Source organism: Planococcus soli (genome assembly GCF_016881065.1).
Lineage (GTDB): Bacteria > Bacillota > Bacilli > Bacillales_A > Planococcaceae > Planococcus > Planococcus soli.
Genome location: NZ_WXYN01000016.1, coordinates 148683 through 592162 on the forward strand (window position 1 = coordinate 148683; position 443480 = coordinate 592162).

427 protein-coding genes, 1 pseudogene, 5 riboswitches and 1 other annotated feature are annotated in these 443480 nt (G+C 45.1%); of the genes and pseudogenes, 334 read left to right on the plus strand and 94 right to left on the minus strand.

All coding sequences use genetic code 11. The features are described 5' to 3' along the window. Positions 1-219 precede the first annotated feature (219 nt). The 7 genes from GJB59_RS08400 (at position 220) to GJB59_RS08430 (ending at position 5939) form a co-directional block, all read left to right on the plus strand. On the plus strand, positions 220-1122 hold the full coding sequence (locus tag GJB59_RS08400) for a beta-keto acid cleavage family enzyme (protein WP_142826813.1): 903 nt from the start codon (positions 220-222) through the stop codon (positions 1120-1122). Continuing rightward, a complete protein-coding gene (locus tag GJB59_RS08405; protein ID WP_142826814.1) occupies positions 1112-2092 on the plus strand; it encodes an L-carnitine dehydrogenase in 981 nt (326 codons plus the stop codon). Before GJB59_RS08400 ends, GJB59_RS08405 begins: the two co-directional genes overlap by 11 nt. A gap of 23 nt (positions 2093-2115) precedes the next feature. Further along, the gene (locus GJB59_RS08410; RefSeq protein WP_142826815.1) at positions 2116-2580 is read left to right on the plus strand and encodes a thioesterase family protein; all 465 of its coding nucleotides are present in this window, start codon (positions 2116-2118) and stop codon (positions 2578-2580) included. Positions 2581-2615: 35 nt separating this feature from the next. Continuing rightward, complete coding sequence (locus GJB59_RS08415) at positions 2616-3809, plus strand: quaternary amine ABC transporter ATP-binding protein (protein ID WP_142826816.1); 1194 nt, start codon at positions 2616-2618, stop codon at positions 3807-3809. Then, complete coding sequence (locus tag GJB59_RS08420; protein ID WP_142826817.1) at positions 3806-4642, plus strand: ABC transporter permease; 837 nt, start codon at positions 3806-3808, stop codon at positions 4640-4642. The genes GJB59_RS08415 and GJB59_RS08420 overlap by 4 nt, the downstream gene beginning before the upstream one ends. Before the next feature lie 20 nt (positions 4643-4662). After that, entirely contained in the window at positions 4663-5535 is an 873-nt protein-coding gene (locus GJB59_RS08425; protein ID WP_142826818.1) for a glycine betaine ABC transporter substrate-binding protein, read from the plus strand. A 104-nt stretch (positions 5536-5639) separates the two neighbouring features. Next, entirely contained in the window at positions 5640-5939 is a 300-nt protein-coding gene (locus tag GJB59_RS08430) for an AraC family ligand binding domain-containing protein (RefSeq protein WP_142826819.1), read from the plus strand. A 315-nt stretch (positions 5940-6254) separates the two neighbouring features. Here GJB59_RS08430 and GJB59_RS08435 read toward each other — a convergent pair whose 3' ends face one another. Next, positions 6255-6971, minus strand: coding sequence for a DUF6904 family protein (locus GJB59_RS08435; RefSeq protein ID WP_142826820.1), 717 nt, complete (start codon positions 6969-6971; stop codon positions 6255-6257). A 13-nt stretch (positions 6972-6984) separates the two neighbouring features. Next, positions 6985-7692, minus strand: coding sequence for a 23S rRNA pseudouridine(2604) synthase RluF (rluF, locus tag GJB59_RS08440; protein WP_142826821.1), 708 nt, complete (start codon positions 7690-7692; stop codon positions 6985-6987). A gap of 208 nt (positions 7693-7900) precedes the next feature. Between rluF and adh the strand changes: the two genes are divergently transcribed. The 4 genes from adh to GJB59_RS08460 all read left to right on the plus strand — a co-directional run bounded on the left by adh (position 7901) and on the right by GJB59_RS08460 (position 10752). After that, positions 7901-9421, plus strand: a complete 1521-nt coding sequence (gene adh, locus GJB59_RS08445) for an aldehyde dehydrogenase (RefSeq protein ID WP_142826822.1) — start codon at positions 7901-7903, stop codon at positions 9419-9421. Between the two features lie 54 nt (positions 9422-9475). Beyond that, positions 9476-9838 (plus strand): DUF779 domain-containing protein, encoded by a 363-nt coding sequence (locus GJB59_RS08450; protein ID WP_142826823.1) that lies wholly within the window; start codon positions 9476-9478, stop codon positions 9836-9838. A 142-nt stretch (positions 9839-9980) separates the two neighbouring features. Further along, a complete protein-coding gene (locus tag GJB59_RS08455; protein ID WP_142826824.1) occupies positions 9981-10169 on the plus strand; it encodes a hypothetical protein in 189 nt (62 codons plus the stop codon). Continuing rightward, positions 10162-10752, plus strand: coding sequence for a Fic/DOC family protein (locus GJB59_RS08460; protein ID WP_142826825.1), 591 nt, complete (start codon positions 10162-10164; stop codon positions 10750-10752). Before GJB59_RS08455 ends, GJB59_RS08460 begins: the two co-directional genes overlap by 8 nt. Positions 10753-10785: 33 nt before the next feature. Here GJB59_RS08460 and GJB59_RS08465 read toward each other — a convergent pair whose 3' ends face one another. After that, positions 10786-11595 carry an AAC(3) family N-acetyltransferase gene (locus GJB59_RS08465; protein WP_142826826.1) on the minus strand — a complete coding sequence of 270 codons (810 nt, stop codon included), beginning with the start codon at positions 11593-11595 and terminating at the stop codon, positions 10786-10788. A gap of 92 nt (positions 11596-11687) precedes the next feature. On the opposite strand from GJB59_RS08465, the gene GJB59_RS08470 reads away from it, so the two are divergent. Continuing rightward, entirely contained in the window at positions 11688-12164 is a 477-nt protein-coding gene (locus tag GJB59_RS08470; RefSeq protein ID WP_142826827.1) for an acyl-CoA thioesterase, read from the plus strand. 52 nt (positions 12165-12216) lie between these two features. Here GJB59_RS08470 and GJB59_RS08475 read toward each other — a convergent pair whose 3' ends face one another. Next, positions 12217-12732: a DUF421 domain-containing protein gene (locus GJB59_RS08475; RefSeq protein WP_142826828.1), complete on the minus strand. Its 516-nt coding sequence runs from the start codon at positions 12730-12732 to the stop codon at positions 12217-12219. Positions 12733-13040: 308 nt separating this feature from the next. Here GJB59_RS08475 and GJB59_RS08480 point away from each other — a divergent pair, with 308 nt between their 5' ends. Then, the gene (locus tag GJB59_RS08480; RefSeq protein ID WP_142826829.1) at positions 13041-13262 is read left to right on the plus strand and encodes a hypothetical protein; all 222 of its coding nucleotides are present in this window, start codon (positions 13041-13043) and stop codon (positions 13260-13262) included. Positions 13263-13330: 68 nt separating this feature from the next. Here the strand turns inward: GJB59_RS08480 and GJB59_RS08485 are convergent, their stop codons facing one another. After that, the gene (locus tag GJB59_RS08485) at positions 13331-14350 is read right to left on the minus strand and encodes an SEC-C domain-containing protein (protein WP_142826830.1); all 1020 of its coding nucleotides are present in this window, start codon (positions 14348-14350) and stop codon (positions 13331-13333) included. Between the two features lie 243 nt (positions 14351-14593). Here GJB59_RS08485 and lepB point away from each other — a divergent pair, with 243 nt between their 5' ends. Continuing rightward, positions 14594-15127 (plus strand): signal peptidase I, encoded by a 534-nt coding sequence (gene lepB / locus GJB59_RS08490; protein WP_142826831.1) that lies wholly within the window; start codon positions 14594-14596, stop codon positions 15125-15127. Between the two features lie 73 nt (positions 15128-15200). Here lepB and GJB59_RS08495 read toward each other — a convergent pair whose 3' ends face one another. Then, on the minus strand, positions 15201-16364 hold the full coding sequence (locus tag GJB59_RS08495) for a pyridoxal phosphate-dependent aminotransferase (protein ID WP_142826832.1): 1164 nt from the start codon (positions 16362-16364) through the stop codon (positions 15201-15203). A gap of 85 nt (positions 16365-16449) precedes the next feature. Between GJB59_RS08495 and GJB59_RS08500 the strand changes: the two genes are divergently transcribed. The 4 genes from GJB59_RS08500 to GJB59_RS08515 all read left to right on the plus strand — a co-directional run bounded on the left by GJB59_RS08500 (position 16450) and on the right by GJB59_RS08515 (position 19983). Beyond that, positions 16450-17256 carry a carbon-nitrogen family hydrolase gene (locus tag GJB59_RS08500; RefSeq protein ID WP_142826833.1) on the plus strand — a complete coding sequence of 269 codons (807 nt, stop codon included), beginning with the start codon at positions 16450-16452 and terminating at the stop codon, positions 17254-17256. A 33-nt stretch (positions 17257-17289) separates the two neighbouring features. Continuing rightward, positions 17290-17395: riboswitch (SAM riboswitch) on the plus strand. A gap of 68 nt (positions 17396-17463) precedes the next feature. Next, positions 17464-18477: a methionine ABC transporter ATP-binding protein gene (locus tag GJB59_RS08505; protein ID WP_142826834.1), complete on the plus strand. Its 1014-nt coding sequence runs from the start codon at positions 17464-17466 to the stop codon at positions 18475-18477. Beyond that, positions 18467-19138, plus strand: coding sequence for a methionine ABC transporter permease (locus GJB59_RS08510; protein WP_142826835.1), 672 nt, complete (start codon positions 18467-18469; stop codon positions 19136-19138). The genes GJB59_RS08505 and GJB59_RS08510 overlap by 11 nt, the downstream gene beginning before the upstream one ends. Before the next feature lie 14 nt (positions 19139-19152). After that, entirely contained in the window at positions 19153-19983 is an 831-nt protein-coding gene (locus GJB59_RS08515) for a MetQ/NlpA family ABC transporter substrate-binding protein (RefSeq protein ID WP_142826836.1), read from the plus strand. Positions 19984-20083: 100 nt separating this feature from the next. Here the strand turns inward: GJB59_RS08515 and GJB59_RS08520 are convergent, their stop codons facing one another. Next, positions 20084-20656 (minus strand): GNAT family N-acetyltransferase, encoded by a 573-nt coding sequence (locus tag GJB59_RS08520; protein ID WP_142826837.1) that lies wholly within the window; start codon positions 20654-20656, stop codon positions 20084-20086. 92 nt (positions 20657-20748) lie between these two features. Between GJB59_RS08520 and GJB59_RS08525 the strand changes: the two genes are divergently transcribed. The 11 genes from GJB59_RS08525 to GJB59_RS08575 all read left to right on the plus strand — a co-directional run bounded on the left by GJB59_RS08525 (position 20749) and on the right by GJB59_RS08575 (position 27471). Next, on the plus strand, positions 20749-21708 hold the full coding sequence (locus tag GJB59_RS08525) for a carbohydrate kinase family protein (RefSeq protein ID WP_142826838.1): 960 nt from the start codon (positions 20749-20751) through the stop codon (positions 21706-21708). Continuing rightward, entirely contained in the window at positions 21705-22154 is a 450-nt protein-coding gene (locus tag GJB59_RS08530; RefSeq protein ID WP_142826839.1) for an OsmC family protein, read from the plus strand. Before GJB59_RS08525 ends, GJB59_RS08530 begins: the two co-directional genes overlap by 4 nt. 131 nt (positions 22155-22285) lie before the next feature. Beyond that, positions 22286-22669 carry a DUF302 domain-containing protein gene (locus GJB59_RS08535; RefSeq protein ID WP_142826840.1) on the plus strand — a complete coding sequence of 128 codons (384 nt, stop codon included), beginning with the start codon at positions 22286-22288 and terminating at the stop codon, positions 22667-22669. Between the two features lie 143 nt (positions 22670-22812). Beyond that, positions 22813-23073: a metal-sensitive transcriptional regulator gene (locus tag GJB59_RS08540; protein ID WP_142826841.1), complete on the plus strand. Its 261-nt coding sequence runs from the start codon at positions 22813-22815 to the stop codon at positions 23071-23073. A gap of 141 nt (positions 23074-23214) precedes the next feature. After that, positions 23215-23697, plus strand: a complete 483-nt coding sequence (locus GJB59_RS08545) for a DsrE/DsrF/DrsH-like family protein (protein ID WP_142826842.1) — start codon at positions 23215-23217, stop codon at positions 23695-23697. Positions 23698-23728: 31 nt separating this feature from the next. Next, positions 23729-24094 (plus strand): rhodanese-like domain-containing protein, encoded by a 366-nt coding sequence (locus GJB59_RS08550; protein WP_142826843.1) that lies wholly within the window; start codon positions 23729-23731, stop codon positions 24092-24094. A gap of 14 nt (positions 24095-24108) precedes the next feature. Continuing rightward, the gene (locus GJB59_RS08555) at positions 24109-24405 is read left to right on the plus strand and encodes a rhodanese-like domain-containing protein (RefSeq protein ID WP_142826844.1); all 297 of its coding nucleotides are present in this window, start codon (positions 24109-24111) and stop codon (positions 24403-24405) included. Positions 24406-24447: 42 nt separating this feature from the next. Then, positions 24448-25005 (plus strand): sulfurtransferase TusA family protein, encoded by a 558-nt coding sequence (locus GJB59_RS08560; RefSeq protein WP_142826845.1) that lies wholly within the window; start codon positions 24448-24450, stop codon positions 25003-25005. A 41-nt stretch (positions 25006-25046) separates the two neighbouring features. After that, positions 25047-26174 (plus strand): MBL fold metallo-hydrolase, encoded by a 1128-nt coding sequence (locus GJB59_RS08565; RefSeq protein WP_142826846.1) that lies wholly within the window; start codon positions 25047-25049, stop codon positions 26172-26174. A 233-nt stretch (positions 26175-26407) separates the two neighbouring features. Continuing rightward, positions 26408-26635: a sulfurtransferase TusA family protein gene (locus tag GJB59_RS08570; RefSeq protein ID WP_142826847.1), complete on the plus strand. Its 228-nt coding sequence runs from the start codon at positions 26408-26410 to the stop codon at positions 26633-26635. Positions 26636-26694: 59 nt separating this feature from the next. Beyond that, entirely contained in the window at positions 26695-27471 is a 777-nt protein-coding gene (locus GJB59_RS08575) for a sulfite exporter TauE/SafE family protein (protein WP_142826848.1), read from the plus strand. Positions 27472-27513: 42 nt separating this feature from the next. Here the strand turns inward: GJB59_RS08575 and GJB59_RS08580 are convergent, their stop codons facing one another. After that, complete coding sequence (locus GJB59_RS08580; protein WP_142826849.1) at positions 27514-28191, minus strand: oxidoreductase; 678 nt, start codon at positions 28189-28191, stop codon at positions 27514-27516. A 137-nt stretch (positions 28192-28328) separates the two neighbouring features. On the opposite strand from GJB59_RS08580, the gene GJB59_RS08585 reads away from it, so the two are divergent. The 3 genes from GJB59_RS08585 (at position 28329) to GJB59_RS08595 (ending at position 32281) form a co-directional block, all read left to right on the plus strand. Then, the gene (locus GJB59_RS08585) at positions 28329-30437 is read left to right on the plus strand and encodes a type IA DNA topoisomerase (protein WP_142826850.1); all 2109 of its coding nucleotides are present in this window, start codon (positions 28329-28331) and stop codon (positions 30435-30437) included. A 138-nt stretch (positions 30438-30575) separates the two neighbouring features. Next, entirely contained in the window at positions 30576-31787 is a 1212-nt protein-coding gene (locus GJB59_RS08590) for a MalY/PatB family protein (protein ID WP_142826851.1), read from the plus strand. 302 nt (positions 31788-32089) lie between these two features. Continuing rightward, positions 32090-32281 carry a hypothetical protein gene (locus GJB59_RS08595; RefSeq protein WP_142826852.1) on the plus strand — a complete coding sequence of 64 codons (192 nt, stop codon included), beginning with the start codon at positions 32090-32092 and terminating at the stop codon, positions 32279-32281. Between the two features lie 116 nt (positions 32282-32397). On the opposite strand, the gene GJB59_RS08600 is transcribed toward GJB59_RS08595, so the two are convergent. Next, on the minus strand, positions 32398-33093 hold the full coding sequence (locus tag GJB59_RS08600; RefSeq protein WP_142826853.1) for a Na-translocating system protein MpsC family protein: 696 nt from the start codon (positions 33091-33093) through the stop codon (positions 32398-32400). Between the two features lie 404 nt (positions 33094-33497). On the opposite strand from GJB59_RS08600, the gene GJB59_RS08605 reads away from it, so the two are divergent. After that, a complete protein-coding gene (locus tag GJB59_RS08605; protein ID WP_142826854.1) occupies positions 33498-34019 on the plus strand; it encodes a DUF2243 domain-containing protein in 522 nt (173 codons plus the stop codon). Positions 34020-34073: 54 nt separating this feature from the next. On the opposite strand, the gene GJB59_RS08610 is transcribed toward GJB59_RS08605, so the two are convergent. Beyond that, positions 34074-34658, minus strand: coding sequence for a protein-L-isoaspartate(D-aspartate) O-methyltransferase (locus GJB59_RS08610; RefSeq protein WP_142826855.1), 585 nt, complete (start codon positions 34656-34658; stop codon positions 34074-34076). A gap of 156 nt (positions 34659-34814) precedes the next feature. Here GJB59_RS08610 and msrA point away from each other — a divergent pair, with 156 nt between their 5' ends. The 7 genes from msrA (at position 34815) to GJB59_RS08645 (ending at position 39578) form a co-directional block, all read left to right on the plus strand. Next, entirely contained in the window at positions 34815-35495 is a 681-nt protein-coding gene (gene msrA / locus GJB59_RS08615; protein ID WP_142826856.1) for a peptide-methionine (S)-S-oxide reductase MsrA, read from the plus strand. 170 nt (positions 35496-35665) lie between these two features. Continuing rightward, on the plus strand, positions 35666-35860 hold the full coding sequence (locus GJB59_RS08620) for a PLD nuclease N-terminal domain-containing protein (protein WP_142826857.1): 195 nt from the start codon (positions 35666-35668) through the stop codon (positions 35858-35860). Then, a complete protein-coding gene (locus GJB59_RS08625) occupies positions 35857-36738 on the plus strand; it encodes an ABC transporter ATP-binding protein (protein WP_142826858.1) in 882 nt (293 codons plus the stop codon). Before GJB59_RS08620 ends, GJB59_RS08625 begins: the two co-directional genes overlap by 4 nt. Continuing rightward, positions 36735-37520 carry an ABC transporter permease gene (locus tag GJB59_RS08630; RefSeq protein WP_142826859.1) on the plus strand — a complete coding sequence of 262 codons (786 nt, stop codon included), beginning with the start codon at positions 36735-36737 and terminating at the stop codon, positions 37518-37520. The genes GJB59_RS08625 and GJB59_RS08630 overlap by 4 nt, the downstream gene beginning before the upstream one ends. A gap of 136 nt (positions 37521-37656) precedes the next feature. Then, positions 37657-38052, plus strand: coding sequence for a VOC family protein (locus GJB59_RS08635; RefSeq protein WP_142826860.1), 396 nt, complete (start codon positions 37657-37659; stop codon positions 38050-38052). Positions 38053-38175: 123 nt separating this feature from the next. Beyond that, on the plus strand, positions 38176-39000 hold the full coding sequence (locus tag GJB59_RS08640) for a metallophosphoesterase (RefSeq protein WP_142826861.1): 825 nt from the start codon (positions 38176-38178) through the stop codon (positions 38998-39000). Positions 39001-39089: 89 nt separating this feature from the next. After that, positions 39090-39578 carry a GNAT family N-acetyltransferase gene (locus GJB59_RS08645; RefSeq protein ID WP_142826862.1) on the plus strand — a complete coding sequence of 163 codons (489 nt, stop codon included), beginning with the start codon at positions 39090-39092 and terminating at the stop codon, positions 39576-39578. A 34-nt stretch (positions 39579-39612) separates the two neighbouring features. On the opposite strand, the gene GJB59_RS08650 is transcribed toward GJB59_RS08645, so the two are convergent. Continuing rightward, on the minus strand, positions 39613-39936 hold the full coding sequence (locus GJB59_RS08650; RefSeq protein ID WP_142826863.1) for a CHY zinc finger protein: 324 nt from the start codon (positions 39934-39936) through the stop codon (positions 39613-39615). A gap of 102 nt (positions 39937-40038) precedes the next feature. After that, a riboswitch (FMN riboswitch) is annotated at positions 40039-40209 on the plus strand. Between the two features lie 63 nt (positions 40210-40272). Between GJB59_RS08650 and GJB59_RS08655 the strand changes: the two genes are divergently transcribed. The 5 genes and pseudogenes from GJB59_RS08655 (at position 40273) to GJB59_RS08675 (ending at position 43022) form a co-directional block, all read left to right on the plus strand. Then, entirely contained in the window at positions 40273-40563 is a 291-nt protein-coding gene (locus GJB59_RS08655) for a hypothetical protein (protein ID WP_142826864.1), read from the plus strand. Next, complete coding sequence (ribE, locus tag GJB59_RS08660; protein WP_142826865.1) at positions 40548-41177, plus strand: riboflavin synthase; 630 nt, start codon at positions 40548-40550, stop codon at positions 41175-41177. The genes GJB59_RS08655 and ribE overlap by 16 nt, the downstream gene beginning before the upstream one ends. A gap of 17 nt (positions 41178-41194) precedes the next feature. Next, positions 41195-41794, plus strand: a pseudogene (gene ribB / locus GJB59_RS08665) (3,4-dihydroxy-2-butanone-4-phosphate synthase); the annotation flags it as partial. 44 nt (positions 41795-41838) lie between these two features. After that, on the plus strand, positions 41839-42303 hold the full coding sequence (gene ribH / locus GJB59_RS08670; RefSeq protein WP_142826867.1) for a 6,7-dimethyl-8-ribityllumazine synthase: 465 nt from the start codon (positions 41839-41841) through the stop codon (positions 42301-42303). Positions 42304-42491: 188 nt separating this feature from the next. Continuing rightward, positions 42492-43022 carry a histidine phosphatase family protein gene (locus tag GJB59_RS08675; protein ID WP_142826868.1) on the plus strand — a complete coding sequence of 177 codons (531 nt, stop codon included), beginning with the start codon at positions 42492-42494 and terminating at the stop codon, positions 43020-43022. Positions 43023-43076: 54 nt separating this feature from the next. On the opposite strand, the gene GJB59_RS08680 is transcribed toward GJB59_RS08675, so the two are convergent. Further along, entirely contained in the window at positions 43077-43700 is a 624-nt protein-coding gene (locus GJB59_RS08680; RefSeq protein WP_142826869.1) for a flavodoxin family protein, read from the minus strand. A 269-nt stretch (positions 43701-43969) separates the two neighbouring features. On the opposite strand from GJB59_RS08680, the gene GJB59_RS08685 reads away from it, so the two are divergent. The 6 genes from GJB59_RS08685 to GJB59_RS08710 all read left to right on the plus strand — a co-directional run bounded on the left by GJB59_RS08685 (position 43970) and on the right by GJB59_RS08710 (position 51246). After that, positions 43970-45790, plus strand: coding sequence for an LTA synthase family protein (locus GJB59_RS08685; protein ID WP_142826870.1), 1821 nt, complete (start codon positions 43970-43972; stop codon positions 45788-45790). A gap of 65 nt (positions 45791-45855) precedes the next feature. After that, positions 45856-46869 carry a YcjF family protein gene (locus GJB59_RS08690; protein ID WP_142826871.1) on the plus strand — a complete coding sequence of 338 codons (1014 nt, stop codon included), beginning with the start codon at positions 45856-45858 and terminating at the stop codon, positions 46867-46869. A gap of 104 nt (positions 46870-46973) precedes the next feature. Beyond that, positions 46974-47654 carry a response regulator transcription factor gene (locus tag GJB59_RS08695; protein WP_142826872.1) on the plus strand — a complete coding sequence of 227 codons (681 nt, stop codon included), beginning with the start codon at positions 46974-46976 and terminating at the stop codon, positions 47652-47654. Next, entirely contained in the window at positions 47635-49038 is a 1404-nt protein-coding gene (locus tag GJB59_RS08700) for an ATP-binding protein (protein WP_236015532.1), read from the plus strand. Before GJB59_RS08695 ends, GJB59_RS08700 begins: the two co-directional genes overlap by 20 nt. 130 nt (positions 49039-49168) lie before the next feature. Further along, a complete protein-coding gene (locus tag GJB59_RS08705) occupies positions 49169-50035 on the plus strand; it encodes a peptidylprolyl isomerase (RefSeq protein WP_142826873.1) in 867 nt (288 codons plus the stop codon). A 14-nt stretch (positions 50036-50049) separates the two neighbouring features. Next, positions 50050-51246, plus strand: a complete 1197-nt coding sequence (locus tag GJB59_RS08710; RefSeq protein WP_142826874.1) for a S1C family serine protease — start codon at positions 50050-50052, stop codon at positions 51244-51246. Positions 51247-51657: 411 nt separating this feature from the next. Here GJB59_RS08710 and GJB59_RS08715 read toward each other — a convergent pair whose 3' ends face one another. Next, positions 51658-51861, minus strand: coding sequence for a hypothetical protein (locus tag GJB59_RS08715; protein WP_142826875.1), 204 nt, complete (start codon positions 51859-51861; stop codon positions 51658-51660). Between the two features lie 55 nt (positions 51862-51916). Next, positions 51917-52621 (minus strand): type 1 glutamine amidotransferase domain-containing protein, encoded by a 705-nt coding sequence (locus tag GJB59_RS08720; RefSeq protein ID WP_142826876.1) that lies wholly within the window; start codon positions 52619-52621, stop codon positions 51917-51919. A gap of 138 nt (positions 52622-52759) precedes the next feature. Here GJB59_RS08720 and ytvA point away from each other — a divergent pair, with 138 nt between their 5' ends. The 5 genes from ytvA to GJB59_RS08745 all read left to right on the plus strand — a co-directional run bounded on the left by ytvA (position 52760) and on the right by GJB59_RS08745 (position 56127). Then, on the plus strand, positions 52760-53572 hold the full coding sequence (ytvA, locus tag GJB59_RS08725; protein ID WP_244946833.1) for a YtvA family blue-light photoreceptor: 813 nt from the start codon (positions 52760-52762) through the stop codon (positions 53570-53572). Positions 53573-53635: 63 nt separating this feature from the next. Beyond that, positions 53636-54055 (plus strand): organic hydroperoxide resistance protein, encoded by a 420-nt coding sequence (locus GJB59_RS08730; RefSeq protein ID WP_142826878.1) that lies wholly within the window; start codon positions 53636-53638, stop codon positions 54053-54055. A gap of 139 nt (positions 54056-54194) precedes the next feature. Continuing rightward, positions 54195-54491, plus strand: coding sequence for a hypothetical protein (locus GJB59_RS08735; RefSeq protein ID WP_142826879.1), 297 nt, complete (start codon positions 54195-54197; stop codon positions 54489-54491). 43 nt (positions 54492-54534) lie between these two features. Further along, positions 54535-55353 (plus strand): manganese catalase, encoded by an 819-nt coding sequence (locus tag GJB59_RS08740; RefSeq protein ID WP_142826880.1) that lies wholly within the window; start codon positions 54535-54537, stop codon positions 55351-55353. 75 nt (positions 55354-55428) lie between these two features. Further along, complete coding sequence (locus tag GJB59_RS08745; RefSeq protein ID WP_142826881.1) at positions 55429-56127, plus strand: YqjF family protein; 699 nt, start codon at positions 55429-55431, stop codon at positions 56125-56127. Positions 56128-56188: 61 nt separating this feature from the next. Here GJB59_RS08745 and GJB59_RS08750 read toward each other — a convergent pair whose 3' ends face one another. From GJB59_RS08750 to GJB59_RS08775, 6 genes are all read right to left on the minus strand, one after another. Continuing rightward, positions 56189-56581: a DUF2512 family protein gene (locus GJB59_RS08750; RefSeq protein WP_142826882.1), complete on the minus strand. Its 393-nt coding sequence runs from the start codon at positions 56579-56581 to the stop codon at positions 56189-56191. Positions 56582-56712: 131 nt separating this feature from the next. Beyond that, positions 56713-57588, minus strand: a complete 876-nt coding sequence (locus GJB59_RS08755) for an SDR family oxidoreductase (protein WP_142826883.1) — start codon at positions 57586-57588, stop codon at positions 56713-56715. Positions 57589-57843: 255 nt separating this feature from the next. Next, the gene (locus tag GJB59_RS08760; RefSeq protein ID WP_142826884.1) at positions 57844-58494 is read right to left on the minus strand and encodes a superoxide dismutase family protein; all 651 of its coding nucleotides are present in this window, start codon (positions 58492-58494) and stop codon (positions 57844-57846) included. Positions 58495-58594: 100 nt separating this feature from the next. After that, positions 58595-61174 (minus strand): YfhO family protein, encoded by a 2580-nt coding sequence (locus GJB59_RS08765; protein ID WP_142826885.1) that lies wholly within the window; start codon positions 61172-61174, stop codon positions 58595-58597. Positions 61175-61194: 20 nt separating this feature from the next. Continuing rightward, positions 61195-61590 carry a GtrA family protein gene (locus GJB59_RS08770; protein ID WP_142826886.1) on the minus strand — a complete coding sequence of 132 codons (396 nt, stop codon included), beginning with the start codon at positions 61588-61590 and terminating at the stop codon, positions 61195-61197. Continuing rightward, a complete protein-coding gene (locus GJB59_RS08775) occupies positions 61580-62518 on the minus strand; it encodes a glycosyltransferase family 2 protein (RefSeq protein WP_142826887.1) in 939 nt (312 codons plus the stop codon). The genes GJB59_RS08770 and GJB59_RS08775 overlap by 11 nt, the downstream gene beginning before the upstream one ends. Positions 62519-62832: 314 nt before the next feature. On the opposite strand from GJB59_RS08775, the gene GJB59_RS08780 reads away from it, so the two are divergent. The 9 genes from GJB59_RS08780 (at position 62833) to GJB59_RS08820 (ending at position 71853) form a co-directional block, all read left to right on the plus strand. Further along, a complete protein-coding gene (locus GJB59_RS08780; RefSeq protein WP_142826888.1) occupies positions 62833-63447 on the plus strand; it encodes a TerD family protein in 615 nt (204 codons plus the stop codon). A 15-nt stretch (positions 63448-63462) separates the two neighbouring features. Continuing rightward, positions 63463-64041, plus strand: a complete 579-nt coding sequence (locus GJB59_RS08785; protein ID WP_142826889.1) for a TerD family protein — start codon at positions 63463-63465, stop codon at positions 64039-64041. Positions 64042-64148: 107 nt separating this feature from the next. Then, positions 64149-65294: an HpcH/HpaI aldolase/citrate lyase family protein gene (locus GJB59_RS08790; RefSeq protein WP_142826890.1), complete on the plus strand. Its 1146-nt coding sequence runs from the start codon at positions 64149-64151 to the stop codon at positions 65292-65294. Then, positions 65227-66594, plus strand: a complete 1368-nt coding sequence (locus GJB59_RS08795; protein ID WP_142826891.1) for a phosphoribosyltransferase family protein — start codon at positions 65227-65229, stop codon at positions 66592-66594. Before GJB59_RS08790 ends, GJB59_RS08795 begins: the two co-directional genes overlap by 68 nt. Continuing rightward, complete coding sequence (locus GJB59_RS08800) at positions 66594-67703, plus strand: cysteine protease StiP family protein (RefSeq protein ID WP_142826892.1); 1110 nt, start codon at positions 66594-66596, stop codon at positions 67701-67703. Before GJB59_RS08795 ends, GJB59_RS08800 begins: the two co-directional genes overlap by 1 nt. Next, complete coding sequence (locus GJB59_RS08805; RefSeq protein WP_142826893.1) at positions 67700-68515, plus strand: hypothetical protein; 816 nt, start codon at positions 67700-67702, stop codon at positions 68513-68515. Before GJB59_RS08800 ends, GJB59_RS08805 begins: the two co-directional genes overlap by 4 nt. A 24-nt stretch (positions 68516-68539) precedes the next feature. Beyond that, positions 68540-70153 (plus strand): YceG family protein, encoded by a 1614-nt coding sequence (locus tag GJB59_RS08810; protein WP_142826894.1) that lies wholly within the window; start codon positions 68540-68542, stop codon positions 70151-70153. A 20-nt stretch (positions 70154-70173) separates the two neighbouring features. After that, a complete protein-coding gene (locus GJB59_RS08815) occupies positions 70174-71256 on the plus strand; it encodes a toxic anion resistance protein (RefSeq protein WP_142826895.1) in 1083 nt (360 codons plus the stop codon). A gap of 18 nt (positions 71257-71274) precedes the next feature. Then, positions 71275-71853, plus strand: a complete 579-nt coding sequence (locus tag GJB59_RS08820; RefSeq protein ID WP_142826896.1) for a TerD family protein — start codon at positions 71275-71277, stop codon at positions 71851-71853. Positions 71854-71933: 80 nt separating this feature from the next. Here GJB59_RS08820 and GJB59_RS08825 read toward each other — a convergent pair whose 3' ends face one another. Further along, positions 71934-73166 (minus strand): Zn-dependent hydrolase, encoded by a 1233-nt coding sequence (locus GJB59_RS08825; RefSeq protein WP_142826897.1) that lies wholly within the window; start codon positions 73164-73166, stop codon positions 71934-71936. 134 nt (positions 73167-73300) lie between these two features. Here GJB59_RS08825 and GJB59_RS08830 point away from each other — a divergent pair, with 134 nt between their 5' ends. The 3 genes from GJB59_RS08830 to GJB59_RS08840 all read left to right on the plus strand — a co-directional run bounded on the left by GJB59_RS08830 (position 73301) and on the right by GJB59_RS08840 (position 77520). Further along, positions 73301-74467 carry a M20 metallopeptidase family protein gene (locus GJB59_RS08830; protein WP_142826898.1) on the plus strand — a complete coding sequence of 389 codons (1167 nt, stop codon included), beginning with the start codon at positions 73301-73303 and terminating at the stop codon, positions 74465-74467. 125 nt (positions 74468-74592) lie between these two features. Next, positions 74593-76122: an AbgT family transporter gene (locus GJB59_RS08835; protein WP_142826899.1), complete on the plus strand. Its 1530-nt coding sequence runs from the start codon at positions 74593-74595 to the stop codon at positions 76120-76122. Between the two features lie 99 nt (positions 76123-76221). After that, complete coding sequence (locus tag GJB59_RS08840) at positions 76222-77520, plus strand: amidohydrolase (RefSeq protein WP_280525810.1); 1299 nt, start codon at positions 76222-76224, stop codon at positions 77518-77520. A gap of 78 nt (positions 77521-77598) precedes the next feature. Here the strand turns inward: GJB59_RS08840 and GJB59_RS08845 are convergent, their stop codons facing one another. Both GJB59_RS08845 and GJB59_RS08850 read right to left on the minus strand, forming a co-directional pair. After that, positions 77599-78864 carry a TRAP transporter large permease gene (locus tag GJB59_RS08845; protein WP_142826900.1) on the minus strand — a complete coding sequence of 422 codons (1266 nt, stop codon included), beginning with the start codon at positions 78862-78864 and terminating at the stop codon, positions 77599-77601. Continuing rightward, entirely contained in the window at positions 78849-79349 is a 501-nt protein-coding gene (locus GJB59_RS08850; RefSeq protein WP_142826901.1) for a TRAP transporter small permease, read from the minus strand. The genes GJB59_RS08845 and GJB59_RS08850 overlap by 16 nt, the downstream gene beginning before the upstream one ends. Positions 79350-79768: 419 nt before the next feature. Here GJB59_RS08850 and GJB59_RS08855 point away from each other — a divergent pair, with 419 nt between their 5' ends. Continuing rightward, positions 79769-80797 carry a DctP family TRAP transporter solute-binding subunit gene (locus GJB59_RS08855; RefSeq protein WP_142826902.1) on the plus strand — a complete coding sequence of 343 codons (1029 nt, stop codon included), beginning with the start codon at positions 79769-79771 and terminating at the stop codon, positions 80795-80797. A 125-nt stretch (positions 80798-80922) separates the two neighbouring features. Then, entirely contained in the window at positions 80923-81306 is a 384-nt protein-coding gene (gene pcaC, locus GJB59_RS08860; RefSeq protein WP_142826903.1) for a 4-carboxymuconolactone decarboxylase, read from the plus strand. Positions 81307-81317: 11 nt separating this feature from the next. Here pcaC and GJB59_RS08865 read toward each other — a convergent pair whose 3' ends face one another. Then, positions 81318-82241 carry an AEC family transporter gene (locus GJB59_RS08865; protein ID WP_142826904.1) on the minus strand — a complete coding sequence of 308 codons (924 nt, stop codon included), beginning with the start codon at positions 82239-82241 and terminating at the stop codon, positions 81318-81320. Between the two features lie 110 nt (positions 82242-82351). Here GJB59_RS08865 and GJB59_RS08870 point away from each other — a divergent pair, with 110 nt between their 5' ends. From GJB59_RS08870 to GJB59_RS08935, 14 genes are all read left to right on the plus strand, one after another. Next, a complete protein-coding gene (locus GJB59_RS08870; RefSeq protein WP_142826905.1) occupies positions 82352-83281 on the plus strand; it encodes a hydroxymethylglutaryl-CoA lyase in 930 nt (309 codons plus the stop codon). A gap of 64 nt (positions 83282-83345) precedes the next feature. Beyond that, positions 83346-84140, plus strand: coding sequence for an enoyl-CoA hydratase/isomerase family protein (locus tag GJB59_RS08875; protein WP_142826906.1), 795 nt, complete (start codon positions 83346-83348; stop codon positions 84138-84140). Between the two features lie 45 nt (positions 84141-84185). After that, positions 84186-85526, plus strand: coding sequence for an MmgE/PrpD family protein (locus GJB59_RS08880; protein WP_142826907.1), 1341 nt, complete (start codon positions 84186-84188; stop codon positions 85524-85526). A gap of 48 nt (positions 85527-85574) precedes the next feature. After that, positions 85575-86102 (plus strand): PaaI family thioesterase, encoded by a 528-nt coding sequence (locus GJB59_RS08885; protein WP_142826908.1) that lies wholly within the window; start codon positions 85575-85577, stop codon positions 86100-86102. Continuing rightward, on the plus strand, positions 86099-86944 hold the full coding sequence (locus GJB59_RS08890; RefSeq protein WP_142826909.1) for a fumarate hydratase: 846 nt from the start codon (positions 86099-86101) through the stop codon (positions 86942-86944). Before GJB59_RS08885 ends, GJB59_RS08890 begins: the two co-directional genes overlap by 4 nt. Before the next feature lie 11 nt (positions 86945-86955). Beyond that, positions 86956-87504: a Fe-S-containing hydro-lyase gene (locus tag GJB59_RS08895; protein ID WP_142826910.1), complete on the plus strand. Its 549-nt coding sequence runs from the start codon at positions 86956-86958 to the stop codon at positions 87502-87504. 23 nt (positions 87505-87527) lie between these two features. Continuing rightward, a complete protein-coding gene (locus tag GJB59_RS08900; protein ID WP_142826911.1) occupies positions 87528-88418 on the plus strand; it encodes an NAD(P)-dependent oxidoreductase in 891 nt (296 codons plus the stop codon). 88 nt (positions 88419-88506) lie between these two features. After that, on the plus strand, positions 88507-89172 hold the full coding sequence (locus tag GJB59_RS08905; RefSeq protein WP_142826912.1) for a GntR family transcriptional regulator: 666 nt from the start codon (positions 88507-88509) through the stop codon (positions 89170-89172). 46 nt (positions 89173-89218) lie between these two features. Beyond that, entirely contained in the window at positions 89219-90277 is a 1059-nt protein-coding gene (locus GJB59_RS08910; RefSeq protein WP_142826913.1) for a tartrate dehydrogenase, read from the plus strand. A gap of 145 nt (positions 90278-90422) precedes the next feature. Next, a complete protein-coding gene (locus tag GJB59_RS08915) occupies positions 90423-91274 on the plus strand; it encodes an HpcH/HpaI aldolase/citrate lyase family protein (RefSeq protein ID WP_142826914.1) in 852 nt (283 codons plus the stop codon). A 396-nt stretch (positions 91275-91670) separates the two neighbouring features. Then, on the plus strand, positions 91671-92363 hold the full coding sequence (locus tag GJB59_RS08920) for a class I SAM-dependent methyltransferase (protein ID WP_236015535.1): 693 nt from the start codon (positions 91671-91673) through the stop codon (positions 92361-92363). A gap of 68 nt (positions 92364-92431) precedes the next feature. After that, complete coding sequence (locus GJB59_RS08925) at positions 92432-93853, plus strand: SLC13 family permease (RefSeq protein WP_142826915.1); 1422 nt, start codon at positions 92432-92434, stop codon at positions 93851-93853. 130 nt (positions 93854-93983) lie between these two features. Next, positions 93984-95150 carry a CaiB/BaiF CoA transferase family protein gene (locus GJB59_RS08930; RefSeq protein WP_142826916.1) on the plus strand — a complete coding sequence of 389 codons (1167 nt, stop codon included), beginning with the start codon at positions 93984-93986 and terminating at the stop codon, positions 95148-95150. Positions 95151-95182: 32 nt separating this feature from the next. Further along, positions 95183-96358, plus strand: a complete 1176-nt coding sequence (locus GJB59_RS08935; RefSeq protein ID WP_203583267.1) for an acyl-CoA dehydrogenase family protein — start codon at positions 95183-95185, stop codon at positions 96356-96358. Between the two features lie 48 nt (positions 96359-96406). Here GJB59_RS08935 and GJB59_RS08940 read toward each other — a convergent pair whose 3' ends face one another. Beyond that, on the minus strand, positions 96407-97840 hold the full coding sequence (locus tag GJB59_RS08940) for a M20 family metallopeptidase (RefSeq protein WP_142826918.1): 1434 nt from the start codon (positions 97838-97840) through the stop codon (positions 96407-96409). Positions 97841-98077: 237 nt separating this feature from the next. Beyond that, positions 98078-98305: a binding site (T-box leader), on the plus strand. A gap of 91 nt (positions 98306-98396) precedes the next feature. On the opposite strand from GJB59_RS08940, the gene GJB59_RS08945 reads away from it, so the two are divergent. Then, a complete protein-coding gene (locus tag GJB59_RS08945; protein WP_142827232.1) occupies positions 98397-99560 on the plus strand; it encodes a pyridoxal-phosphate-dependent aminotransferase family protein in 1164 nt (387 codons plus the stop codon). Next, complete coding sequence (gene serA, locus GJB59_RS08950; RefSeq protein WP_142826919.1) at positions 99557-101143, plus strand: phosphoglycerate dehydrogenase; 1587 nt, start codon at positions 99557-99559, stop codon at positions 101141-101143. Before GJB59_RS08945 ends, serA begins: the two co-directional genes overlap by 4 nt. A 214-nt stretch (positions 101144-101357) precedes the next feature. Here serA and GJB59_RS08955 read toward each other — a convergent pair whose 3' ends face one another. From GJB59_RS08955 to GJB59_RS08970, 4 genes are all read right to left on the minus strand, one after another. After that, entirely contained in the window at positions 101358-101975 is a 618-nt protein-coding gene (locus GJB59_RS08955) for a hypothetical protein (RefSeq protein WP_203583268.1), read from the minus strand. 289 nt (positions 101976-102264) lie between these two features. Then, positions 102265-103194, minus strand: coding sequence for an IS3 family transposase (locus GJB59_RS08960; RefSeq protein ID WP_142826921.1), 930 nt, complete (start codon positions 103192-103194; stop codon positions 102265-102267). After that, a complete protein-coding gene (locus tag GJB59_RS08965) occupies positions 103092-103655 on the minus strand; it encodes a helix-turn-helix domain-containing protein (RefSeq protein WP_142826922.1) in 564 nt (187 codons plus the stop codon). The genes GJB59_RS08960 and GJB59_RS08965 overlap by 103 nt, the downstream gene beginning before the upstream one ends. 158 nt (positions 103656-103813) lie before the next feature. Further along, entirely contained in the window at positions 103814-104599 is a 786-nt protein-coding gene (locus tag GJB59_RS08970; protein ID WP_142826923.1) for an HAD family hydrolase, read from the minus strand. Positions 104600-104737: 138 nt separating this feature from the next. Here GJB59_RS08970 and GJB59_RS08975 point away from each other — a divergent pair, with 138 nt between their 5' ends. Continuing rightward, a complete protein-coding gene (locus GJB59_RS08975; protein ID WP_142826924.1) occupies positions 104738-105841 on the plus strand; it encodes a nitric oxide synthase oxygenase in 1104 nt (367 codons plus the stop codon). Positions 105842-105855: 14 nt separating this feature from the next. Then, positions 105856-106071, plus strand: a complete 216-nt coding sequence (locus GJB59_RS08980; protein ID WP_142826925.1) for a hypothetical protein — start codon at positions 105856-105858, stop codon at positions 106069-106071. A gap of 251 nt (positions 106072-106322) precedes the next feature. On the opposite strand, the gene GJB59_RS08985 is transcribed toward GJB59_RS08980, so the two are convergent. Beyond that, complete coding sequence (locus GJB59_RS08985) at positions 106323-107066, minus strand: SDR family NAD(P)-dependent oxidoreductase (protein WP_142826926.1); 744 nt, start codon at positions 107064-107066, stop codon at positions 106323-106325. Between the two features lie 196 nt (positions 107067-107262). Here GJB59_RS08985 and GJB59_RS08990 point away from each other — a divergent pair, with 196 nt between their 5' ends. The 22 genes from GJB59_RS08990 to GJB59_RS09095 all read left to right on the plus strand — a co-directional run bounded on the left by GJB59_RS08990 (position 107263) and on the right by GJB59_RS09095 (position 128656). Then, a complete protein-coding gene (locus tag GJB59_RS08990; protein WP_142826927.1) occupies positions 107263-107982 on the plus strand; it encodes a YebC/PmpR family DNA-binding transcriptional regulator in 720 nt (239 codons plus the stop codon). A gap of 192 nt (positions 107983-108174) precedes the next feature. Next, positions 108175-109755 carry a class I adenylate-forming enzyme family protein gene (locus GJB59_RS08995; protein ID WP_142826928.1) on the plus strand — a complete coding sequence of 527 codons (1581 nt, stop codon included), beginning with the start codon at positions 108175-108177 and terminating at the stop codon, positions 109753-109755. Beyond that, on the plus strand, positions 109748-110974 hold the full coding sequence (locus GJB59_RS09000; protein WP_142826929.1) for an acyl-CoA dehydrogenase family protein: 1227 nt from the start codon (positions 109748-109750) through the stop codon (positions 110972-110974). The genes GJB59_RS08995 and GJB59_RS09000 overlap by 8 nt, the downstream gene beginning before the upstream one ends. Positions 110975-110989: 15 nt before the next feature. After that, a complete protein-coding gene (locus GJB59_RS09005) occupies positions 110990-111985 on the plus strand; it encodes an NADPH:quinone oxidoreductase family protein (RefSeq protein ID WP_142826930.1) in 996 nt (331 codons plus the stop codon). A gap of 4 nt (positions 111986-111989) precedes the next feature. Beyond that, a complete protein-coding gene (locus tag GJB59_RS09010; protein ID WP_142826931.1) occupies positions 111990-112766 on the plus strand; it encodes an enoyl-CoA hydratase/isomerase family protein in 777 nt (258 codons plus the stop codon). A 64-nt stretch (positions 112767-112830) separates the two neighbouring features. Continuing rightward, complete coding sequence (gene dctP / locus GJB59_RS09015; RefSeq protein WP_142826932.1) at positions 112831-113946, plus strand: TRAP transporter substrate-binding protein DctP; 1116 nt, start codon at positions 112831-112833, stop codon at positions 113944-113946. Positions 113947-114027: 81 nt separating this feature from the next. Continuing rightward, on the plus strand, positions 114028-115350 hold the full coding sequence (locus GJB59_RS09020) for a TRAP transporter large permease (RefSeq protein WP_142826933.1): 1323 nt from the start codon (positions 114028-114030) through the stop codon (positions 115348-115350). A gap of 23 nt (positions 115351-115373) precedes the next feature. Then, positions 115374-115922 (plus strand): TRAP transporter small permease, encoded by a 549-nt coding sequence (locus tag GJB59_RS09025; RefSeq protein ID WP_142826934.1) that lies wholly within the window; start codon positions 115374-115376, stop codon positions 115920-115922. 23 nt (positions 115923-115945) lie between these two features. Further along, entirely contained in the window at positions 115946-116530 is a 585-nt protein-coding gene (locus GJB59_RS09030) for a TetR/AcrR family transcriptional regulator (RefSeq protein WP_142826935.1), read from the plus strand. A 101-nt stretch (positions 116531-116631) separates the two neighbouring features. Further along, entirely contained in the window at positions 116632-117378 is a 747-nt protein-coding gene (locus GJB59_RS09035) for a 2-phosphosulfolactate phosphatase (RefSeq protein WP_142826936.1), read from the plus strand. A gap of 13 nt (positions 117379-117391) precedes the next feature. After that, positions 117392-118177 (plus strand): enoyl-CoA hydratase/isomerase family protein, encoded by a 786-nt coding sequence (locus GJB59_RS09040; RefSeq protein WP_236015537.1) that lies wholly within the window; start codon positions 117392-117394, stop codon positions 118175-118177. Positions 118178-118198: 21 nt separating this feature from the next. Next, positions 118199-119044, plus strand: coding sequence for a 3-hydroxybutyryl-CoA dehydrogenase (locus GJB59_RS09045; RefSeq protein ID WP_142827234.1), 846 nt, complete (start codon positions 118199-118201; stop codon positions 119042-119044). A 19-nt stretch (positions 119045-119063) separates the two neighbouring features. Beyond that, positions 119064-120107 (plus strand): phosphotransferase family protein, encoded by a 1044-nt coding sequence (locus GJB59_RS09050; RefSeq protein WP_142826937.1) that lies wholly within the window; start codon positions 119064-119066, stop codon positions 120105-120107. A 28-nt stretch (positions 120108-120135) separates the two neighbouring features. Then, positions 120136-120579 (plus strand): FAS1-like dehydratase domain-containing protein, encoded by a 444-nt coding sequence (locus GJB59_RS09055; protein ID WP_142826938.1) that lies wholly within the window; start codon positions 120136-120138, stop codon positions 120577-120579. Further along, on the plus strand, positions 120576-120944 hold the full coding sequence (locus tag GJB59_RS09060; RefSeq protein ID WP_142826939.1) for a MaoC/PaaZ C-terminal domain-containing protein: 369 nt from the start codon (positions 120576-120578) through the stop codon (positions 120942-120944). The genes GJB59_RS09055 and GJB59_RS09060 overlap by 4 nt, the downstream gene beginning before the upstream one ends. Positions 120945-120992: 48 nt before the next feature. Beyond that, positions 120993-121766 carry an SDR family NAD(P)-dependent oxidoreductase gene (locus tag GJB59_RS09065; protein ID WP_142826940.1) on the plus strand — a complete coding sequence of 258 codons (774 nt, stop codon included), beginning with the start codon at positions 120993-120995 and terminating at the stop codon, positions 121764-121766. 28 nt (positions 121767-121794) lie between these two features. Next, complete coding sequence (locus GJB59_RS09070) at positions 121795-123318, plus strand: class I adenylate-forming enzyme family protein (protein ID WP_142826941.1); 1524 nt, start codon at positions 121795-121797, stop codon at positions 123316-123318. 12 nt (positions 123319-123330) lie between these two features. Next, on the plus strand, positions 123331-124722 hold the full coding sequence (locus GJB59_RS09075) for a short-chain fatty acid transporter (protein ID WP_142826942.1): 1392 nt from the start codon (positions 123331-123333) through the stop codon (positions 124720-124722). Between the two features lie 20 nt (positions 124723-124742). Continuing rightward, positions 124743-125729, plus strand: a complete 987-nt coding sequence (locus GJB59_RS09080; protein ID WP_142826943.1) for a quinone oxidoreductase family protein — start codon at positions 124743-124745, stop codon at positions 125727-125729. Positions 125730-125786: 57 nt separating this feature from the next. Then, the gene (locus tag GJB59_RS09085) at positions 125787-126968 is read left to right on the plus strand and encodes an acetyl-CoA C-acetyltransferase (protein WP_142826944.1); all 1182 of its coding nucleotides are present in this window, start codon (positions 125787-125789) and stop codon (positions 126966-126968) included. Next, positions 126961-127863 carry an NAD(P)H-dependent flavin oxidoreductase gene (locus GJB59_RS09090; protein WP_142826945.1) on the plus strand — a complete coding sequence of 301 codons (903 nt, stop codon included), beginning with the start codon at positions 126961-126963 and terminating at the stop codon, positions 127861-127863. The genes GJB59_RS09085 and GJB59_RS09090 overlap by 8 nt, the downstream gene beginning before the upstream one ends. Then, a complete protein-coding gene (locus tag GJB59_RS09095) occupies positions 127847-128656 on the plus strand; it encodes an enoyl-CoA hydratase-related protein (RefSeq protein WP_142826946.1) in 810 nt (269 codons plus the stop codon). Before GJB59_RS09090 ends, GJB59_RS09095 begins: the two co-directional genes overlap by 17 nt. Before the next feature lie 75 nt (positions 128657-128731). Here the strand turns inward: GJB59_RS09095 and GJB59_RS09100 are convergent, their stop codons facing one another. Next, a complete protein-coding gene (locus GJB59_RS09100) occupies positions 128732-129886 on the minus strand; it encodes a M20 family metallopeptidase (protein ID WP_142826947.1) in 1155 nt (384 codons plus the stop codon). A 165-nt stretch (positions 129887-130051) separates the two neighbouring features. On the opposite strand from GJB59_RS09100, the gene GJB59_RS09105 reads away from it, so the two are divergent. From GJB59_RS09105 to GJB59_RS09200, 20 genes are all read left to right on the plus strand, one after another. Then, positions 130052-131431: a M20/M25/M40 family metallo-hydrolase gene (locus GJB59_RS09105; RefSeq protein WP_142826948.1), complete on the plus strand. Its 1380-nt coding sequence runs from the start codon at positions 130052-130054 to the stop codon at positions 131429-131431. Next, entirely contained in the window at positions 131428-132669 is a 1242-nt protein-coding gene (locus GJB59_RS09110; RefSeq protein ID WP_142826949.1) for a M20 metallopeptidase family protein, read from the plus strand. Before GJB59_RS09105 ends, GJB59_RS09110 begins: the two co-directional genes overlap by 4 nt. Beyond that, entirely contained in the window at positions 132666-134213 is a 1548-nt protein-coding gene (locus GJB59_RS09115; protein ID WP_142826950.1) for an ABC transporter substrate-binding protein, read from the plus strand. Before GJB59_RS09110 ends, GJB59_RS09115 begins: the two co-directional genes overlap by 4 nt. A gap of 44 nt (positions 134214-134257) precedes the next feature. Further along, entirely contained in the window at positions 134258-135172 is a 915-nt protein-coding gene (locus GJB59_RS09120; RefSeq protein WP_142826951.1) for an ABC transporter permease, read from the plus strand. Positions 135173-135186: 14 nt separating this feature from the next. After that, positions 135187-136092, plus strand: coding sequence for an ABC transporter permease (locus GJB59_RS09125; RefSeq protein ID WP_142826952.1), 906 nt, complete (start codon positions 135187-135189; stop codon positions 136090-136092). An 18-nt stretch (positions 136093-136110) separates the two neighbouring features. Continuing rightward, complete coding sequence (locus tag GJB59_RS09130) at positions 136111-137079, plus strand: ABC transporter ATP-binding protein (protein WP_142826953.1); 969 nt, start codon at positions 136111-136113, stop codon at positions 137077-137079. Between the two features lie 11 nt (positions 137080-137090). Continuing rightward, positions 137091-138122, plus strand: a complete 1032-nt coding sequence (locus tag GJB59_RS09135; RefSeq protein WP_142826954.1) for an ABC transporter ATP-binding protein — start codon at positions 137091-137093, stop codon at positions 138120-138122. 17 nt (positions 138123-138139) lie between these two features. Further along, positions 138140-139462: a hypothetical protein gene (locus GJB59_RS09140; protein WP_142826955.1), complete on the plus strand. Its 1323-nt coding sequence runs from the start codon at positions 138140-138142 to the stop codon at positions 139460-139462. Between the two features lie 346 nt (positions 139463-139808). Continuing rightward, entirely contained in the window at positions 139809-141053 is a 1245-nt protein-coding gene (locus tag GJB59_RS09145) for a dicarboxylate/amino acid:cation symporter (protein WP_142826956.1), read from the plus strand. A 161-nt stretch (positions 141054-141214) separates the two neighbouring features. Next, the gene (locus GJB59_RS09150) at positions 141215-142198 is read left to right on the plus strand and encodes a LacI family DNA-binding transcriptional regulator (RefSeq protein ID WP_142826957.1); all 984 of its coding nucleotides are present in this window, start codon (positions 141215-141217) and stop codon (positions 142196-142198) included. Further along, complete coding sequence (gene rbsK, locus GJB59_RS09155) at positions 142195-143076, plus strand: ribokinase (protein WP_142826958.1); 882 nt, start codon at positions 142195-142197, stop codon at positions 143074-143076. Before GJB59_RS09150 ends, rbsK begins: the two co-directional genes overlap by 4 nt. After that, entirely contained in the window at positions 143073-143459 is a 387-nt protein-coding gene (gene rbsD, locus GJB59_RS09160; RefSeq protein WP_142826959.1) for a D-ribose pyranase, read from the plus strand. Before rbsK ends, rbsD begins: the two co-directional genes overlap by 4 nt. 17 nt (positions 143460-143476) lie before the next feature. Next, the gene (locus tag GJB59_RS09165) at positions 143477-144979 is read left to right on the plus strand and encodes a sugar ABC transporter ATP-binding protein (protein WP_142826960.1); all 1503 of its coding nucleotides are present in this window, start codon (positions 143477-143479) and stop codon (positions 144977-144979) included. Then, the gene (locus GJB59_RS09170) at positions 144960-145904 is read left to right on the plus strand and encodes an ABC transporter permease subunit (protein ID WP_142826961.1); all 945 of its coding nucleotides are present in this window, start codon (positions 144960-144962) and stop codon (positions 145902-145904) included. Before GJB59_RS09165 ends, GJB59_RS09170 begins: the two co-directional genes overlap by 20 nt. Positions 145905-145917: 13 nt before the next feature. Next, positions 145918-146841 carry a ribose ABC transporter substrate-binding protein RbsB gene (gene rbsB / locus GJB59_RS09175; protein ID WP_142826962.1) on the plus strand — a complete coding sequence of 308 codons (924 nt, stop codon included), beginning with the start codon at positions 145918-145920 and terminating at the stop codon, positions 146839-146841. Positions 146842-147013: 172 nt separating this feature from the next. Continuing rightward, complete coding sequence (locus GJB59_RS09180; RefSeq protein ID WP_142826963.1) at positions 147014-147283, plus strand: hypothetical protein; 270 nt, start codon at positions 147014-147016, stop codon at positions 147281-147283. A gap of 270 nt (positions 147284-147553) precedes the next feature. Next, a complete protein-coding gene (dacB, locus tag GJB59_RS09185) occupies positions 147554-149053 on the plus strand; it encodes a D-alanyl-D-alanine carboxypeptidase/D-alanyl-D-alanine endopeptidase (RefSeq protein ID WP_142826964.1) in 1500 nt (499 codons plus the stop codon). A gap of 140 nt (positions 149054-149193) precedes the next feature. Then, complete coding sequence (locus GJB59_RS09190; RefSeq protein WP_142826965.1) at positions 149194-149916, plus strand: gamma-glutamyl-gamma-aminobutyrate hydrolase family protein; 723 nt, start codon at positions 149194-149196, stop codon at positions 149914-149916. Continuing rightward, positions 149917-150870 (plus strand): dipeptidase, encoded by a 954-nt coding sequence (locus GJB59_RS09195; protein WP_142826966.1) that lies wholly within the window; start codon positions 149917-149919, stop codon positions 150868-150870. Positions 150871-150885: 15 nt separating this feature from the next. Further along, positions 150886-151662: a class I SAM-dependent methyltransferase gene (locus tag GJB59_RS09200; RefSeq protein ID WP_142826967.1), complete on the plus strand. Its 777-nt coding sequence runs from the start codon at positions 150886-150888 to the stop codon at positions 151660-151662. A 56-nt stretch (positions 151663-151718) separates the two neighbouring features. On the opposite strand, the gene GJB59_RS09205 is transcribed toward GJB59_RS09200, so the two are convergent. From GJB59_RS09205 to GJB59_RS09215, 3 genes are all read right to left on the minus strand, one after another. Continuing rightward, a complete protein-coding gene (locus tag GJB59_RS09205) occupies positions 151719-152624 on the minus strand; it encodes a YihY/virulence factor BrkB family protein (protein ID WP_142826968.1) in 906 nt (301 codons plus the stop codon). 149 nt (positions 152625-152773) lie between these two features. Further along, positions 152774-154081 (minus strand): hemolysin family protein, encoded by a 1308-nt coding sequence (locus GJB59_RS09210; RefSeq protein WP_236015539.1) that lies wholly within the window; start codon positions 154079-154081, stop codon positions 152774-152776. Positions 154082-154168: 87 nt separating this feature from the next. Further along, on the minus strand, positions 154169-154798 hold the full coding sequence (locus GJB59_RS09215; protein ID WP_142826969.1) for an HD domain-containing protein: 630 nt from the start codon (positions 154796-154798) through the stop codon (positions 154169-154171). Between the two features lie 128 nt (positions 154799-154926). Here GJB59_RS09215 and GJB59_RS09220 point away from each other — a divergent pair, with 128 nt between their 5' ends. The 3 genes from GJB59_RS09220 (at position 154927) to GJB59_RS09230 (ending at position 157496) form a co-directional block, all read left to right on the plus strand. Then, complete coding sequence (locus GJB59_RS09220) at positions 154927-155403, plus strand: metal-dependent hydrolase (RefSeq protein ID WP_142826970.1); 477 nt, start codon at positions 154927-154929, stop codon at positions 155401-155403. Between the two features lie 64 nt (positions 155404-155467). After that, a complete protein-coding gene (locus GJB59_RS09225; RefSeq protein ID WP_142826971.1) occupies positions 155468-155656 on the plus strand; it encodes a hypothetical protein in 189 nt (62 codons plus the stop codon). 193 nt (positions 155657-155849) lie between these two features. After that, positions 155850-157496 carry an SLC13 family permease gene (locus tag GJB59_RS09230; RefSeq protein ID WP_142826972.1) on the plus strand — a complete coding sequence of 549 codons (1647 nt, stop codon included), beginning with the start codon at positions 155850-155852 and terminating at the stop codon, positions 157494-157496. 26 nt (positions 157497-157522) lie between these two features. On the opposite strand, the gene GJB59_RS09235 is transcribed toward GJB59_RS09230, so the two are convergent. Both GJB59_RS09235 and GJB59_RS09240 read right to left on the minus strand, forming a co-directional pair. Next, complete coding sequence (locus GJB59_RS09235; protein WP_142826973.1) at positions 157523-158722, minus strand: MFS transporter; 1200 nt, start codon at positions 158720-158722, stop codon at positions 157523-157525. A 222-nt stretch (positions 158723-158944) separates the two neighbouring features. Continuing rightward, positions 158945-159376: a hypothetical protein gene (locus GJB59_RS09240; protein ID WP_142826974.1), complete on the minus strand. Its 432-nt coding sequence runs from the start codon at positions 159374-159376 to the stop codon at positions 158945-158947. Positions 159377-159694: 318 nt separating this feature from the next. Between GJB59_RS09240 and GJB59_RS09245 the strand changes: the two genes are divergently transcribed. The 18 genes from GJB59_RS09245 (at position 159695) to GJB59_RS09330 (ending at position 177537) form a co-directional block, all read left to right on the plus strand. Next, positions 159695-160372, plus strand: coding sequence for an SOS response-associated peptidase (locus GJB59_RS09245; RefSeq protein ID WP_142826975.1), 678 nt, complete (start codon positions 159695-159697; stop codon positions 160370-160372). Positions 160373-160394: 22 nt separating this feature from the next. Then, positions 160395-161243 (plus strand): patatin-like phospholipase family protein, encoded by an 849-nt coding sequence (locus GJB59_RS09250; RefSeq protein ID WP_142826976.1) that lies wholly within the window; start codon positions 160395-160397, stop codon positions 161241-161243. A gap of 81 nt (positions 161244-161324) precedes the next feature. After that, complete coding sequence (locus GJB59_RS09255) at positions 161325-161744, plus strand: GNAT family N-acetyltransferase (protein ID WP_142826977.1); 420 nt, start codon at positions 161325-161327, stop codon at positions 161742-161744. 54 nt (positions 161745-161798) lie between these two features. Continuing rightward, positions 161799-162248, plus strand: a complete 450-nt coding sequence (locus tag GJB59_RS09260; RefSeq protein WP_142826978.1) for an Lrp/AsnC family transcriptional regulator — start codon at positions 161799-161801, stop codon at positions 162246-162248. 434 nt (positions 162249-162682) lie between these two features. After that, complete coding sequence (locus tag GJB59_RS09265; protein WP_142826979.1) at positions 162683-164287, plus strand: gamma-glutamyltransferase family protein; 1605 nt, start codon at positions 162683-162685, stop codon at positions 164285-164287. Then, positions 164281-164880: a chromate transporter gene (locus GJB59_RS09270; RefSeq protein ID WP_236015543.1), complete on the plus strand. Its 600-nt coding sequence runs from the start codon at positions 164281-164283 to the stop codon at positions 164878-164880. Before GJB59_RS09265 ends, GJB59_RS09270 begins: the two co-directional genes overlap by 7 nt. After that, complete coding sequence (locus GJB59_RS09275) at positions 164877-165410, plus strand: chromate transporter (protein ID WP_142826980.1); 534 nt, start codon at positions 164877-164879, stop codon at positions 165408-165410. Before GJB59_RS09270 ends, GJB59_RS09275 begins: the two co-directional genes overlap by 4 nt. A 163-nt stretch (positions 165411-165573) precedes the next feature. Next, on the plus strand, positions 165574-166056 hold the full coding sequence (locus tag GJB59_RS09280) for an RrF2 family transcriptional regulator (RefSeq protein WP_142826981.1): 483 nt from the start codon (positions 165574-165576) through the stop codon (positions 166054-166056). 20 nt (positions 166057-166076) lie between these two features. Beyond that, complete coding sequence (locus GJB59_RS09285; protein WP_142826982.1) at positions 166077-166301, plus strand: DUF896 domain-containing protein; 225 nt, start codon at positions 166077-166079, stop codon at positions 166299-166301. A gap of 28 nt (positions 166302-166329) precedes the next feature. Next, complete coding sequence (hslO, locus tag GJB59_RS09290) at positions 166330-167208, plus strand: Hsp33 family molecular chaperone HslO (protein WP_142826983.1); 879 nt, start codon at positions 166330-166332, stop codon at positions 167206-167208. A gap of 234 nt (positions 167209-167442) precedes the next feature. Next, positions 167443-168045, plus strand: coding sequence for an alpha/beta hydrolase (locus GJB59_RS09295; RefSeq protein WP_142826984.1), 603 nt, complete (start codon positions 167443-167445; stop codon positions 168043-168045). 163 nt (positions 168046-168208) lie between these two features. Continuing rightward, the gene (gene glsA, locus GJB59_RS09300) at positions 168209-169180 is read left to right on the plus strand and encodes a glutaminase A (RefSeq protein WP_236015545.1); all 972 of its coding nucleotides are present in this window, start codon (positions 168209-168211) and stop codon (positions 169178-169180) included. A 126-nt stretch (positions 169181-169306) separates the two neighbouring features. Beyond that, positions 169307-171355 carry a catalase gene (locus GJB59_RS09305; protein ID WP_142826986.1) on the plus strand — a complete coding sequence of 683 codons (2049 nt, stop codon included), beginning with the start codon at positions 169307-169309 and terminating at the stop codon, positions 171353-171355. A 125-nt stretch (positions 171356-171480) separates the two neighbouring features. Continuing rightward, positions 171481-172626 (plus strand): DUF2382 domain-containing protein, encoded by a 1146-nt coding sequence (locus GJB59_RS09310; protein ID WP_142826987.1) that lies wholly within the window; start codon positions 171481-171483, stop codon positions 172624-172626. Between the two features lie 140 nt (positions 172627-172766). After that, a complete protein-coding gene (locus GJB59_RS09315) occupies positions 172767-172967 on the plus strand; it encodes a YwbE family protein (RefSeq protein WP_142826988.1) in 201 nt (66 codons plus the stop codon). A gap of 62 nt (positions 172968-173029) precedes the next feature. Beyond that, positions 173030-173557 carry a YflT domain-containing protein gene (locus GJB59_RS09320; protein ID WP_142826989.1) on the plus strand — a complete coding sequence of 176 codons (528 nt, stop codon included), beginning with the start codon at positions 173030-173032 and terminating at the stop codon, positions 173555-173557. Positions 173558-174089: 532 nt separating this feature from the next. Beyond that, a complete protein-coding gene (locus GJB59_RS09325) occupies positions 174090-176216 on the plus strand; it encodes an ATP-dependent helicase (RefSeq protein WP_142826990.1) in 2127 nt (708 codons plus the stop codon). Positions 176217-176268: 52 nt separating this feature from the next. Then, positions 176269-177537, plus strand: a complete 1269-nt coding sequence (locus GJB59_RS09330; RefSeq protein ID WP_142826991.1) for an MDR family MFS transporter — start codon at positions 176269-176271, stop codon at positions 177535-177537. Between the two features lie 17 nt (positions 177538-177554). On the opposite strand, the gene GJB59_RS09335 is transcribed toward GJB59_RS09330, so the two are convergent. Then, positions 177555-177869, minus strand: coding sequence for a DUF3243 domain-containing protein (locus tag GJB59_RS09335; protein ID WP_142826992.1), 315 nt, complete (start codon positions 177867-177869; stop codon positions 177555-177557). A gap of 156 nt (positions 177870-178025) precedes the next feature. On the opposite strand from GJB59_RS09335, the gene GJB59_RS09340 reads away from it, so the two are divergent. Further along, positions 178026-178859 (plus strand): VLRF1 family aeRF1-type release factor, encoded by an 834-nt coding sequence (locus GJB59_RS09340; RefSeq protein WP_142826993.1) that lies wholly within the window; start codon positions 178026-178028, stop codon positions 178857-178859. Between the two features lie 31 nt (positions 178860-178890). On the opposite strand, the gene GJB59_RS09345 is transcribed toward GJB59_RS09340, so the two are convergent. Then, a complete protein-coding gene (locus tag GJB59_RS09345; protein WP_142826994.1) occupies positions 178891-179571 on the minus strand; it encodes a hypothetical protein in 681 nt (226 codons plus the stop codon). Between the two features lie 143 nt (positions 179572-179714). Here GJB59_RS09345 and GJB59_RS09350 point away from each other — a divergent pair, with 143 nt between their 5' ends. Beyond that, a complete protein-coding gene (locus GJB59_RS09350; protein ID WP_142826995.1) occupies positions 179715-180077 on the plus strand; it encodes a VOC family protein in 363 nt (120 codons plus the stop codon). A 49-nt stretch (positions 180078-180126) separates the two neighbouring features. Here GJB59_RS09350 and GJB59_RS09355 read toward each other — a convergent pair whose 3' ends face one another. Both GJB59_RS09355 and GJB59_RS09360 read right to left on the minus strand, forming a co-directional pair. After that, positions 180127-180771 carry a hypothetical protein gene (locus GJB59_RS09355; RefSeq protein ID WP_142826996.1) on the minus strand — a complete coding sequence of 215 codons (645 nt, stop codon included), beginning with the start codon at positions 180769-180771 and terminating at the stop codon, positions 180127-180129. Beyond that, entirely contained in the window at positions 180771-181601 is an 831-nt protein-coding gene (locus tag GJB59_RS09360) for an ABC transporter ATP-binding protein (protein ID WP_142826997.1), read from the minus strand. The genes GJB59_RS09355 and GJB59_RS09360 overlap by 1 nt, the downstream gene beginning before the upstream one ends. 191 nt (positions 181602-181792) lie before the next feature. On the opposite strand from GJB59_RS09360, the gene GJB59_RS09365 reads away from it, so the two are divergent. Then, a complete protein-coding gene (locus tag GJB59_RS09365) occupies positions 181793-182770 on the plus strand; it encodes an ABC transporter substrate-binding protein (protein WP_142826998.1) in 978 nt (325 codons plus the stop codon). Next, positions 182770-184731: an iron ABC transporter permease gene (locus GJB59_RS09370; RefSeq protein WP_142826999.1), complete on the plus strand. Its 1962-nt coding sequence runs from the start codon at positions 182770-182772 to the stop codon at positions 184729-184731. The genes GJB59_RS09365 and GJB59_RS09370 overlap by 1 nt, the downstream gene beginning before the upstream one ends. 112 nt (positions 184732-184843) lie before the next feature. Here the strand turns inward: GJB59_RS09370 and hmpA are convergent, their stop codons facing one another. Beyond that, complete coding sequence (hmpA, locus tag GJB59_RS09375) at positions 184844-186025, minus strand: NO-inducible flavohemoprotein (RefSeq protein ID WP_142827000.1); 1182 nt, start codon at positions 186023-186025, stop codon at positions 184844-184846. Between the two features lie 430 nt (positions 186026-186455). Here hmpA and GJB59_RS09380 point away from each other — a divergent pair, with 430 nt between their 5' ends. After that, on the plus strand, positions 186456-186890 hold the full coding sequence (locus GJB59_RS09380; protein WP_142827001.1) for an RrF2 family transcriptional regulator: 435 nt from the start codon (positions 186456-186458) through the stop codon (positions 186888-186890). A gap of 33 nt (positions 186891-186923) precedes the next feature. On the opposite strand, the gene GJB59_RS09385 is transcribed toward GJB59_RS09380, so the two are convergent. From GJB59_RS09385 to GJB59_RS09395, 3 genes are all read right to left on the minus strand, one after another. Next, positions 186924-187346, minus strand: a complete 423-nt coding sequence (locus tag GJB59_RS09385) for a pyridoxamine 5'-phosphate oxidase family protein (RefSeq protein ID WP_142827002.1) — start codon at positions 187344-187346, stop codon at positions 186924-186926. An 86-nt stretch (positions 187347-187432) separates the two neighbouring features. Continuing rightward, positions 187433-188326 (minus strand): EamA family transporter, encoded by an 894-nt coding sequence (locus GJB59_RS09390; protein ID WP_142827003.1) that lies wholly within the window; start codon positions 188324-188326, stop codon positions 187433-187435. A gap of 106 nt (positions 188327-188432) precedes the next feature. Beyond that, entirely contained in the window at positions 188433-188663 is a 231-nt protein-coding gene (locus GJB59_RS09395) for a YczO family protein (protein ID WP_142827004.1), read from the minus strand. 250 nt (positions 188664-188913) lie between these two features. Here GJB59_RS09395 and GJB59_RS09400 point away from each other — a divergent pair, with 250 nt between their 5' ends. Further along, on the plus strand, positions 188914-189933 hold the full coding sequence (locus tag GJB59_RS09400) for an STAS domain-containing protein (RefSeq protein WP_142827005.1): 1020 nt from the start codon (positions 188914-188916) through the stop codon (positions 189931-189933). A gap of 48 nt (positions 189934-189981) precedes the next feature. Here GJB59_RS09400 and pepT read toward each other — a convergent pair whose 3' ends face one another. The 6 genes from pepT to GJB59_RS09430 all read right to left on the minus strand — a co-directional run bounded on the left by pepT (position 189982) and on the right by GJB59_RS09430 (position 195504). Next, complete coding sequence (gene pepT / locus GJB59_RS09405) at positions 189982-191199, minus strand: peptidase T (protein WP_142827006.1); 1218 nt, start codon at positions 191197-191199, stop codon at positions 189982-189984. A gap of 174 nt (positions 191200-191373) precedes the next feature. Further along, on the minus strand, positions 191374-191547 hold the full coding sequence (locus GJB59_RS09410) for a hypothetical protein (protein WP_185959999.1): 174 nt from the start codon (positions 191545-191547) through the stop codon (positions 191374-191376). A 93-nt stretch (positions 191548-191640) separates the two neighbouring features. Beyond that, on the minus strand, positions 191641-192474 hold the full coding sequence (locus GJB59_RS09415; protein ID WP_142827007.1) for a MetQ/NlpA family ABC transporter substrate-binding protein: 834 nt from the start codon (positions 192472-192474) through the stop codon (positions 191641-191643). Positions 192475-192813: 339 nt separating this feature from the next. Then, positions 192814-193464 carry a methionine ABC transporter permease gene (locus GJB59_RS09420; RefSeq protein ID WP_142827008.1) on the minus strand — a complete coding sequence of 217 codons (651 nt, stop codon included), beginning with the start codon at positions 193462-193464 and terminating at the stop codon, positions 192814-192816. Continuing rightward, positions 193454-194485, minus strand: a complete 1032-nt coding sequence (locus tag GJB59_RS09425; RefSeq protein WP_142827009.1) for a methionine ABC transporter ATP-binding protein — start codon at positions 194483-194485, stop codon at positions 193454-193456. The genes GJB59_RS09420 and GJB59_RS09425 overlap by 11 nt, the downstream gene beginning before the upstream one ends. Positions 194486-194624: 139 nt before the next feature. Next, positions 194625-194740: riboswitch (SAM riboswitch) on the minus strand. A 122-nt stretch (positions 194741-194862) separates the two neighbouring features. After that, positions 194863-195504 (minus strand): glycerol-3-phosphate acyltransferase, encoded by a 642-nt coding sequence (locus GJB59_RS09430; RefSeq protein ID WP_142827010.1) that lies wholly within the window; start codon positions 195502-195504, stop codon positions 194863-194865. A 129-nt stretch (positions 195505-195633) separates the two neighbouring features. Then, positions 195634-195750: riboswitch (SAM riboswitch) on the plus strand. A 99-nt stretch (positions 195751-195849) separates the two neighbouring features. Here GJB59_RS09430 and GJB59_RS09435 point away from each other — a divergent pair. Together GJB59_RS09435 and metX are read left to right on the plus strand one after the other, a co-directional pair. Beyond that, positions 195850-197142 (plus strand): O-acetylhomoserine aminocarboxypropyltransferase/cysteine synthase family protein, encoded by a 1293-nt coding sequence (locus tag GJB59_RS09435; RefSeq protein WP_142827011.1) that lies wholly within the window; start codon positions 195850-195852, stop codon positions 197140-197142. 12 nt (positions 197143-197154) lie between these two features. After that, the gene (metX, locus tag GJB59_RS09440; protein WP_142827012.1) at positions 197155-198168 is read left to right on the plus strand and encodes a homoserine O-acetyltransferase MetX; all 1014 of its coding nucleotides are present in this window, start codon (positions 197155-197157) and stop codon (positions 198166-198168) included. A gap of 61 nt (positions 198169-198229) precedes the next feature. Here the strand turns inward: metX and GJB59_RS09445 are convergent, their stop codons facing one another. Then, entirely contained in the window at positions 198230-198460 is a 231-nt protein-coding gene (locus GJB59_RS09445; RefSeq protein WP_142827013.1) for a helix-turn-helix domain-containing protein, read from the minus strand. 108 nt (positions 198461-198568) lie between these two features. Between GJB59_RS09445 and GJB59_RS09450 the strand changes: the two genes are divergently transcribed. From GJB59_RS09450 to mbcS, 6 genes are all read left to right on the plus strand, one after another. Continuing rightward, a complete protein-coding gene (locus GJB59_RS09450) occupies positions 198569-199438 on the plus strand; it encodes a DMT family transporter (RefSeq protein ID WP_142827014.1) in 870 nt (289 codons plus the stop codon). Positions 199439-199555: 117 nt separating this feature from the next. After that, positions 199556-200818, plus strand: coding sequence for a mechanosensitive ion channel (locus GJB59_RS09455; protein WP_142827015.1), 1263 nt, complete (start codon positions 199556-199558; stop codon positions 200816-200818). 415 nt (positions 200819-201233) lie between these two features. Beyond that, the gene (locus GJB59_RS09460) at positions 201234-201503 is read left to right on the plus strand and encodes a hypothetical protein (RefSeq protein WP_142827016.1); all 270 of its coding nucleotides are present in this window, start codon (positions 201234-201236) and stop codon (positions 201501-201503) included. Between the two features lie 3 nt (positions 201504-201506). Continuing rightward, the gene (locus GJB59_RS09465; RefSeq protein WP_142827017.1) at positions 201507-203156 is read left to right on the plus strand and encodes a solute symporter family protein; all 1650 of its coding nucleotides are present in this window, start codon (positions 201507-201509) and stop codon (positions 203154-203156) included. Between the two features lie 3 nt (positions 203157-203159). Continuing rightward, entirely contained in the window at positions 203160-203726 is a 567-nt protein-coding gene (locus GJB59_RS09470; RefSeq protein ID WP_142827018.1) for a YIP1 family protein, read from the plus strand. Between the two features lie 24 nt (positions 203727-203750). Next, positions 203751-205328: an acyl-CoA synthetase MbcS gene (mbcS, locus tag GJB59_RS09475; RefSeq protein ID WP_142827019.1), complete on the plus strand. Its 1578-nt coding sequence runs from the start codon at positions 203751-203753 to the stop codon at positions 205326-205328. Between the two features lie 47 nt (positions 205329-205375). Here the strand turns inward: mbcS and GJB59_RS09480 are convergent, their stop codons facing one another. The 5 genes from GJB59_RS09480 to GJB59_RS09500 all read right to left on the minus strand — a co-directional run bounded on the left by GJB59_RS09480 (position 205376) and on the right by GJB59_RS09500 (position 208790). After that, entirely contained in the window at positions 205376-206011 is a 636-nt protein-coding gene (locus GJB59_RS09480; RefSeq protein ID WP_142827020.1) for a response regulator transcription factor, read from the minus strand. Continuing rightward, the gene (locus tag GJB59_RS09485) at positions 205986-207032 is read right to left on the minus strand and encodes a sensor histidine kinase (protein WP_142827021.1); all 1047 of its coding nucleotides are present in this window, start codon (positions 207030-207032) and stop codon (positions 205986-205988) included. The genes GJB59_RS09480 and GJB59_RS09485 overlap by 26 nt, the downstream gene beginning before the upstream one ends. Beyond that, positions 207029-207727: a cell wall-active antibiotics response protein LiaF gene (gene liaF / locus GJB59_RS09490; RefSeq protein ID WP_142827022.1), complete on the minus strand. Its 699-nt coding sequence runs from the start codon at positions 207725-207727 to the stop codon at positions 207029-207031. The genes GJB59_RS09485 and liaF overlap by 4 nt, the downstream gene beginning before the upstream one ends. 63 nt (positions 207728-207790) lie before the next feature. Then, the gene (locus GJB59_RS09495) at positions 207791-208429 is read right to left on the minus strand and encodes a PspA/IM30 family protein (protein ID WP_142827023.1); all 639 of its coding nucleotides are present in this window, start codon (positions 208427-208429) and stop codon (positions 207791-207793) included. A gap of 13 nt (positions 208430-208442) precedes the next feature. Continuing rightward, positions 208443-208790 (minus strand): lmo0954 family membrane protein, encoded by a 348-nt coding sequence (locus tag GJB59_RS09500; RefSeq protein ID WP_142827024.1) that lies wholly within the window; start codon positions 208788-208790, stop codon positions 208443-208445. A gap of 253 nt (positions 208791-209043) precedes the next feature. On the opposite strand from GJB59_RS09500, the gene GJB59_RS09505 reads away from it, so the two are divergent. The 4 genes from GJB59_RS09505 (at position 209044) to trhO (ending at position 212961) form a co-directional block, all read left to right on the plus strand. Beyond that, positions 209044-210132: a metallophosphoesterase gene (locus GJB59_RS09505; RefSeq protein WP_142827025.1), complete on the plus strand. Its 1089-nt coding sequence runs from the start codon at positions 209044-209046 to the stop codon at positions 210130-210132. A gap of 13 nt (positions 210133-210145) precedes the next feature. Beyond that, positions 210146-210757 carry a DedA family protein gene (locus tag GJB59_RS09510; RefSeq protein WP_142827026.1) on the plus strand — a complete coding sequence of 204 codons (612 nt, stop codon included), beginning with the start codon at positions 210146-210148 and terminating at the stop codon, positions 210755-210757. A 75-nt stretch (positions 210758-210832) separates the two neighbouring features. After that, positions 210833-211783 (plus strand): 2-hydroxyacid dehydrogenase, encoded by a 951-nt coding sequence (locus tag GJB59_RS09515; protein WP_142827027.1) that lies wholly within the window; start codon positions 210833-210835, stop codon positions 211781-211783. A 215-nt stretch (positions 211784-211998) separates the two neighbouring features. Continuing rightward, positions 211999-212961, plus strand: a complete 963-nt coding sequence (trhO, locus tag GJB59_RS09520; RefSeq protein ID WP_142827028.1) for an oxygen-dependent tRNA uridine(34) hydroxylase TrhO — start codon at positions 211999-212001, stop codon at positions 212959-212961. Positions 212962-213018: 57 nt separating this feature from the next. Here trhO and GJB59_RS09525 read toward each other — a convergent pair whose 3' ends face one another. From GJB59_RS09525 to GJB59_RS09555, 7 genes are all read right to left on the minus strand, one after another. Continuing rightward, positions 213019-214545 carry a tripartite tricarboxylate transporter permease gene (locus GJB59_RS09525; protein ID WP_142827029.1) on the minus strand — a complete coding sequence of 509 codons (1527 nt, stop codon included), beginning with the start codon at positions 214543-214545 and terminating at the stop codon, positions 213019-213021. A gap of 18 nt (positions 214546-214563) precedes the next feature. Beyond that, positions 214564-215013: a tripartite tricarboxylate transporter TctB family protein gene (locus GJB59_RS09530; protein ID WP_142827030.1), complete on the minus strand. Its 450-nt coding sequence runs from the start codon at positions 215011-215013 to the stop codon at positions 214564-214566. Between the two features lie 50 nt (positions 215014-215063). After that, positions 215064-216083, minus strand: coding sequence for a Bug family tripartite tricarboxylate transporter substrate binding protein (locus tag GJB59_RS09535; protein ID WP_142827031.1), 1020 nt, complete (start codon positions 216081-216083; stop codon positions 215064-215066). Between the two features lie 136 nt (positions 216084-216219). Continuing rightward, positions 216220-216897: a response regulator gene (locus GJB59_RS09540; RefSeq protein ID WP_425325248.1), complete on the minus strand. Its 678-nt coding sequence runs from the start codon at positions 216895-216897 to the stop codon at positions 216220-216222. Then, positions 216890-218482, minus strand: a complete 1593-nt coding sequence (locus tag GJB59_RS09545; RefSeq protein WP_236015547.1) for an ATP-binding protein — start codon at positions 218480-218482, stop codon at positions 216890-216892. Before GJB59_RS09545 ends, GJB59_RS09540 begins: the two co-directional genes overlap by 8 nt. A 105-nt stretch (positions 218483-218587) precedes the next feature. Further along, a complete protein-coding gene (locus GJB59_RS09550; RefSeq protein WP_185960000.1) occupies positions 218588-218728 on the minus strand; it encodes a hypothetical protein in 141 nt (46 codons plus the stop codon). Then, positions 218721-219581: a MerR family transcriptional regulator gene (locus GJB59_RS09555; protein WP_142827034.1), complete on the minus strand. Its 861-nt coding sequence runs from the start codon at positions 219579-219581 to the stop codon at positions 218721-218723. Before GJB59_RS09555 ends, GJB59_RS09550 begins: the two co-directional genes overlap by 8 nt. Positions 219582-220044: 463 nt before the next feature. Here GJB59_RS09555 and GJB59_RS09560 point away from each other — a divergent pair, with 463 nt between their 5' ends. Both GJB59_RS09560 and GJB59_RS09565 read left to right on the plus strand, forming a co-directional pair. Continuing rightward, positions 220045-221526: an aldehyde dehydrogenase family protein gene (locus GJB59_RS09560; protein WP_142827035.1), complete on the plus strand. Its 1482-nt coding sequence runs from the start codon at positions 220045-220047 to the stop codon at positions 221524-221526. A gap of 21 nt (positions 221527-221547) precedes the next feature. After that, the gene (locus GJB59_RS09565; protein ID WP_142827036.1) at positions 221548-222714 is read left to right on the plus strand and encodes a saccharopine dehydrogenase family protein; all 1167 of its coding nucleotides are present in this window, start codon (positions 221548-221550) and stop codon (positions 222712-222714) included. Between the two features lie 60 nt (positions 222715-222774). Here the strand turns inward: GJB59_RS09565 and GJB59_RS09570 are convergent, their stop codons facing one another. Then, complete coding sequence (locus GJB59_RS09570; RefSeq protein WP_142827037.1) at positions 222775-223686, minus strand: diacylglycerol/lipid kinase family protein; 912 nt, start codon at positions 223684-223686, stop codon at positions 222775-222777. A gap of 110 nt (positions 223687-223796) precedes the next feature. Here GJB59_RS09570 and GJB59_RS09575 point away from each other — a divergent pair, with 110 nt between their 5' ends. The 5 genes from GJB59_RS09575 to GJB59_RS09595 all read left to right on the plus strand — a co-directional run bounded on the left by GJB59_RS09575 (position 223797) and on the right by GJB59_RS09595 (position 229796). Then, on the plus strand, positions 223797-224978 hold the full coding sequence (locus GJB59_RS09575) for an alanyl-tRNA editing protein (RefSeq protein WP_142827038.1): 1182 nt from the start codon (positions 223797-223799) through the stop codon (positions 224976-224978). 69 nt (positions 224979-225047) lie between these two features. After that, positions 225048-227207, plus strand: coding sequence for a beta-propeller domain-containing protein (locus tag GJB59_RS09580; RefSeq protein WP_142827039.1), 2160 nt, complete (start codon positions 225048-225050; stop codon positions 227205-227207). A 103-nt stretch (positions 227208-227310) separates the two neighbouring features. Further along, positions 227311-228450, plus strand: a complete 1140-nt coding sequence (locus tag GJB59_RS09585; RefSeq protein WP_142827040.1) for a zinc-dependent alcohol dehydrogenase — start codon at positions 227311-227313, stop codon at positions 228448-228450. 110 nt (positions 228451-228560) lie between these two features. Beyond that, positions 228561-229316, plus strand: a complete 756-nt coding sequence (locus tag GJB59_RS09590) for a threonine/serine exporter family protein (protein ID WP_142827041.1) — start codon at positions 228561-228563, stop codon at positions 229314-229316. Positions 229317-229328: 12 nt separating this feature from the next. Beyond that, on the plus strand, positions 229329-229796 hold the full coding sequence (locus tag GJB59_RS09595) for a threonine/serine exporter family protein (RefSeq protein WP_142827042.1): 468 nt from the start codon (positions 229329-229331) through the stop codon (positions 229794-229796). Between the two features lie 204 nt (positions 229797-230000). On the opposite strand, the gene GJB59_RS09600 is transcribed toward GJB59_RS09595, so the two are convergent. Beyond that, positions 230001-232007, minus strand: a complete 2007-nt coding sequence (locus GJB59_RS09600; protein ID WP_142827043.1) for a bifunctional diguanylate cyclase/phosphodiesterase — start codon at positions 232005-232007, stop codon at positions 230001-230003. Between the two features lie 166 nt (positions 232008-232173). Here GJB59_RS09600 and GJB59_RS09605 point away from each other — a divergent pair, with 166 nt between their 5' ends. The 8 genes from GJB59_RS09605 to GJB59_RS09640 all read left to right on the plus strand — a co-directional run bounded on the left by GJB59_RS09605 (position 232174) and on the right by GJB59_RS09640 (position 241482). Next, positions 232174-232722, plus strand: a complete 549-nt coding sequence (locus GJB59_RS09605) for a copper resistance CopC family protein (RefSeq protein ID WP_142827044.1) — start codon at positions 232174-232176, stop codon at positions 232720-232722. After that, a complete protein-coding gene (locus tag GJB59_RS09610; RefSeq protein ID WP_142827045.1) occupies positions 232719-233780 on the plus strand; it encodes a CopD family protein in 1062 nt (353 codons plus the stop codon). The genes GJB59_RS09605 and GJB59_RS09610 overlap by 4 nt, the downstream gene beginning before the upstream one ends. A gap of 54 nt (positions 233781-233834) precedes the next feature. Then, positions 233835-234755, plus strand: a complete 921-nt coding sequence (locus GJB59_RS09615) for a DMT family transporter (RefSeq protein ID WP_142827046.1) — start codon at positions 233835-233837, stop codon at positions 234753-234755. Positions 234756-235129: 374 nt separating this feature from the next. Continuing rightward, positions 235130-236857, plus strand: a complete 1728-nt coding sequence (locus GJB59_RS09620; RefSeq protein WP_142827047.1) for an ABC transporter ATP-binding protein — start codon at positions 235130-235132, stop codon at positions 236855-236857. Next, positions 236850-238673, plus strand: a complete 1824-nt coding sequence (locus GJB59_RS09625; RefSeq protein ID WP_142827048.1) for an ABC transporter ATP-binding protein — start codon at positions 236850-236852, stop codon at positions 238671-238673. The genes GJB59_RS09620 and GJB59_RS09625 overlap by 8 nt, the downstream gene beginning before the upstream one ends. 192 nt (positions 238674-238865) lie before the next feature. After that, the gene (locus GJB59_RS09630) at positions 238866-239711 is read left to right on the plus strand and encodes a GNAT family N-acetyltransferase (RefSeq protein ID WP_142827049.1); all 846 of its coding nucleotides are present in this window, start codon (positions 238866-238868) and stop codon (positions 239709-239711) included. A 168-nt stretch (positions 239712-239879) separates the two neighbouring features. Then, a complete protein-coding gene (gene kynA / locus GJB59_RS09635) occupies positions 239880-240734 on the plus strand; it encodes a tryptophan 2,3-dioxygenase (RefSeq protein WP_142827050.1) in 855 nt (284 codons plus the stop codon). A 10-nt stretch (positions 240735-240744) separates the two neighbouring features. Further along, positions 240745-241482 (plus strand): glycerophosphodiester phosphodiesterase family protein, encoded by a 738-nt coding sequence (locus tag GJB59_RS09640; protein WP_142827051.1) that lies wholly within the window; start codon positions 240745-240747, stop codon positions 241480-241482. Between the two features lie 117 nt (positions 241483-241599). On the opposite strand, the gene GJB59_RS09645 is transcribed toward GJB59_RS09640, so the two are convergent. From GJB59_RS09645 to GJB59_RS09660, 4 genes are all read right to left on the minus strand, one after another. Then, positions 241600-242619 (minus strand): DUF2804 domain-containing protein, encoded by a 1020-nt coding sequence (locus GJB59_RS09645; protein ID WP_142827052.1) that lies wholly within the window; start codon positions 242617-242619, stop codon positions 241600-241602. Between the two features lie 134 nt (positions 242620-242753). Continuing rightward, a complete protein-coding gene (locus tag GJB59_RS09650) occupies positions 242754-243611 on the minus strand; it encodes a DegV family protein (protein WP_142827053.1) in 858 nt (285 codons plus the stop codon). Positions 243612-243704: 93 nt separating this feature from the next. Further along, positions 243705-244277, minus strand: a complete 573-nt coding sequence (locus tag GJB59_RS09655; RefSeq protein WP_142827054.1) for a glycerol-3-phosphate acyltransferase — start codon at positions 244275-244277, stop codon at positions 243705-243707. Positions 244278-244356: 79 nt separating this feature from the next. Then, entirely contained in the window at positions 244357-245733 is a 1377-nt protein-coding gene (locus GJB59_RS09660) for a dipeptidase (protein ID WP_142827055.1), read from the minus strand. Between the two features lie 149 nt (positions 245734-245882). Here GJB59_RS09660 and GJB59_RS09665 point away from each other — a divergent pair, with 149 nt between their 5' ends. The 3 genes from GJB59_RS09665 (at position 245883) to GJB59_RS09675 (ending at position 249384) form a co-directional block, all read left to right on the plus strand. Beyond that, on the plus strand, positions 245883-247130 hold the full coding sequence (locus tag GJB59_RS09665) for a hemolysin family protein (protein WP_142827056.1): 1248 nt from the start codon (positions 245883-245885) through the stop codon (positions 247128-247130). 170 nt (positions 247131-247300) lie between these two features. Beyond that, positions 247301-247837 carry an RNA polymerase sigma factor gene (locus GJB59_RS09670; RefSeq protein WP_142827057.1) on the plus strand — a complete coding sequence of 179 codons (537 nt, stop codon included), beginning with the start codon at positions 247301-247303 and terminating at the stop codon, positions 247835-247837. A gap of 92 nt (positions 247838-247929) precedes the next feature. Beyond that, a complete protein-coding gene (locus tag GJB59_RS09675) occupies positions 247930-249384 on the plus strand; it encodes a phospholipase D family protein (protein ID WP_142827058.1) in 1455 nt (484 codons plus the stop codon). A gap of 42 nt (positions 249385-249426) precedes the next feature. Here the strand turns inward: GJB59_RS09675 and GJB59_RS09680 are convergent, their stop codons facing one another. Both GJB59_RS09680 and GJB59_RS09685 read right to left on the minus strand, forming a co-directional pair. After that, positions 249427-250992, minus strand: coding sequence for an ABC-F family ATP-binding cassette domain-containing protein (locus tag GJB59_RS09680; RefSeq protein ID WP_142827059.1), 1566 nt, complete (start codon positions 250990-250992; stop codon positions 249427-249429). Between the two features lie 37 nt (positions 250993-251029). After that, complete coding sequence (locus GJB59_RS09685) at positions 251030-251212, minus strand: SE1832 family protein (RefSeq protein ID WP_142827060.1); 183 nt, start codon at positions 251210-251212, stop codon at positions 251030-251032. Positions 251213-251358: 146 nt separating this feature from the next. Between GJB59_RS09685 and GJB59_RS09690 the strand changes: the two genes are divergently transcribed. Both GJB59_RS09690 and GJB59_RS09695 read left to right on the plus strand, forming a co-directional pair. Next, positions 251359-253182: a cation:proton antiporter gene (locus tag GJB59_RS09690; RefSeq protein WP_142827061.1), complete on the plus strand. Its 1824-nt coding sequence runs from the start codon at positions 251359-251361 to the stop codon at positions 253180-253182. A gap of 145 nt (positions 253183-253327) precedes the next feature. Then, positions 253328-253891, plus strand: coding sequence for an NADPH-dependent FMN reductase (locus GJB59_RS09695; protein ID WP_142827062.1), 564 nt, complete (start codon positions 253328-253330; stop codon positions 253889-253891). A 140-nt stretch (positions 253892-254031) separates the two neighbouring features. On the opposite strand, the gene GJB59_RS09700 is transcribed toward GJB59_RS09695, so the two are convergent. Further along, positions 254032-254970: a nuclease-related domain-containing protein gene (locus GJB59_RS09700; protein WP_185960001.1), complete on the minus strand. Its 939-nt coding sequence runs from the start codon at positions 254968-254970 to the stop codon at positions 254032-254034. A 255-nt stretch (positions 254971-255225) separates the two neighbouring features. Between GJB59_RS09700 and GJB59_RS09705 the strand changes: the two genes are divergently transcribed. The 9 genes from GJB59_RS09705 to GJB59_RS09745 all read left to right on the plus strand — a co-directional run bounded on the left by GJB59_RS09705 (position 255226) and on the right by GJB59_RS09745 (position 265625). After that, positions 255226-257385 carry a DNA topoisomerase III gene (locus GJB59_RS09705; RefSeq protein WP_142827064.1) on the plus strand — a complete coding sequence of 720 codons (2160 nt, stop codon included), beginning with the start codon at positions 255226-255228 and terminating at the stop codon, positions 257383-257385. A gap of 47 nt (positions 257386-257432) precedes the next feature. Then, complete coding sequence (gene ybaK / locus GJB59_RS09710) at positions 257433-257924, plus strand: Cys-tRNA(Pro) deacylase (RefSeq protein ID WP_142827065.1); 492 nt, start codon at positions 257433-257435, stop codon at positions 257922-257924. Positions 257925-257990: 66 nt separating this feature from the next. Then, on the plus strand, positions 257991-258632 hold the full coding sequence (locus GJB59_RS09715) for a YczE/YyaS/YitT family protein (protein WP_142827066.1): 642 nt from the start codon (positions 257991-257993) through the stop codon (positions 258630-258632). A 196-nt stretch (positions 258633-258828) separates the two neighbouring features. Continuing rightward, positions 258829-259464 (plus strand): class I SAM-dependent DNA methyltransferase, encoded by a 636-nt coding sequence (locus GJB59_RS09720; RefSeq protein ID WP_142827067.1) that lies wholly within the window; start codon positions 258829-258831, stop codon positions 259462-259464. 12 nt (positions 259465-259476) lie between these two features. Further along, complete coding sequence (locus GJB59_RS09725; protein WP_142827068.1) at positions 259477-259950, plus strand: S-ribosylhomocysteine lyase; 474 nt, start codon at positions 259477-259479, stop codon at positions 259948-259950. 11 nt (positions 259951-259961) lie between these two features. Then, positions 259962-260897, plus strand: a complete 936-nt coding sequence (locus tag GJB59_RS09730) for a PLP-dependent cysteine synthase family protein (RefSeq protein WP_142827069.1) — start codon at positions 259962-259964, stop codon at positions 260895-260897. Beyond that, on the plus strand, positions 260894-262027 hold the full coding sequence (locus GJB59_RS09735; RefSeq protein WP_142827070.1) for a bifunctional cystathionine gamma-lyase/homocysteine desulfhydrase: 1134 nt from the start codon (positions 260894-260896) through the stop codon (positions 262025-262027). Before GJB59_RS09730 ends, GJB59_RS09735 begins: the two co-directional genes overlap by 4 nt. Before the next feature lie 206 nt (positions 262028-262233). Beyond that, positions 262234-264342 carry an immune inhibitor A domain-containing protein gene (locus GJB59_RS09740; protein WP_142827071.1) on the plus strand — a complete coding sequence of 703 codons (2109 nt, stop codon included), beginning with the start codon at positions 262234-262236 and terminating at the stop codon, positions 264340-264342. A 92-nt stretch (positions 264343-264434) separates the two neighbouring features. Further along, positions 264435-265625, plus strand: coding sequence for a glycine C-acetyltransferase (locus tag GJB59_RS09745; protein ID WP_142827072.1), 1191 nt, complete (start codon positions 264435-264437; stop codon positions 265623-265625). Between the two features lie 117 nt (positions 265626-265742). Here GJB59_RS09745 and GJB59_RS09750 read toward each other — a convergent pair whose 3' ends face one another. Then, positions 265743-266927: a M20 metallopeptidase family protein gene (locus GJB59_RS09750; protein ID WP_142827073.1), complete on the minus strand. Its 1185-nt coding sequence runs from the start codon at positions 266925-266927 to the stop codon at positions 265743-265745. A gap of 100 nt (positions 266928-267027) precedes the next feature. On the opposite strand from GJB59_RS09750, the gene GJB59_RS09755 reads away from it, so the two are divergent. Continuing rightward, on the plus strand, positions 267028-268137 hold the full coding sequence (locus tag GJB59_RS09755; protein WP_142827074.1) for a mandelate racemase/muconate lactonizing enzyme family protein: 1110 nt from the start codon (positions 267028-267030) through the stop codon (positions 268135-268137). 44 nt (positions 268138-268181) lie between these two features. On the opposite strand, the gene GJB59_RS09760 is transcribed toward GJB59_RS09755, so the two are convergent. From GJB59_RS09760 to GJB59_RS09770, 3 genes are read right to left on the minus strand one after another with little or no spacing between them, the layout of a single operon-like run. Further along, complete coding sequence (locus GJB59_RS09760) at positions 268182-268931, minus strand: amino acid ABC transporter ATP-binding protein (RefSeq protein WP_142827075.1); 750 nt, start codon at positions 268929-268931, stop codon at positions 268182-268184. A gap of 36 nt (positions 268932-268967) precedes the next feature. Continuing rightward, on the minus strand, positions 268968-269669 hold the full coding sequence (locus tag GJB59_RS09765) for an amino acid ABC transporter permease (protein WP_142827076.1): 702 nt from the start codon (positions 269667-269669) through the stop codon (positions 268968-268970). Continuing rightward, positions 269656-270483, minus strand: a complete 828-nt coding sequence (locus GJB59_RS09770) for an amino acid ABC transporter substrate-binding protein (RefSeq protein WP_142827077.1) — start codon at positions 270481-270483, stop codon at positions 269656-269658. Before GJB59_RS09770 ends, GJB59_RS09765 begins: the two co-directional genes overlap by 14 nt. 463 nt (positions 270484-270946) lie before the next feature. Here GJB59_RS09770 and GJB59_RS09775 point away from each other — a divergent pair, with 463 nt between their 5' ends. Continuing rightward, positions 270947-271891 (plus strand): L-threonine 3-dehydrogenase, encoded by a 945-nt coding sequence (locus GJB59_RS09775; RefSeq protein WP_142827078.1) that lies wholly within the window; start codon positions 270947-270949, stop codon positions 271889-271891. Between the two features lie 71 nt (positions 271892-271962). Here GJB59_RS09775 and GJB59_RS09780 read toward each other — a convergent pair whose 3' ends face one another. The 5 genes from GJB59_RS09780 to GJB59_RS09800 all read right to left on the minus strand — a co-directional run bounded on the left by GJB59_RS09780 (position 271963) and on the right by GJB59_RS09800 (position 275966). Next, the gene (locus GJB59_RS09780) at positions 271963-273315 is read right to left on the minus strand and encodes a YjiH family protein (protein ID WP_142827079.1); all 1353 of its coding nucleotides are present in this window, start codon (positions 273313-273315) and stop codon (positions 271963-271965) included. A 156-nt stretch (positions 273316-273471) separates the two neighbouring features. Continuing rightward, on the minus strand, positions 273472-274161 hold the full coding sequence (bshB2, locus tag GJB59_RS09785) for a bacillithiol biosynthesis deacetylase BshB2 (RefSeq protein ID WP_142827080.1): 690 nt from the start codon (positions 274159-274161) through the stop codon (positions 273472-273474). 14 nt (positions 274162-274175) lie between these two features. Beyond that, positions 274176-274526 carry a YojF family protein gene (locus tag GJB59_RS09790; protein WP_142827081.1) on the minus strand — a complete coding sequence of 117 codons (351 nt, stop codon included), beginning with the start codon at positions 274524-274526 and terminating at the stop codon, positions 274176-274178. A 291-nt stretch (positions 274527-274817) separates the two neighbouring features. Continuing rightward, positions 274818-275651, minus strand: coding sequence for a pyridoxine/pyridoxal/pyridoxamine kinase (gene pdxK, locus GJB59_RS09795; protein WP_142827082.1), 834 nt, complete (start codon positions 275649-275651; stop codon positions 274818-274820). Between the two features lie 60 nt (positions 275652-275711). Continuing rightward, a complete protein-coding gene (locus GJB59_RS09800; RefSeq protein WP_142827083.1) occupies positions 275712-275966 on the minus strand; it encodes a hypothetical protein in 255 nt (84 codons plus the stop codon). A gap of 70 nt (positions 275967-276036) precedes the next feature. On the opposite strand from GJB59_RS09800, the gene GJB59_RS09805 reads away from it, so the two are divergent. The 4 genes from GJB59_RS09805 to GJB59_RS09820 are packed head-to-tail and all read left to right on the plus strand — an operon-like array spanning position 276037 to position 278155. Then, positions 276037-276756, plus strand: coding sequence for a DUF4230 domain-containing protein (locus GJB59_RS09805; protein ID WP_142827084.1), 720 nt, complete (start codon positions 276037-276039; stop codon positions 276754-276756). Between the two features lie 5 nt (positions 276757-276761). Continuing rightward, on the plus strand, positions 276762-277436 hold the full coding sequence (locus tag GJB59_RS09810) for a uracil-DNA glycosylase (RefSeq protein ID WP_142827085.1): 675 nt from the start codon (positions 276762-276764) through the stop codon (positions 277434-277436). Positions 277437-277496: 60 nt separating this feature from the next. Then, positions 277497-277757 (plus strand): YwdI family protein, encoded by a 261-nt coding sequence (locus GJB59_RS09815; protein ID WP_142827086.1) that lies wholly within the window; start codon positions 277497-277499, stop codon positions 277755-277757. 20 nt (positions 277758-277777) lie between these two features. Beyond that, positions 277778-278155, plus strand: a complete 378-nt coding sequence (locus GJB59_RS09820; protein WP_142827087.1) for a DUF423 domain-containing protein — start codon at positions 277778-277780, stop codon at positions 278153-278155. A gap of 304 nt (positions 278156-278459) precedes the next feature. On the opposite strand, the gene hemQ is transcribed toward GJB59_RS09820, so the two are convergent. Beyond that, on the minus strand, positions 278460-279209 hold the full coding sequence (gene hemQ / locus GJB59_RS09825; RefSeq protein ID WP_142827088.1) for a hydrogen peroxide-dependent heme synthase: 750 nt from the start codon (positions 279207-279209) through the stop codon (positions 278460-278462). A gap of 175 nt (positions 279210-279384) precedes the next feature. Between hemQ and lipL the strand changes: the two genes are divergently transcribed. From lipL to GJB59_RS09840, 3 genes are read left to right on the plus strand one after another with little or no spacing between them, the layout of a single operon-like run. Beyond that, positions 279385-280206 carry an octanoyl-[GcvH]:protein N-octanoyltransferase gene (lipL, locus tag GJB59_RS09830; protein ID WP_142827089.1) on the plus strand — a complete coding sequence of 274 codons (822 nt, stop codon included), beginning with the start codon at positions 279385-279387 and terminating at the stop codon, positions 280204-280206. A gap of 54 nt (positions 280207-280260) precedes the next feature. Next, complete coding sequence (locus GJB59_RS09835; RefSeq protein WP_142827090.1) at positions 280261-281565, plus strand: HD domain-containing protein; 1305 nt, start codon at positions 280261-280263, stop codon at positions 281563-281565. Then, a complete protein-coding gene (locus GJB59_RS09840; RefSeq protein WP_142827091.1) occupies positions 281566-282060 on the plus strand; it encodes a YwgA family protein in 495 nt (164 codons plus the stop codon). Between the two features lie 51 nt (positions 282061-282111). On the opposite strand, the gene thmT is transcribed toward GJB59_RS09840, so the two are convergent. Further along, complete coding sequence (thmT, locus tag GJB59_RS09845; protein WP_038704761.1) at positions 282112-282297, minus strand: 2-hydroxymuconate tautomerase; 186 nt, start codon at positions 282295-282297, stop codon at positions 282112-282114. A gap of 61 nt (positions 282298-282358) precedes the next feature. On the opposite strand from thmT, the gene GJB59_RS09850 reads away from it, so the two are divergent. From GJB59_RS09850 to pyrG, 30 genes are all read left to right on the plus strand, one after another. After that, positions 282359-282877, plus strand: a complete 519-nt coding sequence (locus tag GJB59_RS09850) for a YwhD family protein (RefSeq protein ID WP_142827092.1) — start codon at positions 282359-282361, stop codon at positions 282875-282877. A gap of 429 nt (positions 282878-283306) precedes the next feature. Then, on the plus strand, positions 283307-284140 hold the full coding sequence (gene speE, locus GJB59_RS09855) for a spermidine synthase (protein WP_142827093.1): 834 nt from the start codon (positions 283307-283309) through the stop codon (positions 284138-284140). A gap of 3 nt (positions 284141-284143) precedes the next feature. Further along, entirely contained in the window at positions 284144-285016 is an 873-nt protein-coding gene (gene speB, locus GJB59_RS09860; protein ID WP_142827094.1) for an agmatinase, read from the plus strand. 539 nt (positions 285017-285555) lie between these two features. After that, positions 285556-286053 carry an antibiotic biosynthesis monooxygenase family protein gene (locus GJB59_RS09865; RefSeq protein WP_142827237.1) on the plus strand — a complete coding sequence of 166 codons (498 nt, stop codon included), beginning with the start codon at positions 285556-285558 and terminating at the stop codon, positions 286051-286053. A gap of 168 nt (positions 286054-286221) precedes the next feature. Continuing rightward, entirely contained in the window at positions 286222-286629 is a 408-nt protein-coding gene (locus tag GJB59_RS09870) for a YwiB family protein (protein WP_142827095.1), read from the plus strand. Continuing rightward, complete coding sequence (gene argS, locus GJB59_RS09875) at positions 286629-288290, plus strand: arginine--tRNA ligase (protein WP_142827096.1); 1662 nt, start codon at positions 286629-286631, stop codon at positions 288288-288290. The genes GJB59_RS09870 and argS overlap by 1 nt, the downstream gene beginning before the upstream one ends. A 46-nt stretch (positions 288291-288336) precedes the next feature. Next, positions 288337-288523: riboswitch (cobalamin riboswitch) on the plus strand. A 155-nt stretch (positions 288524-288678) separates the two neighbouring features. After that, entirely contained in the window at positions 288679-289656 is a 978-nt protein-coding gene (locus GJB59_RS09880) for an ABC transporter substrate-binding protein (RefSeq protein ID WP_142827097.1), read from the plus strand. After that, positions 289649-290641, plus strand: a complete 993-nt coding sequence (locus GJB59_RS09885; protein ID WP_142827238.1) for a FecCD family ABC transporter permease — start codon at positions 289649-289651, stop codon at positions 290639-290641. The genes GJB59_RS09880 and GJB59_RS09885 overlap by 8 nt, the downstream gene beginning before the upstream one ends. Before the next feature lie 2 nt (positions 290642-290643). Next, positions 290644-292110: an adenosylcobinamide amidohydrolase gene (locus GJB59_RS09890; protein ID WP_142827098.1), complete on the plus strand. Its 1467-nt coding sequence runs from the start codon at positions 290644-290646 to the stop codon at positions 292108-292110. Then, entirely contained in the window at positions 292107-293060 is a 954-nt protein-coding gene (gene cbiB / locus GJB59_RS09895; RefSeq protein ID WP_142827239.1) for an adenosylcobinamide-phosphate synthase CbiB, read from the plus strand. The genes GJB59_RS09890 and cbiB overlap by 4 nt, the downstream gene beginning before the upstream one ends. Then, a complete protein-coding gene (locus GJB59_RS09900; RefSeq protein WP_142827099.1) occupies positions 293047-294126 on the plus strand; it encodes a pyridoxal phosphate-dependent aminotransferase in 1080 nt (359 codons plus the stop codon). Before cbiB ends, GJB59_RS09900 begins: the two co-directional genes overlap by 14 nt. After that, complete coding sequence (locus tag GJB59_RS09905) at positions 294108-294656, plus strand: bifunctional adenosylcobinamide kinase/adenosylcobinamide-phosphate guanylyltransferase (RefSeq protein WP_142827100.1); 549 nt, start codon at positions 294108-294110, stop codon at positions 294654-294656. Before GJB59_RS09900 ends, GJB59_RS09905 begins: the two co-directional genes overlap by 19 nt. Before the next feature lie 4 nt (positions 294657-294660). Then, entirely contained in the window at positions 294661-296118 is a 1458-nt protein-coding gene (locus tag GJB59_RS09910) for a cobyric acid synthase (protein WP_142827101.1), read from the plus strand. Then, the gene (gene cobS / locus GJB59_RS09915; protein WP_142827102.1) at positions 296115-296885 is read left to right on the plus strand and encodes an adenosylcobinamide-GDP ribazoletransferase; all 771 of its coding nucleotides are present in this window, start codon (positions 296115-296117) and stop codon (positions 296883-296885) included. The genes GJB59_RS09910 and cobS overlap by 4 nt, the downstream gene beginning before the upstream one ends. Further along, positions 296858-297442 carry a histidine phosphatase family protein gene (locus GJB59_RS09920; RefSeq protein WP_142827103.1) on the plus strand — a complete coding sequence of 195 codons (585 nt, stop codon included), beginning with the start codon at positions 296858-296860 and terminating at the stop codon, positions 297440-297442. Before cobS ends, GJB59_RS09920 begins: the two co-directional genes overlap by 28 nt. Then, entirely contained in the window at positions 297394-297786 is a 393-nt protein-coding gene (locus GJB59_RS09925) for a bifunctional adenosylcobinamide kinase/adenosylcobinamide-phosphate guanylyltransferase (RefSeq protein WP_142827104.1), read from the plus strand. The genes GJB59_RS09920 and GJB59_RS09925 overlap by 49 nt, the downstream gene beginning before the upstream one ends. Before the next feature lie 293 nt (positions 297787-298079). Continuing rightward, positions 298080-298670, plus strand: coding sequence for a cob(I)yrinic acid a,c-diamide adenosyltransferase (locus GJB59_RS09930; RefSeq protein ID WP_142827105.1), 591 nt, complete (start codon positions 298080-298082; stop codon positions 298668-298670). A 1-nt stretch (position 298671) separates the two neighbouring features. Then, positions 298672-299154 (plus strand): ECF transporter S component, encoded by a 483-nt coding sequence (locus GJB59_RS09935; RefSeq protein ID WP_142827106.1) that lies wholly within the window; start codon positions 298672-298674, stop codon positions 299152-299154. After that, positions 299144-299821, plus strand: coding sequence for an alpha-ribazole-5-phosphate synthase (locus GJB59_RS09940; protein ID WP_142827107.1), 678 nt, complete (start codon positions 299144-299146; stop codon positions 299819-299821). The genes GJB59_RS09935 and GJB59_RS09940 overlap by 11 nt, the downstream gene beginning before the upstream one ends. Positions 299822-300098: 277 nt before the next feature. Further along, positions 300099-302234 (plus strand): (Fe-S)-binding protein, encoded by a 2136-nt coding sequence (locus tag GJB59_RS09945; protein WP_142827108.1) that lies wholly within the window; start codon positions 300099-300101, stop codon positions 302232-302234. A gap of 226 nt (positions 302235-302460) precedes the next feature. Next, complete coding sequence (locus GJB59_RS09950) at positions 302461-303654, plus strand: acetyl-CoA C-acetyltransferase (protein ID WP_142827109.1); 1194 nt, start codon at positions 302461-302463, stop codon at positions 303652-303654. 2 nt (positions 303655-303656) lie between these two features. After that, the gene (locus GJB59_RS09955; RefSeq protein ID WP_142827110.1) at positions 303657-304508 is read left to right on the plus strand and encodes a 3-hydroxybutyryl-CoA dehydrogenase; all 852 of its coding nucleotides are present in this window, start codon (positions 303657-303659) and stop codon (positions 304506-304508) included. A gap of 17 nt (positions 304509-304525) precedes the next feature. Continuing rightward, positions 304526-305662 carry an acyl-CoA dehydrogenase gene (locus tag GJB59_RS09960; protein ID WP_142827111.1) on the plus strand — a complete coding sequence of 379 codons (1137 nt, stop codon included), beginning with the start codon at positions 304526-304528 and terminating at the stop codon, positions 305660-305662. Positions 305663-305677: 15 nt separating this feature from the next. Further along, on the plus strand, positions 305678-306817 hold the full coding sequence (locus GJB59_RS09965; protein ID WP_142827112.1) for an acyl-CoA dehydrogenase: 1140 nt from the start codon (positions 305678-305680) through the stop codon (positions 306815-306817). A 15-nt stretch (positions 306818-306832) separates the two neighbouring features. Next, a complete protein-coding gene (locus tag GJB59_RS09970) occupies positions 306833-307474 on the plus strand; it encodes a TetR/AcrR family transcriptional regulator (protein WP_142827113.1) in 642 nt (213 codons plus the stop codon). 5 nt (positions 307475-307479) lie between these two features. Beyond that, entirely contained in the window at positions 307480-310731 is a 3252-nt protein-coding gene (gene icmF / locus GJB59_RS09975; protein ID WP_142827114.1) for a fused isobutyryl-CoA mutase/GTPase IcmF, read from the plus strand. A 20-nt stretch (positions 310732-310751) separates the two neighbouring features. Next, positions 310752-310940, plus strand: a complete 189-nt coding sequence (locus GJB59_RS09980; RefSeq protein ID WP_142827115.1) for a hypothetical protein — start codon at positions 310752-310754, stop codon at positions 310938-310940. A gap of 776 nt (positions 310941-311716) precedes the next feature. Beyond that, entirely contained in the window at positions 311717-311878 is a 162-nt protein-coding gene (locus GJB59_RS09985; protein WP_185960002.1) for a hypothetical protein, read from the plus strand. A gap of 62 nt (positions 311879-311940) precedes the next feature. Next, positions 311941-312510: a DNA-directed RNA polymerase subunit delta gene (gene rpoE / locus GJB59_RS09990; RefSeq protein WP_142827116.1), complete on the plus strand. Its 570-nt coding sequence runs from the start codon at positions 311941-311943 to the stop codon at positions 312508-312510. A gap of 158 nt (positions 312511-312668) precedes the next feature. Further along, positions 312669-314267, plus strand: a complete 1599-nt coding sequence (pyrG, locus tag GJB59_RS09995) for a CTP synthase (RefSeq protein WP_142827117.1) — start codon at positions 312669-312671, stop codon at positions 314265-314267. Between the two features lie 56 nt (positions 314268-314323). Here the strand turns inward: pyrG and GJB59_RS10000 are convergent, their stop codons facing one another. Next, the gene (locus GJB59_RS10000) at positions 314324-314800 is read right to left on the minus strand and encodes a DUF2529 family protein (RefSeq protein WP_142827118.1); all 477 of its coding nucleotides are present in this window, start codon (positions 314798-314800) and stop codon (positions 314324-314326) included. Positions 314801-314846: 46 nt separating this feature from the next. On the opposite strand from GJB59_RS10000, the gene GJB59_RS10005 reads away from it, so the two are divergent. The 33 genes from GJB59_RS10005 to fabZ all read left to right on the plus strand — a co-directional run bounded on the left by GJB59_RS10005 (position 314847) and on the right by fabZ (position 344577). Next, complete coding sequence (locus tag GJB59_RS10005; RefSeq protein ID WP_142827119.1) at positions 314847-315206, plus strand: response regulator; 360 nt, start codon at positions 314847-314849, stop codon at positions 315204-315206. An 83-nt stretch (positions 315207-315289) separates the two neighbouring features. Then, positions 315290-316147, plus strand: a complete 858-nt coding sequence (locus tag GJB59_RS10010) for a class II fructose-bisphosphate aldolase (protein WP_142827120.1) — start codon at positions 315290-315292, stop codon at positions 316145-316147. 79 nt (positions 316148-316226) lie between these two features. Next, entirely contained in the window at positions 316227-316889 is a 663-nt protein-coding gene (gene fsa / locus GJB59_RS10015) for a fructose-6-phosphate aldolase (protein WP_142827121.1), read from the plus strand. Between the two features lie 154 nt (positions 316890-317043). Next, complete coding sequence (gene murA / locus GJB59_RS10020; protein ID WP_142827122.1) at positions 317044-318342, plus strand: UDP-N-acetylglucosamine 1-carboxyvinyltransferase; 1299 nt, start codon at positions 317044-317046, stop codon at positions 318340-318342. A gap of 75 nt (positions 318343-318417) precedes the next feature. Beyond that, positions 318418-319383: a class II fructose-bisphosphatase gene (gene glpX, locus GJB59_RS10025; protein ID WP_142827123.1), complete on the plus strand. Its 966-nt coding sequence runs from the start codon at positions 318418-318420 to the stop codon at positions 319381-319383. Between the two features lie 289 nt (positions 319384-319672). Continuing rightward, the gene (gene rho, locus GJB59_RS10030) at positions 319673-320956 is read left to right on the plus strand and encodes a transcription termination factor Rho (RefSeq protein WP_142827124.1); all 1284 of its coding nucleotides are present in this window, start codon (positions 319673-319675) and stop codon (positions 320954-320956) included. A gap of 149 nt (positions 320957-321105) precedes the next feature. Next, positions 321106-321321, plus strand: a complete 216-nt coding sequence (rpmE, locus tag GJB59_RS10035) for a 50S ribosomal protein L31 (RefSeq protein WP_006829249.1) — start codon at positions 321106-321108, stop codon at positions 321319-321321. A 242-nt stretch (positions 321322-321563) separates the two neighbouring features. Further along, complete coding sequence (locus GJB59_RS10040; RefSeq protein WP_142827125.1) at positions 321564-322154, plus strand: thymidine kinase; 591 nt, start codon at positions 321564-321566, stop codon at positions 322152-322154. 188 nt (positions 322155-322342) lie between these two features. Further along, a complete protein-coding gene (gene prfA, locus GJB59_RS10045) occupies positions 322343-323422 on the plus strand; it encodes a peptide chain release factor 1 (RefSeq protein ID WP_142827126.1) in 1080 nt (359 codons plus the stop codon). Beyond that, complete coding sequence (gene prmC, locus GJB59_RS10050) at positions 323409-324266, plus strand: peptide chain release factor N(5)-glutamine methyltransferase (RefSeq protein WP_142827127.1); 858 nt, start codon at positions 323409-323411, stop codon at positions 324264-324266. The genes prfA and prmC overlap by 14 nt, the downstream gene beginning before the upstream one ends. 90 nt (positions 324267-324356) lie before the next feature. Continuing rightward, the gene (locus tag GJB59_RS10055; RefSeq protein ID WP_142827128.1) at positions 324357-325349 is read left to right on the plus strand and encodes an L-threonylcarbamoyladenylate synthase; all 993 of its coding nucleotides are present in this window, start codon (positions 324357-324359) and stop codon (positions 325347-325349) included. A 21-nt stretch (positions 325350-325370) separates the two neighbouring features. Further along, positions 325371-325799: a low molecular weight protein arginine phosphatase gene (locus tag GJB59_RS10060; protein WP_142827129.1), complete on the plus strand. Its 429-nt coding sequence runs from the start codon at positions 325371-325373 to the stop codon at positions 325797-325799. A 152-nt stretch (positions 325800-325951) separates the two neighbouring features. Next, positions 325952-326389: a ribose 5-phosphate isomerase B gene (rpiB, locus tag GJB59_RS10065; RefSeq protein WP_142827130.1), complete on the plus strand. Its 438-nt coding sequence runs from the start codon at positions 325952-325954 to the stop codon at positions 326387-326389. A 12-nt stretch (positions 326390-326401) separates the two neighbouring features. Further along, a complete protein-coding gene (locus GJB59_RS10070) occupies positions 326402-326986 on the plus strand; it encodes a TIGR01440 family protein (protein WP_142827131.1) in 585 nt (194 codons plus the stop codon). Beyond that, on the plus strand, positions 326973-328208 hold the full coding sequence (glyA, locus tag GJB59_RS10075) for a serine hydroxymethyltransferase (protein ID WP_142827132.1): 1236 nt from the start codon (positions 326973-326975) through the stop codon (positions 328206-328208). Before GJB59_RS10070 ends, glyA begins: the two co-directional genes overlap by 14 nt. A 254-nt stretch (positions 328209-328462) precedes the next feature. Beyond that, positions 328463-330637, plus strand: a complete 2175-nt coding sequence (locus GJB59_RS10080) for an EAL domain-containing protein (RefSeq protein WP_142827133.1) — start codon at positions 328463-328465, stop codon at positions 330635-330637. Positions 330638-330851: 214 nt separating this feature from the next. Further along, positions 330852-331481 (plus strand): uracil phosphoribosyltransferase, encoded by a 630-nt coding sequence (upp, locus tag GJB59_RS10085; protein ID WP_142827134.1) that lies wholly within the window; start codon positions 330852-330854, stop codon positions 331479-331481. Between the two features lie 19 nt (positions 331482-331500). Continuing rightward, a complete protein-coding gene (gene wecB / locus GJB59_RS10090) occupies positions 331501-332619 on the plus strand; it encodes a non-hydrolyzing UDP-N-acetylglucosamine 2-epimerase (protein ID WP_142827135.1) in 1119 nt (372 codons plus the stop codon). A gap of 232 nt (positions 332620-332851) precedes the next feature. Beyond that, positions 332852-333073, plus strand: coding sequence for an AtpZ/AtpI family protein (locus tag GJB59_RS10095; protein WP_142827136.1), 222 nt, complete (start codon positions 332852-332854; stop codon positions 333071-333073). 1 nt (position 333074) lies between these two features. Beyond that, positions 333075-333446, plus strand: coding sequence for an ATP synthase subunit I (locus GJB59_RS10100; RefSeq protein ID WP_142827137.1), 372 nt, complete (start codon positions 333075-333077; stop codon positions 333444-333446). 27 nt (positions 333447-333473) lie between these two features. Continuing rightward, positions 333474-334184, plus strand: a complete 711-nt coding sequence (gene atpB / locus GJB59_RS10105) for a F0F1 ATP synthase subunit A (RefSeq protein ID WP_142827138.1) — start codon at positions 333474-333476, stop codon at positions 334182-334184. 58 nt (positions 334185-334242) lie between these two features. Beyond that, positions 334243-334467 (plus strand): F0F1 ATP synthase subunit C, encoded by a 225-nt coding sequence (atpE, locus tag GJB59_RS10110; protein ID WP_006829234.1) that lies wholly within the window; start codon positions 334243-334245, stop codon positions 334465-334467. A gap of 161 nt (positions 334468-334628) precedes the next feature. Next, on the plus strand, positions 334629-335150 hold the full coding sequence (gene atpF / locus GJB59_RS10115; protein WP_142827139.1) for a F0F1 ATP synthase subunit B: 522 nt from the start codon (positions 334629-334631) through the stop codon (positions 335148-335150). Next, positions 335147-335677: a F0F1 ATP synthase subunit delta gene (locus GJB59_RS10120; RefSeq protein ID WP_142827140.1), complete on the plus strand. Its 531-nt coding sequence runs from the start codon at positions 335147-335149 to the stop codon at positions 335675-335677. Before atpF ends, GJB59_RS10120 begins: the two co-directional genes overlap by 4 nt. A 28-nt stretch (positions 335678-335705) precedes the next feature. Continuing rightward, positions 335706-337214, plus strand: a complete 1509-nt coding sequence (gene atpA / locus GJB59_RS10125) for a F0F1 ATP synthase subunit alpha (RefSeq protein WP_142827141.1) — start codon at positions 335706-335708, stop codon at positions 337212-337214. Between the two features lie 47 nt (positions 337215-337261). Further along, entirely contained in the window at positions 337262-338119 is an 858-nt protein-coding gene (gene atpG / locus GJB59_RS10130; protein ID WP_142827142.1) for an ATP synthase F1 subunit gamma, read from the plus strand. A gap of 181 nt (positions 338120-338300) precedes the next feature. Beyond that, positions 338301-339716, plus strand: a complete 1416-nt coding sequence (gene atpD / locus GJB59_RS10135) for a F0F1 ATP synthase subunit beta (RefSeq protein WP_142827143.1) — start codon at positions 338301-338303, stop codon at positions 339714-339716. A 24-nt stretch (positions 339717-339740) separates the two neighbouring features. Next, complete coding sequence (locus GJB59_RS10140) at positions 339741-340145, plus strand: F0F1 ATP synthase subunit epsilon (RefSeq protein ID WP_142827144.1); 405 nt, start codon at positions 339741-339743, stop codon at positions 340143-340145. A gap of 318 nt (positions 340146-340463) precedes the next feature. Then, complete coding sequence (locus GJB59_RS10145) at positions 340464-340697, plus strand: DUF1146 family protein (RefSeq protein ID WP_142827145.1); 234 nt, start codon at positions 340464-340466, stop codon at positions 340695-340697. Positions 340698-341052: 355 nt separating this feature from the next. Further along, positions 341053-342351 (plus strand): UDP-N-acetylglucosamine 1-carboxyvinyltransferase, encoded by a 1299-nt coding sequence (gene murA, locus GJB59_RS10150; protein WP_142827146.1) that lies wholly within the window; start codon positions 341053-341055, stop codon positions 342349-342351. Between the two features lie 273 nt (positions 342352-342624). Continuing rightward, the gene (locus tag GJB59_RS10155) at positions 342625-343659 is read left to right on the plus strand and encodes a rod shape-determining protein (RefSeq protein WP_142827147.1); all 1035 of its coding nucleotides are present in this window, start codon (positions 342625-342627) and stop codon (positions 343657-343659) included. Between the two features lie 77 nt (positions 343660-343736). Next, positions 343737-344000, plus strand: a complete 264-nt coding sequence (locus tag GJB59_RS10160) for a DNA-directed RNA polymerase subunit beta (RefSeq protein WP_142827148.1) — start codon at positions 343737-343739, stop codon at positions 343998-344000. A 139-nt stretch (positions 344001-344139) separates the two neighbouring features. Next, a complete protein-coding gene (gene fabZ, locus GJB59_RS10165; protein WP_142827149.1) occupies positions 344140-344577 on the plus strand; it encodes a 3-hydroxyacyl-ACP dehydratase FabZ in 438 nt (145 codons plus the stop codon). 116 nt (positions 344578-344693) lie between these two features. Here the strand turns inward: fabZ and GJB59_RS10170 are convergent, their stop codons facing one another. Continuing rightward, entirely contained in the window at positions 344694-345131 is a 438-nt protein-coding gene (locus GJB59_RS10170) for a YwpF family protein (protein WP_142827150.1), read from the minus strand. Positions 345132-345423: 292 nt separating this feature from the next. On the opposite strand from GJB59_RS10170, the gene GJB59_RS10175 reads away from it, so the two are divergent. Continuing rightward, complete coding sequence (locus GJB59_RS10175) at positions 345424-345834, plus strand: single-stranded DNA-binding protein (protein WP_142827151.1); 411 nt, start codon at positions 345424-345426, stop codon at positions 345832-345834. Between the two features lie 27 nt (positions 345835-345861). Beyond that, positions 345862-346005, plus strand: a complete 144-nt coding sequence (locus tag GJB59_RS10180; RefSeq protein WP_185960003.1) for a hypothetical protein — start codon at positions 345862-345864, stop codon at positions 346003-346005. A gap of 63 nt (positions 346006-346068) precedes the next feature. Here the strand turns inward: GJB59_RS10180 and GJB59_RS10185 are convergent, their stop codons facing one another. Together GJB59_RS10185 and GJB59_RS10190 are read right to left on the minus strand one after the other, a co-directional pair. After that, complete coding sequence (locus tag GJB59_RS10185) at positions 346069-348792, minus strand: DEAD/DEAH box helicase (protein WP_142827152.1); 2724 nt, start codon at positions 348790-348792, stop codon at positions 346069-346071. After that, complete coding sequence (locus GJB59_RS10190) at positions 348789-350321, minus strand: hypothetical protein (RefSeq protein ID WP_142827153.1); 1533 nt, start codon at positions 350319-350321, stop codon at positions 348789-348791. The genes GJB59_RS10185 and GJB59_RS10190 overlap by 4 nt, the downstream gene beginning before the upstream one ends. Before the next feature lie 197 nt (positions 350322-350518). On the opposite strand from GJB59_RS10190, the gene GJB59_RS10195 reads away from it, so the two are divergent. The 15 genes from GJB59_RS10195 to GJB59_RS10265 all read left to right on the plus strand — a co-directional run bounded on the left by GJB59_RS10195 (position 350519) and on the right by GJB59_RS10265 (position 368222). Continuing rightward, on the plus strand, positions 350519-350887 hold the full coding sequence (locus GJB59_RS10195; protein WP_142827154.1) for a hypothetical protein: 369 nt from the start codon (positions 350519-350521) through the stop codon (positions 350885-350887). 412 nt (positions 350888-351299) lie between these two features. Next, positions 351300-351770 carry a transcriptional regulator gene (locus tag GJB59_RS10200; protein WP_142827155.1) on the plus strand — a complete coding sequence of 157 codons (471 nt, stop codon included), beginning with the start codon at positions 351300-351302 and terminating at the stop codon, positions 351768-351770. Between the two features lie 608 nt (positions 351771-352378). Beyond that, a complete protein-coding gene (locus GJB59_RS10205; RefSeq protein ID WP_142827240.1) occupies positions 352379-353302 on the plus strand; it encodes a S66 peptidase family protein in 924 nt (307 codons plus the stop codon). A gap of 37 nt (positions 353303-353339) precedes the next feature. Continuing rightward, positions 353340-354281 carry a C40 family peptidase gene (locus GJB59_RS10210; protein ID WP_142827156.1) on the plus strand — a complete coding sequence of 314 codons (942 nt, stop codon included), beginning with the start codon at positions 353340-353342 and terminating at the stop codon, positions 354279-354281. Positions 354282-354431: 150 nt separating this feature from the next. Then, a complete protein-coding gene (locus tag GJB59_RS10215; RefSeq protein WP_236015552.1) occupies positions 354432-354662 on the plus strand; it encodes a DUF2187 family protein in 231 nt (76 codons plus the stop codon). 455 nt (positions 354663-355117) lie between these two features. Further along, positions 355118-355810 (plus strand): hypothetical protein, encoded by a 693-nt coding sequence (locus GJB59_RS10220; protein WP_236015554.1) that lies wholly within the window; start codon positions 355118-355120, stop codon positions 355808-355810. Continuing rightward, positions 355803-357101 (plus strand): HlyD family secretion protein, encoded by a 1299-nt coding sequence (locus GJB59_RS10225; protein ID WP_142827157.1) that lies wholly within the window; start codon positions 355803-355805, stop codon positions 357099-357101. Before GJB59_RS10220 ends, GJB59_RS10225 begins: the two co-directional genes overlap by 8 nt. Positions 357102-357282: 181 nt before the next feature. Then, positions 357283-357552, plus strand: a complete 270-nt coding sequence (locus GJB59_RS10230; RefSeq protein ID WP_142827158.1) for a YhdT family protein — start codon at positions 357283-357285, stop codon at positions 357550-357552. Continuing rightward, positions 357549-359009: a sodium/pantothenate symporter gene (gene panF / locus GJB59_RS10235; RefSeq protein WP_142827159.1), complete on the plus strand. Its 1461-nt coding sequence runs from the start codon at positions 357549-357551 to the stop codon at positions 359007-359009. The genes GJB59_RS10230 and panF overlap by 4 nt, the downstream gene beginning before the upstream one ends. An 80-nt stretch (positions 359010-359089) precedes the next feature. Next, positions 359090-360004, plus strand: a complete 915-nt coding sequence (locus tag GJB59_RS10240; protein ID WP_142827160.1) for a DMT family transporter — start codon at positions 359090-359092, stop codon at positions 360002-360004. A 136-nt stretch (positions 360005-360140) separates the two neighbouring features. Then, a complete protein-coding gene (locus tag GJB59_RS10245; RefSeq protein ID WP_142827161.1) occupies positions 360141-361754 on the plus strand; it encodes a M20/M25/M40 family metallo-hydrolase in 1614 nt (537 codons plus the stop codon). A 763-nt stretch (positions 361755-362517) separates the two neighbouring features. Beyond that, positions 362518-363474 (plus strand): nuclease-related domain-containing protein, encoded by a 957-nt coding sequence (locus GJB59_RS10250; protein ID WP_142827162.1) that lies wholly within the window; start codon positions 362518-362520, stop codon positions 363472-363474. 671 nt (positions 363475-364145) lie between these two features. Next, positions 364146-365237: an amidohydrolase gene (locus tag GJB59_RS10255; RefSeq protein WP_142827163.1), complete on the plus strand. Its 1092-nt coding sequence runs from the start codon at positions 364146-364148 to the stop codon at positions 365235-365237. A 200-nt stretch (positions 365238-365437) separates the two neighbouring features. After that, positions 365438-366856, plus strand: coding sequence for an alanine/glycine:cation symporter family protein (locus tag GJB59_RS10260; RefSeq protein ID WP_142827164.1), 1419 nt, complete (start codon positions 365438-365440; stop codon positions 366854-366856). A 331-nt stretch (positions 366857-367187) separates the two neighbouring features. After that, positions 367188-368222, plus strand: a complete 1035-nt coding sequence (locus GJB59_RS10265; protein ID WP_244946832.1) for a C40 family peptidase — start codon at positions 367188-367190, stop codon at positions 368220-368222. A 205-nt stretch (positions 368223-368427) separates the two neighbouring features. Here the strand turns inward: GJB59_RS10265 and GJB59_RS10270 are convergent, their stop codons facing one another. Both GJB59_RS10270 and GJB59_RS10275 read right to left on the minus strand, forming a co-directional pair. After that, on the minus strand, positions 368428-370074 hold the full coding sequence (locus GJB59_RS10270) for a S8 family peptidase (RefSeq protein WP_142827165.1): 1647 nt from the start codon (positions 370072-370074) through the stop codon (positions 368428-368430). A gap of 76 nt (positions 370075-370150) precedes the next feature. Further along, on the minus strand, positions 370151-371542 hold the full coding sequence (locus GJB59_RS10275) for an N-acetylmuramoyl-L-alanine amidase (RefSeq protein ID WP_142827166.1): 1392 nt from the start codon (positions 371540-371542) through the stop codon (positions 370151-370153). Between the two features lie 427 nt (positions 371543-371969). Here GJB59_RS10275 and GJB59_RS10280 point away from each other — a divergent pair, with 427 nt between their 5' ends. The 6 genes from GJB59_RS10280 (at position 371970) to GJB59_RS10305 (ending at position 380309) form a co-directional block, all read left to right on the plus strand. Next, positions 371970-373940, plus strand: a complete 1971-nt coding sequence (locus GJB59_RS10280; protein ID WP_142827167.1) for an S-layer homology domain-containing protein — start codon at positions 371970-371972, stop codon at positions 373938-373940. Between the two features lie 118 nt (positions 373941-374058). Next, on the plus strand, positions 374059-374793 hold the full coding sequence (locus GJB59_RS10285) for a WecB/TagA/CpsF family glycosyltransferase (protein WP_142827168.1): 735 nt from the start codon (positions 374059-374061) through the stop codon (positions 374791-374793). Next, a complete protein-coding gene (locus tag GJB59_RS10290; RefSeq protein WP_142827243.1) occupies positions 374793-376352 on the plus strand; it encodes a putative polysaccharide biosynthesis protein in 1560 nt (519 codons plus the stop codon). The genes GJB59_RS10285 and GJB59_RS10290 overlap by 1 nt, the downstream gene beginning before the upstream one ends. 48 nt (positions 376353-376400) lie before the next feature. Then, positions 376401-378269, plus strand: a complete 1869-nt coding sequence (locus GJB59_RS10295; RefSeq protein WP_142827169.1) for a DUF5693 family protein — start codon at positions 376401-376403, stop codon at positions 378267-378269. Further along, a complete protein-coding gene (gene csaB / locus GJB59_RS10300; RefSeq protein ID WP_142827170.1) occupies positions 378266-379399 on the plus strand; it encodes a polysaccharide pyruvyl transferase CsaB in 1134 nt (377 codons plus the stop codon). Before GJB59_RS10295 ends, csaB begins: the two co-directional genes overlap by 4 nt. 391 nt (positions 379400-379790) lie before the next feature. Continuing rightward, on the plus strand, positions 379791-380309 hold the full coding sequence (locus GJB59_RS10305; RefSeq protein WP_142827171.1) for a hypothetical protein: 519 nt from the start codon (positions 379791-379793) through the stop codon (positions 380307-380309). 412 nt (positions 380310-380721) lie between these two features. Here the strand turns inward: GJB59_RS10305 and GJB59_RS10310 are convergent, their stop codons facing one another. Beyond that, positions 380722-381864: an acyltransferase gene (locus GJB59_RS10310; RefSeq protein WP_142827172.1), complete on the minus strand. Its 1143-nt coding sequence runs from the start codon at positions 381862-381864 to the stop codon at positions 380722-380724. A 311-nt stretch (positions 381865-382175) separates the two neighbouring features. On the opposite strand from GJB59_RS10310, the gene GJB59_RS10315 reads away from it, so the two are divergent. The 10 genes from GJB59_RS10315 (at position 382176) to GJB59_RS10360 (ending at position 403631) form a co-directional block, all read left to right on the plus strand. After that, a complete protein-coding gene (locus GJB59_RS10315) occupies positions 382176-384350 on the plus strand; it encodes a 5'-nucleotidase C-terminal domain-containing protein (RefSeq protein ID WP_142827173.1) in 2175 nt (724 codons plus the stop codon). Between the two features lie 207 nt (positions 384351-384557). Further along, on the plus strand, positions 384558-388103 hold the full coding sequence (locus tag GJB59_RS10320; RefSeq protein ID WP_280525812.1) for a DUF8508 domain-containing protein: 3546 nt from the start codon (positions 384558-384560) through the stop codon (positions 388101-388103). 1397 nt (positions 388104-389500) lie between these two features. Continuing rightward, positions 389501-393760 (plus strand): S8 family serine peptidase, encoded by a 4260-nt coding sequence (locus tag GJB59_RS10325; protein WP_142827175.1) that lies wholly within the window; start codon positions 389501-389503, stop codon positions 393758-393760. Positions 393761-394860: 1100 nt separating this feature from the next. Beyond that, positions 394861-398520, plus strand: coding sequence for a S8 family serine peptidase (locus GJB59_RS10330; protein WP_142827176.1), 3660 nt, complete (start codon positions 394861-394863; stop codon positions 398518-398520). A 264-nt stretch (positions 398521-398784) separates the two neighbouring features. Continuing rightward, positions 398785-399402 (plus strand): transposase, encoded by a 618-nt coding sequence (locus GJB59_RS10335; RefSeq protein ID WP_142827177.1) that lies wholly within the window; start codon positions 398785-398787, stop codon positions 399400-399402. Between the two features lie 23 nt (positions 399403-399425). Further along, complete coding sequence (locus GJB59_RS10340; protein ID WP_142827178.1) at positions 399426-400490, plus strand: hypothetical protein; 1065 nt, start codon at positions 399426-399428, stop codon at positions 400488-400490. 117 nt (positions 400491-400607) lie between these two features. Continuing rightward, on the plus strand, positions 400608-401303 hold the full coding sequence (locus tag GJB59_RS10345; RefSeq protein ID WP_142827179.1) for a hypothetical protein: 696 nt from the start codon (positions 400608-400610) through the stop codon (positions 401301-401303). A gap of 20 nt (positions 401304-401323) precedes the next feature. Next, positions 401324-402058 carry a hypothetical protein gene (locus tag GJB59_RS10350; protein ID WP_142827180.1) on the plus strand — a complete coding sequence of 245 codons (735 nt, stop codon included), beginning with the start codon at positions 401324-401326 and terminating at the stop codon, positions 402056-402058. A gap of 27 nt (positions 402059-402085) precedes the next feature. Continuing rightward, positions 402086-402346 (plus strand): hypothetical protein, encoded by a 261-nt coding sequence (locus GJB59_RS10355; protein ID WP_142827181.1) that lies wholly within the window; start codon positions 402086-402088, stop codon positions 402344-402346. A gap of 103 nt (positions 402347-402449) precedes the next feature. Continuing rightward, positions 402450-403631: a S1C family serine protease gene (locus GJB59_RS10360; RefSeq protein ID WP_142827182.1), complete on the plus strand. Its 1182-nt coding sequence runs from the start codon at positions 402450-402452 to the stop codon at positions 403629-403631. A 393-nt stretch (positions 403632-404024) separates the two neighbouring features. Here the strand turns inward: GJB59_RS10360 and GJB59_RS10365 are convergent, their stop codons facing one another. Continuing rightward, positions 404025-404768, minus strand: coding sequence for a C40 family peptidase (locus tag GJB59_RS10365; RefSeq protein WP_142827183.1), 744 nt, complete (start codon positions 404766-404768; stop codon positions 404025-404027). A 636-nt stretch (positions 404769-405404) separates the two neighbouring features. On the opposite strand from GJB59_RS10365, the gene GJB59_RS10370 reads away from it, so the two are divergent. The 3 genes from GJB59_RS10370 (at position 405405) to GJB59_RS10380 (ending at position 408127) form a co-directional block, all read left to right on the plus strand. Continuing rightward, positions 405405-406364 (plus strand): CBASS cGAMP-activated phospholipase, encoded by a 960-nt coding sequence (locus tag GJB59_RS10370; protein WP_142827184.1) that lies wholly within the window; start codon positions 405405-405407, stop codon positions 406362-406364. Between the two features lie 207 nt (positions 406365-406571). Continuing rightward, positions 406572-407597, plus strand: a complete 1026-nt coding sequence (locus tag GJB59_RS10375; RefSeq protein ID WP_142827185.1) for an acyltransferase — start codon at positions 406572-406574, stop codon at positions 407595-407597. Between the two features lie 254 nt (positions 407598-407851). Continuing rightward, complete coding sequence (locus tag GJB59_RS10380) at positions 407852-408127, plus strand: hypothetical protein (protein WP_142827186.1); 276 nt, start codon at positions 407852-407854, stop codon at positions 408125-408127. A gap of 398 nt (positions 408128-408525) precedes the next feature. Here the strand turns inward: GJB59_RS10380 and GJB59_RS10385 are convergent, their stop codons facing one another. Then, positions 408526-408687: a hypothetical protein gene (locus tag GJB59_RS10385; protein WP_185960004.1), complete on the minus strand. Its 162-nt coding sequence runs from the start codon at positions 408685-408687 to the stop codon at positions 408526-408528. A gap of 728 nt (positions 408688-409415) precedes the next feature. Here GJB59_RS10385 and GJB59_RS10390 point away from each other — a divergent pair. The 5 genes from GJB59_RS10390 (at position 409416) to GJB59_RS10405 (ending at position 414623) form a co-directional block, all read left to right on the plus strand. Continuing rightward, the gene (locus tag GJB59_RS10390) at positions 409416-411440 is read left to right on the plus strand and encodes a bifunctional 2',3'-cyclic-nucleotide 2'-phosphodiesterase/3'-nucleotidase (protein WP_142827187.1); all 2025 of its coding nucleotides are present in this window, start codon (positions 409416-409418) and stop codon (positions 411438-411440) included. 38 nt (positions 411441-411478) lie between these two features. Further along, positions 411479-411613, plus strand: a complete 135-nt coding sequence (locus GJB59_RS19195; RefSeq protein ID WP_268951317.1) for a hypothetical protein — start codon at positions 411479-411481, stop codon at positions 411611-411613. Between the two features lie 410 nt (positions 411614-412023). Continuing rightward, on the plus strand, positions 412024-412995 hold the full coding sequence (locus tag GJB59_RS10395) for a GDP-mannose 4,6-dehydratase (protein ID WP_142827188.1): 972 nt from the start codon (positions 412024-412026) through the stop codon (positions 412993-412995). 26 nt (positions 412996-413021) lie between these two features. Then, complete coding sequence (locus tag GJB59_RS10400; protein WP_142827189.1) at positions 413022-414185, plus strand: glycosyltransferase; 1164 nt, start codon at positions 413022-413024, stop codon at positions 414183-414185. Positions 414186-414383: 198 nt separating this feature from the next. Next, positions 414384-414623 (plus strand): hypothetical protein, encoded by a 240-nt coding sequence (locus tag GJB59_RS10405; RefSeq protein ID WP_142827190.1) that lies wholly within the window; start codon positions 414384-414386, stop codon positions 414621-414623. Between the two features lie 467 nt (positions 414624-415090). Here the strand turns inward: GJB59_RS10405 and GJB59_RS10410 are convergent, their stop codons facing one another. Both GJB59_RS10410 and GJB59_RS10415 read right to left on the minus strand, forming a co-directional pair. After that, positions 415091-416014: an LCP family glycopolymer transferase gene (locus tag GJB59_RS10410; protein ID WP_142827191.1), complete on the minus strand. Its 924-nt coding sequence runs from the start codon at positions 416012-416014 to the stop codon at positions 415091-415093. A 15-nt stretch (positions 416015-416029) separates the two neighbouring features. Next, entirely contained in the window at positions 416030-416812 is a 783-nt protein-coding gene (locus tag GJB59_RS10415) for an SGNH/GDSL hydrolase family protein (RefSeq protein WP_142827192.1), read from the minus strand. Positions 416813-416991: 179 nt separating this feature from the next. On the opposite strand from GJB59_RS10415, the gene GJB59_RS10420 reads away from it, so the two are divergent. From GJB59_RS10420 to GJB59_RS10530, 23 genes are all read left to right on the plus strand, one after another. Then, positions 416992-417714 (plus strand): YveK family protein, encoded by a 723-nt coding sequence (locus GJB59_RS10420; protein WP_142827193.1) that lies wholly within the window; start codon positions 416992-416994, stop codon positions 417712-417714. Between the two features lie 2 nt (positions 417715-417716). Continuing rightward, a complete protein-coding gene (locus GJB59_RS10425; protein WP_142827194.1) occupies positions 417717-418418 on the plus strand; it encodes a CpsD/CapB family tyrosine-protein kinase in 702 nt (233 codons plus the stop codon). 50 nt (positions 418419-418468) lie between these two features. Continuing rightward, positions 418469-419236 (plus strand): tyrosine-protein phosphatase, encoded by a 768-nt coding sequence (locus GJB59_RS10430; protein ID WP_142827195.1) that lies wholly within the window; start codon positions 418469-418471, stop codon positions 419234-419236. Between the two features lie 126 nt (positions 419237-419362). Further along, the gene (locus tag GJB59_RS10435; protein WP_142827196.1) at positions 419363-421198 is read left to right on the plus strand and encodes a polysaccharide biosynthesis protein; all 1836 of its coding nucleotides are present in this window, start codon (positions 419363-419365) and stop codon (positions 421196-421198) included. 41 nt (positions 421199-421239) lie between these two features. After that, entirely contained in the window at positions 421240-421842 is a 603-nt protein-coding gene (locus GJB59_RS10440; protein WP_142827197.1) for a sugar transferase, read from the plus strand. 18 nt (positions 421843-421860) lie between these two features. Beyond that, positions 421861-422721 carry an NAD-dependent epimerase/dehydratase family protein gene (locus tag GJB59_RS10445; protein ID WP_142827198.1) on the plus strand — a complete coding sequence of 287 codons (861 nt, stop codon included), beginning with the start codon at positions 421861-421863 and terminating at the stop codon, positions 422719-422721. A gap of 19 nt (positions 422722-422740) precedes the next feature. Beyond that, positions 422741-423853, plus strand: a complete 1113-nt coding sequence (locus GJB59_RS10450) for a glycosyltransferase family 4 protein (protein WP_142827199.1) — start codon at positions 422741-422743, stop codon at positions 423851-423853. A 45-nt stretch (positions 423854-423898) separates the two neighbouring features. Beyond that, positions 423899-424453 carry an acyltransferase gene (locus tag GJB59_RS10455; RefSeq protein WP_142827200.1) on the plus strand — a complete coding sequence of 185 codons (555 nt, stop codon included), beginning with the start codon at positions 423899-423901 and terminating at the stop codon, positions 424451-424453. Positions 424454-424480: 27 nt separating this feature from the next. Further along, positions 424481-425659, plus strand: coding sequence for a glycosyltransferase (locus GJB59_RS10460; protein WP_185960006.1), 1179 nt, complete (start codon positions 424481-424483; stop codon positions 425657-425659). A 142-nt stretch (positions 425660-425801) separates the two neighbouring features. Continuing rightward, the gene (locus GJB59_RS10465; RefSeq protein ID WP_142827202.1) at positions 425802-426989 is read left to right on the plus strand and encodes a hypothetical protein; all 1188 of its coding nucleotides are present in this window, start codon (positions 425802-425804) and stop codon (positions 426987-426989) included. After that, positions 426973-428253 carry a glycosyltransferase gene (locus tag GJB59_RS10470; protein WP_142827203.1) on the plus strand — a complete coding sequence of 427 codons (1281 nt, stop codon included), beginning with the start codon at positions 426973-426975 and terminating at the stop codon, positions 428251-428253. Before GJB59_RS10465 ends, GJB59_RS10470 begins: the two co-directional genes overlap by 17 nt. 40 nt (positions 428254-428293) lie before the next feature. Next, positions 428294-429217, plus strand: a complete 924-nt coding sequence (locus GJB59_RS10475; RefSeq protein WP_142827204.1) for an NAD-dependent epimerase/dehydratase family protein — start codon at positions 428294-428296, stop codon at positions 429215-429217. 31 nt (positions 429218-429248) lie between these two features. Beyond that, complete coding sequence (locus tag GJB59_RS10480; RefSeq protein WP_142827205.1) at positions 429249-430100, plus strand: dTDP-4-dehydrorhamnose reductase family protein; 852 nt, start codon at positions 429249-429251, stop codon at positions 430098-430100. Between the two features lie 46 nt (positions 430101-430146). Beyond that, entirely contained in the window at positions 430147-431562 is a 1416-nt protein-coding gene (locus GJB59_RS10485; protein ID WP_142827206.1) for an MATE family efflux transporter, read from the plus strand. Between the two features lie 12 nt (positions 431563-431574). After that, complete coding sequence (locus tag GJB59_RS10490; RefSeq protein ID WP_142827207.1) at positions 431575-432591, plus strand: polysaccharide biosynthesis protein; 1017 nt, start codon at positions 431575-431577, stop codon at positions 432589-432591. A gap of 1 nt (position 432592) precedes the next feature. Further along, the gene (locus GJB59_RS10495) at positions 432593-433702 is read left to right on the plus strand and encodes a polysaccharide biosynthesis C-terminal domain-containing protein (RefSeq protein ID WP_142827208.1); all 1110 of its coding nucleotides are present in this window, start codon (positions 432593-432595) and stop codon (positions 433700-433702) included. A 3-nt stretch (positions 433703-433705) separates the two neighbouring features. Continuing rightward, positions 433706-434830 carry a non-hydrolyzing UDP-N-acetylglucosamine 2-epimerase gene (gene wecB, locus GJB59_RS10500; RefSeq protein ID WP_142827209.1) on the plus strand — a complete coding sequence of 375 codons (1125 nt, stop codon included), beginning with the start codon at positions 433706-433708 and terminating at the stop codon, positions 434828-434830. Positions 434831-435133: 303 nt separating this feature from the next. Next, positions 435134-436510: a UDP-glucose dehydrogenase family protein gene (locus tag GJB59_RS10505; protein WP_142827210.1), complete on the plus strand. Its 1377-nt coding sequence runs from the start codon at positions 435134-435136 to the stop codon at positions 436508-436510. After that, positions 436485-437516 carry an SDR family NAD(P)-dependent oxidoreductase gene (locus GJB59_RS10510; protein ID WP_142827211.1) on the plus strand — a complete coding sequence of 344 codons (1032 nt, stop codon included), beginning with the start codon at positions 436485-436487 and terminating at the stop codon, positions 437514-437516. The genes GJB59_RS10505 and GJB59_RS10510 overlap by 26 nt, the downstream gene beginning before the upstream one ends. Before the next feature lie 76 nt (positions 437517-437592). Beyond that, positions 437593-438474 carry a UTP--glucose-1-phosphate uridylyltransferase GalU gene (gene galU / locus GJB59_RS10515; RefSeq protein WP_142827212.1) on the plus strand — a complete coding sequence of 294 codons (882 nt, stop codon included), beginning with the start codon at positions 437593-437595 and terminating at the stop codon, positions 438472-438474. Positions 438475-438555: 81 nt separating this feature from the next. After that, the gene (locus GJB59_RS10520; RefSeq protein ID WP_142827213.1) at positions 438556-440127 is read left to right on the plus strand and encodes an ISL3 family transposase; all 1572 of its coding nucleotides are present in this window, start codon (positions 438556-438558) and stop codon (positions 440125-440127) included. Positions 440128-440421: 294 nt separating this feature from the next. After that, positions 440422-441324, plus strand: a complete 903-nt coding sequence (locus tag GJB59_RS10525; protein ID WP_185960008.1) for a right-handed parallel beta-helix repeat-containing protein — start codon at positions 440422-440424, stop codon at positions 441322-441324. Positions 441325-441530: 206 nt separating this feature from the next. Continuing rightward, positions 441531-443225 carry an S-layer homology domain-containing protein gene (locus tag GJB59_RS10530; protein WP_142827215.1) on the plus strand — a complete coding sequence of 565 codons (1695 nt, stop codon included), beginning with the start codon at positions 441531-441533 and terminating at the stop codon, positions 443223-443225. Positions 443226-443480: the final 255 nt, after the last annotated feature.

Below are 443480 nucleotides of genomic sequence, written 5' to 3' on the forward strand. Positions count from 1 at the left end.
TTTTTTTTAGTGCTTTTAACTGTGCACTAAAGCCTAGAGAGGTATAGGATAAGCCGGTTATCAGCCAGGACCGCATCAATTTTATACACGAAATCGCCTTGAAACATTACCGTCTGGATGGTACAGTTTAAAACGTGCGAAAAAACAATTAATTATTATATGCAATAAAAACCAAACTTGAATGAGTACATATGCCTAAAATTTTACAGGAGAGATAAAATGACGCAAAAAGTTTTATTAACAGCCGCAGTAACAGGAGCAGGAGATACTACTGCTAAAAATCAATATGTACCTGTGACGCCAAAAGAAATCGCAGCATCGGCAATTGAATCGGCAAAAGCTGGAGCCACTGTTGCCCACGTTCATGCACGAGATCCCCAAACTGGCGGCATAAGCCACAGTCTGGACCATTACCGCGAAATCATTGAACGAATTCGTGAATCCGAAACGGATGTAATCATAAACATTACCTCGGGAGGAGGGGGAGACTTTATTCCGAACCTCTCGAATCCTTCAACAGGCGGCGAAGGCACAGATATGCAAACACCTAAAGAACGGCATGAACCGGTTGGCAGCTTGCTGCCGGAAATGTGCACTTTGGATTGCGGCAGTGTAAACTTCGGCGACATGGTCTACATGAGCCCGACCGATTGGCTGCGTGAACAAGCGAGGCTGATACAGGAAAGCGGTGTAAAACCAGAGTTGGAATGTTTTGATACCGGACATCTTCGATTTGCCAAGCAATTGATCGCTGAGGGGTTGATTGATGGCGATCCAATGTTCCAATTTTGCCTTGGCATTCCGTGGGGCGCAGATGCTGATGAAGAAACCATGCAGTATATGAAAAACCGTCTTCCCGATAATGCACATTGGTCAGCCTTTGGCATCGGGCGCATGCAAATGCCGATATTGGAAATGGCTGCACAAAATGGCGGGAACGTCCGTGTAGGGCTTGAAGATAATCTTTATTTAGGAAAAGGGATTTTTGCACGCAATGAACAGCTTGTCGACCAAGCCGTATCAAAATTGCATGCTGCGAATATTGAAGTGATGACGCCGCAAGAAGCGCGCGTCCACTTCCAACTGAACAATCCTTACGGAGGCCATAATAATGGACAATAAAATGCATCAAATTAATAAGATCGCCGTTGTTGGAACCGGCGTCATCGGAAACGGCTGGATCGCCCGTTTCCTGGCACAGGGTTTTGACGTAATCGCATTTGATCCAGCAGAAGGTGCGGAGCAACGGACGCAAAAAGCCATCGATCAAGCATGGCCGTCTTTGGTGAAAATAGGTCTGGCAGATGGAGCGGCCCAAAACCGTCTGACATTTATGCCGACTATCAAAGAGGCAGTTTGCGATGCAGATCTGATTCAGGAAAATGTCCCTGAACGTGAAGATTTGAAAAAATCTGTACTGGCAAGCATTGATGCATATGCCAAACCGGAAGCTATTATTGGATCGAGTACATCGGGCATTATGCCGAGCACGCTGCAAGAAGGACTGATGCATCCTGAACGCTTAATCGTAGCCCATCCGTTTAATCCGGTATATATTTTGCCGCTGGTTGAACTGGTTGCAGGCAAGGAAACCAGCGCCGCCGTCATGGATCGTGCCAAAAACTTTTACGCCAGTATAGAAATGAAGCCTTTGATCATCCGTAAAGAAATTGAAGGCCATCTCGCTGACCGGTTGATGGAAGCTTTGTGGCGTGAAGCTTTGCACTTAGTGAATGACGGAGTAGCAACGACTGAAGAAGTGGATGCAGCCATTATTTACGGAGCAGGCCTGCGCTGGGCTCAGATGGGGCCATTCTTGACCTTCCATCTTGCCGGTGGAGAAAAAGGGATGCGCCATATGCTTGAACAATTTGGACCAACGTTAAAATTGCCATGGACCAAACTGGAAGCCCCTGAACTAACAGATGAATTGAAAGAAAAAGTGATTACCGGCTGCGAAACGCATGCAGGTGACACAACAATTGCTGAAATGGAAGAAAAACGCAACGCCTTTTTGGTTGAACTATTGGATTTGGTGGAAGCCTATTGGCCCGAAACTACAGCAACAGAAAAAGCGGTTGTCAAACAATAAAGTGTTGAAAGGAGGTTGGCAAAATGGCTCAATCATCTTTAATACATAAAGAGCGGGTTGTCAGTGAATGGGTTGATTACAACGGCCATATGAATGACGCAGCTTATGCAAAAGTATTCAGCCAGGCAGCAGATAGTTTTATCGATTCTCTGGGCCTGGATGAAACGGCCCGCTCTCGTTGCAATTACACAATCTTTACGCTCGAAACGCATTTGTGCTACTTGAAAGAAGTGCATGAACATGAAAAGCTGTCGATTGAATTCAGGCTGCTGGATAGCGATGCCAAAAGGCTGCATACCTTTCTTTCAATGACAAACTCCGCCGAGGAGCTGGTTGCGACCAGTGAGCAGATGTGGATGGGCATGGATACAGCAAAAGGCAAACCTGCCCCATTTCCGCAAGCGGTTGGCGAAACAATAGAAGAACTTAGCGTATTGCATAAAGAGTTGCCAATGCCAAAACAGGCAGGCAGAAGGATCGGTTTTTAACCTTCGTCTGCTGCACTAAATTGAGGAGCATGTGTATGAAAAAGATAGAAGTGAATAACTTAACCAAAATTTTCGGTTCTCATCCACAACAAGGATTGAAGAGGCTGATGAACGGTGAACAAAAAGAAAGCATCTTAGCGGAGACCGGTATGACAGTAGGGGTTAACCAAGCTTCTTTTTCAGTAGAAGCAGGTGAATTTTTTGTCATCATGGGACTGTCGGGAAGCGGGAAATCAACATTGATCCGCTTAGTGAACAGGTTGATCGAGCCGACTTCGGGTGAAGTGCTGATCGATGGCCAAAATATTGTCGAGATGGGAAAAAACGAACTGATTGAAACGAGACGGAAAAAACTGGGGATGGTATTTCAACAGTTTGGATTGTTTCCGCACCGGACCGTTTTGCAGAACGTTGCGTACGGACTTGAAATTCAGGGAGTCAAAAAAGAAGAACGCAACAAACGCGCCCAGCAATCCATTGAAGACGTTGGTTTGCACGGTTATGAAAACAGTTACCCTAAAGAGCTGAGTGGAGGGATGCAGCAGCGTGTAGGTCTTGCACGTGCCCTGGCTAACGATTCGGACATTCTTCTTATGGATGAGGCATTCAGTGCACTTGATCCATTGATTCGCAAAGAAATGCAGGATGAACTGTTGAACCTTCAAAACAAATTAGGGAAAACAATCTTGTTTATTACACATGACTTGGATGAAGCGCTGAAACTGGGAGACCGCATCGCCATCATGAAAAATGGTGAAATTGTTCAAGTGGGCACAGCCGATGAAATTCTTGAAAATCCAGCGAATGAATATGTTTCGAATTTCGTCAAAGATGTAGACCGTTCGAAAGTACTTATGGCTTCTCATGTCATGAAAAAACCAGCAGTCCATATGGCAGACAAAAGCGGTGCCTTGGCAGCCGTTCGAAAAATGGAAGAAGCGGGAGCTTCAAGCATCTTTGTTGTCGATAAAGACAATAACTTCAAAGGCCTGCTGACAATTGATAACGCCATCAATGCATATAAAGAAAATTTGCCGATTGAAAACGTATTGATCGAAGATATTCACGAAATTTCTCCAGAAACCCCTTTAAATGACCTCTTTGGTGTAGCTGTCGAAGCGAAATATCCACTGGCAGTGGTTGAAAATGGGAAATTGCTTGGAATCGTATCACGGGTTTCCATTTTGTCCGGTTTAGTCTTAGGGAAAAATGAGGTGACTACGCCATGAATTATTTTACACTTCCTTTGGAAGAAGGGACCAATCGCTTTGTAGACGACTGGCTCCTGCCAGTAACTGGCGAGTTCTTTGACAGTATTAGCGAAGGCCTTCGAACCTTTGTGGACGGAGTAACAGACTTATTGATTGCAGCTCCTCCAGAATTGCTTGTGCTGATTCTAATCATCATATCCTGGAAATTTTCAGGAAAAGGGCTGGCATTGTTTGCACTGTTGGGAAGCCTTTATCTGGGATCTGTCGATTTATGGGAAGCGGCGATGCAGACAGTGGCAATTGTCATCGTGTCCACGCTGATTTCAGTAATTATCGGAATTCCGTTTGGCATATTGGCAGCAACCAATAAAACGATGGCCAGCGTTGTCCGTCCGATTTTGGACTTTATGCAGACACTGCCAAGTTTTGTTTATTTGATACCTGCTATTCTTTTATTCGGCCTTGGAAATGTTCCGGCTGTAATTGCCACTTTCGTATTTGCAACACCTCCGGCAGTCCGCATGACCACACTCGGAATCCAGCAAGTGCCTGCGGATGTTGTGGAAGCATCAAAAGCTTTCGGTTCAACCAAATGGCAGCTGCTGTATAAAGTGCAATTGCCTTTGGCGTTGCCTTCGATCATGGCGGGGGTTAATCAGACGATGATGCTCGCGCTTTCGATGGCGGTCATTGCATCGATGATCGGAGCCCCAGGCTTGGGATCGGTGGTATTAGAAGGGATTTCTACTGTAAATGTAGGTCTTGGCCTGACAGGCGGGTTAGGAATCGTTGTGCTCGCCATTATCATGGACCGGATCACTCAAGGGTTGGTTCGGAAAAATAAAAAATAAAATAAAAGGGGAAATGAAAAATGAAAAAGAGTTTATTTTTAGCAATAGTTGCATTGATGGTCGCCGTTTTGGCGGCTTGCGGTTCTGATACTGAAGAAACAGAAGAAGGCACTGCAGGTGCTGAGCAACAAACAATCTCCTTTGGTGTAACGCCATGGACAAGTACTGTACCGCCTACAAAAATTGCAGGGCTAATTTTGCAGGACATGGGTTATGAAGTAGTCGAGACCAATGCTGATGCAGGCAGTGTTTATACTGGATTATCCCGTGGAGACCTTGATGTTTTCATGGATGCTTGGGTGCCGATGCACCAAAATTACCTGGATAAATACGAAGGCGATATTGAAAGCACTTCTGTAAGCTATCCGGAAGCAGAAACTGGCTGGACAGTTCCAGCATATATGGAAGACATAAATTCTCTTGAAGATCTGGAAGGACGCGAAGGCGAATTTGATAATGAGTTCTACGGCATTGAAGCTGGAGCAGGCGCTACCATAGAAAGTGATGAAATCATTGAAACTTACGGATTTGATATGACGCAAGTGAGTTCTTCAGAAGGCGGCATGCTCGCTCAAGCCCAAAAGTTGATGGCTCAAGAAGAGCCGGTTATCTTTTATGGCTGGAGACCCCATACGATGTTCAATAAATTTGATTTGAAAGTATTGACCAATGAACAAGGATTTTTCGAAACTTCATCTGTTGAAGTCATCACCAACACTGAATTGAAGGATAATGCACCAGAAGCTTATGAATTTTTGAGCAATTGGAGCATTTCACTTGATGACGTAGAAGAAATGATTGTGAAGATTGAAGAAGGCGGAGAGCCTGAAGAAGTTGCCCAGGAATGGATCGACAACAATCAAGATAAAGTTGCCGAAATGACTGGCGAGTAAGCAATAACGAGTGCATCCACTATTGTGCGAACAATAGTGGATGCACTTTTTCTTTTCTTTTGGCTTTGGCGGGTGTATGGTTTGAAAAAAGAAGGGGTGAAGAGATGGAATTAATTGAAACTCCCTATGTATTGGGTGAGAAAAATAAGCATATTCAAAAAGTCTTAAATTTCGGTAAGACCCAAGTCGTCAATATGCAATTGCAAAAGGGAGAGAAAATTGCAGAGCATGATTCGATGGCCGATGTCCTTATCATCGTGCGAAGCGGAAAAGTTTCATTTGTTGTAGAAGGGCAGACGGTGGAAGCAGCACCTGATAATATTCTGCATATGAACCCGAAAGAGAAACATAGTCTTACTGCAGTCGAACCGAGCGACTTATTGGTACTGCAAATTTCCCCATGAAAAAAAGCTCACGCTGACGATGCGTGAGCTTTTTTATATTGAGATGCGCAGTTTGCGCTTTTCTTTGTTGTCCAGACTCCAGCGCCCAGCTCTTCGGGGTCATAAGCCAACCCGGCTATGCGGCAAAGAGCGCCGCTTCGCCGGTCTGTCTTATGCCCGTCAGAGCTACCCGGGCGCTTGCGCTTTTCTTAATTGTCCAGACTCCAGCGCCCAGGTCCTAGGGTCATAAGCTGCTCTGGCTGTGCGGCAAAGAACGCCGCTTCGCCAGAACATCTTATGCCCGTCGGACCTACCCGGGCGCTTCTGCTTTTCTCTTTACCATTCAAAGTCTTCCGGGTATTCTGCTTGAACGGCAATTTCGTGGATCGGCTTTTTATGAGGTGTAGCCGCGGCGAGGACTTGGTTGCGAAAGGCTGTATAGTCCTGGTCCTGCACGGCGAGTTTCATGGCGATAGCTGATAGGCTTTGGGCCCGCTGCTGTTTGGTCATGCCGATGTATTTCAAGTTTAAAAGGTCCACATATTGGATAGCGTAATCATTCACTGTAACCGGCTGGTTGAAGGCTTTCACAATCAGATCAAACTCTTCCTTTGTGATATGTCCTTGCAGGCAGTCGAGAATCAATGACTGAAAGCGGAAAATGACTGGCAAGTGGACATCCCAAAGAGGATACTCTTTTTCTTGCTGATAAAATTTCACGAAATCCTTCAAGGCAATGGCGGAGTAAATCAATTCTGGCCACAGCACTTCAGTGGAAAAATAAATATTTTTGTCAGGTGCGATAAACTTGTGCTGCTTCATTGTGTGTTCGTGCAGACCGTTGAAAACGAAATCAACGTTGCGGTCTCCTTGAGCGGCATGGCGAATTTCGTAGGAAATTCCCAGAATCCGCATCCGCGACCCTTCGTAGCCATAATACTGGTCTTCCTGGCCGATCACCCGGTAGATGGCCTGGTTCAGCTCATCCAGATCGAAATAATCACCGCTTATTTTAACACCTGTATGATTCGGCGTACTTTTCATGGTCAGCATGTCAATATCCCCCTCAGCGTTTTGGTGTGTAGTCGAGTTGATTAAATAGCTCAGTGCGTTCTGCTTCGGTCAAATTGCGCCATTCACCGACAGGCAGGTCTTCTAATAGGATATTCATGATGCGGACACGCTGCAAATTCCGAACTTCGTAGCCAAGTGCCGAGCACATGCGGCGGATCTGGCGATTCAAACCTTGCCGTAATGTTAGCTTGAAAGTGTAAGTTGAAAGCTTGTCCGCTTTCGCTGGAAGCGTCTTGGTGTCAAGGATTTCCACCCCTTCTTCCATTTTTGCCAGAAAGGATTCCGTGATCGGCATGTCGACTTTGACGATATATTCCTTTTCATGTTCATTTTCAGCACGCAGAATCTCATTGACGATATCGCCGTCATTGGTCAAAAGGATAAGGCCCTCTGAATCTTTGTCGAGGCGTCCAACATGAAAGATACGTTCAGAGTGATTGACGAAATCGACAATGTTGCCTTCAATATGCCGTTCAGTTGTACTGGTGATTCCCACGGGTTTGTTTAAGGCCAAGTAGACATATTGCTGTTTGGGCTGTTCGATGAGTTTGCCGTCCACATGAACTTGGTCTCCGGCTTCGACTTTGCTGCCGAGCTCAGCGGGCTGCCCATTGATGGTAACACGCCCCGCCTCGATAAATTTATCGGCTCCGCGCCGGGAAGTGATTCCTGTTTCGCTTAAAAACTTATTGATTCGCATAGTAGATTCCTTTCAATTCCTTATTTCCTGGTGTCGCTCTTATTATACATGAACAAGCAGAGTGAATAAAAAATATAGATGTTTCACAGTTGCATTTTTTAGATTAGTTTGACAATATAGAAGGGAAGCTGTTATTGATGCGCCACGGTTTATGCAGAATAATGTAAGCGCGTACATAACAGTAAATGAGAAAAAGGGAGAGATGGGCATGGTCTATGCAGTTCCAAACACAGAAGGCTCGAAAGTTACGTTCAAAAACAGATATGAGAACTTTATAAACGGGGAATGGAAAGCACCGGTCAAAGGGCAGTATTTTGACAATGTCTCGCCAGTAACGGGCAAAAAGTTTACGGAAATTGCCCGTTCTACAGCTGAAGATGTCGAATTGGCCTTGGATGCGGCTCATGCGGCAAAAGACGGTTGGGGCAAAACTTCTGTAACAGAACGTGCCAACGCATTGCTGAAAATTGCAGATCGTTTGGAACAGAACCTGGAAATGTTGGCTGTTGCTGAAACTTGGGACAACGGAAAAGCTGTCCGCGAAACATTAAATGCCGATCTGCCTTTGGCAATTGACCATTTTCGCTATTTCGCTGGAGCGATTCGTGCACAGGAAGGTTCACTCAGCCAAATCGACAACGACACGGTAGCCTACCATTTCCATGAGCCGCTTGGTGTTGTTGGCCAAATCATTCCGTGGAATTTCCCGATATTAATGGCTGTTTGGAAACTGGCTCCAGCTCTTGCTGCTGGAAACTGTGTAGTCCTGAAGCCTGCTGAGCAGACGCCGGCAAGCATTCTGGTATTGGCCGAGCTCATCGCTGATATCCTGCCTCCTGGAGTCTTGAATATCGTCAATGGATTTGGGCTTGAAACAGGGAAGCCGCTTGCCTCTAGTCCACGCATCAGCAAAATTGCGTTTACAGGCGAAACGACTACAGGACGCATGATCATGCAGTATGCTTCACAAAACCTGATACCGGTAACGTTGGAACTGGGCGGAAAATCTCCAAATATCTTCTTTAAAGACGTCATGGATCAGGACGATGCGTTCCTTGATAAAGCAATTGAAGGATTTGTCATGTTTGCCTTGAACCAAGGGGAAGTTTGTACATGCCCATCCCGCGTGCTGATCCAGGAAGACATTTACGACGAGTTTATGGAGCGTGCAATAAAGCGCGTGAAAGCAATCAAAACAGGCAACCCGCTTGATCCGGAAACGATGATGGGTGCACAGGCCTCCACCGAGCAAATGGAGAAAATCCAATCCTATTTGGATATCGGCAAACAGGAAGGCGCTAAAGTACTTGCCGGCGGCGACCGCAACCATTTGGAAGGTGAGCTGTCTGAAGGCTTCTATATCCAGCCGACAGTGTTCGAAGGCCATAACAAGATGCGCATTTTCCAGGAAGAGATTTTTGGGCCAGTCGTTTCTGTAACAACGTTTAAAACGAAAGAAGAAGCGCTTGAAATTGCCAATGATACGTTATATGGACTTGGCGCAGGGATTTGGACGCGCGACACTAACACCGCTTACCGTTTCGGACGCGGCATCCAGGCAGGGCGTGTTTGGACAAACTGCTACCACCAATATCCTGCTCACGCAGCGTTTGGTGGATACAAAATGTCCGGTTTTGGTCGTGAAAACCATTTGATGATGCTCAACCATTACCAGCAGACGAAAAATATGCTGGTCAGCTACAGCGAAGACAAGCAAGGGTTCTTTTGATACCACGGAACATCCAGCCCGTATTTTAAGGATTACCGGAAAGTAGGGATAGCAATGGTCGAACGTGTAATTGCGACAGATGCTGCTATTGAATTGATCCAATTGCTGAAGGAAAAGCATGGGCCTGTTATGTTTCATCAATCCGGAGGCTGCTGTGACGGCAGTTCCCCGATGTGCTATCCGGAAGGTGATCTATTCATCGGGGATCAGGATATCTTGATGGGAGTCATCGGAGACAGTAAATTCTATATGCACAAAAACCAATTCGACTACTGGAGCCACACGCAGCTCATCATTGATGTTGTGCCGGGACGCGGAGGAATGTTTTCTTTGGAAGGCGTGGAAGGCAAACGCTTCCTGACCAGGTCAAGAGCGTTTACCACAGAAGAAACCAAGGAATTGCAGGAACAGATTTAAAAGGGACCGGATGCAAATGCATCCGGTTTTTTAATGGCAATTAATGCTAAGAAAGTACGGAAAACCTTTATGCATCAAGGGTTTAAGGTAGAATTCGTGTTAGGAAAATGGTATAATTTCAATACGAAAGGTGGTCATACAGTTGACGAAATTAGTGAACCGAGTTTCCCATGAACAAGCCAATCACGCGATTTCCTGCGCTTCACATTCTCTAGTTACGGAAGGGTTTGACGTGACAAATGAGGATGAGAATTTCGTTCGGTCGGTATTGACTGGTGAGCGGACGGAAGCACAATTCCATCAGGCCATCAAAAGGAAGTTCGATGTCTAAGTACCAGCATACCTCGATGTATTGCTACCCTGGAACCGATGTACTGATTAATCTGTTCGATGTGCAGGATGAAGAAAAACTGAAGGATCTCGAGAAAGTTTACTCTCTGCTTCGCCTCTCGGAATTGCAGATACAGAAGCCGGCAGATCCACTGGATGTTCAAGCATTTCTAGCCATACATTATTATCTGCTTCAGGACGTCTACCCGTTTGCCGGGGAGTTGCGAAAAGAAATGATTTCCAAAGGATCCTCTTCTTTTGCTCACCCGAAACACATTGAGGTGCATTTGCTGAAAATTTTTGATGAGTTGAAAGCAGAGAATTACTTGAAAGAATTGCCGCGAAATCAGCTGATTTCACGGCTCGCTTATTTTTTGTCGGAATTGAATGCACTGCATCCTTTCCGCGAAGGCAATGGACGCAGTGTCCGTGAATTTGCACGGCAGCTTTTATTGAATGCCGGTTATCGGCTGGATTGGGAAAAAGTGCTGGAGCCTGCAGAAATTATCAATGCTTTTGTTGATTCGTTTAATAAAGACAATGATCGCCTGAAAGGGCTGTTGGATGAAATTATCACTCCATGAAAATGCCAGCTGCTCGAGGAGCGCTGGCATTTTCTATTCGTTGGGATTAGGATGCTTCTGCAGCCAGTCGATGCCAAATTCGATCAGGGGCTTCATTTCCACAAGCTGGGTTTGTGCCTGGCCTAACCGTCCTTTTGAAATATTGCCCGGAAAAGCTTTGGCGATTTCCGGAAAACGGTCTGAATCCATTTCGACGCAATCGTACGTCTGCCAAATGCGCTTCCCATTTTTTAAAACTGCTGCGCCCTGCGGAGAAGTAGAACGGTTTTCCTGAACAAATTCAGCATAATGAAGAGCTGTACACGAATCAAAGCCGACGCCAATGAAAAGGATCTTCACATTGGCCTGCAGCATTTTTGCGAGCGGCGACCGTTCTCCGAAAGAATCATCGATGGGTTGTTCACTCATCCAATCAGTCGCCTGGCTGCCCCAAGCGATAAATGAATGTGAAGGATGAGGACTCCGTATCGTCAATGGATGGCGATGGAAAGATTCCGCGATTTTGCCCATGCCGCGCATACCGCTTAAGTGTGGATCAAATGCGGGCAGCTCGTCACGTATCGGCTGATGCCAATTTTCGGGAACCGGCGGCTCCATCCAGTATACAGGGTCTGAGTTGTCCGCAGACTGTGCGGGCATGACTAAGGTGCCCGTTTCAGTAATAGTTTCCATCAAGGCTTCTACGACCGCTTGAGCGCCTCCAGCGATCCATCCCATGGACTTCAGGGAAGAGTGGACCATTAATGCATCTCCGGCAGCAATGCCAAGCTGCTGAAGCTGTCGTTTTAATGTCGCTTTTGATTGGAATTCGGGTGTGTTTAAAATATTCAATAACTCTGACATAAAGTATCCCTCCGATTTCATTATATTATAAAGGAAAGCCTGCTGTTTTGGGTAACCCCCGCTGCAGGGTGATAGAGAAAGGAATGATGGCAATGGAAGCAAGACCAATGAAAGAGTCAAGAACCATTCAGACAAAGTTGGTGCTCCCGCCGGACACCAATCATATGGACTCGATATTCGGCGGCAAGGTATTGGCTTATATCGATGAAATTGCAGGAATCACGGCGATGAAGCATGCACGCCGCCAAGTTGTGGTAACTGCATCAATTGATTCAGTAGATTTTCTGTCTTCTGCACGTGTCGGGGATGTCCTGGAGCTTGAAGCAAATGTTACTTCAACCGGACGGACTTCCATGGAGGTTTATGTACGTGTGAAATCGCAGAACCTACAAACAGGTGAAGAAAAGCTGACAACAGAATCGTTTTTGACGATGGTGGCGATGGGTGACGATGGCAAGCCGACGCCTGTCCCGCCTGTATTAGCCGAATCGGAAGGTGAAAAGCGCTTTTTTGAAACAGCCCCTGCCAGACGCGAACACCGGAAAATGAGAGTGAAAACGCCAAGATAACAGAGAAAGGTGCATGGGTTTTATTCCATGCACCTTTTTATAATGAAAATTATCATTGAGTTGTTTCAGTTTTGGATTTCACGTTTGCTAAAGCATTGCCTGGTTCACTGCTTATTACTGATAAGCTGCCGTCTGTTTCGAGGACGACTGCTTTCACTTTTTCAGTGGAGCCAAAACCGGTGTTGCGGATAGCCTGCAGGATTTCGATTTCTTTGATTCGTTCCTTTTTCATGGTACTTCTCAAAAATTGCCCATCGAGAAATAGCAAGCTTGGTTCTGATTTAATAATATTATTGAACCACTTGGAATGAACGGAAAAAAGCGTGAATAAATACTGCAAAAAGATCAATAAGGCAAATGCAGTCATCCCTTCAAGAAGACTGATGCTGTTGTTCAATAGAACCGTGGCCAATGTTGAACCCAGAGCCACAGTTACCACCAAGTCAAAAGCATTTAATTTGGTTAAGGTCCGTTTGCCTGAGATGCGCAGAAAGATAATCAGTCCAACGTATGCAAGGAAACCGACTGTCACAATCCTGATAAAACTGTCGAGCGTAATTTCAAACATCATGTGCCCCCTTCTATTTTTATGAGTTTATCCACATGTTAATAAGTTCCGTTTTTGTAAGAACATCATGAAAATTAAAATATTTTATCCACATAGCACACATAAATAGCATAGTTAGTGTGCATAAGGAGAGGAATATGGAACATCTTGCTTCCAAATCCGGAATTTGGGGTATTTTCTAGTTGTTCTCTATGTTTCCCCTTAGAGTTATTAACAAACATGGATCGGACAGAAATACAACAGAAGTGGTTGCAGTTTTTCGCAAAGGGAATAGGAAAATATCTTATGTTCAGACGGGGGCGATCAAAATGGAACTTTTTCTGAAACTGATCCGTTATGCTGGCTTACTAATTTTTGCGATAGGAGTCTTGCTGTCTACTGTGACTCTGATCAATTTTATTTTCGGTTTAACCGATGCTTTATGGTTTCAGATTTACTTTATCCGTTTGTATTTGTTTCTGGTGATTTCAGGGATTCTGCTTTATATTCTCATTACGTTCCGAAGAAAAGACAACGAAAAAAAGGAGTAGCCGAGGCTGCTCCTTTTTGCTGTTTCAAAACTCACTAAGAAGGAAAATCCTCCATTACTGGATGAAACTTATTTTTTTGCCAATAATTCTTCGAAATACGTGCCGAACTCTTTTGAACGTTTCAAAATCGTGCTTGAAGATACGCCGAATTTTTCGCTTAAGTCTTTTGCAGAAAGCATTGGCCCTTTAACCAGTTCGTGATCCTGCAGGAATCTCCAATAGCCGGCTACAAGTGCTTCCGGTTTTTGGACAGTTGGCTGCTGGCTCACAAGATAGCTGTTTAAGATGCTAGTAATGTTGTTGATTGTCTCTTCATCAAAATCTGCCTGCTCAATATGCTTGTCAAGTTCTGCCATCACCGAATCGTGTTCGGGAGAAAGCTGGATGCTTTCTTCAACACTGCCAGTTGAATACTTGACGATTTGTTCAACCACAGCCAAGTAATTATCGCGCAGATAGCTTTCATCCTCTGAACCATTGTCAGCAGCGATTTGTGCTTTTAGCTGCTCAAGGAATGGAGCGAATTCTCCAACGACTGTCAAATAGCCATTAAGGAACAACACGCCTTCTTTTCCAATACGGGAGTCCGGAAGAAGAATGGCCAGCAAGCCTTGTCCGTTTTCCATATCTGTTGGCGGCTGATCTGTCATTTTGAGTGTTTCACCCGTAAAGACATCTTTGAACTGAGCCGTTTCTGTATTGCCTTCAATGTATTGCCCAAGGAATACCTTTGCGTCTTTCCAGTTTTCAAGCACTTCTTTAGTTGAAGGGCGTTGAGCCAGTTCGATTTGCTTAGCTAAAAAGTCTTCCCAAAGTTCCGGTTTTTTCATGAACAGGAAATTCTCGATTACAAAGGCCTGGGCATCGTTTTCAGCCATGGATTGCATCAAGCGTGGCTGCCACTCCTGTTGAAGTTCACGAAAATCGGCAAGCTGTTCCTGATTTGGGTTTTCCGAGAAGAACTGCTGACGTACTTTGAACAGTTCATCATTCACCAAATCATTGATGGACACAGTTTGCTGTTTTCCGTGACACTTTTTGTACTTTTTACCGCTGCCGCATGGGCATGGATCATTTCTTCCTACCATTCTAATCACCTACATTTTTTATTGAGTGTAACATAAAATGGCGATACGCTCAAAAGTCTGACGATTTAGACGCGGAGAGATCGTACAGAAACATACTGTGATGGCTGGGGATAGGGAGCGGAAGCTGTTTTTTGTCCCATTTTTTGGAAAGAGGTTAACCGAACTATAAATACCTAAAATAGGCACAAAGCAGAACCCGTATTATAATAGAGTAAAACAAGCAATGAGCAGGAGGGGACAAATGTGTTTGAAGATCCGGTAGAAGAATCGATTTCATGGATGCGTGTCATCTTTTTGACCGTGCTTATTGTTTTGGTGTCCCGGCATTTCCTGTTCGAACCTGTGGCCGTGCACGGCGAATCCATGATGCCTACATTTGAAGACGATGACAAAGTCATGCTGGTGAAGATTTATTCGATTGAAAATTTTGATATGATCGTGTTCACTGCACCAAATGGAGTGAATTTCATCAAGCGGGTGATTGGCGTTCCGGGAGACCGTATTTCCATGGAAGATGATCAATTGTATGTCAATGGCAAGGCCGAAGCAGAACCTTATTTGGATAAAAACAGGAAACTGGCGGAGCAGCAGGGACTTTACCGATTGACCGAGGATTTTAAGGAATTTACGGTGCCGGCAGAATCCTATTATGTATTGGGTGACAACCGGTTAAACAGTATGGACTCCAGAGTTTTAGGGTTTATTTCCCGAGATTCGATCGTGGGTGAAGTGAAAATCAGACTTGCTCCTTTCAATCATGTGGGAATTGTAGAATGAAACATCAGTTTCTGTTCCAGCACACAAAAAGGCAGCTACCCCTTTGGAAGAGGCAGCTGTCTTTTGGTGTGCTTTAAAATAAATTTAATTTTTCAATTCGGTTTATCGCTTCGATGATACGGGCTTCATCAACCAATAATCCGACACGGACAAAGCCTTCGCCGCCATCACCGAATCCGCTGCCTGCAGCAACTGAAATATCGGCTTTTTCCAGAAGAAAGTCGGCAAATTCCACACTGGTGAATCCTTTCGGAACCGGCAGCCAAGCAAAGAAAGAACCTGCTGGCGCTTCAATGTTCCAACCGATGCGCGAGCATTCTTCAGCGAGGATATTGCGGCGTTTTTCGTAAAGGTCCACCAGCTCGTCCACGCACTGCTGATCAGCGCTCAATGCTTCCGCTGCGGCCATTTGGACGGCAGGGAATAAACCTGCAAATAAATGGTCTTGGATCAAGTTAAGCGCTTCAATCATTTTGGAGTTGCCAACAGCAAATCCGATGCGCCAGCCGGCCATGTTGTATGTTTTCGATAAGGTATACATCTCGATGCCAATTTCTTTGGCTCCTTCAGATTGCAGGAAGCTTACCGGTTTTTTGCCTTCGTACCCGACAGCGCCATAAGCAAAATCATGGACAACAGCAATGCCGTTGTTTTTAGCGAAAGCGACAGTTTCATCAAAAAAGTCTTTATTGGCAATAGCGCCTGTTGGATTGTTCGGGTAGTTCAAGTACATCAGTTTAGCTTGCGTCCGGACGGATTCCGGCAGCTCGCTGTAGTTCGGCAAATAGCCGTTTTCTGGATCCAGCCGCAACAGCTCGTAGCCGATGTCGGCAAGTGGGGCACTGGACAGGTAATCCGGGTATCCGGGATCCGGCAGCAGCAGGATGTCCTCGGGATTCAGCAGGGCCAGTGGCAATTCGACCAGGCCGATTTTAGTTCCAGCCAGTATGGCTACTTCAAGATCGGGGTCGATATCAACGCCGTATTCGCGTTTGTAAAAAGCCACTGCAGCCTGGCGCAGTTCGGCAATGCCGCGAAAAGGCGAGTATTTGTGCGTTTTTGGATCGGCCGCGGCCGTTTGCAGCGCTTTGATGATATGGCCTGGCGTCGGCTGATCGGGATTGCCTTGGCCAAGGTTGATAACGTCACGCCCTTCGGCAATGGCTTTGCTCGTTTTAGCGACCAGCGAAGCAAAAAATTGGGTAGGCAGGTTTTGCAGGCGATTTGAAAATTCCATGAGATTCTCCTTGTTTTCGAAATAATTGCACATCTACCCCAAATCTTATAGAGTTTAAGGTAACTTGTCTACTGGAGGAGAAAATATGAAAATTGCATGCGTACAGATGGATATCGCTTTTGGAGAGCCTGAACAGAATTACCGGCAGGTTGTGGATTATTTGACAGAGGCGGCAAACAATGGGGCTGAGACCATTGTTCTGCCTGAAATGTGGAACACCGGCTATGCCCTGACGGAACTGGAAGCCTTGGCAGACAGCACGAACCGCACAGTGGAACTGCTGAAAGGTTTTGCAAAAGAACACGCGGTGAATATTGTTGGCGGCTCGGTTTCAACGAAAAAGGCTGATGGTTTCTACAATACAATGTTTGTTGTCAGCAAAACGGGTGAGCTTGTTTCAGAATATGACAAAGCGCATCGCTTCGGCTTGATGGATGAACACATCCATCTCGAAGAAGGAGATTCCCTCGGTCTATTCGAATTGGACAATATCGCATTCGGCGGAGTGATTTGCTACGATATCCGTTTCCCTGAATGGATTCGTGCTCAAGCTCTGAACGGCGCAAAACTCATTTTTGTTTCAGCAGAATGGCCGGAAGCACGAATTGACCATTGGCGCATCCTGCTGCAGGCACGCGCCATTGAGAACCAGTGCTTTATCGTTGCAGTAAACCGCATCGGCAGCGACCCGAACAACGAATTTGGCGGCAGCACGATGGCCATTGCTCCATGGGGAGAAGTTCGCTTGGACATGAAAAAAGAAGAAGGCATCGGCTATGTGGAAATCGATTTAGCTGAAGTCGAGGAGGTCCGGAAACGGATTCCGGTGTTCGATGACCGCCGCGAAAAGTTGTACGAAAAGTTCAAAAAGCAGATTGACACCCTGCAGTAATGCCTGTAACATAAAATTCAATCTAATAACCTAAACTTATCAAGAGAGACCGAGGGGTAGGCCCTATGACGTCCGGCAACCCCCGATTGGGAAGGTGCCAAGTCCTGCGGAACCAGAAAAATGTTCCGGAAGATAAGTCGAGAAATTAAACTTTTCGATGCCTCTTTCTTGATGAAAGAGGCATCTTTTTGTTGGCGGGAGGAAGCTATGATACAGATTGAGAAATTGACGAAAACTTACACAACCAAACATGGCACCGTCACTGGAGTGGACAATGTTTCATTGGATATTGGAAAAGGGGAGATTTTTGGCATCGTCGGTTATTCGGGCGCCGGTAAAAGCTCTTTAATCCGATGCATCAATCTGCTTGAACGTCCCACCTCAGGCAGTGTCATAGTAGATGGCAAAGATCTGACTAAATTGAATGGGAACCAGTTGAGAAAAGCCCGCTTGAAAATCGGCATGATCTTTCAGCATTTTTATCTGATCAGCCAAAAAACGGTCTACGACAATATCGCTTTTGCGCTTCGGGCTGCAGGCACTCCTCCAAAAATCATTTCAGCTCGTGTGGAAGAGCTGCTCGAAATGGTCGGCCTATCCGACAAGCGTGATGTTTATCCGGCCCAACTGAGCGGCGGCCAAAAGCAGCGTGTCGGCATTGCCCGGGCGCTGGCCAACAATCCGGCAGTACTGCTATGCGATGAAGCAACATCGGCACTCGATCCCAATACGACCTTATCCATCTTGCGGTTGCTGAAAGACATCAACCGTAAATTGAACATTACGATTGTGCTGATTACGCACGAAATGAATGTGGTCAAAGAAATCTGCGACCGAATGGCTGTCATGCAGGAAGGGTGCGTCATTGAAGAAGGACAGGTATACGACATCTTTGCAGATCCCCAAAAGGATTTGACGAAGGAATTCATTTCCAGTGTCGTTTCGTTTAATGTTCCCGAACATCTTCTGAAGGAATTTACTGGAACACTGGTGAAAGTGCTGTTCAAGGGCGGTGTCGCAGGAGAAGGTGTAATTTCTGATACTCTGCAGAACTACCCAATCAAAGGGAATTTTTTGCATGGGGCAATCGAATATATTCAGGAACGGCCGCTTGGAGTATTTATCATGGAGCTGAAAGGCACTTCTTCCGCTGTTATGGACGCATTAAAGTACATGGAAAGCAGATCTGCAATTGTGGAGGTGATTCCTAGTGGGCATTGAATGGGGACGAATAATTGAACTTTGGCCAGAGATACAAACTGCATTTTTTCAAACATTGACGATGATCGGCATCTCGTTATCTGTAGCGTTAATCGTCGGGCTGCCGTTAGGGATTTTGCTGTTTATCACAGACCGTGGCTTGTTTCTGGAAAATCGTCCGGTAAATTCTGTAGTCGGCTTTGTCGTCAACATCGTCCGCTCGATTCCGTTTATTATTTTGCTGGTGGCACTTATCCCGCTGACTAAATTCATTACTGGAACGACAATCGGTCCGATTGCGGCGAGTGTCTCGTTATCGGTTGCGGCCATTCCTTTTTTCGCGCGGATTGTGGAAACCTCACTCCGTGAAATCGACAAGGGCGTCATCGAGGCAGCAATTGCAGTAGGCGCTACACCGTGGATGATCATTAAAGACGTTCTGCTTCCGGAAGCGAAAGCGAGCATTATCCAAGGCGTGACGTTGACCATCATCAGCTTGGTCGCCTATTCGGCCATGGCTGGCGTTGTAGGGGGCGGAGGCATTGGAGATCTGGCCATCCGCTTCGGTTATTACCGGTACGATAATACCATCATGATTGTCACAGTCGTCATTTTGATTGTGCTGGTCCAATTGATACAACAGGCAGGAGATTATACAGCTAAAGCCATCGACAAACGATAAGGGGAGAGAATAATATGAAAAAATTTGGATTGATAGTAGCAGCGAGTGCATTGGCTTTGGCAGCATGCGGCGGTGGAGAAGAAAGTGGCTCTTCAGGCTCATCTGAAGAAGCTTCAAAAGATATTAAGCTAGGGGCAACTGCGGGGCCATATAGCGATATGCTAAACCAAGCAATCGTGCCTGGTTTAGAGGAAAAGGGCTATACGGTGGAAATTGTTGAATTCAGCGATTACATCCAGCCCAATGTGGCGCTTGATGGCGGCGATATCGATGCCAACCTGTTCCAGCACACCATTTATCTGGAGAACTTTGAACAGGAGCAAGGAATGGATTTGTCGGCATTGACTACAGTACCGACTGCTCCAATGGGCATTTATTCAAACCAATTTGATTCATTGGAAGCCATTGAGGATGGAGCAACCATCGCGATTCCGAATGATCCGGTAAACGGAGCACGTGCATTGCTGATGCTTGAAGCTGAGGGCTTGGTTGAACTGGATCCGGAAGCGGATGTCCTGCAGGCTTCAGAAAGGGATGTTGTTACAAATACGAAGAACCTCGTGTTCCAACCGATCGAAGCAGGCCAGCTGCCGCGCGCAGTTGATGGTTCTGATTTAGCGGCTGTACCTGGAAACTTTGCATTGGCAGCTGAAATGAATCTACTTGATGCACTGGTATTAGAAAACATGCCGGACGAATATCGCAACGTCGTGGCGGTTACTGCTGAAAATGAAGACAGTGAATTGGCTGCCGATTTAGTGGAAGTTGTGGAGTCGGAAGAATTTGAAGCTGTAATCGACGCGGAATTCGAAGGTTTCGGCAAACCCGAATGGATGGCTGAATAGAAGAAGTATCATTCACTCAAAGAATTCTATCGAATGTTATAGAAAAAAAGCCGCTCCAGAGAAAAATCTGGAGCGGCTTTCGTCATATTTAAAGAGCGCTTCAGTCACTTTTAGGAATCATTTTGACCATGTGGTGAAACGGCTCACCTATAATCGTCCATGGTTCGGAGATGGAGTAGCCGAGGCGTTTGTACAGGCGGATTGCGCTTTCTTTATCCACATCAACATTCAGCGAAAGCTTGCCTCCGCCTTGAGCCGCAACCAATTTCTCAGCAAAATCGAACAGTTTTGAACCAATTCCTTGGCCCTGGTATTTCGGGTCGACTGAAACGGTGTCGATATACCATTCATCGGCATGGGCTTCGGGTTCGATTGTCCGTTCATGGCCCTGTTTTTTGAGTTGTTCAATCAAATAACGGTCCAAATCTTCGGCTTGTTTGCCGTGATAAAGCACCAAAATACCGGCGATATCGCCATTTGATGCGGCTGTGTAAGTAGAGCGATAGCTGTGGCGCGTATGTTCACCGCGAACCATCTCTTCTATTTTTTTCAGCACAGCTTCTGGCTCTTGCTGCGCGGTCATATGATTGGCGATATCGCCGATTGCATTGATGATGAGCGGTGCTGCTTTTTCTGCGTCTTCCGGCCGTGCTTGTCTAATGATAATATTCATTGGGATCCACTCCTTTTGCTTGCATTAACTCTGCTATGACTGAAATAATAGTATATCAACCAAACAGCCCTTTAGCATGAAGGAGGCGAAACATGGAAACCACAAGGCACGTCTTGACCTATGGAGATGCATTTGTCGATTATATTGCAGCAAATACAACAAACGACCGATTCAACCGCCATTTGGGAGGCGCTACAGTAAATGTGGCCGCAGGTATCAGCCGGCTGGGATTGTCCTCAAGATTTATTACAATTACTGGCGACGATGAAACTTCGGCTTTTGTACGACATGAATTAGTGAAAGAAGGCGTCGATTTAACGCACGCCATCATGGTTCCGGAAAAGCGGGTAAGCGGTGTCTACATTCACCTGACTCCGGAATTTGACCGCGTGTTTGCGGATTATGTCAATGAAACACCTGACCTTCAAGTAGAGGGCCATGAACTAAAAGGCGAAGCTTTCGAAAGGGCCAGTGTCTTTCATTTTTGTTCGGGAACTCTTTTCCATCCTGAGGCAAGAGCCACAACCCGAAAAGCTCTGGAACTGTCAAAAGAGCATAGTGTTCTTTGTTCATATGATGTTAATATTCGTCCGCTGCGCTGGGAAAGTGAAGAGCATTGCCGTGAAACGGTACTCGGCTTTCTGCCATTGGCCGACATTGTCAAACTGACAACCGCAGAGCTGGCTTTCCTGATGGAAACCGAATCTCTGGAAGAGGGAATTTCTCGGTTATCGCATTTTTCCATTCCGTTGGTTTTTGTAACCGATGGTGAAAATGGGACGCATGCGGTTTTTCAAAATCATACTCACCATGTTCCTGTCATTCCCGTGCAGCCAGTGGATACAACAGGCGCTGGGGATGCCTTTATGGCAGGCGTCATCCGCCACGTCCATTTGCTTGGCTTGCCTGAAACCCAGCAGGAAGTCGTTGACTGTGCTGATTTTGGCAATAAATTGGGGGCACTTTGTGCGACAAAAGCAGGAGCTCTGACCGCGATGCCACGGCTCGATGAGATGCAAAAAATCATGAATAAAGGGAGCGAAATTCGATGACATTGCACAGTTTTCATTTAAAAGCGGATTGGCCAGGCCTCCGCAACGATGTTGGAGATATTGAAGTGGGCGGTTTAAAAACGCAAATTTCGATTCCTCCCGAAATGGATGGTCCCGGAATTGGTACGAATCCGGATGAAATGTTGCTGGGCGCAGCAGCAACTTGCTACATCATTACACTTGCCGCGATGATGGAACGCAGCAAGCTGGAAAAACAGTCTTTGACGATGGAATCGGAAGGCATTGTAGAAGTGGAAAAAGGCGTAATCACTTATAAACGCATCATCCATAAACCGAAAGTGGTGCTGAAAGCTGGCGCATCTGAAAAGGACTTATCATTAGCACAGAAATTAGCGGAAAAAGCTGAAAGCTCCTGTATGATCACACGTGCCATTCAGGGGAATGTGGAAATAGAATTGCAGGCGGATATTGAAGCAGGAAGCTAAATTTTATAAAAACCTTCATCCTATCAGGACTGAAGGTTTTTATTTTTGCCAATTTTGTCGCGGTGTTTACTATTATATATACCGGGTAGGGTACTTGTAGATCATAAAATATTAAGAGGAGGAAACAAACCATGTTCAATTACACAGTAGATACATCCAAAACAGTGAGTGAAGCCGTAGAGGCATTGGAAGAAAATCTAAAGGCGGAGCAATTCGGCATCCTGTGGAATTTCAACTTAACGGCAAAACTTCAGGAAAAAGGAGAGGATTTCGATACCCCCTACACCATTTTAGAAGTGTGCAATCCGAAAGAAGCCAACCGTGTGTTATCGGAAAACTTGATGATCGGTTATTTTTTGCCATGCAAAATCGTAGTCTATAAGGAAAGCGATGGTGTGAAGATCGGAATGCCAAAGCCCACAGCTTTAATTAGTATGGTAGAAGATCAGAATATCAAAACGATTGCTGAAGATATTGAAGAACGGTTAATCAAGTGCATTGACCAGTCAGCTTAATGAAGATGGGCATCGCGAATCGGGTTTAGCCCCGCTCGTTTTCGAAAGCAATTATTCTTGAAGCTCATGTATTGACATAATACCCTTGGGGGTATATTATAGTGATTAGCAATACATCCTTTGTGATACGGAGGCAGAATGAAATGAAATACGATAAACTTGTCGAGAATCGGTTGAAAAGAATAGAAGGCCAGCTTCGCGGTGTTCTCAAAATGGTGGAGAATGACGAAGATTGCAGAGACGTTGTCATGCAGCTGTCCGCAGTAAGAAGTGCAGTTGATCGGGCTATCGGTGTAATCGTTAGTGATAACCTGGAAACTTGCGTACGTGAAAGCATCGAAAAAGGTGAAAGCACAGAAGGCATGGTAAAAGAAGCTGTAGACTTGCTGGTAAAGAGCCGATAAAAAAGTTTTTTGTTTGACAGCAGGAAATATATTCTCTAATATACCGGTTAGGGTATTAAAAAGTGCGGCGCCACTATAAAACGTCATTTTTTTTCGCAATAAAATATACCCCTATGGGTAATTTAAAATGGAGGCAATAAAATGGCACAAGAGCAAAAGAAAACAACGATCGTATTATTCAGCGGAGATTACGATAAGGTGATGGCAGCTTATATCATTGCCAATGGTGCTGCAGCATACGATCATGAAGTGACAATCTTCCATACATTTTGGGGATTGAATGCATTGCGGAAAGAAAATCCGCCAGCGCTGAAAAAAGGGCGCCTTGAAACGATGTTTGCAAAAATGATGCCGAGAGGTGCGGATAAACTTGGTTTATCAAATATGCAGTTTGGCGGAATGGGACCTAAAATGATCAAACAAGTCATGAAAAAGCATAATGCCCTCACTTTGCCTCAATTAATTGAAATGGCAGAGGAACAGGATGTAAAAATGATTGCTTGCACGATGACAATGGATCTTCTGGGTTTGCAAAAAGAAGAATTGTTGGATGGAGTTGAATATGCAGGAGTGGCAGCTTACCTTGGAGATGCCGAAGACGGCAACGTCAATCTATTCATCTAATCGCATTTAAAGCGGAAGGGAAAGATGCAGCATGGAATGGATCATATGGATTCTGATTGGAGCGGCTGTTCTTTGGATAGCATATCGTTTCACTTCACCAGCTAAAGGAATCAAATCAATTTCTACAGAAGAAATGAAAATGCAGCTCGGTAAAAAAGATAAGCAGTATGTCGATGTACGGACGCCTGCAGAGTTTAAAGGCAATCACATCAGAGGCTTTAAGAACATTCCATTAAATGAACTGCCGAAGCGTATGAGTGAATTGTCAAAAGAGAAAGAAGTACTGGTGATTTGCCAAAGCGGCATGCGCAGCAGCAAAGCCAGCCAATTATTGAAGAAAAATGGATTCACCACCATAACAAATATCAGAGGCGGCATGAGCACTTACCGCAGATAAAGGAGAACTGGGTTATGAAAACAATGACAACTCAACAAGTTCAAGAATTAGTAGAAACCAAACAGTCTATCGACTTGATCGATGTTCGGGAAACGAGTGAGGTAGCGGCAGGGAAAATTCCAGGCGCCATCAATATTCCTTTAGGATTATTGGAATTTAAAATGAGCGAACTTGATAAATCGAAAGAATATATTATGGTTTGCCGATCAGGCGGACGCAGCGGACAAGCTACACGTTTTCTCGAAAATCTGGGATACAAAGTTACCAATATGGATGGCGGAATGCTGGACTGGAATGGCGAAACAAACTAACAGCCTGCTAAAGAACAGGCAAATTTCCAAGGAGGAAATCAAATGGTACAAACTGACTTAACTTTAGATGCAAAAGGGCTGGCATGCCCGATGCCGATTGTAAAAACAAAAAAGATGATGAAAACGATGGATTCAGGTAAAGTACTGGAAATCCTGGCGACAGATAAAGGATCGACAGCGGATCTTCAAGCGTGGGCAAAAAGTTCAGGGCATCAATATATCGGCACTGAAACCGAAGGGGATGTGTTGCGCCATTTTCTTCGTAAAGATGGAGCTGGAGCTCCTGAAGAAACCATCACCATACCAGAAATCTCACTTGCTGATTTCTCTCAAAAGGTTGAAGGCAATGAGCAGATGACGATTCTGGACGTTCGGGAAATAGATGAATTCGAAGAATCCCATATCCCTGGAGCCATTCATATCCCATTAGGTGAAGTAGAAGCACGAATGGATGAATTAACTAAAGAAGATTCCATCTACATTATTTGCCATTCGGGCAGAAGAAGTGGCATCGCTGGAGATATGATGGCCAAAAAAGGATTTGGCAGTCTTTATAACGTCGTACCGGGCATGAACAATTGGACAGGTAAAACAGAGTAAAAAAATTTAAACAACCATATACCCCTGGAGGTAATTCGGATATGACAGTAAAAGCAATGAAAGCAAGTGAAATAGCAAAAAAAGTAATAAATAACGAGCCCTTGTTCATTCTGGATGTGCGGAATGGCGATGCTTTCGCAGATTGGAAAATCGAAGGCGGCAACATCCAGTATTTGAATACACCGTATTTCGATTTATTGGACGGTGTCGAAGAATTGGTTTCAGAACTGCCGACAGACCGGGATATTCTTGTAGTCTGTGCAAAAGAAGGCTCTTCCGTCATGGTAGCAGAAATGCTTTCAGAAGAAGGCGTTGATGCCGCTTATTTAGAAGGTGGGATGAAAGCCTGGAGTGAACACCTGGAGCCAGTAAAAGTCGGTGAATTGCAGGGCGGCGGCGAATTGTACCAATTTGTCCGTCTTGGCAAGGGATGTCTATCGTATATGGCCATCTCTGATGGAGAAGCCGCTGTTATTGATGCAACACGCATGGCGCATATCTTCTTGGACTTCGCGCAGGAAAAGGGCGCAGCTATCACGCATGTATTTGATACGCATTTGCACGCCGATCACATTTCAGGAGGGCGTGCGATTGCAGAAGCAACCGGTGCAAGTTATTATTTGCCACCAAAAGATGCAGAAGAAGTCGCATTTGAATACGAAGCTTTGGAAAACGGCTTGCAAGTGACAATCGGAAAATCAAAAATTGAGATCGAAGCTTTTTATTCACCGGGCCACACGATTGGTTCTACGTCATTCATCGTAGACCACAAATACTTGATGACCGGCGACATTTTGTTTATCGATTCGATCGGCCGGCCGGATCTCGCTGGTCTTGCGGATGACTGGGTAGGTGATTTGAGAGAATCTCTTTACACACGCTATAAAGATCTGGCAAACGAGCTTGTTGTTTTGCCGGCCCATTTCATGATCATTGAAGAGTTGAATGAAGATGGCAGTGTTTCCAAAAAGTTGGGTGATCTGTTCGATGAAAACCATGGTCTGAATATTGCAGACGAACAGGAATTCCGAGATATGGTCACCAAGAACCTGCCGCCGCAGCCGAACGCTTATCAGGATATCCGCAAGATGAACATGGGGCAAATTGCGCCGGACGAAGAAGTGCAGCGTGAAATGGAAATTGGACCAAATCGCTGTGCAGTTCGGTAGGTAAGGATTTTCCCAATTGAAAATATTAAGAGACGCTTTAGAGTTGAAAAATAGCTTAGATATGGAGCAAAACAGCGAAGACTCCCAGGGGTCCAAGCGAAGTGCTGAGATCCACTCGGGCGAAGTGCAACGAGTCCGAGTTAGCTCAGTGCAAGCCCCCAGGAAAGCGAAGCTGTTTTGCGTAATATCGGTTAGTAATTCATATTAATTAAAACCCAAAAGGAGAGATTTTGATGAACGCAGATAAAGTATTGGACGCAAAAGGGCTGGCATGCCCGATGCCGATTGTAAAAACAAGAAAAGTTATGAAAGAAATGGACAGCGGAGAGGTTCTTGAAATTTTGGCAACTGACAAGGGCGCGAAAGCCGATTTGACTGCATGGGCAAAATCCGGCGGACACGAATTGTTGGATTCGCAGGAAAACGGCGATGTCTTTTCATTCTGGATCAAGAAAGGCTAAGAGCCGGATTGGAGGGTATCGACAAGATGCCCTTTTCCCTTTTAGGAAGGTGAACTAAAATGAGTCTGGACTTTATCATTGTCATTTTTATCATCGGATTTGTAGGTTCCTTTATTTCCGGAATGGTGGGAATCGGCGGATCAATCATCAAGTACCCGATGCTGCTTTATATACCGGTGATGCTGGGATATACGGCATTCAGTGCGCATGAAGTATCGGGAATTAGTGCCATTCAAGTATTTTTCGCGACCATCGCAGGTGTCTGGGCATACCGTGGCAGCGGGTATTTGAATAAAACCCTGATCGCTTATATGGGCGGCGCGATTTTAGTGGGAAGTTTTATTGGCGGCTACGGTTCCACCATCATGTCTGAGCAGGGGATCAATATTGTTTACGCGGTATTGGCAACCATCGCGGTCGTGATGATGTTCATGCCCAAAAAAGGAGTCGACGACATTCCGCTCGATCAGGTTGCCTTCAATAAGTGGCTGGCCGCAGGGTTGGCATTTATCGTCGGAATCGCAGCAGGAATTGTCGGAGCAGCGGGTGCCTTTATTTTGGTGCCGATCATGCTGGTTGTCTTAAAAATTCCGACCCGGATGACGATTGCGACTTCACTTGCGATTACGTTTCTTTCGTCCATTGGCTCAACAGTTGGGAAGATCGTAACGGATCAAATTTTATATGGTCCCGCAGCAGTCATGATTGTTGCAAGTATACTGGCTGCGCCTCTTGGAGCGAAGCTGGGGCAAAAAATGAACACGAAATACCTGCAATGGATTTTGGCGTTGCTGATTTTGGGAACAGCTATTAAAATTTGGATAGATATCCTGTAATGCAAAAAGAGAGGGCGCCTTGTTAAAAGGCATCCTCTCTTTTTATCTGACAGTGCTTTCCGCACTTATATTTTCAATACGATGGGATGGATAGGTGTAGTTGCCGGTGCGCTCAATTTGTGCCACTTCGTACATGGCAATTGCCACATTTCTCGCTTCCACAGGTTTGTATTTTTTCATTTTGCCCTTCAGCAATTTGCTGAAAGCTGGGCTTAGTACCGTGGCTGCTTTTTCGCCTAACCGAAATTCCTGGCGGTCTCCGAGCAGCAAAGAGGGCTGGAATATGTGCAGGGCAGCCAAACCGATTTTTTTCAGGCGGACCTGCAGTTGTCCTTTGGTGCGGCTGTAAAAGACTTTGGATTCGGCATCTGCGCCAAGAGCCGTAATGATAAGGAAATTCTTCACTTGCTGAGACTTGGCCAATTCGGCCATCTTCAGGGGATAGTCATAGTCGACTTTTTTGAAGGCATCCTGCGATCCTGCTTTTTTAATGGTAGTGCCGAGGCAGCAATAAACATCGTCGACATCAAAATGCTCGGCGTAATGATCCAATTTGTCGAAATCTGTGACCACCTGTTCGAGTTTTTCATGTGCCATGTCCAGTGGACGGCGAACCAGGATTTTTACTCCGCTGTAATGCGGGCTGTCTAAAAGGATACGGAGCAATTCGTTGCCGACCAGTCCGCTTGCGCCTGCCAGTAAAGCAATTTTGTTGTTCATAGTGAGCGCCTCCTTTTTCTTTGTCTTCTATCTGTTAAAATCTACTATACCCCAAACTGTAGAAATTGTCTTTTTGCTTTGAATCTTTGGCTAGAAGAGTACAATAAGGGTAAGAACGAACGGAAAGGAAGAGGCGCATGAAACCAGTGATAGTCGCTGAAAAGCCAAGTCAGGCCAAGGCCTATGCCGAAGCGTTCAAAACCACAAAACGCGACGGTTACATTGAAGTCGCACCTGATGCGATTTTTCCGGAAGGTGCCTACATCACATGGGGCATCGGCCATCTTGTGGAATTGAAAGAGCCAAAGGCCTATGACCCGAAATGGGGCAAGTGGTCGCTGGCTGCGCTGCCGATTTTGCCGGATACTTACCAGTTTCAAGTGGCAAGAGGCAAAGCACAGCAATTTGGCATCATCAAGAAATTGATTTTCCAAACCGATACGGTCATCAACGCTTGTGACGTAGACCGGGAAGGGTCCAATATATTTTACAGCATTTACTATCAGACAGGCGCCAAAAACAAAAAGATCCAGCGTTTGTGGATCAATTCACTGGAAGCGGATGAAGTCAGGAAAGGCTTTCAGGAGCTGCGGGACAACCGGCAGGATCTCCTGTTGTATCAGGAAGCCAAAGCACGCCAAATCAGCGATTGGCTGGTCGGCATGAATGGATCGCGCCTGTATTCCTTGCTGCTTCAGGAAAAAGGCATTCGTGAGGTCTTTGCTATCGGCCGTGTCCAGACGCCGACTGTATTTTTAATCTATCAGCGCGAAAAAGAAATTGAAGCGTTTGTGCCGGAGCCTTTTTATGAAATTGAAGGTATGTTTGAGGCGGAAAAAGGCCGCTACAAAGGAAAAGCGAAGCTGCGGGCAAAAGAGCGAAAAGAAGCCGAAGAGCTGTTGGCCAAACATGCTATTGCCGCTAAAGAAGAAGGTATTGTGACACAGGTGAAGACGACAGAAAAACGCACACCGCCGCCACAGCTTCATTCCTTATCGACGCTGCAGGCAGCAGCCAACCGGAAATGGAAATACAGTCCGGCTAAAGTTTTGTCTGTCATGCAGGGATTGTACGAAAAAAAACTTGTCAGCTATCCCAGAACTGACACTCAGCATATTACGCCGGGCGAATTTAATTATTTGGCAGGGCAAGCTGAAAAATACCAACAGCTGATTGAAGCGCCATTCCCGATTGCTTCCAAAGCGCCGAAAAAGCGATTTGTGGACAGTTCCAAAGTTCAGGAGCATTACGCCATCATCCCGACAAAAACCATACCGTCAGCCAGAAAATTAGCAGGGCTGGCAAAAGATGAGCGCAATCTATATGAAGAAGTGCTGCGGACAACATTGGCGATGTTCCATAAAGATTACCGGTATGCAGAGACTAAAGTGACAACAGATGTCAAAGGGCTGGCGTTTTTCACTACCGGAAAAACAGAGCTTGAAAAAGGCTGGAGAGAATTATTTCCTGCTGCCAAAGAAGCGAAGCAGGAACCCTCTTTGCCTGAGTTGCAGGAGCAGGAGCGGGTGAAAAGCAAAATCGATATAAAAGAAAGCATGACGCTGCCTCCAAAACCTTATACAGAGGGTCAACTGATTGCCATGATGAAAACCTGCGGGAAGTTTGTCGAAGATGTGGAAGATACCGAGATCCTTAAGGAAATTGAAGGACTCGGTACGGAAGCGACAAGAAGCGGCATCATTGAAACGATTAAACGCCATGAATATATTTCGGTCACCAAAAATATCGTTTCGATTACGGATAAAGGACGCATTCTTTGCCAATCGATCGAAGGGAATTTACTGTCCAGCCCATCCATGACCGCAAAGTGGGAGACTTATTTAAAGAAAATCGGCAAGGGTGAAGGGTCATCAGAAGTGTTCCTGGCTACGATCGGAAAATTTATCCAGAAACTGCTCGATGAAGTCCCAGCACAAATGCAAAAGAACGGGTTGCCGGACAAGATGGCGGCGCCGGACGCCAAAGATGAGATTGCCGTTTGCCCCAGATGTAAAAAAGGGATGATCGTATCGCGAAGAGGTTCGTACAATTGCACTGAATATGACAATGGCTGCAAGCAATCGTTTCCAGCCACTTTTCTGAAAAAACGATTGACGGCCAAGCAGATTGAATACTTGTGCACCAGAGGAAAGACCCCTGTCATTAAAGGCTTTGTTTCGAAAAACGGCAAGAAGTTCAACGCCAAACTGGTGCTGGAAGACGGCAAGTTGAAAATGGAGTTTTAAATTGTAAATGATAATGCAGAAGTAACTTTCGAGGGATGGGTTAAATCCAAAAGCTTGTTTGGTTGCAATGGTTCAAGTTTTTCTTTAATAATGAAAAGTGAAGGCAAGGCATAACATCCAAAGGAAAGGGAGTTTCGCATGAAATATAATTTCGATGAGATTGTTAACAGGAGAGGCACTTACTCCATGAAATGGGATGGGGGAGAATTGATAAAACAATTCGGACTGACCGAAAGATACGATGAAGAAACCATTCCGCTCTTTACTGCCGATATGGATTTGCCGGTTCCCCAGCCATTGGTTGAAGCTTTGCACAAAACAGTGGACCATCGGATTTACGGGTATTCGGTTTTTCCGGATGAGTATTTTGATGCCATTCAGTCATGGCTGCAAAAACGGCATGGCTGGAAAGTGGAGAAAGACCAGATTGTTTACAGCCCGGGAACTGTTCATGCGCTGAATATTGCAGTTAAGGCATTTACAAATCTGGAAGAAGGCATTATCATCCAACGCCCTGTTTATCCACCCTTCACTTCAGTGATTGAAGGGAACGGCCGCAAAGTGGTGAATAATGCGTTGAAAATAGATGACGAAGGTTATTACTCAATCGATTTCGAAGATTTTGAAGCGAAAGCAAAGGATGACGATACGACAATGTTCATTTTGTGCAATCCGCATAATCCGACAGGCAGAGTTTTCAACGAGGAAGAGCTGAAAAAGATGGCTGCTATTTGTTTTGAAAACAATGTCTTGATTGTCGCTGATGAAATCCATGGAGATCTGCTGCGCCGCGGAAAGCAATTTATTCCGATGGCGAAAGTAGCCGATCAGACCGGTCATATCATTACTTGCACAGCGATCAACAAAACCTTTAATGTCGCCGGCTTGCACTGTACTAATATCATCATTTCCGATGAAGAACTGCGGACTAAGTTTGCTACTGAAATGGGCATGCAATTGGCCTCTCCATTTGCCATTGCCGCTTTGATTGCAGTCTATAACGAAGGTGAAGACTGGCTGGAGCAGCTGACCGATTATGTCGATGGGACAATGTCCTACATAAAAGAGTTTTTGGCTGAGGAAATGCCTGAAGTGAAAGTTTCTATTCCGGAAGGTACCTATATCATGTGGCTGGATTTCAGTGGATATGGCATTTCGGCAAAAGAAATCCATGACCGGATTTATAATAAAGCTAATGTTTTATTGGAGGACGGCAGTATGTTTGGTGAAGAAGGGGAGTTCTACCAACGGATTTGCACACCTTCTCCACGACCGCTTATTCGGGAAGCTTTAGAAAGAATCGCTGAGGAATTTAAAGATATCTCCGGAAAAGGTTTGGCAGAAAAGTAGATGAACGAACAAGTTGTCAGAAGTGGTGGAAAATTGAATTTACTTGTATTCTTTACCTTTAGTACACAGTTTGATACAATAGAGTGACTTGGAAAACAATAGCGTTTCCGAACCTGATATGAAAATTTATTTACTAATTTTATGGTCGTAGCCCATACAAAACTTAATTTTATATCTTGGTTAAATATTTCAGACGATTGAGCTGATATAAAAGCCGAAAAGAGTGCCTTGATACAAGGCGGTTCTTTTCGGCTTTTTCTATTGCTTTTTTGTTCCTGAAAAAAGAAGGGAAGCGATTTTTTATGCATTACTTCGTGGATCATAAGAAAAAGAAGATTCATCAACGGCAGTTTGCAGGAGACCGGTGTGGATTTGTGGAAACACCTGTAGAAAAAAGAGAATTTACTAATCAAGCTGATTACATCGAGCAGTTGGAGTCAAAGGACTTGTATGAATTTTGTCCTCATTGCCAACAGGCACAAATTATCAGTTAAAAATCTTCTATTTGATATTCAAAATATTTAAAGAAGCTAAATGCATCCATAAAAAAACAGAGACAGCTTAAAGCGTGTCTCTGATCTGGAAAGCCAGCGGAAAGCTGGCTTTTTTGTTATTTAGCAGGATCCAGCAACACTACAATATATCCTTTGTCTGTGATGAAGTTCCAATCGAGATAAACTTCTGTAATTGGCTGTTTTAATAGGACTTCAATACGGGTCTGCAATAATAATCTTCGTTCCAGCGGCCGCTTGACCAATTTCAATTCTTCAATAAACCCACCGCGGATCAGCTCTTTTTCGATTTCAACGAAAATTCCTGACCTCTCGATCAGCAGTGTACGGTTGTTCAACCAATACAGCTCAGTCGATTCTGGCGTTTTTTGTGCTTTTCGGCTGGCTTCATTAACTTCGTTCCGAATGCCCTCCACTTCAATATCGGATTCCCATTCAAAATCTTTGGCAGGCGATTTGTCAGTCATGATCGCCAATATCATGCCTGTGTGATCATCTAAATTCCAATCTGCGTATACTTCATCAACTTCCAGTTTGCCGATTTTCCATAACTCCAGCTTAATATCCGCAGCCAGCTGATTCATCAATAGGTCACGTGTTTCTAAAATCCTCCGATGTTCCTGCTGCTTCAGTAGAATTTTTTCAGTTGGAGCTAAAAAGCCGCGAAGATGGATGGAAATAAAGGGCGGTTTTACTGTAACAAATACCGATGTTGGGCCTTTTCCAAAATGGTCGCGCAATAAAGTAGAGATATAACTGCCGACTTCTGTATGTATTGCTTTTTCATTAGACATGATTAGGTCTCCTTTACTCTATAGCTGAGGCCTGTATAGCCTGTTAGCTTATAGTAGCGCATGCCCTTTTATACTCAATCTGCTCGAAACAAGCATATCAACCTACCTCTGAAATCAAGAATAGTTTCTGTAAAAGACACTCAGCTTAGTGGGCTTAATTATACGGGATTTCCGTAATTATATAAAGAAATGAATAAAAGATATTGGAATTTTGATAGCATTTTCATTTATTTTGTGAAAAATAGAAGATCTGCACAATGAAATTAGTCGTATTGCATCACAATCAAGGTTTTTCTTACAGTTTTTTTGTTTTGTGCCAGTATAAAAAGGGTATTATTTGGAAAAAGCTGCAACGGATTTATATGCCTCCTAAACCAGCCGATCGAACACGAGAGGGAGATTCTATGCCTTTACCTACAGCCAAAACCACTGATTACACAAAAGAAAGAAATCGAAGGGTCCATTCCAAAAGAAATGTCTGGTCGGGACTCCTGTTTGGCATCGGCTTAGTAGCGTTTATAGATGAAGCGGTATTCCATCAACTTCTGCATTGGCATCATTTCTATGATCGTTCTACTACGGATATGGGATTGGTTTCGGATGGGTTTTTTCACGCCTTCAGCTGGTTTGCGACCGTAGCGTCTTTGTTTCTATTGGCTGATCTTCAGCGCCGCAAAGCTTGGTGGCCGAAACGGTGGATAGGCGGTGTGCTGCTCGGTGCCGGAGCTTTTCAGCTGTACGATGGCATCATACACCACAAACTATTGGAGCTGCACCAAATCCGGTACGGAGTAGACTTGCTGGCGTATGATCTCGTTTGGAATATGACAGCAGGGATCCTGCTTTTAATTGGCCTGATTTTGCTGTGGCAAACCCCTAACACCCCGCCTGTAAAGCCCAATGGCAACCGTGAAGGAAGCACCTGATTTAACAGGCGGAGATGCGCTCCACTATGGCGGCAGCCAAGTAGAGCGCATCTTTTATTTTTCATACTTGCCTTTTAACGGCACAAATAATACTTCATTCAATAGGGTAGTATGCAGCTTGCCGTTATTGTCCTTCTCAATCAATCGCAGCTCCTGGCTGAAGGAACTGCCAACGGGAATGACCATCTTGCCTCCTTTATTCATCTGCTCCAAAAGTTCTTTCGGTACTTCAGATGCAGCCGCGGTCACCATGATCCGGTCGAACGGGGCTTGTTCGTACCAGCCTTCACTTCCATCGCCTAATTTGAATTGGATGTTTTGAAAGCCTAATTGGCCTAACCGTTCTTTTGCACGGTTCTGCAATTCTTCAATTCTCTCGATCGTGTAGACAGAACCGGAAAAAGCCGCAAGCAAAGCGGTTTGGAAGCCTGACCCTGTCCCCAGCTCCAATACTTTCTGTTCTGGCTGAGGGTCGAGTGCCAATGTCATTTCTAGAACGAGGGAGGGCTGAGATATCGTTTGTTCAAATCCGATTGGCAAGGCATGGTCAAAGATGGCCAGCTCTTTGTTGGAGTCCATAAAAAAACTGCGGTCCATCTGCCGAAAATAGGAAATGATTTCTTTTCTTTGACTTTTCATCACATATACCCACTTTCTTTTGGAATAGTTTTGCCAAATAGAAGGACGGAATCATGCATTTTCTGAGCAGTCTTGTTACATTAATTTTAAGGAAATAGCAGCCAACTGTATAGTAATTGAAACGGAATCGATGGAAAAGAAGAAAGGATGGTAAAAATGGAAGTTCCTCAAATGGCTATTAAGCAAATTGAAGAAGGGCTCCATCAAAATGATGGACGATTGGAATTCGCCACTTTTGGCATGGGTTGCTTCTGGGGACCTGAAGCGCGATTTGGCGGCATGACGGGAGTTCTCCAAACCCGCGTTGGTTTTGCAGGGGGAAGGGAGCCAGCTCCTACTTACAGAAAAATGGGCGACCATACGGAAACAGTTCAAATCGAATTTGATCCATTGGTCATCAGCTACGAAGAGATACTAAGGGGGTTTTGGGGAAACCACTACCCGAATCGTGATAATTATAAAGGAAGACAATATATTTCTTTATTGCATTACCATACAGAACAGCAGCGCAAAACAATCGGCCTTATTCGAAAAGAAATGGAAGCACAATTGGGAGAGCCGATTGAAACAGAAATTTCACCTTTTACCGGATTTACCCGGGCTGAAGAACGCCATCAAAAATATTATTTGAAGCGATATCCGAAGGCGTTGGAGCAGCTGGCAAAAATTTATCCGGACAGAGAGCTGCTGGAGGATTCAACTTTCGCTGCCCGGTTAAATGGGTTTGTGAAAGGCTTTGGCACAAAGGACAGCGTACGCAAAGAAATCACGCAATGGAACATTAGAGAGGCGGAAAAGGCCCATCTGATAGAACTTTTCTTGAAACTAAAGTGGTAAAGAGCAAAAGATTCTGATTGGGGCAGTCTGTCATGGCATGAAGAAAGCCAACACCGAAGGAACAGCGGCTTCGGTGTTTTTGCGTTGACAATAAAGGAGATGTTGGAGAGTGAAGAGAACATAATCTATTAGGGACCTTGCCAAGGAAATAAAAAAAGAGGTGACATCTCATGGATCAAACAACACTGGTTTTGGCTTTGCTGCCAATTCTCATCATTCAACTTGCATTAATGATTTTTGCTTTGGTGGACTTGATTAAAAACCCAAATCCAAATGGACCCAAATGGATGTGGGCTGTGCTGATTGTCGTAATCAACATCATTGGACCTATTTTATACTTCGTTATTGGGAGGAGAAATTATTGAGCATACTGGTAGTGGAAAAGCTGACAAAACGTTATGGTCAGGAAAGTGCAGTGGAAGATCTTTCTTTTGTATTGGAGAAAGAGACTGCTACGGCATTGATTGGCCCAAACGGAGCAGGCAAAACGACAAGCTTGTCGATGCTGGCTGACCTGTTGTCTCCCTCGAGCGGCAAAATTACAGTGGCCAAAGGACTGACAATTGGTTTTCTGCCTCAGTATCCGCAATTCTTTCCGTGGCTGACAGCGCTTGAATTTACGGAGATGGCTGCGAAACTAAGTGGCATCGAGTCCAAGAAAGCAAGGCTGCAGGCATCACGCACTTTAGGATTTGTAGGTCTTGAGAGTGCGATGAATAAAAAAACAGGCACCTTTTCAGGTGGAATGAAGCAGCGCTTGGGTCTGGCTCAGGCAATTGTCCATCAGCCAAAGCTACTCTTGCTGGATGAACCGATTTCAGCGTTGGATCCGACTGGCCGCAGGGAAATTATGGACTTATTGAAAGCTCTGCAGCAGGATACGACCATCCTGTATTCCACCCATATATTAAATGATGCTGAAGAAATGACTGACCAGCTGCTCTTTATGAAAGGCGGGCGTTTGATTGAGCAGGGTTCGCTGAATGACGTGAAGAATCGGCATGCCAGTCCGCATATCCGAATTCGTTTTACTAACCCCTACCAAGCGGCAGAGTTCGCTGGCCGGCTGACGTGGGAGCGGGAGATTAAAGGAGCTGTTGTTTTTCTTCCGGTTTACAAGAACGGACCAAGCATGCAGCAAGTGCTTGAAGTTCTGGCTTCTGAAAAACAGGATATTCTGGGAGTCGATTACCAAACAGCGTCTCTGGAAGATATTTTTCTAAAGGTGGTCGCTGCCAAATGAAACAGTTCAGCATTCTGATGCAAAAAGAATGGCGGGAAAATATACGGAACTATAAGATTTACTGGGTACCTGCCATTTTCATTCTTTTGGGAATCACAGAACCTGTAGTAAATTTTTTTCTGCCGCAAATTCTAGAGTCATCTGGTGGATTGCCGGAAGGAGCGGTGTTTGAATTTCCAACACCGCCTCCCGAACAGATTTTAACTGCAGTCATGGAACAATTTCAAACAATCGGGTTGGCTGTGCTGATTCTTGCTTACATGGGAACCGTTGCAGGAGAGCGCAAAAGCGGAACAGCCACATTGCTGTACGTACGGCCACTTTCTTTTCCAGCCTATTTTCTAAGCAAATGGGTAATGGCGTCGGCCATTTCTTTAGTGAGCGTTTGGGTTGGCTTTCTGGCGGGCTATTACTATACCTTATTATTTTTTGATCGAGTTGAAGGGATGGAGCTCTTTCAAATGGTTGGAACCTACAGCATTTGGGTGCTGCTCATCGTTTCCATTATAGTGGCGGCGAGTGCTGCTATGCCGAATGGCGGGCTTGCAGCGGCTGTTGCATTTGCCATCTATCTGATTCTTCAATTAACAGACGGTTTATTTGGGGCAGCTTGGTCCATCTCGCCGGTAAAGCTGCCTCAATATGCAGCAGCCTGGCTGGCAGACAGTCCGGACAGCGGCAGCCTCGCAGGGGCAATTGGAATTACTGCTCTTATCATTTTAGCCTTACTTGTTTTCGGCAGCTGGATATCCTGGAAAAATAAAGCAAAAACCAAAGTTTAGCTGAGGGGCCGGAAAAACTGCTAAATAAGTTGAATTTATGAATTATCATTTTCTTAACCGCTTCGGGCACGGTTCCTGTGATAAGCCAGGAAAGCAGGCTATCAGCTGTCGGAATTTTAAAAAGGGGTTGCAGCAAATGCTCCATCATGTTGAACTGAACGTTTCAAACTTAAAGGAATCCAGATCTTTCTACAGTGAATTGCTGCCGCCTCTTGGCTATGCATTGTTTCAAGAGTGGGACCAAGGATTTAGCTACAAGTCTGGGTCCACGTATATCGTATTTGTGCAAACGGAAGAAAAGTTTCTTCAGATTCCATATCACCGCAAACGAACAGGACTCAACCATTTAGCTTTTCATGCAGCATCACGCTCGCAAGTGGACGAGATGACTGAAAAAATGCGACAATGGGGAGCGCGAGTGCTGTATGAAGATCTCCATCCTTTTGCAGGAGGCCCGGATTATTATGCGGTTTTTCTGGAAGGTCCTGATCGCTTAAAGATTGAGATTACAGCGCCCGGTGAAAAAGGCTGACCATATTTGACGAGGAGAGTTGGATCTTTTTTTACTTGACGTGCGTCAGGAAGCCTAGGAGAAATGTTTGGGAGTGTGTAAACCCAAATGATTTAATAAGAATCGAATAGAGGGTAAAATGTTATGAAGAAACTCGCAGTATTTATACTGCTCGTGCTACTGGTATGGGGTGGAATCTGGTACAGCAATAAGTCGGTGCAAACCACTGAATATACGGTGGCATCAGAAGAGCTGCCAGAAGCTTTCAACGGTTCAAAAATTGTTCAAGTGTCTGATTTGCATAATGCGACTTTCGGAAGAAAGCAATCGTCATTGATAGAAAAAGTGGAAGCGGCTAATCCGGATGCCATTTTCTTAACAGGAGATCTTGTTGACAGCAATCGCTATGACTTGGAGGCGAGCTTGGTTCTGGTGGATGCACTGGTTGAGATGAGCAATGTGTATTTTGTAACAGGAAACCATGAAGTTGCTTCCAATCAGGTGGAGGAAATTACGGCTGCTCTGCAGCAAAGGGGCGTAACCGTCTTGGCAGACGATTCGGTGGAATGGGAAAGGGACGGAGAATCGATTCAGATTGCAGGAATCGATGACCCATTGATGGAGCCCGATATCCATGAAGAAGAAGCAACACGCCAAAGCCTTGATAGTGCACAAATGACAGATGATTTTACATTGCTGCTTGCTCATCGTCCGGAGCACTTTCCCATTTACGCCGAAGATGGAGTGAATGTCGTCTTTTCTGGACATGCTCACGGAGGGCAAGTCCGCATACCGGGACTTGGTGGTTTGATTGCCCCGGGACAAGGGTGGTTTCCAAAAGTGACCGAAGGAATATTTGAAATAGACCAATCCCAAATGGTTGTCAGCCGTGGTCTTGGCAACAGCACTTTTCCTGTTCGCATTTTCAATTTGCCGGAAATTGTCGTTGTGACATTGGAAAAGGAATAACACTGCTGCAGCAAGTTTTTCAGGCGTTTGCTGTAGTCGAATCCAAATTGTTAGTGGGATATTTACTGTAAATAAGGAGGCTGCTCACCGTGATTAAGAAAAAGGAAGTTACATTGCACCGGTATTCCTCGAAAGTGTCAATTGATTACGATTTGCCGTCAGATCAGTTGGAATTTACCCGATTGCCTACAGAAATTATTGAAAAAGATGCGAAAGATCCGTTAAAACATTTTATCATCATCAAAGCACGCGGTGAAGATGCCGGATTTTTTGAATTGGACGAGTCGGCAGACCGCAAGAAGTATTCAGATAATCCCCATGCTTTGCTGCTGAGAGGATTTTCTGTGAATCCCAAATTTCAGGGCAGAGGCATTGCAACAGGTTCCATCTATGCATTGCCGGAATTTTTGGAAGAGGAATTCCCTGATTTTGATGAGGTGGTTTTAGGTGTCAATGCGCGCAATATCCCGGCGCAGCGGCTGTATCAAAAAGCGGGATTTAAAGATACCGGCCGGCGGATCATGCGGTCAAAAGGTGAGCAGTTTGTGATGTCCTTATACATCAAAAAAGCCAAGTGATAGCAGTAATGCCTATCACTTGGCTTTTTTGCGTTTATTCGAAATACAGATGCCTGTGTAAGGTACAGCCGGGATTGAATGGCGAAGAACAGACTGGACAAGTAGATGCACAGGCCAAATAGCCGTTGACTGACAGCTCATGTCCGCATGTTCCGCACAACACTGCTTTTTCATGGAACTGTTCCTTGGGCCAAACCTGTGGCTTGCCGCATCCAGCGGCTTCGTGGCATTCAAAGCACGGAAAATATTCCTGGCAGCAAAAAAATTTGATGGCTATCCGGTCGATGGATGAATGATAATGAGCGCATCGTGTTTCGGCATCCACGCTAATGCCTTTTACGACTTGATGATGTGGCATATCAAATCTCCCTTTCTGAAACGGAATCAGATAATTTAAGTGGTTCAACTTATATGGTTTGCGTTCTTTCTATGCTACTATGAAAAGGACGAAACTACGAATCTAATTCTTCGGGGCAAGGTGAAATTCCTTACCGGCGGTGAGCAGGAAACTGCAAGTCCGTGACCCGGTTAGACGAACGCAGGCATAGGCCACTATGTTGTGCGCGTCCAAGCGGTGGAGCTGGTGAAATTCCAGCACCGACAGTTACAGTCTGGATGGGAGAAGAATCTAGAGATCGGCTTCGTTATGTGCCTCTTCTTTTCAATTGAGTTGAAATTGAAAGGAGGAATTTGTATGACCAAAAACCTTTATGAGGGACCAGTCCCGGAAATTACAAGGCGACCATCTTTAATCCTGCTCCTTTCCTCTGCGGAAAAAGAGCTTTTTCAAGGTATGAAAAACGGCCGGAAAAACGGCCATCTTGATAAAGAAGCAGGGCACATGCACAGACCAACCTACAGAAATTTCCTTTCCTCACCACCCATACGCCCCATGGTGGAAAGCACCCAATTACCCGTACGACCCCAATCAAATTTATTCATGCGACCGGAACGGAGGAGTGTGGCTAAATGTTTACAGGCATAGTTGAAGAAGTTGGCCACGTGGCCTCAGTCCGTTCCAAACCGCAGGCGATGGAATTGACCATTTCCTGCGAATTGATCCTAGAGGACGTCAAACGTGGAGACAGCATCTCCATTAATGGCGTGTGTTTGACTGTGTCGGCATTCAACTCCCGCACTTTTACAGTTGATGTCATTCCGGAAACAGTCAAGTCTTCGACAATGATCAGTTTAAAAGCAGGATCACGCGTAAATTTAGAACGTGCAATGCCAGCTAACGGCCGTTTTGGCGGCCATTTTGTCAGCGGCCATATTGATGGTGTCGGCGTGATCCGCTCGGTGAAAAAAGAAGCGAATGCTGTGACCAAAACAATTGAGCTTGAACCGCGGCTAATGAAGTACATGATGCTGAAAGGTTCCATCGCAGTCGATGGCACTTCACTGACCATTTTTGCGCTTGGCCATAATACGGTGACCATTTCCCTTATTCCGACTACACAGGAAGATTCGCTGTTAGGAGATAAAGGAATTGGCGGCAAGGTCAATATTGAATGCGATTTATTGGCGAAATATACCGAACGCATTCAGACAGCGGAACCGAAAATCAGCCGAAGCTGGCTGGCTGAAAATGGATTTTAAAGGGAGGCGCAGCAGAGATGTTCTACACAGTGGAAAAAGCCATTGAAGATTTGAAAAATGGCAAAGCCATCATCGTCATTGATGATGAAGATAGAGAAAACGAAGGCGATTTTATCGCACTGGCTGAGTTTGCTTCACCCCAAATCGTCAATTTGATGGCGACTGAAGGAAGAGGGCTGATTTGCGTGCCCGTTGCTCAATCTATCGCCCAAAAATTAGAAATTGGTCTTATGACCGATGATAATACGGATGAATTTGGCACAGCTTTTACCATCAGCATTGACCACAAAGATACGACGACAGGAATCAGTGCTTATGAACGTTCCCACACCATCACCAGTTTGGTGAAGCCGGATGCGAAAGCGGCGGATTTTAAACGTCCAGGCCACATTTTCCCGTTGATTGCTAAAGATGGCGGTGTGCTTGAACGCACGGGACACACTGAAGCAGCGGTCGATTTAGCGAAGCTGGCAGGCTCTCCGCCGGCAGGAGTCATCTGTGAAATCATGAATGCTGACGGCACAATGGCTAGAGTGGACGATTTGCTGAAAGTAGCAGAGCGGCTCGAGCTTGGAATTCTCACCATTAAAGACTTGGTATCATACCAGCAAAAGAACCAAAACACGACAGCCTATTAATCTACCAGAGGAGATGGAATTGCATGACTGTACATTTTGAAGGATATTTAAATGGTGAAGGACTGCGGATCGGCATAGTTGTCGGACGCTTTAACGAATTTATCACAAGCAAATTACTGGGTGGTGCAGAAGACGCGTTGAAGCGTCACGGCGTTGGAGAAAATGATGTCTCAATCGCTTGGGTACCAGGAGCTTTTGAAATTCCGCTAGTCGCAAAAAAAATGGCGATGAGCGGAAACTATGATGCAGTCATCACTTTAGGAACTGTTATTAGAGGAGCTACGCCGCATTTCGATTATGTCTGCAGCGAAGTTGCTAAAGGCGTATCCAGAGCAAGCGACCAATCAGACATTCCTGTCATTTTTGGTGTATTGACAACCGACTCTATTGAACAAGCGATTGAGCGGGCAGGAACAAAAGCAGGCAACAAAGGCTGGGAATCAGCAGCAGGCGCAATTGAAATGGCGAATCTTATGAAAAAATTATAATATCCGGCTCCTGGGCTTTTGCTCAGGGGTTTTTTCGAGATTAAAAAATGAGTTTTAGGGGAATGTGATGTATAACAGCACTAGGTCTGCCGAATCACTGATAGAGTGAACATAGATCGGTGCGAACCCGTTTCCTGGGTTATAGGACTTGCAAATTGAGAGACAAAATCGAATTAGGGTGTGGGATTATGAACAAGACAATTTATTTGATCAGGCATTGCCAGGCGACTGGGCAGGCGCCCGACGCAGAATTGACCGAAGCAGGAAAAAAACAGGCGCAGGACTTGGCGGAATTTCTGCAAAATCGACAGGTTATTCATTTCATTTCGAGTCCATTTACACGCGCTATTCAGTCCATCGAACCAGCAGCAGATCGGATGGACTTGCCGATTGAAATTGATGACCGATTGGCTGAACGCGTATTAAGTTCTGAAGATCTGCCGGATTGGATGGAAAAGCTGGAGGAGTCTTTCAATAATGCGGATTTGAAATTCGCCGGGGGTGAATCGGGAAAAGAAGCCACGGATCGTGCAATGGAGGTACTGAACGAAATGAAAGACAGAACTGCAGCGGTGACTCACGGGAATTTATTGGGGTTGCTTCTGAAACAAATTGATGCGAGCTATGGGTTTTCGGAGTGGAAGAGGCTGACAAATCCGGATGTCTATGAAGTCGAGATAAGAGGAGGCACTCCTATTGTAAAGCGAGTGTGGAGCTGACTCCATAGGAAAGCCGACAGCGTATAGAATTGCTGCCGGCTGAAGTGCCTTCCTTTATTCAAGTGTATTGCCTTCATTTGGAATTGGAGTGTTTTTGAGCAGACCTGCTAAATGATAGGTGTTGTAGGCAAGCCGCTGGATGGCTGATTTGGTGAATTCATTGTCTCTTCCAGCATCCATATAGGAGTCGCCGGGTCCTGCTTCACCAACCCAATAGGCATCAACATTAGGCGGGATGACAAAGCCGATATGTGAAAGTCCATAGAGAATGGACGCCGCAGCATGCTTGGCGCCGTCTTCATTGCCAGTAATAGCCACACCTCCGACTTTATTATAGAAAATGGCTTGTCCTTTATCATTGGTGACACCGCTGCTGCCATATAGGCGTTCAATTGCTTGGGTGGCCAGTGAGCTTTTTTCTCCAAGCCAGAGAGGCGTCCCAATAATGACGATATCTGCAGCCAATATTTTTTTGAGAATCTGTGGCCATTGATCCCCTTCACCCATATCTTCCTGCACGCCATAGGCAATGTCGTAATCCGCTAAACGAATAATCTCGGATTCAACACCCAACTGATTATAATGGACCTGTACATCGTGGATAAACGCTTCTGTGTGAGAAGGTTCTTTTGAATTTTTTAATGAAGTATTGAGAAAAACTGCTTTTAATGTCTGCATCTTATCGCTCCTTATGATTAGTTAGGCTAACAAATTGAGCTAATATATTTGTTCTCCACACTGCATGTGCTGCACCGTAATTCTAAAAATAGAGGCTTAATGGCAAGCTTGGATTATCCAGCCGCTTTTGTGAATGAGGTGATGGTGAAAACCGGAATATCGGCAGGCGGCGATCATTAGTTCAACGTATACAATTCTCTATTCCCTTTTAGACCAAATTTATGCAACATCCGATGTGGGTAATCGTCTGTAGAAAAGAGGTGTTCCAAATGAAGAAAACAGATATGCTGCCTTATGCTTTGATCTTTCTTTTGTTATTAATTAAAGTAAGTGCTTTTCGTATCCTTATTTTTGATACTAAATCGATTTTACATATTGTGTTGATTGAGTTTCCAATGTGGGCTTTTTTGTTGTCGGTTGTTTTGCTGTTAGCTAAAAAGAAGCTTTGGCTTGCAGTTTGGATTTTTAACTTGCTCACTTCCATCATTTTTTTCGTAGTCACACTTTATATCCGCTATTATTCTACTATTCCTTCCTATTACGATTTGCAGCAGTTGAATCAGTCAAGCTCTGTCAGCGGTACGATTACAATGCTGTCGACCCCATGGGATTTTCTGTTTTTCCTGGATGCAGTTTTGCTGCTATTCCTTGTACGACGCTGGAAACAGCCAGTGAAACCAGCTGCGATGAAGTACGTGGCGGTAAGCATGGCAGCAGTCTGCACAGTTACGGTTGTCTATGCGCTTCAGCAGCCAATCATCGACGTTTCCTATTTTGCGAAAGAAAATGGTTTTTTGCAGTCTCAAGTGGTTCAATTGTATAACCGTTCAACTGAAACTGCCCACGCCTCTTCAAGCAAACTGTCCGCAAAAGAGCTGGAAGAGCTCAAAGGAAATGAATTTGTTAAGGTCAGTAAACATGAAAGTTTTGGAGTTGCAGAAGGCCGCAACCTGTTCGTTATTCAAGTGGAATCTTTGCAGAATTTTGTCATCGGCCGAACATTGAACGGCCAGGAAATTACTCCTAACCTCAATAAGCTGTTAACTGAAAGTGCTTATTTTTCTAATGTCTTTCAGCAGGTGGGAGCGGGCACAACTTCTGATGCCGAATGGATGACCAATACAGGACTGTATCCGCAAGGCATGATTCCTACAGCGAACAGCCTTTCCGGTAAAGAAGCACCTTCATTGGCGCGGACATTGAAAGAGCATGGTTACGGCTCTGCCACTTATCATGCGGACGATGTAACATTCTGGAACCGCGACGTTCTTTATCCGGTTCTTGGCTATGAAGAGATTTTCTCAATTGATGATCTTCCAGATATCAAAAATGTCGGTTTCGGTCCAGCTGATGAAGTGCTGTTTGATTTTGCAGCAAATGAATTGCCCCGGCAATTGGAGACTTATGAGCGCATCTACGCCAATATTGTGACAGTCACGAGCCATACGCCATTCGAAATGCCGGAATCCATGCAGCATTTAAACCTGCCTGCAGAATATGAAGGCATGTATATTGGGAATTACTTTCAGTCAATCCGTTACGCAGATGAACAGATCGGTGTATTCATTCAGGAATTAAAAGACCAGGGAATTTATGACGAATCCCTGATTGCGATTTTCGGAGATCATTCCGGTATGCACGGAACGCTGGTAACGGAAGAAGATCAATTGTTATTGGGCGATTTTTTGGGACATGACTATTCCTTGAAAGATCAATACACCATTCCGCTGATTTTTACAGGCGGAAATCTATTCGAAGAGACAGAAATGACACGAATTGCTGGGCAGACAGACATTATGCCGACGCTGTTGGCCTTGCTCGGAGTCGAACATGAAGAGCCGATGATGGGCCATAACCTATTCCAATACAAAAAAAATCTATTGGGCATGCGCTATTATTTGCCTGGCGGATCTTATATCCAGTCGGAACAATTCTATAAAGCACCCGGTGCAAAGTTGCCTGAAGTACTGTACGATTTGAAAACCATGGAGAAACGCAGCAAAAATAGCGAGGCTAAAAAGCATATCAAAGATACTGAAACCTTGATGAATTATGCGGATTTGCTATTGAAGGACTATATAGAGGAATAATTTCCTTAGGCAAAGAGAAACCACTATAATAGACAGTAAGCTAGAGATGAGGGGGAAAAAGGTCTATGGTAAAAGAATTTGAAAAAGAAGTCATGCAAGCAATGGACAAAATGTTTGAAAATGAAATGAAAAAAGTAAATGATGCACTGGATCAAGAGCTTTTGATTTCTTTGATCGGCGAAGTCAATGCCGGCAAGTCTTCCACTGTCAATAAAATAATCGGTGAGGATATTGCCAGTACGAATCCGATGCCTGGAGAAACAGTCAGTGTGGATCCCTATAATATTCGCGGGCTGGAAAACATCAAGTTCATGGATACACCGGGATTGAACGATCCGAACGATGAAAATCCTAAAAAAACCTTGGAGTTTGTGCAGAAATCCGATGTTGTATTGTTTTTCCTGAATGCAGCCGGCACGGTGTTTTCTGAAAGTGAAAAAGAAAAGTTCAATGAAATCGAAAAACACAATAAAGATATCTTAATTGTTTTAAATAAAATCGATGCGGCGGAAAATATTCCGTCCATCATCAAATTTGTCCAAGATCATACGGGACATAAATACAAAGTCATTCCAATTTCTTCAAAAACAGAAGAAAACCTGGAAACTTTAAAGAAGGAAATTCTTTTTTTGCTCGAAAAGAAGGGTAAGGACCTGCTCTTCGCCAAAAGCATGAAAGAAAAATCCTCGGCTGCTACACGGTGGATTATTGGTGCCGGCATTTCAGCCGGGGTCATCGGGGCATCGCCCATCCCGGGTTCAGACGTACTGCCGCTGACAACACTGCAAGTTGGCTTGATTATCAAATTGTCGAATCTTTACGATAAACCATTAACCAAAAAAGCAGCCAAAGACATGATTGTCATCACTGCGACACAGACGATCGGCCATACCCTTTACCGTCAGGCGTTGAAGTTTATTCCTGGAGCAGGTTCTATTATTGGTGGAACTGTCGCTTCATCCATGACATTGGCGCTTGGCTATGGCGTGAAATATGCTTACGAAAACAATATCGCCATTGACTATGACATGATCGGCGACTTGTTCGAGAAACTGAAAAAACGCGAGAAAAAAGCCTGACGACTGCCGAACCGCCCTTCTTGCATAGAAGGGCGGTTTTCAATTTGCTTGCGTCTTTCGGATTTGTCATTTACCTTTAGGAGAAAGATAGGCGGAGGTGCGGGATGAAGATATTGGTAGTGGAAGATAACCCGAGCGTCAGCTCCATGCTCGAACTGTTTTTCTCAAAAGAAGGCATCCAGGGCGAGTTTGCAGCTGACGGACTGGAAGGTTACCAGAAATATAAAGAGGGCTCGCACGATTTGCTGATACTGGATTGGATGCTTCCAGGAATGGACGGCATCGCGCTGTGCCGAAGAATCCGGGAGGAAGGAAATTCGGTCCCAATCATCATGCTGACGGCTAAAGACAGCGAATCGGATCAGGTCATCGGCTTTGAAATGGGGGCAGATGATTATGTGACAAAGCCGTTCAGCCCGCTGACACTGATGGCCAGAATCAAAGCGGTTACGCGCCGGACCCAGAAGGCGGAAACCATTTCGAACCTTATTAAAACCGCCCATTTTACTGTCAATAAGGAAACACGCAATATCTTGAAGGATGGCCAGGAAGTCGACAGCCTGACACCAAAGGAATTCGATTTGCTGGTATTCTTCCTGCAGCACCCGAAGCAGGTGTTCAGCCGGGAACAATTATTGGAGCAAGTATGGGGCTACCAGTTTTATGGCGATGAGCGCACAGTAGATGTCCACATCAAACGCCTTCGCAAGAAGATCGATGGCGGCGATAAGCTGTTCCATACGGTATGGGGAGTTGGCTATAAATTTGAAGAACACGCGAGTTAAGTATTTCTACCAGCTGATTGCCAGCCATATGAGCATTTTGCTGATCGCTTTTTTGATTTTGAGCATTTTATTCGTCCGCTATGTTGATGATTTTGCTTACAATGAAAAAGCGGAAGAGCTGGAGAACTATGGCGAACAGATTATTGCCGAGCTCGAACGGCCGCGGCCGGGTACCAACCTGCAAGCCTATGTATCCATTTTAGAAGCTCAGAATATAAACTTTATCGTCTTCGATCAGCAAAGCCGTATTCTGTATCCGGTAGCTGGTTCATTTCCGCCTGTGGAGCTGACGCAGGAGGAATGGAGCGTCATTGAACAGGGAGAAACGCTTGTGGTCAATCGCGATGTCGAGCGATTTGAATTTACAGTAACATTCGTAGCCATGCCGTATTTTGAAAATAACCAATTGGCTGGCGGCGTCCTGCTGGCCTCTCCTGTCAGCGGCATCAGTGAAATGATCGCTGAATTGAATAAAACTTTGATCACCACAATTTTAGTTGCGTTGGCGATTGCGCTGCTGCTTAGCCTGTGGCTGTCAAAAATGCACGTCAGCCGGATTCAGCGGATGCGTAAAGCGACCTCCATGATCAGCGAAGGCCATTACGATGTTAATCTTCCGGAATCGAATTTTGATGAATTTGGTGATTTGGCGCATGATTTCAACAAAATGGCTGCAAAACTGCAGCAGTCCAACGAAGAAATCGACCGGCTTGAAAATCGCCGGCGCCAGTTTATGGCGGACGTTTCTCATGAAATGCGGACGCCTTTGACGACAATCGCCGGCATCATTGAAGGGCTGCGCAACAATATGATTGAAGAAGGCCAGCGCGAAAAAGGGATCCGCCTGGCGAGCGAGGAAACAAAGCGGCTGATGCGGCTGGTCAATGAAAACCTTGACTACGAAAAAATCAGGTCCAATCAGGTGATTCTGACTAAAGAGGAAATCGATGCAGACGAACTTCTGGAAATTATCCAGGAGCAGCTTTACCTGCAGGCAAAAGAGAAAAACGATACGATTGTCATCAATTCCAATCCGGGTGATGTTATCTATGGGGACATGGATCGGTTGATTCAAATTTTGATGAATATCGTCAAAAACGCTATTCAGTTTACAGAGAACGGCACCATCTCCTTAACAACGCATTCTGAAAGGGATCACATGGTGATTACAGTAGAAGACGATGGGACAGGAATTGATGTAAAGGAAATCGATATGATTTGGCGCAGGTTCTACAAAGCGGATTTATCCCGCGGGAGCGGCCAATTTGGACTGGGCTTATCGATTGTTAAAAAATTAGTGACACTGCATGACGGAGAAATCCATGTAGAAAGCGAAAAGGGGCAGGGGACGAAATTCATCATCCAATTGCCGCATAAAAAATGACTTGGGAGAAGCAATCCCAAGTCGTTTTTTTGTTTGGAAAACTTTTTATTTTTGTTAAAACTCTGGTCATAGTTTATTCATAATTGCTTGATAAGCTGTGTATAAGAACTTAGGAAAAGAGGAATTATCCATGAAAAAACTTTTATACATTGTGATTGGCGTACTGGCAGCCATAGCAATATTTATGATGGTGGCATTTTCAGAAGACGAGACAGTCGCATCGGTAGGCGATACAGAAATAACGAAAGAAGCGCTGTATGACAAAATGGTGGCTTCTGCTGGTGCCGCAACACTCGACGCTATGATTTCCAACGAGGTCGTCAACCAGGAGGCGTCAAACGCAGATGTCAAGGTGACGCAGGAAGAGCTTGATGCGGAAATGGCGGTCTACGAAGAAAGCTACGGAGGCACAGAGGCACTTGAACAGGCTCTTGCTTCAAGTGGAATGTCGATAGCGGATCTGGAAGAGGAAATGGAAACTTACCTGAAGGTTGAAAAAATCATCGGACCGGATATCGAAATAACGGATGAACAAATCAATACGTATTTCGAAGAAAACAAAGAATCGTTCGAGCAGCCTTCACAGGTAGAGGCGAGCCATATCTTGGCAGCCACTCAAGAAGAAGCAGATGAGGTTAAAGCGAAGTTGGATGAAGGAGGCGATTTTGCCGAACTTGCAGCTGAATATTCTACAGACACAGCCAATGCCGAGAGCGGAGGCGCACTTGGGGCATTTGGTGCAGGGGAGATGGCGCCAGAGTTCGAAGAAGCGGCATTCAGTATGGAAGTAGATGAAATCAGTGATCCTGTCCAAACAGATTACGGCTTTCACATCATTCAAGTGACCGGAAAAACCGAAGCCGCTGAAGCCAACTTGGAAGACAGCAAAGAACAGATCAAGGAAACCTTGTTTGACGAAGCGCTGAATACAAAATATGCAGAATGGTTGGCAGAGAAAACCGAATCATATGACGTTGTCAATACATTGACAGAATAGAGGAGGAAATAAAAATGGGCTACTATAATTCATCCGAACCGAAAGGGAACAAAAAAGGCTATTTCGCTTCAAGTTTTACGGGACTCGTTGCAGGAGCATTGTTGGTCGGGGTGATTCTTCCGGGAATGACCGATGCAGACCTAGGAAGCGCTGAATCAACGCCAACAACCGAATCGGTCAGCGGCTTACAAAATACGTCCACAGTTGTTACTTCCGACGTGACAGAAATCGTGGAAAAAACCACTGACGCTGTGGTCGGCGTTTCCAATTTGCAGGCAGCGCAGCAAAATCCGTTTGCTTCACAAACCAATGAGGATGCAGAATCACAGGAAGCTGGAGTAGGATCTGGCGTTATTTACAAAAAAGATGGCGACACTGCGTATATTGTGACCAATAACCACGTTGTGGAAGGCGCAGAAGAAGTAATGGTTACCTTGTCGGATGGAACGGAACTTGACGCTAAAGTGCTGGGAACGGATATTTGGACCGACTTGGCTGTTTTGGAAGTTCCAGGTGACAGCATTACAACGGTAGCTGAGTTCGGGGATTCGTCTGTATTGCAGGCGGGTGAGCCGGTAATTGCTATTGGGAATCCACTAGGACTTCAGTTTTCTGGATCGGTAACTACAGGAGTCATTTCAGGAACTGAGCGCCTGGTACCGATAGATGTAAATCAGGACGGCACGGAAGACTGGCAATCTGAGGTTCTTCAAACCGATGCGGCTATCAGCCCAGGGAACAGCGGCGGGGCGTTGATTAATGCCGAAGGACAAGTCATCGGCATCAACTCCATGAAAATTGCCCAGGACGCTGTAGAAGGCATCGGCCTGGCAATACCTGTTAACACAGCCATACCGATTATTTCAGACCTGGAAACAGAAGGAGCTGTAGATCGTCCATCGATGGGCGTTGCGATTTTGGATTTGGCTGAAGTGCCGGCACAATACCGCAGCAGCCAGTTGAACTTGCCGGCAGAAGTGGAAGGCGGCATCGTGGTGGAATCGGTGGTTGAAGGTTCCGGAGCAGCTACAGCAGGAATGGAAGCTTATGACGTCATCGTCGAAATGGATGGCGAAGCAGTTAATTCAGTACTCGAACTTCGCCAATACCTCTACAACGAAACTGAAGTCGGAGATACGCTAACTGTGAAAGCCTATAGAAACGGAGAGCTCATGAACTTCGAACTTCCGTTAACAGAGAGTATTGAATAAGAAAAGCGGAAGCGCCCGTTTAGCCCTGACAAGCGCTGGAACCCTTACCGGTAATGGCGGTCTTTGCCATTGCTGGTAAGGGTGAAGCGACTCGAGGGGCTGGGTGCTGGAGCCTGGACAATAAGAAAAGCGGAAGCGCCCGTTTAGATTCGACGGGCATAAGATGCACTGGCGAAGCGGCATGTTTTCAGCCGCACAGCCAGTGTGGCTTATGACCCTAGAATCTGGGCGCTGGAGTCTGGACAATGAAGAAAAGCGTAAGCGCCCGTGTAGGTCCAACGCGCTGGCGAAGCGGCTTATGTGCCGCATGACCGTAAAATCACAATTTGGTAAAATGCGAAAAAGGCTTCCCGACAAACGGGAAGCCTTTTGGTGTAGAAAAACTTAAAAATAAATGATAGGGTCAGATACTTAGCTGAAAACTCCAAACCAGTCAGTTGCAATTCCAAATCCTACAAGGATAAGAACCAAAACGACAAATATGATGATGCCAAGCTGCAATGGCTTGTAGCCTGTGGTTCTTGGCTCCTGTATCCCTTCTTTTTCCTCTGGCGGATGGTTCTGTGCTTCTTCTTTAGTTTCTTTCATGTATTCATCTTTATCACTTTTGCTCATTTGACTGCCTCCTCGAACTTGCTGTTACATTGTATCTACCCTATATGGAGAAGATTCAATCCCGGAATTTTTCTTCTGACTGCAACTCGCGCTGAGATAATTTCTGTGCCAATTCGCGTCCAAACAACTGCGAAGATTGCGGGTCGCGGCCTGTAAGAACTTGCTTGCTGCCCCACACCACATAGGCATCCTGTTCTTTTTCCTCATGATAGTCTGCGATTTTTTTCAATTCGTCTTCGAGGCTGAATGGCAATAAATCCACCACTTCTTTGGGTTCATTGGCGTTTGGATAGCCAGTGACTTTAAGACCCTCAAGAATTCCTCGGCCTTCTTTGGTTTTCGTATATACAAGTGGAGCCGGGCCGTGGCACACAGCTGAAACGATACCGCCCAGTTCATGGATAATATTAATCACGGCATGCAAATCTTCATTGTGGGCCAAGTCAAACATAGCTCCGTGTCCGCCAACAATCATGATAGCATCGTATTCACTGGCCTTGACATCGACAATCGGCGTTGTTTTATCCGCCATGCCTGAGTCATATTGTTTTTTATAAATTCCATCGGGATCATAATCTTTGCTGAGGCTGAGCGGGTCGACAACAGGTTTGCCTCCGTCAATGGATGCAAGTCCAACAACATGTCCTTCTTTTTCAAGTTCTAAAGCCGGTGCGAATAGTTCTTCTGCCCACCAACCGGTCACGTAATTATTTTCTTCGTCCGTATAGCCATTCGATAATACTGCTAGTACTTTTGCCATCGTATCTTCCTCCCACTTTTAAAACTTCCTTGTTTCTTCACTTACCCTGTAAGAAAAATCCTGAAACGTGACAATAGATGCGGGCTTGGAAATGACTTCAAGATTATGCTACATTTATTAAATGAAATGAAAGACGAGGTGTGCCGCTTGAAAGAGTTAACCAAAAAAACCCAAGTAACTTTACTTGAAGCTATGATTGATGGCAGTAAAGTAGGAACGATTGTTACCGATCCGTCACAGAAAGATAATCCCATTATCTACACAAACAAAACCTTTATTGAAATGACCGGATATACACAGCAAGAAGTGATTGGGCGCAATTGCCGTTTTTTGCAGGGGTCCGATACAGCGAAAGAAGATATTGAGAAAATGAAAAAAGCTATTGCCAGCGAAGAAAAAATCATGCTGACTTTATTGAATTATCGCAAGGATGGCTCTCCTTTTTGGAATCGGCTGGCTATTGAACCGGTCCGCATAGAAGACAAGCTGTATTTTATTGGAACCCAAACAGACATTACACTGGAGCGCGCTCAGCAACAAGCGATTATGGCGAATGAAAGTGAGATTGAAAAACTGATGCTGCCTATTTTGTCCGTGCAAAAAAATGTAGCGACGGTAGCACTGGTGGGTACGATGAATTTTCAGCGCTTTGAAACTTTGAAAGTGAAAATTTGTGAATATGTCCAGGAACATCGCATCGAGCATGCCATTATTGATATCACAGGGCTGTCATGGAATGAAAAGTCACCGCTCTATTGGTTTACGCAAATTTACGATGCACTTCGGATTATGGGAAGCAAGCTTTATGTGACAGGCATTTCACCTGCTGCCGCCCAGCAATTTGCCAATGATTTAGAACGTGACAGCCGGTTGATAACTTTTTCAACAATTGAGAAAGCTTTGAATTTTATCACACTCCAATCAGGCGGAAAGAACATATCAGTTGACTAAGGATTGAGAGAAGAGTTAAGTTTTACCTGTTCCCAAATACAAATCAGGAAAGAGGTTGGAAAAATGTCAGCATTATTTACAACAACAGTCACAGCCACTGGCGGCCGTGAAGGCAGAGTTATTTCCGAAGACAATGTATTGGATCTTCAATTGGTTTCGCCAAAAGAATTAGGCGGTCCCGGAGGAGAAGGTACAAATCCTGAACAATTATTTGCAGCAGGCTATTCTGCTTGTTTTGATGGAGCATTAAATCTGATCATTAAAAGAGAAAAAGCGGAAGTTTCCAGTACCTCCATCAAAGCAGATGTCCATTTCCTAAAAGATGAAGCCGATGGCGGATTCAAAATTGGTGTCACTTTGAACGCCCACTTAGAGGGTGTTGACGAAGCGACAGCAAAAGATCTTGTCGAAAAAGCGCATGCATTCTGTCCATACTCTAAAGCAACAAGAGGCAATGTTGAAGTGGAATTGAAAATAGTTTAAGAACTTCCAAAAAGCCGGAAAGCGAAATCTTTCCGGCTTTTTCTTATGGATAAAACTAAAAAAAAACCTAAAGACAGGCTGGGAAATACAAAATATGGTTTTAAAAATATAGTGTGGGGTAAAAAAAGAGTGCAAAGTTATGACGAATCTTGAGGAGGATGGAGGAATGGGTAAAGAGGAAAACGAGCAGCAGAATTCTGAGAAACTCAAATCTGCTTCGGCGAATTCGAGTAACAAGGAGACACACTTTAATACAGGCGGCAACGATTCCGATTACGACGGCGGGCATCCCGAAGATGCTTCAGTTCAAAACCACAAGCCTGATGAAATGCAGCAGGAGGATTCAACCAATGATTCCTATAACTCAGGAGGAAATGACTCTGATTACGACGGCGGGCATCCACAAGATGTCCATCCGAAGAACAAAGGCAAGTAGGCTCCAAAGATAAAAAACTAAAATCAAACAGGAGGTTTTATTTATGTTTTTTCACACAGGAGAACTTCAATACCACGCTAAGCCGGATGCTCCAGATCCAGTATTCGCAAAACAAGTTCAGGAATTGATTGGCGGGCAATTCGGTGAAATGTCAGTTGCCATGCAATACTTATTCCAAGGGTGGAGCACAAGAGGAAACGAAAAATATAGAGATTTACTGATGGATACAGGAACGCAGGAGTTGGGGCATATCGAAATGCTGGCAACTATGGTAGCAAGGCTCCTTGAGGGGGCGCCTGTTTACGAGCAGGAAAAAGCTGCAAGCGATCCGATTGTTGGAGCAATTATGGGCGGCATGAATCCGCAGCACGCAATCGTCCATGGATTGGGTGCTTCACCAAAAGACAGCAACGGCGTCCCTTGGAACGCCGGTTACATCGTAGCAAGCGGAAACTTACTGGCTGATTTCCGTGCCAACGTCAACGCAGAATCACAGGGCCGTTTGCAGGTGGCCCGTCTCTACAGCATGACAGACGATAAAGGCGTAAAAGATCTGTTTTCATTCCTATTGGCGCGCGACACGATGCACCAGAATCAGTGGCTCGCTGCAATAAAAGAACTGGAAGCAAAAGAAGGGCCAATCGTGCCTGGAACACTTCCGCCAGAGTGGGAAGCAACCGAATACTCCCATATCCTTTACACAAATTCCGAAAGCAGCAAAGAGTTGAAGTGGATGAATGAGCCTGCACCTGATGGCCATAAATTTACATTTGGCAAGCCTGAGCCGCTCAGCGTGAAACCTGAACTAAAGCCGGCCCCGCCAGAAGCTCACAATTCATTGCCTGAAGATAAATTGAAATAAAAATTGAGGCTGTTCTGAAGTCATGAAAATTGGCTTTCAGGGCAGCCTCTGTTTTTTTAGAAAGGGGAGAAAGAAATGGGTGCAAGGCCTTGGTTCATGAAGCAGGAATGGAAGGACGTCGTTTTTTTGCATTGGCCAGTCAAAATAGAATGGCTATGCCAATTTGTACCCGAAGAGTTAGAAATCGATTTGTATGGCAATCAGGCATGGGTAAGTGTAGTCTTTTTTCAGGCAAAATCAACACGCCTTCGGTTTCTTCCGCCGGTTCCTGGAGCAAATTCTTTTTTGGAACTGAATGCTAGGACATACGTGAAGTATGGGAAACGGAGAGGCGTTTATTTTTTTAGCTTGGACGCAGACAATCGACTTGTAGTTAAAGCCGCTTCACAGGGAGGATTTCTGCCTTATTACTATGCTGATATGAGCATGGCAAAAAGGACGGAAAGGTGGTGTTTTGCCAGCAGGCGAATCGAATCGGGGCGGTTCCCGGAATCTTTCTGCATGACCTGCAAGCCTTGTTCTGATTCAATTGAGCCAAGCCGATTAGAGCGGTGGCTGACGGAACGTTACTGCTTATGGACAAAACCGAAAGATCAACTTTATCGGGTGGATATTAGCCATTTGCCTTGGAGCCTGTATTACCTGAAAGGGCAGATCCATCAAAATACAATGGCTCCATATCTTCCGGTTTCTTTGCATCATCGCCGGCCAATGGCCCATTATTCAAAAGTACAGAAAGTAAGGTTTTATGCACCGGTGAAAGAGCGTAAGTAAGAACTTTGAAAAAATCATAAAAAGAAACCGAGGCAATGGCCCTGGTTTCTTTGCTTTAGCACTATTTCTGATTAGGCTCCTGTTCTAATGTATGGGAAGTTTCCTTATGTGTCCAGACACGTTTTGTCAAATAAATATGGAAAAACCATTCTCCGGCAGCAATGAGCACTGCTGTGTATAGCGTTGCCATTATGAGCGAGAAATCAGGATTTTCAATCAACCACAATCCACCGAACCAGGTAATGAGAAATACAAGGACAAAATCGCCTCCAGTTGCGACTTTATTGGAGGTTTTCGGATAAATGATCAGATCTCCGACAAAGCCGATTACAGCAACGAGTAAACTTAGAATGAAGATGTCAAAAATCCCCACTCCATAAACAAGGCCAAGAATGATAAATACTACTGAGAATACCATTGCGAATTTGATGAGTAATGCCTCTAAATACTTCAAGTATTCCACCTCCTTAATAATCGTCAGCTTTTACTTTTCGTATACCCAGTAATAGCTCTTCAATTCCAAAAACCTATAAAAAAGTTCAAAAAATAAAAAAACAGACCCGAGCTTGCCGGGTCTGCCGATGGTCAGGAACTGATGAAATCTCCGCCGTTTATATGAATCGCCTGTCCTGTCACATAAGTCGAATCTTTCGAAGCTAAATATACGTAGGCAGGTGCCACTTCAGATGGCTGGCCGCGCCGCTCCATCGGTGTTTCCCCACCATGTTTGCCAACTTTTTCAGCTCCGAAAGTCGCTGGGATTAGAGGTGTCCAGATAGGGCCTGGTGCAACGGAGTTTACACGAATTCCCTGCTCCGCGATATTGGCTGATAAGGAGCGGGTAAAGCTTGTAATGGCTCCTTTGGTTGATGAATAATCAATCAACTCAGGTGAACCGCGATACGCTGTTACGGATGATGTATTAATGATGCTGTCCCCTTTTTGGAGATGCGGCACGGCCGCCTGTGTCAAATAGAACATACTAAAGATATTGGTCGAAAAAGTTTCCATCAACTGATCGGGGCTGATGGCCAAAAAATCATCCTGTGGAAATTGTTTTCCAGCATTATTGACCAAAATATTCAATTGACCGAATTCAGAAATGACATCCACTATCAGCTGATTGCAATTTTCTACATCGCTGATATCCGTGGCGAATTTGGCACCTTTGACACCGTAACTTTCAACTGCTTTTATTGTTTTGTCAGCATCCTCGTGTTCGTCCAGATAAGCAATAGCGACATGGGCACCTTCTTTAGCGTAAGCAACGGCCACTGCACGGCCAATCCCGCTGTCGCCGCCGGTGATAAGGGCAACTTTCCCTTCCAGTTTCCCGGAGCCTTTATAGTCTTTATCATCATAAATCGGTTCAGGGTTCATCTGCTCCTCCGAACCGGGTTGTTGAGACTGTTCTTGTGGTTCTACTTGCTCATCAATTTCTTCGAATTTGTCTTTTGCCATTTTGAATCCTCCTTAAAATTAAGTAATATCATGTCTCCTATTCCCGTTAGTTTTTCACTTAAACACGACTGTATAAGTTGGGCTAAAGAAACCCCGATTTATCGACCGCTCCCTCCAAACGCTTAGACGTACCAGCCTTTAAAAATGGAGGGGATTAAAAAACGAGCTTAAGTTTATTCCTAAAAAGTAAAAAAACGGACATGCCTGAATGGAAAAGGCATCTCCGTTTTATAAGAAAGCTGTTTTAGAGAATGATCAGGATTCACCCGTGACAACTCCACAGGCAATCCGATCGCCGGATTCCCCGGATGGATCTGTAGTCTGATCATCTTCACTTTCATGAATGACCAATGCCGTACCGCCTTCTTTTAGCAAGGAGTTTTCTTCGCCGATTGCGAGCGTCACATTTTCAGCTGTAAACTCCTGTGCAGCCGTGCCGTCATCGCCTACTTCAATATTCGGCAAGTCCCCCGCATGCGGCCCATCGACGTTGTCCATGCCATGCATTGCACCTGTTGGATTAAAGTGATCTCCTGCCGTTTCAAAGTCGGGAACTTCACACATGCCAGCCTCATGGAAATGAATGCCATGCATGCCTTCCTCCAAGTTTTCAACTTCAAGTACTACACCAACTCCAGCATCTTCCTGAGACAATTCTGCCGTGCCGATTGCATCGCCGTCACTGTTCATTATCTCAACAGTCAGCATCAAAATTTCTTCGCCACTGTCTTCAGACTCTTCGTCTGTCTCATCTCCCAGCTGCGGCAAATCATCTCCATCATCTTCAGGTTCCTGTTCCGTTGCCCCATCTGATTCTGTTGGCGGATCTTCTGCACTTTCATTGCCGCAGGCTGTCAGGAATATTAAAAAAGCCAGTACAAAAATAAGCATAAGCCAACGCTTCATCTGAACTCCTCCTTTGAAATTGTGTTATTCTACATTACACTTGTTTAATGTAGAATAAACGCAATTTTCTGGAAACGATTCTTTTGTAGGAGAAGAAACTTCATGCTTTTCTTTTATAAAAGGTAAACAGCACTCCGATTATTGCAGAGAGCACACTGAGAATCAGAGATGTTTTAAAAAATGGCGGTCGATAGATCAACGAGATGTCGTTGTCGCCTGGTTCCAAATGCAAGGCGACAAAGCCATAATCAGCCTTTAGCACCTCTGTTTCCTGTCCATTTACATAAGCCCGCCATCCCTGTTCGTATGGGATGGACAGCTTTAAGTATTCATCGTTTTCAGCATTGGAATAATCAAGGTTGACCTTGCTGCCGTCAATAAGAAGGTTACTGGATCTATCTGGTTGTTCAGCTTCGTCTAACAGAGTTTCGTAATTCTCTGAATAAAGGTCGATTCCAGTTAATTCATAAGTGCCTTCGGGAAGGCGGATATCAATCTGTTCATCAGCGGGAACACGGATGGTGAGATCATCGACAAATGTCTTATAGACGGATTGATTGGATTTTCTGGTCGTTTCATAGCTGTTGACCTGTAGAGCAAAGCCCTCATCGGCTGCCCGGCTTTCCAAATGGAAAGAGACAAACAAGTCAGCATTGTCTTCGACCGGATTATCCAAATTTAAAGTTAAGCCACCCAATCTGTCCGTAACTTTAAGCAGGCTGCCATCATAAGTTGCATTCACTTCCGCAATTTCGTAACCAACTGTAATGTCATCACTTGGGGCCAAGCTTTCACCGTCTTGAGCCTGATCGAGCACAATGCCCTCCAACATTGCCTGCTCACGCATGAGTACAGGCATTTCGGCTAATTGCTGTTCCTGATAAACCGCAGAAGTGGAACGTGCAAACGGCAAAACATGTTCATTTTCATAGACAGTGTAGTTTTCTGAGGAGTGACTTTCTGTAAAGCCGAATGGAATATTGTTGTCCCCGTTCGGGCGGATAAGGTATTTGCCTTGCAGCATGCTGTACAAATTGGCACGATTGCCCAAAGTCGCATAACGGCTTACGCTTTCACGTTCCATATCGATTTCAAGGTCGTATAGGTAAAAGAACAGTAAATTTTTATTCAAGATGCTGGAATAGGCACTCAAGCCTTGGAAATCCTGGACGATCGGTGTATTATTTCGTACGCCTTCCATCCATTCAATTCGATAAGGCCCACCGGTTTCTTTGGCATGAATAAGCTCCAGAAGCTCATCAATTTCCGGATCGTCATATTCGGCACCGGTCATCAACTCTTCATTGACCTGCGCAATATCGCCGTCTTCGAGAATTTTTTCCAATTGATACAGGTTGACGAACAGCAAAGCCCATGCAAACAGGAAAACCATCAGCAATCCTTTGAATACAGTTTTTTTGAATCGGGCATACAAAAATAATAGCAGGACCGTTAGCAGCAGGCTGCCGATTGCAAACAGCGAGGCCTGCGAATCGATCGCAAAATTTTCGTCCCAGGATGCATACAATGCAAAACAAAAACCCGCAAAAACTGATGCGACCAACAAACGCCGGACTGTGAATTTAGGCAGTTGATCGAAAGCTGCAGCAACTGCTCCTCCAATCACCAGGGATAAAAAATATTCCCAACGGTATTGTGGAGCAGAAAAGCCATTAAAGGCGCTGCCGATCAATGGGCTATGGTGCATGATGATTCCGACGATGCCGAGCAGCGCGAACAGGCGAAACGTTTTGTTGCGGTACAAAAAGAAACAAAATAACAGCAGGACAAAAATTGCCGGCAAAACGATAAAGCGGCTGTCGAATAAAATGTTGTCCGTTAAATCGACCCATGGGATTTCCTGCTGAAAGGCTGGCCTGTGATTGTTCAAATATGCATACACAGCAGGAATAAAGGAAATCGCACTGATGCCGGCTCCGATAAGGCCGGCAATTACAAAACTCATAAATGCTTTTTTCCTGTCCTGTTCATCTGATTGAAGCGGAATGAACAAGCGGAAAAGAATATAAAGGGTAGTCAATAAAAAATTGATATAAGCAAAATAGAAGTTGTCAATCATCGAGACAGCGACAGCCGTCAAAAACCAGCCTGGTTTTTGTTCACGGAAGATTTTTTCAACACCGAACAGGAGAATCGGCAGCCATAAAAAAGCATCCGCAAAAAATTCCCAATACGTGACATGGCGGAAGTACATACCTGAGATGCCATAGAGGGAAGCGCCCAGCAAAGCTGCCGGTTTGGAAATCTTCATATACATAAACAGGCGCGTCGTGATGAATAAGATGGCAGCCAGACGGATGATGCTTATAAAGACGGCCGCATTTGCCCAAAACAGCACATCTGTTGTTTGAACAATGTTTATGGTCTTGAGTATGGCCACGATCACCACTGACATGAGGAACACAATAGAGGTGGAAAAATAATAAGACAGTTCACTGAACGTGCCTGCCCCTAAACCAAAATCAAACGAGTAGAAAAATTCTCCTCGAGTGTATTGCTCAAACAGAAGGTGCTTGAAAGGCATCATTTGGGAAAGGCCGTCATTAATGCCGACCATGAAATGGCCGCGTGACCATTGATAAAGAAAAACAGCGTGGCCAATTGACGAAAGGAGCACACTGATGATTCCCAGAAGAAGAACAGGGCGTAGTTTGTGCATAGAGTCACCGTCTTTTTTGCTTATTTTGGATGAGCCGTATCCTTAAGAATCTTCCCGGATACGACAAAGGTTATGGGAATCGTAAACAATACTGCCGCAAAAGGTGCGATATTGCTGTTGAACTGCAAAAATTCAACGAAAATGAAAATCAGGGCTGTGGAGACAGATATATTAACGACCTGAGTCAAAGGGAAATACAGGTATTTTTTCAAAGTGGGCCTGATGCGATACGTCACGTAGCAGTTCAGGAAAAAAGAAATGTTCAAACTGATCACAAAGCCAATTACATGCGCCAACAGGTAAGGCCATGAAAACACATTGTGGAGCAGCAAGTAAATGCTGTAATAGCTTAAAGTGTTGAGTACACCAACAAAAACAAAGCGGGTAAATTCTGTGTTCAGTGTTTTAAAGTTCATCGTATTCATCCACATTGCTGATATCTACCAAAAAATGCGGCCGCTGCTTGGTTTCATTGTAGATGCGTCCGATATATTCGCCGATAACGCCGAGGCTGATCAATTGAATGCCTCCGAGTAAAAGAATGGCTGTAATTGTCGTAAAGTAGCCCGGGGCTCCGACGCCTTCCCGCATAATGTTATAGAGAGTGAAGAAAATGTAGATGAGAGACAGGAATAAGACCAGGAAGCCAGTGTAAAAACAAATGCGCAAAGGCTTCATGTTAAAAGAAATGATGCCGTCAATGCCATAATTGACGAGGCTGTTGAACGACCATTTTGAATCGCCGTCAGTTCGCAAAACATTTTCGTAGTTGATCGTTTTTTTGCTGAGGCCAATCCAGGAGAACAGCCCTTTGGAAAAACGGTTGCTTTCACTCAATGCCAGAATCGCATTGATGGCTTTTCGGCTTAACAGCCGGAAATCGCCTTCGCCGTCCTGTAAATCTACATCGGTAATCGAGTTGATCAGTTTGTAGTAGAGAGAAGAAAACAAGGAACGTACTTTAGAGTCTCCGGTGCGGGAACGTCTGGCAACAACTTGGTTAAAGCCTTCCTCGTAGCCCTCGACCATTTCACCTATCAAAGTTGGCGGATGCTGCAGATCGCTGTCCATCACAATGGCAGCATCGCCTTTGATGCGTTTTAAACCGGCAAGCATTGCAGATTCTTTTCCAAAGTTCCGCGTCAACGAAATATATTTTACGCTGTCATGTGCTGCTGCCAGCTTTAAAATTTCCTGGAGTGTACCGTCGCTGCTGCCATCATTAATGAACATAATTTCATATTGATATGGAAGCGAATCAAGTTCCTGCACCAACCTGTCGTACATGGAAGCAATGTTTGCTTCTTCGTTATAAGCCGGAACAACGATAGAGATAAGCTTCATTTTTTTTTCCCCTTTCGAGCTGTTGATAAAAAGTCTCCTAAAGCTTGTATTACCCGCGCCATTTAAGAAGTATGCCTTGCGAAAATGAAACTTCCTAGCATTACATACGTATTAGTATACGACAGGTGTTTTAAGAAAACACATGTCTGAAAATTCAGCTTGAAATGATTGCCTGTGAAACTTCCAGCCAGCTGAGCTGTATGGCCAGGGTCTGGAATCTGCAAGTCTTTTGCCGGGCTTTATTCGTTGAATTTTACATGTTGGACCGATACCATTAAAATAGAATACATACTGATGAATGGAGAGTGTTAAGAATGGCGATCAATCTCGTAAAAGGTCAAAAAATCGATTTAACAAAAGGACGTTCATCCCTTTCAAGCATAATGGTTGGTTTGGGCTGGGACCCAGTCCAAACTAAAAAAAGTGGAGGCTTTCTGAGCGGCCTATTGGGCGGCGGAGGCGGCGGTGCTGATGTTGACTGTGACGCATCCGTATTGCTGCTTGACGAAAATGGCAAGCTGACGGCAAAAGAAAACCTCATTTATTTTGGCAATAAGAAAAGCAAAGACGGCAGTGTGGTTCACTCAGGCGACAACTTGACTGGTGAAGGCGAAGGCGACGATGAAACGATCAATATTGACTTGAAGCGAATCTCGCCGTCTGTACATCGTTTGGTCTTTGTGGTAAACATTTATAACGCGAAACAAAAGAAACAGGATTTTGGCATGATCGAAAATGCATTTATCCGCTTGGTCGACAATCAGTCGAAAGAAGAACTTGTCCATTACAATCTTACGGACAACTATGCAGGACAAATGTCGCTTATTACAGGTGAACTTTATCGCCAAGGGGCAGAATGGAAGTTTTCTGCAATCGGTGAAGGCGCATCGGAACCTGATATCGGATCTATCGCAAACAAATATTCTTAAGGAGTGAAGTAGAAAATGGCAATTAACTTATCAAAAGGACAAAAAGTAGATTTAACAAAAACCAATCCGGGTTTATCCAAAGTAATCGTAGGTTTGGGATGGGATACCAATAAATATGACGGAGGCCAGGATTTCGATTTGGATTCCTCAGTCTTCCTTTTAAATGGTGAAGGCAAAACGGCTTCAGAAGCTGACTTTATCTTTTATAACAACACAACAGGTGCTGCCGGAGCGGTAGAACATACTGGCGATAACAAAACAGGTGAAGGGGATGGCGATGACGAGCAGGTTAACGTTAACCTATCCGCTATTCCAGCTTCAATCGAAAAAGCGACTTTTGCTATCACAATCCATGATGCGGAAGGACGCAGCCAAAACTTTGGACAGGTAAGCAATTCATATGTCCGCATCGTTAATGGAGACACAAATGAAGAATTGATCCGCTATGATTTAGGGGAAGATTTTTCAATTGAAACTGCGGTCGTCGTGGGTGAATTATACCGCCACGGATCAGAGTGGAAATTTAACGCCATTGGCAGCGGTTATCAAGGCGGCTTAGAGTCTCTTGTGAAAGACTTTGGCTTAAACAGCTGAGTAGACGATGGAAAAGCAAGGAGACTTTCTCCTTGCTTTTTGTCCATTCATATATGAAATGAGAATTTGAACGGGCTGTAGCAGCAGCATGCCGGGAGGGACCACGCATGAGACATTTTAGCGGATTGACAGATTCTGATTTAAAAACTTTTTTTAAATATTACCCGGCAGAATTTAACCGTGATACGGAACGGGAAACCTTAGGTCTGGCATTAGGTGCAGCACTTTACACACCTGGATCCAGAGTGGATTTTGCACAAAAAATCGTAAGTGGAGATTACAGCAGCGGTGCATTTTCAGGCTTGACTACTTTAATCGTCTGCCTCGAAGATGCGGTAGCCGATACAGAGTTGGAAACAGCGGAACAAAACGTAATAGGCGAGTTTAAAAAGCTGGCAAAGGCAAATGCTGAACAATTGGCAGCCGGCCCAGCGCTGTTTTTGCGGATTCGCACACCTGAACAATTAGAAAAATTGATCAAACAGGCGGGCCATGCATTAAGCGTATTGACTGGCATCGTTTTCCCAAAATGTTTGCCTGCCACATTGCCGTTGTTTTTCGAAGCATTGGACCGCGCCAGTGAAGCGGCCGGCAGAGGGCTTTACGCCCTGCCTTTGCTCGAAACAAAAGAAGTGCTGTACAGTGAATCCCGTGAACAGACTTTAGCTGAATTGCACGAAATCATGAAATCGGAAGCCTATCGGGTGTTGACTGTTCGCGTAGGCGCAACGGATTTTTCCAGTCTTTACGGCTTGCGGCGTCCTGCTGAGCGGACGATTTATGATGTCCATATCATCCGTGATTGCCTGACTGCCATTTTGAACCGCTTTAATCGTGCGGAAGATGGATTTACCGTTTCCGGTCCTGTATATGAACATTTTTCGGGAGGAGAGCGATTATGGCTTTCTTCGAAACCGGAACAAACGCTGTGGGAAGAAGTCCAATTGGATGTTCTCAACGGGTTTAAAGGAAAAACCTGTATCCATCCTTCTCAAATATCAATCGTTAATGCCGGCCATATCGTATCGCTTGAAACTTTTGAAGATGCTAAATTGATCCTCAATCAGAGCAGCAAACGAAACGGCGTCCTGCAAAGTCCTAAACGAAATAAAATGAACGAAGTAAAACCGCATTTGAGCTGGGCAAAAAAAATTGCCGCTCAAGCGGAAGTCTATGGGGTGCTGAATGAAAACTATCAACAAATCGATGTCCTCAACCACATCCGGGCCAACCAGCTTTCAAATCAATACTAAGTTATGGGATAACCTGGATATTAATATTTTGGTAGCAAATGCTTATTCCGGGCTTTCTCCGGAATCGCTTTTTTCTGTAGCTCTGCGCATCAATAAAAAGCGCCAGTTTTTATTCGTCAGCAAACTAATTGCCAAACATCTGGCTGTTCGTCCCTCTGCGGCTCTGGGAACAGGGACCTTGTTAGCTTCCTTGCTGATGGAGGAGTCCGGTTTGGAAGGGTATCCTGATGCACATTCTCTTGTTGAAATGATTGAAACGGGAAAAATAGACAAGGAGAAAACCATCAAATCGCTGCAATTTAAAAAAGAGATGCCTCAGCAAACAGTTTTCATCGGCATGGCGGAAACCGCAACCGGCCTTGGGCATTCGGTTTTTCAGCATTTTGAGAATGCGGCTTATATCCACACAACTCGTGAAGAAATTGTTGGCACCACCCCGTCTTTTGTTTTTGAAGAAGAACATTCCCACGCAACATCCCATAAGGTTTATGCGCCTTCCGGCATGCTTGAACAGGCAGAAACCATCGTTTTGATCGACGATGAAATTTCAACAGGCAATACTTTGCTGAATCTGGTTTGTGCGCTGGATGATCAATTTCCTGGAAAGAATTATGCTTCTCTGTCCATCCTGGATTGGCGAAGCGACAGCCAGAAAGAAAAACTTGAAAAGATGGCAAACGACCGAAATATCCGTCTGAATATTCTGTCCTTAATGGCCGGCCAATTTGAGTTAGTTCACAGCAAAGCACCGGAAGAACCTGAATTGATGGCATTGGACAGTTCCGGATCGAGGCTTCCGGATGTCGAATTGCCAGGAAAGAAATTGGCTGTCGGTTCGGAGACCGGACAACAGTACATATCTTATACAGGGCGCTTTGGCATAACCAGCAGAGAGCATGACGAAATAGGAGATTGGGCAGAAGCTGCCGCCAAATTGGTTGCACAGAAAAGCGGTAAAGCGCTGGTCATAGGCGTAGGAGAAAATATGTACTTGCCTTTGCGTTTCGCCTTAGCCCTAGAAGGAAATCCGATTGTACAGACCACTACACGCAGTCCGATTTTCGCTTCGCAAACAACCGGCTATCCTATCAGGGAAAAAACAGAATTTGAGCTGCCGGATGCAGAAGGGGTCAGCCAGTTTATTTACAATCTGAATGAATTGGATATTGACCAAATTTACCTTCTTGCTGAATCTGTCATTGAGCTATCCGAATGGCAGCCTCTGCTTGCATATCTGGAGAAAAAAGCGCCCGTAGAATGGGTTTCCCTGACCGCCAACAAAAGGAGTGAAAAGATCTAATGATAGCAACAGATTTAGTGAAAACGAGTTATCCCAAAGAAGATATCACGTTCCTATTGAAAGATGTCAGTGATGCATTTGTTGAAAGCACGTTGGAGGAACGGGAAAAAGCGGTTCAAACTGGCGCACATTACGCAGAACGGCTGCCGATGGAATACCGCCCTTCTGATGAATACACAAATCTTTATCACGAAACGGTAAAAAAAACCAAGCAGCAATTGAGCTATTTGGTAGGGCTGGTAACACGCCGGATTTTCATGAATGCAGGAACAGATGACGTTGTCCTCGTATCGTTGGCACGTGCCGGCAGCCCAATTGGCATTCTGATTCGCCGCTACGCGCAGCAAGTGATGAATATGGACTGGCCGCATTACAGTGTCTCTATTTTGCGCGATAAAGGAATAGATGAGAAAGCGATCGATTCAATTCGCGCAGCGCATCCCGCAAGCCGCATCCAATTTGTGGACGGCTGGACGGGCAAAGGGGCTATTCAAAAGGAATTGACCAAATCGGTCAACAGCCTCAATGAAGAAAAAGCTATGAACCTGTATGACGATATGGCAGTGTTGGCTGACCCGGGTGCTTGCGCGGTATTATTCGGGACGCGTGAAGATTTCCTTATTCCAAGCGCTTGCCTGAATGCGACCGTCTCAGGACTGGTGAGCCGCACGATTCTCAACGAGTTGTATATCGGCAAAGATGATTTCCACGGAGCGAAATTTTACGGTGAGCTGCTCGAAGAAGATTTATCGAATGATTTTGTCGATCAAATTACTGAATGTTTTGCCGAGACGCGCGATAGAGTCGAGAAGGACGCTGTCTCCACTCCGGTGACTGCCGAAAGAACCTGGCAGGGCATGGCAGAGGTCGAAGCGATCGGCCAGCAGATGTACAGGGAAACGGATTACCACTTGATCAAACCGGGTGTTGGAGAAACGACACGTGTCCTGCTTCGCAGAAGCCCGTGGAAAGTTTTGGTCAACAGCTTGGACAATCCGGATGTCCATCATATTTTGATGCTGGCAAAAGAAAAAGAAGTGCCGGTTGAAGTGGTTCCTGATTTGTTTTATCGTGCAATCGGCCTGATTCGATCGGGTAAAGAAATATGACAGTTCTATTCGCCAGTGATCTGGATCAGACGTTGATTTATTCCCGCAATTCAATGGGGATGGAAGTGACCGAGGACGAACTTGTCGAAGTAGAGCGCTACGAGGGCAAGCCTTTGTCATTCATGACTAAAAAAAGCCAATCAAAGTTATGGAATATCAAAGAATCCGCATTCTTTTTACCGGTCACTACGCGTACACAGGCACAATATGAGCGGGTGACAGGGATTTTTGAAGGAAGCCAGGCGCCTCGCTTTGCGGTCATATCCAACGGAGCGGTCATTTTGGAAAATGGTCAACCGATCAAGGAGTGGTCGGATGGGATTCGCCAGCAATGCGTCAGCCGCAAAACTATTATTACGGAGTTGCTGCCGGAAATTGAACGCCATTTCTCGGAAGACTGGGTGCTGAAAGTACGTGAGGCAGATGATTGGTTCGTCTACCTGATCGTTGACCGTGCCCGTTTTCCTGATGATAAGCTTGATTTTTACACGACCACTTTCAAAAAGCTCGGATGGGGCATGTCCCTGCAAGGGAGAAAACTTTATTTTATGCCGGAAAGCATTACGAAAGCTGCTGCTATGGAGTATGTTAAAGAGCGCTTAGGAGCAAGCTGCGTATTTGCTGCCGGAGATTCCTTGCTGGATCTCGACTTATTGGAAAGTGCAGACTACAGCATGCTTGCTTCCCATGGCGAAGCGGTAAGAAGTGCAGTTCCGGTTTCCGAGCACATTCACCAAACGGAGAAGCACGGCATTAAAGCAGGAGAAGAAATATTGGCACGTGTTGCCGAGATTTCATTGCAGCGCAAGTAAGCAACAAAGCAAGGAGAGATTCCGATGGTTCAATTGCATCCGATCCCCGCAAAAACCTGGGATCCGGAAAAGATCGGGGAGTGGCTGAAAAAACCGATTGTGGATCACAGCGAAACCAAAATTGAAGAAAATCAGATTACGTATCCACAGCTGCTTGGACAAGTGAAGGGCATGCCCCTTGATGGCGATGAGTATTTTGCTGCCATCTATGATGTTATCGAGGCAGCGGAAGGACGATTAATCCAGCTGTCCGATAAGATGAACAAGCATATTGAGCAGGACCGTCTGCGGACATTGCAGGATCTGTTCGAAATGAACAAAAAAGAAAAAGGGCTGTCGCCAAACCGAATGGTGGCGTTTCTTGACGGCAAAGGCCTGTTGCCGAGATTGAAAGATACAGATTTGAACAGGCGCTTGCGGGTTGTACTGATTGATATCCTGAAAGATTTTCAGGAGCAATCCGGAGGGAATACGACTCACTCTTCTTTCCGCCGTGTAACGACAGATTTGGTCAAGTGGATGTTCAATCATATCCAACCTGAAATCGAGAAGTTGGAACTGGAAAAAGGCCTGCCAGGTTTCTTATGGTATGGCAGCGCTTCGGAAAGCGAAACCTGGTTTTTGAAGCTATCAGCGGCTTTTGGCTTCCATGTTATCGTCTATGATCCTAAAGGGGATGGCTGGTTCGAGCAGGCAGTTGGAAAAGACGGGCTCCATACTCACAGTTTTCAGGTAAATGCTCCATCACTCTTGCCTTTTCCGGAAGAAAAGCCGAAACGTGTTGGAACGGTCGCTTACCGGGCAACCCAGGAAGTGGATCGTTTGCTGCACCACGATGATTCTGGGCTTTATAAGCCTTTCCAATTCAAATCCTATTTGACCCACTCGGTACGCCTCAAAACCACTATGGATGAAGCGTTCATGCTTGCCAAAGAGCGTGCAATGGTTCGGCCATCATTTTCGGTTGCGAGTGGAAGCGTCAACATTCCAGTCGTTTTCTCGAAGCTAATGGGCATCGAGAAAGACCGCCGGCGCTTTTGGGAAAATGTCCACAATTTGACTGAGCGCGAAGATACGAAATTGATACGAAGCTTTCCCTTTATCGATGAGCGCAAAGGCAATCAGCAGTTCCACTACCGTGCTGCTCTTGGAAGGGATGGACGTCTGGATCCGGAAAAAATGAAAGCCGCACATTGGTGGAGATACAATAAATTGCCGGATGGCGTCCAGACTGCGATAGCAGCAGCAATTGCCAGACATGTAGAAAAGCCGATTCTTTTGCCTCAAAACAGCGAGTCAATTGAAGATTTGCAACTCTATGCTTTTTCACAATCCATGTCGCTGCCGGATTCAGTAATCCAATTGATCCAGTTATTTGATTACCCGCAGTTTGTACCGACAATGCTGTTTTACAACGAAGAAAAAGACGGCGAATTGAGCCGTGCAGATGCCAACATGATCGCCTTGATCCACATATTCGGACTTGATGTCATCATCATCAATCCCCAAGGGCATCAGGACATCGAGCGCTGGGTAGATCCCGAATCATTTGATACACACTGGCTGGATGAACGAAGCTTTAACGAGCCTTACCGTGAGCCTTCAGTGGTGAAAAAGATATTCAAAAAATGGCTGTAGCCAAAAAGGAGTGAAACCGGATGACCAATATGCCAGATCAAATTGAACAGCAGGAATTGGTGATGAAAGATGAAAATCAATTAAAGGTTCAGTTGAAAAAAGATCCTGAAGTCCTTCAGTTGGCTGCCAAGATCGATCCGAAAAACCAAATTGCTTTATTGGAATTCGGCCGTGAGCCTGCCAATGAAATTTCCGCTTTTACAGGAAAAGTTTTGAATTCTGTCCAGGCGAACAGCATGGAGGAATCGAGTGAACTACTGAAACAGCTCGGCAAAATCATGGATAAGTTCGATAAGAAAGATTTTGTTGAAAAGAAAGGCTTCCTCAGTAAAATTTTCAACAAAGGCAATAAAGTGATCGAGCAATTATTCAACAAATACCAGACCATGGGAACTGAGATTGACAAAGTTTATGTCGAAATCACAAAGTACGAAGGCGAAATGAAAAAATCAACAACGACGCTGGAAGAACTGTATAACCAAAACTTCAATTATTTTATGGAGTTGGAAAAGTACATCGCAGCAGGCGACATCAAAGTCGAGGAACTAAAAGCCAAAGAGCCGGATGTCCGGGCAAAAGCAGAATCGGGCGATCAAATGGCGCTAATGGAGTTGAATTCCCTGCAAAATGCTATTGAGCTTCTTGAGCAGCGCGTCTACGATCTTGAAATGGCCAAACAGGTTTCTTATCAGTCGGCTCCTCAAATCCGTATGCTGCAGCGCGGGAATACAAAGCTGATAGGAAAAATCAATTCAGCTTTCGTTACGACCATTCCAATTTTTAAAACTGGCTTGATTAATGCCATCGCGGCGAAACGCCAAAATCTGGTGGCTGAATCGATGAGCGAATTGGATCGCCGCACCAATGAAATGCTGCTGAACAATGCCAACGACATTTCACGGCAAAGCGTTGATATTGCAAGAATGTCCGGACAACCGAGCATCAAGATTGAAACCATTGAGCAAACATGGGAGACTATTATGCAGGGGATGAATGACACGCGCGAGATTGAGCAGGAAAATCGCAAAATGCGTGAAGAAGGACGTCTCCGCATCGAAGAATTGCAGAAGAAATATGAAGACACACAACGTAAAGCTAATTAATCGGAGGAGGAAATCAATATGTCAACAATCAACCTTTCAAAAGGACAGAAAATCGACTTAACGAAAACAAATCCGGGCCTAACAAAAGTGGTCGTCGGTTTAGGCTGGGATACCAATAAATACAGCGGGGGCGGAGACTTCGATTTGGATGCTTCGGTCTTCCTTGTAGGAGAAAACGGCAAGTCACGCGGACCGGAAGATTTTATCTTTTACAACAACCTTGTAGGGGCTAATGGTTCAGTTACACACACAGGCGATAACTTAACAGGCGAAGGGGAAGGCGATGATGAGCAAGTGATTGTCGATCTGCCAAACGTTCCTGCTGATGTCCATAAAATCAGTTTTACTGTAACAATCCACGAAGCAGAAAGCCGCGGCCAAAACTTCGGCCAGGTTTCAAATGCGTTTATCCGCATTGTAAATGAAAGTTCAAACGAAGAATTGATCCGCTACGACCTGGGAGAAGATTTCTCGATTGAAACGGCTTTAGTGGTCGGAGAATTATACCGCCACGGCAACGAATGGAAATTTAACGCAATCGGCAGCGGCTATCAAGGCGGTCTTGCGGCATTAGTAAATGACTTTGGCTTAGGTTGATCACAATTCAAAAACCGTTTATCAGTTTATAAACTGATAAACGGTTTTTTTTATGGTTAAGAAACGATAGAACAGTTATTTTATAATATTTGGTCGGCTTTCAACAAACCGTTCAAAAGGAGATTGGCACTCTTTTCGATATCTTCAGGGACACTCAATTCTTTTGGGCTATGGCTGATGCCTTTGATGCTTTTAACAAATATCATCACTGATGGGGTCATTTGCGCCAGGTTCATGGCATCATGCCCTGCCATGCTCGGCAAGATTGTATAAGGAATACCGGATTCAGCCGCCGCCTCTTCTAATATCCCTATAAGCTGTCTGTCAAAATCGCATTCCTGTGTATTATAGCTATTGGACACCGCCATTTTGACACCATGCCTGTTTTTAATCGCATGAAATGCTTCATGAATGTGCTGAACGAGGCTTTCGCGTTCTTTTTTATTGGCTGACCTTACCTCAAGAGTAAATTCAACACGCCCCGGGATAATATTGGCTGCATTCGGAAACACTTCAAATTTCCCCACAGTGGCGACCGTATCGCTATTGAGGGCAAGTGCGAGCTTCTGTACTTCTGCCACCATTTCACCTGCAGCAGCTAATGCATCTTTCCGACTTTTCATGACGGTAGTGCCGGAGTGGTTCTGCTGTCCTTCTATCGTTACAAGATCGCGGTAAATGCCGACAATGCTGTCGACAATTCCAACGGATAGCTTTTCGTTCTCCAGTTTGCTTCCTTGCTCGATATGGAGCTCGAAATAAGCGGCCATTGACCCTTTTTCTTCAGCATCCATAAGAGAAAGATCGCCACCGGCTTTTTCGATTGCCGTTGCCAAAGTTCTTCCTGTCCTGTCTGATGCCGCCAGTAATTCCTGGGAGACAAGCTTGCCGCTCATCGCACGGCTTCCCATAGTCGAAAAGTTAAATTCATTGGCTTCTTCTGCGGTAAAAGAGACGATTTGAAGTGGATGAGCCAATGTAATATGATGATCAATTAAAGTCTGAACAATTTCTTTTGCAGCCAAGACACCAAGAGCCCCATCGTATTTTCCGCCGTTTGGTACAGTATCCAGGTGAGAACCAATTACTAGAGGAACATCTTTTTCGCCAGAGCCTGGTAAAGTTCCCCAGATATTGGCGATTGAGTCTATTGAGACGCTCATGCCTAACGCTTTTAATTCCTGAGTGAAAAGATTGCGCACTTCATAATCTGCGGCCGAAAAACTGGGGCGATTTACACCGCCATTTTTTTCCTTTCCATATGTAGCATAAGCTTCAATGTTTGCCATTAGACGGTCTATGTTAATTTCCATTTATACACATCCCTTCATATGAATTTATCCTTCAATAGTAACATAATTATCATTAAATTATGAATACTCGACACAGCTTTTTTTATCTGTGCTATCCTCGAAAAGAGAAGTAAAAACAGAAAGGATGAAAAGCGATGGCAATTATCGACCAAGTAAAAGAAATCAGAAGAGCTCTGCATCAAAATCCGGAACTGGGTGGAGAGGAATGGGAAACTTCAAAACGAATACAGGAAGAGCTGCAGAAAGCGGGAATTCCATTTGAAACCGGGTTTGCCAAAACCGGAGTTCTTGGTGTAATTGAGGGCAGCAGTGAAGGTGGAACAGTAGCATTGCGCGCGGATATTGATGCACTTCCGATTTTGGAAAAGTCAGCTGTCGACTTTAAATCCAAAGTGGATGGCAAAATGCACGCTTGCGGCCACGACGCGCATACTTCGATGCTCCTAGGAACAGCTTTTAAGCTGCAGGAAATGAAAGAGCAGCTGCCAGGACGTGTCCTGCTGGTTTTTCAGCCGAATGAAGAAGCATCGCCAATCGGCGGAGCGAGACCGATGATGGAAGATGGCCTCTTTGATGAATTCAAACCGGATGTCATTTTTGGCCAGCATGTTTGGCCGGATCTGCCTGTGGGCCAGATTGGCATACGCGACAAGGAAATGATGGGTGCTTCTGATACTTTGTCTTTCACTATAAAAGGTGCAGGTGGGCATGCCAGCATGCCACATCAAGGGAAAGATGCCATCGTCGTGACCGCTGAGTTCATCTCATCGCTGCAGTCGATTGTCAGCCGCAATGTAAACCCCTTGGAATCTGCCGTCATTACCATTGGCACAATCAATGGGGGCTATCGCTACAACGTGATAGCGGATCAAGTGGTTTTAAAAGGGACTGTTCGCACCTATAGCCAGAAAGCCAAAGACACCGTAAAACGCCGTCTGGAAAACTTGGTGAAAGGCTTTGAAATCGCTTACGAAGTGCAAATTGATTTTGAATATGTGGACGGCTATGGCGCCACTATCAACACTCCAGAATGGGCAGAGTTGGTACGGGGCAGTGCAGCTCAATTGTTGGGAGAAGCCGCTTTGCCAGAGGTGGATCCATCTATGGCAGGAGAGGATTTCTCCCGGTTTCTAGAGAACATTCCCGGAGCTTTCTATTGGCTCGGCTGCTCAAAAGAGGATGAGAAAGCTCCGAAACCCCTTCACGACCCAGAGTTCTTTTTTGACGAATCTGCTTTAGAAGTGGGAATCGAAACCATGGTGAAAGTGACAGTCGATGCATTGAAAAAGCTGAAAGGATAATTTTGGTAAACACGTATAATAATAAAAAAAAGTGAATTAATTATCGGAATCGCTTGATTATTTATAGTTTTTTTGCCTATAATATTAAAAAAGTTAAGATTTTAAAGAAATGGAGGGGGCGTATTATGAAGAAGCCGGAACAGAACGGAGAAAAGAAAGGAATTTTTATCCGTTTCCTGAATGTCGTAGAAAAACTGGGGAACAAATTGCCAGATCCGTTTATGATTTTTGTCTATTTGGCACTCGGAGTAATAGTTGCATCATTTATCTTTAGTTTATTCGATGCTGCTGTTGTCCATCCAGGTACTGGCGAAACTTTGGCAATTCAAAACTTGTTATCAGGTTTAGGGCTGCAGTATATCGTAACTTCCATGCTGGAGAATTTTACAGGTTTTGCACCGTTGGGAACCGTTTTGGCAATCATGTTGGGAATTGGATTGGCCGAGAAAGTGGGTTTACTGGAAGTTGTTATCCGTAAAACTATTTTAAAAGCACCTGCTTCACTCGTTACATATGCGATAGCTTTCGTAGGAATCATGGGGAATATTGCATCCGATGCGGCACAAATCCTCATACCGCCTCTCGCTGCAATGGTCTTTTATAAAATTGGCCGTCATCCACTGGCCGGATTGGCTGTCGGTTTTGCCAGTGCTGGAGCTGGATTTACAGCGAATTTACTGATTGTTGGAACAGACGCATTGCTGTCAGGAATTTCGACAGAAGCTGCTGCGATTCTTAACGATCAAATCATCGTTACGCCAGCCGATAACTGGTACTTTAATATTGTTTCTGTTTTTGTATTGACCGTAGTTGCTGCTTTAGTAACTGAAAAAATTATCGAACCAAAGCTCGGGAAGTATGAAGGCGATAAAATAATTGATGTTAGCGCAGAAGAAAATCCGAAAGCCAACAAAGGGCTGCGGAATGCCGGATTGGCTGCACTGGCGTATCTCACAATTATCGTCGTACTGATTGCATGGCCTGGCTCGACTTTGCGCAATGAAGAAGGCGGATTGATCCCCTCTCCGTTCTTGACCGGGATTGTTCCATTTATCTTGGGACTGTTTCTGGTGCTTGGAGTTGCCTATGGAAAAACGACGGGTGCAATCAAAACTTCACGTGATGCTGTAGGCTTTATGGGCGAATCCATTAAGGATATGTCAGGGTTCATCGTGTTGATTTTCGCCGCATCCCAGTTTATTGCTTACTTTACATGGACGAATATTGGGACGTGGATTGCAGTGAATGGGGCTGAGTTGCTGACTGAAATCAATTTCACTGGTATATATCTAATTATCGGGTACATCCTTTTTACATCTATGCTGAACTTCCTGATTTCATCAGGGTCTGCAAAATGGGCTTTGGAAGCACCGGTATTTGTGCCGTTATTTATGCAATTGGGTTATCATCCAGCTTTCACACAAATGGCTTATCGAATCGGGGATTCTTCGACAAATATAGTGACTCCTTTGAATCCATATTTCATCGTGGTGCTGTCATTTGTAAGGGAATACGATAAAAAAGCGGGGATGGGAACATTGATTTCATTGATGATTCCATATACTTTATCCTTCCTGCTCGTTTGGATCATCATGTTCTTGATTTTCTTCTACGCCGGGTGGCAGTTCGGACCAGGAATCACCCCTTATTTATAAAAACAATTTGCTCATTGATGGTTGTCTTCACCCATCAATGGGCATTTCTATACCATAAAATGAAATTAACTAATAACATAAAGATCAGGAGGGACGCAAGTGACAGAGAAACTAATCAATGAGGAATTGCAAATACAAATGGTCAGTTGGCGCCGCGATTTGCATAAGCATGCGGAATCCGGATTTTTGGAGATGCGCACGGCTTCGCTTGTTGCCGGCCGGTTATCCCAACTTGGCTATCCGCTGAAAATGGCTGAAGAAGTTATGAAAGCCGACCAGCGGATGGGGGTGCCAAGCCAGGAGGTTTTGGCTGCACATTATAAATGGGCCGAAGCGAACGGAGCTGACTTGGAATGGCTGCCGAACTTCAAAGACGGTATGACGGGAATCGTCGCTGTACTTGAAACGGGAAGACCAGGCCCGACACTGGCTTACCGCTTTGATATGGATGCATTGGACATCCAGGAGGAGCTGGCTCAAGGCCACATGCCATTCGATCAAGGCTTCCAGTCTGTTAATGCAGATAAAATGCATGCCTGTGCACACGACGGGCACACTTCGATTGGGCTTGGATTTGCTGAAACCTTGATGAGCAATAAAGAAAAACTGGCAGGAACAATCAAGTTGATTTTTCAGCCTGCAGAAGAAGGAACACGTGGAGCAAAATCAATGGTAGCGGCAGGAGTCGTTGATGATGTAGATGTTTTTATTGCCATGCACCTTGGAACTGGTGTGCCAACAGGCGAATTTGTGGCAGGCAATGCCGGATTTCTGGCAACTACCAAGCTGGACGTAGTTTTCAAGGGAGTCGCATCTCATGCGGGCGGCAAGCCGGAAGAAGGGCGCAACGCGTTGATGGCCGCCTCTTCTGCGGTTCTTGGATTGAACGGAATTCCACGCCATTCGGCAGGAGCTTCGAGAATTAATGTAGGTGTTTTAAACGCGGGATCGGGGCGCAATATCATTCCGGCAACGGCTCAAATGAAAATTGAAACCCGTGGGGAAACTTCTGAAATCAATGATTATATCCGGACGCAGGCCTTTGCAGTTCTTGAAGGTGCAGCAGCAATGTACGGGGTAGAAGTAAGCACCGATGTGGTTGGGGAAGCCAAAAGTAGCATTCCAAGCAAAGAATTGGTGGAAACTTTACACAGCGTAGCTCAATCCTCTCCTTTCTTTACTAAAACCATTGATTGGTCCACCGATTCGGCGGGGTCCGAAGATGCGACCTATTATATGGAGCACGTAAAAGCGCGCGGCGGGTTGGCCACGTATTGCATCGTTGGCAGCGATTTGGCAGCTGGCCATCATAATGAACGTTTTGATTTTGATGAAGCATCGATGCTGTCTGCAGTTGATGTGCTGTATCGTTCCGCATTGAAAATAAGCAAGGCATAAAGAAAAGACGGCAGAAATTTCCTGCCGTCTTTTCTTATGGGTAAATTTATGATTGGTCTCATTTTTAAAAAGCTGTTTTTAAGTTAAAAACAGTGAAATCTGAGGGAAGATGATGACCAGTATTAAAACAATGATGAATATCATAAAGAATGGGATAACGCCTTTTATAACTTGTTCAACCTTTTCCCCGGTTATCCCACTGACCACGAAGAGGTTCAGGCCGACTGGCGGTGTAATCATACCCAATTCCATGTTGACTACCATAATGATGGCGAAATGGATGACATCAATCTCCAACGCACTAATAATCGGCAACAAGATCGGCAAGGTAATCAAAATGATTGCTGTCGGTTCCAGGAACATTCCAAGAACGAAGAACAGCAAACTGACAATAATAAGGAATGTCCATTTGTTGAATCCACTGTCGCTGACCCAGGCTGCGAAATCCTGTGGAACTTGTTCAGTAGTGAGGAACATTCCGAAAACAAGTGCTGCTGCAATGATCAGGAAGATCATGGAAGTAGTATTGATGGACTCTTTGGTAATTTCGATAAACTGGGACCAGGTCATTTCTCTGTAAATGACTATAGACACGATAATTGCATATAAAGCAGCGACAAATGATGCTTCTGTCGGCGTAACAATACCTGTATAGATGCTCCCTAAAATTAGGACTGGCATCACGAGTCCCCAAGTAGCTTTTAGTGTAGGGCGCCACCGTTCGTTTAACGGAACTTTCGGCAAGCCGCCGTAGTTTTTTCGGTGCGCTACAATTACCGCATAGACAATCAAAGCCAAGCCGAGTAAAAGACCTGGGAGGATACCTGCAGAAAATAATCTTCCTGTAGACTGTTCAGAAACAGATCCGTAAAGAATTAGCGGAATCGATGGGGGAATCAGAATTCCCAAAGTTCCGGCCGAAGCAACAAGACCCATCGAATAACTCTTTTCATAGCCTGCTTTGACCATCATCGGAATCATTATGGCACCGATGGCAGCGGCTGTTGCAGGGCTGGAGCCAGAAATTGCTGCAAAAATCATACAGGTGATGACAGTTACTACGGACAAGCCGCCTTTGGTGTGGCCCACCCATGACCGGATGCACTCAATCAAGTATTTGGATATTCCGCCTTTGGCCATGATCAGCCCAGCGAAAACAAATCCTGGTATTGCCATTAACGTGGTGCTGTTGACGCCTGTAAACATTCTCTGAATAACAGTGTTTAATGAAAAATCTACCATGTAGAGACCGACAATACTGGAAACCGCTAAGCTGATAGCAATCGGCACCCGCAAGAAAGCAAAGACAAAAAGTAATACGATTACGATTACAGCTGCTTCCATTCTGCATCTCCTCCGCCCGTAACATTTTCTTTCTTGACAAAGTAACGATAAGCTTTTTCACAAAAACGGATAAACAACAAAGTTCCAGCAATCGGCATGATCAAGTAATTGATCCAGATCGGAAAGCCGACATCGATCGTTTTGATATCCTGGCTGTAAGCGGTCATCACCATGTCCATTCCGGTCCAAATGATGAAAATGCTGAAGGCTGCTCCGATCAACAGCGTAACCACTTGCGAGAAGTGCTGCATTTTGGGGCCGAACCGATCATAGACTACATCTATCGCAATATGCTTGTCTTCTTTTAAAGCTGAAGAAAAGCCGATGAAGATGGCCCATACTAAAAGCATGGTGTAAATTTCTGTGGCCCAGCTCTGGGAAGTGCCAACAATATAGCGCATGAAGACGGAGTAGAGGCTGATGCCAATTCCAATTAAGAATAGGACAATCGAGAAAGCGCTTTCAATACGATCCAGGTATTTCATTTGAATCCCCCTTAATCATTTTGTATTTTGGATACGAGAAGAATTAGTCAAATCATAATACAAGTTAAGCTCAATAACAAGTTAAATTTTTGAATTCACAGAAAATTAATTAACAGATAAAATGTTTAAATTATGCTTTTTGATATTCTATTATGAAGTAATGCTTAACTAAAGAAATTTTAAAAATGTATTTATTTAAAAAATAGAAAATTTAAATTTTTCTTTACATTCTTTTTCTTCTATGCTAATTTTGTTGTGAGTTGTATCCAAAATTCACTTAAAGGAGATCAGCTTAAAATTTTTTGTATGCCGGGTGAACAGGGCTGGAAGAAAGGAAGGTGCAGTTAAAAATGAAAGCCCTTACAAAAATGTTTTAAGTATGCTTCAGATTAAAAAAACCAATAGGGGGTTCTTTAATTATGAAAAAGCACATTTTTTCCGCATCTCTTTTAATGTCCGTACTTGCATTGGCTGCTTGCGGCAGTGACGAGGCAGCGAGCGGTGGGGAAAGCGGCGACGGTGTTCAGGAAATGACGATTAAGTTTTCCCACGTTGTAGCTGAAAACACACCGAAGCACCAAGGCGCGTTGGCCATGAAAGAGTATATTGAAACGGAATCCGATGGAGCCATCGAGGTTGAAATTTATCCAAACAGTTCGTTATTTGGGGATCAAGACGAGTATCAGAACCTGGCATCGAATAACGTTCAATTTATTGCACCGGATTTGACTAAATTTGTCGGAAACAATCCACAATTCAACGTACCTGCACTGCCGTTCATGTTTGAGACCGATGAGCAAGCAATAGAGTTTTGGGATGGCGAAAAAGGGCAGGAGATCTTAGGAAGCCTTGAGGGCGATGGTGTGCTTGGACTTTCCATGTGGCCGAATGGCGGTAAGCATATTACCAACAATGAACGGCCAATTGACTCGCCGGATGATTTCCAGGGACTGAAATTCCGTACACAAGGCGGGCAAGTGCTTGAGGAAATTTATTCTGCTATGGGTGCCGGTTCAGAATCCATTCCGTTTGGAGAGCTTTACACAGCGCTTGATCAAGGAGTAGTAGAGGGTCAGGAAAATACGTTCAGCAATATTGAATCCAAGAAATTTGATGAGGTTCAGGACTATATGACAATCATGAACCATACACGCGTAGATTATGCTGTTTTCACTAACACTGAGTTCTGGGAAAGCATGAATGATGCAACTAAAGAAATTGTGCAGGCCGGATTGGATGAAGGAACAGCGGTGGCACGTGAGGAAGCAATCACGTTGAACGAAGAAGCGCTTGAGTTGATTCGTGAAAGAGGGCTGGTTGAAATCATTGAGTTGACGCCTGAACAAATCGAAGAGTTTCGGACAGCATTGGAGCCTATCTATGATGAGTTCGAAGAGCAAATCGGAGCGGATGTATATGAAGCAGCACGTGAAGCGGCGGGCCAATAATAGTTGAAGAGAACTAAAAAAGTTGGCTGTTTTTTAGCCAACTTTTTTCAGTTTAAATTTTTGAAAAAGCATCATTGTGCATAGCAGTTTAAGAAAGCCAATAACCTACAGACAGGAGAATGGATATGAACAAAGAGAAGTTTGAACAGGGACTCCAAATACGCAGAAGTGTGCTGGGTGCGGAATACGTGGATAAATCGATTCAAAATGCAACGGATTTTAATATGCCTATGCAGGAATTGGTGACCGAGTATTGCTGGGGGGAAGTTTGGGCGCGCCCAGGGTTGTCCAAAAAAACACGGAGCATGCTGAATCTTGCCATGATCACGGCATTGAACCGGCCGCACGAATTGAAACTGCATGTCAGAGGAGCTATCAATAATGGCTTAACAAGAGACGACATACAGGAAGTCTTCCTGCAAACGGCCATTTACTGCGGTGTGCCGGCAGCGATTGACAGCTTCAGGACAGCAAAAGAAGTATTTGATGAAATGGATAAGGAGAACTGATCCAGATTCTCTTAAACAAAAAGGATTCGCGATAGGAAAATTACAATCGTAACGGACAAAGCACTGAAAATAGTTGAGGCGAGAACAGCTTGAGCAGCAAATGCAGTTTCATTTTCGTATTCCTGCGCAATAATGGCACTGTTTACGGAACTTGGGACGGCCGAAGCGATAAACATCGCTTGAGCTGTAATGGCGTCGACGTTTAGGAATTGAATGATGAAAAAAGCCAGAAGCGGGCTGATAACAAGCCTGACGCCTACACTTAAGTAAACCGTGAACATATTTTTGGAGAAATTCAACTGAACAACCTGTGCACCCAAAGTCAGAAGTGCCAGTGCGATTAACGCATCTGCAATGTATGAACCTGGAGTGTAGAGGAACTGCGGCAGTGTAAGGTCAAAGGCATTCAGCATCAGACCGAAAAACATCGCATAAAGCACCGGCATTTTAAAATAAGGGACGGCAGCTTTGATTTTTGATTTATCCAGCCGCTGCAAACTAATGATCCCGTAAGAATAAACCAGCAAATTCTGGAAAGTAAGCACCAATACTTGAACCGCCATCGCAATCGGATCCTGGCGAAAAGCCAAATCATTTACGGAAATGCCATAGTTGCCTGAGTTGTAAAAAAGAGTACTATGGGAAAAAGCGGTTTGGAGTCCTTTGCTGAAGCCAAACAGTTTACTGATTAATTTGGATACAAAATACAATAACAAAGACAAAAAAATAAAAAACACCAATACTTTAAAAAACATTTCCCATGCCAAATCAGTTTCGTATAGCCGGATGAAAATCAATCCAGGAACTAGATAATAGATATTAATTTTTGCCAATGTGTTCAAATCAAAATGAAACTTTATATGCAAAAATGCTCCGATTCCAATCAAAATAAGAATGGGGACAATGATATTCAAGAAAATATTGAAAATCTCCAAAACACTCTCTCCTTTCAATCGTTAAGTAAATAAAGGTGTATATTGTTTCTGTACAATATACACCATTAAGAAAATTATACCAATCAATTTTGAAACTAAGGAGAATTTTAATGAATCTGCCTAAAAGCATTAAGATAAATGAAGTGGTATTAAGAGACGGCTTGCAATTGGAAGACAAGGTTTTGACGATAGACGAGAAAAAAACTTTGTTTGATCTGTTAGTAAAAGCCAATATCGGGACGCTTGAATTCGGTTCTTTTGTCCATCCAAAATTAGTGCCGCAAATGGCTAACAGCGGTGAATTGTTTGAGTTGATTTCTCCGACATCCGGGGAATTAAAGCTGATTGCACTGATTCCGAATTTAAAAGGAGCAAAAAACGCGCAGGAAAAAGGCGTAAAAAAAGTGAATTTTGTTTTCTCGGCAAGCGATACACATAATCAGCAAAACGTCCAAAAAACTACGGAAGAATCTTTAGTGGAACTTAAAGAGATTGTCGATTACTGCGAGGAACATGCCATGGTATTGAGTGTGTCGATTGCAACAACTTTTGGCTGTCCGTTTGAAGGCGAAGTGAAAAAGGAAAGAATCCACTGGATCCTTGAGCAGTTGGCTCCGCTTCATATAGAAATCATCACACTGGCAGATACAACAGGCATGGCCAATCCACAGCAAGTTTACGATCTGATTTCGGAGCTGAAGAACAAATTTCCGGAACAATCATTCAACCTCCATTTTCACAATACGCGAGGTATGGGATTGGCAAATATGCTGGGAGCAATCGAGGCGGGCATCACGAGTTTTGATGCTTCTTTAGGAGGACTTGGCGGCTGTCCATTTGCTCCAGGAGCAACAGGCAATATCTGCACAGAAGATGTTGTCCATATGCTGCACAGCATGGGAATCGACACTGGACTGTCGTTGGAAAGGTTGATAGAGGCTTCACAGAAGCTTCAACAACTTGTGGAGCACGCAACACCAGGCTATGTCTTAAAGGCAGGGCCATACGACCGGAAATACCCGGTTCCGGCAGCAAAATAGATAGCTTATGTAAACGAAAGTTCTTAGTTCAATTCTTATAGAAGAAAACTTGGAGGATACTGCTATGACCAACTGGGAAACCTTGATCTTAAATGAAGAGCATGGCGATGAACATGTCTATGTAATTGAATTAAACAGACCTGAAGCGATGAATTCGCTGAATACAAAAATGGCGGTTGAATTGATTGAATGCCTGACATCACTCGAACAGCAAAAAAGCTTGCGTGTGTTGGTGCTTACCGCCAAAGGAGAAAAAAGCTTTTGTGCGGGAGCGGACTTAAAAGAACGCAAAGGAATGACCAATGCACAATGGAAACAGCAGCATGACATTTTTGAGGATGCTTATGAATTGCTGCGGAACTTCAAGTTCCCGGTCATTGCCGCAGTCAACGGTTTTGCTTTAGGTGGCGGTATGGAGATGCTGCTGAGCTGTGATCTTCGCTACGCGGCCGCGCACGCCAAGATGGGCTTGCCGGAAGTTAAGCTGGGCATTATACCAGGGGTGGGCGGAACGCAATTGCTGCCGCGTGCCATTCCAGTCGGTTTGGCAAAAGAGATGCTTTTTAGAGGCAATCAGGTAGATGCGAATAAGGCGTTGGAAACTGGAATTTTGAACGGTGTTTATTCCAAAGAGGAACTAATGCCGAAGACGCTGGAAATCGCCAAGGAAATTGCACAAAATGCACCGTTATCCTTGCAGTCCATAAAAAAATCCATTTCTACAGGGCTCCATACGGATATTAACACAGCGCTGTCGATTGAACTGGATCAATATTATAAATGTGCAAATTCAGAAGATCGCCTGGAAGGCGTGTTGGCCTTTAATGAAAAACGAAAGCCGGACTGGCAAGGGAAATGATAAACAGCTGAGGCATTCGACGTTTCAGTGGAAGGAGGAGCCGAAATGGAGTTAAGCAGACATTTGGCTAGATATAGCTTGGAGCTTTCATATGAAGATTTGCCGGAAGAGGTCGTTTCGTTTACAAAACTTTGCATTCTCGACTATTTCGGATCAGCGATTTCAGGATCAGATAAAAAGCCTGTTCAAATGGTCAGTGAACTTGTGAACGAGATGGGGGGCCATGAACAGGCGAAGCTGTTTACCGGTGGGAAATCCAGTGCAATAAATGCGGCTTTGGTAAACGGGGCGGCAAGCCACGTTATGGAGCTGGACGATATCCATAAAGGATCAATTATTCATGCGGCCACAGTCGTCATTCCTGCAGCATTGGCAATTGCCGAGTGGAAAGAACTGAGCGGAAGAGAATTGATCACTGCTGTTGTGGCAGGATATGAAGTCTGTTTCAGAATCGGGGAAGCGGTCTCACCTTCCCATTATTATTACTGGCACAATACGGCGACCTGCGGAACTTTTGGGGCTGTAACAGCAGCCGGAAAGCTCCTCGGTTTATCGGAAGACGAGCTGGTAAGTGCCTTAGGAAATGCCGGGTCGCAAGCAGCAGGGCTATGGGAATTTATCGTAGATGGCGCCATGACCAAGCAGCTGCACACAGGAAAAGCGGCAATGAACGGGACAATGGCTGCTTTATTGGCGCAAAAAGGTTTTACGGGACCGAAGAAAATTCTCGAAGGCGACCGGGGCTTTTTTAACGCCATGAGTGAAGAACATGATGTTTCAAGAATAACGGAAAATCTTGGACAAGAATTCAAAATTTTGGAGAACTCTTTTAAAATCCATGCATCGTGCCGGCACACGCATCATGCCGTCGATTTATTGATTGATATATTCAAAGAACAGCATCCGGCATTGGAAGACATCGAATCGGTGGAAGTCGATTCTTATCAAGTCGCCCTGAATATTACCGATGACGCAGATCCTCAAACAGAATATGCAGCGAAATTCAGCCTGCAATTTTGCTCAGCCTTAGCCTTATTGAATGGGCGTGCAAGCCTGGAAGATTTCAATGGGGATAAGTTGTGGGATGAAGGGGTTCGGTCATTGGTAAAGAAAGTAAATGTCCAGGTGGACCCTGCAATTGATGGCAGCTACCCGAAACAATGGGGAGCGGCAGTCAGTGTCCTGTTAAAGAATGGGGAAAAGATCCACAAACAAACCGATTTTCCAAAAGGCGATCCTGAAAATGCAGTCACACCGGAAGAGCTGCTCGAAAAATTTATGGGGATGGCCACGAAGTTGCCAACCAAACAGCGGCAGGCTTTAGCGGAGAGTTTAATGGACTTGGAATCTACTGAGAATATCAGCGATCTAATGGCCGCACTATAAAAGTCAAAAACGTTCAATTAAAAGAATTCATGCAAAGAGGGCGCTTCTATGAAACGGAATATTGAGCAATCCACAAAAGTTGAAAATCTGCAAAAGCAATTGGAAACCTTTAATTCAACCGAACTGGAGCAGGCTGCTTACCTGTTATCGCTTTTGCAGGAGCCACAGGCTGGCTCGGCAGATAATGCTGTGCCGATGCATTTGCTTGGGAGATTCTTAGGAATGGTGCAAAATCAGGACGGAACGACTGAAATGGCATTGGGGTTTCAGAATGAAAATACTTACGGAGTAGCGCAAGGCGGTTCTATCTATACGTTGGCTGACGTCGCAATCGGCTTCAGCATTCTGCAGAATTTAACAGCGGGAGAAAAGGTCTTTACTCTGGAACTGAAAGTGAACTTTATTGAGAAGGGCCAAGGTTCCCGTTTGGTCGCAACCCCTCTTATTTTAAGGCAAGGCAGAACAACTGTTGTTTCTGAGTGCACCATTCACGATGATTCGGGAAAATTGGTGGCAAAAGCGCTGGGCACCTTTTATATCAGTGGATCACCAAAAAGAAAGGAGGGAGAAGGATGAAAGAGATTGCATATGAAAAAATTGTGGAAGAAGTAAAAACCATGTGTATGGAATCCAATTACAATCTTGGGGAAGATGTGTATTCGGCGTTTAAGCAAGCATTGCAGACAGAACGCTCGGAAACCGGCAAGGAAGTGCTGACCCAGCTGATTGATAACGCCGACATTGCCAAGGCAGAAAGAGTGCCCATGTGCCAGGATACCGGAACGGCGGTCTTCATGGTAGAAGTGGGCCAGGATTGCCACATTGCCGGGGGGAGATTGGTGGATGCCATTAATGAAGGCGTAGAAAAAGGGTATGGTGAAGGCTATTTAAGAAATTCCATGGTCTACAATCCGATGAACCGGAAAAATACAGGAAACAACACGCCAGCCATTGTCCATATTGACTTGGTTGAAGGAGAAGAATTGACGCTTCATATGACAGCTAAAGGCGGCGGAGCAGAAAACATGAGTGCATTGAAAATGCTGAAGCCGTCTGATGGCATGGAAGGGGTCAAGGAATACATTTTATCCATCGTTAAAGAAGCAGGGCCAAATGCCTGTCCGCCGCTGGTCGTCGGCATCGGCATCGGCGGCAATTTTGAGCGCTGTGCTTTTTTGGCGAAAAAATCATTGTTCCGGCCGCTGGGTGTCCGCCATGAAGATCCGGCAGTTGCAGAACTTGAACTGGAATTGATGGAACAAATCAACCGGCTAGGCATCGGTCCTCAGGGCATGGGCGGCAGCACAACTGCCCTGGACGTTAAAGTGGAACTGGAGTCCTGCCATATTGCGGCGTTGCCGGTGGCCGTCAACCTGAATTGCCACGCCAGCCGCCACCAAACGATCGTAATGAAATGAGGTGAATGGATATGCAGAAGAAAATCCGCCTGCCTTTACGCGACGAAGATATTGAATCGCTGAAAGCAGGAGACCGTGTCTTGCTTTCTGGTGTAGTTTACACCGCGCGGGATGCAGCCCACAAGCGAATGGTGGAACAGGAAAAAGAAGGAACACCACTGCCTGTTGAACTGAATGGACAGGTTTTATATTATACAGGGCCGACTCCTGCAAAACCTGGCGAAGTGATCGGTTCTGCAGGGCCAACAACAAGCGGCCGAATGGATTTGTATACACCGGCGCTTCTCGAAAAAGGCTTAAAGGGAATGATTGGAAAAGGCTATCGAAGTGAAGAAGTCATCGCTTCTATGCTGAAGCACAATGCGGTTTATTTTGGAGCTGTTGGTGGGGCTGCTGCATTGATTGCCCGCTCGATCAAAAGGGCGGAAGTGGTGGCCTATGAAGATTTGGGGACAGAGGCCATCCGGAAATTGACTATTGAAGATTTTCCGGTATTTGTGATCAATGATATTCATGGCGGTGACATCTACAAAGACGGAGTCGCAAAATATAAGCAATAGAGGTATCCAAGGGGGCCGCAAAGATGAAAGCAGGAATTATCGGATTGGGCAATATGGGTGGCCGTATGGTGAAAAGACTGCTGGAGCAAGGGGTGGAGGTCGGCGTTTTCGACCTCAATAAAGACTTTGTCCGGAAATTTGTAGAGATGGGGGCAAAAGAAGCAACAAGCCCCGCTGATTTAGCAAGGAACTATCCATACGTTCTGACGGTTTTGCCGAATGTTTTTATTGTCAAAGAAACACTGACGAGTCCGGAAGGGTTGATGGAAGGCATGAATTCCGATAGCTTGCTGATCGAGATGACAACATCGATTCCTTCTGTGACAAAAGAACTGAGTGCTTTGCTGAAAGAAAAAGGACTGAAGATGATTGATGCTCCCGTGAGTGGAGGCGTCAAAAAGGCGGAAGAAGGAACTTTGTCTATCATGGTCGGCGGCGAAGAAGCAGATTTCGAAAGAGCTAAACCGCTGCTTCAATGTCTGGGTTCCAATATTTTTCATGTCGGAGAAGCAGGAGCGGGACACACGATCAAGGCACTGAATAACATGATCTCCGCAACCACTTTAGCGGCGACTGGAGAAGCAATGGCGCTTGGCGTTAAACTGGGCCTTGACCCTGAGAAAATGCTGAATGTCATTAACGCGAGCACCGGCAGAAGCTTTTCCAGTGACTTTAAATTTCCAAATCAAGTGCTGACCCGGAAATTTGAAGTCGGCTTTACCTTGGATTTGATGGTCAAAGATCTGAAGATCGCCATGGCGATGGCGGAAGAGGAAAAGGTGCCAATGTTCATTTCCAGCGCATCGTTCCAGCTTTGGAAACATGCGTGGTCCCAAGGTGGCGGTGACCAGGATCATACAGCCATAGTAAAATATATCGAAGAAATGTTCTCCGTGGAAATCAAAGGATCCTAGCTACTCTCATACTCGAAGGTGGTCTTTAATGGTAAAATACAAGTATTCTTTCCTATATCTAAAAGGAAACGTATTTAAGGGGTGCCATATGGAGAAATTTAAATTAACAGAACAGGATAGGGCCACGTTGCAGTACAAAGTGACAAATAAACTGAGGGAATTGATCCTCAAAGGTGAGTTTAAAATGGGCGAGCGGTTAATGCAGGAGGAGTGGGCCCAAAAATTGGGCGTCAGCCGCATGCCTCTTAGAGAAGCGCTGCGTCAGCTGGAAGTGGAAGGTTTGGTTAGGATTGAACCCAGAAGAGGTGCCGTGGTGACGCCGATTTCTGTTGAAGATATCGAAGAGATCTATCAATTGAGGGCCCTTCTGGAAGGCCAGGCCGTAGTAAAATCACTTCCTTATTTGGGAAATGAAGAAATACAGGAGCTTGAAGATCTTTACCATGCAATGATCAAACTGAAAGCTGATGAAAACGATGTTGAAGTTTTTATGAAGCTGAACTCAGAGTTCCACCGGATTTTAAGGGAAAGCTGTCCCTGGAGACGGATTCAAGGTTTTATCGAAACCTTATGGAAAGGGATACCTCCTTATACACCAAGTCTTTTGTCGAACCACTTGGAAGATTCTCATGAAGAACATCGCCTAATGCTGGAATATGTAAAACAGAAAGACGAAATTCAATTAAGAAGAATTACGGAAAAGCATATTTTAAGAACCAAAGAAAACTTAATTGAAATGATGAGGAAAGAATAAAAGTCTTGTACGTATGAAGTTCGATAAGCAGAAAGGGGCAAGCTGTATGAAGCAAATGGAGTTAGCAGTCATCCCAGGAGATGGCATCGGAAAAGAAGTCGTGCCTGAGGCGTTGCGAGTTCTGGATATAATAGCAGAGATTCACGGCGGGTTGAAGTTCAATTCGACGCACCATCCGTGGAGCTCGGAGTATTATGTGGAACATGGAGAAATGATGCCGAAAGACGGCTTAAGCCAACTCACACAAAGTGATGCAGTTTTCCTGGGGGCTGTTGGAGATCCCGCGTTGGTGGCCGATCATATCTCGCTCGGTGGCTTGCTGCTGAAAATTCGCAGAGAGTTTGAACAAGTCATCAACATCCGCCCCGCCAAACAGCTAAAAGGAATTGTCTCACCCCTGGCAAATCCAAGGGATTTCGACATCATGATCGTCCGTGAGAATAGCGAAGGGGAATACAGCAGTATTGGAGGCAGAGTTCACAGCGGAGAAGATGAAATTGTCATCCAAAACGCGGTGTTCACAAAAAAAGGGGTTTCCCGGGTTATCCAATATGCATTTGAATTAGCCCAACAACGTAGCGGGCGCGTGACCAGCGCAACAAAATCGAATGGAATTGTTCATTCGATGCCATTTTGGGATGAGGTCTTTAAAGAAGTCTCGTCGAATTATAAGAATGTCCAAACAAACAGCGAGCATATTGATGCGCTTTCGGCTTTCTTCATCACCAAGCCGCAGACGATGGATGTCGTGGTGGCCAGCAATTTATTTGGAGATATTCTAAGCGATATCGGTGCGGCCATAATGGGCAGTATCGGAATAGCGCCTGCTGGAAACATTAATCTGAACGGCAAATATCCATCTATGTTTGAACCGGTGCATGGCTCAGCGCCAGATATTTTTGGCAAAGGAATCGCCAACCCCATTGGACAAATCTGGACTGCAAAAATGATGCTGGACCATTTCGGAGAATTTGAAATGGGTACGCTGCTGCTCGAAGCTATTGAATCTTCTATGCAATCGGGCATCAAAACAGCTGATATTGGAGGCAGTTCTTCTACCTCTGAAGTGACTGACGAAATTATTACCAATTTGCGAAACAAATAAGTATAGTTGCCCTGCTGAAAAAAGCAGGGTCTGCCATTTTGAAAAGAACGAAATTTTCTGAAATCAATTTACAGGATTTGAATTATTTAGTAAGATAGAGCTAAACACATATTGTATCCAATATCCAAAGAATGGAGTGAGCGCAATGGATGCATCACGCTCCTACTTATTTGTACCGGCTACCGATCTTGCATTAATAAAGAAAGCGGTCTCATCCGCGGCTGATGTTGTCATCGTGGACTTAGAGGATGCAGTAGCTTTATCCGAAAAGGAAACGGCAAGAAAAGTAATGAAAGAAGCATTGAAAGCCCATAATCAGGAACAAAAAATCATCGTCCGCATCAACGCTCTGGATACTGCTTTTTGGGAAGCTGATTTGGAAACTGCAATCAATGGTGGAGCCACAGGTATCATGCTACCAAAAGCGGAAGATGAGCATGGAGTTCAAAAAGTCGCAGACAAAATACGGCAAATCAGCGGCGGCAAAGATAAAGCTTTTGAATTGATTCCGTTAGTAGAAAGCGCAAAAGGTGTGCAGTTCGCGTTTGCCATCGCCTCTGCTGACCCTATGGTTTCCGTATTGGCTTTCGGATCCATCGACTTTTCACTGGACATCGGCTGCGAGCTGACTCCGGAAGGACTTGAATTGCTGTTTGCCCGTTCGCAGTTGGTCATTGCATCAAAGGCAGCAGGAAAAGGATTGCCAATCGATGCTGTATATCCGGATTTAAGTGATGAAGAAGGACTGAAAAAACAAACGATTTTCGCAAAGCAACTGGGCTTTAAAGCAAAGCTGGTCATTCATCCGAAACAATTGGCTATTGTCCATCAAGTATTTTCACCGTCAAAAGAAGAACTCGCGCTAGCGAGAGAAATTGTTGAGGGATTTGAAAAAGCTGAAAAAAATGGTGTCGCTTCGATTAAAATAGCTGGTCAGTTTGTCGATTATCCCGTGTATAAAAAAGCTAAAAAGATTTTGCAGTACGGCAGTCTTTAGGCAATACCATACCCCCCAAAAAAGATGAACACAATGAAAACAATGCCAATCAGCAGTCCTATCGGGAACGGTTATATAGATTTCAGTAAAATGAAGACCCCGGCATTAGCGACTACTACAGATGTCATAAAGATGAAAAACCAGTAAGACCCGAAAAATTTCGTGACAGACGATGGATCTAACCTGTATCCCCATAAAATACATAAACTTATCATTGCCAATGATAAGCAAGGCGGTCATTGCGAACGTGCCGTTGCGGTTGGGTGACCTCTACGGTATCGGGACAACTGATGATAGGGTTTATATTCATACGGCAGGCGGCTGTTATTTCCCGGATAAGGCTTGCTGTTGACGATTGGAAAATAAATTTTTGATGGCTTGATCGGAGGCGTAGAAATGGCGGAGAAAATGGAGTTCAATCAGGAAATTGCGACTGAATACGATAAAGGGGTCCGGCGGACGTTGCCAACTTATGATCCGATGCTGCGCCTGTCACAAACCTTTCTTCGCTATGCGCTAAAAGAGCAGGCTGAAGTGTTGGTGGTCGGCTGCGGTGGAGGAAATGAATTAAAAGCTTTTGGTGTGCCGAATCCCGGCTGGCGCTTTACAGCTGTCGATCCTGCAAAAGCCATGCTGGAAGCCGCAAAAGCCAAAGCAGTGCATGCAGAAATTGAAGAGCGCATCGAATGGGTGAATGGCACCGTAATGGATGTGCCGACAGAAAAACGTTTTGATGGTGCGACTTGCATACTGGTGCTGCATTTTGTCCCTGAAATGGAAGAGAAAAGGGCATTGCTGATGAAAATAAGAAGCCACTTGGATCCTGGTGCACCTTTTGTCCTGGTTAGCAAATTCGGCGACCCGAATGATCCCGAATTTAAAGAGCTGGTGGCCCTGTGGAAAAATTATTGGCTGGACATGACAAATCTGCCAGAACAGCAAGTAGAGAACCTGATGAAAGGAACGCTGACCGAATCGTCGATTTCTGAATCCCAAATTCGTACATTGTTGAAGGATTCAGGATTCCACAGGGTAGCCAATTTCTTCAGGACCAACCATTTTGGGGGTTGGATCTGCTACGCGGCTTAGGAAAAATAGAAATCGATTCTCTCTGTTTCAAAGGAAAGTTGTCGGCTGTGAAGGGGAGGGAAGGCAACATGAAAAACAATCCGGCGGAAAACAGGAGAACACTCTTGTTTATAGGAATAGCGATTTTGGGTTTCCTTGCTGCCTATTTTTTATTGCCCAATGAGTTTTCCTACGAAGCAAAAGTGATGACGAGCATCATTACGCTCGGGATTATCTTGTGGTCATTAGAGCCGATACCGATTGGACTGACAGCATTGATTATCCTCTTGCTGATGCTGTTATTCGGCATCGCAGATACGTCGGTGATCTTCAGCGGGTTTTCATCTCCTGCAACGTATCTCATTGTCGGAGGCATGATGCTCGCCACTGCGGTCAACGAAACTGCACTTATCAAACGGATGAGCTATACAATACTAAAAAAATGGGGCAGCCGTTCAGCGGGCTTGCTCGGGAGCATCATCATCATTCAGCAGATTCAGGCCTTTTTTATTCCCTCTACCGCTGTCCGGTCTGCGCTGATCCTTCCGGTTTCAACCATGATCATTGAAACGACTCATGCTGAGCCCGGTGGTAATTTGCGGAAAATGATTATGCTCGGTGTCGCTTTCGGCGGCATTATCAGCGGAACATCTGTCATGACTGCGGCAATCGGCAATATTTTGACAGTAGAACTGCTCAATCGTTTTGCAGGAATCAATATCACATACTTTCAATGGTTTTACTATACATTTCCAATTTGGCTGATATTGATTCCGGCAATATGGCTTATGCTGTTAAAAGTTTTTCCATTGCCTGAAGAACAGCGATATTTTCCTGCAATCAAAGATGAAATGACGGGAAAGCTGGAGGAATTGGGTCCCATCAACGCCAGGGAAATCCGTTGTTTGGCCATTCTGCTGGCGATTGTAATTTTTTGGCTGACAGAACCTCTTCATGGACTGCACCCGAGCGTTCCTGCACTGGCTGGCGTAGTGCTGATGACTTTGCCCATTATCGGCGTCGCTGCCTGGGAGCCTGTCGTCCGCATCAACTATAATACCGTTTTATTGATCAGCGTTACGTTATCTATGGGGTACACGTTCGTAGATTCAGGCGCGGCAACCACTATCAGCCAGTATTTGAGTGTCGGCTGGTTTATGCAGCTTATCCAAAATCCATTTACCGCCGTAGTGATCGTCATTATTCTGGCTCAAATTTTTCATAAAATGATTTCCAATGTGGCCACTGCCGTTGTTGTGCTGGTGCCGATCGTTATAAGCGTTGCCCAAAATGCCGGCATCAATCCGCTGGCGATCTCTTTTACCACAGGCTTGACCTGTCTTTTCGGCTTTGTCTTGATCGTTGAATCCATGCCGAACCTGATTGCCCATAGCACGGGGATGATTTCACAGAAGGATTTTTTAAAACCCGGCCTATACGCCACCATCATTTCAATGGCAGCAACGGTTCTTGTAGCTGCTACCTGGTGGAATTGGATTGGGTTAATTTGAACAATTTTTAAATCGATATTATTTTGCTGTGGGTATTGCACAAACCAGCGTCCGCCTGGAGCGATTTTTTCTCACTAGCTCAGATAAATATTTGTTCATTCACTAAAAGATTATAAAAGGAGGAGTTTTTATGTTGCCATTGGAAGGCATAACCGTCGTTTCTTTGGAGCAGGCAGTTGCAGCGCCCTTTGCGACAAGACAATTAGCCGACTTAGGGGCCCGGGTCATTAAAGTGGAAAGGCCGGGAGTCGGAGACTTTGCCAGAAACTACGATAAAACGGTCAAAGGGATGGCCAGCCATTTTGTCTGGATCAACCGTTCCAAAGAGTCATTGGCGCTGGATTTGAAACAGGAGGAAGCCAAAGAGGTTCTGCACAAACTTTTGGAAGAGGCAGATGTATTCCTCCATAATCTTGCGCCTGGAGCGGTTGACCGGCTCGGGTTCAGTGCAGAAGAACTGAAAATTGCATATCCGAAGCTGATCATTTGTTCTATTTCCGGGTATGGCACTTTCGGGCCGTACACCAATAAAAAAGCCTATGACTTGTTGATCCAATGTGAAGCAGGGTTGGTATCCGTTACAGGAACGGAGGACACTCCATCCAAAGCCGGGATTTCCATCGCCGATATTGCAGCGGGAATGTATGCATACACAGGTGTATTGACCGCCATCATTTCACGCTATAAAACGGGGAAAGGCGCAATTATTGAAGTGTCCATGCTTGAAGCCTTGGCCGAGTGGATGGGCTATCCTCTCTATTATTCCGCTTACGGAGAAAATGAACCGCCTCGTACCGGTGCGAGCCATGCCACCATTTATCCGTACGGGCCTTTTAAAGCGGGAGATGGAAAAATGGTCTTTATGGGTATTCAAAACGAACGTGAATGGGGCGAGTTTTGCCATACTGTACTGAGTAATCCGGATCTGGCTTCAGATCCGTTGTTCAACAGCAACTCCCAGCGCGTAGTCAACAAAACTGCATTAAAAAGCATCATCGAAGATGTTTTTCAGGCAATGGATTCTGGACAAGTCATCGAGCGGCTGGAGCTTTCGCGGATTGCCAGCGCACGGCTGAATACGATGAATGAACTTGTCGATCATCCACAACTCGCAGCCCGAAACCGCTGGCGGGAAGTAGATTCGCCGGTAGGGAAGTTAAAAGCGCTCATTCCACCTGTTACATCAGACGAAGTCGATACCGTCATGAATCCGATTCCCGAAGTTGGCGAACATACCAACTCCATTCTGTCAGAGCTTGGATTTTCTGAAGAGCAAATAATCAAACTGACCACCTAACGAAAAAGAGCATTCGAAAGGGGAAAATGACAATGGCTAAGTTAACATCAGAGGAAAGAGAACATTTACGGCAGGAAGTACGGAAGTTATGTTCGGAATTCCCAAATTCCTATTGGAGAAAACTGGATCTTGAACGCGAGTATCCATATGAATTTGTGGATGCATTGACGAAAAGCGGATACTTGTCTGCATTGATTCCTGAACAGTATGGCGGCAAAGGATATGGCATGACAGAAGCGACAATTATTCTCGAGGAAATCAACCGTTCCGGAGGCCATGCGGCTGGCTGCCATGCGCAGATGTATACGATGGGCGCGTTATTGAAACACGGCAGCGAAGAGCAGAAGCAGCAGTATTTGCCTGGCATCGCGGACGGTTCGATTCGATTCCAGGCCTTTTCGGTCACGGAGGAAAACGCCGGCTCCAATACGACAGCTATCGAAACTTTTGCTGAAAAAACGGCAAATGGCTATGTGGTCAATGGCCATAAAAACTGGACAAGCCGGCTGTTGCAGTCGGATTTAGTCATGCTGTTGGCACGCACCACACCGATTGAGGAAGTGAGAGAAAAAAGGGCGGCAGGGCTTAGCCTGTTCCTGGTGGATTTGCGGATCATCCGTGAGCAACAGCCGGAATCCCTGGTCGTTGAACCGGTTCGGACCATGTTCAATTACGCCACAAACCAAGTGCGGTATAAAGATATGGAAATACCTGCAGAATGCCTCATCGGTGAAGAAGGCAACGGTTTCCGCTACGTACTTGACGGAATGAATGCCGAGCGGACGTTGCTGGCGGCAGAAGCGATTGGCGACGGTTACTTCTTCATCGATAAAGCGACCAGCTATGCCAATGAACGTGTCGTCTTCAACCGCAAAATCGGTGAAAATCAAGGCATCCAGTTTCCCATTGCCCGGGCTTACGCTGCGGTCAAAGCAGCAGACTTGATGCGCTATGAAGCGGCAAGAAAATTTGATGAGGGCGAGAAGTTCGGAGAACAGGCCAATCTTGCAAAATTCCTGTCGAGTGAAGCAAGCTGGCAGGCGGCAAACGTCTGCCTGGACACGTTCGGCGGCTATGGATTTGTCGATGAATATGACGTGGAGCGGAAATTCAGGGAAACCCGCATGTATCAAGTGGCTCCGGTCAGCAACAATATGATTTTGGCTTATCTCGGACAGAATGTGCTGAAGATGCCGCGTTCCTATTGATGTCCATAAGAAAAGACGGCAGAAAATTTCTGCCGTCTTTTTCATATGCTATTTTACAGCGGAAGGCTGGACGCCTTCGGGAATCGGGCATATATAAGCCTCTTTTGCCCGTTTCGCTTCATGTTCAGTTTTGATCGCCTGAAGTTCTTCTGGATTGTGATACAAATGGATAGCGGTGTTGGCCATGGCTTCAGAGGACAGCAGCATGCCGCTGTGGGCAAACGAACCGATGCCTTGCGTCACCATTTGCCACGTGTGAAGGGGCGTGCCGATAGCTGAAGTGGCAGTAGTCAATTGGGCGGTCGGAACAATCCAACTGACATCCGAAACATCTGTGGAGCCTGCCATGACTTCGTTGGAAGGAACATAATCGGAAATGATATCCGAAAGATATTTGCCCTCGAATTCGCTGCCATCCCCGCTGTAACCGAAAGTTTTCATACCGGCGAGGAAATTATTCTTCTCGCCCTCGGACAAGGTCTGCCAAATCCCTGCGGCGAATTCCTTTTCTTCCTCAGTCGGCTGGACAGCTCCGGCTTCGAGCAGCTTTTCGTTCAAAATGGTTTCTAGTGTCCGATTCGGTTCATAGTTGGAACAGGCTTTATCAAAGACGATGGTCATCTCGGTCTCGGTCATCAACGCAGCGCCTTGCGCAATTTTGCAGACGCGTTTATAGATTTCATCGACTTGTGCAACTTTGGGCGCGCGGATCAAATACAAAACTTCTGCTTCCGACTGCACGACGTTTGGTGAAAATCCGCCGCTGTTGGTGATGGCATAATGCATCCGTGCTTCCTGCACAACATGTTCGCGCAGGTAATTGACGCCGACATTCATCAATTCCACTGCGTCCAATGCGCTGCGTCCCAAATGCGGTGAGTTCGCTGCGTGTGAAGCCACTCCCTTGAAGCGGAAATAGACCTGATAATTGGCTAGACTCGACAAGCTCATAATGGAATTGGAGTAAGAAGGATGCCAGGTCAAAGCGATGTCCAAGCCATCAAAGACGCCTTCGCGCACCATGAAAGTTTTGCCGGAGCCGCCTTCCTCACCAGGGCAGCCGTAAAATTTTACGGTTCCACTGATATTGTTGTCACTGAGATAGGCTTTTACGGCATATGCCGCCGCCAGAGAACCGGTCCCGAGCAGATTGTGTCCGCAGCCATGGCCAATGCCTCCTGGTTCGATCGGTTCCTGCTTGGTTAGATTGGCTTTTTGGCTGAGTCCTGATAAGGCATCGAATTCACCAAGAAATCCGATGACAGGCTTTCCAGTCCCGTAAGATGCGACAAATGCGGTTTCGATCCCGCCAACTCCCCGTTCGACTGAAAATCCCTCTTTTTCCAATTCGTCTGCTAAAAAAGCAGCAGATTCAAATTCCTCGTAGCGTGTTTCGGGGTGCTCCCAAACATATTTACTGATGGATTCAAAGCGCTCCCTGTTACTGGTTAAGTAGTTGCTCACTGCAAAGTCAGTTGTCATGTCAGTTCCTCCTTTGGAATAAATTCAGTATCATTATAACAAAATTATGTTGCATTCCGGGAACAAGTCCGAATTGATCGGCTTTCTTGAATTGTGAAAAAATTTTTAAGTTTCCTTAGAGCCATACGGCTTCTGCGTTTGCGATAATGGAAACGTTTGCAAAGAAATCTAAATATTTTTTATATATTGACAATGAATTTTAGACTGTATATGATGGAGTCAATTCAAATATACAGATTAACTATGTTGATGGAGATACGCTTGATGCAAGGAAATCTCAAGAGAGCTGATGGTTGGTGAGAATCAGTGGTTTCGGCATTTCGCAGCACTCCTGAATAGATGGATTGAATACCCCAGTAGGTCCATCCGCTTCGTGTCCGTTACGCATGTGAACCAATGAGGCTGTCAGTTTTTTGACAGTGAATTAGGGTGGTACCGCGAAATAGAAGACTCTTCGCCCCTTGCATCTTTATGTAAGGGGCGAAGAGTCTTTTTTGCGTCTTTATACAATAACTGCCCGCAAAAGCGGGAAATCGAAAGGGGAATGAGCTTCATTATGCTGACAGACCAACAAATTTTACGAATCCCAGGACCAACGCCAATTCCGCCAAGTGTGCAGCGTGCAATGGCACAGCCGATGATCGGGCACCGCGGACTAAGTACATCCGAAATGATCAGTGACATCAGACCAAGATTAAAACGCGTTTTTGGAACCAAGCAGGAAGTGGTCATTTTAACAGGCAGCGGGACCGCAGGACTGGAAACAGCCGTGGTTAATACGGTTGCTCCTGGCGAAGAAGTTCTGGTTCTGGTAACAGGCGCATTCGGAGACCGTTTTGCGAAAATTTGTAAAGCATATGGAATTCAGACCCATGTATTCGAAGTGGAGTGGGGCCAAGCAGTTGACCCGGAAGCAGTAAAAAACTTTCTTCTGGAACATCCTGAAATCAAGGTGGTCTTCTCAACGTTCTGTGAAACTTCCACCGGCGTCTTGAACCCCATCAAAGAACTGGCTGCTGCTGTTAAAGAAGTATCGGATGCCCTGGTCATCGTCGATGGCGTATCCTGTGTAGCAGGTACGGAAACCGAAATGGATAAATGGGGAATCGATGTAGTCGTCACGGGCTCACAAAAGGCCTTTATGCTTCCAGCGGGCCTGTCGTTCATTGCAGCGAGTGACCGGGCTTGGAAGAAAATCGAAGCCAATCCACAGCCGCGCTTTTATTTGGATATCAAAAAACACAGAGACAATATTTTAAAAGATACAACGCCTTTCACACCGGCACTGTCCATTTTATTCGGCTTGCAGCAGGTGCTCCAATTATTGGAGGAAGAAGGGCTGGAACAGGTATACGCAAGGCACCACTTGATGAAAGATATGACCCGCGCAGCATTTAAAGCACTTGGAATTCCGTTGCTTACTTCCGACAAAGACGCTTCTCCGACAGTTACCGCTGTAATGCCGGATGACTTTGATCCGGAAGAATTCCGGAAAGTGATGAAGAAAGAATTTGCTCTGGAAGTGGCGGGCGGCCAACAGCATTTAGCGAAAAAGATTTTCCGTATCGGCCACATGGGCTATTGCTCTCCGGCAGATATGCTGCAAACATTGGCTGCGATGGAAATTGGCTTGATGAAGGTAGGAAAAGAAATTGAACTCGGCAAAGGAATTGCCGCCGCACAGCAAGTCTATTTAACAGAAGGGAAGGGAAGCAAATGACTTTTCACGTCTTAATCAGTGATCCACTCAGCGAAGAAGGAATTTATCCCCTGCGTCAGGCAAACGGCGTAAATATTGTCATGGAAACCAACTTGACTCCGGAACAATTGGGCGACCGGATTGACGGCTTTGATGCATTGCTTGTCCGGAGCCAGACTCAGGTGACACGGGAATTGATTGAAAAAGCATCAAACCTAAAAATTATCGGACGTGCAGGTGTCGGCGTCGACAACATTGATTTGGAAGCGGCAACTGAACACGGCATTATCGTCGTCAATGCACCGGACGGCAATACCAACTCGGCGGCTGAGCATACGATGGCGATGCTGATGTCAATGGCACGCAAAATTCCTCAGGCGTTCCACGCGTTGCGCAATCAAAAATGGGACCGCAAATCCTACGTGGGTGTTGAGTTGAAAAACAAGACGCTCGGGGTGGTCGGGTTCGGCCGGATTGGCCAGGAAGTGGCAGCACGCGCAAAAGGGCAGCGGATGAATATCATTGCTTACGATCCTTTCCTGACAGCTGAAAAAGCAGAAAAGCTTGGAGTGGATTTCGGATCGGTGGAGGATGTGCTGAAAGTGGCGGATTTCGTGACTGTCCATACGCCATTGCTGAAAGAAACCAAGCATTTGATCAATAAAGAAGCATTCGCTATCATGAAAGACGGTGTGCAAATCGTCAACTGCGCGCGCGGCGGCATCATTGATGAAAGCGCATTGTTCGACGCTGTAAAATCCGGGAAAGTGGCTGGTGCAGCGCTTGATGTTTTTGAACAAGAGCCAATGGTTGATTTTCGCTTACTGGATCTTCCAGAAATCATTGCTACACCTCATTTGGGCGCCAGCACTTTTGAAGCCCAGGAAAGTGTTGCAGTAGATGTCAGCATGGACGTCGTCAGCTACTTTACGACAGGGACTGTCCGGAATTCAGTGAACTTGCCTTCTGTACCGAAAGAAATCATGAAGAAAATCGAGCCTTATTTTGATTTGTCAGAGCGTTTGGGTGCCTTTTTGACCGATTTGACCGGTGCGGCTGCAGAAGAGGTTACTGTCCGCTACGCTGGTGATTTGGCCAATATGGAAGTTGGGCCATTGACGCGCAATATGCTGAAGGGTATGCTTAAGCGTCATCTTGGCAAACACGTTAATGATGTCAATGCGATGTATATCGCCAATCAAAAAGGCATTGTCGTCAGCGAACAAAAGACTACGGAATCGAAAGGGTTTACGAGCCTGATCACTGTAGAAGTGAAAACTGCAAAGGGAACCAGAAAAGCAGCCGGAACTTTGTTAAACGGACAAGGCGCACGCATCGTCAAAGTGGATGATTACTTGGTGGATGTCGTGCCGGAAGGGCATTTGCTGTATGTTCGCCACAATGACCGTCCGGGTGTTATCGGACGTGTCGGAACCCTGCTAGGCCAGGAAAATGTCAACATTGCCACGATGCAGGTGGGGCGTTCGATTGTTGGTGGAGACGCCATCATGATGCTGTCAATCGATAAGCCTGCAGAAACAAGCAGCTTGGAGCAGCTAGCCAAACTGGAAGAAATTGAAGGGGTTACTCCCATCAATTTATAGGAATAACGGATTTTCATGGTGCATACAGTGTTCTGTGAACGAATATGGATAATTAAAACGGATAAAAAGACTGGGGTTCATTTTGAGCTCCCAGTCTTTTTGTGTTGCAGTATTAAAATGTTAAATGATTTTATCCTTTTAAAACAAAAGTGAGCCAGTTTTCTCCTTCTGAACCTTTATATACTACTCCAGTGATAGACATAACGTAGACCGCTTATTCAGAGAATATCAGATTTCCTTGGTCTTCGTATTTAGAGAGATGTACGTTGGCATCTTCTACATAGTTGTAAGAGACTTGAACCAACTGACGGAAGTGCTCCCAATCAGCCTCGTTGTCTGAATGTGGAGCGTATTCGGATGCTGCAGCTACTCTTGTGCTGATGGCTTTCAACATGTTCTCCCGATATCCATTCAGTGCTTGTACTTCTTCTGGAGTTCCTAAAAACTCCAAACTCTCCAACACCAATTGTATTTCGCTGTATTCGGAAATAAACTCGTCTGCTTCTATCACCATACTATCCACTTTATTCAGGTGAGGATCCGGATTGTGATTTCCAAAATGCTCTTCCCAACTGGAGTGAATTTCATCATGAATGCGTTTGAGTTCAGGTATCGTGAATGTTTCAAAATGTTCCCTGTCGGTTTGCTGTTCCAAGTCTTCTTCTGTTCCTGTTGCGACTGCAGGTGGAGTGTTAAGTGGGTTTTCTCCGATTTCGGGTACAGAATGGGGCGAAAGTCCAAAAAACTCCTGGCAGGATGCGATGATCATGACTGAAGTCAAAAGTGGAATACTGAGCTTCACTAAGTGTCTTCCATTCAACTGAACACCCATAACGATTCCCTTCTTTCTATTTTTTTGCGCAAGTATATATGTATGTTAGTTCCATTATATGGTGGGAGGAGCATATACAGCAACTGGAAATATCGTTATTTTATTAAGTCAATCAAATTATTGTCTTTTAGATTCAGATGTTAAATCTATTGCGGACTATCCGACATCATGAGGCTTCGATTATAAAAAAACTCCAGGATGTTAATAGGCTCTGTTTGCGAGCCGGGATATTAAAATGGCAATAAAAAGACTGGGAATTGGTAGTGACCCCTTAAAGTTAGAGTTTCAGTTATGCAGCTAATTGGCTGGCATGCGTCCGGTATTGCACCGGGCTCATGCCGGCCAATTTTTGTTTGATGCGTTCGTTATTGTAGTAAGTTGTGTATTGTTCGATCCGCTGTTTTAATTCCGCGTACGATACCAATGCTTCTCCATAATACATCTCCTGCTTCAGGAGGCCGAAGAAGTTTTCCATGGCCGCATTATCGGCACAGGTCCCTTTCCGGGACATGCTTTGGAAGATCCGTTGCTCCTTTAACGCCTTCACCCAGGCTCGGTGCTGGTAGTGCCAGCCCTGATCGGAATGGATAGTGGTGCGGTAGACCGCCTGTTCCTTGATGATCGGTAGGGCCTGATGCAGGGACGCCATTACGAAGTCGAGGGTTGGCCGTTTTGCCATGCTCATCCCGATGATTTCGCCGTTGTAGAGATCCATGATCGGACTTAAATAAAGCTTTTCATCCCCAGTACACTTGAATTCTGTGACATCGGTCGTCAATTTCTGCAAGGCATGGGGCGTGGAAAATCTGCGGTTCATCCGGTTTTTGGCGATGGTGCCTACTTTTCCTTTGTAGGATTTATAACGCGATTTGCGGATGAATTTTCCGCATTTGAGATTCAATTCGTTCATGATGCGTTGCACTTTCTTGTGGTTAATGACATGGCCAAGCGTTTGTAACGCCAGATGGATCCGGCGGTACCCGTAACGGCCTTCGTGTTTCTCGAACAGTGCCTGGATCAGGATTTTCCATTCCTGGTCCGAGTCTTCCGAATCGAACCGCTGGCGGTGGTAATGGTACGTCGCTTCCGGAAGATCAACGATCTTTAACACATCCGTTAATCGGAATCCTTCTTCGTGGAGTTCGAACGCCAGCGCGGCTTGTGCTTTTCGAGGAAGGCATCCGGATTCTCCTGGAAAGCTTTTAACTTTTTTAAATATGCCACTTCTAAACGGAGAAGCTCATTCTCCCGTTCCAGTTGTTCTTCCCGGGACAAGGCCTTTTCAGGCTTGTCCGAATTCTGTTTCGGTTTTTTTGACATAGAGGGCCGTCCTTTCGCTCGTTCTTCCAGGCCTTTTACCCCTTCCGCCAAAAATTCACGATTCCACCTCGCAATGATTGACGGCTCGTTCACCTCAAATTGGATCGCTGTCTCTTGGTAAGAAGCACCTGTTCGTTTCATAAAGTGTAATACATCCACCTTGAATTGAACAGAATACACCTGTTTCGACTGCTTCTTCCGCAAGCCGTTATTTCCAAAAACCTTCCACATTCGAACCCATTGTTTGATTGGCGTGCTGCTTGGAATTCCATGTTTTTCGGCTAATCGATCATAACTTAACCACCCATTCAGATACTCGTTCACAATCATCCGTTTAAATTCTTCACTGTACTTTGCCATACAAAAAACACCCCAAAAGTTAGATTTGAACTCTAACTTTTGGGGTGCACCACCATTCGGCTTTGAATTCCCAGTCTTTTTATTGCAGTGCTGTAGAGTGAAACATCCTCAAGGAACGAAGCGTAATGTATCTTCTGTATTTAACGGGAGTTTGTTGCCTAAATCTGTTCTAACAGCTGAAGCAACTCCTCCAAGTGCTGGACTTCATATGTTGGAATGATGGATTCGTGCGGAGCTTTTTGTTCACGGTTAAGCCAGACAGAGCGGATTCCGGCTTTTTCAGCACCGATTATGTCTGTCATCAGGTTGTCTCCAACCATCAAAACTTCTTGTGAAGACAAACCAAATTTTGATAAGGCATGATAGAAGATGTCCGGATCTGGTTTGCCTTTTCCAAAAGCGCCAGACACTACGATGTGATCAAAAAAAGGAGCGATTTCCGGTGTGATATCAAGCTTGGTCTGCTGCAGGCTCGGCGACCCATTAGTCAATAACAGCAGTTGATAGTGGCCTTTCAAGTCTTCCAGTACCTTTAAGCTTTCCTCATACAGGACAGGGTTTCTTTTTCGTGCTTCAGGGAAATATTCAGCAAGCTGGCCGCCGAGTTCAGAGTTATCGATGCCGATTTTTTTCAAACCGCGAGTCCATGCATCCCGGCGATAAGCAGGAACAATGGTTTTCATCTGCTGAAAATCTGTTCCTTCGTCATCAAAAGTTCCCCATAGCCCTTCAAAAGGGTTGATGCCGATCATTTTGGTGAAATCGTATGTATTGTATCCCGCATAGAGCTCAGTTGCCGCAGCCCGCACCGCTTCTTCCAGACCGGAACAGTCTTGGCCCGTTAGTTCTTCAGCCAAACGGCACGTTTCCTGGAATGCTTTCTCAACACTCTTCTTGTCCCATAACAAAGTATCATCTAAATCGAAAAAAATCGCTTTGACCATCGGTGTGAGCTCCTCCTGACAATATTTTTACTTTGCTCTAGTGTACTGGAAAAGCCTCCAAAAACATAGGGTGTTCAGAGTTCTGTCACTGAAAAGAACAAGACCTGAGTGATATGATATGAGCAAGGAGTGAAAACAATGACGATAAGCAATTCGACAATGCTTTTATTAGAAGAAGCCACTGACTATATAGGGATTTGCTACGAGGAACTGGGAAAGAGCGATTACCAGAAAGCTGAAAGGCTGCTGGAAATCAAATCGGAAATCGATCACACGGGGACCTACACGCACAGCTTTGAAGAGTTGGAGCATGGAGCACGCATGGCCTGGCGCAATAACAACCGCTGCATCGGCCGATTATTTTGGAATTCGCTGACCGTCTTTGACGAGCGCCATCAAACGACGGCAGAAGGAATCTTTGATGCGTTGGTCCAGCACATCGACTTTGCTGGGAACAACGGAAAAATCCGTCCTGCCATTACAGTTTTTCGCGCTGCACAGGAAAATGGCGAATCCATGCATTTATGGAACCACCAGCTGATCCGCTATGCCGGATATGAAACTGCAAAAGGCATTGTTGGAGACTCCAGTTCATTAGAACTGACAAAGTACTGCCAGGAAATGGGCTGGGAGGGAGCGGGAACGCCTTTCGATATTTTGCCATTGGTCATTCAACTGCCAGGTGAAGAGCCTTTTCTGAAGGAAATTCCGCGCCAGTCGATTATGGAAGTCGAAATTGGACACCCTGAAATTCCCGAGTTTTCACAGTTGGGCATCAAATGGTACGGAATTCCGATCATTTCGGACATGATGCTGGAAATTGGCGGCATCGAATACAAAATGGCACCTTTTAACGGCTGGTATATGGGCACTGAAATTGGTGCCAGAAACCTCGCAGACGAGGATCGATACAACTTCTTGCCTGCCGTTGCAGAAATCATGGAATTAAATATGCAGTCGAACCGTTCCCTGTGGAAAGACAAAGCTTTAGTCGAATTGAATATCGCTGTGCTAGAATCTTTTCAGGAAGCAGGTGTGACCATCGTCGATCACCACACAGCAGCCAAGCAATTCAAGAATTTTGAGAAAAAAGAAGAAGTGGAAGGGCGCGATGTCACCGGAAACTGGGCATGGCTGATTCCACCCATGTCACCGGCCACAACCCATATTTTCCATAAGCCTTATAAGAACGATCTGGTTAAACCAAATTATTTCCATCAAAAAGCTCCCTATCAATTTTAAGGAGAGGATATCTAATGAAAGAATTCAAAGTAACCTATTTTTTTGATGAAGAACATTATATCCGCCGCTTTGTCCACCTGGAGTCACAGACTGAAGCGGAACAGCTGATACAAAGTGAGCGGGATCAATACATTTCGTTTCATGACAACCGCGGAATTTATCATGAGCTGAATACACGGAGCGTTCGCGTCATTCAAATTTCGGAATATCATCGAACGGATAAAGTATGAAAACTAGCAGCGCTGCCTGTTCTAATGTCCAAGCACTTTTTTGTGAGAATTTTAGGTGACCGACTGCAAATTCAGCTGAGCGACTGCAAATCCGCACGAATGCCCATAAATTTATTTGAACGACCACAAATTCCCACGAACGCCCATAAATTCGCAGTGCATGCATCTGAAGACAGAAAAGAGCCTTTTGCCGACTGGCAAAAGGCTCTTTTTAAGAAATGAATGCTTGAAAACTAGCAGCGCTGCTAGTTTTATTTAAAGCTTAAGAACCCGTCATCTACTGCAACGGTAGAGCCATTGATGGCTGCAGCCCCTTCAGAAAATAGGAACTTGACGACATTGGCCACTTTTTCAGGCTGGATCAGCTTGTTGTGCATATGGAGAGCCGACAGGGCTTTCTTCATTTCCGGATCATCTCCAAGGATAGGCGTATCGATAAACCCAGGAGCGACTCCGACTACGCGAATGCCATGTTCAGCAAGCTCTAATGCTCCTGATTTTGACATCATGACGACTGCGGCTTTGGCTGCGTTGTAGTTGAAGCTGCCTTTGGCGGCCATTGAGCCATAGATTGACGCAGTGTTAACGATCGTGCCGGTTGTACCGAGTTCGACCATTTTCTTTGCGCCGTAATAGATGCCGTAATAAACGCTGTGCTGATCGACGTCGATTACTTTATGGTAGGATGCAGGATCCATCTCCAGCAATGGCTTGACGAGACCGATGCCCGCGTTATTGAAAATACCATTCAAGGTGCCAAATTTCTCAACTGCGAAATCAACCATTGCTTCTACTTCCTCAGCTTTTGACACATCCACTTTAAATGAAGCAGCTTTTCCACCCTGGGATTCGATATGGGAAACGGTCTCATTTGCACCGTCTTCATTGAAATCAGCTACTACCACTGCGTAACCTTCTTTTGCTAATTGGTAGGAAGCGTGACGTCCAATCCCGCTGGCGCCGCCTGTGATAATCAGGACTTTGTTTTCTGCCATTATGAGTTCCTCCTAAAAATCTGTTATTTTCTTTACAACTCAACTCTACGCCTATTTTATCTTGAATTCAAAGTATTGGATCGGATAGAAACTGCGGTTTTTGACTGCAAAATACGTTACATCCGAAAGATTTGTACTATAATAGTACATAGTGAACTTCAAAGAAAATGAGAATTTATAGAGAGAAGGAAATTTAATGGGACGCAAATGGAATAATATCAAAGAGAAGAAAGCATCCAAAGATGCCAATACAAGCCGGATTTACGCAAAGTTCGGACGTGAAATATATGTAGCTGCCAAACAGGGCGAACCCGATCCAGAATCGAACCAAGCCTTGAAAGTGGTTTTGGAGCGTGCAAAGACCTATAGCATTCCAAGAGCGATTATCGACCGTGCAGTGGAGAAAGCTAAAGGCGGATCGGAAGAAAGCTATGATGAATTGCGCTACGAAGGATTTGGGCCAAATGGCTCTATGGTGATTGTGGATACGTTGACAAATAACGTTAACCGTACGGCATCAGATGTGCGTGCTGCTTTCGGCAAGAATGGCGGAAATATGGGCGTCAGCGGATCTGTCGCTTACATGTTTGACCATACGGCAGTGTTCGGAATCGAAGGCAAAACAGCTGACGAAGTACTGGAGCTGATGATGGAAGCGGATATTGATGTCCGTGACGTCATGGAAGAAGAAGACGGCGTCATCGTCTACGCTGAACCCGATCAATACCATTTGGTGCAGGAAGCATTCAAAAATGCAGGAATCACTGAATTTACGGTAGCAGAGTTGACCATGCTTGCTCAAAACGAACTGCCGCTGCCGGAAGATGCGCAGGCACAGTTCGAAAAAATGATTGATGCTATCGAGGATTTGGAAGATGTTCAGCAGGTCTACCACAACGTAGATTTAGGGGAGTAATAGCATGAGAGGGCTTTGATTAAATCAGAGCTCTCCTTTTTTTATATGAAAAATATTCTGATAATTAGAAATTTGACTTGTAATTCAAAAAAAGAACGATTATACTAACTTTGAAGAAATAGTATAAAAACTTTGACAATATATTTTTTAAAATTAAATGTAAGGGCTTTCATTTTAAGGAGGGGGCGTTCTATGGAACTTCAGGAGATCAGCTTGTTTGGACGAGAAGGCGTCAAGGTATTCAAAGAGCGGCCACAGACTGTTGGAGAAATCATCAGTGCCAGCAGCAAAATGTATGGTGAAAAACTTGCAGTTGTAACAGAAGAACAATCGGTAAGCTACCGGCAACTGGAAGAGCTGGCGACCGCTATTGCAGCCAATCTTCAAAAGATGGGCATCACAAAAGGCGACCGCATAGCATCTGTAGTCGGCAATTGTGCTGAATTTCCTTTATTGGTCATTGCATGCGCTAAAATTGGAGCGATCATGGTTCCAATCAATGTCAAACTGGCTGTAGAAGAACTTCAATATATTATTGAACATTCCAAACCGAGCGTTATTATCAGCGAACAGGAGTTTCTGGATAAAGTGGAAAAAGCCAACCAGAATGCTTTACCGGTAGCACAAGAAAAGATCATTGTCATCGGCGGGGAAAACTCATATGAACAGCTCTTGGTGAAAGATACTCCCTATCATCAAACCAAAGTCACAGAAGAAGATGGAATTTTTATCCTCTACACGTCCGGCACTACGGGACGGCCTAAAGGTGCAGTATTGACTCATATTAATGTCATTCACAGCTTAATGAATTATAAGCTGTTTTTTGAAACCGACGATCAATTTACTACCTTGATTGCTGTGCCGATGTTCCATGTCACCGGATTGGTCGGGCAGCTGTTGCATATGCTTTATGTCGGCGGCACGGTCTATAGCATGAAACGCTACCAAAATGAAGAGTATATCAAACGGATACTCGATCATAAGATTAACTTCCTTTTCAATGTACCTACCATTTTCATCATGATGTCCACCAGTGAAGAGTTCCAAAAGCACTCGTTTGACTTTGTGAGGAAAGTGGCTTTTGGGGGTTCGCCAATCTACCAGCAGACATTCACAATGCTGAAAAGAGCATTTCCGAATGCACATCTGCACAATGCCTATGGCGCTACGGAAACAACCTCGCCCGCAACCTTGATGCCGATGGATTATCCGGAATCCAAAGTGACTTCGGTTGGGCTTCCAATGACAGTAGCTGACATTAAAATAATGGATCCTGAAGGCCGAGAGTGTACGCCTGGAGAATCTGGAGAACTTTATATTAAAGGGCCTATGGTCATCAAGGAATACTGGGACAATCCGATGGCCAATCAAAACAGTTTTACAGATGGTTATTGGCATTCCGGAGATCTTGGCATACAAGACGATGCCGGCTTTATTTATATCCGGGACCGCAAAAAAGATATGATCAATCGTGCAGGTGAAAAGATATTCTCGATTGAAGTTGAGGACGTCCTAAAAGCCCATCCTGATGTGGTGGAAGCCGCAGTCATCGGTGAGCCCGACCCGGTTTTTGGAGAAAAAGTAAAAGCATTCGTAGTGGGTCCGAATTTGGATGCCGATGATTTTACCGATTTAAGAGAACATTGCAGTAAATCATTGGCGAAATTCAAAGTTCCTGAAGAATTTGAGTTGATCGATAGCCTGCCGAGAAACGCATCCGGCAAAATCTTGAAAAATACATTGAAAAACATTGGAGGAAAAGCAAATGCTTAAAGAATTATCACCGAAAGCCGAAGAGTTAAGAGTGAAATTACTGAAATTCATGGATGACTATGTCTATCCAAATGAAAAAACAGTCGAAAAATACTTAGAAGAAGCCGAAGACCGCTGGACGATTCCACCGATCATTGAAGAATTGAAAGAGAAAGCAAAAGAACAGGGTTTATGGAACCTGTTTTTGGACCATCCGGAATACGGCGCGGGCTTATCAAACTATGACTACTCACACCTATGCGAAATCATGGGCCGTTCCTTGATTGCACCGGAACTGTTCAACTGCAATGCACCGGACACCGGCAATATGGAGGTTTTCATCAAATACGGAACTGAAGAGCAGAAAAAGCAATGGCTGGAGCCTCTATTGCGCGGGGAAATCCGGTCATGCTTCTCAATGACGGAGCCCGCAGTTGCTTCTTCCGACGCTACTAATATCCAAAGCAGCATCGTCCGTGATGGCGATGAATATATCATCAACGCGAAAAAATGGTGGACAACGGCAGCCAAAGATCCCCGCTGTAAAATTGCGATCGTTATGGGGAAAACGGATCCAAATGCTGCTAAACATCAGCAGCAGTCGATGATTTTGGTGCCTTTTGATGCCCCGGGAGTGGAAATTATCCGTCCGCTGACCGTATTCGGCTACGACGATGCGCCTCAAGGGCATGCCGAAGTCCACTACACCAATGTCCGTGTACCGGCTTCCAATATGCTGCTGGGTGAAGGGCGTGGATTTGAAATTGCACAGGGCCGTTTGGGGCCGGGACGCATCCACCATTGCATGCGTGCCATTGGAGCTGCTGAACGTGCGCTTGATTTGTTGTGCGAACGCGCAGATAGCAGAGTAGCGTTCGGCTCCACGTTGGCAGAAAAAGATGTAATTAGAGAAATCATCGCTGAAAGCCGGATTGAAATTGAGCAGGCGCGTCTGTTGACCTTGCATGCTGCACACAAAATTGATATGGAAGGCGCCAAAGCAGCACGCAAAGAAATCGCGATGATCAAGATTGCTGCACCACGAGTTTCGCTGAACGTCATCGATCGTGCTATGCAGGTTTTTGGCGGAGCCGGCTTAACGGAAGATTTTCCACTCGCGGCACATTACGCCAATGCCCGGACACTTCGCTTGGTTGACGGTCCGGACCAGGTCCACTTGCGCGACATTGGCCGTTTGGAACTGCGGGAACAATTGAAGGAAAGTTCAAACGTGAAATAAAGGAGGGATGTTGTGATGAAGGCTTGGACAGTGGTCCGAATAGGAGATCCGCAGGAAGCACTCGAACTTGCAGAACTTCCAATTCCAGAACCCAAAGCTGGTGAAGTACTCGTGAAAATGGAGGCTGCGGCCTTGAACTTTTTCGATATCCTTCAATGCCAAGGGAAGTATCAGGAAAAACCCGATCTGCCATTTATACCAGGAGCGGAAATTTCAGGTGTAGTCGAAAGGGTTGGAGAAGGAGTGAGCATAAGTCCAGGGCAACGTGTTTTGGCAACGCCACAGCTGCCAAGTGGCGGTCTTGCGGAGTGGGCAGTCGTCAAGGAAGAAGGGGTGTTTCCAATTCCAGAATCGCTTTCCTACAGCGAAGCGGCAGCTTTATTCATCACTTACCAGACAGCGTATTTCGCCCTGCACCGGACAGGCCGGCTTCAAAAAGGTGAAACCCTATTGGTGCATGCAGGTTCAGGCGGTGTCGGCTCCGCAGCCATCCAGCTTGGAAAAGCGGCAGGTGCTACTGTCATTGCGACAGCGGGCAGCGATGAAAAAACGGCAATATGCAAAGACCTCGGTGCTGACCAGGTCATCAACTACCGAACAGAAGATTTCGTCTCCATAGTAAAAGAAGCAACAGGCGGAAAAGGAGCCAATGTCATTTTTGATCCGGTCGGCGGCGACACCTTCGACCGATCCAGAAAGTGCATCGCTTTTGAAGGGCGTCTGCTGGTCATTGGATTTGCAGGAGGACGGATTGCAGATGCGCCGACCAATCATGCGTTAATAAAAAACTATTCGGTTGTGGGCGTACATTTTGGCTTGTTCCGGAATTTATACCCCAAAGAAGTCATGAAGGCACATCATGAATTGATGGCTCTTTACGAAAATGGAGCTATCCGTCCGATGATCTATGAAGAATATTCATTTGATAAAGTTCCGGATGCACTGGATTTACTGGGTGACCGGAAAACTTATGGAAAACTTGTTGTAAAACCTGAGCTGAAAGGGAGGTAAATAGATGGGGAAACTGGTGGAAATTAAAGCGCAAGCGGGCATAGGTTATCTGAAATTGAATAGACCTGAAAAGTTGAATGCCTTATCACGGGAATTGGTTCAGGAAGTCATGGATGCCTTGGATGAATTATCCGCCGACCAGGCAGTCAAAGTCATCGTTTTATCAGGAGAAGGCAAGGCGTTTTCTGCAGGAGGCGATATTTCGTCCATGAGGGAATTGGCAGATGCCGCTGAAGTGGCAGAGTGGATCGAGTATGTTTCAGGCTTGTCGAAGAAAATCATGGATCTGAATAAATACGTCATAGCTGCTGTTCATGGCTATGCGGCAGGAGCAGGATTCAGCATCGCCTTAGCTGCGGACTTTATTGTAGCAGATGAAGATGCCAAGTTTGCGTTGAGTTTCTCAAATATTGGCCTGATTCCTGATTTAGGCTTGATCAAATTACTGACAGAGCGTGTGTCCCCGCCAATTGCAAAAGAATGGATTTCATCAGCCAAGACGCTGTCAGCTGAAGAAGCTCAGAGTCACGGCCTCATCAATAAAACTTCTACAGGATCAGTGGTGGAGGCTGCGGCTGAGTTTGCGGACTTTATTGTCAAAGGTCCGCCCATCAGCAATAAATACGTCAAATACCTCGTTAACCATGTAGGGGATCTCCATAAAGAAACCGCATTTATGCAGGAGAATATGATACAGGCAATGCTGCTTCAGACAAAGGATCATCAGGAAGGCGTTGCGGCTTTTTTTGACAAACGCATTCCTCAATTTAATGGCAACTAGGATTGGCTTTTTGTAAGCGGATACAAAAAACTATAAGTACATTAAACGGATGGAGGGAAAAATTATGAAATCATTCAAATCTCGTTTTTCAGTAGCTGGTCTGGGCTTAGTGCTTTTGTTGTCAGGGTGTGGAGGCAGTGAAGAATCGGGTGGATCTTCTTCGGAGGGTGAAACAATCACTCTGCGCGCAGCCACTGGACTCAGTGCCCAGCACGCTTGGTGGGAAGCTTCAATGGTGCCTTGGATGGAAAGAGTGGAAGAATTGACAGAAGGTCAGGTTCAATTCGAATCCTTCACAGGTGGAGAATTGGTGGCCGTTCCAGATGAAGCAGAAGCACTTGAAACCGGTACCGTGGATGTAGCGATTGTCCTGCCGATTTACCAGCCGGATCAATTCCCAATGGCAGAAGTCACCATGTTGCCTTTGAATCATTCCGATACACTGATTGCTTCCAATGCGTGGAAAAATCTTCTTGAAAGTGAAGAAGAATTGGCAGATGGACAGACGTATACAGAAATGCAATTTGGTGATTTCAAAGTATTTCCGATTTCTACAACACAAGAATACTCCATTTCGACTACTGGCCATGAATTTAATGCGGTCAGTGACGTAGAAGGGACTTCGCTTCGTACGCCTTCTAGAATCCATGAAATGTACTCAGCTAAAACGGGCATTAACAGTGTCACTATGCCGGCAGTCGAAATTTATGATTCTTTGAGCAGAGGCACATTTGAAGGGGCATTTTACAGTATTGCCGACTGGACAGGCTACGGCTTCCAGGATTTATTCACCTATACGTTAACAGGCATCAACTTCGGACATTTCAATGCATTCATTGGAATGAGCCAGGACAAATGGGATGAAATGCCTGAAAATGTCCAGGAAGCAATGACTCAGGCAAATGAAGAGATTTTCGAACCGGGTGCACAGGAATGGATTGATCGTTCAGAGGAGATCATTCCTGAAAATGAAGCAAATGGCGGTACATTCGTTGATTTTGCGGACTTGGATCCAGCAGTGCAAGATCACTTCAACCAAGGGATAGAAGAAACTTGGACCGATTATGCAGCATTATTGGAGGAAAGTGGAATGCCAGGAAATGAACTGGTTAAGATGTGGAGAGATCTTCTAATTGAAGAAGGCGGGGAAGTGCCAGAAGCCATCATGAATCTGGAATAGCCGTTTTGGGAAAAGGGAATAGCTTGTCAGACAAAGAGCCATTCCTTTTCTTTTTATAATTTGATGCAAGGAGGTCTTGAAATGGACAACTTATTGGTTATAGGAATTATTTTAATAATGATGATTGTCTTGCTGATAGCAGGATTATATATACATTCCGTACTCCTTGCCAGTGGCATAATCGGTTTGATCCTGCTGGAAGGATTCGGGATTCTTCCTGGACTGCTCGGCAACGAGCCTTTTAACCGGGTAGCCAGTTACACATTGACGACTATTCCGCTTTTCGTTTTGATGGCCCAGTTTATTCTTCAATCGGGACTGGTTCAGGATATTTTCTACATGGTCCATAAGGTATCCAAAGGGAAGAACAGTTTGCTTGGTGTTTTGACCTTGATCATCGGCGGAATGCTGGGTGCAGTTTCCGGTTCCGGAACAGCGACGTCAGCCTCATTGGGGCAAGTAGCGATTCCGGAACTGCGGAAACATGGCTATAGTGCACCTCTTGCTGGTGCAATTGCGGCCTCAGGCGGCTCGTTGTCCGGAATTATTCCGCCAAGCATTATTCTTATTCTGTACGGAGTAGCCACTGAAACACCTGTAGGAAGCCTGTTTGTTGGAGCATTTATTCCCGGCATACTGACTATGATTGTGTTTATTCTGGTGATGCTCGTGTATTTCAGATTGGATCGGAAAAAACAGACGCATATTGAGGAACCTGCAATTAAAGATGCACCGTTGCCGGAAAAGTTGTCTGCTATCCGTTTGATCATTGTGAGCGTCATTGCGATGCTCATCGTCCTGGTTATTTTTGGCGGCATTTACTCAGGTATCTTTACACCGACTGAGGCAGGTGCAGTAGGAGCATTCGTAGGTTTGCTTGCTGCGCTGGTTCTGGGGAAAGTCAATTTACAATTTTTCAAAACTTCTGTTGTCGAAACGGTAAAACTGACAGGAATGGTCATGATCATCATGATCGGTGCCCAGATTTTTGGACGTTTTGTTTCCTTGTCCTTGCTGCCGAGGCGATTGATTGAATTGATCGAACCGATTATGGATACACCGGTATTGGTGCTGATTGCTATTTCGGTTGTTTTGTTCATCATGTTCATGTTCATAGAAGGTGCGGCTGTAATTTTGATGTCCATTCCAGTTATTCTCCCCATCATTCAGGAGCTGCAGGTCGACATCCTTTGGTTTGGGGTATTTGTTGCCGTCATTTGTACGATTGGATTGATTACGCCGCCTGTCGGATTGAGCGTATATGCGGTTGCCGGGGTCAGCGGAATCAGTTCAGGATCAATATTCCGCATTTCCATGGTTTTCGCTGTTGTCGCGATGGTCGTTGTCTGTGGCTTGATGATTGCGTTTCCAGGGCTTGCCACATGGCTGCCGAATTCCATGTGAGTGATTGAAGGGAGTGGACTTGAATGAATGGAGTATGGAAGGCTTATAATATTTTTCATTATATAAAACTGGCAGGAATATGGATCAGTGGCATCAGTGTGCTCCTGATGATGATGATGATTGTCTACGACGTTGCGATGCGAACCTTCTTTTCGAGCTCCATACGCGGAGGGTTTGAAATCATCCAGAATTACATGATGCCTTTGGTAGTATTCCCTGGCCTCGCCTATGTCTACGCGTCCGGTGTATTGCCGAAGATGGATTTGATTTTGGAAAAACTGAATAACACAGCGCAAAGAATTTTGATTTTCTTTATGCTCCTGCTTGAATTGTTTGTCCTTGTGCTGATTGTACAGTTCAGCTGGGAATACGCCATGAGCGGCTTCGAACGCAAGACTGCGTTTCCAGCTGCGGGCACCTTGTATCCTCTGTACCCGCTGTTTTTCCTGATTCCTATCGCATTTGCCATGATTGTTGTTGAAAACGTCTTTATCCTGATACGAAATATTCTGGAAAACAAACCATCGATGGTCATGAAGGAAACGGAAGGAAAACCTGAAGAACTGCTTTAAAACTGAATGAATGAGGTGGTGGAATGAGTCTCCGGGAACGAAAAGCAGCCAAGAAAAAAGAAGATATTCTTCGTTCCGCAAGTTTGGTCATTTCACGGAATGGCTACCAGAATGCGACCATGGAAGACATTGCTGCAGAATTACTGATGACTAAGGGCGCGCTTTATTATTATTTTAAAAATAAAGAAGAACTCTTGTACAGCTGCCACGACCTGATCCTGTCGGCAGCTATGGAAAAGATGGAAGCCATTTATATTGAAGAATTATCTTCAATGGACAAAATGAAACGAGCGATCAAGACCCACTTGGACATTGCCATACGTGAAAAAGAAGTGTTCAACTTGATCGTTAAGCCGGAACAGCTTTTTTCAGCAGAGCATATCGAAGAGATTATTCAAAAGCGCGATCAGTATGCCGGAATTTTCGACAAGATCATAGCCGAAGGCGTGAAGCGCGGAGAATTTAAGGTGTCCGACAAAAAGATGGCGCGCATGATTATACTAGGTGCAACCAACTGGGTGCAGGTTTGGTATTCGCCAGAAGGCAAGTTCAGCAAAGAAAAAATAGAAGACATTTACGCCGATTATTTTTTGAAGATGCTGTTGTGAATAGGCAGAAAGAAATTTTTGATGAGTGGAAAGTTTCTTCATTCCTGACGAGACTTGTTCCCCTTCGGTAAAACGGGATAACAAAAAAGGAATTGATTGCAATGAGGAAGGTTCATGTCATTACTCAAAAAGAAGCGGTAGCAGAAGAAAAGTTGAAAGGCTGTACAGCAGCAGTCATTGACGTCTTACTTGCGACTTCGACGATTGCTTTTTTGCTCGAAAATAATTACGAACCTATTTACGCTGTTAGGGATAGGGACCAGGCAATAAAGCTGTCAAAGTGCCAAAGTGAATCCCATATTCTGCTGGGGGAAACAAAAGGGGAATCTATCCACGGGTTTCAATATCCTGATCCTTGCCTGATCCAGCTAAACGATGATAAGCAGGCGGCCATTATTTGTTCCACAAACGGTACGATCGCCATCGAAAAAGCAAGCAAAGCAAACGTACTTTTTATCTCGTCCCTGGTGAACGGTCATTTGATTGCTGAGCGGATCCACCTGCAGGAAGATGATTCTTCTATTGTCCTGGTCTGTTCAGGAAACGATGACCGGTTTTCCATGGAAGACTTTATCGGAGCAGGACAGATAGTCGAACACCTGACCCGAAAAGGAAGCTACAACTTATCCGACTCCTCAAAAATGGCCAGGGAAGCTTATCGCCATGCCCATAAGACGTCATTTAGAGACTTATACGAATGTGAAACCGCACATTTGTTGAAGCGTTTCAATTTTACCGGTTCTGTGGAATTTGTGCTGCAGCATCACGAAGCAGTGGATGTTGTTCCACTTTATAGAGACGGAAAAATTGTTAATGACCATCAGAAAATAACCACTAAAAGAAGGTAAAGGAGGAAAGCCATTGCAGAAAGAACATTGGACAGTGATTAGTTTGGAACGTCGGGAAACCGTTGCAGTGCTGACTATGAATAACCCGCCGCTAAATGTCCTTACAGATGAGCTGCTGAACCAATTAGGCGAAGCTGTCGATGAAATAGATCATGATCCCGAAATTCGGGCAATAGTGCTGCGGGCAGCTGGGGAAAAGGCATTTGCTGCAGGCGCTGATATTCGCCAGTTTCCAAGCCTGACAAAAGAAAGCGGGATAGCGCTGGTGGAAAAAGGCAAAAAGATCTTCGACAAGCTGGCAGGCGGAAAACCAGTTATTTGTGCAGTTCATGGATTGGCTCTTGGAGCAGGGCTGGAGCTGGTGCTTGCCTGTGATATCCGGATTGCCGAAGAAACCACGAAATTAGGCTTGCCAGAAACAGGACTCGGCATTTTGCCAGGCTATGGCGGCACACAGCGGTTAACCCGTCTGGCCGGTCCCGGAAAAGCAAAAGAGCTGATTTTAACAGGCGAACTCTTGTCCGGTCAGCAAGCTTATGAAGCGGGTCTGGTAGAAAGATTGGTGCCACAGGGTGAGGCATTCGAAAATGCCATTAAGCTGGCTCAGTCCATAGCGTCAAAAGCTCCGCTGGCAATAGCGAACGCCAAGAAGGCGATTGATGGAGGAGTGGAGCTAAGTTTAGCGGCAGGACAGGAGCTAGAGACACAAATGTTTTCAGAGCTTGCCGAAACGCAGGATATGCAGGAAGGCGTCAAAGCATTCACTGAAAAGCGGCCCGCTAATTTTCAGGGGAAATAAAGCTTGAATGGAGATGGAACGATGAAAAGTATTGCGATTGTTGGTGCAGGAATTATGGGGAACGGCATTGCCCAGGTAGCTGCCGAAGGGAATTACGAAGTTTTCTTGTATGATATCAACGCCGAAGGCTTAGCGCGGGGAGTCTCCAGAATTGAAAAGACTTTGGCACGGAATGTCGAAAAAAAGAAAATTGATCAAAGCCAAAGTGATGATATTCGTGGGAGAATCACACCGACAGGAAAGATCGATGACTTGAAAGATGTCGATCTGGTCATTGAAGCAATCATTGAGCAAATTGAACCTAAAAAAAGTCTGCTGGTTGAACTCGACGCGATATGCAAGCCTTCTGCCATTTTTGCCTCCAATACATCCGGGTTGAGCATTACCGAAATGGCCAGCGCTGTGAAACGGAGTGACAAAGTGATCGGCATGCACTTTTTTAACCCAGTACCTGTTATGCAGCTGGTTGAAATCATAAGGGGTGAACAAACGAGTGATGAAACCTTCGAAACCGCTCACCAAGTAGCTGACCGCTTTAATAAAACTGCTATTTCGGTGAAGGAAGCCCCATTATTTGCGGTCAATCGCATTTTAACTCCGATGATCAATGAGGCGATTTTTGTCTTATCGGAAGGCATAGCCTCGGCGGAAGACATCGACAAAGGCATGATGCTGGGGGCCAGCCATCCGATAGGACCACTCGCTTTAACCGATTTGATTGGTTTGGACACGATGCTGTTTGTAGCTGAAACTCTTTATAACGAAACCAACGATTCGAAATATCGTCCAGCACCCTTATTGAAAAAATATGTGCGGGCTGGCCGGTTAGGCAGAAAATCAGGCCAGGGATTTTTTAGTTATGACTGATAATCGGGGAGTGGACAGAATGAGTGCAACAGATAAAACGGTCGAACCGATTGACTGGAAAAAAGTTGAAACGCACCTACGCAAGTCGATGCCAGATTTGCCTGAAGGGAACATGGCTGTTCAGCAATTTTCAGAGGGCTATTCGAATCTGACGTATTTGATTAGCATCGGCAGTTGGGAAGGCGTTCTGCGGCGTCCTCCTTTTGGCGAGGTGCCGCCGCGCGCGCATGACATGGAAAGGGAGTATCGGATGCTCGAAAAAGTGAATCCGGTTTTCCCGTTGGCGCCAAAGCCTTATATATATTGTGAAGATCCTGAAATTATGGATAAGCATTTTTATGTAATGGAGAAAAAACAAGGCGTGGTAATTGATGATAAGCTTCCTGAATCCTATGGCAGCTCCGAGCAGGTTGGAGAAGCAATATCAAAAAACGTGATCAACACGTTGGTTCAGCTGCAGTCCATCGACTACCAAGAAGCAGGAATGGCCGGAATGGGCAAGCCGGAAGGATTCATGGAACGGCAAGTTAAGGGTTGGATCAAGCGTTATAGCCAAGCGAAAACAGAAGAAATTCCCGATTTGGATGACCTGGAGCAATGGCTGTCGGCCAATATTCCAGTTAATCCGGAGACGACAATTGTCCATAATGATTTTAAATTGAACAATATGGTTCTGGACCAAGAAGATCCGGGCAAGGCAGTCGGCATATTGGACTGGGAACTGTCGACCATCGGCGATCCTTTAAGCGATTTGGGCTCGACAGTTGCTTACTGGGGTGGACCGGAAGATCCCGATATGGGCATTAACATTGTTACAAGCCAACCAGGGTTTTTCAGCAGGAAAGAGTTTGTTGAGGAGTATGCAAAACAAAGTGGGCGTGATGTTTCCAACATCCAGTACTACGTAACATTCGGATTTTATAAGCTTGCCGTTATTTTGCAGCAAATCCATTATCGCTGGAAAATCGGGGAAATCGATGATGACCGCTTTAGCGACTTGAACCAAGCGGTTTCGAATTTAGTGGATATGGCCAATCGAACGAGAAACGGCCAATTGATTTAATAACAACTCTCAAAAAGCGGGTGGATCTATGAGTGGACAAGGGATGGTTTTCGACTATGCCCCTTTTTTGGTCGAGGCCGGAAAAATAAAGGAATTTGCGAGAGCTTTGCAGCTGAGAAATCCGATTTATTTCGATGCAGAAGCAGCTAAATCAGCGGGATATCCTGGCATACCGGCGCCGCCAACATTTACAACAGTCATTGATTTCTGGAACGACCACAATTTTTACCAGCTGTTCTCAAATTTTCTGAAACTGAATCCAAACAACGTTCTCCACGGAGAACAGGCATACGACTATCACAAAGTCATAATGGCCGGGGATATCATTTCTGCTCAAGTGACGGTAAAAGACCAGTTTCACAAAAAAGGAAAGAACTTCTTTCTATTGGAGACGGTCTACCGGAACCAACAGCATGAAACGATGGCAGTGGGACGGGCCACTATCATTGAAATGACGGAGGTGATCGCATGACTGAATTGCCGGCCATCATTAAAAACCCAATCGCTCCAATTGATTTGGTAAAGTACTCAGGTGCATCTGGTGATTTCAACGAGATTCATACGGTGCCAGCCATTGCTGAAGAAAAAGGGCTTAGTGATATTATCGCGCATGGCATGTTCGTTATGGGCTGGGCAGCAGCGGCTGTAGAAGAGTGGTTTCCGGACCGGCAGCTGCAATCTTTTGGAGTTCGTTTTCAAGCGGTCACCCATCCAGGAACAGTACTTGTCATCAATGGATCAATGCTGACCGACAACGAAGGTGAAATCCAGATCAAAGATCAGCAGGGCCAACCGAAACTGATGGGGACATTTGTTTTGAAGAGTGGTTCTATCTAATTATTAAAGGCGGAATATTCGTTTAATTGAAAGGGCTGAAGAATTGTAATGCAAAACTATTCGTATCCGACATTTGATCTGACCGGGAAAAAAGCGGTCGTTACTGGAGGAAGCAAAGGAATTGGCCTTGCGATTGCGGCCGGACTGGCCCATGCAGGTGCGGAAGTGCTGATTACCGGAAGAAATGAATCTGCCTTGATAGAAGCTGCTGAAGAAATGAACAAGCAAGGATATCTGGTTTCATGGAAAGTTGCAGATGTGACCTCGAAAAAAGAAGTGGAAAAACTATTCGAATACATTGATCAGGGGTTCCGACAAATAGATATTCTAATCAATAATGCAGGCATGAACATTCGGAAATCATTGATTGAAGTGGAAGAAGAGGATTGGGACAAAGTAATCGGCACAAATTTAAAAGGGATTTTCCTGGTTGGCCAACAAGCGGCCAAGCGGATGATTAAACAAAAAAATGGCCGCATCCTCAATATTTCATCGATTCTCGGCAAAATCGGCAATCCGCTGCAGACAAGCTACGCAGCCAGCAAAGGCGGAATTGATCAGCTGACAAAAGTATGGGCATCTGAACTCGCAGAGCATGGCATTACCGTCAATGCTCTAGCTCCTGCTTACATAATCACACCAATGACAGAACCTTTTTTGCAGGACGAAGAGCGGCTGGAGAAAATCATCAATCGGACCATGATGAAAAGGATGGGAAGAGCGGATGAAATGATTGGACCGGCTTTATTTTTCGCTTCTGATGCTTCTACTTATGTAACCGGTCAAATTCTTTATATCGATGGAGGATGGACAGCAAATTAAGAATCAATGACGAATAAGGAGGAGCCAAATGGAATATACATCTGTTTTCCAGATGCTGGCGGCCCGATGCAAAGAATTTCCCGATAAGGAATTTTTGGTGGTCGAAGATAAGAGTGGCGCTATAGAAAGTTTGACTTACCGGCAATTCCAGGAACAGGTTGGAAAATTGGCGCAGGTATTAAGCGGAAGCGGTATTAGAAAAGGAGATAAGGTCTTGCTGCATTTACCCAACGGCAGTGCGTTCATGAAGTCCTGGTTCGCCATTTTGTCCATCGGTGCAGTAATGGTTCCGACCAATATCCTGTCGCCTGAAGAGGAAATGAAATACTTGGTGAGCCATTCAGAAAGCAGGCTGATCATCACCGAAAAAGATTACGAACCGAAATTTTCAAGCTTTGGCTTGCCTTTGCTTTTTTCGCGTCTCAGCGAAGGACAGCATGGAAAGTGGTTAGAGGCTGAAATAGATCAGGCAGTTCCATTAATGGACTTGCCGCATCTTAATCCGCAAGACGAGGCAGCAATTCTATACACCTCGGGTACGACCTCAAAACCGAAAGGCGTAGTGCTGACCCAGCAGAACTATCTGCATACTGGAAAGCAAATGGCAGAGACACTTGGTTACAGCTCGGAGGATCGTGTCCTGATTGTGCTGCCGATGTTCCATGGCAACGGCCAATATTATATGGCCATGCCTGCGCTTTATGCAGGAGCCAGCATCGCCATTACCGAAAGCTTTAGTGCGACCAATTACGTCAAGCAGGCAAAACGCCTGAAAGCGACCGTTGGTTCACTTTTTTCAGCTCCCATCAAAATGATCCTGAAAAAAGAATATGATCGTGAAGATGAGGATAATCCGCTAAGGCTCATCATTTATGCGCAGGCACTGACGGAACAGCAGTATGATGAGTTTCGAGCCAGATACCGTGTCCAGCTTCGTCAGTTGTACGGTATGACTGAAACTGTAGCCATTCCCCTGATGAATCCGGTAGGAGATTTACAGGACCATACAAGTATCGGCAAAGAAGCCTGCGGATATTCGGTGTTATTGAGGGATGAACAAGGGCATGAGGTTGCTGTGGGTGAAAAAGGTGAAATTACGGTTTACGGAGAACCTGGCGTGACAATTATGAAAGAGTATTTCAAAAACCCGTCAGCTACAGCTGAGACGATACGGGACAACTGGCTTTATACAGGCGATATGGCGAAAGCAGAGCCGGCGAATGGTCTATTCTATTTTGTGGACCGCAAGAAAGATATGATGAAGCGTTCCGGGGAAAATATAGCGGCTGGAGAAGTCGAAGCTGTTATCAATGAACATGAGGCCATATTTGAAAGTGCTGTCATCTCTGTGCCAGATCCGGTATACGAAGAATCCATTCATGCTTTTGTTATTTTAAAAGAAAATCGCAAATTGACACCGGAAGAGCTCTTAGAATGGTGCCGGGAGCGCTTAGCTACATTCAAGGTGCCGCAGGAAATTCATTTTACTGAAGACTTTCCACGCACATCAGTCGGAAAGATACAGAAACAGCAAATGAAAAAATGGATCTGAGGGGGAGCCGCCATGACTAAAGTGAAAAGTGCAGAAGAGCTGGAAAGAGAAAGAGTGTTGACTGCAAACAAAAATAATCCGCTGGCTAAAGTGGCAGGGATGTTTGCACGCATTGCAGAACGATGGCTGCCTGATGCATTCGTATTTGCCATTATCCTGACGGCTATCGCGTTTATTGCGGGTGTCATTTTCACAGATTCAAGCCCCATCGATATGATGACTTACTGGGGCGATGGGATGTGGGGGCTGTTGACATTCACAGCGCAAATCATAACCACCTTTGTTTTAAGTTATGCGTTGGCTTTAACAAAGACCGTTTCTGGAACCTTGGAAAAAATTGCGTCAATTCCAAAAACACCGAACTCAGCGATTTTAATGGTGACATTCACTGCGCTCGGCGCCTCCCTTATCAGTTGGGCTTTTGGACTGGTAGTGGCAGGGATTATGGCGAAACTTGTTGCCAGAAAAGTTCATGATGTCGATTACCGTGTCCTAGTGGCTGCCGGATATTCCGGATTTTTGATTTGGGAAGGAGGGCTTTCTTCATCGCCGGCTTTATTTGTAGCAACAGCTGGGCATATTTTTGAGAGCGATATAGGTATCGTACCGATTTCAGAAACCTTGTTGTCCGGAGCAAATATTGCCATTGTTGTTATTCTATTCTTTACATTGCCTTTTGTTATGAGGTTAATCCATCCCAGTAATCCCAAAGATCGCTATATTGTCGATCAAGCTCGTCTGCAGGATGAAATTGTCGTGAAAGAAGATCGGGAAGAAACGAATTATCCAAATGATAAAATCGAAAAAACGCGGCTTATTCCACTTATTGGGGGATTTCTTGGGTTGAGTTATTTAATCAATCATTTCTTTACGAATGGATTTTCACTCGACTTAAATACAGTGAACCTTATTTTCCTGACAGCTGCTCTTTTGATGTTTTCGAATGTTAGAGAACTTGCAGAAGGTCTCTTGAAATCGGTCAGCAGTGTTGGCCAATTCGTTTTGCAGTATCCTTTCTATGCTGGGATTATGGGTATGCTGGGAGCATCAGGTTTAGCGGTTCTGATGTCGAACTTCTTTATTGATATTTCGACAGAGACGACTTTGCCGCTTTGGACTTTCCTGTCAGCGGGACTTTTGAATATCTTCATTCCTTCTGGAGGCGGACAGTGGGCAGTTCAGGCGCCTATTGTCATCCCCGCAGCTTTGGAGATGGGAGTAGCGCCGGCAAAAGTCGTCATGGCCGTTGCGTGGGGAGATAGCTGGACCAACATGATTCAGCCATTCTGGGCAATTCCATTGCTAGCCATAGCGGGCTTAAAAATTCGTGACATCATGGGATACACCATGATTGCATTAATTTATGGAGGCTTGGTTATCGGAGTTTGCATGCTGATCTTTTAGAAGGATAAGGAGAGGATAATATGAAAGCAATTGTTGTCGAAAAGACCGGTACACCTGAAGTATTGAAACTGCAGGAAGTGGATAAGCCGAAACCTGGCCCAGGCCAGGTGCTGATCAGGGTGGAGGCCATCAGCGTTAATTTTGCGGATATTAAAGCCCGCCAAGGCCAGTATCATGGCGTGGCAGCAGATGCCGCATTTACGCCTGGCCTGGATTGTGCAGGAGTGGTTGTGGAAATTGGAGATCAAGTGAGCCGGTTCCAGCCGGGACAGCGTGTCATGGCATTTCCGGCAGGCGGTTCATACGCTGAATTTGTCGTGGCGCCTGAGAATTTAACTTATCCGGTACCTGATGAAATCAGCAGCGAAACGGCATCGGCATCATTGACTGTCGGAATTACTGCCTACAACGTCATTCAAAGGATGGCGAGGCTGGAACAAGGTGAAACCATTTTGATTCATGCAGCTGCTGGAGGCATCGGTTCAACGGCCATCCAATTGGCTAAGCTTTTTGGGGCTTCTAAGATTATCGGTACTGTAGGCAGCGATGAAAAAATAGAGCGTGCTAAATCTTTTGGGGCTGATGAAGTGATTAATTATCGATCGACAGATTTCGTGGAGAAAGTTAATGAATTGACTGCAGGAAAAGGAGTAGATGTCATTCTTGATACGATCGCAGGTGAGAATTTTGAAAGGAGCTTGAACTGTCTTGCGCCATTCGGCCGAATTGTCTCATTCGGGCATGCGAACGATGGATCGGTTCCAGGAATCGCAAAAACGAATCAGCTTCATTCAAGCTGCCGCTCAGTCATTGGATACAGTACCGGCACGTACCGGAAGAACCGCCCTGAATTCCTCAGGAAGGGCGCGGAAAAAATAACCGAGTACCTGCTGCACAAACATTTGGAAATCGTCATTTCCAAAAGCTTCGCATTGGCGGATGCTGCAGATGCGCATGCACATATCGAGAGCCGGACAAGCATCGGCAAAGTATTGCTGATTCCATAAAGCGGGTTTTATAAAGCAGCAACTTTGAAATTGCAGAAAAGAAAGGGGATGTGGAACATGAGCAATGTCTACTTAATAGATGGAGCGAGAACAGCTTTTGGCGGATTTGGGGGAGCGTTTGCCAACACGGATGCTACTGAACTCGGAGCGGCGACTGCAGTGGAGGCTTTAAAGCGGTCGAACGTCAAAGCGAAAGATATCAACCATGTTTTTTATGGCAATGTCATCCATTCCAGTTTGAATGCTGCCTATATCGCTCGCCATATCGGATTGAAAGCGGGAGTGCCGAAGGAAGTGCCAGCGTTGACCTTGAACCGTTTATGCGGATCAGGGGCACAGGCAGTCGTGGCGGCAGCGCAGCATATTTTATTGGGCGAGGCTGACTTAGTACTGGCGGGCGGGGCCGAGAATATGTCAATGTCTCCCTACTCCAGTTTTGACCAGCGCTTCAGCAAGTCGAAAATGGGGAATTTGCAGTTCGAAGATATGCTCACTGCTACTTTGACGGATCAGTATACAGGCAGCGGCATGGGCATGACGGCAGAAAAACTGGCGGAGCAATATGATATTTCACGGGAAGATCAGGATGCGTTTGCAGTGGAATCAAATCAACGAGCGGCACGGGCAAGTGAATCAGGTGCATTTGCAGAACAGATTATCGGTGTCGAAGTAAAAACGCGAAAAGGTGTAGTAGTGATCGATAAAGACGAACATATCAAGCCGGACGCCAACCAGGAATCCTTGTCCAAACTTCGTCCATCTTTCAAAAAAGACGGGACGGTTACGGCAGGCAATGCTTCGGGCATCAATGATGGCGCTGCATCTCTTATTGTGGCAAGCGAAAGAGCGGTGAAGGAGCATAGCCTGAAGCCGATGGCGCGGATTGTTTCCTGGGGAGTGGTTGGAGTCGATCCGACCATCATGGGAATTGGACCCGTTCCGGCCATCAAGCAGGCATTGGAGCGTGCCAAATTGACGCTTGATGATATCGATTTGTTCGAACTTAATGAAGCATTTGCGGCGCAATACTTGGCGGTGGAGAAGGAGCTTGGCCTGGACCGTGAAAAAGTGAATGTCAACGGCGGAGCGATTGCTCTTGGCCACCCGGTTGGTGCGAGTGGAGCGCGTGTCTTATTGTCGCTTGCTTATGAACTGAAGCGCCGCGGCGGCAAATATGGAGTGGCCAGCCTTTGCATCGGCGGAGGCCAGGGAATTGCGGTGGTGATTGAGCATGCTTAAACTGCCGGTTATTGTGGCGCCGATGTTTTTGGTGTCAACACCCAAAATGGTCATTGAAGCATCCAATGCAGGTGTCATCGGTTCTTTTCCTTTGCTGAATGCCAGGCCGATTGAAGCTTGTGGGGAATGGCTGAAGGAAGTGAAAGAATCGCTTAGAGAAAAGCCCTGGGCAGTCAATTTTATCTGCCACCGCGGTTCGAATAAGCGATATGAAGAAGATTTCGAGATGATCCGCCAGTACGAACCACCTATTGTCATTACGTCTCTCGGATCTCCCGGTGATGTCATTGAAGTTGTCCATGCTTACGGCGGTCTGGTTTATTCAGATGTCGCGAATGTTCGGCATGCAAAAAAAGCGGCTTCGAGCGGAGTTGATGGGCTGATTCTGGTGTGTGCAGGAGCAGGGGGGCACGGCGGCACGATCAATCCTTTCGCTTTTATTGCAGCTGTGAAAAAGTTCTACAGCGGAACAATCATTTTATCCGGCTCTTTATCTACGGGAGCCGATGTGGCTGCGGCTAAATTGATGGGTGCGGATTACGCTTATATGGGTACACGTTTTTTGGCAGCTGAAGAAAGCAGTGCACCGGAAGAGTATAAACAGATGGTTATTGACTCGACAGTGGAAGACGTTCTCTATACTGATTCTTTCAGCGGTGTGCCGGTCAACGTGTTGATTCCAAGCTTAGTCAAGCAGGGAATCGATCCGAAAACTTTGAAACCGAAAGATGAAATTGATCTATCGCATCTGGTCAACGCGAAAGCCTGGCGGGATATCTGGTCGGCAGGACATGGGGTCACTACCATCACCAAACGGGAAACGACCAAAGAGATTGTGGACCAATTGCTTGCTGAATATGAGGAAGGGGTTGCTGGACTTGTACGAAACGATTAAAACCGAGCTGCAGGATGGAATTCTTACGCTGACGTTGAATCGTCCCGATAAAATGAATGCTTATACGGAGAAAATGAACGAGGAGCTGCTGCATTTCTATAAGGAAGTCAATCACAATGATAATGTGCGCGTCATTGTGGTGACCGGCAGTGGCCGGGCATTTTGCGCAGGGATGGATTTGTCGGAAGGGGGCTCGACTTTTTCCTCTGAGCAATCCTCTGATGAATACCGGGATCTTGGCGGACAGGTCAGCCTTCAGGTATACGAAGTCAACAAACCGATCATTGCAGCCATCAATGGACCAGCTGTCGGAATCGGCATGACGATGACGTTGCCGATGGACGTCCGGATCGTCAAAAGGGACACCAAAATTGGCTTTGTCTTCGGACGCCGCGGTATTGGTCCGGAAGCGTCCTCAGGCTGGTTCCTGCCAAGAGTGGTAGGAATCGGGAAAGCGCTTGAATGGACCTTAACCGGGCGTTACATACCTACCGCGGAAGCGGTGGAAGCCGGACTGATGCAATATGAATCGGAAGATCCATTGGAGAAAGCTTACGAAATTGCCCGGGAAATTGCTGAAAACACCGCTGCCACTTCCAATAGCTTTACCCGCCAGCTGCTGTGGAAGATGCTGGGCCAGGAACATCCGTACGCTTCCCATTTGGTCGAATCAAAATTTTTGCATTGGGCCGGTCAGAATGCGGATGCTGATGAAGGCATTGGGTCATTTGTCGATAAGCGAAAAGCTGAATTTCCGCTAAAGGCCAGCCAACTGCCGGATTTTTTTGAATGACTCTATCCCGTAAATAAAGAACTGGATTCTAGACAACCGACTTTTCAGTATCGGAAGTATAAAATCCAGTTCTTTTTATTTTGCTTCTTTTGTACCAACTTCTAAACAAATTTCACTGATCAAGGCGCAGCGCTCACTAAAGTGGTCAAAGTGGATGTGTTCATGAATTGCGTGAGGGCCGTCGCCTGGTATCCCTAAACCATCGAGTGTGGGAATGCCAAGCGCTGAGGTGAAGTTTCCATCGCTGCCGCCTCCTGCTTTGGCCTCTTCTACGCTAATCCCCACTCGTTCTCCCGCCGCTACTGCATGTTGGTAGAGCAAGGCATTCGCTTCAGTTTTTTCCAGTGGCGGCCGATTCAGCTCTCCGGTAATTCTGAGAACAGCGGCATTATTAAAAGGTTTTAAATTTTCAAGAGTATGAATAATTTTTTCGGCTTCTTCGTAAGAAGTGACACGAAAATCAATTTCCGCTTCCGCCACTGCAGAAATAACATTGCTGCTGGTGCCGCCTTTGATAACCCCAACATTCAAAGTAGTTCCCTTTTCATAATCTGTCAGCTTTTCGAGTTCAATGATTTGCTGTGACAACTCGAGGATTGCGCTGACCCCATCCTCATGATGATTTCCCGCATGTGCGCTGATTCCTTGCACTTTGAGTGTATACCTGCCTACACCTTTTCTTTCAGTTTTCAAAGCGTTGGAACCGAAGACAGGCGGCTCCATCACTAAAACAGCATCACAGGTCTCAGCTACTTGTTCAATGATGGCCCGTGAAGTTTTGCTGCCAATTTCTTCATCAGCGGTAAACAGATAAACAGGTGTAAAAGGCAATTCATCAAGTTCGGATTGAAGGGCGCGAACTGCCCAAATAGAAGACAGCAAACCTGCTTTCATATCGAAAACGCCAGGTCCATATATATCATTTCCTTTTTCTACTAAAGGAATTGCATCAACATCCCATACTGTATCAAAGTGGGATAAAAACAAAATCCGAGGTTTTTCATTGCCGCCTTCCAATTCCAACGAAAAGTGGTCCCCAGTTTCTTGCTGTTCAAAAGTTTTATAATTCCATTTGCCATTTAATCTATTGTGGAATATTTCCTTTAATAAATTCCCGCATTGATCAACTAATAATTTATTGTGGCTTGGTGATTGAGCTCGGATTAACCTTAATAAATCTTCTTTTACTTCGGAATTTTGGGATGACAAGTAACTTTTATAAGTGTTCATATCATTCTCCTCCTATAATTTATGATATTTATACATAAACACAAATAAATAAAAAAATCAATTTATTTTGAAAAAACTGATAATTATATTGACATCTGGTACTAAAAGAAGGTAAAGTTAATAAAAATTAAGGAAATTGTCCAAAAATAAAAGGGGGGAGAGCTTTTGGCATCAAAAATTGATGAGTTTATTGAAGAAAATCGAGAGATGTATATTAAATGGCTTACTGAATTTTGCAAGATTCCAAGTGTCGCAGCCCAAAATAGAGGAATGGAAGATGCGGTATCCTATCTTGATGATTTATTTCAAGAAGCATTTTCATTAACACCAGAGAAGCTGCCTACTGCAGGATTCCCGGTAGTATACGCGGAGCTCGAAGGAAGGTCCGATAAAATTTTAAGTTTTTATAATCATTATGATGTTCAACCGGAAGATCCGATTGAGTTGTGGAATAGCCCGCCTTTTGAACCCGAGATCCGAGAAGGAAAAATCTTTGCCAGAGGCGTAGCAGACAACAAAGGGAATTTAGTTGCCAGAATAGCGGCCATTCATGCTATCAAACAGTTAGGCATGGAATTGCCGGTTGATATTAAGTTTATCTTTGAAGGTGAAGAAGAAATTGGAAGCTTGAATTTACCGGCATTTGCGAAAAGCCATGCAGAAAAAATTCATGCAGATGGATGTGTCTGGGAGTTTGGCTACCGGGATGCGGATGGTGCACTTCAAGTTTCGCTTGGTGTCAAAGGCATGTTGTATGTTGAATTGTCTGTGGAAGGAGCAAATACAGACTTGCACTCGGCACAAGGGGCAATTATAGAAAGCCCTGTCTGGAAACTGGTTTGGGCACTTAGCACATTAAAAGATCGGGAGGAAAAAATAACGATTCCCGGATTTTATGATGATATCGAACCAATCACGCAGTTGGATGAAGAAATGCTGGCGCATTATCGGTTGGACGAAAGAGAGACTTTAAGAAAGTTGGGCCTTGATAGCTTTTTACTGAATCTAGAAGGAGAGCAACTAAAAAGAAAACATATTTTTGAACCTACATGCAATATTTGCGGCATCGTTTCAGGCTATATAGGAGAAGGTACAAAGACAGTGCTGCCTTCTTCAGCTGCAGCAAAGTTGGATTTTCGCTTAGTACCCGGGCAAGACCCGGAAAAAATAGTAATGCAGCTGCGAAAGCATCTGAATAATCATGGCTTTGAGGACATTAAGATAAAAGTCACCAGTTCCGAGCGTGCGGCACGGACAAAACCGGATCAGGAAATTGTCAAAGCCATGATAGAGGTAGCTGAGCAGTATTCGGATAAAAAACCGAATATTGTTCCCAATACTCCAGGAACCGGACCGATGTACGAATTATGCCAAGCACTTGGGATTCCTTCAGCTTCGTTTGGCGTCGGAAACTTCCAATCGAATAATCACGCTCCGAATGAAAATATTTTTGTGGAAGATTATATTGAAGGAATAAAAATGATTGCAGCATTAGTTTTTGAGTTCAGCAGGCAATTTGAAAAACAGGGGAGTGTGAATCGATGACAGCACAGGCAAGCAGCATAAAAGAATTCAAACAACTGAAATCATCGCATCCCGATTGGCACGATTCTATAGAAGCTGTTTTTGATGAGGTAGTAGCTGTCCGGCGCGATCTTCATAAGTATCCCGAACTGGCTTTCGAAGAAACCAGAACAGCAGGAATCGTCGCTGATTTATTAAAAGAATGGGGATACGAGGTCAGGGAAGGGGTGGGGAAAACCGGAGTGATCGGTATGCTTCATGGTGCAGCTCCCGGGCCAGTGATCGGTTTGAGAGCCGATATGGACGCTCTTCCCATGACCGACAAAATAGATCAGCCATACCGCAGTATAAATGATGGGGCGGCCCATACATGCGGACATGATGCGCATACTTCCATCCTATTGGGAGTAGCGAAGTTATTCGCTGCGAAAGGGCTGGAATCGGGAACCTTGAAACTGATTTTTCAACCGGCTGAAGAAATTGGGCAAGGTGCAGATGCAATGATCAAGGATGGTGTGTTGAATAATCCTTCAGTCGATGCAATGGCTGGGCTTCATGTCCACCCTACTTTGAAAACGGGTGAGTTTTCAGTAACTGATACAGAATACAGCTGTGCTGCTGTTGATATTTTTGAACTGGTCATAACAGGGGCTGGAGGCCATGCAGCGCATCCGCACCAAACGATAGATCCTATTATAATTGCTGCTCAAGTCCTCATCGCCTTGCAGCAAGTCGTAAGCCGGCAAACCGATCCCCTCGATTCTGTAGTTCTAAGTTTTGGGCAAATCGAAGGCGGCACTAAAGCGACAATTATTCCGGATTCGGTGTTGCTGAAGGGGACAGTGCGCACGTTAAAACCAGAAACAAGGGCTCAAATGCCGGAAAAAATCGAATCGATTGCTGCAGGAATTGCAAGAAGTTTTAAAGGCGATGCTATTCTTACTTACCATCATGTCACACCATCCATCAAAATTGACGGAAAAATGCGAGGACTGTTGACTGAAACAGTGAGTGAGTTGTTCGGGGCCAATGCGCTGCAGATCACCACCCCTTCAATGGGAGGCGAGGATTTTTCTTACTTTTCCCAAGAGGTGCCTTCGGTCTTCTTCCGTTTAGGGACAAACAATGGTGAACAGACGGCTTTTCCAAATCACAATAGTCGTTTTGATGTAGATGAACAATCGTTTTTGTACGGTATTTCGGTTTTAAGTTTGTTGACACATAAATTCTTACAAACCACAAAGGGGGAAAAAGAATGAAGAAACAGCTATGGTTATTGCTTTTAGTATTGACGCTGATTATTGCAGGGTGTTCAGGTGGAGAAACAAACAGCACAGAAGGGGAAGAACCGGTAGAAACAAGCGACAGCAAAACTTTGGTGATCGCGAATGGTACTGACATTGTGACATTTGATATTCATGACCACAATACAACTTCTACGGAAGCTGTCCATGTCAACATGTTCAATTACTTAGTGACTAACCAGGGAGAGGAAGGCTTCCAGGCTGATTTAGCCGAAAGCTGGGAAAATATCGACGATACGACATGGAGCTTCAAACTGAAAGAAGGAGTGACTTTCCATAATGGGGAGGAGCTGACCGCTGATGATGTGAAGTTTACATTAGAACGAGTAGCGAAAGACGACACGCTGCTGGAACACGGCAATTACAATCAGATTGAAGCAGTGAATGTAATAAGTGATTATGAATTTGAAATTGTTACGGCAAATCCGGAACCGGCACTGTTAAATCGCCTGTCCCGATTAGGATCAGCTATTTTGCCGCAGGAATATATTGAAACAGAAGGTTGGGAAGTATTCTTGGAAAATCCAGTTGGAACAGGTCCTTACAAATTTATGGACTGGCAAAGGGATGACCGTTTAACACTAGAAGCGAATACGGAATACTTTGGTGATGCACCAAAATGGGAAGAGCTCGTTTTCAGAAGCATTCCGGAAGATTCGACACGCGTTTCTGAACTGTTGACGGGTGGAGTTGATGTCGCAGTAAACATTCCGCCAACGGACGTGGCGCGCATCAATGAAACAGAAGGAGTCACTACGGTCCAGTCGCCGACACAGCGCGTCATGATGCTGGTATTGCGAACAGATGATGATAGCGTAACGGGAGACCCTCTGGTACGTGAAGCGATTGACTTGGCGATTGATAAACAGGCGATGGTCGATTCATTATTGGAAGGCGCAGGGACGGTTACGCGCACCCGAGTCACTCCAGGAAACGTTGGGGCCAATGAAGATCTTTACGGAGAGTCGCTGTATGATCCGGAAAGAGCTAGAGAATTGCTTGCTGAAGCTGGATATCCGGATGGTTTTGAGCTGACATTGACGGGGCCGAATGGAAGATATTTAAAGGATAGAGAAACGGTAGAGTTAATCGCTGCCATGTTATCTGAGGTGGGAATCACAGTCAATCAGGAGTTGATTGAATGGAGTGCCTTCAACCAACGCTACCAAGAACGTGATTTTGCTGAAATGTTTTACATTGGTTACGGCAACTCAATGTTTGATGCTTCGTTGGCATTGGATCGACTAACCATTGAAAATGCCGAAGGAGAAACAGATTATGATAACCAACAGGTAAATGATTTATTGCTTGCTGCAGAACAGAACATGGATGAGGAAGAACGTGCACAACAATATCAAGAAGCTCAGGAAATAATTGCTGAAGATCGTCCTCAAATTTATATGTTCCAATTGGACGCTATTACAGGCATCAACGAACGACTTGAGTTTGAGCCGCTCCTAAATGAAATGTTCTATGCTGACTCAATTACACTGAAGTAAAAAAGGGGGATTCCCCCTTTTTTTTCGATAGGAGGAGGAAATCGATGAAGTATTTAGTCCAAAGTATGATAAAGACCATTCCTGTACTACTCCTCATAACTTTAATTGTATTTTTGCTTATACGTGTGACTGGGGATCCCGTTTCCTTAATGCTTCCAGAAACTGCTACCGAAGAAGAGCGTGATTCTTTAAGAGAATCGATGGGATTAAACGAGCCTTTGCCGATTCAATATTTCAGTTATCTGGGAGACTTAGTGACCGGAGACTTTGGAGATTCCTTCCGCTACAACACAGATGCACTTAGCCTGGTATTGGAGAGGCTGCCGGCAACCTTCGAGTTGGCCATCGCCTCGATGATTGTGGCCATTATAATTTCTGTGCCGCTGGGCATTTTATCGGCAGTTAAACGGAACAGTTTTTTCGATTTATTCATTACGGGAGGGGCAGTTTTAGGAAAGGCTATGCCCAATTTTTGGCTGGGGATTATGCTGATTCTCTTTTTATCTGTCACATTCCAAATTTTCCCTGTTTCTGGAAGAGGGACGCTGGGGCATTTGGTGCTGCCGGCCATTACGCTGGGGACAGGAATAGCTGCAGAGATGACAAGGCTTATCAGGTCCAGCATGTTGGAGATTTTAGAGCAGGACTTTATTCGTACAGCCCGCAGTAAAGGATTACGCGAATCGATTATTGTCAATAAACATGCATTTCGCAATGCTTTGATCCCAGTAGTTACCATCATGGCCCTTCAAACCGCTACGTTGGTTGGCGGAACCCTGATTACGGAAACTGTTTTTGCATGGCCAGGACTCGGCCAATTGCTTGTACAGTCAGTGAACTTGCGGGATATGGCAGTTGTACAAGCTGCTACTTTCATCATCGCCATCTTTGTTATTCTCAGCAATCTATTGGCAGATTTAATTTACCGGTTCCTTGATCCGCGCATTAAATATGAATAAAGGAGGGGCTCAAGTTGACGCAAGCATCAGAAACCACGATCAACCAACAAAAAGGTGTGGCTCAATCCTCCTTTAGGAAACTGGCTACACGCTTATTCAGAAGCAAAACCGGAATGACCGGATTGATAATTGTAATGACGGTCATATTGATGGCGGTATTTGCCCCTTTACTGGCACAGCATGATCCTGCTCAAACCAATGTAGTAGACCGCTTGTTGCCCCCTTCATGGAGCGAAGGTGGGTCACCTGAATTTCTTCTTGGAACAGATAATTTAGGGAGGGACATCTTGAGCCGCATTATTTACGGTTCACGCATTTCATTATTTATTGGTGTTTCAGCCGTTTTACTTGCAGGGGCTATTGGCATGGCACTGGGATTAATTGCAGGCTACTACGGCAAAGTATGGGATTTTGTGATTATGAGAACTGTAGATGCCCTGCTGGCAATTCCAAACATTCTTTTCATGCTAATCATTTTGGCAGTTCTTGGACCAAGCCTTACAACATTAATTTTGGTGCTGGGCGGAACGACCTGGGTGGTTTATGCAAGGATGGTGCGAAGTGAAACGCTGAGCATTAAAGAGCGCGATTATGTAAAATCGGCGAAAGCAATCGGAGCAAAGGATTTCCGTATTATCATGAAGTACATTTTACCGAATGTTATTTCTTCCTTTATTGTTATTGCCACGCTGAATGTTGCTACGACAATTATTCTTGAGGCCAGCTTGAGTTTTCTCGGACTTGGAATCCAGCCTCCCGACGTTTCCTGGGGCCTGATGCTAAGCGATGGGAGAGAATACATTGCAACTAGCTGGTGGGTCGCCACATTTCCTGGGATTGCCATAACCATAACAGTCCTCGGTGTTATATTCCTGGGAGACTGGCTGCGTGATGTGTTGGATCCGAAAATTAAAGAATAAATGGAGGTGAGTGGCATCATGAGCAATGAACTGTTAAAAGTCGACGACTTAAAAGTTCGTTTTAAAACAGATGAAGGCTATGTCTCGACAGTCAATGGCGTAAGTTTTTCAGTGGAACAAGGAGAGACCTTGGCGATTGTTGGAGAGTCAGGGAGTGGGAAGAGTGTCACTTCTCTTGCTTTGATGGGAATTTTGCCGGCTAATGGAGAGATTTATGAAGGTGCGATTACATTTGAAGATAAAGATTTACGAAGCCTAAGCAAAAAAGAATATCGAAAAATGCGCGGCGACGACATTGCCATGATATTTCAAGAACCGATGACTGCATTAAATCCGGTTTTTACAATCGGCTATCAATTGAGGGAAACCCTGATTGTGCATAATAATATGAATAAGGAACAAGCGCACAAGAAAGGCATTGAGATGCTGGAAACAGTTGGCATACCAGATTCAGACAGAGTAATGGGGAGATTTCCGCATCAGTTGTCAGGAGGGATGCGCCAGCGGGTCATGATTGCAATGGCTTTATCCTGCAATCCCAAACTGCTTATTGCAGACGAACCGACAACGGCTTTGGACGTGACTATCCAAGCTCAAATTTTAACCTTATTGAGAAATTTAAAGAAAAACTCGAATACAAGCATCATCATCATCACCCACGATTTAGGTGTTGTTGCTGAACTGGCAGACCGTGTGGTTGTCATGTATGCAGGTGAAGTAGTGGAAGTGGCGCCTATCCAGGAACTATTTGATAATCCTCGGCATCCTTACACAAGAGGGCTGATTTCTTCAATTCCGAAAATTCACGATGTGGTGGATGAATTATATTCCATTGAAGGGACAGTTCCTAATCCTTCCAATATGCCAACCGGTTGTAAATTTCATCCGCGCTGTCCATTAGCGGATATTGAATGCACAAAAGTTCATCCCGAATTGGAATACATTTCAGAAAAGCATGCAAAACGCTGTATAAAAGTTAAAGGTTAGGAGGTGGCGGTATGCAATCGACAGAGGAAAGAGTGATTATGGAAGTTATAGACTTGAAAAAGCATTTCGATTTGACAAAGGGCTTCATAAAAAAAACACATTCAAAAATAAAAGCTGTAGATGGTTTGAATTTTCAGGTCTACAAAGGGGAAACGCTTGGCATAGTAGGAGAGTCGGGATGTGGCAAGTCAACTACCGGTCAATTGATGCTGGGTCTATTGGACGCAACTGAAGGGCATATTTATTTTCAAAATGAGGATATCTCAGCGATGTCACAAGAAGAGCTGCGTAAAGCCAGAAGAGACCTTCAAGTAATTTTCCAGGATCCATATTCCTCTTTAAATCCGCGGATGACCGTGGAGCAAATTATCGGAGAGCCACTTGTGGTGCACGGTTTGGCATCTGGCAAAGAGTTAAAAGAACAGGTTCGTGAACTTATGAAGCTTGTTGGTTTGAGAGAACACCAAATGAAATTATATCCTCATGAATTCAGTGGAGGCCAGCGACAGCGTATAGGAATTGCACGTGCGCTGGCGCTAAAGCCAAAAGTGATAGTCTGTGACGAAGCTGTATCCGCTTTAGATGTATCCATCCAAGCTCAGATTTTAAATTTATTGAAAAAGTTACAAAAAGAAATGAATCTAACATATATATTCATTGCGCACGGGCTACCTGCCGTCCGCCATATAAGTGACCGCATTGGTGTGATGTATTTAGGGAAAATGGTCGAACTTGCTGACCGAAATGAATTATTCGAACACCCGCTGCATCCATATACGTATGCATTGCTGGATTCAGTTCCGATACCGGATCCAAAACTAAGAAAAGAGCATCAATTGATAAAAGGGGAAATTCCAAGTCCGATCAACCCTCCTTCAGGCTGCCCTTTTCACCCGAGATGCCCTTTTGCAACTGAGAAGTGTAAAATAGAAGTTCCGGAATACCGGGAAATCTTGCCAAATCATTTTGTCGCCTGTCACTATCCTCTCTTGCAGGAAGATACGAATGTGTTGCCCGATTCAGGTATTTCCAAAGTAAAATGAAGAGGGTGTAATAAAGCATGAAAGTACGGATAGGAGCAATAGGGCCCGCAGATTCGTTAAAGGTCATACGTGAAGTTGCCGACAATGATCCACGCATCGAGCTTATAGCTTTCGAATACTTCAATCATGAAGAGTTGCCCAATATTTTAAACAAACACCGATACGACGTTGCAAAATGGATATTTTCAGGACCAACCCCATACCATTATTGTCTAGAGCTGGGGCTGATCACACCAGATGAAGCTTCCTTTCCTCCGCTTCACGGCATGGCCCTGCTCGGAACATGTTTGAAAGTGATGCAGGATCATGGCCGTTTTGTGGAGAAAATGAGTTTGGATACGGTGGACGAACATGTTGTCCATTCATTATTCAATGAATATCAACTGAATAATATTTCTTTTGAGTTATCGTCGTTTAAAGGATATACCGATCATAATGAATTAATTGATTTTCATGTGAGCAATTATCGTGCCGGAAAATCTGAGCTGGCACTCACTTGTTTGCTGAAGGTATACCTGGAATTGAAGCGTCTCGGAATACCAGTTTACAGAGTAGTCCCTTCCCGAATGGCTATAAAGACAATTTTTGATATCCTTTTTTCAAGAGCGCAGAGCCATGTTTACGAAAAGCAGAAAGTGGCTATTATTGGTGTTGACTTGCTTTCTGAAGGAAGAATTTCCAAGAAGGCTGTATTCAGTTTTGAAGAAAGTAGAAAAATGCTGGAATTTCAACAGGAACTGCTCCGGGTAACAAAGGTGTTAAATGGTTCTCTAGTGGATAAAGGGGGCGGAACTTATTTTATCTATACGACTCAAGGTGATTATGAATTATTGACTTCGAAGAATACGATCTCATTTATTGCCGAAGAAATTAATATGAGAACTTCTTTGAACTTCCACATAGGAATTGGAGCAGGCTATACCATTTACGATGCTGAACAGCATGTTCAGCTGGCTTTTGAATATGCTGCTTCAAGAGAAGACTGCAAAGTCGCGTTTGTAAATGAGGATAACGTGTTTACAAATTTGACGATCTTAAATTATACCTACGAAAGCAGCTATCAACTGCCGGAGTACTGGCAAGCTGTCCTGAAAAAACATAATTACAAAGAAACAATTCCTGCCAAAATTTATCATTATATAAAATTGAAGAATTTCACTCATTTTACTGGTGAAGTAATAACGGCTTTACTTAAAAATACTGATCGCAATACAAGGCGTATTTTAAATGAAATGGAGCAAATTGGTTTGATCCGAACTCTTGCTGAAGAACAGGGGTCCGGCAGACCAGGGCGTCCTAAAAAAGTATATGAGTTGGTAATCGAAGAAAAAGTGAAATGAACGTCTGGACAAGGATGTCCTGAAATTTAAGAGCAACAGCTATGCTTCTTTTGAGAAGGATGGCTGTTGCTTTTTGTATTTATTTGCAAGAGCATACTAGAGGATTTGTGTCGCTGATCTGTATTTTAATCGAGTGATAGGTGCTATTTCGAGGCAGCCGGGCTATCATATGTTATTAGTCTGGAAACCATGTAAATAGACATGTGCTTTCTTGTTTTTTACTATCTTAAGATACTGTTTATTATTTAGAATACCCAGTATATTTTGTGAATTAATTAAAGCTTGTAACGAAGAGATACTTTCATATAAAATAGTTTTTACGTCTAGAAACGAAAGAGGGAAATGAATGAAAAAGCCTGGATTAACCGTAAAAGTACTGACTGGACTGGTTTTGGGAGCAATTGTTGGTCTGCTGATCAACTTATTTATCCCTGATTCATTTGAAACGTTGAATACATACTTGTTTGTGCCGCTTGGCCAAATATTTTTGAGTTTAATTAATATGCTCGTTGTTCCGCTTGTATTGTTTTCCATCATTCTTGGAACAGCAGGATTGGGCGACCCAGCCAAATTGGGACGGATAGGTGTTAAAACGGTCAGTTATTTTCTTGTGACCACTACTATTGCGATTTTGATTGGATTGTCGCTGGCAGCGGTTGTTCAGCCTGGACTTGCCGGTGACTTTGATTTAACAAGCGCGGAGTTTGAGGCAGAAGAAGCGCCATCTGTCGGAGAAACTTTGTTGAATATGATTCCAACCAACCCGATTGCGGCTCTAGGTGAAGGCAACATGCTGCAGATTATCGTATTTGCTGTCTTTATCGGCCTGGCATTGACAGCTCTTGGCGAAAAAACCAAAGGGCTGGTTCATTTATTTGAACAGGGCAATGATGTCATGATGTATCTGGTGGGGATTGTCATGAAGTTCGCTCCTTACGGCACATTCGGCTTGATCGCTACAGCCGTGGGTTCTCAAGGGTTCTCAGCCATGAAAGCGATGGGATCTTATATGCTGGTTATTCTGGCGGCTCTTTTGGTTCATGCAATCTTTACCTATGGTGGAACCATTAAGTTTTTAGCAAAGAAAAGTCCCGTCTGGTTTTTCAAAAACTTTGCCCCTGCAATGAGTGTCGGCTTTAGTACGTCGAGCAGTACCGCCACTTTACCGATTTCGATGGAAGTGGCGCAGGATAAATTAGGGGTGCCGAAGTCTGTCAGCTCGTTTGTGCAGCCTTTAGGCGCTACGATCAATATGGACGGCACTGCCATTATGCAAGGGGTCGCAACAATGTTTATTGCCCAGGCCTATGGCATTGAATTGTCTGCGGTAGATCTTGCAACTGTCGTATTGACAGCTGTACTTGCAAGTATTGGTACCGCTGGGGTTCCGGGTGTTGGACTGATTATGCTTGCCATGGTATTAGGCAGTGTGGGACTTCCTCCTGAAGGGATCGGCCTCGTTATCGGTATTGACCGCTTGTTGGATATGACCCGAACAGCTGTCAATATTTCAGGGGATGCTGCATGCGCAGTTTATGTAGCAGAGACAGAAAAAGACAGAGACGAACGTTTGGAAAATATGAACGCTTAATCATGGAGAGTTCCCGCAGAGTTGCGGGAACTCTTTTTATTATGAAGAAAACAGTTATATTTACCTAATTAACAGGAAAATTTCTGCATTGACAATGGACAGACAGCATTATATATTATGTGTAACCGGTTACACACTGGAAAGAAACGGAGTCGTTATAGATGACCACGATCAAAGACGTAGCAAAAAAAGCAGGAGTTTCAGTAGCAACCGTTTCACGGTTTTTAAATGACAGTGGATATGTTAGCGCAGAAGCAGCCAAAGCGGTAACCGCTGCAGTAGAAGAGCTCAAGTATGAATTAAATCCGGTGGCGCGCTCATTAAACACCAAAAAATCAAACTTGATTGGATTGATTCTTCCGGACATAACCAACCCATTTTTTCCGGAACTTGCACGTGCAGTCGAAGATGTAGCTTTAACATATGGTTACACAGTGGTGTTATGCAACTCAGATGAAAACCCTGAAAAAGAAAAAAATTATATTGAAACTCTAAAGAAAAAATACATTGCCGGATTTATTGTGACGTCCAACCAGCTTGATGCGCCGCATTACGCTAATGCCAACGTACCAATTGTGGCATTGGACCGGACGATTAACGAGAAAATTCCAACGGTTTCCTCCAACAACAAAGAAGGGGCAATCATGGGAACGAATGCGTTGCTGAAAAGAGGATGCCGAAATATTCTTTTCTTGAGAGGCCCTGAAGAATTGAACCCGGCAAACGATCGGTATGAGGGGTTTATGGAAGCTATTCAGAGTTCGAATTTGCAATATCAAGTTGTGACTTGTCCCTTCCATTTTGCTGACTCGCAGGAAATTGTAGCGCGCGTGCTAAAGGAAGACCCGACAATCGATGGCATCTTTGCCAGCAGTGACGTTTCGGCTGCAGGGGCTTTAAAAGCTGCAAGTCTGGCAGGAAAGCGTGTACCGGAAGATCTGCAAATTGTCGGTTTTGATGGAGTGGCAATGGGTGAAATGCTATCGCCAGGCTTAACCACAGTCGCACAAGATGTCTATAAAATGGGTGCTATTGCAGCTCGTGTCTTAATTAAACAAATTGAAAATAAGAAAATCGATCAGAGATTTTATGAAGTGCCAGTGAAATTGATTATTCGCGGAACAACAAGGAGTGTGGAGGAATGATTACAGTAGTCGGCAGCATCAATATGGATTTGGTCGTACAGACAGATCATTTTCCAAAGCAGGGTGAAACAACTTTAGGCAATTTATATACGACAGTTCCAGGAGGCAAAGGAGCAAACCAGGCAGTAGCAGCCGCCAGATTAGGAATAGATGTCCAGATGATCGGGGCGGTCGGACAGGATGCTTTTGGGACCGAACTATTGACAAGATTAGAAGCTGAAGGAGTCCAGGTGCAGAACGTCAAACAAAGTGAAGGCGCAAGCGGCATTGCCAATATCCTCTTGTCGGAAGGTGACAATCGCATCATTGTAGTGCCGGGTGCTAACCATAGCGTAACAGTTGAAGAAATTAATGCTTTTACGGAAAAGTTAACGGACAGTGAATTGGTCATCATGCAGTTGGAGATGCCGATTCCAGTTATTCAACGAACTTTGGAAATATGCCATCAAAACGGTGTTCCTACAATTTTAAATCCAGCACCTGCAAGTGGATTCACGGCTGATTTTCTTCCTTTTTGCACATACTTGACACCAAATGAAACGGAAGCAGAAGAAATTTTTGGGGGTAATTGGGAAAAGGCGTTGCTCGATTATCCAAACCGTCTTGTAGTAACCCTTGGAGAAAAAGGCGCGCAGTTTTATGACGGAGAAAAGCACATCATTGTTGAAGGATTTCCCACAACCGCAGTAGACACCACAGGCGCTGGTGATACCTTCAATGGAGCGTTTGCTGGAGCGCTGGCAGAAGGACAGGATTTTGAAGCAGCAGTGCGCTTTGCAAATGCGGCAGCCTCCCTGTCTGTGGAAAAATTCGGTGCACAGGGTGGCATGCCTGATCGAAAAGCGGTAAATGAACGATTGAAAGGCGGACGTTTATGAAAAAGCATGGCATCATTAACCGTGATATTGCATCAGCCTTAGCTTCATTTGGCCATACCGATTTGCTGGTCATCGGTGACTGTGGTCTGCCGATTCCAAAAGGCGTTCCGTGCATTGACTTGTCCTATAAAATAGGTGAACCTGCATTTTTGACGATACTCGATGCTGTACTGGATGATTTCGAGGCAGAAGCAGCGTTTATTGCCCAGGAAATAACCAATGGGAATCCAGAAGTGGAAAAAGCAATCATAGAAAAAATAGATGCAGATTACATTGCGCATGATGAATTGAAAACCCTCAGCAAAGATGCAAAATTGATTATCCGCACAGGAGAAGCGACACCATATGCCAACATCGTCCTTCGTTCCGGCGTTATTTTTTAAAGGAGGCAGGTGATCTAATGATCAAAATGACCGATATCTCCAAATCTTTCAGCGGCAATAAAGTTTTAAAAAGCGTTCACTTTAATTTAGAAAAAGGTGAGATTCATGCCCTTATGGGTGAAAATGGTGCAGGGAAATCGACTTTGATGAAAGTCATGTCCGGAATCTATACTCGGGATTCAGGGACCATCGAAGTAAAAGGCCAAAAAGTCGATTTCACTTCTCCGAAGCAAGCAGAAGAAGCAGGCATTGCAGTCATTCATCAGGAACTGAATATCCTGCCTCACTTATCGATTGCCGACAACTTATTTCTCGGACGTGAAGAGACAATTGGGCGCACAGGGATACTGAAAACCAAGCAAATGGAAAAAAAGACACGCCAAATTCTATTGGATCTTGGACTGGATGTAAATCCTTCTGAACCGGCAAGCACCTTGTCAGTCGGAAAACAGCAAATCGTTGAAATTGCCAAAGCGATTTCGGTGGATGCGGAAGTGATTATCATGGATGAACCGACTGCGGCCTTAACGGACCGGGAAATTGACAGCTTGTTCAAGACCATACGCGAACTTCAGAAACGCGGTGTTTCCTTCATTTACATTTCTCACAGAATGGAAGAGATTTTCTCTTTATGCGATCGGATTACAATTTTGCGCGATGGCGAATTTGTGGGAGAGCGCAAAATCAGTGAAACTTCCTTTGATGAAATTGTTCAGATGATGGTTGGCCGTGAACTTGGAGATCGTTTCCCGGAACGGAAATCAACGATAGGCGAAATCAAACTGGCTGTTAAAGGATTAAACCGGAAAGATTGCTTCGAGGACATTTCTTTTGAGCTTCGAAGAGGCGAGGTACTGTCGATTGCAGGTCTAATGGGTGCTGGGCGGACAGAAGTGGCACAGTCTTTGTTCGGTTATAAGAAGTTGGATGGCGGCACGATTGAATTTGATGGCAAGCAAGTTAAAATCGATACTCCGAGAAAAGCCAAGGAAATGGGCATTGGCTATGTAACGGAAGATCGTAAATCAGAAGGGCTGGTTGTTGATTTTACGGTAGAAGAAAATGTCAGCATGACCAACTTCGCAGCCATTTCTAAAAATGGATTGATTTCCAAGGATAAAGAACGCAAGCTTTATGACAATATGGTCAAACGCCTTGGAATTCGGACATCTGGACCTGACCAAACAGCAAAATCTTTAAGCGGCGGCAATCAGCAAAAAGTGGTCATTGCGAAATGGCTGGGCATTGAACCGGAACTTTTGATATTGGATGAACCGACACGCGGAGTTGATGTCGGAGCGAAAAAAGAAATTTATTCGATCATCAATGAGCTGGCTGAACGCGGCGTTGCAATTCTGATGATATCTTCCGAACTGCCGGAAGTGATTGGCATGGCTGATCGTGTATTGGTGATGCATGAAGGGAAAATAACAGCTGAGTTGCCAAAAGAAGAAATGACACAGGAACGAATTATGCATTTTGCTACAGGAGGTGGAAAACTTGCAGTTGAAAAACAATAATCAATCATTGCTTCAAAAGATTGCCCCGTTTATCGGCTTGATCTTGATCATCGTGATTATTACTATTTTAAATCCAGGCTTTTTATCCGTATCCAATTTGATGAACGTACTCCGGCAGGTTTCCATCAACGCTTTGATTGCCTTCGGAATGACCTTTGTTATTTTGACAGGAGGCATTGATCTATCAGTCGGGGCAACGCTTGCGCTGACAGGAGCTGTAACAGCCGGAATGATGGCAAGCGGAATCGATCCTATTTTTGCGATGCTGCTGGGACTCTTGCTTGGAGCAATACTTGGAGCAATTAACGGGATCATCATTGCAAAAGGAAAAGTAGCCCCATTTATCGCAACATTGGCAACGATGACCATTTATCGAGGATTGACACTCGTCTACACGGATGGACGGCCAATTTCCGGATTGGGCGATAGCCTAACGTTCCAGATGCTCGGCAAAGGATATTTCCTCGGAATTCCAATTCCGGTAGTGACCATGATTGCCAGTTTCGGAATATTGTACTTCATTTTGAAAAAAACAACATTTGGTCGCCGGGTCTATGCGATAGGCGGCAATGAAGAAGCGTCGATCCTGTCGGGAATCAATGCAGACCGCATTAAGATTTATGTCTATTCGCTGCTTGGATTATTGGCGGCATTGGCATCCTTGATCTTAACGTCCCGTCTGAATTCCGCTCAGCCTACTGCAGGCGAGATGTTTGAACTTGATGCCATTGCGGCAGTTGTCCTGGGAGGCACGAGTCTTACTGGTGGCCGTGGGTGGATTGTTGGTACGTTAATCGGTGCTTTGATCATCGGTGTACTGAATAACGGTTTGAACTTAATCGGGGTTCCGTCCTTTTTCCAGCAAGTGGTGAAGGGTGCAGTCATATTATTAGCGGTTCTTCTGGACCGTAAAAAAACAACATAAGGGGTGCAGGAAAATGAAAAAAATGCAATTGGGGTTCATGGTATTGGCAATGACAAGTTTGGCAGCATGTTCGATGGAAGCTCCAGGATCAAGTTCTGAAGAGGAAAGCTCCAATGGCGGCGAAGCGGGCGGAGATTATACAATCGGTTTTTCAGTTTCGACATTGAACAATCCTTTCTTCGTTACGTTGAACGAAGGCGCCGAAGCGAAAGCTGAAGAGCTGGGTGCTGATTTAACGGTAGTGGATGCCCAGGATAACGCTTCAAAACAGGCAAGCGATATAGAAGATTTGATTCAGCAGGAAGTGGATTTGATCATGATCAATCCTGTAGATTCTGAAGCAGTGGCGGCTGCTGTAGAATCGGCCAATACTGCAAACATTCCGGTCATTACAGTAGACCGTAGTGCAGCAGGAGGCGAAGTGGTTTCCCATATCGCATCTGACAACATTGCAGGCGGTGAGATGGCAGGAGAACACTTGGTTTCAATCGTGGGTGAAGGTGCACAAGTTGCAGAGCTGGAAGGCGTTCCAGGATCTTCCGCTGCACGTGAACGTGGAGAAGGATTTAATACGATCGCTGCTGATAGCCTGGATGTTGTGGCTAAGCAAACTGCGAACTTTAACCGTGCAGAAGGGTTGTCTGTTATGGAAAATATTCTTCAAGCTAATCCTGACATTACGGGAGTCTTTGCCCATAACGATGAAATGGCCCTAGGAGCTCTTGAAGCAATCGAAGCTTCTGGAAAAGACATTGCAGTAGTTGGGTTCGATGCTACTGATGATGCTGTCCAAGCTGTAGAAGATGGCCGTCTTGGTGGAACAATTGCACAAAAACCTGAAATGATCGGTGAAATGGCTGTTGAAACAGCAGTTCAATCCCTTGATGGCGAAGAGGTTGAAGCATCGATTCCAGTAGAATTGGAATTGATCCAGTAAGAAATCAACAAAAAGATGTGCGCTATTCATAAACTAGACCGTAAATTACTTGAGTAATCGAGTAGTTTACGGTTTTTAAGCGTACACTGGGGAAGAATGAACCGGGCGGCTGCAGTAGAATATTTCTTTTTCTGTTATACTGTTGTCAAAAGCAGGAACAGGGGGCCAACATATGAAGGATGTATGGACAGTGAAGTATGGTGAACACACAATCCGAGTCGTCAATTCATGGACCAATGAAAAACTGTTTGTGGACGGAGTTTTGCAGGATGAACAAGTTGGATTGCATTTTTCTTCCCGTCTGTTTGGGAAAGTGAAAAATAAGACTGATGAATTCGAAGAAATCAAAGTGTCGATCGGATCTTGCTTCTGCTCAATGCAATGCCGGATTTTTGTAGGAGATAGCCTGATTTATACGACAGAACTGCAAACTGGTGGATAAATTCAAAATATGGAATATACAAAAACTCACTTGAATAATTAGTAAGCTCCTTGGAAACTTAAAGTTTCCAAGGAGCTTTTTTTATGAAAATTTATAGGTGCTTAGAGCTAACAAGAGAAAGTAAAAATTTTTTCTTTATATAAAAAATGGATAATATTCCTATAAGTATAAGAAAATTCTATGTGTAAAGTTCTAACTTTTAAATTAACTGAAAATTTAGCTTCGCATTATGATACATTCTTTAACATATCAAGGACAGGGGATGGATTAATGGCAAGAAGCAAATCTTTTAAATGGACCGCATTTCTCATACTGACAGGGCTATTGGCCATTTTACCGATGCAGTTCTCTAAACACGAAGCAACAGTAGGTGCAGATGATGAATACGCATCTTTGGTCAATGAAATAAACCAGATTCTCCAGGACGAACGGCTCGATGGAGCTTTAGCTGGTGTCAGCATACGAGAAGCAGATTCAGGGGAAAAAATATACGATCATATTGGAGCTACCCGATTGGTTCCGGCATCGAATATGAAACTCTTTACAGCTGCCGCAGCTTTTGAAACCTTAGGTGAAGATTATCGGTTCACCACAGAAGTACATACGGATGGAACAGTTAAAGGGAAAATGCTCCATGGCAATCTTTATTTGAAAGGAAAAGGAGATCCGACTTTGCTGCAGGAAGATTTCGAACAGTTTGCGCTGGCACTCAAAAGCCAGGGAATTAAAAAAATCAAAGGCGATCTGATCGGTGACGATACTTGGTATGACGATGTCCGTCTTTCAGAAGACATTACTTGGCAGGATGAAGTGTATTATTACGGTGCTCAGGTTTCCGCATTAACTGCATCGCCTAACGAAGATTACGATGCAGGATCCGTTATTGTCGAAGTAAACCCGGGTGATTTAGCCGGTGCAGAGCCCAAAGTATCGCTGACGCCGCAAACGGACTACGTAACGATTGTAAATCATGCGAAAACAGTAGCGGCAGAACAGCCAAAAACTGTTTCCATCAGCCGTGAACATGGAACAAACCAAATTGTGATTGAAGGAAATATACCTGTCGAAGGTTCACGTACCCGTGAATGGATCGCTGTTGACGAACCGTCGGGCTATGCACTCGATTTGTTTGAAAATGCTTTGATTGCCCAAGGAATTGAATGGGCTGGAAAGCATTCAGTGAAAATGGGTGAAACCCCTGCAGACAGTACGCTGCTGCTGGAGCATGAATCGATGACGCTGGCAGAGTTTTCGATTCCTTTTATGAAACTTAGCAATAATGGCCACGGGGAAGTACTGGCTAAGGAAATGGGACGGGCCGTTCAAGGAACAGGAAGCTGGGAAGCTGGTCTGGAAGTGATGGAGAATGTCGCTGGTGAGCTTGGCGTTAACACGGAGACGATCTTGCTGCGTGATGGTTCAGGAATGTCACATGTGAACTTGATTCCAGTGAACGAAGTATCTCAATTGCTGTTTGGTGCACAGAACAAATCCTGGTTTGACAGCTACTTGAATGCCCTCCCGGTAGCAGGGGCTCCAGAACGGTTTGTTGGAGGCACATTGCGGAATCGGATGAAAGAAACCGCGGCACAGCAAAACGTCAAAGCAAAAACAGGCACTTTGACTGCAGTATCAGCGTTGTCAGGCTACGCCACAACAAAAGATGGCAAGCCTCTGATTTTTTCTATTATCATAAACAATGATTTATCTACAGTTACGCCAATTGAAGATGCGATTGCCACGGCGATTGCAGAATGGGATGCGGAATAGCACCATGACTGTGGAAGGCTTTCGGGTTTTCCGTTTTTTTTTTTGAGATTCGGCTTTACTAATTAATGGTGCTGGTATTTCGTCAGAACTTTCTGTATGTTTACTATATACAATTTTTACAAACTGGAGGTTATACATAGATGAAACCAATTATTGGCCTTACGGCGTCTCTGGAATTGGGGCGTGACGAATACGGCATTCAACTAGCCGATACAGAAGCAATTTTGGCAGCGGGCGGTTTGCCGATCATGCTCCCGCATGTATTGGAAAGAGCAGACATTGATGAAATTGCTGAGCATATTGATGGACTGTTTTTAGCAGGCGGCTATGACATCGATCCAACTTTGTTTGATGAAGAGCCCCACCCGAATCTTGGCGTCATCATCCCGTCCCGCGATGCATTTGAATTGGCTCTGGCAAAAAAAGTGCTGGATTTAAACAAACCGATTCTTGGTGTGTGCCGCGGAGCGCAGATTTTGAATATTGCGGTCGGAGGCGATATGTATCAGGATATCACCGCACAAACAACAGGAGTATTGCTCCAGCATCAGCAAAGAGCACCGAAATTCCACGGTTCACATTTTGTTGACGCAACGGGAGGGTCGCTGCTGCACCGCCTAAGCGGACTGCGGCGCCTGAAAGTAAACAGCCGCCATCATCAGGCGAACCGGCATGTACCGGAGCCATTTATCGTCAGTGGAGTATCAAGTGATGGCATTGTGGAAGCTATTGAAAGCACGCAGCACCACTTTGCTTTAGGGGTTCAATGGCATCCTGAAAACATGGCGAAAGCAGGAGATGCGGCATCGATTGGAATATTTGCCGGATTTGTCGAGGCGTGCCGAGAAGAAGGGGATGACTAAATGAAAGTGTTTGATACACATTGTGATGCTTTGCTGAAGCTGCAAGTGGCGAAACGAAATGCGTTATTCAAAGGGGAATTATTGGACTACCGAAAGTCGAATGAGCTGGAAACCAATTTCGAACGGCTGCAGGCTGGAGGCGTAAAAGTGCAATTTTTTGCTATCTTTATTCATCCGGAATTTCCGTCTGATGAAAAATGGCAGCATGCACTGGAGCAAGCGGATTTATTCTACAGTGAAATTCTTGGGAAAAATCCGTTGATGAAGCATATTAAGAACTGGCAGGATATTGATTTATTAAAGCCTGATGAAATTGGAGCTGTTTTAACGTTAGAAGGAGCAGATGCTTTCGGCAATGACTTGGCAAAACTGCGCCACCTTTATCGTTTGGGTGTGTTGTCGATTGGGTTGACCTGGAACAACGCCAACCTCTGCGCTGATGGTGTCGGCGATCCTAGAGGTGCGGGTTTGACGGTGCTGGGGAAAGAAGTGGTTCGCTTAAATAACGAACATCATGTATTCACGGATGTTTCCCATCTGTCCGTCAACGGATTTTGGGATGTCATGGAACTTGCAAAATACCCGATTGCCAGCCACTCCAATGCGCGTGCGCTTTGCGACCACCCCCGCAATCTCAATGATCAGCAAATACAGGCGATGTTCTCAAACAAGGGAATGATCGACGTGGTGTTTTGTCCGCAATTTATCAATAAAGACAGTGAACAGGCGTCCATCACGGATTTGATCCGCCATATTGATCATTTTTGTTCGCTAGGCGGTATCCGTCAAGTCGGCATTGGATCGGACTTTGATGGAATATCCTCGCATATAGCAGGACTTGGAAATGCTTCCGAATTTCCGAACTTAATCAATGAGCTGCAGAAACATTATACGGAAGCGGAAGTGGAAGGGTTTGCGCATCGCAACTTCCTGGAACACCGTCCTGGAATATAAGTGAGGAGAGGAAGTATGGACAAGACACCAAAACAGAAAGTAAAAGAAGTATTCGGCAAAAATGCAGAAAAGTACGTAACCAGCGACAGCCATGCTAAAGGGGAAGATTTATCTCTGCTTGTTGAATGGCTCCAACCTGAAAACACATGGACGGTGCTGGACATTGCGACGGGCGGAGGGCATGTGACTAAAACACTGGCTCCTTATGCCAGAACGGTCTTTTCCACAGATCTGACAGAAGAGATGCTGGAGAATACAGCAAAGCATTTGCAAGGCAGTTTCGATAACATTCACTACGTGGTGGCCGATGCCGAAGCACTGCCTTTTTTGAAGGAAAGCTTTGAGGCCGCTGTGTGTCGAATCGCTCCTCATCATTTCCCCCATCCGGAAAGGTTTATCGCAGAAATGTCGCGTGTCTTAAAGCCGGGAGGCCGTTTTGTCCTGATCGATAATGTCGCTCCTGCTGATCCCGAACTGGCGCAATTTATGAATACGACGGAAAAACTTCGGGATGACAGCCATTCGAGATGCCTGTCAAAAGAGGATTGGAAAACGCTGCTGGAAGAGAACGGGATGGTGGAACGGAAGTCTGCGGATCGCCGGAAAACGTTCGACTACCCATCGTGGGTAGAACGCACAACCGAGAGTGACGAACAGATAGAAAGGGTTTCTTGGCATCTGCTTAATAGTGATAAAAAAACTGCTGACTATTTTTCGATAGAAGTTCAGGAGGGAAAAGTCCAAACCTTCACAATTGATGAATGGATGGCGTTATATGAAAAAGCTGATTGATTAATGCATAGAAGACTAAAAAGCCCCTCACCAATTTGGTGAAGGGGCTTGCGTGTTTAATAGTTGTTCATAGATGACTCTGTGTTTTTCGCTTCTTTTTGATTCGCTTCGCTTTGTGCAACAGGGTCAGAAGAAGCTCCTGCTTTCGCATTTCTTCTTCTGTGAAGAATGGCATTGATTTCAGCGCCAATCACGAGAATCAGGCCGGTCAAGAAGAACCAAAGCATTAAAACAATAAGTCCTCCAAGACTGCCATATGTAGCAGAATAGCTGCCGAAATTAGCAACGTAGATCGAGAAACCGAATGATACGACCTGCCATAAGACTGTTGCAATTACCGCACCGACAATAACTTCCTTGAACGGAAAGTGCTTATCGGGAGCAAATTTGTACATGAATGCCAAAACAATGCTCATGACTGCGATGGAAATGACCCAACGCAAGATTTGGAAAATGATTTCCGTTTGCTCAGGAAGATTCAAGGTTGTTTTGATCAAATCGATAATGGTACCGCCGAAAATCGGCAAGACGAGTGCGACGATCACAGCAACTAACATACCAAGTGTTAAAATAATAGCTGTTGCTTTCAATTTGATGAATGAACGAGTTTCTTCGACACCGTATGCTTGGTTAGTAGCATTGATAAAAGCTGTCAAGGCGTTGGAAGCCGACCAAAGCGTACCCAAAATACCAAATGTCAACAAACCGCCTGAAGGTGTAGTGACGACGCTGACGATCGTATCCTCAAATGTAGAAGCTACTTCTCCCGGAAGAATGGTGCCGATAAAATCTACGGCCCTTTGTGGATCAATCTGTAGATAAGGCAAGATAGCCAGCAGCAGGATCAATAAAGGGACGATAGCTAAAAGATAGTAATAAGCTTGTGCTGCAGCTAGGGTCGTTGCATTATCTTTTTTGAATTCACTGCCAAGTTCTTTGGCAAAACCCATAGCTTTACTCATATAAAAACCTCCATTTCAAAATTATTTACTCTTTATATGCCCCTTTATGCATAGAGTTAATCCTAAAATGGAAAACTAAAGTCTATTTGGAAAACAACAGTGGTTTGTTTTGAGCAAAAAAAGAGTGCCAAATATAAAGGCACTCTTTTTTACTGGGATTTTGGCAGCATATCACAAGCAACTTTTAGGATGTGATGATTTTCCATTTCAACAATGGACCATTGGCAGTCTTCCTTGACAACAAGGTCTCCAGTTTCGGCTTCAATCAGCTGGTGCTGGATCCAGCCGGCGATTGTATCTATATCTTCACTGTCCTCAAACTTAAAGCCGAAGCGTTCTTCCAGGTCTTTTAGGCGGACGCGTCCGCTTAAAAGATAGCGCGAGTCGCTTTCTTTAATAATTTCTTCGTCCTCATCTTCGTCAAATTCATCGCGGATTTCCCCGACGATTTCTTCCAAAATATCTTCCATCGTAATCAATCCTGAAGTGCCGCCATATTCATCAATGACCAAGGCGATATGCGTGCGTTCTTTTTGCATTTTCACCAAGGCATTTTGAAGCGGTGTCGTCTCATGGAAGTAAGGAAGGTCATGTATAAGTTCAGACATTTCAAATTGCCCGTTAACAGCATAATGCGTCAATACTTCTTTTGCATTGATAAAGCCGATCAGGTCGTCTTTATCGCCATCTCTCGCGATGGGATAGCGCGTAAAGCGGTGCTCACGGATTTCCTTCAAAAGTTCGCCATTCGACAAATCATCTGAAAAAGCGATCATCTGTGTGCGCGGAATCATGACGTCCTTGGCACTGCGCTCATCAAAGGCGAAAATATTTTGCATATATGACAACTCAATTTGGTTGATTTCCCCACTCTGAAAGCTTTGGGCCATGATGATCTTCAACTCTTCTTCTGAGTGCGCTTGTGTTTCTTTGGCTGGTTCTACACCAAAAATCCGCAAGAGGATGCGAGCTGCACCGTTCAAAATGAAAATGAACGGATACATGATTTTGCCAAACCAATAAAGGAATGGCGACAGCAACAGTGTCATCCGTTCAGCAAACTGAAGCGCCAATGATTTTGGTGCCATTTCCCCAATGACAACATGGAGGAACGTCACCAATGAAAAAGCCAGAACAAATGAAATGATGGTTGAAGCGGCAGAAGGAACATCGAGCATTTCAAACAAAGGATGCAAAAGCCGTTCAACAGTAGGCTCACCCAACCAGCCCAAACCAAGGGCGGTAATGGTAATCCCGAGCTGACACGCTGACAGGTAATAATCAAGGTCACTGGTGATCTTTTTGACCAACACAGCTTTTTTATTGCCTTCATCGATCAATTGGTCGATGCGCGACATCCGGACTTTAACGACGGCAAATTCCGAACCGACGAAAACAGCCGTTAACGCGATTAATGAGACGAGCAGAGCTAAATTCAATAAAAGTATGGGGTCCAATAAATTCCCTTAATTAAGGGATTCACCTCCGAAAGTATTGTTGGTGTTAAATTTACCATAATTTGACCGTGAAATATAGAGCAGAGCTTAGTGCTCGGCAATGATTTGGCGTGTAATTTCTTTTACATCGATGGCAGTATCTTCATTTATGACGTCATCAAGCATGACATTTTTAAAATATCCAACGCTTGCCGGCAATGGAAGATCCAGCAGTTTCGTTAAAGCTATCCGATACATGACAACAAATTCCTTATCGGTATTGCCCCGCTTTAACTCTGCGAATGCTTCATAAAACTGATCCAGCTTATCTGCCATCTCAAGCAGACGCCCTTCGATGGTCGCGTCTTTTCCTTCTTTCATGCGATTAAAAAAGACTTCGCGAAATTCTTCGGGGATTTCCCGAAGAATGAATTTCTCCATCATGCCTTCTTCTACTTTCGCTATCATTTCCTTTAATTCGGGTGAAGCGTATTTGACTGGCGTTTTGATGTCGCCGATAAATACTTCGGCAAAATCATGATTAATGGTTTTTTCATATAATGATTTCCAATCGATTTCACGGCCTTCACGTTCTTCAATGGTTGCAAAAAACATCGCGTACTGGCTAACTTTCCACGAGTGGGCTGCCACGTTGTGTTCTTCAAATTTAAACATGCCTGGTGCCCTGATAATTCGTTCCAAATCATTCAATGAAGTAAAAAAACGGTGAATGCCCATAACGACGCCTCCTATTAAGTAAGTTAAACTAATTATGCATTAAAAATCAAAATCGTTATCTTCAGCATACACGATATTTAGTATAATAAAAATGACATTAATAAAGCACCATAGAGGAGAAGAAAAGCATGACAGGCAAGACTCACATCATAGGCGGCGTAGCAGCAAGCCTTGCATTTGCACAAATCACAAATTATGAACCGGCTATTTTGCTGGGAGCTGGAGTTATTGGTTCACTGATTCCCGATATATGCCATGGCAGCAGCAAAATCGGCCGGGCTCTGCCAATTCTTTCAAAGCTGATTAATGGCCTTTTTGGTCACCGGACGTTCACCCATAGCTTGCTATTTTTGGTTATTATTGCGGTACTGCTGCATAACTTCATGCCGGTTGAAGCTGCTTCGGCGGGATTACTGGTGGGAATGGCAAGTCATATTGTATTGGATATGGCAACGAAAAGAGGCGTTAAACTGCTGTTTCCACTTAGGTGGAATGTTCGTTTTCCTTTGACCGCAACAACTGGAGGACCTTCAGAATACTTGGTTTTCGCACTCTTGTCGCTCTTTTCCGTTTATTTCGGATATGGAGTAATCTTTTCGCTTTAAGCGTTTTACTCTATGACAAAAGGGAAACGTAGGAGTAAACATTTAATATAGGAGGAATGATTTTATGTCTAAAAACGATTTTTCGAGGGATGCAAATCCGCAAAGCAGCCATAACCGGCGCCAGCGTGAAGAGTTTGAAAGCGTTGATCAGGAGTCAAGAGAAGACGGCAAAAAGATGGACAAAAAAGGCGCCCACAGCAATACGGGAGTCGGTGACGAACAGAACCAGATTGGCGAATCAGAAGAAAAGTAAGCGAATTGCGAAAGATATCATTTAAATAAGCCTGAAAAGGACTCGGAACTCTCAGTTCCGAGTCCTTTTTTATGATTAAATTGAATGAGAAATGCCTGGCCATACTGTTGGCTTGTTAATCTTTACATAAACCGGTACACTAATAAAGGTAATTATTGAAAAATTCGTTTTTTTAAGTTAATGGAGGGATAAGATGATTTCAGCAACATGGAACTGGATGTGGGAAAAGCACGATCAGGCGAAAGATACATTCCGTCTTTTTACTAACCCAGGGGCCGGCATACCCGATGATCGCGATCGGGCAGAAGATGCAGGATCTTACGATGAACGCAAGAAAAACCGCAGTTACAACACCCCTCAGTTAATTGGCCTGTTTCTTGGTCCGCTACTTTTTGTACTAACCTTACTGTTCTTTAATCCTGATGGACTGCCCCCTGAAGCGAAAGCTATATTGGCCAGCACAATCTGGATTGCAACTTGGTGGATTACGGAAGCGATTCCAATTCCGGCAACCTCACTCTTGCCGATTATTCTTTTTCCGATGACCGGCGGGCTTGATGTAAGCGCTACAACTTCGTCATATGGCAACGATACAATCTTCCTTTTTATGGGTGGTTTTATGATTGCTTTAACGATGGAAAAGTGGGATTTACATAAACGCATTGCTCTTACCATTATTTCTTTAATTGGGACCAATACCGAACGAATTATTCTTGGGTTCATGGTCGCTACTGGATTCCTATCGATGTGGATTTCCAACACGGCGACGGCGATGATGATGGTTCCAATCGGTTTGGCTATCATCTATCAAGTATCAGATGCACTGAAGGACGATTCTTCGATTGATACTTCAAAAGAGAATTTCGGTTTTGGTAAAGCTTTAATGCTCGGTATTGCCTATTCCGCTTCACTTGGCGGGATCGCAACCTTAATCGGAACTCCGCCAAACACGTTATTGGCAGGAGCTGTCAATGAAATTTACGGAATTGAAATTACTTTCGCACAGTGGATGATGTTTGGTGTGCCATTGGCTTGGATTTTTATTTTAGTAGCGTGGGTCTATTTGGTAAAAGTCGCCTATCCGCAAAAATTGAAACATTTGCCTGGTGGCAGCGAAGTGATACGCCAGCAAAAAACAGATTTAGGCGCATCTTCATATGAAGAAAAAGCTGTCTTTGTCGTTTTTGTAGCTGTAGCATTAGCCTGGATCAGCCGTTCATTCGTTTTAGATGCTTTTGCGCCGAACTTGGAAGTGACCGATGCAATGGTTGGTTTAATCGCCGCTATGGTCCTATTTATCATTCCTTCCAAAAGCAAAAAAGGTGATCACTTGCTGGACTGGGCGACTGCCGTTAAGTTGCCTTGGGGAATCCTGCTGCTGTTTGGCGGCGGACTGGCCATCGCAGCCGGTTTTACAAATTCCGGCCTTTCTGAATGGATCGGCAATCAATTGATTGGATTACAGGGCGTTAATGTCCTTATCGTCGTTCTTGTAGTAGCTGCGCTTGTACTGTTCTTGACTGAAATCACGTCGAATACTGCAACTGCTTCAATGATGTTTCCAATCATGGCGTCCCTTGCGGTAGCTCTTAGCATCCATCCGTACGCGCTATTAGTCACTGCTGCAGTAGCGGCATCATGTGCATTCATGCTGCCGGTTGCTACACCTCCGAATGCTGTAGTCTTCGGATCAGGTTATTTAAGAATTGCAGATATGGCTAAAGCAGGATTGGCACTAAATATATTCGGTATTTTCTTTGTCGGACTTGCAGTGTACTACTTCCTGCCGCTTGTCTGGGGAATTGACTTGCTGTCGATACCACCTGAATTTCTTGAGTAAAATGTAAGCATCAGCAAAAAGCAGGCTCACCTTCCGGTGGAGCCTGCTTTTTTTCTGTATAGAGTGACTGCCAGTATATAAAGAAGCGGTAAAATGGCGGTGAAAAGTACCAAACCTGTCCAGCCAACAGAAGTCCATAAAGGACTGAGCAACGAACTGCCCGCTGCCACGCCGATATAATACGATACCAAATACAAACTGGAAGCACTGCCTTTATGGTGGGCTGCCTGCTGGCCGACTGAGGCGGCAGTCAGAGAATGGGAAGTGAAAAAGCCAAGGCAAGTTACGCAAAGGCCCACAACAATCATCCAAAGATACGGACTGAGTGTCATGAAAATTCCAGCCGACAAGATAAACACTCCTGCCAGGCGGACATTGCGCAAACCGAATTTTTCTGCTGCACGGCCAGCCAAAGGAGAACCAATGACACCAATACCATAGGCGAAAAACAAATATGAGATTGCCTGCAGCGACATGGAGTATGGCGGTGCTTCCAAATAGAAAGGCAAGTAAGTCCACAGGCCGGTAAAGGAAATTTGCAAAACTATACCAAGCCCGAAGACGACGAGAAGTGCCGGATTTTTCAAGTGAATCAGGAATCCCTCGATGTCTTTTGCAAAGCTAAGTTGGCTGGAATTGAAGTTTCGTGATGGCGGCAGCAGATAGACAACAGCGGCGAACAAAAGAAGTCCCGTCACAGCGAATGCATAAAAGGAAATTTGCCAGGAAAAATGATCTGTCAGATATCCGGTTAAAAAGCGTCCAAGCATGCCGCCCAATGCATTGCTGGAAATATAAAGAGCGGTAGCATATGCGATATTCTTTCTGTCAACTTCCTCGCTGATATAGGCAAGGGCAGCAGCGGGAACGCCTGCCAAGGCAAAGCCTTGGATAAAACGGAGAATCAGCAGCATGGTAAAAGAGTCGGTCAGCGGAATGATGAAAAAAGGGATTGCTGAACCGAGCAAAGAATAGATGATATAGGACTTTCTGCCATTTCGATCTGAAAAAAAGCCAAGAACGATCAAGCCCAGTATTAAACCGATGATAGTCAGTGACAACGACAGGCTGGCTGTAGAAACAGAAACCTGAAATTCGTCCACAAAAACTGGCAGCAGGGGCTGAACGGCATACATGTTTGCAAAAATAAACAAAGAGGCAAATAAGAGGCTTAGGATGATTTTCCAAAACTCGCGGTCTTTTACGGTATAACGCTGAGATTCCATAAGTCACGTCCAATCAATAATCACTTTCATCTCTAACTGGCAGCATGTCTTAAGCAGAGCCGGCCAATGGAAAAGTTCATGTTGTCTTCATTTTAACATTAGAATCGGAGAATCTACATGGACAAAGCAAAGATAAACATTCGGGAACTTCCGCCGGCCCATCCTCGTTAAATGTTATGACAGCATAAAAAAACCCGCGTGCGCACAGGCAGCGGGAAGGGCTTATATTTTTTTGAAGAAAGAAGCGATTTGTTTTTTTGTAGGTTCCTGCAAACGGTAGCGCAGTTCCTTGTTTTGAGTATTGACGATATGATATGCCGGATTTTCAGCAACTGTGAATTTCCAATGCGGTTTTGTGTTTTTCTTTTTGATTTGAAGTTCAGGAAGCATCATTTTTGTCGTGAAGCTTTCAAGTTTTGCCATTAAAAAGGTATCCATGTACCGTACGAGCAAGAAGCCTTGTTGACGTTCGGGATCGAACTTTGCCAAATTAAATTCACTGACATCAAATCCTTTTTCATATCGCTGAACAGACGGGGATAATACAAAACAATCTTCATTCATAAAGATAGTTGAGTTTCCTTGTTGTTTCAGCCCTAATTCTTCAACCAGAAAATCCTTGTTGACGAGACTCATTTCGCGTGCAGTAGCCATGTGATTCCTCCTAATATAACTCGTTGTTCTTCTATTATAACACTATTTAGCCATTTAAGGGACCTTAACGAATTTCCCATAGATTTTGAGTCTTAACGAGTGTAAAGGCTTAGGGCTATGGATTTAAAGGAATAAAGACATCTGCCGAAAATTGCTGGCACTGCGATACGGAAGGTCTGGTGAAATGTCCTTCGCAAGTCTTTTGGGAAGTAGCGAATTGTCTGAATCATTTCGAATGTGAAGACAATAATTCGTAAATAATTAGAATTATCTGTTATATTTATGGGGAGCAAGCCATTATTTAAAGGAGTGATTAGTGTGTGTGGAAGATATTCATTATTCACAGATTACCCGGTCTTAATCGAGCGATTTCATATTGAGGAAACAGCACTAAACAACGATGAGTATTCAGCGAACTATAATGTTGCGCCTTCCCAGCAGGTTGTGGCGGTTGTAAATGATGGAGATAAAAATCGTCTCGGCAAGCTCCGTTGGGGACTGATTCCTCCTTGGGCAAAAGACGCCAAAATCGGCTATAAGATGATTAATGCCCGGTCCGAAACAGCAGCAGAAAAACCAAGCTTCCGGAATGCTTTTAAAAAGAAACGCTGTTTAGTAGTGGCGGATTCTTTTTACGAATGGCAGCGCAAAGACGGTGAAAAGATTCCGATGCGCATCAAGATGAAGACCGGGGAACCTTTTGCTTTTGCGGCGCTTTGGGAGTCGTGGCAGTCACCGGAAGGCAAAACTATTAATAGCTGCTCTATCCTAACGACTGGACCGAACGCCTTAATGGAATCGATCCATGATCGGATGCCGGTTATCCTGACAAAAGAAGGAGAAAAAATCTGGCTGGATCCCCGTGTAGAAGATATTGAAACACTGAAAGATTTGCTGAAGCCCTATAAAGCAGAAGATATGGAAGCCTACCAGGTGTCTGAAGAAGTCAATTCGCCAAAAAACAATAAGCCGGAGCTGATTGATAAAGTAGGTTAGCCCAGCTATAGGGGGAATTTACATGAAGAGCGGTTTGGTATTGGAAGGCGGCGGAATGCGTGGGGTTTATACCGGGGGTGTTCTTGAAAAGCTTTTGGAAGAAGAGATATTTGTGGACTATGTAATAGGTGTTTCAGCAGGAGCCTGTAACGCCTCTTCTTATATTTCCAGGCAGAATGGCCGCAACCGGGAAGTGACAATCGGCTATGTCAATCACCCGGAGTACATCTCAGTAAAAAACTTGCTTGTAAGACGTGAACTTTTCGGGATGGATTTGATCTTTGATAAAATTCCGAACAGTTTGGTTCCGTTTGATTATGGCCGTTTTAATGATGCAACAGAAGAATTTGTAGTGGGTGCAACTGATTGTCTTACCGGTAGTGCGGTTTATTTTGAGAAGCCAAATCGACCCGAAGACGTGCTGGCGATAGTTAGAGCATCAAGTTCCCTCCCACTGATGTCGAGGCCCGTGGAATTCAACGGTAAGCTATTGATGGATGGCAGCATTGCAGACCCACTGCCAATCCGGAAAGCGTTGTCTGACGGAGTGACTAAACCGATAATTGTTTTGACCAGAGAAAAGGGCTACCGAAAAAAGAAGAGTCGGTTTGCTAAAATCATGCCGGCATTTGTCCGCCAATACCCTGCAATTGCAAAGACGATGGAGAGCCGTCATCTGTATTACAATCAAACAATGGAATTTATTGAACAATTGGAAAGCGAGGGCTTGGCTTTAGTGATACGACCGATGAACCTGTACAAAATTCGAGGCGTGGAACGGGATCCGGTAAAGCTAGAAAACTTATATAATCAGGGCTATCAGGATGCCGCCGCCATATTCGATGAACTGCTCTATTTCCTAAAAGAATAATTTTGTGAACTTCCGGAATCGCATCGTGGTAAAGTTAGAGTGAGGTGATGGATTATTATTTTCAAACTAGATCATCGGAACATGCAAATTGCCAAAGAAATTCAGCAAATTCAGCAGGCCGCTTACCGGATAGAGGCCGAACTGATAAGATTTGATGGAATTCCGCAGCTTTATGAAACTCTTGCCGAAATTCAGAAGAGCACTGAAATATTTTTAGGTTACAGCGAAGGACAACTACAGGGAATCTTATCGTACCAAGTCAAAGGTGGAACCGTTGAGATCCATCGTCTTGTGGTAAGTCCTAATCATTTCCGAAAAGGCGTTGGCAAAAAACTGATGGAATATTTGCTTGAGAAGTTTAAAGAATATGACTTCACTGTCAGTACCGGCACTGCAAATATCCCGGCCATTACCCTTTACAAAGCATTCGGTTTTCAGGAGCAGCGCTTAATTGAAGTGGCTCCCGGCATCCATTGTACGCAATTTTACTTAAGCAATTAAAGCTGTTCATAAAGCAAAAAGATGAACTTTAAAATAAAAGCATGAGGTGTATTCATGAAATTAGATCATATCGACCGCAAGATATTAGACTTATTAACTACAAATGGAAGAATTTCGTATGTGGACATCGGCAAAGAACTAAATTTGTCGCGAGTGGCTATTCGGGAAAGAGTTCACCAATTAACAGAAGCTGGTGTCATAGAAAGCTTTACAGTTGTAATCAACAGCGAAAAAGTCGGCAAGAAAGTTTCTGGCTTTTTTGAAGTCGACTGCGAACCGGCTTCCTTGGTTGAAGTGGCTCAAACCTTGGCGGATAACCCCAGTGTGGCTAGCTGTTACCAGATGACAGGCCCATCCACCCTTCACATGCATGTATTGGTTGATGATTTTGCCGGTCTTGAAAAGTTTATCAACGAAGAGCTCTATGCTCTAGACGGGATCACAAGAGTCGAAAGCCATATTCTTCTGCGGCGATTCAAGAGCCGTACTGGGATGAAACTATAAAATGGAGCTGTCTCATACCTACAAAATATAAAACCGGCAAAGAAAAGCAACCCTTTTCTTTGCCGGTTTTTAAACGAGCTGACGGTAATGGAAGCAGCGACTCCTGAGGCAGCAGCGTAGCGGCATCTTAAGAAATCCAATCGGGCGTTCAGCCCGAGTTAGTTCGGCGCAAGCCTGTGGAAAGCGTCCGCTGGAATGGACGTCAGCCCTTTTTAAGATAGCCCCATTTTATTTATAGGGACAAAACAATCTTTTTTTGTAGGAATATTCTGTATTTTTTTGTTTCCATGTAGAAATATGTAAACGAATACTTTATAATCGAAAGTATTCGTCCTTTACTATAGTAAAAGAAATATAGAATAATGATTAACAATTGTTCTTAAATAAGAATTATTTTTATACAAAAGGTTAGTTAAAAGAAAGGGAGGATTACTATGGACTACTTACACAATCCATTTGCATCACAGCGCCACACAGTTTTTTCGAAAAAAGGAATGGTGGCAACTTCTCAGCCATTGGCGGCACAAGCGGGCATTGAAATCATGCAAAGTGGAGGAAATGCCATTGATGCAGCCATCGCAACCGCTGCGGCATTAACAGTTGTCGAGCCAACTTCAAATGGCATTGGCGGAGATGCTTTCGCTTTGGTCTGGGTAAAAGACAAATTGCACGGTTTGAACAGCTCGGGTCCTGCACCAAAAAGCATCTCTCCAGAAGCAGTTAAAGCGCTGGGCTTTGAAAAAATGCCGACATTCGGCTTAGTGCCAGTGACAGTACCGGGAGTGCCTGCTGCATGGGCTGAGTTGTCGAAGAAGTTCGGAAAGTTGACGCTGGCTGAGGCACTGAAGCCAGCCATTCGCTATGCTGAAGAAGGGTACCCGCTAACGCCTATTCTCGGGAAATATTGGAAAGGCGCATATGCTAAATACAAAACCACATTTACCGGCGAAGAATATCAAGGATGGTTTGATACTTTCGCTCCCAATGGCCGAGCGCCTGAAGTAGGGGAAATGTGGTCATCTCCGGGCCATGCCGCTACGTTGAAAGAAATCGGACAAACCGATGGACGCTCTTTTTATGAAGGGGCGATTGCAGATAAAATCGATGCCTTTATGAAAACACATAATGGATTCCTATCCAAAGAAGATTTGGCGGCGTTTAAGCCGGAATGGGTTGAACCTGTATCAGCAAAATACCGCGGCTATGAAGTATGGGAAATTCCGCCAAATGGACAGGGCATGGTTGCCCTGATGGCATTGAATATTTTCAAAGAGCTGGGTCAGCCAAAATGGCAGTCTGCCGATACCTATCATGAACAGATTGAATCGATGAAATTGGCGTTTACAGATGGCAAGGCGTTTATTACGGAGCCTGAAAACATGCCTATCAGTACAGAGCATCTGCTATCTGAAGAATATGCCGCATCTCGCGCTAAAGCAGTAGGAGAAACCGCTTCCGATCCGGAGCCGTATGAATTGCCTAAAGGCGGGACGGTTTACCTGTCTGCAGCAGATGAAGAAGGCAATATGATTTCCTATATCCAAAGCAATTACATGGGCTTTGGTTCAGGAATCGTTATTCCGGAAACCGGCATTAGCTTGCAAAATCGTGGAGCTGATTTCTCTCTGGATCCTGAGCACCCCAACGTACTTAAAGGCGGAAAACGAACATTCCATACCATCATCCCAGGATTCCTGACAAAAGACGGAAAAGCTGTAGGGCCATTTGGTGTAATGGGTGGATATATGCAGCCCCAAGGCCATTTTCAAGTTGTGACTAACACCATCGATTATTTAATGAATCCGCAAGCTGCACTCGATGCACCAAGATGGCAGTGGATCGAAGGAAAGACCGTTCTTGTAGAACCAAATTTCCCGAATTACCTGGCACAGGCTTTAGCCCGAAAAGGCCATCACATTCAAGTGGCGACAGATGGCGGTAGTTTTGGACGGGGACAAATCATTTGGAGAAATCCTGAGACGGGCGTTTTGGCTGGAGGCACCGAGTCACGTACAGACGGCGCGGTAGCTGCTTGGTAAGCGCTAGAAAAGCGGAGAAAAAGAGGAGGGGTCATTCCCGCCTGAAAACGAACAAAGATCTTTTTCTCGCTTTTTTCCGTGTCGGCCTTCTTGGGTTCGGTGGCGGACCTGCTGCCATTCCGCTTTTTCATCGTGAAGCCGTGACCAATTATAAATGGATGACAGAAGACGAGTTTGGCGACACCCTGGCTTTGGGGAATACGATGCCGGGGCCAATTGCCACAAAAATGGCCGGCTATATTGGCTATCGCGTCAATGGGATGGTGGGATGCTTGATTGCGCTGGCTGCTTCGGTTATCCCGACAGTAGTTATGATGATTGTCCTTTTGGGAGTTTTACAAAAGTACAAAGATTTGGAATGGGTCAACAGCATGTCAGCTGCAGTAGTGCCAGTCGTTGGCGTTATGCTGGCGGTTATGACATGGGACTTCTTTCAAAAGTCAGGCAAGTCTTTGGGAATCGGTCGCGCGATTCTATTTACAGCCATCGCCATCGTCCTTTTGGAACTATTGAATATTCATCCGGCGATTGTCATATTAGGCGTTTTGATTCTCTCCTTAACTACCTTTAAGAAAGGGGTCGGGTCGAAATGATTTACTGGTCCATCTTTTTGGCATTTTTTATCCCCGGTATTTTGGGTTATGGAGGGGGTCCTGCTTCGATTCCTTTGGTGGAAAAAGAAGTGGTGGACCGTTATGGCTGGATGACAACTCAGGAGTTTGGTGAAGTTCTGGCTCTCGGAAATGCACTGCCAGGGCCGATTGCCACAAAAATGGCAGGTTATATCGGCTATATGGAAGGCGGCATATTGGGATCGATAGTTGCTTTGTTCGCTTCGGTAGCACCGTCTCTCATTTTGATGGTTCTTTTAATGGTAACCCTTTTAAAATACAAGGATTCGCCGAAAGTCAAAAACATCACCAAGCTTGTCAGGCCGGTCATCGCCGTATTGCTGGGCGCAATGACGCTGCAATTTTTCATGACCTCAGTAGATACTTCAGGTACCGTGCAAACAGTGATCCTGATTATCGTCAGCTATTGGCTGTTGGAGATCAGGAAAATTCATCCGGCTTTCGTTATTTTATTGGCGCTTGCTTACGGTGCGATTTCCGGAATCGTCTAGCTTTTGCAGGATTTAGATAATATGAAGAAGAAAAGATCATCCAATTTGGATGGTCTTTTTGTATGCGGAGGGGGTTGAGCATAATTATTTACTTTTAATTCGAGATAGTTTATTGTGGATAACAAGGATAAAATATATCCGTAATTGAAAGAGGGTGATTTGGGTGCATATGAAACCAGGTGTAGAACAATCCGTGTATGCCATTCTGCTGTTGAACATGCTGCCGGACAAAACAGTGCTTCCGGGAGAAGCCATTAGCCAGCAGCTCGGCACTTCTCCGACATATTTTCAGAAGCTCTTGAGAAAGCTCGTCAGTGCAGGCCTGATCACATCTGTACCAGGTGTTAAAGGTGGATTTAAGCTCAATAAAAAACCACAAGACATCAGTGTTTTTGATATATATGTAGCAATCGAGGGCCAGCAATCGCTTTATTCATCCAGTGGAGTATTGGGAGACTTGTTGGAATTGGAAGAGCCTGAGCGGTGCTGTCTGCTGACGGATTTGATGCTGGAGGCGGAGAATGCCTGGCGTTCCCGGATGGAACAAGAAACGATTGCTTTGCTTTCCGAGAGAATGAAGGAAGAGCAATTTCAGGAAAAAACAAAAAAACTAACCGAATGGCTGTCTCAAAAGCTGGTCGGATAAAGTGGAAAAGAGGGAAAACAATGATCGGAATTTTACCGCGCATCAACCAATTGGCAAAAAAAGCACGTGAAGAAGGGCTGACAAATGCTGAAAAAGTAGAGCGTCAAGTATTGCGCGAAGACTATTTGCGGTCAATCCGTGGACAAGTAGAATCGACTGTTACCAGCATGAAGGTCATTGATCCGCTTGGTGATGACGTCACTCCAGATAAAGTACGATTGAAAAAACAAGCGGCCCACTCATAGGAAGCCCAAAATAGAGAGGAAGAAGACGATGAACGATTATTTAGTAAAAGCCTTAGCCTATGATGGGCAAGTTCGTGCCTACGCTGCACGTACAACTGAAACGGTAGGGGAAGCTCAGCGACGCCATTACACATGGCCGACGGCGTCAGCTGCACTCGGCCGTTCCATGACAGCGAGTGTTATGCTTGGTGCCATGATGAAAGGTGAAGAAAAATTGACCATCCGCATCAATGGGGGAGGCCCAATCGGCACCATCTTGGTGGATGCAAACGCAAAAGGTGAAGTTCGCGGATACGTGACAAACCCATTAACCCATTTTGATTTGAATGAGCAAGGCAAACTTGATGTCAGAAAAGCTGTGGGTACGGAAGGGACATTATCGGTATCGAAAGACATCGGATTGCTTCAGCCATTCGTAGGACAGGTTCCTATCGTATCCGGAGAACTGGGAGACGACTTTACCCATTACATTGTGACATCGGAACAAATTCCTTCCTCAGTAGGCGTTGGGGTCATCGTCAATCCCGATAACACCATCCAGGCTTCTGGTGGATTCATTATTCAATTGCTGCCTGGAACTGAAGAAAAAGTCATTGCGGAAATTGAGGAACGCTTGAAAGTCATTCCGACCATTTCCAATATGGTCCGCGCGGGCTTGACGCCGGAAGATATCCTGAACGAAGTACTGGGAGTCGGCAATGTAAATGTACTCGATGAAATGCCAGTTCAATTTCAATGCCAATGTTCCAGAGACCGGATTTCCAGGGCGATTCAAAGCCTTGGAACTGCTGAAATTGAGGACATGATCGTCACCGATGGCAAAGCAGAAGCACAATGCCATTTCTGCAATGAAAATTACTTGTTCTCAAAAGAAAATTTAGAAGATATGCTGAATCCACAAGGATAATGCCAGGGAAAGATCCATGCACATTTGTGCCATGGATCTTTTTTATTGGAAGAATAAAAAAATCTATGGTATTATTATCTTGAATTCGAGATAAGTTTCTTTTTGTGGAAATTGGGAACGGTAAAAAAACTAAACAAAAAAAGAATCTACTAATCTGCTCTGCTAAGTAGGGCAGGTTGAGCAAGTTATCTTTTAAAACGGATTAACTTAAACTACAACTGGAGGTATTTAACAATGAAACATATTTTTCAGCAAGGCACAAATCCTGCAAAACCAACATTCCTAATGCTCCACGGAACAGGCGGAAATGAAACCGACCTATTGGCAATCGCTGCACATATTGACCCGGAGGCATCTGTCTTGAGCGTTCGCGGGAATGTATCAGAAAATGGCATGCCACGCTTTTTCAAACGCTTATCCGAAGGCGTATTCGACATGGAAGATTTAAAACTCCGCACCGAAGAGCTGCATGAATTTATTGGACAGGCTGCTGCAGAGCATGGTTTTGACCGCAAAAATGTCATTGCGGTCGGCTACTCAAATGGCGCCAACATTGCGGCCAACCTATTGTTCACCTATTCGGATTCATTAAAAGGAGCAAGCCTGCACCATCCAATGGTGCCAAACCGTGAAGCAAATCTGCCTGATTTAACTGGCATTCCCGTATTTATTGCAGCAGGAACGAACGACCCAATCTGTCCGGCGGAAGAATCGACAGATCTTGAAAAACTGTTGAAAGCAGCTGGAGCAGAAGTCGATCTGCATTGGGAAGATTTCGGCCATCAGCTGACGATGCCGGAAGTGGAAGCTGCGAAAGCATGGTACGACAAACGATAAACTTAGCCTTCCCTGAACAACAGGGAAGGCTTTTTCTTGCCTTGTACAAAAGGCGAATTTACAAAGAGTGTTTTCCATTTGAATTTCCTTTTATAAAAGGCGACGCTTTTTTGACAAAGGCAGCATATGTCATTCATGATGAGAAGAAAGAACTTGAGGAGGAATGCCAGTGCAAAACAATCCGCGCATTCAGGAACAGCTAAAAGCATGGGTAAAAGACAACAAAGGCCATGCCATATTGGGAACGACCGCGCAATACATACCGGCACTCGGAAAAGAAGATCCGAGCCAGTTGGGGATCTGCATGGTCGACGATGAAGGAAATTATTATTGTGCAGGAGATACCACAAAGGAGTTCACGCTGCAGAGCATTTCAAAAGCACTGACATTTATCGCATTGAGCCGACATTACGGCTTGGACTTTGTGTTGGAAAGAGTGGACGTGGAACCGACCGGAGAAGCTTTTAATTCAATTATTCCGTTTGAAATCCATCGGCCGAACAAGCCGTTCAACCCTTTTATCAATGCGGGGGCGATTACCATCTCGGCTTTATTGCCGGGACAGACGAGCCAGAAAAAATATGAATTCCTGCTGCAATTTCTGGAAGAGCTGGTGGGCCATCCGCTTGAGCTTGATAAGGAAGTGTACGATTCGGAATGGCAATCATCTCACCGAAACCGGGCACTCGCTTACTATTTGAAAGAAGCGAAGTTCCTGGATATTGAAGTGGAAGAAGCGCTGGATATCTACATTCGTCAATGCTCGATCAAAGTCAGCACGAAAGATTTGGCATTGATTGGTTTGATCATTGCATATGACGGATTCAACCCTATTACAAAGGTCAAGCATTTTTCCGAAGAAATTGCCCAGGTTGCGAAAGTGTTGATGGTTACATGCGGCATGTACAATTCTTCAGGGAACTTTGCCGCACATGTTGGCATTCCGGCAAAAAGCGGTGTGTCAGGCGGCATTATGGCCGCAGTTCCACCAAAGCTCCATTCGCAAACTTACGAGTTCCGGGCGGGCGCAGGCATTGGTGTTTATGGACCTGCCATTGACGTGCAAGGAAACAGCGCAGCAGGCACGATGATGCTGCGGCAAATTTCGAAAGAATGGGATTTAAGCATCTTTTAATACTATCTCCGAAGGCTTTCACTGGCCTCCGGGGATTTTTTTATGAAAAAGGCTTGTTCAGATGTGTTTTATAAAACAAGACAGGGGAATAGGAGAAGGAATAAAAAAAACTGAAGGAGTGGCGAAATGGCAAAAGAGCCCAAAGTGAACGAAAACAGCAAAGACGAACAATTGGAGCAGTATCGGGTGGACGATTCCGGTAAAAGCTTGACGACCAACCAGGGACTGAAGATGGCAGAAGATGAATTTTCATTGAAAGCCGGTGAAAGAGGTCCGACTTTGTTGGAGGATTTTCATTTTCGGGAAAAAATGACCCATTTTGACCATGAACGCATTCCGGAACGCGTCGTTCATGCAAGAGGATACGCTGCCCACGGTGAATTTGAAGCATATGAATCGTTGGAGAATTTGACGAAAGCGAAGTTTCTATCAGAAAAAGGCAAAAAAACGCCGGTATTTGTCCGTTTTTCTACTGTGGCCGGCTCAAAAGGGTCTGCAGAAACGGTCCGGGACGTTCGCGGATTTTCCACTAAATTTTATACAGAAGAAGGAAATTATGATTTAGTCGGAAACAATATGCCTGTGTTTTTTATCCAGGATGCCATTAAGTTTCCGGACTTTGTCCATGCAGTAAAACCGGAACCGCATAATGAAATGCCGCAGGCAGCCAGTGCCCATGATACGTTATGGGATTTTGTCATCAACAATCAGGAAACCGCACACATGATGATGTGGTTGATGTCTGACCGTGCAATTCCGCGCAGCTTCCGCATGATGGATGGCTTTGGCGTGCATGCGTTCCGTTTCGTCAATGCGGAAGGCAAATCACATTTTGTCAAATTCAACTGGAAATCGACGCTTGGCACCCATTCGCTTGTTTGGGACGAAGCGCAGAAAATTGCCGGAAAAGACCCGGATTTCAACCGCCGCGACCTGTATGACTCCATTGAACAAGGCGATTTTCCTGAGTGGGAGTTAGGTGTTCAGATTATCGCAGAGGAAGATGAGCATAACTTTGACTTTGATTTGCTGGATGCCACGAAGCTATGGCCGCAGGAAGAGATTCCAATCCAGATTGTCGGCAAGATGACTTTGAACCGCAACGTCGATAATGTCTTTGCAGAAACAGAACAGGTAGCATTCCATCCGGGCCATGTCGTACCGGGAATTGATTTTTCAAATGATCCATTGCTGCAGGGACGTCTGTTTTCTTATACCGATACCCAGCTGCTTCGTTTGAACGGACCGAATTTTCATGAACTGCCGATAAACCGGCCAGTTTGCCCATTCCATAATAACCAGCGGGATGGCTTTGGACGCCAGACAATCAATAAAGGGCGGGTGTCTTACCAGAAGAGCTCGTTTACCAACAACACACCAGCTCCGGTGAGCGAGGCTGACGGCGGCTACTCTCATTACCAGGAGAAAATGGAAGGGCGTAAAGTGCGTGCCCGCAGCGAGAGTTTTAAAGACCACTTTTCGCAAGCAACCATGTTCTGGAACAGCATGACGGAACCGGAACGGAAGCACATTATCGAAGCTTTCAGTTTTGAACTTGGAAAATGCCAGGAGACCTGGATTCGTGAGGGCGCTGTCGAAATGTTCACCAACGTCAATTTGAAAATGGCGCAGGCAGTCGCTAAAAATATCGGAGTGACTCCGCCGGCAAGCGGCGGTTCTGATGTGACGAAATCTTCACCCACATTGAGCCTGGATAATACCATAAAGTCTCCTGCAACTCGCAAAGTCGGAGTTTTAGCAGATAAAGGCTTTAACGATGCTGAAGTACTGAAGATTCTGGAAGGACTCAAAGCGAAAGGCGTCCAATACGAAATCATCAGCGAAATGCAAGGCAAGTTGAAAGGTTCAAGCGGCAAAGAAGTAGAAGTCGACCACACGTTCACAACCACGGATCCCGTTTTGTATGACGCGGTCTATGCAATAGGCGGACCGGATGTCAGCAGAAAATTTGCCAAAGAAGCGGCGCGCTATATTGGTGAAGCATTCGACCATTACAAGCCGATTGGTGCAACGCATGATGGCCAGCAGTGGCTTGAAGCAGCAGGGATTGAAAGCCAGCCTGGAGTAGTGGCGGCAGGAGATGGTTCAACTTTTACCGCATCTTTCTTGGAAGCTATTACAGCACACCGCCACTGGGATAGACAAGTGGAATAAAGAGTAAAAAAAGCAGGAAAAACAAATCGTAAAAAGTTCAGGATGTTTAAGAAAAGACATGTCGGGTATTTTCTAAACTAAGCAAGCATTTTCAAAATACGCATAAAAATTGGAGGAATAGAAAAATGGCCAACAATAAATTTATGGGAACGTTCGACAGTGAAACGGAAGTATTAAAGAAAATCGAGGAAATGAAAGCGCAAGGCTCTAGCGAAGATGATATGTATGTAATGGCACGGGATAAAGATCAAATTTCCATGGTACGGGGACGGACAGATGTAGATTACAAATCATCTGAAGGAAACTGGATGGATAAGTTCATGGGCTTCTTATCAGGCAACGAATCTTCACGTGAAGCATTCTCCGGAATGGGTGTAGATGATGCGGAAGCGGACCGTTACTACAATGAAGTGCAGAACGGCAAAATTTTATTATTCGTTGACCGTGAGTACGGTGCAAACTACGAAGGCAAAGCACCATACGACAACACTTCTACAAGCGGTGCAGCAGGTACAATGGGAGCAGCTGGAGCTACTGGAGTAGGAACCAGCAGAAACCATATGGATGATGAAGCTGTAGCCAAAGACGGACTGACAGTGGACACTAATACTGAAAACGATACCTATTACAATAAAAAAGACGACACATTCAGCCGTGATACAAATGAAACAGCAGGTGTCGGAAGAGATTCAGGTACAGGGTTTGGACTTGGATCGGATCGTACGGCTGAAGATGCAAACCGTACAGATCGCTTCGATAACAAGGATAAAGATTTAAACCGTACGGACAGCTTTAATGACACAAATAAAGATTTGAACCGTACAGGTACAGATGAAGAAAAACTTCGTTTGCACGAAGAACGTTTAAATGTCGACAAAGAGCGTGTGCAAACTGGTGAGGTCAACGTAGGAAAACACGTTGTTGAAGAAACTCAATCAATCGAAGTACCGGTAGAACGCGAAGAAGTATACGTGGAGCGCCGCCCTGTAAACGAAGAAACAACAGGGAATTCCTTTGATAAGGATTCCGGGTTAACTGGAGATGCTTATCAAGAAGGCGAAAACATTCACATTCCAGTGTCAGAAGAACGCGTCGAAGTTACGAAAAAAGACGTAGTAGCTGAAGAGATTGTGGTTGGGAAACGCAAAGTGCAAGACACAGAAACTGTCAATGAAACAGTTCGCCGTGAAGAAGCGGATATTGATGAAGATACTAATTTGACAGACGACAAGCTAACCAACAAAAAACGTACAGACCGTGATCGGTTATAATCAGTAAAGCATAAAGTAAGGCGGGGACTGATCCCCGCCTTTTTTATTTTGATAGAAGAAATTAGGTAAGCGTGTTAAGAGTATTTTTTGTCGGGTTTATGGGAATAGCGTATAGTAAAGGAAAGCAAGGAGGGATAAACGTGGACGGCAAAAAAAGAAGTGACGTAAAACCTGGAATTGAAGTAAACGTAATTCTAAAGCAGGATCAGCGCTCTGGAAAAAAGACACGTGGCATCGTTAAAGATTTACTGACAAACTCCGCCACCCATCCGCATGGCATCAAGGTGCGGTTAGAGGACGGGCAAGTTGGACGTGTATGTGAGATTCTTTCCGCAAAATAAGCGGTGTTTCGTGCCTCTTCCATAAGGGTAAAATACAATAACCCCTATAAGGAGAGATCATAATGACAAATCGATTTATCGAAACTTATGATAGACAGGAAACTGTCTTAAAGAAAATCGAAGAGCTGAAAAAAGATGGCTATTTAGATGAAGACATGTATGTAATGGCTAAATCAGATGACCAGTTGTCTCTTGTAAGAGGCAAATCAGACGTCGAAGTTCATGCATCGGAAGGCGGATGGGCAGATCGCTTTGCCACATTTTTAACTGGAAATGAAAGGATTCATCAAGCCTTCTTGAATATGGGAATCGATGAAAATGAATCCGAGCATCTTTACAGGGACGTTCAGGACGGCAAGCTATTGCTTTACGTCAACAAAGACGCCCAGGATGCATTTGAATTGCCGGAAGACGAAAAAACGGCTATTCAAAACGAAAAACTTGAATCACAAGGCCCGCGTTCCATAGAAGAAGAACGCGAAGAAAAAGCAGTCGAATTGGATGACCATCATTACGAAGAACCCGCACACAGAAAAGACAAACGCAACGCCGATCCAATCAGCAAGCCGGATGAGAAAAACTTTATTTAAAAGAAAAGCGGAAGCGCCCATGTAGCTCTGCCGGGCATAAGACGATCTGGCGAAGCGGCGTTTTTTGCCGCATAGCCAGAGTGGCTTATGACCCAAAGAGCTGGGCGCTGGAGCCTGGACAATAAAGAAAAGCGCAGGCAGCCGTCTAGCCCGACAAGCGCTGGAAGCCTTGCCCGAAAGGCTGAAGCGACTCGAGGGGCTGGCTGCCGGAGTCTGGCCAACAAAGAAAAGCGGAAGCGCCCATGTAGCTCTGCCGGGCATAAGACGCTCTGGCGAAGCGGCGCTCTTTGCCGCATAGCAACAAAAATAAAAAGCAGACCAACAAAAANCCAACAAAGAAAAGCGGAAGCGCCCATGTAGCTCTGCCGGGCATAAGACGCTCTGGCGAAGCGGCGCTCTTTGCCGCATAGCAACAAAAATAAAAAGCAGACCAACAAAAAAATATGCATAGATTTGAAAAAAAGCGGACCCGATAAACGGGTTCGTTTTTGTGTTAATATAGGGTTATTGAAAAATGAAGGAGCCCCTTAAAATGAGCCAATTTTTTGAACGAAAAAAGCAGGAACTTGGAGTTCAATTAAATAAAATACAGCGGAAAGCGGTGGAGCGGACAGAAGGTCCTCTGCTGCTGCTGGCTTGCCCCGGATCCGGGAAAACAACCACTATGATCATGCGCATCGGTTACCTGATTGAAGAGAAAGGTGTGTCGCCTCAGCGCATTAAAGCCATTACCTTCAGCAAAGCATCCGCCAACGACATGCTTGAACGCTATAAGCGTTTTTTTCCTTCACTTCAGCCAATTGATTTTTCGACCATCCACAGTTTAGCTTTTCAAATCACCCGTGACTATTTTTCAGGATCGCGCTACGTCATGATCGAAGGCAGCGAGACAAACGGCCTTCATAAAAAGAAGTTGCTTCGGGAAATGTACCAAACCGAAAATGATGAGCCGATCACCGATGACCAGCTGGAAGAACTGACTTCATTTATCAGCTTTGTCAAAAATAAAATGCTGCCGCGAAAACAATGGGCCAAGCTGAAAGAGCCATTTCCAGGCGCGATTGAAATTTTGAAAACGTATGAAGCCTTTAAAGAAAACTATGACGTTAGGTTAGTGGATTTCGATGATATGCTGTCATTGGCCTATGAGGCACTTGAAAAGGACAAAAACTTATTGGCGAAATACCAAGGACGATGGGATTATGTTATGACTGATGAAAGCCAGGATACATCGCTGATTCAGCATGCTATCGTGGAGAAGCTGGTGGCCCGCCATCAAAATCTTTGTGTGGTAGCCGATGACGACCAGTCGATTTATACGTGGAGAGCTGCTGAACCTACGTATTTGTTAAAGTTCAGAACGGTGTACCCTGATGCCTACATCATGAAAATGGAGCGCAATTACCGTTCTTCCCAAAACATTGTCCATACCGCCAATCAATTCATCAAAACCAATAAAAAGCGCCATGACAAAAACATGTTCACGAAGCAGCCAGAAGGCGATCCAATCGTTTTAAAACGTTTAACCTCAGAAGACGCACAATTTAAATACGTCTTAAAAGAACTCAAAGAACTGACCGAATACGGAAATGTTGCCATTCTGTACCGAAACAATTCATCTTCAACGCTGCTAATGAGTGAACTTGAACGATTGGGCATTCCTTTTTACATGAAAGATTCCGATAACCGCTTTTTCTCTCATTGGATTGTGGAAGATATGCTGAACTTTATGCGTTTCAGCCTAAAGCCGGAGCGTGTCGATATTTATGCGAAAGTCGCTTCCAAAACCAATGCTTATTGGTCAGGCAGCCAGTTGAAAATGTTGAGCCGCATGAAGCCGACAGAAAAGCCCGCTTTTGATGAAATCAATTTGAACATCACCTTAAAAGACTATCAAATTAAAATACTGAACGAGCAGAAAAAATGGTTCCAGGCATTAAATGGCATGAAACCGCTGAAAGTGATTCGGACCATCCGCGGAGAAATGGGCTATGATCAAATGCTCTCAAGCCGTGCAGAAAAGTTCGGCATGAAAATGACGTATTTGGCGCAGATTTTGACAACTTTGGAACAAATTGCGGAGCCTTTGGAATCCATGACCGCTTTTGCAAAGCGGTTGAAACAGTTGGAACAGGTAACTCAGCAGGCAAAAGTGGAAAAAACCGATGATATGTTGACTTTATCGACTTTCCACAGCTCTAAAGGACTGGAATTTGATCGCGTATACATGATCGATTTGGTGGAAGGGGTCATTCCAACTGAAGAAGATGCGGAGACGCCGGATACGTTGGAAGAAGCCCGCCGCCTGTTCTATGTTGGGATGACAAGGGCCAAAAATCATCTGGAGCTGATCAGCTACGACAGTGAATCACGCTTTGTGGATGAAGTGCGAAACTTGATTGTTCCTGAAAAACGGCAAGCCAAACCGCAGCGCACTGCGGCCAAAACCCCCATCAAGGTAAAGGTTCCTAATAATCCGAATGCCATCGATTCAGAGGATGCATTGCACGAGGGGGTTCAGGTCCGGCACCGTGTATTTGGGGCTGGAGAAATCGTTGAGCGTGACAAAGAACGGATTTCCATTCAATTTGCAAAAGAGCGGAAAGATTTGATGATTGATATTTGCTTGAGTTACAGACTGCTAGAAATCATTGAATAGCGCCTCCATGGAAATGCGGAGGTGACATAAAGAAGAACGCGGGGAAATGGGAATGAAAATCAAAGATTGGGATCGAAGTTTGAAAGTTCGCCTGGTCGGCGAATTTTTTATGAACACAAGTTATTGGATGGTTTTCCCGTTTTTAGCGATTTATTTTGCGGAAGAGTTTGGCAAAGGGACAGCAGGATTGCTGCTGGTAATTTCTCAAGTGTTTTCTGTGGCGTCAAACCTGGTCGGAGGTTATTGTGCAGACCGCTTTGGCCGCAGACGCATGCTGGTCATGGCTTCTGTTGCTCAAGGCTTTTCATTTTTATTGTTTGCCTTTGCCAACTCTCCGTGGCTGCAGTCTCCCGAACTTGGGTTTGTCGCGTTTACGCTTGCTGGAATGTGCGGGTCTCTGTATTGGCCGGCGAGCCAGGCAATGATTGCGGATGTCGTTCCGGAAAAATATCGCAGCGATGTTTTTGCTATTTTTTATACGACCTTAAATATTGCCGTTGTAGTAGGGCCGCTATTCGGCGCTGTACTGTTCTTTTCATACCGCTTTGAACTGCTGCTGGTTGTGACAGTGATTTCAATGCTGCTTGGCCTGGTTCTAAGGCTCCTGACAAAGGAAACCTTGTCTCAGGTGATGGTCGACAAATGGCAGTCACAGGAGGCTACAGGCTGGATGGGAGCAGTGTCCAAACAATTTAAAGAATATGGCTTGATTTTTAAAGATCGCTTGTTCCTGCTGTTTATTATTGGGGGAGTTTTAGGCGCACAAACCTTTATGCAGCTGGATTTGCTGATTCCAATCTATTTAAAGGAAACAATTGATATCCAGACCATAGCCACTCTTTTTGATCGGGAGTGGACAGTAACAGGAGAAACTTCTTTTGGTATCCTGTTAGCGGAGAATGGTTTGTTTGTCGCATTGTTGACGGTTGTCATTACTCGCTGGATGACTAAGTTCCCTGAAAAATGGGTGTTCTTCGCCTCTGCTGCTTTGTATGCGGTGGCCATGTGGCTATTTCCACTGACTTCGTGGTTTTGGATATTCGTTGTCGCCATGGCGATATTCACTTTTGGAGAGCTGATGGTTGTCGGGCTGCAGCAGAACTTCATCTCCAAACTGGCACCAGAAGACATGCGCGGGCAATATTTTGCGGCTGCCAGTTTGCGGTATACAATCGGGCGGATGATCGCCCCGATTTCCATTCCGATGACGGCGTGGTTTGGGTTTGCTTGGACGTTCGGCCTGTTAGGTATGCTCGCACTGGCAAGCGGCTTTGTTTACTTGTTCATGTTTCATCTATATGAAAAAAGGCCATCCAATTAAGGATGGCCTTTTGTTTATTATTTGTTTTGGTCTTTGGCTAATTTCACCAGCATGTGTGCCAGCATATGTTGCTGTTCTTTATCGCCAACCTGCCATAAGCGCTGCAATAAATATTCTTCACTGTTTTTCGGATCCTCTTTTTTCGCTAAGTAGCCGGCCACTTTTTCAGCCAATTGAGCTATGCGTTCCTCACTTAAGCCCATTTTTTCGCCAATTTCCACTTTGTCTCCTAAATAATTAATGAAGACCGAAAAATCTGCTAAAATCTGCTCTTTTTTCTTATCATCTGTATTCTTCAGTTTATCTTCAACCTGTTTGTTGATGTTTTCCATCCTGTAACACGCTCCTTCAAATTTTTTAACATACTCTTTATTTACCACAGATTGATAATTTTAAACACTGTTCGTATAATCATTCAGAAGATTCGTTTAAATAAAACTTATGGGGGTAATCAGATAACAAGGACGGAATACAAGGAGGATGATTGAATGACCTTATACGACGAAATCCAGGAATTGAAAAGTTTTGAATGTCCAGACCGTTGCGTGCTAAGTGTTTATTTGAATACAAATCCAACTGATTTAAATGCCCAAAACGGGGCATGGAAAATCCACCTGAAGAACGGTCTAAAGCGGCTGGACGAATACTTGAAAGCATCTGATGATGAGAAAGAAATAAAAGCGTATAAAACTTTGAGGAAAAAGGTTGAAAAAGAAATTTTGGATAATCAAAATGACCTCCAAAAGGGTGTCATCATTTTTGCGTCCCCGCATGAGGATTTGTGGTCCGTACATTATGTTCAGGTTCCAGTTAAAACAAGTTTTCATTGGGAAACGAAACCCGTTTTAGATGAATTAAGATATATGTACAAAGCATACCCTTACACAGGAATCGTTTTGCCGAGCTTTAAAGGCATACGTGTCATTGACACTTCCATGGGAATCATCAATGAAGAAATTTTTTATGAATTTGATTCAGGACTTGAAGTTTGGACCGAACAAACAGGGGTCCATTCTGCAGGCCGCAGTGCCGGAGGAAATTCGTTTGCTGGCGGTGCTCATTTAGGCGGGAACAGTGGCAGCCACGCTGATGATCTGGATCATCGTTTAAAAGAAAATTTGGAGCGTTTCTACAAAGATATGAGCAGCAAAATTGAAAAGTTGAAAAAAGATCGGCATTGGGATGAAATTCATGTAGTCGGTGAGACTGAACATGCCAAGTCCTTCGCTAAAGTCTTGCAGAAAAAACCCGCAAGCTGCGTCTACAAAAACTTGATCAACAATTCACCAGGCCAAATCCTGCACGAAGTATTTGAAGTATAAACAAACACCTCAGCATTTTTGCTGAGGTGTTTTAGTTAGGTTTTGGACAAAATGTACATGTATCAAAAAGGGGCATCTCCTTGTACATGCAACAGGTTTTTCTAAGCGGCTTTGAAACCGCCTGTTTCAGGGAAGCCGTGCCAAGCAGGTCGGCAAGATACGAAGTTTTGATTGGTTTCCAATTGTTCGACTCAAGAAGCCACTCCAGGTCTTCTGCAGTCTTTCGCGGATTTTGGGTTTCCAAACCCGCATAAAACCAAAGAACAGAACCGAGGACGTTCTCCCAGCAGGTAATGGGGGATACTTTTATATGTTTTTTGAATTCACTCAGCAGTTCGTTTACTTGCAGGTTGAGGATTTCATGAAAAGCCAGGAATCGTTCATTCGGCATGACTTTTTTAAAGGTGGTTGAATCTGCATGCGTTTCTAAAAGAGGCAGCCCGTAATTATGGACACGATCAAATTGCAGTTCCTGCCAGTGCAAAGAAAAATAGCCGCCATGTTGATGGAGCAGATGGAACTGAGCAGTGACGTACAAGGCATATTGACGGAAAAAGTAGGATACTGCTACTCCGGCATTGTCGCTTCCGCACCAATCCTTCAGTTCTTCAATCATGGTGGGAATGTGTTGGCTGAGCGGCTGCTGCGGAATACGGTCTACTGCCACAGATTGGCTGCTCAGAAAGTATCTGGCTTGTTGTGGTAAAGTCACGATGGTTCACCTCTTTGTACCTTATGCTACGGCAAACTGAATCCGTTTGCAAAGTGATTAGAGAAACTTATGGGAAAGCTTAAAAACAATCGTATATTCTTTTGACCAAAAAATCGATAAACTAAAAAGAAAGGAGTGAGAATATGGGTTTTTCTGTTTTACATATTGATCACGTACAAGTTGCGGCACCTGCTGGAAAAGAAGCGGCGGCGATAAAATTTTATGCGGAAATTTTAGGGATGCAGGAAATTGAAAAACCGGAAGCGTTAAAAGGAAGAGGAGGCGCCTGGTTTGGATTTGGCGGGCAACAATTACACGTAGGTGTGGAAGAGCCATTTTCACCGGCGAAAAAAGCACATCCGGCATTTCGGGTCGCTGGGTATGATGAACTGAAAGATCAATTGAGCAGATACGGAGTCGAATGGCAGGAAGATAGCAGCATACCGGGCGTCGAACGCTTCTTTGTCTTCGACCCGTTCGGCAACCGCCTGGAGTTCCTGAAATAACCGTGTTGAAGTTAGTCAAAATAAAAACGCCTTGCATCTCAGCAGGCGTTTATTTTCGTAAAGGACAATAAGGGCATTTATCCGTTTCCGGCAACTCTTTATAAAGGCAGCAAGTTACGCGTTTGTATTCTGCCTTTGACTGTGCCAAGCCGTGGCCGCCTAAAAACTGCTTGAAATGCGATTTGCGCATTTCGGGCTGCCAAAAAGAATCTGTCAGCAAATCCTGAACATCCTGTTCAGCCTGAACCGAACTTTCCATGCCATACATCCAGATTACGTAGCCCCAAATGTTTTCCCAGAGGTTCAGTTTGGAGATGGGACCGACCGTTCGGAACGTTTCCACCACAGGCAGGGCATAGTCTTTCAAAACTATTTCCAGATCGCCTTCCCGGCGAGGCCTTAGCCATTTTCCATCTATTTCAAAAGAAATTCCATACTCAGCCTCCGTCAAGTAGACCTCGCTCATTGGGCCACCCCACATTTGCCCATTTGCCAATAAGTAAAGCTGTGCCGAAATGAAAAAACCGAAGCGCCGCATGAAGATAGACGATGCTACGGTTTCAGTAGGCGCTCCCGATTCCTCGAGGACTTTCGCAATCAGTTCATCAGAACGGCTGCCCATGCTTTCCGATAAGGTCATAAAGCCATTGGGATTCGTTTGGAGCTGTACTTGGAAAAGATTCAGTTTGTCCACTATTGTGCGCTGCTTAATGCCTGTTGGATTTCAGGGACGATGCAGCGCCCTCTGCCAAAAGGTACGCAGTGAGGTGTACCGAACAAAGGATCTTTGGAAACCTGGCATTCCATTCCAAAAACAGAGCGGACCAAATCGCAATTGATGACATTTTCAGGAGTTCCCTGTCCGAATACCGCTCCATCTTTGATGGCAATAATATTATGTGCATAACGGGAAGCCAGATTCAAGTCATGAAGAACCATGATGATCGTGCGTCCTTGTGTTTCATTCAGCTCAAACAGCAAATCCAAAATTTCAATTTGGTGTGTCATGTCCAAATAAGTAGTTGGTTCATCCAGCAGAATAATTTCGGTATCCTGAGCGAGTGTCATGGCAATCCAGGCACGTTGGCGCTGTCCGCCTGATAATTCATCGACAGGCTTGTCGCGGAATTGATCGACACGCGTCGCTTTCATGGCAGCTTCTACTTTTTCCGTGTCTTCTTCAGTCCAGCGTTTCAGCCAGGATTGGTGTGGATAGCGGCCCTGCTTGACGAGGTCATGCACCGTCAAACCTTCAGGCGAAACAGGTGATTGTGGCAGGATGCCCATTTTTTTTGCCACTTCACGTGAAGACATATTATGGACTTCTTTGCCTTCCAATAAAATAGAGCCTTCTTGAGGTTTAAGAAGACGCGCAATCGAGCGGAGAAGTGTCGATTTGCCGCAGCCGTTGCTGCCGACAAATACTGAAATTTCACCGCGCGGAATCGATAGATTTAAATTTTCAAAAAGTAAATTGTCGGTATATCCAATGGACAAGTCGTTGGTTTTGACGGCTATTGTCATTGCTTAATTCCTCCATATCTTTCACCAAAATCTAATTGATAGGATTTTCATTACCGTAACTATAGCATAAATTCTTATTAAATGAGAACAATTTTCACTAGGAATTTTAGAAAAAGCTTTACAAATGTGACAGATAGCACTAAAATAAGACTTATTGAGAATCATTATCAAACACTTGGAGGACACCAATTATGAAGCAACGGTTATTACTATTAATTGCAGCAATGCTCATGCTTGTTCTTGCCGCATGCTCATCAGCTGAAGAAGAACCAGCGGCGCCGGCAGAAGAAGCTGAGCCGGTAACGATTCAAGGCACCAATGGTGAGGTCGCATTAGATGCTCCAGCCCAAAAAGTAGTCGTTTTGGAATGGACTTATGCGGAAGACTTGCTGGCAGTGGGTGTACAGCCAGCTGGAATGGCTGACATTGCAGAGTATGGGGACTATGTGAACATCGAGCCGCAACTGGACGAAACGGTAGTTGACGTCGGCGGCCGCCAGGAACCTAACCTTGAAGCGATTGCAGCTTTAGAACCTGACTTGATTATCGGGGTGAGCTTCCGGCACGATGCGATGCTTGACCAATTGGAAACGATTGCCCCTACTGTAATTTTTAATCCTTATCCGGAAGACGAAAGCATTGATCTGTATCAGGAAATGGAAACAACATTCCTGGAAATTGCAAAAGCTGTAGGAAAGACAACTGAAGGTGAAGAGGTTTTGACGGATCTTGAAGCGCAATACGAAGAAAAGGCAGCTGAACTTGAAGCGGCCGATCTTCAAACCAAAGATGTCATTTTAACCCTTGCTTACTCTGGTGCACAGGCTCCTGAAATCCGTGTCTTTACGCCAAACTCGATGGCTTCCATCATTTTGGATCGTCTGGGCTTGAATAATGTCCATGAGCCGGACCAGTTTGAAATCTTTGGATCCAGTACGTTTAATGTAGAAGGATTGGTAGAGTACGAAGATGCCAATTACCTTTACACGGTACCGGATGCAGATAATATTTATGAAAACCAGCTTAGCGGCAATCCGGTCTGGGAAAATCTGGCCTTTGTTCAAGAGGATCGTACGTACGATTTAGGCGCTGATACTTGGCTATATGGAGGACCGTTGTCTGCTGAAACCTTGATGAACCAAATCACCGATGTGCTGGTGACAGACTAATGCTCCGCAAATTGCTGAATAAGTCCACTGTCTCTCTGACAGCGGGCTTTTTCCTGCTTATTGCGCTGTCTATTGTTCACTTGACGCAGGGGCAGGCGGATTACACGGTGTCCCAGTTGCTGACAGGCGTCTGGACGGAAGGCCGCATTCAGGATATCGTATTCTCATTTCGCTTGCCGCGTCTAACAATCGGCATTTTGGCAGGAGGGGCTCTCGCTGTTTCAGGTGCTGTTCTCCAAACATTGACGAACAATCCATTGGCTTCGCCGGGAACTTTGGGGCTTAATGCTGGTGCCTTTTTCTTCGTGGTTGTTTCCACAATCTTCTTTCCGGGATTATTTGGCGCTTTTCCTTTTGTTACGGCTCTTTTAGGTGCTGTACTTTCTTCTTTATTGGTCGTGGGCCTTGCCGGGAAACAAATGGAACCCGTGCGTGTCGCTTTGACAGGGATGATCATTTCTCTGCTGTTTGCTTCCATTACCGGAGCGCTCCAGTTATTATTTGAAAACCAGACAAATGGGCTTTTCCTTTGGGGTTCGGGGACTTTGGTTCAACTGAACTGGGAAGGCGTAATATTTGCTGCACCGGTCATTCTCCTGATGTTCCTTTGTGCACTGCTGTTGGCAAAACCAATGGATATTTTATCGCTTGGAGAAGACATTGCTTCTTCACTCGGACAAAATGTCCGCCTGGTCAAGCTCGCTTCTTGGGGAGTTGCAATTGTCTTGGCCGCTGCTACAGTTAGCGTTGTCGGACCGATCGGATTTATTGGGCTGATGGCTCCACACATTGTCCGGATGATGGGCATACGGGGACATTTGCAAATTATTATCCACTCTTTTATTTGGGGAAGTGTCTTTTTGGTCGGTGCTGATGTGCTTGGCAGATTGATTCAGCCGGGACAGGAAGTGCCGGTCGGTGCCATGACGGCATTGGTCGGCGGTCCTTGGCTGTTGTATTTGGCATGGCGCACAGCCAAATCGATGAAGCGCGGGGAGCGGCAAATGGGCGGTACAACAAAACCTGTTCGCTTAAAGCTGATTGTTCCAATACTGGTGGCGATTATTGCTGGCATCACGGTGATGGCATTAAGCTTTAACGGCACTGCCTGGACATTTGCCTGGACAGAACCGGTAGTTTGGAATTTCCGGGTGCCGCGGGTTTTAACTTCATTTATTGTCGGTGTAATGCTGGCGATTACGGGCGTCATTCTTCAAGGAGTTTTAAGAAATCCGCTGGCAGATGCCAGTGTGCTCGGTGTCACTTCAATGGCGGGAGCAGGAGCAATGCTGCTGCTTGTTATTTTCCCGGCGATTCCACCCGAATTCTTGCCGCTTGGCGCAACTGTAGGGGCAGCTTTGGCACTTGGCATTATTCTTGTGACGGCTTGGAAAAATAATTTCCAGCCGATGCTCGTTGCGTTGATGGGCATCGCCATCTCGGCCTTTGGTTCGGCTGCGACACAGGTCTTCATTGTCAAAGCGAAGCTGGCTGTTGCGAGTGCATTAGTTTGGTTATCAGGCAGCACCTACGGCAAGGGCTGGGAAGATGTCCAATTTGCGCTGCTCTTATTGGCGGTATTCATTTGGCCGGCCATTTATCTCACGCGCAGCTTGGATACGCTGACCTTCGGAGACGATGTAGCTGCCGGTCTGGGGTTGAACATCCGTTCCACACGCGTTTGGGCGCTGATCGTTGGTGTCGCCATTTCAACGGTGGCGGTATCGATTGTCGGCACGATCGGATTTGTCGGTCTGGTCGCTCCGCATATTGCCCGTCGCTTGGTCGGTTTCCGTCATTTGCCGCTGCTCCTGGCATCCGGCTTGATCGGCGGACTGCTGCTGGTAACCGCCGATTTTGTCGGACGGATATTGATTGCACCGAAAGACATTCCGAGCGGCTTGGTTGTCGCATTGATCGGGACACCTTACCTGCTTTACCTGCTGCGCAAAATGAAATGAAAATAATAGAATGAATGTAAAAGGACCTGCCAAGTTGGCAGGTCCTTTTTGATTGGGATGAAAATGACCATACAGAAAAAGCTGCCCAGTGAACGGGCAGCTTCGTGAGAAATTATGCGTTTTGAAGAGCTATGGCTGGACCGAAAAATTCAAAGTGAATCTGTTCTTCTCTCATGCCGAGTGCCCGCAGTTCCTGAATCATAGCTTCCATAAATGGAACAGGGCCGCATACATAGACATCGCCTGTAATGTCGACGTACTCTTTCAGAACCTCCCGTGTAATATAGCCTTGCGGCTGATCAGAGTAAAGTGTTTTGTAGCTTGCATTGTCCATGGCGGCAATGTATTTCTGGATATCCTTGTCAAAGGCATGAAGGGATTCATTGCGTGCAGCATGGAGGAATGCCGTTGGGCGTTCAGGAGTCAAAGTAGCGACAGTTTCAAACATGCTCATCATCGGTGTAATGCCGACACCGCCGCTGACGAATGCTACAGGTGTAACTTTTTCAGCATCAAGAATAAATTCACCTGCAGGAGCGCTGACTTCAAAGCGATCTCCTACGTTCATTACATCATGAAGGTAAACGGATACGAGGCCGTTCGGATCATTGTCTGCATCGCGTTTAACAGAAATGCGGAACTCATCTTCCTGTGTGGCTTGAGAAAGGCTGTACTGGCGATTAAATAAGTACTCTTCGCCTGGAATTGACATGCGCACGGAAATATATTGGCCAGCTTGGTAAGATGGAACATTTTTTCCGTCTGCCGGTTTTAAATAGAAAGAAGTGATATTTTCACTTTCTTTCTCTTTACGGACAATTATAAAGTCCTTAAAAAAGCTCCAGCCATTTTCCTGCGATTCCATTTTTGCATACATGTCTTTTTCAACGCCGATAAAGGCATCCGCGATTACGCCGTAAGTTTCTGCCCAAGCATTGATGATGTCATCAGTTGCTGCATCGCCCAATACTTCTTTGATCGCTTTTAACAGATATTCTCCAACAATCGGATAATGTTCCGGTTTGATTCCCAAGCTTACGTGCTTATTGGCAATTTGTACAACTGCAGGGAGAATAGCTTCCAGATTGTCGATATGAACTGCTGCAGCGTAAACCGTGTTAGCTAATGCAGCCTGCTGGCGGCCTTTTTTCTGGTTAGCTTGATTAAAAATATTGAAAAGTTCAGGATGCGCTTCAAACATATTTTTATAAAAAACAGTTGTGATTGCCGTTCCATGCTGCTCTAAAACCGGTACTGTGGATTTGATGATTGTTATAGTCTCTTGTGATAACATTGTCAATCTCTCCTTTTGTTTTCTATATCTTGACTATACTCCGTCAAATATTTTAAAGATACATTTAAAATATATCTTTAAAATTTAGACACAACCCTCTTCACAGAAAAGTCACAATAAAGAAAAGCTGAGGGGCTTGAGGCAGCTTCTAGAAACTGGGCGCAGGAGCTGGAGAACAGGTAAAAGGGTAGCAGTACGGTAAGCGATATAATTATTTATTCCATGAAGCGACTCTTTGCTTCTGGTAATCGGCTATACTTTCTACTTTTTCTCAAATACTTTCTGTTTGGACAGAAATACTTTCAAAAGTAATTTGAATAACTTAAAACATAAAAAAGTTCCAACATAAGCACCCGGGATGAGACAGGTTCAATTACTTTCGGACTTCTCGAAAAGCCGTTATAATGAACAGGCAGAAGAGGTGAAGAAAATGAGATTGACCATGTATACAGACTTCTCATTACGAGTTTTGATTTATTTAGGGACCAAAGAATCAGGAAAACTGACGACTATACAAGAAATTTCTGACGCCTACAATATATCGAAGAACCATTTAACGAAAGTTACATTCGAACTGGGGAAAGCCGGATTTATCCATACGGTAAGAGGAAGAGGTGGCGGCATTCGCCTAGCCGATCTTCCTCAAAATATTAATGTCGGGACGGTAGTAAGACAAATGGAAGATGACTTCCACTTGGTTGAATGCTTTGATCCTGAGCGCAACAGCTGTCCGATTTCTCCGATTTGCGGATTGCGCGGCGTGCTCGGAAAAGCGCTTCATGCTTATTTGACTGTTTTGGATGAATACACGCTTGAAGACCTGTTGTTTAACAGGGAAGGGCTTCGTGAAATTCTGCAGACATAAAAAAACGGCTCAAAATTTGAGCCGTTTTTGCATTTACAGTTCCAGCGTTTGCGGTTCTTGTCCTTTTTTATTCATCAAGCGGACGCGGTCAGGTTTAATGGCTAAAATGATAAGGTTTGGATCATCGGGTCCTTCAAACCAGCCTTCTAAGTGCTCATTCCAAACTTTGTTGATCATTTCGCGGTCATCATTCAAGGACATGGATCCTTCAATCTCCAGGAATGTATCCCCGACACCTTCCCCGTCATAGCCTAGAAGAATATGGGCATGGGGGTTGGCTTCCAGTTCGTCAACTTTTTGCGTGTTTTTGCTGGTAGCTGTATAGAGAGTGAAGCCATCATTAAAAAAAGTCATATAGCGCGAATGGGGTTTATTTCCTTTGAGCGTTGCCAATGTCCCCACATAACTTTCCTCTAAAATTTTTAAAGCCGCTTTTTTTATGTCTTCCTGATTCATCCATACCACTCCTTTTATCTTTGTACTTATCTATTCCTTTTTAACTCCGAACTAAACATAAAAGGCCTGCTTGGGCAGCAGGCCTTTTAAATGCGTTCGACTCTTTTAGGTGTCCGGTTAAAGGCACTTGGCAGCACCATCCCTATAAGAATAATGAAGATGCCGCAAATTTGCAGGAACGTTAAAGCTTCGTTCAGGATAATCACCGATGCCAGAACAGCCACCGGCAATTCCATGGCGCTTAATATGGATGCAAGCCCAGAGCCGACATGCGGCACTGCGACAGAGAAAAAGTAAATGGGCATGATGATTCCGAAAACTCCCAGCATCAAACCGAAAATCCATAGACCTTCATTGAACAATTGTCCATTCCAGACAATCTCCGGTGTTTGGAAAAGACCGACTACGATTGCTGCAAACAGCGATACGTAAAACAAGCGGGCTGAAGTATCCATGCCTTCAATTTGTTTGCCATTGACGAACATGAACGCTGAAAAACAAAATGCAGCGCCAATTCCCCAAGCCCATCCTTGCCATGGAATTCCGCTCAAGTCCGTTCCGATGATGCCAGCTGCAAAAAGTGTTCCCGCAAATAACAGGATTAAGGAAAATACTTCAGTGCGCTTTAACCATCTGCGGTTGACAATACAATCGAGGAACATGCCAATCCATGTAAATTGGAAAAGCAGTACTACTGCCAAGGAGGCTGGAAGATAGTTAAGTGAATGGGCATAAACCATTCCGGTAACAGCTGTGGAGGTACCGGACAGCACTAATATCTTCCATCCTTTGATCCGTGGCATTTTGCGTTGTGTAGCAAAAAATAAAAGAGCCGCTAATGCGAACCCTATAAAATATTGGGCGGTTACTGCTTCTGCAGCAGTAAATCCATTTTTCATGGCCACTTTGATAATGGTCGAGAGAACTCCATAAGAGCTCGCTGCTATGACGACCATGAGCGGATAAATCCAGTTTTTCATCTTCTTTCACTCCTGTTCAAACGAGAATCATAGCACAAAAAAACCGCGGAGCATAGCCTCTGCGGTCTTTTTTGAAAGCATTCACTTTTACGAAAATTCACTCTGATTACTCTGGGAATTTCTCTTCGCTTGAAGAATTGCTCTTCGTTGCCCGTTTGTTTCCTTCTTCTTTTTTCTCCTGTTTTAAATCTTCCATCGGAATGGAATCGACAGTCATTTCCTCTTCGTGCATTTCGGAAAGACTCTTTTTATCTGTTTTAAACTGTTCTGGGTTGTCCATAGAAGCGCCGTCTCTTGTTTTACGGTCTTCCTCGCTAAATGGTTTTTTATCTGACATGTAAAGCACCTCTTCCGTTTTGTGTTATTCCTTGTATTCCTTTAATGAAGCATTTAAAACATGAACCCGTTACCATTTTTCATTGCGTTTAAGGAGCCGGCAATAAACTTCTTTATTGCTTTAAACATGTCAACGAAAAAACGGCGGCATGAGTTTATGCTTTTCATGTATCGTAAAAAAATAGCCTTCAAACATAAAGAAATATAACGAATATGATAAAATGGAACCAGTGAGCGAGAGGAGCTGCAAGATGACTACGGAATCAGCAATAACAGTAGGCGGTTTAAGTTTTGAATGGAATTTGGCTGAAGGACGTTTTTTATTTGAAGGGCAGGAATCTGTTCTTTTTTGGACAGCATCCGCAATGAAAATGTTTTTTGATTCCCTGGAAGAGATTTCTGGGAAAGATGCGGCGAATGTTGTACTGGAATCAACAGGATTTCGTCAGGGACTGGTAGTAGGGGAGTATTTTCACGGCATCAAAGGTGTCTCGATCGAGGACGCTTCTCAATTAATCACCAACACTTATGCGTCTGCCGGATGGGGCTTAGCGCAAATAAAAGAACTCAATGAAGAAACACATACATTGGAAGTGCATTTGAAAAACAGCTGGGAGCATTTGATCAATGTGGCGCAGAAGAAAGAACAGGGAGGCAGCTTTTTGCCGGCACATTATGCCGGAATTTTTTCTTCTTTGTTCAAGCAAAACATTTGGTATAAGGTTGTACATCATCAATTGGATGGCTACCCTGAAAGTGTTATTCAGTATTTTCCGTCTGAAGAGACGATTGAAAAGAATATCCATCACTTATCCCGTTTAAAAGAAGCGGAAAAAATAAATGAACTCGAACGGTTAGTGGATGAAAAAACCAAAGAATTGAATCAGCTGATTAAAGAGATTTCATCTCCGCTCATTCCGGTTCTGGAAGATATCGTGGTTGTGCCTTTGCTCGGAACGTATGATGAAGCCCGTGCGGAAGAGCTGTTGGTAAAAACACTGCAGAACATGCCAAAACACAAAGCAAAGTATTTAATTTTGGATCTGACCGGTTTGAACAACAATTTTACTCAGCACGCGGCTATGCTTATTGAAAAGTTGGGATCGACGGCATCCTTGATCGGTACACAAACGATATTAGTGGGCATCTCAGCGAAAATGAGCATGACCATTACAGAGTCGGGCATCAATTTATCAAAATTCCAATGCTTCCAAACCTTGCAGCACGGCATTCATTACGCGCTGGCGCAAAACGGGCGAAGCATCATCTAAAGAAAAAAGCGTATTGGACCCAGTCCAATACGCTTTTTAAATATTAGTTTACTTGGCTGATTTTACGATTTCGATAATGACCTGGGTTGCTTTTTCCATGTTTTCAGCTGAGATGAACTCGTATTTTCCGTGGTAATTTTCCCCGCCGGTGAAAATATTCGGCGTTGGGAGTCCCATGTAAGACAATTGGGAACCGTCCGTACCGCCTCGAACCGGAACAATATTCGGTTTAATGTCTAATGCAATCATGGCTTTTTCTGCGTTATCAACGATTTCCATGACTGGTTCGATTTTCTCGCGCATATTGTAGTACTGATCTTCGATTTCCAAACGGACAGCCTCTATGCCATACTGCTGCTGCAGCTTTTCAGCAACTGCCTGCATATGCTGCTTTTTGGCATCGAACTTTCCTTTATCGAAATCTCGGATAATATACGTCAGTTCCGCAGTTTCCACATTGCCGGTGAAATTATTCAAATGGATAAAGCCTTCATATCCTTCGGTCAATTCAGGTACTTCGTTCATTGGCATTTCCTGCTGAAATTGGATGGCCACTGTTTGGGCATTGACCATTTTGTCTTTTGCTGATCCGGGATGAACGCTTTTCCCTTGGACAATCAGTTTGCCGCTGGCTGCATTAAAGCTTTCATACTGCAATTCACCAAGAGGGCCGCCGTCCATTGTATAGGCATAATTTGCACCAAAGCGCTCTACATCAAATTTATGGGGGCCGCGGCCGATTTCTTCATCGGGCGTAAACGCAACACGGATCTTTCCGTGCTCAATTTCCGGATGGGCATTTAAATATTCCATTGCGGTCATAATTTCAGCGATACCTGCTTTATTGTCAGCGCCAAGAAGCGTGGTGCCATCTGTTGTAATCAGTGTATGGCCTATGTAGTTTTGGAGAGCAGGAAAATCTGACACAGCCATCACAACGCTGTCGTTTAATGGGATATCCTGTCCGTCATAATCATTAATGCGTTTTGGATTAACATTTTTTCCGGTAAAGTCTGTGGCGGTATCTACATGTGCCAAGAAACCGATCACTGGAATGTCCCGGTCGGTATTGGCCGGCAACGTACCGAAAAGATAACCCGATCTATCCATGCCAACATCGATCAAGCCAATAGAGTTCATTTCCTGTTCGAGTTCACGGAGCAAATCCCACTGGGTCTCTGTAGAAGGTGTGGTGGCACTGTTAAAGTCAGACTGGGTATCAATTTTCGCATAACGGACAAGCCGCTCGATTAAGTTTTCCAACATGTACAAATCCTCCTTGAGTAAGTTTTATATAAATTGAATTGTTTAATACACTGTTTGGAGATAGAGCTGAAAAACAGCAAGTTCAACCTATATAAGAATATTTTAGCATGAAGTGGGAAAATGATGAAAATTCTGGACGAAAAAACGATGCTCCCGGAAAGGAGCACCGTTTTTTTATTTTGCTGTTTTGCTTTGAGTGGCATGGTTGCCCTGAACTGATTTAGCGGTTTCTGTAGAGCCAAGGCTAAAAATACGGGAATCGGCTACAGTCTCACCTTGTGTCTCAAGCTCGCTGCGGACAATCGTATCCAAAGCAGATGTGTTGGCCAAGTCACAAACTTTTTTCAATGTATGTCTTGCAGTAGGAATCGATCGACTGGAAAAGGTCTGGACTGCTTTCTCGTTAATGGTTATTAGAATTCCGCTTGCACTGGTAATATCTTATTGATAATCGACCAGTTCTTCAACTGTCACAACGGTCGGAATCTGGCCGCCTTCTGTATGCTCAATAATAAATTCAGCAGTGTCTTCTTCTTGATATAATTCAACTATTTTTTGGTAAGCTTCGTTGTCTGCATCTTCCGCATTGGCAGCGATCAGGTTGATATATGGTTTGGCCGTTTCGCTTTCGCGGGCAATCGGATCATCTGTTGGATTCAAGCCAGCATCCACTGCGACGCCGTTGTTGATGACTGAACCGGCAACATCAGGCATAGCGCGTGGCGTATGGCCAGATACCATCGGCATAATTTCAATATTTTTCGGGTTGTCGATGATGTCTTCGGCAGTTCCCGTAAGACCGGCATCTTCAGATAGTGTAATCAGTCCAGCTTCATCAAGCAGGAGAAGGGCACGGCCCATGTTGGTCGCTTCGTTCGGCATTGCAATCTGTGAGCCTTCAGGAATTTCATCGATGGACTCATATTTATCGGAATACAAGCCCATTGGTGCGATTACGGTAGAGCCGATCGGTACGATGTCGACGTTGTGCTCTTCAACAAATTCATCGAAATAAGAAATTGTTTGGAATGCATTCAAGTCAAGTTCACCTTCGGCAAGAGCCAGGTTCGGTGCCACGTAATCAGAAAAGGTTTGGATTTCCAAATCAATTCCTTCGGCTTCGGCTTTATCGGCAATGTAATCCCAAATGGTCGTATCAGATCCGCTGATGCCAAGAGTGACGGTCGTGTTGCCCTCAGAACTGCTGTCGTCTCCGCAAGCCGCTAAGGTTAATGCTGTTAGTGAAAGTAATGCAGTAGCTGTAATTTTTTTCATGATTAATTCCTCCAGTTTCTCTATGTTGTTTTTATTTAGTTCGAACTTTTTATATTCGTCAGAGCTACATGGGCGCTTGCGCTTTTCTTTTTGTCCAGACTCCAGCTGCCAGATTCTCGGATCATAAGCCACTCTGGCTGTGCGGCTGAAAACATGCCGCTTCGCCAGATCGTCTTATGCCTGTCGAATCTAAACGGCAGCTTCCGCTTTTCTTTTTGTCCAGACTCCAGCGCCCAGATTCTCGGGGTCATAAGCCATCCTGGCTGCGCGGCAAAAATCGCCGCATTGCCGATCTGTTTTATGCCCGTCGAATCTACACGGGCGCTTGCGCTTTTCTCTTCAACTGCGCCTTACAGTTCTTGATAATACATTTCCAAGAGATTGAACACCCTGCACCAGCACTACAAGGATCGCTACGGTGATGAACATGACCAGTGTGTCGAATCGCTGATAGCCGTATGTGATGGCCAAGTCTCCAAGACCGCCTCCTCCAATGGCACCTGCCATAGCTGATGCACCAATGAGTCCGACTACAGCTATGGTCAATGCGAGAACCAGGGAACTTAAAGCCTCCGGAATCAGAAAGCGGAAAATAATTTGCATCGGTGTGGCACCCATTGCCTGGGCCGCTTCGATAACCCCTTTGTCGACTTCCAATAAGGAGTTTTCAATTAATCGTGCAATATAAGGTCCTGCGTAGAAGACCAGTGGCACAATGGCCGCTGCCGTTCCGATGGATGTGCCGACAATCAGACGGGTCAATGGAATGATGGCCACCATCAAAATGATAAATGGGACGGAACGGAAAATATTGATGACAATGTTGAGCACTTTGGAAACCGGTTCATTTTCCAGCAGATGCCCTTTGCGTGTGACCACCAGCAGGATGCCGAGAGGGAAGCCGATCAATAAGGAAAAGCCGAATGCAGCACCGGTCATATAAACGGTCTCCCAAAGTGCTTCCAATATTTGTTCGTAGTTAACTGACATAGTTATTGACCTCCTCTATGTGAATATCACTTTCCCGAATAGAGGATAATGCCCGTCCGATTTCACTCGGCTCCCCGGAAAATTCGACAATCAGGTTGCCATATGGAATGCCTTGCAGCTCCGTAACATTGCCGAACAGAACATTCAAATCGACTTTAAAGTCACGCGACACGCGGGACATGAACGGTTTGCCGACGGAATTGCCGGTAAACTGGAGACGGTAGATGGCATTGCTGCTTTTGGCATTTTGAATTTGCAGGAGCAGAGATTCAGGCAGTTCATCATTCATAACAGAGCGGACAAAGCGCTTTGTGGTAGGTTGCTGCGGATTGGAGAAAATATCAAAAACGCTGCCTTGCTCGATGACTTTTCCTGCTTCAAGGACAGCGACCTTATCACAAATTTCCCGGATAACACCCATCTCATGTGTGATGAGCAGGATGGTGATATTGTATTCCTTGTTGATTTTGCGCAGCAGATCCAAAATCGATTTGGTCGTTTGCGGATCGAGCGCTGATGTCGCTTCGTCACATAGCAAGACGGAGGGGTTGGTAGCCAGCGCCCGGGCAATGCCGATTCGCTGTTTCTGACCGCCTGATAGTTGATCCGGGTATTTTTGTGCCTGGTCCCCAAGACCGACAAATTCGAGCAGATCTTTTACTTGTTTTTCGATATCCGCTTTTGGCGTTTTCGCCAGCAAGAGCGGCATTGCTACATTGTGGTACACCGTTTTAGAATTCAGCAGATTGAAATGCTGGAAAATCATGCCGATGTCTTTTCGGATGGTGCGAATTTCTTTACTGGATAGGGTGGAAATGTCCTTTCCCTGAATCAATACACGTCCTGTAGTAGGTCGCTCAAGCAGGTTCACGGTGCGGATCAATGAACTTTTTCCAGCTCCGCTAAAGCCGATGACCCCGTATATTTCGCCGGTTTCAACGGTCAGGTCAATGCCGTTCAAGGCATGGATCTCCTGTTTGCCAGATTGATAGGTTTTAGCGACGCCTTCGAATTGAATCATGGTGATAATGCCTCCTTTTGCTGTAATGGATCTTATCAAATCGATGGTGCCTCAAATTTTCGTTGAGATAATAGACAAAAAAGAGCCCTCTTTTTTCTCATCCATAAGAAAAAAGAGGGCTCCTGTTGAAACCATCTAATTCTCATCTTCCAAATGCGCAAATGGCATTTGCAGGAGTTGGCACAGTTTTTGCGGTTAAACAAATCTGCTGCCGAAACGTCTTAGGGCCTGTCCCTCGGTTTCTCTTGATAAGAAAGTGATGTATGCTATTCGATTCGTGAGTCTTACTTTATGGTGAAATAACAAAAAAGTCAAGGGGAAAAATGAGATTTATTTCACAAACTTTAAAATGTGAAAAAAACCTATGTGAAATTTACTCAATTTGATGTGGTGGATTTCTTGCGTAAGACTGAAGACACTTTATTTTCGGTTCCATCTTTTATTCGGATAATATTTTCGCTATGCTTCCATACAGCCATAGCAAACAGGGCAGATGCTGTCAGCAAGGGCCAAGCTCCGGAAGCGGGAACAAAAGCGATTACAAAATAGATGGTATAGAGGACAAGTACCCCTATTACCAAGTAGTCTGTTGCAAGCGAAACACCGATCAACAGCAGCAGGCCAAGCAACCCAAGCTTCCAGTCAAGCGCAAGCATAACGCCAATGACCGAAGCGGTGCCCTTGCCGCCATTAAAATTCATGTAAAAAGGGAAGTTATGGCCGAAAACCACGCCGGCGCCTGCTACAAACAATAATGCCCAGGTCATTTCAGATGAAAAACTTCCTGCTTCCAATAACTGACGGAGACCTGCAACCGCAGCAAAGCCTTTAAAAATATCAATAAATGCAACTAGCAATCCGTATTTCCAGCCCAGAACGATGGCTGCGTTGGAAGCACCGGAATTTTTTACGCCTTCTTTTTTAACATTGATTCCTGATAAAGCCTGTGCAGCAAGAGATCCATGAAAACAACCAATGATATAGCCCGCGATAAACAACACCAAAACCCACATAAGCATACTAATTCCTCCTCTGTAATTGATAACGTTTGAAAGAAAGGAAGGTTTCAAAATTTTTTGACTAATGGACTTGACAAAAAGCGCGGAAGTTTTTATACTTCTCAACAAGATGAAAAACCAAATCAAATACTCTTATCAAGAGTGGCGGAGGGATAGGCCCTGTGATGCCCGGCAACCAACAGACGTTTTTGTCTGGAAAGGTGCTAATTCCTACAGAACTGATCGACAGGTTCTGACAGATAAGAGGAGGAAACTCCGTAATTTACGGCCCTCTTCTTATCGAAGAGGGCTTTTTGCTGTTCTCTTCGGCATTACAGTATCCATAAAAAATAGGGGGAATGGAAAATGACAAACTTAAAACCAGAAACATTATTGCTGCATGGCGGACAACAGCCGGATCCCACAACAGGATCAAGAGGTGTGCCAATCTATAAAACCACTTCTTACGTCTTTAAGGACACGCAGCACGCACAGGATCTTTTTGGCCTGAAGGATACCGGCAATATTTACTCCCGCATCATGAATCCGACAGTCGATGTTTTCGAACAGCGGGTAGCATTATTAGAAGGTGGTACAGCGGCAGTTGCTCTGTCTTCCGGGATGGCCGCCATCGCCTTTTCCATTATGAATATTGCTGAAGCTGGGGACGAAATCGTGGCGGACAGCAACCTGTATGGCGGAACGTACAATTTATTTGCAAACACCTTGCCGCGTTATGGCATCAAGACCAAATTTGTTGATGCGACAAATCCTGAAAATTTCAAAGCGGCAATTACAGACAAGACGAAAGTTTTATTCGGTGAAATAATTGGCAATCCGAGCTTGAATGTCTTTGATGTAGAAAAAATAGCAGCAATTGCGCATGAAAATGGCATTCCATTATTAGTAGACAATACATTTGCTTCTCCGTATGGCAGTAATCCCATTGAATTCGGTGCCGATGTTGTCATTCACTCTGCTACAAAATGGATAGGCGGTCACGGCACGACCATTGGCGGGATAGCAGTGGACGCCGGAACCTTCAATTGGGACAATCCGCGATTCCTGAATTACACGCAGCCGGACGAAACATATCACGGATTGCGTTACGGCATTGATGTTCCGGAGGCAGCATTCGCAACAAAACTTCGTGTTCAGCTGCTGCGGGATTTTGGGCCATCTCTCAGTCCGGAAAGTGCCCATGCTTTATTGCAGGGGCTGGAAACTTTGCATCTCCGGATTCCAAAACACAGCAGCAATGCCCAGCTTGTCGCAGATTACTTGGAGCAGCACCCGCAAATCGAGTGGGTTAATTTCCTTGGTTTTGAAGATCATCCTTCCCACCAGTTAGCGAAAAAATACTTGAAAAACGGGGGTTATGGATCAATTGTCAACTTTGGCATCAAAGGCGGACGTGAAGCGGGGCGTAAAGTCATCGACAGCGTCAATCTTTGGTCCCATGTAGCCAATGTAGGAGATGCGAAATCGCTGATCATTCACCCGGCTTCCACCACACATCAGCAATTAAACGATGAAGAATTAAAAACATCGGGCGTAACGGAAGAGTTGATCCGCTTGTCTGTCGGATTAGAGAACGCAGAAGATTTGATCGCTGATTTGGAACAGGCGATACAGGCGGCAATATTGGAAAATGCATAAGGAGGGATTGTCATGAACACAGTAGCCATCGGCGCGTTAACCCTGGATTCAGCTAAGGTGTTAAACGATGTAGAACTTGCATACGAACGTCTCGGAGACGAAAAAGCTCCGGTTGTACTGGTATGCCATGCATTGACAGGCGATCAATATGCTATTGGCACAAAGGACAATCCAGGATGGTGGGCAGGATTAATCGGACCTGGCAAGCCGGTGGATACAGATGTTTTCCAAGTGATTACTTTCAATGTTTTGGGAGGCTGCCATGGATCGACTGGTCCGCTTTCGATAAATCCGGAGACTGGAACCCCTTATCGCGGTGAATTTCCAACACTAACCATACGTGATATGGTACGTGCAGAATATCATGCCTTGAAAAACCTTGGAATTGAGCATCTTGCAGGTGTGATTGGCGGCTCGTTAGGTGGCATGAAAACTTTGGAGTGGGGAAAGTTGTATCCGGAGTTTGTTGATGCGATTCTTCCTTTAGCTGTTACACCCTACTACAGTGATTATGGTGTAGCTTTTAATCATATCGGCATTTTGGCGATTGAAAATGACGGAGCATTTAACGGTGGAAATTACGAGGATTCCGCTCTTTTAAAAGGATTCGAAGTTGCCAGAATGGCAGGCATGGTGACTTATCGCAGCGGGAACATGTTTAATCAGCGATTTGGCCGCACCAGTGATGGCGACGAATTTAACGTACAGTCGTACTTGAACTACCAGGGGAAGAAACTGGCGGATCGGTTTGATGCCAATAGCTACGTAATTTTACTGAAAGCGATGAATACACATGACATTCAAGAGGCTGTTTTGGATATTCCCGTGTTTTCCTTATCGTTTACCCATGACTTGCTTTATCCGAGTGAGCTAATGGTTCCGTGGCTTGAAAAACAAAAAGCGGCAAGCTGGAAAATCGTTGAAACCGATTTTGGCCATGACGGATTTTTAGTGGAATTCGAAAAATGGGGTGGATTTATCGAGAAGAAGTTAAAAAGCCTTTTAGTGCCGGAACTTATACGGTAAACAAGCAGAAAAAGCATCCGAGTGGGACAGGGTCCCATCTCGAATGCTTTTTTGTTTGCGGTCAGTCTTCGTCTTTAATATCCACATCGTCTGGAATAGGAATGGCGCGCCATTCCTCCAACGCCCGTTTTGCTTCTTCCAACTGCTGGAAGTGAGTGCCGAACTGAGAGGTGTTGATCATGTATTGTTCCCCATCATGGACTGCGCGGATACGGCCTTCCAATACGTAGCGATTGACTTGTTCTTCAGGCATGGACAAAAAAGCGGCAGTTTCCTGGACTGTCATATACATAGGATCCCCTCCTCTTTTCTTTTATTATAATAGAAGAAGACAGCTATCTCAATCCAACAGTACCATGGTATGTTACTAGGGTAGTATAGAAAGTCAGAGGTGTTGAATGTGAATTACACAGCCTATTTGTGGGTGCTGCTGGCAGCCATCTTGTGGGGAACAACAGGTACAGCCCAATCTTTTTTTGAGGGTACAGCGCATCCACTGTCAATTGGCGCTTTCCGTTTGGCAATTGGTGGTTTTTCTTTGCTGATCTTCGTAGTGGCAGCAAAAAAACTATCAGTGCGTTCGATTCCGTGGCAGGCAGTAATTTTTTCCGCTATCAGCATGGCATTGTTTCAGCCTTTATTTTTTTCGTCTGTCCAATTGACTGGAATTGCCATTGGAACAGTTGTAACAATCGGCAGTGCTCCTGTATTAACCGGTCTGATCGAATGGGCGGCGTTAAAGAAGAAACCGGACAGAGTGTGGGGCATCGCAACATTGCTGGCATTGGTGGGATGTGTCCTGCTATTTGCCAATAAAGGGCAGCAGCTGGTGGACCCCACAGGAATCGCTATGGCTCTTGGTGCTGGCATTTCTTTTGCGGTCTACGCGCTTGCAAGTAAAAATGTACTCAAAGCGATGGAACCGGTTTCCGCTGTTGCAGTGATTTTTTCACTAAGCGCCTGCTGTCTCCTGCCTTTTTTGTTGTTCTTCGATTTATCATACATAACCGTTTCAGGCAACTTATGGCTGCTTATTTATTTAGGGATCGGTGCGACAAGCTTATCGTATCTCCTGTTTTCTTTTGGTTTAAAACAGATTCCTTCTTCCTCGGCAGTAACTTTGTCATTGGCGGAACCATTGACGGCTGCTGTCCTAGGGGTTCTGGTAGTAGGCGAAGAGTTGAGCGCACTTTCTTGGGTTGGAGTGGGATTGCTCCTGTGCGGCATTGTTGTATTGACGATGGGGAAAAGAAAAAAACTGTCTCGATAAAGATTTTTTTCACAGAACCGCTCACTGGTTGAGCGGTTTTTATTGTCCGGAAGTTTATTTTCAGTAGAGTATGGGGATAGTAGATAAGATCTAAAAATTATAAAAGGGGTTGAGTATATGAACGATGTTGGAAATTCTTTCAGAGGAGCCGGCAATACGATTATCGATTACATTCCAAACGTTTTAGGAGCACTGTTGTTATTGCTTATTGCGTGGGTTGTAGCGACGATTGTACGGGCGATTTTCACGAAAGGATTAAAAAAAGCAGGCGTGGATAAAGCGATGGTCAGAGGCCATATGGCAAAAACAAAAGAAGATGCAGACAGCAAACTGGATTCTATAGGGAAAATTCTTTATTACCTGATCTTCATTTTGTTTATTCCAAGTGTTTTGCAGACGCTGAATATGAATAACGTGGCACAGCCGATTTCAAATATGATGGACAAGTTATTGGCATTCCTGCCAAATCTTTTCATGGCCATCATTATTATCGTGATTGGCTACTTTGTAGCGAAGTTCGTAAAAAATCTTGTGTTCAGCCTTTTGGCAGCCATAAATATCGATAAGTGGTTCAACAAAATTACCAGCAAAACTGGCGGTACATCAACTGGTACTGCAAGAATGGATGCCAGCGACAAGTCAACGCTTGCGAATGTTCTGGCTAACGTGGTCTTCGTCATCGTATTGATTCCGATATTGACCATTGCGTTGGAGACCTTAAACATTCAATCGATTTCTGAACCGATTGTCAATATGCTCAACCAAGTTCTGAACATGATCCCGAACATTTTTGTAGCGATCATTTTGATACTGGTAGGTGTACTCATCGCTAAATTTGTCGGAGATCTATTGATTAGCCTGTTGAACGGCACTGGCATCAACCGATTCTCGACATATCTGAATCCGGACAAATCCAAAACACCAAGCTTTGATATTGCAAGCATCATCGGCAAGGTAGTTCAAACAATCATCATTATCTTCTTTACAGTAGAAGCGATGAACGTTCTGCAGCTTGATGTATTAAATGGCATTGGTACTGCCATCATTGGTTATTTGCCGCTTCTTATCAGTTCACTGATCATTCTGGGCCTTGGACTCATCGGAGGCAGTTTGCTTGGAAATTACATCAAGCAGTCTTCCGGCAATCGTTTCCTTGGATCCATCGTGAAATACGCCATCATTATTATTGCCGTATTCATGACCTTGGACCAGCTGAACTTTGCAACAAACATTGTCAATCTGGCATTCCTTTTCATCATCGCCGGACTGGCAGTGGCGTTCGCCATTTCTTTTGGTATGGGCGGCCGCGAATTTGCGAAGCGCCAGCTTGAAAAGCTGGAAAAGAAAATGGAACAGGAAAACGATAAGCCGAATCTATAAGTTTATCCTCTGAACACCCCTTAGGCAGATGGCTGTCTAAGGGGTGTTTTGTGTTTAAAATAAGAGCGTACAATCATCTGATACCGTGAAAAAAGTGGGAATTTCTTTCAATTAATTTAAATGAAAAAAGATATAGCAAAATATAAAAACCTCTCAACCCATTTTCAAAAAATACATTTTTTATGCAGGTTTATTCTATTTATTTATAAAGATGATAAGAAAATATGGGTAAAATAAGAAGAATGTAATATTTTAAATAATTAAAAAATTCGGTTGACTTGTTTTTATGCAAGCGGTTACAATCAAGACAGTTATCAAATACATAATAAAAAAAGGGAGGAATTTTGGCGGAAACTGAGCGAACGCTCAGTTGGAGGGGGATAGCAATAGGAATCTAGTTGAAACGGGGGATTCGATGAAAGCGTACAAAAAAGAAGTGCAGTTTACAATTTGGATGACGGCAGCCTTTATCCTGGTGGGAAATGTAGGACTGATTTTCTCCATCTTTCCGGTGGATGGAATGTTGTTTGGTTTCCCGGTCATGTATATTGTGCCAATCCTGATGGGCTGGTTTGGGGTCTTCTTCTTGACCATTGTAGCTGGGAAAATCGGCAATCGGATTGATGATGAAATTGATAGTGAAAACGATGCGCTCGGAGTTTCCGACGAAGCAAAGGATGTGTAGGTAATGGAAGCACAAAACTGGCAATTATCCAATCCGATTCTTGGTTTAGCGGTCGTGGGAGCGACTTTTGTTCTGTTTTACATTGTTGGATTTCTGTCCAACCGAAAAAGCGCCTCAGCTAAAGACTTATACATAGGCGGCGGAAATGTTGGTGCATTTACCAATGGGCTTGCGATGGCTGCGACTTATATGAGTCTGGCGACATTCCTGGGTATTACGGCGCTGATTCTTCAGCTGCAAGTGCCATTCATTATGCTGTGGATCCAGTTGATTCTGGCGATCCCGCTGATTACCATCATTTACGGCACAAGCCTGCGCCGGATGGGAGCTTTTTCTCCTACCCATTTCATTCGTGACCGATACGGTGTGACAGCTTCAATTATAGCTGCTCTTTTCATGATTCTCGTATCCATCATGTATGCCTTGGGCCAGATGATCGGAATTGCCATTACATTCGAAACTTTATTGGGCATTCCATATTTAACCGGACTTTTTGTTTTCGGAATTATTATTGTCGGATATATCACAATCGGGGGCATGGCTGGAGCGACAAACAACGCAGCGATTCAAATGGTCATCATCGCTTTGATGTTCATACTGCCGCTTGGGGCTATCATGAAAGCGGTCGGAGCAACTGGCTGGTATTTCCCGCCATTATTCTATTCAGATATGGTTCCGGCCATGCTGGAGTCTTTGCCGACATTCTTTGACTACCAGTTCTCACCAAAATGGTATTTCTCCATTATACCGGCTTTGACAATCGGAGCTTTGGGGCTTCCGCATTTAGCGATGCGCGTCTACACCGCATCCAATCTGAAAAGTGCACGTTCAGCAATGGTCTGGTTCGCGTTCATTCTAGGATTGGTGTTCTCAGCGACCTATGCAATGGGCTTTGTTGGTGTTTATGCGACTGCTACTCAAGGATTGGTCATTTCAGATGGGGATGCAGATAAACTGACCATCATCCTGAATCTGGTCTATAACCCGGAATGGGTGACAGCACTTGTTATAGCCGGTGCAATTTCTGCTGGACTTTCAACACTAAGCGGTAATTTACTGGCGATTGGTGCCTTGATTTCACAGGATATCATCGCTACCTTGAAGCCGAATATTCCTCAGCGCCTAAGTTTACGGATTGGCTTTGTCGCCATTTTTGCAGGCGGATTGGTCAGTATCCTATTGGCGATTGAACCGCCTGCCTTCCTGGTTGTCAGCATCCTCTGGGCATTCGGATTAGCGGGGGTCACGAACGCACCGCTTATCATAGTAGGAGTATGGTGGAAAGAAGCCAATAAATTCGGAGCCATTGCTGCTTCTGTAGTCGGCGGTGCCATCTACATCATCGTATCGCCATTCGTTTTCCCGAGTATCGTCTTGACGGGGCACGGGGTAACGGACGGAATGGGCTTGTCAGGTGCCATGCTCGCCGTGCCGGTCAGCTTTATCCTGCTGATTGTCGTTTCCTACATCACCAATCGTATGCCTGGCCTTCAAAACAAACTGACCAAGCAATCGGATATTGAATTGATTGAACGCATCCACGGTTGGAAAGATATCAAATCATATCGCTATAACAGCACGATCGGCGCTGGAGTGACGGTAGTGGTTTCGGCTGCAGTCGCGATATGGGCTTTGATGCCTTGGGGGATGTAAAGAATGAAAGAAAGGGTGAGTAAAATGGTCGGGAAAATGGTTGCTTTGAATGATTCATCTTTTCGGTCATTTTTAGAATTGCCGAAAACCCAATGGATGAGCAACCTGCTGTTGTTCATCGTTGGCTTGGGCTATGGCGCGATTTCGATCGCGTCAAATGCCTCATACATAGCTAGTTTCGATTCATCATTGCTGCAAAACTTCATTGTTCCTGGAATTTTCATCATTTTCGGGCTGTTGATGGCTTTTATTACAAAAATTGGTTTGGCACTGCTGCTTTGGGCAGGTTCAAAAGGACTCGGCGGAAAAGGGAGGCTGCGTGACATCAATCGGGCGGTTCCGGTTGCACTGCTGCCAGGCTTGTTGGGCGCACCATACTTAGCGAATGCTGGAAACGGGCATCCGCTGGTTTACGCATTGCTGGCAGTCGGTCTTATCTGGATGTATCTGGTCTGTGCCAAAATTATCAAAACCACCCAAAACTTTTCTGCTGCTAAAGCTTATCTGGCGGCATTGGCAGCATTCGTTTTTCTGGCGAGCGTCTACTACTTAATCATCCCGCCAGCGTGAAGAAAATAGATTGGAGGCTATCATATGGAATTCAAGGATTTAATTGCCCCGGAGCAGTATAATATCACTTCGGAGTTGGAGAAATACAAAGAAGAAAGTGACCGATTGGCGATTCGTTGGTTGGACGGTGAAGGCAATAGGGAAGATCTTTCGTATAAAGAGCTGGTTGGTAAAATGAATCAATACGCACAGGCTTTGCTGAAGCTGGGCATTGAAAAAGGCGACCGGATGCTGATTATTCTTCCACGGATTCCAGAGGCCTATATCACGTATTTAGCTTGCCTGCGTGCTGGAATTGTCGCGATTCCCTGTTCAGAGATGCTTCGGAAAAAAGATTTGATTTATCGTATGCATCATTCAGGCGCAAAAGGGGTGGTGGCACATTACAAAACCACCGCAGAAACCAACTCGATCGATGAACAGCTGGATGCGCTGAACAATAAATTGATCGTTGGCGAAACAGAACAAGGCTGGCAATCTTTCGAAGAGCTGACAGAAAAAGAATCGCTGGATTTCGACGCCGTGCCGACGCATCGTGAAGATACCGCATTCTTGTCTTATACATCCGGCACTACCGGCAATCCGAAAGGCGTGGTGCACGTCCATGGCTGGGGCTATGCGCATGTGCGGACTGCTGCAACAAAATGGCTGGGCGTCCAAAGCGGCGACATGGTATGGGCCACTGCCGCTCCTGGTTGGCAAAAATGGATCTGGAGTCCATTCCTGTCGACGATTACACTTGGAGCAACGGCTTTTGTTTATAACGGGCCTTTTGATGCCTTAAAATACTTGGATTTATTGAAGAAAGAAGATATTAATGTCCTTTGCTGTACACCGACAGAATATCGCATCATGGCGAAAGTGGAGAACCTGAGTTCACACAAACTGCCGGCATTGAGATCTGCGGTATCTGCAGGGGAACCCCTGAACCGGCAAGTTATCGAGGCATTCCAGCAGGCATTCGGCATCAACGTCCGTGACGGCTATGGCCAGACGGAAAACACTTTGCTTGTCGGAACGCTCCAGGATATGGAAGTGAAGGCAGGATCAATGGGCAAACCAACGCCGGGCAATCCGGTGGATATCATCAATGATGAAGGAAAACCGACTGCTGTCGGAGAAGTTGGGGATATCGCCGTTCATCGTGATTGTCCAGCCCTGTTCCGGGAATATTACCGTGATTCTGAACGGACCAAAGCGGCGTTCCGGGGAGATTGGTATTTAACCGGGGACCAGGCCACGCGTGATGAAGACGGCTATTTCTGGTTTGAAGGGCGAAGTGATGACATCATCATCAGCTCAGGGTACACAATCGGGCCTTTTGAAGTCGAGGATGCGCTCATGAAACATGCGGCCATTCAGGAATGTGCAGTTGTGGCAGCTCCGGATGAGATTCGCGGCAATATTGTCAAAGCGTATGTTGTACTCCGTAATCCAGACGATTTCCCAGACAAAGAAGCATTAGTAAAACAGCTGCAGGATCACGTAAAGGAAATTACCGCACCTTATAAGTATCCGCGTGTCATCGAATTTTTGGATGAACTGCCGAAAACTGCGTCAGGAAAAATTCGGCGGGTTGAACTGCGAAAACTGAATGTCTAAGTAAAAAATGCCGGACAGCATATAAGCTGTCCGGCATTTTTGTGGCTCTATTTAGGTGGCGAGATGAGTCGATGCTGAAAAGCATAAATGACTGCCTGTGTCCGGTCATGGACCTCCAGTTTTGCCAGGATGTTGCTGACATGCGTCTTGACTGTTTTTAAGGCGATGAATAATTGATCGGCGATTTCCTGGTTGGTCAATCCGGCAGCCAGTAGCAAAAGGATTTCCATCTCCCGGTCGGTCAATTCATCGTGCAGGATGCGTTCATGGCGCATCTGCTTCATCATCTTAGTCATCACTTCGGGCTCAAGAACAGGCGTACCATCAATGGTTTGGCGAATAGAGTCGGCAATCCGTGAAGCTTTTGACGTTTTCAATATGTAACTGACGGCTCCCGCTTGAAGAGCCGGGTAGACTTTGTCATCATCCAGGAAGCTGGTGACAATCATGATTTTCGCTTGCGGCCATTGGTCGATAATGGCTTTTGTCGCTTCCGCTCCATTCATGACCGGCATCACCATATCCATTAAAATCAAATCAGGCCGCAGCTCTAACGCCATTTCAACGGCTTCCTGGCCATTTGCTGCTTCACCGGCAACTTCCATGTCCTTTTGGGACTGGAGATAGGCGGAAACGCCAATACGTACCATTTCATGGTCATCCACTAATAAGATTCGAATCATGGGTTTTCTTCCTTTCAATCGGGACTTTTACTTCCACAATCGTTCCTTCAGAAGGGACCGATACAATTTTGCTGGTCGCGCCAATTTCGATGGCACGCTCTTCAATATGCTTCAGGCCGTAGGAAGTCGATTTGGACTGTTCGCTTTCAAATCCGACACCGTTGTCCTGGATGCGCAAAATTGCAAAATTATCTCGTTCGACAAACAAAATATGGACTTCAGTCGCCTTGGAATGCCGCAGCGTATTGGATAAAGTTTCCTGTGCGATGCGGAACAGATGATCTTCAGCGCCTTTTTGCAAAGGGACTTCCTCCAATTTATGCTCGATCGTAAAATAGACTTTTTCCTTCAGTTCACTGACCAGCTCAAACAGTCCTTGACGCAGGCTCTTATCATGCAAAGCAGCTGGGCGCAAATGCAGCAGCAATGCCCGCATTTCCAGCTGTGCCTGCTGGACCATCTTCTCAGTCTGCAACAATCCCGGCTGGACGTCCTCATTTTCGGTCATCGAGGACAGCAGCATCGAAGCGGCAAAAAGCTGCTGGGAGACAGAATCGTGAAGTTCTCTGGCAAGCCGCTGCCGTTCCATGATCAGCCGTTCCTGAATGATTTGATCCTGCGTTTCAGCCCGTTCATTGGCAATGCGAGTCAAACTTTTGCGCTGCGATTCCAACAGTTTTTGAAGTTTTAGAATGGAATTGGACAAATTGTGCGGCAAGGTTTTCATTTGGGCAGCTTGGACAACCGTCTTGTCTTCGTTGCGCAGAAGGGCCTGAAAGATTTTTTCGATTTCCTGCACTTTAGAGCGCGACAGGGATTCGGTCCACCAGGAGATGCCGACGGACAGCGCAAGCATCAAAACAAGCAGCCAAATGCCCAAAGGCAATCCGGCAATAAAATCTTCCCATAGAACAGACCAGCTGTTGACTGCCGGCAAACCAAGCAGTGCAAAAAGAATGCTGAAGACGATCAATGCAAAAAGGGATATGAAAAACAGGCTGCGCGGGAGGATTTGCCTCATCTGCGAATCACCTCGACATCCCCCATCCAAGTGGTTATGGAAACGACCAATTCGACTCTGCTGCCTTCATCTGTCGGATAGCCATCTTCGACATGGATGGTGCCATTAAGAATGCGCTGGCTTTCTCCGTTGAAAAAACGGGCTTCTCCCAGCAATGTCGAATAATAGACGCGTACAGGAACTTCGTACGGCACTACGATTTGTACCTTTCCAAAACCCTGCCGGATGGAAATGAGCGAAGTCTTTTTAGGCAGCACGGTGTGAGTAGTATCCACCAGAATATCGCCGATAAACCCTTGCACATGAATGTCTCTCCACTCATAAGATTCGATTGGCGTACTTTGGGCAGCCATCACTTTGTTCTGTATCAAACCTTTATCGGGGGAACCGTACAAAGGCGCTGTCTGCAGCCACTCTTCACCTTTCCATAGGCGGAGCAGAAGGTAGATGGCCAGCCCAAAAACCATCAGTCTCAAACTCCACATTGACAAAATGGAAACGCCGATGAGAAAGGCACCCGTCCAAAAATAAGAACGGCGGTATTTGACGTTATTTCTCAGAGCATAGTAAATTGTTCCGATACCAAGAAGGATCAAAAACACGCTGCCGTTTCCGAAAAAGGCAGCTTCGACGAATATCAGTAATAAAGCGCTCAGCAGGAAAAACGCCTGTCTGTTTGTTGTAAAGTGCTGCATGGCTTTTGCCTCCTTCTTTGTATCAGAAAAAATGAGAAGAAGAAAACTTCTTCTCACTCCAGTTTAAACAATTTCCTTTTGGTTTGCGCTGTTTTTTTCTAAAGATTCCAGACGCCGTTCCATTGCTGAACGTTCGTGCCGTTCTTCAACTTTAGCGCCAAGTGTCGTAATGTAGGACGCCATGTCGTCAAACGAGCCGATGCGTTCGGCAACAAGTTCCGGGCTCAATACTTTATCCATCTGATGATGCGCGCGCGTTGCATTTTCCTTGCCCATCAGTTGAAGCTGCTTCACTTTCATGTCCTTCACTTTATGCTTCATTTCCTCGTAGCGGTGTTCCAGGCCGGTCAGTTCGGCAATGTTTTCATCCAAGTTGTTCTGCAGCACCGCAACACGAGCAGCATAAGCATCGACTTCCATCGCGGCAAAATCAGCAAGGTCGGCTTCGCCTGACGACTGTGCCAGGTCCAACTGATTTTGGCGCTTATCGAGCATAGCGGAAGCTTCAGCCAGTTCTTTCTCCAGCTTACCATTCAGCTGGGATTGGCGCTCCACCCATTTTCCGGTAGCGGTGGTCTGATTTTCTGCTTCTGAAATGTAGCGGTTCAAAAGGGCAAGTGGATTTTTTTCCTCTTTTTTTGCGACGACAGCATCCAAGTCGGTTGCGACGGCAAATTTGAAACGGTCCCATAAAGTTGTCATTGTTGTTTCCTCCTTATTTGTTTAGTTTGTTCCATTGCTGTTCAAAATTCGTAAATGGATCGCTTTCTTTTACGTCTGTGACCGAAACGCTTTGGCCATTCCATTGGCGATAGATCATCCACAAAGCGGCAAGGGCAGCGACGCCAATCAAAGCCGGCACATTGGAGATGGCTGCAAGTCCACCAAGGACTCCGACAAAAGCCCACCAAAATTTTGCCAATGTCGAGACGCTTCTTAAGTAGTAATGCACCCCTGCGTAGACGACTAGCAGGGATACCGCCAATCCAATGATGGGTCCCAGATTGGAAAGTGCGACGATTCCGGCAATGATGCCGAGGGTGATTAACCAAAACTTGTTCATGTTGTTTTCCTCCTCTCAATTTCTAACCTAATCATACTAAGCGTACGCATTTTTCAATACGGTCTCTGACTGCATCTTTTACTAGGACCTGAGGCGTAGAACCATCTACAGTCGTCCAATTGGGAACTAAGAGTTTTCAAGCGTTCTCTTGCGCAGGTTTCACAAGTAGAATGCTATAATATTTTTTACCACATTGAAAACAATGATCCCTTCATATATGGTCCATCTTAAAAGAAGAAAGAGGCGTTTTTCTATGAAATTATTTGCAGGCATCGGTGGTGCCTTACTGATTTATACAGTACTTATTGCGTATCTTGGCTGGACGGTATATTCCTGGCTGAATAGTTTTGCAGACGGTATCAATCCATGGCTGTTTACGGCTTTTTGGCTAATCATCGCCTATAGTTACATCATTGGACGAATCGGCCATAAATGGCTGGGCTTTACGATTCTTGGTTCGTACTGGTTTGCATTTTTGCAGTATGCGATTTTGCTGATTCCTGTGGCGAATATCGTTGTGCTGCTGGTGGATTTTCAAGATGATCTATTCCTGATCGGTTGTGCGACAGCAGCGATTTTACTGTTGTTGTTCCTAATTGGCACTTATTTGGCCTACAGCCCCGTTGTCCGTAATTTGGAAATTACTGTCGATGGGGAAGAGGCAGAATCATTGCATATGGTCATTGGCTCTGATTTTCACCTAGGTGTTTTATCGGGAAAAAAACATTTGAAGCGTTTCGTGGAAAAGGCCAATGCACTGCAGCCGGATGTTATTTTTTTAGCGGGGGATTTAGTGGACGATGATCCCATTTGGTATGCACGCTACGGTATGGGAGAAGTCATGGAACAGCTGAAGCCTCGTCTTGGTGTTTACGGTGTTTTAGGAAATCACGAATATTATGGGAAGAAAATTCCTTTATTGGTTCGATTAATGGAAAAATCGGGTGTAAATATCCTGAGAGATGAAACTATTCTAGTGGCAAATCGTTTCTATTTGACAGGGCGTGAAGACCGTACCAACGGCAAGCGGCATTCGCTTCTTAAGTTAAAGCCGGAAAAAGGCAAATTGCCCTGGATTGTGATGGATCATACGCCATCTGATTTGAAAATGCCGGTCGAACTGGGTGCGGATTTTCACATGTCTGGCCACACCCACAAAGGACAGATGTGGCCCAACCATTTGTTGACCAGAAGGATTTTTGAATTGGACTATGGCTATCGATTGATCAAGAAAACCCATTTCATCGTTTCTTCAGGATTTGGCTTTTGGGGACCGCCGCTGCGTATCGGCAGCCGTTCTGAATTGTGGTCGGTAACAATGAAATTCCGGCCGACTTCTTAAAAGGAGAGTTTACATGGAAGATTGGATTGTTTCAGTGATGTCGGAGTATGGCTATTTCGGCATATTCCTGCTTATTATGCTCGAGAATGTATTTCCGCCGATTCCATCAGAAGTCATTTTGACGGTTGGCGGCTTTATGACAACGACTACGACTATGACCATACCGGGAGTAATATTGGCATCAACGGCCGGATCAGTTTTTGGGGCGGTCATATTGTACGGCGTCGGCTTGCTGCTGGATGTCGAGCGATTGGAGAAAATCATCGACAAGTACGGGCGCTGGCTGCGTGTCAAAAAGGCGGATATACATAAAGCGGATGCCTGGTTTGATCGCTTTGGCGTTTGGACAGTATTTTTTGGCCGCTTGATCCCTTTGGTGCGCAGCCTGATTTCCATTCCTGCTGGGATGTCGAACATGAAGTTCTGGTTGTTCATCAGCTTTACCACGCTCGGCACACTGTTGTGGAATACCATATTGGTGTTTGTCGGGGAAGCGGTGGGCGAGAACAGAGGGCAGATCATGCATCAATTGGAGCTTTATTCCAACGTGGTCTATGCCTTGATTGTTTTATTGGCGATAGCTGCTGTCTGGTATTATGTCAAAAAAATAAGAGTGCGGAACTAACAGGAAACTGCTGGCAATTGCCGGCAGTTTTTTAAGTTGTTATAATTATGGAATAATAAAGGATGGAGGATTTTTATGAAGCCGATTGTATTTATCACACAAAAGCTGCCGGATCAGGCAGTAGCTGGACTGCAAGAACATTATGATGTCCGGATGTGGCCGGAAGAAGATACTCCCGCACCGCGTGAAAGATTGCTCGAGGAAGCAAAAGAAGCGCATGCGCTTTGGACCATGTTATCCGATCAGATAGACAGCGAAGTGTTTGACGCTGCACCCAACTTGAAGATTGTCACGAATCTTGCGGTGGGACATAACAATATCGATTTGGAGGCAGCCCGCAAACACGGCGTGACTGTTACCAATACGCCCGATGTGTTGACTGAATCCACGGCGGATCTGACCTTTGCTTTATTGTTGGCAACTGCCCGCCGAATCATTGAAGCGGAAAAAACCGTCCGCTCAGGAGAATGGAAATCCTGGACGCCAATGGGCATGGCCGGCCAAAATGTAGGAGGCGCTACACTCGGCATCATTGGCATGGGCCGAATCGGTGAAGCGGTGGCTCGCCGCGCCCAAGGTTTTGGGATGAACGTGCTTTACCACAACCGCACCCGAAGAAGCCTGGAAGACGTGCGCTATGCCGGATTCGAAGAATTATTGAAGATTTCGGATTATGTGGTGATCTTGACGCCGTTGACACCCGAAACCAAAGGAATGATCGGCGCGGACGAATTGGCGTTGATGAAAGACACCGCCTGTCTGATCAACGTCGCCAGAGGCGGCATCGTTGACGAAATCGCATTGTACGAAGCTTTGAAAGACAAAAAAATCTGGGGAGCCGGCTTGGATGTTTTTGAACAGGAACCGGTTCCGCTTGACCATCCGTTGCTGACGCTGCCGAATGTTACGGTATTGCCGCATATTGGCAGTGCAACGATCCAAACACGCTTGGAAATGATGGCACTGAATGCCGAAGCGATCCAAGCTTGTCTGGAGAACCGATCGGTAAAAAACAGAGTCTGCTGAATGGCGGAGAGCGGAGAAAAGGCGGCTGCGGGTGCAGCTGCCTTTTTGGTATATGGCAAAAGCCAGTGAATAATCTAGAAAATAGGTTTATCAGTAATCCTGCAGCTTTCCTTTTTGGCTGGAGTTGTAGTTTAGCGTTATTTATTGTAAAATGATTGAGGTTTTTGCTGCCTTTTCTGGTGCAGAAGCAAATTGAGAAATAGGAGGTATGATTCATGCAAAATCATACACACAACGTATTGCTTTACTACCTATATACACCGATTGAAGATCCAGAGGTTTTTGCGGCTGAACATTTGGCTGCATGCAAAGAGCTTGAACTTAAAGGCCGGATCCTTGTTTCCGAAGAAGGGATCAATGGAACGTGTTCTGGAACCATCGAACAGACAGAAGCTTATATGGAACTGTTGAAAAACGACCCGCGCTTCTCGGACATCGTTTTCAAAATCGATGCCGCTGAAAGCCATGCATTCAAAAAAATGCACGTCCGTGCGAAAAAAGAAATCGTTCACCTTGGGCTGGAAGAAGACATCAACCCGAACGAACTGACAGGCACTTATTTAGAGCCGGTAGAATTTTACAAACAAATGCAGGAACAGGATACTATTGTCTTGGATGCAAGAAATGATTACGAATACGATCTTGGCCATTTCCGCAACTCGGTCCGTCCAGATATCGAAAATTTCCGCGACTTGCCGGAATGGATCCGTGACAATAAAGAACAATTTGAAGGCAAGAAAATTTTGACGTATTGCACAGGCGGCATCCGCTGTGAAAAATTCTCGGGCTGGCTGAAAAAAGAAGGCTTCGAGGACGTTGCTCAATTACACGGCGGCATTGTCACTTACGGCAAAGATCCTGAAGTGAAAGGCGACCTATGGGACGGACAATTGTACGTCTTTGATGAGCGCATCGCTGTGCCGGTAAACCAGCTGGAACACACAATTGTCGGCAAAGACCACTTTACAGGCGAGCCTTGCGAACGCTACGTAAACTGCGCAAATCCGGATTGCAACGCGAAAATTTTGGCTTCTGAAGAAAACGAGCACAAATACATGCGTTCATGTTCAGACGAGTGCCGCGAGCACCCGCGCAACCGCTATGCTTTTGAGCATGGCTTGACTGGGGAACAAGTGCAGGAACGTTTGGATGCGTTGAAAGAAACGACAACAATCTAATACAAAAACGCCTCCATATATTTGGAGGCGTTTTTGTATTGCATAAGATATAGTCCCTCAATCTTCTTCGTTCAAAACAATAGTGCGGCCTTTAAATTTTAGAAGCAAAGGAATCAGCAACCAAGCGGCAGCAGCGATAAGCAGGATCAAAGACAATGGTTTAGTGAAAAAAATCATGAAATCGCCATTTGAAATAGTTAAAGCTCTGCGCAGGTTGTTTTCAATCATTGGCCCTAACACTAGAGCCAAAACGAGTGGTGCAACAGGAAAGTCGTTTTTAACCAATAAATAACCTAGAATTCCGCAAGCAAGTAACAGGAAAAGGTCAAATGTTGTGTACTGGACTGCATATACCCCAAAGAAAGAAATTGCGATAATGATTGGCAATAAATATTTTTTTGGCGTTTCGATGATTTTGGCGAATACTTTAACCAGTGGCATATTCAAAATCAATAGCATCAAGTTGCCGACAAACATGCTGGCGATGAGTCCCCATGCCACTTCAGGATGATCATCAAATAATAATGGGCCAGGCTGGATATTGTACATGATGAGTGCTCCCATTAAGATAGCGGTAGTTCCAGATCCAGGAATGCCTAATGTTAAGAGTGGAATCATAGCGCCGCCTGATGCAGCATTATTGGCTGATTCAGGACCTGCGACACCTGCAATTGCACCTGTGCCGAATTTCTCAGGAGTTTTGCTGAATTTTTTCTCGGCAATGTAGGAGAAGAAAGAGGCAAGAGTTGCTCCTGCACCTGGCAGCACGCCGATAAAGAACCCTAAAAGAGATCCCCGCATGATCGGTTTTGCGCTGTCTTTCAGATCTTGTTTAGTAGGAAGGATCCTGCCGATTTTAGCGATCGTACCATCTTCGTGTTCACGTTCTAGAATGGTCTTAAATACCTCGCCCAGTGCAAACAATCCGACTGCGATTGTCAGAAACTCTAGGCCGGAATATAGGATCGGCAAATCGTAAGTGAATCGTGCAATACCTGAAACAGCATCGATGCCGATTGTTCCAAGCATCAATCCGAACACGGTCATCATCAATGCCTTGGTCATGGATTTTCCGGCCAATCCGCTTACTGCAGCGAGCCCGAGCAACATGAGCGAGAAATATTCAGCAGGACCGAACTGGAGGGCTATATTGGATAGAGGTTCTGCCAATAGTACAAGGCCAATCAAAGATACAATACCCGCTGCAAATGAACCGATTGCCGCAATCGATAAAGCGGCTCCTGCGCGGCCTTGACGCGCCATCTGGTATCCGTCAAGCGTTGTGACAACGGAGGAAGATTCTCCCGGCGTATTCAGAAGAATAGATGTAGTTGAGCCGCCATACATGGCTCCATAATAGACTCCAGCCAAAAGGATGATGGAACTTGCCGCTGCCGCTTCTGTCGGCATGCCGGACGTGATTGTTGCAGTCACTGGAATAAGAAGAGCTACGCCGCTCATCGGTCCAATACCCGGCAATACGCCGACTGCTGTTCCAATGAGAACCCCTACAAAGGCAAAGAGAATGTTTTGCCACTGGAATGCGATGCTGAATCCATCCATTAAAAATTGTAATGTACTCATTGCCATCCGCCTTTCGTTTTAAAATCCAGGGAACCCCGGGAGTGACCCGCCGAGAAATTCGGCGAAAAGATAATAGACACCGAATGAAAATGCGCCGGCAATGACAAGTGTCTGAAGCCATTTGCCGCTTTCCATCGTTTGAAATGCTATGACCAGAAATAAGAATGTTGTAATGACGTAGCCCAGCGGCTCTAAGAGAGCAGCATATAGAGCAGCACTAAAGAAAATGATGAAAAACTTTTTGTACTTAATAGACTCCTCATTTTTAGTAACTGCTTCATAGCGGAAAGTTTCATACAGCAAACGAGCACTTAAAAGAATCAATATACTTCCTAACCCGATCGGAAAGATATCTGGCCCGACTTCTGAACCGTAGGAACTCTCGGATATTCGCTGGCTTTCTATGACAAATAGAAGGCCAATCAGTAAAAAAATAATGCCAGCAAATCGATCGAATGTTTTACTCATGGTCTTTCGCTCCTTTTAAATTAGAAAACGGCCGAAGCCGTTTTTTCTAATTATTTTTGCATATCAAGTGCAGTCAACAATTCAACAATCAGTTCTTCTTGATTTTGTAAGTATTTTTCAAAATCCTCACCGTTTTTGTATTCACTTTGCCAGCCGTTCTGCTCAAGCTCTTGCTGCCATTCTTCGCTTGCAGACATTTCTTCCAGTTTTTCTGACCAGTACTTGTATGCACTATCTGTCATGTTCTTAGGACCGAAAATGCCGCGCCAGATTGTGAATTCAGTGTCAATGCCTTCTTCTTTGAATGTCGGGATTTCACTAAGCTCGCCTTCCAAGCGTTCAGGAGCGCTTACTGCCAGTACTCGGACATCACCGGACTTCATATATTCCCCAATCGTAGATGCATCTGTGGCAATGACATCCGCATTGTCTCCAAGCAATGCAGCAACGGCTTCGCCACCGCCATCATAAGAAACGTATTTCACTGATTTTGGATCGATCCCATATTCAAATGCTGGTAAAATACCAACCAAATGATCCATTGAACCCGGAGCAGAACCTCCGGCGAATGTAACCGCTGTAGGATCTGCCTTTACAGCGTCGAGTACATCAGTCAATGTCTGAAACTCAGAGTCCGCGCGAACAACAATCGCACCGTAATCGCGTGTCAATTGGGCAAGTGGGGTTGTATCCTTGTAACCGTATGGACTATTTCCTTCAGCTTTGCTGTTATTGATGAGAATCGGTGGAGATTTCACCATGAGCATGTAGTCATTATCGACTTCTTTCGTTGCATATTCTGCCATGTAGACAGCTCCGCCACCGCCTGGTTTATTTTCGACCATGATCGGCTCTTCAATCAAGCCTGAGTTATTCATCGTTTTTGCAATAGAGCGCGCAGTCAAATCCCAGCCTCCGCCAGCTCCAGAAGGTGCCACGATTGTTAATCCGCGTTCAGGATAATCAGGCGAACCATTGGTACTGGCTTGAGAATTTTCTTCAGAAGAACAAGCAGCAAGGCCGACCGCTAAAATACTGGCAAGAGAAACGGAAATCATTTTTTTCAACATATAATTCATCCCCTTTTATAATAGTAAAAAGACAGCGCTTTCAGCGCTGTCTTAAACTTATCAGAATATATGCCCAATTCGATGTTTCTAGTCATAAGGTGGATACTGTACATATTGATAATACTGTTCATAAAGTTCACGGGGCAGGGAAGTACCGTCTTTCGGGTCTTCCAATCGTGCCATAAAGCAATTCAGCCTTGGCTGTCTGGCCGGCTGTCAAGTGTTCGAGATAGCGGCGGGCGGTTGAACGGCTCATGCCGCAAGCAGCCCCCATTTCTTCGGCCGTTATCCCGGTTGATGAATCATTCAACTTTTCTTTTATTTTAATCATGGTACTCGGATCGATTCCTTTTGGTGTAACAACTTGTTCCATATAAGGTTCATGATTTTTATTCCACAATTGCTCTATGGATTGCTCATTCAAAGAATCTGATTTTTCAAGAGATGCTCTTTTGGACTGATAGTCAAGAAGGCTTTTCTGAAAACGGTCGAAAGTGAGAGGCTTGAGCATATAATCGGAAACTCCGGCTCTAAAAGCTTTTTTGACAATGGCCGTTTCGGAGGCAGCTGTAATAAAGATGATATCGGATTCAGGGCTTTCCAGTTTTATATACGGCAAAAGGTCAGTACCTTTCATATCCGGCAGGAATACATCCAGTAAAATCAGCTGCGGTTTTAATACCTGTATCCAATCTTTCGCTTCATCGCCATTATGTGCAGCACCTACTACTTGAAACCCTGGGATTCTCTCAATAAATCGCTTGTGTATATCTGCAATTCGCTTATCATCTTCAATAATTAGAATTTCAATCATATTCATTTCCTCCAGTCGGTATGGAAATAATAAACAGAGCACCGCCAAAATCGCCGTTTTCCATGGTTATTTCTCCTTGTAAATCGTGAACATTTTCTTGAACTTTTACTAACCCATACCCGCGGTCATCGCCGTTTTTTGTGGAGATCCGTTCTTTAAAAAGAGTGGGCAGAATGGAAGGATCCAGTCCTTTTCCGGTATCTTCGACTTCAATTAAAATTTCATGGCCATTATCGACAAAAAGAAGTCTGACCAACCGTTCATGTTCAGGCAGGTATTCAACGGCCTCGAAGGCATTTGTTACAAGATTGCCAAGAATCGATACAAATAAACTTTTTTCAAGATAGGATGGAAGCTTTTCCAAGTAGCTGTCCTCATCGAGAAGAAACTTCACTTTCAATTCCCGCGCCCTGTTAAAAAGGCCTATGACAATTCCGCCAAGCAACGGATCCTGCAGCCGATTTGCGATCAACTGAACAAGCGACTGCTGTTCTTTTGTTTCGTCATGAATGAGTTCCATCGCTTCATCGAGTGAATTCAATTGAATCAGTCCGGAAATAGTATAGAGGAAATTATGATGTTCATGAGTCTGCGAACGCAGTAAGTCGGCATATTGCCTAATTTGTGTCAGCTCATTGCGCAAACCATCCAAGTCTGACTGCAATCGGAAACTGGAAACCGCTCCAGCAATTTCATTGTCAATAACAATGGGGATGCGGTTGACTATTGTTTTCTTGCCGCGGATTGTCATGGGACGATCGAATTGCTGTTCACCTGTCAACAGGACTTGAGGGAGCAAGGTATTGGGCAGAACTTCGTCAATCAACTTTCCAATCAGGCTTTTTTCTTTCGGCAAAGACAGAACTTCATAGGCGGACGCATTAGCCATTGTGATTTCACCACTTTTGTTGACCATTATGATGCCTTCTCTTACAGATTCGATCAGTGTATTTCTTTCTATGAATAAACTTGCGATTTCTGCAGGTTCTAAACCAAATAATGTCTTTTTAATGCTTTTGGATAGAATCATTGAAGCGATTCCGCCAATAGCAATTGCAATTAACACAATAACTATAATAGAGTCTGCATACTGCAAAAAAATAGAAGTCATGTCTGTTTTCAAAAAGCCAACTGAAATAACACCGATTATATTATTTTGCTCATCAACTATAGGTGCTTTTCCTCGCAGAGCGGGACCCAAGGAACCGACTGCTTCTGAAATATAAGATTCGCCTTTCAAAATAGCACGTTCGTTATCGTCGCCGACCATTTTCTGGCCGATGCGATCTTCTAGGGGATGAGTGTAACGGATTCCTTCAGCGTTGCCGATAACAACATATTCAGCGCCTGTCTGATTTTGTACTTCATCAGCGATTGGTTGAAGTGAAGCATGAGGATCATCAACAGCAAAACCCTGCACTATATCTGGACGATCGGCAGTGGTGACAGCAATATTCAAAGCGCGTTTTCCCATTTGTTCTTCAATGGCTTCTGAAATCGTAAAATAAAACGACAACCCAGCCGAAATCATAATGAAGGCTACGAATAGGGCTCCATATAAAAAAATCCTTCGCTGCAAAGACATCTTGATATCACCCATTTCCAGTTCGTTGTCATAGTTAATGGGCTAATTATATAGTCATTGATATGAAAACTCCATGTTTTTAAGAAAAGAAAAAACGCAAAAGATTTACTTTTGCGTCAGTTCGTCTTGTTGTTCTTCGCAGTCAAAACAGACCAGTTCTCCATCAACATAAACTCCGTCGAGAAATCCATCACGGCAATAGACGTCTTTTCCGCAATTGCTGCACGGACCGATGAGTTCACGCATCCTTTAACCCTTCTGCGTAGACATGCATTGCCTCTTTCAAGTATTTAGCCAAGCCCTGGCCGTGCTGATCGATATTGTCAGCAAAACGGCTGTCTGAAGCATATAAGTCACCGAGGCCACGGAACATCTTCGGTGAACAGTCGTAGAATCGATTCAACAGGGTGTAGTAAGCTTTCATTTCTTGTTGGACGGCATGCGTTTCTGGTGGAAGATGCATCAGCCTGGCGACTGTATTATAAATACGGTCGCCTTCACGGTTGATTTCTTCTAAATCTTCTTCTTCTTTTTCAGGTTTGACCGGCTCGCTAACTGCTGGAGCCGGTTCTTCGGATACAGCAGTTTCTACCGGAGCGACGGCGACAGCAACAGCAACAGCTGAATCGTCGCCGAAGATGTGTGCAGCCTGGGAAACTTCCGTCTGTTCAAGTATAGGTGTACTGATGCCGGTTTTTTGGTATCTTGCAATCAGATCTTCAGCCTTGCTGCTGGTGAACGCGGAAAAACGTTCCGCATCTGTCACGCTTTGCAACCCTTGAAGTTCCAGCTGCGTGCGTTCTGCATTCTGGATCAGGTTTTCGATGCGCTGTTTTTTCTGTTCCAACAATTCGATGTGCTGAGACAATGCATACTCTCGATCAAAACCGTCAGCCACAAGTTCCTGTATTTTTTTTAACGAAAAGTCCAATTCTTTCAGGAATAAAATCTGCTGGAGCAATTTTAAATCTTCCCCATTGTAATAGCGGTAGCGGTTAGTTCCAATATTTGATGGTTTCAATAAACCAATGCTGTCGTAGTGATGGAGAGTCCGTACACTGACGCCTGCTATTTTTGCTACTTCTTGTACTTTGTACAATCTAATCACCTCTCTCTTTAAAATACACTATAACGCACCGTCAGTGTCAATAGTTTATGGAAAAAGACGCTAAAATGTATTGTTTTTGTCTCATAACAGTAAAAATAAGTGGTTCTATAACCACTTCGGGTTCTTCAAAGTGAATGGATGCAGTTCTGCTTAATTTTCAATCTTTACAGGTAGAAATTAGGAGTCATCATTTTAAAACCGCCATCCCTGAACGCGCAATCTAAGAAATGGAGTGGATTGAAAGGAAGTCTTTGTTTTCCACCTGCATTTATAAATGATAAGAAGCAAGTTGGCAGACAAAAATCACTAGCTCAACTGACATAAATGGCATGAGATTATTAACTGGTAAATAAAAACAGATAGTTCAGAAATCTTCAAAGACTTTCCGGACCATCTATGGAATAATGGTAATAAAAGCGCTATCAAAATTTGGTGGAAGAAAGGGGCAAAAACCATGAAACTGACCAATTTTGTGAATGGGCAATGGCAGCAAGCCGAACAAGTGGAATTCAAATCTGTCTTGAATCCAGCAAATGGAGAAGAGCTGGCGCAGGTACAGATGTCAACCGCAGGAGATGTTGATCTGGCGGTAAAAGCGGCACGCGCAGCACAAAAAATATGGGCGAAAGTACCGGCACCTAGGCGTGCGGATTATTTATATGAAATTGGGCGCCTGATGAAAGAACGAAAAGAGCAACTTGCTCAAGTGCTGACGAAAGAAATGGGGAAAGTCATTGAAGAGGGGCGCGGCGAGGTTCAGGAAGGTATAGACATGGCTTACTATATGGCGGGTGAGGGAAGGCGTTTGTTCGGTGAAACGACGCCATCGGAACTGGCCGACAAGTTTGCGATGAGCATCCGCTCTCCCATCGGTGTGGTGGGGCTTATCACCCCTTGGAACTTCCCCGTCGCTATAGCGACTTGGAAATCGTTTCCGGCAATAGTGGCAGGAAACACCTTTATTTGGAAACCCGCCACCGAAACGCCGATGATGGCCTATGAAATGGCAAAGATATTCAAAGAAGTCGGCCTTCCAGATGGAGTCGCCAATGTCGTCTTCGGTGCGGGTGCTGAAGTGGGTACTGCCTTGATTGAGCATCCGGATGTCCGTGTTATTTCATTTACCGGCTCAACAGAAACCGGCCGTAAAGTGGCTGAGGCGGGTGGACGAAACTTGAAAAAAGTGTCGCTCGAAATGGGCGGCAAAAATGCGGTGATTGTCATGGATGATGCTGATTTGGATTTGGCAGTTGAAGGGATTCTCTGGAGTGCCTTTGGAACCGCTGGACAGCGCTGTACAGCCTGCAGCCGTGTTATTGCACATGCAGATATCAAAGTGGAACTGCAAAAACGTCTGCTCATGAAAATGGAAGCGTTGACGATTGGAGATGGAATGGATGAATCGGTCAAAGTAGGACCGGTCATCAACCGCAAAGCCCTTGAAAAAATTCATTCGTATATCGCAATCGGTAAAAAAGAAGGAGCAACACTGCTGGTTGGCGGCGAAATTTTGACAGGCGGCATTTACGACCAAGGAAACTATTACGCTCCGACATTGTTTACGGATGTGGCGCCAGACATGCGCATCGCCCAGGAAGAAATTTTTGGACCGGTCGTGTCCATTATCGAAGTAGCAAATTTTGAAAGAGCGATAGAAGTAAATAATGGCGTGATGTACGGTTTGTCCAGTTCAATTTATACAGCTGACGTCAATCGGGCATTTAAAGCGCAGCGCGATTTGGATACCGGAATCGTCTATATAAATGCAGGGACGACAGGGGCCGAAATTCATCTTCCCTTCGGCGGAACAAAAGGCACGGGCAACGGCCATCGCGATTCAGGTGTTGCGGCACTGGATGTCTTTACTGAATGGAAGAGTGTTTATGTCGACTACAGTGGGAAATTGCAGCGTGCCCAGATCGATAATGAAACTTAATGGCGAAAGGGGATGTGGAAGATGAAAATCGTCGTATTAGGTGCTGGTTTGATGGGAAAACAGGCGGCACGCGACCTGGTTGCAGATGATGCTGTTGAACAGGTCTTTTTAGCGGACCGTAATATCATTCCGACCCAGCTTTTCAAGGAGCAGCTCGGCAGCAGCAAGCTGGAAGTGCTGGAGTTGGATGCCAGCGATGATCAGGCATTGGCAGCAGCTATTTCGAAAGGGGACATTGTCATCAATGCCCTGTTCTATACTTTCAATGAAAAAGTGGCCGCCATTGCGCTCGAGTGCGGCGTCCATGCATTGGATTTGGGCGGACATATCGGAGGTGCGACAGAAGCGGTGCTTGACATGCATGAACAAGCGCAGCAAAAAGGCGTCACATTGATTCCTGACTTGGGCGTAGCGCCAGGGATGATTAATATCCTTACAGGATACGGCGCCAGCAAGCTCGATCAAGTATCTGACATTAGGTTATTTGTCGGCGGCATTCCTGTCCACCCTGAACCTCCGCTGGAATATAATCATGTTTTTTCACTGGAAGGCGTTTTTGATCATTACACCGACAAATCACATGTGATTCGCGGCGGCAGGCTGCTGGAGGTTGAATCTTTATCCGAAATCGAGCATGTGGAATTCGAAGATTTCGGTGAACTGGAAGCTTTCCATACTTCAGGCGGGACATCGACTTTGACAGATACTTTCAGCGATGTGAATTCATTGGAGTACAAAACCTTACGCTATAAAGGCCACGCTGAAAAGTTCAGGCTGTTGGTGGACCTGGGCTTTACAGACCGGACAAAAAAGGTGGAAGTGGACGGACATGAAGTCAAGCTCCGCTCAGTGTTAAAAGCGGTGCTTGAACCGATAACGGAACTGGGTGACAAGCAGGATGCCATCGTTTTGCGGGTGTTTGTAACGGGTGTGAAAGCAGGAGAAGAAATCAGTTATGAATACAATATGGTGACCGTGAAAGATCCTGCCACAGGTGTCACAGCAATGGCGCAGGCGACCGCTTACACCATTTCTGTTGTGGCGCAGATGATTGGCAAGGGAACGATCGACAAGCGGGGCGCCTATCCTCCAGAAATGATCGTGCCCGGGGAGGAATATATAGCAGAGATGGCAAGACGCGGGGTCGATATTAAAGAAACGATCCACCGTTCTGCTTTGCAAAACTAGAGCATTGTCTCTAAAAAGTAAAAAAAGGATGGCTCCGACAGGAACCATCCTTTTTGCCGTTTAAATCAATTCTTCCACTTTTTTTGGAACGAGCATTTTCAACCTGCGTGGTTCAATCTCGATCTCCAAGGGAGTCTTCAAGTAGATTTCACCGTCGGTATCAACATCCAGCTCTTCATCGGTTTTGATGGAAATGGACCGGCCCTGATAATGGGTGATGTGTTCCAGTTCTTCTGTTGCAATCTCGGGCTGGGACAGTGAAAACCATTCCCGCAACGCAGCCAGTGAAGACGTTTGAATGATAAACAAATCCAACAGGCCATCTGCCGGGTCGATGGTCGATAGCGGGAAATTGTGGGTGCCGATCGATTTGCCGTTCATGACAAGCACCAGTACGCCTTCTTCAGCATAGCTGATGCCATCGATTTTCAAATAGACCGGGAATGGAGTCGCCTGCCGCATGGATTGCAGCGCGCTCATAAAGTAACTGAGTTTCCCATATCGGTCTTTAAGATGAGGATCGATATTGGAAGAGGCATCAGTAATCAGGCCAATTCCTGCAAAGTTAAGAAACGAACCGCCATTGATTTTACCTGTATCGATTTCTTTGATTTCGCCGTTGACGAGTTCGGACGACGCCAAATCCAAGTCCAACGGAATGTTCAAAGTGCGTGCAAAATCGTTGCAGGTGCCGCTCGGTATAATAGCGATTGGCGGAGCTGCCGGGAGGCTGGACAATGCACGGACTGCAGCATGTACAGTCCCGTCACCACCGGCAATAAATAAAATATCGGCATACGTTGCGGCGGTTTGGCAAGCATTTTCGAATTCTTCGGGCGAAGCGGTTTGGATCAGCTCAAGTGACTTGGATGCTTCGGCCAAATGGGGAACAGCAAGCTTCAGGACTGCGTCTATCGTAGACGCTCCGGCATTGCCGTTATACAATAATACGGAACGATTGAACTTAGGCATTTTGTGTGCCCTCCTGTAACTTCTATTTACTTCTACAATTCCACTAACGGTAATTCTGTAAACAATCGAAACCAGCGTAATAACTGGACTAACATAAATGAGGTGTCGTTGTGACAAAAAAATTGTATTATCAAGATTCTGAGATTTCGAAAGCTCCTGTGCAAGTGCTTCAAAGTGCAAAAGATGGCAAAGGCTCTTATGCCATCCTGGATCAAAGCTGCTTCTATCCTGAAGGAGGAGGGCAGCCAGCGGATACTGGAAAAATCGGGCCGGCAAAAGTAGTGGATGTCCAGACTGTTGAAGGCGAGATGCGACATTATACAGATACCCTGCTGCCCCAAGAAAGTTTTTCCGCGCAAGTGGATTGGCCCAAAAGATGGGATCATATGCAGCAGCATGCAGGCCAGCATCTGTTGAGTGCTTTGTTGGAAGATATGTACGGCTTTAAGACCCAAAGTTTTCACTTGGGGCAAGAACGGGTGTCCATCGATTTGGACTTGGATACTGCAACAAAAGCCCAGCTGAAAGATGTTGAAAATCGGGCAAATCAGCTGATCAGCCAACGCCTGGCCATTTCGACTCGCTGGGTTACTGATAAGGAGACGAATGCGCTCCAGCTGAGAAAACCCCCAGCAGTTGCAGGGGCTATCCGCCTGGTGGAAATCGACGGCATTGACTTGAATGCCTGTGGAGGTACTCATCCAAAGAATACAGCAGATATCGGCTTATTGAAAATTATTTCTACGGAAAAAGCAAAAGGCGGCATGCGGGTCTATTTTTTGTGCGGCATCCGGGCCTTGGAACATTTTAACTTTCTGATGGAAACCACGGATAATTTGGTCGTCCAATTGAATGCGCCAGCTGATGAATTGCCGAAAGCTGCCAAAGCCTTGTTGGCTGAAAAAGCAGCGGCCGATAAAACGATCAAAAATCTTCAGGAACAAGTGTTAACTTTCGAAGCCGCAGCGATATTCCCGGAAAATAGTGTAGTGGAACGAGTTTTCGAAGGGCGTCCAATCAAGGAGCTGCAGCAGCTTGCCCGTCTAGTGATTGGTCAGCATGCCTCAGTGACCTTGCTGTTCATTAGTGTCTCAGAAGGCGATATGCGGTTGGTATGCGCCAAAGGCGACCAGGCACCAGGAGATATGCGTGAAGTGCTGAAAGGGCTTCTGGCATTGACTGAAGGCAAAGGCGGAGGGAACGCCCAATTTGCTCAGGGAGGCGGCAGGACCGGGAAAGCTCCGGAAGCATTTCAAGAGGTCTTTCGGGAAACTTTAAAAAAATTCAAGTAAATGCTTGTAACTTTTCGGTTGCTTCTGGGTCTAATGGGGAAAGGGATGTCTGAAAGGGCGTGAAGCATCGTGAAGAAGAAAAAAGTTTGGGCTTTTGCCGCGATTGCAGCTGTTTTGATCGGTCTCGCGTTTGTCTTTTTTAACGACAAAGTATCGGTAAGCGCTTCATCTGTCGCTTTAGCCGAGCAGGGCTGGAAAGCCAACTTCTCTTCCTCGCTCCAGCAGGATGCCATCGATAGAGGCGATGTCTACATTACAGATGTCCAAGGTGAACAGGTCGATGTTGAAATGATCATCCTTGAAAATGGCAAGACATTGGAAATACCTGAAATTGCCGCCGGCCAATACCAGTTGCATGTGAAAAGAGCAGCGTTAAAAAACAACTTCATGAAAAGTTTGGTGAATACTGAAATTTCATTTGTTGTGCAGGAACAATTAGAGCAGCTTACGGATGAAGAAGAGCTGCGGAACTATTTTGCACAGCTGATGGAAATGCAGCAGAACAACCAGCAATACGGGGGCGCTATTGCTGAAAGTGGAGAAGAAACTGCAGAATCCGCTGACTCTGCATCTGGCGAAAGTGAAGGGGTGGGAGGCGACCATTCAACCACCAACAATCAGGTGGAGGGAGTGAATGAAGCTGATTCAGTAAAGACAGATGGTTCGTATATTTACTCGATCAGCGAATCGCGCGTGATGATTTCAGATGTACGGAATCCCGAGAGAATGGCTGTCGCCGCGGAATTGCCTTTTACACAGGAAACCTATCCACAGCAGCTGTTTCTATCGGGAGATACACTGATCATCCTGGGCAGCAGCTATTCCGCCATGCCGATGGACGATTGGCGTCTGCCAAGCAGCCACCAGCCATATCTGGGTCTGACGACCGTTTACTTATATGACATCAGCAATCCTGAGTCGCCTCAGCTGATCCGTGAATTCGGCGCTGAAGGGAATTTGAGCGGCGCAAGGCTGAGCAGTAATGTTCTTTATTTTGTGACCAGTGTCTATCCGGATTATTGGATTCTGGAAGAACAGGACGAACCTGAACTGCGTCCGCATCGCTACGACTCAAAAAACGGTGGAGAACTTGAGCCTATTGCTTATGACAGCATCGCAATTCTGCCGGGGACCATGGAAGGCAGCTACAGTGTCATCACGACGATTGACTTGGCTGTTCCTGAAACCAACGATGTCTCGACGGAAGGATTTTTAGGCGGCAGTGAACAGCTTTATATGAATGAAGAAAATCTTTATTTGACGGCCTCTGCCTATGTTCCATTAGGCGATGACGAACTGAGCGGCAACAGTGAAATGGCAATTTGGATGCCGCAGCAGGCCAATACAGAAGTGTTTAAATTCGGTTTGGATGGTACTGCGGTTGAATTTTTGGCTTCTGCGCAAATTACCGGTTCTTTGCTCAATCAGTTTTCGATGGATGAACACAATGGCTATTTCCGTGCAGCAACAACAGAAGGGATTGCCTGGGATGTCACTTCTCCATCAAAAAACCATCTATTTGTTCTGGATGGGCAAATGAATCAAGTGGGGTCGGTAGAAGACCTGGCACCTGGCGAACGGATTTATTCAGCCCGCTTTATCGAAGACAAGGCTTATATGGTGACCTTTAAAGAAACCGATCCGCTTTTTGTCATCGATGTGTCGGTTCCTACCTCTCCACAAGTGCTTGGAGAACTGAAGATTCCGGGCTTCTCAAATTATCTGCATCCGTTGGACGATAATCATTTGATCGGTTTTGGCTATGACACGAAATTGGTGCCTGTAAAGAATGGAGAACCGCGTGTCGTGACAGGCGGCATGAAAATTTCCTTATTCGATATCAGCGATTTTGCAGCTCCAGTAGAAAAAGATACAGAGATCATCGGAGGGCCAGGCACGTACTCGACGCTTCAATACGATCACAAAGCTTTGTTTACGCATCAGGAAAAGAACTTGTTTGGTTTTCCGGCGGCCCTTTACGAGGGAACTGCCGGTGATTATATAGATTTTGAAGGTGAAGGCGCGTTGATCTACACCATTACCCCAGATGGGATTTCCCAAGCCGCCAGTTTGATTGAACAAACCGATGATCAATACGAAGATTGGAATACCGCGACACAGCGAATTCTTTATATTGGGGAAGACCTGTACACAGTAGCAAATGGTGAAATCAAAAGCTACAGCCTGGAAACCTTTGAACCAATCAGCAGTATGACGTTTGATCCATAGCAGCAAGAGGCATATTTACAGATGCCTCTTTTTTTTATGTTTTTAATTAGCAAAAAAAGGGAAGTTGATGAGTATTCTGAAAACTATAACTGGAGGGATATCGATGAAAGCAGTAACGTTTCAAGGAGCAAAGAATATGCAGGTGAAAAATGTAAAAGATCCTGAAATTCAGAAAAAAGATGATATCATCGTAAAAATCACCTCAACTGCTATATGTGGTACGGATTTGCATATTTATCAAGGTGCATTGCCGACAACAAAAGACACGGTAATCGGACATGAACCAATGGGAATTGTAGAAGAGGTCGGACCGGATGTCACCAAAGTAAAAAAAGGGGACCGTATCGTTCTTCCTTTTAACGTCAGCTGCGGGAAATGCTTTTACTGCAGCAACGAAATGGAAAGCCAATGTGACAACTCGAATGACAACCCTCATTTTGACACCGGCGGATATTTTGGTTTGACGGAACGCTATGGTGATTATTCAGGTGGACAAGCCGAATATTTGCGTGTGCCTTACGGAAATTTCATGCCTCTGTTGATTCCGGAATCCTCTGAACTGGAAGATGAATCGCTGTTATTCCTGTCAGACGTTTTGCCAACCGCATGGTGGAGTGTAGAAAATGCCGGCGTTAAAAAAGGGGATACGGTCGTTGTCCTTGGATGTGGCCCAATTGGATTAATGACGCAAAAGTTTGCTTGGATGCAAGGTGCCAGCCGCGTTATTGCGGTTGATGAAATTCCATATAGAATGGAACTTGCCAAAAAAATGAACAATGTTGAAATTGTCGATTTCAGCAAGCATGACAATACAGGGGCATTGATCCACGAAATTACACAAGGTGGAGCAAATGTTGTCATCGACTGCGTCGGAATGGACGGCAAAAAATCATCGGCAGAAGCTGTTCAGCAAAAATTGATGCTTCAGGGCGGTACATTAAGTGCCATTGACATCGCCAAAGATGCTGTCGGCAAGTTTGGAACAATCCAGTTAACCGGAGTTTACGGATTGACGTATAACCAATTCCCGCTAGGCAATATATTTGAACGGAATGTCACCATGAAGATGGGGCAGGCTCCAGTGATCCATTTGATGCCGATGCTGTATGAAAAAATCGAAAACGGAGAGTTTGATCCGCGCGAAATCATTTCACATATTGTGCCATTGGAAAATGCCAGTGATGCTTATCAAATCTTTAATGACCATCAGGACAACTGTACAAAAGTTGTACTGAAGCCATAATGGCTCATAATTCGCAGTCCATTAAACGCCCCGCAGAGTCGGGGCGTTTAATTTTTTGTCCATGTGCGTTATGATGGGTACTGAAACCGACTGCGAGAGGGGCGAAACATGTGACACAAATAGGAGAGACCAGGCGTGAACTCGCGTTGGATTGTTTTTTGCTGGCTGGCCGAATCATGATGGAAAGCGGTGCCGAAACTTACCGCGTGGAAGATACAATGATCCGAATGGCCGTTTCACAAAATATGGTAAACTCTCATTGCTTCGTAACGCCAACAGGCATCATGTTTTCTCCAAGTGAAGAACTGGCGACACGATTTGTCCGTATTAATAACCGGAGTACCGATCTTGAACGGGTAGCCCTTGTCAATTCCGTTTCACGGAAATTGGTGGCCGGAGAATATACAGTGCAGCAGGCTTACGATGAACTGCTGATTATTGATCAAACCAATTATCGATTCAATATATGGCTGCAGATTTTAGCAGCTTCAGTAGCAAGTGGCTGTTTCCTGATTTTATTGGGGGGCAGCTGGATTGATCTTCCATTTGCTTTTGTGTTCGGAGGAATCGGTTTTATCATAGTCGAGACCATTCTCGAAGAAACACGGGTGAAAATATTTGCCGAATTTATAGGCTCTTTTGTGGTCGGAATACTGGCTTCAATAGCGGTTTATAGCGGATTCGCGACAGATTTGGATACCCTGATCATAGGCTCAATCATGCCGCTTGTTCCAGGGCTCTTAATTACCAATGCAGTACGGGATTTGATGGCAGGGCATTTTGTGTCTGGGTTGTCTAAAGGGGCCGAAGCTTTTTTAACAGCGTTCGCTATTGGTGCCGGGATTGCGGTTGTTTTATCATTTTAAGGAGGAGATCGGATGAACTGGCCATTGGAAGCATTTCTCAGCTTTTTGGCAGCTGGCGCATTCGGCGTCATCTTCAATACGCCGCGCAGAACATTGATCAGCTGTGGGCTAGTCGGCATGAGCGGTTGGCTCATCTACCGCACGTTCTTCCTCGTCTTCGAAGATTCCGTACAAGCTTCTTTTGCCGGAGCATTTGTGGTTTCAATTGTGGCACATTTGCTGGCTAAGAAATTTCGGATGCCGATGATCATTTTCAGCATCGCCGGAATTATTCCGTTGGTGCCGGGAAGCAAAGCTTATAATGCGATGCGAAATATTGTTGAGCATAATTACCTGGAAGCTATCGCATTTGCATCTGAAGCACTGATGATTTCAGGCGCGGTTGCGATGGGACTGGTTTTTGCGGAAGTGCTGATGCAGCTGTTCTTTAAGCGGCAGGCAAAAAGAATACAAAGAAAAATGGGCCTGACACAAGAGTGATTCTTGTTAGTCAGACCCATTTTTATGTTTTCATGTGCTTTTCATGTTGTTTGAACTTTGGCAGCTTGCGCTTTTCTGTGTTGTCTAGCTCCAGCTGCCAGCCCCTCGAGTCGCTTCAGCCTTATCAGCAATGGCAAAAATCGCCATTACCGATAAGGCTTCCAGCGCTTGTCGGGGCTACATGGCAGCTTGCGCTTTTCTGTGTTACCCCAGCCATTTTTCCAGGTCTGGAGCATTCATCGGGTGGCCGATGATGTAGCCTTGCAGGCTGTCACAGCCCATAGCGCGCAGTAGTTCAAATTGTTCGTTGGTTTCAACACCTTCAGCTGTTACTTGGAAGTCAAGCGACTTGCCAAACTGAATCATGCCGTTGATCAACTTTTGTATTTTTTCTTGCTTGGTGATGGACTGAATAATCATTTGATCTATCTTTAATGAAGATATTGGCAGCATAAGCATATAGCGGAACGAAGCGTAGCCAGTTCCAAAGTCATCTAATGCAAAACTGATGCCTTCTTGGTGAAGTGTTTTCATCTGAGTCATGATTGAACGTTCGGCCTCTGCTTCAAGAGCGAATTTCTCAGTGATTTCAATCATTAATGAGCTGGCTTTGCAATTATTGATCTTCAACTGCTCGAGCAGCATTTTTGCCATGTCCTTGTCTCGGAACTCACGGATGGAAGAGTTGATGCTGATTTGCAGATCAATGCCTTTGGATTCCCAATCACTCAATTGCTTGCAGGCAGTTTCAATGACAAAGCTGCCGATTTCATTGATCAGACCATTTTCTTCTGCAATGGGAATCAGTTCATCGGGTGTAACTACGCCGATTTCTGAATCCGTCCAACGCACCAAAGCTTCTACGCGTTCAACCTTGCCGTTGTTCAAGTTTACCTGTGGCTGATACAAGAGCTGCAAGTTTTTGCGGTCCAATGCATAGATCAGCCGTTTTTCGATAAGAGCTTTGCGGTTCAAACGTTCATGGTCGTCGGATGTCAGTGCGGAAATGGCACTTCCGCCCCGATCTTTTACTTTTTTGATGGTGGCATAAGAAGCTTTGATCAAATGCATAAAGCTTTGCTGGTCTTCAGGATATTTAGTGATGGCGCCGCTGATGGTCATTGGCACCGCCGTACCCTGCAGGTAGATCGGATGCTGTTTAAGGTAATGAAGAAAGCCTTCGATAAACCAATTGCTCAGTGGCGTCACCAATGCAAATTCATGCAGTCCGGCGCGTGTAATAATGGAGTCGGAAAAATACATTCGCAGCCGTTTCGTGAATTCAATGAGCAATTCGTTTTCAGTGTCTGTGTCTGACACATCCTGCAAAGTATAAAAACGGTCAATATCCAGAAAAATGAAGGAGAAGTGGCGTCCTTCTTCTATATATTCATTGACCACTTGCTCAAGCCGGTGCCGGTTTTCTAACCCTGTTACCGGATCGATAAAGGCGATTTCCTCGAGATGCTGCTGAGCTTTCTTATTGGCAGTTATATCTTTTTCCAGGAAAATGTAGTACGTATCATCGCTGGAAAGCTGCATCGGGATGGCTGTCAGATCCACCCAATAAACTTCGCCATCTTTTTTTACTTTTTTCGCTTCGCCGTTCCAGACATTGCCTTCTCTTAACGTGGATAGAATGGAATCGACAAATTTGACATCCGCCTCACCATCTCCAAACATGTGCCAGACCGGCTTGCCTAAGATCCGTTTTGGCGTCCACTTGCTCAATTTCAAAAATAGGGGATTCGCATATGTAATCAAAAATTCCTGATCAAAATAAAGCAGCATGAAAGAGTCATCCAGACCATTGCGCAAATGGTTTAATTCTTTAGGGGCAGATCCCTCTTCATCGCCTTCGTCCAATTCATAGATCGTCATGACGTACTGTTCATTGTTTGAAGTGTAGGACTTGGCTACAACTGTTGTATAGGCCTTTATTCCATCGCCCAATTCTATTTCCACATCTTCAAATTTAACCGGTTCCTCAGTATGCAGTAGTTTTTCCCATGAATGCTTGCTTAACGCTGCTTTTTCAGGATTCATATAAGGAGAAAGCTGGCCTTTGACCGCTTCGGATTCTATTTGAAAAACGTGCTCGGCATGCTGGTTGCACCATGCAATCAAGCCGTCTTGGTCTATGATGATGATGGGGAAAGGAATATGGTTAAAAACGAGGGTGTCAGCTAATTTTCCTTGCAATTCGCTCATTCTTTGACGCTCCTTAACCGTAGTGTACTTTCATTATAGAGAAGAAAAGGTCTATCGTCATCCTTTTCAAAATAATCTCTATAGGAAATTCACGGATTTTTCACTATCCTTTCCTTGACAATCGTGAGAGAATAGGCATAAATCATATGAAAATAGAGGTAAGAAAATGTTAAAAAAATTTTTTGTAATATTATTCCTGATACTAATTTTGCCTTTTTCGGTTCAAGCGCATACAACATTATTGTCATCGACACCGGCAGAAGGAGAAACTATTACCCAAGCTTTGGATGAGGTGCAGTTGGTTTTTGGAACAAGAATTGAAGAAGGCAGCACAATGTCAGTCGAAGGAGAAAGCGAAGCATTCGAATTTGACAGCATCATGGTAGCTGAGGATTCAATGGCTGGTGAGTTTAGTGAACCACTGGCTAATGGAAACTACCGTATTCTTTGGAACATTATTGGAGAAGACGGCCATCCCATCGAAGGAGAAATTGCTTTTAGTGTTTCTGTGGAGGCAGAGGAAGAACCGGTAACAGCTCCGGCTACAGAAGAGAAAGCTGAAGAGCCAGCAGAACAATCTGTGTCGGCTTCAGAGGAAGGGGCAGCTCCGGAAGCAGCTGAAGAAGGCAGCAATCTGCTTGTAACCACTGTGCTTGTGCTGGCTGCTGCTTTAGTGATTTTCGGAATCTATAAATTGCTGACGAAGAAAAAATGATATTTTTCACTGCATTTGCCGATGTCTTGCTGTATATTGCCTTTTCATATTTGGCGGGCTCCGTTGTGCTGCAATTTGTGCCCGAGGACCGGAAACCGAGGCTATCCACTTCGAAGGTTTTGCTGCTGCTCAGCACAGCTGGAATTATTTTTCTGTCATTTGGTCCGGTCTATGAACTGGCTGTATTTCTTCAAAGCAGCCAGGGGTGGAGCGAATCTTACCTGAATGCCATTACTGGATTTCGCGTTGGCCAAGGATGGCTGATCACCTTGCTGCTCGGAATTATCCTTGCTATAACCATTTATTTGGGGGGCAGCCGTTATATCCAGGCGCTTTATTTGTTCCTGCTGATTCTGACTGTCGGATTCTACAGCCACATTTCGACTCTTGACCTGTGGGCTGGATTTGCGCTGCACTCCATCCATATTCTTTTTATGGCGATGTGGGCTGGTGTGCTGCTCCACGTGGCATGGTTTGCAAAAGAAGGGATGAACTGGGAGCGGTTTCTGGCATGGTTCACACCGTTTGCGTTTTTCTGTGTAGCAGCGGTAATGGCCAGCGGAGTTGTCATCATGTTCTTTTTTGTGGCTCCGGCCGATTACGCCAATTCCTGGGCTTTGCCTTATGGACAATTGCTCCTCCTAAAACATCTCAGCATTATACCGGTGCTGATGGCAGCTTTGATCAACGGGTTTCTCAATAAGCAAAAAGTTTTTCAGCAGGCTTGGCTGAAAGTAGAAAGCCTCCTGCTGCTGATCGTCTTTATCTTTACCGCTTTTATGAGCAAGCAGGCACCGCCTCACGATGTTAATGATACGCTGAGGATTGAAGGCGGCGGGTGGCTGATTGAAGAATTGGCAGGCCCTTTGTACATTCCGCTTACAGCAGGATTGGATTTGACCTTAAACGGCTCGCTGTTGATGGGGCTTAGCCTGCTGTTGCTGTTTTTGATGCTGGCAGGTTTTTACCGGCAGCTGAATGCATGGCTGTCATTGTTGTTAAGTGTTGGATTTATCATCAGTTTTTATGTGGGGTTAATGTTGAACCTATCATTTTAAATAATTACAGGCCAATCTCTCGGGATTGGTTTTTCTATTGAAAGGAGTGGGGGCATGCAACGTTTAAAAGGAGTTTCCATGATATTGATCGGGGCCATGCTATGGGGAGCCACGGGACCCTTAATGGAATGGACCATGGAGATCTATGGCATTTCCGTTCCGTTTCTTTTAACCATCCGTTTAATCGTGGCGGGTCTTTTATTGCTCTTGTTCCTGAAGCTGAAAGGCGTCCGCGTCACAGCAATCTTCCGCAATAAAACCTGGATTCGTCCGCTGCTGATTTTCTCCATACTGGGAATGCTCGGTGTCCAGTACAGCTTTGTCGCAGCAATTGAAGCAAGCAACGCGGTAGTGGCGACTTTGATGCAATTTTTAGCCCCCGTCTATATTATTTTGTTTGTTTCCATCACTCACAAAAAAATTCCGCCAAGCTATCAAATAATCGGCATGGCTGGAACATTGGGTGGATTGTTTTTGCTGCTGACAAATGGCAGACCCGATCAGCTGATCATCAGCGGACAAGCATTTTTCTGGGGCATCCTGGTAGGTCTGGCTTTTACTTTCTATACTTTATATCCTGCGCGCCTCATGCAAGAATGGGGAGTGTTGCTCGTGGTCGGCTGGTCAATGCTTTTTGGCGGCATTTTTCTCGGACTTGTAAACCCGATTTTTCTTTCGGACGAATGGCCGATCCTCACCGAACTTCCGGTGATTGGCGCAATCCTGGCCATCATCGTCATCGGAACAGCCGCTTTCGTCTTGTTTCTCAGCAGCATGCGCTATATTACCGCCGTTGAAACCAGCATCCTGTCATCACTAGAGCCGTTGACCGCGATGGTCATTTCTATGTTCTGGTTTGGCCAGGTTTTGTCGCCTGTTCAACTATTCGGTGCACTTGCTATGTTGGTTTTTGTTACCTGGCTGTCGCTGGCCGGCAATCCGAAAAAGAAAAAGCTGCAGGCGGATGAGCCTTGATTTTATAGTTGAAGTTGGAAGTACCAGAGCGCTTACTGCTGCTCAAAGCAGCTGTCTTTAAGGTCTCTGCTGTTTTGTTCCATCTACTGATTAAAAAATAACTTTTTTGTTATTAATTGAGGACAACTAGCAGAGAGAGCAAAAGGCTATGCCCGCGGAAAGCGTCCGACTGGAGCGATTTCTGCAAACTTTTCTAAAACAATTTATGAAGGCCGAATCCCGTCTTCCAAACTGAAACAATCTATGAAAAACGATGTCTCCCAAAGAGGCGTCGTTTTTCTGGTTTAAATAGAAATTCCTATTCGATATCTGAAAATTATGGCATACTATTCTATACAAAGGTTCGAGTTTCGAAACGTTTAGGAGGCATTCCCATGAGAACGGTATTTTCATACGCTAAACCATATAAATTTTACATCGTGATCGCGTTGATTTTAATGCTTCTGGAATTGACTGTTGAATTGCTGCAGCCGCTTGTCATCGCCAGCATTATCGACCAAGGAATTGTGGAAAGGGACCAGGATGTCATCATCCAATTAGGAATCGTCTTGATGGCGTTATCCGTCATCGCATTTGCTTCGGGAATCATCAATTCGTATTTTGCTGCGCACGCATCGCAAAGCTTTTCTTTTGATCTTCGTCAGGCATTGTACGGACGGATCCAATCCTTTTCACTGGCCATGTTCAATAAATTCCCGGCTTCCGGTTTGATTACCCGGTTGACCAGTGATGTTACGATGGTCCAGCAGGTCCTCTATATGGGGCTGCGAATCATGCTGCGGGCGCCTTTGCTCGTAGTAGGAAGCATGATTATGGCGTTTGTCGTCAATCCCAAATTGGCCTTCTATTTGGTCATCGTCTTTCCGTTTCTGCTCATTTTTCTATACGTCATGGTCAAAAAAGGCGTCAGCTATTTTGGTTTTGTCCAAAAACGCCTGGACCGCGTCAACCGCATTGTCCAGGAAAACCTTCAGGCAGTGCGTCTGATCAAAGCTTACTTACGTGGTAAATATGAAGCGAACCGCTTTTCTGAAGTGGCGGATTCCTTGAAAATCGATACGGTAAAAGCCTTCAGAATCATGGAAATCATTTTGCCGATTTTATTATTCGGCATGAATTTATCATTATTGGCCGTTTTGTGGTTCGGGGCATTTGAAATTCGCAGTGGGGGAGCCCAGATTGGTGAGCTGGTCGCCGTTGTCAATTATGCAATGCGCATGACCGGTGCTTTTACAATGTTCTCATTCATCATCATGATTTTCGCCCGTGCAAAAGCATCTTCTGAACGGATTGAAGAAGTGCTGCTGGCAGAAGATATTCGTGAAAAAGAAGAAATCGGAGAGGTTAAAGCCCTCCGCCGCGGGGAAGTGCGGTTTGATCATGTATCATTCACATATCCTGAAAGTTCGCAGCCCGTTCTTCAAAATGTTTCATTCCATTTGAAGGCCAATGAAAAACTGGCCATCATGGGAGCAACAGGCTCTGGGAAGTCTTCCTTGCTGCAGTTGCTGCCGCGCTTTTACGACGCCACCGAAGGTACGGTATCTGTGCACGGCAGAGACGTCACAGACTGGTCGCTTCGCGCGCTGCGCAAAACAATCGGCATTGTGCCGCAGCAGTCGCTTCTTTTTACCGGAACGATTTCCAATAATCTGTCCTGGGGGAAAGATGAAGTCGTGCAGGAAGAGTTGGCTGACGCAGCGGCTAAAGCGCAGATCCACGAAACGGTGGAGCGTTTTCCGAAAGGCTATTTTACCCGGGTCGGACAAAAAGGCGTCAATTTATCGGGGGGCCAAAAACAGCGTTTGTCCATCGCCCGTGCCCTGGTGCGCAAACCGTCCATTTTACTTTTGGATGACAGCACCAGTGCGCTCGATGTCAAAACCGAAGCGGCTCTTTGGGAAGAGCTGGACCGGGAAGCGGCAACGATGCTTGTAGTGACTCAAAAAATACGGACGGCAATGAGAACCGACCGCATTCTGCTCTTGGAAGATGGCAGCATCTCGGCTTACGGAACTCATGAAGAGCTGTTGAAGAGCTCAGAACTGTATCGCCAGATTGCCATGTCCCAACAAGAAGAGGAGGTTGATGAATATGTTTAATGCCATTCGCCGCCCTTTCGGACATGAACCGATTTTGACAAAAGAAGATTTGAACAAAAAGAAAGAGAAAAAGTCTGAGCGTGCTGAAAACTGGAAATCAACCTTGTTAAAAGTTTGGAAGCTGGTCGACGAACAGCGATTCTTGTTGATTGTCGTATTGGCGCTGGTGTTTGTCAGCTCGGCTTTGGCGCTGCTTGGTCCTTATTTAGTTGGCTTTATCATTGATGAATATATTGTTCCGCAGAGTTTTGATGGGATGGGAATCGTTGTGCTGTGGCTTGTATTGGTCTATATTGGCCATTCCGTCTCCTTGTATTTGCAGAACTTTTGGATGGTGGGAATCGCCCAGCAAGTGATTTTCCGCATGCGGACACGGCTTTTTTCGCACCTTCAGCGATTGCCGGTGACGTTTTTTGACAAGCGGCAGCATGGAGAATTGATGAGCCGAATGACCAATGATATTGAAAACGTTTCTGCAACATTGAATACATCGTTTATCCAAGTGTTTTCCAGCATTTTGACGTTGACCGGTACGGCCATTGTCATGCTGACATTAAGTCCCTTATTGACTTTATTGACCTTAATCATTATTCCGCTCATGTACATCTCGATTCAATGGATCACCAAGCGTACAGGGCGGCTCTATAAAGAACAGCAAAAAGCGATTGGCGAGCTGAACGGCATGATCGAAGAAACCATTTCCGGCCAGAAAATCGTCAAAGCATTTTCACAGGAACCCCGCGTCATGGAAGAATTCCGAGAAAAAAGCGAGCGGCTTCGCCATGCCGGATTTTGGGCATGGACCTATGCCGGGTTTATTCCGAAAGTGATGAACTTCCTTAACAATGGAAGCTTTGCCATTGTAGCGGGTGTTGGGGGAATCCTGGCACTCAATGGTTCTGTGTCGATCGGCGTTATTGTCATCTTCACCGAGTATTCCCGGCAGTTTACACGTCCGTTAAACGACTTGGCCAATCAATTTAATACAGTATTGTCTGCAATAGCCGGCGCTGAACGGGTTTTCTCGATTATGGATGAGACAGAGGAGAAAGACGACCAGGTCTTGAATGAGGATAAGCAGTTGGAAGGAGAAGTCGTTTTCGATCAGGTTTCATTTAAATACGAAGGGGCGGAAGAAGATTGGACCATTCGCGACGTCAGTTTTTCCGTTGGCATTGGCCAAACAACAGCACTTGTAGGGGCAACCGGAGCTGGGAAAACAACCATCATGCAATTATTGGCGCGCTTTTATGACGCCAATGAAGGCGAGATCCGTCTGGATGGCACGCCGATTGCCGCAATGCCACGTGAAACATTGCGCAAACAAATCGCTTTCGTGCTGCAGGATCCGTTCCTGTTTGAAGCGACGGTCAGCGACAACATCCGTTACGGCAAATTGGATGCAACCGATGAAGAAGTGGTGAAGGCGGCAAAAGGGGCCAACGCGCATGACTTTATCGAAAAGCTGCCAGATGGCTACGACACGATTCTGACTGGCGACGGATCGATGATCAGCCAAGGCCAAAAGCAATTGCTGTCGATCGCCCGTGCGTTGATTGCGGATCCTGTCATTCTGCTGCTGGACGAAGCAACGAGCAGCATCGATACCGTCACTGAATTGAAGATACAGGAAGCGTTAGAGCGGCTCATGGCGGGGCGTACAAGCTTTGTCATCGCCCATCGTTTGAATACGGTGCGAAAAGCCGATTTGGTATTGGTCATGGAAATGGGTCGGCTGGTCGAATCGGGTACGCAGCAGCAGTTGTTGAATGAAAACGGCATTTACGCCAATATGCTGGAAGATGCGAAGTTGTAAAAAGTTTGCCACAGCGGGATAAAAAAGCCTGTTCCGGAAATGCGGAGCAGGCTTTTGGGTGTTTAAAGCATTTTTTGTCTAATACCGATTTCTGTCGCTCTATGATAGGATGAAATACAGGGAACTATTGGACAGGAAGAACTTGTTCTACAAACCGCTTTAGCGGAATTTGTATCGATAGGAGGTCGCAAGATGGATTTGTCGTTATCAATCGTTTCATTTCCACTAGATGAACAAACGGCCGACGACATGGAGCAGCTGTTGGGCGACTTGCCAGCTGAGCATAGAACGGTTCTTCATCCATCCTTATGGAGGACAGCCGATTCAAGAGGATTTGCGGTGATAGCTTATACGGAGCGGGAAGAGTTGATCGGTTTTGCCGCTGCTGCCGATCTGGTCGGGCTGCATCATTACGAGTGGTCGCTTTTTGTCCACCCGGATTACCGCAGGCTGTCACTTGGAACAGCTTTGGCAGATGGTGTTTCTCATGCGTTGGCTCAGCGGCAGGCGGAAAGCGAGTTGGTGGCTTTCGTCGATGAGGTGGACATCGCTGCATTTATGGAAAGTATCGGGTATCGCCCGGACTTTAATGAAATCCTGCTTTCTGCAGAGCCTTTGCCAGACGACAGCCTGCCTGAAGACCTAGCAGTGGTTCCATATGCGGGACAAGCAGTCCAATTGGCGGAGCTGTTGACAGCTGCGTTTGATGACTCGGTTTTGCCAATTATGGAACATAATATGATAGATCCGGAAAGAGAGATTTGGCTGCTTCAGAAAGGCCAGCAGCTGATTGGCACTGCAACGCTTGTAACCGAAGAAAAGAGCTTATGGGTGACGGCTTTTGCCATTCATCCCGAACAGCAGGGCCAGGGCTACGGTAAACAGTTCTTAAAATGGAGCCGGAATTTGGCGTTTCAACGCAGGCTGAAAAGAGTACTATTGGATGTTGAAACAAACAATCAAGCATTGCATGTCTATGAAGGATCGGGCTTCCGGCAGGTACAAACCATTTCCTACTGGAAACGTGGCACGTTGTAAAAAGCAAAACAGCCGAAGCACCGGTTTTATTAAGTATTGCCTAATTCTATCCATTCATATAGCTTATACTTAGTGTTTCCCGGATTTCAGTGCTTAGTCGACCGGTTATAGAAGAGGTATCAACTGAGAGCAGCAGAGCCAAAGCCGAGAACGAACGGAGCGACTTTGATGAACAACTACGAAAATGGGCAAAACATCGCCGCAGCATCCGAAAAGAACATCCGCACAGATTTTAAGGAAAGCATGACTTACGGTGACTATCTTCATCTGGACAAATTGTTGACAGCTCAGGACGGAGTCAGCGGGCACCATGATGAAACTTTGTTCATCATCATCCATCAAGTATCTGAACTGTGGATGAAACTGATTTTGCATGAATTGCGGGCGGCCATCGACAATATTCATAAAGATGATCTGCAGCCGGCGTTCAAGCAGTTGGCACGGGTGTCGCGGATCCAGTCCCAAATTATCCAAGGATGGGATGTTCTGTCGACATTGACACCTGCTGAATATATGGAATTCCGCGATGATTTGGGCAATTCCAGCGGATTCCAGTCCTATCAGTACCGCATGATCGAATTTGCCCTAGGCTATAAAACCAAGCATGTGCTGAAGATCTATGAAAAAGATGCGCCGCTGCACGCTGAGCTTGAGCAAGCGTTCAATGCGCCAGGCCTTTACGATGCAGCGATTCAAAAACTGGCCCGAAGCGGGTTTGCCATCGACGACGAAGTGCTGCAGCGGGATGTCAGCATGGTCTATGAATCCAACGAAAGCGTGCGCGACGCCTGGAAGACGGTTTACCGCGATGTGGATACGCATTGGGAGCTTTATCAGCTGGCAGAGAAATTAGTGGACATCGAAGACTGGCTCCAGCAATGGCGCTTCCGCCATATGAAGACTGTAGAGCGGGTAATAGGCTTCAAGCAAGGGACTGGCGGCTCATCAGGAGTCAATTATTTAAAAAAAGTTTTGGATCAATACTTTTTCCCGGAGCTTTGGGAAATACGGACAGATATTTAGGAGGGGTTTTGTGAAAATATATGCGCATAGAGGCTGCTCAGGCACCTATCCGGAAAATACAATTGCGGCTTTTCAGGCAGCGGCTGAATTGCCGATTACAGGTGTCGAGATTGATGTGCACTTAACGAGAGACGGCGAGATTGTCGTCATTCATGATGAAAAAGTCAATCGCACTACAAACGGCAAAGGCTATGTGAAAGACATGACCTTAAAAGAGTTGAAAGAGTTGGACTGCGGATCCTGGCGTTCTGAGGAATGGAGCGATGAAAAAATTCCGACCTTGGACGAAATATTTGATATTTTTGAAGAAACCAATCACAGGCTGAATATCGAGCTAAAGACTGATGTTTTTCCTTATGACGGCTTAGCCGATAAAGTGATCGATTTGGCCGCCAAACGCGGATTCACGGATCGTGTGCTGATTTCTTCTTTTAATCACGAAGACATACAGTCAGTGGTGCAAGGAAAACAAGTGGAAAGTGCCATTTTGACTTTTGAAGTGCTGGTGGATGTCTATGATTACGCACGTGTCATTGGCACGAAGCGAATCCATATATCTCTGCCATCGGCTTTCAGAAGAATGACCACTGATGCACTGCGAAAAGGTGCTATTGTCTATGTTTATACAGTCAACGATGTAAACTACGTAGAAGAATTGCATAAAATTGGTGTGCATGGAATCTTTACCGATCATCCGGAAAAAATGCTGGCACATTTTGAGTTAAAAGAATCATATGAGGAAAAATGAAGAATCAGTCTTCTATTTGTAGCTTAGCCCGCAGAAAGCAGCATTATAAAGCGATTTCTTAAAATTTCTATATTAATATGAAAAGCCGAATTGGAATCCTCCAATTCGGCTTTCATATTACCATTTCGCGTAATGCTCCTCAATAGAACCGAGAAGACGGGTAATTTTTAGTTTTTTGCCATTGGCGTAGCGGACATAACCGTCATAATAGCCGAAAAGCTGGTGGACTTCCGATTTGACGAGCCGCATATCTGTTTTGGATACACGTTCGAAAAAAGGGGAAAACGTCAGCTGGACATCATCGGAAAATTTGCTGTGGATTAGCCACGGTTTTTTGAAGTCTTCCCGATCATAATGAAACAGGACATCTTCATGAATTTTCGTCATCTTGCCGTTCACAAAAAAAGCATTTTCCGTCATTCCAGTGCCATCGGTCCATTTGCCCCCCAAATTCAAACCAATCACTTTCCCCAGTGAACGCTGAGAAGCCATTCCCCAATTCCAGAGAGATTCCCGGGGCCAAATGCCGCGCCCATAATCCAATACAGCAAAGCTGTCCAGTTTTTCAAATTCAAAACGCTGACTTCCGATTTTGACCATCCCCGTGACCGGAAGCGAAGTATGCTTTCCTGTAAATTGGAAGGTTTGGCGATTCCAGGGAACGACCACGTTCAAGGATTCGTAATCCTTAGGGTGTGAAATAACCAGAATTGCTTCCAAATCCTCGCCGTCAAACTCTTTGACGCTGACAGTTAAATGTGTTGCATCCTGGCTGAAAATGGACTCGATGGTCATGGAATCACTGCGAAAATGGCAGGGATCCAGCGCATTTTCAGATAATTTCACTTGGCGCGTGTATGGAATCACAACAGTTTTCTCATAAAAACGCTGCGTTTCGTAATTAAGGAAATAAACAAAACAGACAGTGGCATAATCCAGATGAGAAATTGTTGCCGAAAATAGAATCTCATCCCCAAAGACACACCAGTAATTCCATTTTTTCTTGCGCATGAAATTCCCGCTTAAGTTGCTTTTCACCAGTGGCTGTTTAGCATATCCAATAGCTTTTGGATTTAATTGGCCTCTTGCATCACAAAGTTTTACAAATTCAGTAAGCTCTCGTTCTACATGTTGCATTAAATCCACCTCACCATCATTCTTCTACTCTTATTGTAGCAGAACAAAGGTGTAATATCCGGTTGGGACCGAGGAGTTCAGCCGAAAAGTCTGAAAATTGAATGGCTTTATCCGTCATTAGTCATAAAATGATTCTACAAAGCTTCCCGTCGCCACTGGAAAGCGAGAGTGCCTTCCCCTGCATGGACGGCAAGCGAAGAACTTAAGTCGCCGATTAAAATGTCAGCATCCGGCATTTCTTTCAGTATTTCCTGCTTAAGACTTTCGGCTTCATTGGTCACATGTCCGTGCATGATTTGGAATTTCCGGACTCCGTGCTCCTCATAATCCTTTTTGGCGTGGTTGATCAAATACTGGATCGCCTTTTTATGTGACCGCACTTTATCAATGGGCTTTAGTTCACCATCTGGGGTAAGTTGGACAATCGGTTTGATCTGCAGCAGGCTGCCCAGGTAATATTGGGCACCGCTCATTCGGCCGCCTTTATAAAGCTGTGCAAGGTTGCCAATTAATATATAGTTTCGGAAATCCGCAGTTTCCTTTTCAAGCCGCTGCGCAATTTCTTCAGCTCCAATTCCTTGTTCCTGCAGCTTTAAGCCACGCTCGATCAAACCGGATAAACCGTAAGACAATGCCAGTGAATCGACGGCATAAACCTTGAATTCACTCATTTCAGCACCGGCAGTAGACGAAGCGATTGTTCCACTGAGTTTTGCCGAAGCGTGCACAGCAATGGCACATTCATATTCTTCTTTCAATTTGTCGTACAGTTCCGAAAATTTCCCGGCTGAGGGCTGCGAAGTTTTGGGGAAGTCAGCGGAATCTTTAATGCGCTGATAAAGTTCATCATTCGTCAAATCCACACCGTCATCAATAAATTCTTCAGTGCCGAAATGAATATTCAATGGAACAATATAAACGTCCGGATGTGCTTTAAACTCCTCTGTTACAAATCCTGTCGTATCTATAACCCATGCAATCGGTTTCTTCATACAAAAACTCCCCTTTTTTAGAATAGTTAGATTATAAAAACTATAACATGTATAATATTTGAGCGATAGTAATAGTCGAATAAACTGCACTTTCTAGACAGAAGATGAGCGAAACCGGCTATTGAACGATTCTTCGATATCCCCTTTGTGCTTAATCACAATAATAATAATGGCGGCAATTAACGGCCAGGTAATGAGCCAAACTTGAAGAATGACCGACATGGCGATAAAGCCTGCAAAGCTGGCAAGCATGGATAAAGTCGCGCTTTTGAACCAAGGGAAAAATGCGAAAAACAGGATGAACATCGCCAAAAATAAATCCGGTGTCAAACAGAACGTTACACCGATAAAAGCAGCAATTCCTTTTCCGCCGCGGTATTTGAGCCAAAAAGGGAACAAATGGCCCAAAATGACGGCCAAGCCTGCCACAGCTATTTCCCAAATAGAAAACTCAAAAACAAATCCGAGCCAGACCACGAGCGCGCCTTTGCCGGCATCACCGAGAAAAGTCAGCAAAAAGGCTGATTTGCCAAGAGTGGCGCCAGCGTTTCTGGCCCCAAGATTGCCGCTGCGCTGTTGCCGCAAATCGATGCCTTTCCATTTGCCGATCCACCACGCCGTCAAAAAATTCCCGATAACATACGAAAGCAGCCAGTAAACAATCATTAGGAATCCCCCTTGCATTGCAATATGAATAGAGTATAAAGGCCTCCCCTGCATAACGGGAAGGCCTTTATGGAAAAGACTATTTTAATTCAGAAGCTTCAAAAAGATAATCGCTGATGACGCGAAGCCCTTTATCGAAATTCTCCAGATGGAAATGCTCATTTGGTGCATGGAAGTTTTCAGATGCAAGTCCGAAGCCCATCAAGACGACAGGCAAGCCGAGAATTTCGTCGAATGCCGCGACGATCGGAATCGATCCCCCCATTCGTGTAAACGCGGTCGGCACACCATAGACTTTCTCGTAGGAGCGGCCAGCTGCCTGGATGGCAGGGTGGTCATATGGCGTCAGGAACGGTTTGCCTTTATCAAACTCAGAAATCTCAACGGTTACCCCTGCTGGCTTGTGGGACTTCACATGCGCTTTTAGTTTGGCTACAATGTCATCAGGATCCTGATTTGGCACCAGTCGGCACGTGATTTTAGTGCTGGCTTCTGCAGGCAGGACGGTTTTGATGCCTTCGCCTGAAAAGCCGCCGGTGATGCCATTGACTTCTAGGGTCGGGCGAATCCACGTACGTTCAACGAAAGAATAACCTTTCTCGCCAAAGTCCTCTGTAATGCCGATTTCTTTTTTCTCATGCTCTAGATCGAACTCAAGTGCCGCAAACTCTTCACGCTCTTTATCGGAAACTTCAAGGACGTCGTCATAAAAACCTTCTACTTGGATCAGTCCTTCCTGGTCGCGGAACGACTGGAGGATTTCTACAACGGCATGCAGCGGATTTTGAACAGCGCCGCCGTATAGTCCGGAATGCAAATCGCCTTTTGGTCCTTTGACGTCGATTTGGATGCCTGCAAGTCCGCGAAGGCCATAACAGACAGCCGGTCGTCCTGGTCCTTGCATGCCGGTATCGGAGATGATGATGACATCGGCCTTCAGCAATTCCTGATTTTCTTCCACATATTTCGGAAGGTTGGGGCTGCCGATCTCTTCTTCGCCTTCGATGATCAATTTGATGTTGACCGGCAATTCGCCATCTACTTTCAAAAGGGCCTCGATTGCTTTGATGTGCATGAAAACCTGGCCTTTGTCATCACTTGCGCCGCGGGCATAGAGTTTGTTGTCGCGGACTTGAGGTTCAAAAGGTGCTGATTCCCATAGATGAAGAGGATCCACCGGCTGAACGTCGTAATGGCCATACATCAGTACTGTCGGTTTGCCTTCTGCATGGAGCCAGTCAGCATAAACCACCGGATGTCCGTCAGTCTTATCGATTTTAGCATTTTCCAAGCCAGCACTTTCGAGTGCAGCAACCAGCCATTCTGCTCCTTTTTGCATATCCGCTTTATGCTCGGATAAAGAGCTGACAGAAGGGATGCGCAAAAACATTTTTAATTCTTCCAGGTGTGATTCCCGGTGGTCTTTAAAGTATTGGTCTATGGCTTGAGCGTTCATCTAGATCCCTCGATTCGTTAAATTTGAGTATGGAAAAATTATAACATACCAAGTTTTGGTTTTCGACAAGTGGAAATCGGCTATGGTATAGTGTTGAATACGGAAAGAGTTCGTAAAATTATGTGTTTATAACACTGGAGGAAATAATATTGTTTATAGCATTAGGTATCTTTTTATTCATGTCGTTTTTCTTATCGGGAAGCGAAACGGCATTGACAGCAGTAAATAGGATGAAGGTCCAACTTCGCGCAGAGCAGGGTGATATTAAGTCACAGAAACTGCAAAAGTTAATTGCGAAGCCGGACCGAATGATTACGACAATCTTAATCGGCAACAATATTGCCAATATCATGCTGCCAACATTAGTGACGACCATTGCTATTACTAGAGGATGGGAAGTCGGTTTGGCTACTGCCATTTTAACGGTCATTTTAATCATTTTTGGTGAAGTGCTGCCAAAAACAATTGCAGCTACATTCTCTGATCGAATCGCGTATATCGTATTGCCGGTTATCAGCTTTTTGGTAGTCATCTTAAAGCCATTAACTTGGCTATTGGCCCAATTCACAAATATATTCATTCGCATTATCTCAAAAGGCACCGTGAAGGAAGCGAGCATGACAAAAGAAGAATTGCGTACGATGGTTGATATTGCTTCCACTGAAGGAACGTTTGAGGAAGATGAATCTGAGCGCATAAAAGGGGTTTTGGATTTTCCTCATAAAGATGTATCGGATGTCATGTCTACTCACCGCACCGACACAGTGGGGATTGCTCTCGACTCAACTTATGAAGAGGTACGGGATTTGATTCTGGATTCTTCCTACACGCGCTACCCGGTCTATGAGGAAAGCATGGATAATGTTGTTGGATTATTTTATTCGAAAAAGCTGATAGAATGGTCGATGAATCCGAATTTGACGCTGGAGGAACTGATGGACGATAATCCATTGTTTGTGGTTCAATCAGTCAGTGTAGAAAAAGTCTTTAAACTGATGATGGCGAAGAAAAAGCATATGGCTGTGATTTTGGATGAATACGGCGGAACACTTGGTATTGTCACGCACGAAGACATTATTGAAGAAATGATCGGCCAGGATATCGAAGACGAGACAGATGAAGAAGACGACGAACTGGTTTTTGAAATGACGGATACTTTGCTGTCATGCCATGGCCGCCTCGAAATTGAAGATGTCAACGACATGTTCAATGTGGAAGTGCCGAACGATCATGATACGATTGCCGGTTTTGTCATGCAGCAATTGGGGCATGTGCCAGATGAAGGCGAACAGTTTACCTATGAAAATCTTCAGGTTGAAGTCAACGAAATGGACCGTAACCGCATTGTCCGCTTAACAATTATGAAAACAGATCATAAAGAAGAAGTTTTAGCATAGAAAATCCTCTGTCTTGAGACAGGGGATTTTTTCCTTTTATTACACCTTTGTAAGGAAAATGAAAGTAGAAGCGATAGAGTGAAAGCTCCACTTCCGTCAATATAAGGTTATAAGAGAAAGCGAAAGCAAAATGCCTTCGCTGGACAAGCAGAACGGACGGGGGCACGATCATGGAAACGCTATACACAGAATACAATCGGTACATCTATCATTTATGTTTGAAACTGACACGTAATAAAGCTGAAGCGGAAGATTTGATGCAGGAAGTTTGGCTGAAAGTTGTACGCTATGAATCTTCTATTGCTGAAGTGGATCACGTAAAAGCTTGGCTGACAACAATCTGCATGAATACATTCCGTGATCGTTACCGCAAAAACGTAAGACGCAGCAAGCATTTGATTCAACAGCCGGAAGGCTTGGATGTCTCGTTGCTGGATTTGATTCCTTCTGATTCAGCAGGTGTTGCTGAACTATTGGAGAAGCAGGACGTTTCTGTGATGATTCGCCATAAGATTTCAGAACTGGATGCTATTTACCGCACCACCATCCTTTACTTTTATGTTCACCAATATTCGCTGATTGAAATTGCGGATGCCATGAAAGTATCGATCGGCACAGTGAAATCCCGTCTGTTCCGTGGGAAACAGCGATTAAAAGACATGCTGATGGAAGATGACCGGACGCGTGAATATGTGGTAGCGACTTAAAACAACCGGATTTTCGGTTGTTTTTTTCAATGGAAAATATTATAAGAATTTTATCTTCCTACTGGTTATAATAAACAGGAGGGGGAAAGACGATGAAAAAGAGAAAGTTCCAGGATTGGAGCAGAAGAAGACGGATTGTTATGGGCTCCGTTGGCATTCTGGCATTCCTCTATATTGTAGTTATTGTATGGCAGACGTTTAAGCCTTTGCCAGAAGGCGTTTCAAGTGAAGGGGATCTTCATGCCGTCGAACAAATCGAAATGATTTATGACTTGTCTTACGCCCAAGATAAAGAAGGCACCGAAACAGAAAGTGAACTGCGGATATTCAATGAAATTTATGACATGATTGATGAGGCAGAAGAATTTATCGTCATCGATCTTTTTCTTTTTGATAATTACAATGATCAGGAAGTGGATTTTCCGGCAGTAGCGGAAACCTTGACTGATCATTTACTGGATAAAAAAGAAGAAAATCCGGACTTTCCTATCTATTTTATTACCGATCCGCTGAATTATGGCTACGGGTCCTATGAAAATCAATTTTTAGGAACGCTGGAAGATGAAGGCGTAGAGGTCATTACGACAGACCTGGACAAACTTCGCGACTCTACCCCGCTGTATTCCGGATTTTACCGCGTCATTTTTCAATGGTTTGATGCTGGCGGCAGAGGCTGGGTACCGAACGGAATGTCGAGCGATGCCCCTGATTTAACAGTATCTTCTTATTTGAAGATGATGAACATTAAAGCTAATCACCGAAAAACTGTTATTACTGAAAATGAAGCCATCATCAGTTCCGCAAATCCTCATAATGCCAGTGGACTGCACGGCAATATGGCCTTTAAAGTCAGCGGTCCTGTGCTAAATGACCTTTTGGAAGCTGAAGAAGCCGTATCCTTATTCTCAGGGGGGCCGGAATTGCCTAGAATAGAGGCAGCTGAGCAACAGGGTGAGTATCAAGTGCAATACTTGACGGAGCGAAAAGTGCTGGATGCCCTGCTTTCAGATATTGAAAAAACGGCAGAAGGCGACGCTATCCAATTGGCCATGTTCTACATAGCTGAAAGCAGTGTTGTTAATGCCTTAACGGATGCAGCTAACCGCGGAGTTGATGTCCGTCTGATTCTGGATGCCAATGAAAATGCGTTCGGCACTGAAAAGACCGGGTTGCCCAACCGTCCTGTAGTCCACGAGATGCTGTCAGAGTCAGAAGATCATTTGGAGGTCCGCTGGTACAATGCCGTTGTCGGACAGTTCCACACAAAATCGATTATGATCCAAACTAAAGATGAAACCGTCATTTCGGGAGGCTCTACCAACTATACGGAGCGTGCGTTCAATGATTACAATCTGGAAAGCAATATCCGGATTGCAGCACCAAATGACAGCGAATTGACTGAAGACATGGAGAATTATTTCGATCGCCTGTGGGATAACGAAGATGCCCTTTACACGCTGGAGACAGAAGAATATCAAGATGATTTCACCTTTTGGCAGCGAGGAATCTATGGCTTCCAAAAACTGTTCAAACTGACGACCTATTAAAAAATGCCTCTTCTGGAAAACCAGAAGAGGCATTTTTATATTTTATGATTGTACCGTTTTGCCGGCCGAAATCCATTCTTCAACGTCCCAGACTTTAGTTGCCAGGCCTTCATAGAATTCAGGTTCGTGGCTTACTAAGACGATAGTACCTTTATATGCTTGCATCGCGCGTTTCAGTTCAGCTTTTGCATCGATGTCCAAGTGGTTGGTCGGCTCATCGAAAATCAGCCAGTTGCTTTCTTCCATCATCAATTTGCACAGGCGGACTTTGGCTTGTTCGCCACCGCTCAGCTGCGTCATGGGACGGGAGATATGCTCATTTTTCAGACCGGTGCGGGCAAGCGCGCCACGCACCTGGCCTTGGTCCATGCTTGGATAAGCGGCCCAAATTTCATCGAGCGGTGTGTGGGTTGGTGCTTTGACTTCCTGTTCGAAATAGCTTGGCGTCAAATACTCACCGCGCAGAACATCCCCGTCAAGCGGCTTGATTTTGCCGAGCATTGTTTTCAGCAGAGTCGATTTCCCGACGCCGTTCATGCCGACAAGCGCAATTTTTTCACCGCGTTCGATCATGAAAGTTAGCGGCGGCAGGAGTGGTTTTTCATAGCCGATGGAAAGGGCTTCCGCTTCAACGACGTAACGGCTTGGGCTGCGTGTTTCTTTAAAAGCGAATTGCGGTTTTGCCGCAACTTCCGGCTTATCGATGCGGTCCATGCGATCCAGCTGTTTCTGGCGAGACTTGGCACGGCCGGTTGTAGAAGCACGCGCTTTGTTTTTCGCAATGAACGTCTCGGTTTTCTTGATCATGTCTTCCTGTCTTTCATAGGCATCCAAATGCTGCTGCTTGCTCAATTCTGCAAGCTCAATGAATTTCTCATAAGTGGCTGTATAGCGCGTCAATCGTGAAAATTCCAAGTGGAAAATAACACTAGTGACGCTGCTCATGAATTCTGTATCATGCGAGATCAACAAGAACGCATGCGGATAGTTTTTCAAATAATTGACGAGCCATTGAATATGCTCTTCGTCAAGATAGTTGGTCGGCTCATCCAACAGCAAGACTTTCGGTTTTTCGAGCAATAGCTTCGCAAGCAACAGCTTTGTACGTTGTCCACCGGATAAAGCTTCTACATTGCGGTCAAGGCCGATTGCATCAAGGCCAAGGCCGCGAGCGATTTCTTCGACTTTACCATCCAATGTGTAAAAATCTCCAGCATCCAAAGCGTCCTGTGCTTCCGCCATCTGCTCAAGCAGCTCTTCAAGGCGTTCTGGATCGGCATCGCCCATTTGCATGGCGATATCGTTCAATTCCGCTTCTTTCTGATATAGAGGCAGGAATGCATCCTGCAGCGTTTCGCGGATCGTGCGCCCAGGCTGCAGCTGTGTGTGCTGATCCAGGTAACCGTAATGTGTCCGTGGCTGCCATTCAACGCGCCCATCATCGTGGATGATCTTGCCCGTTAAAATATTCATCATTGTCGATTTCCCGACGCCATTGGCTCCAACTAATCCGACATGTTCACCTTCGACCAGCCGGAACGATACGTCGTTGAAAAGGGTCCGGTCACCGAACGTATGGCTTAATTTTTCTACTGTTAATAAACTCATTTAATAAATTCCTCCAATATCATAAAAAAAATCGCGGTTACAGATCCGCGAGTTTTTGGTTTAATTCCGCAAGTTGTAGTTCCATTTTTTCCAGACGCAATTCCGCTTTCTCCACCATGCCGGCGTGTCCAGTTGTCTCGAGCTTTTCAATATCGCCTTGGTGGCGAACATAATCCATCTTAAGCTCAGCAATTGCGTATTCCAATTCCTGCTTGTTCACAAAATCACCCTTATTTTTCTATCATTGTAACACAAAATCACAAAAGTTGAATCTTTAACGATTTTCCTTCACTATATAAAACCTGTATAATTCCAAAAAAGATTAAAAGGACGTGACAAGCCATCGATAGTTTATTATTCGACTTAATGCTCATTATTTTTCTGGGAGTGCTCTCTCAATGGATCGCTTGGCGTCTTCAGCTTCCGGCAATCGTACTAATGTCGATTGCCGGACTCCTGGTCGGGCCGATTCTGGGGATCATTGACCCTGCTGAAAGCTTTGGAGAGCTGTTCAATCCTTTCATTTCATTAGCAGTCGCCATTATCCTCTTTGAAGGCAGCCTGAATTTGAACTTCAAGGAAATTCGTACCTTTGGCAAGCCGATTTTGCGAATTGTGACGCTGGGTGCATTTATCGCCTGGATTGTCGGGTCATTGGCTGCACATTATATTGCCGGTTTATCATGGGCGGTGGCATTTGTCATTGGCGGACTGTTTATCGTAACGGGTCCTACCGTGATCTTGCCGCTGCTTCGGCAGGCCAAATTAAAAACGCGTCCTGCTGCCATCCTGAAATGGGAAGGCATCGTTGTGGATCCGTTTGGCGCGCTGCTCGCTTTATTTGCATTCCAATTCGTCCTGTTTGCCATCGGCGACGAAACAGCAGCAGCTTTCGGCCTGTTCTTCCTGGCATCCTTGTTTTCAGTCGCACTTGGCGCCGGTGCCGGCGGCTTGATGGGGATGTTGTTCGAAAAGGGGCAGGTTCCAGAATTTCTGAAAGCACCGATGGTATTTGGAGTGGTCCTGCTGACGTTTGTGGTGTCGGATATGGTCATGCACGAAACCGGGCTTTTGGCAGTTACGGCTATGGGCATGGTCATGGCCAATATGAACATTGCTTCGATCAATGACATGCGCCATTTTAAAGAAAATATTTCGGTTCTCTTGATATCCAGTATTTTTGTCATGCTGACCGCTTCGTTAAGCCTCGATGTGTTGATTGAAATCTTCAATTGGCAAATCATTTCATTTGTTTTGGCAACGCTGTTTGTCGTCCGGCCGCTGTCGATCTGGTTATCGACAATCGGTACCGACCTGACGATTCAGGAGAAAACGCTGGTTGGCTGGATTGCGCCGCGCGGCATCGTGGCATTGACAGTTTCCGGTTATTTCTCGGGAGTGCTGCTTGAGGCGGGATTTGCAGATGCGGAATTGCTGACGGCACTGACCTTTGCACTGGTCTTTTCTACCGTTATTGCGCACGGTTTTACGATTGGCTGGCTGGGCAGGAAGCTCGGTCTTGCTAGTGCAGAAGAGCCGGGCATCATTATTGTGGGCGCCAGCCGGTTTGCTGTAAAGCTTGGCGAAGTGTTGGCTGAACTCAATAAAAACGTCATGATTGTAGATCCTTCCTGGGGCAGCCTGCAGGGAGCGCGCCAAGTCGGTTTGACGACTTATGCCGGGGAAATCCTGTCAGAGCATACTGATTATGAAGTGGAAATGACAGCGTATGAAACGATGATTGTTGCGACGGAAACCGATTCTTATAACGCGCTGGTCGTTAATAATTTTGTTCCTGAATTAGGTCGTACAAACTTGTACCAGACGGCTATTCACGAAGGGGACCCGGCCGATTTCCATTCTTCTTTAAGCGGCCGTACTTTGTTCGGGGACCGGTGGAACATCCATGAGCTGGAAAGAAAAGCAGAGCAGGGCTACACAATGCGCAAGACGCAATTGACGGAGCAATTCAGCTACGAAGACTTTTTGGAAAAATGGACGGATGACACCATCCCGCTCTTTATACAACGGCCACAAGGCAAGATTGAGTTTTTTGCCGAAAGCAATAAAATCGAGCCGAAGCCTGGAGATGCCATTATCAGCTTTACGTCACCCGCCCGCCAGTCGGACCGAACGCAGGAGCGCCTGGAGAACAAGCGCTTCAAAATCGCCACTCAGACTAAAGCATGAAATCATTCGCTTGTAAGCTTTTCGATGCGTATTGTGAAACAGGGTTTGTTATGATGAAAACAAACGGATCATTGCTTGCGATGATGCGGATTGGCACACATATAACTGACGGGTATTCCACGCATTTTGAGGAGGACATAGGATTATGAAGATTTTATTAGTAGACGGAACGATTCTCGGGAGCAAAACCGGCGCCATTTTGGAGCAGGTGCAGACCTATATTCAAGAAATCGCTCCTGAAATGGAATTGAAGATTTTAAAGCTGGCCGATTACGACCATCAGTTTGTTGATGGGCGTCCGCTTGGCGAATACAATGACAGCATGCAGGAAATCGTCCGCCGCTTTGAAGACGCAGACGGCTACATCATCGCGTCGCCGATCTTCCAAGGGTCGATTCCAGGTGTCCTGAAAAACACATTTGATATGCTGCATCCGCGCACAATGCGCTATAAGCCGGTCTCCATCGTGGCGAATGGCGGCACGTATCAGCATCACTTAGTCATCGAAAACCAGCTCAAGCCGATTCTCGATTACTTCCGCTGCCTAGTGACGCCGAACTACGTCTACACACACACGAGCCATTTCGACGACACCAACACCATCATCAACGAAGACGTCCACAACCGCCTGCGCGAATTGTCACGCGTCTTCGTGCAATACGCCGAGATGAGCAAGCATTTGTCGAAGGAAACGCTGGATAATCCATGATTGATTGAAAAAACCTCCCTTTTGGGGAGGTTTTTTTGAGTTTATGATCCGCTGTGATTGAAATATGTTCCGTTAGCCTGGAAATACGATCCGTTGCAACGCATTTACGACCCATTGCGTTATAAATACGATTCTGCTGCCTATTTGGTTTTATTCCGCAGGTCCATCTCCGGAATCAAATACCTGAGGCTTCTATGGGTACCAACAGTTTCGAAACCGCAGCGTTTTAGTATTTTCACTGCATTCGATCTTGATTCCAGCTCTGTGAACCTTCGGAATTCCTGATTGGATATAGTGTCTCCAACCAACAGGCGATAATCTTGCAATGCCAATAAATGAGCATCCTGCTGCCTATTGCTGCAATTCAGGCAACGCCAAAAATCGCGGGAATAAACCATTTTCGAAAAAGAGCAGGCGGAACAAAAAACACCGGTTTGTAATGGGTAAGGTATGGGTTCGGACTTATAGGGTACGGGAGGACATTGGTGTGCCAGAAGAAGATCACATAGTTGAGGAACGTCAAATGAAGGATAGGCGTTGTACTGTTCGATCAGTTGATCTAATACGAATGGCAATCCGGAGAGGTGGATAACTCGTCGTTCAACAGCTTCGAGTTTAAGGATGCTGGAGGGATTGGTAAACACAACGATCCCGACAACAGGAATCGTGTGATTTGTCAGTTGCCGAATCTTTTTTTCATGGCGATACAGCTGATCGTCCGGATTTCTCATGCCTATTGATTCAGAGTGCAATGTACGGGTAAATTGCCGTGTCGTTCCGTCCATTTCAATGACTCCACCGATATTTTTAATTTCGATGATGGCAATGAATTTCGAAAAGACGCAGATGGCATCCATTTGATGAGAAGGAGTGACATAATCGGGGATAACTCTGAAAATTTCATCGCTCGTATAATCGAGCCAAATCCGGTCAAACCAGGTTTCACCGGCATACCCGGCAGTCCAGGTCCTTACTTTTTCTTTTAGATCAGCATAGGCTGGGTGATAGGAAGGGGTTCGCGCCAGCAGTGCTTCCAAATAGATAAGGATATCGGGACGTCGGCGTTCAATCAGTTGCAAAAACATCATTCCTTTCAAGAGAGTTGAAACAAATACAGCCTTGCCGGTGAATGAAATCAAGAATATTTTGATTTTATTTTGGAGTAGGTAGCTTTACGATCCACTGGTAATGAAATACGTTCCGTTAGATCTGAAATATGATCCGCAGGTGTGCAAATGCGTTCCATTGAACAAGAAATACGATTCTGATGCATCTTTTTCCTTTAAAATCAGAAAATGTTACAATAACCACATCAGAAATGAGGGTGAATTCAAATGAAATCAGTAGTTTTAGCAGAAAAGCCGTCCGTGGCGCGTGATATTGCGCGCGTTCTTGGGTGCGAACAAAAAGGAAACGGGTACCTGGAAGGCAAGCAGTATATCGTCACGTGGGCGCTTGGCCACTTGGTGACGCATGCGCAGCCGGAGCAATATGACAACGACTTCAAGGAATGGAAGATGGACACGCTGCCGATCATTCCAAAACCGTTCAAGCTCGTACCGATCAAGCAGTCGATGAAGCAGTTCAACGCCGTCAAGTCGCTCTTGCAGCGCGGCGATGTCAACGAAGTCATCATCGCGACAGATGCCGGGCGCGAAGGCGAACTTGTAGCGCGCTGGATTCTGGAGAAAACGAATACACGCAAGCCGGTGAAGCGGCTGTGGATTTCGTCGGTTACCGACAAAGCCATTAAAGACGGTTTCCAAAACCTGAAGGACGGCCGCGCTTACGAGAATTTATTCGAAGCAGCTGTGGCGCGTGCAGAAGCGGACTGGGTCGTCGGCATCAATGCGACGCGCGCGCTGACCGTCAAATACAATGCGCAATTGTCGACGGGCCGGGTGCAGACGCCGACGCTGGCAATGATTGCCGAACGTGAACAGCAAATCCGCAATTTTCAGCCGAAGCCGTATTACGGCATGCAAGCTGTCACAGACAAAGCCGCCTTCACCTGGACGGACGGCAACTCGACGCAATCCTTCGATAAGGACAAAATCGATCGCCTCTTCACAAAGCTCCAAAATACGCATGAAGGCACAGTGACGGATATCAAGATTACGCCAAAACGGCAGCCGGCACCGCCTTTATTCGACTTGACCGAACTGCAGAAAGAAGCCTACAAGCGCTATAGCTGGTCGGCGAAAGAGACGCTCAACACGCTGCAAAATTTATATGAACGCTACAAAATCGTCACCTATCCGCGGACCGACTCGAAGCATTTGACGAGCGATATGCGCGATACATTAAAAGACCGCGTCAAAGCCGTACAGATGGGGCCTTACCGCAGTCTGGCCGCAATAATTTTGAAAAATCCGGTGGCGCCGCAAAAAGGAGTCATCGACGACGCCAAAGTTTCCGATCACCACGCCATCATCCCGACGGAAGAAACGCCGCCGCTGCACGATTTGTCCGACAAAGAAATCAAACTATACGACATGATCGTCAAGCGCTTTCTTGCAGTATTCTATCCGCAGTATGAATATGATCAGACGACGGTCAAGCTGACTGCCGGCGGGGAAACTTTCCAGGCAAAAGGCAACACGATCCGCAATGAAGGCTGGAAACGAATCTACAAAGATGAAGACAATGACAACGATACGACGCTGCCGCCGTTTGAAAATGGCCAAAAGCTGACGATCAAAGGCATTGCCCTAACTGACGGCAAAACCAAGCCGCCCGCTTTCTTCAATGAAGGAACGCTGCTTGGCGCCATGGAAAATCCGGCGCAATTCATGAGCGGCGAATCCAAAGAACTGATCCAGACACTCGGTGAGACGGGCGGCCTTGGAACTGTTGCGACGCGCGCAGACGTCATCGATAAATTATTCAATACCTTCCTGATCGAGAAAAAAGGCAAGGATTTGACGATTACCTCAAAAGGCCGCCAGCTGCTGGAGCTTGTCCCGGAAGATTTGAAGTCGCCGAAGCTGACAGCCGACTGGGAACAGCAACTGACCAAAATCGCCAAAGGCCAAATGAAGAAAGAAGCATTTATGACAGAAATGATCGCCTTTGCCGAAAAGTCGGTGTCGGACATCAAAAAGAGCGACAAGAAATTCAAGCATGACAACATCACCGGCAAAATGTGCCCGGATTGCGGCAAACCGCTTCTTGAAGTCAACGGCAAACGCGGCAAGATGAACGTCTGCCAGGACCGCGACTGCGGCTACAAAAAGCAGGTAGCGATGCAGACCAACGCGCGCTGCCCGAACTGCCACAAAAAGCTTGAAATGCAAGGCGAAGGAGACGGCAAGATTTTCGTTTGCAAATGCGGGCACCGCGAAAAACTGTCTGCCTTTGAAAAACGCAAAAAATCCGGCCAGTCCAAAGCCAATAAAAAAGACGTCAATAAATACTTGAACCAGCAGGACGAGGCGCCGCAAAATACCGCGATGGCGGATGCGCTGAAAAAGCTATTGGGCCAAACCGAATAGGGTGGTATGCTGTGGAGAACAGAACTTCGAAGCAAGGAGAATTCGCCGTGGCTAAGAAAATTGCAAAAACCAATGCAGCACGCATGCTCGACAAAGAGAATGTTCCTTATGAATTGCTCAACTACAGCACGGAAGACGGCAAAGTGGATGGCGTTTCTGTTGCCGCCAAAATTGGCTTTTCTGCCGACCTTGTCTATAAAACATTGGTGGCGATTGGGGCGTCGAAACAGCCTTATGTTTTCGTCATCCCTGTTGCCCAAGAACTGGATTTGAAAAAAGCGGCAAAGGCGGCTGAAGAAAAGAAAATCGAGATGGCGCCGGTCAAAGACATCCTGGCACTGACAGGTTACGTTCGCGGCGGCTGTTCTCCGGTTGGAATGAAAAAACCGTTTCCGACTTTTGTTTCGTCTGAAGCTGAGCAGTTGCCTGAAATGATCGTTTCTGCCGGCAAAATCGGCATGCAGCTGAAACTGGCTCCGGCCAGGCTCGCAGCTGCTACAAATGGCCAATTTGCTGAGTTGACAGTGCCAAGTCAATAAAGCATCCATCCATTCTTTTTGAATGGGTGGATTTTTCATATCACAATAGAAGAAAGAAGGATTTGGATGAAGCGTTCGCTGTTTTACCGCTGGTTGTTTTTTATTGTCGGATTGGTTGTGCTGGCTCTTGGGTTTACCATGACCATCAAAGGAAGCAGGTTGGGCATTGGCCCATGGGATGTACTGCATGTCGGACTGTATTTGAATTTCGGTTTGACGATCGGAACCTGGTCTGTCATTGCTGGTTTTACGCTAATCGCTTGTACGGCTTTCTTCACACGGAAGATCCCGCAGGTTGGCACCTTTTTGAACATGCTGCTGGTTGGCATATTTATCGATATTTTTAATTTTCTCATTCCAGATATTCAGACGCTGGTCGGACAAATCCTGATTTTATCAGCTGGCATTGTCGTTTCGGGGTATGGCGTAGGCCTGTACGTATCGCCGAAAATCGGGGCAGGGCCGCGGGACAGCCTGATGATGCTGCTGGTCAATAAAACAGGGTTCAGCATCAGCGTGGTTCGGGCAGGCATCGAAGTGGGTGTTGCGTTGCTCGGTTGGCTGCTCGGTGGACCGGTAGGCGTCGGAACCATTGCGGTCGCCTTGCTGACGGGCAGAATTGTCCAAGTTTCCTTGCCGCAATTTGAAAAGCTGCTGGTGACGCTCATCGGCAAAAAAGAAGAGGTTCCACCTATTCTCAAAATTTGAATGGTGAATCTAAGGGCTAAGCGAAGCAGGAAGGCAGGTGTTCTTTGCCAGGCGTCCTGCAGAGCAAAGTCAAAAGTCGTAAAAAACATGAATTCAGACACCAAACGCTATAGTTGAAACCTCCATTCTGATATGTTATAAATAAAACCGAGTAACTCTATTGGTTTTATTGAATATAAACAAAAGGAGCATTTTTATGGGAAGAGAATTTGTGGGAATATTTGATGAGTGGGTTCATACGTATGACGATTCAGTGAGTGGAAAAGACGAGGAGTACAGGGATGTATTCGTAAAATATAATGAGATTCTGCAGGCAGTAGCCGATGGAGCAATTGGACCGGTTGTAGAGTTTGGTGTCGGAACCGGCAATTTGACCGAAAAACTTTTGGCCAAAGGGCTGGAAGTGGTAGGGGTTGAACCAAACAAATCAATGCGGGAAGCAACAGCAGAAAAAATTGCTGATTTAAAAGTTATCGATGGAGATTTTTTAGAATTTAAGACAAAGATCAAACCGCAAAGCTTTGTCAGCTCATACGCGTTCCATCACTTGACGGACGCCGAAAAAGCACAAGCTTTCAAAATTTACGCGGAGCAATTGCCGGCAGGCGGAAAAGTGGTTTTTGCGGATACCTTGTTTGCTTCAGAGAGCGCTAAAAAGGAAATCATTGCATTTGAACAAACAAGAGGTCATGCTAATCTAGTAGAGGACTTGAACCGTGAATATTACACGACGGTTCCTGTCATGGAAAAACTGGCCACTGATGCAGGGTTTACGGTAAAATTGTCGAAGATGAACAATTACGTATTTCTGATTGACGCAACTAAAAAATAAGGAGCGATTTAGATGAAAAAAATGAATGTTGAAAGCTTTAACTTGGACCACACAAAAGTAGTAGCGCCGTATGTACGTCTGGCAGGAGAAAAAACTGGAGCCAAAGGCGATACGATCCGCAAATACGATATCCGTTTCAAGCAGCCGAACAAAGAACACATGGATATGCCTGGGCTTCATTCGCTTGAGCATATGATGGCTGAACATAGCCGCAACCATTCGGAAGACATTGTCGACATTGGGCCGATGGGCTGCCAAACTGGCTTCTACTTGTCTGTCATCAACCACGACGATTATGATGATGTTCTCCGCATTTTGGAAAACACATTAAAAGATGTCATCGAAGCAGATGAAGTGCCGGCCTGCAATGAAGTGCAATGCGGTTGGGCTGCAAGCCATAGCCTTGAAGGGGCAAAAGAGTTAGCACGTGAAATGCTGGCGAAAAAAGACCAATGGCGCCAAGTTTTCGCAGATGAAGCGATCTAAGGAGAATAACGATGAAATATGTTACTGAGATTCAGCAGTTGATCGGCAACACGCCGCTGTTGGAATTGACACACAGCGAAATTCCGAACGGCTGCCGCATTTTTGCCAAGCTGGAGTATTTTAATCCAGGGGGAAGCGTCAAAGACCGTTTGGGTGTGTCGCTGATAGAAGATGCAGAAGAGCGCGGGTTGCTCCAACCGGGCGGGACGATGATTGAGCCGACTGCCGGCAATACCGGCATCGGGCTTGCCATCGCCGCGATCGGCAAAGGCTACCACGTGAAATTTATCGTGCCGGAAAAGTTCAGCCAGGAAAAGCAGAGCTTGATGCGTGCACTAGGAGCAGAAGTCATCAATACGCCGACCGAAAAAGGCATCAAAGGCGCAATTGCCAAAGCCAAAGAATTGGTGGAAGCGGAAGGGGCATTTTCTCCTTCTCAATTTTCCAATCCCGCAAATCCGGAAACTTATGTCCGGACACTTGGACCCGAAGTATGGGAAGCGCTTGATGGCAAGATTGACATCTTTGTTGCGGGAGCAGGATCCGGCGGCACTTTTATGGGCACAGCACGTTATTTGAAATCCAAAAACGAAGTCATCAAAACAGTCATTGTGGAACCGGAAGGATCGATCTTAAACGGCGGTCCATCAGGGCCACACTTGACGGAAGGCATCGGCATGGAGTTTTTGCCGGATTATATGGATGACCGCTATTTTGAAGCCATCCACACCATTCTGGATAAAGAAGCGTTCATGGCCGTCCGCGAGCTGGCGAAAAACGAAGGTTTATTAGTGGGAAGCTCTTCAGGCGCCGCTTTTGTGGCAGCGCTGCGGGAAGCGGAAGTTGCGAAAACGGGAAGCCATATTGTGACTGTGTTTGCAGACTCGAGCGAACGGTATATGAGCCAAAATATTTATGGCAGAAGTTTTGAGGAGGATCAGCAATGAAACCAAAAACAAGATTAATCCACGGCGGCATCGTTGGAGATGAAGCAACAGGCGCCGTATCCACACCGATTTATCAAGTCAGCACCTACAAGCAGGAAGCGGTCGGCAAGTTTAAAGGCTACGAATATTCACGGACGGGAAATCCGACCCGCCATGCACTCGAGGAATTGATTGCAGATGTGGAATTCGGCCACGCCGGCTTTGCGTTCGGCTCAGGAATGGCCGCTATTTCGTCAGTGATGATGATGTTTTCAGCGGGAGACCATGTTGTTCTGACAGATGATGTCTACGGCGGAACGTACCGTGTCATCAATAAAGTGTTGAACCGTTTCGGTTTGGAATTCACTTTTGTCGACACGGGGAATTTAGCGGAAGTGGAAGCGGCAGTCAAAGAAAACACAAAAGCGATTTTCATTGAAACGCCGACCAACCCACTGTTGAAAGTGACGGATATCGAAGCAGTCGCAGCCTTCGCGAAATCGAAAGGCTTGCTGACGATTGTCGACAACACGTTCATGACGCCTTATCTGCAGAACCCGATTGCTTTGGGCGCTGATATCGTCGTCCACAGTGCGACAAAATACATCGGCGGGCACAGCGATGTTGTCGCCGGACTGGTAATTGTCAATTCAGCAGAACTTGCTGAAGAAGTCCATTTTGTCCAAAATTCCATCGGCGCCATTTTAGGGCCGCAGGATTCCTGGCTGCTTATTCGTGGGCTGAAAACATTGGGCTTGCGTATGGAAGAAGCCAATTCCAATGCACAGAAAATAGCTGAGTTTCTGGAAGCGCATGAAGCGGTTGGCAAGGTTATTTATCCGGGGCTTGAAAGCCATCCAGGACGCGAATTAATGCAGAAACAGGCGACTGGTTTTGGCGGCATGATTTCGTTTGATGTAGGCAGCCGGGAAAAAGCCGGTGAACTATTGGCCAAGCTGAAATACTTCACGTTGGCTGAAAGCCTGGGTGCTGTTGAAAGCTTGATTTCCGTGCCGGCACAAATGACGCATGCTTCGATTCCAATCGAACGCCGTGGAGAGCTTGGAATTGTCGAAGGTCTTGTCCGCATTTCAGTCGGTATAGAAGATGTGGAAGATTTGATAGAAGATCTGGAAAATGCATTAAAATAAGTGACTAACCGCCTATGCCAGGCGGTTTCTTCTTTTTCTCTTTTCCTTTTCCAAATCTTTTTAACTAACGGCAAGCCAGAAATATAACTCTAACCGCCTGTAATTTCGTGACTCGAAATATATCTTCTTCCCTATTCTTCGGACTATTCTGACATGGTAAGATTTCCAAAGAAATAATATTCTGACAGTTTGGAAGGAGATGCAACATGAAGAACAGCAAATGGGTATCGATTTTATCGGCTAGTGCGTTAACCCTGTCTTTATTCGCGCCAGCAGCTGCAGCGGCACCAACCGAGGCAGTACCAACAGCGAATGACTGGAACAGTGAAAGGTACGGGGACCGGATCGATATCGATCAAAGCCTGAATGAGTTGACGCAAGATGCAAATTTCAAAAAAGAAGCGGATAAAAAGATTAAAGCGCAGGCTGATGAAGTGGCTGACGGAACGACTGATGCACTAGCTGATGATCCATTTACATATGATGGCGGAACCAAACTGTTCTTGGACCGCAATTTAAGTTTTAAAGAATTTACACTGCGCAGTGTTGGGGACAATGTGGAAATTTGGGTTGCCAAAGACTTGGCATACGGACCGGACAACCCGAAACCGGCTGATGTGGTGACACAGGCTCAGGTGGATAAATTGAAATCTGAATTCGACAGCAACATCTATCCGGTTGCGACTGATTTCTTCGGAACGCCAGATGTATTGGATGGCACCGGTTCGCCGCTTCCTGAAATGGTTGGTCTTCCTGAAGGCTATTACGAAGGATCCGATAAAGTCATCATGCTGGTTGATAACGTTCAGGATGAAGGCTGGAACAACCCGAGCTATCCATTTTTTGTTGCCGGTTTCTTTTGGCAGACACTTGAAAATTACACAGACCGCAACATCATCACAATCGACACAAATTCATGGGAAACACGTCTTGAAAATACGTTTTTTGCAACGACAATCCATGAATTGCAGCACTTGATCCAAGCGGATAACGATGGGTCTGAAGAAACTTGGTTAAATGAAGGCATGTCAACATTCTCTGAGTTTCTTGGCGGCTATGGCCACGGTGAAGGATCGATCAACTTCTATTTGGATCATCCGGAAAACTCGCTGGTAAACTGGGATGAACATGGTACGGCAGCAACTGGACCTGAAACAATTGCAGATTATGGGCAGGTCTACTTGTTCACTTTGTATATGTACGACAAGTTTGGCCAGGAATTCATTCGTGAGCTGGCGACAGACGGCGACAGCCAGGGAATGGCCAGCGTTAACAAAGTGCTGCAAGACTATGGAACCAATAAGACATTCACTGAAGTTTATCAAAACTTCATGACGGCTTTAACTTTGGATAATTCAGACGTCAGCAGTGATTACAACATCGACAGCATCGACTTGCGCAGTCTGCCGGTTGGCACGTCAGGTGAAGTACGAGGCAAAACCGTAGACTTTGAAAAAGCGAAGACTTTCGAAAAAGAAGGCGTTCCGGCATGGGGCGGTGACTTTAAAGAATTCAACTTTGGCAAAGATGTTCGCGGGTTGGAATTTGACGGTGTCGATTTTCTTCCACTGCAATGGGAGACTGCTGCAAATCCATTAGATGCTTCTGAACAAGTATTGCACGCCAACAACGGCGACGAAGCGGACCAGGCATTGATTTTTGGAGCAACGGTTCCGACTGATAACCCGGAGCTGGCGTTCGACCATTATTACGATATTGAAGAAGGCTGGGATTATGCCGTAGTTCAGGTTTCCACTGACAATGGCGAAACATGGACTTCTCTTGAAAATGACAACACGCGCAGTGATGTCGTGGAAGAGGGTTACCCGACAATCAAGGAAAATGTGCCAGGTTTCACTGGCCACAAATTGGATTGGTCTACAGAAACATTTGATCTTTCAGCGTATGCTGGGCAAGACGTATTGGTGTCATTCCGGAACTTGACCGATTGGGGCTATAACGATACTGGATGGTTCATCAAAAACGTTCAATTGGGTGATTTCTCGGCTGACGGATCTTCAACAGAGGCTTTCCAGTCATTGGGCCAATTGAAAGGCGACTATGTAAACTTCACCACAACATTTATCCAAACGAAGAAAAACGGCAAGGAACGCGTCTTCCATATCGATCCTTATAACGTAACGGAAAAAGAGGCGCTTGATTTGCAACAGGTGCTTCGTGAAGGCAATGTCAAAATGATCACTTCCTATGCTGCTGAAGAAGGTCAGCGTGAAGCGAAAGAATTCACGTATGAAGTAATCTATAAGCAGGACAACCCAAACAAGGGCAAAAGCAATAACAAAGGCAAAAAATAAGTTGAAAGCGGACCTCGGTCCGCTTTTTCTTTTGGAAAAAATGGCCTTATGTTAAGATGGATAAAGAATTTCGTTTTGAAAGGAAGAGGACATTGTCAAAAAAACTAGATGCATTTTTAGATGAGAACTTAACAGAGTTAAAAGAACAAGGTCTTTACAATGAAATTGATCCGGTTGAAGGACCGAATGGCGCGATCATCAAAGTCCGCGGCAAAGAATTAATCAATTTATCTTCGAACAACTACTTGGGGCTTGCGACCAATGAAGACTTGAAGCAAGTGGCAAAAGATGCCATCGATAAATACGGAGTCGGCGCAGGGGCGGTCCGGACAATCAATGGGACACTTGATCTGCACGTGAAATTGGAAGAAAAGCTGGCCGAGTTTAAAGGAACAGAAGCGGCCATCTCCTACCAGTCTGGATTTAACTGCAACATGGCAGCGATTTCGGCTGTAATGGACAAGAACGATGCCATTCTGTCCGATCAATTAAATCATGCATCGATCATTGATGGCTGCCGCTTATCAAAAGCGAAAATCATCGCGTTCAAACACTCTGATATGGAAGACTTGCGCCTGAAAGCAAAAGAAGCGACAGAATCAGGCCTTTACAATAAAGTCATGGTTATCACAGACGGTGTTTTCTCGATGGATGGCGATATTGCCAAGCTTCCGGAAATCGTGGAAATCGCGAAAGAATTCGACTTGATTACGTATGTGGATGACGCACACGGTTCAGGCGTTACTGGAAAAGGGAAGGGAACCGTGAAGCATTTCGGTCTTGAAAAAGAGATCGACATGCAAATGGGGACCTTGTCTAAAGCAGTCGGCGTGGTCGGCGGTTATGTAGCCGGCAAGAAAAACCTCATCGATTGGCTGAAAGTCCGTTCACGTCCATTCCTATTCTCGACAGCGGTAACTCCAGGCGATGTTGCGGCAATCACTGCAGCGGTCCAAATGATCATCGACTCAACAGAACTACATGATAAGTTGTGGGACAATGGCGATTACTTGAAAAAAGGCCTCGATGTCCTAGGCTTCGATATCGGCCATTCCGAAACGCCAATCACGCCTTGCATCATCGGCGACGAAAAGCTGACGCAGGAATTTTCCAAGCGTTTGTTCGAGGAAGGCGTTTATGCCAAATCGATCGTCTTCCCGACTGTTCCAAAAGGCACTGGACGCGTCCGCAACATGCCGACAGCTGCCCACACAAAAGAAATGTTAGATGAAGCCATTGCAACGTACGAAAAAGTAGGCAAAGAATTGGGCGTTATCAAGTAATAGACGAAAACACGCCGGGCACATGCTGCCCGGCGTGTTTTTATTTTCAAATATAAACTGTACAGTCCCAATGTGGTGATATACAGTCCAAACGGAGAAAATACTGTCTAAACTCCGTCAAATACTATCCTCAGCCAATCCTTGCGCCTCAAAGTAAATCGCGGCGAACATTTTTGCTGTCACCAGCATCGCGGTTTCATTAAAATCGAAGTTTTCGTGATGATGCGGGTAAACGGCATCACCGTCTTCCATTTTGGCTCCGACAAAAAAGTAGGCACCGGGTTTTGCCTGTGTAAAATAAGTGAAATCCTCGACTGGCATGACCGGATCGATTTCCACGACGTTTTCTTCACCCAACACCCTGCTTCCTGCACTGCGGACATGATCGGCTTCTGCCGGATGGTTCCAGAGCGCATCATAGCCGCTTTCAATAAACACCTCAGCAGTGGCCCCCATAGCGATAGCGACATTCTCCACAATCGTACGAAGACGCTGGCTGGCAAGTTTGCGCAGCTCGGGATCAAATACGCGGATCGTACCTTCGAGCACAGCTTTGCCGGGAATAACATTGTCGGCGTCACCCGCATAGAACTTGCCGATCGAGACGACCAATTCCTTCAAAGGGTCCGCATTGCGGCTAACGATCGATTGCAGCGCGATCATAATGTGGCTGGCGGCCAAGATCGGATCGACGCCGTTATGCGGCTCTGCACCATGAGCTCCAGAACCGTGGATGATGATTTTAATGGTATCCTCAGAAGCTTGCAAAAAGCCGTCACGCAAATAAATGCGGCCGCTGTCCATTTTGCTTTGCAGGTGAGCGCCGTAAACAACGTCAACTCCGTCCAGACAGCCGTCCGTGATCATGGCACGCGCACCACCAGGCGACAACTCTTCGCCGAATTGGTGGATCAGCACAATGCTGCCCGGCAATTCGTCCTGAATGGCCATCATGGCTTTGGCGAAGCCCAGCAAAGCGGCAGTATGGCCGTCGTGGCCGCATGCATGCATGACGCCGGGCACAGTGGATTTATAGGGGACATCTTTTTGGTCGTCAATCGGCAAAGCATCGAAATCTGCACGAAACGCGATCGTCTTGCCGGGCTTGCCGCCACGGATTGTCCCAACAACTCCGCGTCCGCCAACTCCACGGCGAACATCCACGCCCATCTCTTCCAGTCGATCTGCAATAAAAGCAGGAGTATCCACTTCTTGATGCGACAGCTCGGGATGCATATGCAAATGCCTTCTTGTGTCCACCATTTCTTTGTACAGCGATTCAATGTGCTGGGTTATTGTCATCTCTTAAAACTCCTTTGGCTATAAAAATATAATATCAATCAGTCCTAAAATTCACTATAGTAGAAGTATACAGGAAGTTAAATCCATTGGAGGCTGTCAAATGAAAATCACAAAAGCGTCATTGCATGCGGTGCGGTTTCCCCTCAACGAGCCGTTCATCGTTTCCTATGCAACTTATCCGGATATGCCGGCATTGATCGTTATACTGGAAACTGATACGGGTTTGATCGGCTACGGGGAAGCGGTGCCGGATGAGCATGTGACAGGAGAATATTTTACATCAGCATTTGAAATACTGAAGGAATTGTTCCTGCCAGCCGTGATCGGAATGAGTCCGTTCGACATTGAAGCCATCCATTCAAAAATGCAGGGCATGATGGCAGGAAACTCAGCAGCTAAAGCCGCTGTGGATATCGCTTGCTACGACTTGATGGGCAAAGCGGTGGGCCAGCCAGTCTACAACTTGATTGGGGGACAAGCGACCACACACTTGGATTATCCGAGGGTTCTCAGCATCGAAGCGCCTGACGTCATGGCAGCGAAAGCAAAAAGCGCAGTTGAAATGGGCTATGCTTCTTTAAAACTAAAAGTGGGCAAAGGGCAGGCGCAGGAAGATGTGGACCGGATTTTAGCGGTTCGCGAAGCAGTTGGCAGAGATATGCCAATACGTGTGGATGTCAATCAAGGATGGAAAACTCCGGGCATTGCCGTGGCAGCGATCAAACAGCTCGAAGGGGCAAACATTGCCTGGATCGAGCAGCCGATTCGGATGGGCGATATCCGTGGACTGGCTGAGGTTCGTTCGAAAACAGCGGTTCCGATCATGGCTGACGAAAGCATTCAGTCAATGGAAGACCTGCTGGAAATTATCCGGCTGCAGGCGGCCGATGTCATCAACATCAAGCTGATGAAATGCGCAGGCATTTTCCACGCCACGCAAATGGCAAAAACCGCCGAAGCAGCAGGCATGCTATGCCAAATCGGCTCCATGGTGGAATCATCCGTCGGTTCAGCTGCCGGCTACCATGTGGCGATGTCGCGCATCAATATCGAAAGCACAGAACTCACAGGTCCTTTGCTGTTCAGCGAAGAAATCGGCGATTTAGACTACCAGCACCCTTACGTATTGTTATCGGGCAAACCCGGCCTTGGTGTAGAAGTCGACCAAGCGCAATTGGAGAAATTAACCGTTCTACAGTGGAATAGTTAAATATAACAAAAAAACTCGCGAACCCCACAAGGGCCGCGAGTTTTTTAGATGATATCTGTTTTCTGGATCAAATTCAAAAAGCGTTGGGTCCGTTCTTCTTTCGGGTGATTGAAAATGTCCTCAGGCTTGCCGCGTTCGATGATGCGTCCTTCGTCCATGAACAGCACTTCGTCTGCAACGCCTTTGGCAAAGCGCATTTCGTGGGTCACCACGACCATCGTCATGCCTTCAGCTGCAAGATCTTTCATGACCTGCAGCACTTCGCCGACTAGCTCAGGGTCGAGGGCAGACGTCGGTTCATCGAACAGCATGACTTTTGGTTCGAGTGCCAGCGCACGAGCGATGCCGACACGCTGCTGTTGGCCACCGCTCAACTGGAACGGATATTCATTGATCTTTTCGCCGAGCCCGACTTTCGTCAGCAGCTGCTCGGCTTTTTTTCTGGCCAGTTTTTTATCCTGTTTTTGGACCGTGATGGGACCTTCCATGACGTTTTCAAGAGCTGTCATGTGAGGAAACAGGTTGTAATGCTGAAAGACCATTGCCGACTGCTTGCGAAAAGCCATGATCTGCTTTTTCGACAACGATTTGGAAAAGTCGACGGTTTGCTCGTCAATTGTTACGGAACCGGAAGTCGGTGTCTCCAATGTATTGAGGCAGCGCAAGAACGTCGTTTTACCGGAACCGGAGGGACCAATGACCACGATAGCTTGCCCTTTTTGGACATCTGCGTCGATGCCTTTCAGTACTTCAAGATCGCCGAACTTTTTGTGCAAATTTTTGATTGAAATCATATTGGACTCCTTACTGCAATCAGTGAACTGCTTTTATTATCTGGAAACGTAGCGGTCAAAGCGATTTTCAAGCCTTCCTTGAATAAGTGACAAGGCAAAGCAGATGACCCAGTAAAGCAAGGCCGCTTGTCCGTATAACAGCAGGAACTCGTAATTGGTCGCGGCGATTTGCTGGGCGACTCTGAACATCTCGGTAACCAGAATAAGAGATGCAAGCGACGTATCTTTAATTAAGCTGATGAATGTATTCGAAAGGGGAGGCAGAGAAACACGTGATGCCTGCGGCAAAATGACGCGCCGCAAAGATTGTGTGTAAGACATGCCGATCGTATCTGCTGCTTCCCATTGGCCTTTTGGAATCGATAGAATGGCTGCCCGGATCACTTCGGAAGCATAAGCTCCGACGTTCAACGAAAAGCCGATGACTGCCGCTGGGAAAGGATCGATTGTAATCCCAAGTGTCGGCAATCCATAAAACAGGATGAACAATTGAACCAATAAAGGCGTACCCCGGATGATAGAAACATAAATCCGGGCGATGATCTGGAAAATCTTAACCGTTGAAATCCGCGCCAAGGCTGTTAAAATCGCCAACACCAATCCGAAAATAAAGGAAATGATCGATAGAGGCAAAGTGAATTGAATCGTTGCCTCGATTAATGGAAGAAATGAGGATTGCGCAATATCCACAAGCCGTTCCATTCTGACCGGATCCGAGAAAATACTATTCAAGTACATTTTCACCAAACCATTTTTCTGAAATTTCGTCGTATGTGCCGTCTTCGATCATGTCAGCCAAAGCCTGATTGACTTCATCCACGATTGCGCCGCTGTCCTGTCTGAACAACAATCCGCTTTGTGCAGCATCTTCAGACTCGTCGACAACTTTCACTTGTGCGTCCGGACGCTGGTTCAGGAAATCCAAAACTGTTAAGTTATCGTTCACTGTCGCGTCAACGCGTCCAGAGTTCAATAATTCGATTGCTTGGTTGAATCCTTCGACGCCTTCAAGTTCAGCACCAAATGAAGTTGCTGTTTCAGCATAATTGCTTGTCAAAGACTGCGCAGATAATTTGCCTTCCAAATCTTCAAAGCTTTGAATTTCAGTGTCGTCTTCTGCGACTACCAATACTGCAGTAGAAGTGATGTATGGATCTGAAAACTCGTAGCTTTCCTGACGTTCCGGATTGATCCCGACCTGGTTGGCAACCATGTCAAAACGGGAAGCATCCAATCCTGCAAACATTGCGTCCCACTGTGTTTCAAGGAATTCTGCTTCGACGCCAAGGCGATCTGCCACTTCACGTGCAATTTCCACATCAAAGCCAGTCAGTTCGCCAGACTCATCATGAAATGTGAAAGGAGGGTATGTGCCTTCCGTACCGATAACCAATGTTCCCTCTTCCTGAACTTGAGCCAGTAGGTCTTCTGCAGCTCCGCCGTTTTCAGCTGCATCGTCCGTGGTTGGATCTTCTTCAGTAGACCCTCCGCCGCAAGCTACCAATACCAGCATTGCCACTAATAATAAAAATGCCAAACTAAATTTCTTCATAAAAATTCTCCTCTATTCTTTTTAGTTTTGTGTTTCGTGATTCCGCTGGGACTGTAGATAATCCTTTAGTTGGTTCCATAAATAATGCGTACAAATAATAAAGCCGGTTTCACCAACTGGAATAGTTGGTTTAAAAATAAAAAAAAGGAATATTTATTTTTCAATCCATCGGAATCCTGAAGCTGATTTATTATAGCACGCCTTTAATCCAGTCTCAAATGAAGCGAACGCAAAAAAAATCTGTTTTGCATCCTTTTGATCAAATCGCACCAGTGCACGCATCCAGAGCGCTTCGAGTAATGAAAAAAAGGCACTTTGGAGTCTTTTCTTAAAGAAAGTATTTGTGTTTTTAAAGAGAACATCTTATAATAGCTTAATAATAAAGCTTAGATTAGCAGGGTTTATAAGGTGTTTTTTGTTTTTTTAGACAGGACAAATGTTTAACCGAAAAGGAGTGTTGAAAATGGAACGAATTATGATTACAGGTGCTTTGGGACAGATAGGGTCGGAGCTTGTCGGGAAAATGCGAAGCATTTATGGCAATGACAATGTGTTGGCAACAGATATTCGACAAACTGCCGATCAATCAGGCCCGTTTGAAATATTGGATGTAACAGATGCACAGAGAATGCACGATTTGGCAAAGGATTTTGGAGCGGATACAATGGTCCACATGGCAGCTTTGCTGTCAGCGACTGCTGAAGAAAAACCTCTTCTTGCCTGGAACCTGAATATGGGCGGCCTTGTAAATGCGCTCGAAGCATCTCGTGAGCTTGGCATGCAATTTTTTACACCCAGTTCCATTGGCGCATTCGGTCCATCAACACCAAAAAACAACACACCGCAGGACACGCTGCAGCGGCCAACCACCATGTACGGGGTCAATAAGGTAGCCGGCGAATTGCTGTGTGACTATTACTATACGAAGTTTGGCGTCGATACGCGCGGCGTCCGTTTCCCAGGACTGATTTCAAACGTGGCACAGCCCGGCGGCGGCACGACAGATTATGCCGTCGATATCTATTACAAAGCGATTGAACAGGGCAGCTACACATCATACATTGCAGAAGGTACGTATATGGACATGATGTATATGCCGGATGCATTGCAGGCCATCGTCGACTTGATGGAAGCAGATCCTGCCAAACTGATTCACCGCAATGCATTTAATGTAACGGCCATGAGTTTCGAACCTGAACAAATTGCAGCGTCGATCCGCAAGCACATTCCTGATTTCAAGATGTCTTATGCGGTCGATCCCGCCAGACAGGAAATTGCAGACAGCTGGCCGGACAGTATTGACGCTTCTGCCGCTAAATCGGAGTGGGGCTTCAAGGCATCATACGATTTGGATGCGATGACTTTCGATATGCTGGAAAAATTAAAAAAAAAGCTTCAGCTCGTTTAAGTGAATCCCATTAAAAGAGCTGAAATGATAAAAACGCCATCCGCATGCCGCGGATGGCGTTTTTGGTTTGATTAAAATAACAAATGTGCGACACCGACAACAATCGGCAAAGCAATGATTGTGCGAAGCAGGAAAATGACGATCAGGTCAAAGATGTTGACGGGTATTTTGGAACCCAACAACAATCCACCGACTTCAGACATGTAAATTAGTTGTGTTACAGACATAGTGGCGACAACAAAACGTGTCATTTCAGACTCGATGTCTGCACCGAGAATAGCTGGCAGGAACATATCGGCGAAACCGACGACCATCAATTGCCCGGCTTCAGCTGCTTCCGGAACACCCAGCAAGTTCAAATAAGGAACAAAAGGAGTTCCCAGGATTGAGAATACAGGGGTATATTCAGCCAGAATCAAGGCAACCGTACCGAACGCCATGACAACCGGCGCAACACCGATCCACATATCCAGGACGTTTTTAAAACCATCCTTGAAGAAATTGCTGACGGATTTATTTTCTTCCGCTTTTGTTAAGGCATTTTCTAATCCGTGGGAAGCTACACTATAGCCTTCAGGCACTTCTTCTGATTGGGTATCCTGGGCATCGCCGTTCATGAAAGTAGTTGGTTTTTGTGCCAAAGGATAAATGCGCGGCATGATCAATGCCAGAATGACTCCAGCGAGAATTACCGTTGCATAATAAGGCAGGAAGTATTGGCCGAGTCCGATTTCCTGAATAACAACAATAGCAAACGTGATTGAGACCACGGAGAAGGTCGTCCCAATGATGGCGGCTTCACGTTGTGTATATTTGTTTTGGACGTATTGAGTGTTCGTCAGCAAAACTCCGATTGTTCCATCGCCTACCCATGATGCCAAGGCATCGACGGAAGAGCGGCCGGGAAGGCGGAACAACGGACGCATGACTTTTACCATCATTGTTCCGAAGAATTCCAGCAATCCGAAGTTCATCAGCAATGGAAGGAACAATCCGGCAAACAGGAAAATGGTGAAGAGGAATGACAAAAGACCTGTACTTGATAAGAGCAGCCCACCTGTATATTCACTCCATACGGCTTCAGGCCCTATCTGGAATAGCACCATAATGGCAAATACAGCACCTATAACCCGGACAATGGTCCAGAATAAGTTCACATTGAATAGTTTTTCAAAGAAAGGTGCATCATGTTTTTCGTTAACTTTCCTGAAAATTGCCAGTACTGAGCCTATTGCGGCAATTAACAGGATGGCAAGCATGATCCAAGGCGCGATAGGTGCAATGGCATCAGCCATAAGATTTGCCAGTAAAGCGATTGACACAATCCATTCGCCATCATACTTTACCGGAACGATAAATAGCAGAACTCCCAACAAGGATGGTACTAAAAACAGGATCCATGTTGATGCTGAAAACTTTTTCACAATTAATTCCCCTTTTCTTCGTGTATGAATACACAAGATTATAACTGATTATACAGCGGTTTTCCCCTATGAAAACGCTTTACAGCCAATGTTTATATTATCTGAAAACGTCCATAAAAAATACCCCCAACTGAGAAAAAGTTGAGGGAGTCTTTTTTAAAAGGATTTTTCGAAATCTTCATGCCAACGGTAATTGTAGAATCGTTCTTTTGTCAGCCAGTTTTCCGTCTCCGTATCGCCCTGCTGAAGCTTGTGTTCCATTTCTTCAAGCATCCAGGCGGTTTGGGAGATATGGGCTTTCATGGAATTCATTTTTTGGTCGCGGACTTCCCGGATGTCATAAACGATATCCGGCTGGCCGAGCACCTCAAGGGTATTATTTGCAAAAGCAACGCAATGCAGTGTCGGGCGATCTGTCATCCGGCGGACAGCTCGGACTACTGCACGGGCAGTCGCTTCGTGGTCGGGGTGGACAGCGAAATCAGGATAGAAGGTGATGATTTTTGAAGGATTCAGCTCTTCGATTAAATCCGTCATCAGTCCGACCATCTTCTCGTCGTCTTCGAATTCAATGGTTTTATCACGCAGCCCCATCATCCGAAGATCCGTAAGTCCCATTGCGTCTGCAGAAGCCTGAAGTTCCTTTTTGCGGATGACCGGCAATGATTCTCTTGTAGCAAACGGCGGGTTGCCTAAATTGCGGCCCATTTCGCCGAGTGTCAGACACGCATATGTAACCGGTGTGCCTTGCTTGATATGTGTGGTGATCGTTCCGGATACCCCGAACGCTTCATCGTCCGGGTGAGGGAAGACGACCAGCACATGCCGTTCTTGTGAAATTGTCATAGTGAGTCCCTCCCTTAATAACTGAACGGTGTTTCGCTGATCTGCAGCGCCACCGCCAATTTCCCAGTGCCATCGTGCCCTGCAAGAAGCAGGCGGCCCTGATCATCCAATTCGTAATGAGTGATGCCTTGTGCATAGACCCAGCCGTGCGGCAATTTCAATCCGACGCGATGCGGGCTGTCGCCGACCACTTTCCCAAGTTCATAATTGATAACAACGTTGCGGATAAAAGCACCGGCGTTGAAAAAGCCTTCGTTAAAATGTGTCGCATACGAGCCGTTTGTCGTTTCCAAATGAAGGTAGACATCTCTGCCTGCGAATGCGTCCAGCTCAACCTGCAGTTTTTTTACTTCAACTAGTTCCATGATGTTCCTCCTATAGAATCGGTATTCTAACAGTATAGGGAATTATGCCGGAGAATGCGATTAGGATGCTTTACGCGGCCAGGATCATGGTGAGATTTCTCCCGACCGCACCCCAAATACTGTTAAGCGCACCTTATGTTGCACTAACCGCACCTCACAGGCCAAAAACCGCACCTCATAAGGCACTAACCGCACCTCACGACACGAAAACCGCACCTCATTCCGACAGCAATAAAATCCGGTCGCAAAAAAGCGTGCCGAAGAAAAAATCCGGCACGCTTTTATTATTTCTTATAACTCAGTTACTTCAACTTCAGGTTTGGTGAATTTCGACGCGGCTCCGTGCATAACCGGGCCGACGTATTCATTCAGCTTCCAGCCGTGCTGGATTGCTGTTGCCACAAAGACCTTGGCGTTGAGGACAGCGTCTTTGACCGATTGGCCGTTTGCAAGATTGGCCGTAATTGCTGCTGCAAATGTACAGCCAGCACCGTGGTTATAAGTAGTATCCGTTTTTTCCGATGTCAGCAAATAATGAGTTTTTCCATCAAACAGCAAATCTGCCGCTTTTTCATGCTTTAACTGCTTGCCGCCTTTGATGACAACAAATTCAGCGCCATGCGCATGGATTTTTTCTGCAGCTGCCTGCATGTCTTCCACTGTCTGCAAAGTGCCTTGTCCAGATAATTGACCTGCTTCCACCAGGTTTGGTGTCACCACTTTGGCGTTTGGCAATAAATACTTGATCATGGCATCGACGTTTTCAGGGAATAAGACTTCATCTTCGCCTTTGCACGCCATAACCGGATCAATGACGACATCTTTGATTCCGGATCCGGCAATTGCTTTGCCGGCCATTTCAATGATATCAACTGTTGGCAGCATGCCTGTTTTCAAAGCATCGACGCCGGTAGAGAACGCTGTCACCAGTTGTGCATCGAGCGTATCCAGCGCAATTGGGTGGATGCCGTGGCTCCATCCATTTTCCGGGTCCATGGTTACGATGACGGTCAGTGCGTTCATGCCGTACGTGCCGTGTTCCTGGAACGTTTTAAGGTCTGCTTGTATGCCTGCTCCGCCGGAAGTGTCAGAACCAGCGATTGTTAGAGTTTTTTTGAGTGTCATTCGAATATCTCCTTTAAATGGATTGTGTCATTGCCCTCATTTTAACAAAAATTCGAACATTTACAATGGATTGTGCTTACTTGGTGCAAGCAGCAGGACGGTTGTGGCAATGCAGACAACCAAAAATGCCGTTGTTAAAACCCCCATCAATCCATAGCCGCTTTTGAAAAGACCGATCGTAATAAGTAATGTTAGAATGGAAACAACTGCTACAATTAAGCCGAGACAGCCCAATCCGGCGCGCTTTGCGCCTTCTGGAGCACTCGTGCCTTTAGTTTTTGAAACACTGGTGATTTTTTCACGCCAATCGGCCATCCTGATCGCTCCTTTAAGCAATCGTACCATGAAGCCAGGATGAATAGAACATAGGAAAGTAGGGGTTTTCTTGGCGAAAGATCCGAAGATGACAGAAATTGAACGTTTATTGGCGGAAATGAAAGAACAGGGAAATACAAAAGAATCGGGCTTTTGGAAAAGTACGAAAGTGATGATGAGCGTATGGCGCAATTCTTTTCTTGTACTGATTGCAGTTTTATTGCTATTGCTGGTAGCTTTGCCATTAGGTGCATTCTGGATGATTCAGGGCAGTACCTTTACTGAAAGCAAAGGCGCTTTTTTGGAGCAGGTTCAGGATTTGAATGAATTGTCGACAGCGGAAGCTTTCTCGAAAGTCATCATCGAACGCGAGGACAATGCGGTATTTGGCCAGGAAATCGGCCTGGATCTGCCGGGCACGAGACGGCAATTGCTTGTTGTGATTCCCGGATCGGTCCGCGCAGGCATCGATTTTTCTAAAGTGGATGAGGACGACATCGTTCTGGATGAAGAAGCCAAAACAGCCACACTGACCTTGCCGCCGGCAGAATTTCTCGGAGGACCGGAACTGTTCATGGATCAGGTAGAGGTTTATTCGTATGAAGGGCTGTTCCGCGACGGCGCTGACATTTCGGAAGCCTATGAACTGGCGGAAGAAGCGAAAAATCTAATGCTAGAGGAAACGGAGGGCCAAGGCGTGCTGCAAACTGCAGAAGACAATGCTGCGCGCTCGGTGCAAGAAATGTTTGGCCTGGTCGACTATGATGTAACCGTAGAGTTTGAGGAGTGAGGAATATGAAAAAACAGATTTTCCACAACGACTGGCAGGAGGTCGTGGGTGAAGAGTTCGACAAACCGTATTATTTGGAGCTGCGTGAGTTTTTGAAAGAAGAGTATGCTTCGAAAACAATTTACCCGGCTATGGAAAACATTTGGTCGGCATTTGAACATACCGCGTATAAGGATGTAAAAGTGGTGATTTTGGGACAGGATCCATATCACGGACCAAACCAGGCGCATGGCCTGAGCTTCTCGGTTCAGCCGGGAGTGCAGCATCCGCCGAGTTTGCGCAATATGTTCAAAGAGCTGAAGGAAGACATCGGCTGTGAAAAACCGAAAGACGGAACGTTGACAAAATGGACTGATCAAGGCGTGCTGATGATGAACACCGTGCTGACGGTACGAGCCAGTGAAGCGAATTCGCATCGCAACAAAGGATGGGAGACGTTCACGGACGAAGTGATTCGCAAACTATCCGAACGCGAGGAGCCGATTATTTTTGTGTTGTGGGGCAAACCTGCCCAAACGAAAAAAAGGCTCATCGATCTCGACAAGCATGACGTTCTAGAAGCACCGCATCCGAGCCCCCTAAGCGCCAATCGGGGATTTTTCGGCAGCCGGCCGTATTCAAAAGTGAACAGTCTGTTACAAAGCCGCGGACAGCAGCCAATCGATTTCTGTTTGGACTGACTTGCAGCAGAGCGGCGTGGTAAACTGAAGTTAATTCGAAACGGAGAGGGGGGCTGTTACATGGCCATCGATACTATGCGTATTTTAAATGAAATTGACAAGCATACGGCGCGTGCCCGAAGCGGCGATTCTGCAAAGGTGCGTGACTCTGTCGCGGCAATCCGTGCATTATGCGATTTGCTGCTGGAGGACGATCAACCGGCAATCGACAAGCAAGCACCGCGTGCTGTGCCGCTTGCATCCCCTCAGCCGCAGACGGTAACTGCTGTCAACAAGCTGAAAGAAGAAGACGCAAACGGCGATTCGCTGTTTGAATTTTAAATGGAAAGAGGAAGCTGAATATGAAGTTTTTCTTGATTGCTGGAGCGGTTAACGCCCTCCTGTCTGTCGCATTTGGCGCGTTCGGCGCACATCTGCTGGAAGGGCGCGTGGCGGACAAATATTTAGAAACATGGCAAACCGCCGTGCAATATCAGATGTTCCACGCAGTCGGCTTAATGGTCATCGCGATTTTGATGAGCTCGTCTCTTTTTGGAAATCTGGGATCGCTGAACTGGGCAGGTTATTTAATGCTCGCCGGAATCGTCATTTTTTCAGGAAGCCTATATATTTTAAGTTTAACAGGCATCAGCATTTTGGGTGCCATTACGCCAATCGGCGGTGTTGCATTTATCGCCGCCTGGGTAATGGTCATCATTGCTGCAGTAAAAGCATTGTAATAGTGCGAAAAAGGGCAATCCGTTATATGCGGATTGCCCTCTTTTTTGCAGTGCGGACAGTAGATCTGGTTGTTTGGACAGTATCTTACTTAATCTGGACTGTATATCCAATAACTGGGGAATTCCAGCTGAAAACCGTCGCCGATTCTGCAGCCAGGTGCGGTTTCAGACGTTTGAGGTGCGGAAATGGGTCATCGAGGTGCGGTTTCAGACATTTGAGGTGCGGTTTCAGCCAAACGAGGTGCGGTCACATACAAATCAAACCAAAAAGCCGCCTAAAAGGCGGCTTTTCACATAAAATGTATTAAACTTCCAGAAACTTAACGGTTCTTTCGGCATCCAGTCGTGTGCCTACGTAGAATGAACCGAATTCGGCATAACGCGCGCTGACTTCATCAAAGCGCATTTCGTAGATCAATTTCTTGAATTGAAGAACGTCGTCTGCGAAAAGAGTGACGCCCCATTCATAGTCGTCAAAGCCGACAGATCCAGAGATGATCTGTTTTACTTTGCCGGCATAGCTGCGGCCGATTTTGCCGTGGGACAGCATTAACTCTTTGCGCGTGTCCATCGGAAGCATGTACCAGTTGTCATCGCCATCGCGGCGTTTGTCCATCGGGTAGAAGCAGATGTACTGTGAACGTTGAAGTTCCGGGTACAGGCGTGCACGGATGTGCGGATTTTGGTAAGGATCTTCGTCGGATTTTCCAGCAAGGTAGTTGGAAAGCTCGACAACTGAAACGTATGAATAAGTAGGAACCGTATAAGCGATCAATGTCAGCTTATTGTATTCCGTTTCAAGTTCGTTCAATTCGTCCATTGTTTCACGCAGCATCATCAGCATCAAGTCAGCTTTTTGGCCAACAATTGAATACAAAGCATGTGCTCCGGTTTTATTTTCATCGGCTTGGTTCACTTTTTCCATAAATGCCTGGAATTCGTCGATTGCGAATTGGCGCTCTTCGTCCTCAAGCATTTTCCATGATACCCAGTCCATCGACCGGAAATCGTGAAGGACGTACCAGCCGTCTAATGTAATCGCTGCTTCATTCATTGCTCAAACACTCCTTTTAATGTAAATCTCTCACCAATCAGTTTATCACAACGCCCCTCCAACTTCCTTCAAAACTAATGGCTGTCACCAATTTGACATGACGCGCACGGGTTTTCAGCGGGTGCTGAAAAGGGTAAACTGGAGACAAGGAATTGCAGGAAGAGGAGAAATGGGCATGCCGTTATTTTTTGAAGAAACATCCTGGCGTTTCTGGGATCAGTCCCTTAGCGCCAAAAACCGTTCTGCGCTTGAGTCATTTGCCGCGGACGATACTCTGTGTGAATTGGTAGGATCCGGAAAAAGCGCGCCAACAGTCCGCACATGGGTGCACGATAACACCATTGTGCTCGGCATCCAAGATCACCGTTTGCCTCATATCGATGAGGGCATGGACGCGCTGAAAGCACATGGCTTTCAGCCGATTGTCCGGAACTCGGGCGGACTGGCAGTTGTGCTGGATGCAGGTGTCCTGAACATTTCGCTCGTTTTATCAGAAAAAGATAACGCGATCGATATTTCAGCGGGCTATGAACTGATGCTCGATTTGGTCCGGGAACTGTTTCCGGAAGCGGCTATTGAAGCCTATGAAATTGTCGGTTCCTATTGTCCGGGATCTTATGACCTGAGCATTGGGGGCCGTAAATTCGCCGGCATCTCACAGCGCCGGATCCGCCGCGGCATCGCGGTGCAAGTTTATTTATGCATCGAAGGCAGCGGCTCGGAACGTGCGGAAGTCATCCGCAATTTTTACAAAACGGGGCTGCAAGGCGAAGAAACAAAATTCACTTATCCGGAAATAAAACCGGAAACGATGGCGTCTCTCAGTGAACTGCTTGGCAGAAAAATCACGGTCCAGGAAGTGGTGCTTGACCTTCATGCATTAATGGGAGAGCCGGTACCAATGCCGCTGCAATCGGATGAGACGGAATTGTACGGATTTTATTTGGAGCGGGTAGTTGAACGCAACCGCAAGATGCTGGAACGCCCTCTTGAATAGAGGAGCGGCGCTGGTGTAGAATAGCTGGTACATGAAAATTCTGGAGGTGCGCGAGTGAGCTACGCAACGCAAAAATTAGCTGAGGAAAAAGTTTTCAAAGATCCGGTTCACCGGTATATCCATGTGCGCGACCAAGTGATTTGGGATCTGATCAATTCGCGTGAAGTTCAGCGTTTGCGGAGGATCAAGCAATTGGGCACCTCGTATTTGGTTTTTCACGGCGCGGAACACAGCCGTTTTAACCACTCGCTTGGCGTTTATGAAATCGTCCGGAGAATTTCAGATGATATTTTTCATGGCCGTCCGGAATGGGACGAAAGCGAGCGCCTGGTCGTTTTGTGTGCAGCGCTTCTCCACGATTTGGGACATGGACCGTTCTCGCATTCATTCGAGAAAGTCTTTTCTGTCGACCACGAGGAGTTCACGCGGGAAATCCTGCTGGGAGACACAGAGGTCAATGAAATCCTGTTGAAGGTGTCGGCAGATTTTCCGAAAAAAGTGGCGGAAGTCATTGCCAAAACGTATTCAAATAAACAAGTCGTCTCGCTGATTTCCAGTCAGATCGATGCAGACCGAATGGATTATCTCCAGCGCGATGCTTATTATACAGGGGTTTCCTACGGCCATTTTGATATGGAACGGATTCTCCGCGTTATGCGGCCACTTGATGACCAGGTTGTCATCAAGTCGAGCGGCATGCATGCCGTTGAGGATTACATCATGAGCCGCTACCAAATGTACTGGCAAGTGTATTTCCACCCGGTTGCCCGCAGCGCAGAAGTGATTTTGCGGAAAATTCTGCAGCGTGCAAAAGAATTGAGCAAAAGCGGCTATAAATTCGAACAGCCGCCGACCCATTTTCTGGCGTTTTTTGACCGCAGCTTTACATTGAAAGAATATTTGGCGCTCGATGAAGGCGTCCTGATGACGTATTTCCAATTGTGGATGACAGAGCGCGATCCCATTCTGTCAGACCTTTGCGACCGGTTCGTCAACCGCCGCCTGTTCCAGTACGTCGATTTTGATCCAGGAAAGGACTACAAAAAGCTGGGCGAACTGGCTCAACTGTTTCATTCTGCGGGCATCGATCCGGAATATTATTTGATTGACGATTCGACATCCGATCTGCCCTACGATTTCTATCGTCCGGGAGAGGAAGAAGAGCGTCTGCCGATTCATTTGCTGATGCCAAGCGGCGATATTAAGGAATTATCGCGTTTGTCTCAGATTGTTGACGCTATTTCCGGCAAACGCAGAACCGATTATAAATTGTATTTTCCAGCAGAGCTGTTGATCGATGGCAAGAAAAAAGCCATCAAGCAGCAGATTTTGGAAATGCTTCGAGAAGGAGGGCTCTAGTTGCTCCAGGAACACGCAAAAATTGTGGACTTTATTGCCACGGCGGAAGGTGTAACCGGCCGCAAGAAATTGCAGAAAATGATTTACATAATGAAGAAGATGGACATGCCGTTTCAGGAAAAATACGAGTTCCACATTTATGGCCCGTATTCAGAAGAACTGACTGCCCGTGTAGAGGAATTATGCGATATGGGCTTTTTGTCCGAAGCATTGGAAGACAAAGGCTCCTACGTTCAATATAAATACACGGTAACGGAAGAAGGCATGGAGTTCCGCAAAGTGTTGGGGAAATCAATTTTGGATAACCCCGTGACCGCGGAAAAGCTGAATGCCAAAAGCGGCCGATTCCTGGAATTGACTGCAACTCTCTTGTATTTTGATAACTTGAACCGCCAGGAAAGAATCGACAAGCTGCATGTGGTCAAAGGCAAGCTGAACTTTACAGCAGAGGAAATCGATGAGGCTTTTGCTTTTATTGAGGAATTGAGCGCGTAGAGAAAGTGAAAATGAAAAAAGCTCCTGCAACAGGAGCTTTTGTGTGATTTCTTACTGATCGCTGAACAACTTGCCTTTTGTGCCGTAATCGGTTTTCTTCATGTCTTCGATAAAGACGGTGACATTTTCGATAGGTGCACCAGTTGTTTCAGAAACAGCTTCGGATACCTTCTCGACAAGTGCGCGTTTTTGGTCTTCTGTGCGGCCTTCGAGCATTTTTACAGTTACGTATGGCATAATGGGTACAGCTCCTTTTCTTGAGAATACTATCATCATAGCAGAACGGAGGATTCAGACAATGGCGAACGAAGAAAAACCAAAACAAAAAGTAGGCTTTACCATTATAAAAAACGATCCGACAGCTGGCCATAAAGGCTATGGCATCGGGTCTTTATCCTTGGAAAACGTCTCTCCGCTGTTCATCGACGTGCAAGAGCAGGAAGCGTTTATTGATATCGGGGCCATGCACGCCCGCAGCGAAGTGGAGCGCGGCATTAAGTTCACGACGAACAGGGAAGATTCTGCAGGCGGCAAAGATTACTGGCTTGTATGGATCACCATCGATTTCAATCCGGAAGGCCCATACTACGCGGGAGTTGCAGCATGTGAAATGGTCGTCAATCGTGAGAAACGGCGTGGCTATAAAATTTTAGCGGATCACGTCAATCGCATGGACAAATCGATGAAGCGCAAAATTCTTGTTGACCATATGGATGAACCATCAAAACGGGTGCTTGCTGAATACCTGGAGACCCACAATCCGGAAATGTGGCAGCGCAGCGTAGAACAGCTCCACCTGGACCTTGGCCGCAAGTAAACGATTTTGCTTGGCCAATAAATGACGGAAATGTCAAAGCGGAATATCTACTAAAAATACAGGTTTTTGAACAGAATGTGACATTTCAATTTGCTTCCATTGGATGGTTGAAGTTGTCTATAAAAGGCAGTACACTAGAAATACAGCTTTTCAATAGAAAGCTAGGACACCTGATAGCGAGCAAGTGCCGTGAGCCATTGCGATAAAACCCAAGCCCAATGCCTCATGTCTCTTTCTCCGCACCATCAGGCTTTAAAAAGGTTTTCTGTGAAGGGAAAAAGATTCCCTGTACAGGAAACCTTTTTATTTGAGTGTAGCGGCACTTCCAGCGGGTAAAGAGGAAGAGGAAAAAAATATTGCACTTTTATTGAAAACACTTATACTTTTTTAAGTGGATTTTATTCAGATTGAAAAGGAGTTTGATTATAGATGGCAGGATTTTGGTATACAGAAAAGCAAACAGAGAATTTCGGAATTACAATGAAAATCAACAAGACGCTTCATACGGAACAAACGGATTTTCAATACTTGGAAATGGCGGAAACAGCTGAATGGGGCAACATGCTGTTTTTGGACGGCATGGTCATGACTTCTGAAAAAGACGAATTCGTCTATCACGAAATGGTCGCGCACGTTCCTTTATTTACGCATCCGAATCCGGAAAACGTGCTGGTTGTCGGGGGCGGAGACGGCGGCGTCATCCGTGAAATTCTGAAACACCCATCAGTTAAGAAAGCGACGCTTGTCGACATTGACGGCAAAGTGATCGAGTACTCGAAAAAATTCTTGCCAAGCATCGCATCAGGCTTGGAAGATTCACGTGTGGAAGTGATTGTCGGAGACGGCTTTATGCATATCGCGGAATCTGACAACGAATTTGACGTCATCATGGTGGATTCAACGGAACCGGTCGGACCGGCAGTCAACTTGTTTTCTAAAGGCTTCTACGCAGGCATTTCAAAAGCCTTGAAAGAAGACGGTATTTTTGTAGCGCAATCCGACAACCCTTGGTTTAAAGCCGATTTGATCAAACAAGTCCAAAGCGATGTTAAGGAAATCTTCCCAATCACGAAATTGTACTTGGCGAACATCCCGACGTATCCAAGTGGACTATGGGCATTCACGATTGGTTCAAAAAAATACAACCCGCTTGAAGTTCCGGCCGAACGTTTCCATGAAATCGACACGAAATACTACACACCTGAGCTGCATAACGCTGCTTTTGTATTGCCGAAATTCGTGAAAGATCTGACAGGAGAGTAAACGATGAGATTTGACGAGACCTACTCAGGAAAAGTATTCATCAAAAGCCATCCGAATTACGAAGAATCTAAAGCCGTTCTTTACGGCATGCCAATGGACTGGACAGTCAGCTACCGTCCAGGATCCCGTTTTGGCCCGAACAAAATCCGTGAAGTGTCGATCGGATTGGAAGAATACAGCCCGTATCTTGACCGCGAGCTGGGAGACGTAAAATTTTTTGATGCAGGCGACATTCCGCTGCCATTCGGCAATCCGGAAAAAAGCCTGATTGAAATCGAAACATACGTACACACGCTTTTGGCTGACAATAAAATCCCGATGGGCATGGGCGGCGAACACTTGGTGTCATTGCCGGTAATGAAAGCAGTCGCCAGCAAATTTGACGACTTGGCGATCATCCATTTTGATGCGCACACCGATCTTCGTGAAAACTACGAAGGCGAGGAATATTCCCATTCGACGCCGATCCGCAAAATTGCGGACCATATCGGACCGAAAAATGTGTATTCATTCGGCATCCGTTCAGGCATGAAAGAAGAATTCCAATGGGCAAAAGAGCAAGGCATGCACATTTCAAAATTTGAAGTGCTTGAGCCGTTGAAAAGAGTATTGCCAACTCTTGAAGGCCGCAATGTCTACGTAACGATTGATATGGATGTTTTAGATCCTGCGCATGCACCAGGTACGGGCACAGTCGACGCAGGAGGCATCACATCCCGCGAACTGTTGGCTTCAATCCATGCAATTGCAGCATCAGGCGTCAACGTCGTTGGCTTTGACCTTGTCGAGCTTGCACCTGTCTACGACCATTCCGACCAAACCGCCAACACAGCCAGCAAGCTGATGCGCGAAATGATTTTAGGCTGGATAAAATAGCAGAAAGATGAAGAATCTATATTAGAAAGGACTCCCGCAAGAAGCCAGGAAACTTTCTGTCTTGCCAGAAAGCCGTGACGTCAACGGCTAAGGTTTTGATCTGAACTACTTCTGGCTTGGCGGCCATCTAAATTTCTCAATGTAGTTATGCAGCTCCATAGGGGTCTCCACTGGTTTGCTTCATACCATACTGATTAATTTACCGCTATGTTAGCTGCAATTCTTTTAGAAGAAATAGTGGAAGGCGGCGACTCCTGGGGGATCAGTACGAGCTGAAGACCCTGGACTGAGCAAAGCGAAGGAAGCGGCTGAGGCCGTACCCCCCGGAAAGCGTCCGCCTGGAGCGATTTCTTCATACCTTCTCTTCTTAAATGGCTTAAAACATTAAAATTCTTAATTATACCGAATAGTTTATCTGTTAAAACCGGTCTGAAAATCTTCAGATCGGTTTTTGCATTTCACAGAGATTGCTCTGAATAGATTCTTCCGATTAAAAGCAGTAAGATGAAATGGACGAACTAGTGGAAGAGGTGCTGACAATGGAATTGTATAAATGGACCGGCCACCGCGATCAGGCTGTGATGCTGATGGCAAACTTGGCAAATGCACGATTGATTTACCTGGTAAATGACGATGAAGCTGTACTGCTTTATGAAGCGGAAGGCGGCCCCGGCATTCAGGGGGCGGAAGCCTATAAAGTGCTGAATGCTGTAGGGGACATCAACGACGGCTATTATGCTGTGTTCAACAACATTCCGGTAACAGAAGAAGGCCGTGAATTGTTCGAGTCGCGCTTCCAGAACCGTGCCGGAATGGTTGAAAAAGAACCGGGCTTTGCAGCGATCCGCGTATTGCGTCCGGTGTCTTCGGATACATATGCTATCCTGACGATATGGAAAGACGAGCAATCGTTTAAAGATTGGCAGGAATCGCAGGCTTATGGCCAGGCACATGCCAAGCGTGGCACCGCAGAAGGCATCGACAAGCGCCCGAATATTTTCCCGCGCCCTTCGTTTGTGACGACCTATACAAGATGAACAAACCCGCTTTATCAAAAGCAATGCTTAAAGATCGCATGGATTCGGCCAATGCTGAAACATGTGGTCTTTTGTTTAATCTGCAGTTCCTGCCAATCCTTCATTGAAAAAAACAGGCCAGTCAAGCTATAATATAAAGGTTATCAAAGGACGGGGAGGCGGAGAGCCATGCAAAAGACAGTGACGATCAAACTGACGACGACGATCCGCCAGCCGGATATGGAAGAGCAAGTGATGGTACTGGAATCTCATGGAACGTTGACGGAAAAAAACAAGCTGCGCTACCTGCAGTATGCAGAACAGCAGGATGATCTTGAAATCCGGACAACGGTCAAACTTCAAGAAGATGAAGCGGTTATTATGAGAAGCGGCGGTCTGCAGATGCGGCTCCCTTTTTTATTACATAAAGAACAAACCGGCAATCTGACGAATGAACAGGGGTCGTTCATGCTGACGACGAAGGCACACGAGCTGTCGGTCAGCGATACGAGGTTCATGGTCCGCTACGATCTGACATTAGGTTTGGATCATGTCGGCGAATACGAAATGGAAATACAGTTTATGGAGGCTAAATGATGAACGCAGTAGAAAAAGTTCAACAGGCAATAAAGACAGCATTTGCAGAAGCGATCGAAAAAGCGGAATTGACGAACGAACCGGTTGAAGTCCGCTTGGAATCACCAAAAGACAAAGCCAATGGCGATTACGCCACGAATATCGCCATGCAACTGACGCGTCTGGCGAAAAAGCCGCCCCGCGCAATTGCAGAAGCGATTGTTGAAAATCTCGACAAAGAGGCAGCGAACATCCAGACGGTTGAAATCGCTGGACCTGGATTTATCAATATCACCATCAAAAAGGATTATTTGTTGGATGTCATCAAAACCGTACTGGAGCAGAACGCTGAGTACGGCCGTTCAACAGCGGGCGGCGGCGAACGCGTCCAGGTGGAATTTGTATCAGCCAACCCGACAGGCGATCTTCATTTGGGCCATGCCCGTGGATCTTCAGTGGGCGATTCGCTGTGCAATGTGTTGGACCTTGCAGGCTATGAAGTGTCCCGCGAATATTACATCAATGATGCCGGCAATCAAATCAACAATTTGGCATTGTCGATCGAAGCGCGTTATTTTGAAGCGCTGGGCAAAGGCGACAGCATGCCGGAAGATGGCTACCGCGGACAGGACATTAAAGATATCGCTGAAGATCTGGTCAAAGAACATGGCGATAAATTCGTCAGCTTGACCCACGAAGAGCGTTTTGAAGCATTCCGCCAGCACGGCTTGAAAGTCGAATTGGCCAAACTGCAGCAGGACCTTGCAGATTTTCGTGTGGAATTTGACGTGTGGTACCCGGAATCGTCTCTTTATAAAAACGGCAAAATTGACGATGCTTTGGCTAAACTGCGTGCAAATGGCCATGTCTATGAAGAAGATGGAGCGACTTGGTTCCGTTCGACAACTTTCGGAGACGACAAGGACCGCGTGCTGATCAAGAATGACGGCACCTACACGTACTTAATGCCTGATGTCGCTTACCATGAAGACAAATTGCAGCGCGGATTCGGCAAGCTTATCAATGTCTGGGGAGCTGATCACCATGGCTACATCCCGCGCATGAAAGCAGCGATTCAAGCACTTGGCTATGATCGCGACACGCTTGAAGTCAGCATCATCCAAATGGTGCAATTGTACAAAGACGGCGAAAAAATGAAGATGAGCAAACGTACCGGCAAAGCGGTAACGATGCGCGAGCTGGTTGAATTGGTCGGCTTGGATGCTGTCCGTTACTTCTTCGCGATGCGTTCTGGCGATTCCCATATGGACTTCGATTTGGATTTGGCTGTTTCACAGTCCAACGAAAACCCGGTTTACTATTCGCAATATGCTCACGCGCGCATTTCATCAATTCTGCGCCAGGCGGAAGAGCAAGGTTTAACCGCTTCGCAGGATCATTTAGATTTGTTGACAACTGAAAAGGAAATTGACGTTCTGAAGAAGATCGGGGATTTCCCGCAGGTGATCGCCGATGCAGCCAAACAGCGCGCACCTCACCGCATCACAACATACATCCATGAACTGGCATCTCATTTCCATAGCTTCTATAACGCCAACAAAGTATTGGACGCGTCCAATGTAGAATTGACAAGTGCCCGTCTGGCATTGATCACGGCCGTGAAAACGACGTTGGCCAACTCGTTGAAAACAGTCGGCGTCGCAGCTCCTGAAAAAATGTAAGAGACAGACAATCATTTATGTGTATAATGAAGACAACAAACAGAATATGATAACGATTCATAAAGGTGCTTATGTCTAAGAACATGAGTTAAAAGGGAAGCCGGTTCAATTCCGGCGCGGTCCCGCCACTGTATGTGAGAGGAATCTGCAAAATGCCACTGAAGCAATGCTTTGGGAAGGTGCAGAAACCGACGACCACAAGCCAGGAGACCTGCCTTTATGACAACACACCCAAACGCCTGCGAGGAAAGGCTGGATGCGCATGCTTTTTTATGTCGTCCTTCCAATCCCCCGCAGTTTGCTGCGGGGGATTTTTTGTTATGTAGAAAAGAAATGTGAATGCGATAGGATCTGCGCGACTAGGATCAAATATAAGGGGGATATATTCATGAAGAAGATTTGGAAGTTTGGAGCAACTGCAGGCTTAGCCGCGGTTTTAATGGCAGGATGCGGGGAGACGGCAGCGCCGGAAGAAGAACAGGACGTCGAAACACCGGCAGAGCCGCCAACAGAAGTGGCGGATGTTGAATATCCAGTGACCTTGACGGATGCAGTCGGGGACGAAGTAGTCATTGAGGAAGAACCGGAAGCTATCGTATCGATGGTGCCATCAAATACAGAAATCGCCTATGAACTAGGTCTTGGCGACAAAATGGTCGGCGTTTCGGATTTTGATAATTATCCGGAAGAAGCTGCAGAAGTCGAGAAAATCGGCGGCCAGGAATTCAATGTGGAAAAAATCATCAGCCTTCAGCCGGACCTCGTGCTTGCGCATGAATCCGGACTCGGTGTTGGGGACGCAGGACTGCAGCAATTGCGCGATGCTGGCGTCGAAGTATTTGTCGTCAACAATGCAGTCAGCTTTGAAGAAGTCTATGATTCCATTACGGTAATCGCACAAGCGACAGGTATGATGGAGGAGGCGGAAAGCCTCGTTTCAGAAATGGAAGTCCAAGTGGCGGAAATCCAAGAATTGGCAAGTTCGATTGAAGAGCCGAAATCTGTATTTCTGGAAGTCGGCAGCCAGCCGGATATCTATACCACAGGAAGCGGAACGTTCATGGATGAAATGCTGACGCTCATTAATGCTGAAAATGTAGCCGGCGATTTGGAAGGCTGGGTCATCATGGATCCGGAAGCCATCGTTGCGGCTAATCCTGATGTCATCATTACAACCGAAGGTGCCTATGTAGAGAATGCTGAAGAACAGATCAAATCACGCAGCGGTTTTGCAGAAGTGACCGCTGTCCAAGAAGACGCCGTCTATAACCTGGATTCGGATATGCTCACCCGATCAGGCCCACGTTTATCGGAAGGACTGATGGAAATGGCGCAGGCCGTTTATCCTGATGTTTTCAATGAATAAAAATCTATTGGCATACAGCGTCTCCCTGCTGATTTTAGCAGGAGCCGTTTTGCTTGGGGTGACGGTCGGAACGGTATCAATATCACCGGTCGTGCTGTGGAATCCGTCATCGGATGAAGCGGCTGCCAATATTTTATGGAATATCCGCATGCCTCGTGTCATTTTAGCCGGGCTTGTCGGTGCAGCACTGGCAATTGCTGGTGCTGCGTTCCAAGGGCTTCTGAAAAATCCATTGGCCGATCCTTACACCCTGGGAGTGTCTTCCGGTGCCTCCGTGGGCGCTGTGATGACGCTCTTTTTTGGTATTTCCATACCGTTTCTTGGACCATTCACGCTGCCGGTCATGAGCATGATCGGGGCGCTGCTGACGATGCTCGCTGTCATGAGCTTTGCCAAGCTGGTGGATCGCTCCATGAAAATGGAAACCGTCATATTGACTGGGATTATCTTCAGTTCGTTTCTCGGCTCCATTATTTCCCTGATGATTGCGTTAACCGGGGAAGAGCTGCGCCAAATCATCGGCTGGCTTTTGGGCAGTGTGTCGATGCGTGGGTGGCCATATGTGCGGATGGCGCTGCCATTCGTATTAATCGGTTCGTTCGTGTTATGGCTGAAGCGACGTGAGTTGAACGCCATGCTGTTTGGTGAAGAACGTGCACAGCATTTGGGTGTCGATGTCAGAAAGAGCAAAATGACCATTTTGATTGGCGGTTCGATTTTGACGGGAGCAGCTGTTTCGGTTTCCGGCACCATCGGCTTTGTCGGTTTAGTGGTCCCGCATATGACCCGTCTGCTTTGGGGCTCGGACCATCGGCATGTTTTGCCGCTGTCATTCATTAATGGAGCGGCTTTGTTGATCATTTGTGACCTGGTGTCGCGAACCATCATTTCACCGACTGAATTGCCGATTGGCGTCATTACCGCATTTATCGGAGCTCCGGTATTTGCCTTTATCTTTTTCCGACAACGCAAAGGAGGGGCTTGACCATGCTCGAAATAAAGGGACTAACAGGCGGCTACGGCGATAAAAAAATCGTTAAAGACGTATCCTTTACTGTCAATAAAGGCTCTATTCTTGGCATTTTGGGGCCGAACGGCAGCGGCAAATCGACCTTGATGAAGCTGATAAGCGGAGTGCTGCCGGCTGCCGGCGGCGAAGTGCGGATTGATGGTGTATCGATTGTCGATTTTCCGCCAAAAGAACTGGCCAGAAAAATGGCGGTTTTGCCCCAATTGCATGCACATGCTTTTGCTCATACGGTCCGGGAAACGGTGTCGCTTGGCAGGTATCCGCATCAAGGCGGCTGGTTTTCTTCATGGTCGGAAAAAGACGAGCAGGCTGTTATGGAAGCGATGCGCTTAATGGATATCAGCCATTACGAGAAGACTCAAATCGACCGGATGTCGGGCGGCGAACAACAGCGCGTCTTTGTGGCGCAAGCGCTGGCCCAGGATGCAGGCATTCTGCTATTGGATGAACCGACCAATCATCTGGATATCAACCACCAGAAAGAATTGCTCGACACCATCAAAAAGCAGGCCATTGAAAAAGACTTGACGATTGTTTCCATTTTCCACGACATCAATCTGGCGTCTATGTACTGCGACCAACTGTTGCTGCTGGATGAGGGGAGCGTCGTCCGCATTGGTGAACCGCATGAAGTGGTGCGGGAGCAGGATATCGAATCGGTCTACAATACGCGTGTCAGCAATCACCCGCATCCGGAATTGCCGAAGCCCCAGATTACTTTGTTGCCGGGGGTAGAGCGTGCCGCTGCCAGCATCCGCATTCGTGCCGAAGAATTTGAAATTAATGATGGGATGGTGCTGTACCAGAGCCCTATTCCGTTAAAAACTGTGTCATCAGCGGTCGTCAATGCAGGTTCGGGTTGGTTCCGCAATTTCATGAACCGGCATGTGGATTCTTTTTACAACATCAATGACAGTGTTAAAGAGATGTCCGAGTTTATTGAACAAAGTGGTCTGAAGACAACGGATACAGTCGGGATGATGACCGCAGTCCAAACCCAGGACGCCATCGTCAAAGAATACGAAGGTCCTTTCGGGTCCGTGGTAATTGCTGTAACCGCAGGTGTCGGAAACGGTGTAGATGTTTCAAAAGCAGTTGAGCGTACGCTTCGCGTCGGCACCATCAACACATGGATCTTGGTCAACGGCATTTTGTCAGATGAAGCCTTTATTCAGGCGATGATTACTGCGACCGAAGCCAAAACGAAAGCACTTCAGCAGGAGCAAATCAAAGATCCGCTGACCGGGACGATTGCGACCGGAACATCGACTGACAGCTGTCTGGTAGCGGCAACGCAGCAGGGAGAACACCTGCCTTACGCCGGTCCAATCACTGAGCTTGGAAAACTGATTGGCGTCGGTGTTTTCGAGTGTACCATCGAAGCGCTCAAACTGTATCAGATGGCGAAAGCAAAAAGCATATGATTTCGCATCTTACGGCAATTGCCTTGGGCCTAGCCATTGATCGCATTGTTGGAGATCCGCCAAATTGGCCGCATCCGGTTCGCTGGATCGGCAGCGGAATCCGCAAATTGACCAAACGCTGGAATCACGGAGCGAACGCTTTCCGCAATGGTTTTCTGCTGCTTGGGGCGGTTGCGCTTAGTGTGTTTTTGATTGTTTACTCTTTTGTTGCGCTGGCATATTCAGTGAATATCTTTGCAGGAATTGCAGTTGAAGCCTTGCTGATTGCTTCAGGACTGGCACAGAAAAGCTTGAAAGATGCAGCGTTGGATGTTTACAGACCGCTTGCAGATAAAAACATGATGCTGGCACGCGAAAAACTGTCCTGGATCGTTGGCAGGGATACCGAGGGATTGGACGAAAGTGAAATTACAAGAGGCGTCGTGGAGACAGTTTCAGAAAACACCAGTGATGGTGTGACAGCTCCGCTGTTCTGGGCATTTCTGCTCGGTGCACCGGGGTTGTGGCTTTACAAATCTGTCAATACGCTCGATTCAATGGTCGGCTATAGGAACGAAGAATTTGAACGATTCGGCTATGCATCAGCAAAAGCGGATGATGTCCTGAATTTCATTCCGAGCCGCCTGACCGGTTTTTTGATTTTGGTGATGACAAAAAACAGACGATCGCTGACCGTGCGTCAGCGTTTTGTGGAGTGGCTGCGGGATGCACCAAAGCATCCGAGCCCAAACAGCGGCTGGCTTGAAGCGGCAACGGCTGTGCAATTGGGAATACAACTTGGCGGATTGAACCGTTACCGGGGAGTCGAGTCGCATCGCGCACGAATGGGGACGCCGGTTTTCCTGCTGGAAGCCGTGCATATTAATGAAGCCATCGGCCATATGCAAACGGTCACCCTCGGATTTTTTATTTTATTCGCTATAGGAGGGATTTTGCTTGGAATTGCCTAATCATGGGGCCAATCCGCTGCGTCTTTACACGCAGGCGGGAATCAACCCTCCCCAACAAATTTTGGATTTCAGTGAAAACGTCCATCCTTTCGGAGCTCCTGCTTTTCTGGTGGAACGATGGCCGGAGCTGCTGGAACTGGTCGGTTCCTATCCAGATCCGGACGGAGAGCCTTTTCGTACGGCAGCTGCGGAATTTCACCAAATTGGCGTCAGTCAAGTGGCTGTTGGAAACGGTGCCGCTGAAGTTTTTACTTGGCTGGCCAGAAGATACCGCGGTAGGCAAGTGGTGCTGGTGGAACCGGCGTTTTCGGAATACCGCCAAACGCTGGAAGCGGAACATGCCGGAATCCGGGTGATTCAGCTGCAGCCGGAAACCAATTGGCAATTGACGGTCCAAAATGTCCGGGCAGCTGTTCCGGGATGTGAGGCGCTGTACGTTTGCAATCCGCATAATCCTACCGGTGTTTTGCTGGATACCGATACGCTCCAGGAAATAGCGCAAATTTGCATTGAACACCATTGCGAACTCGTTATCGATGAAGCTTTTATCGATTTTATCGGTGAAACAGCATCCTTTATGCCATTTTTAGAAAGTTTTCCGAATGTCATCATTGTCCGTTCGATGACTAAAATGTACGCTATTCCTGGGTTGCGCCTTGGCTATGTGGTCAGCCAAACCAAAACGGTTGAACAATTGAAACAAGGGGCAGCGCATTGGAACGTCAATGCTTTATCCGCTGCGATCGGTGCGGATCTTTTAAAAGAATCGGCATACCGCACCAAAATCATCAAAGCCGCCTCGGAAGAACGGCTGAAAATGCAGCAGTTTTTCGCAGCGAAACACTGCCGGACAAGCAATTCCGCAGTGAATTTCCTGTCGTTTCAACTGTCGGATCCCCAGCAATCCGCTGTATTCTTCACAGATCTGCTGAAGGCAGGAATCGTCCTGCGGCATACCGAATCGTTTCAGGGCATGGACGGAAAGTGGTTCCGAATCGGTATGAAATCTGCAGAAAGCATGGAAAAACTTCGGGAGGCGATTGCAGGATGGCTCGAGGCCAATTAGTTTTTATCAGCGGTGGGGTCCGCAGCGGCAAAAGCGCTTATGCCGAATCGGTTGTGCGTGCTGCAGGCGGTGAACGGAAAGTTTATTTGGCGAGTGGACAGGCGCACGACGAAGAAATGAAAGAGCGGATCGAACGCCACCGGCAAGATCGGCAGGAAGATGGCTGGCATACAGTAGAGCAAGCTTATCAAATGGACAGAGTTTTAGAGAACCTCCAGTCAAATGATTTGGTGCTGTGGGATTGCGTGACAACGTGGCTCGCCAATGAACTTTACGAGGGTTGGGAAAAGGGCAGCATGTGCGCTGAAATATCTGGCTGCATGGAAACGAAATGGAGCAGCCTGCAAGAAACCATTCTTGATATGCTGGACACGATAGATTTGTTGACAGTCGTCTCGAACGAAGTGCTGGACGATTTCGTGCGCGACGAACTTTATCAGAGCTGGCTCGGGCGCATCCATATTTGGCTCGTGCAGCAAGCCGATCAGGCCATCGAGATGGAAAACGGTATGGCATTCAGAAGGAAGTGAAAAGATGCGCGGAATAATGATTCAAGGAACCGCTTCAGATGTTGGGAAAAGCATGATCTGTACAGCTTTTTGCCGCATTTTTTCTGATCAGGGACTCCAAGTGGCACCTTTCAAGTCACAGAACATGTCGAACAATTCTTATGTGACAGCAAGGGGCGAAGAAATTGGCCGTGCGCAAGGTGTTCAGGCAGAAGCGGCTCGGACGTTGGCAACCGCAAACATGAATCCGATTTTGTTGAAGCCTGAAAGTGATATGAAGTCGCAAGTCGTCCTGTTCGGGAAAAAACTGGAGACCATGGACGGCATGGATTACCGGACGCATTTTTACGAAAAAGGACTGGCAGCAATTGATCTGGCACTGTCGAATTTGGCCCGTGATTTTACCCATTTGGTCATCGAAGGAGCTGGCAGCCCGGCCGAAGTCAACTTGAACGACCGGGAGCTGGTCAACATGGCGGTAGCAAGTCGTGCAGATGTGCCGGTCATTCTGGTTGCAGACATTGAACGGGGCGGTGTGTTCGCATCGATTGTCGGGACGCTCGCCTTGATGCCGGAACGGGAACGGGTGAAAGGCCTGATCATCAATAAATTCCGTGGCGATGTCCGGCTTTTTGAAGATGGCATCCGTTTTCTGGAATCCTATACGGGCATTCCGGTGCTGGGAGTCATTCCCCATATGCCCAGCCACGAAATCGAGCAGGAAGATTCGCTTGGTGTTCCGGCTGTACAGCAAGTATCCAAAGTTGAAAATGCGATTGAACTGGTTGTTTGCCGGCATCCTTACATTTCAAATTTCACGGATATCGAACCGTTCTTGAACGAACCGGACATAACCATTCGTTGGGCAGGGACGGTCGATGAGATTGGATGTCCCGATATTCTTTTGGTGCCAGGCACAAAAAGCACCATTGCAGATATGCGTTACTGGAAGGAGCAGGGGCTGGAAAATAAACTCCAGGCATTGAAGGGAAGCACTTGGATCGTTGGTTTATGCGGTGGGTTTCAGATGTTTGCTGACACATTATCGGATCCGGAAGGACATGACGGCATCAAAGCTGAAATCGAAGCTGGCTTTGGCTTGGTCCCCAACATGCACGTTCATTTTGAAAAACAGAAAGTTGTCCAACGAACGAGTGGCATAGTTAAGTTTCCAAATACGGAGGTAAGGGTGGCAGGTTACGAAATTCATCACGGCGTCATCACGGGAACTGCCTATCCACTCATTGAAAGCGAAGATTTTACAGAAGGCTATTTTCATGATCGGCTTTTGGGTACGCACCTGCACGGGTTTTTCCGTGATCCCCGTTGCCGTACCGCATTCCTGGCGCCAATCCGGAAACGAAAGAACCTGCCGGAACCATTGCCTGAAACAGTGGGCGATCCTTTTGACCGCTGGGCCAAGCATGTGAAAGGGCATTTGGACTGGCAAAAAGTCGAACAGATCATGGAGGCGGACCGATGAACCGGCAACTGGGAACAGGATTTTTATTGGCGCTTCAGTTTTTCTCGGTGATTCCGGTTAAAAAGCAATTGCCGATGGAAAAATTCCATCTCACTCTAATGTTTGCGATGCTTCCTGTCCTGGGTCTGTTATTTGGCAGCGTGATGGCAGCATCGGTATGGCTGCTTCGGGAAACGACTGACGTCAGTTCGCTGTTGATCGGCTTTGCGGTTGTGGTGATCGGCATAGCGCTAAGCGGGGGCTTGCATTTGGACGGATTGGCGGATACGGCGGATGCTTATTTTTCTTACCAGGACCGGGAAAAACGGTTGGAAATCATGGGCGATCCGCGGATTGGTGCTTTTGGGACCATGGTTTTGCTGCTGGCGATTGTCGGAAAAATTATTATCGCTGCCGAATCCATACACGCTGCTTCGCTGGTGTTGGTTTTAGTTATTCCGGTATTGTCGAGAATCGGTTTAATGGCCCTGTTCAGTTCAACCTCTTCCGCGAAGCCAAACGGACTGGCAGCATTTTTTCAGCAACGGACAGACCAACGGATACTGCGGCTAACTGCAATGGTCTTTATGGTTATCCTTTTAGCTGCAGTGATTTCGATTGCAAACGTTTGGGTTGCGTTCGTTTTATTGGTGATGCTGCTCGTTTCGCTTTGGCTCTACCGCGCTTGGTGCCTGAAAAACTTCGGCGGGGTGACAGGTGACCTTTTCGGTGCTTATGTGGAAGGAGTGGAAATTTTACTATGGACGAGTCTTTTGTTCTTCGTTTAATACGGCATGCTCCGACTAGAGGCAATCAGCAAAAACGTTACGTCGGCTGGACCGACGAAGCAATTCTGCCGTTTGGAGCAGAGCCGGATTTGCAGCTGAAAATGGTCATGGGCAGTGATTCGAAGCGCTGCCGGCAAACGGCAGCTGTGCTGTTTCCGAATGCGGTCTACCGGGCAAACCGCGATTTGCGGGAATGCCATTTCGGACAATGGGAAATGAAAACCTATGAGGAGCTGAAGGACAATCAGTTGTACCGCAGCTGGATTGATGACCCATGGCATATCAAACCGCCCGGCGGTGAAAGCCTCGCACATATGGCGGAGCGTGTCGAACGCGGCATACGAAAACTTCCCGATGATCGAGAAGTTACGCTGGTTCTCCACGGAGGACCGATCCGCTATCTGATTGCTGAAGCATTGGGTGAAAAGTTTCAAGATCAAACTGCGCTGCACGGAGGCTGCCATACGTTAACTTGGCAAAACCGGCAAGCGTTCGAGGAGCGGGAATTATGCACATCGTTTTCGGTGGAGCCTTTAATGGCAAACGGCAATATGTGAGAGAGCAATTGAAAGATCAGCATGTCGACTGGACTGAAGGCCAGCTGCCCGATAAGAAAGATGCGGAAGCATTTATCGTCATCGCCGGTTTGGAGCATTGGGTGAGACAGCAGCTCGAAAAAGGTTTTTCAGAACAACAATTGATGGAGCAAGTGAAAAGTTCGCTGAGTCAAGGACAAGCTCAGCAAACTTGGGTTTTAACGGACCTGAATCGAGGCATCGTGCCGACCGAGCGGATCGAACGTGAAATGCGTGACGTTCTCGGCCGTCTGTATCAATTCCTATTTGCCGAAGCCAAGGACATTACACGCATCTGGTATGGCATTCCACAAAAGATAAAATGAGAGTTGGATACATTGGACTAACAAACATTTATTGGAGAATATCTGCCAGTAAATGAGTGAAGAAATATAGGGGGCTATTGAGTAACTCCATATTAGCGCCGGCGCGTCCACGGGCTAGGCGAAGTAAGGAGACAGGTGCTTTTCCTGGCTTCTTGCGGGAGCCATGCCCAAAGCGGCCGAAGCGATTTAGAACATGATGATTCTTAAATTCAACTTTTATAATTGATTCAGACGAACTTTGATAGACAGTGCATTCACTGTCTGTCAAAGCACAAGAAAAGGGGCGGATCAAGATGAAGATTTACACGAAAACCGGAGACAAAGGGCAAACGAGTTTAATCGGAGCGCGCACGGACAAAGATGCACCGCGCGTTGAGGCATACGGCACCATTGACGAAGTAAATTCATTTATCGGCAAAGCGATGACCGAATTGGCTCCGGATAAATACGCTGATTTGCTCGAAGATTTAGAAGCCATCCAAAACGAATTATTCGACTGCGGCGGCGATTTGGCCGATGTCCGCAAAGAACCCAATTACAAAATGACGGAAGCGCCTGTCGAAGTACTGGAAAAGCGCATCGATCAATTGATGGAAGAACCGCCATTGCTCGAACGGTTTATTTTGCCGGGAGGTTCTCCTGCAGCTGCGACGCTGCACATTGCGCGTACCATTACACGCCGTGCTGAACGCCAAACGGTGACCTTGATGAGATCAGGAGAAGATTTTCCGTTAGTCGTCCAACGCTATTTGAACCGTCTGTCCGATTATTTGTTCGCTGCCTCCCGTGTCGTCAATTCACGTGCCGGTGTGCCGGACAATGAATATGTGCGCAGTGCCAAGGTGTTCAAGAACGGCGGCCGCAGCAAAAAGTCGGTGGAATAGGATGTCGACCAGAAAACTGGCGCTTGCCGCGTTATTCGTCAGCTTATCCGCAATCGGGGGAATGATTAAGATCCCGTTCGGCATCACATCCATCGCACTGGATTCGATGCCGGCACTGGTAGCGGTGCTGTTCTTTTCGGCACCGCTGGCCGGAACCATTGCTGCATTCGGCCATTTGATTTCGGCATTATTCGGCGGCATGCCCCTTGGGCCATTTCACTTGATCATTGCAGCTGAGATGTGGGGAGTAGTGTGGTTGTTTGCAAAACTGCACCAAGCCGGCAAACTCTGGTTGAAATGGCCAGCGTTCATCATCGGCAATGGAGTGCTCGCGGCAGTACCTTTTTATTTTCTGTTGTCGCCAGCATTTTTTTATGCATCGGTACCAGGCTTAGTGATTGCTGCTTCCATTAATGCTGGAATTGCGGCTCTCTTAATGCCCTATGTGCTGAAAGTCCATGGAGGTTCGCTGCATGCGTCATGAACTGCTAATAGAGGGCTTGGTCATTACTTCGGATAATTCAGCGGCAATCGGAGAAAAACTGCAGGATGCTGTGTCCGCTCCTGATTCGGTGACTGCCAAGTTTGCGGCACGGGTGGCGCTGCTCGAGCAATGGGCAGCGGGCAGCGAACCGCAGGCAGTCCTGATCCATAATTTCAGCGGGGCCGATCAATGGAATGCTTATTTGGCAGGACTTGCCGAACTTTTCGCTGAATCGGAGACAGTGCTGCCTCCGATTTCCGGGAGTACGGAAACCAATATGCCGACGCTGCAATCCGGCATTGCTGTGACGATGATCGGCAAGCAGAATAGGGACCTTGCGCCAGCTGAATCTCTGTGCTGGTTTGTCTACGGAGTCCCGCTTGTCGGCGAAGAAGTTCTGACCAAGACAGACCAAGTAGCCGATCTGGGACTCATTCAGAAAGCCTTGGACTCAGCTGTTATTGAGCGCATATGGCCGGTTGGTTCAAAAGGCATCGCGCAGGAGGCCGCCTTATTGATGGGCAGGCACGTGGAAGTTTCTACAGCTCTTGATATGAACTGTTCGGGAGGCCCGGCAACTTGTGTTCTCCTTGGCGTGAAGCCTGCAAACAAAGAAAGAGCGCAGCGCTATTTTGCGAAAAATCTTTTTTTGACGGAATTTAAATAGAGGAAGAGCATCATCCATTCTTTGGGTGATGTTTTTTCGTTTGCGGAAAGAAGGAGCAAAGCCGCTGTTCAGTGAGTTTCTTTCAGTAAACGCTTACCAATGTGCCTCTAACGCAGCAAGCAAAGGACTTTTATTTTTAAAATCATTTCTAAAATATAGGTTGACTGAATGCTCATTCATATTTTAATATAGAACATAGTATCGACAAGCTGTTGCTGTTCACGTAAACTTTGGGTAAGTAATTTCTAGAATTTACACACATAAGGGGGATCTCGCGATGGAGCCATTGCTGATTGCAAACTGGGTTTTATTCATAGCTGTAACCGCTTACGCCATTTATCTCTTCCTCTATTTATTGAAGTCGAGATATGATTTTATCCAGCTCGGCAAAAAAGTCGAGTTTGAAGAAAATTTCAACGAGCGTCTGCGTAAAGTCATGGTCAATGTTTTTGGACAAAAGAAATTGATGAAAGATAAGAAGAGCGGAACGATTCATGTCATGTTCTTCTACGGCTTCCTGTTGGTTCAGGCGAGCGCCATTGATTTTATTATCAAAGGCTTATCGCCGGATTCACATTTGCCGCTTGGTCCGCTCTACCCGGCCTTCACGTTTTTCCAGGAAATCGTCACATTGACGATTCTGGTAGCGGTAATCTGGGCATTCTACAGACGTTATATTGAAAAGCTTGTCCGCTTGAAGCGCGGTTGGAAAGCAGGGCTTGTGCTTATTTTCATCGGCGGGTTGATGGTGACGGTGCTGATCGGAAACGGGATGAGCATGATTTGGCACGGACACGAAGGTGTCTGGACCGAACCGGTTGCTTCGCTTGTCGCTGGTGCATTTGCCTGGATGCCTGAAGCTGCAGTTGTGACGGTTTTCTATGTCATGTGGTGGGCGCATCTGTTGTTCCTGCTGACATTCCTGGTTTACGTGCCGCAATCCAAGCATGCCCACTTGATCTTTGGACCCGTCAATACTTGGTTCCACAGAGTCGACCATGTCGGGCGCTTGAAGCCGATCAACTTTGAAGAAATGGAAGACGAAGAAGATCCGGATGCTATGCCATCATTTGGCGTCGGGAAAATCACCGACTTCACTCAAGGGCAGATGATCGATTTCTATGCTTGCGTAGAATGTGGCCGCTGCACCAATATGTGTCCGGCAACCGGTACAGGAAAAATGCTGTCGCCGATGGATCTGATTACGAAACTTCGGGACAATTTAACCAATACCGGTGCAGTCATGACACAGAAAAAACCTTGGGTGCCGGCAATGGCATTCAACAATACGCAAGGAAACCAATTGGCAATGGCTGCCGGTGCTGAAGGGATCACTATCGACGAACTTTACAGCCCAAGCCTGATCGGAGACGTCATTACAGAAGAAGAAATCTGGGCGTGTACGACATGCCGCAACTGTGAAGACCAATGTCCGGTCATGAACGAGCACGTAGACAAAATTATCGACCTTCGCCGTTACCTTGTTATGACTGAAGGGAAAATGGACAAAGATGCTCAACGCGCGATGACAAATATCGAAAAGCAGGGCAATCCTTGGGGCCTTAACCGCAAAGAAAAAGAAAACTGGAGAGATGCACGTCCAGATATCCATATTCCGACTGTTAAAGAAATGAACAAAGCCGGCGAAGAATTCGAATTCCTGTTCTGGGTTGGATCGATGGGTTCATTCGACAGCCGATCACAAAAAATCGCTTTGTCGTTTGCCCGTTTGATGAACGAAGCCGGTGTGAAGTTCGCGATTCTCGGCAATAAAGAAAAAAACTCGGGTGACACACCGCGCCGTCTCGGAAACGAATTCCTATTCCAGGAACTGGCGACTGGCAATATCAAAGAGTTCGAGAAAGCGGACATCAAGAAAATTGTAACGATCGATCCGCATGCCTATAATATCTTCAAAAACGAATACCCGGATTTCGGTTTCAAAGCCGAAGTTTATCACCATACCGAAATGCTGTTCGACCTGGTCCAAGAAGGCCGGTTGAAGCCGCAATTCCCGGTAAACGAACGAATCACCTTCCATGATTCCTGCTACCTCGGCCGCTATAATGATGTCTATGACGCACCGCGTGAGATATTGAAAGCGATCGAAGGCGTGGAATTGGTCGAAATGGTCCGTAACCGAGAAGACGGCATGTGCTGTGGAGCTGGCGGCGGAATGATGTGGATGGAAGAAGATGCAGGCCATCGCGTCAATGTTGCCCGTACCGAACAGGCACTCGAAGTCAGCCCGACCATGATTTCTTCCGGCTGCCCGTATTGCCTGACAATGTTGTCAGACGGTACGAAAGCCAAAGAAGTCGAAGAACAAGTTGGAACTTACGACGTAGCAGAGCTATTGGAGATGGCTGTCCTTGGCAATGAAACTCCGATGCCTGAAGAAATTGTCCAATAAAGCTCGTGGCAATAAATAATTGCTTAATAACAGAAAATTGAGTAGAATAATATCATAAGAAGAAAAAAGAAAGGGAGTAAAGTGCTCCCTTTTCTTTTGCATTAAAACCGAGCGAGCGTTCAGTCAATCAGTTCGAGCTTTTAAGAAATGTATAAAACTTAGTGATTATATTTTTTTGATGTAATTGAAACCGTTTACAAAAAGCGCAAAGGGGAGAAAAATCATCATGGCAAAAACAGTCATCATTGATGGGGCACGTACAGCATTCGGTAAATTCGGGGGAAGTTTGAGCACCTTGGCCGCAAGTGAACTGGGAGCGGAAGCGATCAAAGCGGCAATGAGCCGCGCAGCGATCCAACCGGAAGATGTTCAGGAAGTTATCATGGGCAACGTTTTGCAGGCAGGGCAAGGGCAGATCCCTTCCCGTCAGGCAGCGTCAAAAGCAGGCATTCCTTACAGCGTCAAATCTGAAACCATAAATAAAGTCTGTGCATCCGGCATGCGCAGCGTTACCTTGGCAGACCAGATCATCCGCTTAGGGGATGAAGAAGTCATTGTTGCAGGCGGCATGGAATCCATGTCCAACGCGCCTTACTACTTGCCAAAAGCACGCTGGGGATTGCGCATGGGAGATGCTCAAGCCGTTGATGGCATGGTGCATGATGGCTTGTCCTGCTCGTTCCATCCGGACAAAGTTCATATGGGGACTTACGGAAATTCGACCGCCGAAGACTTTGGCCTGACGCGCGAAGCGCAGGATGAATGGTCGGCCCGTTCTCATGAACGCGCCATCCAAGCGAAGGATCTGTTCGCAGAAGAGATTGTCGCTATCGATATTCCTCAGCGCAAAGGAGATCCAATCACAGTTGATGTGGATGAAGCTCCGCGTGCGAACTCGACAATTGATGCGTTGGCGAAACTGAAGCCGGCATTCGGCAAAGACGGCACAATTACTGCAGGAAACGCACCTGGAATCAATGACGGTGCAGTGGCACTTGTACTGATGAGCGAAGAGCGTGCTCAGAATGATAGAAAAAACGTATTGGCGCACATTTTGGCCCACACAGAAGTGGCGATCGAACCGCACCGATTCCCGGAAACGCCTGGAATCGTCATCAATGAATTATTAAAGAAAACCGGCAAATCGCTTGATGAAATAGATCTGTTTGAAATAAATGAAGCATTTGCGGCAGTCGCACTCGCAAGCTCGAAAATCGCTAATTTAGACCCTGAAAAAGTAAATGTCAACGGCGGCTCTGTAGCACTTGGACACCCGATCGGTGCAAGCGGTGCACGCATCATCCTGACATTGGCTTACGAGTTGAAACGCCGCGGCGGCGGCATTGGCATCGCAGCCATCTGCTCAGGCGGTGGACAAGGCGACGCCATTATGATTGAAGTTCCTAAGGAGGCAAAATAAGCATGTCGATTCAAAGTGTAATGGTCATTGGCGCCGGACAAATGGGTTCCGGCATCGCACAAGTTTGTGCGCAAGCAGGATTGAAAGTGAAATTGAATGATATGAAACAGGAAGCATATGAGCGTGGAATCGGGACAATCACCAAAAACCTGTCGCGCAATGTCGAAAAAGGCCGCATGAGGGAAGAGGAAAAAACAGCGGTCCTTGGACGCATCACGCCGTCACTTGATTTAAAGGATGCGCACGATGTTGACATTGTCATCGAAGCGGCTGTCGAAAACATGGCCATCAAGCACAGCATTTTCAAAACGCTGGACGAAGTGGCACCAAAGCACGCTATCTTGGCAACTAATACATCATCCTTGCCGATTACGGAAATCGCGGCAGTCACCAATCGCCCGGAGCAGGTCATCGGCATGCATTTCATGAACCCGGTACCGGTGATGAAGTTAGTAGAGATTATCCGAGGCTTGGCAACTTCAGATGAAGTTTATAAAAAAGTGGAAGAAATGACGTTGCAGCTTTCTAAAACACCCGTAGAAGTAAACGACTTCCCAGGATTTGTGGCAAACCGCATCCTGATGCCGATGATCAACGAAGCGATTTTCACCCTTCAGGAAGGTGTCGCAACCAAAGAAGCGATTGACGACATCATGAAGCTCGGCATGAACCATCCAATGGGGCCGCTGCAATTGGCTGACTTTATCGGACTGGATACCTGCCTTTATATCATGGAAGTGCTGCACGAAGGCTTCGGCGACAGCAAATACCGGCCGAGCCCGTTATTGCGCCAATACGTGAAAGCCGGCTGGCTCGGCAAAAAAACCGGACGCGGTTTCTACGATTACACTTAATATTAGGGGGAACCGCAATGGATTTGCACTTTACAGATGAACAGCTTATGATGCGCAACATGGTGCGAGATTTCGCAAAAGAGGAAATTACACCGTTTATCGAAAACATGGAAAACGGCGAATTTCCAACGGCAATTATAAAGAAAATGGGCGAACTGGGCTTGATGGGGATTACTGCCCCTGAAAAATACGGCGGCTCGGAAATGGATTTCGTTTCCTATATCACAGCCATTCACGAACTCTCGAAAGTGAGCAGCGTAGTTGGTGTGATCTTGTCAGTCCATACGTCGGTTGGAACCAACCCAATCCTGAACTTTGGGTCGCAGCAGCAAATCGAGAAATACGTGCCAAAGCTGGCAAGCGGCGAATATCTCGGGGCTTTCTGTTTAACAGAACCCGCGGCAGGTTCTGACGCGGCAAGCCTGAAAACCAAAGCGGTTCTGGACGGTGATGACTATGTCTTAAACGGTTCGAAAGTCTTTATTACCAACGGTGGAGCAGCAGATACCTACATCGTTTTTGCTTCCACAAAACCTGCTGCAGGCTCCCGTGGAATTTCAGCTTTTATTGTTGAAAAAGACACACCAGGCTTGGTCATCGGAAAAAATGAAAAGAAAATGGGGATGCACGGTTCGAAAACGGTCCAATTGACTTTCGAAAACATGCGGGTGCCAGCTGAAAACCTATTGGGCACAGAAAACAAAGGGTTCAGCATCGCGATGGCAAATTTAAATGTTGGACGGATCGGCATCGCGGCACAAGCACTTGGCATCGCTGAAGCGGCATACGAATACGCAGTTGCCTACGCCAAAGAGCGTGTGCAATTCGGTAAACCCATCGCTCAGCAGCAAGGGATCGGCTTCAAGTTGGCGGATATGGCGACGCAGGTGGAAGCGGCGAAACTCTTGGTCTACAACGCAGCAGACCTGTATTCGAAAGGCAAAGAATGCAATAAGCAAGCTTCCATGGCAAAACTTTTCGCTTCAAAAGCAGCTATGGACGTCACAATCGAAGCCATTCAAGTATTCGGCGGCTACGGCTATACCAAAGACTATCCGGTCGAGCGCCTGTTCCGCGACGCTAAAGTGACGGAAATTTACGAAGGCACTAGTGAAATCCAACGAATCGTTATCAGCAAACAACTAATTAAGTAATTGGAGGAATGGAAAATGAATTTTCAACTGTCTGAAGAGCACGAAATGATCCGCAAAATGGTACGGGATTTCGCGAACAAAGAAGTGGCGCCAACAGCCGAAGAGCGTGACGAAGAAGAGCGCTTTGACCGTGAAATCTTTGATAAGATGGCCGAACTTGGTCTTACAGGCATTCCGTGGCCGGAAGAATACGGCGGCATCGGTTCAGATTATTTGGCGTATTGCATCGCAGTTGAAGAATTGTCACGCGTCTGCGCGTCAACGGGCGTTACATTGTCAGCACACACTTCACTTGCTGGATGGCCGGTCTATACATTTGGAACAGAAGAGCAAAAGCAAAAATACCTTCGCCCAATGGCTGAAGGCACAAAAATCGGTGCTTATGGTTTGACCGAGCCGGCTGCAGGATCTGATGCCGGTTCGATGCGTACTTCTGCAAAAGAAGACGGCGACCATTACGTGCTGAACGGTTCGAAAATTTTCATCACAAATGGCGGCATTGCAGACATCTATATCGTATTCGCAGTAACAGATCCGGAATCGAAGCATAAAGGCACAACAGCCTTCATCATTGAAAAAGACTTTGAAGGCTTCTCGGTCGGCAAAAAAGAGCGCAAGCTCGGCATTCGTTCAAGCCCGACAACAGAAATCATCTTCGATAACTGCCGTGTGCCGAAAGAGAACGTCCTGGGTGAACTTGGCCAAGGCTTCAAAATCGCTATGCAGACACTTGATGGCGGACGTAACGGCATCGCAGCACAGGCGGTCGGCATCGCACAAGGAGCGCTTGACGCCTCAATTGATTATGCAAAAGAGCGTGAGCAATTCGGCAAGCCGATCATGGTCAACCAAGGGGTTTCATTCAAATTGGCGGACATGGCGACTTCAATCGAAGCGTCCCGTTTGTTGACATACCAGGCGGCTTGGCTTGAGTCGAACAAGCTGTCCTATAGCAAAGAGTCGGCGATGGCGAAATTGATGGCCGGCGATACAGCTATGAAAGTGACAGTAGAAGCGGTTCAAGTATTTGGCGGCTATGGCTACACGAAAGACTACCCGGTCGAACGCTTTATGCGCGATGCAAAAATTACGCAAATTTATGAAGGCACACAGGAAGTTCAGCGTCTGGTTATTTCCCGGATGGTCACGAAATAAGCGGAGGGTTGCCTTATGAACAAAAAGCGTGAAATTGAGTCATCCGTGAAAGATGAAAGCCTGATCGAAAAGCGCCGCGAACAGATGATTCGCGGGGCTGTCACGCTTTTCAAGGAAAAAGGCTTTCACCGTACGACAACGCGGGAAATCGCCAAAGCAGCCGGTTTCAGCATTGGTACTTTGTACGAATATATCCGGACTAAAGAAGATGTGCTGTATCTCGTCTGTGATTCCATTTATGACGAAGTGCACACACGCTTGGACCGGCTTGATATCGAACAAGGTTCCATCACTGTCCTGGCGACGGCAATCGAACACTATTATACATTGATCGATGATATGCAGGATGAATTCGTGGTCATGTACCAGGAATCCAAATCACTGCCAAAAGACGCGTTAAGCTATGTGTTGGATAAAGAGCTTGAAATGGTGGCGATTTTTGAACGCCTGTTGACGCAATGCGTCGACAACAACGAAATCAAGATGACACCGAAAGAAGTAGCCATGGCTTCCCATCATATATTTGTACAGGGCCAGATGTGGGCATTCAGAAGGTGGGCATTGAACGATTTCACCATTCAGGAATTTATCGACATGCAAACCAAATTTCTCTTGCAGGGGATGGCAGGGGAAAATATCTCAATACAGGGGGCTTGATCATAATGGCTACAATTGAAGAAACGAAAACCTATCAGCCGAAAAACCATATCCGCTTTGTTACAGCTTCCAGTCTTTTTGACGGCCATGACGCGTCCATCAACATCATGCGCCGCATTCTGCAGGCGAGCGGTGCCGAAGTCATTCACTTGGGCCATAACCGGTCTGTAGAAGAAGTGGTCAATGCTGCAATCCAGGAAGATGTCCAGGGCATCTGCATTTCGTCTTACCAGGGCGGCCATATGGAATACTTCAAGTATATGCACGATTTACTGGAAGAAAAAGGCGCGTCGCACATCCGCATTTACGGCGGAGGCGGAGGCGTTATTTTGCCGCGTGAAATCAAAGAACTTGAAGCATACGGCATTGCCGGCATTTTTTCACCGGAAGACGGCCGCAAAAAAGGCCTGCAGGGAATGATTACGGAAATCGTCGAGGAATGTGATTTCTCAACGGTGAAAAAGGATCAACCTATCGAAAATCTGTCAACCGACGAACCAGTGGTGCTGGCGAACATCATTACAGCAGCAGAAGAAGCACATACGCGCGATACCGATACCGACGATCTCCTGAGAGCGGTTCGGGAACAGACGAAAAACACGCCGATTCTTGGTATCACGGGAACAGGTGGAGCCGGTAAAAGCTCGTTGACCGATGAATTGATTCGCCGTTTCCTGTCTGAACTTCCGGATAAGAAAATCGCGATACTTTCGATTGACCCGACCAAGCAGAAAACCGGTGGGGCGCTTCTTGGCGACCGGATCCGCATGAACGCCATTTTCAACAAGCGCGTCTTTATGAGAAGTTTGGCAACGCGCGGTTCGCGTTCTGAACTGTCCGGTGCTATTGGGGACGTATTGGATGTCGTCAAAGCGGCCGATTTTGATTTGATTGTGGTCGAAACGAGCGGGATTGGCCAAGGGGATGCGGAAATCGCAAACTTCTCGGACATTTCCATGTATGTCATGACCAGCGAATTCGGTGCACCGTCACAGCTTGAGAAAATCGACATGATCGATTACGCCGATTTGATTGTCATCAATAAATTTGAACGCAGCGGTTCGCAGGATGCGCTTCGCCAAGTGCAGAAGCAGTATCAGCGCAGCCATCTGCTGTGGGAAAAAGATTTGGACGACATGCCGGTATACGGCACGATTGCCAGCCAGTTCAACGATAAAGGGACCAACTCCCTGTTCGCGGCATTAGTCGCTACGGTCAATGAGAAATGCGGAACCGATTGGGAAACAGATTACGACAAATTTGTCAAAACCCAAAAAGAGAACCTGATCATACCGAACGACCGTCGCTATTATTTGCGCGAGCTGACGGATACGATCCGCGGCTATCATGCCAAAACGAAAGAGCAATCCGCCTTTGCGCGCCGCCTGTTCCAATTGGAAGGCGCCATAGAAGCAGTCAAAGAAAAAGCGCCGGATGATGCATTGGTCGCTTCACTCGAATCGCTGGCAGACGGCGTCCGTGATGAATTGACTTCAGAATCCAAACGCATTCTTGCCAACTGGGATGCCTTGAAAGAAATGTATGCCGGAGACGAATTCGTTACTTCGGTGCGCGACAGGGAAATCCGCACCATCCTGCGCACAGAAAGTTTGTCAGGCATTAAAGTGCCGCGCGTGGTGCTGCCGAAATTCGTTGATTACGGCGAGATTTTGTCATGGGTTTATTTGGAGAACGCACCGGGTTCATTCCCTTATACGGCAGGGGTATTCCCGTTCAAACGTGCCGGAGAAGATCCAAAGCGCCAATTTGCCGGCGAAGGAACACCTGAACGCACGAACCGCCGTTTCCATTATTTATCGAAGGACGACGATGCCAAACGATTGTCGACTGCATTTGACTCGGTGACGCTTTACGGCGAAGACCCGGATCACCGCCCGGATATTTACGGGAAAGTCGGCGAGTCGGGCGTATCGATCTGTACACTTGATGATATGAAGAAACTTTATGCAGGATTTGATTTGTGTGCACCATCGACTTCGGTTTCCATGACCATCAACGGACCGGCGCCGATCATCCTGGCGATGTTCATGAATACGGCCATTGATCAGCAGGTCAAGCTGAATGAAGAAAAACTGGGCCGCACATTGACGGTCGAGGAATTCACGGAAGTCCGTGAAAGCACGCTGCAGGTTGTGCGCGGAACTGTTCAAGCTGATATTCTGAAAGAAGACCAGGGCCAGAACACGTGCATCTTCTCGACCGAATTCGCGCTTCGTATGATGGGCGATATCCAGCAATACTTTATCGACCACAAAGTGCGCAATTACTACTCCGTCTCGATTTCGGGCTACCATATTGCCGAAGCAGGCGCGAACCCGATTTCGCAATTAGCGTTCACGCTGTCCAACGGCTTCACGTACGTGGAATATTATTTGAGCCGCGGCATGAACATCGATGACTTTGCGCCGAACCTTTCGTTCTTCTTCTCGAACGGACTGGATCCGGAGTATACCGTCATCGGCCGTGTGGCACGCCGCATTTGGGCAGTTGTCATGCGCGATAAATACGGCGCCAACGAACGCAGCCAGAAGCTGAAGTACCACGTCCAAACTTCCGGACGCAGCCTGCATGCGCAGGAAATCGACTTCAACGATATCCGCACGACGCTGCAAGCCTTGATGGCGCTGCAGGACAACTGCAACTCGCTGCACACCAATGCCTACGATGAAGCAATCACGACTCCGACGGAAGAATCGGTTCGCCGCGCGATGGCGATCCAGATGATCATCACCAAAGAGCACGGTTTGTCGAAAAACGAGAACCCGCTGCAAGGCGCGTTCATCATCGAAGAAATGACGCAATTGGTGGAAGAAGCGGTTCTGACGGAATTCGACCGCATCAACGACCGCGGAGGCGTCCTGGGCGCGATGGAAACACAATACCAGCGCGGCAAAATCCAGGAAGAATCCATGCATTATGAAATGAAAAAACACACAGGCGAATTGCCGATCATCGGAGTCAACACTTACTTGAACCCGAATCCACAATCGGACGACGACATCAACGCGATGGAAATCGCCCGCGCAACAGTGGAAGAAAAAGAAACACAAATCAACAACTTGCGCGCCTTCCAGGAACGCAATGACTCAGCCGAAGCCTTGGAGCGCCTCAAGCAAGCAGCGAAAACGGGCGGCAACATCTTTGAAGAGTTGATGGAAACCGTAAAAGTCGCAAGCCTCGGCCAAATCACCACCGCTTTGTATGAAGTAGGCGGGCAGTACAGACGGAATATGTAGGTAGAAAAGCGGATCCGCCCATGAAAGCCCCGACAGACTTAAGGCGACTTGGCGAAGCGGCATGTTTCCAGCCGCACAGCCAAAGCAGCTTACGACCCGAGGAGCAGGCTGGTGGAGCTGGACAAAGGAAAAGTGAAAGTGCCTGTTCAGCTCTGACAGGCATAAGGCGAACCGGCGAAGTGGCGTTCTTTGCCACACAGCCGGTTTGACTTATGACCCGAAGAGCTATGCACTTGCAACTGGACAAAGAAATGCGGATCCGCCCATGAAAGCCCCGACAGGCTTAAGGCGACTTGGCCAAGCGGCGTTTTTCAGCCGCACAGCCGAGTTGACTTAAGACCCCGAGGGGATGGGCGGAGGAGCTGGACAAAGAAAAGCGGATTCGCCCACAGAATTTAAGTTCGGGGAAAGAAAAGCAAAATAAAATACGATAAAAGTAAGCGGAATCCGTCTTCCAATGGATTTCGCTTACTTTTTTGTTGAGAATGTGAGCGGAATTTAGTTTTTGGCCGTTTGAACAAATTTATGGTCGCCTATAGGAATTTGCAGTCGTTCAAAAAGATTTATAGTCGTTCGGCTAAGTTAGGACCTAAAAGCCGAATGGATCAAAACACGAAAAAAACCGCCAAAGCCGGACTTTTCGCTTTTTTTGAGAAGAAAGGAATAGCTGATTTCCAAATTGGTGGGGTTTTTCATTGTTTTGAAAAGAGATATGCACGCTCAGAAGAAAATACGCACGCTCACAAGAAAATGTGCACGTTCAGCAAAAAATATGCACGCTCAGAGAGAAATATGCACGTTCAGCAGGAAAAACGCAAATTTAATTAAATTAAATCCAATAATTTTTTTCATTAAGAAAAATTTTCCAAAAGGTCAGAAATCAGGCTCCCGAAAGCTCATTCAAAGGCACGCCAGGTCGATATCTCACTGCTTTTTCTGTATACTAGAAGAATATGCACCGCAGAAACCAAGAAGGATGGATCCCATGCGCAAAGCTGTCCACTACATAATCATCATTATCTGTGTCATACTGATTTTCTTCCTGTACAATAAAGCTTTGGGATCGATTCCGTTTATGATTCTGGCGCTCTATTTGTTTTATTTCGGATGGAAACAAATAGATCCGAGAAAAAAGAAAACACGGTAGCGGAGACTAGGTTGTTTGTATATAATGAATTAAGTTAAGAAAGAAGAAGGGACGTGCACGGAATGAAAATTCGTGAATTATCTAAGGAAGAACTAATAGAAGAGTCATTTGTTGACTTAACATATGCTATGTTGGAAGAAACGCATGAAACAAAAACGTATGCTGAACTGGTTGCAGAAATCGAAAAGTTGCTGAACTTGTCTAAAGAGGATATGAAGGATCGCTTGGTTCAATTCTATACAGACTTGAATATTGACGGCCGCTTTTTGATTTTAGGCGAAAACCGCTGGGGTCTTCGTGAGTGGTATCCGGTTGAACAAATTGAAGAAGAATCAGCGCCGACTGTTAAAGCGCGCAAGAAGAAAGCCAAAGTGGCTGACGATGAAGGCTTTGACGATCTGGATGAATTGGCATTGGAAGACGAATTGGAGTTTGAGGACTTCGGTGAAGACGACGATGACGATGAAGACGATGAAGTGATCAAAGCACCGGTTGAAGTGGAAGTTCTCGACTTTGATGCGGACGATGATGACGAAGAAGATGTTGATGTCTTGGTCGAAGATTTGGACGGCAACATTATCGACGATGAAGATGACGACGATGACGAAGAAGAGGAAGATGACTTGAAGTAAACTGAACATTTTTTCACCTTGACTTATGAGGCCAGACTGGATAAGATTTTACTGGGCTCCTTAAAATAGGAGAGATGATTCGTACAGTTTACGCGCTCCCCCTGCATACGCAGCAGGTGGAGCGCTTTTTATTTTTACCATTCGAGGAGGAAGCAGGCATGACGAAGTATATATTTGTAACGGGTGGCGTTGTATCATCACTCGGTAAAGGGATTGTAGCAGCATCATTAGGGCGTTTATTGAAAAACAGAGGGTTGAATGTAACGATTCAAAAATTTGATCCGTACATCAATATCGACCCTGGAACAATGAGCCCATACCAGCATGGTGAAGTTTTTGTGACGGATGACGGGGCAGAGACGGATTTGGATCTTGGCCATTACGAACGTTTCATCGACATCAACTTAAACAAATACTCTAACGTAACAACAGGGAAAGTTTACTCGACTGTTATCCAAAAAGAACGCCGCGGCGATTACTTGGGTGGAACGGTTCAAGTCATTCCGCACATCACCAATGAAATCAAAGACCGTCTGTTGCGTGCTGCCAAAACAGCCAACGCGGATGTAGTCATCACGGAAATCGGCGGAACCGTCGGCGATATCGAATCATTGCCATTCCTCGAAGCGATTCGCCAAATGCGTTCAGATCTTGGGCGCGACGAAGTTATGTACGTCCACTGCACCTTGATTCCATATCTTGGAGCAGCGAAAGAAATGAAAACAAAACCGACACAGCATAGCGTGAAAGAACTTCGCAGCCTAGGCATTCAGCCAAACCTGATCGTCGTGCGCACAGAACACCCAGTGCCGCAGGACATGAAGGATAAAATTGCACTGTTCTGTGACATTAAGCCGGAAGAAGTAATCGAATCACGCGATGTTGACGTAATCTACGAAATGCCGCTTCGCCTTCAGGAACAGCATATGGATCAAATCGTCCTTGACCATTTCGGGATTGAAGCGCCAGAAGCGGACATGACGGAATTGAGTACGCTTGTTGATAAAGTGAAATCACTCAAAAACAGCGTACGCATTGGCCTAGTCGGAAAATATGTAGAATTGCAGGATGCGTATATTTCTGTCGTGGAATCGTTGAAGCATGCCGGTTTCGCATTCGATTCCGAAATCGAAGTGGATTGGATCAACGCCGAACACATTAATGCGGATAACGTAGCAGAAAAATTGAAAGACTGCGACGGCATCCTTGTTCCAGGTGGCTTCGGCGACCGCGGAGTTGAAGGGAAAATCGCAGCCACTCAATTTGCACGCGAAAACAACGTGCCGTTCTTTGGCATTTGCCTCGGGATGCAATTGGCTTCTGTCGAATTTGCCCGCAGCATCATGAACCTTGAAGGCGCACATTCTTCTGAATTGAACGCCAAAACGCCTTACCCGGTCATCGATTTGTTGCCAGAGCAAAAAGACATCGAAGATTTGGGCGGAACGCTTCGCCTTGGCTTATACCCGGCAAAACTTGAAAAAGGGTCAAAAGCGCACGAAGCTTATGGCGAGGAACTGGTTTACGAAAGACACCGCCACCGCTACGAGTTCAACAATGAATACCGCGAAGCATTCGAAAACGCTGGATTCAAATTTACAGGCACCAGTCCAGATGGCCGTCTGGTGGAAATTATCGAAGTTGCAGACCACCCATGGTTCGTGGCTTGCCAATTCCATCCGGAGTTTATTTCACGACCAAACCGTCCGCAGCCATTATTCCGTGAATTTGTAAAAGCATCGATTGCCAACAAATAAAGAAATGGCAAAAGCCTTCCCTTTTTCGAAGGGAAGGCTTTTCTGTATAAAGAAATCTATTCCGAGAGCAGTTTATCGATGCTCAGCTTAACAGCATAATAAATATAGAGTGCAGCCATGGCACGCGGAACCAAAACAGGATCGCCATCGTCCTGCAAAACGACGCTGTCCAAGGGCAGAAATGCGTCAGCTAATTCACTTTCATCTGACTGGGATGAAACTAATGCAAACGGGATACCGGCATCAGACAACCTTCCGGCCAGCTCATCGCCTTCTTTATTCGGTGCTAGGATCCAGACGCGATCGGTGCTGGTGACAATGCTGGAAGGCGACCATTCTGCTGCAGCCATCAATGGTTCTTCACTAAGTAGGGCAGCAGCCATCACGGCTTTCATTTCACCGAAGGCGGCGATAAAGATGGTGCCTTCCGAAACGGCGGCCTGTGCCAAGACGGCGGCTGTGCAGTCGATTTCCGGTTGCTTCTGTGACAGCCGCTCGAATAAACGTTTCAACTGAAAAGTTAGTGGATTCATAATCTTCACCTCGCAAAAAGTATAGCAGATAAAGGAGTGGCTCTACTTGAAAAGCATTTTGATTGTAGACGATCAACCAGGCATTCGGCTGTTATTAAAAGAAGTATTCAGTAAAGAAGGATATCAGGCGATTACAGCAGGCAGCGGAAATGAAGCCCTGGAAAAAGTACAGCAAACGTGTCCGGACATGGTTTTATTGGATATGAAAATTCCGGGAATGGATGGCATCGAAATCTTGAAGCGCTTAAAAAAAAGCTATCCCGATGTCCATGTCATCATGATGACCGCTTACGGCGAACTCGATCTTATTAAAGAATCGATGAAATGGGGAGCGGAGCGTTATTTTACCAAGCCGTTTGATGTCTTTGAAGTTCGTGACGCAGTTAGAGAGTTATTGGAACAGTAAGCAGCGAAGAGTAGCGTAAATACAGGGTTTTTGATATAGTATAAAAGATATTCGCTTTATACATTGCCGAGGAGGAATACTAAATGCCATTAGTTTCAATGAAAGAAATGATGATAAAAGGAAAACAAGAAGGATACGCAATTGGTCAATTCAATTTAAATAACCTGGAGTTCACTCAGGGCATCCTGCAAGCTGCACAAGAAGAGAATTCTCCAGTGATTTGTGGAGTTTCAGAAGGCGCAGCCCGTTACATGGGTGGATTTACGACAGTTGTTAATATTGTCAAAGGTTTGATGCATGACTATAAAATTACGGTTCCTGTGGCAATCCATTTGGATCACGGTTCAAGCTTTGAAAAATGTAAGGAAGCGATCGATGCTGGGTTCACATCAGTTATGATCGACGCATCTCACCATCCGTTTGAAGAAAACATCGAAATCACAAAACAAGTTGTCGAATATGCACGCAAACATAATGTTTCCGTAGAAGCGGAATTAGGAACTGTTGGCGGACAGGAAGATGACATCATTGCAGATGGCGTCATTTATGCTGATCCGCAGGAATGCAAGAAAATGGTCGATGAAACAGGAATCGACTGCCTGGCACCAGCACTGGGTTCAGTTCACGGTCCTTACAAAGGCGAACCAAACCTGGGCTTTGCAGAAATGGAAGAAATTTCACAGCTATGTGACGTGCCGCTTGTATTGCACGGTGGAACAGGAATTCCGTTAAAGGATATTCAACGCTCTGTTTCTCTTGGTACATCAAAAATCAATGTCAACACTGAAAGCCAGATTACATCTGCTCAAGCAGTCCGCGACAAATTGAACAGCGATCCGGATGTTTACGATCCACGCAAATACTTGGGGCCAGCCCGCGATGCTATCAAAAAGACTGTAATCGGCAAAATGCGTGAGTTCGGAAGTTCAGGAAAAGCATAATAAAGCAATAAAAAAAGATGGGAGAGAAGCGTCCAAATGGCACCTTCTCTTTTTCCCGTCATACCGGAGGAGAAAAACTATGAAATTTTTCATCGATACAGCAAACTTTGACGAAATCAAAGAAGCACACGCCTGGGGAATTCTGTCAGGAGTTACAACCAACCCATCATTGGTGGCAAAAGAAAAAAATGTTTCGTTCCATGACCGCTTGAAAGAAATCGCAGCACTTGTTGACGGTTCAATCAGTGGAGAAGTTATCGCACTTGATGCAGAAAGCATGATCAAAGAAGGCCGCGAACTGGCTGATCTTGCTCCAAACATCACCGTGAAGTTGCCGATGACGCCAGACGGCTTAAAAGCTTGTGCGGTTTTAGCATCAGAAGGCAAAAAAGTAAACGTTACATTGATCTTCAGCGCAAACCAGGCATTGCTTGCAGCCCGTGCCGGAGCGGCATACGTTTCGCCTTTCCTTGGACGCCTTGACGATATCGGACACAACGGCATGGACTTGATTGCTACAATTTCAGAGATTTTTGCTATCCATGATATTTCTTCAGAAATTATCGCTGCTTCAATCCGTCATCCACAGCACGTTACAGAAGCTGCTCTGAACGGCGCGCATATCGCTACGATGCCGATTAAAGTTATGCACCAAATGTTCAAACACCCGTTGACAGATCAAGGAATCGAAGCATTTCTTGCTGACTGGGAAAAACGCTCTGTAGAAGATGGCGTAAAATAAAGAATACCGGCAAGTGGATTTCCAAGCATTAAAAGTGGGAATTTTGCTGGTGTTAAAGTGGAATAATCGAAATCGGCAGCCAGCCTGGAAGCCGAACCAATGGAACTTTTCAGGCCAATCGAGCTGCCGGAAAAGTGGATAAAGGAGAAATTTAATGGATGTTTATAAAATAAAGGGCGGTAATCGCCTTTCCGGAACAATCAAAGTCAATGGCGCTAAAAACAGTGCAGTCGCTTTGATTCCTGCATCGATTTTGGCGAATTCGCCTGTATCGATTGAAGGATTGCCGGGAATTTCCGACGTATGGACACTGAAAAGCATTTTGGAAGAAATCGGCGGGGAAGTATCGTTTGAAGATGGGACAATGAACATCGATCCGTCGAAAATGATTGATATGCCTTTGCCGAACGGCAATGTGAAAAAGTTGCGCGCTTCTTACTATATGATGGGTGCAATGCTAGGCCGTTTCAAACATGCAGCAATCGGTTTGCCAGGGGGCTGTTTCTTGGGGCCCCGCCCAATCGATCAGCACATTAAAGGCTTTGAAGCGCTGGGTGCAAAAGTAACGAACGAACACGGTGCCATTTATTTGCGTGCCGATGAACTTCGCGGCGCAAAAATTTATTTGGATGTCGTCAGTGTTGGTGCAACGATCAACATCATGCTGGCTGCAGTTCTTGCAAAAGGCCAAACGACCATCGAAAATGCGGCAAAAGAGCCGGAAATTATTGATGTAGCGACCTTGTTGACAAATATGGGCGCAAAAATCAAAGGAGCCGGAACAAATGTCATCCGAATTGATGGCGTGGAAGAATTGCACGGCACCAACCATACAATCATTCCTGACCGAATCGAAGCCGGAACGTTCATGATCATGGCTGCTGCTGCAGGAGATGGCATCACCATCGATAACGTAATTCCTTTCCATATGGAAGCATTAACTGCCAAATTGCGCGAAATGGGCGTTGATGTGCAGGAAGGTGAAGAATCGATTTATATTCCTAAATCCGAAAATTTGCATGCCATAGATGTGAAGACCTTAGTGTATCCAGGATTTGCGACAGATCTTCAACAGCCATTTTCGGTGTTGATGACGCAGGCTCAAGGATCTTCCATGATCACCGATACCATCTATTCAGCACGCTTTAAGCATATTGATGAACTTCGCCGGATGAATGCAAGCGGCCGCGTTGAGGGAAGAGCAGCGATTATTACAGGACCTACTCCATTAACCTCGGCAACCGTTGTAGCATCCGATTTGCGTGCAGGAGCAGCTTTGGTTATTGCTGGACTGCTGGCAGAAGGCGAAACCGAGATCCGTGAAATCTATCACATTGAACGCGGCTATTCGTCGATTATCGAAAAACTTCAAGGCCTTGGCGCTGACATCCGGAGAGAGACGATCGACCCGGTTGCAAGCGTGAAGTCTGACCTTAGCCAGGACACAAACTGACTCTCATTTAGCGCAAAAGTTTGTGCTACAATAATGGTGACATAGAGTTGAAGCTGAACTGGAGGAACTTATAATATGGAACGAAGTCTTTCGATGGAATTAGTGCGTATCACTGAAGCGGCAGCAATTGCTTCTTCAAAATGGATGGGCCGCGGCATGAAAGTTGAAGCGGATGATGCAGCGACCACTGCAATGAGAAAGGTATTTGATACCATTCCGATGCGTGGTGTCGTAGTCATCGGCGAAGGTGAAATGGATGAAGCGCCTATGCTGTATATCGGGGAAGAGTTGGGGACAGGCAACGGTCCTGAAGTGGACGTCGCCGTAGATCCTTTGGAAGGAACAAATATTGTCGCTGCGGGTGGATGGAATGCTTTGGCAGTTCTTGCAATCGCGGATCGCGGCAACCTTCTGAATGCACCAGATATGTACATGGAAAAAATTGCGGTTGGGCCGGAATCAGTAGGCAAAATCGACATTAACGCTCCCGTCATCGACAACCTTCGTGCAGTGGCAAAAGCCAAAAATAAGGACATCGAAGAAGTCGTGGCCACAATTATGGACCGTCCGCGCCATCAGGATATCATTGACCAGATTCGTGCAGCGGGTGCCCGCATCAAACTGATCGATGACGGCGATGTAGCCGGTGCGATCAACACTGCATTCGACCAAACGGGTGTCGATATACTGTTCGGAACTGGCGGAGCACCTGAAGGCGTTATCGCAGCAGTCGGCTTAAAATGCCTGGGCGGTGAAATCCAAGGGAAATTGGTTCCTCAGAACGAAGAAGAAGCGCAGCGCTGCATCGATATGGGCATTGACGTAAGCAAAGTCCTGATGATGGAGGACCTTGTCAAAGGCGATGATGCCATTTTTGCGGCTACAGGCGTCACAGACGGCGAATTATTAAAAGGCGTTCAGCTTAAAGGCGGTTTCGCCGAAAGCCATACATTGGTTATGCGCGCGAAATCAGGCACGATCCGCTTTATCGAAGGGCGCCACAGCCTGCAGAAAAAGCCCAATCTTGTAATGAACGATTAATGATCCTACTTCATAAAATAAGTCCGGCAATTTGCCGGGCTTCTTCTTTAAGATCTTCTCAATCATTCACTACTGATCCTCAAATCATATAAGTTGAATCTATCTACGTTGAACTAAAAAAATTAGCTTTCAGCCATCGCTTCGGCCTCTTTGGGTAGAGCAAAGACGATTGCTCCTGCGCTAAAAAAATAGTAATCCTGAAGACTTCTGAGAGAGCTGGAAAATTTAATGCAGTCCTTCAACTTATCTACAAACCAAAAATAATACGAATAAGAGTGGTGTCCGATATATGGCAACGATTACAATCTCCGCATTGGAGAATATGACATTAAAAGAACTTTATAATTTAGCAAAAGAATATAAGCTGACCAATTACAGCAAGCTGACCAAAAAAGAATTGATTTTCGCGATTTTGAAAACGCGTGCAGAGCAGGAAGGGTTCTTCTTTATGGAAGGTGTTTTGGAGATAATCCAATCAGAAGGATTCGGCTTTCTGCGCCCGATCAATTATTCGCCCAGTTCACAGGACATCTATATCTCCGCTTCCCAAATCCGCCGTTTTGATTTGAGAAATGGCGATAAAGTTTCCGGCAAAGTGCGTCCGCCAAAAGAAAATGAACGCTATTTCGGTTTGCTTCAAGTGGAAGCGGTAAACGGCGAAGATCCGGAAGTGGCCAAAGAACGCGTCCATTTCCCAGGGCTCACGCCGCTTTACCCAGACCGCCACATCCGTTTGGAAACGACGCCCGATCATTTGTCCACGCGTATCATGGACTTGGTCGCGCCGGTCGGTTTTGGCCAACGGGGTCTGATTGTGGCACCGCCAAAAGCCGGTAAGACGATGCTGTTGAAAGAAATCGCCAATTCGATCACGACCAATCATCCGGAAGCGGAATTGATTGTCCTGCTGATTGACGAGCGTCCTGAAGAAGTGACGGATATCGAACGGTCGGTAGATGCAGACGTTGTCTCGTCGACATTTGATGAAGTGCCCGAAAATCATGTCAAGGTTGCAGAACTTGTTCTCGAACGTGCGATGCGCCTCGTCGAACATAAACGTGACGTTGTCATTTTGATGGATTCGATTACACGTTTGGCGCGAGCATATAACTTGGTTATTCCGCCGAGCGGCCGTACACTATCAGGAGGAATCGATCCTGCAGCTTTCCACCGGCCGAAACGCTTTTTTGGAGCAGCACGCAATATCGAAGAGGGCGGCAGTTTGACAATTTTAGCCACTGCTTTAGTGGAGACCGGATCCCGCATGGACGAAGTCATTTACGAGGAATTTAAGGGGACGGGCAATATGGAGTTGCATCTTGACCGATCTTTGGCAGAACGCCGCATCTTCCCGGCACTTGATATTCGCCGGTCCGGAACACGCAAAGAGGAATTGCTGATTGAGCCGAAGCAGCTCGAAAAGCTTTGGTCCATTCGAAAAACCTTCTCGGATTCGCATGATTTTGGTGAACGTTTCTTGAGAAAAATGAGTCAAACAGATACAAACGAAGAATTTTTTGAGCAATTGGCAACGGAAATGAAAACCCATCGAAGCAACAAGAAGATGATTTAATTGCTTGCAAAATTTGTGGGAATTTGATATGATTATGAAAGTGAATCAAAGCAAAGCTATTGCATATACGGTCTAAAGAACCGTGTAAGGCAATAGTAAAATAGATTAAACTCTGTTCCAGATGGTTCAGGGCGAGAGGAGAAAATAGTATGAAAACAGGTATTCATCCAGATTACAAACAAGCTACAGTAACTTGCTCATGTGGGAACTCTTTCACAACTGGTTCTGTAAAAGAAAACATCAGCGTTGAGCTTTGCTCTGAATGTCATCCATTCTACACTGGACGTCAGAAATTCGCATCAGCAGATGGCCGCGTAGATCGTTTCAACAAAAAATACGGCCTAAAAGAAGAAATCAACGAGTAAATAAAAATATACCTGCCTAGCGCGCAAACGCCTGGCGGGTATTTTTTTTCGCCTTCTATCTGAAAAAATACCTTACATATTCCAAGAAAACAGCAAGCTGCAGTATTATTTTTGATAGAATAAAGAGAAACATCACCTGCATCAAAGCATGTCGTTTCTACAACTCGGATACGTAAATTTCTAGGTTTTCCTTAACAAGAAGGACAACAAAAACAACAAAGTGTTTGAAAGGGGTATTACCTATGTACGTCATGAAACAAACAGGATGGGTTGAATTGATCTGTGGCAGCATGTTTTCCGGAAAATCAGAAGAGCTGATCCGCCGTGTCCGACGTTCCCAGTTCGCCAAACAAAAAATTGCCGTTTTTAAACCGAAAATCGATGACCGTTACAGTAAAGAAGCGGTTGTTTCGCATAATGGAGCCACTGTGATTGCTTTGCCAATTTCCCGTTCCAATGAAATGTGGGAGTATATTACCGATGAATTCGATGTTATTGCCATAGATGAAGCCCAGTTTTTTGACGAAGATATTATTGAAAATGTCCAAAAACTGGCCAACCATGGTTTCCGTGTTATCGTGGCCGGACTTGACCAGGATTTCAGAGGACGTCCATTCGGCCCGATGCCGGCATTGTTGGCAATCGCTGAACAAGTGACCAAACTTCAAGCTGTCTGTACCGTCTGCGGTTCTCCAGCAAGCCGCACGCAGCGCTTAATCGACGGAAAACCGGCAGGCTCGGACGATCCGACAATTCTGGTAGGTGCATCAGAAGCTTACGAGCCTCGCTGCCGCCATCACCACGAAGTGCCGACAGGCGTTACTGTTAAGTGAATAGATAAGTTGAACTAATGATATTCGTCTGCTGATATTCCGCAAACCAACTTCGTTCTCGGACCCGCAGGATGCGGTTCATGCAGTTGACGAGATAGGACGTCGCGGATTGCCCGCGGAAAGCGTCCGCTTGGAGTGATTTCTTCATCACTAATAAAAACAAAAAAATAGAACTCGAGGTGACACCCATGTTTGATCGATTACAATCAGTGGAAGATAGATACGACCGTTTAAACGAACTGCTGAGCGACCCGGATATCGTCAGCGATACCAATAAACTGCGCGAGTATTCCAAAGAACAATCCGATTTGCAGGATACGGTTGAGACATACCGGGAATATAAAGATTTGACCGCCCAACTGGCCGAAGCGAAAGCCATGTTCGACGACAAGATGGATGCCGACATGCGCGAAATGGTCAAAGAAGAAGTCAGTGAACTTGAAGGGCAAATTACAGTAGTTGAAGAGCGTCTTCACAAACTGTTGATTCCTAAAGATCCCAATGACGATAAAAACGTCATTATGGAAATTCGTGGAGCGGCTGGTGGAGATGAAGCGGCTTTGTTTGCCGGCGATCTTTACCGCATGTATACACGTTTTGCCGAATCCAATGGCTGGAAAGTACAAGTGATGGATTCGAGCCCGACAGGACTTGGCGGCTTCAAGGAAATTGTTTTCATGATTACCGGGAAAGGCGCTTATTCGAAAATGAAATATGAAAATGGCGCCCACCGTGTACAGCGGGTTCCAGAAACCGAATCTGGCGGAAGAATCCATACTTCCACTGCAACAGTGGCTTGTTTGCCGGAAGTGGAAGAAGTGGAAATTGAAATTCATGACAATGATATCCGGACAGATACCTACGCATCTTCAGGCGCTGGTGGACAATCGGTCAACACGACAATGTCAGCCGTCCGCCTAACGCATCTTCCAACGAATACTGTCGTAACTTGTCAGGATGAAAAATCGCAGATTAAAAACAAAGCCAGTGCAATGAAAGTATTGCGTGCACGCGTCTACGAGAAATTCCAGCAGGAAGCTCAGGCTGAATACGACGCAGTCCGTAAATCTGCAGTTGGAACGGGCGACCGTTCTGAACGGATTCGGACATACAACTATCCTCAAAACCGGGTAACGGATCACCGGATCGGCTTGACAATTCAAAAGCTGGACCAGATTTTACAAGGGAAAATGGATGAAATTATCGATGCATTGATTGTGGAAGAACAATCGGCACGCATGGAAAGCCTGAACAATGACCAAGCTTAAGTATGTTTTTGAGGCCCTCAAGAGGGCTTCTTCTTATTTAGAGGCAAACGGCCGCGAAGAAGGGGCAGCACGCATCCTTCTGCAGCACGAGTTGGGACTAACGTATTCCGGTCTGATTGCTGCGATGCGCGACGAAATCACGGAGCAGCAATTTGAAAACTTCTGGATAAATGTCGAGCAGCACGCCAAAGGAATTCCTGTTCAGCATTTGACAGGCAGCGAAGAATTCTATGGAAGAAACTTTTTGGTAAATTCGGATGTATTGATACCAAGGCCGGAAACCGAAGAGTTAATAGAAGAAACACTGGGGCTAATCGGTCGTTATCTGACAAAAAAAGAACTGTCCATTGCCGATATTGGAACGGGCAGCGGAGTTATTGCCATCACGATGAAATGTGAGCTGCCATCAGCACAAATAACTGCCACTGATATTTCGCAGGCTGCATTAGAAGTGGCTGCAAAAAATGCAGGACTATTGAATGCTGAAATCGACTTTCGCTTAGGCAACTTAAGCGAACCGATACAAGACAGGAAATGGGATGTTATTTTATCCAATCCGCCTTATATTGCCCATGCCGAAGCACCTGGATTATCGGATAGCGTTCGCGACTTTGAACCTCACAGTGCTTTGTTTGCGGATAAAGAAGGTTTGGATCTTTACGAAAAAATGGCTCAACAATTGCCGGATTTGCTCCAAAAGCCGGGTATCATCGGATTCGAAATAGGTTATCAACAGGGAGCAGCAGTCGAAAAGATGTTAAGAGACGCTTTTCCAGATGCTTTGGTCTATAGTAAAAAAGATATCAACAAAAATGATCGGATGGTTTTTGCAATAATCGAGTAGGTTATGCACAAAACGTGCATGATTAAGAGCTAGTTATCCACTTATTGTGGATAAAATGACGAAAACCCTTAAAAAATAGGAGTTGTTCATGTGAAAACGGAAGTTATTTCTGTGGATAAGAATGTGGATGAAGAAAAATGTTATGCACAGGCTGTGGAAATCCTTCGGTCGGGTGATGTTGTCGCGTTTCCAACCGAAACGGTTTACGGATTGGGAGCAGATGCTACGAATTCGGAAGCGGTAAGCAAAATCTTTGAAGCGAAGGGACGGCCAGCAGATAATCCCTTGATAGTTCACGTGGGTTCGAAAGAGGCAGCACTGACTCATGTGCAGGAAGTTTCTGCTAAAGCGCTGCAATGTATGGATGCATTTTGGCCAGGCGCTTTAACTTTGATCATGCAGGAAAAACCAGGAACGTTTGCCGGTAATGTTACGGCAAACCTGGATACGGTGGGCATTCGTGTTCCCAATCATCCGGTAGCACTCAAACTGTTGCAGGAGCTGAAATTGCCTTTGGCTGCACCTAGCGCCAACACCAGTGGCAAGCCCAGCCCGACTTTAGCTGAGCATGTCTATCATGATATGAATGGCAAAATCCCATTGATTTTAGATGGGGGCGCTACGGAAATCGGCATTGAATCTACGGTTTTGGATACGACTTGTGAACCGCCGGTCATATTGCGTCCGGGGAAAGTGTCGAAAGAACAGATTGAACAAGTTATTGGAATGGTTCGATCAGCGTCTCAAAACAAAACGAACGCACCCAAATCGCCGGGAATGAAATACATGCATTATGCACCTTCTGCGCCGTTGTATTTGATTGAAAACGAAGCGAGATTGATTGAAAAAGCGATTGAATATGTCCAGAAAAAAGGGAAGCGTGTGGCTGTCATCAGTGAAAGTGAATACCCGACGGCCGACTATAATTTTCCGCTTTCCACAGAAAGCCTGTATGCCAGTTTACGGAAATGCGATTCGACGGATGCGGACCTGATTTTAGCTTCGGTTGAGAGCGGCATGCAGCAAAACGATGCATTGATGAACAGGCTCGAAAAGGCAGCCGACCATAAGTGGTTCAGCTGATTTGTTGAAGGAGGGTGCAGCATGAAGATTCTTTTTGTTTGTACAGGCAACACGTGCCGAAGTCCGATGGCTGAAGCCATTTTGTCTGCCCGGAACCTGCCGGGAATTGAAGCGAGGTCTGCCGGTATATTTGCCGGCATTGCGCCTTTATCCAAAAATGCGCAAGCCGTTTTGGCCCAACAGCAAATTCTTTTCACACATACGTCAAAGCCGCTCGATACGCAGGATATGCTTTGGGCAGAGTTGATATTGACCATGACCTATTCGCATAAAATGACGCTTTTGCAAGCATATCCTGAAGCAGCGACAAAAATGTATACACTGAAGGAATTTGCTGATGGATCTGCGGAGGATATCAGTGATCCTTACGGTGGCCCCCTAGAGCTTTATGAGCAGACATTCCAGGAACTTCAAGTTTTAGTTGATAAGTTAATCATAAAATTGACATGAGTTAAAAAGACAGGCAAGCCCCTCGAGGCTTAGTCTGTCTTTTTTGCGTAAAAATGTTAGAATTGATTAAAAGCGTGATGGGCATTCGGCACGATTCGACAATGCGCTTTTGGCTGATCCATAAATTTGATTTTAAGAAAAGAGGGCATATCATGAAAGTGGCAATTTCATCAGATCACGGCGGCAATAACCTGCGCAAAGAAATCGTAAACCTAATGAACGAAATCGGCATCGAATATCAGGATTTTGGTCCGCATACGGACGATTCGGTCGATTATCCCGATTATGCAAAACCGGTTGCAGACCGTGTCGCGAGCGGGGAGTTTGATCGCGGTATTCTGATTTGCGGAACGGGCATCGGCATGTCCATCTCAGCCAACAAAGTCAAAGGCATCCGTTGTGCACTTGTGCATGATGTATTCAGCGCAAAAGCGACAAGAGAGCATAATGATTCCAATATTTTGGCAATGGGTGAGCGCGTCATAGGCCCGGGGCTTGCGCGAGAAATCGCTCAAACTTGGCTGACTGAAGAATTTGAAGGCGGCAGGCACGAAAAACGCATCCAAAAAATCACAGACCTCGAAAAATAAGGAGGAGTCGGCATGCAAACATTATGGCAATTGCAACTTGAAGAGGTTTTAAGCGAATTGGAGCAGCAGATCGATTTCAGGAAAGGCCAAGTGTTTGTAGTCGGCTGTTCAACGTCGGAAGTGGCAGGAAAACGCATCGGGACAGGCGGCGGACTTGATATTGCAGAAGGCCTGTTTGAACCTTTAGAGAAATTCGCGGCCCGCCATCACCTGTTTTTGGCTTTTCAAGGCTGTGAGCATATTAACCGTGCATTGACGGTAGAACGTCGGGCAGCCGAGAAATATGGTTGGGAACCTGTCACTGTAATTCCGGTCGCAAAAGCAGGCGGTTCGATGAGTGCTTATGCATACGGCAACATGACCGATCCTGTGGTGGTGGAAGAAATTCAGGCTCACGCTGGGATTGATATTGGGCAAACGATGATCGGCATGCATTTGAAAAGAGTTGCCGTTCCGTTGCGAACATCTGTTAAACTAGTAGGTGAAGCGATTGTGGCGGCTGCAACGACACGGCCGAAATTGATTGGCGGTGAACGTGCAAGCTACAATCGTGAGCTTGTTCAATCACGGGAGGGATATACAGATGGAATTGATTAAGACGCAAGACCCAGCAGTATATGAAGCGATGAACGCAGAAAAAGAAAGACAGGAAGCGAATATCGAATTGATCGCCTCTGAAAACTTTGTCTCACAAGCCGTTATGGATGCACAGGGATCGGTATTGACGAACAAATACGCGGAAGGCTATCCGGGCAAACGCTATTACGGTGGCTGCGAATTTGTCGACGTTGTTGAAAATATTGCCCGCGACCGCCTGAAAGAAATTTTCGGAGCGGAGCACGCAAACGTTCAGCCGCATTCCGGATCACAAGCCAATATGGCTGTCTATACAGCAGTTTTGGAAAAAGGCGACACCATTCTTGGAATGAACTTGAACCACGGCGGACACTTGACGCACGGCAGTAAAGTGAATTTCAGCGGAATGCAGTATAACTTTGTTGAGTACGGTGTCACTGAAGAAGAGCAATTGATCGATTACGAAGCAGTCCGCCAGGCAGCCTTGGAACACAAGCCTAAAATGGTGGTTGCTGGAGCAAGCGCTTATTCACGCCAGTTGGATTTCGCTAAATTCCGTGAAATTGCTGATGAAGTCGGAGCATATCTGATGGTCGACATGGCCCATATTGCCGGTCTTGTTGCCACTGGAGCCCATTCCAACCCTGTCCCTCACGCCCATTTTGTAACATCGACTACGCATAAAACACTTCGCGGGCCACGCGGCGGGTTGATTCTCTGCAATGAGGAATTTGCGAAAAAAATCGATAAAACCATCTTCCCGGGAATTCAAGGCGGTCCGCTTATGCACGTAATCGCAGCAAAAGCTGTCGCATTCGGCGAAGCGCTGCAGCCGGAATTCAAAACCTATATTGAACAAGTCGTGAAAAATGCCAATGCACTTGCTGAAAGCTTGATTGCTGAAGGCGTGAACATCGTCTCAGGCGGCACAGACAATCACTTGCTGCTGCTCGACCTTCGCTCGTTGAACCTGACAGGGAAAGTTGCAGAACATGTACTGGATGAAGTCGGTATTACGACAAACAAAAATACCATTCCTTTTGATCCGGAAAGCCCATTCGTCACTTCGGGTATCCGTTTAGGAACGGCTGCTGTTACATCACGCGGTTTTAAAGAAGCGGAAATGAAGGAAATTGCTTCCATTATGGCAATGCTTCTGAAAAATCCGGAAGACGAATCAGTGAAAAAAGATGCTGCAGAACGCACAGCTACATTGACTGCTGCACATCCTTTATATAAATAAATCCATACAGCTGCCGGGTAATGACGCTTGGCAGCTGTATTTTTTCTCTAAGTAAGTTAAACTGAAGCCCAACTTTAAACAACCAATGGGCCAGAAGACAGAGCTGATTTGCTTCACAATTTTTTACAAAACACCAGAAAAATAAATTTCCTTTTAGTTTTAAGGAATTTCTCAACGATGTCCAATGCGGTGAGAAAAGGGGATCCTTTAACTCATTTGAATACATAGAATTGTCAACAGGAGGGACGCGTCGTATGCATACGCATGAACTAAAGAGAGATAAAAAGGTAATCATGGAGTGGCTGCGCCGTCTTGGTGTTGAATTCCACACGTCGTTTTTGATCGTCAATTCGGAAATGGAAAATCAGCCTGTCGTTTATGCCAACAATGCCTTTTATAAAATGATTGGTTACAGCGAAGAGGAAACGCTTGGACGAAATGGCCGTTTTCTGCATGGCGAAAAAACCGCCAAAAGAGCAAGCGACAAAATACGTGAATGCGTGGATGCGGGCCAAAGCGGCATCGTGGAAATTGTCAATTACCGAAAAAATGGCACGCCGTTCTGGAATGAAATAACAGTTCAACCTTTGTCATTTCCGGAGAAAAATTTTAAATTTACATTGATGCTGCAGCATGACATTACGGACCGCAAGCGTGCAGAAGCCTTGATCAAGCTCCAAAAAGAGACCTATACAGGAATTGAAAAGGGCTATATGCTGAGCGTGCTGCTGCAGAATATCTGCAATACTGCCGAATCGTTCTTTATAGACAGTGCAAAATGCACGGTTTTGTTGATTGATGAGACAGAAATTTACAAAATAGGTGCTGCAAGTTCCATGCCGCAAGGATTTTTGGATGCGATCAGCGGCCTTGCAGTAGAAGAAGATATTGGAGGCTGCGGTGCGGCATTTCACAGGCAGCAGCCGGTGATTACGAAAGATATGAGTACGGAATATCTATGGCGGAATCATCAATCCCTGGTCGATGATTATAACCTGGTTTCAAGCTGGTCAATCCCGATCATGAGTGTGGAAGGAACTCCCATCGGTACATTCGGCATTTACTTTTCTGTGCCATCAGCGCCCCATGAAAAAGATTTGGCGTTCATGGAAGAAATCGCCTCGATTGCTTCTCTGGCGATCAAATACTCCCAGCAGCAGGAAGAAATTCTGCGGCTTGCCTATATAGACGAAAACACCGATTTGCCCAACCGGAATTTCTTCAGAAACGAAATCGTTGAATTGCTGAAGGAAAACAAGGAAGGCTTTGTTGCCTTTATTTCAACAGATGAATATGTCAAAGTAGTTGACCAATATGGCCATAGTGCAGGAGATACCATTTTAAATGAAATCGGCAAACGGTTGATGCTGTCGCAAAATTCCTCACAAGATTTGCTTGCCAGGTTTTCAGACTCAACATTGGCGATGTACAGCATGACGCCTTTTACGAGAATTCCGGAATACCTGGAGCATTTGCTGCATGGGCTGGTTGAACCGATCACTGTCGGAGATATGGAATTGTTCCTGACTTTGAAAATGGGGGTAGCGATTGTGACTCCGCATCAGAAAGATTCGGAAGAACTGATTCGTTGTGCTGACAGTGCGCTGTCTCAGGCAAAGCTTCGAACAGGCGAATCCATCTGTTATTTTGAGAGCGAACATGACGAATTCATGATGAAGGATCTGCGCGTCGCCAACGAATTGACAGCCGCACTCCGGCGCGACGAAGTGGGTGTTCACCTGCAGCCCAAAGTCGATTTGGCAAGCGGCAAAATCTTAAGCTTCGAAGCGCTGGCGCGGTGGACATCGCCAGAGCTGGGGATTATTCCTCCGGATGTCTTTATTCCGGCTGCAGAAAAAAACGGCAAGATTCGTCTATTGGAGCAGAATGTTCTCCAGCATGTACTGGGCTGGATGAAAAAGAGAGTCGAGCAGGGCCTGCAGCTCCAGCAAGTAGCTATCAATATATCTGCCGATCACTTTTTCCATCATTCCTTTGTGCCGCATCTGATGGATATGACGGCAAAGTACGGCATAGATCCGCAGTGGATCCAATTGGAAATTACAGAACGGATCGGGTTTGTGGATATTGAAACAGCTAATAAAGTATTCAAGCATTTGAAACATTGCGGTTTTACAACATCGATTGATGATTTCGGGACAGGCTATTCATCGCTCAGCTATTTGCAGAAGCTGCCTGTTGAAGAATTAAAAATAGACCGCTCTTTCATTTCGAATATGAGTGAGCCGGGAACCTTGGCAATCATCCGAACCATCATTCAGCTTGCGGAAAATCTGAACATGCGCGCAGTTGCAGAAGGTGTGGAGACTGAAGAAGATCGCCAGACATTATTGGCTCTCGGCTGCAAAGTAGGGCAAGGCTATCTGTTCTACAAACCGATGCCGCTGAACGAAGCGTTTTTATTGTAGAAAGAAGTCCGCAGCCTGCGGCAACATTTCGAAGCATCTTTCAAAAATCTTTTGCACTAAAGAAGAACCGGGGAAATACTTCCCGGTTTTTTTCTGTGGAGAAATAAAGCATAGGCGAAAATAACTGAATAATGCCAAAGCGGGATCTGGCAACTAGGGCAAATGATTTTCTGTTATACTATTTAAGATAATGTTTGAAAAGGAGAGATAGGCCGTGGGAAAAGTATACGTTTTTGATCATCCGCTGATTCAGCACAAACTGACGTACATCCGTGACAAGTCTACAGGCACCAAAGAGTTTCGTGAATTGGTCGATGAAATCGCCACATTGATGGCGTTTGAAATCACACGCGATTTGCCTTTAGAGGAAATCGAAGTGGAGACGCCGGTTCAAATGGCGACATCGAAAGTGCTTGCCGGAAAAAAATTAGGTGTTGTACCAATTTTGCGTGCGGGCATCGGCATGGTCGATGGAATTTTGAAACTGATTCCAGCCGCTAAAGTCGGACATATCGGTTTATACCGTGATCCTGTCACGCTGCAGCCGGTCGAGTATTATTTGAAACTGCCATCTGATGTACAAGAGCGCGACTTTATCGTTGTCGATCCGATGCTTGCTACAGGCGGATCTGCAATCGAAGCTGTCAACTCCATGAAAAAACGGGGCGCCACAAAAATCCGTTTCATGTGCATCATTGCCGCTCCTGAAGGTGTAGAAGCGCTCCAGGAAGCGCATCCGGATGTGGACATCTACATTGCGGCACTTGATGAGAAGCTGAATGAAAAAGGATATATCGTTCCAGGTCTCGGAGACGCTGGAGACCGTTTGTTCGGAACAAAATAAGAGAGCGGGGTACATCAGCTTGACGAAAAAATGGAAAGTAATGACGATATTTGGTACGCGTCCTGAAGCCATTAAAATGGCGCCGCTTGTTTTGGAACTCCAAAAGTACCCCGAAACCATCGAACCGTTGGTAACGGTCACGGCTCAGCATCGCGAAATGCTGGATCAGGTGCTGGAGACGTTCAAAATCACACCTGATTTTGATCTGAACATCATGAAAGATCGCCAGACATTAACCGATGTGACCATGCGTGCGATGCAGGGGCTTGATGGAATCATGAAAGAAGCAAAGCCGGATATTGTTTTGGTGCATGGCGATACAACGACAACATTTGCTGCCAGCCTTGCCGCTTTTTACAATCAGGTTGCCGTTGGACATGTCGAAGCAGGATTGCGTACGCACAATAAATATTCGCCATACCCTGAAGAAATGAACCGTCAATTGACGGGAGTCATGGCAGATATTCACTTTTCACCAACTGAAAAATCAGCTCAGAACCTGCTGGACGAAAACAAAAAGCCGGAAACCATCTACATTACTGGGAACACGGCCATCGATGCACTTCAAACGACGGTGCGTGAAACGTATACGCATCCCATACTGGAGAAAATCGGCACTGACCGCATGATCCTGCTGACGGCTCATCGCCGTGAAAATTTAGGGCAGCCAATGCGCAATATGTTCCGTGCGATTAAACGCCTGATCGAAGAACATGACGACATCCAAGTGGTTTATCCGGTGCATATGAATCCCGCTGTACGTGAAGTGGCGGATGAAGTATTGGGCCGTGATCCGCGAATTCATTTGATTGAACCGCTCGAAGTTTTGGATTTTCATAACTTTGCGGCCCGCTCGTTCTTTATATTGACTGACTCTGGCGGAATTCAGGAAGAAGCGCCTTCACTCGGCAAGCCGGTGCTGGTTCTCCGGGATACGACGGAGCGTCCTGAAGGCATTGCTGCAGGAACTTTGAAGCTTGCGGGGACAGATGAAGAGACGATTTACGGAATGGCCAAGGAATTGCTGACGGACGAGGCGGCTTACAAATCCATGTCCCAAGCATCCAATCCATACGGAGACGGCAAAGCATCTATCCGGATCGTTGAAGCGCTTCATGCTTATTTTTCGAAGCTGTAAAAGAAACGGTTAATTGGACATTTTTCTTAAAGTTTGTCAACAATATGTCAGAGGAAAATCGCTTGTGAAGTTTTTCACTTCTACTAATTGACATGATTTTACCCCTAATGTATGCTTACAAAGGGTATGCATGAGAAGGTTTTCTTACATAGATTATGTTGTTTTGGAAGCCTGATGCGACGGCTCTTTTTAGGGGTTTAATGTCAAATCAACGAAGTTCGAGGGGGTTATCATGCGCCCAACAAAAAGTCCCTTACAAGCGATGGCAATTTACAGCGCCATCCTCTCACAACTTGTCGGGTCCGTGCTCATCGGTGTGTTCACAGGTATGTGGCTCGATGACAGGCTCGGGACCGCCCCGTTTTTCATGATCATCTGCCTATTCATAGGCATCACTGCCGGTGTTTGGGCAATGCTTCAGACTGTCCGCAAATTCGAATCAGGAGACAAGTAAAATGGATGGACTTAGGGAGATATATACCAGGCTGAAAAAGATGATTTTCTTCATCTTGGCGTTCTGCGTTATTGGTTGGGGGTTTACCCCTTATCAAGAGGTGTTCGCGGGTCTCATAATCGGAACTTTGTTCGGCATTTACAACATGTGGATTCTGGTTCGCCGGATGGAGAAATTCGACCGTGCGGTGGCTGAAGGCTCGAAAGTTCGTTCGCTTGGAACGGCATTACGGTTTGCATCAGGTGTTGCAGCTGTAGCGATTGCTATTTTATTCGCAGAGCATATTCACTTGGTCAGTACAGTAATTGGGTTGATGGTCCCTTACGCTCTGTTATTGACAGAGCGGATTGTGTATCACGTGAAACACCATTAACAATGTGGAAAGAGAGGTGAAACTATCGTGGATCATGGCGCTCCTATGCTCGAGGTGTTCGGGATCTGGTTCAACCTATCCAACGTTATGATGCTACTTGTAGCCGCTCTTATCGTCTTCCTTATTGCTTTTATCGCTACACGGAATTTGCAGCTCAAACCAACGGGCATGCAGAACTTCATGGAATGGATCATGGATTTCGTAAAAGGGATTATCAACAGCAATATGGATTGGAGAGATGGTGGCCGATTCCATGTACTTGGAATCACTCTGATCATGTTCATTTTTGTTTCGAATATGTTAGGGCTTCCATTTGCAATAGTCGTCAACGGAGATCTTTGGTGGAAATCACCAACAGCAGATCCGACAGTAGCGATGACATTAGCCGCAATGGTGCTTATCTTGAGCCATTATTATGGCGTCAAGCTGAAGGGGCTTAAAGGATATTCAGCAGGCTACATCAAGCCGATGCCATTCCTGTTCCCGCTAAAAGTCATTGAGGAATTCGCAAATACGCTGACACTCGGTCTGCGTCTTTACGGTAACATCTATGCGGGGGAAATCCTGTTAACTTTGTTGGCAGGCCTCGCATCAGCAAGTATTTTCGGATTTGCAGCAGGCATTTTGCCAATGATGTTATGGCAAGGGTTCTCGATCTTTATCGGGGCAATCCAAGCGTTTATTTTCGTTATGTTGACGATGGTCTATTTATCGCATAAAGTTGCCGACGACCATTGAGTATAAACTGCTCATCGAGCAAACAAAAAAACAACTATCCTGAGGAGGACACATTACAATGACAGGTTCATTAGGTTTATTAGCAGCAGCAATCGCAGTAGGTTTAGCAGCACTAGGTGCAGGTATCGGTAACGGTCTTATCGTTTCAAAAACAGTTGAAGGCATCGCACGCCAGCCAGAAGCTCGCGGCGTTCTACAAACAACAATGTTCATCGGTGTTGCATTGGTTGAAGCATTGCCAATCATCGCTGTAGTTATCGCGTTCATCGTTATGAACCAATAGTATTTTTATACAAAAAGTTAAATGGTGGGGATGCTTCGATATGGTTTTCGCCATTTAAACTTGTATGAACCCATTTTCTTTTGAAAATTCATCTTATAACAGATAAAGATCTTACTATAGAAGAAATTGTATTTTAGGCTCTTGAAGGGAGTGAAACAATCGTGTTTTTTGATCACCTTGTACTCGGTGCAACCGGGGAGTTTTTGAATATTGGAGACATTCTCGCTACACTTGTTATCTTCATTTTGCTAATGTTGCTTTTGAAGAAATTCGCATGGGGTCCTTTGATGGGCATTATGCAGCAGCGTGAAGATTTGATCAAAAGTGAAATCGAAACTGCTGAAAACAGCCGTCTAGAATCACATAAGTTGCTTGAAGAGCAGCGCAGCCTTCTTAAAGATGCGCGTACGCAAGCACAGGAAATCGTCGAAAACGCTAAAAAGCAAGGCGAAGTTTCGCGTGAGGAAATCATTACAACAGCGCGCGCTGAGTCTGGCCGCATGAAAGATGCTGCGGTTCAGGAAATTGCCAACGAAAGAGATAAAGCTATTTCAGCTGTTCGTGAAGAAGTTGTGGCATTGTCATTGCTTGCTGCTACGAAAGTGCTTGAAAAAGAAATCTCTGAGGAAGACAACCGCCAGTTGATTAACGAAACGATTGCGAAGGCAGGCGAAGTTCAGTGAGTCAAGTTGCAGAACGCTACGCTCTAGCATTGTTCCAAGTCGCTCAAAAGCATGGATCGTCATTGGATGTAGAACAGGATTTGCGTGAAGTGAAAAAAGTCTTTGAAATGACTCCAGAACTTTACAATTTGATCGTTTCTCCAAAACTTTCTGCTGATAAAAGAACAAACTTGATCAATGAAGTATTCAATGGGGCAAATCCGTTTGTCGTAAATACACTTCAATTGATGGCAGAACGCAAACGTTTGAACGAAGTCGGCTCACTGGTTGACGAGTTCGTCGCTTTATCCAACGATGCACAGGGAATTGAAGATGCGAAAGTTTATTCTACACGTCCTTTGACTGAGGAAGAACGCGCATCTATCTCTACTGTATTTGCAAGCAAAATCGGCAAACAATCTTTACGAATTGAAAACATCATCGATCCATCGTTAATCGGCGGATTGCGTCTTCAAATCGGAAACCGCATTTACGACAGCAGCGTGAGCACGAAGTTGGCACGTCTGCAGCGTCAATTGATCGGTTAATTTATGAAATTATGAGAGGGTGACATACATGAGCATCAAAGCTGAAGAAATCAGCGGTCTGATCAAACAACAGATTGAAAATTATCAATCAGAGATGAAAGTTGACGACGTTGGTACAGTAATCACCATTGGTGATGGTATCGCGCGCGCTCATGGCCTCGACAACATCATGGCTGGAGAACTTGTAGAATTCTCAACTGGTGCTATTGGTATGGCGCAGAACTTGGAAGCCAACAACGTTGGTATTATTATCCTTGGCCCATACACAGACATCAAAGAAGGCGATGAAGTGCGTCGAACTGGCCGCATTATGGAAGTACCGGTAGGACCTGAACTTATCGGACGCGTAGTAAATCCACTTGGACAGCCTGTTGACGGTCTTGGACCAATCAACACGACTAAATCACGTCCAATTGAAAGCCCTGCACAAGGGGTTATGGCCCGTAAATCGGTTCATGAACCACTTCAAACAGGCATCAAAGCGATTGACGCACTTGTGCCAATCGGCCGTGGACAGCGTGAATTGATCATCGGTGACCGCCAGACAGGTAAAACTTCTGTAGCGATCGATACGATCTTGAACCAATCTGACCAAGACATGATCTGTATCTATGTCGCAATCGGACAAAAAGAATCTACTGTCCGTAACGTAGTAGAAACTTTCCGCAAAAACGGAGCACTTGATTACACAATCGTCGTAACCGCTTCGGCTTCACAACCAGCTCCATTATTGTTCCTTGCTCCTTATGCAGGTATCACAATGGCTGAGGAATTCATGTTTGAAGGCAAGCACGTGTTGATCGTTTATGATGATTTAACAAAACAAGCATCTGCTTACCGCGAACTTTCACTATTGCTTCGTCGTCCACCAGGCCGTGAAGCTTATCCGGGGGATGTCTTCTACTTGCACTCACGGTTGCTTGAACGTGCTGCGAAGTTGAACGAAACTCTTGGAGCAGGATCGATCACAGCATTGCCGTTCGTTGAAACGCAAGCTGGCGATATCTCTGCATATATTCCAACAAACGTTATCTCGATTACGGATGGCCAGATTTTCCTTCAATCGGATCTATTCTTCTCCGGTGTACGCCCAGCGATCAACGCGGGTCTTTCTGTATCACGTGTTGGTGGTTCAGCTCAGATCAAAGCAATGAAAAAAGTTGCGGGTACATTGCGTCTTGACTTAGCATCTTTCCGTGAACTTGAATCATTCTCTCAGTTCGGCTCAGATCTTGATGCTGCAACTGCTGCGAAAATCGAGCGTGGGAAACGTACTGTTGAAGTCTTGAAACAGGACTTGAACAATCCGATCAAAGTTGAAAAACAAGTTGTTATTTTCTATGCGTTGACTCGTGGATTCCTTGACGATATCGCTATCAACGACATTTCTCGCTTTGAAGCTGAATTGACAAGCTGGTTGGATAAAAACCACACAGAAATTTTGGATACTATTCGTACAACTCAAGGTTTACCTGCTGATGACGCATTTGGTGCAGCGATCAATGAATTCAAACGCACATTCGCAAAATCAGAGTAATACTAGAGTCGAATATGAAGAAAAAATAATAGGGTGGTGAAATACCAGTGGCATCTTTACGCGATATAAAAACACGAATTACGTCAACCAAGAAAACGAGTCAGATTACACGAGCCATGCAAATGGTTTCTGCATCTAAACTAAGCCGTGCGGAAGTGAATGCGAAAGCGTTCGTTCCTTACATGGAAAAAATCCAGGATGTAGTAGCATCCATCGCAGCTGGGTCTTCGGACACAAGCAACCCGATGATGATTGCGCGGCCTGTGAAGAAAACCGCTTATTTAGTGATTACATCGGATCGTGGCCTTGTAGGCGGATATAACAGTAATATTCTTCGTACTGTCACGAGCAGAATCCGTGAACGGCATACATCCAATGACGACTTTGTTATCCTGAGTGTCGGCCGGAAAGGGAAGGAATTCTTTACAAAACAGGGAATGACCATCCTTGAAAGTGCAATTGCGCTTCCGGACCATCCGACGTTTTCGGATATTAAAGAAATAACGCGCAAAGCTGTTGGTATGTTCTCAGATGGTACGTATGACGAAGTTTATATGTATTACAATCACTTTGTTTCAGCTATTCAACAAGAAGTCACAGAGACAAAAGTCTTGCCGCTGACGGATATTCAACCGACAGGGTCTACTGCATCTTACGAGTTTGACCCTTCAGCAGAAGCGATTTTGGAAGTTCTTCTTCCACAATACGCGGAAAGCTTGATCTTTGGGGCCCTTCTTGACGGCAAAGCGAGTGAACATGCTGCATCTATGACAGCAATGAAGAGCGCGACCGACAATGCGTCTGATTTAATCGGCGGATTGACACTTCAATACAACCGTGCCCGCCAGGCGGCAATCACTCAGGAAATCTCTGAGATTGTCGGCGGAGCAGCTGCATTGGAATAAAGAAAAGCGTAAGCACCCGTGTAGATTTGACGGGCATAAGACGAAACAGCGAAGTGGCGCTCTTTGCCACATAGCTGGGGCGGCTTATGACCCGAAAATCTGGGGGCTGAAGTCTAGACAACAAAAACTGCGAGCTTCCCTGACAGGAAGTTTTTAAAAAAGTAAGACAGGAGGGAACAGCATGAACACAGGACACGTTCTTCAAGTTATGGGACCGGTTGTAGATATCAAGTTCGCTAACGGCCAACTTCCAGCTATCTACAATGCCCTAACTGTAAATATTGATCGTCCCGGACAAGCTCAAGTCGTTTTGACGCTTGAAGTGGCTCTTCACCTCGGTGATGATTCAGTCCGTACAATTGCGATGGAATCTACTGATGGATTGCAGCGTGGGTCGGTTGTAACCGATTTGGGCAGCGCTATTACTGTTCCAGTTGGAGAAGCAACATTGGGCCGCGTATTCAACGTACTTGGTGAAATTATCGATTTAGGGGAAGAGATTCCAGCTACAGAGCGCCGTGATCCGATTCACCGCTTAGCGCCTACATTCGAACATCTTTCCACAGAAGTTGAAATTCTTGAAACAGGCATCAAAGTTGTTGACTTGCTTGCCCCTTACATCAAAGGTGGTAAAATCGGTCTCTTCGGTGGTGCCGGTGTAGGTAAAACAGTACTTATCCAGGAATTGATCAACAACATTGCTCAAGAGCACGGCGGTCTTTCAGTATTCGCCGGTGTTGGTGAGCGTACACGTGAAGGAAATGACTTATTCCACGAGATGAGCGATTCTGGCGTTATCAAGAAAACGGCAATGGTCTTCGGCCAAATGAACGAGCCGCCGGGCGCACGTATGCGTGTCGCTTTGTCCGCTTTGACAATGGCTGAATATTTCCGTGACGAACAAGGCGCGGATGTACTCCTATTCATCGATAATATCTATCGTTACACGCAAGCAGGTTCTGAGGTATCGGCACTTCTTGGCCGTATGCCATCTGCCGTTGGTTACCAACCGACACTTGCGACTGAAATGGGTCAATTGCAGGAACGTATTACGACAACAAGCACTGGTTCTGTAACTTCAATCCAGGCGATTTATGTGCCAGCCGATGACTATACGGATCCAGCTCCGGCTACAACTTTCGCTCACTTGGATGCAACAACTAACCTTGAACGTAAACTTTCTGAGATGGGTATCTACCCAGCGGTAGATCCTCTGGCTTCTACTTCACGTGCATTGTCACCTGAAATTGTTGGCCCAGAGCATTACAACATCTCACGTGAAGTTCAAGAAACGCTTCAACGCTATAAGGAATTACAGGATATCATTGCAATCCTTGGTATGGATGAGTTAAGTGACGAAGACAAGCTGACGGTTAACCGTGCACGCCGTGTCCAAAACTTCCTTTCTCAGAACTTCCACGTTGCTGAACAGTTCACGGGCCAAAAAGGTTCTTATGTTCCTGTTCAAGAAACGATCAAAGGATTCAGAGAAATTCTTGATGGAAAATATGACCACTTGCCAGAAGATGCTTTCCGTTTGGTCGGACGCATTGAAGATGTTATTGCAAAAGCAAAAGGCATGGGCGTAGAAGTCTAAAACCAGGGACCAGGAGGGGAAAAAATGAAGACCATTACAGTCAATATTGTCACTCCCGACGGCCCGGTATACGATTCAGAAGTATCTATGGTTATTGCAGTTACAGCAACAGGCGAAATGGGCGTTCTGCCCGGCCACATTCCGACAGTAGCTCCTCTGGGAATCGGTGCAATCCGGTTGAAAAAAGAGAACTCGACAGAATTGGTTGCTGTAAACGGTGGATTTCTTGAAATCCGCCCTGAAAAAGTGACCATTCTTGCACAATCGGCTGAACGCGCAACGGACATCGATCTGGCACGTGCTCAGGAATCCGCTAAACGTGCAGAATCACTTTTGCAGGCAAATAAAAATGAAATCGACTTTAAACGTGCAGAATTGGCGTTAAAGCGTGCGATGAATCGTATCAACGTTTATGAGGGTAACATTTAAAGAAAAGCGTAAGCGCCCATGTAGATTCGACGGGCATAAGACGCGCTGGCGAAGTGGCATTTTTTCAGCCGCACAGCCAGGGTGGCTTATGACCCTAGAATCTGGGCGCTGAAGCTAGACAGTAACAAAAGCGAAAACGGCCGTTCAGCTCCGACAGGCTTAAGATGAACTTCCAAAGCGGCGCTTTTTGCCGCTTAGGAAGGGCAGCTTAAGTCCGAGGAGTAGGCCGCTGAAGCTGGACAATAAAGAAAAGCAGAAGCGGACAGAAGGGCAATTGACTTTTGTCCGCTTTTTCTATTTTGTGAGAGGATGGATAAGATGGAAACCATGATTGGGCAAACGGCTTTGATTTCAATCTTCAGCCATATTTTCTTTAGCGGTGTCGCTTTTTATGCAATGCGGGCAGTAATGTTCGAAAAATGGATCCACAAGCATCATGTACTGCAGGCCCAAATTCTCTACGTTTTTCTCAGTATTGCAATCGGGACCATGGTATCTACTTTTTTCCTAAATATTTCATCTTGGTCGAGGCAATTGCCTTATCTGTTTTAAAGCTTGCCGTTTTGCCATGGCCCTGAAGCTCATGGCTATGGCAAAACGGCAAAATAATTATTTCCTGGGAAATATAATCATATTCCATGTTTAAGCATGCTACAGTGGGGAAAAGGTCTAGAAGGATAAATTTAAAACGTGACTTTTTTCACCCTGACGGACACATACATGATGTCTCTGCCGAATAATATTCTGTCAGGTAGAAATAGCAGCGCAAAATGAGAGTATAGTTGCTTGTTTTTTACTAAAAAACAGGTTAGTATAAGAAAGGTTTTGTTTCTAAATAATGACATTGGACTTTTAAACGTATATGGGATACATATAGATGACTATTAAACACATGGAGGGCATATCAGTGGATCAAATCATTGTAAAAGGCGGAAAAAAATTAACGGGGAAGGTACGGGTCGAAGGTGCTAAAAATGCAGTTCTTCCGGTATTGGCTGGAGCATTATTGGCTTCAAAAGGCAAAAGCATCATAAAAGAAGTACCAAATTTAGCAGATGTCTATACGATTCAGGAAGTTTTGAAGAGCTTGAATGTTTCTGTTGAGTATTCACCTGAAAAAAATGAAATGCTGATTGATTCTTCAGCTACATTATCAAGCGAAGCCCAATTTGAATATGTGCGTAAAATGCGCGCTTCGATTTTGGTAATGGGACCAGTTCTCGCACGCAATGGATTTGCTCGTGTGGCTTTGCCAGGCGGCTGTGCAATCGGTTCACGTCCGATTGATCAACATCTAAAAGGCTTTGAAGCAATGGGCGCAAGCATTACTTTCGGAAATGGGTTTGTTGAAGCAAGAACAACTGGCCGCCTGCGCGGAGCGAAAATCTATCTGGATTTCCCAAGTGTTGGCGCAACTGAAAATATCATGATGGCTGCTGCATTGGCAGAAGGCACGACACTTATTGAAAACGCGGCTAAAGAGCCTGAGATTGTAGATGTAGCGAACTACATCAATGAAATGGGTGGACGCGTAATTGGTGCAGGTACGGATATTATGCGTATCGAAGGCGTCGAAGAATTGCACGGAGCTGAGCATTACATCATTCCTGACCGTGTTGAAGCTGGGACATTTATGGTTGCTGCTGCAATTACAGAAGGCGATGTCATCATCGAAAACGCTGTACCTGAACATATGACTGCCTTGATTTCCAAAATGGGCGAAATGGGTGTTGATATTCAGGAAACGGAACAAGGATTGCGCGTTCGTGCGAGCCGTCCGCTTCGTTCAATCGATATTAAAACGATGCCTCATCCGGGATTCCCGACAGATATGCAGTCACAGATGATGTCTTTGATGCTGACAGCCACTGGCAGCGGCATTCTGACGGAGACAGTTTTTGAGAACCGTTTCATGCACGTGGAAGAATTCCGCCGCATGAATGCTTCGGTTAAAATCGAAGGTCGTTCAGTAATCATGGAAGGCCCTTCCCTTCTTCAAGGTGCTGAAGTTGCAGCTACAGATTTGCGTGCGGCGGCTGCTTTGATTTTGGCAGGACTTGCTGCAGATGGCATTACTCGTGTAAACGAACTGTATCATTTAGATCGCGGATATGTTAACTTTCATTCAAAACTGGCAGCTTTAGGTGCAGATATTGAGCGTGTAACTGTTGAACAGGCAGAAACGAAAGTTGAACAATTGGTCTAATCGATTTTCATATGGGCTTGCGAGGCTTTAACCAGCCCCGCAAGCTTTTTTTATGAACTGGCTGAATTCAGGAATTTTTGTCATTGCGATCCTGACTATGATAAAATATGGAGTTAAGAGAATCTTTTTTGAACATACATAGGATCAATGAGAAACTTTATTCAGCAGGGCTCGCCTTAATGAATGCAAGTGATCTAAACAGATTTTTAGGCTGCTGACGGGATCTTTTGATTGAATAAGCAGGGAAAATGGTTTAAAAGGAGTGCGGGCTTGATGTTTTCTAAAGATATAGGAATTGATCTGGGAACAGCGAATGTATTGATATACGTTAAAGGCAAAGGAATCATCTTGAACGAACCTTCGGTAGTGGCCATGGATCGGAAGACTGGAGAAGTACTGGCTGTCGGAAAAGAAGCGCGCAAAATGATGGGCAGGACGCCAAAGCATATTGTGGCTATCCGTCCGTTGAAAGATGGCGTGATCCACGACTTCGATGTCACCGAAGCGATGCTGAAGCACTTTATACACATCTTGAAACTAAAAGGGTTCATGACCAAGCCGCGCATCTTGATTTGCTGCCCTACAAACGTAACGAGCATTGAACAAAATGCCATCCGTGAAGTGGCAGAAAAAGCGGGCGGAAAAAAAGTGTATGTAGAAGTAGAACCGAAAGTCGCTGCCATTGGGGCTGGCCTTAATATTTATCAGCCAAGTGCCAGCATGGTCATCGATATTGGCGGTGGGACAACGGATGTTGCTGTTTTATCCATGGGAGACATTGTGACGAGTGAAACGATAAAAGTAGCTGGCGACCGATTTGACCTGCAAATCATGCGGTACGTCAAACAACATCACAAGCTGTTGATCGGCGAAAAAACTGCTGAAAAGATTAAAGTGGAAATCGGTACAGTATTAAAGCATACTGAAGAAAAAGAGATGGAAATCCGTGGCCGTGATATTCTGACAGGATATCCTAAAACGTTGATGATTTCATCGATAGAAATTGAAGAAGCCTTAAGAGAATCGATTCAGTTAATTGTCGAGGCTGCACGGATGGTTTTGGAGAAAACACCCCCGGAATTGGCTTCTGATATTATCGAAAGCGGAGCAATTTTGACGGGTGGCGGCGCATTGTTGGACGGACTGGATAGGCTGTTGGCTGAAAAGTTGGAAGTTCCAGTTTCCATCGCCGAAAATCCAATGGAATGTGTTGTACTCGGTACAGGTTTGATGCTGGAAGCAAAAGAAAATATCTTTCGCCAGAAAAAACAGAGCCAATTAGCGAATGGCAAAAATAGTTCATTCTAGTATAATGATAGTAATTTGTACGAGTTCGCTTCGCGGCAAACTCGAGAATTTAGTAGATGGAAAGGTTGGCAGAGTGAATGGCTGAGCTGAAAAAAAACTTTTCTCTTCGGAAAAAAGCGAAAAAAGAAGTATCAGATACATCAGAGCCGAAAAAAACGTGGTGGGTTCAAATTCGCCTGTTTCCAATCTGGCTCCGTATCATCCTCGTCATCGCCCTGGTTGCTTTAGCAGCTGTTTTAGGAGCGATGGTGGGCTTTGGCGTCATCGGAGATGGCAGGCCAGCGGATGCACTGAAATGGGAGACATGGCAGCACATATTGGATATTATGAGCGGAAAATAAAGAGAAACTTCACTCTGGGGTTCTTTATTTCCACTGAGTGCTAGTTGATCTAATCGGACTTTTACGGTCAGTTGATTTTCCGCTCTAAGAAGCGGGAGCCTTACTGACCGTTAGAGCGGGATAAAAGGAGTGGAATCGATTGTTGACAACAGAGCAAATTCAGGCAATTTTACCGCATCGCTACCCATTTTTGATGGTGGATCGGATGTTGGAAATCGAAGCAGGCAAAAGAGCGGTTGGTTTAAAAAACGTATCTGCAAACGAAGAGTTTTTTAATGGACATTTCCCGGGTTATCCAGTCATGCCGGGTGTCTTGATTGTGGAGGCACTGGCACAAGTCGGAGCCGCGGCTGTTCTTCAGCTGGATGCCAATAAAGGCCGTCTGGCGTTTTTCACCGGCATCGACAATTGCCGTTTTAAACGCCAGGTCACTCCAGGCGACCAATTGCGTCTGGAAGTTGAATTGACGAAATTGCGCGGTTCAATGGGCAAAGGCCACGCTATTGCGACAGTAGACGGAGAAATTGCATGCGAATGTGATATCCTCTTCGCTTTAGGGCCGGTAGCAGCAAAATAAATCACCTCTTATATGCATAAGAGTGATGGGCATATCCTGTTTGCCGCTCTTAGAAATGAAAAACAGCTTCTGAAGTCATTGTGACTTCAGAAGCTGTTTTTTGATTGTGATCAACTTTAGGATTTTGCCTCGTCTTTTCTCAAGCCAGGGCGGGTGCGCATATCAGTTTCAAAACGTTCCAGCAGCTCCTGCCCTTCAAAACCATCTTCCAGCAGCTCTGACAGCAAGGTTTCCGCGTATTTCCGGCGGGCCCGTTTCAAGGTGCCTTTCATCAACACAGAAATATGGTCGCCCATGGCTTTTACTGCATGAACTACAACTTCAAAGGGAGCCGGTTCATTTCCAGGATAGGAAATGACAACCTGCACGGCTACAATTTCTTCTGTTTGCTTTAGTTTTTCAAACATTTCCTGATGGGATAAATCAATGAGCATTTCAAGAATCCACGATCTCTCAGTATTCTCTTGGTTGATGATGATGCCATCATGCACCGGATAATCGACTACTTGATCGTCTTGTTCAACACCCAGTGACAGCATTTTAAATGTTTTCATGCGGCGATGCCTCCAATGCTTACTTTGTTTCAGTATAGCATAGAGAAGATTTAGCACGCGAACCGAAAAGATGGATGAAAAAAATCGGTTGTTCTGCTAAAAACTACTTTTGGTACAAGCAGCCATTTAAGCCGGAATGCGGCCAAGTCAGTAGACAGCGTTGAAAAAAAGTTTTGGAATGCTTCCAAAAATGAAATATGAAAGCGGAAAAAGCGCAAAAAATAATTTTTTCGGTTTTGCAAAGAATTCAATCTTCTTAGTATGCTCTAGATAAGCGAAAGGGGGTGAGAAAATGAACCAAGTTGGAATTGTAGGGCGGTTAACAAAAGATCCATCAATGCGCGTGCTGACGGAAGGGCGAATACATACATCCTTCATCGTCGCAGTTTCCAGGAACTATAAAAACCAGAAAGGAGAAACGGAAACAGACTATGTTCTTTGCTCGACCTGGGGCAAGCCAGCCCACAATGTTTCAAAATACTGCGTCAAAGGTTCACTTGTCGCGGTCACCGGGCGCCTGCAATCACGTTCCTATGACAAAGAAGATGGCACGCGTATCTATGTAACAGAAGTGCTGGGAGACCAGATCCGCTTTCTCGACAGAAGAAAACCACAAGAAGAAACCGTCCCTCAGCAGGAGACACCGCAGTCTGATGCAGACTTCGATTTCCAGCCGCCGGGGACGGAACAGGTGAACGCATAAGCGATTACACAAAGGAGGCACTTAGCGATGCCAAAAGATGTACAGCTGCAACTGGAAGTGCATATGGAGCAATTGATAAAGTTAACGGCTTTGCTCCATCAGCGACTGGCAGAGGCGGAGCGGGAACTAAGTGAACTGAAATCGATCTTCCGTTCCGCTAAAAAAGGGTGAATTTTCACGTCTAAAAGGGGAATCCGGCCAGGTGGGGACCTGGCCGGATTTATTTAAAGCTATTTAAAGTGAATAAGTGAACAGTTCTTTCAAATCACTATCCGAAAGATCGGTCATCCATTGGCTGGATTGAATGAATTCTTCAGACATAGACTGTTTTTGCACCAACAGGGAGTCGATTTTTTCCTCGATGGTCCCGATAGTCACAAATTTATGGACATGGACGAATTGCGTCTGTCCAATCCGATAAGCACGGTCAGTCGCCTGGTTTTCCACAGCAGGGTTCCACCATCTGTCGGCATGAAGAACGTGTGTCGCAGCCGTCAAGTTAAGGCCGGTGCCACCCGCTTTCAAGGACAAGATGAAAATTGGGAATTTTCCAGCCTGGAAAGAAGCTACCAAGGAATCACGCTGCTGTTTCGGCATGCTGCCGGTTAAGAATGGCACTTCGTGGCCATACAGCTCGTTGATGGCCTGCTGCAGCAAATGCCCCATTCCGATGTATTGCGTAAAGATCAAACATTGTTCCCCGCGTTCAGCAATTTCCCCGGCCAAGGTCACAATGCGCTCCAGTTTTTGAGAACGGGGCAGGATTTCAGCGGCGCTCGTATACGGCTCTTTCAAATAAAGGGACGGATGATTACATAGCTGCTTTAATTTGCTCAGCATTTTCAGTACCAGCCCTTTTTTCTCGAAACCTGTGAGCGTCTCCATTTTCTGCACCGTATCCTGGACAAGCCCTTCGTAAAGAGCGGCCTGTTCAGGCGTCAGTGGGCAATACTCCAGCTGTTCCTGCTTTTCAGGAAGGTTCAACTGCAGATCCGGGTCTTTCTTCGTCCGGCGCAGCAGGAATGGCTGAATCCGCTGGCGCAACTTCTCTTTATGGTCTTCAGAATTGTCGCGTTCGATCGGAATCATGAAGTTTTCCTGGAACTGCTTGATGCGGTACAGGTATCCTTTATTGATAAAATCAAAAATCGACCATAATTCCGACAGGCGGTTTTCAATCGGCGTACCTGTCAAAGCAATATGGTGGTCGCCTTTGAACTTCCGAATCGTCCGCGATTGTTTTGTGTACATATTCTTAATGTTCTGCGCTTCATCCAAGGTGATGCTCGACCAGTGCAGGCTCTGCATTTCATCCCCGTCAGAAGACACAATCCCATAAGTTGATAAGACGACATCCGGCTGCTCTTCCGCTAAAAAGGCGTTGAATTCTTCGCCTTTCGGACGGATGCTGCCGTAATGGGTGACAACCTTCAAATCAGGCGCAAAACGCTCTAATTCCTTCTGCCAGTTGCCGAGCACAGAAGTCGGACAGACAATCAGCGATGGCTGATCCGGATTTCTCCCGTGTACATGCAGCAGATACGTAATGAGCTGAACAGTTTTGCCAAGCCCCATATCGTCCGCCAAACAAAGGCCAAAGCCTTCTTCACGCATAAATACCAAATAATCAAAGCCGATTTTCTGGTAAGGGCGCAGCTCCGTCAATAAATTCTGCGGCAGCGGCGTTTCCGGCAAATCGCGCTTGTCCAATAGTTTATCGAGCAGCGTTTTCAACGATCGGTTCAAATGGAATTCCACCAATGGATCGTCTTCATCCGCTGTTTCTTCCAACATGATCTCCGGAACATTCTGGAACAGCATGTCTTTGATTGTCCAATCCGCATCTTCCGCTTCTTCGATCATTTTGCGCAATTGCATCAACAGGTTTGAATCGACACGAACCCATTCATTGCCGATGCGGATAAATTCCTTGTTCTCAGACACGAGGCGCTGGAAATCCTGCATGCTCAGTTCGTGGCCATTGAGGGAAAACTGCCAGTCGAAATTGATGATTTGATCAAGCCCGACAACCGATGCTTTCTTAATCGGCGAGTTGACATTGGCTTTGACACGTATTTTTGATTCCTGAACTGCCTTCAGCCAGGAAGGAATCGATACCTCGATGCCGAATGCCTGCAAAATTTCAGCGTCGTTGCGCAGAAACTCGAGAATTTCCGCGTCTGTCCATTCGACATGATAAAAACGTTCTTCGTCAAACCGCTCTACAGAAGGGCATAAGCTCAATAGCAGCGATTGGCGCTGTTGAATATCTTCCGCAAAAGGGCGCCATTTTTCGGGCAACGCCTTATCGATCGGCTCGTCTGCGCGCCGTTTGGAAGGGGACCAGTAGACACTGCCCCGCTTGGACCGCATGACGACTTTAAAGGACCAAAATTCATTTGCGTCGGGTTCGCTCAGCTGCACCGCGACGACGTAATCATCCGCATCCGGCAAGCCTTGCCAGCCGGCTTGTTGGATAAATCCTTGGATATAAGGCAGCTGGGCCACCGATAATCCTTTTTGGCGCAATTGATGGTGAATGGTATCGCTAAGGAAAGTGCGAATTTCTTCGTCACCATATTTGTTGCTGATGATGATGTCTCCGTCTTCAACCGTCACATGGTCCCATAAATCGGGATCGCTCAAGGAATCAGCGACTTTTCCGGCAAGCTTCAGCCAAGCTTCGTCTTCTGCACGCTGTCCGGCAAACAACACATAATGATGTGGCTCGCGCTGGAACAGGCGGACAAAATCAGCGGGTGTCAGCACCAAGTCCAAGCCATCTGTCTCTGCCGTCAAGCCGAAAAAGCTGTCTTTGTCGAGAAAATACAAATACGGTTTCCAGATTTCCGGTGGAATCCGGTTGCCTGCTTCATTAGTCGCCTGGATGCGAAAGAGTTCACCGCGGCTAATCGTTAAATAATAGAGGCGGCTTCCTTCAGTTTGGAATTGATTCATATCAGATTTCCTTTCTCGATCTCTTCCTGGAGTGCACGCAGGCGTTTGTTCTGTGTGCGGATTTCATTGATATAGGCAGTCCAAAACTCCATTTGTCCGCTTTTCTTGCATGCCGCTTTCATCTTTTTCCAGACGCGTACGGCTTGCTTGTAGCTTGGGCGGTTGCGCTCCTCCAAATGAGCCAGCGCATACCGGTGGAGCAAGGGCAGCACGTAGTCGGGCGCGGTCGCCTGAACTTCCTTAAGCCCGCATTCCTCAACGAAGTACAAGGGAGAATTGTGAAGATGATGCAGCTCTGCCCACTGTTTGTATAGCTGCTTTTCAATCAAATAAGCCGAATAAGCGGGCAGGCCGTAATGGCCAAATTGCTTGAACAGATCTTCCCAGTCCAGCTCGCTCAAATCAATTTGTGAAAACAGGCGGCTGAGTGTCCGCACATACTGGTGGCGGTATTGTGTATATAGTCCTTCAAACAGGAACGTTTTAACATGCGGCTTGATCGCCAGCAGGATGCTGGACAATGCTTGTGGATGATCCTCATTTTCAGCAAGAACCGCCAGTTCGACCCAATCATGTGTTTCATTGGGTGAGATTTTCCGGACATCCAAGTCTTTTTTCAATAGAATGGAGAAAAACGCTTTTAACCGCTCATCCGGATTTTTCAATGCTGCAAGTTCTTCTTCACGAAGTTTATTGGTGGTAAACAAATTTGTCCAGAACAGCTGATAAAGTGTAAAACGCTGCGAAAACGAAGCATCCTTCACTTCCATGAATTCGCGAATCAAGGTTTTCAAGTACTCAAAAAAAGCATCCGCTTCGAAAGTGCGATGCTGCACACGCAGCTGTCCAAGCAGGTCGCGCAATTCATGCAGTTCGTCGTCAAACCACGTCTTAAAGAAGGAATGATGGACTTCTTGTGTGCCTGATATAAAAGTCGCCCATACCTCAGTCAAGGAAATAAAGTGGGCATATGTGCGGTAAAGCACCTTCCACTCGCGTTCTAAAGGCACGTAAGATAAGGCATTCTTCAAACGGCCATCGTACATTTGTTCAAAATAAAAATAGTTGCGGGTCGTATAATCCGGAATAGCCTCACGCCATACGCTGCGGATCAATTTTGTCCACTGCTCAGGAGAGCGCTTTTCAGATAATAATGTAAGTTGTTTGTTTTCCGGCTCGCGCCACGCGGCTACCCATTCCGAAAGAGAGCCAATCTTTTGGTACAACGAAAAAATGACCGCCAGTCGATGACGGCACATCGGTTCCTGCGGACAGGCGCAAATTGCTGTCAGCTTATCGAAGTTGAGAATAATTTTGACTGCATGTGCATCTTTGACGATTGCTTCAAGAAGCAGCCGCTCTTCATTGAACGATTGAATCTGAACACCATCATGCCGCACTAAAAAGACTGCTTTTCGAACCATTTCTTCATCCAACGCACGAGTCGGAAGAAGCGATTTGTCGATAGCAGCCATATAATTGTGAATCGTATCTTCGAATCTTTTCGCCAGGGATTGAACCGTAGCCATATGCATCGCCCCAAAATAAAACTTTCCTTCTATTATACGACTTTCTGACTGCTCCGTAAACGGTGAAGAATAGGTTATTGCTTTAGAGGACATTATCTTATTCCATTATTTTTAATGAGTCCTTGTTTTATGTAAGTTAAATGGTATTATAAAAGTAATAAATACCTAATTAAGATATATGGATAGGAGAATGATAGTTGTTCAATTCGTTTGTTTTGGAAATCCCCGACTTGCGGTCCGTTTTGCATCCGAAGGACGTCGTGGCTTGGGAAGTAGTGTATGCAAAAGCCGATTTGGTATTTGGTAAGATCAGTTGGCAAATTTCATCAGATGGTAATTGTTACAGCATCTATAATCCCCGCCTTTTTCCGGATTACTTGGAGCAGGTACAGGTTGATTTCAAAATGAATCGAATTATTTTTTATAAACGGCAACTGTCCGACGAAGAATTCCATAGTCTGGTGGCTTATATCATGGAGAAAGTCTCAATTTACATTAATCCAAACGAAATGCATTTCATGGTGGCAGCTCCACGTCATCGCCACCAACGAACGCGCAGCAAATAATAATATAGCTATTTTTGAGAGCCTTTCGTCTGCCTATCTATTGGGGAGCCGGAAGGTTTTTTTTATTGGAAAGGAGGTTGTCGAAAATGCGGGTTTTACAGCTTGCTCGAGCTAAAAAAGTACATGCGCCTATGCTAAAAGGCGTAAGTGCAAAATTTTTCAAATTTCTATATAGATGTTGATCTCATGATTTTCGGTCTTTAAAATTGCCATCTGTTAAAGGAAGAAAACCAAAGAATGAAGAAGAAAATATTTTAGATGAATTCGTGGCTTTTTTAACAATAAATGTGACAAAAATATGTTCTGAAACGTCTACTATATAAGGAGGTTCTTATGCAATACTATTTTCGAAAAGAGGTTTTTATGGTATGATATATGTAATCAGAATATTAAAAAAATGGGGGTGAGTCAGATGTTGCATGTGAAGCTCATGAAGCCGTTCTATACAAAGAAAGAAGGGCATTTAGTGAAATTTGTTTTTGCCTATCAGTACTTCTCCATCATGAAAGACGATGAGCTGTTTCACTTTATTCCTGTAGAAGGCAAAGAGATTATCGTCAACCTGAATACGTTCCAAGTGGAAAACCTTTCGGAAGTCTTCGTTTTCCAAAAAGGCAATCGCTTTATCCGCTTGCCTCTCTACCAATTGTTGCTCGTGTCGGATATTCACAGGCATCTTCAAGCGATCCTGCAGGAAGAAAGAGCCGAGTTGATCGAAGTGAACGAACAGTCCAGAAAAGAAGCGGCTGACGCGATTTATTTTCTGGAGCAGGAAAATTACAGCCGAATGATTGATGAAGCATTAAGTGCAGGGGACAGGGCGATGTTCGATGAATTATTAGCCCAACAGCAGGAATCAAAACAATTATATGGAGGTTTGTAAAGTGAAACCAGCAGCCTATGGATAAAAACGTCTTTCCGGATCAATGGGGAGGCGTTTTTAAATATGAAAAAGACATATGAAAAGCTCTTTTCCATTTGTATAGGAAAAGAGCTTTTATAATTCTGCGTAATTCATAAGTCACCCCTTACATCATAGTATAAAAATTGATAAACAGCATAATTGCTGTAGATCCAGCCACTCCGATTGCAAGATCTTCCCAGCCGAGTTCAAGTACTTTGTCAAAATTCATCGCCATCCGCTCCTTTTCGATTGGGTGTGTAAATGGAAGACCTTACAGCAAGTTAGGTTATCCGCTAACTTATTTTTAGTATAAATTATTGATTTATGATAAACATCGTACAAAATGACTAAAAATTCAAAAAACAAAATATTTTTCTAAATTTATACAAGAGTTGTAAGGAGCTCGTTTGAATTATCATGAGGGTATTGGTACATTGAGACATGTTAGGGATCTGGTTGCAGATTGCGGAAGGTTTGAGCATTACCCTCAATCTACAGAGTTTTGAAAACCTATCGTGGCTTGATGGGGTAAATGCCATTAAAAGGCTATAATAAAGAAAACATAAAGAATAAAGGAGTAGATCATGTTGAGGAAATTGCCGAATCGACTAAAAAGAGGGGATACAGTCGGTGTAATTGCACCTTCTAGTCCACCGGATCAGGAAAATCTGAGAAAAGCTTTGCCCTTTCTCGAAGAACTTGGGTTAAAAATAAAACTTGGCAAATCAATCGGTGCTTCCCGCGGCTATTTGGCAGGGACTGACGAAGAACGTCTGTCCGACTTGCATGCCATGTTCGAAGATCCGGAAGTGGCGGGCATTATTTGTGCAGGCGGCGGTTACGGCTCAGCGCGCTTCGCGGACCGGATTGATTATGCCATGATCATGGAAAACCCAAAAGTGTTCTGGGGCTATTCAGATATTACATTTTTACATACAGCAATCGGAGAGTATGCCGAAATGGTCACATTCCACGGACCGATGCTGGCATCCGATGTTGCCAAACCGGAATTCCACGAACGCAGTGCGCGCATGTTCGGCCAGTTATTCGAGCCTTTTGAACTGCATTACACAGAAGAAGTGGCGCCGCTCGAAACGCTTGTGGGCGGAGTTGCGCAAGGCGAGCTTGTGGGCGGCAATTTGTCGCTGATCCGCAGCGCGATCGGCACTAAATTCGACTTGGATGTCAAAGGCAAAATTTTATTGATTGAAGCTATTAACATAGAACCGTACGAAGTGGACGAGACGCTCAACCAATTGCGTTTGGCTCGCAAGTTCGATGAAGCAGCGGGAATTGTTATCGGAGATTTTAAGAATGCCGTCTCCCCAAAAGACACCCCTTCACTGACTTTGGATCAAGTGTTTGCCGATTACTTTAGCGAGTTGAAAATTCCGGTTGTCAAAGGCTTTAAAATTGGCCACTGCGAACCGCATTTTTCTGTCCCGCTTGGTGCACTTGCGCGGTTGGATGGGGACGCTAAAACTTTGACAATCCTTCCCGGTGTGCAATAAAGTCTGGGGAATTAAACAAGAGGCGGAGGTGAAGAGTTTGCTGCAGACAAAATCAACGGCATGGGTATGCAGTGTTCCGGTCGCAACCGTCTGGACAGCGCCGGAAAAAGCGCGTCCTGTCGATGCGGAAAACATTGTGGAAAACCCGAATATCAATAAATGGCTGCAGGAAATGAGTCGCGAAGAGAACAGCGACCTGACAAGCAGCAACCGCATCCAGACGCAGCTTCTCTACGGGGAGCCTGTGTTGATTGATAGAGTGGTGGAAGGCTGGGCGAAAATCGCAGCACTTTGGCAGCCATGCCAAAAAGACGAGCGCGGCTATCCGGGCTGGGTGCCGATGAGCCAATTGAAAGAAGTCGAAGCTTTGGCTGAACTGGGCTATGCCCGTGTAACGGCGAACAAAGCCCAGCTTTGGACCGAAGACTTCAAACCTTTGAAAACGGTATCGTTTAATACCTTATTGCCGGTCAAGGAACTGGGAGAGTTTGTCCGGCTTCAAACACCGGATGGCGACGCCATGATTGGGGCAGACACTGTGGAAATCGTCGCTGGCTATGACCAAGGCCCCCTCGGAAGCGGCTTGGACATTGCCCGGTTGGGTACCGAATTTTTGGACCTTCCCTATTTATGGGCAGGCATGTCGAGCTATGGCTTTGACTGTTCGGGATTCACCTATAATTTAATGAAAGCAAACGGCGTTATCATATCTCGCGATGCGGTCGATCAGGCGCTCGAGGGGTTTGAGATCGATCAGCATGCCCAAGACTCTTGGCATATCGGCGACTTGCTGTTTTTTGCCTACGAGGAAGGGAAAGGAAAGCTGCATCACGTGGGTGTTTATTACGGCAACGGTTTGATGCTTCATTCCCCGACTCCTGGAAAAGCGGTGGAAATCATCGAACTGGCCGGCACAAAGCATGAAGCAGAGTTATGTGCAGTCCGCCGATTCACGGAAACAGAAGTCCTGGACTCCTAAAGAGGCAACCTCTTTTTGAATTTTCCAAAAGCCCGCTGGCAATAGCTTTCCAAATAACTTCATTTAAAATCAGGGCTTGCTAAAGGATGAAATCCATGACGAATTGTGCTATAATGGATAGATAGTGTTTCACAAAAGAGAGGCGTGGTAATGATGGCATTCCAACCCCATGAAAAAGAAGTATCAGAATTCGTAGCGGCCCGCTACATTGGCGAATGGATATCTTTCACTCGCAACGGCGTCGATGTTAACGGCACCATCTTTAAAATTATGGATAACTCAGTGATTGTTGAAATCTCACCAGAAGATGCAAAAGAAATTGGTGCTGCATCCAACATGACCGTAATTTCACATAAGAAATACCGGATTATCGAAGCTTAATACGATTGGAAGGAAGGTTGTTCACCAAGAACAACCTTCCTTTTTTTGTGTTTTTTTAGATGAATTTTAACCGCATAAGTTGAACAAAGAAATCAATTGGTAAAACTGCTCTACCCGCTCCGTTAACGCGCCTTAGCTCGGTGCTGGATAATCGACGACAGTTTCTGAAAGGATTTATGATATTGCCCCTCACTTTTTTGTTTCCTTGCAAAAGCTTTTAACTTCTTAGAAAACGAAGCACCTTTAGAAAGAGCGAAAGCGTCCGCCAGAAGCGATTTCCCTACTCAGACCCGGTCTGCTGGCCTGTTCAGAAATAATTAACCACGCTCCTATGTCTTTTGGCTCAAACGTTTCAAATATTGAAAAATGTACCAGCTAATGCGTTCCAAAGGGGAAGCTTTTTTGGTAAAGTAAAGTGAAGCAGAACGTCAATTGCCTTGAAAGGAACTATACGCATGATATCAGACTTTAGATTCTGGCACTTTTTCCCAAGACAAGGGCAACTTATACATAATATCCAACATACTGAAATGCGCAACGTCAATAAGCGCATAGCCTGTATCATTGCGATTGGCCTATTGGTCTTTGCGCTCAGTGAAATCTGGGGCATGAACACCGAGTCGCTGACACCGCTTTTGGCAGCTGGCATGTGGGATGCCTATACATTGGCGCGCTGGACCTCGCTTGCGGGTACGCTCCTATGGGCTGGCTTTTATTTGGCTTTCCATCTTTACGGAGCCGCTTTTTTATTCAGCAAAATTTTAAGGATGCCATGGCGTCCAGCGATTATTATGCAGACTTATGTCACCGCTTTGCTAGTCATCGAAAAGGGACTGATTTTCCTTTTATTTGCTTTGACGGGTTTTACGATGTCCGTCTCAATTTTCTCGTTCGGGCCGATCGCTTCCACGTTTTTGGACAATGACTTCCTGATTTATTTCTTTAACCAGCTGACTTTATTCACTTCCCTGGTCATTGCAATACAGTACCGGTTTATCCGCAGTTTTACAAAAATTAATCCGAAACTCGTGTTATTCGGCTTGATCATGCTTCACATTATTGCTGCCTTGATTGTGGCATCATTCAGCCTCATTCCAGTGGACGATATGCTGAGCGGCTTCATGGAAGGAGGGAATCCGTTTGAATAGGTTCTTTTTTATCGGTTTATCCGTAGCGGTCATTGCCTTTTTGACGGCCAACTCCCTTTTGATGTTCGGCGAGAAAAGCATCCTGTCCAAAAGTGTCTATGTCAGCGACTATGAGCAGGCTTATACGCGGGCATACGAGACCAATCTCTACAAAGAAGCTTTGGCTGCACCGCAGGGAACTGTGGAAATCTACGTGCAGGACCACGAAGCGCTTCAGCAATGGCTGGTGGGTGAAGGCGACAGCGTCACTGCAGGAGCTGAACTGGCTACCTTAAACGAAGCAGAAACCGAAGAACAGCGTGCGATTTGGGAAACCCAGAAAACCGCTTTGGAAGGGCAGCAGACCGAAGTGGAAAGTTCGCTTGCCACTCTTCAACAGGCAAGAGCAGCCCAAGGAGGTCCAGTGTCTCAGGACGCAACCGATAATTCCAAAATCACCAATGAAGACGATGAAACCATCCAGTTTGATGTCAATGTTTCGGTTGGGGTAGCGGTTCCGCAGGACGGTTCCTACGCTGCGGGCATCGCACAGGCCGAACAGCAATTGGCTTCCATCGATTCGCAACTGGCTGTGCTTGATGCGCAATTATCGCAAAATCTGTCAAATCCGGCAGTCATCAGTCCGGTGGATGGTACAATATCCAAAATCAACCGGGATACAGAACCGTTGAGCATTGAAATTTATTCCAATGAAAAAGTGTTCCTCAGCTATGTGCTGGAAGATGAATGGCCGCTTGTGGAAGTGGCAGACGTGGTGAAAATTCAAGGCGAGGGCATCGAGGGCGTTGCCACAGGAACTGTCCAAAGCGTTTCCGAAATGCCGGCTGAAGAGTCCAACTGGCTGGAAGCCTATCATCAACTGGATCCAAAAGAGCAAAACAACCCGCTGGCCTACTACGAAGTGCGGATTGTTGCAGACGAGCCGCTCGATCATGCGATGCCATACGGCAACAATGTCAATGCGGCTATCACTTTGGAAACAGCTGAAGATGCAGTTGCACTTCCAACTGGCTGGCTTTTCGATTACGACGGAGTTGACGGCGAAATTCATCTCTTGAATATCAATGGCCGCCCCCAGACACTCACAGTGGCAGCCGATTTTGAAGACGGGGCAAAAACTGTGCTGTCCGAAGGCCCGGAAGCTGGAACAATGGTCATCAATGAAGAAAAGCTGGAAAATTTCGTATCGCCTCCTAAAGTCTTCATGCCGTTTCCAAGCCATCAGCCTGATTTTGAATATGCCAAAAATACGCATTGGCGTGCCTATGTCGAATACCTGCTGGCACGGTAAATTTCATCACATCAACCCGGAAGCAATGGCTTCCGGGTTTTTAATTGTTCAAAAAGACCGTCAGTGGGGTTAATCTTCAGCGGGCAATGGTGTACGATAGATTCAGATAAAGAGACTCGGTTTCAAAGGGAGCCTGGATTTACCGCTGGAACGAAAAAAGCGATTGAATGGAGTGTATGGAATGGAAGAAACGGATTGGCGGTTTAAAATAGCTCACCGGGAGGCGAAAATCGGCGTCAGCTTGGCGCTGTTCAATTTTGTGTGGTGGTTTGGATTTGCGTATGGAATGGGGTCTCGGCCAGTCGAGGAATACAACTACGTCTTCGGCTTGCCGGATTGGTTTTTCTACAGTTGCGTCCTCGGCTTTTTGGTGATTTCGGTCCTGGTCGTCGTGATCGTCCACTTTTTCTTTACGGAAGTTCCATTTGATGATGAGGAGGATTCGCCATGAATTATGCAGTATTGGTCCCCATGATCGTCTTCCTATTGGTCATTTTCTTTATCGGCTATTGGGCGAGCCGCAAACTGACGTCATCGTCCAATTTTATCAGCGACTATTTCCTGGGCGGACGGGAACTTGGCGGCTTCGTGCTGGCGATGACCATGGTGGCAACCTATGGCAGTGCGTCCAGTTTTCTCGGTGGTCCAGGAACTGCCTACACCATGGGATTTGGCTGGGTGCTGCTGGCCATGGCACAAGTGGTAACAGGCTATTTTGTGTTAATGATTCTCGGCAAGAAATACGCCATCATGGCGCGCCGCTACAAAGCCATCACCATGATTGATTTTTTGAAATCACGCTACGACAGTTCAGCCGTCGTGCTGCTGTCAGCTTTCAGCATCATCATTTTCCTGTTCTCCGCGATGGCCGCGCAGTGGATCGGCGGTGCACGCCTGGTGGAATCACTGACGGGCTTATCATATAATTCGGCCTTATTTTTATTTGCTGTCAGTGTACTCGTTTATGTCACTATCGGCGGTTTCCGTGCGGTTGCACTCACCGATGCCGTGCAGGGGGCCGTCATGCTCATCGGGACCCTGATCCTGCTGGTTGCGGTAATTATCGCAGGCGGAGGCATTCCAAACATCGTCAATGACCTGCTGAATGAAAATCCGAATTTGGTCACGCCGTACGGAGCAAACGGTGATTTGACGGCTGCGTATGTGTCGTCGTTCTGGATTCTGGTCGGTGTCGGCGTTGTCGGCCTGCCGCAGATTGCCGTTCGCGCCATGTCCTATAAAAATTCGCGTTCGATGCACCGGGCCTTGATCATCGGAACGATCGTCACCGGGTTTATCATGCTTAATATGCATTTGATCGGTGTCTTTGCGCGTCCGGTCATGCCTGGAATCGAAATCGGCGACAAAGTCATTCCGCTCATTGCCCTGGAAACTTTGCCGCCATGGGTAGCGGGGATTGTCTTGGCCGCTCCAATGGCTGCCATCATGTCGACCGTCGATTCCTTGCTGCTGCTGGTCAGCTCGTCGATTGTCAAAGATGTTTATTTGAATTACGTAAAACCGGATGCCACCATTAAAACCATCAAGCGCATTTCGTTCGGTGTCACGGGGATGCTCGGCATCATTGTCTTTTTGCTGGCGTTGAATCCGCCAGAACTGCTGATTTTCCTGAATTTATTTGCGTTCGGTGGTTTGGAAGCAGCTTTCATTTGGCCGATCGTCCTCGGGCTGTATTGGAAATGGGGCAATAAATACGGGGCGATTGCATCGATGGCGACGGGAATCGTCAGCTATATCGGGCTGCATTTTTACAACCTGGAAAACGGCAATTTGTTCGGTGTCCATACCGTGACGCTGCCGGTGCTGCTGTCGCTTGTCGCTTTTGTCGCCTTTAGCTTGTTGATCGGTCGGAAAGCCTATCAATACAATGTTCCAACCCTCAAATAAAGGATCGGACGTTTACAGAAACCGAAAACAGGCGTAAAATAAATGCTTATATTCAGATAGATGAAAGAAGGTCTTCGCAATTGACTCAGTGGAAAATTTACGGCATCCTGACGGCGGTGATGATTGTCTGGGGCTTTAACTTGGCCTCTGTTAAATACATGGTGGAATTTGTCGATCCTGTCACTTTGACGGCATTCCGTATATTACTGGCAGGGCTGTCGGTAATGGGAATCCTCGCCAGCTTCAGAATGCTGCGGTGGCCAGCCAAAAGCGACTGGAAATTCATTTTTCTCGGTTCGCTGCTCAATGTCGTCGGCCACCATTACTTCCTGTCGAACGGCCTGTCCTTGACGACGGGTTCGAATGCCGGGCTGATCCTGGGCACAGGTCCGATGCTAACAGCGGTACTGGTGTCGCTCATCATGCGCAACTATCCGTCCAAACTGCAATGGTTCGGTGTTGTGGTCGGCTTTGCTGGAGTGGCCGCTACCGTATTGGTTGGCAACGGCGCTGCAACAGGCTTGAACATCGGCGACGTTTTTGTCTTCATTTCGATTCTGGCTCAGGTGTTCAGCTATATAGTCATTGCCAACGCAGCGCGTTCGCTGGATCCGCGTTTATTGACAGGCTATATGTTTATAGTGGGTGCAGTGGTGTTGTTTATCATTTCACTGATCCAGGAACCGGGTGAAATCCGGACGTTCGCTCTTGTCCCGACATCGTTCTGGATTGCTTTCGCATTCTCAGCGATGCTTGGCACAGCAGTTGGCCACATGCTCTATAATTATTCAATCGGGCAGGCGGGACCGACAAAAGCCGCAATTTTTATGAACTTGAATACTTTGTTTTCTTTAGTTGGCGCCAGCGTGATTTTGAATGAAGAAATTACAGTGGGCCATATTTATGGATTGGTGCTGATTGTCATCGGCGTGCTGTTCGGTTCCGGAGCAGCAGAAGACCTTTTGAAAAAACGCAGAAAACGGCTCTCAAGTTGAGCTGTTTTTTTTTTTTTTTTTTTTGCTTTATGGGGCATGTCCAGGCTATTTTGGGCAGCCTCTTTTTATTTAACAGCAAGTTCATTATAATAGAAGGAAGTGAGATAGCTTTGAACAACTAGAGGAGTGAATAACCGTGGCCACATTATGGGGGACGCCAGAGAAATTACAGGATTTATTGTGTGAACTTGTCGGGTGGAAAAGCCTGACATTGACCGATGGAGAAGTGGAGTTTGCCTACAAGCTGAAAGACAAGCTGATGGAGCTGCCGTATTTCCAGGAACATCCGGAATACATTGGATTGGGTGAAGTGAATTGGGAGCGGCAAAACGTAACGGCTCTTTATAAGCACCCGGAAGCGGTCGACACCATCGTCCTGATCAGCCATTTTGATACTGTGCATACAGGGGAATATGGCGATCTGGAACCTTTGGCATGCAGCCCCTATAAACTGGCGGAAGCGTTTAAGTTAATCCGCGATGAACTTGATGCGGATACATTAAGCGACCTCGATTCTGGTGAATACCTATTTGGGCGCGGCACTATGGACATGAAAGCAGGGCTTGCGCTGCACATGGCATTGATTGAAAAGGCCTCGATCGAAGAATGGCCGATCAATTTGATGCTGATGACGGTTCCGGATGAGGAAGTCAACTCGGCAGGCATGCGCTACGGCGTATCCAAACTGCTCGACTTGGAGCGCGAACATGGCCTCGAATACACCCTGTTCCTGAACGGCGAACCCGTTTTTGCAATGAAACCTGGCGACAAGTCCCATTACCTGTACACAGGATCAATCGGCAAAATCATGCCATCCGCCCTGTTTTACGGCAAGGAAACCCATGTTGGCGAACCACTGTCAGGAATTACGTCAAGCTACATCTCGACCTACCTGACACATCGCATGGAATGGAATCCGAATTTCAAGGAAGTCGTATATGGTGAAGCAACGCCGTTGCCGGTAACTCTGACGCAACGTGACCTGAAGCTGGAATACTCAGCGCAGACGCCTTACCGCACATCCGCGATGTACAATGTCTTTACAATGAAACGAGACGCTGAAGAAGTATTTCAGATTTTTGAAAACGTCGCAAAAGAAGCGGCTGCACATTGCGAGCGCGATTACCACGCCATGTGCGAACGTGAAAACATTCAACCGGTCGGCCCAATTACAGTGATGCGCTATGAAAAACTGATGGATTACGCACTCAATAAATTCGGCCACGATTATATCACCGACTTGCTGCGCGACACCTTGATGCACCCGGAATGGGACGTCCGAGAAAAATCCATGCATGTGACAGACATCCTGCTGATCAACTGCCAGGAGCTGACGCCTGCCATGGTGCTGATGTACGCGCCGCCGTACTACCCACCGGTCAATTCTTCGGAAAACGAGCTGGTCAAGCTATGCGTTGAGCAGGTCACAGCCAATGCAAAAGAGAAGTTTGACTTGGAAATCGAACAAGTCCATTACTTTAACGGCATCTCAGACTTGAGCTACGTCAATTACAACGACCAAAGCGACGGCTGGATTACCTATGAAAACAACACACCTGTCTACGGCGATCCTTACAGCATCCCGTTCCAGGCAATGAAGCAGCTGAAAGCGCCTGTCCTGAACGTCGGCCCTTACGGAAAAGATGCCCACAAACGAACAGAGCGCCTTCATATCAAAAACACCTTCGAAGAAATGCCGATCCTGTTAGAAGAAATGATTTTGTCGATTCCAGTGAAAAGCCGCCATTGAGGCGGCTTTTTTGTTTGTGGCTTTTTGTGATTGGTATATTTCCGAGAGCGAAAATTTTATGTGGAAACGTGGCGTTTCATGTAGAAGTATGGAAAATTAATGTAGAACTATAAAAGGTTTATATAGGAACGAGGAAGCATAAGGTAGAAGGGGCAATGCCTGTTAAAAAGCAAAGTGTTTATGTAGGAACACATAAATGTGGTGTATAGAAGCCAAAGGTTCACATAAGAGCGAGAAAGGAGAAGGTAGCGGATAGGCTGCATTATTTGTTTAGGTTCAATGTCGGTTTTGTTGCTTTTCGCGCGCGAAAAGCGTGTTTGGGGCTTGGCATATGTGGGTTTTGGGCGAGAGAGTTTTTGTGGGCGGAATGATTCGTGTAGAGGTGGAAAATGTTTAGGTATGGGTGAGTATGGTTGATGTAGGGGGATGAGAAGTTCGTGTAGAAAGGTTGGGGCGTGAGGTAGAGATTAGGAATGCTTGTAGAAAAGCGAAACTTTCAGGTAAAAGTGTGTGTTGTTGATGTAAGGGGATGGAAGGTTCATGTATAAAAGAATGAGAGTGAGGTTGCCGGCAACAATTTATATAAAGGTGAAATAATGTCAGGTAGAAAGTTGAAACTTGCATGTGAAAAACTAGAATCTTAACATAAACACCTGTTCAAAAATCATTTTTGGCAACTATAGATGGTTCAAAAACTAGATTTGGATATAAATGGTAATCTGTTCTTTTATCTGCTAGAATAATGAGAAAAAGGAGGGATATCATGATCATTAAACACCGGGAAAAACCGATGAAAATTGATGGGTACGAAGCTTTATTGAAAAGGCTCCCGCCGACTCATCCAAAACGAATGGCTGTTAAAAATAGCCTCAACAGCGCCAAAGCGGGATATGGAGGTGAAGAGCGGCTGGATGAAGCACTTGAGTTTTTCGACCCGCCATACCCTTACCAGATCATCCAGGATTTTTCATTGGGCGGCGTGTATAAAGTTCAAGTGGATACTGTAGTGATCACCCAGAGCTGTGTATTTTTACTCGAAATCAAAAACATCGCTGGAAGGCTTCAGTTCAAGCAAAATCCGAGTGCACTTCATTCATTATTGGCAAATGGTGAAATTAAAAGCTACAAAAGCCCTATCACACAAATGAACGAAACCGCTATACGCATGAGCAAATTTTTGAAGAACCTCGGATGCCCGTTGCCTGTAACAAGTGTCATCATCATCGCGCATCCTTCACAAATTGTTGAAGGCGCACCGCCCGATGCCCTTATTTTAGCTGCGGGCGAAGTCAATTTTCACTTGTCAAAAATGAAAATGCCGAAGCCGATTCTTTCTATAGAAGAACTTCATCAGCTTGGGCAAAGCTTAGTGGCTGTTCATAGTGATTATCAGCCTTTCCCCCTTGCACCGAAATTTCAAATCGACCAGTCGGAAATCGAAACCGGCGTATTTTGTCCCCGCTGCGTACTTGGAAAGATGGAAAGAACGAAGCTTGTCTGGGAATGTGAAACGTGCCGTCTGATCAGCCGAGATGCCCATTCTGATGCGTTGCAGGACTGGTTCATGCTTATAAAATCCACAATCAATACAGCAGAATGCCGCGATTTTATCGGTCTAGAAAAACTCGATGCCGCCAAGCGGTTCCTGATCCGAAACGGTTGCCAGCCCGTGGGCGGCCGGCGATATCGCCAATATATCCGGCAGCCACAGGATAGATAAACCTGTTTTCACCAAAAACTCGTAAGAACTCCCTTAAAGTCACTTAGAAACCCCAAAGATTCATGTAGAGACCCCACCTGTTCATGTAGACAATCAAAAGCTTCATCTAGAAATCAAACATTCACTTAGAAACCCAAAAGCTTCATGTAGAGCACCCCCTTGTTCATGTAGACAATCAAAAGCTTCATCTAGAAATCAAACATTCACTTAGAAACCCAAAAGCTTCATGTAGAGCACCCCCTTGTTCATGTAGACAATCAAAAGCTTCATCTAGAAATCAAAAAGTCACTTAGAAACCCCAAAGCTTCATGTAGAGCACCTCCCTGTTCATGTAGACAATCAAAAGCTTCATCTAGAAATCAAAAAGTCACTTAGAAACCCCAAAGCTTCATGTAGAGAACCTTCCTGTTCATGTAGACAATCAAAAGCTTCATCTAGAAACCAAACATTCACTTAGAAACCCAAAAGCTTCATGTAGAGACCCCACCTGTTCATATAAAACAACAAAAGCTTCAGCTTGAACCCCCCATTCATCACTTACAAACCGCAAGTTGCCGATAAAAGGCGTAACACCGGACACAAACAATAAAATCTTTCACCAAGCCCTTCTCCTCGTGTACAATCAAACTAAACAATCAAACAGAATTTCTCATACAAAAGGAGACGGCTAAATGAATATCGAACAGCAAATAATCGAGTACTTCAACCATTTTCATACACATCCCGAAGTCAGCTGGAAAGAAGTGGAGACCACCAAGAAACTGGCTGAGATTATGACAGGTCTCAACGTAAACTTTCACACATTCCCCGATGTCACCGGATTGATTGCGGAAATTGGTGAAGGAGAGCAAGTTGTAGCGGTGCGTGCGGACATCGATGCGCTTTGGCAGGAAGTGGACGGCACGCTGCAAGCCAATCATTCGTGCGGACACGATGCCAACATGGCAATGGTACTCGGGTCACTCCTGCACTTAAAGGATGAAACACTGACGAAGCGTGTGCGCTTTATTTTTCAGCCGGCGGAAGAGCTTGGCAACGGTTCGCTGTCCATGATTGAACGGGGGGCCATTGATGAAGTAACCCATTTATATGGTGTCCATTTGCGCCCAATCGAGGAATTGCCGTTTGGCCAGGTGACACCAGCGCTCCATCACGGATCCGGCATTTTCCTGAGAGGAAAGATTACCGGGGTAGACGCCCACGGAGCGCGTCCGCATCAAGGAAAGAACGCCATCGATGTGATCGCAGCGATCCACCAATTCGTAAAATCTATTTATTTTTCGCCGTTTGAATCCTATTCGGCAAAACTGACCCATATCCAGACAGGCGGAGACAGCTTGAACATCATTCCTGGAAATGCCCAGTTTTCAATGGATGTCCGTTCCCAGTCGAATGAGCTGATGAAAGAACTCCAGCAGAAAATCGGTGATGGGTTGCATGCTATCGCCAAGCTGCACGATGTCGAAATCAGCTTCGAATGGACCGACTATACGCCTGCAGCTGAAGTATCGGAAACCGCCATGCAAATTGCGGATGGCGCCATTCGCAAAACGCTTGGAGATGCAGCGACAGCACTGCCAATCCATACCACAGGCGCAGACGACTTTCATTTTTATACCATCAAAAAGCCTGAACTTCACGCGGCGATGATTGGCATAGGCGCAGATTTGTCGCCGGGGCTTCACCATCCCAATATGAGTTTCAACCCGAAAGCACTGGCGATCGGTGCACAGGTGCTGGCCAATACCATTAGAGCTACCTAACGGATTATTCCCCAGGAAATAACTTAAAATACTAACAACTCTCATCTCGCCAAATATCATGCTATGATAAAGGTGAGCCGATATCCGAGACCCTCTTTTACTAGAGGGTCTCATTTTTATATCCGATGGGCAAAGAGTGTTTTGGCTGCCCTAAATAGGGTATTGAAGACAAGTTTAATTAAAAAAGGGGAGGAATATGAATGGATGCTTTTTTAGATGGAATCACTTGGTTCGTTGATAACGTCAACACTTTACTCTGGACATACATACTAATTGCACTTCTGATGGGCCTTGGCCTGTACTTTACGATTCGCACCAAATTCGTTCAAGTTCGCCTTTTCGGTGAAATGTTCCGCGTCATCACCGAGAAAAAAGATGGGGACAGCGGTGTATCCGCTTTCCAGGCGTTCACTATCTCCACAGCGTCACGGGTAGGAACCGGCAATATCACCGGCGTTGCATTGGCAATCGCCATCGGGGGACCGGGAGCAGTTTTCTGGATGTGGATGGTCGCTATTATCGGGATGGCCACTGCTTTCATTGAAAGCACATTGGCGCAGGTTTACAAAGTCCGTGACGGCGAACAATTCCGCGGCGGCCCCGCTTACTATATGGAAAAAGCGCTCGGCAACCGTAAACTTGGGATTGTCTTTGCAATTCTTTTGACATTGGCGTTCGGATTTATCTTCAACTCGGTCCAATCCAACACCATTGCCCAGTCATTCGAAGATGTCTTCAACATTCCGGATTGGTCTGTTGGATTAGGACTTGTACTTTTAACGGCTGTGATCATATTCGGCGGTGTTAAGCGCATTGCGCGTGTTACACAAGTCGTAGTGCCGATTATGGCGACAGTTTACATCTTTGTTGCTTTGTACATCGTCATCATGAACTTCACTGAAATTCCTGCAGTCTTCACGTTGATCATCCAAAGCGCATTCGGCCTGGAAGAAGCAGTGGGCGGCGGTATCGGTGCAGCTATCATGCAGGGCGTACGACGCGGCTTGTTCTCCAACGAAGCCGGTATGGGTTCTGTACCGAACGCAGCCGCATCTGCCAACGTTTCGCATCCAGCGAAACAAGGCCTTGTGCAAAGTTTGGGTGTGTTCTTTGACACCATCATCATCTGTTCGGCAACTGCCTTCATCATTATCCTGGCAGACTTGTATTCCAACGGAGAACAGGAAGGGATCTTGCTGACACAAGCGTCGCTTGATGTCCATCTTGGCAGCTGGGCGCCTTACTTCCTGGCGATTGCCATCCTGTTCTTCGCGTTCAGTTCAATCATCGGAAACTACTATTACGGTGAAACCAACATCGAATTTATCAATGCCCACAGCGGCTGGTTGACGGCATATCGCTTTGGCGTATTGGCTATGGTCATGTTCGGTGCATTGGCGCAGGTTCAATTGGTCTGGAACATGGCCGATCTGTTCATGGGCTTCATGGCTGTTCTCAACCTTGTCGTCATCGCCATGCTCGGCAAAATTGCCTTCAAGGTGCTGGACGACTACACCGCCCAGCGCAAAGCGGGCAAAAATCCGGAGTTCTTTGCGAAAAACATCCCCGGCTTGAAAAATACCGAATGCTGGGGCGAAAGCGAAAGCAGGCACGAATAAACAAAACCAAAAGACCTTTTTGCCAATGCGCAAAAAGGTCTTTTTTGTGTGCATTAAAAGACTGAAAAAACATAGGTGCATGCCACTTTGGAAAAAGAACATCACCATAAAATCTGACAGGTTTATATGCTTATTTCAGTGGCTATGAAAATAAACACTAGTATCCCCTTATTTCCTAAAATTAAACATACAAATGGGTCATGTTACACATTTGTAATATAAATGTAACATAAAATGGTAGTTTTTACTGATACAATCAAAAATATACTAAAGAAGAAAAAAGCGGTCGATGTCTGATCAACATCCCGAATTTCAAAAGAAGAGGTGCCAAGTGAAGAAACTTTTAATGTTCCTAATCGTCGCAGTACTCTTAGTATCAGCAAATCCATTCAACTCCAACGAAGCCAGTGCAGCGACACCAAATGAGTTAACGACATATGCTAAGAAATTCAAAGGCACACCTTATAAATTTGGAGGGACAACACCTTCAGGCTTTGATTGTTCAGGTTATTTGCGTTATGTGTTCAACAACTTTGATATTTCAATTCCACGGACAGCCGCAGAACAGTACAAAATTGGTACTGGCGTCAGCAAAGGCAATCTGAAAGAAGGCGATATGGTTTTCTTTTCAGGGACTTATAAAGCAGGAATTTCACACGCCGGCATTTACGTCGGAAGCGGCAATTTCATTTCTGCCACAAGCGGCGGTGTAACAATTGCCAACTTGAATACCAATCCATACTGGGCTCCTAAATATACGGGCGCACGCCGCTTGGACGAAGTCAAAAACGTAGCTACACCAGTAGCGAAACCAGTAGCAAAGCCGGCTCTTTCACTTGGGCAGTATTACGATGTGCCAACAGGGTATTGGGCAGCTAATGAAATTAAAACGTTGACTGTACAGGGGATTCTCACAGGAGACGGCAGCGGTATTTTTAATCCGAATGACAATGTATCAAGAGCGGAAGCCGCGACAATCATTGCGAGAGCATTAAAGCTAAAGCCGGTTTCAGGTACTACCTTTAAAGATGTGCCAGCTGGACATTGGGCAGCCGGCAATATTAACGCTGTTATGAAAGCGGGCATTGTCAAAGGGCGTTCGCCGGGTTATTTTGCACCAAGTGCTAAAATCACGCGTGCAGAAATCAGCAAACTGTTGACAACGGCATATGAATTTAAAAATGTAACTGCATCTTCAGCGGTATCCTTCACGGATACTAAAGGCCATTGGGCTGAAAGCTCCATCAAAATCCTGGCTGCCAGCAAAGTGACGACTGGCCATAAAGACGGGTCATTCCAGCCAAATGCCAATGCTAAGCGATCAGAATTCTCCGCATTTGTTTACCGGTCTATCGAAAGCAACTAAAGTTCTTTTATAGGAAGCATCAAAAACAGCAGGACAGCCCATTAACCCGGGATGTCCTGCTGTTTTTGATGGAAGAATTATTGAAAATGCAAAACTTCGTGCAGCACTCAACAAGCTGTAAAGATCAACATAAACATATGGTGAAAAAAAGCCGATGCAAAAAAGCCGGAAGCCAACGGGGTTGCCGCTTGGCTTCTGGCTTTGCTTATTTCACCAAATTGCTCATGAACTGTGCATTCTCTGCACGGGTGATGGAGTTTTTCGGACGGAAAGTATTGTCCTTATAGCCAGTGACAGCATTGGTTGAAAAGGCTGCCTGGATGGCGTCGTAATAGTACATCGATTCTGGAACATCGGTAAAGGCGGTTTGCTGTGTGCTGGTGAGCCCATATGCGGCTTGCAGGATCATTGCCATGTCGCCTCGCTTGATCGGGTCATTCGGCCGGAACTTAGTGGCAGTCACGCCTTTAATATAGCCCAGTTCATAGGCGCTGTTAATATAGCCGGCTGCAAAAGAATCTTTTGAAACGTCGCTGAAGCGGTGTTTAGTATTGGTCTTGTCCAAGTTTAGCGCACGGCCAAGCATCGTAACGGCTTCAGCACGGGTAATGGTCGCGTTCGGGCGGTATGTTCCGTCCGACAAACCGGTAATGATGTTCCGGTCGAAGATCTTTTGAATCGGTTCTGAGTACCAGACATCATTCTTTAAATCTGGAAATAATGCGGCTTTGGTCTCGAGGGATTGCACCAGACCATTGCCGAACTGGTTGTCGCGTCCTTTAGGTCCAAGATCTGTTGCAGCGCGTTTAACGGTTTCCCGGAGCTGTTTGTTTGAAAGGTGCGGATAAGCTTCCATGTATTGAGCAAAAGTGCCGGCTGCAAAAGGAGAAGCGACTGACGTTCCTTCAGAGATGGCATAATCGTTTTGTGAAGTGGTTGTTCCATCGACAAAGCTGCTTAGGATGTTTTCGCCAGGCGCCACCAGCTCTTGTGATGGACCGTAATTTGAGAAATAGGACAATCTGTTTAGCTGTGAGACCGAGCCGACAGCTATAACGGAAGGAAAACGTGCCGGGTACAGGACATCGCTGTACAATCCGCTTTCGCGTTCATTGCCGGAAGCCGCAACGATGAGGATACCAGCTTCATACGCTTTTTTGGTGATGTCGCGCAAAGTTTGGTCATTGGTGACGGTAGTTAAACTCATGTTAATGATGTCCACTTTTTGGTCGATGGCCCATTGAATGCCTGCGACCACGCCTTCTAAAGTGCCGAGGCCTTTAGTGGAAAGAACTTTGACCGAATAGAGCTGGGCGTCTGGTGCGACGCCAACCGTGCCAATCGAGTTGTTTTGGGCACCGATGACTCCAGCAACATGCGTGCCGTGTCCAAGTCCATCTGTAAAGGCACTTGAATTTGCGATTTTGGAAACGCCGCCGGCAACTTTCAGGTCAGGATGCTTGGAGTTGATGCCTGAATCGATGATGGCAATTTTCACACCCTTGCCGGTATAGCCAAGACTCGAAGCCGTATTTGCTTTGACTGAGCGGTAGCCCCAGGTGCTTGCCTGTGCTGCGGCACGGACTACAGAGTTCTCCTCTATGTACTCAATGGAAGAATCAATGCTTGCTGACTGGACTGTTGCTTCATCCGGCAGCGTTACGGATACTGCAGAAATAGCGTCAAATTCCTCGTGGATCTCTGCTCCCATTTCCTCGAGCAGCTCATAATCGATTTCTTCTTTAAATGAAATAATTACACGCTCTGAAGCGTTGTCAGTTTCGGCGGCGGCGGTGCTGGCCAACCCACTGAAAAGGACAGCGGAAATTGCTAAAAATGATAATTTTTTCAATAGATTCCCTCCTGCATACATTAAACTTTCCTGTAGTATACAACAAAAAAACGGACTAAAAAGTCCGTTTGTGAAATTAATTTTTTGCTTTCCAGTTGTAATAATCTTGGATTCCATCAGCAATGGCTGTTGCAGCACGATCTTTGTATGTGCCGGATGCCAGTTTAGCTGCATCGTATTGGTTTGTGATAAATCCTAGTTCCACTAAAGCAGCGGGAAGCGGGTTGGTGCGGAGAACCTGGAAACCGTAGTTTTTAACGCCGCGGTTTGGATGGTCCATCGCTTTGTAAAGGCGGTTTTGGATAAATGTAGCCAACTGTTTGCTGTCATCGCCGACTGAAGCGGAATAGAAGGTTTCAGAACCGCTCGCAGCAGCAGTAGCCGCGTTTGTGTGGATGGAGACAAATGCGTTGGATCCACTTGCGACTCCTTTATCGACGCGTGCGCCTAATGTATGGAACACATCAGTTGAGCGGGTCATGTAAACTTTGATGCCTTTAGCTTTCAGTTTTGCTTCAACGCGTTTTGAAACATCAAGATTGATGTTTTTCTCGAGCAATCCGTTAGCGACTGCGCCGGGGTCAGAACCGCCGTGCCCAGCATCAATTGTGATAAAACGGCTGTTGGCAGTGGCTGGTGCCGCTTTTGCCAAGTAGGCAGTGCTTACATAGCCAGTGATGGTGCCGCTTTTGCCATATGCCCATGAACCGTTATAGCCATAGACCTGGAATGGAGCGCCTGTGTTCAACTTGCCGATAGAACCATAACCTGTGCTTGGTCCAGTGCGGACATTCAAAGAGTTGACTGTTACGTTCAGGTTTGCAACGGTCGTATTCTTATAAGCAACTCTGTAATTAGCGTTCAGTGCACGTGCTACAAAAGCAGCAAACTCACTGCGGATTAATTTCTTAGTAGGGGAGAAAGTGCCAGTTCCTGTTCCGTTTGAAACGCCTGCAACCGCAATTTTATTGACGGCCGTATAAAGGCTTTTTGAAGTATTATTGGTCGTGATGTCTGAGAAGAAGACATTGCCAGTTTTATTATAATTGAATGCACGGCTTAAGAGGAAAGCCATCTCGCCACGCGTCATTGTATCGTATGGGCGGAACTTGCCATCTGAATCACCAGTTATGATGCCTTTATCAACAGCTGATTGGATATAGCCAGAACTATAACGGCCTGGATCCACATCCGAAAACTTTGTTTTGCGGGGTGTTTCAATAAGTCCGATTGCGCGGCCGATCAATGCTGCGGCTTGCTCACGGGTTACCGCCTGATCGGGTCCAAAAACAGTTCTGCTGACTCCGTTAATCAAGCCTCTGTTCCATAAATACAAAATTTCTTCATCTGATGATGAAACATCCTTAAAGGGATTACTTGCAGCAGAAGCGGGTTGTATGCCTAAACTCGAGATCACAAAAACAGCAGCAACGAGAAATAGAGTAATTTTTGATAATACGTTTTTCATGGGTTTGTCATTTCCTCCTAGTAATTTCTATCTGATAGTGATATTAGCAGATATTTATTGTAATTAATGCCTTTTTTTAATAAATAAGAAAATAGTATGGTTTAAAAGTTGTAATTTTGGAAAGGGATTTTTGGTCTAATACTTTTTACCTAATTTATTGGAAATAATATCAGACTAATCTAAAAACTTTACAACGAAACAAAATTAATAAAAATTTGTCTTTACTCCTATACTCCCTCTAATGGTACACTTGTAGGTATTATTTAATTATTTGTCCATGTAAAAATGTATAAATATAGATAATATGAAGTATAGTTTGCCCGGGTAATATGATTTATTGTAGGAGAAAGAGATACTAACCTTAAGTTGCTTGTTTTATGGATAAAGAAAAATTGGTTTAATTTGTAAAAGGGGGATTTATTAAAAGATGAAAAAACTACTACTTGGATTCCTGGTGGTGCTACTAGCACTTTCGGCCTTCACGCAAGAGACTGCAAAAGCAGCGGATGATTTAACGGGCCACGCATATGAAGGTGAAATAAGAGAATTGATGGAGCTGGGGGTCATTAAGGGATATAAAGATGGAACAATCCGCCCTAATAGAGAAGTAACGCGCGCTGAGTTCGCTAAAATGGTTGTTCAATCATTTGAACTTGGGGCAGACGCAGAAAGTGCTTCTGTTGAAAATGCGGGCTTCGCGGCGGCGGCAACAGCAACAGCGACGATGGACTTTAAGGATGTTTTGCCGGAAAAATGGTATTACAATGATATAGCTACAGCTGTAGATGCTGGAATTATCAAAGGCTACCCAAATAATATTTTCAAGCCCAACGAACTGATCAACCGCGAACAGATGGCGACTATGGTATCTCGTGCTTTGACAGCAAAAGGCATCGTCATTAATGTTTCAGAAACACCAGCGTTAAACTTTACCGATACTTCAACGATCAGAAATGAACATAAAGACAATGTCCGTATTCTTTCCCATTTGGAAATCATTACGGGCAACAAAGACAATACCTTCAGACCAAAAGACAGCTCAGAAAGATGGATGGTGGCGTTAGTTATGCTGAGAGCCAGAGATGAAGTGTTCCCGCCTCAAAACCTGGAATTCCAGGCTTCAACGGTAGCGGCAGATAAAACTACTGTCGTAAAGCATTTCGATACGTTTGCCCAGGCAAAAGAGTATGCTCAAAAGAACGCAAAAGTTCAGGCAGTCGAGCGCAGCAACCAGATCCTTTGGATGAAGCAGGGGATTGCATCTACCAACGCCTTTACGGAAATTTATCCAACGGACAGCCTGAAGGCAGCAAGCGGAACTTTCCGTCCTTACGTACCGGCCAACACGGAATTGAAATTCCTGGATGCTACAGCGACGACCGTCAAAGTGGAGTTGGCTGGCGAAGTCGGCTATGTCAGTTCGAAAGTGGTCCGATTGATTCCGGAACTGATGCAAAAAGGGCAGTCTTATTATGAAGCGTCCGGCAGCAACATGGTCCATAAAATCTTCAACCATGCAACAAGCAGCTATGCATCAACCGGCGTCATCGGCAAAGCACCGAAAGAATTTGTCAGCGGCATGAAGTATTACAGCTGGGACGGAGCGACGTTCACCAACGCATCCGGCGCCAAAGTGGTTGAGAGCCATCAGTATTTCAATATGCTGCCGCTCCAATCTGCAACCAACTACACAGCTGCAGAACTGGACAAATACTTGCAGGATAAATTCCCATACTATAACCAGACTCTCAATGGAAAGAAATGGACAGCCAGTCCGCTTGTCGGCACTGGAAAGTTCTTTAAAGAAATGGAAAAAACCTATAAGATCAACGCGCTTTACCTGATGTCCCACGCCATCCATGAAAGCGGCTGGGGAGTCAGCAAGATTGCACAGGATAAGCACAACCTCTTCGGCTACGGAGCGGTTGACGGCGACGCTTATAACCGTGCTTATTCTTATGCTGACTTCAGAGAGTCAATTGAAGACGCAGCAACGCGCATCAACAAAGGCTACCAAGTACCAACGGGCAGCTATTACAACGGCTCAATCCTGGGCAATAAAGGCATCGGCATGAACGTTCGCTATGCTTCTGATGCATTCTGGGGAGAAAAAATCGCGGGCCACATGTTCCGTGCAGATGCCCACCTTGGAAACAAGGACCTGAACAAGCATGAACTTGGCTACACGACGACCGCTCCGCTGAACTTCAGAAAGGATGCAAGCACGAACTTTGCTTCTATCTATACATTGAAAACAGCAGGGGTTCCGGTCATCATCAACAACGAAACAAAAGCATCCAACGGAGCGCTATGGTATGAAGTGGCATCGGAAGACAAAGCCTTTACGAAAGCTTATGTCCATGGCTCATATATCAAAATGCTGCCGCTTGCGCAGTAATAATATTTACACAACTTTAATAGAAGAACCCTGTGTTCAAGCGGTCATAGCTTGAACACAGGGTTCTTCTTTATGTTATACTAGCCTAAGATATTTTGCCCTAAAGAGGAGATTAACCATGACTTCAAAATTCGTCCATATACTGGGAGTGCCGTTCGTCAACACATCCCAGAAAGATTTTATCAGCACCCTTCAAAGCCGCATCGCCAAACAGGAAAAGACCTTCGTGGTAACCGCCAATCCTGAAATCGTCATGCACTCACTTGAAGACGATCAATACAAGCAGACTTTGGCGAAAGCCCAATACATAACGGCAGACGGCATCGGCATCGTGAAAGCTGCGGCAATTATCGGCAAACCATTGCCTGAACGCGTCAGCGGCTATGATTTGATGCTCGACCTGCTTGAAACGGCAGATAAAAATCGCTCCAGCGTCTTTTTCCTGGGAGCGGCGGAAGAAGTATTGCAGGCAACGGTGAAAAAAGCCAAACAGAACTATCCGGGCATCCAAATTGCCGGAAGCCACAACGGCTTTTTTGATTGGAATGACCATGTTCTGCCGCAGCAGATCAAGAATGCAGCTCCGGACATCGTCTTTGTCGCACTCGGCTTCCCGAGGCAGGAGCAATGGATCGGCGCCAATATCGATAAATTCGATAAAGGGGTTTTTATTGGCATCGGCGGCAGTTTTGATGTCTTTTCCGGAACGGTCAAACGCGCACCGGAACTATGGCAGAAGATGAACCTCGAATGGTTCTATCGTTTGGTCAAGCAGCCTTCCAGATGGAAACGCATGCTGGTGCTGCCGAAATTCGCAGCGACCGTGATCGGGCGAAAGGCATTACGCAAATAATGAAGAATACGTTGATCAAAAGTACGTTAATCTTATCTATTGCCGCATTGCTGTCAAAAATACTCGGCAGCCTTTTCCGGATTCCGCTTCAAAATATAGCTGGGGATGAAGTGCTGGGAATTTTCACTTTGGTGTATCCAGTTTACATGGTCGCCTTGACCTTGTCTGTTGCCGGAATTCCCATCGCCATTTCCAAACTGATTGCAGAAGCCCGTTCCAAAGGGGACGAGCAACAAGTCAAAAATATCTTTTTCACATCCGGCATTCTGGCGCTGATTTTCGGTGTCACAAGCTTCCTGGTCATCTATGGCTTTTCCAATCAAATCGCTGCCGTCCTTGGCGGCGGAACAACGCGCCTTGCGTTGATCGTCGTTTCCTGCACCTTGCTCGTGGCGCCTTATATGGCCGTATACCGCGGGTATTTCCAGGGACATCAGGACATGACGCCGACTGCGGTATCGCAAGTGATCGAGCAGTTTATCCGCGTCGGGCTGATTCTTTTGGTGGCGGTTTTCATGGTCGACCGCCTTTACAGCGACGAGCAGATTGCGGGCGGAATCATGATCGGCTCCATTATCGGGGCGATTGGTTCGTTCATCTATCTGCGCATCCTATACAACCGCTCAGCGGTGAGAGTGGCTAAAGGGCTGCCGTACAAGCTGGCGAATTTCAAAGGGACGGCCAAAACCATACTGAAAATTTCCATTCCGATCTGCATCGGAGCCATCACGATGGCCCTGTTGAACCTGGTCGATTCGATCACCATCCCTACTGCATTGAAAATGCACGGGGAAGCAACTGGAGACATCAATTCACTCTACGGCATATATGGACGTGGACTGGCGCTCGTCCAAATCGTTACGGTTTTTGCCGCTTCGGTCATTTTGCCCTTGATTCCTTCGATTTCGGCCAAGTTGGCAAATAACGACAAAATCGGTTCGACCAAACTGATCGACAGTACGTTTTTCCTGACATATCTCTTATCTGTTCCGGCCGCTGTCGGTCTGGTGGTTCTGACATTGCCCATTAACCTTGGCCTGTTCACGGATTTGCAAGGCAGCACTGTGCTGGCCATCGTGTCATTCAGTTCACTTTTCACTTCTTTGACAGTACTTGGAACAGGCGTTTTGCAAGGCATCAACAAAGCGCGCCTTGGCGCGTGGATCATCATCATCGGAGTGCTCATTAAATTGGCGCTGAACCTGGTATTGGTCAATCTTTACGGCTTGGAAGGCGCAGCCCTTTCGACCGCACTTATCTATGTAATCCTATTTGTACTCAATGGCCTAGCTATCCGCAAATACACAGGATTCAGCTTTTTCCCGAAAAAAACCGGAACCATCGTTTTTGCTTCACTTGTCATGGGGACAGCCATCTGGCTGCCAAGTTTACTATTGGATTTTGAAGAGCTGCCGAGACTTGCAGCTTTATTGTATGTAGGAGCAGCAGCGGTTATCGGCGGCATCATCTACTTTGTCCTGCTGCTGGTTACCAAAGCAGTGGACCAAAGCGTATTGCAGCGCATTCCTGTCATCAATAAATTCATCGCCAAGAAATAATGCCTGCAATCCGGGCCAAACCAAGAAAAGTTAAGGGTGTGTACTTACGTGAAGAAAGTTTTAATCGGAATTCTCCTTGCCGCATTGCTATTGACCATTCCCTCAGCATTCCAGCGCATACAAATAGAAGAATCGAATAAGAAAATCGAAACCATCATTCCCTACAAACTGGTGACAGAATGGATCGTTCAGGATTCCGCGCTTACACCGGCAGATATACTGGCGGATTTCAAGAACGCAGACATCCAAAGCGTCAGCCTGGAGCCGGATACGGTCAGTTCCCTTGAAAGAAAAGGACTGATCACAGCCGTCAGCACGCCCCGCATGCGGGAACATCTTCTGCTGACCCAGCAGGATCCGCTGGAAGCGCCTTTTGATAAGCCCGGCCTGTTCGTGCATTCAAATGGGACGTTTAACTTTGAAGAAATCACAGCCGGCTTTTTTGAAGAGCAATTTACCTACACGGTAAACGATGTAGAATATCTGTATATTCCAGGCGAAGCCAGTACCATCCAGTCAACGCCGATCGGCTATGATCCGGAAGTGATTGCATCTATTCAGGATGCCGGTTTGAATGTGGTTCCACGGTTAGGCGATTACTCGGACGAAGAACAAACGGAACGGATGATCGGTGAACTTCTTTCCATTAAACAGCCTGACATCAATAAAGTCTTGTTCAGTGGAAACTCCGTACCGGCCGGTTCAGATCCTGTCCGTTTGAAAGAATTCGGCGAACAGCTGAAAGAAGCAGGCTACGGGTTGATGAGCATCGAATTTGCTGGACAAGAGGGCTTGAATCAGTTGGCGTATGTCAATGACCTGAATCTGGTGCGGCTCCACAGCCTGGGGCTCACAAATGACAATGTTGCCGAAAGCGCAGAGAAAATTGTCCGCGCCGCAAAAGAGCGCAACATACGGGCATTTTTCGTCAACATGACAATAGTAGAATATGAGCAGGCACTGTCCGCGTTGCAGGAGCTTCAGGCAGAAGTGGATAGAGCATTGCCCGCAAGCTTTGTCCGCGGCGATTCCCGCACTTTTGACACGTACAGCGTGCCACTATGGCAAACCGCAATGGCTTTGCTTGGCGCAATCGCATTTCTGACATTGGCGGCACAGTCCGTCTTTAAAAATAAGTGGCTGACACTGGCTGCATTGATCGGCTCGGCGCTCGCTGCCATTCTTTACTTGGCGACAGCTCAAAGTATGATCCTTAAAGCGTTTGCCTTGGCAGTTGCCATCACGGCACCGATTTGGGCTGTGCTTTTGAAAAAAGAGCCAGAGAAAAAATGGTACCTGCTTCGGTCATACGCACAGGCCCTTGCGATTTCCGCCATCGGCATTTGGCTCATCGTCGTGCTGCTGAATGGCAATCAATACCTATTGGGAATTGACTTGTTTAGAGGTGTATCGCTAATTTATATTGTGCCGATTGCTTTTGTTGCGATCTATGCAATTTTCGGGAATATTAAAAAACTCTTGAAATTAAATGTGATTTATTGGCATGTAGTCGTTATTGCCGTTGTCGCTGCTGTCGCTTTGTATTATATGAGCAGAACAGGCAACGCAGGCCAAGTTTCCACTATCGAACTTCAAGCCCGGTTGCTGATGGAGCAGATTCTGTACGTCAGACCGAGAACAAAAGAATTCCTGATCGGCTTCCCGCTGTTCATCCTGGCGCTCCATGTGGCGAAAAGTTATCCGAAAGCCTATTACTTCCTGTTGATTCCGGGAGTGATCGGTTTCCTGTCCTTAGTGAATACATTTACTCATCTTCACATTCCGCTATTGATTTCATTGCTTAGAAGTGGTTATAGTATAGTTTTTGGGTTTATAATAGGACTTGTCCTGATTTGGCTATACGAAATTGCTTGGAAGAAAATGGCTAATAATATAAGAATGAGGTGGCAGGATTGAGAGTCGTTTTATCTGGATACTATGGTTTTGACAATGTGGGAGACGAAGCGATTCTCTATGCCATTATCCATTCATTGAGAGAGTACCACCCAAGAATTGAAATTACAGTGTTATCACATAAGCCGGAACAAACGGCAGAAACCTATGGTGTAAATGCCATCAACAGATGGAGCCTGAAAGAAGTGCATGCAGCGATCAAGTCATCAGACGGCCTGATCAGCGGTGGAGGCAGTTTGCTGCAGGATGAAACCGGACGCAAAAGCATCCCTTATTATGCAGGAGTCATGAAAATTGCCCAGCAGCTGAAAAAACCGGTATTCGTCTACGCCCAGGGAATGGGACCCATTAACAGCAAGCTGAATCAGAGGATCGTCAAATATGTATTAAACTCCGTGAAACTGCTGACAGTGCGTGACCAGCAGTCCCAAGAACTTCTGGAAATAATCGGTGTTACCTCTCAAATTCACTTGGTTCCGGATCCGGTTATGGGCCTTGATGCAAGCGAATTTCACAGCAGCTGGCTCCAGCAGCAAAATTTCCAGAACAAAGTCATCACGATATCTGTTCGTGAGTGGGCAGGCCATGCTTATGCCTTCCAGGAAATCGCAGCTGGCCTTGATCAGCTGGCAAATAAAGGGCATGAAATCGTATTTGTCCCCATGCATGGAAAACACGATTTCCAAATATCTAAAGACATTGAAGGCTTAATGAAAAATAAAGCGCACATAGCACCGTTCGACAGCACAATCCAAGAAAAAATGGCCATCATCAAAGAATCCGATGTGCTGTTCGGCATGCGCCTGCACGCCTTGATTTTTGCAGCTGTCGGCTCTACGCCATTTGTAGCTTTATCTTATGACCCAAAAATCGATTCCTTTGCTGAAATTGCCGCACAGCCGGTCCTCGGCCACGTAGAGGCAGAAGATTGGAACGGCGATGACCTTGTACAAGCGATCGAGCGCATCCTCACAAACTACCCGGACGAGCTGGAGAAAATCACCGAAGCCGTTTCGCCGCTTCAAAAACGCGCAAACGCCACAGCACGCACCGTAATCGACGCTATTACAGCACCATCCGCCAGCATAGCATCGCTGGCATACCAAGCAAAAACTAAAGTTAAGAACCGATAAACAAAAAGACTGTCCAAAGGGTTAAATCCCTTTTGGACAGTTTTTTTTAATTTGCTGTTACGAATGAGTTAGGATGCAAGTAGAGAAATCGCTGCAGGCGGCCGCTTTCGGTGGGCATGGCCTCTGTCGTGCTCTTCGCTGTGTTCAGTCCAAGTGGATTTGGCTCATGTCGCTCTGTCGCTTCGCTCCGTCACTGCCCCGCAGGAGTTGCCGCCTTCCACGCTTTCTTTTAGTTTTCTACATACAATATGAGGGGTGAATGGAAGCGTCACTGTTGGCTTTATTTTGAGAAGAACATAAGGAAGCGATGGGCACTTAGTGCTTTTCGCTTGCGAAAAGCAAGCATCTTGGAGGAGGGAAGCGGATTGCTGTTGGTTGGTGTTGCCAGTAAGTGACGGGGTGGATGCTTTTACCTCAACATTTCGTGTTTCTACCTGCACACTTTCTCTTCTTATCTTCACTTTTGCCGAGGCTACCTAAACGCTTCGAATTTCTACCTAAACCTTTTGCTCTCTTACCTGAACGTTCACCATTCTTCATCCAATTCGATTTTTTCCACAAAGTTCAAGCCCCTGAATGGAAGTTGTTCGCACCGCGAACAACCGGGAATAAGGAGAGGCGTTTTCTTGCCGAACTTCGCTCACAGAAAAAGAACCATATCTTTCCCCAAATCCATATAAGAAAGCAAAAGTGTGATGTAGAGAAGCAAAAGGGTGAGATAGAAACATCAATGCATCATGTAGAAACGACGATCTTTCATATAGCAGCACAAAAATCTCCTGTAGAACTCACCGTCCGCTCAGCCACACCAAGCGAAGGCGCGTGCCCTAACGCTGCCGAGCGATTCCAGAACTCCCCTCATTTTATCTACCCCAAAAAACATCAGATGCTATCTGCGAAAACTCGCTAAGCTGAGGCGCATCAACGGAGGGGACGGAGCAATAAGACTGGCAGTGGTCCTCAGCTGCCTGGCTTATTGCGGGAGTCCTCTCCAGAGCGACCGAAGCGACTTAAGAAACCTACCAAAAAAATTCCCACTACACAAAACTTCAGTAGCGAAGGCGCGTGCACTAACGCTGCCGAGCGATTCCAGAACTGCCTTCATTTTATCTACCCTAAAAAACATCAGATGCTATCTGCGAAAACCCGCTAAGCTGAGGCGCGTCAAAGGAGTGGACGGAGCAATAAGACTGGCAGCGTTCCTCAGCTGCCCGGCTTATTGCGGGAGTCCTCTCCAAAGCGACCGAAGCGACTTTAGAAACCTGCCAAACTTATTCCAAATAAAAAAGGCATTCCCCAAACTAAAAGGAATGCCTCATAACCTATGCTTTTGCTTCTTTCGTCTTTCGTGGTTTATTAAACACGCGGTTGCCTTGGCCAAAGACAATCCAGCTGTGCGGTACAAACTCATAGAAGAAACGAACGATCAGCCAACTGCTGAAGAACGTCGCCGCAAATGTGAACAACTGCCACGAATGGAAAATCAACGGTTCTCCGCTAGGCAGCATTTGCCGCAGGAACAACAGGAAGAGCGGGTGGATCAAGTACATGCCGAATGATACGGCGCCGATTTCGGTCAGGAACATCTTGAATTTCGGCACATTCCATTTCTGGATAAAGTGAACCGTGATAAAGATCACCGCAGCAGCAAAAAATGCATGCGTGCTCCAAGCAAACTCAAGCAGCCGGTTGCTGTAGCTGCCTTGCTGGGTGCGAATCATGAACATCATGCCTACATACATGAAAATCGAAGCTCCGTAGCCGATGAAAATTCCGGCAAGCACAGCCCAATGTTTCCGCCAATCATGGATCCAGGCGGCGATACGTTCATAATAGACGCCAAGGAATGCCCCGAAAAAGTAGAACATGAAATAGGACAAGGCGATTGAATTTTTTGCCGTCACCTGGAAAATTTCCGCGTTCATGGTGACCCATGTCCATTGGATGATAATCCCGAGGATGATGGCATACTTGCGGACAAACTTGAAGCGTTTGAACAAATACAGCAAGAACGGGAACATCAAGTAAAATTGCACACTGACAAAAACAAAATACAAATGGGTATGCGCTTTGCCTGTCGCAAGGGCGGTCAGGAAGCTTGTAATCAGCGTGGGGAAATCCACAAACGTATCATATAAGTTCAATTTCAATACATAATAAAAGACCGAAAAGACAATATAAGGAACAAGAATATACAACAGGCGCTTCTTATAAAACTTTTGGAATAAGTTCACCGTCAAGTCGCGGTGATAATAGGTATAGAACAAGATGAAGCTGCTCAGAAAAATAAATGTCGGCGTGCCCAACTTTCCGGCGATGTTGAAAAAATTATACAAGGCGAAGGGAAGGGAACTCGGATCGCTTCCGCCTAGGCCGGTGGAAGAGGAATGGACAGCAAACACACCAAACAAGGCAAGGGCTCGTGCATACTGGACTTCATTCAGATATTTACGGGATAAATTCATCGGATCACCTGGCTTTCTAAAATCTGGCGCTGCTTTGAAACAAGCACATCACCTATCATAACACGTTTAGAGTTCTGGGAAGAGTCCAAGCTTTGTAAGACTTTTGCTCTATGAATATTGTTAAGGAATTGTTAAATTATTAGTAAAGTTCCAAATATTCTATTGTTGAATAAATTTCGTCATGCTAAACTTAAATTGAATGATTGCGCTTACTGATTAAACGGGCCTTGCCCGTTTCTACTAGCTCCAGCTCCAGTGAGCCAGTCCAGCATAGGCTGCAATTGCTCAAAAATTCTAAAGGATGGTGTCGAATGAAGGGGAAAATGTTTAAATCAGCAATCGCTGTTGCGCTGACTGCAAGTGTGGTCGGTGTCCAATCACCACAAACAGCCAGTGCGGCAGAAGGAGATTTTGAACTGACGATCATGCACACGAACGATACGCATGCAAACTTGGACAAAGTCGCCAATCGGGCAGCTCTAGTGAATAAAATCCGTGGAGAGCAACCGAACAACTTATTGCTTGATGCAGGGGATGTTTTTTCTGGAACACTTTACTTCAATACCTTTGAAGGGCAGGCAGATTTGCCGTTCATGAATTTGATGAAATATGACGCTATGACTTTCGGGAACCATGAATTCGATTTAGGATCAAGCGAACGCGGCCATCAATCTCTTGCTGAGTTTGTCGAAGGCGCTGACTTTCCATTCGTAGCAGCGAACGTCGACTTATCAGCAGACGAAAATATGGGCGGACTTCAAAACGAAGTCTACACAGCAGACTATAACAACGGTGAGGTTTATAACGGCATCATCAAGGAAATTGACGGCGAACAAGTCGGCGTTTTCGGTTTGACTACTGAAGAAACAGCTTCTATTTCAAGCCCTGGAGACATCACTTTCTCCAACTACATCGAAGCGGCTGAAGAAGCAGTAGCGGCATTTGAAGAAGCGGGCGTCAACAAAATCGTCGCTTTGACGCATATCGGCTTTAACGATTCAGCGGAATTCGATAACGATCAATTGCTGGCAGAAGCGGTTGAAGGCATTGATGTAATCGTCGGTGGACATACGCATGTGAAACTGGATGCACCTTTTGTATACGAAGGAAACACAGATCCGACAGTAATCGTGCAGGCAAACGAATACAATAAATTCCTCGGCCAATTGGATCTGACATTCAATGAAGAAGGCGTTATCACGTCTCACGCAGGCCAGTTGCATGACGTGAACGCAGAAGACATCGTTCCGGATGCTGAAGCAGCTGAACTTCTTGCTCCATTTGCAGAAGAAGTGGCAGAAGTGAAAAACCAGTCGACAGAAGCATCTGCTGAAATTTTCCTTAACGGCGGACGCAACGAAGGCGGCGTTCGAGCTTCTGAAACAAACCTTGGAAACTTGATTACGGATGGCATGCTGGCAAAAGCCAAAACCATTGATTCTGACACAGTAATCGCTCTTCAAAATGGCGGCGGTATCCGTGCATCAATCGATATCGGCGACATCACAGTAGGTGAAGTATTGACAACAATGCCATTTGGCAACGCGTTGGCAATCATGAACCTGACTGGCCAAGAGCTGAAAACGGCACTTGAACACAGCGTACGTCTTTTCCCAGAGGAAAACGGCGGCTTCCTTCATGTAGCTGGTTTGGAAATGACATTCGATCCAGATGCAGCAGCGGGATCACGTGTGACTTCTGTCAACATCAAAACAGGAGATACAATGACGCCATTGGATTTGACGGCAAACTACAAAGTTGCCACAAACACATTCACGGCTAAAGGCGGCGATGGTTTCACATCATTCGGAGAAGCTTATGAAGATGGCCGAGTAAGTGAGCCAGGAAACATTGATTACGAAATGTTTATTGACCACATCCAATCATTGGACAGCGTGAAACCGATGCTTGAAAACCGCATCAGCCCAGAGATTCCATACACGGATGTGAACATGGAAAACTGGTCAGCACCATATATCACGGATGTCTTTAACCGTGGCCTTATGACCGGGAAATCAGATACAATGTTCGCGCCACAAGAAACGCTGCCGCGCTGGCAGGCAGTGCTTATCTTGAACCGTATGTTGGGTGTAGAAGATATTGAAAATGCACCGGCTTCACCGTTCACGGATACGAAAGATCTTCCAGGAACTTTGGCAAAACAGATTGATGCAGCGTATGCAGCAGGCATGATCAACGGTGTTACTACAACGAAGTTCAATCCAAGAGCTAATATCTCGCGTGCTCATTTTGCGATTATTTTAAATCGCGTATATGAAAACGTAAACGGCGACTACGAAGTCACTGATTATGCAGATTACAGCGACTATGGCAATTACAATGCAGAAACAAAAGAAGCGATTACGATGTTGGATGAACTGGGAATCGTTGAAGGCTATAACGGCAAATTCAGACCGGCTGCATTCACATCACGTGCAGAAACTGCTAAAATGATTTCTATTTTCGCACCATATGTTCAAGAATAAAAGTTAATAAAGGCATCTTTGCTGCCGGCAATTCCAGCAGTAAAGATGCTTTTCTATGAATTTTTTTGGTCTTACATTGGATAAGTTTGTAAAAAATATTTCGTCTATATAAATAATTGGTTATTAAATTAAAAATTACATTTTTTTGATGATAAAAACCTATTTTTTATTGTACAATTACAGCATAACCAACTACCCCACTAAGGAGTGAACAATTTGTCCAAACATGCATTCAGCAAGATTTTATTGAGCCTTGTCCTGGTATTGTCCGCAATGCTGCCATATATGGCGACAACGGCAAATGCTGCAGAACCGATTACGGTTACTGAAGCGATTGCGAATAACTCAGGTTCGGCCACGGTAAAAGGATTTATTGTTGGAACAGCTACCAGCGGCACCAATTACGATCAGGAAGCACCTTTTACATCTGCTACAAACTTGGGTCTTGCCGATTCTCCGGATGAGACGGATCCATCGAAAATCCTTCCGGTTCAATTGCCGACAGGAGCTACACGTGCAGGATTGAACTTGGTCGACAACCCGACCAACTTTAAAGCTGAAGTTACCATCACTGGAACTTTAGGCGCTTATTTCCAAGTTCCAGGACTACGCTCGGCATCAGCTTTCACAATCGAATCTGAAGGCGAAGCACCACCCGAAGCAACTGTCGTTGAGTCATTGGCAGAAGCCCGTACGATGGAAGGTGAACTGATCCAGGTTGACGCAACCGTAACAACCGGAACAGGGTTCTGGGGCGGCAACGCATTTTACGCACAGGACGATACAGCCGGAATTTACGTCTATACGTCGAGTGCAGCAGTTGCACCAGGAGACATCGTTCGTTTAACAGGTACGGTTTCCGAGTACAGCGGCGAATTGCAGCTGCAGCCGAACACGGTAGAAGTTTTGTCTTCGGACAATGAAGTACCGGCAGTCCAAACAGTCGAGCCAGCCGGTGTCAATGAAGACACACAAGGCGAGCGCGTAGCACTGCAGAACGTAACCATCACCAATCTTCAATCGGTAAACGATTACGGTACGTTCGAGTTTTCGGCTCTTGCTGAAAACGGCGAAGCGATCACAATCCGCAACGATAACCGCAACGGACTGACATTTGAACAATTCACGAAACAATACAAAGAAGGCGATTTGATTCATGTAAACGGAATCGCTTCGAAATTCAATGATTCTTACCAAGTGAAAACACTTGGCTTTGACAGCTTTGAACTTGTCAACAAACCGGCAGTATACGCCGATATTTTCCCAGGCGTTGTTTCAGAAGGGGCTGAAATTACATTAGCTTCCGGCTGGGAAGATGCACATATTTATTACACGCTTGACGGCTCAGCACCTACTGCCGCCAGCACAGAATATACAGCTCCAATCGTCTTGACAAAAGACACAGCGATCAAAGCAATCGCGGTCACTGACGAAACATCCGATGTGTTTACATTCGAATACACGGTCTTGAAAACAGGAGACTTGAAAATCCGTGACATCCAGGGCGATGGCCATTACTCAGATTACGAAGGCGTAGCCGTCAATGAAATCGTCGGTGTCGTCACGCATCTTTACAACTCGGCAAACTTTGTTATCCAGGACGTTAACCCGGATGACGATTTGACGACTTCAGAAGCATTGATTGTCAACAAAGCATCAAACGGCCTTCAAGTCGGTGACCTGGTAACGGTCAACGGAACGGTGGAAGAACATTTCCAGGAAGGCTATTCAGATATGAGAGACAATGACCTGCCGATCACGCGCATCCGCGCAACTGATGCAGTGAAAACAGGGACGGCTCCACTTCCTGAACCGATTGTCATTGGAGAAGATGTGCAACCGCCATCTGAAATTATCGACAACGATGGTTTGACATCTTTTGATCCAAAAGAAGACGGCATCGATTTCTGGGAATCACTTGAATTGATGCGTTTGGCTGTACCGAACGCACAAGTCGTTGGACCGCAAAACTACGGCGAAGTGGTTGTCGTAGCGGAAAACTCACCGAACACGGAATTCCACAAACAAGGCGGAATCCTGATCTCGGAAAATGATTACAACCCGGAACGCATCACCGTCGATTTCGACAATGAAGACTTTGTAGCCAAAGCGGGCGACTCGTTCAACGGCGACATCATTGGCGTCATGGGCTTCGGCTTCGGCAACTACAAGCTATGGGCGGAAGAAACGGATCTGCCGCAGCTGACAGACGGCGGAACACAGCCGGAACAAACATGGATTGAAAACAAAGAAGATGAATTGACTGTAGCGGCTTACAATGTAGAAAACTTTTCTGCAGACCCTAGCCATACATCAGACGCAAAAGCACAGCGCATTGCAGAATCATTCGTTGATGACCTGAACTCGCCTGACGTAATCGTTATGGTAGAAGTACAGGATACTGACGGCCCGATCGCTTCAAACGACAGCGATGCGACAGGAAGCTATGAGCGTTTAATCGAAGGCATCGAAACAGCAGGCGGCCCGACTTATGCCTGGACTGACATTGCACCTGAATACAACAAAGACGGTGGACAGCCAGGCGGGAACATCCGCGTCGGCTACCTGTACAACCCTGAACGCGTAACACTTTCAGAAGGAACAAAAGGCACAGCAACCCAGGACAACTCATGGGTAGACGGCGAACTTGCCTTGAACCCGGGTCGCGTCCAGCCGATCGCTATGCCGAACACCCGCAAACCGATCGCTGCACAATTTGAATTCCAAGGTGAGCAAGTTGTTGTCATCGGCGCCCACTTGAACTCAAAAGGCGGAGACCAGCCTCTGTTCGGTCAGAACCAGCCGCCAGTACTTGGCTCTGAACCTGAGCGCATCGAGTTGGCTAAAGCCATCAACGGTTTTATCGCTGATGGGCTTGAGCAGGATCCAGACTTGAACGTCATCGTTGCAGGCGACATGAACGATTTCGAATTCACACCGGCAATGAAAGCACTAAAAGGCGATATTTTAACGAATAAAGTCGAAGACGTGCCAGTTGAAGACCGCTACTCTTATTATTACCAAGGCAATTCGCAGGTTCTTGACCACTTGTTGGTAACAAACAATTTGGCAGACCGCACGGAATTGGACATGGTCCACATCAATGCAATGTTCATGGAACAGCATGGCCGCGCATCGGATCACGATCCATTGCTTGCACAAATCGCATTTGAAAAAGAGGAAGAAGTTCCAGAAAAAGACTTCCCGTTCACTGATGTGAAAGAAACTGCTTGGTCATTCCCATTCATCAAAGATCTATACAATAGAGATTTGATCAAAGGAACTTCCGGCACAACTTATGCACCAAAAGAAAACTTGAGCCGCATGCAGGCAGTGACCATTCTGACACGCATCCTGGTGCCGGATATTGAAGAGGGGAAAAAATCGCCATTCACCGACATCTCGGATATTCACCAAACGCGTCAGGACGAAATCAACGCAGCTTACCATGCCGGCATCATCAACGGCGTCACGGCTACCGAGTTCAAACCGGAACAATCCATCAGCCGTGCACAATTTGCGTTGATGCTGAAACGTGTATACGAGTTGGAAAACGATGAGTATCCAGTCGACAACTACGCACCGTTCAGTGATTACGGCCAATTTAACGCAGAAACAAAACGGGCGATCACAATGATGTATGACCTGGAGATTGTGGAAGGCTATAACGACAAATTCATGCCATCCCAGTTCACTACACGTGAAGAAATCGCGAAAATGTTCTCGCTTTTCCGTCCATATATCACAGAATAAAATAGTTTCAATCAGCTCGGTCAGATTTTCTGATCGAGTTTTTTTATTTTGATTACTGTTTTTTAGAGTAGAAGGTAAGGGGAGTGCTGTTCTATAAATCGCTTCGGTCGCTCTGGAGTGGGTTCCCACAATAAGCCAAGCAGCTGAGGAATGCTGCCAGTCTTATTGCTCCACCCACTCCGTGGACGCGCCTCAGCTGGGTGGTCGTTTAATGGGAAGAGTCTAGCTACTGTGTGTGGGGAATAGGTGGTGTGGAGTTCTGGAGTTCGCTTCGGTCGCTTTGGGCATGGCTCCCGCGATGAGCCGAGAAGAGCACTCGTCTCATCGCTCCGCCCAGCCCGTGGACGCGCCTCAGCTGGGTGGTTGTTTTGTACATAGAACTTCTATTTTTATGGTGTAGATAGGTGGTGCGGGGTTCTGAAATCGCTCGGCAGCGGTGGGGCACGCTCCTTCGCTTGGTATTGCTGAGTGGGCGGTGAGTTCTACAGGAGATTTTTGTGTTGCTACATGAAAAATTGACGTTTTTACATAATGGATCGATGTTTCTATCACACCCTTTTGCTTCTCTACATGACTCTTTTGCTTTCTTACATGAATTCATGAAAATTAGTGCTCTACAATGTCAGAAGGATCTATCCCTTTTTGTGAGCGATGTCTGGAAAAAAGTGTCGCTTCCTATCCCTGGCTGTTCGCCGCGCGAACAGCTTCCATCCAGGGGCTTGAACTTTGTGGGAAAAATCGAATTGGATGAAGAATGGTGAACGTTCAGGTAAGAGAGCAAAAGGTTTAGGTAGAAATTTGAAGCGTTCAGGTAGCCTCGCCAAGAGGAGAGATAAGAAGAAAAAGTGTGCAGGTAGAAACACGAAATGTTGAGGTAAAAGCATCCAACCCGTCACTTACTGGCAACATACCAACAGCGATTTGCATCGCTTCTCCAAGATGCCCGCTTTTCGCAGGCGAAAAGCACTGAGTGCTCATCGCTTTCTTATGTTCTCCTCGAAATGAAGCCAACAGTGACACCTATGTGCTAGCTCTTATATGAAGAAACCTAGAAGAAAGCGTGTAAGGTGGCGACTCCTACGGGTCCCGCGGCAGCTGGCACCGCGACTTCCTGTCGCGCCAGCTGCATGACCCACATCCTGTGGGCCCAAAAGCGTCCGCCAAAAGCGATTTCTTTAAACATTATAAAAAAACTCATCACAAAAAAATATTTTTATTAATTCGAGAAACTAAATAATATCAAGTCCTATCTAGTAAAAACCTCTTAATTAACCTCTAATAACATGAAAATACACCCAAATTTTATTTGCAACATTGAAAAAATATGGTAAATTTAAGTTGTTGTGCAATTGTAAAGATTCTTTATAATTGCGAATTAGAACTAAGGGGGAAAAAAATTGACGAAGTTAAAACCGCTTTTATTGTTGGCGATGGTCTTCATGATGACATTCAGTTCAGCTGTTTTCGGCCTTACCGGGGTATCGGCAGCCGTGAATTCATCGGAAGTGCCGAACGTGGAGTTGAAACAAGGGGAATTGAACATTCCTGAAACTTTCGTAAATCCAGAAGATCCGGAAAAAGAGGTCCGGGTGATCATCGAGCTTGAAGAAGCGCCGGCGATTGAAAACGCTACAGAACGAGGCGTTCTCTATAAAAACCTTCCTGAAAACCAAAAAGAGTCATTGGAAGCAGCAGTTGTTTCGGGACAGGATTCCGTTCAGCTATCCATCGCTTCAATCGCTCCGCGCATTACATATCTTGAAAATTTCACAACCGTATTCAACGGATTTTCTGCTGAAGTTGAAGCAGGCCTTGTGGAAGACATCGCTGAGTTAAGCGGCGTTAAAGCGGTCTATGAATCGACTGAGTATCAGCGTCCTGAAGCTCAGCCGGAAATGAAATATTCGAAAGAATTGGTTCAGGCGCAGCAGGCTTGGACAGATTACGGCTACCGCGGTGAAGGCCTGGTTGTTGGTGTCATTGATACCGGAATCGATCCGAGCCACAAAGACATGGTTTTGACAGACAACACAACAGGCGACATCACGAAATCTGATGTAGCGGCGCTTGTGGCTGACAAATCCATCGAGAGTGGCAAATTCTTCACAGCAAAAGTGCCATTCGGCTATAACTACATGGATGGCAACGACGAAATTCTTGACCTTGGACCGGAAGCTTCCATGCACGGCATGCACGTTGCCGGAACAGTAGGGGCTAATGGCAATGAAGAAAATGGCGGCATCAAAGGCGTTGCTCCAGAAGCGCAGCTACTCGCGCTGAAAGTATTCGGCAATGACCCATTGTATCCGTCAACTTACGGCGATATCTACATCAAGGCAATCGATGATTCGATCAAATTGGGTGCAGACGTCATCAACATGTCACTTGGATCGACTGCAGGATTTGTGGATTCCTCAAACCCTGAACAAAAAGCGGTTGAAAGAGCGACAAACAACGGCATCTTGGTTTCCATCTCAGCAGGCAACTCGGATATGTTTGCATCGGGCTTTTCTTACCCGCACGCAGATAACCAGGATTACGGCTTGACAGGATCACCGAGCACATCAATCGATTCATTTGGTGTTGCGTCATTTGAAAACGACATGATCACGGGCAGAAGTTTTGCTTACCAGGTAGACGGCACTGAAACTGGACGTGCGATGTACCTGCTTGCCAATGATGCAGACCCGCGTGAACTGCCGAATGCCAGCTACGAAGTATTGGCAGCAGGCCTTGGGAAACCCGCTGATTTTGCAGGCAAAAACTTTGCTGGCAAATTTGCGCTAGTGTCGCGCGGTGAAACTACTTTTGTTGAAAAAGGACAGGCAGCACAGGATGCTGGTGCAATCGGTGTTATTATTTATAACAACGCAACAGGCACGATCAGCATGGCCTCCGATCCAACTATCGAAATTCCATTCATGTCAGCTCTACAGGCAGATGGAGTAGCAATGAAAACACAATTGGATGCAGGCAAAAAAGTAACGCTTGTGTTTGACGATGAGTTTCTTGAAATTCAAAACCCCGCTGCTGGTGAAATGAGTGATTTCACTTCATGGGGACCAACTCCGAACCTTGATTTCAAACCTGAAATCACAGCGCCGGGCGGAAATATTTTCTCTACACTTAATAACGACGACTACGGCTTGATGAGTGGTACATCGATGGCAGCTCCACACGTTGCGGGCGGAACAGCGTTGATGTTCCAACGTATCCAAGAGCTTGGCCTTGAAGGCCGCGAACGCGTTCAATTCGCGAAAAACCTGATGATGAATACATCAAATCCGGTTGAATTCGCAAAAGATCAATACGTATCGCCACGCCGTCAAGGTGCTGGATTGATGCAATTGCATGACGCATTAGCAACAGACGTTATGTTGACGAATAAAGCGACAGGGGATGCAAAAGTTGCTTTGAAAGAAATCACAGGCGATAAATTCACCTTCACATTGGAAGCTGAAAACTTCTCTGATGAAGCAGCAACTTATGCAGTGGATGTAAACGTCCAAACAGATAGAACAGCGCCATTAGCAGGAAATGAAGTTACTGCACCAAACCTTACAGGTTCATATGTCGTAACAGAAGATGTAGAAATCAACGCACCTGAAACGATTACAGTTCCGGCAAACGGAACAGCAGAGGTTTCAGTGACAGTTGACGTATCAGCGCTTGAAGGCATGAAAGAATATGCAGCATTCACAAACGGATTCTTCGTGGACGGTTTTGTAACGTTGACGGATGAAAACGAAGAAGTGACAGGCAACACAGAATTGGTCGTTCCTTACTTCGGCTTTAACGGCGGATGGGACGATGCCAGCATCTTCGACGAATTTACGTGGGAGGCAGGCACATATTACGGTACTACTTTACTCGCGGATGAAGCAGAAAACGACATCACTGGCGGCACGCACGCCGGCAAATTTGTCCCTGAACGCTTCGCCTTTTCACCAAATGGCGATGAATTGCAGGATGTGGCAGTCCCTGTCTACTCCTTGATGAGAAACGCCAAAGAATTTGAAGTTAATGTATTGGATACAGAAGGCAATAAGCTGCGCACAATCCGTACAGCTTCAAGTTTGACCAAGCATTACTCGGCTACATTGCCTTACACATTCAACCCGATTAACGGCTGGGATGGCATGATCAATGGCAAACCGGCAAAAGATGGAGCTTACCAGATTCAGCTTCGTGCCGTTATTGATTACCCGAATGCAGAGTGGCAGTCGATCAACTTCCCGATCATTATCGACACAGTAGCACCCGAAGCAGAAGCAACTTACGATGCAGAAACAAAAACAGTAAACGTTTCGAAGTTTGAAGACAACGCTTCAGGCGTTGGAGCAGATCGTTGGGAAGTCTACGTCAACGGTGAAGAAGTTACAGAAAACGAAGACACAGATGCAGACGAATCCCTTGCACCGGCAACCACTTCTTATGAAGTGACAGCGCCAGTGAAAACAGACGATGTCGTGACAGCTGTCTTCTATGACAGTGCAGGCAACACAACAGAAGTAGAACTTACTGCCACTTCTAAAAATGAAACAGAAGCACCGGTTATTTTCTTCACATCACCAGAAGTTCTAGAAACATTTGATACAAAAACAGTGAAAGTCACAGGTTCTGTGGAAGACGATTCAAAAATTGTTTCCTTAACAGTCAATGGCGTCAAAGCTAAAAAGTTTGACGGCGAAGAATTTGAACACACTGTAACATTCAAAGACGGCTCTCAACACGTTGTCGTCAAAGCAGTAGATGAATTCGGCAACGAAATGGAACTTCGCCGCCAGGTATTGGTAGATACAACTCCGGCCGTCATCACATTAGTGGATGCGCCGAAAACTGTGAGAGCCAACACATCTGAAGTCGAAGTGACATTTAATGTGAAAGACAATATGGACCAAATCTATGCTTACCTGAATGGCAGCGAAGTCTTCAAAAAAGACATGTCTGAACCATACGGCAAAGCAAGTTTTAACCAAAACATCAAAACCAAAGTGCCCGTAAGCAAAATCGGCAAAAATGAATACACATTGTCAGTCGAAGATGCAGCTGGCCACGTTACTGAAAAAACATTCACGATCACGAAAGCATCAAAAGTAACATTTACAGATATCCAAACGCATTGGGCGAAAACCCAAATCGAAACATTGGCTTCACAAGGCATCATCAAAGGGAAAACAGACACACTTTTCGCGCCAAAAGCCGATTTGACACGTGCTGAATTCGCTGCCTTATTGGTCCGTACACTGGAATTGCCTCTTGAAGACTATGAAGGCACATTCAAAGATGCAGACCCTGACAAAACATGGGCTGCCGAAGAAATCGAAGCAGCTGCCCGTGCTGGCATCGTTCGCGGAGTGACTACAAATACATTCAATCCGAAAGCGCAAATTTCCCGCCAGGACACGGCCGTCATGATCATGCGTGCAGTTGAATACCAGGAAGCATCACTGCTTGAAGGCCTGGACACAACTCACGAATTTGAAGACGACGCAGCAATCAAAGCCTACGCAGATGAGTCCGTCAAGCAAGCATACGCACTCGGCCTGATCACTGGCCGCGAAGGCAACATCTTCGACCCATTAGCAAAAATCACACGAGCTGAAACAGCAGTAGTTCTCTACCGCGCACTCGAAAAGATGGAGCTATTGGATTAACACCTTATCAAAACAGAACAGGCAAGCAATCAGAACGTTGATTGCTTGCCTGTTTTTTTAGTTAAGTGACGTGGAGATGGAGAAATCGTTCCAGGCGAACGCATTCGGGTCTACGACATTGAAAATATCTATAGTAGCGGGTGAAGATAGAAAATAGAAGGATGCCTCACGACGATAGTGGGTTTGCACTTTTGCTTTTCGCTTGCGAAAAGCGGGCATCTTGGAGGAGCGAAGCGGATCGCTCGTTAGTTGGTTCCTTTTATATTAGAAATTGATAGGTGGCATAGCTGATGACGAGTTTCTACCTTCACTTTCTGGATCCTTACCTTAACTTTCGAAGCGGCTACAGGAACCTTTCGTGTCTTTAACTGAAACTTTTCCATTTCTATCAACACTTTATCGTTTTCACAAAGTTCAAGCCCATAGATGGAAGCCGTTCGCGTGGCGAACAGCCAGGGATAAGAAGCGGCACCTTTTTCCAGACATTGCTCACAAAAAGGGATGGATCCTTGTGACATTGTAGAACACTAATGTTCGTGAATCGATGTAAGAGGGCAAAAGGTTCATGTAGAGAGGAAAAATAGTGAGATAGAAACATCAATGAATCATGTAGAAGCGCCGATCTTTCATGTAGCAACACAAAAACTTCCTGTAGAACACATCGCCCGCTCATCAGCACCAAGCGAAGGCGCGTGCACCACCGCTGCCAAGCGATTCCAGAACTGCCCTTAACCTATCTGCTTCAAAAAAAGCTAGATTATTTTTACCAAACAACCACCGAGCTGAGGCGCGTCAACGGAGGGGGTGGAGCAATAAGCCAGGCAGCGTTCTCCAGCTGCCTGGCTTATTGTGGGAACTCCCTCCAAAGCGACCGAAGCGATTTATAGAACCTCTACTCCGTACTTACCACTCTCCCGATACTACTAAAAAAAGGAAATAAGCAGAGACTCCCAAAACCCAAAGTACCTAAAAAAATCGAAGAGGATTAACAAATAAGATAGCTTTGGAACCATGGACTTTTGATTGATAAACTGGAAAAATGAAGTTGACTTAATTATTTGATAATTTAGATAGGGATCTTAGAAAGAGGAGGAACAAGTATGAAGAAAACGTTAATGTTACTGGCAATTTTATTATTATCAATAAGCAGTCTGGGCGGTTTCAATATCCCGCAAATACAGGCAGCGCCGGAACCGGAGGTCAAGCTGGCGCAGACGCTACTCAAGCCGGAATCGCCGAAAGAGAAAGTGCGGGTCATCATCGAGCTGCAGGAAGAACCGACGATCGAAGCGGCGACCTCCCAAGGCGTGCTCTACAAAGAGTTGCCGGATGAGCAGAAACAGCGCATCGAATCGGCGGCTGTAGCCAAGCAGGAAACCGTGCAGACGGCGATCGCAGATGTGGCACCGGCCATCGATTATCTCCAAACCTTCACCGCCGTCTTTAACGGCTTCTCGGCGGAAGTCGAGGCGGGGCAAGTGGCGGAAATCGCAGAGCTGCCTAGCGTCAAAGCGGTATACGAAGCGACTGAATACCAGCGTCCCACAATCAAACCGACTATGAAACACTCAAAAGAACTCGTGCAGGCGCAGCAGGCGTGGCGTGATTATGGCTTTAAAGGAGAAGGGATGGTCGTCGGTGTTATCGATTCCGGCATCGATCCGGGTCATCAGGACATGGTGCTGACCAACAACACGACGGCTGCCCTGACGCAGGCGGAAGTGGAGGCATTTGTTTCCAATAGCGAAATAGAAGAAGGCAAGTTCTTTACACAGAAAGTGCCGTTTGGCTATAACTACATGGACGCCAATACGGAAATCCGGGACATAGCACCGGGCGCGTCGATGCACGGCATGCACGTGGCCGGAACGATTGGCGCTAACGGCAACGAAGAAAATGGCGGCATCAAAGGCGTCGCACCGGAAGCACAGTTGCTGGCGCTGAAAGTATTCGGCAATGATGCCAACTCTCCTTCGACGTTTGGCGACATTTACATCAAGGCAATCGATGATTCCATCAAACTTGGTGTGGACGTCATCAACATGTCGCTCGGTGCAACGGCAGGGTTTGTCGATACGTCGAGCCCCGAGCAGCAGGCAGTGGAACGGGCAACAAACAACGGCATCCTGGTAGCCATTTCCGCAGGCAATGAAGACCTGCGCGGCTCCGGCTTCCTGGCACCGTTTGCGGAAAATCAGGATTACGGCCTAATCGGCACGCCGGGAACGGCCATTGATTCGCTGGGGGTGGCGTCTTTTGAAAACAGCGTCATCACCACCGACAGCTTTGTCTACCAGATAGCCGGCGCTGAGTCCGCACGTGCGCTGTACTTGCTGGCGAATGAAGCGGAACCGGAAAGTTTGCCCGCCGATTCTTATGCAGTAGTGGATGCAGGGCTGGGGCAGCCGGCAGATTTTGAAGGGAAAGACGTCAACGGCAAATTTGCTTTGATTGCACGCGGCACGATTGCGTTTACGGAAAAAGCATTTGCGGCTCAGGCAGCGGGGGCAGCGGGCGTGATCATCTACAACAACACGACCGGGCCGGTCAATATGGAATCGGATCCGGCAATCACCATCCCGTTCATGTCAACGCTACAGGCGGATGGTCTTGCCATGAAAGCGGCGCTTGATGGCGGCAAGGGAGTGACTGTCTCTTTTGACGGAGAAAAATTGGAAACGCCAAATCCGACCGCCGGCAAGATGAGTGATTTTACGTCTTGGGGGCCGACGCCGAATCTGGACTTTAAGCCGGAAATCACGGCACCTGGCGGCAATATCTTCTCGACATTCAATGACAATGAATACGGGCTGATGAGCGGAACGTCGATGGCGGCTCCCCACGTAGCGGGCGGGGCGGCATTGTTGTTCCAGCGCATCGAAGAGCTTGGCTTGGAAGGGAGGGATCGCGTGAATTTTGCGAAAAACCTCATGATGAACACCGCCAATCCAGTCGAATTGACGGCGGGGCAATTTGTTTCGCCGCGCCGGCAAGGGGCAGGTTTGATGCAATTGCACGACGCGCTGTCTACGGACATCATGCTGACCGACCAGGACAGCGGCGAAGCCAAAGTGGCATTAAAGGAAATTCAGAACAACCGCATGACCTTCACGCTGCAGGCTGAGAATTTCTCGGATACTGAAGCCACGTACGCCGTGGCGGTCAATGCCCAAACAGATTACGTCACGAAGCTTCCGGAGCGGAACATTGATGTGACAGATCCAAACCGTTCCGGTGCCAATGTGGTGACCGATCTTGTCAATATCACAGCACCCGAAACCGTGACGGTGCCAGCGAACGGCACGGCCGAAGTCCAGGTGACGATCGATGCCGCGGCCATGCAGGGACGTCCGGAATTTGCAGGGTTCACCAACGGCTTCTTCATTGACGGGTTTATTACATTGACGGATGCCAATGAAGGCGTGACCGGCAATACGCCGCTTGCCGTTCCGTATTTCGGATTTAACGGCGGATGGGACGATGCACCGGTTTTTGACGATGTGGCGTGGGATCCTACCACATTTTTCGCCTCCACATTCCTGACTGACGACTTTGGGATGATCATCAATGGCGGCAGCCACCAGCAAGGCTTTGCGCCTGAACGTTTCGCCTTTTCACCGAATGGCGATGGCAGCCGTGAATCGATCATTCCGGTATTCTCATTGCTCCGCAACGCCAAAGGGCTGGAGATCAACGTGCTGGATGCGGACGGCAAAAAGCTGCGGACCTTGCAGACCGGAAAAGATTTAGTGAAAAATTACACCGACGTTTTCGCCTATTATTATGACCCGCTCAATGAGTGGAACGGGGAAGTATTGGGTGAGATGGTGGCAGACGGCAAGTATCAGATTGAAATGCGAGCCGTTATTGATTATCCGAATGCCGAATGGCAGTCGCTGAAGATTCCGATTTTGGTTGATACGGTAGCGCCTGCTGCAAGCGCTGCGTTGAATGCGGAAACCAAAACCGTGACGGTGGCGAGTTTTGCGGATAACGCAGGTGGCGGTGGAGCGGACCGCTGGGAAGTGTTCCTCAACAACGTCGAGTTGACGGAAAATCCGGATACCTTTGAAGACGAATCCCTGGCACCAGCGACCACCAGCTACGTTGTGCCGGTCGACATAAAAGAAGGGGACGTGCTGAAAGCGGTTTTCCATGACACCGCTGGCAACAAAACCGAAGTTCCGCTAAAAGGTGCAGTTGCTGATACCGGAAAACCAGGAGTGTCCATCATTTCACCAGGATTGTTCGAAGTATTGAGCACTCAGCGCGTGGATGTATTCGGCAGCGTGGAAGACCAATCGCGCATCGTCTCGGTCACCATAAACGATGAAAAAGCCGATCGCTTTGACGGCCTGTTTTTCCAGCATACCTTAACATTGGAAGACGGCCGCAACGACATCACAGCCAAAGCGATCGACGAAGCAGGCAACGAACTTGAAGTACGAAGCCAAGTGCTCATCGATACCCAGCCAGCCCAGCTCGAGCTGCTGGACGTACCGGAGACAGTAGAAGCCGATCAGGACAGTGCCGAAGTGAGTGTTCGTGTCACAGACAATATGGACGATATCCGGGTCTATCTGACCGACAGTGAGGTCTATAACCACATTATGACCGAACCATACGGCGAAGGGGAATTTGACGAAGAAATTACCATTACGGTGCCTGTTGAAAGTTCTGGAGAAAACGAGTTCACCTTGAAAGTAGTGGATGCGGCAGGGCTCATCACAGAAGAAACTTTTGTTATCACAAAAGAATAATGAGCATGCATAGTAAAAAGCCGGGAGAAACTTCTCCCGGCTTTTGTTTGGTATTGTTTGGGTGCCTGGCACCCAAACAATACCAAACAATTCAAAAAAACTTTTTGAAGCCAATTTGGCAAGATCCCAGAAGCTTTAATGGTGAAAACCTATTTTTGACTCTATATCCGTAGTCAAATATAAGTTATTCCCTTTTCGCAACAATTGACGGAAATGGACGTTCTTTCTACTATAAAAGAAGGTTCAAAGAAGGAGTGTGAAAAAATGGGAAGAAGCCGGCGCATCTGGAATCCGGACGCATATGAACATGTAGTCATGAGAGGCAATAACAGGCAGGCGATTTTTCAGGGAGAAGCGGATAAAGCTGCTTTTTTCAGGGTATTGACCTATGCCCACAACAAATATCCATTTACGATTCTGGCATATTGCCTGATGACAAACCACTATCACTTGTTGATAAAGTCGCCCGAAGTGCCGTTGGGGAAATTGATGGCCCTTATTAACAAACGGTACAGTGATTACTATAAGAAAAAATATAACTACAGCGGCTATTTTTACGAAAGCCGCTATTACTCCAATAAAGCCATCACCCATAAAAGTACTCTTGCCATCAGCCGCTACATCCATAGAAACCCCATCAATACCGCTGAACCGATGGTGGAGGATATGAAGGATTATCCATACAGCTCCTACAGGTTATACGCAGCGTCCCACCGTTCTCCATACGATTTCCTCGATTTAACGTACCTGCCCACAATTTTACTCCCACCCTATTCCAGTTGTTTAGCGGATTATTTGTTGTATTGCGAAGAGCCGGATCTTCCAAACATAAAAAGCCAAGAAGAGAATTGTTTGGGTGCCTGGCACCCAAACAATATATAATAGAAGAAAAAGGGGCAAGCCGGATGAAAAAAATTGTGATTGGCTTTGCAGTGGCACTGGCTATACCTGTTGTAATCATCATCGGCCTCATGATATCGCTGTATATGGAACGCTCCGAAGAGTCCAAGGTCGTGGATGACAAAGCAACAGGATACATTGGAGAAAAGTACGGCATGGAAGCAGTAATCGTCAGCAAAAAAGAACCTGATTTCGTAGAAGGGCTCAGCTATCAAATGGCTTTTAAGGAGCAAGAAGATGTGGTTTTCACGGTTACAGTAGAGACGGAAAACTATGCCACCATTTACCGGGATAATTATAAGCCGATGTTTGCCGCTCACGAAGCGCAGCAGCAAGTGGAAAAGTTGCTGCCGCAAATAGAAACACTCGGTTTTGAAAAGCCTTTAGATGGGGAAATAATCCAGCAGGAACTAAAAGAAGTAAGGGATGTGGAAACTGGCGAAACCTTCCGTGAACTGGTTTTGGAAAACGAAACCAGTTACAAAACCGTTGACGCATCTGAAATCCAGGCGATTGTGAAGCTTCTTGAGCTGGTTAGGGACAATAATGTCGACATTCATTCAATTGATCTTGCTAATAGGCAAGAAGACTATGGCGTTAGCCTGGACCTGTCAAAAATGGGAGACATCCAAACGCCTGAAGAAGTTGAGGCGTATATTGTCCGCAGAAATCTCAACGACCCTTATCGAGCTGGCGAAGCGATGCAAGCCAAATGGCAGGAGGCAGCGACTCAAGCCGAAACAGAACGTTTCCGTTTTCATAACGAAGAAAACGAGCAGTGGATTGAATGCTTTCAAACTAGTGAAGAAGGCGGATGCACTATTCTATGGGCAAATATCACTTTCGAATCTGGCCAACTCAGCAGCCGGAATCCTCACCTAGCAGAAGATTTTGACGCAATATTTGCTTTTTTTGACAGCATCCAACCCCAGCCAACGACTGTTGAATTGCAGATAGTTGATCAGGGAAAACCAGGATATCAGATAAACCTCCTATTAGATGAGCGCGAAAACTATTCCTCCACCGAAGAATTGATCGAAGACCGAATGGCGGATTATGAGGATGAATAAGGAAGGTTTTAGGAGTTAAACTGCTATCTTTCAAAGTCGATAGAAAAGCATTTTAATCCTTAACAGTTGTTGCTCAAAGAGAGTCATTACATAATAGAACAAAAAGGAGCACACCGGATGAAAAAGAAACTCCCGATGATTTTAGCTATATGTGTAGTGGCAGTGACTCTAGGCATTCTGATCATCTTCGGTGCCTTGTTCTGGCTGTTTGTTGGCCACGCGAACGACTCTCAAGTGGAAGACGACAAAGCGATAGAGTTTATTGAAGAAAAGTACGGCATGGAAGCCAAGATTGTCAGTATTAACGTAGGGGATTTTGTGGAAGGACAGAGCTATGAAATGGCTTTTGAGGAGCAGGCAGATGTGGTTTTCACCGTCAAAAAAGAGCGGGAAAACGGTGCCACCGTTTATCGGGATGATTATGAACCGGTACTCGGAACTCACGAAGCGCAGGAGCAGGTGAATAAACTGATGCCCCAAATCGAAGAACTCGGTTTTACCAAGCCTTTAGGCGGTCCGATGGTTCGGCATGCAAAAGATACGAAAACAGGCGAGACGGCTCGCAGACTGGTTTTAGAGACGGAAACCAGTTATAAAACCCTCGAGGCGAATGAACTCCAAGGAATCATGAAGCTGTTGGATTTATTAAGAAATCAAAACATCGATGTCCAAGTAATCAAGCTTTCGAACAGGTGGGAGCCGGATGGAATCGTCCTGGACCTTCGCGAAATAGAAGGGATCCAAAGTGTCGAAGAAGTAGAGGCGTATATCATTTCAAGAACTCCTGGCGACCCAGTTCAGGTTGACGACTAAGCGGGGAAGGAGATGGGAACATGAGGCAAAAAATCAAACCTGGCGTGGCAATCCTTATACTAGCAAGTCTAGCAGCGGTAATTTGGGTATTCTTCAACTTTCAGAAAGATAACAGGCTGGCTGCAGAATATATAGAAGAAAAGTATGGAATGGAAGTTGAAATCATCAGTGAAACCCAGCCAAACTTCGTGGATGGGCATAGCTACGAAATGGCCTTTAAAGAACAGGAGGACCTGGTCTTCACCGTCACCGAACATGAAGAAAACTACGCCACCATCTATCGTGACGATTATAAGCCATTGCATACGGCCTACGAAGCGCAGCAGAAGGCAGAGAGCCTCATGCCGCAGTTCGAGGAGCTCGGATTTACAGCTCCTCCAGAGGGGGCGCTCATTGAACAAGTAGTGAAAAACACAGTAACCGATGAAGCGGTCCGCTGGCTGGGGCTGGGGACCGAAAACAGTTTTGAAACCGTCGAACTGGCAGAAATTGAGACGCTCACAAAGCTTCTGGAGCTTGTAAGGGAACAAAACATCAATGTCCATATCATCAATGTCTCCAATAACCAGAAAGGAAAGGGCGTTGCCATGGACTTGCGCGAAATGGACGAGGTTCAAAGTATCGAAGAGGTAGCGGCTTATATCAATGTCAGCATTCTCAGCGAGTTGGGTCCGGCAGGCGAACGGATGCAAGCCAAATGGCAGGAATCAGCCATTCAATCCGAAACCGAGCGTTTCCGTTTTTATGATGAGTGAAACGATCAATGGATCAGCTGCCACCAGGTGAATGACGCAGGCGATTGCATCAATCTATTGGCAAATGTCACTTTCTCTCCAGGCGAACTCAGCCGGCAAAATCCTTATTTGGAAGAAGATCTGGACGCCATCTTCGATTTCTTCGACAGCATCAGGCCCAAGCTGATTGCCGTTGATCTGGTAATGGTCGACCCGGAACGGGAAGGAAACCCGGTCCGCTTCTTTTTAAGGGAACGCGAACAGTACGCCTCGACTGAAGAATTGATCGATGACCTAGTGAAAGATTAAAAAAATGAAACCATTGGAAGAGCCAACCGTCTATAATGGGAACCACAACGAAATTGTTTGGGTGCCTGGCACCCAAACAATTAAAAAAGTGAGCTGACATGCAATGACCCAAAAACCATCCTCAAAAATGAATAAAAACAATCGAATTATCGCCGCTTTATCGGCAGTCTTGCTGCTGGTAATCGCATTTGGCGTTTATTTGCTGCTGACGACAGAAGAACCGGTGCGAGCACCTGACACAGAGCAGGAGCAGGCACAGCCGGAAGCGCCCGAAGAGACGGGCGAGGAAACGCCTGAAGCCGAAACCGAGCTGTCTTCGATGATTGCCAACGCCAAGACGCATGTCTATACGCTGTACACAGACCTTGAGCAGGGCTCAGGCTTTCTGATCAACACACAAGGCGATATCCTGACCAACGCCCACGTCGTTCTGGACGCGTCTTATATTACGGTTAAAAACAGTGACGGCCAGGAATTTAACGGCAGGGTTATCGGCATGTCGGACACGCAGGATCTCGCCATTGTCCGAGTCGATGAGCTGGCCGGCAAAGAGCCTTTGGAGATCGAAATGGAGCCGGTTGATATTGGCACGCCAGTCGTCGCCATCGGCAGCCCGAACGACCAAAGCAATACGGCCACCACCGGCGAAATCACCGGCACCGATCTCGACTTCCTGGACCAATTCGAATATACCAGCCTGTATGAAATGTCTGCAGAAATCGCCCAAGGATCCAGCGGAGGTCCGCTTATTGCCGCCGACACCGGCAAAATCCTCGGCATCAATTCTATTATCCTTGAAGAAAAACCGGGGTCCGGCTATACGATCCCTATCTACACCGTCTGGGATCAGCTGACCGAGTGGGTCGAAAACCCGATTCCCGCCGAAGAACAGGAGGTTGTGCTGCAGGATGTCAAAGACGCCTATTTTGCGGACGACCTGCTGGCGAACTTCATCTCTTCCTATTACGAATTAATCCCGTATTCGCTGAACGATGCTGATTCCTCCTTTTACCTGTCCTCTATCTTGCCGGGCAGTGAAGCAGAGCAGGAAGCCACCGAGCTGATTAATGAACACACAGAGCAGGACCGCATCTACGGCGCTGTCCAGACTACGGTCACCAATGTAGAGGTCAATGAAGACAGCGCAACTGTCGAAGCCGAAGCTGAATTCACATACCACGAGGAAGAAAGTGGTGACATGTCTACAGTTTCACACGAAGGTATTTACACGGTAGTTATCGATGAGTATGGAGATTACCAGATTGAGGACATTGTGAATGAATAAAGAGCAGGCTCCTGTGTGGGTCTGTTTTTTTTGTGGCATATAAGCTTTAAGGTTTTATATCCACTCTTTCCAAGCCCTCAGCTTGAAGGCGTTTATATAGAAGAAACTCAACTTTTATTGTAGAGATAGCAGACAGTGCAAGGTTATAAACCCACCCGGCAGCGATAATGTACGCGCCTTTGCTAGTAGCTAGAGGTCTATAAATAGGAATTGTCTAAAAATTATCAAATGCGGGTAAGAAATTAAAAGACGCATATGTTAGCATAAAAGAATCCAGAACTGTTGAGGAAATCTCTCCTTTTTTCTCTTCAAAAAACTCAAAACAAAAAAGGGGACCAGCAAAGGCCTGCTATTAGCAGACATTCGGGTCACCCTTTTGAAGATCCTATTTGATTAGAAACGTTTGTAGCTGTGGAATTTCTTGCCCCAGTAAGGATCGTTCATGCTCTTGACTTCTGCTTTCGCTCCGCCAGAGTGTACGAACTGGTTGTTGCCGATGTAAATCCCTACGTGTGAGATTCCAGGCTTGTACGTGTTGGCGAAGAAGACCAAGTCGCCTGGCTGTGGGTTGCTCACTGCGTAAGTTTCAGCGAACTGTGAAGTAGTCGTACGTGAAACGCTCTTGCCTGCTTGCTTGTATGCATATTGAACAAATCCACTGCAGTCGAATCCAGAACGAGTCGTTCCGCCAAATTTGTATGGAATGCCTTTAAGTGCCAATGCTGCTGAAACGACTGATGAAGTAGAAGCTGTTTTAACAGAAGCTTTCTTGACCGTAGTAGCAGTAAGCAATGTGCTTAATACCCATCCTGATTTGCCGTTGACTTTCACTTTGTACCAAGTCGAGTTGCCGACTTTCTTTTGGTGAGTAGCTGTAGCGATTGAACCTTTTTTAGCCATTGTTACGATCTTGTATTTTGTTCCCGCATCCGCACGAACGTTTGAGTTGTATTTTGTTTTAAAAGTACCTGATTTAGCAGTTGCTTTGCTTGCTGCAACTTGCTGTACAGATGAAGTAGTAGTTTCGTAAGAAGAAGCTGCGTTGGTCTGAACTGGTTGAGCGGCTTGTGCACCCGTGGCTGAGTTAGCAAATAGCAATGATCCTGCTGTAAGTAGCGTAAAGAAAAGTTTTTTCATTGTTGTTGGTTCCTCCAAGTTTTTTATTATCCAAATATATGAATTAATAATATTTTGCTCTGTCATTTACTATATAGAGAGAGCACATTAAAAACAACGTCAATTCAATTGCAGTTATATTACAGTTGTATAACAAAATAATACTACCCCTAGAAACCCTATAACAGCGGGGTTTCTCATACAAATAAAAAATGTAATAAAGGTTTATTTTTATGAAAAATGTGTTTCAAGTCGATTTTTTAGTTTGTTTGTTACTGTTAATCTCCTAATAAATCCAAATTTTAAAATCCTTCCAGCTTTATTTTAGCTATGCAATAAAGATAGTAAAAAACTCGATCGTGGACTGTATCTCAGGACCCAGTACACGATCATTTTCTTATCAAAAAAATAAGATAATATCTAAATAATAAGAATACTTACACTAGAATAATGTCTACCTTATTTTTTAAGGTATAAATCCGCTATTTCTGTTGGGCATATGATTTTTTTTACTGCTATGCCGGCAATCATTTTCATATCTTTATGAAACAAGTTCTTAGCTCCGGCGCGTCCAAAGCGACGGAAAAAGCTCATGTTCAACCTATACAGCTTCTTACAATTTTAAGGATTGGAAAAACCGGAAAGCGGGTGGGAGATATGAAAAAGATTTTATCCATCGATGGCGGGGGTGTGCGGGGGATTATTCCGGCGATGCTGCTTGCTGAGATAGAAGCGCAGACGGAAAAACCGATTGCCGAACTGTTTGATTTGGTGGTTGGGACCTCGACAGGTGGAATTCTGGCACTCGGGCTGGTTGCGCCGGACAGAAAAACTCCGGCTAACCCCCGTTACACAGCCGAGCAATTTCTTGGGTTTTATTTGGAGGAGTCTCACGAAATTTTTGATAAATCCCTGTTCTATAAAATCACCCGCGGCATTTTTTCGCGCCGCTACCACGCGCGTGCGCTGGAAAAAGCCTTGAAGAAATACTTTGGGCACACCATGCTGTCTGAAGCCTTGGCGCATGTCGTGATTCCGAGCTATGAAATTCACGGGCGTTTCACGGCTTTTTTCAAGAGCCGCGACGTGCATACGAAGAAGATTGAAGAGGATGTCTTGATGCGGGATGTGGCTCGGGCCGCTTCTGCAGCACCGACTTATTTTATACCGAAAAAGATTCCAGCCTATCCGGGTTCCAGTTTTATCGATGGCGGTGTTTTCGCCAACAACCCGGCAATGTGCGCCTATGCGGAAGCAAAAGAACTTTTTCCGGAAGAAGACTTGCTGATCGTGTCGCTCGGCACCGGAAATCCGCAGCTGACCATCGAATTTGGGGGCGTCCGAACATGGGGTCTGCTCGGCTGGGCGCGTCCGCTCTGGTATATCCTGATGGACGGCAGTTCGGACGTCGTCCACCATCAATTAAATCATGTGCTGCCCGACCGGCAAGATGCCAAACGCTACTACCGGTTCCAGATTGAGCTGCTCGAAAAAGGCAGAGAAAAGCTCGACGACGGCTCGGAAGAAAACCTGAATGCCCTGGTCGGACTCGGCCAGGAACTGCTCGACGCCAACCGCGAAGACATCCGCAACCTATGCCGGCAGTTAATTGAATAGAGTCTGTCATACAGTTGTAATCAAATCGTAGTGGTTCAAACACTCGCGACAGGCTAAAATGAGAAAGGGAATAAAAGAGTCGAGAAAATAACTCGCTGCATGCCGAAGCGTTCCGATAGTAGTAAAGGGTGGAACTCCGGCGCAACACCCCACCAACAATCATTTTACGAAAAACGTTTTACATATAGAGAAGAAGGAGTTGCCCACATGGCCAGAAGATACGACTATATGGATTGGCTGCGGGTCTTGTCGATTTTTGTAGTAGTCGGCATTCATGTAGTTTCGAAAATCATCAACAGCACCACCACGGACGACTGGATCTGGCATTTCGCCAATGTCTTTGATGCCGGACTCCGGTGGTGCGTGCCGATTTTCTTCATGCTCAGCGGTGCCTTGCTGCTGACGCGCGACAAAGAAGAAAGCGTCTGGCAATTCCTGCAGAAGCGGCTGGCGAAAGTCGTCATTCCGCTGGTTTTCTGGAGCATCATCTACACGCTGTACAATATTTACGAGCTGGGCGAGTCGTATACCCCTTATGAAATCCTGGTCCAATTTCTGACTGACGACGTCTATTACCACTTGTGGTTCCTCTATACCATCACCGGTCTCTACTTGATGGCGCCATTTTTGAAGCTGCTCGTCGACCACATGGACAAAAAAACCTTTCAGGCATTCCTGCTGTTCTGGATCGGCTTTTCTTGTTTGCTGCCGTTCCTGCCGAAGTTCTTTGAGTTTGAACTCGCCGTTACAGCTGGACTGTTCGAGCCATACATCGGCTATTTCCTGCTCGGCGCCTATCTCGTGCTTTACCCAGTGCCGAAAAAATACCTGCTGCCGCTTGGTGGACTCGCCATCGTCGGCTATTTTGTCACGCTTTGGGGAACGTATTATTTGAACGCAGGCTTGCCGGCAGGCGAGTTCGATGATTTCTTCTACGAGCATTACCGCCCGAACGCCTTATTCATCACGCTGTTCATCTTTATCGGATTCCAGCACATGAGCAAAAAGATCAAACCGAGCGCTTTAATCACACGGATCAGCACGGCGACATTCGGCATCTATGTCATTCACCCGCTCATCCAGATTTACTTGAATCAATTTTTCGGACTGAACGAAACCACGTTCAACCCGATCATCAGCGTGCCGCTCGTCTGGATTTTAATATTCGCCATTTCGTTCGGCATCATCCTGGCCATGCAAAAGCTGCCGGTGATCAACCGTTTGGTGCCATAGCAAAAACAAACCAGCCTTCTCAAAAAAGTAACCCGTTCAGTTTAAAGACGCAAAACGCTCAATTAACATTCAAAATCACAACAGTTTCAGCACCCGTTAAAGACATCTTTATAACACAAATCAGCACCCCAATTCGCAAGGTTTTAAAAAACCAACACTCGCGGATCGGCGGTGCTATTTTAAATTGAATTTCCGTTTTTTTAAAGGTTTTTGAAATGGAATAAGATACACTATTAGTAGGAGGTGTTCACAGAATGAAGAAAGCATTCTTCTCGATACTGGGTGGACTCGTGCTAGGACTTATTCTATCCTTCATCCTTTTTGATTATCAAAGCAGTTGGACAAGCCATCTAAATAGGGCTGGGGTTGACCAAGTTGTTAACGAGATGGATTTTGATTTTGTATTCAACTCTTCTTTATTGGTAATAGGTATATCAATCTTAATCTTTTTAATTTGGAGTTTCATTGATAAGAAGAAAGATGAAAAGTTCCTAAAGGATTATAAAAATAGTAAAAAAGAAAACAACTAAATCAATCTTTGAAGTATCCCAAATCGGATGCTTCTTTTTTTCTTGGTTACTCGCCTTTTAAAACCTTTTCTCTTAAGTAGAACTAACAACTAGATAAGCAGTTCTTTCAGTCAGGTTTTGACGCCTTACAATAGTTATTGTATGTCAGTTGAAAGTGTTGCCAATTCAATTGTTAAAAATGGGAATTTTAATACGAGAAGGTTGAGATGACCGTAAATAAAAGACCGCTAATTCAAGTGCGAATTAACGGCCTAATCGATAGTTTAGTTTGGTTTTTGCGTTCCATATCTGAACGGGTTATCAAAAAAGAAGGCTGGTATTGTATTTATGCATGTGTGGACAGAATATGTTCTGAAAAAATAAGGTGCAGCAAACGCTCATGACCCAAGGTTTGCCTGTTAATAAGGATTTCTTAAATAAATAAAGCTGAGGAGCAGGAACACAATGATGACGGCAGCCAACAAAACAGTGGAACCAACAATCCACTTCTCGCTTTTCTTCTTGATCCCATAGATGATGCCAGCAATCGCAGCTACTGAAAGAAGAATACCCAGAATCATGCCAAGCCCTCCTTAAACTCTATAGAACTTTGCCTCTATTATACCATCGAACGCCGCAATATCAGGTTCTGCCGCTGAACAGGTTGTGGTAGTTTTCCTTCAGTTCTATAGACGCTTCACCCACTCCGTGGACGCGGCTCAGCTTGGGGTTATTTAATAAATAGAAACTAACTAAGTTTGGGGGAGATAGATGGAGTGCAGTTTTAGAATCGCTTGTCGGCGGTGTTGCACGCGCCTTCGCTGGATACTGATAGGATAGATCGATGTTTCTGCCATATTCTTATAAGCCTAATAGTATGACAGTAGAAATTACTGTCTTAAATACAACAGCGACATCATCACTTTTAACAAAATACTAAAGAAATCGCGCAGGGAGGCGACTCCTGTGGGGAAAGCGAAGTGCCGAAATCCACTCGGGCAGTAGCCCGAGTTAGTTCGGCGCAAGCCCGCGGCAGCTGGCGCGACGTCCTGTCGCGCCAGCTGCATGACCCACATCCTGTGGGCCCGAAAGCGTCCTCCCGGAGCGATTTCTTCTATACTCTACTCAATACCTATCTCTTGATGCACTTTTTGCCTCCATAAGCCTTTCCTCCTCACTCCCAATTCATTAAATTTACAAAAAGACTCACGAACATTTACAAAAATTAGGTCTCTGTTCACATTCCATTTCGGGAGGCGAAGGGTATACTGGAGTTGTTTCGCAATTCTTACTACGAGGAGATGGATTGATGACGATTCACAAGAAGCTGACCGCTGCAACCGCAGCCTCCGTGTTGGCGATGAGCAGTTTGTTTGCCGCAGTGCCTGCACTTGCAGCACCTGACGCACCCGGTAAAGCAGTCTCGGAAAAAGCACAAAGCAACGGCAAAGGGCATGGGCAAGGAAAAGACCATGGCTGGGGCAAAGGTGGAAACCCGAAAAATGCCAAGGAAGTCTCCCTGCAAATTCTCGGCACCTCCGACCTTCATACCAATTTCGTGAACTATGATTACTACCAGGATAAAGTTTCGAACTCACTCGGCCTCGCCAAAACCGGCGTGTTGATCGAACAGGCGCGTGAAGAAAACAGCAATACCTTGCTTTTCGACAACGGCGATTTGATCCAAGGAACCCCGTTCGGCGGCTATAAAGTTTCTGTGGATGCACTCGAAGACGATGAATTGCACCCGGCATACGCGGCGCTCGAATCACTCGACTTTGATGCTTCGACGCTCGGCAACCATGAATTCAACTTTGGCTTGGACTACTTGGACAACGCACTCGAAGAAGCGCCGTTCCCAGTACTCAATGCTAACGTCTACGATGCCGAAACTGGCGAAAACCGCTTTACCCCGTACACCATCATCGACAAAAAAGTCGTGGATGGAAAAGGCAAGGAACACACCATTCAAGTCGGCGTTATCGGTGTTGTTGCGCCCCAGATCATGAAATGGGACCGCGCCAACCTGGAAGGCAAGGTAACGACAGAAGACGCGGTTGAATCCGTCGAGAAATTCCTTCCCGAAGTCGAAGCAGCAGGCGCTGACGTCGTTGTCGTCCTGTCGCATTCTGGGATGGGCGACGAAACCCATGACGTCGGGGAAGAAGACATTACCTATCAGCTGACGGAAGTGGAAGGCGTTGATGCCATCATCACCGGCCACAACCACGACGTTTTCCCAGGCTCGTATTCAGAATTAGCCAACGTCGACCAGGAAAAGGGCTTGATCAACGGCACACCTGTGGTGATGCCTGGTAAATTCGGCAGCCATTTGGGCGTCATTGATCTGACACTGGAGAAAAAGGGGAAAAATTGGACAGTGACCGACGAACAGGCAGAGCTGCGCGCCATTGATGCCACTACCGACGAGGTAGCGGAAGAGGTCGTGGAAGCCGTCAAAGAAGCGCATGAAGGTACCATCGAATACGTTCGCAGCCCAGTCGGCGAAACCACTGCGCCGATCAACAGCTATTTCTCATTGGTGCAGGACGATCCATCCATCCAGATCGTCAACAACGCCCAAAGCTGGTACGTGGAACAGCAGAGAACAGGCACCGCCAATGCGGACTTGCCATTGTTGTCAGCTGCAGCGCCTTTTAAAGCAGGCGGACGCAACGGCGGCGACTATTACACCAATATCGCAACCGGCCAAATCGCCATCAAGAACGTAGCGGATCTGTATGTCTTCGACAACACAGTCTTCGCATTGAAACTGACCGGAGCGGATTTGAAAGAGTGGCTCGAGATGTCAGCTGGCCAGTTCCTGCAGGTAGACCCGGCAGCAACGGGCGAGCAGCAGCTCATCAATCCGGATTTCCGTACGTATAACTTTGATGTCATTGACGGGGTCACCTATGACATCGATGTCACGCAGCCCGCGAAATACGATGCGGACGGCAACACGGTCAACGAAACCGCCAGCCGCATCCAGAACCTTTCTTACGAGGGGACGGCTGTAGCGGACGACCAGGAATTCTTGGTAGTAACCAACAACTACCGTGCAAGCGGCAACTTCCCAGGTGTCCGCAATGCGACAGAGACAATCGATTATGCCTACGAGAATCGCCAAGTTATCCAGGACTACATGGAAGAGCTCGGCACGATCGATCCATCAGCTGACGGCAACTGGTCATTCGCACCAATCACAGGCGATCCAAGCCTGGTATTCGAAACTTCAGCAGCAGCCCAGAGCCTGATTCCTGCAGACAGCGGCATCAGTTACCTGGAAGCCGCAGCAAACGGCTTTGCGAAATACGGAATAACAATCGAGTAATAGAAGCAAGCATCCTGAAAGGGGTGCTTGTTTTTTTTATGTACAAAGTAGAAAACGATTCTTATTATATAGAAGGAAAAAATAAAAAAAGTGATTTCAATGAGCGAAAAAAACACTTTGATATCCCTGCAGGTCAAATGAAGGAGTTAGTTCAACAACGGCACCGTTTATGAAATGTCGTTTGCAGCAGATCTTTCGCTATCACACCCATTTTGCTGTTTAAAGCAGTACCAGACATTCAATGAGTGATCTATAAGACTGGTTTAGGTTATACAGAGCATCGAGTAATAGACCCAAAATAAATAAAAAAATATTAAATTATTTCCATTTATACAGATAGTCACGACTATTTTGATGTAATATGAACATAAAGAATTATATATTTCGTATATTATGATGCAAAATATCCAATTTAGATGTATACTAATTAAAAATTTAGAAAATAACGTCTTTTAACCTAGATTTAACTCTAATGTTTCATTATAAGAATTATTCCTGGTACAAATGGCAGTACGCAAGGATGTGTGCAAGCTAATAGCACTATCTGACATTCTTTAATAATCCAGCAAGGGGGTGAGCGGCTATGAGTACAAAAACCATACTTATCACCGGAGGCCACGGATTTATCGGCTCCAATATGATCCATTATTATTTAAACAAATATCCGGATTATCAGCTGGTCAATATCGATTACAATACCGAAGCCGCCAACCCGGATAACATTCCTTGTCCGGATCAGGCCAACCGCTACTCGTTCCACCGGGTCGATATCCGGAATGCTTACGCCATCAGCCATTTGTTTGAGCTTTATGACATCACAGATATTATCCATTTTGCGGCGGAAACGCGCAGCCAGGACCGGGTCGGGGAAATCCGGCTCTACGAACAAACCAACGTGCTCGGCACGATGAACTTGCTGCATGCCGCACAAAGCGCATGGATGGCAGGGCCGCATCAGCCCAATCCAAAATATGCAGCGTCGCGTTTCCACCATTTGTCCCTGGCAGAAACGGAATGCGGCACCTTATACAGCGAAAGCAAACAACGAGCCGAGGCCATGATCCAAAGTTTCCATAGAGAGTACGGACTGAATGTCGTGACCACTGCGAGCCCGGAGGTTTTTGGGCCGATGCAGCAGGAAGATGAACTTGTGCCACGCTCGATTCGCCAGGCGCTGGAGGGCAATCTGGTGATTCCAGAACAAGGACATCAACGTAACTGGTTGTTTATCGTTGATCTGTGCGAAGCGGTCGACACCGTATTCCATTTGGGAGAAGCGGGATCTCGCTATGAAATCGATTACAATGCCGGTTTGAATGACAGAGAGCTTGCAAAGCACATCACGGCCTTGCTGAATGAACATTTCCCGGGAAATGGCTCTTCTCCGGACCGCAATGAAGAAAATGGAGACAGTCTCCATTCAAGAGCATCCCCACCCGTACAAAAACCGGTTCTTGGATTTGCGCCGTTTACGCCCTTTAAAAGCGGGCTGCGAATTACACTCGACTGGTACATTCAAAAATACAAATATGCCGATTTTCTCAGAAGACGTTAAGGGATACCATTAGACGGGGTGAGTAGATGATTACATTCAGCAATGACCATTTCTTCGATTTCGAAAAACAGGCACGTCCGATCAAGTCGATTGCACTTATTCATAAAAATATGAAACCGGGCGGCGTGGAAATGCTGGTGGTCCGTATGGTCAAATGGCTCAGCGCCCGCGGCTATAACGTCACGCTGTTCCTTTTCAGCAGCGGCGGGCCATTACTGCGCCAATTAGAAACCGTTAAAGGCGTGACCATCATAGTGGACGAAGACACGACAAATCCTTCAGTCAATATGTGGCTCGTTTCCAAGATGCTGCGTACGCGCTTTGAAGACAAATTCGATTTGGTGTATTCGTTTGGGCCGAAATCGTTCTTGTTGTCGTACCTGCTGCCGGCAAGCAAGCGGCTGTCTGGCGTCTACCACCCCGAGAGCTACAAACAAGAACGCACGGAAAAGGTCATCAAAACGCTCAAGCTGATCGATCCCAAGTTCCATACAAGGCTGCTGTTTATGAACCCGTCTATCCAAAAAATGACTGAGAAGGCGATCGGAGAGCCCTTGAATAACTCAATTTTCCCGATGCCGCTGGATTTCTGCTCGAACGGTGAAACCCATGGCAACTTCGAGTCGCGCCGCATCGTCTCTATAGGACGGCTGGCACATTTCCGGACGTATAATTATTACATGATTGATATCATGGAAGAACTGATCCAGCTCGATCCGAAATTTACATACCATATTTACGGGTCTGGACAGGACGAAGACGGTCTTCGTAAGAAAATAGCCAATTCCCCGGCGCGCGACCATATTGTGATGCATGGAGACTTTGCCACAATAGGGGATAAGAAACGTGCCCTGCAGGATACGTTCTGTTTTGTCGGTATGGGCGTACCGCTCATTGAAGCGGCAGGCTGCGGCATTCCTGGAATCACGGCCAAAATCAACGATCCGTTCGGATTGACGGAAGGATTCCTTCACCAATTGCCGCCGTATGAAAGCGGCGATTCGTTCTCCGCAGACAGCGAACTGTTTAGCGTCCAAACGCAAATTGAAAAACTGCTGTCGAGCGAAACGGAATACCGGAAAATGTCCAAGCGCGATCGCATCAAAGCCCATGAGTTTGAAAGCGATCATGTCATGGAGAATTTCATTAAAGAAGCGGAAATCAAGAAATTTTCATTCCGGCTGCATTAGGAAATATTCAATTTCGCCGCTCGAGTTGGCTGAAAATTTCGGTAATGTTATAAAGTAGGTTTAATATCATGAATTTATTGAAAAAAACATGCCATTTAGACTAGTATTATTGGTCGGTAGATACTATAATGGAAATATAAGTAGGGAGAAGATACATCAGACCTATATAAATCCATAGGAAAGTGAGATGAAAGGCTTATGACGGAGTACGACTCTTATAGAGAAAAAGTAGAGCGACGACATAACAAGGCCTTGGTAGAAGTCATGGAAGACCTCTACATCAAGAACAACTTAGGGCCATCGGTTAGCGCAAAGCAGCTTGGAATGCCGCGGCAAGCCTTTATGCACTTTGTCCAAGAATACGGTTTAAAGCAACTCAAGTTCGGTGACTATAAAAAAAAAGTGATGATTTTATCGGAACGCCAGAAGGTCCGGTAAAATAGCCCACAAAACCCGCTGCCTGATCGACAGGAGCGGGTTTTTGTGTGGGAAATTGCGCGGGTGCCTGGCACCCGCGCAATTTCCGCTCTTTCTCTAGCTTTCTTTTTTAAGTTAGAAGTGTGTTGTATGGGTGCCAGGCACACGCACAATTCATACCCTCAATGATAGCAATTTCGCTCTCATATCTAAGCGCAGGCGCGTGCACTTTCGCCGCCAAGCGGTTCCAGAACGACTATTCTACTATCCCCAAAAAACTCCTGTTATTTGCTGTGTATTTCAAGTCATTAAGCTGAGGCGCGTAAAAGGAGGGGACGGAGAGATAAGACTGGCAGCGGTTCTCAGCTGACTGGCTTATCGCGGGTGCCCACTCCAAAGCGACCGAAGCAATTCCAGAACTCTCCGACCACTTCAACACACTCCCATTAAAAAAAACGCAATCCATAAAAGGACTGCGCTCACCACTCTTACATATCCAAATGCTCTTTCAACGTCGTCTGGATCTCTGCCAGTTCCGCATCATCCATCATGTAATACCAAATCCCGTTGATCGTTTCGCCAGTCCCATCTTCAACAAGTATCTGGTCGACTGTATCAATAGCATCACGGTAGTTCGACTGGACATCCATCATCTCATCAAACGTCATGTTCGTGCGGACGTTGTTGCCGAGAGCATCAAAAATGCCTCTATAATTCAACAAGCTGTTAACCGATGCGCCTTCTTTCATGATCGCTTGAATCACTTGCTTCTGGCGGTTCTGGCGGCCAAAGTCGCCTTCTGGATCCTGCTTGCGCATTCTCACGTAGCCGAGTGCTTCTTCGCCGTTCAACTCGATGTTCCCGGCCGCAAACTCGTCAAATGCCATCGCATTGTTTACTTCCACGCCGCCGACTGCATCGACGATATCTTGGAAGCCTTCCATGTTCACTTGCATCACATAGTCAATCGGAATATCCAATAAATTTTCAACAGTAGCCATCGACATTTCGATGCCGCCGAATGCATAAGCGTGGTTAATCTTATCCATTGTGCCGCGTCCGACAATCTCGGTATACGTATCACGCGGAATTGAAACCATCTTCGTGGATTGTTCCGCCGGATTGACGGTCAACACAACCACGGTATCGGAACGGCCGCGATCGTCTTCGCGTTCATCAACACCGAGCAACACGACCGAGAAAGGATCTTGTTCGCTCAACACAACTCCTTGATCGGTTGTACGTTTTTCCGATGCTTCGCGTTCAATCGGCTCATGAATTTCTTCCAGTGTATTGGTGAAGCTATTGTAAATAGTAAACAAGTAAATGCCGAGACCGATAACGATCAATCCTAAAATTCCTAAAACCCACGGCCATTTTTTCTTCTTGTTCTTTTTCTCTCTTCTGCTCATTAAACAAATTCCCCTTTAGTCAGCGATAAAATACGCTTCCAGTTCTTGTGCCCATGTCTCTGCGCCTTTGTCATTCGGCAACCCATCTTCTGTTAAATAATCTTGGAGCTGTTCGTCATCTGTATCTGGCCATGCGGACCAGTGGTCAATATAAGGATAACCATTGATCGATGCAAATTCTTCAAGTGCCGTAACTTGTGCTAGATAATAGCCAGCGCCGTAAATCGGCTGCGGTGGATGAAGCACAAGAACAGAATCTGCAACCTCAGCCGTCATATCAGACTCAAAAACACCGATATGTTCACGCTCTTGTTCAATGGTGATGCGGTCATTGTTCATTAACGTCATCGGCTCGAGCAGCACCAAGTCATAGCCCTCAGATAGGTCGACGTTGACCAAAAACTCGGAAGTTCTTACTACTGTAACGATATCAATTTCGATAAAGTTGCCGTACGCTTCTTCTAAAGAAGCTTGCAACTGCTCTGCGTAGCCGGGTTCACCGGATTCCAAAGCTGCAGAACCGGCAATGAGCATTTTCAAGCTTTCGCCGTCGCTTCTGTCAGCAAATAACTGTTGGACTTCGTCATCCATGTTGACGGTCAACTCTTCGATGTTCACAGAATCGACACTATCCGTAGTTTCAGCTTCCTCTTGTGGTTCAGCAGAAGTCTGTACTTCGGCTTCTTCCGGCTGATCCAATACACTTTCCAGTCTGTCCTGCCAGATTAAGTAACTAAATACTAGTGCAATGATACAAATAATAACAGCAATTATCGCTCCAATTTTGTACAATTTCATGGTGTGCCCCTTTCAAAAAAACCCATTCTTACAAATAAAGATAGCATAAATCATTCTAATAGCCTATATAACTTTTTAAAATTGGAAGTTCCTTCGACTCTTACCTATGCTATACTATTTTAAGTTGTTTATGAATCAAAAATGATAAGAATTTGAAAATAAAAGGAGATAATCACCACATGGAAGAAACCATCAGCTTACAAGACCTCTTTAAAACCCTGAAAAAGCGGGCCGGGTTAATTGCACTTATGACGATTTTAGCCATCACCATCGCTGGCGTTGTGTCGTTTTTAGTCCTAACCCCAATGTATGAGACTTCAACTCAAATTCTGGTCAATCAGGAAGAAACGGAAGCATCTCAATTGACCAACCAGAACATCCAAGCTGATCTACAATTGATCAATACATATTCCGTCATCATCAAAAGCCCGGCGATTTTAGACGAAGTATCAAGCCAGCTCGGTCTTGATATGTCCGTCGAACAGCTGAACAGCAAAATCACCGTCGCTACCGCTGAAAATTCTCAAGTGGTAAACGTAAGTGTGCAGGATGAAGATCCCGCAGTCGCAGTAGACATTGCCAACACGACAGCTGAAGTGTTTGAAAGTGAAATTACGGGATTGATGAACGTCGATAACGTTTCAATTTTGTCGCCAGCAGTATTAAAAGAAAACCCATCGCCAGTTGCGCCAAATCCAATGTTGAACATGGCTATCGCAGCTGTGATTGGAATGATGCTCGGAGTGGGTATCGCGTTCTTGCTTGAATACTTGGATACGTCCATCAAGACGCAGCAGGACATCGAAGAAATCCTTGGAGTTCCAATGCTCGGAATCATTTCTCCTATTAAAGAAGAGGCAAAACTGGAAGAAACTACATCATCGAAGAGAAGGGCGGGATAAGAATGGCCAGAAAGAAAAAGGTATTGCAGGAAACTGCGCGTAAACTGATTTCATTTACAACACCACGTTCATTCGTATCGGAACAATTCCGAACCCTGCGCACAAACATTAACTTTTCTTCTCCTGATGCAGAAATTCGCACGCTTGTTATCACGTCAGCGGCACCATCAGAAGGAAAGTCGACAACATCCGCAAACCTGGCAGTTGTTTTTGCCCAGGAAGGCAAGAAAGTTTTGCTGGTGGATGGTGATATGCGTAAACCTACAACGCATTATACATTCCGTATGGGAAACACAGTGGGCTTATCAAGCGTCTTAACGCGCCAAAACTCTATCCAGGAAGTCATCCGTCCAACAGCGGTTGAGCGCCTGGACTTAATGACTTGCGGCCCAATTCCACCGAATCCGGCTGAATTGCTTGCTTCTAAATCAATGACAGCGTTAATCGAACAGTTGAAAGATATGTATGATCTTGTAATTTTCGATGCTCCGCCTGTTCTTTCCGTAACCGATGGACAGATTCTTGCAAACAAATGTGAAGGCACTATCTTAGTGGTTAGCTCAGGCAATACGGAAAAAGAAATGGCATTAAAAGCAAAAGAAGCTATTGAATCTTCCAACAGCCGACTGATTGGCGCGGTGCTGAATAACTATGCCTTGGCAAAAGACAGCTACTACTATCAATATTATGGAAATACAGAGTAAAAAGGATTTTCCTTTTTACTTTTTTTTAAGCACCTGAGGAGGACGACACAATGATCGATACACACGCCCACATACTGCCCGGTCTTGATGATGGGGCTGAAACGATGGAACAGACAAAACGAATGCTGGAAAAAGCAGTCGAAGAACAATTGACAGGCATTATTGCCACGCCTCACGCATTTCATCCAAACTTCAATACAAACCTCGCGGCCTTAAAAAAGCAATTAGAGCTGGTCAACAGTTATATTGCACAAGAACAGCTGCCAATTAAAATATACAGCGGACAGGAATGTCGCCTGAGCGAAAAGTTGCCGGAAAAACTGGAAGCAAAAGAAGCGTTGACGATGGCGGGATCACGTTATGTCCTGCTGGAATTGCCATCCTCTGGAATTCCGGCATATACCGTGCCAATTATTCAGCAATTGATCACCCGCAACTATGTACCGATTATTGCACATGCAGAACGCAACCAGGGTATTATCGAAAAGCCGGAACGTCTCAAGAAGCTATTGCTCCATGGCGCAATGGCACAGGTCACTGCGGGCTCTGTTGCTGGCGGCTTCGGCAAAGCGATCCAACGTACAGCGATGACCTTGATTGACGCTAATCTGATCCATGTATATGGATCAGACGTTCATAGCCTGGATAAGCGTCCATTCTTGTTCAACGAAGGCCTCGACTACCTCGAGAAAAAGAACCAGCACGATATGGTGGACATTTTCCTGGAGAACAACGACCGCATCCTACTGGATGATCATTTACATGTTTTAGAGCCTGAAGACATCCGTAAAGGGAAATGGTGGAATATTTTTGCTTAATAAATAATAAAAAAGTATTATTTTGTTTATAAAATCCTATCATTTCCAATTCATAGTATGTTAGAATGAGAAAAGATTTTTACCCATATATGAATAAAGAACTGGATAACGAAAGGATTGACCCTAATGTCTCTGAAAAATCGTGTTTCTTTATTACTAATTGTCGACTCGCTTATTGTCTTTTTCTCTATTTTCGTCGGCTATTACGTGCTTTACCCTTATAATGACGTGCTGCAAAACAAATTCCTGCTGGCTAGCGCACTAACAATCTTTATTGCGCATCATGCCTTGGCCATGTACTACGGCTTATATCGCAAAGTGTGGGAATATGCCTCAATCGGAGAATTGACATCAATCTTTAAAGCAGTTAGTTGGTCCATCGTGGTAATCGGGATGGTGCAATATGTGTATAGAGGAGATGTCCTGTTCCGAGCGCTGGCCATTACGTGGATGTTGCATCTTATCTTGATTGGTGGCTCGCGCTTGTCTTGGCGCTTGTTCCGGGATAAAAAGATCAGGCACAAGAATTCAGAACTGAAGCGCACTTTAATTATAGGAGCAGGAAAAGCCGGAACCTTAGTGGCTCGTCAATTATTAACGAATCCTGAAAACGGCTTGCTGCCTGTGCTATATGTCGATGACGATAAGAATAAGCAAGGACTCGACATTTACGGTGTTCGTGTGGTGCATGGCAATACGAAAGACATTGCCGATATCGCTATTGAAAATAAAATCGACACGATCATCATCGCCATTCCTTCACTCGGCAAACAGGAAACTGCTGAACTGATCAAGACCTGTATGGACTCCGGTATCCGGACTCAAACCATTCCTCTTATAGAAGATATTATGACCGGTAAAGTGTCGGTGACGGATATACAGGACGTTAAAATTGAAGACCTGTTGGGACGAGACGAAGTTAAGTTGGATATGGATAAGATTGCCGACCAGTTGACCAGTAAAACCATACTTGTAACTGGTGCTGGCGGTTCGATCGGCTCCGAAATTTCACGCCAAATTGCGCGCTTTGGTCCGAAAAAATTATTGCTTTTAGGCCATGGAGAAAATTCCATCTACCTGATTGATATGGAACTACGCCAAACGGTCGCTCCGGACACTGAAATTATTCCTATTATCGCTGATGTACAGGATCGTGAACGTATCCTGGAAATTATGGAAACCTTTAAGCCAGATGTTGTCTACCATGCAGCAGCGCATAAACATGTGCCGCTTATGGAAGGCAATCCAATGGAAGCTGTGAAAAATAATGTATACGGGACGAAGAATGTCGCAGAAGCAGCTCATTTAAGTGGTGTAGGAAACTTCGTAATGATATCGACTGATAAAGCGGTAAACCCACCGAACGTTATGGGGGCGACGAAGCGTTTTGCGGAAATGATCGTTCAAAATTTAGCAAGGCGTAGTAAAACAAAATTTGCGGCAGTACGGTTTGGAAATGTTCTTGGGTCTCGTGGATCTGTTATTCCTCTATTTAAGAAACAAATTGCGGCAGGAGGTCCAGTCACGGTTACAGACCCACGTATGACACGTTATTTCATGACCATACCGGAAGCCTCCCGACTTGTTATCCAAGCTGGAACATTAGCAGAGGGTGGAGAAGTTTTTGTCTTGGACATGGGTGAGCCTGTGAAGATTGTTGATCTAGCTCAGAACTTGATCCGGTTATCCGGCTATTCAGAAGGCGAAATCCGCATCAATTTTTCTGGGATTCGTCCGGGGGAGAAGTTGTTTGAAGAACTATTGAATGACAACGAGATCCAGACTGAGCAGGTATTTCCAAAAATTTATATTGGAAAAGCGAACCCGGTTAGTGAAGGTGAATTGACTTATCTTTTGGATAAGTTTCCTGAAATGCAAAATGATGAAGTTAAGGATGTATTGATAGCATTAGCTAATCGAAAGAATGTAGAAACTCTAAAGACAGAAGTTGGTTCAGCTTAATTAAATTAACGAGAAAATTTGTAAATGGAAAGGAGAATAAAATGTTCTCATTCACGAAAAGAATTTTAGATTTCTCTTTATCCTTACTAATTGTTGTTGGTTTATCTCCTATTCTTGTGTTTCTTTGTATTTTGATAAAGATAGATTCACCAGGGCCTATCCTTTTCAAGCAAAAACGCATTGGTAAAGATAAAAAAAACTTCAATATATTAAAGTTCCGTACAATGAAAATCGATACACCAAACGATATGCCAACCCATTTACTGGATAAACCTGACTTCTATATTACTAAAATAGGTAAGTTTTTACGCAAGACAAGTTTGGATGAATTACCCCAGTTGTTTAATATCCTAAAAGGTGAAATGAGTATAATTGGTCCGCGCCCGGCTCTTTGGAATCAGTATGATTTGATTGCGGAGCGTGATAAGTATCAAGCTAACGATATACTTCCTGGATTGACTGGTCTTGCTCAGATTAGTGGTAGAGACGAATTGGCCATTGAGATTAAGGCGAAAATTGATGGAGAGTATGTCGACAAGATGAGTCCGTTATTGGACTTTAAGATATTTTTTGGGACTGTTTTTAGTGTTTTAAAGAGTGATGGCGTTAAAGAAGGTACAGATTTGACTAATAAAAATCTTTAATATAAAGGTGTATAAAACATGAGTAAAAAAAGAATTTTAATTACAGGACAAAGAAGTTATGTAGGAACTAACTTTATAGATTGGTTAAGTCAGTGGCCAGATAAATATGAAGTAGAAGAGTTATCTGTTCGAGGAAATCAATGGAAAAAGAAAGATTTTTCCTTATATGATTCTGTACTTCATGTTGCTGGAATTGCCCATGTCTCTACAAATCCTAAAATGGAAGAACAATATTACAAAGTGAACCGTGACCTTACGATTGAAGTGGCTGAGCATGCTAAGAGTGAGGGGGTTAAACAATTCATTTTTATGAGTAGTATTATTGTTTACGGGGACAGCAGTAGTGAAAAGAGAATTATTGATCAGAGCACCATACCTAAACCAAGTAATTTCTATGGCAACAGTAAACTCCAGGCCGAAGAAGGAATAAAACTTTTAGAAAGTGAAAATTTTAGAGTTGCAACAATCAGGCCTCCTATGATTTATGGGAAGAATTCTAAAGGTAATTATCCAAAATTGGTTAAGGCTGCTAAGGTGCTTCCTGCATTTCCTGACTTCGATAATGAGCGTAGTATGCTTCACATAGATAATTTAAGTGAATTTTTGAGATTGATGGTCGAAAATGATGAGAGTGGACTTTTTTTCCCACAGAATAAAGAATATGTAACGACTAGTGAAATGGTTCGGGTTATTGCTGAAGCTAGCGGAAAGAAAATTAAGCTTTTAAAAGTGTTTAACCCATTTGTCAGACTTATGATTGCGAAAGTAAATGTTGTAAATAAGGTTTTTGGGAACTTAACATATGATATGAGTGTAAGTGAGTATAAAGAAGATTATCAAATTATGAATTTAGAAGAGTCTGTGAAAAAAAGTATGTAAATAGGTGGCCGATATTATTATGAAAAAAAAGGTTCTATTATTAGGAAATCACGGCTTTGTAATCTACAATTTCCGAAAAGAATTAATTCAAAGATTATTAAAAAATGGTTACGATGTATACATCTCTCTTCCATATGATGAGAAAGTTGATGTAATGATAAGTTGGGGATGTAAGTTTGTTGAAACAAGTGTGGATAGAAGAGGAACAAATCCAAAGACAGATTTGAAGTTAGTTGGTCATTACTTAAAAATATTAAAAGACATAAAACCGGATATAGTACTTACATATACTATAAAACCTAATTTATACGGTGGTATAGCTTGCAGAATGCTTAATACTCCCTGCATTAACAATATCACAGGATTAGGTAGTGGCTTTAGCGGAAAACCCGCCTTGAAATTTCTACTAACTAATTTATATAAAGTGGGATTAAAAAAATCTAAATGTATATTTTTCCAAAACACTGAGGACATGAATACGTTATTAGAAAACAAGATTGTTCGAGGGCCATATGAATTAATTCCAGGTTCAGGAGTAAATTTAAATGAATTTAAGTTTATGAAATTTCCAGCAGAAGATAACTTAAACTTTATTTTTATCGGTAGAATTATGAAGGATAAAGGGATAGATCAGTATCTAGAAGCTGCAAAAGAAGTGAAGATTAAGCATCCTAAAGCTAGTTTTAATATTGTTGGTTTTATCGAAAAATCTCAGTCTCACTACAACGAATTAATTGATGAGTATGTAAGAGAAGGATATATAAATTTTTTAGGTTATCAGTCAGATGTACGACCATTTATACAAGAAGCTAGTTGTTTAATTCAGCCATCTCATGGAGGTGAGGGATTATCTAATGTCTTATTAGAAACTGCGGCTATGGGTAGAACTCTAATTGCATCAAATATACCGGGGTGTAAAGAAACTATTGAGGAGAATATAAACGGATATACCTTTGAAAAGAAAAACACTAAAAATTTAATATCGAAAATAGAGAATTTTATAGATTTATCTTATAAAGAAAAGAAAGAGATGGGCCATAAATCAAGAGAAAAAGTTGAAAAAGAATTTAATAGAGAAATTGTTGTTAATGCATACCTTAAACAAATTGAATCGATACTTAATAAACAGTGAAAAAGTTTTTACGGGTATTAATCGTAATCTTAGGAGGTTTTTTTTATGATAAAATATTTTAAAATTAGTGTTGCCATAATGTATTCAATAATTAGGTTTTCATTAATTAAAATTTTTCATTGGAATACTTTTAATTTCCCGCTAATTAATCTTGTTTCTCCCATGACTGACATAGAAATTGGAGAAAAATCTAAATTAAGTTTTGGGAAATTAGTGAAAATTAAAAGTGGGTGTAAAGTAAGAGTTAGACACCATGCAGAAATAGCGATAGGAAATAATACATTTATGAACCACGATTGTATGATTATTAGTCATGAAAAAATAAATATTGGTAGTGGCGTGCAAATCGGTCCAAATGTTTTAATATATGATCATGATCATGACTTCAGAGTACCTGGTGGAATAAGTTCCCTTAAATACAAGACTAGTTCAGTAAATATTGGCGATAATGTGTGGATTGGAGCTAATACTATAATTTTAAAAGGAACTAAGATAGGGGAAGGCAGCGTTATTGGTGCAGGTAGTGTTATAAAAGGAGAATTTCCAGCTAACAGTTTTATAGTGCAGCAAAGAGAAACTAGAGTTAATCCCATAAATTAACTTAAAGAAATGAGGCAATATAAAAGTATGAAAAAAAAAACAATATTATATATAGGTGGATTTGAATTACCAGACAAAGATGCAGCTGCACACAGAGTCCTCAATAATGCTAAAATATTTCGAGATTTAGGTTATAATGTTGTCTTTATAGACGTAGTAAGGAACTCAAAAAGAGAAAATATTAATCTAGATAGTATGCATAAGAAAAATGTCCAAGGTTTTGATTGTTGGTCAATAAAATTCCCTAGTTCTATAACCGAATGGATCCGATATTTAACAAGTATTAAATTTGTAAAAAAAGTGGCGGAAAATTATGAAGAAGTGAAAGTGATTATTTGTTATAACTATCAAGCTGGTGCTTTTGTTTCAATCAAAAAATATTGTAAAGAAAATAACATTAAATTAGTGGCAGATTGTACGGAATGGTATGAAGACAAACGCCTAATTAAGAAGATTGATACTGATTTAAGAATGAAGTATTTACATAAAAAAATTGATGGTGTGATATGCATAAGTAGCTTCTTAAGCAATTATTACAAAGAACATACTAAAACTTTAATACTACCACCTCTAATAGATTTACAAGAAGAAAAATGGGAGTTAAGAGAATTTTCAAATAAACCATGTAATAAAAGGATTTTTGTTTATTCAGGAAGACCAGGAAAGCATAAGGACAAGTTGAACTATATTATAAATGCTTTAAGTGAACTTAAAGATAATAACTCATATATTTTCAAAGTTATAGGCATTAAAAAGTCAGAATACCTATTGTATTATCCTGAACATACTGCAATTTTGGAGGATTTGAAAAACTTAGTTATATTCTTAGGCAGAGTAAGTCATGCAGAGAGTTTAAGGCATGTAACGAGTGCAGACTACGTAATATTTTTAAGAGAAAATAAACGTGTGAATAACGCGGGGTTCCCCACGAAATTTGTTGAAAGCATAACATGTGGTACGCCTGTTATTACCACAGATACAAGTGACATAACTAAATTTTTAATAGAAAAAGAAAATGGTTTTATCGTAGAAGTTGATAATACACATAAATTAGTAAGAAAAATGAACTACATTTTAGATCTTGAGGAAAGTAAAGTTAAAGAAATGAAAGATAACTGTTTGAAATCAACGGTATTTCATTATAAAAACTATTTAAGCGAAACTCAGAATTTTATGGAAGAGTTAAACTCATTGTCTAATAAATAAAGCTTTATATTTTTATTGATTTATATAAAGTAATATTGAAGAAATAGAATAGATAAAGAAATATCTCATTTTAAACAAGATAGGATAGGGTGTATGTCAACAGTATTAAAGCCTATTAAACAAAAATGTATGGAGAAAAAACATGAAAATAATTAGATCAGTAGTCGAAACTATAATACCTATTTTAGCAATTCTGATGGCATGTTTCTATCCAACATCTTTAGAGGGAAAAATTTTCGAAGCACAAGGTACGATAATATACTATTTAATATCCAGTTTAATAATAATTACTTTATTTGTAAAAACTAAATATGATAAGAAAAATATATATATAGGAACATTTTTTCTGATTTATCTAACTGTAGTAACTTTTATCTCTGTAATTGCAGTTAACACAAATTTTTCAATTGCTAGATTCGCTCCAGTTTTTCTTAGTTTAATTTTATTTATGATTAAAATAAAAACTGTTCCTAATTTTAATGTGTTAAAAGGTGTACTTGAAGTAATTTCTATTGTTATTTTACTTTGGAATATTGGAATACTAATTGGCCAGGAAGCACTTATCAGTTTTACTATTAACTCATATTCTCAGTTTAATGATTTTACAGTTAGTTACGGATTAAGTATTGGTAAAACCATTTTTACATTTGGTGCCCACACCTTTGCATCATTTTTTTATATGCTAATATTCTATATGTGGTATATAACAATTAAAAGAGACAAAAAAAATAGAAAATTTCGATATGTTATATATTTGCTTGGTTTTTTAATTTTTACAGTTTTGTTAAAATCATCTGCAGCCTTGCTATTTTCAATAATGATGATTTTACTGCTATTTGATTTAATTAAGGGTAGTGTTAATAAAATTTTTTTCATATTTGCATCTGTAATTACATCAATTTTTTTATTAAACTCATTTTTAATAGATGTATACAGAGGTATGGTGACAAGTTCTACTAATGGTGTAATTCCAAGGTACTTCTCGGAAAATAATATTTTTTCTGCTAATTTTAGTGTATTAAAAGAAAATATTTTAGGAATAGGATTTACTATCCCAAGGGATTATGCAATTACTTATACTGATTCTGGATATTTAGTATATTTTACAATGGGAAATATAGTATTTGTAATAGTTATCTACTATATGTTATATCGTTTTCTGAAAAACAATATTGAAACAAATTTTAAAGTTATTTTTTTAATTATCCTTCTTTTTGAGCTAGCCATACCTTCATTAATATATATGAAAACCACTTACTTTTTAATATTTCTTGTTTATTATTTAAAAAGTTTAAATGAAAAGGTGAAAAAAAATGAATACGAATATTAACAAAACACATCAAAATTTAAGAGGGATTGACTTTCTTTTTGTAGGGGGAGTAATTCCTAAAGAAATCGAGAAAGAGGTCTTAAAAAAAACCAAAAAAGCAGCACAGTTGGCTGCAAATAATTTTCAATGGAGTTTAATAAAAGGTTTTGATGCTAATTTAGAAAATCCAGTAACAATTATTAATACTATGTTTGTAGGATCGTATCCCAAAAACTATACTGATATCTTGGTTCCAGAGAAGTATTTTTCACATGCAGTAGGTGCAAATGATATTAGCTTAGGATTTTTGAATTTAACAGTTATAAAACAATTTATCAGACCTTTCAAAGAAAAAGAAAATATAAAAAAGTGGTTGAGTAAATCAACAGACTGCCAAAAAATGGTATTTATTTATTCTTTAGAGCCGAGATTTGTTAGGATTGCTAAAATTATTAAAAAAAATAATCCAAATGCTTTGATATGTATATCTGTGAACGATTTGCCTCAGTATGCCATGTTAAGCAATCAAAAAAATAATATAATATTCAGAGCTTGGAAAAAAATAAATCAAATTAGAGTAGATAGAGGGAAAAAATATATTGACAGTTTCATGATCGTTACTGAAGAAATTGCGGCAAAATTAGAAGTTGAAAATAAACCTTATAGAGTTATAGAGGCTTTAGTAGACACAACAAATGATTCTGAGTTTAAAATTAGTAGCGCTAATGGAATAAAAAAAACAATTGTTTATACAGGTGGTTTAACTGCTAAATATGGTTTATTAAATTTAGTTGAAGCCTTTAAAAAAATTGAATCAGATTCCTACCAATTAGTAATTTGTGGAGATGGAGAAACAAAAGACAATATCCTAGCAGCTGCTAAGGAAGATCCGAGAATTAAATACTTGGGAGTGTTATCTCCAGAGAAAATTAAAGAAATTCAATGTAGTGCGTCTGTTTTAGTAAATCCTAGACAAAATACTGAAGAATTTACTAGATATTCATTTCCAATTAAAACTATTGAGTATCTTTTAGCAGGTGTTCCAGTAATTGGTTATAAATTACATGGAGTTCCTGAGGAATATGATAAATATCTTATATATGTGGAAGAAAACTCGATTGATGCTTTAAAAGAAAAAATTGTAGAAGTTTGTAATTTATCCCCTGATCAGAGGGTGCAAATCGGACAATTTAATAGGGCATTCGTATTGAAAAATAAAAACCATATAATACAGACTAAGAAAATTTTAGATATGATGTTATCTAGTAAAAACAGAAAAATATAAAGTGTTTTCTGAAAGGTATTTATTGAAGGGAGAGTTATAAATGAAGGCACTTGTGACAGGTGGAGCAGGTTTTATAGGCTCTAATGTAGTTAAGTTTTTAATTGAAAAGGGCTGGGAGATTAGGGTGATAGATAATCTTTCGACTGGAAGCAAAGATAATTTAAACGGACTTGATATTGATTTTATCAATGGAGATATTTGCAATGAAAAAACAGCTTTAGAGGTTTGTGAAAATATTGATGTTGTTTTTCATTTAGCTGCTTGCGTAGGAAGACAAAAATCGATAGATCATCCCCAACTAGATTCTCAAATTAATTTACTAGGGACGATCAATATTTTAGAGGGAATGAGAAAGAAGGGTGTAAAACGCATTATATATTCTTCGTCTGCTGCAATATTTGGAGAGTTAATAGAAACTTCGATTGACGAAGATCATCCCCAAAATGCTAATTCGCCATATGGAGTTAGTAAACTAGCAGCTGAAAAAATGATTCTTTCATATAGTGAAATCTATGATATAACAGCAATTTGCTTACGATATTTTAATATTTACGGAGAAAATCAAAGATTTGATCTTTATGGAAATGTAATTCCGATTTTTGCGAAACGAATTTTTTCAAAAGAACCTGTTACTATTTACGGTGATGGAGAACAAACAAGAGATTTTGTAAATGTAAAAGATGTTGCCAGAGCTAATTACTTAGCAGCTGTGAGCAACGTTGAAACTCAGGTAATAAACTTGGGTAGCGGAACTAGTATAACTATAAATAAACTATTAGATATTATGAAAGGTATAAGTACTGTCAAAGTTTTAGTAGAAAATCAGCCCATGAGAGCTGGGGATGTAAGAGATTGTAAAGCAAATATTAATAAAGCATATAGTTTACTAAAATTTGATGCTCAGATTGAATTAAATGAAGGTTTGAAAGAATATATGTTTTGGTATAGAGAAAACTGTTTATAACGGTCTTAAAACATTAGCGAGGATGATAAAAATGAAATTCCTTATACTTGGTGCAACGGGGATGGCAGGACATACTATCTCTTTGTATCTTACAGAACAAGGGCACGATGTTACAGGATTTAGTCGACAGAAAGTACAATTTTGTAAGTCGATTATTGGAGATGTAAGAAATTTAAACGAATTAGAAAATATAATAAAAGAAGGGAAATACGATGCTGTTGTTAATTGTATTGGCATACTAAATACTTTTGCAGAAAATAATAAAGAATTAGCAACATTTTTGAATTCATATTTGCCACATTTTCTAGCTTCGGTGACATCGAAAACAGAAACACAAATTATACAAATGAGTACAGATTGCGTGTTTTCAGGCGAAAAAGGAAACTATAAGGAAAGCGATTTTCAAGATGGTAAAACTTTTTATGATAGAACTAAGGCTCTTGGTGAGCTAGAAGATAAAAAAAATATAACTTTTAGAAATTCAATAGTAGGCCCAGATCTTAACCCTAATGGAATAGGTTTATTAAATTGGTTTATGCTTCAAAATGATCCAATTGTCGGTTACGATAGAGTAATGTGGACGGGAATATCTACTCTACAATTGGCTAAGGCAATGGAATATGCAACAAAAGAAAAAGCCAGTGGCTTATATAATATGGTTTATAAAGAGAAAATCAGTAAGCTTGAACTTTTGAAATTGTTTAATCGTTACATGAAAAAAGACTCGATTAATATATCTCCAATTTCAAGTCCTATAGTGGACAAATCTTTGATTCGTACCAATTTCAATCTTGAATATATTATTCCAGATTATGAAACCATGGTAATAGAGATGGCCATGTGGATGAAAATGCATAAAAACTTGTATCCACATTACTTTTAAGAAATTTTTATAAAATATATGGTATTGAAATGTTGAGGCTAGAGAATTGAAACATAAAATAAAGGAATTTATTTCAAATTCTTCATATACATTAACTTCTAACTTCATAACTCTATTAATCTCTACCTTAATGATTCTAATTGTTCCCAAAATTATTGGGGTTGAAGAGTATGGCTATTGGCAACTTTACTTATTTTATTCAGCATACGTAGGTTTTCTCCACTTTGGTTGGACTGATGGAATTTATTTAAAATACGGTGGAAAAGAGTATCGTGATTTAAATAAAAATCTATTTTTCTCACAATTTTACATGCTAATAGTTTTACAGTTATTCTTTGCTATAACAGTAAGTGGAGTTGCCTTTTTAATAATAGAAAATCCAAATAGAATTTTTATTGTTCAAATGATCTCACTTAACTTATTAATACTAAATGTCAGATCCATGTTGGTATTTATTTTACAAGGAACTAATAGAATTAAAGAGTTTGCAAATATTACAATATTAGACAGACTTCTCTATTTTTCACTTATTTTATCATTTCTTTTACTTGGTATCTATGACTACCAAGTTATAATTTTAGGTGATTTAATTGGAAAGTTCTTATCATTACTTTTGGCTATTTATTTCTGCAGGGACATTGTATTTGGAAAGATAAATAAAATCAGGTTTTTGCTTTCAGAGGTTTTAGATAATATTAGCATAGGTATAAAGTTGATGTTTGCTAGTTTAACAAGCACATTAATTATAGGTGTAGTTAGATTTGGAATAGAGCGGAACTGGGATGTATCTACCTTCGGAAAAATTTCGCTTACTTTAAGTATTTCAAATTTTGTTATGATATTTGTGAATTCTTTAGGTATTGTTATTTTTCCATTGTTAAGAAGAGTAGAAGAAAATTCCTTAGCGAAAATCTATGTAAACATCAGGTCTTTATTAATGGTATTTTTGTTGAGTCTACTCATTTTTTATTTTCCAATAAAGTTAGCACTAATATCTTGGTTACCAGACTATAAGGATAGTATAGCTTTTATGTCATTAGTCTTTCCAATGATTATCTTTGAAGGAAAAACATCATTGTTAATTAATACATATTTAAAAACTTTAAGAAAAGAAAAGTTTTTATTGAATGTGAATGTACTTACATTAATTGTGAGTATAACTTTGACTTTTATTACTGCTTTTGTTTTTGAAAACCTATCGTTAACGATATTAACAATAGTAGTTCTTTTAGCATTTCGAAGTGTAATTGCAGAAATTTATATTGGGAAATTATTAAATATCAGTGTTTATAAAAATATTTTTTTCGACATAATCTTATCTATTATTTTTATAATAACTGCTTGGTTTTTGGACTCTTGGATGATGACATATCTGTATGTTTTATCTTATATTTTGTATTTATTCTTAGTAAAAAAGGATTTGTTAGAGTTTAAAAAGTTATACAAAAAGATGAAAAATTAGGAGATGACTTTTATGTTTAATAAAAAAACATTATTAATAACAGGTGGTACCGGTTCTTTTGGAAATGCAGTTATGGAAAGATTTTTAAATACAGATATAAAAGAAATAAGAATTTTTTCTCGCGATGAAAAAAAACAGGATGATATGAGAAAAGTTTATAAAAGTGATAAGCTTAAATTTTATATTGGAGATGTAAGAGATTTGGCAAGTGTAAAAAACGCAATGCATGGTGTAGATTATGTCTTTCATGCTGCAGCTTTAAAACAAGTGCCTTCTTGCGAATTTTTTCCACTAGAGGCAGTTAAAACAAATGTATTGGGGACAGATAATGTGCTTACAGGAGCAATTGAAATAGGAGTTGAAAAAGTAATATGTTTGTCTACAGATAAAGCTGCATATCCAATAAATGCAATGGGAATTTCTAAAGCAATGATGGAGAAGGTGTTTGTTGCAAAGGCAAAAACTATTGATTCTAATAAAACTCTTATTTGTGGTACTAGATATGGTAATGTTATGGCTTCACGCGGCTCCGTTATACCTTTGTTTATAGATCAAATAAAAAGTGATAAACCTATAACAGTTACTGATCCAAATATGACTAGATTCTTAATGAGTCTTGAAGAAGCAGTTGAACTGGTAGTCTTTGCATTTAAAAATGCCGAGGCTGGAGATATAATGGTACACAAAGCTCCAGCTGCCACAATTGGTGACTTAGCATTAGCGATTAAAGAATTATTTAATTCTAAAAATGAGATCAAAGTTATTGGTACTCGTCACGGTGAAAAAATCTATGAAACTTTACTCACACGAGAAGAACACGTAGTTGCTCATGATATGGGTGGATTCTATAGAGTCCCGGCTGACAAGAGAGATCTTAATTACGATAAATTTTTTGTAGAAGGTGATGAAAAATTAACTTTCGAAACTGAATATAATTCACATAATACAAATAGGCTTACTGTAGAAGAAATAAAAAGCAGACTATTGGAATTAGAATATGTTAAGACCGAATTGAAAGGTTGGAAATAAAATGAAAGTTCTTATAACGGGTGCAGGAGGCTTTATAGGAAAAAATCTTGTGGCAGAGTTAAAGAACCAAGGTATATCAGAAGTTTTTGAATATACTAGTAAAACGGATAGCTTAGATTTTGATAAATATTGCAAAGAAGCAGATTTTATTTTTCACTTAGCTGGCGTCAATAGACCAAAATCGCAGTCAGAGTATATGGAAGGGAACTATGGATTTACTAATGATTTAATAAATAAATTAAAAAAATATAATAATTTATGTCCTATAGTATTTTCTTCTTCAATACAGTCTAGTTTGGATAACGCTTATGGGCTTAGTAAAAAAAATGCTGAAAAATTGCTTTTGAAATATAGCGAGGATACTGGGGCTAAAGTAATTATTTACCGCTTTCCTAATGTTTTTGGTAAGTGGTGTAAACCTAATTACAATAGTGTTGTTGCAACTTTTTGTAATAATATTATTAATGATTTACCCATAACAATTAATGATGAAGAAAAAATAATGAAATTAGTATATATTGATGATGTGATTTCAGAGCTTATAAGTTCTTTAAATGGAAAAGGGAATTTAGTGGAGGACTTTTATGAAGTACCTGAATTCTATACAGTTTCCTTAGGAGAAGTGGCTCAACTAATTTATTCTTTTAATAGGAATCAAAAAGAGCTGTCAATTCCAGATTTTTCAAATGAATTCACAAAAAAATTATATAGTACTTATTTAAGTTATCTCCCCAAAGAAAAATTAAAATATCCTTTGAAAATGAATATTGATGAAAGAGGTTCATTTACTGAGTTTTTAAAAACTCCAGATCGTGGCCAAATATCAATTAATATTTCAAAACCTCAGATAACTAAAGGTAATCATTGGCATCACTCAAAAAATGAAAAGTTTTTAGTGGTAAGTGGCGTAGGAATAATCAGGATACGCAAACTAAATTCTGATGAAATATATGAATATCATGTAAACGGATTGAAAATGGAAGTTATTGATATACCTGTTGGTTGTGTTCACAACATTGAAAACATCGGAGTTGAAGACATGGTAACTGTAATGTGGGCAAATGAGTGTTTTGATAAAAATAATCCAGATACATATTATATGGAGGTTTAATTTATGGAAAAGTTAAAAGTTATGACAGTAGTTGGTACAAGACCAGAAATTATAAGGCTTTCAGTACTGATAAATAGATTAGAAGAATCAGAGGCTATAGAACATGTACTTGTTCATACAGGTCAAAATTATGACTATGAATTAAACGAAGTATTTTTTAGAGATTTAAACTTAAAAAAACCTGACTACTTTCTTAATGCAGCTATAGGTTCTCCTATTGAAACTATTGGAAATATTCTTATAAAAATTGATCCAATTATGGAAACCGTAACTCCTGATGCTTTTTTAATACTGGGTGACACAAATAGTTGTTTATGTGCAATAGCGGCTAAAAAGAGAAATATACCAATATTCCATATGGAAGCGGGAAATAGATGTTTCGATCAAAGAGTTCCAGAAGAAACAAATCGAAAAATCGTAGATCATATTTCGGATATAAATTTAACTTATAGTGATATAGCAAGAGAATATTTATTGAAAGAAGGGGTAGCTTCCGATAGAATTATCAAAACGGGCAGTCCAATGTTAGAAGTGCTTAACTCTAAAAAAGAAGATATTGAAAAATCTACCATATTAGAAACTTTCGAAGTACAAGAAAATGGTTACTTCGTAGTTTCGGCTCATAGAGAAGAAAATATTAATTCTGAAGAGAATTTTTCAGACCTAGTTGAAAGTTTAAATAGTATTGCAGAAAAGTTTAGATTGCCGATTATAGTAAGTACACATCCTAGAACTAAAAAAATGATTGATTCCAAGGGTATAAAATTCAATGAGTTAGTAAAAATAATGAAACCTTTAGGATTTAACGATTATATAAAGCTACAATCAAAGGCTAAAGCCGTTTTGAGTGATAGTGGAACTATAAGTGAGGAAGCTTCTATTCTTGGATTTCCAGCACTAAATATTAGACAAGCACATGAAAGACCAGAAGCAATGGAAGAAGCAGCGGTCATAATGGTTGGTTTAAAAAAAGAAAGAATTATGCAAGGACTAGAAATATTGGAAAACCAAAAAATTGATACTCTTAGACGTGTTGAAGATTACAACATGCCCAATGTTTCAGAGAAAGTTTTAAGAATTATTTTATCATATACAGACTTTGTAAATCGAGTAGTGTGGCAAAAATAACAAAGTGATTATATAACCAAATTTTTAAATATTTTTTAAAAAAGTTTTCAATTGAAATTTGTTTATATTAGAATATTTTTTGTTTAAGTATTTAGCTATTATTGATATAGCTAATAAGATAACTGCAAATATATATCTAGTATTAATAAATGTCTGTTATATCACCAATTAATATAGAAAAACAAAGTTCATTTGTTGACACTCCTTTAATTGTTTTGAATTAACTTGAGTGTCCCACATGAACTTTTTTAAGTTCTTAGTTGTGTAATATAGTATTTAGAATGTTATTTGAAAGGAGAAATTATGTTTAAAATAGCAGTAGCTGGAACAGGATATGTCGGTTTAGTCGCTGGAGTTTGCTTTGCAGAGAGAGGCCATCAAGTAGTATGTGTTGATATTGATGAAGCTAAAGTAAACCTAATGAAATCAGGAGTATCTCCTATATACGAAGCAGGTTTAGAAGAATTAATGAAAAAAAATTATGAAGCAGGAAGACTGGAGTACACCACTGATTATAAGTCAGCTTACAAAGATGCGGATGCCGTATTTATTGGTGTAGGAACTCCAGAAAATGAAGATGGATCTGCAAACCTTTCCTATATAGCGACTGTAGCACGGCAAATTGCTGAAACAATTGAAAAAGACTGTTTAGTTGTTGTGAAATCCACTGTTCCAGTTGGTACAAATGATAAGGTTGAACAATTTATTCATGACTTCTTAATTAATAGCGTGAGAGTAGAAGTGGCTTCAAATCCTGAGTTTTTAGCGCAAGGATCTGCAGTACACGACACTTTGAATGCGAAGAGAATTATTGTTGGTACTGAAAGTGAATGGGCTGAAAATCTTTTGCAAAAAATTTATAAACCTTTTAAGTTGCCGATAGTATCTGTAAACAGAAAATCTGCAGAAATGATTAAATATGCATCTAATGACTTCTTGGCTTTAAAAATTTCTTATATGAACGACATTGCAAATCTTTGTGAGCTTGTCGGAGCAGATGTTCAAGATGTTGCTAAAGGTATGAGTTTCGATGATCGTATTGGTAGTAAGTTCTTGAATGCTGGTATTGGTTATGGCGGCTCTTGCTTCCCAAAAGATACTAAGGCACTTGAATACTTAGCATTACAGAATGGTTATGATTTAAAAACTGTTAAAGCAGCTATTGAAGTCAATGAAAATCAAAAAACCTTAATGTACAGGAAAGCCAGCAATCGTCTTATTACATTTAATGGTCTTAAAGTCGCTATTCTTGGTCTTACATTTAAGCCTGGAACTGATGATTTGAGGGAAGCTCCTTCTATGGAAAATGTACCTTTGCTTTTGAAGCAGGGGGCTGATATATATGCGTATGATCCAATTGGCATAGAAAATTTTGCTAAAGTCTTTCCTGAGGGTCAACTTGAGAAAGGCAGTATAAAATATGTGTCAAATATTGAAGAGGCAATAGAAGGCGCAAATGTCTGTTTCATCTTCACTGAATGGGACGAGGTTAGAGCAGTGGATGCCCAGGTTTATAAAAAACTAATGAGAACGCCATTAGTGTATGATGGCCGTAATCTTCATCATGTTGAAGAGATGGAACAAGCTGGAGTAGAATATTATTCGGTCGGTAGAGCTCCTGCGAATAAAGATGGACTTAAGGAGTTGAGAAAGCTTGAGTTACAAGCCGCTAAACTCTAGTAAAGTATATTTAATAACAGGTGCCGCCGGATTTATAGGTTATTATCTTTCAAAAAGATTATTGGAGTCTGGTTGTAAGGTGATAGGCATCGATAATCTCAACGAATATTATAATGTGAAATTAAAACATGACCGTTTAAATAGATTAGAATTAAATAAAAATTTTACTTTTGTTAAAGGCGATATTTCTGATAAAGAACTAGTAACTAGCCTATTTAAGCAGCATCAGCCAAAAATTGTTGTGAATTTGGCAGCTCAAGCCGGCGTAAGGTATTCGATTGAAAATCCGGATGTCTATATTCAAAGCAATGTCATTGGATTCTATAACATTCTAGAAGCATGCCGTCATTATCCAGTTGATCACTTGTTATATGCTTCATCAAGTTCAGTTTATGGAGCAAACAAGAAAGTTCCTTTCGAAGAAACCGATTTTGTGGATAACCCAGTATCTCTGTATGCATCTACTAAAAAGTCGAATGAACTGATGGCACATACGTATAGCCATCTATATAAAATCCCAGCAACAGGACTTCGCTTCTTTACAGTGTATGGCCCAATGGGACGTCCTGATATGGCTTATTTCGGATTCACTGATAAGTTGTTTGCAGACGAAGAGATTAAAATTTTCAATAATGGTGATTTCAAAAATGACTTGTACCGCGATTTTACCTATGTGGACGATATTATAGAAGGCATTCAACGTCTTTTACCGAATCCACCAAATGAAGTGGAACAGGCTCCACATAAAATTTTTAATATCGGCAACAGCAGCCCTGAGAAGTTAATGGTATTTATTGAGACGCTTGAAAAATGCTTAAGCAATAGCTTAGGTAGAACTATAGAATTCAAGAAAAAGTTTGAACCGATTAAACCTGGCGATGTTCCTGCGACTTATGCTTCTACAAAATTGTTGGAAGAAGCAATTGGATTTAAACCTAAAACGACTATTGAAAAAGGACTTCAGAAGTTTACGGATTGGTATTGTGAATACTATAAAATAATGTGATTATTTAATTTAATTTTACTGCATTTTTTTTATAAAAAAATAGTTATCAAGGTCTAAAGTATAAGTAGGTGCAAAGATGAGAGTGAAAAAAGCTATAATTCCTGCGGCTGGTTTAGGAACACGGTTCCTCCCAGCTACAAAAGCGATGCCAAAAGAAATGTTGCCAATTGTCGATAAGCCGACGATTCAATACATCATTGAAGAAGCGATTGCTTCCGGTATAGAGGACATCATCATTGTAACTGGAAAAGGCAAGCGTGCCATTGAAGATCATTTTGATCATGCATTTGAATTGGAAGACATTTTGATGAAAAAAGGCAAACAAGAAATGTTGGATTCGGTCTTGGAGACATCTAAGGTAGAAATCCATTTTATACGCCAAAAGCAGCCGCTTGGTTTGGGGCATGCTATTTGGTCAGCGCGGAAGTTTATTGGCAACGAACCTTTCGCTGTCTTATTGGGAGATGATATTGTTGAAAACAAAGAACCTTGTTTGGTTCAATTAATGGATCAGCATGAGAAGACTGGAAAGAGTGTCATAGGTGTACAGCAAGTTGCTACGAGTGACACTGAACGCTACGGCATCATCGATCCGGTTTCAGTAGACGGTAAATTGATTGAAGTAAACAAGTTCATCGAAAAGCCATTGGTCGGGACAGCTCCATCCAACTATGCCATCATGGGCCGCTATATCCTGACACCGGAAATTTTTGATTACTTAAGCGAGCACCAATTGGGCGCAGGTGGTGAAATTCAATTGACGGATGCAATCCAAAAGTTAAACGGAGTCCAATCGGTTTATGCTTATGAATTTGATGGGCAACGGTTTGATGTAGGTGAGAAGTTTGGGTTTATCGAAACAACGATTGAATTTGCCTTAAAGCGTCCGGAGCTGAGAGATCAGTTACTAGAATTATTTAAAAAAAAATTAAATGAATCTACAATAAAAAAAAGTTAATAAGTTAATTTTGTCACTGCCGGTGATAAAATGGTTCTTCCGCAATTTTGGTGAAGCCCCTTTTCGGGAATTATTATAGTAATGATAATTCGAGGAGGGTGCACATATGAACGTTCACTTTTTTATCCCACTTGGACGGTGCTGCATGTTTCTGCTTCAACGGATTCCTTCCACTTGTATCTGGAATCGGCTCATTATGAGAGCCATTGCCCATCCTGCCATGGTGTTTCCCGTCGAATTCACAGCCGGTATTGGCGTACCATCAGAGATACGCCATTTCATTCAATACCTGTTTTTCTCTATGTACGCGCTCGGAAATACTTCTGCGATCAACCTAGCTGTCGCCAGTACATCTTTGTGGAACGGCGTCCGGATTGGTGGGGATCTTATGATCGGAAGACGTATCGGTTAACCGCGTTCTTTCGACATCTTGCGTTTTCGCTCAGTGCAGAAGCAGAGAGTCGCATTGCTTCCCAATACGGAGCCATACTTAGTGGAGATGCTTTTCTTTACTTGATCCGGAAAGAACAGCTGCCAGCTATCGAAGAACCTCGTGTGATTGGATTGGATGACTGGGCCTTGAAAAGAGGCAAGCGATACGGAACCGTCATCTGCGACCTCGAACGGAGGCGACCGATTGAACTGTTGGAAAGCCGGAAGGAAAAAGTGGTGAGCGACTGGCTGAAGGCATATCCTTCCGTGCGAGTTACGAGCAAGGATGGCTCGACGGAATACGCAAAAGCCCTTTCAAAGGGCGCGCCGCAAGCCATCCAAGTGACCGACCGGTGGCATTTGTTCCACAATCTCAATAAACGGATCGAGCAGTTCCTGAAACGGAAGTTCCCGTCGGGAATCATCTGGCAAGAAGGTGTTGATGCAGGGTGTTCTTCTGAGTCCAAACAGAAAGCCTTAACGGAACGCGAAGCGAAAAAGTGGCAGTTCATCCAGCAGGTGCAACTGCAGTATCGGAAGGGCACACGGATAGCGGATCTCTGCCGGGAGTTCTCGCTCGACCGCAAAACTGTTTCCCGATATGTACAGATGGAAAGTTTTCCTCTCGTGGAACGGAAACGGATCCATAGCGCGGACCCATACCACCCACTTATCCTTTCATTAATGAAGCAAAAGGTCTCCAAGCGGCAGATTTTTGAAGTGCTGCAGGAAAAAGGATATCAAAAGTCATTTTCGACATTGAAAGGTTATCTTCTCAAAGTGCAGAAACAGGAAGGCAGCGACCAACAAAAACACGCTCTATACAAATTGCCGAGGCAAAAAATTCACAGCTACTTGTGGTCTAAGCCACTCGAAGGGCCTGAAAAGCAGGTAATCCATCAGCTTCTAAAAGAGGATGGTCAGCTACAAGAACTTCAACTTCTTCTCAAACAGTTCCAGCAGATGATGCGGATACAACGCGAATCCGATGCATTATCAGCCTGGATTGAACGCGCAGAAAAAACGGGTATCAAGGAACTAATTCAGTTTGCGCACTACTTGCGATCGGATTGGCAAGCTGTTCAGAATGCCCTAGTTCATCCCTGGAGCAATGGCATGGTCGAAGGGCATGTGAATCGCATCAAAGTGATTAAACGGCAGATGTATGGGCGTGCTAACTTTGATCTACTTCGCATTAAAATTTTGTACTGTTCCCGTTAATCCTTTTTTGAAAAAGTAAGCTAAATGCTTAAAAGCCGATGATGATCAACTTCACCAAAATTGCGGAAGAACCAAAATTAAACCGGCGTTGACAAATTTGTTGAAGAAGTAGTAAACAGCTTAGATGTTTTTATATGTAAGCTGTTTTTTTGATTTAGTTTTAAAAATATTTTTATATGATTATATCAAAAAAACTATATAAAAAAGGTTTTACAGTTACTTATTCTCTTTAACTTCATTAATACTAGGATCATGGATGTTTATTGTATTAATTATTACAGGAGGAGTTATCTTTTGAACAAATTTTTTAAGTTGAGCTTCTTAACAAGCTTATTAGTTTTAATTTCAATTGTTTTTTTAAATATGTTAGATTCTAAAGTCACTGTATCATCGTTTGGAGCTATTGGGGATGACCAAAAAGAAGATACTGATGCTATTCAAAAAGCAATTGACTTTCAGAGTGACCATGGTGGTGGGGTAGTTATACTTTCTAAGGGAGTGTACTTAATAGATTCTGTAAAATCATTAATACTAAAAGATAATATTACTTTAAAATTTAAAAAGGGAGCTATTTTACAGGCTATACCAAATAAAGCAGATAATTACGAAGTTGTTAGAATAAAGGATGTAAAAAATGTAACTCTTACAGGAGATGTCAATATAAAAGGTGACCGCCTCAATCATATCGGAAAAACTGGTGAATGGGGATTTGGAATAAGTATCACGGGTTCCGAAAATATTAAAGTCGAAAATGCTGAAATTTCTAATTGTTGGGGAGATGGCATTTATATTGGTAGTACGGAAATTAAAGGTTATAGTAATCAAATAAATATATCTGATGTAACTTTAATTAATAACCGTAGACAAGGAATTTCTATTATTTCAGCAAAAAATCTCGAAATATCAAATGCAAATATTTTAAATACAAATGGAACAGCTCCGGAAAGCGGAATAGACTTAGAACCAAATTTTTCTACTGAATATTTGGAGAATATTAAAATTACCAATCTTAAAACTGAGAACAATTCTGGCTATGGCTTGCAAATATATTTAAAAAACTTACGAGGAAGTATTAATCCAGTCAGCATTGAAATTGTGACATCCAATAACCTTCCTGATGGATTCTATGTAGGAGAATATGAAGGCATTGAAGGAAAAATTTTAATTGAAGATTTTTTCACACATATATTAGAATGAATCAAAAAATTTTAGTGGTTCAATTGTAATTTGATAATAAATTCTCTTTTTTTTTTTGTATTTTATAAACAAATAAATACCACAAACTCCTCTGTTATTATTAAATATAGAAATAGGTATAAAAATTCATTTTTTTGAAAAGTGTTATTTTAATAATTTTTTATCCTTTTTTTGTGATATAAGTAGACAAAAAGAGGTGTATATTAATGGAGAAGTATCGAAAAAGAAAAATCCAGTGGGTCTTAGTAACATTTTTTATCATTATTTTTTGCGTATTATTTTCTATGAATGTTTTTGCGAAAGAAAGAGTGAGTGTTATTTCTTTTGGAGCTAGTGGTAATGGAGAAAATGATGAGACTGAATATATTCAAAAAGCAATCGATTTCCAAAGTGCAGAAAATGGTGGAATTGTTTATTTTCCAAAAGGAATATACAAAATTGATGCGTCAAAGTCTATAACTTTAAAGGATAATATTACCCTAGAGTTTGAGGATGGTGTTGTCTTAAAAGCCATTCCAAACAACTTAGAAAATTTTCAAATAATAAAAATTCATGATGTTGTGAATGTAAATATTATTGGTAAGGTTACAATTCAAGGGGAGAGGCAAGAACACTTAGGAATTACAGGAGAATGGGGAATGGGAATAAGTATCAGAGGAGCAACTGATGTTAAAGTGGAAAATCCCATTATTTCTAATAATTGGGGTGACGGAATATACATTGGAAGCACTATATTAAAAAATTATAGCGAGAACATTAAAATAATCGGTCCAGTAATAGATAATAATCGAAGACAAGGCATTTCAGTAATTTCAGTTAAAAATCTAGAAATTATAAACGCTGTAATCAGTAAGACTAACGGGACAGCGCCGCAGGCTGGAATAGATATCGAACCAAATAATTCTCAAGAAATCTTAGAGAATATAAAAATTTTGAATCTATCAACGGAGAAAAATATTGGATCTGGAGTATTTATGTATCTTGCAAATTTGAAAGGTTCGCTAAATCCAGTAAGTATCTATGTTGACAGCACGAAAAACATTAAAGATGGTTATTCGGTTAGAGCTACTGAAAACATTAAAGGTACAATTAATGTTGGTGGGTATTATCATATATCTGACAAAGAAATTGTACCAAAACCAATAGTAAGTGCATTCACAAGTACATCAACAACCATAACAGGAACTGCGCTGGCTGGATCTTCAATTAGTGTTAAAGCCGGAACAACAGTAATTGGAACCGCTAAAACGACAGGTAGTGGGAATTACACAATTTCAATACCAATACAAAAAACAGGAACTATTTTATCTGTAACAGCAAAAGATGCAGCTGGAAATGTAAGCAAAGAAACAACTGTAACTGTAGTAGCTGAAAAGTTCTCTGATTTAGAGTTTAATAATTGGTTTTATGACGAAATACTATATCTAGCAGAAGAAAATATAGTTCAAGGATTTCCCAATGGAAGTTTTCAGCCGAATAAAAACACAACACGTGCCGAAGCAGCAAAGATGCTTGCGACTGCATTAAATATACCGGTATCGACTAAAAAGACTGAATATTCGGATTTATCAAGTGGCCATTGGGCAAGTAGTGATATTGCTGCAGTAACATCTGTAGGTTTGTTCAATGGTTATACTGATGGATCTTTCAAGCCTAACAGAAATATTACTCGTGCTGAAATGGCGAAGGTTTTGGCATTGGCATATAATCTAGAAGCTAATAATGAGCAAGTATTTAAAGACGTACCATCCACCCATTGGGCATCAGAATCAGTTTCAGGAATTTCTCAAAGTAGAATTACTACTGGATATCCAGACAATACTTTCAGACCTAGTGCGGCTACTTCAAGAGCGGAGTTTTCAGTCTTCCTTGCAAGAGCATTAAATAGTGAGTTCAGATAAAAACAGAAGTTAGTTATAACGAAAAATTGGAGAAGGGCAGTTAAGCTTCATTTTTCTATAAAAATACTTTAACTGCTCCTTCTAATTACGCTAGCACCTATTACAAATATTTAGGGAGTAATAATTAGCGGAGATGCAGACATCTCATAGACTGATGCCATCCAAAAGCTCAACGAAACTTAAAAAGGTTATAGTTTTGAATTCGATGGACAGCAATGAGTATTGCGGAACGAAAAAGCCACTTGTGCGGAGTTT

Coding starts and splice junctions, on each gene's coding strand:
- fsa (WP_142827121.1), top strand. CDS start 316,227: ATGAAATTTTTCATCGATACAGCAAACTTTGACGAAATCAAAGAAGCA.
- GJB59_RS09625 (WP_142827048.1), top strand. CDS start 236,850: ATGTTTAATGCCATTCGCCGCCCTTTCGGACATGAACCGATTTTGACA.
- hemQ (WP_142827088.1), bottom strand. CDS start 279,209: ATGAATGAAGCAGCGATTACATTAGACGGCTGGTACGTCCTTCACGAT.
- GJB59_RS08890 (WP_142826909.1), top strand. CDS start 86,099: ATGAAAGAGATTGCATATGAAAAAATTGTGGAAGAAGTAAAAACCATG.
- GJB59_RS08995 (WP_142826928.1), top strand. CDS start 108,175: ATGGAACTTCAGGAGATCAGCTTGTTTGGACGAGAAGGCGTCAAGGTA.
- GJB59_RS09070 (WP_142826941.1), top strand. CDS start 121,795: ATGGAATATACATCTGTTTTCCAGATGCTGGCGGCCCGATGCAAAGAA.
- GJB59_RS08775 (WP_142826887.1), bottom strand. CDS start 62,518: ATGAAGCTTATCTCTATCGTTGTTCCGGCTTATAACGAAGAAGCAAAC.
- GJB59_RS09760 (WP_142827075.1), bottom strand. CDS start 268,931: ATGATTTCAATCAAAAATTTGCACAAAAAGTTCGGCGATCTTGAAGTA.
- GJB59_RS10450 (WP_142827199.1), top strand. CDS start 422,741: ATGAAAAAAAAGGTTCTATTATTAGGAAATCACGGCTTTGTAATCTAC.
- GJB59_RS08540 (WP_142826841.1), top strand. CDS start 22,813: ATGAAATACGATAAACTTGTCGAGAATCGGTTGAAAAGAATAGAAGGC.
- GJB59_RS10275 (WP_142827166.1), bottom strand. CDS start 371,542: ATGAAAAACGTATTATCAAAAATTACTCTATTTCTCGTTGCTGCTGTT.
- GJB59_RS09775 (WP_142827078.1), top strand. CDS start 270,947: ATGGAACGAATTATGATTACAGGTGCTTTGGGACAGATAGGGTCGGAG.
- GJB59_RS09910 (WP_142827101.1), top strand. CDS start 294,661: ATGCGCGGAATAATGATTCAAGGAACCGCTTCAGATGTTGGGAAAAGC.
- GJB59_RS09850 (WP_142827092.1), top strand. CDS start 282,359: ATGGCGAACGAAGAAAAACCAAAACAAAAAGTAGGCTTTACCATTATA.
- GJB59_RS10040 (WP_142827125.1), top strand. CDS start 321,564: ATGTACGTCATGAAACAAACAGGATGGGTTGAATTGATCTGTGGCAGC.
- glyA (WP_142827132.1), top strand. CDS start 326,973: ATGGAATTGATTAAGACGCAAGACCCAGCAGTATATGAAGCGATGAAC.
- GJB59_RS10430 (WP_142827195.1), top strand. CDS start 418,469: ATGATCGATACACACGCCCACATACTGCCCGGTCTTGATGATGGGGCT.
- GJB59_RS09525 (WP_142827029.1), bottom strand. CDS start 214,545: ATGAGTACATTACAATTTTTAATGGATGGATTCAGCATCGCATTCCAG.
- GJB59_RS09500 (WP_142827024.1), bottom strand. CDS start 208,790: ATGAACAAGTTTTGGTTAATCACCCTCGGCATCATTGCCGGAATCGTC.
- GJB59_RS09240 (WP_142826974.1), bottom strand. CDS start 159,376: ATGGCTACTGCACGCGAAATGAGTCTCGTCAACAAGGATTTTCTGGTT.
- GJB59_RS08595 (WP_142826852.1), top strand. CDS start 32,090: ATGCATTACTTCGTGGATCATAAGAAAAAGAAGATTCATCAACGGCAG.
- GJB59_RS10170 (WP_142827150.1), bottom strand. CDS start 345,131: ATGAAAACATTTAAAATGCTGTCACTGGGTGTTGAACAAGACGATCAA.
- GJB59_RS10215 (WP_236015552.1), top strand. CDS start 354,432: ATGATGGCATTCCAACCCCATGAAAAAGAAGTATCAGAATTCGTAGCG.
- GJB59_RS08450 (WP_142826823.1), top strand. CDS start 9,476: ATGGTCGAACGTGTAATTGCGACAGATGCTGCTATTGAATTGATCCAA.
- GJB59_RS09305 (WP_142826986.1), top strand. CDS start 169,307: ATGGCAAAAGAGCCCAAAGTGAACGAAAACAGCAAAGACGAACAATTG.
- GJB59_RS10460 (WP_185960006.1), top strand. CDS start 424,481: ATGAAAAAAAAAACAATATTATATATAGGTGGATTTGAATTACCAGAC.
- GJB59_RS10175 (WP_142827151.1), top strand. CDS start 345,424: ATGAACCAAGTTGGAATTGTAGGGCGGTTAACAAAAGATCCATCAATG.
- GJB59_RS10420 (WP_142827193.1), top strand. CDS start 416,992: ATGGAAGAAACCATCAGCTTACAAGACCTCTTTAAAACCCTGAAAAAG.
- GJB59_RS08475 (WP_142826828.1), bottom strand. CDS start 12,732: ATGTTTGAAATTACGCTCGACAGTTTTATCAGGATTGTGACAGTCGGT.
- metX (WP_142827012.1), top strand. CDS start 197,155: ATGAACACAGTAGCCATCGGCGCGTTAACCCTGGATTCAGCTAAGGTG.
- GJB59_RS08855 (WP_142826902.1), top strand. CDS start 79,769: ATGAAAAAGCACATTTTTTCCGCATCTCTTTTAATGTCCGTACTTGCA.
- GJB59_RS10465 (WP_142827202.1), top strand. CDS start 425,802: ATGAAAATAATTAGATCAGTAGTCGAAACTATAATACCTATTTTAGCA.
- rbsK (WP_142826958.1), top strand. CDS start 142,195: ATGATTACAGTAGTCGGCAGCATCAATATGGATTTGGTCGTACAGACA.
- GJB59_RS10185 (WP_142827152.1), bottom strand. CDS start 348,792: ATGAATCAATTCCAAACTGAAGGAAGCCGCCTCTATTATTTAACGATT.
- GJB59_RS09265 (WP_142826979.1), top strand. CDS start 162,683: ATGGACTACTTACACAATCCATTTGCATCACAGCGCCACACAGTTTTT.
- GJB59_RS09235 (WP_142826973.1), bottom strand. CDS start 158,722: ATGGAATCTCAGCGTTATACCGTAAAAGACCGCGAGTTTTGGAAAATC.
- GJB59_RS10380 (WP_142827186.1), top strand. CDS start 407,852: ATGAAGAAAGCATTCTTCTCGATACTGGGTGGACTCGTGCTAGGACTT.
- GJB59_RS09470 (WP_142827018.1), top strand. CDS start 203,160: ATGAAAGAAAGGGTGAGTAAAATGGTCGGGAAAATGGTTGCTTTGAAT.
- GJB59_RS08650 (WP_142826863.1), bottom strand. CDS start 39,936: ATGCCACATCATCAAGTCGTAAAAGGCATTAGCGTGGATGCCGAAACA.
- GJB59_RS09725 (WP_142827068.1), top strand. CDS start 259,477: ATGAAAAAAATGAATGTTGAAAGCTTTAACTTGGACCACACAAAAGTA.
- GJB59_RS09510 (WP_142827026.1), top strand. CDS start 210,146: ATGGAAGATTGGATTGTTTCAGTGATGTCGGAGTATGGCTATTTCGGC.
- pdxK (WP_142827082.1), bottom strand. CDS start 275,651: ATGACACTCAAAAAAACTCTAACAATCGCTGGTTCTGACACTTCCGGC.
- prmC (WP_142827127.1), top strand. CDS start 323,409: ATGACCAAGCTTAAGTATGTTTTTGAGGCCCTCAAGAGGGCTTCTTCT.
- GJB59_RS10490 (WP_142827207.1), top strand. CDS start 431,575: ATGTTTAATAAAAAAACATTATTAATAACAGGTGGTACCGGTTCTTTT.
- speE (WP_142827093.1), top strand. CDS start 283,307: ATGGCAGGATTTTGGTATACAGAAAAGCAAACAGAGAATTTCGGAATT.
- GJB59_RS09195 (WP_142826966.1), top strand. CDS start 149,917: ATGAAAGTGTTTGATACACATTGTGATGCTTTGCTGAAGCTGCAAGTG.
- GJB59_RS08690 (WP_142826871.1), top strand. CDS start 45,856: ATGGTAAAAGAATTTGAAAAAGAAGTCATGCAAGCAATGGACAAAATG.
- GJB59_RS08675 (WP_142826868.1), top strand. CDS start 42,492: ATGAACAAGACAATTTATTTGATCAGGCATTGCCAGGCGACTGGGCAG.
- GJB59_RS09820 (WP_142827087.1), top strand. CDS start 277,778: ATGAAGTTTTTCTTGATTGCTGGAGCGGTTAACGCCCTCCTGTCTGTC.
- GJB59_RS08405 (WP_142826814.1), top strand. CDS start 1,112: ATGGACAATAAAATGCATCAAATTAATAAGATCGCCGTTGTTGGAACC.
- GJB59_RS10340 (WP_142827178.1), top strand. CDS start 399,426: ATGAAAAAAATTGTGATTGGCTTTGCAGTGGCACTGGCTATACCTGTT.
- GJB59_RS09200 (WP_142826967.1), top strand. CDS start 150,886: ATGGACAAGACACCAAAACAGAAAGTAAAAGAAGTATTCGGCAAAAAT.
- GJB59_RS10255 (WP_142827163.1), top strand. CDS start 364,146: ATGAATATCGAACAGCAAATAATCGAGTACTTCAACCATTTTCATACA.
- GJB59_RS10435 (WP_142827196.1), top strand. CDS start 419,363: ATGTCTCTGAAAAATCGTGTTTCTTTATTACTAATTGTCGACTCGCTT.
- GJB59_RS09550 (WP_185960000.1), bottom strand. CDS start 218,728: ATGCGTGAACTCATCGGTCCGTGCAGCAATTGCGGAAAAGACGTCTAT.
- GJB59_RS09060 (WP_142826939.1), top strand. CDS start 120,576: ATGACTGAATTGCCGGCCATCATTAAAAACCCAATCGCTCCAATTGAT.
- GJB59_RS08820 (WP_142826896.1), top strand. CDS start 71,275: ATGTCAACAATCAACCTTTCAAAAGGACAGAAAATCGACTTAACGAAA.
- GJB59_RS08905 (WP_142826912.1), top strand. CDS start 88,507: ATGGAGAAATTTAAATTAACAGAACAGGATAGGGCCACGTTGCAGTAC.
- GJB59_RS08425 (WP_142826818.1), top strand. CDS start 4,663: ATGAAAAAGAGTTTATTTTTAGCAATAGTTGCATTGATGGTCGCCGTT.
- GJB59_RS08465 (WP_142826826.1), bottom strand. CDS start 11,595: ATGTCAGAGTTATTGAATATTTTAAACACACCCGAATTCCAATCAAAA.
- GJB59_RS09970 (WP_142827113.1), top strand. CDS start 306,833: ATGAACAAAAAGCGTGAAATTGAGTCATCCGTGAAAGATGAAAGCCTG.
- GJB59_RS09295 (WP_142826984.1), top strand. CDS start 167,443: ATGAAACATATTTTTCAGCAAGGCACAAATCCTGCAAAACCAACATTC.
- prfA (WP_142827126.1), top strand. CDS start 322,343: ATGTTTGATCGATTACAATCAGTGGAAGATAGATACGACCGTTTAAAC.
- GJB59_RS09395 (WP_142827004.1), bottom strand. CDS start 188,663: ATGTCAGATAAAAAACCATTTAGCGAGGAAGACCGTAAAACAAGAGAC.
- GJB59_RS10475 (WP_142827204.1), top strand. CDS start 428,294: ATGAAGGCACTTGTGACAGGTGGAGCAGGTTTTATAGGCTCTAATGTA.
- pyrG (WP_142827117.1), top strand. CDS start 312,669: ATGACGAAGTATATATTTGTAACGGGTGGCGTTGTATCATCACTCGGT.
- msrA (WP_142826856.1), top strand. CDS start 34,815: ATGGAAGTTCCTCAAATGGCTATTAAGCAAATTGAAGAAGGGCTCCAT.
- GJB59_RS09765 (WP_142827076.1), bottom strand. CDS start 269,669: ATGTACTTGAATAGTATTTTCTCGGATCCGGTCAGAATGGAACGGCTT.
- rpiB (WP_142827130.1), top strand. CDS start 325,952: ATGAAAGTGGCAATTTCATCAGATCACGGCGGCAATAACCTGCGCAAA.
- GJB59_RS09720 (WP_142827067.1), top strand. CDS start 258,829: ATGGGAAGAGAATTTGTGGGAATATTTGATGAGTGGGTTCATACGTAT.
- GJB59_RS09565 (WP_142827036.1), top strand. CDS start 221,548: ATGAAAATCGTCGTATTAGGTGCTGGTTTGATGGGAAAACAGGCGGCA.
- atpA (WP_142827141.1), top strand. CDS start 335,706: ATGAGCATCAAAGCTGAAGAAATCAGCGGTCTGATCAAACAACAGATT.
- GJB59_RS10180 (WP_185960003.1), top strand. CDS start 345,862: ATGCCAAAAGATGTACAGCTGCAACTGGAAGTGCATATGGAGCAATTG.
- GJB59_RS08415 (WP_142826816.1), top strand. CDS start 2,616: ATGAAAAAGATAGAAGTGAATAACTTAACCAAAATTTTCGGTTCTCAT.
- GJB59_RS10425 (WP_142827194.1), top strand. CDS start 417,717: ATGGCCAGAAAGAAAAAGGTATTGCAGGAAACTGCGCGTAAACTGATT.
- GJB59_RS09190 (WP_142826965.1), top strand. CDS start 149,194: ATGAAACCAATTATTGGCCTTACGGCGTCTCTGGAATTGGGGCGTGAC.
- GJB59_RS09260 (WP_142826978.1), top strand. CDS start 161,799: ATGAAATTAGATCATATCGACCGCAAGATATTAGACTTATTAACTACA.
- GJB59_RS08785 (WP_142826889.1), top strand. CDS start 63,463: ATGGCAATTAACTTATCAAAAGGACAAAAAGTAGATTTAACAAAAACC.
- GJB59_RS08525 (WP_142826838.1), top strand. CDS start 20,749: ATGGAAACCACAAGGCACGTCTTGACCTATGGAGATGCATTTGTCGAT.
- GJB59_RS09645 (WP_142827052.1), bottom strand. CDS start 242,619: ATGCAACATGTAGAACGAGAGCTTACTGAATTTGTAAAACTTTGTGAT.
- GJB59_RS09135 (WP_142826954.1), top strand. CDS start 137,091: ATGCAATCGACAGAGGAAAGAGTGATTATGGAAGTTATAGACTTGAAA.
- GJB59_RS09100 (WP_142826947.1), bottom strand. CDS start 129,886: ATGAACACTTATAAAAGTTACTTGTCATCCCAAAATTCCGAAGTAAAA.
- GJB59_RS10345 (WP_142827179.1), top strand. CDS start 400,608: ATGAAAAAGAAACTCCCGATGATTTTAGCTATATGTGTAGTGGCAGTG.
- GJB59_RS09145 (WP_142826956.1), top strand. CDS start 139,809: ATGAAAAAGCCTGGATTAACCGTAAAAGTACTGACTGGACTGGTTTTG.
- GJB59_RS09225 (WP_142826971.1), top strand. CDS start 155,468: ATGTCTAAAAACGATTTTTCGAGGGATGCAAATCCGCAAAGCAGCCAT.
- GJB59_RS08695 (WP_142826872.1), top strand. CDS start 46,974: ATGAAGATATTGGTAGTGGAAGATAACCCGAGCGTCAGCTCCATGCTC.
- hmpA (WP_142827000.1), bottom strand. CDS start 186,025: ATGTTATCACAAGAGACTATAACAATCATCAAATCCACAGTACCGGTT.
- GJB59_RS08845 (WP_142826900.1), bottom strand. CDS start 78,864: ATGGAAGCAGCTGTAATCGTAATCGTATTACTTTTTGTCTTTGCTTTC.
- GJB59_RS09670 (WP_142827057.1), top strand. CDS start 247,301: ATGGAAACGCTATACACAGAATACAATCGGTACATCTATCATTTATGT.
- GJB59_RS08495 (WP_142826832.1), bottom strand. CDS start 16,364: ATGGAATTTTCAAATCGCCTGCAAAACCTGCCTACCCAATTTTTTGCT.
- GJB59_RS09385 (WP_142827002.1), bottom strand. CDS start 187,346: ATGAATCAGGAAGACATAAAAAAAGCGGCTTTAAAAATTTTAGAGGAA.
- GJB59_RS10445 (WP_142827198.1), top strand. CDS start 421,861: ATGAGTAAAAAAAGAATTTTAATTACAGGACAAAGAAGTTATGTAGGA.
- rluF (WP_142826821.1), bottom strand. CDS start 7,692: ATGCGAATCAATAAGTTTTTAAGCGAAACAGGAATCACTTCCCGGCGC.
- GJB59_RS08570 (WP_142826847.1), top strand. CDS start 26,408: ATGAACGCAGATAAAGTATTGGACGCAAAAGGGCTGGCATGCCCGATG.
- GJB59_RS08975 (WP_142826924.1), top strand. CDS start 104,738: ATGACGATAAGCAATTCGACAATGCTTTTATTAGAAGAAGCCACTGAC.
- GJB59_RS09495 (WP_142827023.1), bottom strand. CDS start 208,429: ATGACAACTTTATGGGACCGTTTCAAATTTGCCGTCGCAACCGACTTG.
- galU (WP_142827212.1), top strand. CDS start 437,593: ATGAGAGTGAAAAAAGCTATAATTCCTGCGGCTGGTTTAGGAACACGG.
- GJB59_RS08685 (WP_142826870.1), top strand. CDS start 43,970: ATGAAGAAAACAGATATGCTGCCTTATGCTTTGATCTTTCTTTTGTTA.
- GJB59_RS10360 (WP_142827182.1), top strand. CDS start 402,450: ATGACCCAAAAACCATCCTCAAAAATGAATAAAAACAATCGAATTATC.
- cbiB (WP_142827239.1), top strand. CDS start 292,107: ATGATTTCGCATCTTACGGCAATTGCCTTGGGCCTAGCCATTGATCGC.
- GJB59_RS09810 (WP_142827085.1), top strand. CDS start 276,762: ATGAAAAAACAGATTTTCCACAACGACTGGCAGGAGGTCGTGGGTGAA.
- murA (WP_142827122.1), top strand. CDS start 317,044: ATGGATGTTTATAAAATAAAGGGCGGTAATCGCCTTTCCGGAACAATC.
- GJB59_RS08705 (WP_142826873.1), top strand. CDS start 49,169: ATGAAAAAACTTTTATACATTGTGATTGGCGTACTGGCAGCCATAGCA.
- GJB59_RS08575 (WP_142826848.1), top strand. CDS start 26,695: ATGAGTCTGGACTTTATCATTGTCATTTTTATCATCGGATTTGTAGGT.
- GJB59_RS09770 (WP_142827077.1), bottom strand. CDS start 270,483: ATGAAGAAATTTAGTTTGGCATTTTTATTATTAGTGGCAATGCTGGTA.
- rbsD (WP_142826959.1), top strand. CDS start 143,073: ATGAAAAAGCATGGCATCATTAACCGTGATATTGCATCAGCCTTAGCT.
- GJB59_RS09075 (WP_142826942.1), top strand. CDS start 123,331: ATGACTAAAGTGAAAAGTGCAGAAGAGCTGGAAAGAGAAAGAGTGTTG.
- rpmE (WP_006829249.1), top strand. CDS start 321,106: ATGAAAACAGGTATTCATCCAGATTACAAACAAGCTACAGTAACTTGC.
- GJB59_RS08930 (WP_142826916.1), top strand. CDS start 93,984: ATGTTGCCATTGGAAGGCATAACCGTCGTTTCTTTGGAGCAGGCAGTT.
- GJB59_RS09570 (WP_142827037.1), bottom strand. CDS start 223,686: ATGCCTAAGTTCAATCGTTCCGTATTATTGTATAACGGCAATGCCGGA.
- GJB59_RS09690 (WP_142827061.1), top strand. CDS start 251,359: ATGCTCATTATTTTTCTGGGAGTGCTCTCTCAATGGATCGCTTGGCGT.
- GJB59_RS09045 (WP_142827234.1), top strand. CDS start 118,199: ATGAAAAGTATTGCGATTGTTGGTGCAGGAATTATGGGGAACGGCATT.
- hslO (WP_142826983.1), top strand. CDS start 166,330: ATGAACGATTATTTAGTAAAAGCCTTAGCCTATGATGGGCAAGTTCGT.
- GJB59_RS10335 (WP_142827177.1), top strand. CDS start 398,785: ATGGGAAGAAGCCGGCGCATCTGGAATCCGGACGCATATGAACATGTA.
- GJB59_RS09320 (WP_142826989.1), top strand. CDS start 173,030: ATGACAAATCGATTTATCGAAACTTATGATAGACAGGAAACTGTCTTA.
- GJB59_RS08640 (WP_142826861.1), top strand. CDS start 38,176: ATGAAGAAACTCGCAGTATTTATACTGCTCGTGCTACTGGTATGGGGT.
- GJB59_RS10315 (WP_142827173.1), top strand. CDS start 382,176: ATGAAGGGGAAAATGTTTAAATCAGCAATCGCTGTTGCGCTGACTGCA.
- GJB59_RS10140 (WP_142827144.1), top strand. CDS start 339,741: ATGAAGACCATTACAGTCAATATTGTCACTCCCGACGGCCCGGTATAC.
- GJB59_RS09115 (WP_142826950.1), top strand. CDS start 132,666: ATGAAGAAACAGCTATGGTTATTGCTTTTAGTATTGACGCTGATTATT.
- GJB59_RS08590 (WP_142826851.1), top strand. CDS start 30,576: ATGAAATATAATTTCGATGAGATTGTTAACAGGAGAGGCACTTACTCC.
- GJB59_RS08565 (WP_142826846.1), top strand. CDS start 25,047: ATGACAGTAAAAGCAATGAAAGCAAGTGAAATAGCAAAAAAAGTAATA.
- dctP (WP_142826932.1), top strand. CDS start 112,831: ATGAAATCATTCAAATCTCGTTTTTCAGTAGCTGGTCTGGGCTTAGTG.
- rbsB (WP_142826962.1), top strand. CDS start 145,918: ATGAAAAAAATGCAATTGGGGTTCATGGTATTGGCAATGACAAGTTTG.
- mbcS (WP_142827019.1), top strand. CDS start 203,751: ATGGAATTCAAGGATTTAATTGCCCCGGAGCAGTATAATATCACTTCG.
- GJB59_RS10190 (WP_142827153.1), bottom strand. CDS start 350,321: ATGGCTACGGTTCAATCCCTGGCGAAAAGATTCGAAGATACGATTCAC.
- GJB59_RS08735 (WP_142826879.1), top strand. CDS start 54,195: ATGACGAATCTTGAGGAGGATGGAGGAATGGGTAAAGAGGAAAACGAG.
- GJB59_RS10370 (WP_142827184.1), top strand. CDS start 405,405: ATGAAAAAGATTTTATCCATCGATGGCGGGGGTGTGCGGGGGATTATT.
- GJB59_RS09935 (WP_142827106.1), top strand. CDS start 298,672: ATGTCGACCAGAAAACTGGCGCTTGCCGCGTTATTCGTCAGCTTATCC.
- GJB59_RS08900 (WP_142826911.1), top strand. CDS start 87,528: ATGAAAGCAGGAATTATCGGATTGGGCAATATGGGTGGCCGTATGGTG.
- GJB59_RS10000 (WP_142827118.1), bottom strand. CDS start 314,800: ATGAATCCACTAACTTTTCAGTTGAAACGTTTATTCGAGCGGCTGTCA.
- GJB59_RS08780 (WP_142826888.1), top strand. CDS start 62,833: ATGGCGATCAATCTCGTAAAAGGTCAAAAAATCGATTTAACAAAAGGA.
- serA (WP_142826919.1), top strand. CDS start 99,557: ATGACTTTTCACGTCTTAATCAGTGATCCACTCAGCGAAGAAGGAATT.
- GJB59_RS09545 (WP_236015547.1), bottom strand. CDS start 218,482: ATGTCTTTGCAGCGAAGGATTTTTTTATATGGAGCCCTATTCGTAGCC.
- GJB59_RS09165 (WP_142826960.1), top strand. CDS start 143,477: ATGATCAAAATGACCGATATCTCCAAATCTTTCAGCGGCAATAAAGTT.
- GJB59_RS09610 (WP_142827045.1), top strand. CDS start 232,719: ATGATATTTTTCACTGCATTTGCCGATGTCTTGCTGTATATTGCCTTT.
- GJB59_RS10505 (WP_142827210.1), top strand. CDS start 435,134: ATGTTTAAAATAGCAGTAGCTGGAACAGGATATGTCGGTTTAGTCGCT.
- GJB59_RS08500 (WP_142826833.1), top strand. CDS start 16,450: ATGAAAATTGCATGCGTACAGATGGATATCGCTTTTGGAGAGCCTGAA.
- GJB59_RS10530 (WP_142827215.1), top strand. CDS start 441,531: ATGGAGAAGTATCGAAAAAGAAAAATCCAGTGGGTCTTAGTAACATTT.
- GJB59_RS19195 (WP_268951317.1), top strand. CDS start 411,479: ATGTACAAAGTAGAAAACGATTCTTATTATATAGAAGGAAAAAATAAA.
- cobS (WP_142827102.1), top strand. CDS start 296,115: ATGAACCGGCAACTGGGAACAGGATTTTTATTGGCGCTTCAGTTTTTC.
- GJB59_RS10260 (WP_142827164.1), top strand. CDS start 365,438: ATGGATGCTTTTTTAGATGGAATCACTTGGTTCGTTGATAACGTCAAC.
- GJB59_RS09605 (WP_142827044.1), top strand. CDS start 232,174: ATGTTAAAAAAATTTTTTGTAATATTATTCCTGATACTAATTTTGCCT.
- GJB59_RS09205 (WP_142826968.1), bottom strand. CDS start 152,624: ATGAGTAAAGCTATGGGTTTTGCCAAAGAACTTGGCAGTGAATTCAAA.
- GJB59_RS09955 (WP_142827110.1), top strand. CDS start 303,657: ATGTCGATTCAAAGTGTAATGGTCATTGGCGCCGGACAAATGGGTTCC.
- GJB59_RS09420 (WP_142827008.1), bottom strand. CDS start 193,464: ATGTCAGTTAACTACGAACAAATATTGGAAGCACTTTGGGAGACCGTT.
- GJB59_RS09650 (WP_142827053.1), bottom strand. CDS start 243,611: ATGAAGAAACCGATTGCATGGGTTATAGATACGACAGGATTTGTAACA.
- GJB59_RS10520 (WP_142827213.1), top strand. CDS start 438,556: ATGATAATTCGAGGAGGGTGCACATATGAACGTTCACTTTTTTATCCC.
- GJB59_RS09000 (WP_142826929.1), top strand. CDS start 109,748: ATGCTTAAAGAATTATCACCGAAAGCCGAAGAGTTAAGAGTGAAATTA.
- adh (WP_142826822.1), top strand. CDS start 7,901: ATGGTCTATGCAGTTCCAAACACAGAAGGCTCGAAAGTTACGTTCAAA.
- GJB59_RS08885 (WP_142826908.1), top strand. CDS start 85,575: ATGAAACGGAATATTGAGCAATCCACAAAAGTTGAAAATCTGCAAAAG.
- GJB59_RS10390 (WP_142827187.1), top strand. CDS start 409,416: ATGACGATTCACAAGAAGCTGACCGCTGCAACCGCAGCCTCCGTGTTG.
- GJB59_RS08515 (WP_142826836.1), top strand. CDS start 19,153: ATGAAAAAATTTGGATTGATAGTAGCAGCGAGTGCATTGGCTTTGGCA.
- GJB59_RS10095 (WP_142827136.1), top strand. CDS start 332,852: ATGCGCCCAACAAAAAGTCCCTTACAAGCGATGGCAATTTACAGCGCC.
- GJB59_RS08990 (WP_142826927.1), top strand. CDS start 107,263: ATGGGACGCAAATGGAATAATATCAAAGAGAAGAAAGCATCCAAAGAT.
- GJB59_RS09455 (WP_142827015.1), top strand. CDS start 199,556: ATGAACGATGTTGGAAATTCTTTCAGAGGAGCCGGCAATACGATTATC.
- GJB59_RS09080 (WP_142826943.1), top strand. CDS start 124,743: ATGAAAGCAATTGTTGTCGAAAAGACCGGTACACCTGAAGTATTGAAA.
- GJB59_RS09030 (WP_142826935.1), top strand. CDS start 115,946: ATGAGTCTCCGGGAACGAAAAGCAGCCAAGAAAAAAGAAGATATTCTT.
- liaF (WP_142827022.1), bottom strand. CDS start 207,727: ATGCAGCACTTTACAACAAACAGACAGGCGTTTTTCCTGCTGAGCGCT.
- GJB59_RS08835 (WP_142826899.1), top strand. CDS start 74,593: ATGAAGAAGCCGGAACAGAACGGAGAAAAGAAAGGAATTTTTATCCGT.
- GJB59_RS09680 (WP_142827059.1), bottom strand. CDS start 250,992: ATGAGTTTATTAACAGTAGAAAAATTAAGCCATACGTTCGGTGACCGG.
- GJB59_RS08715 (WP_142826875.1), bottom strand. CDS start 51,861: ATGAGCAAAAGTGATAAAGATGAATACATGAAAGAAACTAAAGAAGAA.
- GJB59_RS08985 (WP_142826926.1), bottom strand. CDS start 107,066: ATGGCAGAAAACAAAGTCCTGATTATCACAGGCGGCGCCAGCGGGATT.
- rho (WP_142827124.1), top strand. CDS start 319,673: ATGGCAACGATTACAATCTCCGCATTGGAGAATATGACATTAAAAGAA.
- GJB59_RS09620 (WP_142827047.1), top strand. CDS start 235,130: ATGAGAACGGTATTTTCATACGCTAAACCATATAAATTTTACATCGTG.
- panF (WP_142827159.1), top strand. CDS start 357,549: ATGAATTATGCAGTATTGGTCCCCATGATCGTCTTCCTATTGGTCATT.
- GJB59_RS09415 (WP_142827007.1), bottom strand. CDS start 192,474: ATGAAAAAAATTACAGCTACTGCATTACTTTCACTAACAGCATTAACC.
- GJB59_RS10440 (WP_142827197.1), top strand. CDS start 421,240: ATGTTCTCATTCACGAAAAGAATTTTAGATTTCTCTTTATCCTTACTA.
- GJB59_RS08910 (WP_142826913.1), top strand. CDS start 89,219: ATGAAGCAAATGGAGTTAGCAGTCATCCCAGGAGATGGCATCGGAAAA.
- GJB59_RS08410 (WP_142826815.1), top strand. CDS start 2,116: ATGGCTCAATCATCTTTAATACATAAAGAGCGGGTTGTCAGTGAATGG.
- GJB59_RS09920 (WP_142827103.1), top strand. CDS start 296,858: ATGGACGAGTCTTTTGTTCTTCGTTTAATACGGCATGCTCCGACTAGA.
- GJB59_RS10375 (WP_142827185.1), top strand. CDS start 406,572: ATGGCCAGAAGATACGACTATATGGATTGGCTGCGGGTCTTGTCGATT.
- GJB59_RS08505 (WP_142826834.1), top strand. CDS start 17,464: ATGATACAGATTGAGAAATTGACGAAAACTTACACAACCAAACATGGC.
- GJB59_RS08630 (WP_142826859.1), top strand. CDS start 36,735: ATGAAACAGTTCAGCATTCTGATGCAAAAAGAATGGCGGGAAAATATA.
- GJB59_RS09740 (WP_142827071.1), top strand. CDS start 262,234: ATGAAGAACAGCAAATGGGTATCGATTTTATCGGCTAGTGCGTTAACC.
- GJB59_RS09515 (WP_142827027.1), top strand. CDS start 210,833: ATGAAGCCGATTGTATTTATCACACAAAAGCTGCCGGATCAGGCAGTA.
- GJB59_RS08710 (WP_142826874.1), top strand. CDS start 50,050: ATGGGCTACTATAATTCATCCGAACCGAAAGGGAACAAAAAAGGCTAT.
- GJB59_RS08895 (WP_142826910.1), top strand. CDS start 86,956: ATGCAGAAGAAAATCCGCCTGCCTTTACGCGACGAAGATATTGAATCG.
- GJB59_RS08850 (WP_142826901.1), bottom strand. CDS start 79,349: ATGAAATACCTGGATCGTATTGAAAGCGCTTTCTCGATTGTCCTATTC.
- GJB59_RS09090 (WP_142826945.1), top strand. CDS start 126,961: ATGCTTAAACTGCCGGTTATTGTGGCGCCGATGTTTTTGGTGTCAACA.
- GJB59_RS09925 (WP_142827104.1), top strand. CDS start 297,394: ATGCACATCGTTTTCGGTGGAGCCTTTAATGGCAAACGGCAATATGTG.
- GJB59_RS09340 (WP_142826993.1), top strand. CDS start 178,026: ATGACCTTATACGACGAAATCCAGGAATTGAAAAGTTTTGAATGTCCA.
- GJB59_RS08550 (WP_142826843.1), top strand. CDS start 23,729: ATGGAATGGATCATATGGATTCTGATTGGAGCGGCTGTTCTTTGGATA.
- GJB59_RS09360 (WP_142826997.1), bottom strand. CDS start 181,601: ATGACAATAGCCGTCAAAACCAACGACTTGTCCATTGGATATACCGAC.
- GJB59_RS09065 (WP_142826940.1), top strand. CDS start 120,993: ATGCAAAACTATTCGTATCCGACATTTGATCTGACCGGGAAAAAAGCG.
- GJB59_RS08875 (WP_142826906.1), top strand. CDS start 83,346: ATGACCAACTGGGAAACCTTGATCTTAAATGAAGAGCATGGCGATGAA.
- ribH (WP_142826867.1), top strand. CDS start 41,839: ATGACTGTACATTTTGAAGGATATTTAAATGGTGAAGGACTGCGGATC.
- GJB59_RS10400 (WP_142827189.1), top strand. CDS start 413,022: ATGATTACATTCAGCAATGACCATTTCTTCGATTTCGAAAAACAGGCA.
- ribE (WP_142826865.1), top strand. CDS start 40,548: ATGTTTACAGGCATAGTTGAAGAAGTTGGCCACGTGGCCTCAGTCCGT.
- GJB59_RS08965 (WP_142826922.1), bottom strand. CDS start 103,655: ATGGCAAAGTACAGTGAAGAATTTAAACGGATGATTGTGAACGAGTAT.
- GJB59_RS08485 (WP_142826830.1), bottom strand. CDS start 14,350: ATGGTAGGAAGAAATGATCCATGCCCATGCGGCAGCGGTAAAAAGTAC.
- GJB59_RS08880 (WP_142826907.1), top strand. CDS start 84,186: ATGGAGTTAAGCAGACATTTGGCTAGATATAGCTTGGAGCTTTCATAT.
- GJB59_RS10290 (WP_142827243.1), top strand. CDS start 374,793: ATGAAGAATACGTTGATCAAAAGTACGTTAATCTTATCTATTGCCGCA.
- GJB59_RS08635 (WP_142826860.1), top strand. CDS start 37,657: ATGCTCCATCATGTTGAACTGAACGTTTCAAACTTAAAGGAATCCAGA.
- GJB59_RS10250 (WP_142827162.1), top strand. CDS start 362,518: ATGATCATTAAACACCGGGAAAAACCGATGAAAATTGATGGGTACGAA.
- GJB59_RS09465 (WP_142827017.1), top strand. CDS start 201,507: ATGGAAGCACAAAACTGGCAATTATCCAATCCGATTCTTGGTTTAGCG.
- GJB59_RS10010 (WP_142827120.1), top strand. CDS start 315,290: ATGCCATTAGTTTCAATGAAAGAAATGATGATAAAAGGAAAACAAGAA.
- GJB59_RS09615 (WP_142827046.1), top strand. CDS start 233,835: ATGCAACGTTTAAAAGGAGTTTCCATGATATTGATCGGGGCCATGCTA.
- GJB59_RS08805 (WP_142826893.1), top strand. CDS start 67,700: ATGACAGTTCTATTCGCCAGTGATCTGGATCAGACGTTGATTTATTCC.
- GJB59_RS10385 (WP_185960004.1), bottom strand. CDS start 408,687: ATGATTCTGGGTATTCTTCTTTCAGTAGCTGCGATTGCTGGCATCATC.
- GJB59_RS08420 (WP_142826817.1), top strand. CDS start 3,806: ATGAATTATTTTACACTTCCTTTGGAAGAAGGGACCAATCGCTTTGTA.
- GJB59_RS09530 (WP_142827030.1), bottom strand. CDS start 215,013: ATGAGTAAAACATTCGATCGATTTGCTGGCATTATTTTTTTACTGATT.
- trhO (WP_142827028.1), top strand. CDS start 211,999: ATGCAAAATCATACACACAACGTATTGCTTTACTACCTATATACACCG.
- GJB59_RS09285 (WP_142826982.1), top strand. CDS start 166,077: ATGATCGGAATTTTACCGCGCATCAACCAATTGGCAAAAAAAGCACGT.
- GJB59_RS08740 (WP_142826880.1), top strand. CDS start 54,535: ATGTTTTTTCACACAGGAGAACTTCAATACCACGCTAAGCCGGATGCT.
- argS (WP_142827096.1), top strand. CDS start 286,629: ATGAACGCAGTAGAAAAAGTTCAACAGGCAATAAAGACAGCATTTGCA.
- GJB59_RS09630 (WP_142827049.1), top strand. CDS start 238,866: ATGGATTTGTCGTTATCAATCGTTTCATTTCCACTAGATGAACAAACG.
- GJB59_RS09660 (WP_142827055.1), bottom strand. CDS start 245,733: ATGAACGCTCAAGCCATAGACCAATACTTTAAAGACCACCGGGAATCA.
- GJB59_RS09430 (WP_142827010.1), bottom strand. CDS start 195,504: ATGCTTATGTGGGTTTTGGTGTTGTTTATCGCGGGCTATATCATTGGT.
- GJB59_RS08520 (WP_142826837.1), bottom strand. CDS start 20,656: ATGAATATTATCATTAGACAAGCACGGCCGGAAGACGCAGAAAAAGCA.
- GJB59_RS08940 (WP_142826918.1), bottom strand. CDS start 97,840: ATGACAACTGACTTTGCAGTGAGCAACTACTTAACCAGTAACAGGGAG.
- GJB59_RS08530 (WP_142826839.1), top strand. CDS start 21,705: ATGACATTGCACAGTTTTCATTTAAAAGCGGATTGGCCAGGCCTCCGC.
- GJB59_RS08555 (WP_142826844.1), top strand. CDS start 24,109: ATGAAAACAATGACAACTCAACAAGTTCAAGAATTAGTAGAAACCAAA.
- GJB59_RS10405 (WP_142827190.1), top strand. CDS start 414,384: ATGACGGAGTACGACTCTTATAGAGAAAAAGTAGAGCGACGACATAAC.
- GJB59_RS09330 (WP_142826991.1), top strand. CDS start 176,269: ATGAAAATCAAAGATTGGGATCGAAGTTTGAAAGTTCGCCTGGTCGGC.
- bshB2 (WP_142827080.1), bottom strand. CDS start 274,161: ATGACAATTTCACAAGAACGGCATGTGCTGGTCGTCTTCCCTCACCCG.
- GJB59_RS10350 (WP_142827180.1), top strand. CDS start 401,324: ATGAGGCAAAAAATCAAACCTGGCGTGGCAATCCTTATACTAGCAAGT.
- GJB59_RS09595 (WP_142827042.1), top strand. CDS start 229,329: ATGAACTGGCCATTGGAAGCATTTCTCAGCTTTTTGGCAGCTGGCGCA.
- pcaC (WP_142826903.1), top strand. CDS start 80,923: ATGAACAAAGAGAAGTTTGAACAGGGACTCCAAATACGCAGAAGTGTG.
- GJB59_RS10365 (WP_142827183.1), bottom strand. CDS start 404,768: ATGAAAAAACTTTTCTTTACGCTACTTACAGCAGGATCATTGCTATTT.
- GJB59_RS09705 (WP_142827064.1), top strand. CDS start 255,226: ATGAAATCAGTAGTTTTAGCAGAAAAGCCGTCCGTGGCGCGTGATATT.
- GJB59_RS09150 (WP_142826957.1), top strand. CDS start 141,215: ATGACCACGATCAAAGACGTAGCAAAAAAAGCAGGAGTTTCAGTAGCA.
- GJB59_RS10145 (WP_142827145.1), top strand. CDS start 340,464: ATGGAAACCATGATTGGGCAAACGGCTTTGATTTCAATCTTCAGCCAT.
- GJB59_RS09790 (WP_142827081.1), bottom strand. CDS start 274,526: ATGGAACTAGTTGAAGTAAAAAAACTGCAGGTTGAGCTGGACGCATTC.
- GJB59_RS09390 (WP_142827003.1), bottom strand. CDS start 188,326: ATGAAAAACTGGATTTATCCGCTCATGGTCGTCATAGCAGCGAGCTCT.
- GJB59_RS09960 (WP_142827111.1), top strand. CDS start 304,526: ATGGATTTGCACTTTACAGATGAACAGCTTATGATGCGCAACATGGTG.
- GJB59_RS08680 (WP_142826869.1), bottom strand. CDS start 43,700: ATGCAGACATTAAAAGCAGTTTTTCTCAATACTTCATTAAAAAATTCA.
- GJB59_RS10070 (WP_142827131.1), top strand. CDS start 326,402: ATGCAAACATTATGGCAATTGCAACTTGAAGAGGTTTTAAGCGAATTG.
- GJB59_RS08480 (WP_142826829.1), top strand. CDS start 13,041: ATGGAACTTTTTCTGAAACTGATCCGTTATGCTGGCTTACTAATTTTT.
- GJB59_RS09965 (WP_142827112.1), top strand. CDS start 305,678: ATGAATTTTCAACTGTCTGAAGAGCACGAAATGATCCGCAAAATGGTA.
- thmT (WP_038704761.1), bottom strand. CDS start 282,297: ATGCCATACGTAACTGTAAAAATGCTCGAAGGCCGCACAGAAGACCAA.
- icmF (WP_142827114.1), top strand. CDS start 307,480: ATGGCTACAATTGAAGAAACGAAAACCTATCAGCCGAAAAACCATATC.
- speB (WP_142827094.1), top strand. CDS start 284,144: ATGAGATTTGACGAGACCTACTCAGGAAAAGTATTCATCAAAAGCCAT.
- GJB59_RS09890 (WP_142827098.1), top strand. CDS start 290,644: ATGCTCGAAATAAAGGGACTAACAGGCGGCTACGGCGATAAAAAAATC.
- GJB59_RS09755 (WP_142827074.1), top strand. CDS start 267,028: ATGAAAATCACAAAAGCGTCATTGCATGCGGTGCGGTTTCCCCTCAAC.
- GJB59_RS09400 (WP_142827005.1), top strand. CDS start 188,914: ATGACTACGGAATCAGCAATAACAGTAGGCGGTTTAAGTTTTGAATGG.
- GJB59_RS09350 (WP_142826995.1), top strand. CDS start 179,715: ATGGGTTTTTCTGTTTTACATATTGATCACGTACAAGTTGCGGCACCT.
- GJB59_RS10155 (WP_142827147.1), top strand. CDS start 342,625: ATGTTTTCTAAAGATATAGGAATTGATCTGGGAACAGCGAATGTATTG.
- GJB59_RS08935 (WP_203583267.1), top strand. CDS start 95,183: ATGGCTAAGTTAACATCAGAGGAAAGAGAACATTTACGGCAGGAAGTA.
- GJB59_RS09985 (WP_185960002.1), top strand. CDS start 311,717: ATGCGCAAAGCTGTCCACTACATAATCATCATTATCTGTGTCATACTG.
- GJB59_RS10310 (WP_142827172.1), bottom strand. CDS start 381,864: ATGAATTTATCCCGTAAATATCTGAATGAAGTCCAGTATGCACGAGCC.
- GJB59_RS10470 (WP_142827203.1), top strand. CDS start 426,973: ATGAATACGAATATTAACAAAACACATCAAAATTTAAGAGGGATTGAC.
- GJB59_RS10100 (WP_142827137.1), top strand. CDS start 333,075: ATGGATGGACTTAGGGAGATATATACCAGGCTGAAAAAGATGATTTTC.
- GJB59_RS08430 (WP_142826819.1), top strand. CDS start 5,640: ATGGAATTAATTGAAACTCCCTATGTATTGGGTGAGAAAAATAAGCAT.
- GJB59_RS09085 (WP_142826944.1), top strand. CDS start 125,787: ATGAGCAATGTCTACTTAATAGATGGAGCGAGAACAGCTTTTGGCGGA.
- GJB59_RS08610 (WP_142826855.1), bottom strand. CDS start 34,658: ATGAAAAGTCAAAGAAAAGAAATCATTTCCTATTTTCGGCAGATGGAC.
- kynA (WP_142827050.1), top strand. CDS start 239,880: ATGAACAACTACGAAAATGGGCAAAACATCGCCGCAGCATCCGAAAAG.
- GJB59_RS09905 (WP_142827100.1), top strand. CDS start 294,108: ATGGCTCGAGGCCAATTAGTTTTTATCAGCGGTGGGGTCCGCAGCGGC.
- GJB59_RS09750 (WP_142827073.1), bottom strand. CDS start 266,927: ATGACAATAACCCAGCACATTGAATCGCTGTACAAAGAAATGGTGGAC.
- GJB59_RS08800 (WP_142826892.1), top strand. CDS start 66,594: ATGATAGCAACAGATTTAGTGAAAACGAGTTATCCCAAAGAAGATATC.
- rpoE (WP_142827116.1), top strand. CDS start 311,941: ATGAAAATTCGTGAATTATCTAAGGAAGAACTAATAGAAGAGTCATTT.
- GJB59_RS09800 (WP_142827083.1), bottom strand. CDS start 275,966: ATGGCCGATTGGCGTGAAAAAATCACCAGTGTTTCAAAAACTAAAGGC.
- GJB59_RS09435 (WP_142827011.1), top strand. CDS start 195,850: ATGACAAACTTAAAACCAGAAACATTATTGCTGCATGGCGGACAACAG.
- GJB59_RS09950 (WP_142827109.1), top strand. CDS start 302,461: ATGGCAAAAACAGTCATCATTGATGGGGCACGTACAGCATTCGGTAAA.
- GJB59_RS08560 (WP_142826845.1), top strand. CDS start 24,448: ATGGTACAAACTGACTTAACTTTAGATGCAAAAGGGCTGGCATGCCCG.
- GJB59_RS08810 (WP_142826894.1), top strand. CDS start 68,540: ATGGTTCAATTGCATCCGATCCCCGCAAAAACCTGGGATCCGGAAAAG.
- GJB59_RS10080 (WP_142827133.1), top strand. CDS start 328,463: ATGCATACGCATGAACTAAAGAGAGATAAAAAGGTAATCATGGAGTGG.
- GJB59_RS08460 (WP_142826825.1), top strand. CDS start 10,162: ATGTCTAAGTACCAGCATACCTCGATGTATTGCTACCCTGGAACCGAT.
- GJB59_RS09585 (WP_142827040.1), top strand. CDS start 227,311: ATGAAAGCAGTAACGTTTCAAGGAGCAAAGAATATGCAGGTGAAAAAT.
- GJB59_RS08745 (WP_142826881.1), top strand. CDS start 55,429: ATGGGTGCAAGGCCTTGGTTCATGAAGCAGGAATGGAAGGACGTCGTT.
- GJB59_RS08655 (WP_142826864.1), top strand. CDS start 40,273: ATGACCAAAAACCTTTATGAGGGACCAGTCCCGGAAATTACAAGGCGA.
- GJB59_RS08915 (WP_142826914.1), top strand. CDS start 90,423: ATGGATGCATCACGCTCCTACTTATTTGTACCGGCTACCGATCTTGCA.
- GJB59_RS08825 (WP_142826897.1), bottom strand. CDS start 73,166: ATGGAAATTAACATAGACCGTCTAATGGCAAACATTGAAGCTTATGCT.
- GJB59_RS08970 (WP_142826923.1), bottom strand. CDS start 104,599: ATGGTCAAAGCGATTTTTTTCGATTTAGATGATACTTTGTTATGGGAC.
- GJB59_RS09655 (WP_142827054.1), bottom strand. CDS start 244,277: ATGATTGTTTACTGGCTGCTTTCGTATGTTATCGGGAATTTTTTGACG.
- GJB59_RS09310 (WP_142826987.1), top strand. CDS start 171,481: ATGGCCAACAATAAATTTATGGGAACGTTCGACAGTGAAACGGAAGTA.
- GJB59_RS09425 (WP_142827009.1), bottom strand. CDS start 194,485: ATGATTCAATTCGAAGGCGTCGCTAAAACCTATCAATCTGGCAAACAG.
- GJB59_RS09695 (WP_142827062.1), top strand. CDS start 253,328: ATGAAGATTTTATTAGTAGACGGAACGATTCTCGGGAGCAAAACCGGC.
- GJB59_RS09930 (WP_142827105.1), top strand. CDS start 298,080: ATGAAGATTTACACGAAAACCGGAGACAAAGGGCAAACGAGTTTAATC.
- GJB59_RS10220 (WP_236015554.1), top strand. CDS start 355,118: ATGATATCAGACTTTAGATTCTGGCACTTTTTCCCAAGACAAGGGCAA.
- GJB59_RS10330 (WP_142827176.1), top strand. CDS start 394,861: ATGAAGAAAACGTTAATGTTACTGGCAATTTTATTATTATCAATAAGC.
- GJB59_RS08730 (WP_142826878.1), top strand. CDS start 53,636: ATGTCAGCATTATTTACAACAACAGTCACAGCCACTGGCGGCCGTGAA.
- GJB59_RS08605 (WP_142826854.1), top strand. CDS start 33,498: ATGCCTTTACCTACAGCCAAAACCACTGATTACACAAAAGAAAGAAAT.
- GJB59_RS08815 (WP_142826895.1), top strand. CDS start 70,174: ATGACCAATATGCCAGATCAAATTGAACAGCAGGAATTGGTGATGAAA.
- GJB59_RS09535 (WP_142827031.1), bottom strand. CDS start 216,083: ATGTTGAAAAAAATGATTTCCGTTTCTCTTGCCAGTATTTTAGCGGTC.
- GJB59_RS10395 (WP_142827188.1), top strand. CDS start 412,024: ATGAGTACAAAAACCATACTTATCACCGGAGGCCACGGATTTATCGGC.
- GJB59_RS09055 (WP_142826938.1), top strand. CDS start 120,136: ATGAGTGGACAAGGGATGGTTTTCGACTATGCCCCTTTTTTGGTCGAG.
- glpX (WP_142827123.1), top strand. CDS start 318,418: ATGGAACGAAGTCTTTCGATGGAATTAGTGCGTATCACTGAAGCGGCA.
- GJB59_RS08755 (WP_142826883.1), bottom strand. CDS start 57,588: ATGGCAAAAGACAAATTCGAAGAAATTGATGAGCAAGTAGAACCACAA.
- GJB59_RS09110 (WP_142826949.1), top strand. CDS start 131,428: ATGACAGCACAGGCAAGCAGCATAAAAGAATTCAAACAACTGAAATCA.
- GJB59_RS09120 (WP_142826951.1), top strand. CDS start 134,258: ATGAAGTATTTAGTCCAAAGTATGATAAAGACCATTCCTGTACTACTC.
- GJB59_RS09885 (WP_142827238.1), top strand. CDS start 289,649: ATGAATAAAAATCTATTGGCATACAGCGTCTCCCTGCTGATTTTAGCA.
- atpE (WP_006829234.1), top strand. CDS start 334,243: ATGACAGGTTCATTAGGTTTATTAGCAGCAGCAATCGCAGTAGGTTTA.
- GJB59_RS09445 (WP_142827013.1), bottom strand. CDS start 198,460: ATGTATATGACAGTCCAGGAAACTGCCGCTTTTTTGTCCATGCCTGAA.
- GJB59_RS10495 (WP_142827208.1), top strand. CDS start 432,593: ATGAAAGTTCTTATAACGGGTGCAGGAGGCTTTATAGGAAAAAATCTT.
- GJB59_RS09130 (WP_142826953.1), top strand. CDS start 136,111: ATGAGCAATGAACTGTTAAAAGTCGACGACTTAAAAGTTCGTTTTAAA.
- GJB59_RS08955 (WP_203583268.1), bottom strand. CDS start 101,975: ATGGGTGTTCAGTTGAATGGAAGACACTTAGTGAAGCTCAGTATTCCA.
- GJB59_RS08760 (WP_142826884.1), bottom strand. CDS start 58,494: ATGAAGCGTTGGCTTATGCTTATTTTTGTACTGGCTTTTTTAATATTC.
- GJB59_RS08795 (WP_142826891.1), top strand. CDS start 65,227: ATGAAAACTATCAACAAATCGATGTCCTCAACCACATCCGGGCCAACC.
- GJB59_RS09035 (WP_142826936.1), top strand. CDS start 116,632: ATGAGGAAGGTTCATGTCATTACTCAAAAAGAAGCGGTAGCAGAAGAA.
- GJB59_RS09540 (WP_425325248.1), bottom strand. CDS start 216,897: ATGATTGAAATTCTAATTATTGAAGATGATAAGCGAATTGCAGATATA.
- GJB59_RS10285 (WP_142827168.1), top strand. CDS start 374,059: ATGACTTCAAAATTCGTCCATATACTGGGAGTGCCGTTCGTCAACACA.
- GJB59_RS09380 (WP_142827001.1), top strand. CDS start 186,456: ATGAGATTGACCATGTATACAGACTTCTCATTACGAGTTTTGATTTAT.
- GJB59_RS10415 (WP_142827192.1), bottom strand. CDS start 416,812: ATGAAATTGTACAAAATTGGAGCGATAATTGCTGTTATTATTTGTATC.
- GJB59_RS09485 (WP_142827021.1), bottom strand. CDS start 207,032: ATGAGGCAAATCCTCCCGCGCAGCCTGTTTTTCATATCCCTTTTTGCA.
- GJB59_RS08770 (WP_142826886.1), bottom strand. CDS start 61,590: ATGAACTTTAAAACACTGAACACAGAATTTACCCGCTTTGTTTTTGTT.
- GJB59_RS09025 (WP_142826934.1), top strand. CDS start 115,374: ATGAATGGAGTATGGAAGGCTTATAATATTTTTCATTATATAAAACTG.
- atpD (WP_142827143.1), top strand. CDS start 338,301: ATGAACACAGGACACGTTCTTCAAGTTATGGGACCGGTTGTAGATATC.
- GJB59_RS08830 (WP_142826898.1), top strand. CDS start 73,301: ATGGCAATTATCGACCAAGTAAAAGAAATCAGAAGAGCTCTGCATCAA.
- GJB59_RS09180 (WP_142826963.1), top strand. CDS start 147,014: ATGAAGGATGTATGGACAGTGAAGTATGGTGAACACACAATCCGAGTC.
- GJB59_RS10230 (WP_142827158.1), top strand. CDS start 357,283: ATGGAAGAAACGGATTGGCGGTTTAAAATAGCTCACCGGGAGGCGAAA.
- GJB59_RS10480 (WP_142827205.1), top strand. CDS start 429,249: ATGAAATTCCTTATACTTGGTGCAACGGGGATGGCAGGACATACTATC.
- GJB59_RS09365 (WP_142826998.1), top strand. CDS start 181,793: ATGAAGCAACGGTTATTACTATTAATTGCAGCAATGCTCATGCTTGTT.
- lipL (WP_142827089.1), top strand. CDS start 279,385: ATGCCGTTATTTTTTGAAGAAACATCCTGGCGTTTCTGGGATCAGTCC.
- GJB59_RS08535 (WP_142826840.1), top strand. CDS start 22,286: ATGTTCAATTACACAGTAGATACATCCAAAACAGTGAGTGAAGCCGTA.
- GJB59_RS09880 (WP_142827097.1), top strand. CDS start 288,679: ATGAAGAAGATTTGGAAGTTTGGAGCAACTGCAGGCTTAGCCGCGGTT.
- GJB59_RS08945 (WP_142827232.1), top strand. CDS start 98,397: ATGCTGACAGACCAACAAATTTTACGAATCCCAGGACCAACGCCAATT.
- GJB59_RS09255 (WP_142826977.1), top strand. CDS start 161,325: ATGCAAATTGCCAAAGAAATTCAGCAAATTCAGCAGGCCGCTTACCGG.
- GJB59_RS09275 (WP_142826980.1), top strand. CDS start 164,877: ATGATTTACTGGTCCATCTTTTTGGCATTTTTTATCCCCGGTATTTTG.
- GJB59_RS09675 (WP_142827058.1), top strand. CDS start 247,930: ATGAAAAAGAGAAAGTTCCAGGATTGGAGCAGAAGAAGACGGATTGTT.
- GJB59_RS09335 (WP_142826992.1), bottom strand. CDS start 177,869: ATGGAAAACATCAACAAACAGGTTGAAGATAAACTGAAGAATACAGAT.
- GJB59_RS08580 (WP_142826849.1), bottom strand. CDS start 28,191: ATGAACAACAAAATTGCTTTACTGGCAGGCGCAAGCGGACTGGTCGGC.
- GJB59_RS08925 (WP_142826915.1), top strand. CDS start 92,432: ATGAAAAACAATCCGGCGGAAAACAGGAGAACACTCTTGTTTATAGGA.
- dacB (WP_142826964.1), top strand. CDS start 147,554: ATGGCAAGAAGCAAATCTTTTAAATGGACCGCATTTCTCATACTGACA.
- GJB59_RS08470 (WP_142826827.1), top strand. CDS start 11,688: ATGGAAGCAAGACCAATGAAAGAGTCAAGAACCATTCAGACAAAGTTG.
- GJB59_RS09250 (WP_142826976.1), top strand. CDS start 160,395: ATGAAGAGCGGTTTGGTATTGGAAGGCGGCGGAATGCGTGGGGTTTAT.
- wecB (WP_142827209.1), top strand. CDS start 433,706: ATGGAAAAGTTAAAAGTTATGACAGTAGTTGGTACAAGACCAGAAATT.
- GJB59_RS09505 (WP_142827025.1), top strand. CDS start 209,044: ATGAAATTATTTGCAGGCATCGGTGGTGCCTTACTGATTTATACAGTA.
- GJB59_RS09735 (WP_142827070.1), top strand. CDS start 260,894: ATGAAACCAAAAACAAGATTAATCCACGGCGGCATCGTTGGAGATGAA.
- GJB59_RS09005 (WP_142826930.1), top strand. CDS start 110,990: ATGAAGGCTTGGACAGTGGTCCGAATAGGAGATCCGCAGGAAGCACTC.
- glsA (WP_236015545.1), top strand. CDS start 168,209: ATGCCAGTGCAAAACAATCCGCGCATTCAGGAACAGCTAAAAGCATGG.
- GJB59_RS08870 (WP_142826905.1), top strand. CDS start 82,352: ATGAATCTGCCTAAAAGCATTAAGATAAATGAAGTGGTATTAAGAGAC.
- GJB59_RS10280 (WP_142827167.1), top strand. CDS start 371,970: ATGAAAAAACTACTACTTGGATTCCTGGTGGTGCTACTAGCACTTTCG.
- GJB59_RS10455 (WP_142827200.1), top strand. CDS start 423,899: ATGATAAAATATTTTAAAATTAGTGTTGCCATAATGTATTCAATAATT.
- GJB59_RS09050 (WP_142826937.1), top strand. CDS start 119,064: ATGAGTGCAACAGATAAAACGGTCGAACCGATTGACTGGAAAAAAGTT.
- GJB59_RS10160 (WP_142827148.1), top strand. CDS start 343,737: ATGGCTGAGCTGAAAAAAAACTTTTCTCTTCGGAAAAAAGCGAAAAAA.
- GJB59_RS09370 (WP_142826999.1), top strand. CDS start 182,770: ATGCTCCGCAAATTGCTGAATAAGTCCACTGTCTCTCTGACAGCGGGC.
- GJB59_RS09600 (WP_142827043.1), bottom strand. CDS start 232,007: ATGAGCGAATTGCAAGGAAAATTAGCTGACACCCTCGTTTTTAACCAT.
- GJB59_RS09715 (WP_142827066.1), top strand. CDS start 257,991: ATGAAGCGTTCGCTGTTTTACCGCTGGTTGTTTTTTATTGTCGGATTG.
- GJB59_RS10200 (WP_142827155.1), top strand. CDS start 351,300: ATGTTGCATGTGAAGCTCATGAAGCCGTTCTATACAAAGAAAGAAGGG.
- GJB59_RS08400 (WP_142826813.1), top strand. CDS start 220: ATGACGCAAAAAGTTTTATTAACAGCCGCAGTAACAGGAGCAGGAGAT.
- GJB59_RS09140 (WP_142826955.1), top strand. CDS start 138,140: ATGAAAGTACGGATAGGAGCAATAGGGCCCGCAGATTCGTTAAAGGTC.
- GJB59_RS09215 (WP_142826969.1), bottom strand. CDS start 154,798: ATGGGCATTCACCGTTTTTTTACTTCATTGAATGATTTGGAACGAATT.
- GJB59_RS09325 (WP_142826990.1), top strand. CDS start 174,090: ATGAGCCAATTTTTTGAACGAAAAAAGCAGGAACTTGGAGTTCAATTA.
- GJB59_RS09480 (WP_142827020.1), bottom strand. CDS start 206,011: ATGATTCGAATCTTATTAGTGGATGACCATGAAATGGTACGTATTGGC.
- GJB59_RS08600 (WP_142826853.1), bottom strand. CDS start 33,093: ATGTCTAATGAAAAAGCAATACATACAGAAGTCGGCAGTTATATCTCT.
- GJB59_RS09220 (WP_142826970.1), top strand. CDS start 154,927: ATGACAGGCAAGACTCACATCATAGGCGGCGTAGCAGCAAGCCTTGCA.
- GJB59_RS09560 (WP_142827035.1), top strand. CDS start 220,045: ATGAAACTGACCAATTTTGTGAATGGGCAATGGCAGCAAGCCGAACAA.
- GJB59_RS09020 (WP_142826933.1), top strand. CDS start 114,028: ATGGACAACTTATTGGTTATAGGAATTATTTTAATAATGATGATTGTC.
- GJB59_RS09945 (WP_142827108.1), top strand. CDS start 300,099: ATGGAGCCATTGCTGATTGCAAACTGGGTTTTATTCATAGCTGTAACC.
- GJB59_RS08545 (WP_142826842.1), top strand. CDS start 23,215: ATGGCACAAGAGCAAAAGAAAACAACGATCGTATTATTCAGCGGAGAT.
- GJB59_RS10060 (WP_142827129.1), top strand. CDS start 325,371: ATGAAGATTCTTTTTGTTTGTACAGGCAACACGTGCCGAAGTCCGATG.
- GJB59_RS09010 (WP_142826931.1), top strand. CDS start 111,990: ATGGGGAAACTGGTGGAAATTAAAGCGCAAGCGGGCATAGGTTATCTG.
- GJB59_RS09230 (WP_142826972.1), top strand. CDS start 155,850: ATGATTTCAGCAACATGGAACTGGATGTGGGAAAAGCACGATCAGGCG.
- GJB59_RS09870 (WP_142827095.1), top strand. CDS start 286,222: ATGCAAAAGACAGTGACGATCAAACTGACGACGACGATCCGCCAGCCG.
- GJB59_RS09980 (WP_142827115.1), top strand. CDS start 310,752: ATGAAAGCCCCGACAGACTTAAGGCGACTTGGCGAAGCGGCATGTTTC.
- GJB59_RS09730 (WP_142827069.1), top strand. CDS start 259,962: ATGAAATATGTTACTGAGATTCAGCAGTTGATCGGCAACACGCCGCTG.
- pepT (WP_142827006.1), bottom strand. CDS start 191,199: ATGTTGGAAAACTTAATCGAGCGGCTTGTCCGTTATGCGAAAATTGAT.
- GJB59_RS09815 (WP_142827086.1), top strand. CDS start 277,497: ATGGCCATCGATACTATGCGTATTTTAAATGAAATTGACAAGCATACG.
- GJB59_RS08980 (WP_142826925.1), top strand. CDS start 105,856: ATGAAAGAATTCAAAGTAACCTATTTTTTTGATGAAGAACATTATATC.
- GJB59_RS08920 (WP_236015535.1), top strand. CDS start 91,671: ATGGCGGAGAAAATGGAGTTCAATCAGGAAATTGCGACTGAATACGAT.
- GJB59_RS08720 (WP_142826876.1), bottom strand. CDS start 52,621: ATGGCAAAAGTACTAGCAGTATTATCGAATGGCTATACGGACGAAGAA.
- GJB59_RS09460 (WP_142827016.1), top strand. CDS start 201,234: ATGAAAGCGTACAAAAAAGAAGTGCAGTTTACAATTTGGATGACGGCA.
- GJB59_RS08435 (WP_142826820.1), bottom strand. CDS start 6,971: ATGCTGACCATGAAAAGTACGCCGAATCATACAGGTGTTAAAATAAGC.
- GJB59_RS10410 (WP_142827191.1), bottom strand. CDS start 416,014: ATGAGCAGAAGAGAGAAAAAGAACAAGAAGAAAAAATGGCCGTGGGTT.
- GJB59_RS08790 (WP_142826890.1), top strand. CDS start 64,149: ATGAGACATTTTAGCGGATTGACAGATTCTGATTTAAAAACTTTTTTT.
- GJB59_RS08620 (WP_142826857.1), top strand. CDS start 35,666: ATGGATCAAACAACACTGGTTTTGGCTTTGCTGCCAATTCTCATCATT.
- GJB59_RS08765 (WP_142826885.1), bottom strand. CDS start 61,174: ATGCACAAACTACGCCCTGTTCTTCTTCTGGGAATCATCAGTGTGCTC.
- GJB59_RS09940 (WP_142827107.1), top strand. CDS start 299,144: ATGCGTCATGAACTGCTAATAGAGGGCTTGGTCATTACTTCGGATAAT.
- GJB59_RS08585 (WP_142826850.1), top strand. CDS start 28,329: ATGAAACCAGTGATAGTCGCTGAAAAGCCAAGTCAGGCCAAGGCCTAT.
- GJB59_RS09865 (WP_142827237.1), top strand. CDS start 285,556: ATGGAATTGTATAAATGGACCGGCCACCGCGATCAGGCTGTGATGCTG.